Source organism: Microbacterium sp. zg-Y818 (assembly GCF_030246905.1).
In the GTDB taxonomy this organism is placed as follows: Bacteria; Actinomycetota; Actinomycetes; order Actinomycetales; family Microbacteriaceae; genus Microbacterium.
In genome coordinates this window covers 1-461,373 of the sequence record NZ_CP126741.1, presented here as the reverse complement: position 1 = coordinate 461,373, position 461,373 = coordinate 1, and the positions used below count along the sequence as shown (strand labels likewise).

The 461,373-nt window shown below is 69.7% G+C and carries 394 protein-coding genes, 7 tRNA genes, 3 rRNA genes and 5 pseudogenes (1 of these 409 only partly in view); 158 read left to right on the top strand and 251 right to left on the bottom strand.

The window, feature by feature from the left end:
- A protein-coding gene (locus QNO21_RS02030; RefSeq protein WP_257519694.1) for an amidase family protein crosses the window boundary here: on the top strand, positions 1-1,726 show its 3' portion. 95 nt of this gene lie to the left of the window's left edge; 1,726 of the gene's 1,821 nt are visible here — the last part of the coding sequence; its start codon lies beyond the left edge, outside the window; it ends in the stop codon at positions 1,724-1,726.
- A 252-nt stretch (positions 1,727-1,978) separates the two neighbouring features.
- Here QNO21_RS02030 and QNO21_RS02025 read toward each other — a convergent pair whose 3' ends face one another.
- Complete coding sequence (locus QNO21_RS02025; RefSeq protein ID WP_257519695.1) at positions 1,979-2,773, bottom strand: CPBP family intramembrane glutamic endopeptidase; 795 nt, start codon at positions 2,771-2,773, stop codon at positions 1,979-1,981.
- Positions 2,774-2,845: 72 nt separating this feature from the next.
- Between QNO21_RS02025 and QNO21_RS02020 the strand changes: the two genes are divergently transcribed.
- From QNO21_RS02020 to QNO21_RS02005, 4 genes are all read left to right on the top strand, one after another.
- The gene (locus QNO21_RS02020; protein ID WP_257519696.1) at positions 2,846-3,460 is read left to right on the top strand and encodes an arsenate reductase/protein-tyrosine-phosphatase family protein; all 615 of its coding nucleotides are present in this window, start codon (positions 2,846-2,848) and stop codon (positions 3,458-3,460) included.
- 52 nt (positions 3,461-3,512) lie between these two features.
- Complete coding sequence (locus QNO21_RS02015; RefSeq protein WP_257519697.1) at positions 3,513-5,021, top strand: tyrosine-protein kinase domain-containing protein; 1,509 nt, start codon at positions 3,513-3,515, stop codon at positions 5,019-5,021.
- A gap of 6 nt (positions 5,022-5,027) precedes the next feature.
- Complete coding sequence (locus QNO21_RS02010; protein ID WP_257519698.1) at positions 5,028-5,936, top strand: hypothetical protein; 909 nt, start codon at positions 5,028-5,030, stop codon at positions 5,934-5,936.
- 96 nt (positions 5,937-6,032) lie between these two features.
- Positions 6,033-7,580 carry a sugar transferase gene (locus QNO21_RS02005; RefSeq protein WP_257519699.1) on the top strand — a complete coding sequence of 516 codons (1,548 nt, stop codon included), beginning with the start codon at positions 6,033-6,035 and terminating at the stop codon, positions 7,578-7,580.
- Here the strand turns inward: QNO21_RS02005 and QNO21_RS02000 are convergent.
- The 8 genes from QNO21_RS02000 to QNO21_RS01970 form a co-directional block, all read right to left on the bottom strand.
- A protein-coding gene (locus tag QNO21_RS02000) for an IS3 family transposase (protein ID WP_257519700.1) occupies positions 7,577-8,880 on the bottom strand; the annotation gives its coding sequence in 2 pieces (ribosomal slippage) (positions 7,577-8,598 and positions 8,598-8,880; 1,305 coding nt in all). The two genes, QNO21_RS02005 and QNO21_RS02000, sit on opposite strands and share 4 nt — an antisense overlap.
- A 295-nt stretch (positions 8,881-9,175) precedes the next feature.
- Entirely contained in the window at positions 9,176-10,066 is an 891-nt protein-coding gene (locus tag QNO21_RS15385; protein WP_350338835.1) for a glycosyltransferase family 2 protein, read from the bottom strand.
- A gap of 17 nt (positions 10,067-10,083) precedes the next feature.
- The gene (locus tag QNO21_RS01995) at positions 10,084-10,734 is read right to left on the bottom strand and encodes a glycosyltransferase family 4 protein (RefSeq protein ID WP_257519701.1); all 651 of its coding nucleotides are present in this window, start codon (positions 10,732-10,734) and stop codon (positions 10,084-10,086) included.
- Between the two features lie 371 nt (positions 10,735-11,105).
- Positions 11,106-12,161, bottom strand: a complete 1,056-nt coding sequence (locus QNO21_RS01990; protein ID WP_257519702.1) for a polysaccharide pyruvyl transferase family protein — start codon at positions 12,159-12,161, stop codon at positions 11,106-11,108.
- 35 nt (positions 12,162-12,196) lie between these two features.
- On the bottom strand, positions 12,197-12,943 hold the full coding sequence (locus tag QNO21_RS01985) for a WecB/TagA/CpsF family glycosyltransferase (protein WP_257519703.1): 747 nt from the start codon (positions 12,941-12,943) through the stop codon (positions 12,197-12,199).
- Positions 12,943-13,974, bottom strand: coding sequence for a glycosyltransferase family 4 protein (locus QNO21_RS01980; RefSeq protein ID WP_257519704.1), 1,032 nt, complete (start codon positions 13,972-13,974; stop codon positions 12,943-12,945). Before QNO21_RS01980 ends, QNO21_RS01985 begins: the two co-directional genes overlap by 1 nt.
- Before the next feature lie 194 nt (positions 13,975-14,168).
- Complete coding sequence (locus QNO21_RS01975; RefSeq protein WP_257519705.1) at positions 14,169-15,560, bottom strand: lipopolysaccharide biosynthesis protein; 1,392 nt, start codon at positions 15,558-15,560, stop codon at positions 14,169-14,171.
- 58 nt (positions 15,561-15,618) lie between these two features.
- A complete protein-coding gene (locus tag QNO21_RS01970) occupies positions 15,619-16,791 on the bottom strand; it encodes a hypothetical protein (RefSeq protein WP_257519706.1) in 1,173 nt (390 codons plus the stop codon).
- Positions 16,792-16,908: 117 nt separating this feature from the next.
- On the opposite strand from QNO21_RS01970, the gene QNO21_RS01965 reads away from it, so the two are divergent.
- Positions 16,909-18,378, top strand: a complete 1,470-nt coding sequence (locus QNO21_RS01965; protein WP_257519707.1) for an O-antigen ligase family protein — start codon at positions 16,909-16,911, stop codon at positions 18,376-18,378.
- 284 nt (positions 18,379-18,662) lie between these two features.
- Here the strand turns inward: QNO21_RS01965 and QNO21_RS01960 are convergent, their stop codons facing one another.
- Positions 18,663-19,736, bottom strand: coding sequence for an acyltransferase family protein (locus QNO21_RS01960; protein ID WP_257519708.1), 1,074 nt, complete (start codon positions 19,734-19,736; stop codon positions 18,663-18,665).
- 405 nt (positions 19,737-20,141) lie between these two features.
- On the opposite strand from QNO21_RS01960, the pseudogene QNO21_RS01955 reads away from it, so the two are divergent.
- From QNO21_RS01955 to QNO21_RS01910, 10 genes and pseudogenes are all read left to right on the top strand, one after another.
- A pseudogene (locus QNO21_RS01955) lies at positions 20,142-20,396 on the top strand (response regulator transcription factor); the annotation flags it as partial.
- Positions 20,394-20,892, top strand: a pseudogene (locus tag QNO21_RS01950) (GDP-mannose 4,6-dehydratase); the annotation flags it as partial. The pseudogenes QNO21_RS01955 and QNO21_RS01950, both read left to right, overlap by 3 nt.
- 152 nt (positions 20,893-21,044) lie before the next feature.
- Complete coding sequence (locus QNO21_RS01945) at positions 21,045-22,355, top strand: UDP-glucose dehydrogenase family protein (RefSeq protein WP_257519709.1); 1,311 nt, start codon at positions 21,045-21,047, stop codon at positions 22,353-22,355.
- Between the two features lie 148 nt (positions 22,356-22,503).
- Positions 22,504-23,313: a response regulator transcription factor gene (locus tag QNO21_RS01940; protein ID WP_257519710.1), complete on the top strand. Its 810-nt coding sequence runs from the start codon at positions 22,504-22,506 to the stop codon at positions 23,311-23,313.
- Positions 23,314-23,342: 29 nt separating this feature from the next.
- Complete coding sequence (locus tag QNO21_RS01935; protein ID WP_257513497.1) at positions 23,343-24,998, top strand: sensor histidine kinase; 1,656 nt, start codon at positions 23,343-23,345, stop codon at positions 24,996-24,998.
- A complete protein-coding gene (locus QNO21_RS01930) occupies positions 24,995-26,122 on the top strand; it encodes a hypothetical protein (RefSeq protein WP_257519711.1) in 1,128 nt (375 codons plus the stop codon). The genes QNO21_RS01935 and QNO21_RS01930 overlap by 4 nt, the downstream gene beginning before the upstream one ends.
- Positions 26,123-26,126: 4 nt before the next feature.
- Positions 26,127-27,923 (top strand): DUF4012 domain-containing protein, encoded by a 1,797-nt coding sequence (locus QNO21_RS01925; RefSeq protein ID WP_257513495.1) that lies wholly within the window; start codon positions 26,127-26,129, stop codon positions 27,921-27,923.
- Between the two features lie 118 nt (positions 27,924-28,041).
- Positions 28,042-28,596: a cell wall protein gene (locus tag QNO21_RS01920; RefSeq protein ID WP_285178409.1), complete on the top strand. Its 555-nt coding sequence runs from the start codon at positions 28,042-28,044 to the stop codon at positions 28,594-28,596.
- A gap of 43 nt (positions 28,597-28,639) precedes the next feature.
- On the top strand, positions 28,640-29,674 hold the full coding sequence (locus tag QNO21_RS01915) for a glycoside hydrolase family 6 protein (protein ID WP_257513494.1): 1,035 nt from the start codon (positions 28,640-28,642) through the stop codon (positions 29,672-29,674).
- Positions 29,675-29,753: 79 nt separating this feature from the next.
- The gene (locus QNO21_RS01910; RefSeq protein WP_257519712.1) at positions 29,754-30,719 is read left to right on the top strand and encodes a response regulator transcription factor; all 966 of its coding nucleotides are present in this window, start codon (positions 29,754-29,756) and stop codon (positions 30,717-30,719) included.
- Between the two features lie 19 nt (positions 30,720-30,738).
- Here QNO21_RS01910 and QNO21_RS01905 read toward each other — a convergent pair whose 3' ends face one another.
- From QNO21_RS01905 to QNO21_RS01895, 3 genes are all read right to left on the bottom strand, one after another.
- Positions 30,739-32,190 (bottom strand): glycosyltransferase family 2 protein, encoded by a 1,452-nt coding sequence (locus QNO21_RS01905; protein WP_257519713.1) that lies wholly within the window; start codon positions 32,188-32,190, stop codon positions 30,739-30,741.
- Positions 32,187-32,960: a fructose 1,6-bisphosphatase gene (locus QNO21_RS01900; RefSeq protein ID WP_257519714.1), complete on the bottom strand. Its 774-nt coding sequence runs from the start codon at positions 32,958-32,960 to the stop codon at positions 32,187-32,189. Before QNO21_RS01900 ends, QNO21_RS01905 begins: the two co-directional genes overlap by 4 nt.
- A 197-nt stretch (positions 32,961-33,157) precedes the next feature.
- Positions 33,158-33,766: a hypothetical protein gene (locus QNO21_RS01895; RefSeq protein WP_257513490.1), complete on the bottom strand. Its 609-nt coding sequence runs from the start codon at positions 33,764-33,766 to the stop codon at positions 33,158-33,160.
- A gap of 238 nt (positions 33,767-34,004) precedes the next feature.
- Between QNO21_RS01895 and QNO21_RS01890 the strand changes: the two genes are divergently transcribed.
- Positions 34,005-34,583: a hypothetical protein gene (locus QNO21_RS01890; protein WP_257513489.1), complete on the top strand. Its 579-nt coding sequence runs from the start codon at positions 34,005-34,007 to the stop codon at positions 34,581-34,583.
- A 319-nt stretch (positions 34,584-34,902) separates the two neighbouring features.
- Here QNO21_RS01890 and QNO21_RS01885 read toward each other — a convergent pair whose 3' ends face one another.
- The 10 genes from QNO21_RS01885 to QNO21_RS01840 form a co-directional block, all read right to left on the bottom strand.
- Positions 34,903-35,601, bottom strand: coding sequence for an endonuclease/exonuclease/phosphatase family protein (locus QNO21_RS01885; RefSeq protein WP_257513488.1), 699 nt, complete (start codon positions 35,599-35,601; stop codon positions 34,903-34,905).
- Between the two features lie 106 nt (positions 35,602-35,707).
- A complete protein-coding gene (gene truA / locus QNO21_RS01880) occupies positions 35,708-36,574 on the bottom strand; it encodes a tRNA pseudouridine(38-40) synthase TruA (protein ID WP_257519715.1) in 867 nt (288 codons plus the stop codon).
- Positions 36,575-36,609: 35 nt separating this feature from the next.
- Complete coding sequence (locus QNO21_RS01875) at positions 36,610-37,455, bottom strand: universal stress protein (protein ID WP_257513486.1); 846 nt, start codon at positions 37,453-37,455, stop codon at positions 36,610-36,612.
- A gap of 152 nt (positions 37,456-37,607) precedes the next feature.
- Positions 37,608-38,630, bottom strand: a complete 1,023-nt coding sequence (locus QNO21_RS01870) for a GNAT family N-acetyltransferase (protein WP_257519716.1) — start codon at positions 38,628-38,630, stop codon at positions 37,608-37,610.
- Positions 38,631-38,817: 187 nt separating this feature from the next.
- Positions 38,818-38,934: ribosomal RNA gene (gene rrf / locus QNO21_RS01865) — 5S ribosomal RNA — on the bottom strand.
- Between the two features lie 106 nt (positions 38,935-39,040).
- Positions 39,041-42,146 (bottom strand): 23S ribosomal RNA (locus QNO21_RS01860).
- Positions 42,147-42,578: 432 nt separating this feature from the next.
- A 16S ribosomal RNA gene (locus tag QNO21_RS01855) occupies positions 42,579-44,103 on the bottom strand.
- Together the 16S, 23S and 5S rRNA genes form the textbook arrangement of a ribosomal RNA operon.
- A gap of 508 nt (positions 44,104-44,611) precedes the next feature.
- Positions 44,612-45,460: a DUF4184 family protein gene (locus tag QNO21_RS01850; RefSeq protein ID WP_257519943.1), complete on the bottom strand. Its 849-nt coding sequence runs from the start codon at positions 45,458-45,460 to the stop codon at positions 44,612-44,614.
- Positions 45,461-45,487: 27 nt separating this feature from the next.
- Positions 45,488-46,801 (bottom strand): tyrosine--tRNA ligase, encoded by a 1,314-nt coding sequence (gene tyrS, locus QNO21_RS01845; protein ID WP_257519942.1) that lies wholly within the window; start codon positions 46,799-46,801, stop codon positions 45,488-45,490.
- Positions 46,802-46,855: 54 nt separating this feature from the next.
- Positions 46,856-47,206 carry a VOC family protein gene (locus QNO21_RS01840; RefSeq protein WP_257516817.1) on the bottom strand — a complete coding sequence of 117 codons (351 nt, stop codon included), beginning with the start codon at positions 47,204-47,206 and terminating at the stop codon, positions 46,856-46,858.
- 83 nt (positions 47,207-47,289) lie between these two features.
- Here QNO21_RS01840 and QNO21_RS01835 point away from each other — a divergent pair, with 83 nt between their 5' ends.
- Positions 47,290-47,886, top strand: a complete 597-nt coding sequence (locus QNO21_RS01835; RefSeq protein WP_257519941.1) for a hypothetical protein — start codon at positions 47,290-47,292, stop codon at positions 47,884-47,886.
- A 252-nt stretch (positions 47,887-48,138) separates the two neighbouring features.
- On the opposite strand, the gene rplQ is transcribed toward QNO21_RS01835, so the two are convergent.
- The 6 genes from rplQ to infA form a co-directional block, all read right to left on the bottom strand.
- A complete protein-coding gene (gene rplQ / locus QNO21_RS01830; protein WP_257519940.1) occupies positions 48,139-48,687 on the bottom strand; it encodes a 50S ribosomal protein L17 in 549 nt (182 codons plus the stop codon).
- 77 nt (positions 48,688-48,764) lie between these two features.
- Positions 48,765-49,754 (bottom strand): DNA-directed RNA polymerase subunit alpha, encoded by a 990-nt coding sequence (locus tag QNO21_RS01825; RefSeq protein ID WP_257517043.1) that lies wholly within the window; start codon positions 49,752-49,754, stop codon positions 48,765-48,767.
- A 163-nt stretch (positions 49,755-49,917) separates the two neighbouring features.
- Positions 49,918-50,316 (bottom strand): 30S ribosomal protein S11, encoded by a 399-nt coding sequence (gene rpsK, locus QNO21_RS01820; RefSeq protein WP_023954078.1) that lies wholly within the window; start codon positions 50,314-50,316, stop codon positions 49,918-49,920.
- 41 nt (positions 50,317-50,357) lie between these two features.
- Positions 50,358-50,732 carry a 30S ribosomal protein S13 gene (rpsM, locus tag QNO21_RS01815; RefSeq protein WP_257517044.1) on the bottom strand — a complete coding sequence of 125 codons (375 nt, stop codon included), beginning with the start codon at positions 50,730-50,732 and terminating at the stop codon, positions 50,358-50,360.
- Positions 50,733-50,881: 149 nt separating this feature from the next.
- Positions 50,882-50,998 (bottom strand): 50S ribosomal protein L36, encoded by a 117-nt coding sequence (rpmJ, locus tag QNO21_RS01810; RefSeq protein WP_005050492.1) that lies wholly within the window; start codon positions 50,996-50,998, stop codon positions 50,882-50,884.
- 66 nt (positions 50,999-51,064) lie between these two features.
- Positions 51,065-51,286, bottom strand: coding sequence for a translation initiation factor IF-1 (infA, locus tag QNO21_RS01805; RefSeq protein WP_017201569.1), 222 nt, complete (start codon positions 51,284-51,286; stop codon positions 51,065-51,067).
- Between the two features lie 356 nt (positions 51,287-51,642).
- Between infA and QNO21_RS01800 the strand changes: the two genes are divergently transcribed.
- Positions 51,643-52,641, top strand: a complete 999-nt coding sequence (locus tag QNO21_RS01800; protein WP_257519939.1) for a hypothetical protein — start codon at positions 51,643-51,645, stop codon at positions 52,639-52,641.
- Positions 52,642-52,720: 79 nt separating this feature from the next.
- Here QNO21_RS01800 and QNO21_RS01795 read toward each other — a convergent pair whose 3' ends face one another.
- From QNO21_RS01795 to pxpA, 39 genes and pseudogenes are all read right to left on the bottom strand, one after another.
- Entirely contained in the window at positions 52,721-53,398 is a 678-nt protein-coding gene (locus tag QNO21_RS01795; RefSeq protein ID WP_257516486.1) for a DsbA family protein, read from the bottom strand.
- 9 nt (positions 53,399-53,407) lie between these two features.
- Positions 53,408-54,238 (bottom strand): type I methionyl aminopeptidase, encoded by an 831-nt coding sequence (gene map, locus QNO21_RS01790; RefSeq protein WP_257516487.1) that lies wholly within the window; start codon positions 54,236-54,238, stop codon positions 53,408-53,410.
- Between the two features lie 5 nt (positions 54,239-54,243).
- Positions 54,244-54,834 (bottom strand): adenylate kinase, encoded by a 591-nt coding sequence (locus QNO21_RS01785; RefSeq protein ID WP_257516488.1) that lies wholly within the window; start codon positions 54,832-54,834, stop codon positions 54,244-54,246.
- Positions 54,831-56,156, bottom strand: coding sequence for a preprotein translocase subunit SecY (gene secY / locus QNO21_RS01780; RefSeq protein ID WP_257519938.1), 1,326 nt, complete (start codon positions 56,154-56,156; stop codon positions 54,831-54,833). The genes QNO21_RS01785 and secY overlap by 4 nt, the downstream gene beginning before the upstream one ends.
- 99 nt (positions 56,157-56,255) lie before the next feature.
- Positions 56,256-56,762: a 50S ribosomal protein L15 gene (gene rplO, locus QNO21_RS01775; protein ID WP_257516094.1), complete on the bottom strand. Its 507-nt coding sequence runs from the start codon at positions 56,760-56,762 to the stop codon at positions 56,256-56,258.
- Positions 56,762-56,947 carry a 50S ribosomal protein L30 gene (rpmD, locus tag QNO21_RS01770; protein ID WP_023954062.1) on the bottom strand — a complete coding sequence of 62 codons (186 nt, stop codon included), beginning with the start codon at positions 56,945-56,947 and terminating at the stop codon, positions 56,762-56,764. Before rpmD ends, rplO begins: the two co-directional genes overlap by 1 nt.
- Entirely contained in the window at positions 56,947-57,627 is a 681-nt protein-coding gene (rpsE, locus tag QNO21_RS01765; RefSeq protein WP_374113662.1) for a 30S ribosomal protein S5, read from the bottom strand. Before rpsE ends, rpmD begins: the two co-directional genes overlap by 1 nt.
- Positions 57,624-57,983, bottom strand: coding sequence for a 50S ribosomal protein L18 (rplR, locus tag QNO21_RS01760; protein ID WP_257516093.1), 360 nt, complete (start codon positions 57,981-57,983; stop codon positions 57,624-57,626). Before rplR ends, rpsE begins: the two co-directional genes overlap by 4 nt.
- 2 nt (positions 57,984-57,985) lie before the next feature.
- Positions 57,986-58,522 (bottom strand): 50S ribosomal protein L6, encoded by a 537-nt coding sequence (gene rplF / locus QNO21_RS01755; protein WP_257516092.1) that lies wholly within the window; start codon positions 58,520-58,522, stop codon positions 57,986-57,988.
- A gap of 5 nt (positions 58,523-58,527) precedes the next feature.
- Complete coding sequence (rpsH, locus tag QNO21_RS01750; protein ID WP_257517549.1) at positions 58,528-58,926, bottom strand: 30S ribosomal protein S8; 399 nt, start codon at positions 58,924-58,926, stop codon at positions 58,528-58,530.
- 135 nt (positions 58,927-59,061) lie between these two features.
- Positions 59,062-59,652 (bottom strand): 50S ribosomal protein L5, encoded by a 591-nt coding sequence (rplE, locus tag QNO21_RS01745; RefSeq protein ID WP_257516091.1) that lies wholly within the window; start codon positions 59,650-59,652, stop codon positions 59,062-59,064.
- A 2-nt stretch (positions 59,653-59,654) separates the two neighbouring features.
- Positions 59,655-60,014 (bottom strand): 50S ribosomal protein L24, encoded by a 360-nt coding sequence (rplX, locus tag QNO21_RS01740; protein WP_257516090.1) that lies wholly within the window; start codon positions 60,012-60,014, stop codon positions 59,655-59,657.
- A gap of 2 nt (positions 60,015-60,016) precedes the next feature.
- The gene (gene rplN, locus QNO21_RS01735) at positions 60,017-60,385 is read right to left on the bottom strand and encodes a 50S ribosomal protein L14 (protein WP_191719471.1); all 369 of its coding nucleotides are present in this window, start codon (positions 60,383-60,385) and stop codon (positions 60,017-60,019) included.
- 34 nt (positions 60,386-60,419) lie between these two features.
- Positions 60,420-60,767 (bottom strand): 30S ribosomal protein S17, encoded by a 348-nt coding sequence (gene rpsQ, locus QNO21_RS01730; RefSeq protein ID WP_285178408.1) that lies wholly within the window; start codon positions 60,765-60,767, stop codon positions 60,420-60,422.
- A complete protein-coding gene (gene rpmC, locus QNO21_RS01725; protein ID WP_257495802.1) occupies positions 60,767-61,081 on the bottom strand; it encodes a 50S ribosomal protein L29 in 315 nt (104 codons plus the stop codon). Before rpmC ends, rpsQ begins: the two co-directional genes overlap by 1 nt.
- Entirely contained in the window at positions 61,081-61,500 is a 420-nt protein-coding gene (gene rplP, locus QNO21_RS01720) for a 50S ribosomal protein L16 (RefSeq protein ID WP_257516089.1), read from the bottom strand. Before rplP ends, rpmC begins: the two co-directional genes overlap by 1 nt.
- On the bottom strand, positions 61,500-62,261 hold the full coding sequence (rpsC, locus tag QNO21_RS01715) for a 30S ribosomal protein S3 (protein ID WP_257516088.1): 762 nt from the start codon (positions 62,259-62,261) through the stop codon (positions 61,500-61,502). Before rpsC ends, rplP begins: the two co-directional genes overlap by 1 nt.
- A complete protein-coding gene (gene rplV, locus QNO21_RS01710; RefSeq protein WP_257495800.1) occupies positions 62,261-62,659 on the bottom strand; it encodes a 50S ribosomal protein L22 in 399 nt (132 codons plus the stop codon). The genes rpsC and rplV overlap by 1 nt, the downstream gene beginning before the upstream one ends.
- Positions 62,660-62,685: 26 nt before the next feature.
- Complete coding sequence (rpsS, locus tag QNO21_RS01705) at positions 62,686-62,967, bottom strand: 30S ribosomal protein S19 (RefSeq protein ID WP_135063327.1); 282 nt, start codon at positions 62,965-62,967, stop codon at positions 62,686-62,688.
- Positions 62,968-62,979: 12 nt separating this feature from the next.
- The gene (gene rplB, locus QNO21_RS01700; RefSeq protein ID WP_257495799.1) at positions 62,980-63,819 is read right to left on the bottom strand and encodes a 50S ribosomal protein L2; all 840 of its coding nucleotides are present in this window, start codon (positions 63,817-63,819) and stop codon (positions 62,980-62,982) included.
- Between the two features lie 25 nt (positions 63,820-63,844).
- Positions 63,845-64,156 (bottom strand): 50S ribosomal protein L23, encoded by a 312-nt coding sequence (gene rplW, locus QNO21_RS01695; RefSeq protein ID WP_257495798.1) that lies wholly within the window; start codon positions 64,154-64,156, stop codon positions 63,845-63,847.
- Entirely contained in the window at positions 64,153-64,815 is a 663-nt protein-coding gene (gene rplD / locus QNO21_RS01690) for a 50S ribosomal protein L4 (RefSeq protein WP_257495797.1), read from the bottom strand. The genes rplW and rplD overlap by 4 nt, the downstream gene beginning before the upstream one ends.
- Positions 64,816-64,817: 2 nt before the next feature.
- Positions 64,818-65,477 (bottom strand): 50S ribosomal protein L3, encoded by a 660-nt coding sequence (gene rplC, locus QNO21_RS01685; RefSeq protein ID WP_257495796.1) that lies wholly within the window; start codon positions 65,475-65,477, stop codon positions 64,818-64,820.
- A gap of 8 nt (positions 65,478-65,485) precedes the next feature.
- The gene (gene rpsJ, locus QNO21_RS01680) at positions 65,486-65,794 is read right to left on the bottom strand and encodes a 30S ribosomal protein S10 (protein WP_022895514.1); all 309 of its coding nucleotides are present in this window, start codon (positions 65,792-65,794) and stop codon (positions 65,486-65,488) included.
- A gap of 389 nt (positions 65,795-66,183) precedes the next feature.
- The gene (locus QNO21_RS01675; protein ID WP_257519926.1) at positions 66,184-74,043 is read right to left on the bottom strand and encodes a prealbumin-like fold domain-containing protein; all 7,860 of its coding nucleotides are present in this window, start codon (positions 74,041-74,043) and stop codon (positions 66,184-66,186) included.
- Between the two features lie 290 nt (positions 74,044-74,333).
- Entirely contained in the window at positions 74,334-74,705 is a 372-nt protein-coding gene (locus tag QNO21_RS01670) for an Rv0909 family putative TA system antitoxin (protein WP_257519925.1), read from the bottom strand.
- A gap of 115 nt (positions 74,706-74,820) precedes the next feature.
- Positions 74,821-76,014: an elongation factor Tu gene (tuf, locus tag QNO21_RS01665; protein ID WP_257495793.1), complete on the bottom strand. Its 1,194-nt coding sequence runs from the start codon at positions 76,012-76,014 to the stop codon at positions 74,821-74,823.
- Positions 76,015-76,168: 154 nt separating this feature from the next.
- Positions 76,169-78,283 carry an elongation factor G gene (gene fusA, locus QNO21_RS01660; protein ID WP_257495792.1) on the bottom strand — a complete coding sequence of 705 codons (2,115 nt, stop codon included), beginning with the start codon at positions 78,281-78,283 and terminating at the stop codon, positions 76,169-76,171.
- 101 nt (positions 78,284-78,384) lie between these two features.
- Positions 78,385-78,855 (bottom strand): 30S ribosomal protein S7, encoded by a 471-nt coding sequence (gene rpsG, locus QNO21_RS01655; protein ID WP_257495791.1) that lies wholly within the window; start codon positions 78,853-78,855, stop codon positions 78,385-78,387.
- 5 nt (positions 78,856-78,860) lie between these two features.
- On the bottom strand, positions 78,861-79,229 hold the full coding sequence (gene rpsL / locus QNO21_RS01650) for a 30S ribosomal protein S12 (protein ID WP_257495790.1): 369 nt from the start codon (positions 79,227-79,229) through the stop codon (positions 78,861-78,863).
- Positions 79,230-79,465: 236 nt separating this feature from the next.
- Complete coding sequence (locus QNO21_RS01645; protein ID WP_257519924.1) at positions 79,466-81,100, bottom strand: DUF5684 domain-containing protein; 1,635 nt, start codon at positions 81,098-81,100, stop codon at positions 79,466-79,468.
- A gap of 120 nt (positions 81,101-81,220) precedes the next feature.
- A complete protein-coding gene (locus tag QNO21_RS01640) occupies positions 81,221-81,883 on the bottom strand; it encodes a spermidine/putrescine ABC transporter substrate-binding protein (protein ID WP_257514347.1) in 663 nt (220 codons plus the stop codon).
- Positions 81,884-81,956: 73 nt separating this feature from the next.
- A complete protein-coding gene (locus tag QNO21_RS01635) occupies positions 81,957-82,427 on the bottom strand; it encodes a DUF6121 family protein (protein WP_257519923.1) in 471 nt (156 codons plus the stop codon).
- Positions 82,427-83,512 (bottom strand): ABC transporter, encoded by a 1,086-nt coding sequence (locus QNO21_RS01630; protein WP_257519922.1) that lies wholly within the window; start codon positions 83,510-83,512, stop codon positions 82,427-82,429. Before QNO21_RS01630 ends, QNO21_RS01635 begins: the two co-directional genes overlap by 1 nt.
- 146 nt (positions 83,513-83,658) lie before the next feature.
- Positions 83,659-84,255, bottom strand: coding sequence for a hypothetical protein (locus tag QNO21_RS01625; RefSeq protein ID WP_257519921.1), 597 nt, complete (start codon positions 84,253-84,255; stop codon positions 83,659-83,661).
- A gap of 141 nt (positions 84,256-84,396) precedes the next feature.
- Positions 84,397-88,272 carry a DNA-directed RNA polymerase subunit beta' gene (gene rpoC, locus QNO21_RS01620; RefSeq protein ID WP_257519920.1) on the bottom strand — a complete coding sequence of 1,292 codons (3,876 nt, stop codon included), beginning with the start codon at positions 88,270-88,272 and terminating at the stop codon, positions 84,397-84,399.
- A gap of 71 nt (positions 88,273-88,343) precedes the next feature.
- Entirely contained in the window at positions 88,344-91,844 is a 3,501-nt protein-coding gene (gene rpoB / locus QNO21_RS01615; protein WP_257516707.1) for a DNA-directed RNA polymerase subunit beta, read from the bottom strand.
- A gap of 395 nt (positions 91,845-92,239) precedes the next feature.
- Positions 92,240-93,817, bottom strand: coding sequence for a 5-oxoprolinase subunit B/C family protein (locus QNO21_RS01610; RefSeq protein ID WP_257519919.1), 1,578 nt, complete (start codon positions 93,815-93,817; stop codon positions 92,240-92,242).
- Positions 93,814-94,569: pseudogene (pxpA, locus tag QNO21_RS01605) on the bottom strand (5-oxoprolinase subunit PxpA). The gene QNO21_RS01610 and the pseudogene pxpA overlap by 4 nt, the downstream one beginning before the upstream one ends.
- Before the next feature lie 107 nt (positions 94,570-94,676).
- Between pxpA and QNO21_RS01600 the strand changes: the two are divergent.
- Positions 94,677-96,440, top strand: a complete 1,764-nt coding sequence (locus QNO21_RS01600; RefSeq protein ID WP_257515589.1) for a dipeptide ABC transporter ATP-binding protein — start codon at positions 94,677-94,679, stop codon at positions 96,438-96,440.
- Positions 96,441-96,489: 49 nt separating this feature from the next.
- Here QNO21_RS01600 and QNO21_RS01595 read toward each other — a convergent pair whose 3' ends face one another.
- From QNO21_RS01595 to QNO21_RS01585, 3 genes are all read right to left on the bottom strand, one after another.
- On the bottom strand, positions 96,490-97,449 hold the full coding sequence (locus tag QNO21_RS01595; RefSeq protein ID WP_374113654.1) for an ABC transporter permease: 960 nt from the start codon (positions 97,447-97,449) through the stop codon (positions 96,490-96,492).
- Positions 97,446-98,450 carry an ABC transporter permease gene (locus QNO21_RS01590; RefSeq protein ID WP_257515588.1) on the bottom strand — a complete coding sequence of 335 codons (1,005 nt, stop codon included), beginning with the start codon at positions 98,448-98,450 and terminating at the stop codon, positions 97,446-97,448. Before QNO21_RS01590 ends, QNO21_RS01595 begins: the two co-directional genes overlap by 4 nt.
- Before the next feature lie 91 nt (positions 98,451-98,541).
- On the bottom strand, positions 98,542-100,218 hold the full coding sequence (locus tag QNO21_RS01585; RefSeq protein WP_257515587.1) for an ABC transporter substrate-binding protein: 1,677 nt from the start codon (positions 100,216-100,218) through the stop codon (positions 98,542-98,544).
- Between the two features lie 162 nt (positions 100,219-100,380).
- Here QNO21_RS01585 and QNO21_RS01580 point away from each other — a divergent pair, with 162 nt between their 5' ends.
- The 3 genes from QNO21_RS01580 to QNO21_RS01570 all read left to right on the top strand — a co-directional run bounded on the left by QNO21_RS01580 (position 100,381) and on the right by QNO21_RS01570 (position 102,397).
- A complete protein-coding gene (locus QNO21_RS01580; protein ID WP_257519918.1) occupies positions 100,381-101,244 on the top strand; it encodes a spermidine synthase in 864 nt (287 codons plus the stop codon).
- 110 nt (positions 101,245-101,354) lie between these two features.
- Complete coding sequence (locus QNO21_RS01575; protein WP_257515585.1) at positions 101,355-101,879, top strand: hypothetical protein; 525 nt, start codon at positions 101,355-101,357, stop codon at positions 101,877-101,879.
- A 29-nt stretch (positions 101,880-101,908) separates the two neighbouring features.
- Positions 101,909-102,397, top strand: coding sequence for a SprT-like domain-containing protein (locus tag QNO21_RS01570; protein ID WP_257515584.1), 489 nt, complete (start codon positions 101,909-101,911; stop codon positions 102,395-102,397).
- Between the two features lie 13 nt (positions 102,398-102,410).
- Here QNO21_RS01570 and QNO21_RS01565 read toward each other — a convergent pair whose 3' ends face one another.
- A complete protein-coding gene (locus QNO21_RS01565; RefSeq protein WP_257519917.1) occupies positions 102,411-103,049 on the bottom strand; it encodes a 2-phosphosulfolactate phosphatase in 639 nt (212 codons plus the stop codon).
- A 9-nt stretch (positions 103,050-103,058) separates the two neighbouring features.
- A complete protein-coding gene (locus QNO21_RS01560; protein WP_257519915.1) occupies positions 103,059-105,539 on the bottom strand; it encodes a glycoside hydrolase family 3 C-terminal domain-containing protein in 2,481 nt (826 codons plus the stop codon).
- A gap of 66 nt (positions 105,540-105,605) precedes the next feature.
- Between QNO21_RS01560 and QNO21_RS01555 the strand changes: the two genes are divergently transcribed.
- Entirely contained in the window at positions 105,606-106,139 is a 534-nt protein-coding gene (locus QNO21_RS01555) for a hypothetical protein (protein WP_257519914.1), read from the top strand.
- A gap of 4 nt (positions 106,140-106,143) precedes the next feature.
- Here the strand turns inward: QNO21_RS01555 and QNO21_RS01550 are convergent, their stop codons facing one another.
- The 8 genes from QNO21_RS01550 to QNO21_RS01515 form a co-directional block, all read right to left on the bottom strand.
- Positions 106,144-107,523 carry an ABC transporter permease gene (locus QNO21_RS01550; RefSeq protein ID WP_257519937.1) on the bottom strand — a complete coding sequence of 460 codons (1,380 nt, stop codon included), beginning with the start codon at positions 107,521-107,523 and terminating at the stop codon, positions 106,144-106,146.
- Positions 107,524-107,642: 119 nt separating this feature from the next.
- Positions 107,643-108,443, bottom strand: coding sequence for an ABC transporter ATP-binding protein (locus QNO21_RS01545; protein ID WP_257516192.1), 801 nt, complete (start codon positions 108,441-108,443; stop codon positions 107,643-107,645).
- A 92-nt stretch (positions 108,444-108,535) separates the two neighbouring features.
- The gene (locus tag QNO21_RS01540; protein WP_257519913.1) at positions 108,536-109,312 is read right to left on the bottom strand and encodes an ABC transporter permease; all 777 of its coding nucleotides are present in this window, start codon (positions 109,310-109,312) and stop codon (positions 108,536-108,538) included.
- Positions 109,309-110,208 (bottom strand): ABC transporter ATP-binding protein, encoded by a 900-nt coding sequence (locus tag QNO21_RS01535; protein WP_257516194.1) that lies wholly within the window; start codon positions 110,206-110,208, stop codon positions 109,309-109,311. The genes QNO21_RS01540 and QNO21_RS01535 overlap by 4 nt, the downstream gene beginning before the upstream one ends.
- Entirely contained in the window at positions 110,205-110,501 is a 297-nt protein-coding gene (locus QNO21_RS01530) for a transcriptional regulator (RefSeq protein WP_257516195.1), read from the bottom strand. Before QNO21_RS01530 ends, QNO21_RS01535 begins: the two co-directional genes overlap by 4 nt.
- Positions 110,494-111,180 (bottom strand): hypothetical protein, encoded by a 687-nt coding sequence (locus QNO21_RS01525; protein ID WP_257516196.1) that lies wholly within the window; start codon positions 111,178-111,180, stop codon positions 110,494-110,496. Before QNO21_RS01525 ends, QNO21_RS01530 begins: the two co-directional genes overlap by 8 nt.
- Before the next feature lie 102 nt (positions 111,181-111,282).
- Positions 111,283-111,942, bottom strand: a complete 660-nt coding sequence (locus tag QNO21_RS01520) for a response regulator (protein ID WP_257519911.1) — start codon at positions 111,940-111,942, stop codon at positions 111,283-111,285.
- Positions 111,939-113,099 carry a sensor histidine kinase gene (locus QNO21_RS01515; protein WP_257519910.1) on the bottom strand — a complete coding sequence of 387 codons (1,161 nt, stop codon included), beginning with the start codon at positions 113,097-113,099 and terminating at the stop codon, positions 111,939-111,941. Before QNO21_RS01515 ends, QNO21_RS01520 begins: the two co-directional genes overlap by 4 nt.
- 210 nt (positions 113,100-113,309) lie before the next feature.
- Here QNO21_RS01515 and QNO21_RS01510 point away from each other — a divergent pair, with 210 nt between their 5' ends.
- Entirely contained in the window at positions 113,310-114,836 is a 1,527-nt protein-coding gene (locus tag QNO21_RS01510; RefSeq protein WP_257519909.1) for a CoA-acylating methylmalonate-semialdehyde dehydrogenase, read from the top strand.
- Positions 114,837-114,881: 45 nt separating this feature from the next.
- Here QNO21_RS01510 and QNO21_RS01505 read toward each other — a convergent pair whose 3' ends face one another.
- The gene (locus QNO21_RS01505) at positions 114,882-115,832 is read right to left on the bottom strand and encodes a diacylglycerol/lipid kinase family protein (protein WP_257519907.1); all 951 of its coding nucleotides are present in this window, start codon (positions 115,830-115,832) and stop codon (positions 114,882-114,884) included.
- A 126-nt stretch (positions 115,833-115,958) separates the two neighbouring features.
- Between QNO21_RS01505 and QNO21_RS01500 the strand changes: the two genes are divergently transcribed.
- A complete protein-coding gene (locus QNO21_RS01500; protein WP_257519906.1) occupies positions 115,959-117,398 on the top strand; it encodes a DUF6421 family protein in 1,440 nt (479 codons plus the stop codon).
- Between the two features lie 76 nt (positions 117,399-117,474).
- Here the strand turns inward: QNO21_RS01500 and QNO21_RS01495 are convergent, their stop codons facing one another.
- Positions 117,475-118,881: an MFS transporter gene (locus QNO21_RS01495; RefSeq protein ID WP_257519936.1), complete on the bottom strand. Its 1,407-nt coding sequence runs from the start codon at positions 118,879-118,881 to the stop codon at positions 117,475-117,477.
- A gap of 135 nt (positions 118,882-119,016) precedes the next feature.
- Here QNO21_RS01495 and QNO21_RS01490 point away from each other — a divergent pair, with 135 nt between their 5' ends.
- Positions 119,017-120,084 (top strand): threonine aldolase family protein, encoded by a 1,068-nt coding sequence (locus tag QNO21_RS01490; RefSeq protein ID WP_257515578.1) that lies wholly within the window; start codon positions 119,017-119,019, stop codon positions 120,082-120,084.
- 18 nt (positions 120,085-120,102) lie between these two features.
- On the opposite strand, the gene QNO21_RS01485 is transcribed toward QNO21_RS01490, so the two are convergent.
- From QNO21_RS01485 to QNO21_RS01430, 12 genes are all read right to left on the bottom strand, one after another.
- A complete protein-coding gene (locus tag QNO21_RS01485; protein ID WP_257519905.1) occupies positions 120,103-120,543 on the bottom strand; it encodes a GNAT family N-acetyltransferase in 441 nt (146 codons plus the stop codon).
- 98 nt (positions 120,544-120,641) lie between these two features.
- Positions 120,642-121,883, bottom strand: a complete 1,242-nt coding sequence (locus tag QNO21_RS01480) for a four-carbon acid sugar kinase family protein (RefSeq protein WP_257519904.1) — start codon at positions 121,881-121,883, stop codon at positions 120,642-120,644.
- Entirely contained in the window at positions 121,880-122,758 is an 879-nt protein-coding gene (locus QNO21_RS01475) for an NAD(P)-dependent oxidoreductase (protein WP_257519903.1), read from the bottom strand. Before QNO21_RS01475 ends, QNO21_RS01480 begins: the two co-directional genes overlap by 4 nt.
- A gap of 73 nt (positions 122,759-122,831) precedes the next feature.
- Positions 122,832-124,211, bottom strand: coding sequence for an MFS transporter (locus tag QNO21_RS01470; protein WP_257519902.1), 1,380 nt, complete (start codon positions 124,209-124,211; stop codon positions 122,832-122,834).
- Positions 124,212-124,365: 154 nt separating this feature from the next.
- The gene (locus QNO21_RS01465; RefSeq protein ID WP_257519901.1) at positions 124,366-125,136 is read right to left on the bottom strand and encodes an SDR family NAD(P)-dependent oxidoreductase; all 771 of its coding nucleotides are present in this window, start codon (positions 125,134-125,136) and stop codon (positions 124,366-124,368) included.
- A 10-nt stretch (positions 125,137-125,146) separates the two neighbouring features.
- A complete protein-coding gene (locus QNO21_RS01460) occupies positions 125,147-126,130 on the bottom strand; it encodes a 3-hydroxyacyl-CoA dehydrogenase family protein (protein WP_257519900.1) in 984 nt (327 codons plus the stop codon).
- A gap of 27 nt (positions 126,131-126,157) precedes the next feature.
- A complete protein-coding gene (locus QNO21_RS01455; protein ID WP_257519899.1) occupies positions 126,158-127,108 on the bottom strand; it encodes a sugar phosphate isomerase/epimerase family protein in 951 nt (316 codons plus the stop codon).
- Between the two features lie 154 nt (positions 127,109-127,262).
- Positions 127,263-127,991: a GntR family transcriptional regulator gene (locus QNO21_RS01450; protein WP_257519898.1), complete on the bottom strand. Its 729-nt coding sequence runs from the start codon at positions 127,989-127,991 to the stop codon at positions 127,263-127,265.
- Positions 127,988-128,761 carry a triose-phosphate isomerase family protein gene (locus QNO21_RS01445; protein WP_257519897.1) on the bottom strand — a complete coding sequence of 258 codons (774 nt, stop codon included), beginning with the start codon at positions 128,759-128,761 and terminating at the stop codon, positions 127,988-127,990. Before QNO21_RS01445 ends, QNO21_RS01450 begins: the two co-directional genes overlap by 4 nt.
- A gap of 26 nt (positions 128,762-128,787) precedes the next feature.
- Complete coding sequence (locus QNO21_RS01440) at positions 128,788-129,243, bottom strand: ribose-5-phosphate isomerase (protein WP_257519896.1); 456 nt, start codon at positions 129,241-129,243, stop codon at positions 128,788-128,790.
- Position 129,244: 1 nt separating this feature from the next.
- Positions 129,245-130,972: a dihydroxyacetone kinase family protein gene (locus tag QNO21_RS01435; RefSeq protein WP_257519895.1), complete on the bottom strand. Its 1,728-nt coding sequence runs from the start codon at positions 130,970-130,972 to the stop codon at positions 129,245-129,247.
- Positions 130,973-131,051: 79 nt separating this feature from the next.
- Positions 131,052-131,720, bottom strand: a complete 669-nt coding sequence (locus tag QNO21_RS01430; protein ID WP_257516107.1) for an NUDIX hydrolase family protein — start codon at positions 131,718-131,720, stop codon at positions 131,052-131,054.
- A 51-nt stretch (positions 131,721-131,771) separates the two neighbouring features.
- Here QNO21_RS01430 and QNO21_RS01425 point away from each other — a divergent pair, with 51 nt between their 5' ends.
- On the top strand, positions 131,772-132,437 hold the full coding sequence (locus QNO21_RS01425; protein ID WP_257519894.1) for an alpha/beta hydrolase: 666 nt from the start codon (positions 131,772-131,774) through the stop codon (positions 132,435-132,437).
- On the opposite strand, the gene QNO21_RS01420 is transcribed toward QNO21_RS01425, so the two are convergent.
- Positions 132,422-132,763, bottom strand: a complete 342-nt coding sequence (locus tag QNO21_RS01420; protein ID WP_257519893.1) for a hypothetical protein — start codon at positions 132,761-132,763, stop codon at positions 132,422-132,424. The genes QNO21_RS01425 and QNO21_RS01420 overlap by 16 nt on opposite strands.
- Positions 132,764-133,015: 252 nt before the next feature.
- Between QNO21_RS01420 and QNO21_RS01415 the strand changes: the two genes are divergently transcribed.
- The gene (locus tag QNO21_RS01415) at positions 133,016-134,731 is read left to right on the top strand and encodes an ABC-F family ATP-binding cassette domain-containing protein (RefSeq protein WP_257519892.1); all 1,716 of its coding nucleotides are present in this window, start codon (positions 133,016-133,018) and stop codon (positions 134,729-134,731) included.
- Between the two features lie 7 nt (positions 134,732-134,738).
- Here QNO21_RS01415 and QNO21_RS01410 read toward each other — a convergent pair whose 3' ends face one another.
- A complete protein-coding gene (locus QNO21_RS01410; RefSeq protein ID WP_257516103.1) occupies positions 134,739-135,152 on the bottom strand; it encodes a GreA/GreB family elongation factor in 414 nt (137 codons plus the stop codon).
- 248 nt (positions 135,153-135,400) lie between these two features.
- Here QNO21_RS01410 and QNO21_RS01405 point away from each other — a divergent pair, with 248 nt between their 5' ends.
- Both QNO21_RS01405 and QNO21_RS01400 read left to right on the top strand, forming a co-directional pair.
- On the top strand, positions 135,401-140,221 hold the full coding sequence (locus QNO21_RS01405) for an ATP-dependent helicase (protein WP_257519891.1): 4,821 nt from the start codon (positions 135,401-135,403) through the stop codon (positions 140,219-140,221).
- Complete coding sequence (locus QNO21_RS01400; protein WP_257519890.1) at positions 140,214-140,987, top strand: DNA-formamidopyrimidine glycosylase family protein; 774 nt, start codon at positions 140,214-140,216, stop codon at positions 140,985-140,987. Before QNO21_RS01405 ends, QNO21_RS01400 begins: the two co-directional genes overlap by 8 nt.
- A gap of 7 nt (positions 140,988-140,994) precedes the next feature.
- On the opposite strand, the gene QNO21_RS01395 is transcribed toward QNO21_RS01400, so the two are convergent.
- Entirely contained in the window at positions 140,995-141,627 is a 633-nt protein-coding gene (locus QNO21_RS01395; RefSeq protein ID WP_257519889.1) for a YitT family protein, read from the bottom strand.
- 96 nt (positions 141,628-141,723) lie between these two features.
- Here QNO21_RS01395 and QNO21_RS01390 point away from each other — a divergent pair, with 96 nt between their 5' ends.
- The 3 genes from QNO21_RS01390 (at position 141,724) to QNO21_RS01380 (ending at position 143,693) form a co-directional block, all read left to right on the top strand.
- Positions 141,724-142,131: a transferase gene (locus QNO21_RS01390; protein ID WP_257515758.1), complete on the top strand. Its 408-nt coding sequence runs from the start codon at positions 141,724-141,726 to the stop codon at positions 142,129-142,131.
- 195 nt (positions 142,132-142,326) lie between these two features.
- Positions 142,327-142,947: a LysR family substrate-binding domain-containing protein gene (locus tag QNO21_RS01385; protein WP_257519935.1), complete on the top strand. Its 621-nt coding sequence runs from the start codon at positions 142,327-142,329 to the stop codon at positions 142,945-142,947.
- 20 nt (positions 142,948-142,967) lie between these two features.
- Positions 142,968-143,693 carry a glutamine amidotransferase-related protein gene (locus QNO21_RS01380; protein WP_257515760.1) on the top strand — a complete coding sequence of 242 codons (726 nt, stop codon included), beginning with the start codon at positions 142,968-142,970 and terminating at the stop codon, positions 143,691-143,693.
- Between the two features lie 29 nt (positions 143,694-143,722).
- Here the strand turns inward: QNO21_RS01380 and QNO21_RS01375 are convergent, their stop codons facing one another.
- From QNO21_RS01375 to xylA, 9 genes are all read right to left on the bottom strand, one after another.
- A complete protein-coding gene (locus QNO21_RS01375) occupies positions 143,723-144,556 on the bottom strand; it encodes a TspO-related membrane protein (protein ID WP_257519888.1) in 834 nt (277 codons plus the stop codon).
- Positions 144,557-144,613: 57 nt separating this feature from the next.
- On the bottom strand, positions 144,614-146,374 hold the full coding sequence (gene treZ / locus QNO21_RS01370; RefSeq protein WP_257519887.1) for a malto-oligosyltrehalose trehalohydrolase: 1,761 nt from the start codon (positions 146,372-146,374) through the stop codon (positions 144,614-144,616).
- A complete protein-coding gene (treY, locus tag QNO21_RS01365; protein ID WP_257519886.1) occupies positions 146,371-148,740 on the bottom strand; it encodes a malto-oligosyltrehalose synthase in 2,370 nt (789 codons plus the stop codon). Before treY ends, treZ begins: the two co-directional genes overlap by 4 nt.
- Entirely contained in the window at positions 148,737-150,947 is a 2,211-nt protein-coding gene (glgX, locus tag QNO21_RS01360; RefSeq protein ID WP_257519885.1) for a glycogen debranching protein GlgX, read from the bottom strand. Before glgX ends, treY begins: the two co-directional genes overlap by 4 nt.
- Before the next feature lie 70 nt (positions 150,948-151,017).
- Entirely contained in the window at positions 151,018-151,512 is a 495-nt protein-coding gene (locus QNO21_RS01355; protein ID WP_257519884.1) for a glutaminase, read from the bottom strand.
- Complete coding sequence (locus QNO21_RS01350; RefSeq protein ID WP_257519883.1) at positions 151,509-152,363, bottom strand: transposase; 855 nt, start codon at positions 152,361-152,363, stop codon at positions 151,509-151,511. The genes QNO21_RS01355 and QNO21_RS01350 overlap by 4 nt, the downstream gene beginning before the upstream one ends.
- 33 nt (positions 152,364-152,396) lie before the next feature.
- Positions 152,397-153,080: a GTP pyrophosphokinase gene (locus QNO21_RS01345; RefSeq protein WP_257516505.1), complete on the bottom strand. Its 684-nt coding sequence runs from the start codon at positions 153,078-153,080 to the stop codon at positions 152,397-152,399.
- A gap of 49 nt (positions 153,081-153,129) precedes the next feature.
- The gene (gene xylB, locus QNO21_RS01340; RefSeq protein WP_257519882.1) at positions 153,130-154,452 is read right to left on the bottom strand and encodes a xylulokinase; all 1,323 of its coding nucleotides are present in this window, start codon (positions 154,450-154,452) and stop codon (positions 153,130-153,132) included.
- An 89-nt stretch (positions 154,453-154,541) separates the two neighbouring features.
- Complete coding sequence (gene xylA, locus QNO21_RS01335) at positions 154,542-155,729, bottom strand: xylose isomerase (protein ID WP_257519881.1); 1,188 nt, start codon at positions 155,727-155,729, stop codon at positions 154,542-154,544.
- A 162-nt stretch (positions 155,730-155,891) separates the two neighbouring features.
- On the opposite strand from xylA, the gene QNO21_RS01330 reads away from it, so the two are divergent.
- Positions 155,892-156,953 carry a DUF916 domain-containing protein gene (locus tag QNO21_RS01330; RefSeq protein WP_257519880.1) on the top strand — a complete coding sequence of 354 codons (1,062 nt, stop codon included), beginning with the start codon at positions 155,892-155,894 and terminating at the stop codon, positions 156,951-156,953.
- 70 nt (positions 156,954-157,023) lie between these two features.
- Here QNO21_RS01330 and QNO21_RS01325 read toward each other — a convergent pair whose 3' ends face one another.
- On the bottom strand, positions 157,024-159,102 hold the full coding sequence (locus QNO21_RS01325; RefSeq protein WP_257519879.1) for an endo-1,4-beta-xylanase: 2,079 nt from the start codon (positions 159,100-159,102) through the stop codon (positions 157,024-157,026).
- 271 nt (positions 159,103-159,373) lie between these two features.
- Here QNO21_RS01325 and QNO21_RS01320 point away from each other — a divergent pair, with 271 nt between their 5' ends.
- Positions 159,374-160,543, top strand: a complete 1,170-nt coding sequence (locus QNO21_RS01320) for an ROK family transcriptional regulator (RefSeq protein ID WP_257519878.1) — start codon at positions 159,374-159,376, stop codon at positions 160,541-160,543.
- On the opposite strand, the gene QNO21_RS01315 is transcribed toward QNO21_RS01320, so the two are convergent.
- Positions 160,544-161,260, bottom strand: coding sequence for an NRDE family protein (locus QNO21_RS01315; protein WP_257519877.1), 717 nt, complete (start codon positions 161,258-161,260; stop codon positions 160,544-160,546).
- A gap of 53 nt (positions 161,261-161,313) precedes the next feature.
- Here QNO21_RS01315 and coaBC point away from each other — a divergent pair, with 53 nt between their 5' ends.
- Positions 161,314-162,546, top strand: a complete 1,233-nt coding sequence (gene coaBC / locus QNO21_RS01310) for a bifunctional phosphopantothenoylcysteine decarboxylase/phosphopantothenate--cysteine ligase CoaBC (RefSeq protein ID WP_257519876.1) — start codon at positions 161,314-161,316, stop codon at positions 162,544-162,546.
- Here the strand turns inward: coaBC and QNO21_RS01305 are convergent.
- Positions 162,543-162,680 (bottom strand): hypothetical protein, encoded by a 138-nt coding sequence (locus QNO21_RS01305; protein ID WP_257514006.1) that lies wholly within the window; start codon positions 162,678-162,680, stop codon positions 162,543-162,545. The two genes, coaBC and QNO21_RS01305, sit on opposite strands and share 4 nt — an antisense overlap.
- Positions 162,681-162,794: 114 nt before the next feature.
- Here QNO21_RS01305 and QNO21_RS01300 point away from each other — a divergent pair, with 114 nt between their 5' ends.
- The gene (locus QNO21_RS01300; RefSeq protein WP_257519875.1) at positions 162,795-163,127 is read left to right on the top strand and encodes a DUF7882 family protein; all 333 of its coding nucleotides are present in this window, start codon (positions 162,795-162,797) and stop codon (positions 163,125-163,127) included.
- Positions 163,128-163,143: 16 nt separating this feature from the next.
- Here the strand turns inward: QNO21_RS01300 and QNO21_RS01295 are convergent, their stop codons facing one another.
- From QNO21_RS01295 to QNO21_RS01280, 4 genes are all read right to left on the bottom strand, one after another.
- Positions 163,144-163,461 (bottom strand): DUF7882 family protein, encoded by a 318-nt coding sequence (locus QNO21_RS01295; protein ID WP_257514008.1) that lies wholly within the window; start codon positions 163,459-163,461, stop codon positions 163,144-163,146.
- A 4-nt stretch (positions 163,462-163,465) separates the two neighbouring features.
- Positions 163,466-163,795, bottom strand: a complete 330-nt coding sequence (locus QNO21_RS01290; RefSeq protein WP_257514009.1) for a DUF7882 family protein — start codon at positions 163,793-163,795, stop codon at positions 163,466-163,468.
- 101 nt (positions 163,796-163,896) lie between these two features.
- Positions 163,897-164,136: a hypothetical protein gene (locus QNO21_RS01285; protein WP_257514010.1), complete on the bottom strand. Its 240-nt coding sequence runs from the start codon at positions 164,134-164,136 to the stop codon at positions 163,897-163,899.
- An 85-nt stretch (positions 164,137-164,221) separates the two neighbouring features.
- Positions 164,222-164,731 (bottom strand): MarR family winged helix-turn-helix transcriptional regulator, encoded by a 510-nt coding sequence (locus QNO21_RS01280; RefSeq protein ID WP_257514011.1) that lies wholly within the window; start codon positions 164,729-164,731, stop codon positions 164,222-164,224.
- Positions 164,732-164,818: 87 nt separating this feature from the next.
- Between QNO21_RS01280 and QNO21_RS01275 the strand changes: the two genes are divergently transcribed.
- On the top strand, positions 164,819-167,296 hold the full coding sequence (locus tag QNO21_RS01275) for an MMPL family transporter (RefSeq protein ID WP_257519874.1): 2,478 nt from the start codon (positions 164,819-164,821) through the stop codon (positions 167,294-167,296).
- 61 nt (positions 167,297-167,357) lie between these two features.
- Positions 167,358-168,830, top strand: a complete 1,473-nt coding sequence (locus QNO21_RS01270) for an alanine/glycine:cation symporter family protein (RefSeq protein ID WP_257514013.1) — start codon at positions 167,358-167,360, stop codon at positions 168,828-168,830.
- Position 168,831: 1 nt separating this feature from the next.
- On the opposite strand, the gene QNO21_RS01265 is transcribed toward QNO21_RS01270, so the two are convergent.
- The gene (locus tag QNO21_RS01265; protein WP_257519873.1) at positions 168,832-169,518 is read right to left on the bottom strand and encodes a DUF899 family protein; all 687 of its coding nucleotides are present in this window, start codon (positions 169,516-169,518) and stop codon (positions 168,832-168,834) included.
- 86 nt (positions 169,519-169,604) lie between these two features.
- Here QNO21_RS01265 and QNO21_RS01260 point away from each other — a divergent pair, with 86 nt between their 5' ends.
- Positions 169,605-170,258 (top strand): TetR/AcrR family transcriptional regulator, encoded by a 654-nt coding sequence (locus tag QNO21_RS01260; protein ID WP_257519872.1) that lies wholly within the window; start codon positions 169,605-169,607, stop codon positions 170,256-170,258.
- 19 nt (positions 170,259-170,277) lie between these two features.
- On the opposite strand, the gene QNO21_RS01255 is transcribed toward QNO21_RS01260, so the two are convergent.
- The 4 genes from QNO21_RS01255 to QNO21_RS01240 form a co-directional block, all read right to left on the bottom strand.
- Positions 170,278-170,820: a YaeQ family protein gene (locus QNO21_RS01255; RefSeq protein ID WP_257519871.1), complete on the bottom strand. Its 543-nt coding sequence runs from the start codon at positions 170,818-170,820 to the stop codon at positions 170,278-170,280.
- A 37-nt stretch (positions 170,821-170,857) separates the two neighbouring features.
- Complete coding sequence (locus tag QNO21_RS01250; protein ID WP_257519870.1) at positions 170,858-172,024, bottom strand: acetyl-CoA C-acyltransferase; 1,167 nt, start codon at positions 172,022-172,024, stop codon at positions 170,858-170,860.
- A 66-nt stretch (positions 172,025-172,090) separates the two neighbouring features.
- Positions 172,091-173,938 carry a YhgE/Pip family protein gene (locus tag QNO21_RS01245; protein ID WP_257519869.1) on the bottom strand — a complete coding sequence of 616 codons (1,848 nt, stop codon included), beginning with the start codon at positions 173,936-173,938 and terminating at the stop codon, positions 172,091-172,093.
- Positions 173,935-174,579 (bottom strand): P-loop NTPase family protein, encoded by a 645-nt coding sequence (locus QNO21_RS01240; protein ID WP_257519868.1) that lies wholly within the window; start codon positions 174,577-174,579, stop codon positions 173,935-173,937. The genes QNO21_RS01245 and QNO21_RS01240 overlap by 4 nt, the downstream gene beginning before the upstream one ends.
- Before the next feature lie 183 nt (positions 174,580-174,762).
- Here QNO21_RS01240 and QNO21_RS01235 point away from each other — a divergent pair, with 183 nt between their 5' ends.
- Complete coding sequence (locus QNO21_RS01235; RefSeq protein ID WP_257519867.1) at positions 174,763-176,484, top strand: FAD-dependent oxidoreductase; 1,722 nt, start codon at positions 174,763-174,765, stop codon at positions 176,482-176,484.
- Positions 176,485-176,544: 60 nt separating this feature from the next.
- On the opposite strand, the gene QNO21_RS01230 is transcribed toward QNO21_RS01235, so the two are convergent.
- Genes QNO21_RS01230 through QNO21_RS01215 form a run of 4 tightly spaced genes read right to left on the bottom strand, consistent with a single transcriptional unit; the run spans position 176,545 to position 181,686 of the window.
- Complete coding sequence (locus QNO21_RS01230) at positions 176,545-178,308, bottom strand: MFS transporter (protein ID WP_257519866.1); 1,764 nt, start codon at positions 178,306-178,308, stop codon at positions 176,545-176,547.
- A gap of 55 nt (positions 178,309-178,363) precedes the next feature.
- Positions 178,364-179,932 carry an MDR family MFS transporter gene (locus QNO21_RS01225; RefSeq protein ID WP_257519865.1) on the bottom strand — a complete coding sequence of 523 codons (1,569 nt, stop codon included), beginning with the start codon at positions 179,930-179,932 and terminating at the stop codon, positions 178,364-178,366.
- 57 nt (positions 179,933-179,989) lie between these two features.
- Positions 179,990-180,211, bottom strand: a complete 222-nt coding sequence (locus tag QNO21_RS01220; RefSeq protein ID WP_257514523.1) for a putative acetyltransferase — start codon at positions 180,209-180,211, stop codon at positions 179,990-179,992.
- Complete coding sequence (locus QNO21_RS01215; RefSeq protein WP_257519864.1) at positions 180,205-181,686, bottom strand: SDR family NAD(P)-dependent oxidoreductase; 1,482 nt, start codon at positions 181,684-181,686, stop codon at positions 180,205-180,207. The genes QNO21_RS01220 and QNO21_RS01215 overlap by 7 nt, the downstream gene beginning before the upstream one ends.
- Before the next feature lie 49 nt (positions 181,687-181,735).
- Between QNO21_RS01215 and QNO21_RS01210 the strand changes: the two genes are divergently transcribed.
- Entirely contained in the window at positions 181,736-182,146 is a 411-nt protein-coding gene (locus QNO21_RS01210) for an NUDIX hydrolase (RefSeq protein ID WP_257519863.1), read from the top strand.
- Between the two features lie 49 nt (positions 182,147-182,195).
- Here the strand turns inward: QNO21_RS01210 and QNO21_RS01205 are convergent, their stop codons facing one another.
- The gene (locus QNO21_RS01205) at positions 182,196-182,390 is read right to left on the bottom strand and encodes a hypothetical protein (RefSeq protein ID WP_257519862.1); all 195 of its coding nucleotides are present in this window, start codon (positions 182,388-182,390) and stop codon (positions 182,196-182,198) included.
- Positions 182,391-182,552: 162 nt separating this feature from the next.
- Between QNO21_RS01205 and QNO21_RS01200 the strand changes: the two genes are divergently transcribed.
- Entirely contained in the window at positions 182,553-184,100 is a 1,548-nt protein-coding gene (locus QNO21_RS01200) for a glycoside hydrolase family 140 protein (protein WP_257519861.1), read from the top strand.
- Here the strand turns inward: QNO21_RS01200 and QNO21_RS01195 are convergent.
- The 3 genes from QNO21_RS01195 to QNO21_RS01185 are packed head-to-tail and all read right to left on the bottom strand — an operon-like array spanning position 184,084 to position 187,435.
- A complete protein-coding gene (locus QNO21_RS01195) occupies positions 184,084-185,184 on the bottom strand; it encodes a glycosyltransferase (protein ID WP_257519860.1) in 1,101 nt (366 codons plus the stop codon). The genes QNO21_RS01200 and QNO21_RS01195 overlap by 17 nt on opposite strands.
- Positions 185,181-186,203 (bottom strand): hypothetical protein, encoded by a 1,023-nt coding sequence (locus QNO21_RS01190; protein ID WP_257514713.1) that lies wholly within the window; start codon positions 186,201-186,203, stop codon positions 185,181-185,183. The genes QNO21_RS01195 and QNO21_RS01190 overlap by 4 nt, the downstream gene beginning before the upstream one ends.
- Before the next feature lie 56 nt (positions 186,204-186,259).
- Positions 186,260-187,435, bottom strand: a complete 1,176-nt coding sequence (locus tag QNO21_RS01185) for a glycosyltransferase family 4 protein (protein WP_257519859.1) — start codon at positions 187,433-187,435, stop codon at positions 186,260-186,262.
- A 184-nt stretch (positions 187,436-187,619) separates the two neighbouring features.
- Here QNO21_RS01185 and QNO21_RS01180 point away from each other — a divergent pair, with 184 nt between their 5' ends.
- The 6 genes from QNO21_RS01180 (at position 187,620) to QNO21_RS01155 (ending at position 194,515) form a co-directional block, all read left to right on the top strand.
- The gene (locus QNO21_RS01180) at positions 187,620-189,197 is read left to right on the top strand and encodes a tyrosine-protein kinase domain-containing protein (RefSeq protein WP_257514715.1); all 1,578 of its coding nucleotides are present in this window, start codon (positions 187,620-187,622) and stop codon (positions 189,195-189,197) included.
- Between the two features lie 51 nt (positions 189,198-189,248).
- Positions 189,249-190,724 (top strand): sugar transferase, encoded by a 1,476-nt coding sequence (locus QNO21_RS01175; RefSeq protein WP_257514716.1) that lies wholly within the window; start codon positions 189,249-189,251, stop codon positions 190,722-190,724.
- A 66-nt stretch (positions 190,725-190,790) separates the two neighbouring features.
- Positions 190,791-191,618, top strand: coding sequence for a sugar phosphate nucleotidyltransferase (locus QNO21_RS01170; protein ID WP_257514717.1), 828 nt, complete (start codon positions 190,791-190,793; stop codon positions 191,616-191,618).
- 10 nt (positions 191,619-191,628) lie between these two features.
- Positions 191,629-192,645 carry an NAD-dependent epimerase/dehydratase family protein gene (locus QNO21_RS01165; RefSeq protein ID WP_257514718.1) on the top strand — a complete coding sequence of 339 codons (1,017 nt, stop codon included), beginning with the start codon at positions 191,629-191,631 and terminating at the stop codon, positions 192,643-192,645.
- Positions 192,642-193,214 carry a dTDP-4-dehydrorhamnose 3,5-epimerase family protein gene (locus QNO21_RS01160; protein WP_257514719.1) on the top strand — a complete coding sequence of 191 codons (573 nt, stop codon included), beginning with the start codon at positions 192,642-192,644 and terminating at the stop codon, positions 193,212-193,214. Before QNO21_RS01165 ends, QNO21_RS01160 begins: the two co-directional genes overlap by 4 nt.
- Positions 193,211-194,515: an NAD(P)H-dependent oxidoreductase gene (locus QNO21_RS01155; RefSeq protein ID WP_257519858.1), complete on the top strand. Its 1,305-nt coding sequence runs from the start codon at positions 193,211-193,213 to the stop codon at positions 194,513-194,515. The genes QNO21_RS01160 and QNO21_RS01155 overlap by 4 nt, the downstream gene beginning before the upstream one ends.
- 31 nt (positions 194,516-194,546) lie before the next feature.
- On the opposite strand, the gene QNO21_RS01150 is transcribed toward QNO21_RS01155, so the two are convergent.
- The gene (locus QNO21_RS01150; RefSeq protein ID WP_257519857.1) at positions 194,547-195,647 is read right to left on the bottom strand and encodes a glycosyltransferase family protein; all 1,101 of its coding nucleotides are present in this window, start codon (positions 195,645-195,647) and stop codon (positions 194,547-194,549) included.
- A 120-nt stretch (positions 195,648-195,767) separates the two neighbouring features.
- Here QNO21_RS01150 and QNO21_RS01145 point away from each other — a divergent pair, with 120 nt between their 5' ends.
- Together QNO21_RS01145 and QNO21_RS01140 are read left to right on the top strand one after the other, a co-directional pair.
- Complete coding sequence (locus QNO21_RS01145) at positions 195,768-196,241, top strand: acyl-CoA thioesterase (protein WP_257514723.1); 474 nt, start codon at positions 195,768-195,770, stop codon at positions 196,239-196,241.
- Positions 196,238-197,446 carry a MalY/PatB family protein gene (locus tag QNO21_RS01140; protein WP_257519856.1) on the top strand — a complete coding sequence of 403 codons (1,209 nt, stop codon included), beginning with the start codon at positions 196,238-196,240 and terminating at the stop codon, positions 197,444-197,446. The genes QNO21_RS01145 and QNO21_RS01140 overlap by 4 nt, the downstream gene beginning before the upstream one ends.
- A gap of 218 nt (positions 197,447-197,664) precedes the next feature.
- Here QNO21_RS01140 and QNO21_RS15380 read toward each other — a convergent pair whose 3' ends face one another.
- The 3 genes and pseudogenes from QNO21_RS15380 to QNO21_RS15370 form a co-directional block, all read right to left on the bottom strand.
- A complete protein-coding gene (locus tag QNO21_RS15380) occupies positions 197,665-198,099 on the bottom strand; it encodes an LLM class flavin-dependent oxidoreductase (protein ID WP_350338833.1) in 435 nt (144 codons plus the stop codon).
- Between the two features lie 163 nt (positions 198,100-198,262).
- Positions 198,263-198,544: pseudogene (locus QNO21_RS15375) on the bottom strand (LLM class flavin-dependent oxidoreductase); the annotation flags it as partial.
- A gap of 124 nt (positions 198,545-198,668) precedes the next feature.
- Positions 198,669-198,881, bottom strand: a pseudogene (locus QNO21_RS15370) (hypothetical protein); the annotation flags it as partial.
- On the opposite strand from QNO21_RS15370, the gene QNO21_RS01130 reads away from it, so the two are divergent.
- Positions 198,796-198,984 (top strand): hypothetical protein, encoded by a 189-nt coding sequence (locus QNO21_RS01130; protein WP_257519934.1) that lies wholly within the window; start codon positions 198,796-198,798, stop codon positions 198,982-198,984. The pseudogene QNO21_RS15370 and the gene QNO21_RS01130 overlap by 86 nt on opposite strands.
- Positions 198,985-199,209: 225 nt before the next feature.
- Here QNO21_RS01130 and QNO21_RS01125 read toward each other — a convergent pair whose 3' ends face one another.
- The 5 genes from QNO21_RS01125 to QNO21_RS01105 all read right to left on the bottom strand — a co-directional run bounded on the left by QNO21_RS01125 (position 199,210) and on the right by QNO21_RS01105 (position 205,865).
- Positions 199,210-201,363, bottom strand: coding sequence for a beta-galactosidase (locus QNO21_RS01125; RefSeq protein ID WP_257519855.1), 2,154 nt, complete (start codon positions 201,361-201,363; stop codon positions 199,210-199,212).
- A 94-nt stretch (positions 201,364-201,457) separates the two neighbouring features.
- Positions 201,458-202,489 (bottom strand): LacI family DNA-binding transcriptional regulator, encoded by a 1,032-nt coding sequence (locus QNO21_RS01120; protein WP_257519854.1) that lies wholly within the window; start codon positions 202,487-202,489, stop codon positions 201,458-201,460.
- 107 nt (positions 202,490-202,596) lie between these two features.
- Positions 202,597-203,940, bottom strand: coding sequence for an extracellular solute-binding protein (locus tag QNO21_RS01115; protein ID WP_257519853.1), 1,344 nt, complete (start codon positions 203,938-203,940; stop codon positions 202,597-202,599).
- A gap of 66 nt (positions 203,941-204,006) precedes the next feature.
- The gene (locus tag QNO21_RS01110) at positions 204,007-204,951 is read right to left on the bottom strand and encodes a carbohydrate ABC transporter permease (RefSeq protein ID WP_257519852.1); all 945 of its coding nucleotides are present in this window, start codon (positions 204,949-204,951) and stop codon (positions 204,007-204,009) included.
- A complete protein-coding gene (locus QNO21_RS01105; RefSeq protein ID WP_257519851.1) occupies positions 204,948-205,865 on the bottom strand; it encodes a carbohydrate ABC transporter permease in 918 nt (305 codons plus the stop codon). Before QNO21_RS01105 ends, QNO21_RS01110 begins: the two co-directional genes overlap by 4 nt.
- A 198-nt stretch (positions 205,866-206,063) precedes the next feature.
- Between QNO21_RS01105 and QNO21_RS01100 the strand changes: the two genes are divergently transcribed.
- Both QNO21_RS01100 and QNO21_RS01095 read left to right on the top strand, forming a co-directional pair.
- Entirely contained in the window at positions 206,064-206,585 is a 522-nt protein-coding gene (locus QNO21_RS01100; protein WP_257519850.1) for a VOC family protein, read from the top strand.
- Between the two features lie 45 nt (positions 206,586-206,630).
- Positions 206,631-207,770, top strand: a complete 1,140-nt coding sequence (locus tag QNO21_RS01095; protein ID WP_257519849.1) for a DUF3137 domain-containing protein — start codon at positions 206,631-206,633, stop codon at positions 207,768-207,770.
- Between the two features lie 42 nt (positions 207,771-207,812).
- On the opposite strand, the gene QNO21_RS01090 is transcribed toward QNO21_RS01095, so the two are convergent.
- Together QNO21_RS01090 and QNO21_RS01085 are read right to left on the bottom strand one after the other, a co-directional pair.
- Positions 207,813-210,686, bottom strand: coding sequence for an FAD-binding and (Fe-S)-binding domain-containing protein (locus tag QNO21_RS01090; protein WP_257519848.1), 2,874 nt, complete (start codon positions 210,684-210,686; stop codon positions 207,813-207,815).
- On the bottom strand, positions 210,665-212,389 hold the full coding sequence (locus QNO21_RS01085; protein WP_257519847.1) for an L-lactate permease: 1,725 nt from the start codon (positions 212,387-212,389) through the stop codon (positions 210,665-210,667). The genes QNO21_RS01090 and QNO21_RS01085 overlap by 22 nt, the downstream gene beginning before the upstream one ends.
- Positions 212,390-212,540: 151 nt before the next feature.
- Here QNO21_RS01085 and QNO21_RS01080 point away from each other — a divergent pair, with 151 nt between their 5' ends.
- The 6 genes from QNO21_RS01080 to QNO21_RS01055 all read left to right on the top strand — a co-directional run bounded on the left by QNO21_RS01080 (position 212,541) and on the right by QNO21_RS01055 (position 222,410).
- On the top strand, positions 212,541-213,224 hold the full coding sequence (locus QNO21_RS01080; RefSeq protein WP_257515656.1) for a GntR family transcriptional regulator: 684 nt from the start codon (positions 212,541-212,543) through the stop codon (positions 213,222-213,224).
- Positions 213,225-213,364: 140 nt separating this feature from the next.
- Complete coding sequence (nagE, locus tag QNO21_RS01075; protein ID WP_257519846.1) at positions 213,365-215,314, top strand: N-acetylglucosamine-specific PTS transporter subunit IIBC; 1,950 nt, start codon at positions 213,365-213,367, stop codon at positions 215,312-215,314.
- 173 nt (positions 215,315-215,487) lie between these two features.
- Positions 215,488-216,957, top strand: a complete 1,470-nt coding sequence (locus QNO21_RS01070) for a DUF3375 domain-containing protein (protein ID WP_257519845.1) — start codon at positions 215,488-215,490, stop codon at positions 216,955-216,957.
- A complete protein-coding gene (locus QNO21_RS01065) occupies positions 216,950-217,714 on the top strand; it encodes a DUF4194 domain-containing protein (RefSeq protein WP_257519844.1) in 765 nt (254 codons plus the stop codon). The genes QNO21_RS01070 and QNO21_RS01065 overlap by 8 nt, the downstream gene beginning before the upstream one ends.
- Entirely contained in the window at positions 217,711-221,070 is a 3,360-nt protein-coding gene (locus tag QNO21_RS01060; protein WP_257519843.1) for an ATP-binding protein, read from the top strand. The genes QNO21_RS01065 and QNO21_RS01060 overlap by 4 nt, the downstream gene beginning before the upstream one ends.
- 95 nt (positions 221,071-221,165) lie before the next feature.
- The gene (locus QNO21_RS01055; protein WP_257519842.1) at positions 221,166-222,410 is read left to right on the top strand and encodes a phosphotransferase; all 1,245 of its coding nucleotides are present in this window, start codon (positions 221,166-221,168) and stop codon (positions 222,408-222,410) included.
- A 1-nt stretch (position 222,411) separates the two neighbouring features.
- On the opposite strand, the gene treS is transcribed toward QNO21_RS01055, so the two are convergent.
- The 3 genes from treS to QNO21_RS01040 all read right to left on the bottom strand — a co-directional run bounded on the left by treS (position 222,412) and on the right by QNO21_RS01040 (position 225,244).
- Positions 222,412-224,706, bottom strand: a complete 2,295-nt coding sequence (treS, locus tag QNO21_RS01050; protein ID WP_257519841.1) for a maltose alpha-D-glucosyltransferase — start codon at positions 224,704-224,706, stop codon at positions 222,412-222,414.
- Positions 224,707-224,822: 116 nt separating this feature from the next.
- Entirely contained in the window at positions 224,823-224,966 is a 144-nt protein-coding gene (locus QNO21_RS01045) for a hypothetical protein (RefSeq protein WP_257515609.1), read from the bottom strand.
- Between the two features lie 113 nt (positions 224,967-225,079).
- Positions 225,080-225,244: a hypothetical protein gene (locus tag QNO21_RS01040; protein WP_257515608.1), complete on the bottom strand. Its 165-nt coding sequence runs from the start codon at positions 225,242-225,244 to the stop codon at positions 225,080-225,082.
- Between the two features lie 231 nt (positions 225,245-225,475).
- Here QNO21_RS01040 and QNO21_RS01035 point away from each other — a divergent pair, with 231 nt between their 5' ends.
- Positions 225,476-225,619, top strand: a complete 144-nt coding sequence (locus tag QNO21_RS01035; protein WP_285178407.1) for an SDR family oxidoreductase — start codon at positions 225,476-225,478, stop codon at positions 225,617-225,619.
- A gap of 11 nt (positions 225,620-225,630) precedes the next feature.
- Here QNO21_RS01035 and QNO21_RS01030 read toward each other — a convergent pair whose 3' ends face one another.
- Together QNO21_RS01030 and QNO21_RS01025 are read right to left on the bottom strand one after the other, a co-directional pair.
- Complete coding sequence (locus tag QNO21_RS01030) at positions 225,631-226,530, bottom strand: DUF808 domain-containing protein (protein WP_257515607.1); 900 nt, start codon at positions 226,528-226,530, stop codon at positions 225,631-225,633.
- A gap of 219 nt (positions 226,531-226,749) precedes the next feature.
- Positions 226,750-227,274: a hypothetical protein gene (locus QNO21_RS01025; protein WP_257519840.1), complete on the bottom strand. Its 525-nt coding sequence runs from the start codon at positions 227,272-227,274 to the stop codon at positions 226,750-226,752.
- Positions 227,275-227,449: 175 nt separating this feature from the next.
- On the opposite strand from QNO21_RS01025, the gene QNO21_RS01020 reads away from it, so the two are divergent.
- Complete coding sequence (locus QNO21_RS01020; RefSeq protein WP_257515605.1) at positions 227,450-227,941, top strand: GNAT family N-acetyltransferase; 492 nt, start codon at positions 227,450-227,452, stop codon at positions 227,939-227,941.
- A 117-nt stretch (positions 227,942-228,058) separates the two neighbouring features.
- Here the strand turns inward: QNO21_RS01020 and QNO21_RS01015 are convergent.
- Positions 228,059-228,149 (bottom strand) — tRNA-Ser (locus tag QNO21_RS01015).
- A 106-nt stretch (positions 228,150-228,255) separates the two neighbouring features.
- On the opposite strand from QNO21_RS01015, the gene QNO21_RS01010 reads away from it, so the two are divergent.
- The 5 genes from QNO21_RS01010 to radA all read left to right on the top strand — a co-directional run bounded on the left by QNO21_RS01010 (position 228,256) and on the right by radA (position 233,555).
- Complete coding sequence (locus tag QNO21_RS01010) at positions 228,256-228,759, top strand: MarR family winged helix-turn-helix transcriptional regulator (protein ID WP_257519839.1); 504 nt, start codon at positions 228,256-228,258, stop codon at positions 228,757-228,759.
- A gap of 43 nt (positions 228,760-228,802) precedes the next feature.
- A complete protein-coding gene (locus QNO21_RS01005; RefSeq protein ID WP_257515603.1) occupies positions 228,803-229,606 on the top strand; it encodes an SDR family NAD(P)-dependent oxidoreductase in 804 nt (267 codons plus the stop codon).
- Between the two features lie 100 nt (positions 229,607-229,706).
- Positions 229,707-231,104 carry an MFS transporter gene (locus QNO21_RS01000; protein ID WP_257515602.1) on the top strand — a complete coding sequence of 466 codons (1,398 nt, stop codon included), beginning with the start codon at positions 229,707-229,709 and terminating at the stop codon, positions 231,102-231,104.
- 62 nt (positions 231,105-231,166) lie between these two features.
- Positions 231,167-232,120, top strand: a complete 954-nt coding sequence (locus tag QNO21_RS00995) for an L-lactate dehydrogenase (protein WP_257515601.1) — start codon at positions 231,167-231,169, stop codon at positions 232,118-232,120.
- A 70-nt stretch (positions 232,121-232,190) separates the two neighbouring features.
- On the top strand, positions 232,191-233,555 hold the full coding sequence (radA, locus tag QNO21_RS00990) for a DNA repair protein RadA (protein WP_257519838.1): 1,365 nt from the start codon (positions 232,191-232,193) through the stop codon (positions 233,553-233,555).
- A 6-nt stretch (positions 233,556-233,561) separates the two neighbouring features.
- Here the strand turns inward: radA and QNO21_RS00985 are convergent, their stop codons facing one another.
- From QNO21_RS00985 to QNO21_RS00975, 3 genes are all read right to left on the bottom strand, one after another.
- Positions 233,562-233,981, bottom strand: a complete 420-nt coding sequence (locus QNO21_RS00985; protein WP_257515989.1) for a dehydrogenase — start codon at positions 233,979-233,981, stop codon at positions 233,562-233,564.
- A gap of 251 nt (positions 233,982-234,232) precedes the next feature.
- Positions 234,233-234,928 carry a hypothetical protein gene (locus QNO21_RS00980; RefSeq protein ID WP_257519837.1) on the bottom strand — a complete coding sequence of 232 codons (696 nt, stop codon included), beginning with the start codon at positions 234,926-234,928 and terminating at the stop codon, positions 234,233-234,235.
- Between the two features lie 49 nt (positions 234,929-234,977).
- The gene (locus QNO21_RS00975) at positions 234,978-235,478 is read right to left on the bottom strand and encodes an amino-acid N-acetyltransferase (RefSeq protein WP_257515987.1); all 501 of its coding nucleotides are present in this window, start codon (positions 235,476-235,478) and stop codon (positions 234,978-234,980) included.
- A gap of 124 nt (positions 235,479-235,602) precedes the next feature.
- Here QNO21_RS00975 and QNO21_RS00970 point away from each other — a divergent pair, with 124 nt between their 5' ends.
- Positions 235,603-238,116, top strand: a complete 2,514-nt coding sequence (locus QNO21_RS00970; protein ID WP_257519836.1) for a circularly permuted type 2 ATP-grasp protein — start codon at positions 235,603-235,605, stop codon at positions 238,114-238,116.
- On the top strand, positions 238,113-238,994 hold the full coding sequence (locus QNO21_RS00965) for a transglutaminase family protein (RefSeq protein ID WP_257515985.1): 882 nt from the start codon (positions 238,113-238,115) through the stop codon (positions 238,992-238,994). The genes QNO21_RS00970 and QNO21_RS00965 overlap by 4 nt, the downstream gene beginning before the upstream one ends.
- Positions 238,995-239,072: 78 nt before the next feature.
- Here the strand turns inward: QNO21_RS00965 and QNO21_RS00960 are convergent, their stop codons facing one another.
- A complete protein-coding gene (locus QNO21_RS00960; RefSeq protein WP_257519835.1) occupies positions 239,073-241,598 on the bottom strand; it encodes an ATP-dependent Clp protease ATP-binding subunit in 2,526 nt (841 codons plus the stop codon).
- A 185-nt stretch (positions 241,599-241,783) separates the two neighbouring features.
- Between QNO21_RS00960 and QNO21_RS00955 the strand changes: the two genes are divergently transcribed.
- Positions 241,784-242,407: a DUF2975 domain-containing protein gene (locus QNO21_RS00955; protein WP_257519834.1), complete on the top strand. Its 624-nt coding sequence runs from the start codon at positions 241,784-241,786 to the stop codon at positions 242,405-242,407.
- Positions 242,404-242,640: a helix-turn-helix domain-containing protein gene (locus QNO21_RS00950; protein WP_257514756.1), complete on the top strand. Its 237-nt coding sequence runs from the start codon at positions 242,404-242,406 to the stop codon at positions 242,638-242,640. The genes QNO21_RS00955 and QNO21_RS00950 overlap by 4 nt, the downstream gene beginning before the upstream one ends.
- Positions 242,641-242,730: 90 nt before the next feature.
- On the opposite strand, the gene QNO21_RS00945 is transcribed toward QNO21_RS00950, so the two are convergent.
- From QNO21_RS00945 to QNO21_RS00930, 4 genes are all read right to left on the bottom strand, one after another.
- Entirely contained in the window at positions 242,731-243,675 is a 945-nt protein-coding gene (locus QNO21_RS00945; RefSeq protein ID WP_257519833.1) for an endonuclease domain-containing protein, read from the bottom strand.
- 207 nt (positions 243,676-243,882) lie between these two features.
- A complete protein-coding gene (locus QNO21_RS00940) occupies positions 243,883-244,614 on the bottom strand; it encodes a hypothetical protein (RefSeq protein WP_257519832.1) in 732 nt (243 codons plus the stop codon).
- A 63-nt stretch (positions 244,615-244,677) separates the two neighbouring features.
- The gene (gene cls / locus QNO21_RS00935; RefSeq protein WP_257519831.1) at positions 244,678-246,144 is read right to left on the bottom strand and encodes a cardiolipin synthase; all 1,467 of its coding nucleotides are present in this window, start codon (positions 246,142-246,144) and stop codon (positions 244,678-244,680) included.
- Positions 246,145-246,189: 45 nt separating this feature from the next.
- Entirely contained in the window at positions 246,190-246,393 is a 204-nt protein-coding gene (locus QNO21_RS00930; protein ID WP_257514752.1) for a hypothetical protein, read from the bottom strand.
- Positions 246,394-246,525: 132 nt separating this feature from the next.
- Between QNO21_RS00930 and QNO21_RS00925 the strand changes: the two genes are divergently transcribed.
- Positions 246,526-247,638 carry a DUF4192 family protein gene (locus QNO21_RS00925; protein ID WP_257519830.1) on the top strand — a complete coding sequence of 371 codons (1,113 nt, stop codon included), beginning with the start codon at positions 246,526-246,528 and terminating at the stop codon, positions 247,636-247,638.
- Between the two features lie 36 nt (positions 247,639-247,674).
- Here the strand turns inward: QNO21_RS00925 and lysS are convergent, their stop codons facing one another.
- The 12 genes from lysS to tilS all read right to left on the bottom strand — a co-directional run bounded on the left by lysS (position 247,675) and on the right by tilS (position 259,071).
- Positions 247,675-249,201: a lysine--tRNA ligase gene (lysS, locus tag QNO21_RS00920; protein WP_257514750.1), complete on the bottom strand. Its 1,527-nt coding sequence runs from the start codon at positions 249,199-249,201 to the stop codon at positions 247,675-247,677.
- 147 nt (positions 249,202-249,348) lie between these two features.
- The gene (locus QNO21_RS00915) at positions 249,349-250,059 is read right to left on the bottom strand and encodes a DUF2520 domain-containing protein (RefSeq protein WP_257519829.1); all 711 of its coding nucleotides are present in this window, start codon (positions 250,057-250,059) and stop codon (positions 249,349-249,351) included.
- On the bottom strand, positions 250,056-251,972 hold the full coding sequence (locus QNO21_RS00910; RefSeq protein WP_257519828.1) for a PH domain-containing protein: 1,917 nt from the start codon (positions 251,970-251,972) through the stop codon (positions 250,056-250,058). Before QNO21_RS00910 ends, QNO21_RS00915 begins: the two co-directional genes overlap by 4 nt.
- On the bottom strand, positions 251,969-252,589 hold the full coding sequence (locus tag QNO21_RS00905; RefSeq protein WP_306813641.1) for a PH domain-containing protein: 621 nt from the start codon (positions 252,587-252,589) through the stop codon (positions 251,969-251,971). Before QNO21_RS00905 ends, QNO21_RS00910 begins: the two co-directional genes overlap by 4 nt.
- Complete coding sequence (locus tag QNO21_RS00900; protein ID WP_257519827.1) at positions 252,540-253,037, bottom strand: DUF3180 domain-containing protein; 498 nt, start codon at positions 253,035-253,037, stop codon at positions 252,540-252,542. Before QNO21_RS00900 ends, QNO21_RS00905 begins: the two co-directional genes overlap by 50 nt.
- Positions 253,034-253,588, bottom strand: coding sequence for a 2-amino-4-hydroxy-6-hydroxymethyldihydropteridine diphosphokinase (gene folK, locus QNO21_RS00895; protein ID WP_257519826.1), 555 nt, complete (start codon positions 253,586-253,588; stop codon positions 253,034-253,036). Before folK ends, QNO21_RS00900 begins: the two co-directional genes overlap by 4 nt.
- Positions 253,585-253,956 carry a dihydroneopterin aldolase gene (gene folB, locus QNO21_RS00890; RefSeq protein ID WP_257514745.1) on the bottom strand — a complete coding sequence of 124 codons (372 nt, stop codon included), beginning with the start codon at positions 253,954-253,956 and terminating at the stop codon, positions 253,585-253,587. The genes folK and folB overlap by 4 nt, the downstream gene beginning before the upstream one ends.
- A complete protein-coding gene (gene folP, locus QNO21_RS00885; RefSeq protein ID WP_257519825.1) occupies positions 253,953-254,771 on the bottom strand; it encodes a dihydropteroate synthase in 819 nt (272 codons plus the stop codon). The genes folB and folP overlap by 4 nt, the downstream gene beginning before the upstream one ends.
- Positions 254,768-255,358, bottom strand: coding sequence for a GTP cyclohydrolase I (gene folE, locus QNO21_RS00880; protein WP_257514743.1), 591 nt, complete (start codon positions 255,356-255,358; stop codon positions 254,768-254,770). The genes folP and folE overlap by 4 nt, the downstream gene beginning before the upstream one ends.
- 9 nt (positions 255,359-255,367) lie before the next feature.
- On the bottom strand, positions 255,368-257,371 hold the full coding sequence (ftsH, locus tag QNO21_RS00875) for an ATP-dependent zinc metalloprotease FtsH (RefSeq protein WP_257519824.1): 2,004 nt from the start codon (positions 257,369-257,371) through the stop codon (positions 255,368-255,370).
- Between the two features lie 131 nt (positions 257,372-257,502).
- Positions 257,503-258,054, bottom strand: coding sequence for a hypoxanthine phosphoribosyltransferase (gene hpt, locus QNO21_RS00870; protein ID WP_257519823.1), 552 nt, complete (start codon positions 258,052-258,054; stop codon positions 257,503-257,505).
- Between the two features lie 9 nt (positions 258,055-258,063).
- Positions 258,064-259,071, bottom strand: a complete 1,008-nt coding sequence (gene tilS, locus QNO21_RS00865; protein ID WP_257519822.1) for a tRNA lysidine(34) synthetase TilS — start codon at positions 259,069-259,071, stop codon at positions 258,064-258,066.
- A 139-nt stretch (positions 259,072-259,210) separates the two neighbouring features.
- Between tilS and ppa the strand changes: the two genes are divergently transcribed.
- The gene (ppa, locus tag QNO21_RS00860; RefSeq protein ID WP_257495379.1) at positions 259,211-259,744 is read left to right on the top strand and encodes an inorganic diphosphatase; all 534 of its coding nucleotides are present in this window, start codon (positions 259,211-259,213) and stop codon (positions 259,742-259,744) included.
- A 53-nt stretch (positions 259,745-259,797) separates the two neighbouring features.
- Here ppa and QNO21_RS00855 read toward each other — a convergent pair whose 3' ends face one another.
- Complete coding sequence (locus tag QNO21_RS00855) at positions 259,798-261,228, bottom strand: peptidoglycan DD-metalloendopeptidase family protein (protein ID WP_257515699.1); 1,431 nt, start codon at positions 261,226-261,228, stop codon at positions 259,798-259,800.
- Positions 261,229-261,477: 249 nt separating this feature from the next.
- On the opposite strand from QNO21_RS00855, the gene QNO21_RS00850 reads away from it, so the two are divergent.
- From QNO21_RS00850 to QNO21_RS00825, 6 genes are all read left to right on the top strand, one after another.
- Positions 261,478-261,550 (top strand) — tRNA-Glu (locus tag QNO21_RS00850).
- Between the two features lie 21 nt (positions 261,551-261,571).
- Positions 261,572-261,645, top strand: a tRNA-Asp gene (locus tag QNO21_RS00845).
- 68 nt (positions 261,646-261,713) lie between these two features.
- Positions 261,714-261,786 (top strand) — tRNA-Phe (locus QNO21_RS00840).
- Between the two features lie 181 nt (positions 261,787-261,967).
- Complete coding sequence (locus tag QNO21_RS00835; protein ID WP_257519933.1) at positions 261,968-262,531, top strand: class I SAM-dependent methyltransferase; 564 nt, start codon at positions 261,968-261,970, stop codon at positions 262,529-262,531.
- Positions 262,532-262,820: 289 nt separating this feature from the next.
- Positions 262,821-263,870 (top strand): DUF6226 family protein, encoded by a 1,050-nt coding sequence (locus QNO21_RS00830; protein WP_257519820.1) that lies wholly within the window; start codon positions 262,821-262,823, stop codon positions 263,868-263,870.
- Positions 263,867-264,295 (top strand): TM2 domain-containing protein, encoded by a 429-nt coding sequence (locus QNO21_RS00825; RefSeq protein ID WP_257519819.1) that lies wholly within the window; start codon positions 263,867-263,869, stop codon positions 264,293-264,295. The genes QNO21_RS00830 and QNO21_RS00825 overlap by 4 nt, the downstream gene beginning before the upstream one ends.
- Here the strand turns inward: QNO21_RS00825 and QNO21_RS00820 are convergent.
- The 3 genes from QNO21_RS00820 to QNO21_RS00810 form a co-directional block, all read right to left on the bottom strand.
- A complete protein-coding gene (locus tag QNO21_RS00820) occupies positions 264,282-264,674 on the bottom strand; it encodes a VOC family protein (protein ID WP_257519818.1) in 393 nt (130 codons plus the stop codon). The two genes, QNO21_RS00825 and QNO21_RS00820, sit on opposite strands and share 14 nt — an antisense overlap.
- A complete protein-coding gene (locus QNO21_RS00815) occupies positions 264,674-264,955 on the bottom strand; it encodes an ArsR/SmtB family transcription factor (RefSeq protein WP_257519817.1) in 282 nt (93 codons plus the stop codon). Before QNO21_RS00815 ends, QNO21_RS00820 begins: the two co-directional genes overlap by 1 nt.
- Positions 264,956-265,074: 119 nt before the next feature.
- Positions 265,075-265,461 carry a hypothetical protein gene (locus tag QNO21_RS00810; protein WP_257519816.1) on the bottom strand — a complete coding sequence of 129 codons (387 nt, stop codon included), beginning with the start codon at positions 265,459-265,461 and terminating at the stop codon, positions 265,075-265,077.
- 173 nt (positions 265,462-265,634) lie between these two features.
- Between QNO21_RS00810 and QNO21_RS00805 the strand changes: the two genes are divergently transcribed.
- The 5 genes from QNO21_RS00805 (at position 265,635) to QNO21_RS00785 (ending at position 270,421) form a co-directional block, all read left to right on the top strand.
- On the top strand, positions 265,635-265,835 hold the full coding sequence (locus QNO21_RS00805) for a glycine zipper domain-containing protein (RefSeq protein WP_257519815.1): 201 nt from the start codon (positions 265,635-265,637) through the stop codon (positions 265,833-265,835).
- 162 nt (positions 265,836-265,997) lie between these two features.
- Positions 265,998-267,098 (top strand): polysaccharide deacetylase family protein, encoded by a 1,101-nt coding sequence (locus QNO21_RS00800; RefSeq protein WP_257519813.1) that lies wholly within the window; start codon positions 265,998-266,000, stop codon positions 267,096-267,098.
- Positions 267,099-267,142: 44 nt separating this feature from the next.
- The gene (locus tag QNO21_RS00795; RefSeq protein WP_257519812.1) at positions 267,143-268,270 is read left to right on the top strand and encodes a glycosyltransferase; all 1,128 of its coding nucleotides are present in this window, start codon (positions 267,143-267,145) and stop codon (positions 268,268-268,270) included.
- 42 nt (positions 268,271-268,312) lie between these two features.
- Positions 268,313-268,573 (top strand): glutaredoxin family protein, encoded by a 261-nt coding sequence (locus QNO21_RS00790; protein ID WP_257515708.1) that lies wholly within the window; start codon positions 268,313-268,315, stop codon positions 268,571-268,573.
- Between the two features lie 87 nt (positions 268,574-268,660).
- Positions 268,661-270,421 carry an aldehyde dehydrogenase family protein gene (locus QNO21_RS00785; protein WP_257519810.1) on the top strand — a complete coding sequence of 587 codons (1,761 nt, stop codon included), beginning with the start codon at positions 268,661-268,663 and terminating at the stop codon, positions 270,419-270,421.
- Between the two features lie 165 nt (positions 270,422-270,586).
- On the opposite strand, the gene pip is transcribed toward QNO21_RS00785, so the two are convergent.
- Both pip and ypfJ read right to left on the bottom strand, forming a co-directional pair.
- Complete coding sequence (pip, locus tag QNO21_RS00780; protein WP_257519808.1) at positions 270,587-271,567, bottom strand: prolyl aminopeptidase; 981 nt, start codon at positions 271,565-271,567, stop codon at positions 270,587-270,589.
- Positions 271,564-272,442, bottom strand: a complete 879-nt coding sequence (gene ypfJ, locus QNO21_RS00775) for a KPN_02809 family neutral zinc metallopeptidase (RefSeq protein ID WP_257519807.1) — start codon at positions 272,440-272,442, stop codon at positions 271,564-271,566. Before ypfJ ends, pip begins: the two co-directional genes overlap by 4 nt.
- Positions 272,443-272,544: 102 nt before the next feature.
- Here ypfJ and QNO21_RS00770 point away from each other — a divergent pair, with 102 nt between their 5' ends.
- The gene (locus QNO21_RS00770) at positions 272,545-273,591 is read left to right on the top strand and encodes a malate dehydrogenase (RefSeq protein WP_257519806.1); all 1,047 of its coding nucleotides are present in this window, start codon (positions 272,545-272,547) and stop codon (positions 273,589-273,591) included.
- A gap of 413 nt (positions 273,592-274,004) precedes the next feature.
- Here the strand turns inward: QNO21_RS00770 and QNO21_RS00765 are convergent, their stop codons facing one another.
- Positions 274,005-276,356, bottom strand: coding sequence for an ATP-binding cassette domain-containing protein (locus tag QNO21_RS00765; protein WP_257519932.1), 2,352 nt, complete (start codon positions 276,354-276,356; stop codon positions 274,005-274,007).
- Positions 276,357-276,455: 99 nt separating this feature from the next.
- Between QNO21_RS00765 and QNO21_RS00760 the strand changes: the two genes are divergently transcribed.
- Together QNO21_RS00760 and QNO21_RS00755 are read left to right on the top strand one after the other, a co-directional pair.
- The gene (locus QNO21_RS00760) at positions 276,456-278,204 is read left to right on the top strand and encodes a cation:proton antiporter (RefSeq protein WP_257519805.1); all 1,749 of its coding nucleotides are present in this window, start codon (positions 276,456-276,458) and stop codon (positions 278,202-278,204) included.
- A gap of 49 nt (positions 278,205-278,253) precedes the next feature.
- Complete coding sequence (locus QNO21_RS00755) at positions 278,254-278,748, top strand: recombinase family protein (RefSeq protein ID WP_257519804.1); 495 nt, start codon at positions 278,254-278,256, stop codon at positions 278,746-278,748.
- A gap of 2 nt (positions 278,749-278,750) precedes the next feature.
- Here QNO21_RS00755 and QNO21_RS00750 read toward each other — a convergent pair whose 3' ends face one another.
- From QNO21_RS00750 to QNO21_RS00715, 8 genes are all read right to left on the bottom strand, one after another.
- Positions 278,751-280,412: a serine/threonine-protein kinase gene (locus QNO21_RS00750; protein WP_257519803.1), complete on the bottom strand. Its 1,662-nt coding sequence runs from the start codon at positions 280,410-280,412 to the stop codon at positions 278,751-278,753.
- Positions 280,412-281,701, bottom strand: coding sequence for an FHA domain-containing protein (locus QNO21_RS00745; RefSeq protein WP_257519802.1), 1,290 nt, complete (start codon positions 281,699-281,701; stop codon positions 280,412-280,414). Before QNO21_RS00745 ends, QNO21_RS00750 begins: the two co-directional genes overlap by 1 nt.
- The gene (locus QNO21_RS00740) at positions 281,698-284,028 is read right to left on the bottom strand and encodes a transglutaminase TgpA family protein (RefSeq protein WP_257519801.1); all 2,331 of its coding nucleotides are present in this window, start codon (positions 284,026-284,028) and stop codon (positions 281,698-281,700) included. The genes QNO21_RS00745 and QNO21_RS00740 overlap by 4 nt, the downstream gene beginning before the upstream one ends.
- Positions 284,025-285,320 (bottom strand): DUF58 domain-containing protein, encoded by a 1,296-nt coding sequence (locus QNO21_RS00735; RefSeq protein WP_257519800.1) that lies wholly within the window; start codon positions 285,318-285,320, stop codon positions 284,025-284,027. The genes QNO21_RS00740 and QNO21_RS00735 overlap by 4 nt, the downstream gene beginning before the upstream one ends.
- On the bottom strand, positions 285,317-286,285 hold the full coding sequence (locus QNO21_RS00730) for an AAA family ATPase (RefSeq protein WP_257516641.1): 969 nt from the start codon (positions 286,283-286,285) through the stop codon (positions 285,317-285,319). The genes QNO21_RS00735 and QNO21_RS00730 overlap by 4 nt, the downstream gene beginning before the upstream one ends.
- A gap of 27 nt (positions 286,286-286,312) precedes the next feature.
- The gene (locus tag QNO21_RS00725) at positions 286,313-292,396 is read right to left on the bottom strand and encodes an Ig-like domain-containing protein (protein ID WP_257519799.1); all 6,084 of its coding nucleotides are present in this window, start codon (positions 292,394-292,396) and stop codon (positions 286,313-286,315) included.
- A gap of 144 nt (positions 292,397-292,540) precedes the next feature.
- On the bottom strand, positions 292,541-293,110 hold the full coding sequence (locus QNO21_RS00720) for a DNA-3-methyladenine glycosylase I (RefSeq protein ID WP_285178406.1): 570 nt from the start codon (positions 293,108-293,110) through the stop codon (positions 292,541-292,543).
- 178 nt (positions 293,111-293,288) lie between these two features.
- Positions 293,289-295,394, bottom strand: coding sequence for an acyl-CoA dehydrogenase family protein (locus QNO21_RS00715; protein ID WP_257519798.1), 2,106 nt, complete (start codon positions 295,392-295,394; stop codon positions 293,289-293,291).
- A gap of 389 nt (positions 295,395-295,783) precedes the next feature.
- Between QNO21_RS00715 and QNO21_RS00710 the strand changes: the two genes are divergently transcribed.
- Positions 295,784-297,121 (top strand): S8 family peptidase, encoded by a 1,338-nt coding sequence (locus tag QNO21_RS00710; protein WP_257519797.1) that lies wholly within the window; start codon positions 295,784-295,786, stop codon positions 297,119-297,121.
- A 179-nt stretch (positions 297,122-297,300) separates the two neighbouring features.
- Here QNO21_RS00710 and recQ read toward each other — a convergent pair whose 3' ends face one another.
- The 7 genes from recQ to QNO21_RS00675 form a co-directional block, all read right to left on the bottom strand.
- Positions 297,301-299,241: a DNA helicase RecQ gene (recQ, locus tag QNO21_RS00705; protein ID WP_257519931.1), complete on the bottom strand. Its 1,941-nt coding sequence runs from the start codon at positions 299,239-299,241 to the stop codon at positions 297,301-297,303.
- A 153-nt stretch (positions 299,242-299,394) separates the two neighbouring features.
- The gene (locus tag QNO21_RS00700; RefSeq protein WP_257519796.1) at positions 299,395-299,937 is read right to left on the bottom strand and encodes a hypothetical protein; all 543 of its coding nucleotides are present in this window, start codon (positions 299,935-299,937) and stop codon (positions 299,395-299,397) included.
- A 149-nt stretch (positions 299,938-300,086) separates the two neighbouring features.
- On the bottom strand, positions 300,087-300,623 hold the full coding sequence (locus QNO21_RS00695; RefSeq protein ID WP_257519795.1) for a DUF1697 domain-containing protein: 537 nt from the start codon (positions 300,621-300,623) through the stop codon (positions 300,087-300,089).
- A 141-nt stretch (positions 300,624-300,764) separates the two neighbouring features.
- Complete coding sequence (locus QNO21_RS00690; protein ID WP_257519794.1) at positions 300,765-303,287, bottom strand: DEAD/DEAH box helicase; 2,523 nt, start codon at positions 303,285-303,287, stop codon at positions 300,765-300,767.
- A gap of 91 nt (positions 303,288-303,378) precedes the next feature.
- Positions 303,379-304,089: a LytR/AlgR family response regulator transcription factor gene (locus QNO21_RS00685; protein WP_308211378.1), complete on the bottom strand. Its 711-nt coding sequence runs from the start codon at positions 304,087-304,089 to the stop codon at positions 303,379-303,381.
- Between the two features lie 36 nt (positions 304,090-304,125).
- Complete coding sequence (locus tag QNO21_RS00680) at positions 304,126-304,362, bottom strand: YbdD/YjiX family protein (protein WP_257519793.1); 237 nt, start codon at positions 304,360-304,362, stop codon at positions 304,126-304,128.
- Positions 304,363-304,373: 11 nt separating this feature from the next.
- Positions 304,374-306,653: a carbon starvation CstA family protein gene (locus QNO21_RS00675; protein ID WP_257519792.1), complete on the bottom strand. Its 2,280-nt coding sequence runs from the start codon at positions 306,651-306,653 to the stop codon at positions 304,374-304,376.
- Between the two features lie 204 nt (positions 306,654-306,857).
- Here QNO21_RS00675 and QNO21_RS00670 point away from each other — a divergent pair, with 204 nt between their 5' ends.
- From QNO21_RS00670 to QNO21_RS00660, 3 genes are all read left to right on the top strand, one after another.
- Positions 306,858-307,205, top strand: coding sequence for a GNAT family N-acetyltransferase (locus tag QNO21_RS00670; RefSeq protein WP_257516546.1), 348 nt, complete (start codon positions 306,858-306,860; stop codon positions 307,203-307,205).
- Positions 307,202-308,188 carry a pirin family protein gene (locus QNO21_RS00665; RefSeq protein ID WP_257519791.1) on the top strand — a complete coding sequence of 329 codons (987 nt, stop codon included), beginning with the start codon at positions 307,202-307,204 and terminating at the stop codon, positions 308,186-308,188. The genes QNO21_RS00670 and QNO21_RS00665 overlap by 4 nt, the downstream gene beginning before the upstream one ends.
- A 114-nt stretch (positions 308,189-308,302) precedes the next feature.
- Complete coding sequence (locus QNO21_RS00660; RefSeq protein ID WP_257516548.1) at positions 308,303-308,854, top strand: ECF transporter S component; 552 nt, start codon at positions 308,303-308,305, stop codon at positions 308,852-308,854.
- 7 nt (positions 308,855-308,861) lie between these two features.
- Here QNO21_RS00660 and QNO21_RS00655 read toward each other — a convergent pair whose 3' ends face one another.
- From QNO21_RS00655 to QNO21_RS00630, 6 genes are all read right to left on the bottom strand, one after another.
- Positions 308,862-310,055, bottom strand: coding sequence for a glycine C-acetyltransferase (locus QNO21_RS00655; protein WP_257519789.1), 1,194 nt, complete (start codon positions 310,053-310,055; stop codon positions 308,862-308,864).
- A 17-nt stretch (positions 310,056-310,072) separates the two neighbouring features.
- Entirely contained in the window at positions 310,073-311,116 is a 1,044-nt protein-coding gene (gene tdh / locus QNO21_RS00650) for an L-threonine 3-dehydrogenase (protein WP_257519788.1), read from the bottom strand.
- Between the two features lie 103 nt (positions 311,117-311,219).
- The gene (locus tag QNO21_RS00645; protein ID WP_257519787.1) at positions 311,220-312,410 is read right to left on the bottom strand and encodes a Gfo/Idh/MocA family protein; all 1,191 of its coding nucleotides are present in this window, start codon (positions 312,408-312,410) and stop codon (positions 311,220-311,222) included.
- A 49-nt stretch (positions 312,411-312,459) separates the two neighbouring features.
- On the bottom strand, positions 312,460-313,287 hold the full coding sequence (locus QNO21_RS00640) for a carbohydrate ABC transporter permease (RefSeq protein WP_257519786.1): 828 nt from the start codon (positions 313,285-313,287) through the stop codon (positions 312,460-312,462).
- Complete coding sequence (locus QNO21_RS00635) at positions 313,284-314,204, bottom strand: carbohydrate ABC transporter permease (RefSeq protein ID WP_257519785.1); 921 nt, start codon at positions 314,202-314,204, stop codon at positions 313,284-313,286. Before QNO21_RS00635 ends, QNO21_RS00640 begins: the two co-directional genes overlap by 4 nt.
- A 59-nt stretch (positions 314,205-314,263) precedes the next feature.
- Positions 314,264-315,505: an ABC transporter substrate-binding protein gene (locus QNO21_RS00630; RefSeq protein ID WP_257519784.1), complete on the bottom strand. Its 1,242-nt coding sequence runs from the start codon at positions 315,503-315,505 to the stop codon at positions 314,264-314,266.
- Between the two features lie 231 nt (positions 315,506-315,736).
- On the opposite strand from QNO21_RS00630, the gene QNO21_RS00625 reads away from it, so the two are divergent.
- From QNO21_RS00625 to QNO21_RS00610, 4 genes are all read left to right on the top strand, one after another.
- Positions 315,737-316,969: a Gfo/Idh/MocA family protein gene (locus tag QNO21_RS00625; RefSeq protein ID WP_257519783.1), complete on the top strand. Its 1,233-nt coding sequence runs from the start codon at positions 315,737-315,739 to the stop codon at positions 316,967-316,969.
- A gap of 12 nt (positions 316,970-316,981) precedes the next feature.
- Complete coding sequence (locus tag QNO21_RS00620; RefSeq protein WP_257519782.1) at positions 316,982-318,016, top strand: LacI family DNA-binding transcriptional regulator; 1,035 nt, start codon at positions 316,982-316,984, stop codon at positions 318,014-318,016.
- Between the two features lie 205 nt (positions 318,017-318,221).
- The gene (locus tag QNO21_RS00615; RefSeq protein WP_374211418.1) at positions 318,222-320,003 is read left to right on the top strand and encodes an ABC transporter ATP-binding protein; all 1,782 of its coding nucleotides are present in this window, start codon (positions 318,222-318,224) and stop codon (positions 320,001-320,003) included.
- A complete protein-coding gene (locus QNO21_RS00610; protein WP_257519781.1) occupies positions 320,000-320,812 on the top strand; it encodes an energy-coupling factor transporter transmembrane component T in 813 nt (270 codons plus the stop codon). The genes QNO21_RS00615 and QNO21_RS00610 overlap by 4 nt, the downstream gene beginning before the upstream one ends.
- Positions 320,813-320,983: 171 nt before the next feature.
- On the opposite strand, the gene QNO21_RS00605 is transcribed toward QNO21_RS00610, so the two are convergent.
- The gene (locus tag QNO21_RS00605) at positions 320,984-322,147 is read right to left on the bottom strand and encodes an acyl-CoA dehydrogenase family protein (RefSeq protein ID WP_257519780.1); all 1,164 of its coding nucleotides are present in this window, start codon (positions 322,145-322,147) and stop codon (positions 320,984-320,986) included.
- 267 nt (positions 322,148-322,414) lie between these two features.
- On the opposite strand from QNO21_RS00605, the gene QNO21_RS00600 reads away from it, so the two are divergent.
- On the top strand, positions 322,415-323,569 hold the full coding sequence (locus QNO21_RS00600) for an alkene reductase (RefSeq protein ID WP_257515947.1): 1,155 nt from the start codon (positions 322,415-322,417) through the stop codon (positions 323,567-323,569).
- A 49-nt stretch (positions 323,570-323,618) separates the two neighbouring features.
- On the opposite strand, the gene QNO21_RS00595 is transcribed toward QNO21_RS00600, so the two are convergent.
- Positions 323,619-324,665, bottom strand: coding sequence for a M15 family metallopeptidase (locus QNO21_RS00595; RefSeq protein WP_257519779.1), 1,047 nt, complete (start codon positions 324,663-324,665; stop codon positions 323,619-323,621).
- 117 nt (positions 324,666-324,782) lie between these two features.
- On the opposite strand from QNO21_RS00595, the gene QNO21_RS00590 reads away from it, so the two are divergent.
- Positions 324,783-325,844 carry an Rv2578c family radical SAM protein gene (locus QNO21_RS00590; protein ID WP_257519778.1) on the top strand — a complete coding sequence of 354 codons (1,062 nt, stop codon included), beginning with the start codon at positions 324,783-324,785 and terminating at the stop codon, positions 325,842-325,844.
- A gap of 220 nt (positions 325,845-326,064) precedes the next feature.
- Here QNO21_RS00590 and QNO21_RS00585 read toward each other — a convergent pair whose 3' ends face one another.
- On the bottom strand, positions 326,065-328,245 hold the full coding sequence (locus QNO21_RS00585; RefSeq protein WP_257515950.1) for a DEAD/DEAH box helicase: 2,181 nt from the start codon (positions 328,243-328,245) through the stop codon (positions 326,065-326,067).
- Positions 328,246-328,484: 239 nt separating this feature from the next.
- On the opposite strand from QNO21_RS00585, the gene QNO21_RS00580 reads away from it, so the two are divergent.
- The gene (locus QNO21_RS00580) at positions 328,485-329,405 is read left to right on the top strand and encodes an aldose 1-epimerase family protein (protein WP_257519777.1); all 921 of its coding nucleotides are present in this window, start codon (positions 328,485-328,487) and stop codon (positions 329,403-329,405) included.
- Between the two features lie 2 nt (positions 329,406-329,407).
- Here the strand turns inward: QNO21_RS00580 and QNO21_RS00575 are convergent, their stop codons facing one another.
- The 5 genes from QNO21_RS00575 to QNO21_RS00555 form a co-directional block, all read right to left on the bottom strand.
- The gene (locus QNO21_RS00575) at positions 329,408-332,947 is read right to left on the bottom strand and encodes an efflux RND transporter permease subunit (protein ID WP_257519776.1); all 3,540 of its coding nucleotides are present in this window, start codon (positions 332,945-332,947) and stop codon (positions 329,408-329,410) included.
- A gap of 103 nt (positions 332,948-333,050) precedes the next feature.
- Positions 333,051-333,428 (bottom strand): fluoride efflux transporter FluC, encoded by a 378-nt coding sequence (locus tag QNO21_RS00570; RefSeq protein WP_257519775.1) that lies wholly within the window; start codon positions 333,426-333,428, stop codon positions 333,051-333,053.
- Entirely contained in the window at positions 333,425-333,838 is a 414-nt protein-coding gene (locus tag QNO21_RS00565; RefSeq protein WP_257519774.1) for a fluoride efflux transporter FluC, read from the bottom strand. The genes QNO21_RS00570 and QNO21_RS00565 overlap by 4 nt, the downstream gene beginning before the upstream one ends.
- A 9-nt stretch (positions 333,839-333,847) precedes the next feature.
- Positions 333,848-334,819 carry a DNA topoisomerase IB gene (locus QNO21_RS00560; RefSeq protein WP_257519773.1) on the bottom strand — a complete coding sequence of 324 codons (972 nt, stop codon included), beginning with the start codon at positions 334,817-334,819 and terminating at the stop codon, positions 333,848-333,850.
- Positions 334,820-334,821: 2 nt separating this feature from the next.
- A complete protein-coding gene (locus QNO21_RS00555; RefSeq protein ID WP_257516287.1) occupies positions 334,822-335,091 on the bottom strand; it encodes a DUF7218 family protein in 270 nt (89 codons plus the stop codon).
- A gap of 214 nt (positions 335,092-335,305) precedes the next feature.
- Here QNO21_RS00555 and QNO21_RS00550 point away from each other — a divergent pair, with 214 nt between their 5' ends.
- Positions 335,306-335,470: a hypothetical protein gene (locus QNO21_RS00550; RefSeq protein WP_257516286.1), complete on the top strand. Its 165-nt coding sequence runs from the start codon at positions 335,306-335,308 to the stop codon at positions 335,468-335,470.
- A 58-nt stretch (positions 335,471-335,528) separates the two neighbouring features.
- On the opposite strand, the gene QNO21_RS00545 is transcribed toward QNO21_RS00550, so the two are convergent.
- Positions 335,529-336,281, bottom strand: a complete 753-nt coding sequence (locus tag QNO21_RS00545) for a MerR family transcriptional regulator (protein WP_257519772.1) — start codon at positions 336,279-336,281, stop codon at positions 335,529-335,531.
- Positions 336,282-336,450: 169 nt separating this feature from the next.
- On the opposite strand from QNO21_RS00545, the gene QNO21_RS00540 reads away from it, so the two are divergent.
- Both QNO21_RS00540 and QNO21_RS00535 read left to right on the top strand, forming a co-directional pair.
- Positions 336,451-337,314, top strand: coding sequence for a DUF4097 family beta strand repeat-containing protein (locus QNO21_RS00540; protein WP_257516284.1), 864 nt, complete (start codon positions 336,451-336,453; stop codon positions 337,312-337,314).
- Positions 337,314-337,919: a PadR family transcriptional regulator gene (locus tag QNO21_RS00535; RefSeq protein ID WP_257519771.1), complete on the top strand. Its 606-nt coding sequence runs from the start codon at positions 337,314-337,316 to the stop codon at positions 337,917-337,919. The genes QNO21_RS00540 and QNO21_RS00535 overlap by 1 nt, the downstream gene beginning before the upstream one ends.
- Here QNO21_RS00535 and QNO21_RS00530 read toward each other — a convergent pair whose 3' ends face one another.
- Positions 337,920-338,438 (bottom strand): universal stress protein, encoded by a 519-nt coding sequence (locus tag QNO21_RS00530; RefSeq protein WP_257519770.1) that lies wholly within the window; start codon positions 338,436-338,438, stop codon positions 337,920-337,922.
- 141 nt (positions 338,439-338,579) lie between these two features.
- On the opposite strand from QNO21_RS00530, the gene QNO21_RS00525 reads away from it, so the two are divergent.
- Positions 338,580-338,762 carry a DUF3073 domain-containing protein gene (locus tag QNO21_RS00525; RefSeq protein ID WP_257516289.1) on the top strand — a complete coding sequence of 61 codons (183 nt, stop codon included), beginning with the start codon at positions 338,580-338,582 and terminating at the stop codon, positions 338,760-338,762.
- Between the two features lie 5 nt (positions 338,763-338,767).
- Here the strand turns inward: QNO21_RS00525 and QNO21_RS00520 are convergent, their stop codons facing one another.
- Genes QNO21_RS00520 through purM form a run of 3 tightly spaced genes read right to left on the bottom strand, consistent with a single transcriptional unit; the run spans position 338,768 to position 342,534 of the window.
- Positions 338,768-340,027, bottom strand: coding sequence for an MFS transporter (locus QNO21_RS00520; protein WP_257519769.1), 1,260 nt, complete (start codon positions 340,025-340,027; stop codon positions 338,768-338,770).
- The gene (gene purF / locus QNO21_RS00515) at positions 340,024-341,484 is read right to left on the bottom strand and encodes an amidophosphoribosyltransferase (protein WP_257516989.1); all 1,461 of its coding nucleotides are present in this window, start codon (positions 341,482-341,484) and stop codon (positions 340,024-340,026) included. The genes QNO21_RS00520 and purF overlap by 4 nt, the downstream gene beginning before the upstream one ends.
- A gap of 6 nt (positions 341,485-341,490) precedes the next feature.
- Positions 341,491-342,534: a phosphoribosylformylglycinamidine cyclo-ligase gene (gene purM, locus QNO21_RS00510; RefSeq protein WP_257516991.1), complete on the bottom strand. Its 1,044-nt coding sequence runs from the start codon at positions 342,532-342,534 to the stop codon at positions 341,491-341,493.
- Positions 342,535-342,711: 177 nt separating this feature from the next.
- On the opposite strand from purM, the gene QNO21_RS00505 reads away from it, so the two are divergent.
- Positions 342,712-343,320 (top strand): zinc-binding alcohol dehydrogenase, encoded by a 609-nt coding sequence (locus tag QNO21_RS00505; RefSeq protein ID WP_257519768.1) that lies wholly within the window; start codon positions 342,712-342,714, stop codon positions 343,318-343,320.
- Positions 343,321-343,329: 9 nt separating this feature from the next.
- Here QNO21_RS00505 and QNO21_RS00500 read toward each other — a convergent pair whose 3' ends face one another.
- Both QNO21_RS00500 and QNO21_RS00495 read right to left on the bottom strand, forming a co-directional pair.
- Complete coding sequence (locus QNO21_RS00500) at positions 343,330-343,632, bottom strand: potassium transporter Trk (protein WP_257519767.1); 303 nt, start codon at positions 343,630-343,632, stop codon at positions 343,330-343,332.
- Positions 343,633-343,705: 73 nt separating this feature from the next.
- On the bottom strand, positions 343,706-344,062 hold the full coding sequence (locus QNO21_RS00495; RefSeq protein WP_257517459.1) for a sterol carrier family protein: 357 nt from the start codon (positions 344,060-344,062) through the stop codon (positions 343,706-343,708).
- Positions 344,063-344,113: 51 nt separating this feature from the next.
- On the opposite strand from QNO21_RS00495, the gene purD reads away from it, so the two are divergent.
- The 3 genes from purD to QNO21_RS00480 all read left to right on the top strand — a co-directional run bounded on the left by purD (position 344,114) and on the right by QNO21_RS00480 (position 347,387).
- Complete coding sequence (gene purD, locus QNO21_RS00490) at positions 344,114-345,385, top strand: phosphoribosylamine--glycine ligase (protein WP_257519766.1); 1,272 nt, start codon at positions 344,114-344,116, stop codon at positions 345,383-345,385.
- 87 nt (positions 345,386-345,472) lie between these two features.
- A complete protein-coding gene (gene lhgD / locus QNO21_RS00485) occupies positions 345,473-346,675 on the top strand; it encodes an L-2-hydroxyglutarate dehydrogenase (RefSeq protein ID WP_257519765.1) in 1,203 nt (400 codons plus the stop codon).
- Positions 346,676-346,871: 196 nt separating this feature from the next.
- A complete protein-coding gene (locus QNO21_RS00480) occupies positions 346,872-347,387 on the top strand; it encodes a nitroreductase family deazaflavin-dependent oxidoreductase (protein WP_257513970.1) in 516 nt (171 codons plus the stop codon).
- Here QNO21_RS00480 and QNO21_RS00475 read toward each other — a convergent pair.
- Positions 347,371-348,831: a DHA2 family efflux MFS transporter permease subunit gene (locus QNO21_RS00475; RefSeq protein ID WP_374211419.1), complete on the bottom strand. Its 1,461-nt coding sequence runs from the start codon at positions 348,829-348,831 to the stop codon at positions 347,371-347,373. The two genes, QNO21_RS00480 and QNO21_RS00475, sit on opposite strands and share 17 nt — an antisense overlap.
- A 265-nt stretch (positions 348,832-349,096) precedes the next feature.
- Here QNO21_RS00475 and QNO21_RS00470 point away from each other — a divergent pair, with 265 nt between their 5' ends.
- The 3 genes from QNO21_RS00470 to QNO21_RS00460 all read left to right on the top strand — a co-directional run bounded on the left by QNO21_RS00470 (position 349,097) and on the right by QNO21_RS00460 (position 352,824).
- Positions 349,097-350,428, top strand: coding sequence for an HNH endonuclease (locus QNO21_RS00470; protein ID WP_257519764.1), 1,332 nt, complete (start codon positions 349,097-349,099; stop codon positions 350,426-350,428).
- Between the two features lie 46 nt (positions 350,429-350,474).
- The gene (locus QNO21_RS00465) at positions 350,475-351,398 is read left to right on the top strand and encodes a phosphoribosylaminoimidazolesuccinocarboxamide synthase (RefSeq protein WP_257519763.1); all 924 of its coding nucleotides are present in this window, start codon (positions 350,475-350,477) and stop codon (positions 351,396-351,398) included.
- Positions 351,399-351,480: 82 nt separating this feature from the next.
- Positions 351,481-352,824 (top strand): uracil-xanthine permease family protein, encoded by a 1,344-nt coding sequence (locus tag QNO21_RS00460; RefSeq protein ID WP_257519762.1) that lies wholly within the window; start codon positions 351,481-351,483, stop codon positions 352,822-352,824.
- Between the two features lie 165 nt (positions 352,825-352,989).
- Here QNO21_RS00460 and QNO21_RS00455 read toward each other — a convergent pair whose 3' ends face one another.
- The 6 genes from QNO21_RS00455 to QNO21_RS00430 form a co-directional block, all read right to left on the bottom strand.
- Entirely contained in the window at positions 352,990-354,003 is a 1,014-nt protein-coding gene (locus QNO21_RS00455) for a LacI family DNA-binding transcriptional regulator (RefSeq protein ID WP_257513967.1), read from the bottom strand.
- A 22-nt stretch (positions 354,004-354,025) separates the two neighbouring features.
- Positions 354,026-355,477: a GH1 family beta-glucosidase gene (locus QNO21_RS00450; protein WP_257519761.1), complete on the bottom strand. Its 1,452-nt coding sequence runs from the start codon at positions 355,475-355,477 to the stop codon at positions 354,026-354,028.
- Positions 355,474-357,792, bottom strand: a complete 2,319-nt coding sequence (yicI, locus tag QNO21_RS00445) for an alpha-xylosidase (protein ID WP_257519760.1) — start codon at positions 357,790-357,792, stop codon at positions 355,474-355,476. Before yicI ends, QNO21_RS00450 begins: the two co-directional genes overlap by 4 nt.
- A gap of 75 nt (positions 357,793-357,867) precedes the next feature.
- Complete coding sequence (locus tag QNO21_RS00440; RefSeq protein WP_257513964.1) at positions 357,868-358,794, bottom strand: carbohydrate ABC transporter permease; 927 nt, start codon at positions 358,792-358,794, stop codon at positions 357,868-357,870.
- Positions 358,791-359,774, bottom strand: a complete 984-nt coding sequence (locus QNO21_RS00435; RefSeq protein ID WP_257513963.1) for a carbohydrate ABC transporter permease — start codon at positions 359,772-359,774, stop codon at positions 358,791-358,793. The genes QNO21_RS00440 and QNO21_RS00435 overlap by 4 nt, the downstream gene beginning before the upstream one ends.
- Before the next feature lie 115 nt (positions 359,775-359,889).
- Entirely contained in the window at positions 359,890-361,197 is a 1,308-nt protein-coding gene (locus QNO21_RS00430) for an ABC transporter substrate-binding protein (protein ID WP_257513962.1), read from the bottom strand.
- 250 nt (positions 361,198-361,447) lie between these two features.
- On the opposite strand from QNO21_RS00430, the gene purS reads away from it, so the two are divergent.
- From purS to QNO21_RS00415, 3 genes are read left to right on the top strand one after another with little or no spacing between them, the layout of a single operon-like run.
- A complete protein-coding gene (gene purS, locus QNO21_RS00425) occupies positions 361,448-361,696 on the top strand; it encodes a phosphoribosylformylglycinamidine synthase subunit PurS (protein ID WP_257519759.1) in 249 nt (82 codons plus the stop codon).
- Positions 361,693-362,400, top strand: a complete 708-nt coding sequence (gene purQ / locus QNO21_RS00420) for a phosphoribosylformylglycinamidine synthase subunit PurQ (protein WP_257519758.1) — start codon at positions 361,693-361,695, stop codon at positions 362,398-362,400. The genes purS and purQ overlap by 4 nt, the downstream gene beginning before the upstream one ends.
- A 42-nt stretch (positions 362,401-362,442) precedes the next feature.
- The gene (locus QNO21_RS00415) at positions 362,443-363,375 is read left to right on the top strand and encodes a 2-hydroxyacid dehydrogenase (RefSeq protein ID WP_257519757.1); all 933 of its coding nucleotides are present in this window, start codon (positions 362,443-362,445) and stop codon (positions 363,373-363,375) included.
- 25 nt (positions 363,376-363,400) lie between these two features.
- Here the strand turns inward: QNO21_RS00415 and QNO21_RS00410 are convergent, their stop codons facing one another.
- On the bottom strand, positions 363,401-363,925 hold the full coding sequence (locus QNO21_RS00410; RefSeq protein ID WP_257519756.1) for an adenine phosphoribosyltransferase: 525 nt from the start codon (positions 363,923-363,925) through the stop codon (positions 363,401-363,403).
- A gap of 89 nt (positions 363,926-364,014) precedes the next feature.
- Between QNO21_RS00410 and QNO21_RS00405 the strand changes: the two genes are divergently transcribed.
- The 6 genes from QNO21_RS00405 to sufU all read left to right on the top strand — a co-directional run bounded on the left by QNO21_RS00405 (position 364,015) and on the right by sufU (position 372,180).
- A complete protein-coding gene (locus tag QNO21_RS00405; protein WP_257519755.1) occupies positions 364,015-365,697 on the top strand; it encodes a glycoside hydrolase family 13 protein in 1,683 nt (560 codons plus the stop codon).
- A 25-nt stretch (positions 365,698-365,722) separates the two neighbouring features.
- Positions 365,723-366,733, top strand: coding sequence for a LacI family DNA-binding transcriptional regulator (locus QNO21_RS00400; RefSeq protein ID WP_257519754.1), 1,011 nt, complete (start codon positions 365,723-365,725; stop codon positions 366,731-366,733).
- Positions 366,734-366,782: 49 nt separating this feature from the next.
- On the top strand, positions 366,783-368,000 hold the full coding sequence (locus QNO21_RS00395; protein WP_257513954.1) for an amidohydrolase: 1,218 nt from the start codon (positions 366,783-366,785) through the stop codon (positions 367,998-368,000).
- A gap of 359 nt (positions 368,001-368,359) precedes the next feature.
- Complete coding sequence (locus QNO21_RS00390) at positions 368,360-370,342, top strand: APC family permease (protein ID WP_257519927.1); 1,983 nt, start codon at positions 368,360-368,362, stop codon at positions 370,340-370,342.
- A 66-nt stretch (positions 370,343-370,408) separates the two neighbouring features.
- Positions 370,409-371,719, top strand: coding sequence for an aminotransferase class V-fold PLP-dependent enzyme (locus QNO21_RS00385; protein ID WP_257519753.1), 1,311 nt, complete (start codon positions 370,409-370,411; stop codon positions 371,717-371,719).
- Positions 371,716-372,180: a Fe-S cluster assembly sulfur transfer protein SufU gene (gene sufU / locus QNO21_RS00380; protein ID WP_257516513.1), complete on the top strand. Its 465-nt coding sequence runs from the start codon at positions 371,716-371,718 to the stop codon at positions 372,178-372,180. Before QNO21_RS00385 ends, sufU begins: the two co-directional genes overlap by 4 nt.
- Positions 372,181-372,213: 33 nt before the next feature.
- Here sufU and QNO21_RS00375 read toward each other — a convergent pair whose 3' ends face one another.
- Genes QNO21_RS00375 through QNO21_RS00365 form a run of 3 tightly spaced genes read right to left on the bottom strand, consistent with a single transcriptional unit; the run spans position 372,214 to position 373,967 of the window.
- A complete protein-coding gene (locus QNO21_RS00375; RefSeq protein ID WP_257519752.1) occupies positions 372,214-373,209 on the bottom strand; it encodes an SRPBCC family protein in 996 nt (331 codons plus the stop codon).
- A 1-nt stretch (position 373,210) separates the two neighbouring features.
- Entirely contained in the window at positions 373,211-373,573 is a 363-nt protein-coding gene (locus QNO21_RS00370; RefSeq protein ID WP_257519751.1) for an ArsR/SmtB family transcription factor, read from the bottom strand.
- A 58-nt stretch (positions 373,574-373,631) separates the two neighbouring features.
- Positions 373,632-373,967, bottom strand: a complete 336-nt coding sequence (locus tag QNO21_RS00365; RefSeq protein ID WP_257519750.1) for a hypothetical protein — start codon at positions 373,965-373,967, stop codon at positions 373,632-373,634.
- Positions 373,968-374,347: 380 nt separating this feature from the next.
- Between QNO21_RS00365 and QNO21_RS00360 the strand changes: the two genes are divergently transcribed.
- The 5 genes from QNO21_RS00360 to QNO21_RS00340 all read left to right on the top strand — a co-directional run bounded on the left by QNO21_RS00360 (position 374,348) and on the right by QNO21_RS00340 (position 379,555).
- Positions 374,348-375,262 carry a LysR family transcriptional regulator gene (locus tag QNO21_RS00360; RefSeq protein WP_257519749.1) on the top strand — a complete coding sequence of 305 codons (915 nt, stop codon included), beginning with the start codon at positions 374,348-374,350 and terminating at the stop codon, positions 375,260-375,262.
- Between the two features lie 258 nt (positions 375,263-375,520).
- Positions 375,521-377,851, top strand: a complete 2,331-nt coding sequence (gene purL / locus QNO21_RS00355) for a phosphoribosylformylglycinamidine synthase subunit PurL (RefSeq protein ID WP_257519748.1) — start codon at positions 375,521-375,523, stop codon at positions 377,849-377,851.
- A 12-nt stretch (positions 377,852-377,863) separates the two neighbouring features.
- Positions 377,864-377,995 carry a hypothetical protein gene (locus QNO21_RS00350; RefSeq protein ID WP_257515817.1) on the top strand — a complete coding sequence of 44 codons (132 nt, stop codon included), beginning with the start codon at positions 377,864-377,866 and terminating at the stop codon, positions 377,993-377,995.
- Between the two features lie 39 nt (positions 377,996-378,034).
- The gene (locus QNO21_RS00345; protein ID WP_257519747.1) at positions 378,035-378,787 is read left to right on the top strand and encodes a hypothetical protein; all 753 of its coding nucleotides are present in this window, start codon (positions 378,035-378,037) and stop codon (positions 378,785-378,787) included.
- 39 nt (positions 378,788-378,826) lie between these two features.
- Positions 378,827-379,555: a hypothetical protein gene (locus tag QNO21_RS00340; RefSeq protein ID WP_257519746.1), complete on the top strand. Its 729-nt coding sequence runs from the start codon at positions 378,827-378,829 to the stop codon at positions 379,553-379,555.
- Positions 379,556-379,659: 104 nt separating this feature from the next.
- Here the strand turns inward: QNO21_RS00340 and QNO21_RS00335 are convergent, their stop codons facing one another.
- The 3 genes from QNO21_RS00335 to QNO21_RS00325 form a co-directional block, all read right to left on the bottom strand.
- Complete coding sequence (locus QNO21_RS00335; RefSeq protein WP_257519744.1) at positions 379,660-380,565, bottom strand: glycine betaine ABC transporter substrate-binding protein; 906 nt, start codon at positions 380,563-380,565, stop codon at positions 379,660-379,662.
- Positions 380,566-380,677: 112 nt separating this feature from the next.
- The gene (locus QNO21_RS00330; RefSeq protein ID WP_257515813.1) at positions 380,678-381,616 is read right to left on the bottom strand and encodes an ABC transporter permease; all 939 of its coding nucleotides are present in this window, start codon (positions 381,614-381,616) and stop codon (positions 380,678-380,680) included.
- Positions 381,613-382,932 (bottom strand): quaternary amine ABC transporter ATP-binding protein, encoded by a 1,320-nt coding sequence (locus QNO21_RS00325; RefSeq protein ID WP_257519743.1) that lies wholly within the window; start codon positions 382,930-382,932, stop codon positions 381,613-381,615. Before QNO21_RS00325 ends, QNO21_RS00330 begins: the two co-directional genes overlap by 4 nt.
- 344 nt (positions 382,933-383,276) lie before the next feature.
- Between QNO21_RS00325 and QNO21_RS00320 the strand changes: the two genes are divergently transcribed.
- Genes QNO21_RS00320 through QNO21_RS00310 form a run of 3 tightly spaced genes read left to right on the top strand, consistent with a single transcriptional unit; the run spans position 383,277 to position 385,254 of the window.
- Positions 383,277-383,657 carry a GntR family transcriptional regulator gene (locus QNO21_RS00320; RefSeq protein WP_257515811.1) on the top strand — a complete coding sequence of 127 codons (381 nt, stop codon included), beginning with the start codon at positions 383,277-383,279 and terminating at the stop codon, positions 383,655-383,657.
- The gene (locus QNO21_RS00315; RefSeq protein WP_257515810.1) at positions 383,654-384,562 is read left to right on the top strand and encodes an ABC transporter ATP-binding protein; all 909 of its coding nucleotides are present in this window, start codon (positions 383,654-383,656) and stop codon (positions 384,560-384,562) included. The genes QNO21_RS00320 and QNO21_RS00315 overlap by 4 nt, the downstream gene beginning before the upstream one ends.
- Positions 384,559-385,254, top strand: coding sequence for a hypothetical protein (locus QNO21_RS00310; RefSeq protein ID WP_257519742.1), 696 nt, complete (start codon positions 384,559-384,561; stop codon positions 385,252-385,254). Before QNO21_RS00315 ends, QNO21_RS00310 begins: the two co-directional genes overlap by 4 nt.
- Before the next feature lie 52 nt (positions 385,255-385,306).
- Here QNO21_RS00310 and QNO21_RS00305 read toward each other — a convergent pair whose 3' ends face one another.
- Entirely contained in the window at positions 385,307-385,603 is a 297-nt protein-coding gene (locus tag QNO21_RS00305) for a chorismate mutase (protein WP_257516730.1), read from the bottom strand.
- Between the two features lie 82 nt (positions 385,604-385,685).
- Here QNO21_RS00305 and QNO21_RS00300 point away from each other — a divergent pair, with 82 nt between their 5' ends.
- Positions 385,686-386,864 (top strand): AI-2E family transporter, encoded by a 1,179-nt coding sequence (locus tag QNO21_RS00300; RefSeq protein WP_257519741.1) that lies wholly within the window; start codon positions 385,686-385,688, stop codon positions 386,862-386,864.
- Positions 386,865-387,280: 416 nt separating this feature from the next.
- Here the strand turns inward: QNO21_RS00300 and QNO21_RS00295 are convergent, their stop codons facing one another.
- Both QNO21_RS00295 and QNO21_RS00290 read right to left on the bottom strand, forming a co-directional pair.
- Entirely contained in the window at positions 387,281-388,570 is a 1,290-nt protein-coding gene (locus tag QNO21_RS00295) for a lactonase family protein (RefSeq protein ID WP_257519740.1), read from the bottom strand.
- Positions 388,570-389,856, bottom strand: coding sequence for an adenylosuccinate synthase (locus tag QNO21_RS00290; RefSeq protein ID WP_257519739.1), 1,287 nt, complete (start codon positions 389,854-389,856; stop codon positions 388,570-388,572). Before QNO21_RS00290 ends, QNO21_RS00295 begins: the two co-directional genes overlap by 1 nt.
- A 213-nt stretch (positions 389,857-390,069) precedes the next feature.
- On the opposite strand from QNO21_RS00290, the gene QNO21_RS00285 reads away from it, so the two are divergent.
- The 8 genes from QNO21_RS00285 (at position 390,070) to QNO21_RS00250 (ending at position 399,883) form a co-directional block, all read left to right on the top strand.
- Entirely contained in the window at positions 390,070-391,056 is a 987-nt protein-coding gene (locus QNO21_RS00285) for a methionine ABC transporter ATP-binding protein (RefSeq protein WP_257519738.1), read from the top strand.
- Positions 391,053-391,778: a methionine ABC transporter permease gene (locus QNO21_RS00280; RefSeq protein ID WP_257519737.1), complete on the top strand. Its 726-nt coding sequence runs from the start codon at positions 391,053-391,055 to the stop codon at positions 391,776-391,778. The genes QNO21_RS00285 and QNO21_RS00280 overlap by 4 nt, the downstream gene beginning before the upstream one ends.
- A 43-nt stretch (positions 391,779-391,821) precedes the next feature.
- The gene (locus QNO21_RS00275) at positions 391,822-392,649 is read left to right on the top strand and encodes a MetQ/NlpA family ABC transporter substrate-binding protein (RefSeq protein WP_257519736.1); all 828 of its coding nucleotides are present in this window, start codon (positions 391,822-391,824) and stop codon (positions 392,647-392,649) included.
- A gap of 85 nt (positions 392,650-392,734) precedes the next feature.
- Positions 392,735-393,406: a peptidylprolyl isomerase gene (locus tag QNO21_RS00270; protein ID WP_257519735.1), complete on the top strand. Its 672-nt coding sequence runs from the start codon at positions 392,735-392,737 to the stop codon at positions 393,404-393,406.
- A gap of 48 nt (positions 393,407-393,454) precedes the next feature.
- A complete protein-coding gene (argG, locus tag QNO21_RS00265) occupies positions 393,455-394,897 on the top strand; it encodes an argininosuccinate synthase (RefSeq protein WP_257517352.1) in 1,443 nt (480 codons plus the stop codon).
- A 112-nt stretch (positions 394,898-395,009) separates the two neighbouring features.
- On the top strand, positions 395,010-397,652 hold the full coding sequence (locus tag QNO21_RS00260) for a penicillin acylase family protein (RefSeq protein WP_257519734.1): 2,643 nt from the start codon (positions 395,010-395,012) through the stop codon (positions 397,650-397,652).
- Between the two features lie 99 nt (positions 397,653-397,751).
- Positions 397,752-398,438 carry an SRPBCC family protein gene (locus tag QNO21_RS00255; protein ID WP_257513812.1) on the top strand — a complete coding sequence of 229 codons (687 nt, stop codon included), beginning with the start codon at positions 397,752-397,754 and terminating at the stop codon, positions 398,436-398,438.
- A complete protein-coding gene (locus tag QNO21_RS00250; RefSeq protein WP_257519732.1) occupies positions 398,435-399,883 on the top strand; it encodes a phytoene desaturase family protein in 1,449 nt (482 codons plus the stop codon). The genes QNO21_RS00255 and QNO21_RS00250 overlap by 4 nt, the downstream gene beginning before the upstream one ends.
- Before the next feature lie 57 nt (positions 399,884-399,940).
- On the opposite strand, the gene QNO21_RS00245 is transcribed toward QNO21_RS00250, so the two are convergent.
- Complete coding sequence (locus tag QNO21_RS00245) at positions 399,941-401,659, bottom strand: glycosyltransferase family 2 protein (RefSeq protein WP_257519731.1); 1,719 nt, start codon at positions 401,657-401,659, stop codon at positions 399,941-399,943.
- A gap of 251 nt (positions 401,660-401,910) precedes the next feature.
- Here QNO21_RS00245 and QNO21_RS00240 point away from each other — a divergent pair, with 251 nt between their 5' ends.
- A complete protein-coding gene (locus QNO21_RS00240; protein ID WP_257519730.1) occupies positions 401,911-403,137 on the top strand; it encodes an alpha/beta hydrolase in 1,227 nt (408 codons plus the stop codon).
- Positions 403,138-403,182: 45 nt separating this feature from the next.
- On the opposite strand, the gene mnhG is transcribed toward QNO21_RS00240, so the two are convergent.
- The 7 genes from mnhG to QNO21_RS00205 form a co-directional block, all read right to left on the bottom strand.
- A complete protein-coding gene (gene mnhG, locus QNO21_RS00235; protein ID WP_257513816.1) occupies positions 403,183-403,539 on the bottom strand; it encodes a monovalent cation/H(+) antiporter subunit G in 357 nt (118 codons plus the stop codon).
- A complete protein-coding gene (locus QNO21_RS00230) occupies positions 403,536-403,799 on the bottom strand; it encodes an MrpF/PhaF family protein (protein WP_306813652.1) in 264 nt (87 codons plus the stop codon). The genes mnhG and QNO21_RS00230 overlap by 4 nt, the downstream gene beginning before the upstream one ends.
- Positions 403,800-403,801: 2 nt before the next feature.
- A complete protein-coding gene (locus tag QNO21_RS00225) occupies positions 403,802-404,386 on the bottom strand; it encodes a Na+/H+ antiporter subunit E (protein ID WP_257519728.1) in 585 nt (194 codons plus the stop codon).
- Positions 404,383-405,948, bottom strand: a complete 1,566-nt coding sequence (locus tag QNO21_RS00220) for a Na+/H+ antiporter subunit D (RefSeq protein WP_257513819.1) — start codon at positions 405,946-405,948, stop codon at positions 404,383-404,385. The genes QNO21_RS00225 and QNO21_RS00220 overlap by 4 nt, the downstream gene beginning before the upstream one ends.
- The gene (locus tag QNO21_RS00215; protein WP_257513820.1) at positions 405,945-406,469 is read right to left on the bottom strand and encodes a Na(+)/H(+) antiporter subunit C; all 525 of its coding nucleotides are present in this window, start codon (positions 406,467-406,469) and stop codon (positions 405,945-405,947) included. The genes QNO21_RS00220 and QNO21_RS00215 overlap by 4 nt, the downstream gene beginning before the upstream one ends.
- On the bottom strand, positions 406,454-409,399 hold the full coding sequence (locus tag QNO21_RS00210) for a Na+/H+ antiporter subunit A (RefSeq protein WP_257519727.1): 2,946 nt from the start codon (positions 409,397-409,399) through the stop codon (positions 406,454-406,456). Before QNO21_RS00210 ends, QNO21_RS00215 begins: the two co-directional genes overlap by 16 nt.
- Positions 409,400-409,496: 97 nt before the next feature.
- Positions 409,497-410,546 (bottom strand): LacI family DNA-binding transcriptional regulator, encoded by a 1,050-nt coding sequence (locus QNO21_RS00205; protein ID WP_257514046.1) that lies wholly within the window; start codon positions 410,544-410,546, stop codon positions 409,497-409,499.
- Between the two features lie 59 nt (positions 410,547-410,605).
- Here QNO21_RS00205 and QNO21_RS00200 point away from each other — a divergent pair, with 59 nt between their 5' ends.
- From QNO21_RS00200 to QNO21_RS00180, 5 genes are all read left to right on the top strand, one after another.
- Positions 410,606-411,850 carry an MFS transporter gene (locus tag QNO21_RS00200; RefSeq protein ID WP_257519726.1) on the top strand — a complete coding sequence of 415 codons (1,245 nt, stop codon included), beginning with the start codon at positions 410,606-410,608 and terminating at the stop codon, positions 411,848-411,850.
- A gap of 9 nt (positions 411,851-411,859) precedes the next feature.
- On the top strand, positions 411,860-412,558 hold the full coding sequence (nucS, locus tag QNO21_RS00195) for an endonuclease NucS (RefSeq protein WP_285178404.1): 699 nt from the start codon (positions 411,860-411,862) through the stop codon (positions 412,556-412,558).
- A gap of 162 nt (positions 412,559-412,720) precedes the next feature.
- Positions 412,721-413,401: an HAD hydrolase-like protein gene (locus QNO21_RS00190; RefSeq protein WP_257519725.1), complete on the top strand. Its 681-nt coding sequence runs from the start codon at positions 412,721-412,723 to the stop codon at positions 413,399-413,401.
- Complete coding sequence (locus tag QNO21_RS00185; protein ID WP_257519724.1) at positions 413,398-414,672, top strand: hypothetical protein; 1,275 nt, start codon at positions 413,398-413,400, stop codon at positions 414,670-414,672. The genes QNO21_RS00190 and QNO21_RS00185 overlap by 4 nt, the downstream gene beginning before the upstream one ends.
- Before the next feature lie 52 nt (positions 414,673-414,724).
- Positions 414,725-416,794, top strand: a complete 2,070-nt coding sequence (locus QNO21_RS00180; protein ID WP_257519723.1) for a bifunctional lysylphosphatidylglycerol flippase/synthetase MprF — start codon at positions 414,725-414,727, stop codon at positions 416,792-416,794.
- Positions 416,795-416,797: 3 nt separating this feature from the next.
- Here QNO21_RS00180 and QNO21_RS00175 read toward each other — a convergent pair whose 3' ends face one another.
- On the bottom strand, positions 416,798-417,004 hold the full coding sequence (locus tag QNO21_RS00175) for a cold-shock protein (protein WP_257495235.1): 207 nt from the start codon (positions 417,002-417,004) through the stop codon (positions 416,798-416,800).
- Positions 417,005-417,165: 161 nt separating this feature from the next.
- Here QNO21_RS00175 and QNO21_RS00170 point away from each other — a divergent pair, with 161 nt between their 5' ends.
- The gene (locus QNO21_RS00170; RefSeq protein ID WP_257519722.1) at positions 417,166-417,657 is read left to right on the top strand and encodes a GNAT family N-acetyltransferase; all 492 of its coding nucleotides are present in this window, start codon (positions 417,166-417,168) and stop codon (positions 417,655-417,657) included.
- A gap of 145 nt (positions 417,658-417,802) precedes the next feature.
- Here the strand turns inward: QNO21_RS00170 and QNO21_RS00165 are convergent, their stop codons facing one another.
- Positions 417,803-429,418 carry a PA14 domain-containing protein gene (locus tag QNO21_RS00165; protein WP_285178402.1) on the bottom strand — a complete coding sequence of 3,872 codons (11,616 nt, stop codon included), beginning with the start codon at positions 429,416-429,418 and terminating at the stop codon, positions 417,803-417,805.
- A gap of 417 nt (positions 429,419-429,835) precedes the next feature.
- Here QNO21_RS00165 and QNO21_RS00160 point away from each other — a divergent pair, with 417 nt between their 5' ends.
- The 5 genes from QNO21_RS00160 to QNO21_RS00140 are packed head-to-tail and all read left to right on the top strand — an operon-like array spanning position 429,836 to position 434,914.
- On the top strand, positions 429,836-430,855 hold the full coding sequence (locus tag QNO21_RS00160; protein ID WP_257518666.1) for a polysaccharide pyruvyl transferase family protein: 1,020 nt from the start codon (positions 429,836-429,838) through the stop codon (positions 430,853-430,855).
- Complete coding sequence (locus QNO21_RS00155; protein WP_257518665.1) at positions 430,852-432,108, top strand: O-antigen ligase family protein; 1,257 nt, start codon at positions 430,852-430,854, stop codon at positions 432,106-432,108. The genes QNO21_RS00160 and QNO21_RS00155 overlap by 4 nt, the downstream gene beginning before the upstream one ends.
- Positions 432,105-433,103, top strand: a complete 999-nt coding sequence (locus tag QNO21_RS00150) for a glycosyltransferase family 2 protein (protein ID WP_257518664.1) — start codon at positions 432,105-432,107, stop codon at positions 433,101-433,103. The genes QNO21_RS00155 and QNO21_RS00150 overlap by 4 nt, the downstream gene beginning before the upstream one ends.
- Positions 433,103-433,921, top strand: a complete 819-nt coding sequence (locus tag QNO21_RS00145) for a glycosyltransferase (protein ID WP_257515145.1) — start codon at positions 433,103-433,105, stop codon at positions 433,919-433,921. The genes QNO21_RS00150 and QNO21_RS00145 overlap by 1 nt, the downstream gene beginning before the upstream one ends.
- Positions 433,922-433,936: 15 nt before the next feature.
- Positions 433,937-434,914 (top strand): glycosyltransferase family protein, encoded by a 978-nt coding sequence (locus QNO21_RS00140; protein ID WP_257518663.1) that lies wholly within the window; start codon positions 433,937-433,939, stop codon positions 434,912-434,914.
- Positions 434,915-434,954: 40 nt separating this feature from the next.
- On the opposite strand, the gene QNO21_RS00135 is transcribed toward QNO21_RS00140, so the two are convergent.
- Together QNO21_RS00135 and QNO21_RS00130 are read right to left on the bottom strand one after the other, a co-directional pair.
- Positions 434,955-436,403, bottom strand: coding sequence for a lipopolysaccharide biosynthesis protein (locus QNO21_RS00135; protein WP_257515141.1), 1,449 nt, complete (start codon positions 436,401-436,403; stop codon positions 434,955-434,957).
- Between the two features lie 277 nt (positions 436,404-436,680).
- A tRNA-Leu gene (locus QNO21_RS00130) sits at positions 436,681-436,764 on the bottom strand.
- Positions 436,765-436,958: 194 nt separating this feature from the next.
- Here QNO21_RS00130 and QNO21_RS00125 point away from each other — a divergent pair.
- From QNO21_RS00125 to pknB, 7 genes are all read left to right on the top strand, one after another.
- On the top strand, positions 436,959-437,693 hold the full coding sequence (locus QNO21_RS00125; RefSeq protein ID WP_257518662.1) for an FHA domain-containing protein: 735 nt from the start codon (positions 436,959-436,961) through the stop codon (positions 437,691-437,693).
- Positions 437,686-438,237, top strand: coding sequence for an FHA domain-containing protein FhaB/FipA (locus QNO21_RS00120; RefSeq protein WP_257518661.1), 552 nt, complete (start codon positions 437,686-437,688; stop codon positions 438,235-438,237). Before QNO21_RS00125 ends, QNO21_RS00120 begins: the two co-directional genes overlap by 8 nt.
- Before the next feature lie 15 nt (positions 438,238-438,252).
- The gene (locus QNO21_RS00115) at positions 438,253-439,491 is read left to right on the top strand and encodes a PP2C family protein-serine/threonine phosphatase (RefSeq protein WP_257518660.1); all 1,239 of its coding nucleotides are present in this window, start codon (positions 438,253-438,255) and stop codon (positions 439,489-439,491) included.
- A complete protein-coding gene (locus QNO21_RS00110; protein ID WP_257518659.1) occupies positions 439,488-440,873 on the top strand; it encodes an FtsW/RodA/SpoVE family cell cycle protein in 1,386 nt (461 codons plus the stop codon). Before QNO21_RS00115 ends, QNO21_RS00110 begins: the two co-directional genes overlap by 4 nt.
- Positions 440,870-442,327: a peptidoglycan D,D-transpeptidase FtsI family protein gene (locus QNO21_RS00105; RefSeq protein WP_257518658.1), complete on the top strand. Its 1,458-nt coding sequence runs from the start codon at positions 440,870-440,872 to the stop codon at positions 442,325-442,327. The genes QNO21_RS00110 and QNO21_RS00105 overlap by 4 nt, the downstream gene beginning before the upstream one ends.
- Positions 442,324-444,096 (top strand): serine/threonine-protein kinase, encoded by a 1,773-nt coding sequence (locus QNO21_RS00100; RefSeq protein ID WP_257518657.1) that lies wholly within the window; start codon positions 442,324-442,326, stop codon positions 444,094-444,096. The genes QNO21_RS00105 and QNO21_RS00100 overlap by 4 nt, the downstream gene beginning before the upstream one ends.
- A gap of 67 nt (positions 444,097-444,163) precedes the next feature.
- Positions 444,164-445,867 carry a Stk1 family PASTA domain-containing Ser/Thr kinase gene (gene pknB, locus QNO21_RS00095; RefSeq protein ID WP_257518668.1) on the top strand — a complete coding sequence of 568 codons (1,704 nt, stop codon included), beginning with the start codon at positions 444,164-444,166 and terminating at the stop codon, positions 445,865-445,867.
- Here the strand turns inward: pknB and QNO21_RS00090 are convergent.
- The 3 genes from QNO21_RS00090 to QNO21_RS00080 are packed head-to-tail and all read right to left on the bottom strand — an operon-like array spanning position 445,864 to position 447,442.
- Positions 445,864-446,481 carry a glutamine amidotransferase-related protein gene (locus tag QNO21_RS00090; RefSeq protein ID WP_374211403.1) on the bottom strand — a complete coding sequence of 206 codons (618 nt, stop codon included), beginning with the start codon at positions 446,479-446,481 and terminating at the stop codon, positions 445,864-445,866. The genes pknB and QNO21_RS00090 overlap by 4 nt on opposite strands.
- A gap of 17 nt (positions 446,482-446,498) precedes the next feature.
- On the bottom strand, positions 446,499-446,654 hold the full coding sequence (locus QNO21_RS00085) for a hypothetical protein (protein ID WP_257517476.1): 156 nt from the start codon (positions 446,652-446,654) through the stop codon (positions 446,499-446,501).
- Complete coding sequence (locus tag QNO21_RS00080) at positions 446,654-447,442, bottom strand: class E sortase (protein WP_257518655.1); 789 nt, start codon at positions 447,440-447,442, stop codon at positions 446,654-446,656. The genes QNO21_RS00085 and QNO21_RS00080 overlap by 1 nt, the downstream gene beginning before the upstream one ends.
- 53 nt (positions 447,443-447,495) lie before the next feature.
- On the opposite strand from QNO21_RS00080, the gene QNO21_RS00075 reads away from it, so the two are divergent.
- Positions 447,496-447,735 (top strand): cell division protein CrgA, encoded by a 240-nt coding sequence (locus QNO21_RS00075; RefSeq protein WP_257514059.1) that lies wholly within the window; start codon positions 447,496-447,498, stop codon positions 447,733-447,735.
- Between the two features lie 81 nt (positions 447,736-447,816).
- On the opposite strand, the gene QNO21_RS00070 is transcribed toward QNO21_RS00075, so the two are convergent.
- Together QNO21_RS00070 and QNO21_RS00065 are read right to left on the bottom strand one after the other, a co-directional pair.
- Positions 447,817-448,668 carry a rhomboid family intramembrane serine protease gene (locus QNO21_RS00070; protein WP_257518654.1) on the bottom strand — a complete coding sequence of 284 codons (852 nt, stop codon included), beginning with the start codon at positions 448,666-448,668 and terminating at the stop codon, positions 447,817-447,819.
- Between the two features lie 19 nt (positions 448,669-448,687).
- On the bottom strand, positions 448,688-449,245 hold the full coding sequence (locus tag QNO21_RS00065; RefSeq protein ID WP_257514061.1) for a peptidylprolyl isomerase: 558 nt from the start codon (positions 449,243-449,245) through the stop codon (positions 448,688-448,690).
- A gap of 104 nt (positions 449,246-449,349) precedes the next feature.
- On the opposite strand from QNO21_RS00065, the gene QNO21_RS00060 reads away from it, so the two are divergent.
- Both QNO21_RS00060 and QNO21_RS00055 read left to right on the top strand, forming a co-directional pair.
- Entirely contained in the window at positions 449,350-449,937 is a 588-nt protein-coding gene (locus QNO21_RS00060) for a DNA helicase (protein WP_257516766.1), read from the top strand.
- Positions 449,934-450,437: an aminoacyl-tRNA deacylase gene (locus tag QNO21_RS00055; protein ID WP_257516767.1), complete on the top strand. Its 504-nt coding sequence runs from the start codon at positions 449,934-449,936 to the stop codon at positions 450,435-450,437. Before QNO21_RS00060 ends, QNO21_RS00055 begins: the two co-directional genes overlap by 4 nt.
- On the opposite strand, the gene QNO21_RS00050 is transcribed toward QNO21_RS00055, so the two are convergent.
- The 10 genes from QNO21_RS00050 to dnaA form a co-directional block, all read right to left on the bottom strand.
- Positions 450,430-450,852 (bottom strand): NUDIX hydrolase, encoded by a 423-nt coding sequence (locus tag QNO21_RS00050; protein ID WP_257516768.1) that lies wholly within the window; start codon positions 450,850-450,852, stop codon positions 450,430-450,432. The two genes, QNO21_RS00055 and QNO21_RS00050, sit on opposite strands and share 8 nt — an antisense overlap.
- A gap of 154 nt (positions 450,853-451,006) precedes the next feature.
- Positions 451,007-451,079 (bottom strand) — tRNA-Ala (locus QNO21_RS00045).
- Positions 451,080-451,093: 14 nt separating this feature from the next.
- Positions 451,094-451,167, bottom strand: a tRNA-Ile gene (locus tag QNO21_RS00040).
- An 83-nt stretch (positions 451,168-451,250) separates the two neighbouring features.
- Positions 451,251-451,655, bottom strand: a complete 405-nt coding sequence (locus tag QNO21_RS00035) for a DUF3566 domain-containing protein (RefSeq protein WP_257518645.1) — start codon at positions 451,653-451,655, stop codon at positions 451,251-451,253.
- Positions 451,652-454,231 (bottom strand): DNA gyrase subunit A, encoded by a 2,580-nt coding sequence (gene gyrA / locus QNO21_RS00030; protein WP_257518644.1) that lies wholly within the window; start codon positions 454,229-454,231, stop codon positions 451,652-451,654. Before gyrA ends, QNO21_RS00035 begins: the two co-directional genes overlap by 4 nt.
- 32 nt (positions 454,232-454,263) lie before the next feature.
- Positions 454,264-456,303, bottom strand: coding sequence for a DNA topoisomerase (ATP-hydrolyzing) subunit B (gyrB, locus tag QNO21_RS00025; RefSeq protein WP_257518643.1), 2,040 nt, complete (start codon positions 456,301-456,303; stop codon positions 454,264-454,266).
- 122 nt (positions 456,304-456,425) lie between these two features.
- The gene (locus QNO21_RS00020) at positions 456,426-456,911 is read right to left on the bottom strand and encodes a DciA family protein (RefSeq protein ID WP_257518642.1); all 486 of its coding nucleotides are present in this window, start codon (positions 456,909-456,911) and stop codon (positions 456,426-456,428) included.
- Positions 456,904-458,061 carry a DNA replication/repair protein RecF gene (gene recF / locus QNO21_RS00015; protein ID WP_257518641.1) on the bottom strand — a complete coding sequence of 386 codons (1,158 nt, stop codon included), beginning with the start codon at positions 458,059-458,061 and terminating at the stop codon, positions 456,904-456,906. The genes QNO21_RS00020 and recF overlap by 8 nt, the downstream gene beginning before the upstream one ends.
- Before the next feature lie 48 nt (positions 458,062-458,109).
- Entirely contained in the window at positions 458,110-459,261 is a 1,152-nt protein-coding gene (gene dnaN / locus QNO21_RS00010; RefSeq protein ID WP_257514158.1) for a DNA polymerase III subunit beta, read from the bottom strand.
- A gap of 596 nt (positions 459,262-459,857) precedes the next feature.
- Positions 459,858-461,273, bottom strand: a complete 1,416-nt coding sequence (dnaA, locus tag QNO21_RS00005; protein ID WP_257514157.1) for a chromosomal replication initiator protein DnaA — start codon at positions 461,271-461,273, stop codon at positions 459,858-459,860.
- Positions 461,274-461,373: the final 100 nt, after the last annotated feature.

Genomic DNA, 461,373 nt, shown 5'->3' with positions numbered 1-461,373 from the left:
CGCGGCGAGCGCCGCTCCCCTGCTGGCGCCGTACTACACCGAGCTCGACCTCACCGGCGACGACCAGGTGACCACCGCCGACCTCGACGTCGCGGCATCCGCCCTCGGTCTCAAGAGCGACCAGCCGGGCTGGGCCGATGTCGCGATCATCGACACCGACGCGAACGGCACGATCACCGTGGCCGACCTCGCCGCCCTGTCGCAGCGGATGGTCTACGACGACGGCCCGTTCGAGCTGGTCGAGGCCTCGGTGCTCGACATGCAGGCCGCTATGAACGCCGGAGTCACGACCTCGGTCGAGATCACGCAGGGATACATCGACCGCATCGCCGCCTATGACGACGCGCTGGTCGATCTCTCCGGCGGCGGGCGTCCGCTCAACTCGATCATCACGGTCGGGCCCGCAGCCCTCGCAGCAGCCGCGGCCGCCGACGCGGAACGCGCCCGCGACGGCATGACGAGCATGCTGCTGGGCGTGCCGATCGCGCTGAAGGACAACTACAACACCGCCGACATGGTCACCACCGCGGGCTGCGGATGCTGGAACGACAACCAGACCGCGACTGACGCGTTCATGGTGCAGGGCCTGCGCGATGCGGGTGCCGTGGTGCTCGCCAAGGCCAGCCTCGACGAGTTCGCCTACGGGTTCGCCTCGGAGTTCACGTCGTTCCAGCAGCCCGGGGCCACCACGCTCGTCGCGAGCCCCTACTTCACCAGCCGCACCGCCGGCGGGTCGAGCGGTGGCACGGGCGCGGCGATCGCCGCGAACCTGGCCGGCATCGGCTTCGGTACCGACACGGGCGGGTCGATCCGGGTGCCCGCGTCGTACAACCAGCTCGTGGGCGTGCGCCCGACGGTGGGCCTGGCCAGCCGGGACGGCATCATTCCGCTGGCGCTCAGCCAAGACACCGGCGGCCCCATGACGCGCTCGGTGATGGACGCGGCGGTGGCGATGGATGCCGTCGTCGGCATCGACCCCGCCGACGCCGTCACCTCTCGGCAGGCAGGCCTGGTGCCCGAGTCGTACACCTCTTATCTCGACGCGAACGCGCTCGCCGGCGCCCGCATCGGGTACGTCGCCTCGATGATCGGTCGCAACGCCACCACGGTGCGGCTGTGGAACGAGACCAAGGCCACCCTCGAGTCGCTCGGTGCCACGGTCGTCGAGGTGCCCGGTTCCCCGGAGCTCGACACCGTGCTCAACGAGGGCAGCGGCAGCACCATCGAGTTCAAGCGCGACCTGAACGAGTACATCGAGACGCACCTGGCGCCGAACGTGGCGGCACGCAGCATCGACGCCATTCTCGAAGGCGGCAACTTCGTGACCTCGCGGCGCAACGTCTACGTTCAGCGCAACAACGTGAGCGAGGAGCAGTACCAGGCGTGGGCCGGTCCAGAGGGCTCGCACACCACCGTGCTCGCACAGGGCAAGACGCTCGTCACCGGCATGCTCGACGGCCTCGAGCTCGACGCGCTCATCTACCCGTCGGGCACCCCCTACGGCACGCAGAGCACCAACCTGCGGCTCAGCCCCAACACCGGCATGCCGTCGGTGACGGTGCCCATGGGACAGGCCGTCGAGGGTGAGCAGCTCCCGGGCGCGAACGTCAACATCGAGCTGCTCGGTCGCGACTTCGCCGAGGGCACGCTGCTGGGGCTCGCCTACGCCTTCGAGCAGGCGACGCACCACCGCACCGCCCCCGCGCTGTACCCCGCGCTGGGCTGACACCGCGGCGTCTGCGGCATCCGTTGACCATGGCGGATGCCGCAGGCGCGCAGGCACCGGATGCCACGCGGCAGCACCGCGCGCGGCGACGCCGATTCCGGTGCCGAGCCCGCCAGCACGCCGCCACCACAGCCGAATGCGCCCCTAGTATGCCCTTGGGGGATGCGGCGTCAGGGGGTGACGCGGCGCGGTTTCACCACGACGGGGGTACGTGTGGATTTCGAGACGGCTGTGGGGGCCGAAGGGGTGGCGTCAGGCCAGCGTGCCGAGCAGGCCCAGCGCGATGAAGCTCGCGTTGTAGACGACATGCACGAGCACGGCGCCCCAGATGCGCCCGGTCAGCAGCACGAGCAGGGCACAGGTCAGGCCCACCGCACTCAGCGACAGCGCGGCATCCAGCGTCAGGGCTCCCCCGACGGAGTGCACGATGACGAACAGCGCCGTCGAGACGAGCACCGCCGCTATCCCCGCGGCGACACCGCCGTAGGCGCGGCGCAGGGCCGCGTAGACGGCGATGAGCAGCACGGCGCGAAAGAAGAACTCTTCGACGACTGGCGCGACCATCACGCCGGGCAGGGCTTCGGTCAGCCACCACGCGGTGGGCAGCCGGCCGTCGATGGTCAGAAAGACGGGGAAGGACGCTCCGGTGCCGAACGCCGCCGCTGCCCAGCCCTGCAGCAGGCGCAAGAGCAGCCCGAGCATGAGGCCGTAGAGAAGGTCGAGCGGGCGCAGGCGCAGCAGGCCGACCGGGCGCGACCGGCGAAAGGCCACGACGACGGGGACGAGCATCGCCACCCACAGCGCAGCGGTGCTGGCGGGACCGACCCACGCCTGGTCGGGCCAGAGCACCACGAAGCCCGTGCCGATGAGCACGCCGGCGCCGAGGCTGAGCACGGCCCACCCGGCGAGCATGCCGCGCCATGGGCGCACGGTGCGGCCGCCGAGGCGCCAATCGGTGCGGCGGCGGCGCTCGGTTCGGGTGCGCGGTGGTTCCGCCTGCTGCGGCGTCAGGGGCGCGACGGCGACGTCGGTAGGCTGATCGGGCACGGCCCCACGTTACCGGGGCCATCCGCCCGCGCCGACTCGCTCGCAGAGTCGGCCGTCCCCGGAGGTCGCGCTGTGTTCGAGATCGTCACCATCTGCACGGGGAACATCTGCCGCTCTCCCCTGGCCGAGCTGCTGCTGCGCCAGCGCCTCGCCGATCTGGGCGTGACGGTGCACAGCGCCGGCACCCGCGGTCTCGTCGGCACGCAGATGACCGAAGAGGCGCGTGAGCTGGCGGTCGCACGCGGCATCCCGATCGATCAGGCCGAAGCCCACCGGGCGCGGTGGCTCGAAGAGCGTCACCTCGCCACCCCCGATCTGGTGCTGGCGATGGCACGTGAGCATCGCCGCGCGGTAGTGGAGCTTTCTCCGTCGCGGCTGCGGTCGACGTTCACGGTGCGCGAGTTCGCCCGGCTGGCCCGCACGCTCGATGACCGCGAGCTCACGGCGACGGCCGACGCGGCCGGAGCGGATGCCACCGCGCGCCTGCGCGCCCTCGTCGCCCTGATCGCTGCGCAGCGCGGCATGTCGCAGCCGCTGGCCGACCCGCTCGATGACGATGTGGTCGACCCGTACCGGCGATCGTGGAAGACATATGAGCTGTCGGCGGCACAGCTGGAGCCCGCGATCGACGAGGTGGTGCGGGTGGTGCGGCTGGCGATGGCGCGACACGCGCCTGTGGCAGACTGACGGGGACCGTCCTACCGATGCGCCGTCTCGGCGCGATGCCCCGAGAGGCACCATGGAGCTCAGCGACTACATCCGCATCCTGCGCAAGAACTGGGTGATCATTCTGGTCGCGACGCTGCTGGGGCTCAGCGCAGCCGCCGCGTATTCGCTGACCCGCACCCCGGTCTACGAGTCCTCGAGCACGGTGTTCGTCTCGACGCAGACCAGCGGAAGCGTCGCCGAGCTGCAGCAGGGGTCGAGCTTCACCCAGGCGCGCATCAACACGTATGTCGGGCTCGTCAAGACGCCCATCGTGATGAACCCGGTCATCGCCGAGCTCGAGCTGGGCACCACGACCGAGGCCCTCGCCGGCTCGGTCAGCGCGAGCGCCGCCCTCAACACGACACTCATTACCATCACCGTCGAGAACACCGACCCCGTGCTCGCCGCCGAGATCGCCAATGCCCTGGCCGCGAGCCTCACCGCGGCCGTCGACGCTATCGAGCCGACTGGCGAGTCGGGCACGAGCCCGGTGCAGCTGTCGCGCGTGCGCGACGCGCAGCCGGCCCTGAGCCCGTCGAGCCCCAACGTGCCGCTCAACCTCGCGCTGGGCACTCTCGTGGGCCTGGCGCTCGGACTCGGCTTCGCGGTGCTGCGCACCGTGCTCGACACCCGCGTGCGCAACACCCGCGACGTCGAGCAGGTCACCAAGGCCCCCATGCTGGGCGCCATCGCCTTCGACCCCAAGGCCAAAGAGCGCCCGCTCATCGTGCACGCCGATCCGCTCAGCCCCCGAGCCGAGTCGTTCCGGGCTCTGCGCACCAACCTGCAGTTCCTCGACATGGGCGGCCGGGCAAGCTTCGTCATCACCAGCTCGGTGCCCAGCGAGGGCAAGTCGACCACGACGATCAACCTGGCCATCGCGCTGGCCGACGCGGGCAAGCGCGTGGCACTGATCGACGCCGATCTGCGCAAGCCCAAGGTGGCCGAGTACCTCGGCATCGAGGGCGGCGCGGGCCTCACCGACGTGCTCATCGGGCGTGCCCGTGTCGGCGACGTCATGCTGCCGTGGGGTGGCCGCAGCCTGTACGTGCTGCCGGCCGGCAAGATTCCGCCGAACCCCAGCGAGCTGCTGGGATCGACGCAGATGCAGCAGCTGCTCGAGGTTCTCGAGCGCGATTTCGACGTCGTGCTGTGCGACGCCCCGCCGCTTCTTCCCGTGACGGATGCCGCCATTCTCGCGCGCGCCACCAGCGGTGCGATCCTCGCGGTCGCCGCCGGCCGCACCAGCCGCCATCAGCTCTCGGGCGCGGTGGAGGCACTGCAGACGGTGGGCGCCAAGGTCGCCGGCGTGGTGCTGTCGATGGTGCCGACCCGCGGGCCCGACTCGTACTACGGCGGCTATGGCTACGGCTACGGCGGTTACGGGTACATCCAGAAAGAGACGGCGCAGAAGGCCGCGCGCGGTCGCAAGCGCAAGGCGCCGGTCGCCACGGCGCCGAGTGTTCCCACCCTGCAGCAGGCGGGCCGGGCGACCGTCCAGACTCAGGTGCCGGCTACCCGACGCGCCGCCGCCGAGTAGCTCACCGTGCCCGGCCGAAAACCCGACCTTTCGCGCGCCACCCGCGTGATCGCGGTGGCGGCCGTCGGCGCGCTGGCTGTCGGTGCGGTCGCGCTCAGCAGCGCGGCACTGCAGCACGGCACGCCTGCCCCGGCCACCGCTACCGCCGCACCGGCACCGACCTTCACTCTCGGACCGCAACCCGTTGCCTCCCCCACCACCGATGCCGCACCACCCGCGCCGGACGCCCCGGTGTTCACGCACCCGGGCGCTGAGGAGCGGTTTCTGTCCATCGGACCCGAGGCCATGTGGCGCGCGACCGGCGGCGAGTGCGGGGGGACCCCTCCCCTGGTGGAACGTTCGGTCGACGGCGGAGAGACCTGGACCGACGTCACTCCCACCTATCGCGGCATCGGCCAGGTGCGCAGCCTCAACGCCTTCGCCGGCACCGAGGCCGAGATGATCGCCGACATGGGCGATGACTGCGAGACGCAGTACCTGCGCACCTTCACCCAGGGGCGGTTCTGGGAGCCGTACCCCGAGCTGCTGCAGCGCGCGACCTACCTCTCGTCGACGGAGCCCGGCGTGATCATCACGGCGAACGGGGAGATCGACGCTCCCTGCGCCGCCCCCTGGAGCTTCCGTGCGTCCGGCGGAGCGCTCGCCCTCATCTGCGACGCCACCGCCTTCCGCCTCGCCGACGCGGAGTGGGAGCCCGTGGTGGATGCCGCGGGCACCTTGGCTCTCGATGGCGGTGACCTGCTGGTTGCGCACTCCGATACGAGTTGCAGCGGGCTGTCTGTCACGCGATTCGGGTACGAAGCGTCGCCCGAGGGATGCCTCGAGAGCGTGGAGATCAGGGCTGTTGCGGCGGTCGCGGCCGGTCCGCGGACCCTTACGTGGTCTGGCTCGAGCCTGCGTGTGGCCGGTGACTGAAGTCACTGCAGGTCATCTTCGTTACACGCCCGTCATAGGCACCTGATAGCTTTTCGATGGGAACGACGCTGGGGCCAGACGCGCGAGAGGAACGGTGTGACGAACGAACGGCTCGCGACCCCCGGGACTGACCGGAGCCCCGCGGACAGGCCCGCGGTCGACACCTCGGAACGCGATGGCGCGCCGCGGTCGACTCCCCCACTGCGGGATGACTGGCGTCGCCGCTACGCACGCAGGCTCGCACTGACCGATCTGCTCGTGCTGATCTGGGTGGTCTACGGCACACAGATCGCCTGGTTCGGTCTGGGCAACGCCGAGGTCACGATGCGGGAAGACAGCCGCATCAGTGAGTTTTCTTACTGGGCGTTCTCCGCCGGGTTGATCGCCCTGTGGATGTGGGCGCTGACCCTGTTTGATACGCGTGACCACCGAATCATCGGCACCGGGCCGACCGAGTACGCGAGAGTGGGCCGCGCGAGTTTCTCGCTTTTCGGCGCCATCGCGATCGTTGCTTTCCTTTCACGGATCGACGTCGCCCGCGGTTTCCTCCTGCTCAGCCTTCCGCTGGGAATCCTCGTTCTGGTGTTCGTCCGGTGGCTGTGGCGCCAGTGGCTGCTCGCGCAGCGCTCAGGGGGAAAGTACAGCGCGCGCGTGCTGCTCGTCGGCTCCGAGCGATCCGTCGCCCAGACCGCCCGTGAGCTGCTTCGCGCGCCCAGGGCGGGGTACGTGGTCGTCGGCGTGTGCGTGCCGTCGGAGCCCAACCCGTCCGTCGCGCGAGAGATCGGCGTGCCAGCGGTGGGGACTGTCGACGCTGTCGAGGCTGCGATCGTCGCGTCCGGGGCAGACACCGTCATCGTCACGAGCACCGACGATCTGCCGCCGGACAAGGTGAAGCAGATCTCGTGGGGCCTCGAGGCCGGGCGGCAGCACCTGGTACTGGCCCCCAGCATCACCGACATCGCCGGGCCGCGAATTCACACGCGCCCTGTAGCTGGGCTCCCCCTCATCCACGTCGAAACCCCCCGATTCACGCGAGGTCAGAGGCTGTCAAAGCGGCTCATGGATCTGATCGTGGCAACCGTCGGCCTCATCGCCATCTCGCCCGTACTGTTTATTTTGGCGATGTGCGTCAAGTTCTCGTCACCCGGCCCGATCCTGTTCCGCCAGGTGCGGGTCGGTTACCGCGGTGAGACCTTCACCATGCTCAAGTTCCGCACGATGGTGGCGCATGCCGAGCAGATCCTCCCTGAACTGGACCGTCACTCGCGCGACGCGGGCAACGACGTTCTCTTCAAGATGCGAAAGGACCCGCGGGTTACCCGCGTCGGCCGCGTCATGCGCAGGTACAGCGTCGATGAACTGCCGCAGTTGATCAACGTCATCGGTGGGTCGATGTCGCTCGTCGGCCCCCGGCCTTCTCTCCCAGCCGAGGTCGATCAGTATGCAGACCACGTGCACCGGCGGTTCCTCGCAAAGCCAGGGATCACTGGTCTGTGGCAGGTTAGTGGTAGGTCGTCCCTGTCGTGGGAGGATAGCGTGAGGCTAGACCTGGCGTACGTGGAGAACTGGTCCCTACTGACCGACTTCAGCATCCTCGCCAGGACGGCTAAAGCGGCCTTAGCCCCGGGTGAAACCGCGTATTAGCTTAAGTCTGAGTCACCCCGGCATGTCCGGAGAGCGTTTTGCTGGTGTCGACCCGCTCGTTCGAGCGGTTTGGTGCGAGCCCCGTCGAGCTGCTCGAGCTCGACGGGGGTGAGGTCATCGATCGCCCCGTGGGTGCGCTCGGTGCTGAACCAGTGGACCCAGGCCGCGGTCGCGGCCTCGACCCGATCGACGTCTCGCCACGGGCCCTCGTGGTGGATGAGTTCGGACTTGTAGAGCCCGATCTGCGACTCCGCGAGGGAGTTGTCGTAGGGGTCGCCGACGGACCCGACCGAGGGGTCGATGCCCTCGTCTACGAGCCGGTCAGTGAACGCAATCGACGTATAGACGGACCCGGCATCGCTGTGGTGCGTGAGCCCGGCGAAGCCGACGACGCCCTCGCGTCTGCGGGTCCAGAGCGCCATGTCCAGGCTGTCCAGCACCAGCGGTGTGGTCATCGAGGTGGCGGCGCGCCAGCCGATGATGCGGCGGGAGTGCGCGTCGAACACGAACGCGACATAGACCCACCCCGACCACGTCCAGACGTACGTGAAGTAAGCGACCCAGAGCTGGTTCGTGCGGAACCGGGCCAATTGCCGGTCGACGAGGTCAGTCGGCCTGGTCTCCCGCGGAGCCGCATCGACCGGACGCTTCCGCTTCCCGCGGACGACGCCGGCGATGCCGAAGTCTCCCATGAGACGTTCAACCGTGCACCGGGCGATGTCGTGCCCGTCGCGACGCAACCGGAGCCAGAGCTTGCGGCCGCCGAGCACCTTCCGCTGCTTCTGCCACATCGCCAAGACGATCTGCTTGCACCGTTCATCCGACAGTGCCCGCGGTGACGGGCCACGTCCCCTGGCGTCGTAGTAGCTCGATGGGGCGATCGTCGCGTCGTGCTGACTTAGCACCGCGCAGATCGACTCGACACCCCACCGCAGCCCACCATCGCGGCGGTCCTTTTGCTCGTCGATGAAGGCGACCGTCGCTTGTGTGGCCGGTCGAGTTCGGCCGCGGAGAAAGCCGAAGCCGCCTTCAAGATCTCGTTCGCCTGCCGCAGCTCGGCGTACTCACGCTCGAGGCGCTTGATCTCGACCGCGGCGTCGGCAGTGACACCAAGCCGGTCACCGGCATCGACCTGCTTCCGGCGGATCCAGGTTCGGATCGTCTCGGGCGAGCCGATGCCGAGCATCCCCGCGACCGCGGTCATCGCCTGATACTCGCTCGGATAGTCAGATCGCACCTCGGCGACCGCTCGGACAGCGCGCTCGCGAAGCCCGCGCGGGTACTTGCTGGGACGTCCCATGAGACAGATCCTTCCAAGGAATCTAGTCTCCGGACATGCCGGGGTGGCTCAAACGAAAGTCAGGCCTATTCAGATTCACCCGGGGCGAATCAACTTGCACTTATGGCTCTGTTACCCGGCCCACCCGCTGAGAAGGTGCGCCCAAAACAGAGCCGCGGCTGGTCCAGAACGTTCCTGACGCTCGCTCACTCCCCGATTGGGCCGCTCGGCCGAAATCGCGTCCTTCATGCATGCCTGGCGACCCCAAGAGCTACGCTGCGGCAGACAAGGTTCAGGCAAAAGCAACTAGTTGCGGCTAACCTCCCCGCTGGCCGGATTGAAGTCGGAGCCCAGCTAGCAACCCCGCGACGCTAGCCCGCGCGGAGCGCCACTGCCCATGGGCAAGCGGCCTGAGAAGAAGCCGTACCGTCTCTACCAGTCCGAACCCGAAGGCAGTCGACCAGCGATTCGCTCCGTAACGCTCGCCAAGAACGAGGCGATTGCGATGTGCGTAGTAGTAGTACGTCGGGCTAGTCTTTCCCCCCGAGGACCCGCCCTGAGCGTGCATCGCAAGAGCTGTCGGTACTAGCGATAGCCGAAGGCCAGCACGAAGGGCTCTTTCTGACCAATCAGCGTCCTCCCAGTAAAGGAAAAGGGACTCATCATACTTGCCCACCCTCTCCCAGGCGGACCGCCGGACCATAAAGTTGGCACCGCAAACGAACATGCTCGTCACACGATCGACCGGCACATTCCTCAGAGGCTCGTCGAAGAAACGATGAGTCGTCTGGCCTCGCTTCCAATCGACTGCACCACCCGCGAACCACACCCGTTCGCCGGTGCCGTCGGAAATAATCGGAAAGACGACGTCTGCCTCTCCCGCGTCCAGAGCCCCACGAAGAAGTTCCGCGGCTCGAGGTGCGTTAACGCAATCGGGGTTGACTATCCACAGGTATGGGTCGCACCCGGCGTGCGTAAGCTCATCGAGGGCCTCCACCAGCGCATTGACTCCGGCGCCGAAACCAGTGTTTCGTTCTGAACGTAAGACGTGGAACCTTGGGTCTCCGCGCAGTACACTCAGCTTGTCTAACTCGGAGCCGACAGACGCATTGTCTAGAATCAGCACCCTATCCACAGACGATCCAGCCATGCTGGCCACGCAGTCAAGAAGGTCGTCACTCGAGTTGTAGTTAACGATTAACGCCACCAACTCATCAGCCTCGGTCAAGCCTCTCGCGCCCTCTCGATAAGGGACGACAACTCGTCCGCCATCCGAACGGTCGTGCGGTTCTCGACGACCCACTGCCTCGATTTCGCGCCGACCATACGCGCCCGCTCGGGTTCCAGGAGCAAGCGAACTGCAAGCTCTGCCAGCTGCGTGACGTTGTCGGCGCCGGGGACACCCGTAACACTCTCTGGGAGATAGTCCTCCATACCGGGGGAAGTGGTGATCACGACTGGGCATTCCATTGCCGCTGCTTCCAGGATCGCCGTCATACCGGAGACGTGAAGATTCGGCCTAGTCGCGATCATCACCAACGAACACTGCTTGTACAGATCGCGAAGATCGCTGTGGCTGACCTGCGTGACGCAGGTGACTCCAGCGTGGCCTCGAGCCACATCTACTCTGGAGGTCTGAAGAACCATGCGCGCCGCAGGCACGGCACGCCTTATTTGCGCAAAGGCCTCAAGGAGGGTGGGAATATCGCGGTCTCGATCATTGCCAAGACTAAGAACCACGGGCTCAATAGGCGGCTCCGCCGCCGACAGCGACGGATCGAAGAAATCGGTGTCGATCCCAAAACACAGGTGATGAATCGGAACGTCTTTACCGACGATCGACCGCAGCGGGCCGAGCTGGGCGCGGCTGAGCACCCAAAGAAACTGGGCACGCCTCAGGGCCGAGCGATACAACACACGTTTAAGCAGGCGGAGCTCTTCGTACTCGTCAGTGAGCCATATGACCCCGCATGCGAAAGGAACGCTGCGGCGTAACAGTAGCCGTCTGATGGAGGTCCGTTCATGCCAAGCAATCCCCAGCGCCAGACGGTCGCACGCGGCATCCCCCGACATTCGACCATAGGGGTACCTCTGCCCGGGGCGCCAGAGTCGGGTTGGGTGGTGCCGGGCGATGCCGTCAAGGCCGTATGGCCACACGCTCGGTACCTCACCTGCCCGGTGACGCGCCTCCCAGGCGCGGGAGTCTAACTCCGGCGCATCAATCAGCATGACTTCTCGCGCGCGTCTCATTGTGAACTCACCATCGGGAAAGCCGGCCGCTCATGCAGTGCCCTGACGGCGGCCTCCGAGGTGCCCGCGAACTCGGCGACCGTAGCAGTTAACGTGGTGCCGCCCGCCACAGCAGACACCTTTCCATAAGAGTTGTCCACCACAAGGTGCGGCACGCGAAGCAGCGTGGCCAGCACATGCGCGTGCAGGCGATCGGTGACGATGAAGGAGGCTCCATCGAATAAGTCCCTGCCCGCGCGGAGGTTGAGACGAGCCATAGCCTCATACGAAAACATCAGCATCTTACGCCCTACGGCGACACGGCCAATCGAAGGCCACTTCTTCGCCAGTCTCCCGGGTATCCGGATTGTCTTCCATGCGAGCTTGGCGAACCCCTTCAGGCCCCAGTCAACATACTGCGCGTCCTGGAACAGGATTCGACAGGCGGATTCCACGTCACCCATCCCCTGTTGCGCTTCGTGGTCTCGTCTGAGAAGGACGACGGGCTTTCCCCCAGGCTTCGCACGCGAGGCCGGTTCCCAACAAACCGCGGCGTCCGGAACGAAGACAGCCGATGCCTGAGGGAGGAACCGCCGGGCACGTTCCATGGAGTCGTGGTCTCGACACATGAGTGTGAATCGACCATGTTGGCGGATCGCGTCGTTAGTTGTACGACCCATCTTCTCATCCTCGAAGAGAATCGACTGCGGGAGCTGCACCACGTCGCGGTCAGGAAAGTCCGCCAAGACCCGAAGGCGGAATGACTGAAATTCCGGCCAGAGGTCACCAAAGTTGCCGCCCCCATGCAGGAGGATGGGCCCTTCCGGATGGGCCCTTTCCAGCGCGACCCGGTCGTACCTGGCAATGTCGGCCACGTAACGGACCCGAACACCGAGCTGCCGAAGCGCCGTTCTTTCGCCCGCCCAGATCATGCTGTCGCCCACATTCATGTGAGACGGAAAATCGAGGAGAGCGACGCTGCTCGCCCCAGCTAGGGCGTTCGAAATGCCACTATGGACGCTCTCCGCCACCCGCCGTATGTGCATCGCGTCGGGATCGGAGGGTTGGGCCACGCCCCGACCCGATGAAAGTGTTATTGGTCGCTTGATCATGGCCTTCCCAACCCGCCCGTGAGGTTCCGCCGGCACTTTGCGCGGAGGATGACTGGCACGAGATCAGTGACGAAAAAGGGCAGACAATGCACGAAGTACCGCTTGCCTAAACGCCGCGGAGCGTTGACAAACCGGAAGAACCACTCAAGATGCAGATCCTGTATCAACTGCGGCGACCGCCGCTGTATCCCGACGGCCATATCTACGCCGCCGCCCACTGCGATGATCGAACCGTTGAATCCGGCTGCCGAGATGTCCGCCCCGATAAGGTCACCGTGGGGCGGTGTCACGGCAACGAGGAGCACCTCGACGCGCGCCGCGTTAAGGCTCTCTGCAATCCCTGCCGATGTCCAGTCGGCCTTGTCGCGGTGGTCTCGCCATATGAGATCTAGGCCGAATCGCTGTAGGCCGTCGCCCGCACCCGCGCTCCCGCCCAGGAGCCCGACACGCAATCGCTTCATCCGGCCGTCGTTGAGCGCTCGCAGCAGCCACGCAGAGCCGGTAACACGCTCAACGTTCCTTCCGTGTGCGCGGAGAAAGCTCACGACTGGCCACCCATCCGCGGTGATCCAGTCAGCCTCAAGAATGCTGGATTTGAACCGCGCGTCCCGCTTCGCCAAAGCCAAATGGTGGAGGTTGACTGTCTGGACGCGCCAGCGGTGGCCAAGGGCGAGGCTGTCGAACTCCTCGTCACTCCGTATCAATCCTTTGTGATTGCTGAGCAGGCCGCCGAATTCCCGCATCACGATGCTTGATCGATCAGTTCGCGGAGGTTCATAGGGGGTATGAACGGAGTGGACCCCAACTTTTCATGCTCCTTACCACTGTAATAGTCGACTATCGCGCGAGCCATTTCAGCGGGGCTATCCGCCGCTATGTAGGTATGAGATAAGCCAGCGTCAGCTATCAGCTGCCGTGGTGCGACCACGGGGATCCCCCTCTCGACCGCCTCCAGCATTTTCACGGAGATGCCGGTGGCTTGCCCGAGGCGGGGGATAACAACCAGGTCGACGCGTTCATAAAACCGATCGAGATTGTCAATCGCACCCAACCCCGAGACGCGCGCCGACCTGAAGGCCTCGCTCCCGCGCCCTGCGAGTACCAGCTCCGGAGGGTCCGCCAAGTTCGACGCGATGTCGGGCATCACCTCCCGCAGGAGGACCTCCAGCGCAATACGATTGGGCGGCCAGGACACCTTCCCTAGAAAGCCGATAGCCCCTCGTACTTCTTGCACTCCCGCTACGGGCTGCGGTGCCAACGAGCGGGAGACAGCGCCAATTCCCTCGGCCGCGATCCAATCGGCGTCGGTTGCTGACAGGGCCACGACGGAGGCTGCGGCCCGCAGCAGCTTCAGTTCGAACCCTCGCGTACGTTGCGGGTTGCGCATCACGCGGAAGAGCATGGGGTCATGGTTCACGGACAGCTGGAAGTCCACGTTGTGGGCGAGATGAAGTCGCGGCTTCAGGCCTGCATCCGTAGCCAGCAATAAAGCTGGCCATTGGCTGGTCACGAGAACTTTTCCCGCCGCCGCCCGGCGTAAGGCCTCCCCGCGGCTTCGCCAGGCATGGGAACCGCGAAACTTCGCTACTATGTACGGCTCCCCGCGCAGGACCATTCGAAGAAGGGTTGAAGTCTGGAGGCCCCGCCGGCCGCGAAGCTCCAACGGCACCCCGACGGGGTTATCCACTTCGCACACCGGGAACACTTCAACAGGCGGTCGCGCTGACCCGATGACCTTCTGGTCAACCCAGGCGGCACCACCGAATTGCATCATGTGCGGTGGGTAGGTCGTCGCGTAAAGTGTGGGCGCGTTTGCACGCAGACGACCCACGACCAATTCGCTCTCCGCCATCGTCCACCACCCACAAAAAAAACGCCAAGATGCCTCGCCTGCACTGGCGCACGTGAGGCTACCCTAGCAGTCTCCTTTGGGCCGCTCGATCGCGGTCGGCAGGAAGAGCGCTCGTCTCAGCTCCGAAGTGCCGAGAGTATCGCAGCGAAGTCGTCGCGGTAAGGCTTCAATAGCAACGATGCCGCACCGCTCACTGCGGCAGCACCGAAAGCCGCCGCCAACACCAGCCATGCGCTCGTTTCGAGGCCGCCCAGGAAGTGAACCACGCCTAGGACCGCACCTCCAACTACCGCACTCAAAGCCAGCACCCGGACGCACACAAATGAATAGTCTCTGAGGTAGTCAAGATAGCGCGAGAGAGCGAGGGCATTAAGCGGCAGAAAGCTCAGCGTCCCGGCAGCGAACCCCCACGCAACTCCCGAGAGTCCGCCCAGGTGAAGCCCGAGGAGCATCGACCCGAGGAGGACGCTTCTTGTGAGAAGCATGGTGTGGAAATACTCGCGCGTTCGCCCCAGAGCTGTGAACGCCCACGTGACAGCCCGGTTCAGACCCAGCACTGATCCCCCGATGGACAGGACCCGAAGGATATCCACCGACTCATCCCATCCGTCGCCGAGCAGTATCTCGACGACGGCGTCGGCGGTACCCGCTATCACCACGCAGATTAGAGCGATTGGGTAGCCGAGCAGCAGCGACAACTGGAGAATCGACCGACGGAAAGCTTCAAGCCGATCCTGAAGGCGCGACAGGGTGGAATATGCCACAGCCGACAGGGGATTCATTATCTGGAGGGTCGGAACCATATACACCTGGTAGGCCCGCGCGAAATAGCCCAAGGCGTCAACGCCGAACGCGCGCCCGATGATCAGGTTATGAGCGTTGTTTCCTGCGTAAGCCACCACCTGAACGAGAGTGGTGTATAGGCCGAAGCGAAGCAGCGGCCGCATGCCGGAATTACGGCGAGGCTTCATAGGCAGCCACTGCACGAGGGACATTCGGAAGGCGCAAAGGGCCGCTGCCTGCACCACGTATTGGCAGACAAGGGCCCAGTACTCCCAACCGAGGAAGGCTGTGTAGATCGCGACTGCTAAACCGAGCGCGAAAGCTATCAACTCGGAGCCAGATAACGCCAAGAACTTGTAGGATCGCGTCAGATCGGCTTGCGCTTGCGTCTGCAACCCGTTCAGGACATAGACGACCGACATGACGCCGACCACTCCCACTACGGCGTCGTCTCCAATCAGCAAGCCAAGCAGCGGAGCTGAACCCAGGCAGAAGACGGCGAAACCTATGCCGAAGGCGGTGTTTATCCAGAAAAGATTGGAGCGCTGCTGCCGAGTGATCTCCCTCGCCTGGATTGAGGCGGTAGACAACCCCATGTCCCGCAAGACATCCCCAATACCCACAATCGCCATTACAGCCGCGATCAAGCCGAAGCTCTCGGGAGAGACTAACCGACTTAGGATCGCCAAGCTAGCGGTCGACAGGAGGAGGCGTGCCCCCTGCATCAGAAGCGTGACGCGCCCACCGGACCGAGCTGCGCCACCGACCGAGGTATTCAAGAAATTAGCGCCCCCGAATCGCGTCGAGCACGACCCTCAGTGGGGTTATTGCGCGAACAAAGCGCCGCAACTTGTTATGAAGAACCACGACACGGGCATACTCGAAGGCTGCTTTATTGCCCGTCTGCCGGGCCTTTTCGAGGATGTCCTGCCACTCAACGATTCCTCGCGGCCCGGTCAACACCTTCGACGCTCTGACCCGCAGATCGTCGAAGCAGGACGGGTGATCCGCGCCCGCTACTCGCAAATTCCAGTATGTGCGGGCACATTTTTCGCATGCCCCACAGTTGCGGTCCAGCCGCGATCCTTCCCAACAGACTCGCAGTTCCCGAACGGCCTCAGGGTGACGGACGGCCAGCATGGCTTTCTCAGTTCTCGTAGCTCCCGACCCATCGTTGCGGATCTCCATCCTGCTGGAGGAGAGGAGCGGGTCCGTGACCGGACTTGAGCCCCAGGGCAGCTCCAGGTCCGCGTACGACTTGCCGCTAGCAATAAGGCCGACTGAGTAACTCTCGGAAAAGAGATGGAGCGCGGCGGCTATTCCCAAACCGTGAGCGTCCTGCCACAGCATCGGGATCTCGCGGAAATTTGAACGCACGCGGGCTAAAGGAATACCGAGAGGCGAGAGGACGCGAGCCGCACGCTGTGAGACGCCGTCGAAGGTCGCCGTCTGCGACAGTGGTACATCGAATCCATGTACAAGAAGCGCCGCGGCGATGACGCTCGTACGGTGTCTCGCTTCGCCGTGACGGTGTCTGAGTAAACTGTATTGGGCATCGAGCCCTCCCGAAAAGGCAAGCAAGGCCCCCATAGCACTGGTTGCGGCCTCGTCGCCGATGACCTGGTCTGCACTGATCTGAACAACGGAGTACTTCTCCGGACGCCAGCTGTGCCAAATATCCTGCAACTCGTCCAGGTTGCTGAGTAGGCGGCTGGACACAGTCCCCCTTACGTGAACATTGACCCCGCGCTCCATCCACAGCAGTAGCGTCGCGATTAGGAAAGGGTCCGCCCGATCAGGGCCGGTTGGAGCGGGGCCATCCACGAACTCAAACCACAACTCGTGCGCCTCACCGGGCAACTCGATGCTGGCTGTGCGTCGATTCCCACTCTTTGCCTTCGGGTTGATTTCGCCCCACATCAAGCTGTCCATCTCTTTCCCCTGCTTATCCGGCATCGAGCCCGTGCTCCGCTCAGATCACCATGACGAGACTAGATGATGTGCACGGGCGCACGGGCTCTCAGCCGGTTCGACGAAAACGGAGGCGGCGAGTAGCTGGGTTATGCTCTGGTGATGGTCTGGATTGGCGGGCTAGCCGCTGCCGCACTAGTGGCCGCACTGTTCACCGGGCCAACCCCCGTACTTATCGCACTGGTCGGGGTTGCGGCGCTCGCCGTGTTGATACGGTGGCCGGCAATCTCGGTCGGTGCGGTGATTCTGCTAGGGCTCACCGCCTGGCCTGCGTTTGTCCCGTACGACATCAACGTGGGGCCGATCACCATACGGCTATTCGAACCGTTCCTGATCTTCGCCGCAGCCTGGGCGCTGTTCGCGCTGCGTCCGCCCCCGAAGATCAAAGCATTCGCGGGCGTTCTGGTCGGTGTCGCCGCCGTCTGGGGTGTAGCGGGCTACGCAATGGGTTACCCGTCGAGCGGGATAATTGCGGACATTCGCGGCACGATCACCGTCGCCCTCATGGGCTTGGTGGTTGGCGGCGTCTACGGGTCTCGGTTCGGGGAGCCGATGCTGAAAACGATCAAGGTCAGCCTGTGGATCTCGGCCGCGTTCACCCTCGCTGGATGGACATTTGGGTTGCCGCTTGCGGGTCGTGCCGGATCTGCGGGGCTCTGGCTAGTCGGCAGTGGGGCGCCTGACGACTCGGCCGCAACGCGGTACCTCACGTCCGCATCAGAACTTGCGGTCATCGCCGTGTGCGTGACCGTCGCGATGGTCATGATGGGTGTCGCGCGCCTTCGAGATGTGACACCGTTCCTGATGCCGGCCGCACTGATCGTCGCGGCCGGGTTCTCACGCAACAGCTTCCTAGCCATAGGTGTCGCCGCAATCGTCGCCCTACTCGTGGCACGCTCCGCCGCAGCGCTCCGGGGCGCTATAAGCCTCGCTACGGTCGCCATGGCGGCAAGCGTTGTCGGCGCGCTGATCGTCACAGCCGGTCTCCCCGGCGCGGATCTGATCGCGTCAACCTGGGCGGGGTTCGAGGGGCGCGTGCTTGGGGGTATCGCCGGAGACGCCCTCGCACTAGATTCATCCGCCCGAGCGCGCTTCGTGGAGAACATGTACGCGACGGCTGGGATCGCTCAGTCGCCCATCTTGGGCAACGGGTTCGGGTATGCGTACCGGCCAGGGTTTGGTCCCACAGGGTCGTTCACCGCAACCAGCGGTATGTACTATGCACACAACTACTGGCTGTGGGTACCGCTGAAGACCGGTATCATCGGCGCGGTTCTCATCCTGGGGGTTGCGTTCATCGCGCCGACAGTCAGAGGCCTCCTGTTCGGCGGTCGAATCGGCCGCGCCTTTGCTGCAACATCCGTGGGCGTCCTCGTATCCCTCATCTACGCACCATTCCCCAACGACTCCGGCAGCGGGGGAAGCCTGGCGATCGGCCTTCTACTCGGCGCGGTTTGGGCTACTTCTCGCCGCGACTCGCGCAACGGTACCGAGCCAGGTACAGGTGAACGTACTCAGAAAAGAACACGGCGCAAAGCAGGGCTGACGATCACAGCAGTTCCGGGTGGATAGGCCACGGCCCGAAGATCATCGCGAGGAAAGCCGCGCCGGTCGTTAGCGCCCCGACGAGCATCCAAAGGGGGGGGGGTCCACGTTCCGGATGTTATTGCCCTCCTCACTGTGAGCGCACAGCCAACTAATCCCGCAGTTCGCTGCTTGGACGAACCGGTCCAGCAAGACTCCTTCCATCAGGGTTCTTTTCCTCCAACACGACGGCATGACGATCGTGTCGGACAGCACCTAGCGACTCGCTACACGGGTCGCAAGCAATTACGAGGCCCGCACCCGGGCAATGCTCACGAAGGATTGGCGCGCGACTCTAAAACGGCATCCCGAGGCGCAGGGATGCCGTGATAGGCCCGTTGCCCCAGGAACGCCCAACTGATCCACCGGACGCGGCCGAAGGTCATTTCGAACAGGATAGGAAGCGCGAGCCCAGCGACGAGACATGCCACAAAGACAACGGGCTCGGATTCGACGCCGACACGGGCAAGCGCCATTCGCGTGGGGGCAGTGCCGAACACATGAAATAGGTAGATCGCGAACGAGAAGTAACCGAGGCGCGCGAGAGGAGCCCAGCTAAGCGTGTCTCGGAACATGAAGAGGGCGCTGATTCCCGATACGCCGAGCCCCAAGGAAAGAACATCGGAGAGCGCAGGGTTTAGCGCGATGGCACCGGCCACATCAGCAGCACGGAGGCAGATAAGCAAGACGGCAACGGCGAGCATTCCCCAACGCACGCTCCCGCGGTCCCAGTACCGAGAGACTCCATAGCCCAGGAGGAAGAAGGGAAGAAGTCGAAGCGCTCCAGTCAGCGAGAAGAAGTCCCACTCGTCCGGGACCTGCACTGCGAGGAACAGGGCGGACGCGAGCGCGATAGCCAGGACCACTCGCCACGGGGTCCTGAGTACGCCCAGGGCATCGAGCATACCCGCGAGCAAGAAGATCAGGAGGATTGCCTGCAGGAACCAGAAGTGGCCGAGGCCGTAAACGTAGAGCTTCCAACCGTCTTCAACGCCGCCCTCGGCGTTGGTCCCAGGGGTCAGTGACTGGAGAATCACGAATATCGTTCCGACGCTAACGAGCGGCACCATGAGCCTGCGCATTTTGCCCCGCACGAAGCGGCCATACTGATCGATGTCCCGCAGCGGTCGCAGCCCATAAACGAACCCTGACAGCGCCGTGAACAGTGGCATACGCAAGTCACTGAACAGGGCGTACCCATAGCGCCACGGGGAATCGTCATCGACCAACATGCCTGACGCAGAGGTGCCTCCGATCACATGGCCAGCGACCATGAAGATGATCGCGAGGCCCCTCAGCGTGTCGACCGATATGTCCCTGCCCTTGGCTAGCTTCTCATGGGTCACAACGCACGACGCTACCGCACACCGCCAATCCCAGCATTTCTCCTAATGAGCACGACGTCCCCCGCCCGAGGGACCCCGGGTCGGAAGGATGCTAGAGGACGAGCACAAGTGGGCGGTGACCGTCCTCTCCTCCGAGCGACGGTCTCGCCACAGGGGCACTCAGAGCAAGTTCGAATGTTTCCCCGTTGTCCAGCCCGAGTCGGCAGCCTCCGCACCGACTTAGGGAGGGCCATTCCCGTCTGCGCCATGCGCCGCCGAGCGCAGCCCCTTAGGAGGAGACCACCGGGCCCTCGAGATGAAACCGCGGCACCGACTCGACGCGCACCGTACCTCTGTCGCCGCCATCTGGCACAATCGGTCGTGGATGGGCGCCACGGGCTCCCGTTCTGCCGGTGAGGGGGACACATGGCGCAGATCAACGCATCGCCGCGGGCGGTGGTCATGGACGACGACGACGACGTGCGGAACCTGCTGGTCGAGATCCTCACCAGCGCGGGATTCACGGTGAGCGCAGCCGACAACGGCACCGACGGCCTGGCCGCGGTGCTGGCCCACGACCCCGTGCTCACCACCATCGACATCTCCATGCCGGGGGTCGACGGCTTCGAGACCGTCCGCCGCATCCGCGCCCAGGGCTCTGACACCTACATCGTGCTGATCACCGGCCGGACTCTAGGGAGTGCCTTAACTAAGCGCGAACTCATCATTGGAATCACCGGACAGGGCGGCTCCTACCTGGCCGAGTTGCTGCGGTCGAAGCGGTACCAGGTGCACGGCTTCATCCGTCGCACGTCGACCTTCAACGCGTCCCGAATCGACCACCTCTACCTCGATCCGCACGACCCCGAGGGAAGGCTCTTCCTGTACTACGGCGACCTCAGCGACGGCGCCGGCCTGGTCACCCTGATGGCCGAGATCAAGCCCGACGACGTCTACAACCTCGCGGCTCAATCACCTGTCCGTGTGTCGTTCGACGAGCCCGAGCACACTGCCGAGACCACTGGTACCCGGCACTACCCGCGCGCCCCCCACGCGGCGGCAAAGCTCTACAGCTACTGGATCACCGAGAACTACCGCGAGGCCTATGACATGTTTGGGGGTCAACGGCATCCTGTGCAATGCGCAACCGGATAGCAGGGCTGAGCGCCGCGCCACACCGCACCATGCGCCGCCAATCGGCGCCCTCATTCCTCGCAACAGGCCGAGGCGCCATCCCACAACAGCCGATCGAAAAGTTCGAACCCCTATGAGAACCGTTCTGGGGCCGTCACCCGGACGGTCCCGCTCACCGAGCCCTTGAGGAATCCCATGCGTCTGTCTGTCATCGGTTGCGGTTACCTCGGCGCTGTTCACGCGGCAGCCATGGCGTCAATCGGCCACGACGTGGTCGGCATCGACGTCGACGAGCGCAAGATCGAGACCCTGTCACGCGGCGAGGCGCCGTTCTTCGAGCCCGGTCTGCAACAGATCCTCACCGAGGGCATCGCGTCCGGAAGGCTGCGGTTCACCACCGACATCGCCGAGGCGCGCGGCGCGGCAGTGCACTTCGTGGGCGTGGGGACTCCGCAGCAGAAAGACGGCTACGCCGCCGACCTCACCTACGTCAACGCGGCCGTCGACGCGCTGATCCCGCACCTGAGCGAAGGCGACATCGTCGCCGGCAAGTCCACGGTGCCGGTGGGTACGGCTGCCACCCTGGCGGAACGCGTCGACCCGACGGGGGCGACGCTGGTGTGGAACCCTGAGTTCCTGCGCGAAGGCTTCGCGGTGCAAGACACCATCGATCCTGACCGCCTGGTCGCGGGCGTGCCCGCCGGTGCGGCCGGCGAGCACGCCGCCCGCCTGCTCCGCGAGGTGTACCACCCGTCGGTCGCCAAGGGCACCCCGTTCATCGTCACCGACCTGGCAACAGCCGAGCTGGTCAAGGTCGCCGCCAACGCGTTCCTGGCCACGAAGATCAGCTTCATCAACGCGATGGCCGAGATCGCCGAGGTCACCGGCGCCGACGTCACCACCCTCGCCGACGCGATCGGCCACGACGCCCGCATCGGCCGCCGGTTCCTGGGCGCCGGCATCGGCTTCGGCGGTGGCTGCCTGCCCAAGGACATCCGCGCGTTCGCCGCCCGCGCCGAGGAACTCGGCCGGGGTGAGTCGGTGGCGTTCCTACGTGAAGTCGACGCGATCAACCTGCGCCGCCGCGACCGTGCCGTCGACCTCGTCGTGCAGGCGCTCGGCGGGTCGGTGTTCAAGAAGAACGTCACGGTGCTGGGCGCGGCGTTCAAGCCGCACTCCGACGACATCCGCGACTCCCCCGCCCTCGACGTCGCCGTGCGACTGCACGGCCTGGGCGCCTGGGTCACCATCACCGACCCCGAAGCGATCGACAACGCCCGCGCCCGGCACCCGCAGCTGAACTACGTCGAAGACCGCGACGAAGCCCTTCGCGGCGCCGACGCCGTGATCGTCGTCACCGAGTGGGATGAGTACCGCCGGCAGCTCTCGCCCGAACACGCGGCATCCCTTGTCGCGGGGCGAGTGATCATCGACGGGCGAAACTGCCTTGATCCGGTGGCCTGGCGCGCCGCCGGCTGGGACTACCACGGCATGGGACGGCCGTAGCAACCTACGCCTTCGAGCACGTCACCCACCCGCGCGCATCGCCCCCGCGGCGCCAACTCGTCCCGCACCCTACCTCTGTCGCCACCATCTGGCACAATCGGTCGTGGACGGGCGCCAACGGCTCCCGTCCTGCCGGTGAGGGGGACACATGGCGCACAACAACACATCACCGCGGGCGGTGGTCATGGACGATGACGACGACGTGCGGAACCTGCTGGTCGAGATCCTCACCAGCGCGGGATTCACGGTGAGCGCAGCCGACAACGGCACCGACGGCCTGGCCGCGGTGCTGGCCCACGACCCCGTGCTCACCACCATCGACATCTCCATGCCGGGGGTCGACGGCTTCGAGACTGTCCGCCGCATCCGGGCCCAGGGCTCTGACACCTACATCGTGCTCATCACCGGCCTCACCGACGAGGCCGATGTCGTGATGGGGTTCGGTGTGGGTGCCGACGACGTGGTGACGAAGCCCTTTCGCGCGCGCGAGCTGCGGGCCCGGCTGCTGGCCATGCTGCGCCGGCCCCGCTCCGCCGGGCGCGAGGAACAGACGCCTGCCTCCCCCGGCGAGCGCGCGGCATCCGCCCCGAAGGGCCTGCCCGACACCGTGCGTCTGGACGGACTCCTGCTCGATCGCGACACCCGCACGGTCACGGTCGACGACCAAGACGTCACGCTCACCCGCACCGAGTTCGAGCTGCTGGCCACCATTCTCGAGTCGGGGCGCCGGGTGCGCAGCAAGGCCGACCTCGTGCTGACCCTGCACGACGAGACCTACCTCGATCCGGCCCGTGTCAGCGATGCCGACGTGCGCGCCATCGAGGCGCACATGACGAACCTGCGCCGCAAGCTGGGTGACAGCGTGCAGCAGCCGCGGTACATCGAGACGGTGCGCGGCGCCGGCTACCGCGCTGTGGCCGGTCACGCAGACGACACCGAGGGCGCCGGCGACCGGTAGTGGTCGAAGCGTCTGGATACACTGACCGAATGGCGGTCGCCCCCCAACGCTCAGCGCCGCCGCGCAACGACAGCGCGCCCAGCACATGGAACAACACCAGAACCCGCTCCATCTGGCAGTGGCAAATGGTGCTCGCCGTCGCCGTCGCGGCGATCTCGGTCGTGGTCGCGCTCTTCACCCCCCAGACCTTCGCGCAACCCGCGTTCGGCGTCGGCGTGGTGCTGCTCGTCGTGATCAGCGCCCTCACCCTCGTCGTGCCCTGGCACCGGGTCGGCCGGGCAGCGGTCGCGCTGGTGCCGGGCCTCGACATCGTCGCCATCGGGCTCATCGCGTCGACCGGCGACGGAGAGCTGTCGATTCTCTGGGTGTTCCCCGTCGCGTGGTTCGCCACCTACTACACCCTCCCCTGGATCGTCGCCGCACTGTGCGAAATCGCCGTGCTGCTGGCCGTCGACACCCTGTCGACCGCGATCACCCCCGTGCGCACACTCCACGTGGTGGTGGTCCTCTTGGCGCTGCTGTTCATCGGCGTCACCATCGCCACCGGTTCCCGCCGCACGCGTGCGTTCAGCCGGCTGCTCGAGCGCCAATTCAGCCAGCTCGCCCGCACCCTGCGGCGCGTCGAGGCGCAGGAGAAGCGCGCGATGGCGCTGTTCAACTCGATCGACACCGCCCTCGCCCGCGTCGATCGGCGCGGCGTGGTGCGCAACGCCAACCACGCCTACCAGCGGCTGTACTCCGTCGACAACGTTTCGCACGCGCACCCTTCGGCTGCCGTGGAGTACGACGGTCACCGCGGCGAACCGCTGCCGCCCGATCAGACCCTGATCGCCCGCGCCGCACGCGGCGAGCTGTTCGAGGCGTGCCGGGTCTGGCTGTTCGACGCCGCCGGGCACTGGCACACACTGGATGCCACGACGTCGGCCGTCGACTCCACCCCCGGGGAACCCGAGGTGACGCTTCTCAGCATTCACGATGTGACGGCCACGGTCGCCGCACAACAGGAGAAGAAGACCCTCACCAGCGTCGTCTCGCACGAGTTGCGCAACCCGCTGACCGCCATCATCGGTCATGTCGACCTGCTGCTGGACCGTGAAGACCTGCCCGCCGATGTCAAAGAGAAGCTGACTGTGGTCGAGAACGCCGGTCAGCGCATGGAGCGTCTCATCGCCTCGGTGCTCGAAAGCTACAAGCCCGCTCCTCCCGCAGCTCAGACGGTCGATCTGCAACGGGTCACCACAGCCTCGATCGATGCTTTCCGGCCGGCGGCGCAGAACACCCAGCTCACCGTCGACGCCGCCCTCGACCCCGGGCTGCTCGTCACCGGCGATGCGTTCCGCCTGCGGCAGGTGATCGACAACATCGTCGGCAACGCCGTGAAGTACACCCCCCGCGGCGGGCACATCCGCGTAGACGCGCGGCGCGTCGGCGACGAGATACGCCTGGCGGTCACCGACACCGGCATCGGCATGGCTCCCGCCGACATCGACCGCGTGTACGAGCCGTATTTCCGCGCGCAGACCGCACGCGACAGCGGCATGCCCGGCACGGGCCTGGGCATGGTGATCACCCGCGAGATCGTGCACGAGCACGGCGGTCGCCTGGAGCTCACCAGCGCCCTGGGCCGAGGAACGACGGTCGTGGTCAGCCTGAAGGCCCACGACGAAGAAGGGACCTTGCAATGATCGATCCGATGATCGGGGTGGTGTTCGTCGCCCTGGCCACGGTCAACGCCGCCGTGATGATCGGCCTGGGCTTTCTTCACCGCCCCAGTCAGGCCGGGGCTGTCTGGGTCTTCTCCTTCACCCTCGCGATGGTCACCGCCTACGGCTGGGTCGCCGCCGACGCCACCGGATCGCTGGCACTGCGTGCCGGGTGCGCCGGGGCGCTGCTGGGCTCGACGATGTTCGTCTGGACGGGGCTGCGCACCTGGCGAGGAGCCCCGCGCACATACACCTGGGTGGCCGCGGCGCTCACGGTGGTGCTCTGCGTCGTGCTCCCGCTCGCCGCGTCGGCCGGCGGCTTCGGCGTGGCCTTCCGCTTCGCGTTCGCCCTCGCGGCCCTCGTCGCCGCTCTGACCCTCGTCGAGCTCGTCCGGGCCGGGTCGCGCCAGCGGCACAAGATCATGCCGCTGGCGCTCGCCTCGGCCGGCTTCATCGTGCTGGCGGCCGTCTACATCGTCGAGGGGCTCATGCAGGGCGCGCCGGCACCCGGCACTGACGGACTGCAGCTCATGCGGGAGCTCAACTCCATGACGGCGATCCTCTACGGTCAGGCCGCCACGGTCACCCTGCTGCTGCTCACCCGCGAGGGCGCACCTGCTCCCCGGGTCACCGCGGCCGAGACGCCGTTCTGCGCCGTCGCCCGGGATCGGCTGCGCCGCGCCGAGGCCGTGGGGGATCGCTGGTGGTGCGTGCTGGACGTGCGTCTCGACGACCCGGGCGACCTGCGCGAAGCCTTCAGCGCCACCGAGTTCGCCCGCATCGCCGACCGCTTCGCCCGTGACGTCCGTGAGACGCTGCCACCCGACGCCGACGTCGACGTGCGGGACGAGACCCGCGTGGTCGTGCTGCTGCCGCGCCCCGAGGGGGCCGTGCGGCAGTTGCTGTCGCGCCTGCTCGACCAGGTCGCCACCCCCGACCCGGGCGAGCCCGTCGCGGTGCGGAGGTCGGCGAGCATCGGCTGGGCCAGCGTCGAGGCGGTCGGCTACGACCTCGACCACCTGTTGGATGCCGCGCAAGCTGCAGGCGCCGACGCACAACGGCACGGGGGAGATCGCTGGGAGCGGGTTGCCGCGCCCGTAGGGTAGTCGAGTGACCGCTGACGTGCTGCCCCGCCCCGCTCGCATCGCGGGACTCGTCTTCGCCGGCCTGCTGGGAGCGCTGCTGGTGGCATCCGTCGCCGCTGCCGCGTGGATCGGGCTGCGGGGCCTGGCGGCCTATCAGCATCTGCGTGCCGCCGAGGCGACCGTGCGCGAAGCGGTCGACAGCCTCGACGACCCCGCCCTGGCGAGCGGCCTCATCGCAGACCTGGCGCGTGAGACCGGCGCGGCGCGCGACCTCACCGGCGACCCGGTGTGGCGCGCGGCCGAGCACCTGCCGTGGGTGGGGCCGCAGCTGGCCGCCGTCTCGACCATCGCCGTCGCCGCCGACGACGTCGCCGGCGACGCGCTCGCCCCGCTCGCCGAGGTGGCCTCGACGTTCAGCCTCGACCAGCTGCGCCCTGTGGAGGGCCGCATCGACACGACGATGCTTCACACCATCGCCGATTCCGCCCGGGTCGGCGCCGACGGCGTGGCCGCCGCCGCGGCAGCGGTCGATGCCATCGACGAGACGCTGCTGCTCGCCCCGGTGCGCAGCGCCACCGCTGAGGTCTCGGACCTGCTGCGCACCGCCACCACCGCCACCGACGCCCTCGCCCGCGCCACCGTTCTGCTGCCGCCCATGCTCGGTACAGACGGCGAGCGCGATTACCTCATCGTGTTCCAGAACAACGCCGAATGGCGCTCGCTCGGCGGCATCGTGGGGGCCATGGCAGTGGTGAACGCCGCCGACGGGGCGCTGCAGCTGGTCGCGCAGGGATCGTCGAGCGACTTCTCCCGCTACGACGACCCCGTGCTGCCGCTCGCCGAAGATGTGCAGGCCATCTACGACACCCGCCCCGGCAGATGGGTGCAGAACGTCACGCAGGTGCCCGACTTCTCGGTGGCAGCGCCGCTCGCCCGCGAGATGTGGCTGCGCGAGACGGGGCAGGACGTCGACGGCGTCATCGCGATGGATCCCATCGCCCTGTCGTACCTGCTCGAAGCGACCGGCCCCGTCGCCCTGCCGACGGGCGACGTGCTCAGCGCCGACAACGCGGTGCAGCTGCTGCTGAACGACGTGTACCTGCGCTACGAGCGGCCGAGCGATCAAGACGACTTCTTCGCCGCAGCTGCGGCGACCGTATTCGACGCCATCGCCGCCGGGGGCGTGGACCCCGCTCAGATGGTGACCGCCCTCAGCCGCGCCGGCGACGAGCGTCGGCTGCTGCTGTGGAGCTCGGTCGAAGCCGAGCAGGCCGAGCTCTCGGGCACCACCCTCGCGGGCGGCCTGCCGAAGACCGACGACCAGACCGCGCGGTTCGGCGTGTACCTCAACGACGGCACCGGTTCGAAGATGGACTACTACGTGTCTGCACAGACCGACCTGTCGTGGGAATCGTGCAGTCTCGACGGCCGAGGGCTCGCCACCGGCGAGGCCACCCTCTCGCTCGTGCTCGCCAACACCGCGCCGGCGGATGCCGCCACCTCGCTCCCCTGGTACATCACCGGCGGCGGTAACTTCGGGGTACCAGCCGGTACCGCCCGCACGGTCGCCTACGTGTATCTGCCCGAGGGATACGAGCTGACCGATGCCGTGCTGTCGCTCGACAAGGGCTTCGGAGGCGGCACCCACGACGGGCGCCAGGTGCTGTCATTCGGCGCCGATCTCGCGCCCGGGGAATCGGTGACCGCGACCATCTCGGTGCGCTCCCCCGAGCCCGGCGCCCCCACCGTCGTCGCCGAGGTGACCCCGACCATAGACCGCAGCGTGCCGACGTCGGTTGTCTCCCACTGCCCCGCCCCATAGAGTCGATCCGAAGGCGTCGTGGCCGAGCAACACCGAGCCTCACGCCTTTCGGTCATGTGTGCACCCTTCGGTATGCGCGAGCTGCAACCCCCCAACGCATCGGAAGAGATACCACCCCGTGAAGCGCCCCCTCGTCCAGACCCTCACCGTCGCCGCGGTCGCCGCCACCTCGGCGCTGGCCCTGCCCGCCGCCGCACAGGCCGCAGCCATCTACCCGCCGTCGGATTCGTGCGCGGTCTCGCCCGCCACCGCCGGCGCCGGCGAGTCGCTCGACTTCAGCTGCAACGCCGCCACATTCAGCGCCAACGAGCCGGTCACCATCACGGTCACCGGTGAGAACGGCGCGGGAGTGACGTTCGGGGCGGCCTTCGTCAAGTTCGCCATCACCACCGGCAGCACCACCACGACCTCCACCGACACCGGGGCGCTCGAGCCGATCACCATCACCCTGCCCAGCGACGCCCGCGGGGTCTACAACATCGCCGCCATCTCGCCCACATCGGCGGGCGGTGCCGGCAGCACGACCGTCGGCACCGGTGGGGCGGGCTTGGCCACCACCGGCGGCGACGCGTCGCAGTTCGCGGGCCTGTGGCTCGGCGGGGGCGCACTCGTGCTCGCCGGTGCCGCCGTCGCCGCCGGCGCCGCCGTACGCCGCGCCCGCTCCCGCGCCTGACGCGGGGAACGGGGCGCCGCCCGGTGGACGGTAAGGTCCTCGTGTGCCCCTCGCTTCCGCCCCGCCACCGCGCGGCGCCCGGCGACGTCGTCGCCTCTCCCGCGGCCTCGCCATCGCGATCGTCGCGATCGTGGTCGTCGTCGTGCTCGGCGTGCTCGCCGCCGTCGGCCTGCTCGTGACCCGGGCGGTGCAGGCCATGAGCGCCCACCCCCCGGGCGTGGGCACCGCACTGATCGTGGCATCCGATTCGAAGGCTGCGGTGGCCGCCGACGACCCCCAAGCCACCGACGACGAGCGCGCCGCCGCCGCCTACCTCGCCCGGCAGCCCACCGCCTACTGGCTGACCCCTGAGCGCGATCCCATCGGCGAGGTCTGGGACCGCATCGGGCACCTTGCCGACCAGGCGCGCCAACAGGATGCCGCTCTCGCCGTGGTCGTGTACGGCCTGCCTGGGCGCGATTGCGGCAGCTTTTCGGCCGGTGGGCTCGACGAAGACGACTACGCCACCTGGACCGGCGAGATCGGGCAGGCGCTCGCCAACGCCGGCGACCTGCAGCGCATCGTCGTGCTCGAACCCGACAGCCTGGCCCTCGCGCCCGAGTGCCGCAATCTCGACGAGCGCACCCGCCAGCTGAGTACCGCCGTCGACCGGCTGCACGGGGACAACACCTGGATCTACCTCGACGCCGGCCACGCCACCTGGCACACGCCGGCGGACATGGCCGCGATCATCGCCGAGACCGGCCTGCTCGAGCGCGTGCGCGGCTTCGCCACCAACGTGTCGAACTACAACTCCGCCGACTCCGAGTTCGATTACGCCCACGCCCTCGCCGCCCGACTGGGCGGCGGCCACGCCCTGATCGACACCTCACGCAGTGGCGCCGGCGGGAACGGCTCGTGGTGCAACGCCTCTGGGCGTCTGATCGGCGAGCCGGGCGGAACCTACGGCGACGACGTCGTCGACACCAATCTGTGGATCAAGCCCCCGGGCGAGAGTGACGGGCCGTGCAACGGCGGTCCGCCCGCCGGGCAGTGGTGGCCAGAGGCCGCGGTGGACCTCACTCGTCAGGCGCGCTGACCGCCTGCGCCCCGAGTGCAGGGCCGACCCGGCGCATGTGTAGCATGAGGGACACCCCCCTGCCCCCCGAGGTCTGCTCATGAGTGATTCCGTCACGCCCGCCAAGACGGCGGTCATCGTCGAGGACGATCCCGACATCCGCCATCTGCTTGCCGAGGTCCTCGAAGCGATGGGCTTTTCCACCGTCTCGGTCGGCAATGGGCTCGACGGGGTGCGGGCGGTGCTGGCGTACCAGCCCCTCATCACGACACTCGACGTCACCATGCCCGGCATCGACGGGTTCGAGGCGGCCCGCCGCATCAGAGCCCAGAGCGACACGTACATCATCATGCTGACGGGCCTCGAAGACGAGGCTGACGTCGTGCTGGGCTTCGGTTCGGGCGCCGACGAGTACATCAACAAGCCCTTCCGCCCCCGCGAGCTGCGCGCCCGCATCGATGCGCTGCTGCGGCGCCCGCGCATCGGCGGCAACCCGCCCGCCGCCCCCCGGCAGGACCAGGTCGGCCCGTCTTTCCCCGGCGCCCGGCCGGGGACCTCGAGCATCCCGGTCCAGCGGCCCGCCGCGGAGTACGCCGCCGCGCCCGCGCGGGCGGCCACCATCCCGCCGCCCGCGCCGGACCAGCGCACCATCGTCATGCAGCCCAGCGCGAGCTCGTCCGGCGGCACCGACGTCGTGCGTCACGACGACACCGCCGCGCTGCGCCCGGAACCGGACGTGCTCGTGCACCGCGACCTCGAGGTCGACCCCGACACCCGCATCGTGGTGGTCGCCGGCGCGCAGCTCGAGCTCACGCGCACCGAGTTCGACCTGCTCTCCACGCTCATGGAGTCCAAACGCCGAGTGCGCAGCAAGGCCGACCTCACCCTGGTGCTGCGCGGCGAGTCGTACGTCACCAGCTACTACGTCGGCGACGCCGACAAGCGCGCGATCGAGGCGCACATGACCAACCTGCGACGCAAACTGGGCGACAACGCCGCCAACCCCCGGTACATCGAGACCGTGCGCGGCGTCGGGTACCGCATGACCTCCGAGTCGCTGGCCTGAAGCCCACCCGTCTGGGCGATCAGACCTTGTAACCCTGGTGGCGGCGCAGCAGCTTGAACACCATGGTCAGGGTCTGCAGCACGGTCACCACGCCCACGATCGGCCAGCCGACCCACAGGATGGTCGACTGCACCACCGGGCCCAGCATCGACCAGATGACGCTCATGGCCACGATCACCGCGATGAGCAGCACCAGCGGCATCCAGTGCGCCGAGCCGCCCCCGCGCTCGGCCTTGGCCTGCATCGCCCAGTTGTCGACCTTCTTGCGCGAGAGGAAGCGCGTCCACGACCGCAGGAAGTGACTGATGCGGATCCACATGAAGACCTCGGCGGGAACCATCAGTCCGGCGAAGGCCACGTCGCGGCCGTTGCGGCTGTTCATCGTGTAGGCGATGCGCAGGTTCAGCAGCACCGCAACCACCGGGGGGATCAGCCACAGCGGCGAGAAGACGAACGCCCCGATCGACAGCGAGCCGGCCAGCAGGGTGAGAAACGCGACGCGCACGAACAGGTTCGTGAGCATGCCGAGGTTCTCCCACCACCGCAGCCGCAGGTTGGGGTGGAACGGCTGCCCCTTGGTGTCGCCGCGCTGCCCGGGCCACATCAGCTCGATCGAGCCGTAGGTCCACTTGACCTGCTGGGCGTCGTAGCCGCGCAGGGTGGTCATTCCGCCCACGTCGGCGCGGGCATAGGGGCTGATCTTGGTGAGGTACCCGGCGCTCTTGATCTGCAGCGACAGCAGCGAGTCCTCGACCTCGCTGTCTTTCACCCATGGGCTGGTCTGGTGATTGGCCTTCATCACCTCGCGCAACGCCGTAGTGGAGAAGATCGAGAACTGTCCGCCGAGCACCGCCATGTTGCGCCCGCGCAGCAGGTTCTGCAGGTTGAACGCGGCGAATTGGGTGCGCTGCCCGGCGATGAGGAACTTGCCGACGAGCCCCTTGATCGGCCGGTCGTCGATCGAGTAGATCGCCGAGATGCCGCCGATGCGCGAGTCCGACACCGCCTCGGTCTCGAGGTACTCCACCGCGCGCGGGTCGGCCACCGTGTCGCCGTCGACACCCAGCAGATAGTCGTAGCCCTCGACCAGCGAGTAGCCGTAGTTGAGGGCGCCGACCTTCTTGTCGGGGTTCTTGCCGATGTCGTGCACGAACACCTCGGTGAACTGCTCACCGAGGTCGGTGGTGATCTCGTGCGGACCGGCGAACTCCGAGGCGATCTTGACGGTGGCGTCGGTGGTGTTGTTGACCACCACATGAATGACGTCCGGCACCCGCGTCTGCCCGAGCAGCGACTGCAGCACCGCGCCGATCGATTCCTCTTCGTTGTACGCCGGGATGACGCAGCCGATCGTGGAGCGGTGACCGGTGATCGTATCGAGCACGGCTGAGAAGTCGTCGCTGAACCCTGGGACCACCGGCTCGATCTCGCGCGGTGTCGGCCGGGGGTGACCGGCGTAGGGCGCGGTCACGGCCGCGGGCCCTGCGTGGGCGTGCCCGATTCCGAACCGGTCTCTGACCCGGTGGCGGTCTCGGGCTCGGCCTGCGGGAAGATGGCGATGGGCAGCTGGTGGTAGACCGTCTGCTGCAGGAACGACGTGTCGTCGTTGGCGGAGCCCTCGACCGAGATCGTCAGCTGGAACTGCAGAGTCACCCCGAACGTGTCCGGCGGCAGCTGGTGGATCACCGTCGCAGGCACGTGCAGCCCACCTTGAAAGCTGTTCAGCAGCAGGCCGCGTTCAGAGCGCAGCGTGTCGGTGGGGACGAGCGTGCGGGGGTCGGCGGCGAACTGGAACGGCGTCGAGACCTGGCCACCGGTCTGCGAGGTCTGCGAGGTGATGGCGATCTGGGAGACGTACACCCGGCGTTTCTCGGTGAGCACCGCCTTGTCGTCGACACGGTGGTCGTAGACGTTGACGGCGAAGCCGAAGGTCTTCTCGCCGATCGGCATCCACTCCCGCGTGCGCTTGGGATCGGCCGCCCACACGTCCAGGCGCACCTCGAGGTCGTCGGCGACGTCGGACGACAGCGACACCGAGCCGTCGTAGGTGAACTGGGACTCGAACTCCATGCCCGGGGTGGTCGTCTGCGACGGCTCGGGTCGGATCACCGCGACTCCGGGCTGGCTGCCGTTGAACGTGTCGAACAGCTGCGTGCAGCCGGTGAGCGACAGCGCGACGGCCGCGGTGAGCGCGACGGCAGCAGGCACGCGGGCAGAGCGGGCCAAGGGGGGAACAGCCATGAGGGCACCGGTTTTCGGGGGGCGCGTGTGAGTGCGCAGTCGGATGCCGCCGGGGGGTCCCCGGTTCGGGTCGGGGAGGGCGGTCTCAGAAGCCTAGGATGCGGCCACACGGCGGCAGAGCGAAGTCGCACCTCTCAGCGGAATCTTGGGGATTCCTTGCGCCGGCGAGCGCCCGCCCCGCCCTGCGGGGCGCCTGCTCAGCCCTCGGAAGCGGCCGCGATGGCGATCGTCAGCACATCGGTGGCGGTCTGCTTGGCGAACTCGTTGGACGTGGGGGTCGTCTGCACGAGGAAGTCGAAGGTGAACTGCACCGTCACCGACGTTGCCCCCGCCGGCACCGCCCCGACGTTGAAGGTCTGCGAGTAGCTGTACGGGCTCAGCACGAGGTAGCCCGGGCTCACGGTGGCGGCATCGGCCTGCGCCTCGAGCGCCTCGAAGGTCTCGGCGGGGCCGGTCGGGACGGCGATCATGCTCGCCTTCTGCAGGTATACCTTCTGACCGTCGTCGGGGGTGACCGTCGTGACCATCGATATGCTGATGGGTTTGATCGCTCCGGCCGTCCATCGGTCCATCGACAGATCCGACCAGTAGTCCACGGTCGCCGCCACTGCCCCCGCCTGCAGGTCGCGCTGCGTGCTGCCGCTGGAGAGGTCGTTGGGCACCGGTGCCGCCACGGCTCCCGTGGCGTTGGCTTCAGGCTCAGCCTGGGGACCGGTCCACGGCGCGGGGCCGCAGGCGGTGAGCGAAGCCAGCGCGAGAATGGCCGACACGCTCACGGTCGCCACGCGGAAGCCGACTCTTGGCATGTCATCTCCTGTCACCGGATCCGGGGGGACCCCGGCCACAGTTTAGGCGGCCGCCGCTTCGCTCTCGGACCGCTCGAAGCGGCCGCTTTTAACACAAACGAAACCAGCGAGAGTTGCGCCACACTGCCCAGTGCTCAATACTGGCTAAAGACGCCCCTATCAGATTGATATGAAACAGCTATCAAAATTGATGCGGGAGCACCTGCACGAGCAACCCCCCACCGAAAGCTAGGAAGCCATGAAGATCAAGTCGATCAAGGCGGCCACGGCGGCGACACTGCTCGCTGCAGCCCTCACCGTCGCCGTTCCCACCGTCGCCCACGCCGCGTACGTCATTCCGGAGGGCGACGTCAGCATCTCCTCCCCCACCGTCGCCCCTGGTGGCGTCGTGCAGGTCGCCGTCGAGGACGGCTACTTCGCCGGCGGCTCGACCGTCGACGTCTCGCTCACCGGCGAGAACGCCAATGGCGCCTCGCTCGCCTTCGTCAAGTTCGCCGTTCAGACCGCCGACCTCGGCTCGGTCACCGCGGCCGCCGACGGCTCCGTCAGCACCGGCGTGCGTCTGCCCAGCAACGCGGTCGGCACCTACACGATCGTGCTTTCGGGCGTGGACGCTGACGGCAACCCGGTCACCGCCAGCGTGTCGGTGTCCGTCCCCGCCGCAGGCGGCACGGGCGGCGAGACCCTCCCGACCACCGGTGGCGACACCTCCGCTCTTCTCGGCCTCTGGATCGGCGGCGGCGCCCTGCTGCTCGCCGGTGGCGGCCTGGCGGTCGCCAGCACGGTGCGTCGTCACCGCCAGCAGGCTGCTGTCTGACATACCCGTTCAGCGAGAAGCGCCCTCGGACTTCGGTCCGGGGGCGCTTCTTCTTTGCGGGTATCTTAAGGGTGCGCTGAGGCATCCCCAGTTCTAGCGCAAGGTTATCTAAAGACGCTCAAGGGCCCGTTGTGGACCGCTTCAATAGCCACGTGGCGATGTGGGGATTGCCTCGCCATGAGGATAGCTGTCAGCCGGCCGTGAAGTGGGGGTCTCCGGCCGGCTGCAGCTACCACGTGGGCGAGCGTGGCGTCGGGGGGCGCCACGCTGCCCACGTCAAACTCCGCACCCCGCGCCGCACGAAAACGGCGTCGTGCGGTCAGGCAGCGCCCTCGCTGGCGCGCATGACCGCCGATGGAGTGGCCGTCACGAGGATCGGCAGGTGGTCGCTGCGCCCCTGCGGCAGGGTCGTGACCCGCTCGATGTCGAAGCCGACCGACGTGGCGAAGTCGTAGTGGCCGCGGAAGAACTTGTACCGCGTGTACGTGCGCACGTCGCTGAGCGTCAGCTCGTAGCCCGCCTCGCGCACCCGCTGGCCCAGGTTCTCTTTGAACACGGGGTAGTTGTAGTCGCCGACCATGAGGATCGGCAGCGATTCGCCGAGGCTCGCCAGCTCGGTCAGCGCCGCCTTGATCTGATGGCGTCGCAGCGAGTTCAGCGCCGTCAGCGGCGCGGCGTGGAACGACGCGACGATGAACTCGCGGTTGTTGTCGATGTCGCGCAGGCGCACGCCCAGCATGCGCTCCTCGGCCGGCTTGAGCACGCGGTCGTGCAGCGACTTCTTCAGCGACATCGACCGCGCCTCGAGGGCGCGGAAGGTGTTGTCGCGGTAGTACACCGCCAGGCCCAGCCGATTGCGGTGCGTGGAGCCCGCCAGCTTCAAGCCGCCGATCTGCGGGGGCAAATCGGCGGTCACCGCCTCTTGCAGGCAGAGCACGTTGGCACTGTGGCGTTCGACCAGATCCGTCAGCTCGCCGGCGGCACGATGTTTACGCAGGTTGTACGAGATCACTCTCATGGTGATTCCAGCGTAGGCCCGCCGGCTGGCCGCCCGGTGACGGTTGCGCGTGCGTCGACTGGGAGGTATCCGACACCGCCCATGGTGCCGGGCGGGCGCAGTCGCGCTACTCCGCGTCGCGGCGGTTGCGGGTCTGCGCGGCGCGGGCGGCCAGCAGGTCATCGGCCGGATAGCCCACCTCGGTGAGCGTGAGCCCGCGCGCGGCGAGCACCTTGAACTCGCTGGTGCGCACACCCTCGTCGCGCAGCTCGACGACGTCGGCAGGGCTCAGTCGTCCCTCGCCCACCGCCACGCACGCCCCGACGAGAGCGCGCACCATGCTGTGGCAGAACGCGTCGGCCTTCACGTGGGCGATGAGCACGCCGGCCGCGTCGCGGTGCCACTCGAACTCCAGCAGCGTGCGGATCGTCGTCGCCTCGTCGCGGGGCTTGCAGTACGCCGCGAAGTCGTGAAGGCCCACGAGCGAGCGGGCGGCGGCATCCATCGCGGCCACGTCGAGGCTCGTGCGCACCGTCGTCGTGCGATGCCGCTCGAGCGGGTCGTACCCGGTGACCGCGTCGGCGATGCGGTACTCGTAGCGACGGCTCGTCGCCGAGAACCGGGCGTCGAACCCGTCCGGGGCGATGCTCGTGCGGCGTACCACCACGTCGGGATACTGGCCCAGCACCCCCGCGATGCGGCCGGCGAGGGCCGCGATCCGTGCGGCCTCGTCGGCGCCGGCCTCTGCGCTGTCGCCGCGCCCGCGACGGGCCTGCAGGCGGGCGGCCTGCGCCTCGGTCAGGTCGAGATGCGAGACCTGACCGGTCGCGTGCACACCGGCATCCGTGCGTCCGGCCACGACGAGCCGGGGCTCACCGCCCAGGATGCGCGCGATGGCGTCTTCGATCGTCCCCTGCACGGTGCGCAGCTGCGGCTGCCGGGCCCACCCGCGAAAATGCGTGCCGTCGTAGGCGATGTCGAGGCGAATGCGCACCACGACAGCCTACTCAGCACTCTCGCTCTCCCTGGTCAGCGGGTGACGACGGTGACGGTCGCGAGGCGCTGCAGCACCTCGTGGCTGACCGACCCGAGCAGGAACCGCGTGAGAGCGTTGCGTCCATGCGTGCCGATCACCGCGAGCTTGGCGGTGGCGGCCAGCTCGTTGATGACCTCCGAGGGGTATCCCTGCACGGCCTTCTCTTCGATCACCAGGTCGGGGTACTGCGACCGCAGCCCAGCGAGCGAGAGCGCCAGGCGCTCTTCGGCGGCCCGCTGCATGTTCGCGAGGTACAGGTCGGGGTAAACCATGGGGGCGGTGCGCGGAGTGACCACGGGCGTCCAGACGCAGACGGCGGTGAGCGGCTCGCCCAGTCGGTCCGCTTCGGCCGCGGCGAACTTGATCGCCCCTTCCGACACCGGCGAGCCATCGACGCCGACCACCACACCGCGGCGGTCGTGGATCTCGATGTCGGGCACGACGACGACCGGGCAGTGGGATGCCGCCACGATGCGGATGCCGTGCGCTCCGCGCGCGGGGCCGGAATCCGGTCCGCGGTAGTCGCTGCCGATCACCAGCAGCTCCGCCTTCTCGGATGCCTGCGCGAGCGTGGTGACGGGATTGCCGGCATCCACCCTCGTCGTCACCGGCACACCCGAGCCCGATACCCGATCCGCCTCGTCTTGGAGCATGCGGTTGGTCGCGTCGAGCACCACGTCCATCACGGCGCCTTCACCGACGGTGCCGATGGCCCCGCCCACGACGCTCACCAGCTCGACGCGGTGGTTGCGGTGATGTGCCGCGCGGTCCACGGCCCAGTCGACGGCTCTGCGGGCCGCGGGGGCACCCGTGACGCCCACGACGATCGTTTCGCTCATGTCATCCTCCATCGGATCAGTGCGCCTGCGGTCAGCCTACGGGGCGACGCCCCTGCGCGTCCCGGGGTCGGGCCGTTGATATTCGCGGGGGCGTTGCGGGAGGTCGCGGGTGGGGCGTCGCCGTCGCGGCATCCCGGCTGCGGCATCCGACCTCAGAACTCGCGCACGAGCACGCGCTCGCGTTCGGTAGCCGCGAATCCGAGGCGCTCGTAGAGCGAATGGGCGCCGGTCGGGCTCTCGGTGTCGACATCGAGCACGGCCTTCTCGAGGCCGGCTGCGGCCGCCGCCCGCAGCGCTTCGGCGATGACGAGCGGAGCCAACCCGCGCCCGCGGTGCGAGCGCACGACGCCGATGAGGTCGATGTACACGTGCGAGGCGCCGAGAGCTGCCCAGTCCTCTTCGTTGACCGAGCCGAGGCAGAACGCCACGATGCGGTCGCCGTCGAGGGCCAGTGTCGACAGGTCGGGGCGCAGCAGTGGGCCGCCCACGAACTTCTGCCAGGTCTCGTTCGTGCTGGGGAGGCTCCCCCAGTGGTCGCGAAAGGCGTCGTTGCGGGCCTCCAGGGCCTGCAGAGCGCGCTCGGAGCTGTAGGGCACGAGGACGATGCCATCGGGCACCTCGAGCGCCGGAACAGGCTGGGAGAGGTCGCGCTCCATGGTGGTGAACCAGCGCTGCACCTGCAGCCCGTGTCGCTCGAACAGTGTCGCGGCGTCATCGTTGGCGCCCTCGGCGTACGCGCGCACCGTGCCCGGGAGAGTCGATCCCGACTCGACGAGCCGGCGCAGTGCCTGCGAGTACTGCCACTGCACCACCTGCGCGCCGATGCCCCGCCGTCGCCACGCGGGGTGCACTTCGCCCGAGATGTCGACCTGCACGCGGAGCTCGCGCGACGGATGCACGATCGCGCTGCCGTACGCCACCGGGGCGCCGTCCGCGGCGAACCCGATGACGGTGTCGCGGCTGTGGTCGATGTGCGACATCTCGAAGGTGTCGGCGATCTCGTCGCGGGGCACCGTCCACGTGGGGTGGTCGACGCGGCCGGCGGCCGAGGCGATCCCGTGGATCGCGTCGATGTCGTCGGGGGTCGCCATCCGCCAGGTCGGGACGTCGGGATGCTGCGGCATCGCCGGGGCCGGTGCGTGGCCGATTCGGTCTGCAAGGGTCTGCTCAGTCACTACTTCACGCTATCGTCCCCGCCGAGTGAGTATTCGCGTGCGCGAGCCTTCAGCGGCACATTCGTGACGACCGAAGCGACGGGCGGATGCCGCATCTCACCGGCTCGCGTCGGCGGGCTCACGCCGCAAAAGCGTCGCGTTAACGAGAGAAAGCCACCCAACATTGGGTGGCTTTCTCACGGAAGAAGTCCGGCGGTGTCCTACTCTCCCACAGGGTCCCCCCTGCAGTACCATCGGCGCTGAGAGGCTTAGCTTCCGGGTTCGGTATGGGACCGGGCGTTTCCCTCTCGCTATGGCCGCCGAAACACTATTGATGTTTCAGTCTGCACACAACAAAAGATTGTTGTCATGCGGTTCTCGACCGTACATCGAGAACCACTCAGTGGACGCGTAGCACCTCAAACGGGTGTGTTATCAAGTCATCGGCTTATTAGTACCAGTCAGCTGCATGCATTGCTGCACTTCCACATCTGGCCTATCAACCCAGTAGTCTAGCTGGGAGCCTCTCGCCCGAAGGCATGGAAGTCTCATCTTGAGGCCGGCTTCCCGCTTAGATGCTTTCAGCGGTTATCCATCCCGAACGTAGCTAACCAGCGGTGCTCCTGGCGGAACAACTGGCACACCAGAGGTTCGTCCAACCCGGTCCTCTCGTACTAGGGTCAGATCCTCTCAAACTTCCTACGCGCGCAGCGGATAGGGACCGAACTGTCTCACGACGTTCTAAACCCAGCTCGCGTACCGCTTTAATGGGCGAACAGCCCAACCCTTGGGACCTACTCCAGCCCCAGGATGCGACGAGCCGACATCGAGGTGCCAAACCATGCCGTCGATATGGACTCTTGGGCAAGATCAGCCTGTTATCCCCGAGGTACCTTTTATCCGTTGAGCGACAGCGCTTCCACAAGCCACTGCCGGATCACTAGTCCCGACTTTCGTCCCTGCTCGACCTGTCAGTCTCACAGTCAAGCTCCCTTGTGCACTTACACTCGCCACCTGATTGCCAACCAGGTTGAGGGAACCTTTGGGCGCCTCCGTTACTTTTTGGGAGGCAACCGCCCCAGTTAAACTACCCACCAGGCACTGTCCCTGAACCGGATTACGGTTCGAAGTTAGATATCCAGAGTGACCAGAGTGGTATTTCAACAATGACTCCACACGAACTGGCGTCCATGCTTCAAAGTCTCCCACCTATCCTACACAAGCCACACCGAACACCAATACCAAGCTGTAGTAAAGGTCACGGGGTCTTTCCGTCCTGCTGCGCGTAACGAGCATCTTTACTCGTAGTGCAATTTCGCCGAGTTCGCGGTTGAGACAGTTGGGAAGTCGTTACGCCATTCGTGCAGGTCGGAACTTACCCGACAAGGAATTTCGCTACCTTAGGATGGTTATAGTTACCACCGCCGTTTACTGGGGCTTAAATTCTCAGCTTCGCCTTGCGGCTAACCGGTCCTCTTAACCTTCCAGCACCGGGCAGGCGTCAGTCCGTATACATCGTCTTGCGACTTGGCACGGACCTGTGTTTTTAGTAAACAGTCGCTACCCACTAGTCTCTGCGGCCTCCAAACGCTTTCGGAGCAAGTCCTAATACGTCGAAGGCCCCCCTTCTCCCGAAGTTACGGGGGCATTTTGCCGAGTTCCTTAACCACGATTCTCTCGATCTCCTTGGTATTCTCTACCTGACCACCTGAGTCGGTTTGGGGTACGGGCGGCTAGAACCTCGCGTCGATGCTTTTCTTGGCAGCATAGGATCACCCACTTTTTATCCGCATCGTGTCTCAGCCTTAATGAGTGACGGATTTGCCTATCACTCGGCCTACGCACTTGCCCCGGGACAACCATCGCCCGGGTTGGGCTACCTTCCTGCGTCACACCTGTTAATACGCTAACCGCACCAGCATGGGGTCGTGCGCTAGCTCCAACGTTCTCACCCCGAAGGGATCGAATCAGAGGAATTCGGGCACTTAGCACCACTGGATTAGCTTGGGCGGTTCTTCGCCGGTACGGGAATATCAACCCGTTGTCCATCGACTACGCCTGTCGGCCTCGCCTTAGGTCCCGACTTACCCAGGGAAGATTAGCTTGACCCTGGAACCCTTGGTCTTTCGGAGGACGTGTTTCTCACACGTCTTTCGCTACTCATGCCTGCATTCTCACTCGTGTAGCCTCCACGGCTGGTTCACACCGCCGCTTCGCTGGCCACACGACGCTCTCCTACCCATCAATACGGCTGGACCACGAAGGCCTACCAATAATATCAATGCCACAACTTCGGTGGCGTGCTTGAGCCCCGTTACATTGTCGGCGCGGAATCACTTGACCAGTGAGCTATTACGCACTCTTTCAAGGGTGGCTGCTTCTAAGCCAACCTCCTGGTTGTCTAAGCAACTCCACATCCTTTCCCACTTAGCACGCGCTTTGGGACCTTAGATGGTGGTCTGGGTTGTTTCCCTCTCGACTATGAAGCTTATCCCCCACAGTCTCACTGCTGCGCTCTCACTTACCGGCATTCGGAGTTTGGCTGACGTCAGTAACCTTTTAGGGCCCATCGGCCATCCAGTAGCTCTACCTCCGGCAAGAAACACGCAACGCTGCACCTAAATGCATTTCGGAGAGAACCAGCTATCACGAAGTTTGATTGGCCTTTCACCCCTATCCACAGCTCATCCCCTCAGTTTTCAACCTAAGTGGGTTCGGTCCTCCACGACGTCTTACCGTCGCTTCAACCTGGCCATGGATAGATCACTTCGCTTCGGGTCTAGGACATGCGACTGAATCGCCCTATTCAGACTCGCTTTCGCTACGGCTACCCCTCACGGGTTAACCTCGCCACATATCGCTAACTCGCAGGCTCATTCTTCAAAAGGCACGCTGTCACCCCTACTAAGGAGGCTCCAACGGTTTGTAAGCAAACGGTTTCAGGTACTATTTCACTCCCCTCCCGGGGTACTTTTCACCTTTCCCTCACGGTACTTGTCCGCTATCGGTCATCTGGGAGTATTTAGGCTTATCAGGTGGTCCTGACAGATTCACACGGGATTTCTCGGGCCCCGTGCTACTTGGGATACTCTTCGCGTCAAGAGAGGCATTTCGACTACGGGGTTCGCACCCTCTATGACCAGGCTTTCAATCCTGTTCGTCTATACCTTCTTGTAACGCCGACAATTCGGCAGAACTGTCTGAAAAGTCCCACAACCCCGAATACGCAACTCCTGCCGGATATCACACGTACTCGGTTTAGCCTGTTCCGGTTTCGCTCGCCACTACTAACGGAATCGCGGTTGCTTTCTCTTCCTGTGGGTACTGAGATGTTTCACTTCCCCACGTTCCCTCTACCCGCCCTATATATTCAGGCGGGAGTCACTGGGTCGGCACGCCGCCCAGCGGGGTTTCCCCATTCGGAAATCCTCGGATCAAAGTGTGCTTATCCACTCCCCGAGGCTTATCGCAGATTGCTACGTCCTTCTTCGGCTCCAGATGCCAAGGCATTCACCGTTTGCTCTTAAAGACTTGAAAATCACATGAGTTTGAATCAAAACTCGCAACCCAGGCTGCAAGAGCCTGGATCAGAAATTGACTAATGATCTTTAAGATCATCGATCGAAACAATCCCGAAGGATCATCTCGAAGATGCTCGCGTCCACTGTGTAGTTCTCAAAGTACGGGCGGTACCCACCCCCGCCTGCCGGCAAGCCGACAAACAAAAGCAGGTCCAGAGTTACCGTCAGGCACCCAACCAGTAAAGGTCAGTGCGCATCCGGTCCCTCAGGACCCAACAGCGTGCATGTGCCGGCAGCAACCACCAGACCGTTCCAGCCGCAAGCGGCGTACTAAATCCGAAGGCAACCCTCCGACACCAAGTCAAATGTTCCACCCATGAGCTACCGGCGAGAACGTATGTCTCGATCCGGCGCCTGGACACCCCAAAGGGTGCCAGATGCTCCTTAGAAAGGAGGTGATCCAGCCGCACCTTCCGGTACGGCTACCTTGTTACGACTTAGTCCTAATTACCGATCCCACCTTCGACGGCTCCCTCCACAAGGGTTGGGCCACCGGCTTCAGGTGTTACCGACTTTCATGACTTGACGGGCGGTGTGTACAAGACCCGGGAACGTATTCACCGCAGCGTTGCTGATCTGCGATTACTAGCGACTCCGACTTCATGAGGTCGAGTTGCAGACCTCAATCCGAACTGGGACCGGCTTTTTGGGATTCGCTCCACCTTACGGTATTGCAGCCCTTTGTACCGGCCATTGTAGCATGCGTGAAGCCCAAGACATAAGGGGCATGATGATTTGACGTCATCCCCACCTTCCTCCGAGTTGACCCCGGCAGTATCCCATGAGTTCCCACCATTACGTGCTGGCAACATAGAACGAGGGTTGCGCTCGTTGCGGGACTTAACCCAACATCTCACGACACGAGCTGACGACAACCATGCACCACCTGTTTACGAGTGTCCAAAGAGTTGACCATTTCTGGCCCGTTCTCGTATATGTCAAGCCTTGGTAAGGTTCTTCGCGTTGCATCGAATTAATCCGCATGCTCCGCCGCTTGTGCGGGTCCCCGTCAATTCCTTTGAGTTTTAGCCTTGCGGCCGTACTCCCCAGGCGGGGAACTTAATGCGTTAGCTGCGTCACGGAATCCGTGGAATGGACCCCACAACTAGTTCCCAACGTTTACGGGGTGGACTACCAGGGTATCTAAGCCTGTTTGCTCCCCACCCTTTCGCTCCTCAGCGTCAGTTACGGCCCAGAGATCTGCCTTCGCCATCGGTGTTCCTCCTGATATCTGCGCATTCCACCGCTACACCAGGAATTCCAATCTCCCCTACCGCACTCTAGTCTGCCCGTACCCACTGCAGGCCCGAGGTTGAGCCTCGGGATTTCACAGCAGACGCGACAAACCGCCTACGAGCTCTTTACGCCCAATAATTCCGGATAACGCTTGCGCCCTACGTATTACCGCGGCTGCTGGCACGTAGTTAGCCGGCGCTTTTTCTGCAGGTACCGTCACTTTCGCTTCTTCCCTGCTAAAAGAGGTTTACAACCCGAAGGCCGTCGTCCCTCACGCGGCGTTGCTGCATCAGGCTTTCGCCCATTGTGCAATATTCCCCACTGCTGCCTCCCGTAGGAGTCTGGGCCGTGTCTCAGTCCCAGTGTGGCCGGTCACCCTCTCAGGCCGGCTACCCGTCGACGCCTTGGTGAGCCATTACCTCACCAACAAGCTGATAGGCCGCGAGCCCATCCCAGACCGAAAAATCTTTCCAGCTGCTGACCATGCGGTCGCAGCTCATATCCAGTATTAGACGCCGTTTCCAGCGCTTATCCCAGAGTCCGGGGCAGGTTGCTCACGTGTTACTCACCCGTTCGCCACTGATCCCCAAGAGCAAGCTCCTGGTTCACCGTTCGACTTGCATGTGTTAAGCACGCCGCCAGCGTTCATCCTGAGCCAGGATCAAACTCTCCGTAAAAGAAATGTGCCGACACAACCGGAATAAGGTCGTGTACAGCGAGTTTGAACTGACCAAATGGATGTCATTACTGACTTATCCGTTGCCGACCCCCCAAAGGGAATCGGACTTTGATCCAAAGGAATCTCACCCGGTAAAAACCGGGACGAGGTTATTTGGCATTTGACAAGTGCACGCTGTTGAGTTCTCAAGGATCGGATGCTCCTCCGGTCAGGCCTGTTGAGCCGTACCCGAAGGGCGTGTGATCGTTTGTTGTGTGGTTCGCAGTGCCAGATCGGCGCTTCGCCGGCTTTCGCCGAGCAGTGGTCCCTGACCTGGTTCCTTCGAACCGGAGTCCCATACTAGCACAGCCTCTGCGAGGTGAACCAGTGTGGGGGATGTTGACTGCATGAGAGGAGCGGGGCCTTCCGGCCTCTTCGCTTTCCCCTTTGGGGCCAACAGAGAAAACAATACGTGGGATCCGGGGGTCGGGCAAATCGGGCCTGTCTCCCGGGCGTGTCGCCCGTAATCACGCGGATGTCGGCGGGGTCGACGCGCCGCCGGCGACCCCCGCAACCCGTGCGCGGCGTGCGCGCGCGACCTGCACGCCCACGGCGACGGCGATCGTCACCGCCCCCCACACTCCGCATGCCGGCGGCAGCATGCGATAGGCCAGATGCTCCACACCGAAACCGGGGGTGAGCGGACCGTAGACGGCGAGCCCGATCCCCCACGCCGCGACCAGCGTCGTCGGCAGCGAGAGCCACCATGTCCACCGCACCCAGGCGGGGGCGACAGCGGGACCGATGGGGACGACCGAGCGACGACGCAGCCACAGCGTCGCGCAGACGGCGAGCACGATCATGCCCACCACGCTCGAGCCGTGCTGCAGCCACTTGTAGCCCACGAGGGGGCCCCACCTCTCGTCGAGCACCGGGAAGAGCACGACGCCCCAGCGGTCTGCATGGGTCAGCTCGTCCCACGCGATGTGGCTGAGCACGCCCAGCAGAAGTGAGAGGGCCAGGATCACGGGCGTCGCCCAGCGCCTGGGCCCCTCCCCCGACAGACCGAGCGTGCTCCGCGCAGCGGGGCCGAAGGGCGTGTCCCACTCCTGCGGCAACCGCACCGCCAGCCACCGCGGCGACAGTTCGCGTACCGCCGGACGCAGCACGCAGCGCCACACCAGAAGCAGCAGCAGCGCCACCGCCACCGTCACGAGCAATCCCACTCGGGAGTGCGTCACTGCATAGGTCAGCGGCGTCCCCCGCACGAACAGCGGCAGGTCAGGCGTCATCGCCCCGACGGCGATGGCCGCCGGAACGAGCGGCGTGCGCAGGAACGGCAACGCGACGAGGGCATGGCTCGGAGTGAACGGCATCCCTCGACCAGCCCGTCGCCGTCGCGGTCAGTCCGCAGTCGGTGAGACGAAGAGCCCCGCGAGCGTCTTCTTGCCGCGCCGCAGTACCGACACCCCGCCGGGCAGACCGCCGGTCACCGGCGCCGAGTCGTCTTCGACACGGATGCCGTCGAGGGTCACCCCGCCCTGCGCGACCGCCCGGCGCGCTTCGGACAGGCTCGTGGTGAGCCCGGTGTCGACGAGCGCCTGCGCGACCGTCGTTTGGGCCGTGACCTGGGCGTTCGGCAGCTCCTCAAGGGCGGAGCGCAGGGTTGCGGCATCCAGCGCCGTCAGGTCGCCCTTGCCGAACAGCGCCTCGGATGCCGCGACGACCGCCGCGGTCGCCTCCGGCCCGTGCACCAGGGTCGTCACCTCGAGCGCGAGCCGCTTCTGCGCAGCCCGGCGGAACGGCTCCTCGGCCACGAGTCGCTCGTACTCGGCGATCTGGTCGCGGGTGAGGAACGTGAAGATCTTGAGGCGCGTCACCACGTCGGCGTCTTCGGTGTTCAGCCAGAACTGGTACATCCGGTACGGACTGCACATCTCGGGGTCGAGCCAGATGGCGTTGCCCTCGCTCTTGCCGAACTTGGTGCCGTCGCTGTTGGTGATCAGCGGCGTGCCGATCGCGTGCACCGAGACGCCCTCGACGCGGTGGATGAGATCCGTGCCGCTCGTGAGGTTGCCCCACTGGTCGCTGCCGCCGGTCTGCAGCACGCAGCCGTACTGGCGGTAGAGCTCGAGGTAGTCCATGCCCTGCAGGATCTGGTAGCTGAACTCCGTGTAGCTGATGCCGGCATCCGAGTTCAGCCGCGCCGCGACCGCGTCCTTCTTGAGCATCGTGCCGACGCGGTAGTGCTTGCCGACCTCGCGGAGGAAGTCGATGGCGCTCAGCGGCGCCGTCCAGTCGAGGTTGTTGACGATGCGCGCGGCGTTGTCGCCTTCGAAGCTCAGGAACCGCTCGACCTGGCCGCGCAGGCGCGTCACCCACTCGGCGACGACCTCGGGGGTGTTCAGGGTGCGCTCCGCCGAGGGCCGCGGGTCTCCGATCAGCCCCGTGGAGCCGCCGACGAGTCCGAGCGGGCGGTGCCCGGCCAGCTGGATGCGGCGCAGCAGCAGCAGCTGCACGAGGTTGCCCAGGTGCAGGCTCGGAGCGGTCGGGTCGAATCCGCAGTAGTACGTGATCGGGTCGCCGCCGAGGAGCTCGCGCAGCGCCTGCTGATCGGTGGACACGTGCACGAGGCCGCGCCAGACCAGCTCGTCCCACACGTTCTCGAACGAGGGGTCGATGGCGGGTTCTGCGACGGTCAAGGCTTCGGTGGACACGCGCTTCAGGCTACCAGCGCCGGGGCGGCGGGCCGGGCCGGTCAGCGGGGCCGGTCAGGCCGCCGACACTTCGTCGTACAGGCCGATCAGGTTTCCCTCGCTGTCGCGGATGTACGCCCACCGCGACGTCTCGTCGAGCGGTTGGATCGCCCCCAGCAGCTCGCCGCCGCGGGCCACCGCGAGAGCCACGGTGTCCTCGATGCGGTCGACGGTGAAGACCACGGTCGGATGCGGGGCGGTGCCGCGCTGATGCAGGTCGCCGTTGACGCCCTCGCCTTCGGGCTGTCGCAGCACGCCCATGTCGTCGCCCCACGGTTCGTACTCGAACCCGAGCACCTCCCGGTAGAACGCCTGCGCGCGGCCGATGTCGTCTGCGGGGATCTCGAAATGCTCCATTTTCGCCATGGTCAGAGAATGGCCACACCGACACGTCGGGGCAAGAGGCGATTCTCGCGGGCGTGCGGGAGGTGCGTGCGAGACTGTGCGCCATGCCGGTCCTGTTCCCCGAAACGCTCCTCGCCGCGTTCGTGTCGATCTTCCTGTTCGTCGCGCTCGGCGCGGCCCTGGCCCTGGTGGTCGTGAACCTCCGCCGGCCGAAGAACACGACCCTGGCGATCGCCGCCGGCATCGTCGTGCTGTGCCTGCTGGTCGTCACGGTCATCCCGTGGAACATACCGGGGCTCTTCGGGCTCGTCGTCGCGCTGCCGGCGGTCGTGCTGGCCGTGCTCGGCGGCGACCCGGCCGTGCGGCGGGTGCTCGCGATAGCCACGCACGGCACCGTGCGGGAAGGCATCGCCGGCGGCATCCTCGTCTCGGCACGACCGGATGCCGGGGATGACCCGGGCGCGATGCAGGAGATCCTGCGGGGCGGCACCACGATCGGCTACCTCGAGCGGCTGGGGGTCGTGCTCGGCATCATCGCCGGCTTCCCCGAGGCGATCGCGGTCGTCGTCGCCCTCAAGGGCATCGGCCGATTCTCGGAGCTGGCGACGCCCGCCGCGCGCGAGCGCTTCATCGTCGGCACCCTCGCCAGCCTGCTGTGGGCCTGCGTCGTCGGCGCGATCGTGCGCCTCGCGATCTGGTGACGCCGGGCGCCGCGGGGGCCGTGCTGCTCGTGGCGGGTGACATCGCCGGTTTCTCACCGGCGCGTGTGCGCTAACTCCTCGAGAACCGCACCCGAACGGCCGAACCGGGCCCGTCCGGCGGCGCGCGGCCCCGGTTTGAGGAGTTGCGACGCGCCGCCGGCCACAACCGCCCCGCACACGCCGCGAGGCCCGCTCCTGGCGAACCAGGGGCGGGCCTCGACGTGCACGGCCGGCGCGAACCGGCCTACGCGATCACTCCGACTTCGCGGGCTCCTCGACAGCGTCCTCGGCGGCGGCCTCAGCGGCAGCGCCTTCCTCGGGCGACTCGGCGCCGGCCTCGGCAGCGGTCTCGTCAGCCTCGGCGGGAGCCTCGGCCTCGGCGGCCGGAGCAGCAGCCGGAGCAGCAGCAGCGGACTTCTTCGCCGACTTCGGCTTCGGGTTCACGGGCTCGAGCACCAGTTCGATGACGGCCATGGGGGCGTTGTCGCCCTTGCGGTTGCCGATCTTCGTGATGCGGGTGTAGCCACCCTCGCGCTCGGCGACCTGAGGCGCGATCTCGGTGAAGAGCGTGTGCACGACGGTCTTGTCACCGATGACCGAGAGCACCCGGCGACGGGCGTGCAGGTCGCCGCGCTTGGCGAACGTGATGAGGCGCTCGGCCAGCGGACGCAGGCGCTTGGCCTTGGTCACCGTGGTCGTGATCGAGCCGTGGGTGTACAGCGCTGCGGCGAGGTTCGCAAGAAGCAGACGCTCGTGGGCGGGGCCGCCTCCGAGGCGGGGACCCTTGGTGGGCTTGGGCATGTCAGTTACTCCAGTAGGAAAGAAGAAGGGTTCGGATGCCGCGCCCCGGCGTCACGCTGAGCCGCGGCATCCGCTAATCAGATGTTCTCGTCGTCGTATCCGCCGTAGAAGTGCGCGCCGTCGAACCCGGGGACCGAGTCCTTCAGCGACAGGCCGAGCGAGACGAGCTTGTCGCGCACCTCGTCGACCGACTTCTGACCGAAGTTGCGGATGTTCATCAGCTGCGTCTCCGACAGCGCGACGAGCTCCGAAACCGTGTTGATGCCTTCACGCTTCAGGCAGTTGTACGAGCGCACCGAGAGGTCGAGGTCCTCGATGGGCATCGACAGCTCGTTCGAGAGCACGGTCTCGACCGGCGCGGGGCCGATCTCGATGCCCTCGGCCTCGACGTTCAGCTCGCGGGCGAGGCCGAACAGCTCGGTCAGGGTGCGACCGGCCGAGGCGACGGCGTCGCGCGGCGACATCGAGGCCTTCGTCTCGACGTCGAGCACCAGCTTGTCGAAGTCGGTGCGCTCACCGGCACGCGTGGCGTCGACGCGGTAGCTGACCTTGAGCACCGGCGAGTAGATCGAGTCGATCGGGACGACCCCGGCCTCGGCGTACTCGTTGCGGTTCTGCGTGGCCGAGACGTAGCCGCGGCCACGCTCGATCGTCAGCTCCAGCTCGAACTTGGCGGTGTCGTTGAGGGTCGCGATGACCAGCTCGGGGTTGTGCACCTCGACACCGGCCGGAGCGGAGATGTCCGCCGCGGTGACCTCGCCGGCACCCGTCTTGCGCAGGTACGCGGTGATGGGCTCATCGCGCTCGCTCGAGACGACCAGCTGCTTGATGTTGAGGATGATCTCGGTGACATCCTCCCGGACACCGGGGATCGTGCTGAACTCGTGCAGCACGCCGTCGATACGGATGCTGGTGACGGCCGCGCCGGGAATCGACGACAGCAGGCTGCGGCGCAGCGCGTTGCCGATCGTGTATCCGAACCCGGGCTCCAGCGGCTCGATGATGAACCGGCTGCGGAACTCGCCGATCTTCTCCTCGGTCAAAGTGGGACGCTGTGCGATGAGCACGATGTGTTCCTTTCAATCACGTGACCGCTATATGACACGTGTGTGTGGTGAGGTGTTGAGTTGTCGTCGGATGCCGCGCGTCGCGGCATCCGGGAAGCGTGCGTGCCACGGGGTCGGAGCGGGACCGCGCACCTGCGGGTCCCGCTCCGGAGTCGGTCGTGGATCAGACGCGACGGCGCTTCGGCGGACGGCAGCCGTTGTGCGCCTGCGGGGTGACGTCCTGGATGGACCCCACCTCGAGGCCGGCGGCCGTCAGCGAGCGGATCGCGGTCTCGCGGCCCGAACCCGGACCCTTCACGAAGACGTCGACCTTCTTGACGCCGTGCTCCTGAGCCTGGCGCGCAGCCGACTCCGCCGCCATGCCTGCGGCATAGGGGGTCGACTTGCGCGAGCCCTTGAAGCCCACGCCACCGGACGAGGCCCAGCTGATGACAGCGCCGGACGGGTCCGTGATCGAGACGATGGTGTTGTTGAACGTCGACTTGATGTGGGCGTGACCCAGCGCGATGTTCTTCTTCTCCTTGCGACGCGGCTTGCGCGCGGCGCTCTTGGCCTGTGCCATGTTTCTGCGTTCTCCCTAAATCCTGGGGCGCCGGCGGAGGCCTAGCGCGCCTTCTTCTTGCCGGCGACCGTGCGCTTGGGACCCTTGCGGGTACGAGCGTTGGTCTTGGTGCGCTGGCCGCGCACCGGCAGGCCGCGGCGGTGGCGCAGGCCCTCGTAGGATCCGATCTCCACCTTGCGGCGGATGTCGGCGGCCACCTCGCGGCGAAGGTCACCCTCCACCTTGTAGTTGCCCTCGATGTAGTCGCGGAGCGTGACGAGCTGGTCGTCAGTGAGGTCCTTGACGCGGATGTCTCCGCTGATGTCGGTCGCCTCGAGGATCTCGAGCGAACGGGTACGGCCAACGCCGTAGATGTAGGTCAGGGCGATGACCACGCGCTTATCGCGCGGGATGTCGACGCCGGCAAGACGTGCCATGCGGCTCTCCTAGGAGTGAGTGGAGGTGTGGAGCAGGATCGGTGCCCGGGCCTCCGCCCCGAGGTGTCCCCTCTTGCGAGGTTCTGATCCTGCCGTGTGTGTTGTTCAGTTGTACGTCTGTGGGGTGGGATGCCGTGGCATCCCCCGCGTCAACCCTGGCGCTGCTTGTGGCGCGGGTTGGACTTGCAGATGACCATGACGCGACCGTGGCGGCGGATGACCTTGCAGTGGTCGCAGATGGGCTTGACGGAGGGGTTGACCTTCATGATTTTCCTGTTCGCTGTCTTCGCCGGGCAGGGCAGCATGCCCCGGGGCGTTACTTCTCGACCGGTCTAGCGGTAGCGGTAGACGATGCGACCGCGCGTGAGGTCGTACGGGCTGAGCTCGACGACAACGCGGTCCTCGGGGATGATGCGGATGTAGTTCTGTCGCATCTTGCCCGAGATCGTTGCGAGCACCTTGTGTCCGTTGCTCAGCTCCACGCGGAACATCGCGTTCGGGAGAGCCTCGGAGATCACACCCTCGATCTCGATGACACCGTCTTTCTTCGCCATACGCTCGCTTACAGTAGTGCGGACCGGTCGGTCTGCGGTGGATGGGGATTCGGTACGGCGACACGCCAAAGCGGGCGCAACGCACCAAACGTCAAGCATACGTGGTACTGCCGCATGCGGCAACTCGGGCGTGTCGCTCCCGCGCGCGTGACGGGCGCAGCGCCCGCCAGAAACCACTCCTCGGATGGGAAACCACGCATTGCGGCGTTTCCCATCCAGATCGTGGTTTCGCACGGGTGGATGCCACCGGCCACGCCCCGCGAACGGCCCCTCCCCAATCCGCGAAGCCGCCAGACTGTCCCCGGTTGGGGGCCCGCATCACCACGAGGACGCCTGGACCACCGAGGCTGGGCGGTATGCCACCCCTGAGCGCGCCGCTCTCGCCCCTCTCGTTCGTGGTGCAGGCGCACGCGCTCGAGGCGGGGCTGCGCGTTCGCGACGGGGCTGCTCACGTCCGCGTGCGGCCGGGGGTGTACGCGATCCGCGAGGAGTGGGATCGGCTCCGGTCGTGGGAGCGCTATGCCGCCCGCGTGCACGCGTTCCACCTTCGGCATCCGGACGCCGTTCTGGCGTTCGAGTCCGCGGCGGTCGCGCTGGGCCTGCCGATCTTCGGCGAGCCACGCGACATTCATGTGTACGACCCGGATCGCGCCAGTTCGCGCCGATTCGGCGACGTGTGCGTGCACACGAGTGGCGAACAGAAGGCGCTGGTCGCGCGCGGCGGAGTGCTGCTCACATCGCTCGCCACCACCGCGGTGGACCTCATGCGCGTGCTGCCCCCGGCGTTCGGTCTCGCCGTCGCGGATGCCGCAGTCTCCCCCAGCCGCACCGATGCGGCATCCATCGAGCTCCTGCGCGAGGTCGCCCGCGCGCAGCCGCGGGGCCGCGGGAGCGCCCGGTTCGCGCTGCTCCTGCCGATGATCGATCCGCGCGCGGAGTCGGCGGGCGAGACCGTCAGCCGCGCCACCGCGATCTGGCTCGGATACGCGGAGCCCGAGACCCAGGTCGAGTTCATCGCGGAGGGCGTGCGCGACCGCGCGGACTTCTTCTGGCGCCGGGCGAGCGTCATCGGGGAGTCCGACGGCTACGGCAAGTACACCGGCACCGATGTCGTGGCGCGTGTGGTCGACGAGAAGCGCCGCGAAGACCGCCTGCGCCGGCAGGTGCGGGCGTTCACCCGGTGGGATTGGGCCGCCGCGATGCGGGTGACACCGCTCGACGAGAGACTGCATCGCGCCGGCATTGCCCACCTCCGCGCCCCGCAGCGGGCGCTGCTGTCCACGCTGCGGCACCATCCGCGGTCGCTTCCCGCAACGAGAAACCACTTCTCGGACGGGAAACCACGCAGTGCGTGATGCCTCATCCGAGAAGTGGTTTCTCGGCCGCAGCGGTCTCGCGGGTCCGGGGCCGCGGGCGCGGCAGCGAAAGCGCGGCTCAGCCCAGGCGGTCGGTGATGTCGGCGGCGACGTCGCCGGTGATCGTGACGTACTCGCCGTTGACCAGCAGGCTCGGCGTGCCGGCCTGGCCCTGGTCGTTGGCGGGAAGGTTCTGCACCTGCGACTCTGCGAACTTCGCGTGCGTCTGATCGGCGATGCACTCCCCGGCATCGGGGGCACCGGCATCCTCGGCCAGCTGCGTGAGCTTCTCGTTGGTGAGCCCCTCGCCGGTCGGGTGCAGCGCGAACACCGAGGTCATGAAGTCATACGCGGCCTCGCCGCCGGCCTCTTCGGCCACGCAGTACATCGCGCTGGCCGAGCGGGCCGAGAACTCCGTGCCGGATGCCGCGTTCAGGCTCGGCAGCGCCACCGGCTGCAGCCGCAGCGTGATGTCGCCGGAGTCGACGAGCTCCGAAATGGTGGGACCGTACAGGTCCTCGAAGTCCTGGCAGTGGGGGCAGTAGAAGTCGGCCCAGACCTCGACCTCGTCGGGACCGTCGCCCACGATGATCGCGCCGGTCTCGGAGTCGACCGCAGAGGACTCGGGCGCCGTGCCTGGCGACGTGGCGGCGCTGTTCATCCACCACACCAGACCGCCGACGCCGACGAGCACGACGACGACCGCCACACTCACCCAGATCGCGAACCAGTTGGTCTTGTTCCCTGCCGCTGCCACGAGCTGCCCCTATCCGATCTCGCGCGGGACAACGCCGAACGGCGCCAGACCCGCGGCTCCTCCATCGGGCGCAGTGAGCACCCAGATGCCTCCATGATGCACGGCGACGCTATGTTCCCAGTGTGAGCCGGCTGAGCCGTCGACGGTCGAGACGGTCCAGTCGTCGTCCTCGACGAAGGTCTCCTCGCTGCCGGCGACCACCATCGGCTCGATCGCGAGACACAGTCCCGGCTTGACCTCGGCGCCGCGGTCGGCGACGCGGTAGTTGAACACCGACGGCGCCTCGTGCATCTTGCGGCCGATGCCGTGGCCGACGTAATCGCGCAGGATGCCGTAGTCCTCGCCGGACTGCTCGATGTAGCCCTGCACCGCATCGCCGATCTCGCCGATGTGCTTCGCGTGCGCCAGCGCGGCGATGCCCGCCCACAGCGACCCGCGAGTGACCTCGGACAGACGCTCGCGCTCGGCCACCAGTTGCGGCCGCGACGGATCGGGCACGACGACGGTGATCGCCGAGTCGCCGTTCCAGCCCTGATACTGTGCGCCCGCGTCGATCGAGACGATGTCGCCGGGCTCGAGCACGCGGTCGCTCGGGATGCCGTGCACCACCTGCTCGTTCACCGACGTGCAGACGGTGTGGCGGTAGCCGCGCACCAGCTGGAAGTTCGACTCGGCTCCGCGCGCGCGGATGACGGCGCTTGCGGCGGCATCCAGCTCGAGCGTCGTCACACCGGGGGCGACCAGCTCGCGGACGGCCTCGAGGGCCGCGGCGGTGATGCGGCCGGGTTCGACCATGGCCCGCAGCTGTGCGGGGGTCTTGTAGATGGAGCGGCGCAGCACGTCGGTCAGGCGCCGACGAGATCGCGCGCGGCCAGCGCCACGCGGATCCGCTCGGTGATCTCGTCCAGCGTGCCCACGCCGTCGATCGTGTCGACGATGCCGCGCTCGCGGTACACGTCGAGGATGGGCGCGGTCTCGCGCTCGTAGATCGACAGGCGGTGGGCGATGACGTCTTCGGTGTCGTCGGTGCGGCCCTGCTCGGCAGCGCGCAGCGTGAGCCGCGAGATGCTCTCTTCGCGGGGGACGGAGAGCTCGATGACGCCGGTGAGCTCCTCGTCGCGGCCCGACAGGAACGCGTCGAGGTCTGCCACCTGGCCGAGGTTGCGGGGGTATCCGTCGAGCAGGAACCCGCCCGCGGCGTCGTCCTGCGCGAGCCGGTCGCGCACGATGGCGCTGGTCAGCTCGTCGGGCACGAGGTTGCCGGCCTCGATGATGGCCTGCACCTGCTTGCCGAGCTCGGTGCCCGCCTTGACGTTCGCGCGGAACACGTCGCCGGTGGAGATGACGGGGATGCCCAGCGACTGGGCGATGCGCACGCCCTGCGTGCCCTTGCCCGAGCCCTGCGGTCCGACGATGAGAAGACGGGGCGTGGTCATCGGAGAAGCCCTTCGTAGTGGCGCTGCTGCAGCTGGGCGTCGATCTGCTTGACCGTCTCGAGACCCACACCGACGATGATCAGGATCGACGCGCCGCCGAACGGGAAGTTCTGGTTGGCGCCGACCGTGGCGAGGGCGATAAGCGGGATGAGGGCGATGAGGCCCAGGTAGATCGAGCCCGGCAGCGTGATGCGGGTGAGCACGTAGTCGAGGTACTCGGCGGTGGGACGCCCGGCACGGATGCCGGGGATGAACCCGCCGTACTTCTTCATGTTGTCGGCGACGTCGACCGGGTTGAACGTGATGGCGACGTAGAAGTACGTGAAGCCGACGATGAGCAGGAAGTACACCGCCATGTACAGCGGGTGGTCGCCGGTGGTGAAGTACTGCTGGATCCACGCCACCCAGCCGGGCACGTTGCCCTCGGCATCGGGCGTCTGGTTGAACTGCGCGATGAGGGAGGGGATGTACAGCAGCGACGAGGCGAAGATGACGGGCACGACGCCGGCCATGTTGACCTTGATCGGGATGTAGGTGTTGGTGCCGCCGTAGGTGCGGCGTCCCACCATGCGCTTGGCGTACTGCACCGGGATGCGCCTCTGCGACTGCTCGACGAAGACGACGAGGGCGACGGTCAGGATGCCGACGGCCAGCACCAGCAGGAAGATCTCGAAGCCGCGGGCCTGCCAGATCGACCACATGGCCGAGGGGAACGTGGCGGCGATCGAGGTGAAGATGAGCAGCGACATGCCGTTGCCGACGCCGCGCTCGGTGACGAGCTCGGCGAACCACATGATGAGGCCGGTGCCGGCGGTCATCGTGATGATCATCAGCAGCTGCGCCCACCACGCGTCGTTGGTGAGCACCTGCTCGCACTCCGCGATGCCGGTGATGCCGAACAGCTGACCGCTGCGGGCGACCGTGATGAGCGTGGTCGACTGCAGCAGCGCGAGGGCGATCGTCAGATAGCGGGTGTACTGCGTCAGCTTGCTCTGGCCGGCCTGGCCCTCTTTGTAGAGCGTCTCGAAGTGCGGGATCACCACGCGCAGAAGCTGCACGATGATCGTGGCCGTGATGTACGGCATCACGCCCAGCGCGAAGATCGACAGCTGCAGCAGCGCGCCTCCGGAGAAGAGGTTCACAAGCGAGAGCAGGCCCTCGGTGCCGCCTGACTGCGCGAGGCAGGACTGCACGTTCGGGAAGTCCACGAACGGCGTCGGCACGTGGGCACCGAGGCGATACACGGCGATGATCCCGAGCGTGAAGCCGATCTTCCGCCTCAGGTCGGGTGTGCGGAAGACCCGCGCGATGGCGCTGAACAAGTCGGATTCCTCCAGTGAGATCGGCGGCGGCTGCGAGGCACGCCGTCAACCAGAGTACGGCACAGGGGCCGGAGCATCGCTCCGGCCCCTGTGGCGTGATTACTTGATGGTGCCGCCTGCTGCGACGATCTTCTGCTCCGCGGAGCCGGAGACCTTGTCGACGGAGACGTTCAGCGCCACGGAGATGTCTCCGGTGCCGAGCACCTTGACCTTCTCGTTCTTGCGCACGGCGCCCTTGGCGACCAGGTCGCCCACGGTGACGTCGCCACCCTGCGGGTACAGCTCGGCGAGCTTGTCGAGGTTGACCACCTGGTACTCGACGCGGAACGGGTTCTTGAACCCGCGCAGCTTCGGAGTACGCATGTGCAGCGGCATCTGACCGCCCTCGAAGCCGACCTTCACGCTGTAGCGGGCCTTCGTGCCCTTGGTGCCACGACCCGAGGTCTTACCCTTCGAGCCCTCACCACGACCGACACGGGTCTTCGCCGTGTTGGAACCGGGGACCGGACGCAGGTGGTGGACCTTCAGCACGCCGGGGCGCGATGCCGCGGCATCCTTGGTGGACGCAGCCTTGGCGGCGCCCTTCTTCTCGGCCTTCTCAGCCATTAGTCGATCTCCTCAACCTTGACGAGGTGGGCGACGGTCTTGACGTAGCCGCGCGTCTGCGCGTCGTCGGGACGGACGACCGAGTCGCCGATCCGCTTGAGACCGAGGCTGCGCAGCGTGTCACGCTGGTTCTGCTTCTCGCTCACCTTGGACTTGACCTGCGTCACCTTCAGACGGGCAGCCATCAGGCACCTACCTTCTTCGCCGCAGCGGCCTTGGCCTCGTTGCGGATGATGATCGCCGGAACGACCGCGTCGTAGTCGAGACCACGACGGGCGGCGACCGCACGGGGCTCCTCGAGGCTCTTCAGAGCCGCGACCGTCGCGTGCACGATGTTGATCGTGTTCGACGAGCCCAGCGACTTCGACAGCACGTCGTGGATGCCGGCGCACTCGAGCACGGCACGCACCGGACCACCGGCGATGACACCGGTACCGGCGGCAGCCGGACGCAGCAGCACGACACCGGCAGCGGCCTCACCCTGCACGGGGTGCGGGATGGTCGAGCCGACGCGGGGCACGCGGAAGAAGTTGCGCTTGGCCTCTTCGACACCCTTCGAGATGGCCAGGGGCACCTCGCGGGCCTTGCCGTAGCCGACGCCCACCAGACCGTTGCCGTCGCCGACCACCACGAGGGCGGTGAAGCTGAAGCGGCGGCCACCCTTGACGACCTTCGACACGCGGTTGATCGTGACGACGCGCTCAAGGAACTGGCTGTCGTTGCGGTCGCGCGAGTTGCGGTCGCGGGTCTGGCTGCGCTCGCGACCACCGCGGCGGGGCTCGCGCTCCGCCGCTGCCGTCTCGGGCGCGGCCGCGGCCGCAGCCGGAGCGGTTTCGGTCACTTCGTTCTCCTTGTTCTCGCTCACAGGTTCAGGCCTCCCTCGCGGGCGCCGTCGGCGATCGCGGCGACACGACCCGCGTAGCGGTTGCCACCACGGTCGAACACGACGTCGACGACGCCGGCTGCCTTCGCGCGCTCGGCGACGAGCTCGCCGACCTTGCGGGCCTTGGCGGTCTTGTCACCGTCGAAGCCGCGCAGGTCGGTCTCGAGGGTCGAAGCCGACGCGAGGGTGTGACCCTTGCTGTCGTCGACCAGCTGGACGAAGACGTGACGCGCCGAACGGGTGACCACCAGACGCGGACGCGCCTCGGTGCCGACGACCTTCTTGCGCAGACGCGCGTGACGACGCGCGCGTGCGACGGACTTGGAAGTCACAGCCATGGTTACTTACCAGCCTTTCCGGCCTTGCGCCGAACGACCTCGCCGGCGTAGCGCACACCCTTGCCCTTGTACGGCTCAGGCTTGCGGATCTTGCGGATGTTGGCGGCAGCCTCACCGACGGCCTGCTTGTCGATGCCGCTCACGGTGAGCTTGTTGTTGCCCTCCACCGTGAACGTGATGCCGGCCGGCGGGTCGACGAGCACGGGGTGCGAGAAGCCGAGGGCGAACTCGACCGAGCTGCCCTTCTGAGCGACGCGGTAACCGGTGCCGACGACCTCAAGGCCCTTGGTGTAGCCCTGGGTGACGCCGATGATGTTGTTGTTGATGAGCGTGCGGGTCAGGCCGTGAAGCGACCGCGACTCGCGCTCGTCGTCGGGGCGGGAGACCAGAACCTGGTTCTCCTGCACCGCGATCTCGATGGGGCGCGAGACGGTGAGCTTGAGCTCGCCCTTCGGGCCCTTGACGGAGACATCCTGTCCGGAGACCTCGACGGTCACGCCGGCGGGGATGTCGATGGGAAGACGACCGATGCGGGACATTCAGATCACCACACGTAGGCGAGGACTTCCCCGCCGACGCCCTTCGACTCGGCCTGGCGGTCCGTGAGGAGGCCAGAGGAAGTGGACAGAATTGCGACGCCGAGGCCGCCGAGCACCGTGGGGATCTCGGTCGAGCGTGCGTACACGCGCAGACCCGGCTTCGACACGCGCTTGATGCCGGCGATCGACCGCTCGCGGTTGGGGCCGTACTTGAGCGTCAGCGTGATGGTCTGCCCAACGCGCGCGTCGGTGACCTCCCAGCCGGCGATGTAGCCCTCCTGCTGGAGGATCTCGGCGATGTGAGTCTTGAGCTTGGAGCTCGGCATGGACACGGTTTCGTGGTGCGCCGAGTTCGCGTTGCGCAGACGGGTCAGCATGTCTGCGACCGGGTCTGTCATTGTCATGAGTTTGTTCCTTTGTTCACGAGGTTTCGGATGCCGTTACGCGACAGCCGACCTTCGATGACGGGCGGTGTTCAGTTGTACGGGCGTTTGGTCCCGGACCGCAGGGTCCGAGACCAAACGCCCAAGCTTATCCGATTACGCCTGAGCGTCGTCGGCGCGGAAGGGGAAGCCGAGCTGACGCAGCAGCGAGCGGCCCTCCTCGTCCGTCTTCGCAGTGGTGACGACAGTGATGTCGAAGCCGCGAACGCGATCGATCTTGTCCTGGTTGATCTCGTGGAAGACCGCCTGCTCCTGCAGGCCGAACGTGTAGTTGCCGTGCCCGTCGAACTGCTTCGGCGAGAGGCCACGGAAGTCGCGGATGCGGGGCAGCGCGAGGTTCACGAGGCGGTCCAGGAACTCCCACGCGCGGTCACCGCGGAGGGTGACGTGCGCGCCGATGGCCTGACCCTCGCGCAGCTTGAACTGCGCGATGGACTTGCGGGCCTTGGTGACGACCGGCTTCTGGCCGGTGATCTTGGTGAGGTCGTCGACCGCACCATCGATCACCTTGCTGTCACGCGCAGCCTCACCGACACCGGTGTTGACGACGACCTTGACGATCCCGGGGATCTGCATGACGTTCGAGTAGCCGAACTCCTCCTGCAGAGCCTTCTGGATCTCGTTCTTGTACTTCTGCTTCAGGCGGGGCTGGATCTTGCCAGCCTCCACGGCAGGTGCAGTGCTCATTCTCAGAGGTCCTTGCCTGACTTCTTCGCGTAGCGCACGCGGACCGTGCGCTTGACGCCGTTCTTGGTCTGCTCCTCGACGCGGCTGCCGATACGGGTCGGCTTCTTCGTCTCGGGGTCGACCAGGGCGACGTTCGAGATGTGGATGGGGGCTTCGAACGTCTCGAGGCCACCCGTCTTGGTGCCGCGCTGGGTCTGGCCCACACGGGTGTGCTTGGTGACGTAGTTCACGCCTTCGACGATGACGCGGTTGCGCTCGACAAGGACCTCGAGGACCTTGCCCTGCTTGCCACGGTCTCCGCCGCGCTCGGGCTTGGCGCCCGAGATGACCTGAACCAGGTCGCCCTTCTTGATTTTCGCCATGATCAAATGACCTCCGGGGCGAGGGAGACGATCTTCATGAACTTCTTGTCGCGAAGCTCACGACCGACGGGACCGAAGATGCGGGTGCCGCGGGGCTCCCCGTCGTTCTTCAGGATCACGGCGGCGTTCTCGTCGAACTTGATGTACGAGCCGTCGGGACGACGGGTCGACTTGACGGTGCGCACGATGACGGCCTTGACGACATCACCCTTCTTGACGTTTCCGCCGGGGATGGCATCCTTCACCGTTGCGACGATGATGTCGCCCACGCCGGCGTACCGGCGCGCGGAGCCGCCGAGCACACGGATCGTGAGCAGCTCCTTGGCGCCGGTGTTGTCGGCGACCTTGAGTCGGGATTCGTTCTGAATCACTTGTTACTCCTTGGATTCCAAGAAGGCCGAAGCCTTACTTGGCCTTCTCGAGGATCTCGACCAGGCGCCAGCGCTTGGTGGCGCTCAGCGGGCGGGTCTCGTTGATGAGCACGAGGTCGCCGATGCCGGCGGTGTTGCCCTCGTCGTGGGCCTTGACCTTCGACGTGCGGCGGATGACCTTGCCGTACAGCGGGTGCTTCACGCGGTCCTCGACCTCGACGACGATGGTCTTGTCCATCTTGTCGCTGACGACGTAGCCGCGGCGGGACTTGCGGTACCCGCGGGCGCTCTCGTCGCGCACATCGCGCGCCGACGACTCGTGGCCCTTGGCCTCGACCGGAGCGGTCGAGGCGGCAGCCTTCTTCTCGGTGGTCTCAGCCATTACTCGGCCTCTTCCTTCACGGCCTCGTCAGCGGCATCCGCCTTCTTGGCCTTCGTCTTCTTCGCCTTCGTCGCGGTCTCGACGGGTGCGGGCGTGGCACGAATGCCGAGCTCGCGCTCGCGGATCACGGTGTACAGCCGCGCGATGTCGCGCTTGACCGCACGGATGCGGCCGTGGCTGTCGAGCTGGCCCGTGGCCGACTGGAAGCGCAGGTTGAACAGCTCTTCCTTGGCCTTACGGAGCTCCTCGACGAGGCGCTGGTCTTCGAATGTGTCGAGCTCGCTGGGAGCGAGCGTCTTGGTACCGACGGCCATTACGCGTCGCCCTCCTCGCGCTTGATGATGCGTGCCTTCAGGGGCAGCTTGTGGATGGCACGGGTGAGTGCCTCGCGAGCAAGCTGCTCGTTGACGCCGGCGACCTCGAACAGGACGCGACCCGGCTTCACGTTTGCGACCCACCACTCGGGCGAGCCCTTACCGGAACCCATGCGGGTTTCGGCCGGCTTCTTGGTCAGCGGACGGTCGGGGTAGATGTTGATCCACACCTTTCCGCCACGCTTGATGTGACGGGTCATCGCGATACGAGCGGACTCGATCTGACGGTTCGTCACGTAGGCCGGCGTCAGGGCCTGGATACCGTACTCGCCGAAGGAGACCTTCGTGCCGCCGGTGGCCTGGCCTGAACGGCCGGGGTGATGCTGCTTGCGGTACTTGACCTTGCGGGGGATAAGCATTACGCCGATGCTCCTTCTGCGACGGGTGCGTCGTTGCGCGGACCACGGCGACGGTCGCCACCACGGTCGTCACGGCCACGAGATGTCTTCGGGGCGTTGGCCTGCTCGCGAGCGAGCTCCTTGTTGGTCAGGTCGCCCTTGTAGATCCAGACCTTCACGCCGATGCGACCGAAGGTGGTCTTCGCCTCGTAGAAGCCGTAGTCGATGTTCGCGCGCAGGGTGTGCAGGGGCACACGGCCTTCACGGTAGAACTCCGAACGGCTCATCTCGGCGCCGCCGAGGCGGCCCGAGACCTGGATGCGGATGCCCTTGGCACCGGCACGCTGGGCGCCCTGCAGGCCCTTGCGCATCGCGCGGCGGAAGGCCACACGTGCGGAGAGCTGCTCGGCGATGCCCTGCGCGACCAGCTGAGCGTCGGCCTCGGGGTTCTTCACCTCGAGGATGTTCAGCTGGATCTGCTTGCCGGTGAGCTTCTCGAGGTCGGAGCGGATGCGCTCTGCCTCGGCGCCGCGGCGACCGATCACGATGCCCGGGCGGGCCGTGTGGATGTCCACGCGGACACGGTCACGGGTGCGCTCGATCTCGATGTTGCTCACGCCGGCGCGGTCGAGCTGCGTCTGCAGGAGCTTGCGGATCTTGATGTCCTCGGCGACGTAGTCGGCGTAGCGCTGGCCCGGCTTGGTCGAGTCGGAGAACCACCGCGACACGTGGTCGGTGGTGATGCCGAGGCGGAAGCCGTACGGGTGAACTTTCTGTCCCATTACTTGCTCGCCTTCTTGCTGGTCGTGGCGGGGGCAGCATCCTGGACCTCGGGGGTCGCCAGCTGCACCGTGATGTGGCTGGTGCGCTTCTTGATCTGGAAGGCGCGGCCCTGAGCACGGGGGCGGAAACGCTTGAGCGTCGAACCCTCGTCGACGTACGCGTTCTTCACGTACAGGTCCTGGTCATCCAGGTACTCGCCGTTCTTGTCGGCAGCGACGCGGGCGTTCGCCATCGCGGAAGCGACGAGCTTGTAGATCGGCTCGGACGCACTCTGCGGCGCGAACTTCAGGATGGCCAGGGCCTCCTGAGCCTGCTTGCCCTTGATGAGAGCGACGACACGACGAGCCTTCTGAGGGGTCACGCGGATGTGTCGCACGCGGGCGATGGAATCCACCATCTCTCTCTCCTCTCTGCGCCACCGCGTCAGCGGCGGCGGCCCTTCTTGTCGTCCTTCACGTGGCCGCGGAAGGTGCGGGTGGGCGCGAACTCGCCCAGTTTGTGGCCGACCATGGTCTCGGTCACGAACACGGGGATGTGCTTGCGACCGTCGTGCACGGCGATGGTGTGACCCAGCATTGCCGGGATGATCATCGAACGGCGCGACCAGGTCTTGATGACGTTCTTGGAACCGGCTTCGTTCTGCGAGACGACCTTGCGAAGCAAGTGCTCGTCGACGAAGGGGCCCTTCTTGAGGCTACGAGGCATCTTCCTCTACTCCTACTTGCGCTTCTTGCCGGCGTTGCGACGGCGGACGATGTACTTGTCGCTTTCCTTGTTGGCGTGGCGGGTGCGACCCTCAGCCTGGCCCCAAGGAGAAACGGGGTGACGACCACCGGAGGTCTTACCCTCACCACCACCGTGCGGGTGGTCGACAGGGTTCATCGCGACACCGCGGACGGTCGGGCGGATGCCCTTCCAGCGGTTACGGCCGGCCTTGCCCCAGTTGATGTTCGACTGCTCGGCGTTGCCGACCTCGCCGATCGTGGCGCGGCAGCGTGCGTCGACGTTGCGGATCTCACCCGAGGGCAGACGCAGCTGCGCGTAGGGGCCGTCCTTGGCGACGAGACGCACCGAGGTGCCCGCCGAACGCGCCATCTTCGCGCCGCCGCCGGGGCGGAGCTCGATGGCGTGGATGACGGTACCGGTGGGGATGTTGCGCAGCGGCAGGTTGTTGCCCGGCTTGATGTCAGCGCCGGCACCCGACTCGACGATGTCGCCCTGCGCCAGCTTGTTCGGCGCGAGGATGTAACGCTTCTCGCCGTCGAAGTAGTGCAGCAGCGCGATGCGTGCGGTGCGGTTGGGGTCGTACTCGATGTGAGCGACCTTGGCGTTGACGCCGTCCTTGTCATTGCGACGGAAGTCGATGACGCGGTACTGGCGCTTGTGGCCACCGCCGATGTGGCGGGTGGTGATGCGGCCCTGGTTGTTGCGACCACCGGTCTTGGAGAGCGGGCGGAGGAGCGACTTCTCAGGCGTCGATCGGGTGATCTCGGCGAAGTCGGCCACCGACGAGCCGCGGCGACCCGGGGTCGTGGGCTTGTACTTGCGAATAGCCATGTTCTCTAGTCCTCTGTCCCGACCGTCAGCCGACTGCCGTGAAGATGTCGATGGTGCCCGACTTGAGCGTCACGATGGCGCGCTTGGTGTCCTTGCGCTTGCCCATCCCGAAGCGGGTGCGACGTGCCTTGCCGGGGCGGTTCAGGGTGTTGACCGAGGCGACCTTGACGTTGAAGATCTTCTCGATCGCGAGCTTGATCTCGGTCTTCGACGCACGGGGGTCCACGAGGAACGTGTACTTGCCCTCGTCGATGAGCCCGTAGCTCTTCTCGGAGACGACCGGCTTGAGGATGATGTCGCGCGGGTCTTTGTTCACTGCGATGTTCGCGGTGGTCATGCCGAGACCTCCTCGGTGTTGGCCTTCTTCGACGCGACGAACGCGTCGTAGGCGGCCTTGGTGAAGACGATGTCGTCGGAGACGAGCACGTCGTAGGCGTTGAGCTGGTCGAAAGTCAGCACGTGGACGTACGCGAGGTTGCGCACGCTCTTGACGGTGATCTCGTCGGTGCGGTCGATGACCACGAGCACCCGCTTGGTGGCGGTGAGCCCGGAGAGCACCGCGGCAGCGGCCTTCGTGGAGGGCGCGCCGTCGATCGCGAAGGAGTCGACGACGTGCAGACGCTGCCCGCGAGCGCGGTCGCTGAGTGCGCCCAGCAGGGCGGCGGCGACCATCTTCTTGGGGGTGCGCTGCGAGTAGTCGCGCGGCTTCGGGCCGTGCACGATGCCACCACCGGTCATCTGGGGTGCGCGGATCGAGCCCTGACGGGCGTTACCCGTGCCCTTCTGCTTGAAGGGCTTGCGGCCGGCACCGGAGACCTCACCGCGACGCTTGGTCGAGTGGGTGCCCTGGCGTGCCGCGGCGAGCTGCGCGACGACGACCTGGTGGATCAGCGGGATGTTCGTCTTGACGTCGAACAGAGCGGCGGGCAGCTCCACGGAGCCGGCCTTCTTGCCGTCGGCCGTACGAACGTCGAGCGCGAGAGTCGAGTCAGCCATGATCAGGCACCCTTCACTGCGTTGCGGACGTAGACGATGCGGCCACGAGCACCGGGGACGGCGCCCTTGACGAGCAGCAGACCCTTCTCGGCGTCGACGGCGTGCACCGTGAGGTTGAGGACGGTCACGCGCTCGCCACCCATACGGCCGGCCATGCGCATGCCCTTGAAGACGCGGCTCGGGGTCGACGATGCGCCGATCGAGCCGGGCTTGCGGTGGTTGCGGTGCGCACCGTGCGAAGCGGAGACGCCCTTGAAGTTGTGACGCTTCATGACACCCGCGGTGCCCTTGCCCTTGCTGGTGCCGACGACGTCGACCAGCTGGCCGGCCTCGAAGGTGCCGTCCACCGTCAGTTCCTGACCGAGTGAGTAGTCAGCAGCGTCGGCGGTGCGCACCTCGGTGAGGTGGCGACGGGGGGTCACGCCGGCAGCCTCGAAGTGGGCCGTCTGCGGCTTGTTGACCTTGCGGGGGTCGATCTGCCCGTACGCGATCTGCACGGCCTTGTAGCCGTCCTTCTCGGGCGTGCGGACCTGGGTCACCACGTTGGGTGCGACCTCGATCACGGTGACGGGAACGAGCTTGCCGTTCTCGTCCCAAACCTGGGTCATGCCGAGCTTGGTGCCCAGGAGACCCTTCGAAACCTTGTTGTTGATGTCAGCCATGTCGAACCTCAGAGCTTGATCTCGATGTTGACGTCTGCCGGCAGGTCGAGACGCATCAGCGAGTCGACGGCCTTGGGCGTCGGGTCGATGATGTCGATCAGGCGCTTGTGGGTGCGCATCTCGAAGTGCTCGCGGCTGTCCTTGTACTTGTGGGGCGACCGGATGACGGCCACGACGTTCTTCTCCGTCGGGAGGGGCACCGGGCCCACGACCGTCGCGCCCGCACGGGTCACGGTGTCGACGATCTTGCGTGCCGACGTGTCGATGACCTCGTGGTCATACGACTTCAGGCGAATGCGGATCTTCTGTCCCGCCATTGTCTGCTCACTCTCTTTCTCGCGTCTTACGTCTCACGGGTCATGAGCGCATTGGACGCACGGTGGCGCGGAATTGCGCCTGGCACTTGTCACCACGCGAGGTGGGGATGCTGCACCGCTGTTCTGCTGTCAAACCGCACGCCGATCGGCCTGCGGCTCCTCACTCCCCCGTGCGCATGGAATGCGACCCGCCGGAGCGGGGTCGGGTTTGTGGGATGTGGTGTTCTGCTGCCCGCGGCCTAGGACCCTGCGCGTATCGCGCCGCCTATGCACTGCCGTGACAGTGATCCGGGGCACGCAGAGCGACCACCGGAATGTGGAACTTCACTAGTGTACGCGTCGCCCGGGCGTGTCGCAAACTCGGGCGTGTCGCCGATCCGGCCGGCGACTCACTCCGAGTGGCGCCTCCGGCGCAGCAGCACCAGGAGCAGGATGCCAGCGGTCAGCGCCGTCCCGCCGAGCCAGCCCAGGCCGGCCTGCACGGTGCCGCCGGTGCCCGCGAGCCCGGGGCCCGGCGCCGGCGCGGGACGGGTGACCGGTACCGCACAGCCACTGTCGGCGACCACCCCGCCGGGGTGCGTCGCGGTGGCGGTGTTGAAGAATCCGCCGCCCTGCGCACTGCACTCCAGCGCGCTGGAGGGCAGCGGGTTCTGGGTCGATGCGGCATCCACCCGGTAGGTGTACGTGTCCACGCCGCCCGCCGGGATCTGCACGTCGGCGACGTTCGGGGACCCGACCCAGCCCTGCGCGAGGATCGTGAACGCGGTGTCGAACTCCGGTGCGTCGGTGAGGGTGTAGGTCGTCGGCTGCAGCCCCGGGTTCGTGACGGTCACGACGTAGTCGATGCGCCACCGTCCCTCTCCGAGCTCACTCACCGTGCCGTCGGACTTCTCCAGCTCCACCGGCACCACGACCAGTCCGCTGCAGTCCTCATCCGTCGACTCGAACGCGCCGTTGTCCACCCGCGCGGTGTTCCAGACGCCACCTTCCTCGGGCGTCTCGCCGCAGGTGAGCGCATCGGGATCGGCATCCACGACGCTCACCTGACCGCTCACGGTGTAGGTGTGGGTCGCGCCGTCCGGAAGCAGGCCGGTCGCAGCCGTCGGCTGCTGCGCGCCGTCCCAGTCGGGGGCGAGCGCGGCGGTGCCCGCGCCGTCCGGCACGACAGTCGGTCCGGTCACCGTCCACGGCGTCACGAGCGCGATGCCGCCGCTGAGCGGCTCGGGACGATCCTCCAGCGTGTAGGCGACCGTCACACCGCTGGTGTTCGACACCTCCACGGCGTAGGAGATGATCCAGACGCCCGCGCCGAGCGGGGTGGGAGCCTGGCCGGTCTTGGTGACCGTGGGGCCGCCCGGCTCGGCGCAGCCGTCGTCCTGGGCGGTGCCGCCGGGGAAGACGACCGTGACGCCGTTGAAGAAGGCTCCACCCTCGCCGGGTTCACACGTCAGCGACGGGTCCTCGGCGGCGGGGTCGATGGATGCCACGACGCGGAAGGTGTACTCGGCGGTCGCTCCCGCCGCGAGGGGGCTGTCCGGCGCAGGCGCGGTGCCCACCCATTCGCCCGAGACGAGGACGATGCCCTCGCCCAGGTCGGGGGTGTCGGTGAGGGTGTAGACCGTCGCGACGGTGTCGCTGGTGTTGGTGACGGTCACGACGTAGTCGATCTGCCACTGGCCGTCGGGCAGCTGCTGCGCGGCCCCGTCGCTCTTGTCGACGGTCACCCCGGCGGTCCTCACCGTGACGCAGCCCTCGGCATCCACCACGATCTCGCCCGAGGTGACGCCCGCGGTGTTCACGATTCCGCCGCCCGTCGCGCACTCCCCCGGGTCCGTCGCTTCGACGGTCGGGCGCAGCACGCCGCTGACGGCGTACACCAGGGATGCCGCAGGCTGCAGCTGTCCGGTGAACACCGCCGCGGTCTCGCCCGGCGCCGCGGTCGCGGTCGTCGGGGCCGGAGCCTCGCCGACGGCGGCGATGGTCCACACGTCCCCGTCGAGCTCCCAGCCGCCGGGGAGGCTCGGGAGCGTATCGGTCAGCGCTGCCTGCACCGCCACCGCACCCGGGTTGCTCAGCGTCAGCGTGTACGAGACGTTCCACGAGGCGTCGGGGTTCTGCGTGGCGGGGTCGACGCCGGTCTTCACCAGGGTCGGGAACGCCGGCTCGCCGCAGCCGAACACGGTCTGGTCGTCCTCACCGGTGGCCGACAGCGTCGCGGAGTTGAGGAATCCGCCCGCCGTGGGCACGCCGGGCGCGGTGTCGCACCGCCAGGCGTCGCCGTCCTGGGTGCCGTCCGCGATCGACGCCGTCACCGTCACCGTGTAGGTGTGCGTCGCCCGCGCCGCGGGGTCACCGCTGGTCGGCAGCGAGACGTCGGTGGCGAGGGTGGCGGTCCCGGCGGGCAGCGTGAACTCGCCCGAGGTGCCGTCGGGGCCGGTCCAGGTGGCCGCGGTCGGCGTGATCCCTTCGCCGTACTGCAGCGCGTCGGCGAGGCTGTAGATGAACGTCGAGGTGTCGGAGTTGTTGGTGACGACGATGTCGTAGGAGATGGTCCACGTGCCGTCGGCGTTGTGCACCGGCGAACCGTCGGTCACCTGCTTGTCGATCGTCCCCTCCGCCCGGATCGCCGTGTTGACGATCTCGCAGGTGACGTCGACGCCGAGGCTGAGTCGCACGACTCCGGCCGAGACGAGCGGGTAGGCGGCGCCGCCGTCGGTCTCGACGCAGGCCCAGTCACCGGCGGTGTATCCGGATGGCCCGAACGTCTCAGACAATGCGTAGTCGACGTCGGCGGCGACCTGCCCGGACACCGCGGCGGTGGTCGTCCCGGTGCGGGTGCCTTCGCCCGACAGCAGGGGGTCGCTCTCGCCCGCGACGGCGTTGAGCGTCCATTGCTCGGGCGTGGCGGTGCCGACGCCACCCTGGTTGTCGACGTTCTTCACCAGCGTGAGCGTCGGGGCGATGGCCGCATTGGTGAACGTGCACGTGACGGACTGGCCGTTGGCGACGGTCACGACGGGAGCGTCGCGGGTGACGCCGCCGGTGTCGCACGACAGCGCGGTCCACTCGTAGTCCGCGATCTGATCGACCTCGGCCAGCGTGTAGCTGCCGGCGGGCACCGACTGGGTCTGGGCGTGGTCGAAGACGAGCGCCGCGCCCGTGGCGGGCTGGGCCGTCAGTCGCTGGTTCCAGTCGGCCGGTACGGCGCTGCCCCCGAGGGTGTTGTCGACGTCCTTGACCAGGGTGAGGGAGCCGGGCACGTCGGTGTTGCCGAACGTGCAGGTGACGTCCTCGGCCAGGCCCAGGGTGAGCGTCGGCTCCTCCGGGGACGTGGTCGCCCCGTTGTCGCAGACGAGCGATGTCCACTCATAGCCGTCCGGGCCGCCGGATTCGGCGAGGGTGTACTCCGCGCCGGCCGGGACCGCGACGGCGGTGACGGCGGGCGTGCCGGTGACGCCGCTGAGTGCGGGCCCGCCGGGGGTGCTCGCCGCGAGCGTCCACTCGGTGGGCTCGGCGGTGCCGCCGTTGGCGTTGGTGACGGTCTTCACCAGCGTCAGCGTGGGTGCGACGTCATCGTTGGTGAACGAGCAGATGACCTCTTCGCCGTTGGCGACGGTGACGGCGGGCGATTCCAGCGTCGTCGACCCGGTGCTGCAGGTCAGTGCCGTCCACTCGTAGCCCTCCGGGCCACCGGACTCGGCGAGGGTGTACTCACCGGCGGTGACCTGCTGTGACACGTCGTGGTCGAAGGCGATGGCCGTCCCCCCGGCGGGCTGCGCCGTGAGTGCCTGGTTCCAGTCCGTCGGCACGGCGGTGCCGCCGTCGTCGTTCACGACCTGCTTGAGGAGCGTGAGCGTTCCCGGCACGTCGTCGTTGACGAACGTGCAGGTGACGTCCTCGTCCAACGCCAGGGTCAACGTCGGGTCGGCCACCGAGGCATCGGCCCCGTTGTCGCACGAGAGCGAGGACCAGTCGTAGCCGTCCGGTCCGGTCTCGGCGAGCGTGTACTCGCTGTTGGCGGGGACGGTGACCGCGGTGACCGCCGCGGCGCCGGTCGCACCCGACAGATCCGGTCCGCCCGGGGTGGCCGCCGACAGTGTCCAGTCGGTCGCGGCCGCGGTGCCACCGTCGTCGTTGGCGATGGTCTTGACGAGCGTGAGCGTGGGCGCGATGTCGTCGTTGACGAAAGTGCAGGTGACGTTGTCCCCGTTGGGCACCGTGACCGTCGGGGAGGTCAGGGAGGTCTGGCCCGTGGTGCAGGACAGGCCGGTCAACTCGTAGCCCGCGAGCTGGTCGATCTCGGCGAGCGTGTACGTTCCGCCCGGAACGCCGATCGTCTCGCTGTGGTCAAAGACCAGGGTCTCGCCGGCGGCGGGCTGCGCGGTGAGCCGCTGATTCCAGTCTTCCGGCACGGCCGTGCCCCCGTTGTCGTTGACGATCTCCTTGACCAGGGTGAGACTGCCGGCGAGGTCGGTGTTGCTGAAGGTGCACGTGACGTCCTCAGCGAGACCGAGGGTCAGCGTCGGGCTCTCCGGAGAGATCTCGGCGCCGTTGTCGCACGAGAGCGCGACCCAGTCGTAGCCGGTGGGCCCACCGCTCTCGGCGAGCGTGTAGGTCGCGCCCGCCGGGACGGTGACGCCGGTGACGGCAGCGGCTCCCGAGACGCCCGTGAGGTCCGGCCCCCCGGGGGTGGTCGCCGACAGCGTCCAGTCCGTCGCCACGGCCGTCCCGCCCTGGGCGTTGGTGACCTCCTTGACCAGCGTGAGGGTGGGGGCGACGTCGTCGTTGACGAACGTGCAGGTGACGGCCTCGCCCACCTCGAGGGTCAGCGTCGGGCTCGACGGCGACACGGCCGCCCCGTTGTCGCACGTGAGCGACTCCCACGTGTAGCCCTCGGGACCCGTCTCGGCGAGGGTGTACGGGACGCCGCCGAAGACGGGCGCCGCGGTCACCGCCTCCGTGCCGGTGACGCCGGTGACCTCGGGCTCACCCGGACTGGTCGCCGACAGCGTCCAGTCGGTGGCGGCGGCGGTTCCGCCGTCGTCGTTGGTCACCGTCTTGACGAGGGTGAGCGTCGGTGCGACGTCGACGTTGACGAAGCGGTAGGTGTTCGTGCCGAGCGCCGGCACGGTGACCGCGGGATCCACGGCTGTCCACACCCCCGCCACCAGCTGCTCCAGCGCGAACTCGCGGTATCCGGTGCCGCCGCCGGCTTCGGAGAGCGTGTAGCTCTGACCGGGCCTGACTGCGAAGGTGTTGTCCGCGGTCGCGCTCGGGGCGCCTGTGACGGTGGTGGGCGTCAGGCCGGACACACCCTCACCGGGGTCGGCGGTGAGTTGCCAGGCGTCGGCGGTGAGAGTTCCCCCCTCGTCGTTGACCACCTGCTTGAGCAGCACGATCGTGGCGGTCTGGTTCGTCGCCGTGCAGGTGACCTCCTGCCCGAGCGACACGGTGACTCCGCCGTCCGCGCCGTCATAGTCGCCGCCGCCGTCGACGACGCAGTCCCAGCTGCCGGTGGCCCCCTCGATCAGCGTGGCCCCCTCCTCGACGGTCTGCACGTACGTGGCCGGCCCGGTCTCGGCGAGCAGGTACCGCACGCCCGGGGTCACCGACGCGGTCGTCCCGCTCACGCCCGACGGGCCATCGAGGCCGGTGCCGCCGATCGGCGACGCGGTGAGCGTGAAGTCCTCGACGGTCGCGTCGCCGTTCGCGATGGACTTCACCAGCGTGAGCGACGTGACGCACGTGACGGTGTTCGTCACGGTCACCACGTTCGGGTCGTCGGCGGTGATGACGTGATCGCCGGCGCCGCTGGAGACGTTGGTGCAGCCGGAGGGCAGGCCACTCACCTCCTCGCCGATGACGACGGTGTCGCCGACGGTGTACTGCGGGTAGGTGGTGCCGAAGGTGCGCGGCTGGCCGTCGAGGGTCAGGTCGGCGTTTCCGACCGGCTGCGTGCCGTCCTCATAGGGCACGCCGTCGACGACCCACGCCTTGTCCACACGCAGCGACACCGTGGGATCCGGCGCCCGGTTGTACACGGTGCACGTGACGATGCCGCCCTGCAGTGCGGCGGTCGTGAACCCCAGCTCGCCGGCGTTGGTGACGGGCACAGCTGTGCCTGCGTTGTCCGTACAGGCGGCGTTGGCGCCGTCCTGCTGGACGAGTTCGAATCCCGCCTGCTGGGTCTCGGTGACGGTGACGTCCGCGGTGCCGCCGGCGGCGATGCCGTTGGCGGCGAAGCTGACAGCGCCGGTTTCGTTGGTCTGAGCGGATGCCGGGTCGACGGTGACACCCTCGGCCTCGGTGGTCGCATCGAAGGTCCAGCCCGGAGTCGGGACGGCGTCGGAGATGTCGCCTTCTGCGGGGATCACGAGCTTGGTGACGTTGACGGTGCCGGCGCACTCGCCCAGCGCCCTCTCCTCGAGGAACGCCCGCAGATCCTCGTACCCGTCGACGAGGAAGTAGTCCTGCCCGACGGTGGGTCCTGAGATCGCCTGCAGGTTCTGCTCCTCGCCGGCCGACGCCGGTCCGATGCCGACGCCGACCACGCTGGTGCCACGTTCGATCTTGAGCGCGTTCGCGGAGGCGACGGCATTCTCCATCTCGACGAAGCGGGTGCGGTTGCCAGGACCGGACGGCGCACCGCCGGTGCCGGTTCCGGGCGCGCTGTAATAGGTGGGGCTGCCGTCGGTGAGCACGAGCAGCACGTCGAGCGTGTCGGCCGTGCTGGCCCCGGCGACCTGCCAGAGCCCCTGGTCCCAGTTCGTGCCCTGCTCCCACCCCCCGGTGTTGACCACGGTCAGGCTGTTCGCCTTCGCGCGCACCGTGGCCGCCCCCGCGGGGGTCGACACCGGCGTGAGCGGCAGGGTGGTGTTTGCGGCGCCCACGGCCGGCGCGCCGCCGGCGAAGGTCCAGATGCCGATCGAGGACGGAGTCCCCTCCAGGGTGTCGACGAACCCCGCCGCCGCATCACGCAGGTCCTGCTGCGAGCTCTGCAGGGAGTTGGAGAGGTCCACGAGCAGCCCCACGCGCAGCCCGCAGGTCTGTGCCAGCGTCGGGTTGATCGCGGCGTTGGCCCATTGGCTGCCCCGCGCCTGCAGGTTGGTGTTGCCGCCGGCCTGCTGCGGATAGGTCACCGTCTCTCCTGCGGGGATCACGGCGGTTCTCAGCCGGTACGGCTGCTGGGTGGCCGACGCCGAAGTGCCGACGTCGAAGCTGTCGATGATCTGATAACCCTCAGGTGCCGCCGTCTCGACGACCCAGTACTGGGCACCGGAGGGCACGCTCACCTCGCAGAGCCCGTCCGTGCCGGTCTCGCAGGTCCCTACGAGGTTGGCCGGGTCGGTGTCCGGCTCGGTCTCCGTCCCGCCGCTGTAGACCGAGAACGTCGCCCCTGCCAGCGGCGCGACGGTCTGAGCGCCGGTGCGCTCGCCGCCCTTGCTCAGCACGAGCGTGCCCGGCGCGGTGGAGGTGTGCGTGAAGGTGCACGAGGCGACGAGCGATTGGTTCCCCGTGCCGATGTACTGCACCAGCGCCTCGGCCTCGGTGAACTGCAGGCGGGTGCCTCCGCTGGTGTCGTTGAGGAAGCAGCTGAGCGTGGTGGTGTAGTCGTCGGTGACGCCGGGGGTGCCGATGGCCTCCAGCGTGTACGAGCCGGGCTTGGTGACACGGCGCGTCTGCCCGCTGGTGAAGTCGTACCAGTCGTCGGTGCCGACGATGTTGGCGCGCAGCGCCCAGTCGGCCGGGGTCGCCGAGCCCCCCTGCACGACGTTCACGATGTTCAGGGTGCCGCAGACGGAGTTGCCCCCCGCACAGTCGCTGACGGCCGCCAGCGGTGTGACGATCCCGGGTTCCTCCGCGAGCGGATCCGCCTCTTCGGGAGCAGCCGGCGATTCCGTGGCCGGCGGGTCGGTGGTCCCGGGCTCGGCCGGCGCGGGCGCCTCGGGCTCCGGAGCGGGCTGCTCCGGGGCGGGCGGTTCGGAGGTGGGAGCGGGGGCCTGCGGTGCAGGTGACTCCGGCGTGGGTGCTGCGGGAGTCGGCTGTTCGGGCGCGGGCGACTCCGTCGGCGACGGCGGGGTCGGAGGCACGACCGCGGCCACCGCGGCGCCCGCGGGCGCGTTCGCGAAGGCCAAGGTGGCGATCAGCAGCGCGGTCAGCGTGACGCGCGCGCTCCGCCCCCCAGGTCGCTGCCACAGCGCCCGTCGTTCTGCCCGCTGCTGATTCCGGACACGCCGAATACCGCTCATCCCAGACCCTCGTCGCTCTCGTCGACGTACGGGCAGCCCCGAAGCGGACTCCCAAGACACGTGTTCCTCTGCGACATGTGGCCCCCCAGGACCGCCTGCAGCACGAGCTCATGCACAAGCTACAAACCGCCTTTGAGACCGTCAAGGCCCGTCGCTGATCGTGGCTGCGCACAGCGACGCCCTCGGGAGGATCTCCGAGGGCGTCGCTGTGCGCTCACGCGCGGCCCGAGCGTGCCGCCACTGAGGCGTGTCGGGTTCCAGGTTCGGCTGACGAGAACGGGGACGTGGCGTTATGCGATGCCCGCGGCTCCTGGCGCCTCGGCCGTGGGATTGTCGTCGGCGGCGGGCTTGTCTGTGGCCGGCTTGTCCGTGGCGGGGGCGGGGCTCTGCGCGTCCTTCGCCGCGGCGTCCGCCGAGGCGGCCGCTTCGGCACCGCTGCCGCCCGCGTTGCCGCCGCCCACGGCGCCGTCCACCTTCTCCCGCACGCTGTCGACCTTGGCATGGGCCGACTCGGGCGTGATCTTCTTGACGAACTCCGCCGCCGCGTTGATCACACTGTCGCTGACGTGCTCGGCCTTGTCCGAGCGCAGCGCCTGCTCGATCTTCTCCTTGTTCTGCTCGAGGAATTCCTTGCTCTTGTTCACCACGTCATCGATGCCCATGGGGTCCCCCCTGTCGGTGCGCGGACGATCCGCTCGCGTTCATCATGTCCCCGCCCCCGGACGCACGAAACCCCCCGGATCGCTCCGGGGGGTTTCGTGAAGGAACTCGAAAGAGTTACTTGATGATCTTGGTCACCGTGCCGGCGCCGACGGTGCGGCCACCCTCACGGATCGCGAAGCCGAGGCCCTCTTCCATGGCGATCGGCTGGATCAGCTCGACCGTCATGTCCGTGGTGTCACCGGGCATGACCATCTCGGTGCCCTCGGGCAGCGAGATGACGCCGGTGACGTCCGTGGTGCGGAAGTAGAACTGCGGGCGGTAGTTCGTGTAGAAGGGGTTGTGACGGCCACCCTCCTCCTTGGAGAGGATGTACGCGGTGCCCTCGAAGTCGGTGTGCGGCGTAACCGAACCCGGCTTCACGATGACCTGGCCACGCTCGACGTCGTCACGCTTGGTGCCACGCAGGAGCAGACCACAGTTCTCGCCGGCCCAGGCCTCGTCGAGCTGCTTGTGGAACATCTCGATACCGGTGACGATCGTCTTCTGCGTCGGACGCAGACCCACGATCTCGACCTCGGAGTTGATGGCCAGCGTGCCGCGCTCGGCGCGACCCGTGACGACCGTGCCACGGCCGGTGATGGTGAAGACGTCCTCGACGGGCATGAGGAACGGCTTGTCCTTGTCACGCACCGGGTCGGGGATGGACTCGTCGACGGCCTCCATGAGCTCGACGATCGACTGAACCCACTTCTCGTCGCCCTCGAGAGCCTTCAGGCCCGAGACGCGAACGACGGGGGCGTTGTCGCCATCGAAGTCCTGCGAGGAGAGAAGCTCGCGCACCTCGAGCTCGACGAGCTCCAGGATCTCCTCGTCGTCGACCATGTCCGACTTGTTCAGCGCGACCAGCAGGTACGGCACGCCGACCTGCTTGGCGAGCAGCACGTGCTCACGCGTCTGAGCCATCGGGCCGTCGGTCGCCGCGACCACGAGGATCGCGCCGTCCATCTGAGCGGCACCGGTGATCATGTTCTTGATGTAGTCGGCGTGACCGGGCGCGTCGACGTGCGCGTAGTGGCGCTTGGGGGTCTCGTACTCGACGTGCGAGATGTTGATCGTGATGCCGCGCTGACGCTCCTCGGGGGCCGAGTCGATCGACGCGAAGTCGCGCTGCACGTTGGTGGCCGACGGGTACTTGTCGGCGAGCACCTTGGAGATCGCCGCGGTCAGCGTGGTCTTGCCGTGGTCAACGTGACCGATGGTTCCGATGTTGACGTGCGGCTTGGTCCGCTCGAACTTGGCCTTAGCCACTGGGTCCTCCTCAGGACAGTCGTGTAGTGCAACGGGCGCTGGATTGCGACCGGGGCGCTACGGGGATTGGTTCAGTCTAGTAGACAGGTGGGTATTCAGTTGGGTGGATGCCGGGAGCTCACCGCGAAGGTGAGGCGAGCTCCCGGCCCCAGGGTTATTCGCCCTTGTTCTTCTGGACGATCTCGTCGGCCACCGCGCGAGGAACCTCGGCGTAGCTGTCGAATTCCATCGAGTAGACGGCACGGCCCGAGGTCTTCGAGCGCAGGTCGCCGATGTAGCCGAACATCTCGGACAGCGGCACCAGAGCGCGCACGACCTTGACGCCGGCGGCATCCTCCATCGACTGGATCTGGCCACGACGCGAGTTCAGGTCGCCGATGACGTCTCCCATGTACTCCTCGGGAGTACGCACCTCGACGCTCATGAGCGGCTCGAGGATGACGGGGTTCGCCTTGCGCAGCGCTTCCTTGAAGCCCATGGAGCCGGCGATCTTGAACGCCATCTCCGAGGAGTCCACGTCGTGCGAGGCGCCGTCGAGCAGGGTGGCCTTGACGCCCACGATGGGGTAGCCGGCGAGCACGCCGACGTTCATCGCGTCCTGGAAGCCCTGGTTGGTCGGCTCGATGTACTCGCGCGGGATGCGGCCACCGGTGACCTTGTTCTCGAACTCGTACGTCTTGTCGGCCGTGACCTCGAGCGGCTCGATCGCGAACTGGATCTTCGCGAACTGACCCGAACCACCGGTCTGCTTCTTGTGGGTGTAGTCGTGACGCTCGACGGCCTTGCGGATCGTCTCGCGGTATGCCACCTGGGGCTTGCCGACGTTCGCCTCGACGCGGAACTCGCGCTTCATGCGGTCGACCAGGATGTCCAGGTGCAGCTCGCCCATGCCCTTGATGACGGTCTGACCCGTCTCGGGGTTCAGCTCGGTGCGGAAGGTCGGGTCCTCTTCGGCCAGCTTCTGGATCGCCAGACCCAGCTTCTCCTGGTCGGCCTTGGTCTTGGGCTCGATCGCGACCTCGATGACCGGCTCGGGGAACGTCATCGACTCCAGCACGACGGGCTGCGCCGGGTCGGCCAGGGTGTCACCGGTGGTGGTGTCCTTGAGGCCGATGACGGCGTAGATGTTGCCCGCGGTGACCGAGTCGACCGGGTTCTCCTTGTTGGCGTGCATCTGGAAGATCTTGCCGATGCGCTCCTTCTTGCCCTTGGTGGAGTTGACCACCTGAGCGCCCGAGTCCAGGTGACCGGAGTACACGCGGATGTAGGTCAGGCGACCGAAGAAGGGGTGCACCGCGACCTTGAACGCCAGCGCGGCGAACGGGTCGTTGGCGTCGGGGTGGCGCTCGATGATCTTCTCTTCGTCCTTGGGGTCGTGCGCCTCGATGGCGGGCACGTCCAGGGGCGAGGGGAGGTAGTCCACGACCGCGTCGAGCATCGGCTGCACGCCGCGGTTCTTGAACGCCGAGCCGCAGAGCACGGGGTACAGGTCACCGTTGACGGTGAGCTTGCGGATCGCACCCTTGATCTCGGCGAGCGTGAGCTCCTCGCCGCCGAAGTACTTCTCCAGCAGGACCTCGTCGGTCTCGGCGACGGTCTCGAGCAGCTTCTCGCGGTACTCGGCGGCACGGTCGGCGAGGTCGGCGGGAATCTCCTGCACCTCGTACTTGGCGCCCATGGTGACGTCACCCTTGGAGTCGCCGGGCCATACCAGAGCGCGCATCTCGACGAGGTCGATGACGCCGACGAAGTCGTTCTCAGCGCCGATGGGCAGCTGCAGCACGAGGGGCTTGGCGCCCAGACGCTTGATGATGGTGTCGACGGTGAAGTAGAAGTCAGCACCCAGCTTGTCCATCTTGTTGACGAAGCAGATGCGGGGGACGTCGTACTTGTCGGCCTGACGCCAGACGGTCTCGGACTGGGGCTCGACGCCCTCCTTGCCGTCGAAGACGGCGACGGCACCGTCGAGCACGCGCAGCGAACGCTCGACCTCGACCGTGAAGTCGACGTGGCCGGGGGTGTCGATGATGTTGATCTGGTTCTTGTTCCAGAAGCAGGTCACGGCGGCAGACGTGATCGTGATGCCGCGCTCCTTCTCCTGCTCCATCCAGTCGGTGGTCGAGGCGCCGTCGTGCGTCTCACCGAGCTTGTGGTTGACGCCCGTGTAGAAGAGGATGCGCTCGGTCGTCGTCGTCTTGCCGGCATCGATGTGGGCCATGATGCCGATGTTGCGGACCTTGTTGAGGTCGGTGAGCACGTCTTGTGCCACGGGGTGTCCTTACGTTTCGTTGCGGATGTCGCGGGGTGCTGGCCCCACCGACGGGCCCAGGGGTCGGATCTTCATCCGACCCCCGGACCGTCGACGGAGGTTTACCAGCGGTAGTGGGCGAAGGCGCGGTTCGACTCGGCCATCTTGTGGGTGTCCTCACGGCGCTTGACCGCGGCACCCAGGCCGTTCGAGGCATCCAGGATCTCGTTCTGGAGGCGCTCGGTCATCGTCTTCTCACGACGACCCTTCGCGTAGCTGACGAGCCAACGCAGCGCCAGCGTGTTGGCGCGGTGAGGCTTGACCTCGACCGGCACCTGGTAGGTCGAGCCACCGACGCGGCGGCTCTTGACCTCGAGGGTGGGGCGCACGTTGTCGAGCGCCTTCTTGAGGGTGGCAACTGCGTCCTGGCCGTTCTTGGCCTCGACACCGCGCAGGGCGGTGTACACGATCGACTCGGCGATGGACTTCTTGCCATCGACGAGGATCTTGTTGACGAGCTGGCTGACGATCGGTGCGCCGTAGACCGGGTCGTTGACGACCGGGCGCTTCGGGGCGGGTCCCTTACGAGGCATCTAACTCAACCCTTCTTCGCGCCGTAGCGGCTGCGGGCCTGCTTGCGGTTCTTGACGGCCTGGGTATCCAGGGCGCCACGGACGATCTTGTAACGGACACCCGGAAGGTCCTTCACACGACCACCGCGCACGAGCACCAGCGAGTGCTCCTGCAGGTTGTGTCCCTCACCGGGGATGTAGGCGGTGACCTCGGTGCCGTTGCGGAGCTTGACACGGGCGACCTTGCGCATCGCCGAGTTCGGCTTCTTCGGCGTGGTCGTGTAGACGCGGGTGCAGACCCCGGCCTGCTGCGGGTTCGACTTCAGGGCGGGAGCCTTGGTCTTGACGACCTTCGGCGAGCGACCCTTGCGAACCAACTGCTGAATGGTTGGCACGTTCTCTCCTTGTAATGCTGCACGGTGACAGCGTCGTGGTTTCACCACAGATCCACCGGCGCGGCGGGAATCGCCGAGCGTTCGTGGTGGATATGCCGTGGGGGTGGCCTGTTCGCAGACCGGTCCCTCAGGTGCGGCGCGTTCCGTGCTCGTCCCGTACCACGGCACGACACAGAGCGCGCAATGCGCACACCCGCTCCATGATACGCGCGCGGGGCCAAGCGGTCAAACGGCGGTCACCCGTCGGTGCGCACCAGCCGGTAGGCGGCGTCACCCAGCAGGAACCGCTCCCCCGGCGCGAGCTCGGCGCCCGGCTCGGCCTCGACCTCGGTACCCATGAGGGTCGGCAGCATGACGCCGTTCGTCGAGCCGAGGTCGGTGATGCTCCAGCGGTCGCCGCGCAGCTCGAGCCGCGCATGGGTCTTAGAGACGGTGCGGGTGTCGTCGGGGACGGCGACCAGCTGTGCGCCGCGGTGGGCGGGGTCGGATGCCGGCTGGCGTCCGAGGATCACGACGTCGGCGGTCAGGTCGATCGCGGCGCCCGACGCGGGCTGGAGCGCCCACACCACCCGGCGACGGCGGGCGATCACCGTCTGGTCGACGAAGTCCTCGGGCGCCCCGGCCCGCGTCACGTCGCCCCGGGCCGCGCGCGGCGCCCCCGCGACGGGGGCACCGGCGACCGCCGAGACCTCGTCGTCGGTGTCGAGGGGGAATTCCGGGCCCGGGGTGGCGACGTCGCGCCGCGGTGCGGCGGGCGCACGGGTGACGCGCAGCGCGGGGTCGATGTCGACCGGGGCGGTGCGCAGTCGCGCGCGGGAGGCCGGGGCGACCGCGGCGACCGGCTCCGCGGCAGCGCGCGGCGGCGAAGCGTCACCGGTCCGGGCGCGCTCGGGACCGGTCGCGCCGTCTTCCATCAGGGCGGGCATGCCCGTGGCCACGGGGCGAGCGGGCACCGGCTCGCCCTCCGGCGGTTGGGAGATCGCCGACACCTCGTCGAACCCGCTCGCCCACCGCTGGTCGAACGAGGCGGCGGACGGGGTCGCGGGTGCCACCGGTTCCGGCGTGGGCGGCGGCGCCGGCGCCCACGGAACGGGATCGGCAGACCGGGCATCGGGCTGGGTGGGTCCTGCGGAATCGGTAGCAGGGTCGGAGCCGGAATCGTCGGCGGGCGCGACCGCTGCCGCCGCGACGCGGTCGACAGGGGCCGTCGGCACCCGTGATGGCGGAGCCCACGCCGACGCCGCCGCAGGGGCGGGTGCGGGGGCGCCGACCTCCTCGGCCGGCACGTGCGTCGACGACGGCACGGGCTGCGAGGACGGCACCGGCTGCGAGGACGGCACCGGCTGCGCGGAAGGCTCGTCATCGGCGACGGGGGCCGGCTGCGAGGCGCCCGGCGCTGTGACGGGGACCGGCGCGAGCGCATCGCGGTCCGCGATCGCGTCGCCCGAGGCGGCGTCGCCGATGCGGGCGTAGGCCGGCGCGCTCACGGCATCCGTCCTCTGCCAGCGCGCGACGCCGAACCCGACGACGCTCGCCCACACCGGGAACAGCACGGCGGCCAGCAGCGTCATACCGCCGCCGAGACCGAACGCCCGGTTGATGCGGTGGACGGCGACGATCGTCGCCACCCAGAACGCCACCGCCCCGAGGACCGGGATCAGCACGAGCAGGAACAACCACCCGGACATGCCGGCGACCATCAGCAGGGTCACCTGGTTGACGATCGGGACCCAGGCGCGCCAGGTCTCCTGGCCCATCTTGGCGAAGACGGCGGAGAGGGCCAGGGCGGTCCACACGTACACGGCGACCGCGGGGATCACACCGAGCAGCAGAACGAGCACGAGGGGGGCGGTCGAGAAGCTATCGGACACGATGGTCTCGGACGCGACGCCGCGTCCACGCCTCCTCCCAGACAAGCCGCGCGGGAAGCCCCGCGACGCACGATGCCTCCACCATAGGGCCGGCGACGACCCCGCCGTCACTCGAGCACGTCACGCCGGCTCCGCGCCGTCCAGGTCAGGTCCGAAGGGGGCGTCGAGCGACCGGGTCAGCTCATCGAGCATCGCGGTGATCTGCGGTTCGACGTACTGCGTCACCCCCGCCTGGATGCGCAGGCGATGGCGCAGCAGCACGGCGCAGATCTCCCGGCCGATCATGTTGGCGTAGTCGTCCGCCAGGCCCACCTCCTGTCGGAGCGCGGCCTTGGCCTCGGGGCTGAGAGGAGGCAGCTCCGGCACGTCCGCTTCCGCCTCCTCCGCCATGCCCGCGATGGTGAAGAGGAACGGGGCGCCGGGGACGGGCTCCGGATCCAGCGGCAGCCCTTCGAATTCCGGCTCCAGGTTCTCGGCCGGGCGGTAGCTGCGCGCCCGGTTGCGGGCCGCCTGCTGGTCGAGCTCGGCCTGCAGCATCGGCAGGTTCTGCGAGGTGTATTGCGCGACCGCGTGGTCGACGATGGTCTTGATGCGCGTGGACAACCCGTGCTGCACGCCGTGCGGAACATCGGAGCCGAGTCCCGCCGCCGACAGCACCGGCGAGCCGAAGCACCGCCGGCACGGCGCGATGCGGCCCCGGTGCGTGGCCGGCTCCCAGCGCGGCAGCCAGCGCAGCCAGGCGTCGACGGCCTGGCTGACCTGCGTCTCAAGCGAGCGCTCCACCGTCACATTCTCGCCTGCCGCGGCCCCGGGCGCACTGATCGCCCCGCCGCGGCGGTGGCGATCCGCCCCGTGTTCACTCGTCCTCGTCGTTCTCCCAGGGCCAGCGGGGCCGGTCGGCCCGCGTGCGCACGAGTGCGACGGCGGCCCACCCCGCGACCGCTCCGACGGCGGCGACCACGACGGCGAACCACGACAGCACGAAGCTCCCCGTCAGCGCTGCCAGCAGCCCCGCGTCGACACCGGCGACCACCACCCCGATGACGAGACCGAGGACGTAGCCGAGAAACGCCATGAGCGCGGTCAGTGCCGCGACGCCGTACGACGGACGCGGCGCCCGCAGCGTGATGACCAGCACGAGGGCGACTGCCACGATCGAGACCGCCGCGCCCACGACGCCGGGAATGGGCCCGGCGCCGGGCGCCACGAGCACGCTCCTGTTACTGACGAGGCTCGTCACGCCCAGCCCGCAGACGAGGAGTGCGAAGTATCCGACCAGCGCGAAGACGATCGCCGTAGCCGGCGCCATCCCCTCGCGCTCGGGCATCAGGGGCGGTACAGCTGCGGCCCGGCCTCGAGCGTGCGCTCGTATTCGCGCTGCGCCTCGGCGTTCAGCTCGGTGACGCGCCGACCGCGCGCGGACACCCACGCGCCGAACCAGATGGTCAGTTCGCGTCCCAGGATGAAGGCGACGGCCGCCAGCGGCACCAGCAGCTGCTCGTCGACCAGGTCGCGCGCTTCGCTCGGGCTCAGCAGCCAGAACGGCGCCTGGAAGAGCTGCCCCAGCAGGTGTCCGCCGTACGAGGCGAAGCCCACGAGCAGACCGAAGATCACCCAGTGCGCCCAGCGGCCGCGGTTGATGACGGCGCCCAGCAGCCAGAAGGCGAGGAAGAACACCACGACGGGCACCCAGAACGCCCAGGTGACGAGGATGTCCAGGGTCACGTCGACGAGGCTCTCGGCCGTGACCTCGCCCTCGATCGCACCGAAGCCCAGCCACGCGGCGAGGTACAGCACGGCGAAGGCGACGGCGGCGACGAGGCCGATGGCACCTGCGGCGCCGCGGTTGCCGCGGGGGCGCGGCGCTTCGGGCGCCTGCACGAAGATCGGCTGCGGGCTGCCGGCGAAGCCGACGGCCGGCTCGCTCTGGGTGAGGACGGGCGAGTCGTACGGCACCGCGGCGGGCGGCTGGTACTCGTCAGCGACAGAAGCGCCAGAGGCGGTGGTCTCGGGCGCGTCGTACGTCGTGACACGCTCGGCCGCGACAACCTCGGAGACGTCGTAGACGGGGCTCTGGGCGGCGTCGTAGCCCGAAGAGCTTGCCGGCTGGGCGTCGGTCATGTCGCGCACCGGCGCCACAGGCTCGGCCGGGTCGTAGCCGGCGGCAGCGTAGTCGTCGTCGGTGGGCTCGTAGTCCGGCGACAGCGGGTCGCGGGTGTCGGTCGCCGCGACGGGCTCCGACGCGGCGGGCTCCGTCGCGGACGGTGCCGACGCGGAGTCGGTCGGGTAGCCCTCGGCGGTGGCATCGCGGCCGGCGGCTTCCGCCTCGGCCAGACCCTCGTGGGCGCGTCCGACGACGTCGTCCACCGAGGTGGGTTCCTCCACCGGCTCGCCGTACTTCGGGTCGGTCATGGGATGCACTCCTCCTGCGGAGACACGTGCCACCGCAGTGCCGAGGCTAACGCCCACACCGGCCGGGGCCGCGCAGGCGTGCCGTCGTGTGTCGGACTCGGTGCGCCGATGCCTTCAGACACGGCCTCGATGCGGCAGCGACGAGCTCAGTCGCGCCAGACCGCCTCGGCCACGCGGGAGGCATAGCGTTCGGGATGCCATGCGGTCTCGACCGTCGACAGCCATCGGCCGTCGCCGAGCTCGAGGGTCTCGAAGACGTCGCCCTCCGCCCGCGTACAGCGCATCCGGTCGTCCGTCACCGTTGCGCAGCCGTAGCCGAGGCCGGGCAGCATCGACTGGGCCAGCTCCCCCGCGTCGGTGCCGGCGTCGGCGAGAGTGGTGACGATGGTGCCCGTCTCGGAGGTCCAGGTGCACGTGAAGCGCACTTCCGGGGCCACGGAGTCCACCAGGTCGCCGGCCGTGACAGCCGGCCCGGAGCGGTCCTCCACCAGATCGGACCCGGGCTCCCACGACAGGCCCGCCCACAGCGCATCGGAGTACAGCCTGCGGCAGTCGGCGGGACCCTCCGACAGGTTCTCCTCATCACCGGCCTCGGCGCTCTGCCCGCCCAGCGTGTCACCGGCGGCGTTCACGACGGCCGGAAGCACCGGCCACGCCAGCCACACGAGGCCCGCCACCACCCCCGCGCTCAGGATGCCGAACGTCCACGCCAGCCACGCGCTGCGCTCACCCCTCCTGGACATGGTCACCTCCGTGCCCACGGTAGTCGTCGGCGGCGGTGCGGCGCCATGGGCGCGCGGACGACGAAGCGCCCCCGGAATGAACCGGGGGCGCTTGGTGTCACTGCGCGGGGCGGTGGGGCCGCCGAAGCGGCCCCACCCGCATCAGTTGTAGGTGCCGGGCGTGAAGTCGTCCGTCGAGAAGCTGTCGAAATCGACGTAGCTCAGGTCGGCATCGCTGTACGTGCCGTCCGAGGCGAAGATGCGGTTGGGGTACCGCTCGCTCTTGGCCTCTTCCGTCGCCTCGACGGCGACGTTGCGGTACTTCGCAAGTCCCGTTCCGGCGGGGATGAGCTTTCCGATGATGACGTTCTCCTTGAGACCGACCAGGGGGTCGCTGCGACCCTCCATCGCCGCCTGCGTGAGCACGCGGGTGGTCTCCTGGAACGATGCGGCCGACAGCCACGATTCGGTCGCGAGCGACGCCTTCGTGATACCCATCAGCTCGGGGCGACCCGATGCGGGACGCTTGCCCTCGGCGACCGCTTCGCGGTTCATGTTCTGGTAGCGCTTGAAGTCCACCAGCTCACCCGGAAGCAGCGTCGTCTCACCGTGGTCGACGACCGTCACCTTGCGCAGCATCTGGCGCACGATGACCTCGATGTGCTTGTCGTGGATCGGCACACCCTGCGAGCGGTACACGCCCTGCACGCCGTTGACGAGGTACTTCTGCACCTCGCGGGCGCCCATGACACGCATGACCTCCTTGGGGTCGAGCGTGCCGACCTGCAGGGGCTGGCCGACCGTGACGTGCTGGCCGTCCTCGACCAGCAGCGTCGCGCGCTTGAGCACGGGGTAGACGTGCGGCTCGTCGCCGTTGTCGGGCGTCAGGATGACCTTCTTGGCCTTGTCCGTCTCGTCGATCGTGATGCGTCCGGCGGACTCTGCGATCGGCGATGCACCCTTGGGGGTGCGCGCCTCGAACAGCTCCTGCACGCGGGGCAGACCCTGCGTGATGTCGTCGGCCGAGGCCGAACCACCGGTGTGGAAGGTACGCATCGTCAGCTGCGTGCCGGGCTCACCGATCGACTGGGCGGCGATGATGCCGACCGCCTCGCCGATGTCGACGATCTTGCCGGTGGCCAGCGAACGGCCGTAGCAGTTCGCGCACACGCCGACGGCGGAGTCGCAGGTGAGCACCGAGCGGACCTTGATGGTCTCGACGCCGGCCTCGACCAGCTTGTCGATGAGCACGTCGCCCACGTCGTCACCGGCAGCGGCGACGATCGCGCCCTGGGCGTCGACCACGTCGGCGGCGAGCGTGCGGGCGAACACGGAGTTCTCCACGTTCTCGTCGCGACGCAGCGTGCCGTCGGCACCGGGGGCCGCGATGGTGAACTCCAGGCCCTTGCTCGTGCCGCAGTCCTCCTCGCGGATGATGACGTCCTGCGAGACGTCCACCAGGCGTCGGGTCAGGTAACCCGAGTCGGCGGTACGCAGGGCGGTGTCGGCCAGACCCTTACGGGCACCGTGCGTGGCGATGAAGTACTCCGCCACCGACAGACCCTCGCGGTACGAGGAGATGATCGGACGCGGGATGATCTCACCCTTGGGGTTGTTCACCAGGCCTCGCATACCCGCGATGTTGCGGATCTGCAGCCAGTTACCACGGGCGCCGGAGCTGACCATGCGGTTGATGGTGTTGTCGGCCGGGAAGTTGTCCCGCATGGCCTTCTGCACCTCGTCGGTCGCCTCGGTCCAGATCTTGATGAGCTCCTGACGACGCTCGGCGTCGGTGGTGAGACCCTTCTCGAACTGCGCGGTGACCTTCGCGGCCTGCTTCTCGTAGCCGGCGACGATCTCGGCCTTGTTCGGCGGCGTCAGGATGTCGCTGAGGGCGACGGTGACACCCGAACGGGTGGCCCAGTAGAAGCCGGCATCCTTGATGCGGTCCAGCGAAGCTGCGACCTCGACCTTGGGGTACTCCTCGGCCAGCTTGTTGACGATCTGCGACAGCTTGCCCTTGTCGGCCTGCTCGCGAACGAACGGGTAGCCCTTGGGAAGGGTGTCGTTGAAGATCGCCTGGCCGAGCGAGGCGTCCACGAGACCGTGGCGCTCGTAGCCCTCGGGCGCTTCGCCCTCGAGGAACGACAGACCGCGGATGCGGATGCGGACCTTCGCCTGCAGGTCGAGGGTGCCCTCGTCCTTGGCCAGGATCGCCTCGCCGACGGAGCCGAACACGCGACCCTCGCCGGTGGCGCCCTCCTTGACCGTGGTCAGGTGGTGGAGGCCGATGATCATGTCCTGCGAGGGCAGGGTCACCGGGCGGCCGTCGGACGGCTTCAGGATGTTGTTCGACGCCAGCATCAGGATGCGGGCCTCGGCCTGGGCCTCGACCGACAGCGGCAGGTGCACGGCCATCTGGTCACCGTCGAAGTCGGCGTTGAACGCGGCACACACCAGCGGGTGGAGCTGGATGGCCTTGCCCTCGACGAGCTGCGGCTCGAACGCCTGGATGCCGAGGCGGTGAAGCGTCGGCGCACGGTTGAGCAGCACGGGGCGCTCGCGGATGATCTCCTCGAGCACGTCCCAGACCTCGGGACGGGTGCGCTCGACGGCGCGCTTGGCGGCCTTGATGTTCTGCGAGTGACCCAGGTCGATCAGGCGCTTGATGACGAACGGCTTGAACAGCTCCAGCGCCATCTGCTTGGGAAGACCGCACTGGTGCAGCTTGAGCTGGGGTCCGACGATGATGACCGAACGGCCCGAGTAGTCCACGCGCTTGCCGAGCAGGTTCTGACGGAACCGGCCCTGCTTGCCTTTGAGCATGTCGGACAGCGACTTCAGCGCACGGTTGCCGGTACCGGTGACCGGACGACCGCGGCGGCCGTTGTCGAACAGCGCGTCGACGGCCTCCTGCAGCATGCGCTTCTCGTTGTTGACGATGATGTCGGGGGCACCGAGATCGATCAGGCGACGCAGGCGGTTGTTGCGGTTGATCACGCGGCGGTACAGGTCGTTCAGGTCGCTGGTCGCGAAGCGGCCACCGTCCAGCTGCACCATCGGGCGCAGCTCCGGCGGGATCACCGGGACGACGTCGAGCACCATGGCGGCCGGGCTCATGCCCGTCGACAGGAACGAGTTGACGACCTTCAGGCGCTTGATCGCGCGGATCTTGCGCTGACCCTTGCCCTCGGAGATCTGCAGGTGCAGGTTCTCGGCCTCAGCGGCCAGGTCGAACTCCTCCAGGCGACGCTTGATGGACTCTGCGCCCATGTGCGCCTCGAAGTACTGGCCGAAGCGGTCCTGCAGCTCGTAGAAGACGTCGTCTTCCTGCTTCAGGTTTCCGACCTCGAGGGTGCGGAACTCCTCCCAGACCCGCTCGAGCTTCGAGATCTGCTCGTCGAAGTTCTTGCGGATGGATGCCATCTCCTTCTCGGCGGCATCCTTGACCTTCTTCTTCTGGTCGGCCTTGGCGCCCTCCGCTTCCAGCGCGGCGAGCTCCTCTTCCAGCTTCGCCAGGCGGGTGGCGACGCGGGAATCGCGGCGGTCGCCGAGGTTCTTCATCTCCAGGCGCAGGTTCGACTCGTGCGTCGGCAGGTCGCGGTGGCGCGCGTCCTCATCGACCGAGATGACCATGTAGGCGGCGAAGTAGATGACCTTCTCGAGGTCCTTCGGCGCCATGTCCAGCAGGTACCCGAGGCGCGAGGGAACGCCCTTGAAGTACCAGATGTGGGTCACGGGAGCGGCGAGCTCGATGTGGCCCATGCGCTCGCGACGGACGGAGCTCTTGGTGACCTCCACGCCGCAGCGCTCGCAGACGATGCCCTTGAAGCGGACCCGCTTGTACTTGCCGCAGGCGCACTCCCAGTCGCGGGAGGGACCGAAGATCTGCTCGCCGAAGAGGCCGTCCTTCTCGGGCTTGAGCGTGCGGTAGTTGATGGTTTCGGGCTTCTTGACCTCGCCGAAGGACCAACGACGGATGTCGTCGGCAGTGGCAAGACCGATGCGAAGCTCATCGAAAGATGTTGCGTCGAGCACTAGTTCTCCTGTGTCTCAGAAAGTTTTCGGTGATCGAGGGGCCGCAGGGCGGCCCCTCGGGATCGTCCGGGTCAGATCTCGTCGATCGACGTCGACTCGAACCGGGTGGAGATGTTGATTCCGAGCTCCTCCGCGGCGCGGAACGCCTCGTCGTCGCCGTCGCGGAGATTGACCGCCGTGCCGTCTGCCGAGAGGACCTCGACGTTCAGGCAGAGCGACTGCATCTCCTTCATCAGAACCTTGAAGGACTCGGGGATGCCGGGCTCCTGGATGTTCTCGCCCTTGACGATCGCCTCGTAGACCTTGACGCGGCCCACGATGTCGTCGGACTTGATCGTGAGGAGCTCCTGCAGCGCGTAGGCGGCGCCGTAGGCCTCGAGGGCCCACACCTCCATCTCACCGAAGCGCTGGCCACCGAACTGTGCCTTACCACCCAGCGGCTGCTGCGTGATCATCGAGTACGGGCCGGTGGAGCGCGCGTGGATCTTGTCGTCCACGAGGTGGTGCAGCTTCAGGATGTACATGTACCCGACCGAGATCGGGGCGGGGAACGGCTCTCCGGAGCGGCCGTCGAACAGCAGCGTCTTTCCGGTGGAGTCGATGAGACGCTCGCCGTCGCGGTTGACCAGGGTCGAATCCAGCAGACCCGCGATCTCCTGCTCGAACGCACCGTCGAACACCGGGGTGGCGACCTTCGTGCCGGGGGCTGCCTCGAAGGCCTCCTGCGGCAGGTTGGCTGCCCACTCCGGGGTGCCCTCGACCTTCCAGCCCTGCTGGGCGATCCAGCCGAGGTGAAGCTCGAGCACCTGGCCGAAGTTCATTCGACCGGGGATGCCGAGCGGGTTCAGCACGACCTGCACGGGCGTGCCGTCCGCCAGGAACGGCATGTCCTCGACGGGGAGGATCTTCGCGATGACGCCCTTGTTGCCGTGACGGCCGGCGAGCTTGTCACCCTCGGTGATCTTGCGCTTCTGGGCGATGTAGACCACGACCCGGCGGTTGACGCCCGAGCCGAGCTCGTCGTCGCCGTCCTCGGCGTTGAACTCCTTGACGGCGATGATCGTGCCCTGCTCGCCGTGGGGAACCTTCAGCGACGTGTCGCGCACCTCGCGGCTCTTCTCGTTGAAGATCGCGCGCAGCAGACGCTCCTCGGCGCTCAGCTCGGTCTCGCCCTTGGGCGTGACCTTGCCGACGAGGATGTCGCCGGGGCGGACCTCGGCGCCGATGCGGACGATGCCGCGCTCGTCGAGGTCCTTCAGCAGCTCGGGGCTGACGTTGGGGAGGTCACGGGTGATCTCCTCCTTGCCCAGCTTCGTGTCGCGGGCGTCGACCTCGTACTCCTCGATGTGGATCGAGGAGAGGGTGTCGTCCTTCACCAGGTCCTGGCTGAGGATGATCGCGTCCTCGAAGTTGTGACCCTCCCACGTCATGAACGCGACGAGGAGGTTCTTGCCGAGCGCGAGCTCGCCGTTCTCCGTCGCCGGGCCGTCGGCGATGACCTCGCCGGCCTCGATGCGGTCGCCCGCCGAGACGATGACGCGCTGGTTGTAGCTGGTGCCCTGGTTGGAGCGGTCGAACTTGCGCAGGAAGTAGTCCTGCGTGCCGCCCTCGTCCAGCTGCACGGTCACGACGTCGGCCGAAACCTCCATGACCACGCCGGACTTCTCGGCGGTGACGACGTCACCGGCGTCGATGGCCGCGTAGCCCTCCATACCGGTTCCGACGACGGGCGACTCGCTGCGCAGCAGCGGGACGGCCTGACGCTGCATGTTCGCACCCATGAGGGCGCGGTTCGCGTCGTCGTGCTCGAGGAAGGGGATGAGCGACGTCGCGACCGACACCATCTGGCGCGGCGAGACGTCCATGTAGCCGATCTCGTCGGCGGGGAACAGGTCGACCTCGCCACCCTGACCGCGACGGGCGAGCACGCGCTCGTCGGCGAAGGCGCCGTCTTCCTCGAGCTCCACACCGGCCTGGGCGACGATGTAGTCGCTCTCCTCGCTGGCGGTGAGGTAGTCGATCTGGTCGGTGACCCGGCCATCGACGACCTTGCGGTACGGCGTCTCGATGAAGCCGAACGCGTTGATGCGGGCGAACGACGCGAGCGAGCCGATCAGGCCGATGTTCGGGCCTTCCGGGGTCTCGATCGGGCACATGCGGCCGTAGTGCGAGGGGTGGACGTCACGGACCTCGACGCCGGCACGCTCACGGGACAGACCGCCGGGGCCCAGCGCCGACAGGCGGCGCTTGTGGGTGAGCCCTGCGAGCGGGTTGTTCTGGTCCATGAACTGCGACAGCTGCGACGTGCCGAAGAACTCCTTGATCGCGGCGACGACGGGGCGCACGTTGATCAGGGTCTGCGGCGTGATCGCCTCGATGTCCTGCGTGGTCATGCGCTCGCGGACGACGCGCTCCATGCGCGACAGACCGGTGCGGACCTGGTTCTGGATGAGCTCGCCGACCGCGCGGATGCGACGGTTGCCGAAGTTGTCGATGTCGTCGACGTCGAGACGGATCTCGGCGGGCTGGCCATTGCGGATGCCGTCGAACGTGGCGTCACCGCGGTGCAGGCGCACGAGGTACTTGATCGTCGCGACGATGTCGTCGACGGTCAGCACCGAGTCGCTCAGCGGCTTGTCCAGGCCCAGCTTCTGGTTGATCTTGTAGCGACCGACCTTCGCCAGGTCGTAGCGCTTGGAGTTGAAGTAGAAGTTGTCCAGCAGCGCGCGGGCGGCTTCGGCGGCGACCTGCTCGCCCGGACGGAGCTTGCGGTAGATGTCGCGGAGGGCGTCTTCCTTCGTGAGGATCGTGTCCTTGGACAGCGTCTCCTCGATGGAGTCGAACCCGGCGAACTCCGCCATGATGTCCTCGCTGGAAAGGCCGAGGGCCTTCAGGAACACCGTGACGGACTGCTTGCGCTTGCGGTCGATGCGCACGCCGACCTGGTCGCGCTTGTCGATCTCGAACTCGAGCCAGGCACCGCGGCTGGGGATGACACGAGCGGAGACGATGTCCTTGTCGGACGTCTTGTCGGGCGTCTTGTCGAAGTAGACACCCGGCGAACGCACGAGCTGCGAGACGACGACGCGCTCGGTGCCGTTGATGATGAACGTGCCCTTGCCGGTCTGCAGGGGGAAGTCGCCCATGAAGACGGTCTGGGTCTTGATCTCACCGGTGAGGTGGTTCATGAACTCGGCCTCGACGTACAGCGGGGCGGCGTACGTCTTGCCGCGCTCCTTGCACTCCTCGATCGAGTACTTCTCGGGCTCGAGATACGGGTTCGTGAACGACAGCTGCATCGTCTCGCCGAGGTCCTCGATCGGCGAGATCTCCTCGAAGATCTCCTCCAGACCGCTGATCTCGGGGACATCGGTGCGGCCCTGGGCCTGCGCGTCGGCGACGCGGGCCTTCCAGGCGTCGTTGCCGACGAGCCAGTCGAAGGACTCCGTCTGAAGCGCCAGGAGGTCGGGGACCTCCAGCGTGTCGGAGATCTTCGCGAACGACAGGCGGGATGCGCCGCGTCCGTTCTTGAGGTTGGTGGTGGGGTTGGATGCGTTGCGCGCAGCAGCCAAGGGGATTACCTCCGTGGGCCCGGGAAGGGCTCGTTTTCCTTGTCGTCAGGTGGAGTGCTCCCCTCGAATCCCGAAGCCTGACGACCGCACGCCGCGGTGAAGCGGGGGAACGCAGGCACAGCCGACCACCATATGAGGGCAAGGGGAAGGGAGCGCAAAGAACAACTATATGCCGCACGACGCGCCATGTCCAGCCGGATTCTTGACGAGGTGTGCATGCTGCGGTATAACCGCGCGGCATCCCTCTGATTCTGGGGGGTGAACCTGGTGTCCGGCTGGATGTCAGGCGCCGGGGTTGCGCTCGGAACAGGAGATATCGCGCAAACAGGACGTTCTGGCGGCATGCGTCCTGTGCCGGGGAGGTCTCCTGTGGCGGGGCGCGGGGGAAGCGCCCGTCAGCGGACGGGGCGCGCGTGCCGGAAGCGCACCTGGCGGCCCGGCAGGGCCTGGGCGAGGGCGTCGAGGGCGGCATCCGTCGCGACGGCGATGACGGGGTAACCGCCGGTGACCGGGCCGTCGACGCCGAGGATCGTGGGGCGCCCGCCCGGAGGCACCTGCAGAGCGCCGGGCACCATGGCCTCGCTGGGGAGCTCCCCCGAACGCAGGCGGGCAAGGGCGGGTCCGTCGAGGCGGATGCCGACGCGGTCGGCATCGGCGGTGACGGTCCAGGTGGTCTCGTACAGGGTGTGAAGCGCCGTCGGCGCGAACCAGTCGGCGCGGGGGCCGGGCGCGAGGTCGAGCTCGAGCACCCCGGCTGGGGGCGGCCCCCACGGATGCAGGTCCAGCGGCGGGATGTCGCCGGCGGCGTCCGCGGCGAGCGCGAGCACGTCGCCCGCGGCGAGCGGGGCCGGTCCCAGCCCGGCGAGCACGTCCGTCGACCGGGAGCCGGCCACCCGGGGGCCGTCGAACCCGCCCCGCACCGCGAGGTACGCCCGCGCCCCGGCCGTGAACCGTTCGACGTGCAGCTCTTCGCCCGCCGGCCACGGGAAAGGCACGTACGGGTCAACGGCGCGCCCGGCCACCGCGATCGGGCCCCACGCGCCGGTGACCACGGCGACGAGGTCGCGGGCGGCGCGCAGCCGGCATCCACCCATCGTCACCTCGATCGCCGCGGCGCGCTCGTCGCCTCCGACCAGCCGGTTCGCGGTGCGCAGCGCCCCGCGGTCGGCGGCGCCCGAGCGGGCGATGCCCTCGGCCGCGTGACCCGGACGTCCCAGGTCCTGCAGGGTCGCGAGCGGGCCAGGCGCCACGACTTCCACGGCGGCCGGCTCCCCGTGAGACCGCATCTGACGGCCGAGGCGTGGGGAAGTTTCCGCTGTCTCGGCCACCGGATGCGGTTTCAGCGACGGGGCGGGGGCGGCGGGGGCGAAGCGCACGCGGCGACCGGGCGTCAGGAGCACGGGGGATGCCGCGGCGGGGTCGAACAGCGTCGCGTCGGTGTGGCCGATGATGCGCCATCCGCCGGGTGTCGCGCGGGGGTAGGCGCCCGAGAAGCCGCCGGCCAGCCCGACGCTGCCCGCGGGCACCCGCGTGCGCGGCGTCGGCAGTCGCGGCACGTCGAAGGGCCAGTCGTCGCTGACGAGGTAGCCGAAGCCCGGCGCGAAGCCGGTGAACGCGACCGTCCACCTCGCCTCGCGGTGGCGGCGCACGACTTCGTCCACGGTGACGCCCAGGGCCTCGGCGGTCTCGGCGAGGTCGGGGCCGTCGTACCGGATCGGCACCACGACCTCACCGGCATCCACCGTCGCGGTCGGAGCCGGCGGCGCGTGGGCGATCCACGTGCGGGCCGCCGCGAGCGACAGCACCGCCGGGTCCACCTGCACGAGCACGGTGCGCGCCGCGGGCACGACGTCGACGACGCCGGCGGGGCGGGACGCGTGAAGCCGGGCGTGCAGGTCGCGGGCGGCGGAGGGGGAATCGACCTCGGCCAACAGCGCCGCCCGGCCGAAGGGAAGGATACGCGGCGGGCTCACCACGGCGCGCGCACCGCCACGCCTTCGGCGGTGAGCGCCCGTCGCGCGGCGAGGGCCATGGCCACCGCGCCCGGAGAGTCGCCGTGGACGCAGAGCGACGCGGCATCGGTCACCACCACCGTGCCGTCGACGGCCACCACCGTCCCCTCGACGGCGAGGCGCACCGCGCGCTCGGCGACCTCCGCGGCGTCGTGCAGCAGCGCTCCGGGCTCGCCGCGGGCGACGAGCGTGCCGTCGGCACGGTAGCCGCGGTCGAGGAACGCCTCGCGCACGAACGCGAGTCCTGCCGCCACCGCGGCCACGGCGATCTCGCCGTCGAGCCCCAGCACCGGCACGGCCCGCCCCAGCCGCGCGGAGAGCTCGGCGACGGATGCCGCCACGGCCTCGGCCGCCGCCCGCTCGGCGGACACCGCGTGTTACAGGGCGCCGTGCGGCTTGACGTACCGGATGTCGGCCCCGGCCGCGGCGAGCGCGTCGAGCTGCGCGGTGACGTCGGCACGCAGCTGGGCGGCGCCGACATCGATGCGCACGCGACCGAAGTTCGCCGTGTCGCGGAACGACGGGTGCGCCCCCACCGCGACGGCTCCGGCTTCGGCCGCGGCCACCGCCACGCGCATCGAGGCGTCGTCTCCGGCGTGACCGCCGCACGCGATGCTGGCGCTGGAGACCACGGTGAACATCGCGGCGTCGTCGGCCGTGGGCTCGCCCCGGACCGTCTCGCCGAGATCGGCGTTGAGGTCGATCGCGTGCATGCGACCACGGTAGTGCGCGCGGCGACGGGCCACCGCGCGTTACGAGTGCGTAAAGGCTGGCGCGCGGGCAGTGCGCCGCACCCCCGGGGCACGGCAGGATGGACCGCATGCCCCAGGATGCCGCGCCGCTGCTGCAGGTCCGCGATCTCGCCGTCGACTTCCGCACCATGGACGGCTCCGTCCGTGCCGTCGAGAACGTCGAGTTCGACCTCGCCGCCGGAGAGACCCTCGCCATCGTCGGTGAATCCGGTTCCGGCAAGTCGACGACGGCCATGGCGGTCATCGGGCTGCTGGCAGGCAACGGCCGCGTGGCCGAGGGCAGCATCGTGCTGGACGGACAGCAGCTGGTCGGCGCGTCGGAGTCGGTCATGCGCGACATCCGCGGCAAGTCGATCGGCCTCGTGCCGCAGGACCCGATGTCCAACCTCAACCCGGTGTCGAAGATCGGCACGCAGATCGCCGAGACGCTGCTGGCCCACGGCATGGCCACCCGCAGCGATGTGGACCGCAAGGTCGTCGAGACCCTCGCCGCTGCCGGTCTTCCGAACGCCGAGAAGCGCGCAAAGCAGTACCCGCACGAGTTCTCCGGCGGCATGCGCCAGCGCGCGCTCATCGCGATCGGCCTGGCCTGCAATCCGCGCCTGCTGATCGCCGACGAGCCCACGAGCGCACTGGACGTCACGGTGCAGAAGACGATCCTCGACCAGCTCGGCCGCATGACCGGGGAGCTCGGCACCGCCGTCATGCTCATCACCCACGACCTGGGACTCGCCGCCGAGCGGGCGTCGCGCGTGATCGTGATGCACCGCGGCCGCATCGTCGAGCAGGGACCGGCGCGGCAGATCCTCGAGGACCCGCAGGCCGAGTACACCAAGGCGCTCGTCGCCGCCGCACCCTCGGTGGCGGCGGTGCGCCTGCGGCCACAGGTCTTCCGGCAGCCGGATGCCGCAGGCTCCGAGCCCGGCTCGGCCACCGGACCGACACCGATCCCCACTGCGCGGCCCACTGTCGTCCCGAAGGCGACGAGCACCCCGGCGACCACGACGCCGCGCACCCCGGCATCCGATGGCGCCCCGTCCCCTGTCGACAACATCCTCGAGGTCGACGGCCTGACGAAGGTCTTCCCGGTGCGCGGCAGCAAAGACGACTTCGTCGCGGTGAAGGACGTCTCCTTCGCGATCCCCCGCGGCGAGACGGTGGCCGTGGTGGGCGAGTCGGGGTCGGGCAAGACCACGACCGCGCGCATGGTGCTGAAGGTCATCGATCCGACGTCGGGGTCGATCCGCTTCGACGGGCAGGACGTCGCCTCGCTCAAGGGCCGGCAGCTGCGCGACTTCCGCCAGAAGGTGCAGCCGATCTTCCAGGACCCGTACTCGTCACTGAACCCGATGTTCACGATCGGGCGCATCATCGAGGAGCCGCTGACCTTCTACAAGCGCGGTTCCGCGAAGGACCGTGCGGCCCGCGTGCGGCAGCTCATGGACGACGTCGCCCTCCCCCAGTCCATGCTGCGCCGCTACCCCGCGGAGCTGTCGGGAGGCCAGCGGCAGCGCGTCGCGATCGCGCGGGCGCTGGCCCTGTCACCGGAACTCATCGTGTGCGACGAGCCGGTCTCGGCGCTGGACGTGCTCGTGCAGGCGCAGATCCTGACGCTGCTGGGCGACCTGCAGCGCGAGTACGGGCAGAGCTACCTGTTCATCTCCCACGACCTCGCCGTGGTGCGCCTGATCAGCGACTACGTCTGCGTGATGAAGGACGGCGCGCTGGTGGAGGCCGCCAGCTCCGAGGAGATCTTCACCAACGCCCGCGACCCGTACACCCGCAAGCTGCTGGCATCCATCCCGGGCAACGAGCTCGACATCGCCGTCTGACCTCGGCGGATGCCGCGCGAGCGGACGCCGGCCTCCGGCCCGACCGGGGTCAGCGTGCCCGGGTGCGGGGGTCCATCGCCTCGCGGAGCGATTCGCCCAGCAGGGTGAAGCCCAGCGCCGTGACGGCGATGCAGATGCCCGGGAGGAACGCCAGCCACGGCGCGATGGCGAGCTCGGCCTGCGCGTAGGTGAGCATGCGGCCCCACTCCGCCGTCTCGGGGCGCCCGCCGCCGAGGCCGAGGAACGACAGCGCCGCAGCGTCGATGACGGCGGTGGCGAGCGTCAGGGTCCCCTGCACGATGACCGGGCCCACGCTGTTGGGCAGCACGTGGCTCATCGTGATGCGGCCTCGGCCCAGGCCCAGCGTCTGGGCGGACAGCACGTAGTCGCTCGAGCGCTGCTGCAGCATGGAGGCGCGCAGGAGCCGCGCGAAGATCGGCACCTGCGACGCTCCGATGGCGATCATCACCGCGAGCTGCGACTGACCGAGCACGGCGGCGATCGACACCGCCAGCAGCAGGGTCGGCACCGACAGCAGGATGTCGACGAAGCGCATCACGACGTTGTCGACCCAGCCGCCGAAGGTGCCGGCGATGAGCCCCAGCAGCGCGCCGCCGGCGAGGCCGAAGGCCGTGGAGATCACGCCGATGAGCAGCGACGCCCGCGCACCCCAGATGAGCTTGGAGAGCACATCGCCACCGAAGCGGTCGAGCCCGAGCGGGAACTCCGCGATCTCGCCGGGGCCGGGGATGGAGGTCGGGGTGATCGAGCGGGCGCCGGGAAGCGCCGTCTCGGGGTACGGGGCGAGCCACGGCGCGAGCACCGACACCGCCACGAAGAGGAAGATGATCGCCGCGCCGATCCAGGCGGTGGGGTTGCGCCGCAGCCGCCGGAACACGTCCCGCCAGAAGCCGCCCTGGGTCTTGGCGGCGAGCAGTTCGTGGTCGACGACGAGGTTGTCGTCGACGGGTCCGCCGCTCGGGGCGGGGGGCAGGATGGCGGAACTCACGAGACCCTCACTCTCGGGTCGATGAAGCTGTACGAGATGTCTACGAGCAGGTTGATCAGCGCGTACGCGATGGCGATGAAGATGATGAAGCCCTGCAGCACGGGGAAGTCACGGGTGAAGATCGCGCGGGAGAGGAACGACCCGATGCCCGGGAAGGCGAACACCGTCTCGGTGAGGATCGCCCCCGACAGCAGCAGGCCGACCTGCAGACCCACCGTGGTGATGACCGGCAGCATGGCGTTTCGCAGGATGAACCGGTCGCGCAGCGTCTGCCGCGACACGCCCTTCGCCTTGCCGGTGCGGACGTAGTCGGCGTTCTGCACCTCGAGCACCGAGGCCCGGGTGATGCGCACGATGATCGCGAGCGGAATGGTGCCGAGCGCGATGGCGGGCAGGAGCAGATGCAGCAGAGCGTCGCCCGCGGCATCCCATTCCCCCGTCAACAGCCCGTCGAGCACGTAGAACCCGGTGTAGTGGGTCGCGTCGATGCGGGGGTTCTGCCGGCCGTCGCTGGGGAGCCAGCCCAGCTGCACCGCGAAGATGTACTTGAGGATGAACGCCAGGAAGAACACCGGGATCGTGATGCCGACGAGGCTGAACACGACCGCCGCGTGGTCGGTGAACTTGCCGTGGCGGCGGGCCGCCCAGTACCCGAGCGGGATGCCGATGCCGACGGCGATGATCAGCGCCAGCAGCGACAGCTCGATCGTGGCCGGGAAGCGGCGGAAGAACTCCTCGGTCACCGGGCGACCGGTCTGCAGCGAGACGCCGAAGTCGCCCGAGAGCAGCCGACCCATCCACACCAGGTACTGCTCGAGGATCGGCCGGTTGAAGCCGTAGAGCTCGTTGATGCGCTCGACGGCTTCGGGCGTGGCCCTCTCGCCCAGGAGGGCCAGCGCGGGGCCGCCGGGCAGGGCCCTGACCCAGAAGAACAGCAGCAGGCTCAACCCGAAGAGCGTGGGGATCAGAAGCAGCAGCCTCTTACCGATGGTGCGCAGCAAGGCGTGGGTCCTTCGTCGTCTCGGCGTCGGAGTGCGGTGCGGGAGGAGGGGATGCCTCATCCCGCACCGCACATTACGGCACAGGCCGCGCTTACTCGGTCAGGACGATCTCGCTGAAGACCTCGTCGTTGACCGGGCTGGCCGGGTAGCTCTCGACCCGCGGGTCGAAGGCCAGCGTCGGCGCCGGGTGGGCCAGGGGCACGCCCGGGATGAAGGTCGCGACCATCTCGTTGATGTCCTCGTAGAGGGCCGACTGCTCCTCGAGGCTCGGGATGCCGCGGGCCTCCTGCAGCGCCTGGAACAGCTCCGGGTTGTCGAAGCCCCACTCGGCCGACTGCGCTCCGAAGAACACGCCCACGAAGTTGTCGGTGTCGTTGTAGTCGCCCGTCCAGCCCAGCAGGTGGATGCCGTGCTCGGTGCCGCCGGTGATGAGGTCGAGGTAGTCGCCCCACTCGTTGGAGACCGGGTTGGTGACGACGCCGACCTCACCGAGCTGAGCCGAAAGCACGGTGAAGATCTGCTCCGGGTCCGGCATGTAGGGGCGCGAGACGTTGACGGGGTAGTTGAACGTCAGCGTGAGCGGGTTCGCCTCGTCGTAGCCGGCCTGCGCGAGCAGCTCCTGCGCCTTCGCGGGGTCGTACTCGTAGGTGGTGACGTCGCTGTTGTAGCCGTTGACGGTGTCTGGCATGAACTGCGTCGCCTTCTCGGTGCCCTCAGGGAGCACCTGCGAGATGAGCGCGTCCTTGTCGATCGCGTACGACAGCGCCTCGCGCACGACCGGGTCCTGCAGCTCGGGCACGGCCTGGTTGAACGCGAGGTAGAGGATGGTGAACGGCGGCCGCGAGACCATCGTGAAGCCGTCCTCTTCGAGGGCGGCGGTGTCGGCGGGACCGACGAGGTCGTAGCCGTCGATCGAGCCGGCCTCGAGCGCCTGACGGCGGGCGGTCGGGTCGTCGATCACGCGGAAGATGATCTCGTCGATCTGACCGGTGTCGCCCCAGTAGTCCTCGTTGGCGGTGAGGGTGAGCTGCTCGCCCGGCGCCCACTCGGAGAAGACGTAGGGACCGGTGCCCGACGGGTGGCCCATCGCGTACTCCGAGAGCGTCGGGGCCTCGGCGGTGCCGCCCACCTCGTCGGCGGCGAACTCCTCCATCGCGGCAGGGCTCTGCATCGAGAACGCCGGCAGCGACAGCGCGGGGATGAACCCGGCGAAGGGCTGGTTCAGCGTGACGGTCGCGGTCGTGGCGTCATCGGCGGTGCACGAGGCGTAGACCGCCTCTTCGGGGCTCGACGCGTAGCCGCGGAAGAGCTTGTTGTAGTAGTAGCCCAGCGCCTCGCTGGCCGCCAGACCCTCCCAGTTGTACCAGCGGTCGAAGTTGGCGCAGACGGCCTCGGCGTTGAACTCGGTGCCGTCGTGGAAGGTCACGCCCTCCTTCAGCGCGAACGTGTGCGTGAGGCCGTCCTCGGAGGACTCCCACGACTCCGCGAGCAGGGGCGCGGGGTCGGCGGTGCCGGGCTCGGTGCCGACGAGACCCTCGAAGATCTGACGCGAGACACGGAAGGTCTCACCGTCCTGGGCGAAGGCGGGGTCGAGGCTCGCCGGGTCGGCGGAGGCGCCGAAGACGAACGTGCCGTCGACCTCGGCGTCGGCGGTCGCGTCGTCGGTGCCGGCGTCGCGCTGGCTCGAGCAGCCCGACAGCACGAGCGCGGCCAATGCCACGCCCGCGGCGGCCGTCAAGGCTCCGCGTCGGTTTCGTGAATGGAGCATGGTGGTGCACCTTCCTGGAAGCAGGGCCGCCGAGCCGTTCTGGGCGACGGGTCGGCGGGTGATGATCCTCGACGCTACCGGTGCGGCGCGTCGCGGTTGATTACACCTTTGTCTCGATCCTGTTTCGGAGGCGGCGAGCGGGGGCGCCGGTAGCGTGGAGGCATGGCGCGCGCAAGCATCGAGGAACCGCCCCCGCAGGCACGGCTGTCCGACGGCACGATCGCGCGCATCGTGCCGTCGCGATACGTCTCGGGCTTCGAGCTCGACGTCGATGGCACCCCGCAGTCCCACGTGGACCTCGACGACCCCACGCACCTGCATTTCGAGTACGTCGCCCGGATGGGCGCGGTCATCGACAGGCTGCGGATGCCGGGGCAGCCCCTGTCGGCGGTGCACCTGGGCGCGGGGGCGCTGACCCTCCCCCGCTACATCGAGGCGACCCGGCCGGGGTCGCGTCAGCAGGTGATCGAACTCGAGCAGGCCCTCGTCGACCTCGTGCGCGCGGAGCTGCCGCTCCCCCGCGGCGCGCAGGTGCGCATGCGCATCGGCGACGCCCGGGCGGGTCTTGACCGACTGCCGCCGGCCCTGCGCGGCAATGCCGACCTGCTGGTGTCCGACGTCTTCGCCGGCGCGCAGACCCCCGCGCACCTGACGACGGTGGAGTTCTACCGCGCGGCATCCGCCGTGCTCGCGCCCGACGGCGTGCTGCTGGTGAACGTCGCCGACGGCTCGGGCCTGGCCTTCGCACGCCGTCAGGTCGCGACCGTGCGCGAGGTGTTCGCCCACGTCATCGTGCTCGCCGAGGTGCAGCTGTTCAAGGGTCGCCGGTTCGGGAACCTCGTGATCGCCGCCTCGGCCTCGCCCCTTCCCACCGAGTGGCTGCCGAGGCTCATGGCCGCCGGTCCCCACCCCGCCAAGGTGGCCGAGGGCGGGGAGCTCGACGAATTCGTCCGCGGCGCGCGCATCGCCACCGACGCGGATTCGACGCCGTCGCCGAAGCCGGCAAGCTCGGTGTTCGACCGCTGACCGGCACGGTCAACAGCACCGGGATGCCGGCGCCTCGGCGTGGCCTCAGGCGCTCGGCGCCCCGGCGGGTGACACTGGACAGCGCGAGCCGCGCACGGAAGGAGTCGATCGTGAGCTACATCCTCGGGTACGACCCGGACACCCTGCGCGAGCAGGTGGATCTGGACCGCTGCCAGGAGCGTCTCGACGAGATCGGCGAGCAGCGGAGCCTCGGCGCGCTGCTGGAGCGGGTGTGGCTGCTGAAGGTGCTCGACCGCCTCGACGAGGCACTGCTGATCTCCGAGCAGTCGGTGCGCCTGGCGCGCATGGCCGGCACCCGCAAGGACCTGCTGCGGGCCCGCGTGCTGCACGCGACGATCCTGCAGTTCCGGGGCGCCTACGCCGCCGCCGAGCAGGAGCTGACCACCTGCGCCGAAGAGGCCGACGGGCAGGGCTGGGCAGCGGTCGGCGCCTTCGCCTACCAGCACCGCGGCAAGGTGCACTACGACGCCGGGGACTTCGTCTCGGCCCGCGCGGACTTCAAGCGCGCCCTGTTCCTGCGCCAGGAGGCCGGGGCCCCCGAGGACCAGCTCGAGTCCACGCTCATGGCGATCGACGCCGCGGAGCGGCGCCGCGGACGCGTACTCACGGCCTGAGTGTCGTAGGTACGTTCTACTCTTCGGTCATGTCAGACCTGCAAGACGTGCGCCACATGGCGCAGCAGCTCATCGCCGAGCACCTCGACGATTCGTGGTCGTTCGCGTTCGACCACGCCAAGCGGCGCGCGGGGCTGTGCAACTACGGCGAGAAGCGCATCAGCGTCTCGCGGTACCTCTCTGCGCGCTACGACGACGACACGAACCGGCAGACCCTGCTGCACGAGGTCGCCCACGCCCTCGCCGGCGCGTCGGCCGGTCACGGCGCGATCTGGCGGCGCACCGCGCGGCGCATCGGCTACACCGGCGGCACCACCCACCACGGCGAGCCGGCGAACGACCTCGCCCCCTGGGTGGGACTGTGCCCGGCCGGCCACACCGCCTACCGACACCGGCGCGTCACCCGAGCCACGTCGTGCGCGAAGTGCGCGCCGACCTTCGACGAGCGCTTCCTGTTCCAGTGGCGACGGCGCGAGATCTCCCCAGCCACGCGGCTCGCGGCGCTCACGCCGCGCTGACCCGCCCGCCGGCTCAGTACCGCTCGAAGACGCCCGCCCGCAGCACCGGCACGACGGCGACGGCGTCGATTTCCGCAGCCCTTCGCACCTCGTCGCCGCTGCCGCGCTCGAGCAGCTCCTGCCCGGAGCCGCTGGCCGTGAGCAGGTGACGCACGGCACCGCGCAGTCCCCGCAGCGACTCGCACGCGGCTGCCGCCTCGGGTGAGGAATGGTCGAGCCCCCGCAGGGCGAGCGCGTCGATCACGGCGCCCGCACCCAGCTGGTCCTCGACCGCGAAGCGCAGCGACGCCGCCGGGTCGGATCCCGCGAGCTCACCCGCGGCGAGCACGGCGACGCTCGTCCGCGCGCCCCGGTGAATCTGCTCGGCCAGCACGGCGTCGGCCACCGCCGACGCGTTGCGCAGGCACCCGAGCATCACGGTCGTACCCGTCTGGGCGAGCGCAGCGGCGAGCGCAGCTCCGTTCCACGAGTCCGCATGCGCCGCCTCGTCGAGCGCCACGGACTCCCCCGCCGCGACGCGATCGGTGACGGTGGAGCAGAACCGCAGCACGTCGACCACGACGGTGACGTCCGCAGGCTGCAGCCGCTGCCGCCCGGCATCCCCCCAGTCGAAGCGCACCTGATAGCGGGACTGGTCGAACGGGTTCGGCATCGCTCCAGGCTACGCGTCGGCGTGACGGCCCAGCACCGGGGCCAGTGCCAACGCGAGCCCCAGCACATTGCGCGCGCCGCGCTGCAGCTCGCCGATCGTCAGCCCGTCGGGGCGCGAGAGCGACTGCAGGATCGTCTGGTCGGCGTAAGCCTGCGGACCGTCGGCCGTCTTCACGCCGCCGGGCATGAGCACGTCGACCTGGGCCCGCACCCGGTAGGCGTTGTCCTCGAGCGCGGGGAAGTCGGGATCGACGGCGTCCTCCATCCACCAGTCGGTGATGACGCAACCGGTGTAGCCCCACTCGCCGCGCAGGATCGTCGTCACCAGGTCGTGGTGGTAGTGCGCCCACACGCCGTTGACCTTGTTGTACGAGGTCATGATGGTGCGCGGCTGGGCCTCGGCGACGCACAGCTCGAAGCCGCGCAGGTAGATCTCGCGCAGCGCCCGCTCCGAGACCCGGGAGTCGTTGCGGGTGCGGTTGGTCTCCTGGTTGTTGGCGGCGAAGTGCTTGGGGCATGCCGAGACGCCGACCGACTGCACGCCCTGCACGATCGCGGCGCCGAAGCGTCCGGTGACGAGGGGGTCCTCGGAGAAGTACTCGAAGTTGCGGCCGCACAGCGGGTCGCGGTGGATGTTCATGCCGGGGCTCAGCAGCACGTCCGAGCCCTTGCGCAGCATCTCCTGGCCGTGAAGGGCAGCGAGCTCACGCACGAGCGCGGTGTTCCACGTCGACGCCAGCGCGGTGCCCGACGGCAGCAGCGAGGCATACGCCGACAGCCGGATGCCGCTCGGACCATCGGTCGTCGTGATCGGCGGGACGCCCTTGGCACGCAGCGACTCGGACACCCCGCCGAGAACGCCCGCGTTGCCGGGAGCACCCAGCGGGCTGTGCATGGTGACGTCGCCGCGGGCGAGGAGCGACAGCTCCTCCGCCGTCAGCTGCGCGATGAAGTCGTCGAGGGTCGCAGCGCCCGCCGCGACATCGTCGAGGGTGATCCCCCGGTCCCCCGTCAGCGGGATCTCGGCTGGCAGTCCCGCGAGCACCCGCTCGCGGCGGTCGACGGTTGCCTGCGGCACGTCCTCCCATGCGACGACGGCGGCGCCCGACTCGTCACGGGCCAGCGTCATGCGTGAGAAGGGATCCCGGGCGGCGGCCGCCTCGGTCACCTGCCGCACGACCCGCAGGTCGTCGATGGGCACGGTGAGGGCGAGGGATGCCGAGCGCACGTCGGTGCCGACGAAGACGCCGTAGTCGCCCGGCTCCAGCACGAACGCGCTGCGGTGGCCGGTGACCCCGGAGTCGTCGTACGACGCGAGGTCGGCGAGGCGGAATTCCAGCGTCACCCGCTCGGATTCACCCGGTGCCAGCAGCCCGGTCTTCGCGAACGCCGCGAGCGATCGGGCGGGCTTGCCCAGGCGCCCGTCGGGAGCGGCGAGGTAGGCCTGCACCGTCTCCTTGCCGGCGAAGACGTCGTCGGTGTTGCGTACGTCGACGGTCACCCGCACGGTCGCGGCGTCCGTCGTCGCGGCATCCGTCGTCGCGTCGACCACCGTGACCTCGAACGCGGCGTAGCCGAGGCCGAAGCCGAAGGGGAACTGCACCCGGTCCTGCGCGAAGGTCTCGAAGTAGCGGTAGCCCACGAAGACGTCCTCGGCGTAGACGTTGACGTCGGGGTCGCCGAAGTGGGGGGCGCTGGGGTAGTCCTCGTACGAGCGGGCGATGGTGTCGGTCAGCTTGCCGCTGGGGGCGATCTCGCCCGCCAGCACGCCGGCGACGGCGCGCGCCCCTTCCATGCCGCCCTGCCACGCGTAGAGCACGGCACCGATGCGGTCACCGTAGGCATCGACCCACGACAGATCCATGACGTTGCCGGCGTCGACCACGACGACCGTGCGCGCGAACGACGTCGTCACGAGGTCGAGCATGGTGCGCTCGTCGTCGGTGAGATAGAAGCTCCCGGGCTCCCGCACGCTCTCGCGCGCTTCACCGGCCGCGCGGCCGATGACGACGACCGCGGTGTCGGCGCGCGTCGCGGCGGCCGCGACGACGTCGGCATCCAGCGGCATCTCGGGGAAGTGGTGCGGCCACTGCCCCCACGTGCCCTCGTACGACGGGCGGTTCTCGGCCGTCCACGCCGCGTAGCGGTCGGCGACCTCGTCGTCGACCTGCACCCCCGCGTCGCGCAGGCCCGCCAGCAGGTTCCAGACGTACGGCACCTTCACGTCGCCGCCCGAGCCGTAGCCGACGGCGAACCAGTCGATCTGCACGCGCCCGAACACCGCCACCGGGCGCTCGGCCCCCAGGGGCAGCACGCCGTCGTTGCGCAGCAGCACGGCACCCTCGGCCGCGGCCTGGCGGGCCACGCGGGCGAGTTCGGGATCGAGCGTGGGATCGGTGTCCAGCAGCAGCGCCGAGATCTGGGCGACCGACTCGACGGGCGGCTGCGCGTGGGAGCGGTCGCCGGACTCGGTGGCGGGATTAGTGGGCATCGGTGTCCTCAGGATCGCATCGTGGCGTGGGAGCGCTCCCACAACGTCTGATGGAAGACTACCCGAATGCGCATCCTGTTGAAGCTGGTTCTGGACTGCGACGCCGACGCCGCCTGGCGGGCGCTGCACTCCCCCCGGGCTGTTGCCGAGCTCTACGGTCCGTTCCTCGAGATGACACCGATGGATGCCGCGGGCCTGCCGACCCGGCTGGAGCCCGGAGCCGACGTGCCGGTGCAGCTGCGCACGGCCGGGGTCGGCCTCGGACAGCAGCTCATCCACGTCAGCGACCGCCGCACCGAGGATTCCCGCGGCGAGGTCCGGATCCTGCGCGACAGCGGCATCCCCCTCACCGGGCCCCTGTCGGCCCTGGATGTCTGGGACCACCAGATGGCCGTCTCGCCCGCACCCGGCGACCCCGACCGCACCCTGTGGCGCGAGCGCCTGGTGATCGGCGGGGCGGCCGCTCCCGCGCTCTGGCCGGTGCTCTGGAGCGTCTGGCAGTGGCGGGCGGCCCGCCTGCGCACGCTGGCGCGCACGTGGGCCTTCGACCCGCCCGCGGCAGAGGCTCCCGCCACCGAGGCGGCCACCCCCGAGGCCTGACGCCTTACTCCGCGAGGGCGGCGACCGGCGCCACGCGGGTGGCCAGGCGCGTGGGCACCACGGCAGCAACGAGCGTCAGCACCGCGGTCGCGGCCACCACCACGAGCACCGGCAGCAGCGGCACCGCAGGGGCGATGAATGTCGGCGCCGACCAGTCGGGCGGGATTCGCACCGAGCCCAGCAGCGACTGCGCACCCACCCATCCGTAGGCGATCCCGAGCACGAGCCCGAAAGCCAGCGCCGTCACCGTCACGTGCGCCGCCTCGAGCAGCACCATGCGCCGCACCTGGGCGGCGCTGAGGCCGAGGGCCCGCAGCAGCCCCAGCTCGCGCCGCCGCTGCACGACCCCGATGGTCAGCAGGTTCACCAGGCCCACCGCCGCGATCACGGCGCTCACTCCGACCAACGCCATCATCACCCCCGCGAACGAATCCATCATCCCCGCGAACATCGGGTCGACCTCGCCGCCGGCCGAGGCCGCCACCAGCACCTTCACGGATTCGGCCGCTACCGCGAACATCGTCACGAGGGCGACGCCCATCACGACCCCGATCGCCATGCGGCTGGACCGCTCTGGGTAGCGGAGCGCATTCTCGGCGGCGAGCCTCGCGGGCACCGAGCGCCCGAATGCGCGGGCGGTCAGCCGCAGGAGCGGCGGCATGACCACGGGTGCGGCGAGGGTCAGCCCGGTGAACGACAGCAGACCGCCGAAGAACGCGATCACGACGCCCAGCGGTGTGATGAACCCGGCGGCCACGCCCAGCGCGAGCAGCGCCACGCCGAGGCCCAGCAGGGCCAGCGCGACGGCGGTGCGGCCGCGCCGGCGTGCGACCTGCTCGCGCGTCGCCTCGACCGATCCGCCCAGCGCCTGCAGCGGCGTGACCGCGAGCACACGGCGGGACCCCGCCCACGCCGCCGCCCAGGTGGTCAGCGCCACCGCGAGCGTCGGCAGCAGCAGCACCGGCTGCGCGACGACGTAGCCGCTGTCGATGCCGACCAGCCGGTCCAGCAGCGGCACTGCCGCGATGCACGCGCCCGTCCCGAGTGCGAGTCCGAGGAACGCGCCGAGCGCCCCGACGACGAGACCCTGCCCGGCCACTTCGGCACGCTGCGCGCGTGCCGAGGCGCCGATCAGCCGCATCAGCGCAATCGTGCGGGTGCGCCCCGCCACGATCGTCGCGAACGTGTTGGCGGTGACCATCGCGCCTACGTACACCGCCACCGCCACCAGCAGCACACTCAGAATGCCGATGACGATCGCCAGTGTCTCGGAGTCGCCGAAGTAGGGGTCTGACCGCAGCGCCGCGGCGAGGTAGCCGGTGGCCGTCAGCAGTGCGACGCCGAACGCGGCCGAGATCGCCGCGACCAGCACAGTGGCGCCCATGCCCCGCTCGCGCAGCCAGGCCAGGCGACCGGATGCCGGCCTCGACGCGGCCCCGGGGCCGCGCCCCGCCGCGCGGTCGGCGACCCCGCCGCCCGCGCCGGGCTCGGCGACGACCGCGGTCACGCCCGCACCCCGGCATCCGCGTCGGCATCCGCACCGGCGCCGCCGAGCTCGGCGGCCAGCATGAACGCCGAGATCTCCTCTGCGCTCTGCCGGGGCTTGTCGGCGACGATGCGGCCGTCCGCCAGGTGCAGCACACGGTCGGCGTGGGAGGCTGCGACGGGGTCGTGCGTCACCATGGCGATCGACTGACCGTGCGAGCGGGCGGCCGTGGCCAGGAGCGCAAGCACCTCGCGGCCGCTGCGCGAGTCGAGGTTGCCGGTGGGCTCATCGGCGAAGACGAGGTCGGGCGCGGTGGCGAGCGCCCGCGCGATCGCCACGCGCTGCTGCTGACCGCCCGAGAGCTCGTGCGGGCGGTGGCCGAGGCGGGCGCCGAGCCCGAGCGTCTCGACGAGGCCGTCGATGCGTGCCCGCTCGATGGCGCTCGGCTTGCGGCCGTCGAGGTCGAAGGGCAGCAGGATGTTGCCGATGGCGTCGAGAGTGGGCACCAGGTTGAACGACTGGAAGACGAACCCGACGCGTCGACGGCGCAGCACCGTCAGCTCGAGGTCGCTGAGCCCGGTGATCTCGGTGTCGCCGATCCAGGCGCGGCCGGCGGTCGCGGCATCCAGCCCCGCCATGATGTGCATGAGCGTGGACTTGCCCGACCCGCTCGGCCCCATGATCGCGGTGAACTCGCCCCGGCGGATGCCGACGCTCACGCCGTCGAGGGCGCGCACCGCGGTTCCCCCCTGGCCGTAGGTCTTGGTGAGGCCCTGCACTCGGGCGGCGAGCCCCAGGTCTGTCGTGGTGATCTCCATGCCATCGACGCTACGGACGCACCCCCGGTTGCCGCGTCGGCCGCAAGACTGCCGCGGCGTACATCGCGAGGATGATCCATGCGGACCGGCGATCAGCGGAACCGTCGCCCTTCGTCACGGCGGAAGACGACCAGCGCCAACACGAGCAGCACAAGAGTCCACGCGATCGCACCGACAGCTGCCCACCAGGGCAGGTCTCCGCCCTGCACCGCCCAGATCACGACCTCCCGCGCGTGGCGCGAGGGGAACCACATCGACAGCGAGTCCAGCCAGTCCGCGAACAGCACGGGCGGCAGGAACAGCCCGCCCCCGAAGGCGAAGCCGAACATCGCGATCTGCACCACCGCGATCGCAGCCTTCATCGGCATCGTGTAGCCGATCACGGTCCCGAGCAGCATGAACGGCAGCGCGGTGAGGGTGAGGGCGGCGAACCCGGCGAGAAGACGCACCGGCGACGCCGTCGCCGCGGTCGCGAGTGCGCCGACCACGATGACCGGGAGGATCGCGACCAGTCCCAGTGCACCCGTGGAGCAGATCTGCGCGAGCACGCGCGCCAGCCCGCTGGCGGGGAGGGTGCGCAGATACGGGTCCCAGGGCTTCTCGCGGTTCTCGGCGATGGTCAGCCCGAAGCTGAACAGCCCGTTGGTCATGACGGCGAACACCGACAGCGAGATCACCGCCTGCGTGGCCATCACCGGGTCGTCGGCGACCACGCGGTTGGGCACGACGAAGAACAGCAGCGCGAGGGCGGGGAACACGAGCGATCCGATCAGGGCGATCGGTATGCGGATGGTCTCGATGATCGAGTACTTCGCGTGCAGCGCGGTGATGCGCGCCAGTCCAGGCGGGCGCAGCGTGGTGTCCGTCATGATCGGGTCGCTCCATCGTCGGGTGAGGTCAAGGACAGGAACGCCTCTTCGAGGGTGGCACCACGGACGGTCAGGTCGTGGAACGGGGTGCCGCTGCGCACGAGCGCCCGCACGAAGCCGTCCGCGTCCGCTGTGGTGAAGACATGGGCGTCGTCGTCGTGGTCGTGATGCGCGGTGGGCTCCAGTGCCGCCACCGCGGCGGCATCGGTCGTCCGCAGCCGCACGCGGGCGCGCCCCACACGGCGCAGCACAGCGGACAGGACGTCGTCGGCGAGGATGCGCCCCTGCCCGACGACCACGACTCGCTCGGCGAGCGCCTCGATCTCCTCGAGGTAATGACTGGTCACGACGACCGTCACCCCCGCGGCGTGCTGGGCGCGGATCGCCTCCCACAGCGCCCGCCGGCCGTCGACGTCGAGCCCGGTGGTGGGCTCGTCCAGCAGCACGAGGTCGGGCGCGCCGACGAAGGCGAGCGCGACACTGACCCGCCGCTTCTGCCCGCCGGACAGGGATCCCGTCTGCCGCCGCAGCAGGTCGGCGAGGCCGAACTGCTCGGCCAGCTGCGCGGTGGGCACCCGCTGGGCGAAGTGCCCGCCCACGAAGTCGATGACCTCACCCACCCGCAGCGCCTCCGGCAGGGCCGTCTCCTGAGGGGTGGAGCCGAGCCTCTGCCTGTGGCGCTGGTCGCGAGGGTCGCCACCGCGGAGCCTGACGGTTCCTGCCGTGGGCCGGCGGAGCCCTTGGAGCATTGCGAGGAGGGTGGACTTGCCGGCACCGTTCGGCCCGAGGAGCCCGACGATCTGACCGGGGTGGATGTCGAGGGTGACGTCGTCGACGGCGACCAGGTCGCCGTAGCGCCGCGTGACGCGGTCGAACGAGGCGAGGGGCGCGGTCATGACGGCGCACCGAGGAGGGCGCGGAGGGCGTCGGTGTAGTCCTCGAAGGCGCGACGGCCTCGACGCGAGAGCGCCACATAGGTGACCGGAGTGCGACCCTTGTGGGTCTTCTCCATGACGACGTACTCGGCTTCTTCGAGCCTGCGCAGGTGCGTCGACAGGTTGCCCGCGGTCATCTCGAGCAGACCCTGCAGCCGAGGGAACGAGATCTGGTCGTCGGGCGTGAGGGTGGCCAGTGCCGCCATGATGCGCAGCCGCGCCTGGGCGTGGATGACCGGATCGAGCTCATCCATTGCGCACCGCCCGCGTCACCCTGCGCCGCAGTCCGGCCAGGTGCACGAAGGATGCTGCGGAGAGGAGCAGCAGTCCTCCGCCGCCTGCCAGGGCGAGCACGAGGTAGTGGGTGGGAGCGCCGAAGAACGGGGCCGCCACACCGACGACGAGCATCCACACGCCGAGCAGCAGCATCGGCGCGGCCCGCCAGATGGCGGCGGAGAGCATGTACATCACACCGCTGAAGATCACGAAGGCCGCCGGATAGTACAGACCCGCCAGCGCGCTGCTCATGCCGTTCGCGATCAGGCCCTGTCCGAGGCCGGCGACGGCCAGGCTGCCGATCATCCACGTCGCGCCGTACGCCGCGCCCGTGAATGCGTCGCCGCTGGTGCCTCGAACGCCCCTGCCGGAGCGGATGCCGAGGACGGTCGACAGAGCGATGGCGGCGCCGAGCAGCGCGACGAAGATGGTCACCGCCACCGGCGCCGGGAGGGAGAAGGCCGGAGCGAGACCGTCGATCAGCCACAGTGCGCCGAAGCCCGCGACCCACGCGACGCCCCACGCCCCGACGATCACCGGCACGAAGGCGGCCATCTGCGATTCGACGCTGCGCTGCTGGTCGTCCAGCAGCGCGAGCATCTCGGGCGCGGAGAGCGGCTGATCGTCGGCGGACGGTGGTCGAGCTGCAGTTGCCATGGATACTTTGTACCGCAAAGTTGTCTGTGTAGACAAGGACTTTGTGGCTCGATGGCAGGATCGCGAACACTGCGACCGCGGGCCGTACCGGCGCGAACGCGGTCAGACCAGGCCGTGCTCGAACGCGAAGACCACCAGCTGCACGCGGTCCCGCAGGCCCAGCTTCGCGAGGATGCGACTGATGTGGGTCTTCACCGTCGCCTCGGAGAGGAACTCCCGACCGGCGATCTCGGCGTTGCTGAGCCCGCGGGCGGCGAGCGCGAAGATCTCCTTCTCGCGGTCGGTGAGAGAGGCGAATTGCGGCGGCACCGCGCGGGCGGGCTCGGCGAAATGCGTGAACAGCTGCTGGGTGGCGGCGGCGGCGATGACGGCGGAGCCGGCGTGCACTGTGCGGATGGCCGCGAGCAGGAACTCGGGGTCGGCATCCTTCAGCAGGAATCCGCTCGCCCCCTGCCGGATCGCGCGGGCGGCCGCCTCGTCGAGGTCGAAGGTCGTGAGCATCACGATGCGCGGCGGCGCCCCGTCGAAGACCGGATCGACCAGCAGCTGGGCGGTCGCCGTCAGCCCGTCCATCACCGGCATGCGGATGTCCATCAGCACGACGTCCGGACGCGTGCTGCGGATGACTCCCAGCGCCTCGCGCCCGTCGGACGCCTCGCCCACCACCTCGAGGTCGGGCTGGGAGTCGACGAGCATGCGGATGCCGGCGCGGAAGAGCGACTGGTCGTCCACGAGCACGACGCGGATCGGCCCGCCGCTCACGCCCGGCCCCCGATCGGAAGCGATGCGCGCACGACGAACGACGCGCCCTCACGGCCTGCGTCGAGCGTGCCGCCGGCCAGCAGCGCGCGCTCGCGCATGCCGATGAGTCCGTGCCCGCGGGCGGGGTCGTCGGTCGCGACGGGCGGGCCTACGGGGTTGTCGACCAGGATCGTCACCCGATCAGGATGCCATGCCAGCTTCACCGTGACCGCGCCGCCCTCGCCGTGACGGAGGGCGTTGGTGAGGGCCTCCTGCAGAATGCGGTACACTGCCAGCTGGATCGCCGCCGGCGGCACTCCTGGCGGCGCCGGGTCGACGTCGACCCGCAGGTCCACGCCCGCCGAGCGCACCTGCGCGTACAGCTCTTCGAGGTCGGCGATGGTCGGCTGGGGCCCCTCGCCCTGGCTGTGCCGCAGCTGGGTCAGCAGCAGCCGCACGTCGGCCAGCGCCGAGCGCGCGGTCGTGGAGATGGTCGCCAGCGCCGTCGTGGCCGCCTGCGGATCGGCCGCCGCGGCGTAGCGGGCGCCATCGGCCTGCGCGACGACCACGGCCAGTGAGTGCGCGACGACGTCGTGCATGTCGCGGGCGATGCGCAGCCGCTCCTGCTCGGTGACTGTCTCGGCCTCGGCGGCCTGCTGCGCCTTGCGGTTCTCACGGGCGCGGATGCCGGTGCGCACGAGCGCGCCGATCGTCCACCACAGCCCCAAGCCGAACGCCGAGGCGATCCCCACCGCGATGGCGGTGGGGATGTTGCTGGTGCTGAGGTCGTTGAAGCCGGGCAGCGGGCCGAAGAGGTACACGGTGATGACGACCGCGCCCAGCAGCGACGACGCCAGCCCCGCCCAGAACACCCGCCGGGTGCCGTAGGCGGCGGTGGCATACAGCACGGCGAAGATCGCGACGTCGGCCAATCCGGGCGGGCGCTGAAAAGCCATCTGCAGGACGGCGCCGGCCCAGGCCAGGCCGAGCGACGGGCCGGGAGCCAGCCGTCGCGTCGCCAGCGCCGCGGCCATCGCCAGCACGAGCAGCGTGGACGAGAGGTCGTGGTAGGGCCCGGGTGTGCCGCTGACGAGCTCGTAGGGCAGCGCGATCAAGGCGAACAGCCCCGCCACGACGACGTCGACGACCAATTGGTAAGGCTTCACGACACGCAGCACTCTTCGACGGTACGGGACGCGCCCGGGCCGCCGCGTCCGTCGCGCGATGTATCCGGCGACGGCGCCCCGGGTGTCCAGTAGCATCGCCGTACCGGAGACCGGTCGACGAGGACCGACGCCCGCCGCAGCACGCGCTGCGCCGACCACCCGTCCGTCCTCTCGCCGCCGCCGGCCTGTCGGAGCCGACAACGCTGCTCCGACCCGACGCGGATGCCACACCCCGGCATCCGGAAAGGACAGGACGTGACCGACATCCTCGACCACTGGGTCTCCGGCAGCACCTGGGCGGGCGCCTCCTCGCGCACCGCCCCCGTCTACGACCCGGCCCGCGGGGCCGTGCAGACGCAGGTGCGTCTGGCCACCGCGGCCGACGTGGACGCCGTGGTGGCCGCGGCATCCGCCGCCTGGCAGGACTGGCGGGATGCGTCCATCGCCCGGCGTACGGCCGTGATGTTCGCGTTCCGGGAGCTGCTGAACGCCCGCAAGGACGAACTGGCCCACATCCTCACCCGCGAGCACGGCAAGGTGCTCGCCGACGCCCACGGCGAGATCGCCCGCGGCATGGAGGTCGTGGAGTTCGCGTGCGGCCTGGGGCACCTGACCAAGGGCGCGTACTCCGAGAACGCCTCCGGCGGCGTCGACGTCTACACGCTGCGCCAGAGCCTCGGGGTCGTGGGCATCATCAGCCCCTTCAACTTTCCCGCGATGGTGCCCCTGTGGTTCTTCTCGGTGGCGATCGCTGCGGGCAACGCCGTCGTGCTCAAGCCGAGTGAGAAGGACCCGACGGCGGCGAACTGGATGGCGGCGCTGATGCGCGAGGCGGGCCTGCCCGACGGCGTCTTCAACGTCGTGCACGGCGACAAAGAGGCCGTCGACGCGCTGCTGGTGCACTCCGACGTGCGGGCCATCTCCTTCGTCGGATCCACCCCGATCGCGCGGTACGTGTACGAGACCGCCACCGGCCAGGGCAAGCGGGTGCAGGCGTTCGGCGGAGCGAAGAACCACATGCTGGTCCTCCCCGACGCCGACCTCGACCTGGTCGCCGACGCCGCCGTCAACGCCGGGTTCGGCTCTGCCGGCGAGCGCTGCATGGCGGTGTCGGTCGTGCTGGCGGTGGACTCGGTCGCCGACGATCTCGTGGACAAGGTGCGCGAGCGCATGGCGACCCTGCGCACCGGCGACGGGCTGCGCGGCTGCGACATGGGTCCGCTCATCACCGGCGCCCACCGCGACCGTGTCGCGTCGTATATCGACCGGGCGCCGGCCGACGGCGCCACCGTCGTCGTCGACGGCCGGGGCGTCGAGGCCGACGGCGATCCCGACGGGTTCTGGCTCGGGCCCACCCTCATCGACCGCGTGCCGACGACCTCATCGGTGTACCGCGACGAGATCTTCGGCCCGGTGCTGTCGATCGTCCGCGTGTCCGGCTACGAAGAAGGGCTCGAGATCATCAACGCCAGCCCGTACGGCAACGGCACCGCGATCTTCACCAACGACGGCGGCGCCGCTCGCCGGTTCCAGCGCGAGGCGCAGGTGGGGATGATCGGCATCAACGTGCCGATCCCGGTGCCGGTGGCCTACCACTCCTTCGGGGGCTGGAAGGCGTCGCTCTTCGGCGACGCCAAGGCGTACGGGCCGCACGGGTTCGACTTCTTCACCTCGGAGAAGGCCATCACCAGCCGCTGGCTCGACCCGTCCCACGGCGGGCTGAACCTCGGCTTCCCGCAGCACGACTGAGCGCACGGCGCGACGCTGCGCGGCTCGGCTCGGCTCGACGCGGGCTCAGGGGGCGTAGACCTGCAACCCGGCGGGCACGGCCCGCACATCGAGCGTGAAGCCCGACGGCGGGGCCTCTTCCAGTTCACCGTCGTGCACGTACGAGGCGGGGGCCTTGCCCGGCTGCACGCGCGCCCGCCAGTGGCCCGTGACCTGCCGCTCGAAGTGCGACGCCGGCGGCACCAGATGCAGCAGCCGCAGCAACCGCAGCGTGCGGCGCCCGAACGCCAGGGATGCCATGGCGCGCAGGCGGGAGCCGCGGGCGTGATGCAGGCGCACGTCGAGCACCGGGTCATCCAGCGTCAGGCGCTGCATCATCGCGTGCCGATGCGGGTCGTTGCGTCCCACGCCGACGAACACCGACCACACCGTGGCGGTGCGCCCCTCGTGGGTCACGCGCACCGGGTGCGCGGCCCGCAGGGCGGCGACGATCGCGCCCAGCCCGCCGACCCACTTGCCCAGGCTCGCGCGTTCGGTGCGCTCGGCGAGGAACTGCGGGTATGTCCCGAGCGACACCGCGTTGAGCACCGTGATCGGCTCACCGTCGTCGACGGAGACCTCCGCGACCACCACTTCCCGCAGCAGCCCCGCGGTGAAGGCGGCCAGCGCGGCATCCACGTCGTCGATTCCAGCGGCGCGGGCGAAGTGGTTGTAGGTGCCGCCGGGCACCACGAGCAGCGGCACGCCGTGGCGCCGGGCCAGATGCGCCATGCGCGAGACCGATCCGTCGCCGCCGAGAACGCCCAGCGCGCGCGGCCGGTCCTCGCCGGCCATCGCGGCCGCGACCACGTCGCCGAGGTCGTCGTCGGGGCCCAGCTCCTGCACCCGCGCCCGCGGGAGTCGCTCGCGGATCACCGGCAGCGGGTCGGCACGCAGCACCGCTTCGCCGGCGCCGCTGTTGGCGAGCAGCAGCAGCCCGTCGCCGTCGGGACGGGCGGGCGAGCTGTTGCCGGGCATGACCGCGACGCTACCCCTGGCGCACGATCTACGAGGCCGCTTGACAGCGGATGGATAGGCTGGGCGCCACCCTGCCAATCGTCGACGCACCGAGGCGTCGGCCGACCCCGAAGATCGGAGGTTCCCATGTCCATCAAGGCCGCCACCACCCGTGAGCGCAAGGCCGTCGTCGGCGAACCCGAGGTCGTCGAGGATGGGCGGGCCGTCGGGGTCGAGAGCTCAACCGAGTGGCTGACCCTCAAGCGCGCCGCCACGGCGCTGCAGGGCCTGCAGGCGCAGGACGGATCGGTCCCCGACGCGGCGGACCACGCCGCGGCGGACCTGCTCGTCACCGAGATCATCGACGCGGTCGACGCCCTCGCGCCCCTGTTCCCGCACGATGCGGAGTACCTCGCCGCTCTGGTGGACGACTTCGATCGGTGGGTCGCGGGCGGGTTCGGCGTGCCGGACTTCCTCGACTCGCTGGTGGCGTTCCAGCCGCAGCGGCAGCGGGTCGACGGCATCCGCCATCTCGTCGTCTTTCCGATGTACACCCAGAACGGCTCGCGCAGCCGATTCGTCGAGGCGGTGCTGGCAGAGGTCATCTGGCCGGAGTTCATCGCCGACCTCGAGACCCGGTACAGCAACGGCCTGTTCGTGTCGCTGCGCCTCGTGGACTTCACCCCGGGGTACGACACGAACTCGGCGGTCCTCTTTCCCGAGACGGTCGCGATGCGGGAGATCCCGCCGTTCACGTGGGGCGCGATCTTCCAGGATCGCGAGGCGGCCCGGTACCGGCGCGTCGTGCGCGCGGCATCCGAGATCACGAAGCTCGACCTGCCCGCCGAGGCCGCCCGGCTGCTGGAGGACCAGCAGCTGGCGGAGAAGACGTTCGTCATGTGGGACCTCATCCACGACCGCACCCACATGCGCGGGGATCTGCCGTTCGACCCGTTCATGATCAAGCAGCGGATGCCGTTCTTCCTCTACTCGCTGGAGGAGCTGCGCTGCGACCTCACCGCCTTCCGGGAGTGCGTCGACATCCAGCGGGAGCTGCAGGCGCGGGTGGATGCCGGCGAGCACCTCTCCGCGGCCGAGGCCGAGACCCTGGAGCACGCGGGGCTCGTGCAGTACGCGGTGATCTTCGACCGGATCTTCCGGTTCGCGATCACCGGAGGCCGCGTGCGCAACTACGACGGCCTCGGCGGCCAGCTGCTGTTCGCGTGGCTGCACCAGCGCGGCGTGCTGCACTGGACCGACACGGCGCTCGCCTTCGACTGGGATGAGGTGCCGGCCGCAGTCGTGGCGCTGGGGGCTGCGATCGACGACCTGTACTGGCAGTCGATCGACCGACCCAAGGTCGCCCACTGGCTCGCCGCCTACAGCCTCGTGAGCTCGGTGGTCACGCCGCACCCCGCTTCGGCGTGGGCGCGGGGTCTGCCGCAGGACGTGCTCGCCGGGCCGCCGAAGGGCTACACCGACGCGGTGCTGGACGACGAGTTCCCGCTGTCGATGTTCTACGAGGCACTCGAGAAGAAGATGCGCGGCGTGATCGCCTCGACCGCCGGCATCCGCGGCACGGACTGACAGCCGCCCGGGCCGGCTGCCCCGCCCGGCCCGAGAAACCACTTTTCGGATGAGAAACCGCGCAACGCGGTGTTTCTCATCCGGGTTGTGGTTTCTCGGCGGGCTGCGGCGCGGGCGCGGCGGGCGCGGTGGGCGCGACGGGGTCGGTGGGCGCGGCGGGGTCGGGAACGTCGGTGGCCGGCACCGACTCGGGCGCGCCGGCGTAGAACGCGGACAGGCGGCGGTACGAGCGGGTCGTGAAGGCCAACAGGGCCGCGACCACCATCACCAGACCCGCCACCAGGAAGACGAGGGCGATGCCGCGCGCCTCGCCCTCGCCGAGCACCGGGCGCCACGCGCCCTGACCGGCATCCGTCGCCAGGTACGGGACGATCCAGAACTGCGCGATCGGCGCGATGAGAAAGGCCGTCACCGGCGCCGATGCCGACTCCAGTGCCTGCGCGAACCCGAAGACGCGCCCCTGGCGCTCGAACGGCACGACCTTCTGGATGACCGTCTGCTCCGCCGCCTCGGCCGCCGGGATCAGCGCCATGTACAGCAGCATTCCCGCGGCGTAGAGCCACCACCACTCGCGGATCGTGAAGAGCGCGCCGATCACCCCCATCGCGACGACTGCCAGCAGGAGGGTCCGCACCGGATTGCGACCGAGGCCCCGGGCGGCGATGACGATGCCTCCCAGGATGAACCCGATCGAGCTGACGCCGAGCACCACGCCCCACAGCTCCACCGGGAAAAGCGTCAGGCCGTACGGGTCCATCAGGGCCATGTAGACCCCGCCGATGAGGTTGTTGAAGGTGGAGAAGACGATGAGGGCGAACAGCCCCGGCACCCCCGCGATCGCGGCGATGCTGCCGCGGATGTCGACCTTGGGCGCGTGGCCGCCGACGTCGGCGGGCTGCGTCTCGGGGATGCGCAGGAACGCCAGGTGCACGAGCGCTGCCGCGGTGACCACAATGGCGATGAGGATCGTCCACCCCATGCCCAGCAGCCCGATCGCCAGGCCCGAGAAGACGCTCGTGACGACGAACGAGATGCCCTGCACCGTGCCGACCATGCCGTTGGCGTTCGCGTGCCGCTCGGTCGGCACGAGCAGGGTCACGGTCGTCGACAGCGCGATGTTGCGCATGTTCTCGATCACGCCGCCGAACAGCACGATCGCCGAGAACACCCAGAACCACGGCCGGCCGAGGTCGATGAGGGTGGCTTCGGGGAAGAGCAGATAAAGGATGCCGGCGACGAGGAACGCGGTGAGGGTCACCAGGCTGGAGCCGACCATGACGCGGTGCTTGCGGTGCCGGTCCACGAGCGAGCCGAACGGGATCGAGAACACCGCGACGAAGAGCATGTAGGCCCCGCCGATCAGGCCCGTCGCCAGCACCGACCGGGTCTCGAGGTACGCCCAGAAGACCAGCGCGAACCACAGGAAGCTCGTCGTGATGTTCGCCACCGCGGTGTTGACGAGCACCTGCACGAACACGCGCATGCCGCCGGGCGGCGCGAGCGGGGAGGCGTTCCCGGCAGGCCCAGCCGGGACGGCGTTCTCGGCCATGGGGCGAGGGTAGTCACCGCAGCCGCCGCGCAACAGCCCCACCGCGGGCGACAACTAGGCTGAGGAACCGTGACGACCCTCCACGACACCGCCGTCCGCGGCTTCGCCAGCGACAACTACTCCGGCGTGCACCCAGAGGTGCTCGCCGCCATCGCAGCGGCGGGCGGCGGCCACCAGATCGCCTACGGGGACGACGACTACACCGCTGCCCTGCAGCAGGTGTTCGCCCGGCACTTCGGCGATGGCGTCGAGGCGTTTCCGGTGTTCAACGGCACCGGCGCCAACGTCACCGGCCTGCAGTCGATGCTGCCCCGGTGGGGCGCCGTGATCGCCGCGTCCACCGCGCACATCAACGTCGACGAGGGCGGCGCTCCCGAGCGGGTCGCGGGCATCAAGATCCTCACCGTTCCGACCGACGACGGAAAGCTCACCCCCGAGCTGGTCGACCGCGAGGCATGGGGATGGGGCGACGAGCACCGCGCCCAGCCGCTGGTCGTCTCGATCACCCAGTCCACCGAACTCGGCACCCTGTACACCCCGGACGAGATCCGCGCCCTGGCCGACCACGCCCACGCGCGCGGCATGCGCCTGCACCTCGACGGCGCCCGCATCGCCAATGCCGCCGCTGCGCTGGACCTGCCGCTGGCGGCGTTCACCCGCGACGTCGGCGTCGACGTGCTGAGCTTCGGCGGCACCAAGAACGGCGCGATGATCGGCGAGGCCGTCGTGGTGCTCGACCCCGCGGCATCCGAGGGTCTGCGGTACCTGCGCAAGCTCAACATGCAGCTGTCCTCGAAGATGCGCTTCATCTCCGCCCAGCTGATCGCGCTGCTCGACGGCGACCTGTGGCTGCGCAACGCCCGCCACTCCAACGCGATGGCCGCGCGGCTGCGCAGCGCCGTCGAGGCGGGCATCGCCGACGGCACGATCCGAGGCGTGGAGTTCACCCAGCCCACCCAGGTCAACGGGGTGTTCGCGACCTTGCCCGAGGGGGTCGCCGACCGGCTGCGCGAGCGATTCCGCTTCTACGACTGGGATGCCACGCGTCGCGAGGTGCGCTGGATGTGCTCCTTCGACACCGAGGCCGAGGACGTCGACGCCTTCGTCGCCGAACTGTCCCGCCTGACGCGCGACTGACCGCGGTCCGGGCGCGCGCTACGGCGCCGCGGGCCGGGTCATCGGGATGTGGGGGATGTCGTCTTCGACGAAGACCTCCCCGGAGCGGGCGAACCCGAAGCCCTCGTACCAGCGCTCGAGCTGCAGCTGCCCGTCCAGCACGATCTGCGCTCCGGCGCACGCGGCGACCGCGCGCCGCATGAGCTCCGCGGCAAGGCCTCGACCCCGTGCCACCGCTGCGGTCGCGACGCGTCCGATGCGCCGGCCGTCCGCCTCTCTGAGGACCCGCAGCGTGGCGAGGACCTCGCCGTCCTCCTCCGCCCAATAGAGGCGCGCGCCCGGCTCGACGTCCCTGCCGTCGAGCTCGTCGTATGCCGCGCGCTGCTCGACGACGAACACATCGACGCGGAGCTTCAGAATCGAATACAAGCGGATGGGGTCCATTTCGGCGGGGGCTGCCTCATGGAAGCTGACGGGCACGTCGAATACTCCTTCTTCGCCGGGGGATACTCCCGATTATTTCAGGTCTGCGCGCAGCGCCGGGCGGGCGGATGCCGCGACACGCGACGGACCCCGGGTCAGTGCCCGAGGGCCGCAACCACGTCGAGAAGGGTCGACGGTCCGCCGACGTTTCCGGGGACGACGACGTAGAGGCGGTCCTCGCCGTCGGCGGAGACGAGGTCCCACACCGACACCCCCGGCAGCACCTGTCCGCGCACGCGGGCGCGCGTGGCGCCGACGCCGGTGCGGGCGAGCTCCGCCGAGGTGATGCCGCCCTTGGCGACGACCGCCTCGACGTCGGGGACGAGCGTCTGCACCGCTTTCGTGAGGGCGCGCATCACGAGCTCGCCGTGGCGCAGCGTGTTGTGCTCGGGTCGGCGGGTGCGCTCGGTCGCAATGATGGCCAGCCCGGTCTCGGCGAGGCGCTGGCGGGCTTCGGCCGCCGCCGCGCGCCCGGCGGCATCGGGGTCGGCGAACGCGTCGGCGGTGGCGATGACGACCGCGGGGCCGTGCCGCACCTCGAGCGGAGCGAGCTGCGCCGAGGCCCCGGCGGTGTGCGATCCGCACGCCACGAGCGTCGGGGCGGGGTGCGCCGTGAGCGGGGTGGGCAGGAGCCTCTCGGAGACGACCCCGGCGAGGGCGGCGGCCAGCGGCGCGGCGCTGCGCACCACCACCTCCCGGCCGGCGGCGCGCGCGTCGCGGATGCCCGCGGCGATGCGCTCGATGTCGTCCTCGGTCTCGGCGTCGGGGACGATCACGGCGCCTGCCGGAGCGGCTGCGATCGCGTCGGCCACGCGACCGGCGCGGACATCGGCGAGCGCCACCGAGACGGCGTCACGCCCGGACTTCTCGGCGACGTAGTCCACCAGCACGCCGGTGGTGAAGGGGAAGACCGGGTCGTCGGCGTATTCGGTCTCGTGCGCGGTAAGGGTCTCGTCCCCGATGCGCACGAGGTGAACGCCGTCGAGCGTCGTGCGTCCACCCGCGGGGAACGCGGGACAGAAGACGATCACGGCGTCGTCGCCGAGAAACTGCGCGGTCTCGGCGAAGACGTGCCCGCGCAGGGTCGAGTCCCCCCGCAGCACGAACTGCACCTCTTCGCCCAGCGCCGCGGCAGCGGCACGGGCGGCGTCGCGCACCTCGCGGACGAGCGCGATGGCGGCATCCTCATCGATCGCGCGGGAGTTGGTCTGCACGTACACGCTGTCGGCGGCGCGCAGCGCCTCGCGGATGCCGTCGACGTCGAAGGCGAGCAGCACGTCGACGCCGGCGGCGGACTGGGTGCCGGTGGGGTCGTCGTCGAGCACGACGGTCTTCACCGGCCGTCCCCCGCCCGGTAGGTCTCGATGACGCTGGAGTCGTCGCGGCGCCCCAGCCCTCGTGCGTCGGCGGCGAGAAAGCGCTCGCGCGCTGCCTGCAGCACCGGCAGGTCGATGCCCACCGCCTCGGCCGCGTCGGCGACGAGCCCGGTGTCCTTGACGAAGATGCCCACCTGACTGAGCACGGGCGCCTCCTCGCCGGCGAGCATGCGCGGCCCCCGGTCCCCGAGCATGAAGGATGCCGCCGCTCCCCCGCCCACGACGTCGAGCACGAACGCGGGGTCCAGGTCCAGGCGCTCGGCCAGGGCGAGCGCCTCGGCCGCCGCGACGATGTGCACGGCGGCGAGATGCTGGTTGACGACCTTCACGGCCTGCCCCTCGCCGAGCCTGTCGCCCACCACACGGGCGGTGCCGAGGGCCTCGAGCACCGGGATGGCGGCCGCGAGCGCGTCCTCTGATCCCGAGGCGAAGAGCACCAGGTCTCCCCGTCCGGCGCGGGCGACCCCGCCGCTGACGGGCGCGTCGACGACCGCGGCGCCGGCGGACTCGAGCCGCGCGCCCTCGGCGCGCACGGCGTCGGGTCCGACGGTCGCCGAGACGATCCAGGTGCGCCCGGCGACGGTGCCCGCGGCGAGCGCGGCATCCACCACCGCCGTCAGCTGCCCGCCGGTGGCGACCATGACGACCACGACGTCGACGTCACCGGCATCGGCGATGTCGGCGACGGTGCGCACACCGGCCGCCTCGGCGCGTTCCCGGCCTGCGGCGGCGGGCTCCACGCCCACGAGCGGGAGCCCGGCCCGAACGATGCTCTCGGCCATCGGCAGGCCGATCGCACCGAGTCCGACGAAGGCGACCTGCGGATGACGGGCCATGTGGATCTCCTCTTGCGGACGTACGGGGGGCGCCGACCGATGTGCGGGGCGCGCACGCGCGCCCCGCACGGTGTCAGTGACCGGGAACGCGGGCCTCTGCGTCTTCGAGCAGCGCGTCCGCCCGGGAGCGGAAGAACTTCGTGCAGAGCATCATGATCGCCCCGAGGAAGCCGAAGACGCCGAGCGAGACCACGCCCCACGCCCCGGAGTCCGTCGGGAAGGCCTCGTTGATGCCGGTGCGCATGATGGGAGCCACGAAGCCGCCGAGGTTGCCGAGCGAGTTGATCAGGCCGATGCCGGTGGCCGCAGCGGCGCCGGTGAGGAACGCCGTGGGGAAGGACCACGTGATCGGACCGGTCGACAGGAACGACGCCACCGCGACGGTGATCGCGGCGATGCCCAGCAGCGCCTGCCCGTTCGCTCCGGCCCAGGCCGACACGAAGATCGACAAGCCCGTGATGATGAAGAAGGCCGCGCCCCAGGTGCGCCGGCGACGCAGCGTGTGCGCGTGCTTGCCGACGTAGTAGCAGGCGAAGAGGCCCACCGCCCACGGGATGGCGGTCACCAGACCCACCTCCCAGCCCACGGCCCTGCCGATCAGTCCGGAGACCTGCTGCGGCAGGTAGAACGTCGTGCCGTACACGGCGATCTGCAGGCAGAAGTAGATGACGGTGAAGTACCAGACCTTCCAGTTCACCAGGGCCGCGCCGATGCCCCGCGGGCCGTCGTCGTTCTTGATGGCATCCTCGTGTTCCATCACCGCCTTCATCGCGAACTTCTCGTCGTCGGTGAGGAACTTCGCCTTCTGCGGCGAGTCGACGAGGAAGAAGATGGCGGCGATGCCGGCGACGACGGCGAGCATGCCCTCGGTGAAGAACATCACCTGCCAGCCGGCCCAGGGGGTGAACTGCTCGCCGAAGCTGATGAGGCCGCCCGACAGGGGGGCGCCGATCATCTGCGAGAACGGCTGGGCGAGGTAGAACAGCGCGAACATCTGCACGCGGCGCTTGTTGGGGAACCACTGCGCCAGGAACATGATGACGCCGGGGAAGAGCCCCGCCTCGGTGACGCCGAGGAGGAAGCGCAGCCACACGAACATCGTGTCGTTCGTCACGAAGGCGAACAGCGCCGCGACGATGCCCCACGTGATGGCGATGCGGGCGAGCCAGAAACGGGCGCCGAACTTGTTCAGCAGCAGGTTCGACGGGATCTCGAAGATCGCGTAGCCGATGAAGAAGATGCCGGCGCCCAGCGCATACGCCCCGGCGGTGATGCCGCGGTCGACCGAGAGGGCCTCCTCGGCGAATCCGACGTTCGTGCGATCGAGGAACGCGACGAAGTACAGGATGATGAGCATCGGCATGAGGCGATAGGTCGCCTTCTTGATGCCGCTGTGCAGGTGTGGGCTGTCCAGCAGTACGCGCGCAGCGGCGCTGTCCGAAGTGGTTGACACGGTGCGGCTCTCCTTTGAGCGGTGTGTGGCACAGGTGACCGCGGCTAGCCGCCGAGGCCGGGCAGGATGAGTGCGACGCCGACGGCGAGGCAGATCACCCCGATCACGAGGTAGGCGATACGACCTTTCGACCAGGAAGGTGACATGTGATTCCTCAGTGCATGTAGAGACCGCCGTCGACGTTCAGGGTCTGACCCGTCACGAATCCGGCGTCTTCGCTGATGAGATACGCCACCGCGGCGGCGATGTCGAGGGGGTTGCCGATGCGCGGCAGTACGCCGTCGGCCGCCATGGCCTGCTTGCGCTCGTCGGTGAGGGTGCCTCCCATGATGTCGGTGTCGATGGGTCCGGGGGAGATCACGTTCGCGGTGATGCCGAGGGGACCGAGCTCGCGCGCGATGGAGCGCATGAGCCCGATGACCCCCGCCTTCGACGCCGAGTACGGGGTCTTCGAGAACGTGCCGCCGCCGCGCTGGGCCGACACCGACGAGATGCCGATGATGCGACCGACGCCGGAGGCGACGAGGGATGCCGCCACGCGCTGGGTCACCCAGTGCACGCCCTCGAGGTTGACCCCCATCACCCGGTGCCACTCCTCGGGGGTGACCTCGAGATACGGCACCGGCGAGGAGACTCCGGCGAAGTTCACGAGGGCGACGAGCTGCGGGAGCTGCGACTCGAGCTCGTCGACGGCGGCGATCGCCTGCTCGCGGTCGGCGAGATTCGCCCCCACCCCGACCGCCTTGACGTCGTGGGTGTCCGCGACGTCCTGCGCGGTGGCTGCGGCCGCCTCGCCGTCGACGTCGATGATGCCGACGTTCCAGCCGAGTTCGGCCAGGTGGTACGCCGTGGCCCGGCCGATGCCGCGGGGGCTCGCCGCCCCCGTGAGGATGACGGTGCGGTCAGCGGGGAACGGGACGGCCATCACGGCTCCTTCAGTTCTCCACGGCTGCGGGGCCGGGGTGGATCGGGGCAGGGCCGAGCTCGTCGAGGAGCTTCTGCATCGCGACGTACGCCTTGTTGCGGTACGCGATGAGCTCGGGGGTGCGCTCGGCGGGCACGTCGAGGAACCCGCCGCCGGACTTCGTGCCGAACTTGCCGGCGGCGACGAGGTCCTCGAGGATCTGCGGGGTCGCGAAGCGCTCGGGGAACTCGGTCTGCAGCGACGCGTAGCAGAACGCGTACACGTCGAGCCCGGCCATGTCGGCGATCGCGAACGGCCCGAAGAACGGCAGACGGAAGCCGAACGTGGTGCGCACGATCGTGTCGATGTCCTCGGGCGTCGCCACCCCCTCCTCAACCAGCTGCGTCGCCTCATGGAACAGGGCGTACTGCAGGCGGTTGAGCACGAACCCGGTGGCATCCTTCACCCGCGCGGTCTGCTTGCCGGTCGCGGCGACGACCTGCTCGACGACCGGGATGACGGCGGCATCCGTCGTGGCGTGCGGGATGAGCTCGACGCCGGGGATGAAGGGCGCCGGGTTGGAGAAGTGCACCCCGAGGAAGCGCTCAGGGTTCACCACCGCCTCGGCGAGCTTGCCGATGAGGATCGTGGAGGTGTTGCTCCCGATGATCGCGTCGGGAGCGGCGGCCTCGCTGATGCGGCGGAGGGTGGCGTGCTTGATCTCGATCTTCTCGGGCACGGCTTCTTCGATGAAGCTCGCACCGGCGACGGCATCCTCGATCGTCGCGGCGGTGACGCGCTCGGCGATGACGTCAGCGGCGTCGGCGGGGAACAGGCCATCGTCGGCGAACTGGCGGGCTTCGGCGATGAGGCGATCGCGGTTGCCCTGGGCGATTGCGATATCGACGTCGGCGATGCGGACGTCGGCACCCGAGAGGGCGAGCACCTGGGCGATGCCACCGCCCATGTAGCCGCTGCCGACCACGGCGTAGACGGGGCGAGAGGTGTCGGTCATGTTCGTCTCCTTCGTCATTGAAGAGGCTCAGGCGCCCGCGGGCTGCGGCAGCAGCGACTGCAGGTAGGTGCGGTTGCCGGCGCAGACCCCGAGGCTGTCGCCGCCATACTGCTCCATGAGGAACGGCCCGCGGAACCCCACCTCGATCGCGAGCGAGACCATGGCGCGGTAGTTGATGAGTCCCTGCTCCATGGTGGTGGGCACCGAGGTGAACCAGCTGCCGTCGAGGGCCTGGTCGCGGGTGTAGTTCTTCACGTGCCAGTAGTTCGCGTACGGCAGCGTCTTCTCGTGCATCTCGCGCCAGTCCTCGATGGGCCGGTGCAGGCGGATGAGGTTGGCGATGTCGGGGTTCAGTCCGACGTTGTCCAGGCCGATCTCCTCGATGAGGCGCACGGCGCTGTCGGCGGTGCCGAGGTAGGTGTCCTCGTACATCTCCAGCGACATCGGGAGCCCCACGGATGCCGCGTGCTCCCCGAGCTCGCGCAGGCGCTTCACGGCGAGCGCGCGGGTGTCGGCGTCGTCGGGGTCCACGGGACCGGGCGCCGTCCAGAACCACAGCGCCCGCCGCTGGGCGTCCGAGAAGGGCTGATGCAGGCCCGTGGAGAACACCTGCAGACCGAGTTCAGCCGACGCGTCGATGGTGCGGTGGGCGTAGGCGAGGTTCTCTTCGCCGCGTCCCGGCTGGATCACGCTCTGGCGCTGGACGTGCACCGAGATCGGCGTGACGCCGTACGAGCCGGAGATCGCGAGGAGCTCCTCCCGACGGGAGGGCGTGAGGTCGGCGGGACGGATGTGGCTGTCAGCCAGCTCGATGGCGGTGAACCCGAGGCGGGCGACCTCCGCGAACATCCGGTCCCACACCTCGGGGGCGGCGTCGTGCAGCGCCGTGCCCTCTCGATCCACCTGCGAGAACCCGTGCATGCAGACGGCGATCGGCCAGGTCTGGCTGTTCAGGGCGAGGGTCGACGTATCTGTCATGACGGCTCCGTTGGCGTTTCTCTCGACACCGATGTCTGACTCGGTTCGCCGATCCTACAGGAAATAGGCCCTCGCGGAAGAGGAAAATCCACGGCCCGCGGGCACGCCCGTCGGCCCCCTCGCCAGACGCGGGAGGAGCGCGAGAGCCGTCGCGTCAGTCGCCGCGTTCGACGTCGAGCGAGCGTGAGCGCACCAGCTCGATGTGCCGGCGCATCGCCCGCTCCGGCGCGCGGGCGTCGTCGCCGGCGAAGGCTTCGACGATGGCGGCGTGCTCGGCGATCGCCTCGCGCACGTCGGTGACACCGTGAAGCGCCGCCTGGCGCATGCGGTGCAGCTGTGCTCCGAGCGCCTCGGACATCTCGGTGAGGTAGTGGTTGCCGCAGTGATCGAACACGACGCGGTGGAAGGCGGCATCCGCCGCGAAGTACGCCGTCGTCAGCGCCAGGTTGGTGTCACCGGCGGACATCGTCGCGATGACCTCTTCGCCGATGCGACGGTGGTGCTCCTGCGCGGCGCGGAGCTCGGCGAGCATCGCCGGTGAGGCGGGGGTGGCCAGGCGGGCCGCAGTCGTCTCGAGCATGAGGCGCGCGTCGAACAGCTCGGCCAGCTGCGACGGCTTCAGCCGGGGCGCGACCCGGTAGCCCTTGAGCGCCTCCCGGGTGACCAGCCCCGTGCGCTCCAGCTGCACCATCGCCTCGCGTACCGGGGTGGGAGACACCTGCAGGTGGCGGGCGATCGTGTCGATCGACAGCCGCGCCCCCGGGGCGACCTCGCCGCTGAGCAGCAGCTGCAGGATGCGGTCATAGACGTGGTCGCGCAAGCCCCGCCGCTCGATGGTGCCCGAGAGGGCGCTCAGTGCGCCGGTGTCCTGCTGCACCGTCATCGCGGGTCCTCCTGGGATGCCGGCGTCAGACGCGACGCCTCATCAAGTATCTCGCCGAACGCGGCCGGGTCGTGCGCGAAGCGGCCGAGGAAGACCCCGTCGACGGCGTCGGCGATGTCGGTGAGCAGGCCGGGACCGGCGCTTCCGCCGTAGATGACCGATGCCTGCTCGGGAGCGACGGCGAGGTGGGCACGCAGGGCCCCGCAGACGGCGCGGATGTGATCGGCACCCGCCGGCTCGGCCGCCCCGATCGCCCAGATCGGCTCATAGGCGATCACGACCGGGCGGTGCAGGCCCGCCGCACGCGCCGCCGCCAGGCCGGAGTCGATCTGCCGCACGACCTCCGCCGCGGCGGAGGCGGGGTCACGCTGATCCGCCTCCCCCACGCAGAGCAACGGAACGATCCGGTTGCGCTGCGCGGCGGCCACCTTCGCCGCCACGACGTCTCCGGTGTCCCCGAACAGACGTCGCCGCTCGGCGTGGCCGACCTCGACGTAGCGGCATCCGACCTCCGCCAGCACCGCGCCGCTGACCTCGCCCGTGTACGGTCCCTCATCCTCCGTCGCGATGTCCTGCGCGCCGACGGCCAGTCCCACCGGCCTGCCGATCTCCACGCACGCCGCGATGGAGGGATACTGCGGAATGACGAAGGGCGACACCCTGCCGTCGGCGACGGCGGGGTGGGCGGCGGCCATGGCGGACACCTCCCGCGTCCACGCCACGGTGCGGGCGTGGGAGAAGTACATCTTCAGGCTCGCACCGATCAGCATGCGGTCGCCTCCGGGTCGTGGGCTGGTCAGGCGTCCTCGTACGCGCAGATCTCCTGCACCTTCTCGTTCGACGCGCTCTGCGGGTCGAACGTGTAGGTGAGCCACTCTCCGACGAGTCGGCGTGCGAGCTCCAACCCGATCACGCGCTGCCCCATGCACAGCACCTGCGCGTTGTTGGACAGCACCGCGCGCTCGACGCTGTAGGGATCGTGCGCGGTCACGGCGCGCACGCCGCTGACCTTGTTCGCCGCGATCGCCACCCCGAGCCCCGTGCCGCAGATCAGCAGCGCCCGGTCGGCGTCGCCGGCGGCGACGCGCTCGGCCGCGGCGATCGCGATCGCCGGATAGTTGGTGTGTCCGTCGGCGTCGACGCCGACATCCACGACCTCGGCGACGAGATCGTTCGCCTCGAGGTCGGCCTTGAGTCGTTCCTTGTACTCGAAGCCCGCGTCGTCCGAGCCGATCACCAGTCGTAGTGCCATGTCAGTCGTCCTCCTTCAGAAGGTCCAGGACGGTGTGCGCCACCAGCGCGAAGGACACCGCTCCCGGGTCAGGGGTGCCGAGGCTCTTGTCTCCGTGCGACCGCGCTCTGCCCACCCGCGCAGTCAGCTCAGACGTCTGCTGCGCGGCTGCGGTGGCCACCTCGGCCGCGTGGGCCCAGGCATCCGCCAGCGCGTCTCCCGCGGCGACCCGCTCGGCCAGGTCGTCGGCGAACGGAACGATCGCATCGATCATCGTCTTGTCACCAGGGAGTGCTTTACCGAACGCCATGACGGCATCCTTCATTCCCACGACACCCGACGCCACGCGCTCGGCGGTGACCTCGTCATCGTCACCGAGCACCGCTCCGAGCGCAGCGAGCATCTCGCCCCAGATGGCGCCGGACGTGCCGCCACCCTTGTCCGCCCACGCATCGCCGGCGTGCTGGAGGGTGGTGCGCGCCCCGGCCGAGGCGTCGACGGCGGCCTTCGCGGCCTCGGCGGCCGCCCGGCTGCCGCGCTGCATTCCGATGCCGTGGTCCCCGTCGCCGGCGACGCGGTCCAGGCGCCCGAGCTCGTCCGCGTGCGCGTCGAGCATCGCGGCCATGTCCTGGACGGCGCGGGCGATCAGGGCGGCCACGCCGCGTGAGGCATCGCCTGCCGCGCCGATCTCCCGGGTGTCGTCGACCGCGGCGATCTCGTCATCGGTGACCGCGCGGCGGTCGGGGACGGAGCCGCGACGGAAGGCGGGGGTGTCGCACGGCGCCAGCCAGAGACGCTCGAGCTCGTCGTCGAGCCACAGCAGGGTGAGAGATGCTCCGGCCATGTCGAAGCTCGTGCAGAACTCGCCCACCTCCGGCGAGACGACGACCGCCCCCGCCTCGGTCAGGAGGCGATCGATCGAGCGGTAGACGACGAACAGCTCCTCGTATTTCACGCTCCCGAGGCCGTTGAGGATCGGCACCACGCGGGCGCCGGGAAGACGGACGCCCTCGGGCAGCTCGTCCAGGAGCTTCGCCACGAACATCTCGGCCAGCTCCGCCGCGGTGGGGACGTCGACCTCGTCGATGCCGGGTTCACCGTGGATGCCGAGCCCCACCGCCATGCGACCGGCGGGCACGTCGAACAGCGGCCCGTCGGCGCCGGGCAGCGTGCAGCCGCCGAAGGCGACGCCGAAGGAGCGCGTGCGGGCGTTGGCGAGACGGGCGACCCGCTCGACGTCGTCGAGATCGGATCCCTCCTCGGCGGCGGCGCCGGCGACCTTGAACACCACGAGATCCCCCGCAATGCCCCGGCGCCTGTCGAGCTCGTCCTTCGGAGCGCTCCACACGTCGTCGGTGACGAGCACCGTGCGGCAGTCGATGCCGGCCTCCCGCATGCGCTCCTGCGCCTGGCCGAAGTGCAGCACGTCACCGGCGTAGTTGCCGAAGCTCAGCAGCACACCGCGTCCCTCGTGCGCGGCGGTGGCCACCGAGTGCACCTGGTGGGCCGACGGCGAGGCGAAGAGGTTGCCCATCGCGGCACCGTGCGCGAGACCGGGCCCGACGAGACCGCCGAAGGCCGGGTAGTGGCCGCTGCCGCCGCCGATGACGACCGCCACGGTGGGCTCATCACCGCGGGTCGACCGCACGACGCCGCCGGTGACGGGGCGCACCCACCGCGCCGATGCCGCGACGAAGCCTTCGATCGTCTCCTCGGCGAAGTCGTCGGGGTCGTTGAACAGGCGCGTCATCGCGGTCTCCTCACGGGAAGCGGTGCGCCGATCCTATTGGAAATTGGATCAGTGGGGAAGCCGCGCCGCGGCATCCGCGTCAGCGCAGCGCACCCACCGAAGCCAGCGCCAGACGCACGAGTGTGCCGCGGCCGCCCTCCATCTCGGCGGACACCGCGTCGCTGGAGGCCTCTTCGGGTGTCATCCAGGTGACCTCGAGGGCGTCCTGCCGGGGCTCGCAGGTACCGGACACCGGCACGACGAACGCCAGCGAGACCGCGTGCTGGCGGTCGTCGTGGAACGCGCTGACGCCGGGGATCGGGAAGTACTCGGCCACCGTGAACGGCACCGGCTGCGGCGGCAGCAGCGGGAAGGCCATCGGGCCCAGGTCGTTCTCGACGTGGCGGAAAAGCGCGTCGCGCACCGTCTCGCCGTACCGCACCCGCCCCGAGACGATCGTGCGGGTGATCTCCCCGAGCGGGGTGGCCCGCAGCAGGATGCCGACCTCGGTCACCGCACCCACGCCGTCGGTGCGCACCGGCACCGCTTCGACGTAGAGCATCGGCAGTCGCCGGCGTGCCTCGGCCAGCTCGACCTCGCTGAGCCAGCCCGGATTCTGGGCCGAGCCAGGGACACGCGACCCGAGGCTGCTGCCGCCGAGCGGATGACCCGGACGGTCGAAGGGCGCACCGCCGGGACGGAGCGGATCCCGCGGCGAATCGTCGTCGTCGCGGTCGCCGGGTTCGGGGTCGGGGGTTCGGACGGCCATGCACTCATGTATACCCTCCCGGTGTCGGCGCGTCCTGTCAGGATGGAGGGCATGGTCGACATCCCCGCCCTCGATCCCGCCGTCGTGCGCTGGTCGGCGCCTCCCGCCGAGCGGGCCGGCCGACCCCTGCTCGTGCTGCTGCACGGCTACGGAGCCAACGAGGACGACCTGTTCGCCTTCTGCCCGCACCTGCCCGCCGACTTCGTCGTGGCGGCCGTGCGCGCGCCGCTGCTGCCGCCGTTTCCGACGCCCGGGCACTCCTGGTACCCGATCGAGGGGCTTCACAGTCGCCGGCCCGACGACGTCACCGCCGCAGCGGAGCGCTTCGTGGAGTGGGTGGATGCCGAGACGGACGCGGCATCCGTCGGTCTCCTCGGCTTCTCGCAGGGGGCGTCCGTCGCACTGCAGGCGCTGCGACTGCGGCCGGACCTCGTCTCATTCGCGGTGAACCTGAGCGGCTACGTCGCGCCCGGGGCGCTCCCGGGGGATGCGCACCTGGCAGAGCTGCGACCGCCGGTGTTCTGGGGCCGCGGCACGCTTGACGATGTGATTCCGCCCGCCCTCATCGAGTACACGGTGCAGTGGCTGCCCGAGCACGTCGACCTGAGCGGCCGGGTCTACACCGGCCTCACCCACAGCGTCTCTCAGGAGGAGCTCGACGACGTCGTGACGTTCCTGCGCAAGCGGCTCGCGGCCGCAGCTCACTCCCCGTCGTAGCGGTCGGGGTCGGTGTCCCGCGCGGGGTCACCGTCACCGTCGAGCACGTGCTGCTCCCCCGTGATGAGGTGCTCGTCGGCGACGGGCGCTGGACCCGGCTCGGCCACCGCGGGCTCAGCGACACCGACGACCTCGCCCGGATCCAGGTCCACCGAGGGCTGGAACGCGACGGCGAAGACCACCGCGAAGCACATGCCCAGACCGATGCCCAGCACCACGTCGCCGAGCGCCGCTCCCATCGCGGCGCCGATCCCGATGCCGATGATCGCGGCGAAGGTCCACGCGCGCACGGTGGCGGCTCGCTCCCCCCGCCGCCCGTCGCCCATGCCGGGCACAGTAGCCCGCTCCGGGCGCCGCGGCTATGCTGTCGGCATCCTTGTCCCCCACGTGAGGAATGAAATGACGGAGATCGTCACGGCCGCGCAGCACGCGCGCTGACCGTCGATCCTCGACGCGGAAGCGCTCCCTGCGCTGACCCGTCGATCCCGTCGCCTCCGGCCCGGACTCCTCCGCCGCCGTGACCGCGTCCTTCGTGTCAGCGCGCCCCTGCATCGCAGGGCTGACACCGAAGGATCCTCATGCACCTCCCCACTTCTTCCCCGTCGGTCGTCCTGGACCGCGTCTCGTTCGTCTGGCCGGACGGCACCCCCGCTCTCGCCGAGGTCTCCGGCGCGTTCGGCGCCGGCCGCACCGGACTCGTCGGGCGCAATGGCTGCGGCAAGTCCACGCTGCTTCGGCTCATCGCCGGCGCCGCGGCCCCCACCGGCGGTCATCTCACCGTGAGCGGCGACGTCGCCTGGCTGCCGCAGACCCTCATGCTCGCCGTCGATCGCCCGGTCGCCGACCTTCTCGGCGTCGGCGCGGCGCTGCGCGCCGTGCGGGCGATCGAGTCGGGTGACGTCGACCCGGCGCATTTCGACGCGGTCGGCGACGACTGGGATGTGGAGTCCCGCGCCCTCACCGCTCTCGCCGACGCCGGGCTGCCGCCGGGCGCGCTGGACCGCCGCGTCGGGGAGCTCTCCGGCGGCGAGGCGGTGCTCGCGGCGGTGGCCGGCGTCCGCCGACGCCGTGCCGCGGTGACGCTGCTCGACGAACCCACGAACAACCTGGACCGTGACGCCAGGGCGCGGCTGACGGCGATGGTGCGCGACTGGCCGGGAGCGCTGATCGTGGTGAGCCACGACACCGCGCTGCTGGAGACGATGGACGAGACCGCCGAGCTTTACGCCCAGACTCTGTCGACCTTCGGCGGACCGTACTCGCTCTGGCGAGAGGCGATCGAGCGCGAGCAGGCAGCCGCGCGGCAGGCCGAGCGCGCCGCCGCCCAGGTCGTCCGTCGCGAGAAGCGCGACCGCATCGAAGCCGAGGCGACGCTCGCATCGCGGGCGGCGATGGGGAGCAAAGCCCAGCGCGAGAAACGCGTGCCGGGCATCGTCGCGGGCAACCGCGCGCACGCTGCGCAGGTGTCTGCGGGAAGGCTGCGCGGCATGGTCGCAGGCCGCGAGGCCGACGCGCGCGCGGCGCTGGATGCCGCCGAGCGCCGGGTGCGCGACGACAGGTCGGTGCGCATCGATCTGCCCGACCCGGGAGTCCCCGCCGCGCGGCGCCTCGCCACCTTCGGCGATGGCGAGCGGTCCTGGGTGCTGCAAGGCCCCGAGCGCACCGCGCTCGTGGGACCGAACGGCGCCGGCAAGACGACGCTGCTGGAGCAGCTGGTCGCAGGAGACGACGCGGCCCGCAACGCGCCCGCGCCGGCCGGCGTCGCGGCCGCCGCCGTGCACAACGTCGGCATCCCACCCCGGATCGCGGCCGAACCGGCCGCCTGGGACCCCGAGGCGCCGATTCGGCGACGTTGTGCGCGCGCCGCCGCGCACACCGACCGCATCGGCTACCTGCCGCAGCGGATCGACGGCCTCGACGACACCGCGTCGGTGCTCGACAACGTCCGCGCGGCTGCGCCGGGCGTCGCCGTCGCCGACCTGCGCAATCGGCTGGCCCGCTTCCTCATCCGGGGCGCGACCGTCGACCGCCCGGTCGCGAGCCTCTCAGGCGGCGAGCGCTTCCGCGTCGCCCTGGCCAGGCTTCTGCTGACCGAACCGCCGCCGCAGCTGCTGATCCTCGACGAGCCGACCAACAACCTCGACCTCGACACCGTCGACGCGCTCGTCGACGCGCTCGGCGCCTACCGCGGCGCCGTGCTGGTGGTCAGTCACGACGACGCGTTCCTCGAGAGGCTGCAGCCCGACCTGGTCCTTCGCCTGGACGCCGACGGTGCGATGTCCGAGCGTGCGTGAGGCGGCCTCAGGCGAAGGGGACGGCGGACACGACCGCGACCTCGAGGGTCGCGCCGTTGGGCGCGGCGAAGCTCACGGTGTCGCCGACGTAGCGTCCGGTGATGGCCGTTCCCAGCGGTGACGACGGGGAGTAGACGTCGAGGTCGACCTCGCCGCCCTGCTTCACCAGCTCGCGACTGCCCAGCAGGAAGGTCTCCTCCGAGCCGTCCCGCGTGAAGCGCACCGTCACCGTCATGCCCGGCTCCACGAGGCCGTCGTCCGGCTTCGTGCCGACCTCGGCGCGGCGGATCAGGCTGCGCAGCTCGACCTGGCGCGCCTGGTCGGCGTCGCCCTCGGCCCGCCGGCTCAGTTCATCCAGCTCGCTCTGCAGCGCGGCGAGCGCCGCCGCGGTCATCCACACGGTTTCCTGCTCGTTCGACATGACTGTCCCTTTCCGCACTGACAAAGATCTTCCAACCTATCGCCCCGGCGCTCGGAATACGAACGCGGAGCGGGGGTCGCTCGGCGCCGACCCCGCAGAACAGGAGGACTCCCCGCGACAGGTCGTTTCCGGCGGAATCGTCCTGTGCCGGTGAGATCGCCTGCGCGGGGGAGAGCGCCCCACCCGGCTGCGAACGCCGCGGCGTCAAGACCCGCCCGATTGTCGGTGGCCGGGGAGAAGATAAGAGAGTGGGCGACGTTCTCGAGCGGTTCGGTCCTGCCACGCAGGACTGGTTCCGCAGCGCCTTCCCCCGGCCGACCGACGCGCAGGTCGGCGCGTGGGAGGCGATCTCGCACGGCAAGCACGCCCTCGTCGTCGCCCCAACGGGCTCTGGCAAGACGCTGTCGGCGTTCCTCTGGGCCATCGACCGCATCTTCCACGAGAAGCGCGCTCCGGCGGATGCCGGCGCGGGCGCCTCACCCGCGCCGCGCGGCCGGCGCACCCGCCGGGAGCCATCGCCCGGCACGAGCGTGCTCTACATCTCGCCGCTGAAGGCGCTCGGCGTCGACGTCGAACGCAATCTGCGCTCCCCGCTGGTGGGCATCGGGCAGTCGGCCCGGCGCCTGGGCATCACGGTGCCCGAGGTGACAGTGGGGGTGCGCTCGGGCGACACCCCGTCCGGGGACCGCCGCAAGCTGGTCGCCGACCCTCCCGACATCCTCATCACCACCCCCGAGTCGCTCTACCTCATGCTCACCAGCCAGGCCGGGCTGACGCTGCGCAACGTCCACACCGTCATCGTCGACGAGGTGCACGCGGTCGCCGCCACCAAGCGCGGCGCGCACCTGGCGGTCAGCCTCGAGCGGCTCGAGGCCCTGCGGCAGGAGCACGCCGAGGATGCCGCGACCCTCGCGCCCGCCCAGCGCATCGGACTGTCGGCCACGGTGCGCCCGATCGATGAGGTCGCCCGGTTCCTCGGCGGCTCGGCCCCGGTGGAGATCGTCGCGCCGCGGGCGACGAAGGCGTTCGACCTGCGGGTCGTGGTGCCCGTCGACGACATGCTCAACCCGCCGCCTCCCCCCGGCGCGGCCGAGCCGCCCGGCACCGACACCGACGATGACGTCAAGAGCGACGCGGACGGCGACGGCGACTGGTTCGCCGCGTCGGCGCGGCCGCGGCCGACGGGGGAGTCCACCGAGGCGACCGGATCGGTGTGGCCCCACGTGGAGGAGGCGATCGTCGACCGCATCCTCGCCCACCGCTCGACCATCGTCTTCGCCAACTCCCGCCGTCTCGCCGAGCGACTCACCGGCCGCCTCAACGAGATCTACGCGGAGCGGCTGGGCCTCGAGCCCCCCGCCCCCGCCGTCCCCGCGCAGATGATGGCGCAGGCGGGGTCGACCGCCGGCGTCGAGCCGGTGCTCGCGAAGGCCCACCACGGGTCGGTGTCGAAAGAGGCGCGCGCGCAGGTCGAGGACGAACTGAAGTCCGGGCTGCTGCGCTGCGTCGTGGCGACCAGCTCGCTCGAGCTCGGCATCGACATGGGCGCGGTCGACCTCGTGATCCAGGTCGAGGCGCCGCCGTCGGCGGCATCCGGCCTGCAGCGCGTCGGACGAGCGGGCCACCAGGTCGGCGAGGTCAGCCGGGCGGCCCTCTTCCCCAAGCACCGCGGCGACGTGCTGCACACGGCGGTGGTGACCGAACGCATGCTGGCCGGTCAGATCGAGGCCATCGCGGTGCCGCAGAACCCGCTCGACATCCTCGCGCAGCAGACGGTGGCCGCCTGCGCGACCGGCCCGATCGACGTCGAGGGCTGGTTCGACACCGTGCGCCGCAGCGCGCCGTTTCGCACCCTGCCGCGGTCCGCGTACGAGGCGACGCTGGATCTGCTCGCCGGCCGCTTCCCCTCGGACGAATTCGCCGAGCTGCGCCCGCGCATCGTCTGGGACCGCGACCACGGCACGCTGACCGGGCGCCCGGGCGCCCAGCGCATCGCCGTGACCAGCGGCGGCACGATCCCCGATCGCGGCCTGTTCGGCGTGTTCGTCGCCGGCGAGTCCCGCAATGCACGGGTCGGCGAGCTCGACGAGGAGATGGTCTACGAGTCACGGGTCAACGACGTCTTCACGCTCGGCACGACGAGCTGGCGGATCGTGGAGATCACCCACGATCGGGTCAACGTGGTGCCCGCGTTCGGGCAACCCGGAAAGCTGCCGTTCTGGCACGGTGACGGCCTCGGACGCCCGGCCGAGCTCGGTGAGGCTCTCGGCAGGTTCTCGCGCGAAGTGTCCGCCGCCCCGCACGACAAAGCCGTCGCGCGCCTGACCGAGTCGGGCCTCGATGACAACGCGATCGGCAACCTGCTGGGCTACCTCGCCGAGCAGCGCGAGGCCACAGGAAGCCTGCCCACCGACCGCACGCTGACCGTCGAGCGCGGCCGCGACGAGGTCGGCGACTGGCGCATCATCCTGCACTCCCCGTACGGCATGCACGTGCACGCCCCGTGGGCGCTGGCGGTCAACGCCCGCATCCGCGAGCGCCTGGGTGTCGAGGGCGCGGCCGTCGCGAGCGACGACGGCATCATCGCCCGCGTGCCGGATGCCGCGGCAGAGCCGCCCGGCGCCGACCTCTTCGTCTTCGACCCCGAGGAGCTCGAGCAGATCGTCACCGACGAGGTGGGGGGCTCCGCCCTGTTCGCCTCGCGCTTCCGCGAGTGCGCGGCGCGGGCCCTGCTGCTGCCGCGTCTGAACCCGAACAAGCGCGCTCCGCTCTGGCAGCAGCGCCAGCGGTCGGCGCAGCTGCTGGAAGTCGCGCGGCGGCATCCGACCTTCCCGATCATCCTCGAGACCCTCCGCGAGGTGCTGCAGGACGTCTATGACCTCCCCGCCCTGCTGCGCATCGCCCGGTCGATCGGCGAGCGCCGCATCCGCCTCGTCGAGACCGACCCCGCCTCGCCGTCGCCCTACGCCCGCGATCTGCTGTTCGGCTACGTCGGCGCGTTCATGTACGAGGGCGACTCGCCGCTGGCCGAGCGCCGCGCCGCCGCACTGTCGGTCGACCCGGCGCTGCTGGCGGAGCTGCTCGGCAAGATCGAGATGCGGGAGCTGCTCGATCCCGACGTCATCGCGCAGTTCGAGCGGGAGGTGCAGCGACTCGACCCCGAGCGGCGCGCGCGGGGTGTCGAGGGGGTCGCCGACCTGCTGCGGCTGCTCGGGCCCCTCGATGCCGACGAGGTCGCGGAGCGGCTCGATGTCGATGCACCCGGCGACGGCGCGGCGGTGGCCGAGGCGACCGCCCATCTCGACGCGCTGGTGCAGGCACGGCGGGCCATCCGCGTCACGATCGGCGGGGCGCAGCGCGTGGCGGCGATCGAGGATGCCGGGCGCCTGCGCGACGCGCTCGGCACGGCCCTCCCCGTCGGTCTGCCGACAGCGTTCCTCGAACCCGTCGCCGATCCGCTGGCCGACCTCGTCGCCCGCCACGCCCGCACGCACGGGCCGTTCCGCGCGTCCGACGTCGCCGTACGGCTGGGACTCGGGCAGGCCGTCGCCCGGCAGGCGCTGCAGCGGCTGGAGTCGCAGGGTCGGGTCCAAAGCGGCTTCTTCCTCCCCGACCCTGGCGGCCGCGGCTCGTCATCCGCTGCGGCCGACGAGGGCGATTGGTGCGACACCGAGGTGCTGCGGCGGCTGCGCATGCGGTCACTCGCCGCGATTCGCGGCAGCGTGGAGCCGGTCTCGCCAGAGGCATACGCGCGGTTCCTGCCGGTGTGGCAGCACGTCACCCGCCCACTCGAGGGACTCGACGGGGTGGTGGCGGTCGTCGAGCAGCTCGCCGGTGTGCCCATTCCCGCCAGCGCCTGGGAGTCGCTCGTGCTGCCGTCGCGGGTGCGCGACTACGCCCCGGGCATGCTCGACGAGCTGACGGCGACCGGCGAGATCCTCTGGTCCGGCCACGGGTCTCTTCCCGGCCGCGACGGCTGGATCGCCCTGCACGTCACCGACACGGCTCCGCTGACCCTGCTCCCACCGGACGACGACGGGGCCGAGGCGGGCGAGGCCGATCCCGACGCCCTGGCGGCGCGTATCGTGACCGCCCTGGCCGGCGGCGGTGCGTACTTCGCGGCGCAACTGCGTCAGCTGACCGATGCCGAGAACGAGCAGTCCGTCATCGAGGCGCTCTGGGACCTCACCTGGCGGGGCCGCGTCACCAACGACACCTTCGCCCCGGTGCGCACGCTCCTCGGCGGCGGCTCGCAGGCCCACCGCACCGCCCGCCGCACGCCGCGGGCGCGGCTGTACCGCGGCATGGCGCTCCCCCGCCCCGGCGCCACGCCGCCGCGTCCGCCCGCGCTCGGCGGCCGCTGGTCACTGCTGCCCGAGCCCGAGTCCAATGCCTCGGCGCGGGCGACCGCCACGGCGAGCCTGCTGCTGGACCGGTACGGCGTCGTCACCCGCGGCAGCGTGCAGGCCGAAGGGGTGCCAGGCGGGTTCGCGCAGACCTACCGGGTGCTGGCCGGGTTCGAAGAGGCGGGCCACTGCCGCCGCGGCTACGTCATCGAGAAGCTGGGCGCCGCGCAGTTCGCCGCCTCGGCGACGGTCGACCGCCTGCGCGAGTTCGCGGGCCTCTCGGACCCCGCACCGCTGAAGGCGGTGACCCTCGCGGCGACCGATCCCGCCAACCCCTACGGCGCGGCGCTGGCCTGGCCGCCGCTGGAGGGCGTCACACACCGGCCCGGCCGCAAGGCGGGTGGCCTCGTCGTGCTCGTCGACGGGGCGCTCACGCTGTACCTCGAGCGCGGCGGCCGCTCGGCGCTGGCCTTCACCGACGACGAGGCGCAGCTCACCGCCGCCGCCGCCCACCTCGTCGAGACCTCCCGCACGCGACGGCTCGACACCCTCACCATCGAGCAGGTCAACGGCGAGTTCGTCTACGGCACCGCCGTCGGCCGGGCGCTGCGGGCGGCCGGCTTCGTCGAGGCGACCCGCGGGCTCACCCTGCGCAAGGTCACCGCGGGCACCGCGCTGCGCCAACCGCAGAGCGCCGCGCACACCGGGGCTGCGGATGCCTGAGGGCGACACCGTCTACCGCACCGCGCGGACCCTGCACGACGCCCTCGCCGGTCACGAGATCACGCGGTTCGACATCCGGGTTCCCGGCAGCGCCACCGCCGACCTCCGCGGCGAGACGGTGAGCGAGGTGGTGCCGCGCGGCAAGCACCTGCTGCTGCGCGCGGGCGGGGCGACGCTGCACTCCCACCTCAAGATGGAGGGCGAATGGCACGTCTACCCCACCGGCGGCCGGTGGCGCCGGCCGGGGTACACCGCCCGCGCCATCGTCGGCAACGAGCGGGCGGATGCCGTGGGGTTCGACCTCGCCATGGTCGAGGTGCTGCCCACTGCCGACGAGGCGCGCGTCGTCGGCCACCTCGGCCCCGACCCGCTTGCGGCGGACTGGGACGCCGCCGAGGCGGCACGACGCGTGGGCGCCGACTCCCGGCCGGTGCACGTGGCACTGCTGGATCAGCGCAACGTGGCGGGGCTCGGCAACGTGTACGCCAACGAGGTGCTGTTCGTCCGCGGCATCCTGCCCACCACGCCGGGGACCGAGGTCGACGCGCCGGCGCTCATCGACACCGCCGCGCGGATGATCCGCACGAACCGCGACCGCTCACGCCGGGTCTTCACCGGCGACGCCCGGCCAGGCCGCGGCATGTGGGTCTACGGCCGCGAGGCGAAACCCTGCCGGCGTTGCGGCACGCTCGTGCGGGCCGGGGCACTCGGCGCGCGCCCGACGGCCGAGCGCAACGTCTTCTGGTGTCCCGTGTGCCAGCGATGACCGCAGGTCACCGCCCGATGTAGCGCCCCGGGCGGTGGTTGAGCCCCAGCACGAGATTCAGCAGCACGGCACCTGCCGCGCTCATGAGGACGTTCGGCCAGGGCACCACGAAAAGCGCTGCCAGCACGACGAGGACATCGAAAACCATGAGCGTCCATCCGGCGCGGATGCCGGTGGCATCCTGCACGACGAGGGCGACGATGTTGAACCCGCCGAGGCTCCCGCCGTGGCGGAAGACGATGAGCAGTCCGATGCCGGCCATGAGGTTGCCGGCGAGGGTGCCGTAGACCGGGTTGAGTTCACCGACGACGAAGAACGTCTCGTGCACGACCGAGAAGCCCGACACCAGGGCGATGGCGACCATCGTGCGAAGGGTGAAGTCCCACCCCTTCTTCCACACCGCCAGCACGGCGAACGGCAGGTTGATGACGGCGAACAGCACCCAGAAAGGCACCTCCGACGCGAACCCCAGCAGCAGCGACAGTCCCGCGGTGCCGCCGGTCACCGCGTGCGAGGCGTTCAGCAGGTACAGCCCGAAGGATGCCGTGAACGTGCCGGTCAGCATGCCGAGCACATCCTCGCCGACGCCGTGCTTGGTCGTCTTCTCGTCGAACACCAGCGAGGGCCCTGTCTCGGTCACCCTCACATCCTCGCAGGACGACCAGGTGGGGGAATGAATAGGGGTAGGGCCGCGTTGTCTCTAGTCCGGCACCAGACGGTGTCGCAGGAGGGGATTGTGGGCAAGAACTACATCGACATCGAGAACGACCGCGGCGAGACGCTGCGCTATCGCAAGCACGTCAACGGGCGCGGATTGATCGCGCACGGAGCCAAGGTGCACGCGACCGCGCTGGTCGAAGCGGGCGCATATGTCGAACCCGGCGCGGAAGTCGCCGCGGGCGTACGCATCCGCCGCGGGGCGTGGATCGAGCCCGACGCGGTCATCGGGCCGAACTGCGAGATCGCAGAGCTCGCGCACGTCGGCTCAGGCGCCGCGATCGGCGCGGGAGCGAAGATCGGCATCCGCACGTCGGTCGGCGCGCACGCGCAGGTCGCCACCGGGTCGCTGATCGGCGACGGCGAGATCGTCGGCGACGGCGAGCGGGTCGCCACCGACCGCCGCGGGCTGCGCCTGGCCGCCTGAGATCCCTGTCTGCCGGCGGTCGCGTCAGGATGCCGACAGCGCCTGTCATGCCGTGACCGTGGCGGCTCGGGCTACTCTTCTGGAATGGCAAAAGGCGGCGGCGGACGATCCCATGGCGCACCCCGCCGACCCGCAGCTGCACGCTCGGCCGCAAAGCCCGCGCGTCGTCCGGCGCGGCCCGCACCGCCGCGTGCCGTGCCCGACGCGGAGCAGCGTGTTCCGCCCGGCCCGTTCCGACTCGGCGCGATCCCCGGCGCGACGCCCGGCAAGTGGATCGGCGCCTGGAAAGAGCGCATGCCGCACAACCCCCTCGACCTCGTGCCGCTGACGGTGGCAGGGCAAGCCGGCGCCCTCGCATCCGGTGAGGTCGACGCCGCCCTGGTCCGCACTCCCGTCGACGCGGACGGGCTCTCGGTCATTCCGCTCTACGAAGAGCGTCCGGTCGTCGTGTGCGCCGCCGACTCGCACCTCACCGCAGCTGACGAGCTGAGCCTCGACGACCTCGCCGGCGAGATCCTGATCGTCCCCCGTGACGCCGTGTTCGACATCGCCGTCCCCGGCGCCGTCTCCCCGGCGTTCGCACCGCCCGCCGACACCGCGGAGGCGGTGGAGACCGTGGCGGCCGGGGTCGGCATCGTCATCGTGCCGATGTCGCTGGCGCGGCTGCACCAGCGCCGCGACGTCACCTCGCGACCGCTGCGCGACGGACCGGTGTCACCGGTGGCCCTGGCCTGGCCGACAGAGGCGACCACCCCGCTCGTCGAGGCATTCATCGGCATCGTGCGCGGCCGCACCGCGAACTCCTCGCGCGGTTGACGCGCATCTAGAATCAACCCATGGCCCCGCTCGCGTACGTCTGCGTGCGTCCGCAGGCGGGCGCCGCGGCCGGCGAGTTCGCCTCGTTCCGCACGGCCATGCGGCGCGACGACCTCGCCCAGCTCGATCTCGTCCGCGAGCCGCTGCAAGACGACGTCTTCGACCGGTACGCGGGTTTCGTCGTCGGCGGCAGCCCGTTCAACCTCACCGATCCCCGCTCGACCAAGACCGACGTGCAGCTGCGCGTGGAGGCGGACCTCGAGCGCATCGCCGAGCGCGCGGCTGCGGCCGGAACGGCAGCCCTCTTCACCTGCTACGGCATCGGCATCGTCACCCGCATGCTCGGCGGAGAGGTCAGCCGGGCGTACCCCGAAGACACCGGTCCCGCATCGGTGACCCTGACCGGGGATGCCGCTCAGGACCCGCTCTTCGGCATGCTGGCCGACCGGTTCACGGCCCTCACCGCCCACAAGGAGGGTGCCGGCACGACGCCACCCTCGGCGACCCTGCTCGCGACGAACCCGGCGTGCCCGGTACAGGCCTACCGCGTGGGTGACCGGCTGTACGCCACTCAGTTCCACCCCGAGCCGACAGGGTCGGCCTTCACCGAACGCATGGCCGTCTACCGCGACGACGGATACTTCACCGCCGGCGATTTCGACGCGATCGCCGCCCGTGTGCTCGCGGCGTCACTGTCGGAACCCACGCGGCTGCTGCGGTCCTTCGCCGCCCGGTTCGCCGACTGACGCACCGGCCCGCCGCCGCAGCGCGACGATCAGGTGCGGTTGCGGGCGAAGCGGGCCGCGGTGACCGCGATGGGGGCGAGCACCACGACGGCAGCGGCGATCCAGGCGGCGATCGCGATCGGCTGACTCATCGGCTCGTCGCTCCAGCGGCCGATCCCGATCCAGGTCAGACCCCAGCCCATCGCCAGGCCCGGGGCGAGGCGGCCGCGGCCCCCGAGGGCGATGCCGATGCCGATGAGCGCGACCACGGTGATCACGGCGATGGCCACCGGATCCGCGGCTTCTGCCCACGACGCCGGCGCGATGGAGGTGAACCAGGCCGACGAGTTCGCGACGGTCGCCAGCGCCACCCAGCCGAGGTGCAGCCCTACCGTGATGTCGGTGAAAACGGCCTGACGCACGCCGCGCGGCGGCCGGCGCACCGCGAGGTGGAACGTCCAGCCGAGAGCGGCAAGGAGCAGCACGATGACGAGCACCGTGATCGGGAGGGTGGTGAACTGAGCGGCCACCAGCCACAGACCGTTGAGCACGGCGGTCAGCGCGATCCACCAGCCGAGCAGGCGCTGGCGGTCGTCTGCGCGCTGCGACGGCAGCGCCTGCCACACCGCGTAGGCGACCATCAGCACGTAGATGACGCTCCAGATCGAGAAGGCCTGGCTCGCCGGGGCGAGGTACGACGCGTCGGAGTCGAGGGCACCGCGCTGCAGATCCTCGACGGGTCGGCCGCCAAGAGCCCCCACGCCCACCACCGCGGCGATGAGCATGAAGCTCACCGCACTGATCACACCGACCTGCCGACCGAGGTCGGAAGGTCGCGACTGAGTGGGCGGGGCGGTCGTCCGTGATGCCGTGTCAGCGCTCATCGGTCCAGGCTAAACGCCACCGAGCCCATCGGCCCGGGGCTTGACAGCGCCGAGAGGTCAGCCCAGCGGCGGGGCGATCACCACCGCCGCCTCCGGTGCCACGGTGACCACGCCCGAAACCGGCGCGGCGCCGCAACGCTCGGGATCCGTGGCGAGCAGCACCGCGTCATCGGGTCCCGCCGAGGCGTGCCAAGGCTCCGCCGACAGGTTGACCAGCACCGTGAGCCGCCCGCGGCCGAGGCGGAACCGGCGGCCACCGGCGATCTCCACCGCATCGGCGGTGAGGTCGCCGAACGAGGGTTCGGTGAGCTCGGGCCGTTCCCGGCGCAGGCGCGCGAGGTCGCGGTACAGCTGCAGCAGTCGGCGGTGCGGCCCCGACGCTGCGTCGTCGGGGTCGATCTCGGACCAGTCCAGCTTCGAGCGCTCGAAGGTGGCCGGGTCGTTGGGATGCGGGACGAGCGACTCATCCCACCCCATGCGGGCGAACTCCTCGGTGCGCCCCTTCGCGGTCGCCTCGGCCAGCTCGGGCTCGGGATGCGACGTGAAGAACTGCCACGGGGTGGTCGCCCCCCACTCCTCACCCATGAACAGCATGGGCGTTCCGGGCGCGGTGAGTGTGAGCACCGCGGCGATCGCGAGGCGCTCGGGCGACAGCGTCGCCGTCAGCCGATCGCCGGCTGCGCGGTTGCCGATCTGGTCGTGGTCCTGGGCGAAGGTCACCAGGCGCCAGGCCGGCACCTCCTGCGGAATCGGATGCCCGTGGTCGCGGCCGCGGAACGACGAGTACGTGCCGTCGTGGAAGAACCCCCGCGTCCAGACCTTCGGCAGGGCCTCGAGAGCCGCGAAGTCCTCGTAATAGCCGGCCGTCTCACCGGTGAGGGCGACGTGAACGGCATGATGCCAGTCGTCGCTCCACTGCGCCGTCAGCCCGTAGCCGGCCGCCTCCCGAGGGAGGATCAGGGTGGGGTCGTTCATGTCGGACTCGGCGATGAGGGTGAGCGGGCGCCCGAGGTGGGCCGACAGCGCGTCGGCGGATTCGGCGAGCTCGCGCAGGATGTGCTTCGGGCCGTCGTCCAGCAGGGCGTGCACGGCGTCGAGGCGCAGACCGTCGACGTGGTGGTCGCGCAGCCACATCATGGCGTTCTCGACGATGTACGCCCGCACCGCCGGCTGGTCGAGGGCGACGCTGTCGCCCCAGGTGTTGCGACTGGCATCGCGCAGGTACGGCCCGAACTCCGGCAGGTAGTTGCCGCTGGGACCCAGGTGGTTGTACACGACGTCCTGGATGACGGCCAGACCCGCCGCGTGCGCGGCATCCACGAACCGCTGGTAGGCCGCGGGCCCGCCATACGCCTCGTGCACGGTGTACCAGAGCACGCCGTCGTAGCCCCAGTTGTGCACGCCGTTGAAGCCGTTGACCGGCAGCAGCTCGACGTGGGTGACGCCGATGTCGACGAGGTGTCCGAGACGGGCGATCGCGGCATCCAGGGTGCCCTCGGGCGTGAAGGTGCCGATGTGCATCTCGTAGATGACCCCACCGGCGAGCTGCCGTCCGGTCCACGCGGCATCCGTCCACGAGAACGCCGTCGGGTCGAAGTACGCCGACGCTTCGTGCACGCCCTCGGGCTGCCGCCGCGACCGCGGGTCGGGACGCAGGGCGTCGCCGTCGCCGAGCACGAACCCGTACCGGTCACCGTCTGCCAGCTCGACGTCGGCGGTCCACCAGCCGCCATCTGCCACGGCCAGCTCCACATCGGCCGTTCCCGGTCGGCGCAGCCGCACCCGTTCGGCCCTCGGCGCCCACACTTCCACGCTCATCGCGCATCCTCTCTCAGCAGGGCGACGGGGTACGTCCCCAGCAGGTCCGCCAGCGCGACCTGGCCGCCGGCGACGGTGCGACCGGTGATCTCATCGCGCCATGTGCCGGTCGGCAGCAGCACCGCGGTGTCGCCCCAGCCGCCTCGGCGGGCAAGGCCGACGGGCAGGCGGGTGGCGACGGTGACCGCGCCGCCACGGTCGAACGCGACGACGTGGTCGGATGCCGCTCCGACCGCCACCACCGGGCGGTACCGCGTGAAGAGCTCCGGCCGGTCACGGCGCAGCCGCAGCGCCCGCGACACCACGAGCATCTTGGCCGCGCCGGATTCGTCGACGGGCGGCATCCACCCGCCGTCGATGCGGCCGAGCAGGGCCCGACGGGCGTCGAAGTCCACCGCGCGCCGGTTGTCGGGGTCCACGAGCGAGGTCTCCCACAGCTCGGAGCCCTGGTAGACATCAGGGGTGCCCGGCGCGGTCAGCTGCACGAGCTTGGCCGACAGCGAGTTGACCCACCCGGCGCCGGAGACCTCGGCGACGAACTCCTCGACGAGTGGCCGTGCGGCACCGAAGGCGGCGTCCACGACGGCATGCATCCGCTCCTCGAAGGCGGGGTCCGGATCCCACCACCCGGTGCGCTCGGCCGCTTCACGGGCGGCCTTGTCGGCATAGGCGTGCAGGCGCTCGGGGCTCGCCGGCCACGAGCCGACGATGGCCTGCCACAGCAGCGAGTCGAAGGGACCGTGACCGCTGGATGCCACGGCGCGCAGCCGCTCGAGCACCTCGGCCCACCGGTCGGGCATCTCGGCGAGCACCGAGAGGCGGGCGCGCACGTCCTCGCCGCGCTTGGTGTCGTGCGTCGACAGCGACGTCATCGCGTGGGGCCACTGGGCGTGCCGCCGCGCCTGCGCGGCGTGGAACCCCTCGACGTCGAGCGAGAAGACCGACGGATCGCCGCCGACCTCGGTGAGGGTGCCCAACCGCGTCATGCGGTAAAACGCCGTGTCCTCCACGCCCTTGGCCATGACGGGACCGGTGGTCTGCATGAACCGCCGCGACAGCTCGGTGCCCGTTTCGGCGATGCGCTCGACGAGCAGCTGCGCGAGGTCGGCCAGATCGGGTCGGCGTCGCGCCGTCTCGGCGAAGGCATGGTCGAGGTGCTCGCGTCCTGCCGGCAGGTACGAGCGGTAGACCGGGAAGTTCGTCAGCAGCTCGGCGAGGGTGTCGATGAGCTCGGCGTCGGCGGCGTCGATGCGTGCCCCCGGCATGCCGCGCAGCACCCGCACCAGCCTGGCGATCTCGGACTGCTGGATGGTGTCGGCGATCATGCGCTTGGTGTCGTGCATGAGGTCGGCGTAGCCCGTGAGGGCCGCCACCCCCGTCTCGGCGCGCAAAGCGGCATCGAGCGCGTCCAGCCGGGCCTCGCCCGCGGGGTCGATGAGCACACGGTCGACCTCTGCCATGGCGTCGTAACCGGTGGTGCCGGTCGTCGCCCACCAGCCGGGCAGGGCCTCGGGGTGCTCGGTCGCGGCATGCTCGAGGATCTTCTCCACGAGCACCGGAATGCGACCGGCTGCCGCAGCCAGCATGTCGAGGTACGCCCCGGGGTCGGCCAGCCCGTCGGGGTGGTCGATGCGCAGGCCGTCGACGAGCCCTTCCCGCACCCAGCGGAGGATCTCGGCGTGCGCGGCGTCGAACACGTGCGGCAGCTCGACGCGCACACCGGCGAGGGTCGTGACGGCGAAGAAGCGGCGGTAGTTGAGCTCGGCGGCCTCGCGGCGCCAGAACATCAGCTCCCAGTGCTGCCGCTCGAGCACCGCGGCGACGTCGTTCGGGTCGATACCGTCGAGAGACCCGGGGGCCAGCGGCAGGGCGTGGTCGAAGTAGCGCACGAGCCCGGCATCCGCGTCGACGACCAGGTCGCCCGCGGCGAGCACCTCGTCGAGCTCGGCGCCGAGGATCGGCACGCGCACGCGGCCGCCGCCGTACTCCCAGTCGATGTCGAACGCGTCGGCGTGTGCGCTGCCCTGGCCGTGGCGCAGCACGTCCCACCACCACGGGTTCTCGGCCGGCTGCGAGATGCCCATGTGATTCGGGACGATGTCGACGAGGATCCCGAGCCCGGCGGCCCGCGCGGCCGAGACGAAGCGCTCGAGCGCTTCTGCGCCGCCGCGTGCCGGGTCGACCTGCGAAGGGTCGACGACGTCGTACCCGTGGTCGGAGCCGGGGGTCGCCTTCAGCAGCGGCGACAAGTAGGCCCAGTCCACCCCGAGGTCGCGCAGGTAGTCGGTGACACCGGCCGCCGCATCGAGGTCGAACGCCTCACGGATCTGCAGCCGATACGTCGAGACGGGCTGCCGCTCGGTCACCGGCCCGCCTCGCCCTTCGGCGCGGCGGCGGGGACCTCGTCGATCACGCCGGTGTTGGTCGCCAGCGACGCCGCGACGGAGTGATCCACCTCCTGCTCGGGGCCGGAGTGCTCGCGCAGCACGACGAGCGCCTTGCCGTACACCTGCACGGTGGCACCCGGGTCGATGGGAGCGCTGTCCGCCAGCTCACCGGCCGTGTCGACCATGACGTCCCAGCGCGGGGCGAACTCGGGGTCCGGGATGAAGAAGTCCACGGCCTCGTCGCCGGCGTTGAACAGCACGAGGAAATGCTGGTCGCGGATGGGTTCACCGCGCCGGTCGCGCTCGCGGATGCCGTTGCCGTTGAGGAACATGCCGATGGCGCGGCCGAAGCCGGAGTCCCAGTCGTCCGGCTGCATGCGCGTGCCGTCGGGGCGCAGCCACACGATGTCGGGGATGGGCGCGCCCTCTTCCTGGCGCACCGGGCGACCGTTGAAGAACCGGCTGCGCCGGAAGGCGGGGTGCTCGCGCCGCAGCCGGGCGAGAGCTGAGGTGAACTCCACGAGCGGCTGGTCCACGGCATCCCAGTGCACCCACGTCAGCTCGTTGTCCTGCGCGTAGCCGTTGTTGTTGCCCTGCTGCGTGCGGCCGAGCTCGTCGCCGTGCAGCAGCATCGGCACGCCCTGGCTCAGCAGCAGCGTCGCGATGAAGTTGCGCTGCTGGCGGGCTCGGGCCGTGAGGACCTCGGAGTCGTCGGTCGGGCCCTCGACGCCGAAGTTGGACGAGCGGTTGTGCGATTCGCCGTCGCGGCCGTCCTCGCCGTTGGCGTCGTTGTGCTTGTCGTTGTACGACACCAGATCGCGCAGGGTGAAGCCGTCGTGGGCGGTGACGAAGTTGATGGATGCCACCGGGCGCCGGCCCGAGTGCTCGTACAGGTCGGCGGAGCCGGTGATGCGCGACGCGAACTCGGCCAGGGCCTGGGGCTCGCCGCGCCAGAAGTCGCGCACCGTGTCGCGGTACTTGCCGTTCCACTCCGTCCACTGCGGGGGGAAGTTTCCCACCTGGTAGCCGCCGGGGCCGATGTCCCAGGGCTCTGCGATGAGCTTGACCTGCGAGACCACCGGATCCTGCTGCACGAGCTCGAAGAACGCCGCCAGCCGGTCGACGTCGTAGAACTCGCGGGCCAGCGTCGCCGCCAGGTCGAACCGGAACCCGTCGACGTGCATCTCGAGCACCCAGTAGCGCAGCGAATCCATGATCATCTGCAGGGTGTGGGGGCTCCCGACGTTGAGGCTGTTGCCGGTGCCGGTGTAGTCGGTGTAGTACCGCTTGTCGTCGTCTTCGAGGCGGTAGTAGGCCTCGTTGTCGATGCCGCGCATCGACAGCATGGGTCCGAGGTGGTTGCCCTCTGCGGTGTGGTTGTAGACGACGTCGAGGATGACCTCGATGCCGGCGGCGTGAAGGGCCCGCACCATGCCCTTGAACTCCTGCACCTGCTGGCCGCGCTGACCGGTGGCGGAGTAGGTGTTCTGCGGGGCGAAGAACGAGATGGTGTTGTAGCCCCAGTAGTTCGACAGCCCCTTGTCCTGAAGGGTGGAGTCGTTGACGAACTGGTGCACCGGCATGAGCTCGATCGCCGTTACCCCGAGCTTCTTGAGGTGCTCGATGATGACCGGGTGCGCGATGGCACTGTAAGTGCCGCGGATGTCCTCGGGGATGTCGGGGTGAAGCTGGGTGAGCCCCTTGACGTGCGCCTCGTAGATGAACGACTCCGCATACGGCGTCTTCGGCTGCCGGTCCCCCGACCAGTCGAAGAAGGGGTTGACCACGACGCCCTTCATCATCTGCGCGGCGGAGTCCGCGTCGTTGCGGCCGTCCGGGTCGCCGAAGGGGTAGCTGAAGACCTCCTGGCCCCACTTCACCTGCCCGTCGACGGCCTTGGCGTAGGGATCGAGCAGCAGCTTGTTCGGATTGAAGCGCTTGCCCGACGCCGGGTCGTACGGCCCGTGCACGCGGTAGCCGTAGCGCTGGCCCGGCTGCACGTTGGGCAGATACGCGTGCCACACGAAGGCATCGACGTCGACGAGTTCGACGCGCGTCTCCTTGCCCCGATCGCCGAAGAGGCAGAGTTCGACGCGCTCGGCGCCTTCGCTGAAGAGCGCGAAGTTCGTTCCGTTACCGTCGAACGTCGCGCCCAGTGGATACGCAGAGCCTGGCCATGAATGCACGGGGCAACACTAGACCGACGAAAACTCCCCCCGGAGGACTTGACAAACGCACCCGCGCACCCCGGTTTGCTCAGGACGCCCCCTGGGGCGGCTGCCGCAGCAGCTCGATGCGTTCGGCGAGGTAGTCCTCGAGCGGCCGGTAGCCGCCCGCCGCGCTCCAGCGCACGCTGGGCACCCCGTCGCGCATCGACAGAGGACCGGATGCCTCGCCCCGCGCGACGGCGTCGAGGTCGAGCATCCGCCATCCGATGTGCACGACCTCCCCCTCGGCGAACCCGCCTCGGAAGGCGGCCGCCTGTCGCTCCGCCCGCTCGCGCTGCGACTGGGCCGTGTAGCCGCGCCGCACCTCCTGCCGGGCGCGCACGATCTCTCCGATGGCCAGCACCGCGTCATCGGTTACGAGCAGCACTCCCAGGTGCCAGCCGTCGCCGACCGGTGTGACGCGGGGCGCGCGGGCGAAGCCGAGCACGCGCCGCACCGTGAGTGGCGATCCGAGGCGCTCGCGCGGTGCGCCGGCCAGGCGGCGGCGGGCGTCGGTGAAGACGTCGTGGACGGAGCCGGTCATGAGGGCGCCCCGCCCGCCTCGTCGAGAGCTGCCTGCGCCGTTTCGGTGGCGCGCCGCGCGGCGCGCGCCGCGGTGGCCGCCTGCTCGCGCTCGGTCTCTGCCGCCGCCACGGCCGACTGCGCGGTGGCGGCGTCGGCGCGGATGCGCTCGAGATCGGCGCGCAGGTCGGCCTCGCGCTCGGCGAGGTGATCCGCACGCTCCCGCGCCTTCTGCACCGTCGCCTCGACGCGGGCGAGCCGGCGGTCGGCCTCGGACGCCCCACGCTCCGCCTCGCGCACCGCCTTCTCGGCCGCGCGGCGCGCCCGGCGCTGAGCCAGGTCGTCGCGGGGCGGGGCGGGCCGTTCCGCCACCCCCGGGATCGAGCCGCCCACGGCGTCGGTCAGATCCACCGGGTCCACCCCCGTCGCCGCCAGCGGGCGCACGAGGCGTCCCGTCATCACGGCGGCGGCCGCCGCCGGGTCGCGCACGGCCGCATCGATGGTCGATTCCACGTCCGAGGCGGCGGCGTCACTCACCGAGACGCCGCGATCGCGGGCGAGGTCGACCGCCTGACGCGACAGCGCGGCGACAAGGGCGCGGCGCTGCCGGCTCAGGCGGGTCATCTCCGCGGCATCCAGGTCGTCCTGCGCCTCGCGCAGCGCCGCGGCGAGGTCCAGCGCCTCCCCCAGCTGCCCCTCCTGGACGAGCAGGTCGACCGCGTAGGCGGCCACGACAGGTTTGCGCAGGTTGCGCACGGCCTTCGCCAGTGGGGGCTCGGCCGCGGCGGCGCGCGCGTTGCGGGCGGCGGTGAACTCCGCCGGGGGCAGGGCGTACAGCTGCGCCGCCACGTCGTCGAGATCCTCGTGCGCCACCCGCCCATTCTGCCCGGACGCGGGCGAGGCCGCTCAGACGGCGCGCATGTGCGGCGGGCGCGCCGGGCCGTGCAGCTCCTGGTGCAGGCGCTGCATCCGCTCATCGAGCGCCGAGGCGGAGTCTGCGGCATCCTTCAGCTCGGCCAGCAGCGAATCGGGCACCTGCCGGTCGTACTTGTAGTAGATCTTGTGCTCGAGGCTCGCCCAGAAATCCATCGCGATCGTGCGGAACTGGATCTCCACCGGCACCTGCACCGGGCCGGTCGAGAGGTACACCGGCACGGAGACGATCGCGTGCAGGCTCTTGTATCCGTTGGGCTTGGGCTCGGCGATGTAGTCCTTGACCGCCATCACGGTGATGTCCGGCTGCGCGGTGAGCAGGTCGAAAAGGCGATAGGCGTCGGCGCGGAAGCTGCAGGTGATGCGCACCCCGGCGACGTCGGTGATGTGTGCCCGGATGCTGTCGAAGTCGGCCTCGATGCCCTTGCGCGCGACCTTCGCCACCAGGCTGTCGGGGGACTTGACCCGGCTGCTCACGTGCTCGATCGGGTTGTAGTCGTGCATGTGCGAGAACTCCTCGCGCAGGATCGAGATCTTCGTCTCGACCTCGTGCAGACCGAAGCGGTACTCCAGGAGGAACCGCTGCAGGTCGTCGCGCAACTCCCGCAGCTGCTGAGCCGACAGGGACACGGGCTGCTCGCCCACCGGGATGGCCATGCCCCCGACCCTACGGGGCCGCCTGAGGCGTCTGCTGTGAACCGCCGCGTCAGCCGGCGACGAGCCCCGCCGCCTGCCGGGCGGCGCCGAGGGCGACGTACTCCCCCGGTGCGGGGGCCTCCACCGGCATGCCGAACACCAGCGGGGCGATCTCGCGCACCGCCTGCGACCGCGCACCGCCGCCGATCAGCAGGGCGCGCTGCGGCTCGACGCCGAGCCCGCGCAGGGCATCGAGCCCCGCGGCCAGGCCGGAGAGCATGCCCTCCACTGCGGCCCGCGCAAGGTTCTCGCGGGTCGTGGATGCCAGCGTCATGCCGGTCAGCGACGCCGTGGCGTCGGGCAGATTGGGAGTGCGCTCGCCCTCGAAGTAGGGCACGAGGGTCAGCCCGCCCGCCCCCGGCGCGGCGGCGAGCGCCAGTCGCGACAGCTCGTCGTGGTCGACGTTCAGCAGCCGGCCGATCGCGTCGAGCACGCGCGCGGCGTTCATGGTCGCCACCAGCGGCAGGAAGTGGCCGTCGGCGGAGGCGAAGCCGGCCACCGTGCCGGTGGGGTCCACCGTGCGCTCGGAGGTGACGGCGAACACCGTGCCGCTCGTGCCGATCGACACGACGACGTCGCCGGTGCGCGCGCCCGCGCCCAGAGCGGCCGCGGCGTTGTCGCCGGCGCCGGCACCCACGAGCCGCCCATCGGCGTCGGTCACGCTGTCGCGCGGCCCGAGCACGCGGGGCAGCACGACGTCGTGGCCGAGCGCGGCGACGAGCATCTCGCGGTCGTAGCCACCGGTCTCGGGGTCCCAGTATCCGGTGCCCGACGCGTCGGAGCGGTCGGTCACGAGCTCTTCGAGCACCGGGCCGAGGCGCGATTCGCCCGCCGGACCGAAGCCCCGCAGCCGCCAGGTGAGCCAGTCGTGCGGGAGCGCGACGGCCGCCACGCGGGCGGCGTTGTCGGGCTCGTGGTCGCGCAGCCACCGCAGCTTGGTGATGGTGAACGATGCCACCGGCACGAGGCCGGTGCGCCGGGCGAGCTCTTCGGCGCCGAACTCCGCGATGAGGTCCGCCGCCGCGCCCGCCGAGCGGGTGTCGTTCCACAGCAGCGCGTCGCGGACGACGCGCCCGTCGGCGTCGAGGGCGACCATGCCGTGCTGCTGACCGCCGACCGCCCACGCCGCCACGGCGTCCGGTGCTCCGGGAACGCCCAGGCCCCCAGCATCCGCGATCGCGGCCTGCAGCGCCTCCCACCACGCGGCGGGGTCCACGCTCGTGCCGTCGGGGTGCGCGGCGCGCCCCTCCCGCACGATCGCCCCGGTGGCGGCGTCGGTCACGACGACCTTGCACGACTGCGTCGACGAATCGACACCCATCACCAGCGTCATGCCGGCATCCTCTCTGTGGTGCCCGACGGCACTGTTGAAAAGGACGGATGCCGCCTCACGCGGCATCCGTCCCCCCTTCTGCACCTGGGTCAGCGAGCGCCCATCAGGTGCTCGGTGGCCAGCTGCTGCAGCCGCACGAAGCCGAAGCCCTTGCCGCCGAAGTACACCTCGGGGTCGAACTCCTCGTAGGCGGAGCGGTCCGCGAGGAAGTCGTCGTAGGACTCGCCCTCGTTCAGCGTGGGCACCGACAGCTCGTCGACGCGCGACGCGGCGAGCGCCTCCTGCACCTCGGGGTCGGCGCGGAAGGCCGCGGCGCGCTCCTTGAGCAGCAGGTAGGTGCGCATGTTCGCGGCAGCCGAGTCCCACACGCCGTTCTCGTCCTCGGTGCGCGAGGGCTTGTAGTCGAAGTGACGGGGGCCGTCGTAGGCGGGCACGCCGCCGGGGCCGCCGTTCTCGAGCAGGTCGACCAGGGCGAACGCGTTGTGCAGGTCGCCGTGACCGAAGACGAGGTCCTGGTCGTACTTGATGCCCCGCTGGCCGTTGAGGTCGATGTGGTAGAGCTTGCCGTGGTACAGCGCCTGCGCGATGCCGGCGGCGAAGTTGAGCCCCGCCATCTGCTCGTGCCCGACCTCGGGGTTCAGACCCACGAGCTCGGGACGCTCGAGCGAGTCGATGAAGGCGAGCGCGTGCCCGAGGGTCGGCAGCAGGATGTCGCCGCGAGGCTCGTTGGGCTTCGGCTCGATCGCGAAGCGGATGTCGTAGCCCTTGTCGGTGACGTAGTCGCCGAGCAGGTTCACGGCCTCGCGGTAGCGCTCGAGGGCCGCGCGGATGTCCTTCGCGGAGTCGTACTCGGCGCCCTCGCGGCCACCCCACATGACGAACGTCTTCGCACCGAGCTCGGCGCCGAGGTCGAGCTGGCGGAAGACCTTGCGGAGGGCGAAACGGCGCACGGCCCGGTCGTTGGAGGTGAAGCCGCCGTCCTTGAACACGGGGGCGGAGAACAGGTTGGTCGTCACCATGGGGACGATGAGGCCGGTGTCGGCCAGCGCGCCCTTGAGGCGGTCGATCTGCGTCTGACGCTCGGCGTCGCTGGAGCCGAAGGCGAACAGGTCGTCGTCGTGGAACGTGAGGCCGTAGGCGCCGAGCTCCGCGAGCTTCTCGACGGCGTGAACGACGTCGAGGGCGGGACGGGTGGGGCCGCCGAAGGGGTCGGCGCCGTTGTAGCCGATCGTCCAGAGGCCGAACGAGAACTTGTCGTCGCGGGTGGGGGTGGGCATGACGCTCCTTCGTTGGTGGCGCTAAATGTTGCTGACGACAACGTATACCGGAACGGAGGCCGCGTCCAGCCCATCCGCCTCCCGCCGCGGTCCGGTACGTTGACCGTGCCGATGGCCCGTCCTAGGGTCACGTTTATTGCGCACTCCGACCGAAGGGCACCCGTGAACAAGACCGTTTCGCTCCTCGCTGCGACGGTTGTGGTGGCTCTCGCCCTCGCTCCCACCGCGGCTGCCGCCGAGAGCACCGAGGGCGCGACGACCTGGTCGATCGAGCCGGCCGATGCGAACGGCCCGAACTCGCGGGTTTCACTGCGGCACACCATCGACCCCGGATCGAGCGCCCAGGACTTCGTCACGGTCACCAACTTCAGCGCGCAGCCGGCGTCGTTCGGCGTCTATGCGAGCGACGGGATCATCTCGGACAGCGGCGACTTCGACCTGCTGCCCCCCGAGGAGACGCCCGTCGACGGCGGGTCGTGGATCAGCGTCGCGGCCGTCGAGGGCTCCACCCCGCGCCCCGGAGGCGGACAGGTCGTCGCCCTGGATGCCGGGGCAGCCGTGACCATCCCCGTCACGATCAGCGTGCCTGCGGATGCCTCCCCGGGCGACCACCCCGCGGGCGTGGTCGCCGAGTTCGTGCAGGGCGACGGGGACGCCGTGCAGATGGCCAGCAGGGTCGGCGTCCGGGTGCATCTCCGCGTCGCGGGCGACGTCGTCGCCGCGATCACCCCCGCCGGGGTGACGGCCACGTGGCAGCCCTCGTGGAATCCGTTCGCCCCGGGCACCGTGCAGGTCGGATACACGCTGGCCAACGACGGCAACGTCAGACTCGGCGCCACGACGGTCGTCGGCGTGGAAGGAGCATTCGGGCTCGGTGCGACCAGCGCGTCCCAGGAGATCCGAGAGGTCCTTCCGGGCCGGAGCGCACCGGCGAGCGTGGCATTGACCGGCTGGCCGCTCGTGTTCGGCTGGGGCGAGATCACCGTGACGCCCGTGGTCGTGGGCGAGGACGACATCGCCGCTCCCACCCAGACGGCATCCACGACGTTCACCGTCTGGACGATCCCCTGGGCACAGCTCGCCCTCCTCGCCCTGCTCGTGCTCGCGTTCTTCGTGCTCCGCAGTCAGCGGCGCCGGTCCCGTGAGCGGATGCAGGCACGCATCGATGCCGCCGTGGCCGATGCCGTGGCATCCGCGCCCGCCCCCGAGGCCGCACGGCCGTAAGCCGCAACGCACGCAGAAGGGGGGTGGATGCCGTCGGGCCGGCGTCCACCCCCCTTTGCATGTCCCGGTGTCAGTCCACCGGGAACAGCGACACCGTGAGGGTGCCCCGGTAGGTGCCCGGAGGCGTGCCGATGGGCACGTCGAGCACCAGGCCGGCGCTCAGCTCGGTCGACCCGTACCGGCCGTCGTCCGTGGCTGCGGCCAGACGCTGTGCGGTGGCCAGACCAGGCCCATCGCTCAGCGCCGTTGCGACCCACGCTCCGGCAGAGACGCCGGGGCGCGGGGTGAGCACCTTGGGCGTCCAGCCGAGGTGGTCGGCGGTCAGCGTGCGCTCACCGGCGACGAGCGAGGTGGACTGGCCCGAGGTGGACCACCCGCCGCCGCCCGCCTGCTCGTCGTTGCGGGAGTCGGTGACGGTGATCGTGGGCAGCGTGCCAGTGAATCGCAGCCGGTCGCCGGCGTTGCGGCCGCCCTCGAGCGTCACCGCGTCGCCGTGGTCCGCGACGGTCATGGCCAGGGTGCCGGGCTCGGTGGCCTCGGGCACGGTGGCCTCGACCACGATCCCGTCGCCGTCTGCCGCGTCGCGGTCGTACCAGCCCTGCGGGTCGGACACCGCCCACATGGCCAGCTTCTCGGACCAGTCGCCGTTCAGCAGCAGCGGGTTGTGGGTGGCACGCCAGCTGCGCTGGTCGTTCAGGCCCCAGAACGTGACCCGGTCGATATCGTCGGCGTACTTCGTGTACACGGAGAAGTACTCGGCGAACCGCTGCGCCTGGATCTCCTCGAGCTCGGCGCGGTGCGAGATCTTGTCGACCCAGTAGGTGAACTCGCCGCGCGAGATGCGCTCGCGCACCTCAGGGTCGTTCAGGTCCCGGTAGTTCGCCGCGTCCGATGTCTCGGGCTCGGCGTTCCACGCCTCCCAGACGAAGAGGTCCAGCTCGCTGATGGCGACCTTCAGGCCGGCATCGATGGCCTGCTGGATCGTCGCCTCGACCGACGCGGCGTTCGAGCACGCGCCCGCCTGCCAGCCTTCGGCATCCTCGTCGATCAGACCGCCGAGCTCGGTGCGGTCACCGCACGCGAAGGCCGGCGTCTGGCTGATGTAGTTGTGCGACTGCATGCCGAGGGTCTCGATGAGCGGCCGAGGGTCCTCAGGGTAATCGACGGCATACCGGGCGTTGAGCTCCTTGGCCATCGTGATCGCCGCTCGGCCCTTGCCTGCCGACTGGAACATGTTGAAGTCGTTGTACTGCAGGTTGACCTCGGGACCGTACTGGCGCGCGAACACGAACGCGTCGTAGATGAAGTCGCCGGGGGTCTCCCCCGCTGCGGCGTCCGCCCCCTCCGCGTAGACCTGGTACCAGTTCGACTGCCCGCCGTTGGGGCCGCCGCGCAGGAAGTCCTGCCAGTTCTGGGTCGCCGGGTCGAACGAGTCCAGCCCGTCGACGAAGGCCTCGTTGACGACGTCCCAGGTGGGAACGCGACCGCTGAAGTGCGTGAGCACCTCCTCGATGTACTCCCGCATGTTCTCGCGGGCCAGCTCACGGGTGCCGCCCGTGGTGCCGGAGTTCAGCTTGGGCGGCGACTGTCCGTGCCACACCAGCACGTGGCCGTGAACCGTGGATCCGCGGGCGATGGTGTCGTCCACGAACTGGTCGGCCTGGCCCCAGTTGAACGTGAAGTCACCGGTGGTGTCGTCGATGTTGGCATTGGGCAGCAGCGACTCGGGCTTCATGGCGTTCTCCGCCGTGATCACCTCGAAGTCGCGCTCCATCCGCTCCGACGCCGGCGAGCCCGCCTCGTACGTCTGCGGTCCCGACCAGATGTTGCCCATCTGGAAGAGCCCGTCGTAAACCTCCTTCAGGGGTCTCGCCTGTGGCCGGAACGACGTGTCGATGACGACGTCGGATGCCGGCATGGTGAACGTGTCCAGGCGGGCCCGGAGCCAGTCGAGCTGCTCGGACGTCCAGCCGCCCCAGACGTTGCCGTCTGCGGGCGTGGCGTCCAGCTGCACGGTCTCGCCCGCAGCGTACGTCCCGGCGCCGGTGGTCTCACCGCCGCCGGTCACGCGGATCTCCACGTCATACGTCTCGGCGGCCTGCGCCGGCGAGACGAGCCCGGTCATGGCCAGCGCCAGCGCCGCCGCCACGGCGACGCCTCCCGCTGGGCGACCTATGCCGCGCCTTTCGGTTCCGGCGCGAGCGCGGCGGAATGGTGAATGTTGCATCGTGCGACCTCTTCCTTGAGTCCCGATGTGCGGGGTCACCCCCGCGAGGTCGTCCGACCGTAACGAGGGCGCGGCAACCCGTCAAACGTTTTCGACAACGTTTCCCTCCCCGTTGACGCACCCCTGTGGCGGGCGTAGTCTCTCGGGCTCCGCCCTCCCGGTGCGCGCCGCCGCCGTCACCTAGGGTGGTGCCGTGACCGACTCCCACATACCCGGCGACGGCGTGCGGCAGCGCAACCTGTCCCGCTTGCTGCGCCTGGTGCATCAGGGGGGGCCGCTCTCCCGCGCGACCCTCACCGAGACGACGGGACTCAACCGCTCCACCATCGCGGACCTGGTCTCCGAACTCGCCCGCCGCGCGCTCGTCGTCGAGCAGGCACCCGCCGCCGTCGGACGGGTGGGCCGCCCTTCACCGGTCGTCGCAGCATCCCCCGACGTCGTGGCGATCGCTGCGAACCCCGAGGTCGACGCGCTCGAGATCGCCGCCATCGGGCTGGACCGCACTGTGCGCCTGCGAGACCGCATCGAACTGGACCACCTCGCAACCCCGGATGAGATCGCCGGCCTGCTCGCCGCGCGCATCACACAGTGGCGCGGCGATGCACTGGCATCGGCCCGGATCGTCGCCGTGGGGCTCGCCGTTCCGGGCCTCGTGCGCGCCATCGACGGTCTCGTCCGCACCGCGCCGCACCTGGGTTGGACCGACGCCCCGGTGCGCGACCTCGTCGCCCGGGCCACGGGGTTACCCACCGCCGTCGGCAACGACGCCTCGCTGGGCGTCATCGCCGAGCACCTCTTCGGAGCCGGCCGAGGGGTGGATGACCTCGTCTACCTCAACGGCGGCGCGAGCGGCATCGGCGGTGGCCTGATCGTGCAGGGGATGGCCGTGGGCGGCGCGGGCGGCTACGCCGGGGAGTTCGGGCAGAACCGCCCCGGCATCGCCAACGTCACCGACCGTCGGGCTGGTGCGGGCGTGCTCGAAGACGAGGTCAGCCGCGCGCGCCTGCTGGCCGTGGCCGGCCTGGCGTCGGCCGACGAGCCGACGCTCGCCGCGGTCCTGCACACCAGCACGTCACCGTCGGTGACCGAGGAGGTGGCGCGGCAGCGCCGCATCCTGTCCACAGCCCTGGCGAACGCCGTCAACGTGCTGAACCCCTCGGTGGTGGTGCTGGGCGGCTTCCTCGCGACCCTGGCCGGGCCCGACCTCGACGGGCTGCTGCAGGCGGTGCGAGCCCAGGCGATGCCGGCGTGCGCCGAGGATCTGGAGATCCGCCCTGCCCTGCTGGCCGAGGACCGGCTGCTCGTCGGCGCGGCAGAGGCGGCGTTCGACGCGCTGCTGCGCGACCCCACGACGCTCGCCTGATCAGGCGGCGCCGATCGCGTCGCGCTGCCACACCCCCGGGCGATCGAGGGCGCCGTAGTGCACCTCCACGCCGTCCGGTCCGACGCACGCCGTGCACAGCAGCAGCGACAGCGTCTGGTACCCGAACGGTCGGTTGTCGCGGATGATGGCGCGGTCATCCTGCGGCGACAGCGCTGCGGACTCGTCGAGCACCGCAAGCCACTCATCGAACGCGCCCGCCGGCGGCCCCGCCGCGCGGAAGCGATCGAGCCACGCGTCGATGCGGGCCGTGCGCCGGTCGTCGACGTCGTCGTGGGCGATCATGTGGATGCCGGGCTCGAGCCGCTGCTCCCGCCGGGCCAGGCCGTCCCACGAGACGACGCTCACGCCCTCCGGGCCCACCTCGACGAGGTTGAACCCCCGTGTGGTCGGGACCGCTTCGGGTGAGCGTCCCGCGATCGATTCCAGCACCAGGGCGCCCCGGGTGGTCACCTCGTCGTCCGGCCGCGCGCTGAGGTCCTCGCGGTTGAGCACGACCGCGAGCCGCCGGCGCTGCGGATCGGCCGCGAGCCATGCACCGCCCGCGCGGCGATCCCTGACACCGATCGCCCCCGGGTGCTGCTGGACCCACCAGGGCCCGAGCCCGTCCCACTCCCTGTCGGGGTCCTCATCTCGCACGGCGATCAGCCGCACCGGTTGACGCGAGGACTCGGGCACCGCCACGATCACCGTGCACATCCGCGTGTCTCCCTTCGCCGTCCCGCGCGCCGCGCACATGCGACAATCGAGCCGTGTTCGTCGTGGTCGGAGTGACCGGTGGCATCGCCGCCTACAAGTCCGTGCATCTGGTGCGTCTCCTGGTGCTTGACGGTCACGACGTCCACGTGGTCCCCACCGACGCCGCGCTGCGCTTCGTCGGCCGGCCCACATGGGAAGCCATCAGCCGCAACCCGGTGACGACCTCGCTGCACGACGACGTGGCCCAGGTGCGCCACGTCGCTCTCGGTCAGCGCGCCGACCTCATCATCATCGCACCCGCCACCGCCCACACCCTCGCGAAGATGGCGACCGGGCTCGCCGACGATCTGCTGGGCACCACGCTGCTGGCCACCCGGGCACCGGTCGTCGTTGCCCCGGCGATGCACACGGAGATGTGGGAGCACCCCGCGACGAAGCACAGCATGGCCGTGCTTCGGGAGCGCGGGGTGCATGTGATCGGCCCCGGCTCCGGCGCCCTGACGGGCACGGACTCCGGCCAGGGGCGCATGAGCGAGCCGGACGAGATCTACGCGTCCGCCATGGCGATCGCCCGGGCGCGCACCGACCTCGCCGGGCTGCGGGTCGTCGTCAGCGCGGGCGGCACCCGCGAGCCGCTGGACCCGGTGCGCTTCCTCGGCAACCGTTCGAGCGGTCGGCAGGGTGTCGAGCTCGCACTGGCAGCCGTGGCGCGCGGGGCCGAGGTCATCCTGGTGACCGCCCACGTCGACGGCGACGCGCTGGCTCCGGCATCCGCCGACCGGCGCATCCGCATCCGCCCGGTCGGCACCGCACGCGAGCTGCAGCAGGCGATGCGCGACGAGGCCGCAGACGCCGATGTGCTCGTCATGGCGGCAGCCGTGGCCGACTACCGCCCGGCGCAGGTGTCGACCGCCAAGCTCACCAAGGAGCACGGGGACGGCACCCTCACGCTGCAACTGGTCGAGAACCCCGACGTCGTCGCCGGCCTGGCGGCCCACCGTCGCGAAGGGCAGACCGTGGTGGCGTTCGCCGCCGAGACCGGCGCCGACGCCGTCGAACGGCTGGAACGCGCCCGCGGCAAGCGGGAGCGCAAGGGCGTCGATCTGCTGGTGCTCAACGAAGTGGGCTGGGAGCGGGGGTTCGAGTCGACCCGGAACGCCGTGGTGATCGTCGGAGAGGGCGGCGCCGTCGTCGGAGAGGCCGCGGGGACGAAACGGCAGACCGCGGACGCGGTATGGGATGCGGTCGTCGCCCTGCGGGGACAGCTCGGCTCGTCGCCCGACTAGCGGCGCGGGAGGCGGCGTCGCACCCGCGGCAGCAGCTCGCCGTCGACCACGTCGAATTCGGGAAGCTCGGCGAAGAGCGCTGCTGCCTTCGCCTCGGTCTCGGCCGGACTCGGCTCTTCTGAGGGATAACGCACGGGGACACCTCCTCGGTTGTCCCCACCACCTTGCCTCGCGACCCGGCGACGCGGTGCGGTCTTGACAAACGGCGGCACGTGCGCTGACGCGCCCTTGTTGGGTATGGTGGCGCCGTGGGCACCATGTTCTATGGCGGCGAGATGACGGCGATCCCGATCGAGGACCGGGCGCTGGCGCACCTCAAGGTGGTCATTGCCACCAAGCTGCGCCGAGGCGAGAGCTTCACCGTCTCGTGGCGCCACGCCGATGACGACCCCCGCGGCCGCAGCACCATCTGGGTGCACCCGTCGATTCCGCTGCGCTTCGTCTTCGACGATCCGGAGCCGGCGGTCCTCAGCCGCGCGTGGGTGGAGGAGCTGGCCGCTTCGGCGAACTCCTCCGGCGGCATCATGCTCGTGCCGGAACAGCTGGATCCGACGCCGGCAGGCAGCGGACCCGAGGCCTAGCTGCCGCGCTGGGACGTCAGCCCTCTTCGAGCACCGCGTCTTCGCGGGGCTCGGGCACCACGCTCAATCCGTTCGGCCCACTGGCCGCCTGCATGAGGGCCTCCACCCATACGCGGTTGATCCGCGGGGAGCGGCTGCCGTGGAAGAGGAACTGCAGGGGAACAGCGGGGTGGATCCAGAAGCTGCGGCGGTCGCTGCCGGTTCCTGCGTCGACGTCGAACATGAACGGCTCGCCGCGACGCAGCTTGTTCATGAACACGATCCGCAGGTGCGCGAGGGTGCGGTCTTCGACCTCCACCGAGTTGCTGACCGTGTCGTAGATGAATCGCCCCATGCGGTCAGCGTACCGGTCCGATCACCGGCTCCGGCACCGTGTCGGTCAGGTCCACGGACAGCCCGCCGGAAGAGTTCGCCGCCGTGGCGAGATCGCGGATGACGTCGGGGTTGAGCACCTCGGGCTCGTCGGAATCGAAGACGAAGCGCAGCGGAATCGAGGGCTGCAGCCAGATCGTGCTGCGACCCCCCAATTCATCCGGAGCGTGCTGCCACGACAGGGTGAAGCTCTCGCCGCGGCGGAGCTTGGTCGCGATGACAACCTTGAGGTGAGCGAGGAGGCGATCGGGAATCTCCACGCGTGCCGCGTTCATGCCGTAGTACAGATCACCCATGGTGTTCCTTATCCCCCCGCATTGCTAGCTCGCCAGATTACTAGATTGTCTAGCGAAATGCACGTGTAGAAAGTTAGCGGCGCGGCGAGGCGATCACAGGCTCAGGCGGGGGGCTCGCCGAGCATCTCCCGTGCCCCATCCTCCACCGCGGCGGGGATCACGAGGGGCCGACCGGCGCAGAACGCGTCCCATTCCCTCACCAGGAGCGCCTCGATGCGCGCGCTGGTGATTCCCGGGAACTCGGCGGCGAGCCGCGATGCCGCGGCGGTGAAAGAGACCACCACGACGCCGTCGACCTGCAGCAGGGCGCCGTCGGCGGGAGCGGATCTCGCGTCGTTCACTCGCCCATGCTTTCACGTCGCCCGCGAGCAGGCGAATGTCAATTCGACGGGTAACTCCGCGGCCGAGTAACTAGTCCAGATCCGCCTATTCGTGCGGCTCCACCTGGTCCACGGCGTCCTGCAGCCGCGTCAGGCACTCGATGACGGCGCGGCTCTCCTCGGGCGTCATGTCTCGGACGGCATCCATCATGCGCGCGTGCATGGTGCCGAGCGTCTCGCGCACCTCCTGGTCGGACTTCTCCGTGGCGATCACGTGGATGCTGCGGCGATCCGTGGGGTGGGGCCTGCGCACGATGTGACCGGACTTCTCGAGGCGGTCGATGATGGCTGTGGTCGAGGCGGTGGACACCGCCAGGTAGCGCGCCAGCTCGGACGGCGACACCCGGCGGTCCTCAGCCTCGGCCTTCAGCAGGTAACGCAGCACGAGCAGTTCGTTCTCGCCCATCGACATGGCCTCGCGGGTACGTCGGCGCATCGCCAGCTCGGCGGCTCGATAGACGCGGAACGCCTGCAGCACTTCCACGGCACGGCGCTGGCGATCGTCGTCACCGTCGCGGTACCAGTAGTGAGCCGTCGCAGCATCGGGGTTGGACACGTCGGAATCCTATTGCACCGGTTCGCGCATAGATTGGATACCGGCCCGCTGCCACACCTCCTCTCCTTCTGTCGAAAGGGTCCCTCCGTGGCCGAACTCCTCTTCCGCCTGGGCCGATTCAGCGCACGGCGCGCCTGGACCGTCATCGTGGGCTGGCTGATCGTGCTCGGCCTGGCCGGCGGCGCCTTCCTCACCTTCGGCGGCTCGCTCGCGTCGAGCTTCGGCATTCCCGGGACCGAGACGGAGCGCGTCAACGACCAGCTCTCCGACACGTTTCCGGACCTGACCGGCGCGAGTGCGACGGCGGTGTTCACCGCAGACGACGGCGCGGAACTGACCGACGAGCAGCAGCGCGCGGTGTCGGCGCTCCTTCAGGATGTCGCAGACGTCGACGGCGTCGCCGCCGTCACCGATCCCTTCGAGGTCGAGGCGCAGCGCGCGGCGCAGACCGCGCAGCTCGAGACCGGTCGCGAGCAGCTGCAGGCAGGCCTCGCCGAGCTCGACGCCGCCCAAGCCCAGCTGACGGCTGGCCAGCAGCAGCTGGATGCCGCCATCGCGCAGGCCCAGGCGGCGGGCTTCTACGACATGGCCGCCGCGCAGTTCGACCAGCAGCAGGCACAGCTGGACGCCGCTGCCGCGGAGATCGAAGCGGGGCGCGCCCAGATCGCCGAGCAGACGCAGCAGCTCGACGAGGGCGCCGCCCTCATGGGCCTCGCCGACGAGATCCGGGTCGTGTCGCCCGACGGCGCTACCGCGCTCGCGGCGATCCAGTTCGACGAGACGATGTTCGACCTGCCGGAGTCGACCAAGGGGGAGATCGCCGACATGCTCGACGCCGCCGACATCCCCGGCGTCGAGGTGGACTACTCCGCCACGATCGCCGCCACGACCGAAGGCCTCATCGGCGTGGGCGAGATCGTGGGCGTGGCCATCGCCGGCCTCGTGCTGCTGATCATGATGCGGGCACTGCTGCCTGCCGTCACGCCGCTCATCAGCTCGGTCGTGGGCGTCGGCGTCGGCGTCGCCGGGTCCCTCGCCTTCTCCGACGTCGTCGAGATGGCCTCGGTCACCCCGATCCTCGGCGTCATGCTCGGGCTCGCCGTGGGCATCGACTATTCGCTCTTCATCATGAACCGCCATCGCCGGCAGATGCTGGCCGGCATGTCGGTGCCCGAGTCGGTGGGGCTGGCCAACGGCACCGCGGGCAACGCCGTGGTGTTCGCCGGGTCCACCGTGATCGTGGCGCTGGCGGCGCTGCTGGTCACCGGCATCCCCTTCCTCGGTGTCATGGGCATCGTCGGTGCGGTCTGCGTGCTCATCGCGGTGCTCGTGTCGATCACCCTGACCCCGGCGATCCTGGGGCTCATCGGCATGCGGGTGCTCACGCGCAAGGCGCGCGCGACCGTCGGGCACCCCGACCACACCAGCCCGGAGATCAGGCCCATGCGCACCTCTCGCGCGGTCGGCGCGGCGGCGCTCGCCGTCATCGTGCTGCTCATCGTGGCGATTCCGGCACTGTCGATGCGGCTCGGGCTGCCCGACGGTTCGAGCGAGGCCACGGACACCCCGCAGTACCGCGCCTACACGACGGTGGCGGAGGAGTTCGGCGCGGGACAGAACGGTCCCCTCCTCGTCGTGGCCGAGACCCCGCAGACGGTGGACGAGGCCGACCAGGTCGCGGCGCAGGTACAGCTGGGGACGCTCCTCGCCGACCACGATGACGTCGTCGCCGTGGCGCCGGTGGCCGTCTCGGACGACGGGCGCGTATTCGCGTTCCAGGTCATCCCCGCCGAGGGTCCCAACAGCGAGAGCACCGAAGCGCTCGTGCACGAGCTGCGCGACGCATCGCCACTCGAGGGCGGCATCACTCTCGGCGTCGCGGGCCAGGCTTCGGGCAACATCGACGTGTCGCAGAAGCTGGCCGATGCGTTGCCGGTCTACCTCGCCGTGGTCGTAGGGCTGTCGCTGCTCATCATGATCCTCGTCTTCCGCTCGCTGCTGGTGCCGATCATCGCGACGGCGGGCTACGTGCTGTCGCTGTTCGCGGCGCTGGGCGCCGTAACCGCGATCTACCAGTGGGGGTGGCTTGCGGACGTGTTCGGCGTGCACGACCCGGGACCGGTGCTGAGCTTCGCGCCGATCATCATCATGGGCGTCCTGTTCGGGCTCGCCATGGACTACCAGCTGTTCCTGGTGTCAGGCATGCGCGAGGCCTACGTCCACGGTCTGCCTTCACGCGCCGCCGTCGTGGCCGGGGTGCGCGGAGGCCGTGCGGTGGTCACCGCCGCGGCCATCATCATGATCTCCGTGTTCGGCGGCTTCGTCTTCAGCCACCTCGGCATGGTGCGCCCGCTGGGCTTCGGCCTCGCGATCGGCGTGCTGTTCGACGCCTTCATCGTGCGCATGATGCTCGTCCCCGCGCTCATGCATCTGTGCGGGAACGCCGCCTGGTGGCTGCCGAAGTGGCTCGACCGCGTCATGCCCGACGTCGACGTGGAGGGCTCGGCGCTCGAGCGCGAGCACCCGGTGCACGGCGTCGCGGCCCCCGAGGCGGCGCGCGCGTAGCGTCTCGCGCGGCGCGGCGCCACTGGTCGAAACCTCGCGCAACCCGAACGATACTGTCGGGATGGATGCCGTGAACGATGCCGTCCTCGCCGCCGGAGACACCCTGTGGACGTGGGCGGTGCTTCCCATCCTCGCGGTGCTCGGCATCTACTTCACCGTCCGCTCCGGCGTCGTGCAGTTCCGCCTCATCCCTGAGATGTTCCGCACCCTCGGGGATCGCACGCCCCGCTCCGAAGACGGCACCCCGCAGTCGGTGTCGGCATTCCAGGCGTTCACGCTCTCCGCGGCATCCCGTGTGGGTGTCGGCAACATCGCCGGCGTCGGTACCGCCATCGCCATCGGCGGCCCCGGTGCGGTGTTCTGGATGTGGACGATGGCGTTCATCGGGGGCGCCTCGAGCTTCGTCGAATCCACCCTCGGCCAGCTGTTCAAGGTGCGCGATGCCGACGGCTTCCGCGGCGGCCCCGCCTACTACATGCAGTACGGGCTGAAGGCGCGCTGGATGGGGATCGTCTTCGCCGTGATCCTCATCGTGTGCTTCCCGTTCGCCTTCAGCTCGCTGCAGGCCAACACCATCAGCGCCACCGTCTCGTCGAGCTTCGGCGGTGACGTCTCGTGGGTGCCGTGGGTCGTCGGCGCGGTCCTGGCGGCCCTCACCGGCCTCGTCGTGTTCGGAGGACTCCGCCGCATCGCGCACGTGACCCAGGCGGTGGTACCCGCGATGGCGCTGGCCTACCTGCTGCTCGGCCTGGTGATCGTCGCCCTCAACATCGAGCGCCTCCCCGAGGCGTTCCTGTCGATCTACACCCAGGCCTTCGGTTTCAACGAGGTGGTCGGCGCCACGCTCGGCGTCATCATCATGAACGGCGTCAAGCGCGGCATGTTCTCCAACGAGGCCGGCCTCGGATCGGTGCCCAACGCGAGCGCGACCGCAGCCGTCACCCACCCCGTCAAGCAGGGGCTGGTGCAGACCCTGGGCGTCTACTTCGACACACTGCTGGTGTGCTCGATCACGGCGTTCATCATCCTCGTCTCGACGCCCGACCTCGCCGGCGCCGGCCGCGGCATCGGGTTGACCCAGAACGCCATCGTGGGAACGCTGGGACCCTGGTCGAACATCCTTCTCAGCATCATCATCTTCCTGCTGGCGTTCAGCTCGATCCTCGGCAACTACTACTACGGCGAGTCGAACATCGAGTTCATCTCGCCGAAGCGTCGCTTCCTGCAGACGTACCGCGTGGCGGTCGTGCTGGTGGTCTTCCTCGGGTCCATCGCCTCGGCCGATCTGATCTGGAACACCGCCGACGGCATCATGGGCATCATGGCGCTGGTGAACCTGGTGGCGATCGCCCTGCTGTCGGGGCTCGTCTTCCGGCTGCTCCGCGACTTCACACAGCAGCGCAAAGAGGGCCGGGACCCGGTCTTCACGCGCGACCGGCTCCCCGGCGTCACGGGGATCTCGTGCTGGGAGGACGAGCGCACCGTCACCGGCGTGGTCCCCGTGATCACGGGCGACGAGCACCGGCGCGGCTGAGTCAGGCCGGGCCGTACAGGCGGGCGATGTCGGGTGAATCGAGCCACCCGGAGTAGGTCGGCACCTGCGGCCACCCCTCCGGCGAATCCTGCCACTCCTCCTGGCGCCCCCACGGCAGGATGTCGACCAGCGGGAAGAAGTGGCTGAGCTGCTCGGTTCCCCGGCCGTCGGTGTGCCAGGTGCGGTAGACGGTGTCGCCGTCGCGCAGGAACACGTTCACTGCGAAGCCGCCGCCCGGCGGCGCGCCGACGTCGGCGCCGAAGTCGCTTCCCCCCGTGGAGTACCAGTCCATGCGGTTGCCGACCTTGTCGCGATAGGCCAGCGCCTCGCCGATCTCCCCCTGCGTGACGATCACGAACCGGGCATCGTAGGGCTCGAGAAAGCCCAGCCGCGTGTACTGCGACGTGTGGCCGGTGCAGCCGCCGCACTGCCAGTCGGCACCGTCGCGCCACATGTGGTGGTAGGTGATCAGCTGGCTGCGCTCCCCGAACAGGTCCACCAGCCGAACCGGGCCGTCGGCTCCGACCAGGGTGTAGTCCGGCATCTCGACCATCGGCAGCCGACGCCGCTGGGCGGCGATCGCGTCGAGTTCGCGGGTGGCCGCTTTCTCCCGAACGCGCAGCGCCGCGAGCTCCCGCTGCCAGGTGTCGCTGTCGGTGACCGGGGGCAGGCCCGGTCGCTGCGTCATCGCTTCACTGCTCATGTCGCCCCCAAAGTGCACGGCGTGCACATGTTATGTTGACAGCGTACACATCGAGCAGGGAGCGTCAAGGGATGCCGCCGAAATCCGCCGTCGACGCCACCGCCGCCCGCGAGGCGTACCACCACGGTGACCTGCGCAACGCGCTGCTCGACGCCGGCCTCGACCTGACGCGTCACGGCGGCCCCGACGCCGTGACGATACGCGAGGTCGCCCGCCGGGCAGGAGTCGTGCCGACGGCGGTCTACCGCCATTTCGCCGACCGCGAGGCGCTCGTGGGCGCGATCGCCCTGCGGGTGCAGCAGCAGGTCGCCGATCGCATGCGTGAGACGACCTCCCCCGACGAGGGCTCCGCGAGACCGGCCGGGTCGGCGCGCGGGCGCCTCCGCGCCGTCGGGCTCGGGTACATCGGCTTCGCCCTGGCCGAGCCGGGCTGGTTCGAGCTCGCCTTCGGCGGCGCGAGGGCGCTGCCCGACGCCGTTGACCCCGCCGCACTTCCGGCGCCGCTGGCGATGCTCGTCAGGGCGCTGGACGACCTCGTCGTCGAGGGTGCGCTGCCCGCCGAGAGCCGGCCCGGCGCGGAGTGGCCGTGCTGGTCCACCGTGCACGGGTTCGCCCTGCTCGCCCTGCGCGGCCCGTTGCGGGCCCTCTCGCGCGACGCGGTGTGGGCAGAGGCCGAGCGCGCAGTCGACACGGTCATCGACGGCCTGCTGATGCCGGCGGTCTAGCGGTACGCGCCTGCGGCCGCTAGACGGCGAGCGGACGGCGGTGGATCTGCGAGGTGATCGACACCCCGTTGAGGTCGAGGTAGATCTGACCCTCGGTGACCGACAGCGTCGCGCTGTTGCGCCGAGCGATGACAGCGGCGGCCGCATCGACGAACCCCGCGTCGAAGCTGTGCAGACCGATCAACTCAGGCCGGTGTATCGGCTTTCCCGCCCACAGCGCGAGCAGCTTCTCGGGATCGCGGTGGGTGTACACCGCGGTGCGATCGGCGAGCTTGCTGCCGTAGTGCAGGCGCGCGGCATCCGGAGATCCGACCTCGATCCAGGCGGTGATGCGACCGGTGAGGTCTCGTACGAGCACGGCGGGCTCATCGGTGGCCGAGATGCCCTCGCTGAACGCGATGCCCTCCTCGTACTCGAGGCAGTACGCCAGCAGCCTCGTGACCATGAATGCGTCGGTCTCGGAGGGATGACGGGCGACCCGCAGCATCAGCTCGTCGTAGACGCCGCGGTCGACGTCGGCCAACTGCACCGTGAAGGTGTGGATCACTGCGCCTGCGGCCATAAGGTTCGAGCCTACGCGGCGCGCGGCGCCGCTGCGGTCAGAGCCGCTCGATGATCGTGGCGTTGGCCATGCCGCCGCCCTCGCACATCGTCTGCAGGCCGTAGCGGCCGCCGGTCGCCTCGAGGTGGGCGAGCATCGTGGCGAGCAGCCGCGTGCCGGAGGACCCCAGCGCGTGCCCGAGCGCGATGGCGCCGCCCCACGGGTTGAGCTTGGCGGGGTCGGCCCCCGTCTCGGCCGCCCAGGCGAGCGGAACCGAGGCGAAGGCCTCGTTGACCTCGTACACGTCGAGGTCGTCGATGCCGAGGCCGCTGCGCTCGAGGATGCGCGCGGTCGCCGGGATGGGGCCGGTCAGCATCATGAGCGGGTCGTCGCCGACGACGGCGAAGGAGTGGAAGCGGGCGCGGGGCGTGAGACCGAGGGCCACGGCCCTCTGCTCGCTCATGATGAGGGCGGCGGACGCGCCGTCGGTGAGGGGCGAGGAGTTGCCCGGCGTGATCTTCCAGTCCAGGTCGGGAAAGCGCGATGCGTACGCGTCGGTGCGGAACGCCGGCTTAAGGCCCGCCAACGCCTCGACGGTCGTACCCCCGCGCACCGTCTCGTCGGCGACCACGTCACCCACCGGCAGCAGCTGCGACGCGAACCGGCTCTCGGCCGCAGCACGGGCGGCGCGCGCATGGGATGCCGCGGCGTACCCGTCGAGCTCGTCCCGGCTGAGGTTCCACTTCGCGGCGATGAGCTCCGCCGACACCCCCTGGTTCACCAGGCCCTGAGGGTAACGCGCGTGCAGTCGGGGGGAGAAGGGCGACCCGCCCGCCGCCGCGGCGCCCAGCGGCACGCGGCTCATGGACTCGACCCCGCCGGCGATGACGATGTCGTAGGCGCCCGCGATGATGCCCTGCGCCGCGAAGTGGGCGGCCTGCTGGCTCGAGCCGCACTGGCGGTCGACGGTGGATGCCGGCACCGTCTCGTCGAAGCCGGCGGCGAGCACCGCCTGGCGCGCGATGTTGCCCGACTGCTCGCCGACTTGGCTGACGCAGCCCAGCAGCACGTCGTCGATCTGCCCCGACTCCATCCCGTTGCGCTCGAGCAGCGCCGTGAGCACATCGGCGGCGAGGTCGACGGGGTGCACGCCGCTCAGGGCGCCCCCCGGCTTGCCCCGGCCGGATGGCGTCCGCACCACATCCACGATCACGGCCGTCGCCATTGCGGTCTCCTTCGCACCCCGCACGGGCCGACTCGCCCGCGCTCGCTCTGCTGCCACGGTATCGGCTCACCCGAGGATGCTGGGCTCCAGGTCGCGCAGGGCGCGGAAGTGCGTCTGCCTGGTCACGCCGATGGCCGCGATCACGAAGCCCGCGACGAGCCAGGTCAGCAGCACCGCGGCATCCAGGATGGTGCGGCTGAGATCGCCGCCGTACATGAACTGGCGCATGCCGTCGACGACGAAGCTCATCGGAAGCACCTGGTGCAGCGCGGCCAGGGGGCCGGGGAGTGTCTGCCACGGGAAGGTGCCGCCGGCGCTGACGAGCTGCAGGACCATCAGCACGAGCCCGATGAACTGGCCCACCTCTCCCCACCAGACGTTGAGGGCGAGGATGATCGCGGTATAGGTGAGGGTCGCCAGCAGCATGATGCCGAGGGTTCCGAGCGGATAGACCATCGGGAAGCCGAGGGCGTAGACGAGCACCAGGAACAGCAGACACATCTGCAGCACGCCCAGCAGGCCCGGGGTGAGCCACCCGGCGAGCGTGACGCGCACCGGAGAGTGCAGCGCCGTGACCGCACGGCGGGAGATGGGCCGCACGATGAGGAACAGCGCGTAGATGCCGATCCATCCGGCCAGGGCTCCGAAGAAGGGCGCGAGGCCCGCGCCGTAGTTCGCCGCCTCGGCCGCGGCGGTGGTGTCGATCTCGATCGGGTTGGCGATCGTGCGCGCCTGCGCGCCGCGGACGTCCTCACTGCTGTCGGGGATCTCCTGGGCGCCGCTGACCAGCGCGTCGCGCAGCTCGACGGTGCCCGAGGACAGCGTGGCGGCTCCGTCGCGGAGAGTGCTGGTGCCCGTCGACAGCTCTTGCAGCCCGGAGCCGAGGGTTCCCAGGCCGTCGCGGAGCGTCGCCGCGCCGTTGGCCACCTCGGTGCTGCCGCTGGCGAGCTGATCGATCTGGCCGACGACCTCCTGCACGCGCTGGTCGCCCTTGCGGATCGTCGCGCCGACGACATCGAGCCGCGCCAGCACCGCGTCGATGGTCGCCTGGTCAAGCCCGAGCGCGACCAGATCGGCGGCGATGTCGGACCGAGCCTGCGGCAGATCGGCGGTCAGCTGGTTGACCACCGCTCCGACCCGGTTCGCGGCAGCGGCGAGTTCATCGTCGCCGGCTGCGACGCGGGCCGCCCCGTCGGCGAGGGCGGCGGCGCCGTTCTGCAGTTCCACCGTGCCGTCGACGGCGCTCACGGCGCCCTCGACCAGGCGGACGGTGCCGTCCGCGAGCTCGGCAGCGCCGGTGACCAGCTCCTCGGCACCCTGGCCCGCCTCGACGATCTTCCCCCGGATGGTGGAGATCGAGTTCAGGAGGGTGGTGGCCGCTTCACGTCCGACCTGCTGAGCCACGCTCGTACGGATGCGGTCCACGGCCTGGGTGGCGATGTTGCTGGCCAGGTAGCTGTTGGCATCGTAGGTCTCCAGCACGATGACCGCCTGACGGGGATCGTCCCCCGCGACCGATTCGAGGGCGGCGGTGAAATCTGCGGGGAGGGTGATCGCGAAATCGAACTCGTCCGCTTGCAGTCCCGCCTTCGCCTGGGCGGCCGAGACGCGATGCCAGTCGAAGTCGCCGCCCTTCACGAGCTCGTCCGCCACCTCGTCGCCGATGTTGCGCGCCGGGGTGTCACCGTCGGCGGGCACGCCCTCGTCGGCCACGACGAGGGCCACGGGCACGTCGGGGAACTTCGCATAGGGGTTCTGGTTGGCCCACAGGTACAGGCCCCCGTAGAGGATCGGCACGATGATGAGGGCGAACAGTGCCAGAGCCGACATCTTCGTCGACACCAGGCGTCGCAGCTCGGCGAGGATCATCTGCGGCACCTTCAGATGGGGCACCCGCATCGCCTCGGCCCTCATGAGCGGCCCCCTTCGCGCTCCGCGTCGCCGCTCTCGCGGTCGGTGTCGTCGGTGATCGCCCCGATCACCTTGGCCGAGGAGTAGCCCGCGATCATGAGCATCGCGAACCCGCGATCGGCCAGCGACAGGGCCTGATCCCACCACACACGCGGGTCGCCGCCGTGACGGTCGGGGGCCACGACGACGAGCCCTTCGACGTCCGGTCGCAGGACGGCCAGTTCGGTGAGCAGGTGCATCCGCGCGCGCGGCGCCACGGTGGCTATGGGGCGGCGCACCAGGTGGTCCAGGTGCTGGCGGCTGAGCCAGCGGTGCACCGCCCGGCGCCCGGACGACAGACCCGCGAACATCAGCTCCTCCGCCGTGACGGCGCCGACGGTGACGCGCGGCGCGGGCTCGGAGATGTCCGGGGCATCCACAAGCGCGACGCGTCGGCGCAGGTCGGCGGAGTCGGCCATGCCATCGATGTCGATGGTGCCCTCGTCCGGCTTCATGCGCCCGGAGGCGAGCAGCCCGAGCACGGTCGGGCGCTGCTCGGTCTCCGCGCGGGCGAAGACCGCCTGGCCGGTCTCGAACATGAGATTCGTGTGCGGCAGGGCCTGGCCCTCGTGCCCCTTGCTCACTCCGCGAAGCTCTATCTTCATGGCGTACCCTCCCGATGCTGGGATCTTGACCGCCGTGGGCTGGCGCCGCCGGGGATCCCGAGTCTCCATCGAGCGGCTCGCCCAGTCCAGACCCGCCGGGTGGCCGCACGCCGATTTGCCCTCCCGCCACGCGCGGGCGAGAATACCCCTGGGGGTATAAATCCCCGAGGAAGTGAGCACACCATGAACACACCCGCCGATCTCACCCCGCACACCCCCACGACCGGCCCCCGGGTCGTGATCGTCGGCGGCGTGGCCGCCGGCATGTCGGCCGCCACCCGCCTGCGCCGGCTCGACGAGACAGCGCAGATCATCGTGTTCGAGCAGGGTCGCTATGTGAGCTTCGCGAACTGCGGGCTGCCGTACTACGTCGGCGGGGTGATCGCCGAGCGCGACTCCCTGCTGCTGCAGACGCCGGCGTCACTGCGTGCGCGGTTCGCCCTGGATGTGCGGGTCGAGCACGAGGTCGTCGGCATCGACCGCGCGGCGCGCACCGTGACGGCTCGGGATGCCGCCACCGGAGCCACGGTCGTCGAGCCGTACGACCACCTGATCCTCGCGACCGGGGCCGCCTCGCGTGAGCGCGCCGCGACGAGCGCCGGCGCCCCGCCGGTGGTGACCCTGCGCACCGTCGACGACGTCGACCGCATCACTGCGGTCCTGACCGAGATCGACGACCGCCGCGGGCGCGCGGTCGTCATGGGCGCGGGGTTCATCGGGCTGGAGGCGACGGAGAACCTCGTGCGCCGAGGCCTGGAGGTCACGCTCGTGCAGCAGAGCGCCCGCCCCTTCATGCCGTTGGATCCGGAGATGGCCGCCCCCGTGATCGAGGCGCTCGCCTCCCACGGCGTCGATGTGCGCACCGGCACCACGGTCGACGCGCTGGATGCCGTCGGCGCCCACCTCTCCGACGGCACGGTTGTCACGGCCGATCTCGTGGTGGACGCGCGCGGGGTCGCCCCGGCCGCAGACCTGGCCCGCGCGGCGGGCCTCGCGATCGGCGCCACCGGCGGCGTCGTCGTCGACGGGCACCAGCGCACCGAGGACCCGCGCATCTTCGCCGTGGGCGATGCCGCCGAGAAGTTGGATGCCGTCTCGGGCGCGACGACACTCGTCACGATGGCGGGGCTGGCGAATCGCCACGGCCGCGCCGCGGCAGATGTCATCGCGTGGGAGAACGGCCGCCTGGATGCCGCTCCTCGCGCAGCGGCGCCCGCGCTCGGCACCGCAATCATCGGCCTGTTCGACGTGACGGTGGCGATGGTGGGCTGGAGCGAGCAGCGACTGATCGCGGCGGGCCGCGCCCACCGGGTGATCCACACTCACCCGACCGACCACGCGGGGTACTACCCGGGGGCACAGCGCTTGGCGATGAAGGTCATGGTCGATCCGCTGTCGGGGCTGATCCTCGGGGCGCAGATCGTCGGCGGGAACGGCGTGGACAAGCGCATCGACGTCATCGCGACGGCGATGCACACGGGGCTGCCGGCCGCGGAGCTCGCGCACCTCGAGCTCGCCTACGCGCCGCAGTACGCGTCGGCGAAGGATCCGGTGAACATGGTCGGGTACGTCGCCGAGAACCTTGCGACCGGCCTCAGCGAGACCGTGCAGTGGCACGAGCTGGCGACCGCAGTCGCCGGCGGTGCGACGCTCATCGACGTGCGGTCGCCGCAGGAGTTCGCCGCGGGTGCGATTCCGGGGAGCGTCAACATCCCGGTCGATGCGCTGCGCGACGGCCTCGCCACCCTCCCCGAGGGCGAGCTGATCGTGCACTGCCAGGTCGGTCAGCGCGGTCACACCGCCGCGCGGATCCTCGCTCAGCTCGGCCGCCCGGCACGGAACCTCGACGGCGGCTACCTCACGTGGAAGGCCGGCGCAGCCGTCACCGCACTGCAGCCTGCCTGAGCCACGCGACGGCGCCGGCTGGGACGTCGGGGTACACCCGGCCGGTCGGGCTCGCCCGCCTCAGACCTCCGAAGCCTCGCCGGTCGGCGTCGCACCCCCGCGCGTCGTCGGCGTCGCACCCCCGCGCGACGACGTCGGCCTCGAGCCCCGGCGGGTCGTCGGATCAGCACCATTCCCCCGAGTCGGCTCCGCATCGCCGCCCCGTGACGTCGGCTCCGCACCGCCCTCGCGTGCGTTCCCGGCCGCCATCTCCTCGCTGGCCCGCCGCCCGAGCGGGATCGTCGTGAGAAGACCCACGAAGAGCGCGGCGACCGCGACCCACGCGGCGACCGACACGCCCTGCGTCAGTGCATCGCGTGCGGCATCGGCGATCGGCGCGGTCGCCGGTTTCTCGCTGAGCTGTCCGATGAGCGCACCGGCCGATGTCGAGACGGCATCCACCAGCTCGCCCACCTTCGGATCCGCGGCGATCTGGTCGCTGAGGCGCGACTCGGTTCCGATGCGCAGCGTCGTGAACAGCGCGGTGCCGAGCACAGCGATGCCGAGCGCCGAACCCACCTGACGCGAGGTGGACTGCACCGACGAGGCCTGTCCCGACTTCTCCACCGGGACGTCGATGAGGATGAGCTGGGTCAGCTGCGCTGTGGCGAACCCCACGCCCATGCCGTAGAAGAACAGCGGCACGCCGGTGACCCACAGGGTGGAATCGGGCCGGATCAGCAGAGCGAGCGCGGCGAGCGAGATGATCTCCAGCAGCACGCCCAGGCGCACCATCTGCACCGGCGACAGTCGCTTGGACAGCGACTGGATCGACCCGCTCGCGAGGAACGATCCGACGGCGAGCGGCAGCAGGGCAAGACCCGCCTCCAGGGCGTTCATGTCCCGGGCGTATTGGAACCACAGCGGCAGGGAGAGGATCAGTCCGAACTCTCCGAGCGAAACCGTCAGGGCGGTGATGTTGCCGTTCGCGAACGTGCCGATGCGGAACAGCGACACGTCGATGAGCACCGACTTGCGCGCAGCCACACGCTTGCGCTCCCGCCACACCAGGGAGGCGAGCACCAGGAGCGAGAGGACGAACAGCACCGGAATCACGCTGAAGCCGCCGAGGCTGAACGGCGCCGAGTCCGTCGCCTCCCACCACCCGTAGGCGCGGCCCTCGATGAGGGCGAACACGAGCAGGCCGAACCCGAGCACCGAGGTGCCCACGGCGATCCAATCGCTGAAGCGCTCGGCGTCGCGCTGGCGGGACTCGGGAACACAGATCATCACCCCGATGATGACGAGGATGCCGAAGGGCAGGTTGATCCAGAACGCCCAGTGCCACGAGAACGCACTGGTGAGCCAGCCGCCGAGCACCGGCCCCACGGCGGCCATCGACCCGATCGTCGCGCCCCAGACCGCGAACGCGATGCCGCGCTCCTTGCCCCGGAAGGTGGCGTTGAGCAGAGCCAGGGTCGTCGGCAGGATCATCGAGCCGCCGACGCCCTGCAGGGCGCGAGCGGCGATGAGCCACGTGCCGTCGACGGCGAACGCGCAGAGGATGCTCGAGGCGACGAACACCACGACTCCGAGGACGAGCAGCCGGCGGCGCCCGAGGCGGTCACTCGTCGTCCCCCACACCATGAGCAGCGCGGCGAAGACGAGCGTGTACACCTCCTGCACCCACTGGATCTCAGTCGTGGTGAGATCGAGCGACTCGACGATGCTGGGGACCGCGACCGAGACGATCGTCGAGTCCATGATGATCAGCGCCACGGCGACGGAGATGGCCGCCAGGCCCCACCAGCGCAGCCGGTGATAACGCTCAGTGTCCTGGTTCACGTCGGGTCACACTACTCCTGCTTCAGGGCTTCGGACGATGGATACCGACACAGTGTCAGCTTCCGCTGCGGGCAGCGAGGCCGGGCTTGTCGGAGAGCCGGATCTCCTTGAGGAAGAACGCCACCACGAATCCGGCTGCCCCGAGCGGAACGAGGTACCAGAACGACGTCCCGAGGGCGTCGGCATAGGCCTGGACGACGCTGTCGCGCAGCTCCGCCGGCAGCTCCCGCACGGCCGAGGGGGTCAGCGACTCGGCGCCGAAACCCGGCGGCACCTGAGACCGCGGGATCTGACTGATCGTCTGGTCGAGATCGCCCCGCAGCGAGGCGGTGAAGGCGGTGGAGAACAGGCTGGTGCCCACTGCCGCACCGATCTCCCGCAGGAAGTTGTTGGTCGACGTGGCCACGCCGATGCGTCGGGGGTCCACCGCGTTCTGCGCCGCGATGACGAGCGTCTGCATCACGAAGCCCAGCCCGAGACCCAGCACGAAGATCATCGCACCGAAGAGGACCATCGACATATCGGCCGAGAGCTGGGTGAGCCACAGCAGGCCGAGGGTCGCGATGCCGAATCCCGCTATCGGGAACACCTTGTAGCGGCCCGTGCGCGTGATGAGCATGCCCGACCCCAGCGCGGTGATCATCAGTCCCACGGTCATGGGGAGCATCAGCAGACCTGAATCGGTGGCGCTGGCCCCCTCGGCCATCTGCAGGAAGGTGGGAAGGAACGTCAGCGCGGCGAACATCGCGATCCCGAGGATGAGCGAGAGCGTGGCGGCGACGGCGAAGGTGCGACTGCGGAAGATGTCCAGTGGCACGAGCGGATCGGCCGCCCTCGACTCCACGATCAGGAACGCGATGAGCGCGGCCACCGTCGCGGCAGCGAGCGCCAGCAGTCCGGGGCTCGTCCAGTCATACGACGTGGTGTGGGTCAGCGAGGTCCAGCTGGTGAGGAACACGATGCCGGCCGTCGCGGCGGCCAGCATCACCGCCCCGCCGAGGTCGAACCGGCGGCGACTGCGGTGCTCGGGGATCTTCAGCGTGAACCACGCGATGAGCAGCGCCGCGAGCCCGACCGGCACGTTGAGCCAGAAGCACCAGCGCCATCCTGGGCCAGCCGTCAGCCATCCGCCCAGCAGCGGGCCGGCCACCGTCGCGACGCCGAAAACCGCCCCCATCGGGCCCATGAGCTTGCCGCGCTCCCGCGCCGAGACGATGTCGGCGATGATCGCCTGCGAGAGGATCACGAGCCCGCCCGCTCCCAGTCCCTGCAGCGACCGCCAGACGATGAGGCCTTCGAACGAGCCGGCGAGCGCCGAGCCGGTGGAGCCGACCACGAACAAGCCGATGGCGAGAAGAAAGGGGATGCGGCGGCCGAAGAGGTCGCCGACCTTGCCGTAGATCGGCATGACGATGGCGATGGTGAGCAGGTACGCCGTGACGATCCATCCCTGCTCATCGGCGGCGCCGAGGTCTCCCACGATCGTGGGCAACGCGGTGCTGACGACCGACTGATCCAGCGCCGACAGGAACATGGCCGCCAGGAGGGCGCCGAAGATGATGTAGACCTGGCGCCGGTCCAGGTCTACATCGGGCCGATCGATAGACGACGCGGAGGCGCTCACGCGTACGGTCTAGCACGGATGCCGGAGCCTAAGAAGAGTCCCCGACGCCTCGGCGCGTCAGTCCCGCGGCGCCCGTCGTACCCGCGGTGCGGGCGGGGGCGGCACCTCCTTCGCGGCGATGATCGCGCCGCGCGGGATGCGCTCGACCCCGCGCTTGCCGTCGACCACCACCGTCGTGGCATCCGCACTCAGCAGCTCGCCGAGGGCGTCGGTGGCCTGCCCCGTCGGCAGCAGATAGCGCACCACGACCCGCCGGCCCGGGGCGGGCAGGTTCACCATGAGCCGGGAGCGTAATCCTTCAAGAACACCCCGAACAGGTCCTCGCCCGCCTCGCCGCGCACGATCGGGTCGTAGACCCGGGCAGCACCGTCGACGAGGTCCAGCGGAGCGTGGAACCCCTCTTCGGCGAGGCGAACCTTGGTGGGGTGCGGGCGCTCATCGGTGATCCATCCGGTATCGACGCTCGTCATGAGGATGCCGTCGCTCTCGAACATCTCCCGCGCGCTGGTGCGCGTGAGCATGTTCACGGCGGCCTTGGCCATGTTGGTGTGCGGGTGCCCGGGGCCTTTGTATCCGCGACCGAAGACGCCCTCCATCGCGCTGACGTTGACGATGTACGTGCGCCTCGCCGGGCTCGCCGCCAGCGACGGCCGCAGCCGCGACACCAGCAAGAAAGGAGCGGTGGTGTTGGCCAGCTGCACCTCGAGCATCTCCAGTGGATCGACCTGCTCGACGCGCTGGGTCCACGAGTTGATGCTCTCGAGGTCGGGGATGAGCCCGCCTGCGTCGATCGCCGTGCCGGCGGCGAGCCGCTCGAGCGAGCTCGACCCCGCCGTCATCGCCTGCTCGGTGAGCTCATCGGCGCGGGATGCCGCTGCGGCCAGGATCGGGTGGGCGCTGACCGAGCGCTCCAGGGCCTGCGGATGACGGTCGTTGGTGTGCCCGAAGGTGACGAGCTCGGGCAGCGGCCCATCGGGCAGCGGCGCCAATTCGGCATCCACCAGGGGCTGATAAGCCCCGGGCGAGCGCCGCACGGTCTGCGTGGCGTTGTTGATGAGGATGTCCAGGGGTCCGGCCGCGGCGACATCGTCGGCGAGCCCGATCACCTGGGCGGGGTCACGCAGGTCGATGCCGACGATCTTCAGGCGGTGCAGCCAGTCCGCGGCATCCGGCAGGCTGCTGAAGCGGCGCACCGCGTCGCGCGGGAAGCGCGTCGTGATGGTCGTGTGCGCTCCGTCGCGCAGCAGTCGCAACGCGATGTACATGCCGATCTTGGCCCGGCCGCCGGTCAGCAGCGCGCGGCGCCCCGTGAGGTCGGTGCGCGCGTCGCGCTTGGCGTGGCTGAGGGCCGCGCACGCAGGGCACAGCTGGTGGTAGAACGCATCGACCACGGTGTAGGGCTGCTTGCATATGTAGCATCCCCGCGCCTTGAGGAGGGTCCCCGCCGTCGGGGCGGTCGTGGCGGTCGAGATCGGGATGCCGCGGGTCTCGTCGTCGATGCGGTCGGGGGCGCCGGTCGCGGTGGCGGCGACCACAGCGCGGTCGGCTTGCGCGATCGCGTCGCGGATCTCGCGGCGGCGCACCTTCTTCACGGCCTTGAACATGGCGGCGGTGGCCTGGCGCACGGCGATGTAGTCGGGGTGGCTCTGATCGACCCGGTCCATCTCCGCCAGCACCCTGAGGGTGGTCTGCAGGTCGGCGGGATCGATCCCGCTCGAGGGCACGTCGGACGGGGCGGGTATGGCAGGGGGCACACGGAATTCTACGACGGGCCCGATGGGTGAAACCTGTTACCGTGCCGGGGTGACACCCGCCAACGACCTTTCACCGCGCCGCATCCACGTGTCGGCGGCCGTGATCGTCGACGCCGACGGGCGCCTGCTGCTGGTGCGCAAGACCGGCACGACGGCCTTCATGCAGCCCGGCGGCAAGCCCGAGCCGGGCGAGACCCCGGACGAGACCCTCAGCCGCGAGCTCGCCGAGGAGATCGGAGTGCGGGTGGATCCCCACGATCTGCAGCCGCTCGGCGCGTACACCGCCGCCGCCGCGAACGAACCCGGCTTCGTCGTTGTCGCCGACGTTTTCGCGGCCGACATCGGCACGCAGCGCCCACGCCCCGCGGCCGAGATCGCCGAGCTCCGCTGGGTGACGCGGAAAGATGCCGAGGACCTCGAGGTCGCGCCGCTGGCGCAGCAGTACTTCCTCCCGGACTGAGCGACGCGGCAGGCGAGCCGCGGGCGGGGCGCGCAGCCGCGCGGGGCCGTCAGCCGTCTCTGTCGTCGCTGCGGCGATCGGCTCGTCGCGGAGGGGCCTGGCCGGTGCGACGCGCGTGCCAGCTGCCGAAGAAACGACTGTCCTCGTCGCCACGGCGGACGACGCGGCCCACCACCAGTGCCACGCCCAGGCCGAGAACGACCCACACCGCGACCAGCACGGCGACGAGCACGATCTCGCCCATCGATCCTCCTGCAGCGCTGCGCGGACCCGGTGGTGTGTCCTCGGTCGGTCAGGGACGCTCCCGCACGACACTTCCAACCTACTCGTCGGCGTGGACACATCCGTGACACACCCCGCAAGACCGTCAAGCCGGCCGTGCCCGCCTTCCCCTTAGCATGGTCCCGTGATCTCACACCCGGATGGGGACGGACAGGGACGATCAGCGCAGGGGGAGCGCGCGGGCGTCGGGCATGCCCGAGCGTCGACGCCGCCCTCGGGCACGCCACGCACGTTCGACCGCCGCACCGTGCTGCGCTACGGGCTGATCGGGGCCGGCGGCGTGGCCGTCGCCGCGCTGGCGGGCCTGGCGATCGCGCGCAGCCAGGAGCCGGGGCTCGCGCCGACGACCCCCGGCGCCACCCCTCCCGCCACTGCACGCCCTGGCACGTCCTTCCCCGTCGGCGTCTCCGACACCGGTCGCGGGTTCGTTGACGCGCAAGGCCGCCCGTTCGTCTACCTCGCCGACACGGCATGGAACGCCCCCAGCCGGATGACGCGCGAGGACTTCGAGACACTGGCGACAGCGCGCCGGGAGACCGGGTACACCGCCCTGCAGATGTCGGTGCTGGACTTCTCGCCGCAGGCTGACAACGTCTACGGTCACACCCCGTTCACGGCAACGGGGATGCTGGACTCGCCGCAGACCTCGGCCGACGGGGACGACTACTGGGGCCACATCGACTGGTGCCTTCAGAAGTGTCGAGACCTCGGTCTCGTGGCCTGCCTCGTCCCCTCGTGGTACGGCGGATGGGGCGATGGGTGGCGCGGGCACCTCACCACGCGTCGCGCCGGCAGCTACGGCAGTTTCCTCGCGGACCGCTACGGGCATCTCGACCACATCTGGTGGCTGCTGGGAGGCGACAACGAGCCGGATGCCACTGAGCAGTCCACCGCGGGCGTGCCCGGCGGCCTCGGCCGGGGGTCCCGCGTCGAAGCGACGAACGTCATGGGGAGGGCGCTGCAGGAGGGCGCGTCGGTTCCTCAGCTGATGTCGTACCACACGGCACGGCGCAAGACCGCGGAGGAGCACTTCGGCGGTGAGCCCTGGTACACGATCTCCGCCGCGTACAGCGGCGCCTACCCCGCCGCCCAAGTCTCCGCAGAGTATGCGCGGGAGACGGTCAGGCCCGTCGTCCTCTGGGAGGCCTACTACGCAGGGCGGGAGGGGGAGCCCCAGCTCGACCGCCGCGCCCTCCGCGCCCAGGCGTATCACGCCTTGTTCGCCGGCGCCGCCGGGTTCTCATACGGCCACTCCTTCGTGTGGCGGGTGAGCGATGGCTGGAAAGAAGCCCTCGCCGACGACAGCGCGCGGGACATCGGGACGCTCGCTTCGCTGCTCGCCCGCCAGGGCGACGCTGAGCTCACCCCGGTCACCGCGGACACGCCGGCCGGGCGCCTGCTCCCCGACGGCTATGGCACCCCCGAGAGCACCGACGCGGTCAGTGCGGCGACGCTGCCGGACGGCCGAGGGGCACTGGTGTACTTCGGCGAGCCGCGCGGCAACGTCCGCGTGGACACCACGGCGGTGCACCCGACGGCCGCCTTCGAGATCCACTGGGCGGATCCGGCGTCGGGTGCAGAGCTCTTCGTCTCCTCGGGCACCGCGGGCGCCGACGTCACCGTCGCGTGGCCCCCCGGCTGGACCGACGCGGTGCTCATCCTGCGGCGCTGACCCCCGCGGTCCGCTGCCGCATCCGCTGGTAGATCCCGATCGACGCCGGTCCCAGCGCGGAGTCCGACAGCCGCTCCGGCTGCACCCCGCGGGCGCGTCGGGCGAGCCTGCGCCGCTCCTCGGGATCGTCGATGAGCCGCGCCACCGCCGCCGCCATCTGGTCGACGTCGTTGCAGAGGTAGCCCGTCTCACCGTCGACGATCACGTCGCGGTTGCCGACGATGTCGGTGGCCACCGCGGGGACCCCCATCACCTGCGCCTCCATGAGCGAGATCGGCATGCCTTCCCACCTGCTCGGGAAGAGGAACACGTCCGATGCCGCGAGCTGCGCGACCACCTGGTCGTGCGGAAGCCACCCGGTCACCCTCACCGGCGCGTCCCCGATCCAGCGCTCTCGCGCTTCCGCCGAGCCGTCGCCGATCCAGACGAACTCTGCCCGGCCGGCGAGCGCCCTGGCGATGTCCGCAAACCGGTCGGGCCCCTTCTGCTCTCCCAGCCGGCCGGATGCGACGACGAGGGGCAGGCCGCTCGCGCCGCCCGAGGCCATAGGGAGGCCATCGACCGGTATGCCGTTGCGCAGCACATGCCGCCGTGAACCGCGCAGACGGTCACGGGCGACGGCATCCTCAGACTCCGACACGAGCACGAGTCCCTCGCACTGCGGTTCCAGAACCCGCTCGAGCGTCAGCGCGACGACGTTGCTGAGCCGGGAGGAGGACTCGCGGAGGAAAGCGAACCCATGGGGAGAGTACGCCACGACGCTGCCCCGCGGCGCGACCCGTCCGAGCCGCCCGGCGATGCCGGCGAACGTCGAATGAAGGTGCACCACGTCGACATCGTCGCCGAGTCGCCGGATGGCACGGCGGAGCGTCTGCAACGCCGACACCCGGCCGCGGAACGCGAGCTCGACCCGGTGCACGTCGGGATGGAATCGGGCCTGCAGCTCGTCAGACGACGGAACGGTCGCCTTGACGGGATAGAGCACCGAGACGTCGTGCCCCAGCGCCGCCTGTCGGGCGGACAACGCCAGGAGCGCCGCGAGCACCCCGCCCACGAGCGTCTCGGTCACGTGGACGATCTTCATGATCCGACTCCCGGCCGCCTGTCGGTGGCAACGAAGAGCGCCAGGAAGAGCGGCAGCTGCGGCGTGATGTGTCTCACATACGACCCGAAGTCCGGTTCGAAGACCGACTGCACCATGAGGAAGGCCAGCAGGAACGCCAGTGGGATCACTCCGGGACCGGGCCTGCCGACGACGCGCGCGGAGCGCAGCGCCACGAGAACCCAGCACAGCGCCACGAAGAGGCCGGTGATCATCTGGAGGGGTTCCCCCGACAGGACCAGGGCCACCGGGAAGGCGATCGCGAGGATCATCACGACCGCGTTCAGCCACTGGATGGGGAGCGACTCCCCCGGGATCAGGTCGTCGATGCGTGTGGAGCGATCGATGTACAAGGCGTTGTTGGTGTCGGTGCGGAAGAACGTGAGGTCGGTGCCCAGCACGAGGTTGAACGCCAGGGTCATCGCGGCGAACCCGATCATGACGATGGGAACGAGCAGCCACGCCGAACGCAATCGGGGGATGAGCAGGCGCAGGGCCAGGTAGAGCACGAGGACCAGGAACCAGTACTGCCGCACGAACCCCGCGTAGAGCAGGGCAAGACAGATCCAGGTGACCTCGATGACCCAAGAGCGGCGCGCGAGCATGAGCACGATGACCAGGGGGAGGACGAAGAACTCTTTCGAGTACTGGGAGAGATAGACCGCCCCCAGCAACAGCGAACCTGCCACGACCGCCAGCTCAGGGAAGGACATGGCGGGGATGCCGCGCCATGTGATGGCGATGAGCACGCCCGCGGCGAACACGAGGTAGGCGAGGACCGGAAACAGGTTGGGGATGTCCGCCAGCCCGGTGACCCGGTACAGCCACGCGGTCGTCCCGTACGAGCTGGGTCCCTCGACACGGAGCGCGCCGCCGATGAAGCGGCGGATGATCGATTCGTCGAGGAACAGCTTGCCGGGCAGCAGCGCGTGGCTGAGCGCGGCGACGATGGCACCGAGCGCGAGCGTGGCACACACCAGCCAGTACTTGAGCGCATCCATCGGGGGCCCGCCGCCCGGGGCCCCCACCCTCGCCTGTCGGCGCTCGGAAAGGGCCGTCATCGGCGCTGACCGGCCAGCCGGGTGGCGTCCGCCGTCGGACGACTCGCGGAGGCGGAGACCGAGGTGACCACCGTGGCGAGGTCGCCCGCGCGCGAGGCCCAGTCGTAGGCGCGCACGCCGGCCAGCCCACGGTCGGTCAGGCGTGCCCGCAGCTCCGGGTCGGCGTGAAGGTCGGCGACGGCCTGCGCGAGCGCCTGCGGATCGCCCGGCGCAATGAGCACCGCGCCCCCGATGTCGGTCGCGAGCTCGGTCTGGCCGGGAACGCGGGTGACGATGGCAGGCGTACCGGCCGCGGCGGCTTCGATGACCTTGAACGGAGACACCCCGGTGGCGCTGGCGGCGACGTCGCTTCGCGTCGCCAATGCCATCTCGGCTCCGGCGACGACAGCCGCCACCTCACTCTTCGAGCGGCGCCCGAGGTAGCGCACGCGCGGGTCGACGCTGTCGGCGACCTCACGGGCGAGGGGACCGTCTCCGATCACCGTGAGCGCGAGGTCAGCGGGCCAGCGCGGATCGGCGAGCGCCTGCAAGATCGTGTCCACGCCCTGCCAGGTGGCCATGTTGCCGAAGAACACCGCCGAGGGCTCGCGCACCTGATCGGCGTCCTTGCGCGCGCTCTCGAACAGTGGCAGGTCGACGCCGTTGGGGATGACCGTCACCGTCGGCTGCTCCCCTGCTCCGCGAACCGTGCCGACCCATTCCGCCAGCCCGGCGCTCGGCGTGACCACCGCCGTCGCCTCGCGGATCGAGGCGAGCGCGAGGTTCGTCAGCCACGGCGCGCGGCGCGTCCAGGGGTTCGAATCGTAGAGGTCGTCGAGGTTTCCCTGGACGAACAGCACGAGTGGCCTCCCGCGCCGGGTCCACCGCCGGCTCACCAGGGCCACGAACGGGCTCCACCGCGCCAGCAGCACGCCGCGCGGGCGCGCCAGCTTCGCACGGCCGACAACCGAGATGATGCGCCAGGGTTTGCGCAGCCGCCCCGGCAGCCACGACGGTCCGTCGGTCGACCGCGTGATCACGCGCAGGTCGAACAATTCGGGCGCGAGGCGCGCGAGGGTGCCGCGCAGATGAGCACCGGCCGCCGTGGAGTCCGTCGTCGACTCGACCCACAGCAGAGTGAGGAGGGTCTTCTCCCCCGACGACCCGCTCGGCGCGGAAACATCTTGACGCATGGCAATCCCCCAGAGTGCAGTGCGGTGCGGTCGGGGGGCGCGCGTGGCCACCCTATCCGAAACACCGGATCGCAGATAGCCCTTGCGGTTCCCTGCCTCCGGTGCGTATCGTCGGCGCAAGCCGGGGGGCTAGCTGGGGAACAGCTGGGGCAGTCTCCGTCGTGGCCTACGTGATGGGGAATGTATGGGCAGTCGTGACTACGCGCGGATCGTTCGGCGGTCGTGGATTCTGATCCTCGCTGTGACGCTCGCCGGAGCGCTCGCCGGGTGGGTCGCTGCTACGACCACGAAGCCGGTGTACTCGGCGACCAGCGTTGCGCTGATCACGAGCGAGACCGGGGCGAGCGTCAACGAGCTCACGCAGGGCAACGCGTTCACCGAGCGCCGCGTCAGCACGTATGCGAGCCTCGCCACCGAGCCGATCGTCACCTCGCGCGTGATCGAGGAGCTGGGCCTCGACGTGACGCCGGCCCAGCTCGCAGCCCGCATCGATGTGTCGATCCCGCTTTCCACCACGATGCTCGAGGTGACGGTCAGCGACTCGTCGCCTGCCATGGCGGCGAGCATCGCCAACGCCATCATCACGAACCTGTCGGTCGTCGTGTCGGAGGTCGAGTCGACCACCGGTGCGGTCGCGGCTGACGGCACGGTCCCGACGGCGATGACCCCGGTGAAGATGACGCAGGTGCGCTTCGCCGAGGCGCCCACGACGCCGATCAGCCCGAACGTCCTGCTCAACCTGGGCATCGGCCTGTTCGCGGGGCTTGCGCTGGGAACGCTGGCGGCGATCCTGCGCGAACTCATCGACACCCGGGTCCGCTCCACGGAGGACGTCGAGGCGGTGACCGACGCCCCGATCGTGGGGGCGATCCCGCAGATCTCCCGCGGCCGCGGTGAGGCGGCCCTCATCGACGACGGCCTCGGCACCCCGGCGGCGGAGTCGTTCCGCATCCTCCGCACCAACCTGCAGTTCCTCGACATCGACGGTCCCGCGACGTTCACCATCACGTCCCCCGGGCCCGGCGACGGAAAGTCCACGGTCGCGCTCAACCTCGCCAATTCGATCGCTGCGAACGGGTCACGCGTGCTCCTGGTCGAAGCGGACCTCCGCCGCCCGCAGATCCACGAGTCTCTCTCTTTGGAGGGCGGCGCCGGCCTCACCGACGTGCTCATCGGTCGCGCGCTCTTCGCCGAGGTGGTCCAGACCTGGGGATCGCCGAACCTGCACGTGCTGGCCTCGGGTCGGATACCGCCCAACCCGAGCGAGCTCCTGGGGTCGCGGCACATGCGCGATCTGATGGCCCACCTGCAGGATATCTACGACGTCGTGCTCTACGACACGCCGCCTCTCCTGCCCGTCCCGGATGCCGCGATCCTTTCCCGAAGCGTCGGGGGCGTGCTGCTGGTGGTCGCCGTGGATCGAACGAGACGTGACGCCATCCGGGCGGCCACGGCCTCTCTCGAGAAGGTCGGCGCACGTCTGGCCGGCACGGTGGCCAACCGCGTCACCGCGCGCGGCGCGACCAGTTACCTGACCGAGTCCTACCTGTCATTCGACGCAGGCGATCGCGATGCCGACAGCGCAGAGATGGACCTGCTGGAATTTCCGGACTTCGCCCGCCTCGATGGGGACGAGACCAAGCCGAAAAGCGGGAGCATGCCGGGGGGCGTGGCTTCCAGATCCGGGGATGAGACTCTCAGGAATTCGCGTGCGCGGTTCCGGGAGTCGGGGAAGAACGGCGGCGCCGAGACGCTGCCTTGACGCGCCCGCGGGCGCACCTGTTGAACGAACACGAGCCTTTTGGGGGGGAACGTGGCATTGAATCCGTTGGCGGCGCTGTCGACCGCCGAAGTGGCGGCCGTCGACTGGCGGCTCGCCTATCGGCGCATGCTGTGGCTGTCGGACTCCGTGGTGATCTTCATCGCGGTGTTCCTCTCGCAGTACGTGTGGTTCTCGGCGACGGTGGGGGACCACACCCGTCAGCTGGGTGATACCGCCCTCAGCTACACGTGGCTCTCCGTTGCGCTCATCGTGGGCTGGCAGGTGGCGCTGGCGGTCTCGGGATCGCGCGGCGAACGCGTCGTCGGGATGGGCATGTCCGAGTACCGACTCGTGATCAGCTCGGCCGTGCACCTCTTCGCGATCTTGGCTGTGGTGTCCTACCTCACGATGACGCCGGTCTCCCGGGGCTACATCCTGCTCGGGTTCCCGCTGGGCCTCGCCTGCCTCCTCATCACGCGCTACCTGTGGCGCCAGCGGCTCAAGGCTCACCGGCGGGCGGGCCGCGGCATGGCGCGGGCGCTCGTGATCGGCGACGACGAGGAGAACGCGCGCATCACGGCCGAACTCGACCGCAACCCCGAAGCGGGCTATCTCGTCGTCGGTCTCAGCGGCCCGGGAAGCCGTTCGGACTTCACCTGCCGTGGCGCGAGCGTACCGTTCCTCGGGCCGGCGGACGACGTCATCATGATGATGTCGATGGTGGATGCCGACACCCTCATCGTCGCCAGCGACGCGGCGCTGCCGGTGCGCAAGGTCAAGGAGATCAGCTGGCGGCTGAAAGCAGGCCGTCAGCACCTGATCCTCGTGCCGAGCCTCACCGACATCGGCGGCCCGCGCCTGCACACCCGGCCGGTAGCCGGGCTTCCCCTGGTGCACGTGGAGACGCCGCGGTACACCGGCCGCCAGAGATTGGTCAAGCGCACCGTCGACATCGTCGGATCCGTGATGCTCCTCATCCTGCTGGCTCCCCTATTCGTGATCCTCGGGACTCTGGTCAGGGCGTCCAGCGCGGGGCCGGTCTTCTACCGCCAGGAGCGGATCGGGAAGGACGGACGCCCCTTCCGGCTCATCAAGTTCCGCACGATGGTGCCTGACGCCGACGCCATGCTGACGCAGCTGCTCGCGGAGCAGGGCAAGGACGACGCCCCGCTGTTCAAGATCGAGCAGGACCCCCGCATCACGCCGATCGGGCGCGTGCTGCGCAAGCATTCGCTCGACGAATTCCCCCAGCTGCTGAACGTGCTCCTGGGAGACATGAGCCTGGTGGGGCCTCGGCCGCAGCGCTCAGGCGAGGTGGCGTTCTACGACTTCGCCGCCGAACGACGCCTGATCGTCAAGCCCGGCATGAGCGGTCTCTGGCAGGTGAGCGGACGGTCCGCCCTGTCATGGGAGGAGTCCCTCCGCCTCGACCTGTACTACGTCGAGAATTGGTCGCTGCTCGGGGACATCGGCATCCTGTTCCGCACTTTCCGCGCCGTACTCGCCCCGGGCGACACGGCCCACTGACCATCGCCATCGCGATGACACCCGGTCGCCGGCGACGCCGACCACACCAGAGAGGAGCGCGCCGACATGGCAGCTGAACCGACAACCGAAGTTCCCCCGAAAGCCGATATTCCCGTCGTCATCCTCTGCGGTGGCATGGGGACGCGCATCCGGGAGGCGAGCGAGAAGCTGCCCAAGCCGCTGATCGACATCGGTGGCAAGCCGATCCTCTGGCACATCATGAAGACGTACGAGGCGGCCGGCTTCCGACGTTTCATCCTGTGCCTCGGGTACAAGGGCGATCTGATCCGCCGCTTCTTCCTCGACTACGGAAAGTTCGAACGCGACTTCACCGTTCAGTTGGGCGCCGGCGATGAGTCAGTGGACTGGCACGGGCACACCCCGTCGGAGGACTGGGAGGTGACGCTCGTGGAAACCGGGCTGCTGACCGGCACCGGCGCGCGCGTGAAGCGGGTGCGCGAGTACCTCGACCAGCCGTTCTACATGATGACCTACGGCGACGGCATCGGGAACGTCGACCTCGACGCGCTCTACCGTCAGCACGTCGCCAGCGGGAAGATCGGCACGGTGACAGGCGTGCATCCCACGAGCCGGTTCGGAGAGATGCACGTCGACGGCGATGAGGTGACGGAGTTCAACGAGAAGCCGACGATGGCCGACGGGTGGGTGTCGGGCGGGTTCTTCGGCTTCCGTAGGGAGATGGTGGACACCTATCTCGACGACGACCCCGACCTGCTGCTGGAGAAGAAGCCGCTGCAGACGCTCGCCGCAGACGGGCAGATGGGGGTGTACCGCCACGACGGGTTCTGGATGGGCATGGACACCTACCGCGACTGGACGGAGCTCAACCAGCTCTGGGATACCGACAAGGCTCCGTGGAAGGTGTGGTCCTGACGTGAAGGTGATGGTCACGGGCACCGAGGGGTACCTCGGCTCGGTGCTGGCTCCCGAGCTCGCGCGCGCCGGACACGAAGTCGTCGCGGTGGACACCGGCTTCTACAAGGCGGGCTGGCTGTACAACGGCGTCGACTTCACACCGATGACCCTCGTGCGCGACGTCCGCTCGCTCACGGCCGACGATCTGCGCGGGGTCGATGCGGTCGTCCACATGGCGGAGCTGTCCAACGACCCCCTGGGGGAGTTCAACCCCGCGTTGACGCGCAGCATCAACCACGCCGGCTCCGTGCGGCTGGCGACCCTCGCCAAAGAAGCCGGGGTGGGGCGCTTCGTCTACATGTCCTCGTGCAGTGTCTACGGCGTCGCCGAGGGGGTCGTGGACGAGAACTCCCCGATCGACCCGCAGACGGTCTACGCCGAGTGCAAGGCGATGGTCGAGCGCGACGTGCGGCCGATGGCCGACGAGTCATTCAGCCCGACGTTCCTGCGCAATGCCACCGCGTTCGGTGCGTCGCCACGCATGCGTTTCGACCTCGTGCTCAACAACCTCGCCGGACTCGCGTGGACGACGAGGAGAATCGCGATGACCAGCGACGGCACACCCTGGCGACCGCTGGTGCACGCCCTCGACATCGCCCGCGCGATTCGGATGACCCTCGAGGCCCCCGCCGAAGCGGTGAGGGGGCAGATATACAACGTCGGCTCCGACGAGCAGAACTACCAGGTGCGGGAGATCGCCGAGATCATCGGCGAAGCGCTCCCCGAGGCGGAGCTGAGCTTCGGCGCCAGCGGGGGCGACAACCGCAGCTACCGGGTGTCGTTCGACCGCATCCGCGAGGTGCTTCCCGGCTTCGAATGCGAATGGAATGCGCAGACGGGTGTCGAGCAGCTCCTGTCGGTGTTCGAATCCGTGGACCTCGACACCGACCTGTTCCTCAGCCGGGGCTTCACCCGACTCGCCCAGCTCGACTACCTGCGCCGCACCGGCCAGGTGGATGACGAACTCTTCTGGAGGATGCCGTGATCTTCACCCCCACCCCGATCGCGGGCGTGGCCATCGTGGATCTCGAGGCGCGCCAGGACGACCGCGGGTTCTTCGCCCGGGCGTTCGACCGCGCGGAGTTCGCCGAGGCAGGACTCGATCCCCATGTCGAGCAGGCCAACATCTCCTTCAATTACCGCGCCGGCACGCTCCGCGGCATGCATTTCCAGGTGGCGCCGCATGCCGAGAGCAAGCTCATCCGCTGCACGCGAGGCGCGATCGTCGACACAATCGTCGACATGCGCTGGGGGTCGCCCACCCGCCTGCAGCATGTGTCGATCGAGCTCAGCGCCGAGAACCGGCGAGCCCTGTTCGTCCCGGCCTACTTCGCCCACGGGTACCAGACGCTCGTCGACGAGACCGAGGTGAGCTACATGGTGAGCGGGGCATACGCCCCCGGCGCCGAACGCGGCCTGCGCCACGATGACCCGGCGCTCGGGCTCTCCTGGCCGCTCCCCGTCGCGGACGCGTCGCCCAAGGACATGTCGTGGCCGCTGCTGGACACCTGGACCAGCGAGCAACTCGCCGCCGTCTCGGGGGACCCGACGTGATCATCATCGACACCGCGCTGCACAAGCGCGAGGCCGAAGGGCGGCCGATCGGGGTCGCCATCGTCGGCGCCGGTTTCATGGGGCGTGGGCTCATCAACCAGATCACCCACAGCGTGCCGGGCATGCGCGTGAGCGTGGTGGTGAACCGCACGCTGGAGAAGGCCGAGGCTGCGCTGCGCGAGGCGGGGGTCACCGACGTCAGGCGCGCGGCGACCGCAGCGGAGGTGGATGCCGCCGTCGCCGCGGGGGCGGTCGCGGTCACGACCGACTTCCGCGCGGCGAACCACGCGGCATCCGTCGACGCGGTGATCGAGGCCACCGGAGCCGTCGAGTACGGCTGCCACGTGGTGCTGGACGCCATCGGCGCTCACAAGGACATCGTGCTGATGAACGCCGAGGTGGACGGCACGGTCGGGCCGATCCTGCACCGGCGGGCGAAGGATGCCGGGGTGATCCTCACCGGATGCGACGGTGACCAGCCCGGAGTCGAGATGAACCTGGTGCGCTTCGTGCGGGGGCTGGGTCTGCGTCCGCTCGTCTGCGGCAACATCAAAGGGCTGCAGGACGAATACCGCACCCCCACGACACAGGCCGGCTTCGCCGCCAAGTGGGGACAGGATCCCTACATGGTCACCAGCTTCGCCGACGGCACCAAGGTGTCGTTCGAACAGGCGATCGTCGCGAACGCGACCGGTATGACCGTGGAGCGCCGCGGGATGCGGGGAGCGGACCACCACGGCCACGTCGACGAGCTCACCGGCGCGTACGACGTCGAGGACCTCGAGCGCCGCGGCGGCGTCGTCGACTACGTCGTGGGCGCCCAGCCCGGACCGGGTGTCTTCGTGCTGGCCACCCATGACGACCCCAAGCAGCGGCACTACCTGAATCTGTACAAGCTCGGCGAGGGACCGCTCTACAGCTTCTACACGCCGTACCACCTGTGCCACTTCGAAGTGCCGAACACGGTCGCGCGCGCGGTGCTCTTCCGAGATGCCGCTCTGCAGCCGCTGGGCGCGCCGACCGTCGAAGTGGTCGCCGTGGCCAAGGAGGACCTGCCGGCGGGCACCGTCATCGACGGTCTGGGCGGCTACCACACCTACGGGGTCGCGGAGCGGGCGGATGTCACGAGCGACGAGGACCTGCTCCCCATCGGCGTCGCCGAGGGATGCCGTACCGTCCGCGACATCCCGAAGGATGCCGTCCTGACGTACGCCGACGTCGAGCTGCCCTCGGGCAGGCTCGTCGACCGCCTGCGCATCGAGCAGGCAGCGGAACTGCCCGCAACGCGGGTGCCCGCATGAGGTGACCCGCTGTCGATCGGCGCACGCGTCGCTACCGCGAGGGCGCGTGCGCCGGGACCTCCTCGAGCAGCCGCCCGAGCGCGGCTCCGGAGACGGTGGAGGAGAACCGGTCGAGGAACACCCGGCGGATGGCCGCTCCCAGCGCGACGGGGTCCGCCGCCCGGATGCGTCGCGCGACGTCCTGCGGATCGCTCCAGTCCTCGATCGGCACGTAGGCGCCCGCGCAATACTCCTCGATGACCGGAGTGGGCGTGGCGACCACGGCCACTCCGAACACGGCCGCTTCGACGATCTTCGACGGGAGCTGGTTGCGGGCCGCACTGCTCAGCAGGTCCTGGGGAACCAGGGTGAAGTCGATATCGGCATACACGTCCGACAGCGCCGCCTCGGCACCGATCGAGTGCCATGTCGCGCCACCCCCGGCGGGGCGGAAAGAGCCCGAGAAGCTCGAGAAGTGAATCTCGGGCATCGCCTCCACGAGGGCGAGCACCTTGTCGGCGCCCTTGTGCGGACGCACCGTGCCCAGGTAGGCGAGCCGCAGCGGCCCGGCCGCACGCGCGCCGCGCTCGGCGACGAGCCACCCGTCGGGACGGGCGTGCGGAACGATCGCCGACGCACGCCGGGGCAGGTCCCGGTCAAGGTAGGTGCGCTCGAGCGTGCGGCTGGAGAATGTGTAGCCGTCCGCGGCGCGCGCCATGCGAGTCTGCGCCCTGCGCACCTGCGTGGGCGACTTGCGGTGCAGCACGTTGAGATGCACGGCCGTCTTCCACGACTTCGCCACCTGCTCGCGCATGAGACTCACGTCGTCGTCGTCGAAGTCGGCGATGACGGTCGTGTTCGCCCGACCCGCCAGCGCCGAGGCGATGCGGTCCAGCGGCGAGAAGCCTTTGGATATCCAGACCAGCACCGGCCCGTCGGCAGCCGCGTCTCGGATGCGGGCGATGAGCGCAGCGGGATCCCTGCCGTCGAAGCGGCGGATGTCCAGGTCGAAGTGCCGTGCGCCGGTCCACACCGGACCGTCGTCGACCGCCCACAACTCCGTCGTCGCGCGTTCGGTCCCCACAACAGCGAGACTGATCGCGCGCCCCAACGAGTTCGTGACCGCGGACTCCGCGATGACGAAGATTTTCATGCACGCCCCCCGACGCTTGCACGCCTGCGTGACCACGCAGGGTGACAACCCCATCTCTCGAGCATGGCACGTCCGGCCGCCGGAGGACAGTCCCAGAGCCGAGAGGCGTAGCGTGGAGGCATGACGCGTACGGATGAATCTGCCTGGTACTGGTCGGAGGAGGGTGTGAACTTCCACACCCGAAAGTGGGTGCGGCCGGAGGACCTCAACGCCAACGGCACGCTGTTCGGCGGCAGTCTGCTGCGCTGGATCGACGAGGAAGCGGCGATCTACGCCATCCTCCAGCTCGGCAACTACCGAGTGGTGACGAAATTCATCTCCGAGATCAACTTCGAGGCCTCGGCCCTGCAGGGCGATCTCATCGAGATGGGGCTCACCGCGACCCACTTCGGCCGCACCTCGCTCACGATGCGCGCCGTCGTGCGCAACATGATCACTCGGCAGCGCATCCTCACGATCGAGAAGATCGTCTTCGTCAGCCTGGACGACGACGGCAAGCCCAAGCCGCACGGCTTCACCGACATCACCTACGACCGCGACCGCATGCCGCACGAGCACCCGGGCACCGGCACGGTGAAGCTGCCCACGACATGAGCATGGCCCCGCACCCCGACTTCGATGCGATCACCGAGCGCGACCTGCGTGCCGCCGGCAGCGTCAAATGGACGACGTTTCCCGACACCATCGGCGCGTTCGTCGCCGAGATGGACTTCGGGCTCGCCCCCGCGATCAACGACGCGCTCACCGCAGCGCTGAACCGGGGGCTCACCGGCTACCTCCCCGCCCAGGTCGCCGGCGACATGGCCGCGGCAACGGCGGACTGGTACGCCGCGACGTACGGCTGGGCGGTGCCCGCCGAGCGCGTGCACCCCGTGCCCGACGTCATCGCCGCCTTCGAGCTGGCGATCGAGAAGTTCACCCGCCCGGGGAGCGCCGTCATCGTGCCGACTCCCGCGTACATGCCGTTCCTCTTCGTGCCGCAGCTACACGGGCGCGAGGTCATCGAGGTCCCCAGCGTCGAGGTCGACGGTCGCATGACGATGGACCTCGGCGCCATCGGACGCGCCTTCGACGACGGCGCCGGCATGGTGGTGCTGTGCAACCCGCACAATCCGCTGGGCACCGTCTTCCGCCGCGACGAGCTGATCGCCCTCTCCGAGCTGGTCGCTGCCAAGGAGGGTCGGGTCTTCTCGGATGAGATCCACGCCCCGCTCGTGTACCGTCCGGCGGCGCACGTGCCCTACGCGTCGGTGTCGGACGCCGCGGCCGCGCACACTCTCACCGCGGCATCCGCCTCGAAGGCGTGGAACCTGGCGGGACTGAAGTGCGCGCAGGTGATCCTCTCCAATGACGCGGATGCCGAAGCCTGGGAGACCTTCGGGCCCTGGGCGGGCCACGGCACGTCCACGCTCGGAGCGCTCGCGAACACCGCGGCGTACAGCGCCGGCGCCGGCTGGCTGGAAGACGTGCGCGACTACCTCGACGGCAACCGCCGCCTGCTGGCCGCGCTGCTGGCGGAGCACGTGCCGCTCGCTCGCATGACGCTCCCGGAAGGCACCTACATCGCGCTGATCGACTTCCGTGCCTACGGCATCGAAGGCGATCTCGGGGAGTGGTTCCGCGAGCACGCCCGGGTCGCGATGACCGACGGCGCGGCATGCGGCCAGGCGGCTGTCGGCCACGCACGATTCGTGTTCGCGCTACCCCGACCGCTTCTGCGCGAGGCGGTGCTGCGCATCGCCCGCGCCCTCGAGGAGAGCCGAGCCGCCCGGGCCGCCTCGCAGCGCGTCGCCGGCTGAGGCCCCGAGAAAGCCGAACCCGTCAGACCCGGCTCATCGCGCCCGGCCGGCGGGGGCGCCGCGACTCCGACCCCGGCCTTCGCCTCGGGCAGAGCCCGCAGTCGCGGAGCGAGGTCGCGTTCGAACAGCGACATGAACCGCTCTGGTCGTGCCTTGGCGCGTGGAAGACGAGGTGGTTGAAGCCCCACCCGACATACTCCGCGATCTTCGACACGACCTCATCGGGCTCGCATCCCACGATCCAGCGCTTGGCGACCTGATCGATGGGGAGCGCGTCCGCGGCCCGCGCCATCGCTCGCGGGTCGGCGATGTCGTGCTTCTGCTCCTTCGAAAGCGACAGGGGCGACCAGAAGCGGGTGTTCTCCAGGCGCCGCCTCCCGCGTCTGCTCATACGAGAGCTTTATCTCGATCATGCGGTTGATCCGGTCCCTGCTCCGGGCCGACGCTGCGACGCCCTCGGCGACGGCCGGGAGCAGTTTGTCGACGTAGAGCTCCCGCCATATGCCGGACGTGCAGATGGACCAGTCACCTGCGCGGCTGGCGTATTCCGTCACAACCGGTGCACCCGCCGCGATGCACACGGGGCTCCCGCCATCGGGGACGTCGTAGATCGACGCGCCGTGGGTGGAGTAATAGTCGCCGTCGAAGTCCACACTCTCCCCGCCCAGAGCGCGCGCATGAGCCGCACGGACTCGCGCAGCCGCGCGAACCGTTCCCGGAAGTCCGGCCAGTCCTGTGCCCCGGCGCCGCGAAACCCGGTCGCGATCTCGTTGAGCGCTTCCCCTGTCCCACCCCGAGCCAGACCCGGCCGGGATTGAGGCACCCGAGCGTCGCGAACGCCTGCGCGATGACCGCCGGGTTGTATCGGAACGTCGGGGTCATGACGCTCGTGCCGATCCGAATGCGCTCGGTGCGCTCCCCGACCGCCGCGATCCATGCCAGCGAGAAACGGGCGTGGCCGCCGGTGTGGCGCCACGGCTGGAAATGGTCGCTGACGGCTACCGACTCGAATCCCTGACGCTCCGCGTCCACCGCGAGCTCCACGAGTTCGCGCGGGCCGAACTGTTCTGCGGAGGCTTCGTAGCCGAGTGTGATCATCGTTTCTCCTGGCCGGATCCTCGAGGCGTGGCCCGCGCGGCATCGCGGGGTCGCGCGGCAGGCCGAGGACCTGCTCGGCCACCGTGTTGCGCTGGATCTGAGCCGTGCCGGCGCCGATCGTGGAAGCCCTGGTACGGAGGAAGCCGGTGAGCCAGCGGCCACGTTGAACCGCGTCGTCCGCGTCTCGCGTGAGGAGACCTGCCGGGCCCAGCATCTCGACGGCGAACTCGTGGAGCTCCTGCTTGAAAGCGGTGATCAGCAGCCGGGAGGCCGACGAGGCGGGTCCGGGCTCTCCCTTGCGGGCGATGCTCTCGGGCGTCGTGATCGGCGACCCCACAGAGGCCGCGCTGGTCGTGCTCGCGGCCGAACTCGGCGCCGACGCGGAGATCACGCGCGCCCGCCATCCCCGGGCGGCGGAAGTGCCCCTCGACTCCGCGTAGAAGTTCAGGGCGACCTTCCACCAGGCACCGCGCGACGGCGGCTCCGAGCTGGTGGCGCTCGTGAGGCGCAGCCCCGATGTCGTGCTCGATCGGTGCTCCCAGGTGTTGACGGCCAGCGGGCCGGTGCCCATCGACGCGCAACGCCAGGCCGTGCTCGACGCGAACCGGTCCCGGTCAGTCTCGAGAATTGAGCATCTCACCTGAACACGTGTCCCCGCCGTAGCGTCAGGTAGCCTCCGGCCTGACCTCGCGCAGTACCCGGACGTCCCATGCACCGAGCTCCAACCCGGAACCCGCTGGCAGCACGGGCCGCTTTCCAGCGGCATCCCTGTCGGCGAGCAGGTCTTCGCAGTCGACCGGGACGACCAAGGTCGTCGGCTGCCACGAGTAGTTGTGCACGTAGCGCACCGCTCGCGCGGCCCCGCCGGGGGCGGTGCCTTCGGGAACAGCGCCCGTCACGGTAACCGAACCCTGACCATCGCGCTCCCGGACCCACTCTTCGTTGGCTGCGCGCGGCACCGCCCAGCGCAGGATTGCACCACCGAAGGCCGGGTCTGGCTGCGTCCCGACGACGGTGATACGCCCCTCGCCGTGCGGCCGCGTCGTGGCGGCAGGCCACTCGCCGAAGTGCGGGTGGTCATACTGGGCGAGAACCTCAGCGCCTTCGGCCACCTGCAGTGAATCGACCCACAGCCGCGCCGTCGCTGCTGCTGGGACGTCAAACCCGCCTAGGCCGCGCACCGGCACACTGCCGGCGTTGGAGAACTCGTCGTAGGTAACTCCGGCGGCCTCGGCGAGCTGAGCGGGCTGGCGGTCTGTACGCGGACGCGCCTCCACGTCGGCGTAGCCCGACCGGATCCCCAGGACCAGATGGCCTCCGGCGGCTGCATACTCCCGCAGCCAGGTGAGCTGCTCGTCACTGGCGATGTAGAACCCGGGGACGACGAGCACGGGAAGCTCCTCCGCAATTGTCTGCGGGGTCTCCACGAACAGGTGGCGCGGCTGCATGACCCTGACCTGGAGGCGAGCGTCGAATGCAGCGCGGTACCACCCATCGACGATCCGCTCGTACGCGCGCGGATCTGGCTCGGCCAGTCCCAGGGGAGGCTGGAACGCCATCGCCCACTTCGAGTCGGTGGAGTAGAGGATGCCGATATCCGCCTCGGGGACGAGCTGCAGGACGTCCTCGCCCGCGCGGCCGAGTTCGTCGCCGATTGCCGAGAGCTCGTGGTAGATCCGCCCTGGCTCATTCGTGTGGGGCAGCACCCCGCCCCAGTAGGTCTCGGCGCCGTAGGGGAGCGAGTTCCAATGCCAGTACTCGATCGCTTGCGCACCGCGCGACACCAGCGCCCAGGCCGCCTGCCTGAGCTGCCCCCGGAAAGGCGGCTCGTTCAGACTCGATCCCCAGATCGATGAGGCCCCGGTCTCGGTCACCAGGAACGGAGCCTGCTTCGTAGACCACATTCGGTCGGCGGTGCGGTACATCGCCCACGTGCCGGTTGTGTACCAAGACTGTTCGACGTCGAGCGCGGCGGGGTCGGGCAGGGCGAGATGATGCTGCATTCGGTAATACGGGTTGCCCGACGTGATGTCGAGCGCGGCACCGAGGGCGTCGTCGCGGAGGGCGGGGCGATCGTAGGAGATGCAGGTCGTGACGAATTGATCTGGGCGCGCGTACTCGCGCACCACATCCCGCTGCCAGGTGATGAGTTCGGTCGTCAGACGCGCTTGGAAGCGACGCCACGCGAGGTCGTACTGCGGGTGCGAGTTGTTGTCCGGCGTCCACAGATCCGCCCACGTCGACAGCCGGTGCGACCAGTAGGTAAGACCCCACTCCGCGTTGATGCGGTCGACCGTTCCATACTGGCGACGCAACTCGTCCACGAATCTCTGGAACACGTCGTGATTGTGGAAGAGCTCGTTTCCCGGCTCGTTGTCGACTTGGAATCCGATGATGGACGGGTGGCCGGCATACCGCCCGACGATCTTGCGCACGACTCTCTCGGCGTGGAAGCGGAATGCGGGATGGGTGAAGTTCGCCTCTTGCCGAGTACCCCATCCGGTCCGCCTGCCCGATTCCCGTTCACCGGCGATCTCGGGGAACTTGCGCGCCAGCCACATGGGAACGGCGTACGTCGGCGTGCCCAGGATGACGCTGATGCCGCGTGTGTGTGCGGCATCGAGAACGGGCTGCAGCCAGTCGAGGTCGAACACGCCGTCCTCGGGCTCCCACGTCGACCAAACAGATTCCCCCACCCGGATCAGAGTGAAGCCCGCCTTGACCATCAGATCCAGGTCCCTCTCGAGGCGAGGGGTTCGCTGGTACTCGAGGTAGTACGCGGCACCGAAGTGGACACGGGGGGCGATTTGGGCGCTCATGAGTGAGGTCTTCCTGACGGCGAAGGCGGTGGCGCGCGCTCGGGCGGCGGCGGGGCGGGTGGGGACGGGTGGGGGAAGGTAGGGGTCTGGGGCGTCACCCGACCGGCGTGCCGGTGGAGGACCTGACGATCAGTTGGGTGGGTACGGCGTAGCGCCGGGAGGTGAGGGAACGGCCCTCGATGACATCGATCAGGCGCGACATGCCCTCGCGGGCAACGGCATCGAAATCCTGGCGCACGGTGGTCAGCGGGGTCGTGAGGTAGGCCGCGAGCGGGATGTCGTCGATGCCGACGATGCTCACGTCGCGAGGGATCGATCGGCCGGCGAGCTGCATCGCCCGGATCGCGCCGATCGCCATTTCGTCGTTCGCCGCGACGATCGCGGTGACGGCGGTGGCAGCGAGCGCTTCGCCGGCGGTGAACCCCGAAGCCGCGCTCCAGTCGCCGCGCAGCACATCCGGCACCGCGAGCCCCGCCGCCACCAGGGCACCCTGCCAGCCGAGCAGGCGATTCTGGCTCGTCGCCCAGCCCCGGGGACCTGCAATGTGCGCGATCGACCGATGACCGAGGTCTATGAGGTGCTGTGTGGCTTCACGGGCGCCGGCGCGATCGTCCGCACCGACCATGATCCACTCCCCCACGTCGCTCGGATCGTTCTCGAGCGACAGGACGGGGATACCCGCCGATGGGAGGTCAGCGGGGCGAAGGTCATCGGCGGGCTCGGAGACGACGATGCCTTCCACGCCGCGTCCGATGAGGTCGTCGAAGGCTGCCCGCACGCTCGTCGGGGTCCCATCGGCGGTGTGGACCACAGCCACCCCGTACCCCGCATCCCGGGCGGCGCGCTCGATGCCTACGGACATCGCACTGGGGCCGAACAGGGCGCTGCCGGTGTAGACGAACCCGATCGTTCGCGTCCGCGCCGACACCAGAGCGCGTGCGGCGGAGTTGGGCCGGAAGTTGAGTTCGTCGATCGCGGCGAGCACGCGCTGCTGCACCGCCGCCGACACGTGCGGTTCCCCGTTCACGACCCGCGACACGGTCTTCTGCGAGACACCGGCCAGACGCGCAACGTCCATCATCGCTGCGGGGCGGACTGCCCCGGTGCGCTTTGCCGACTGGGGCATACACGTTCCTTCGGTAATCGGACTGCACACGTTTGGCCTGCCAGCATCGCCGGTCGTGACGGGAGGACGGTTGGATGCGCCCGCCCGTCACGACCGGTCAGCCTGGTTCAGCCTCCGTTGACGGTGAAACCCTGGCTGTTTCCGTAGCTCACGATGGCATCCTGCCAGCTGGCCAGTCCCGCTTCCATCGGCTGGTCACCGGTGTACGACGCGCTGAGGTTGTCGTTGAAGATCGATACCGCGTACGCCTGGAACGGAAGGTACTGCCACCCGGAGGACACCGAGGTCGCTGCGGCGGCGAGGACCTCGTTGACCTTCTGTCCACCGAAGTAGGGGAATTCCTTCTCGACGAACGCCGCGGATTCGATGTCGGCCATCGTGGCCGGGAAGGTGCCCGCGTCCAGTCGCACCCCCACGCCGTCACCGGCGTTGGAGAACTCGGTGAACCCGTAGGCGAGCGCCTTCTGCTTGCTGGCCTCGGTGACCACCAGCGCACTGCCGCCGTTCTCGGAGTTCGCCTCTTCGCCGGCTTCGTACTGCGGCATGGGGGCAGCGCGCCAGTCGCCGGCGGCCTCCGGCACGCCGCTTTCGAGGTTCACCGGCATCCACGCACCGATGAGGAGCGTGTTGATCGTGCCGTCGCCGAGCGCCTTGTACCACTCCTCCGACCACGTCACAACGGGCGCCACCAGCTGCTCATCGAGCATGGGCTGCCACATTTCCACGAACTTGTTCGCACCTTCGTCGGCCAGGTCCACGGTGATCTCGGTGCCCTCGACCTGGAACGGACGGCCGCCGGCTTGCCAGATCATGCTCTGCGTGAACCCGGCGTCACCGGCGTCGCCCACGAGGTACTTGCTGGGGTCGGCTGCGTGAAGCGTGCGCGCCGCCTCGACATATTCCTCCCACGTCGCGGGAACCGCGATGCCATGCTCTTCGAACACGGCCGCGTTGTAGAACATGGCCATGGGGCCGGAGTCCAACGGCAGGCCATAGATGCCTTCGCCGATGGCGACGGATCCCCAGGTGCCGGGGGTGTAGTCGGCCTCGAGGTCTGCGGCACCGTACGGCGTCAGGTCCGCAAGGTCCTCGGTGAGGGCGAATTGCGGGACGGCGGAGTACTCCATGTGCACGACATCGGGGATGCCGGAGCCGGCCTGGATCGCGTTCTGCAGGGCGGTGTACTCGTCCGTGCTGGTGCCCACGTTGGCGAGTTCGACATTGACGTTGGGGTAGGCCGCTTCGAAGGCTTCGATCATCGGGGGGAGGGTTGCGTCCCAGCCCCAGACGAGCAGGTCTCCGCCCTCTTCGAGGGCGGCAGCGACGTCGGATGCCTCGTCGCCCGCGTCGGCGCCGCCGCCGCTCGAGCTGCATCCTGCGAGGGTCAGCGCCATCGCTGCGAGGGCGGCTCCCCCGGCGAGCGCGGTGCGCCGATTGAAAGTACGAGTCATGTGCATCTCACCTAACTGTTGGTGTTTCTGGTTGAGGGTTCGATATGGGGGGCGGGTCGCCAGCGGTTACTCCTTGACCGACCCGGCAACGAGGCCGGACTGCCAATAGCGCTGCAGCAGGAGGAACGCTGCGATCAGCGGCACGATCGTCAGCAGCGACCCGGTGACTACCAGGTCGAAGACGGCTTGCCCGCCGACCGTGGACGCCTGGGCGTTCCAGGCATTGAGGCCGATCGTCAACGGGTACCAGTCCGGATCGGTCAACATGATCAGCGGCAGGAAGTAGTTGTTCCACGTCGCGACGGTCGTGAATAGCAGGACCGTGACGGTGCCGGGTGCGAGCAGCGGGAGCGCCACCTGCCAGAAGGTGCGGAACTCGGAGGCCCCATCCATGCGAGCAGCCTCGAGGAGTTCCGCGGGGACCGCCTGCGATGCGAACGTCCACATGAGGTAGAGACCGAACGGCGAGATCAGCGAGGGGATGATGACCGACCAAGGGGTGTTAGTGATCCCCGCCTGCGAGAACATCAGGAACGTCGGCACCGCAAGGGCTGTTCCGGGCACCGCCACGGCGCCGATCACCACGGCGAACACCGCCTTCTTGCCAGGGAAAGTGAACTTCGCCAACCCGTAGCCGCCCATCACGGCAAGCAGGGTGGCTCCCCCGGCGCCGACGACGACATAAAGCATGGTGTTGGCGAACCATCGGACGAAGATGCCGTCGTCATAGGCGAGCGTGTTGGCGATGTTGTCGAAGAGCGCGAACGAGTTACCGAATGCAAATCCGAACGTGGAAAGCAGGTCTCCCTGGGTCTTGGTCGCAGAGATGACCAACCACACCAGCGGCACGAGCGCGTAGATGAGGATGATGGCCGTCAGCGCGGTGAGCAGGATGCTGCGGCGTGGCTTGTCGACGCTCGCGCGGCGGCGAGGAGTACGCAGTCGTGGACTACTGGAACGCTGCTTGCGTGATTCGATCGTGGAAGCCGTCGCGGGCAGTGAAGTCGTCATGAGGCGTCCTTCCCCATGCCGCGCAGTTGAACGACGTAGGCGATGATCATCGTGATGACGCCCATGATGATTGCAACGGCCGCGGCGTAGTTGTACTGCTGCCCGCTGAACGAGAGGCTGTAGGCGTAGAGGTTCGGGGTGAAGTAGGTGGGGATTGCATTCGGGGCGAGCTCGCGCAGGATGCTCGGCTCGTTGAAGAGTTGAAAGCTGCCGATGATGGAGAAGATCGTCGCGACCGCGATCGAGCCGCGAATCGCCGGCAGCTTGATGTGACGGATCACATGGAATTGGGTGGCACCGTCTAGCTCGGCAGCCTCGTAGAGCGACGTCGGAATCGTGCGCAGTGACGAGTAGAACAGGAGCATGTTGTAGCCCACGAAGGACCACGTCACGATGTTCCCGATCGCGAGGAGGATCCACTCCGGGCTCAATGGGTTGGGGATCGCCCACCCGAAGAAGTCGTTGATGTAGCCCACGAGTCCGAACCGGGGGCCGTACATGAAGCCCCACATCAGGGCGGCCACGACAGCCGGCACCGCGTATGGCATGAATACGGCGATGCGGAAGAAATCCTTGCCGTAAAGGCGGGCAGAGTCGATTGCCAGGGCGACCACCATGGAAAGCCCCAGCATGACGGGCACCTGGACGACCAAGAAGAGACTCACTCTGCCCACACCGGACCAGAACTTGGGGTCGGTGAACGCCTGAAGGTAGTTCTCGAACCCTACGAAGTGCGTGCCACCGACCAGCTGCGTGCGAAACATGCTGATGTACAGCGAGTAGAGGATCGGCGCGATAAAGACGACTGCGAAGACCAGCATGAACGGACCCACGAAGGCCCAGCCACGCCAGGACCGACGCGCCCTGCCGGTGGGGACGCGGCGAGTGGCGGGCGGAATCGCTGCAGCGCTCATGCGGCGACCCAGCCAATCGTTCGATTCGCCTCCGAGCGGCACGGTTCCACTGCATCTCCTTCGACAAGCAGGATTGACTTCGTAGTCAACTGGGTCGAAATGAGCATATGAAGGAAATGACTACGTTGTCAATAGCCGTTCTGTCGACCTCGCCAGAGGGCTTGACCTTCACGCGGCGTCAACGGTCAGTCTCGAGGAATGACCATCTCGCCTGAACTGACGACCGGCATCACCCGAGACATCTACGGCATGCCCGCTTTCGTCACCTTGATCGTCCCCGACGTCCGCGCAGCAGCGTCATGGTTCACCGAGGCGCTGGATTTCATCGAGCTCTTCGCGCTGCCTCCGGGCGACGCGCCCACTCTCATCCACCTACGGCGCTGGCGGTACCAAGACCTGTTGATCCGCGGCGCGAGCGATGCGGATGCCGTCACCGGCGGCATCCAGCTCTCCCTCGCGGCGGATTACGACGAACTCGACGACCTGACAGCGAAGGCGCGGGCACAGGATGCGGAGGTGGAGGGGCCGACGGACACCGCGTGGAACACCCGCGACCTGTCCATCACCACGCCACAGGGACTGCGGCTCGTCTTCACCGCCCGCCGCCCCGAGCCGCTGCGCGACGAGGCGTTCACCGCCGACATGCGGCGCTGGAACGCCGAGCAGAGTGAGCGCGCCACTGACTGGGGGCGTGCGGAGGGCCGTCCCGCTTCTGCTTGACTTGGCGGCGGAGCTGGGGATGTCCCCTGCACGGCGAAGGGGACGGTGACGGTGGATCTGCGTTGGCTGAGCGCGCCCGAGGACGAGGTCGCGGCGGCGATGGCGGCGGTGCGCCGCACGTCACGACCCAGCTGGGTGCCTACGAAGCGGCAGGTGCTGCTGCAGGTGAACCATTGCCTGATCCTCTGGTACCTCTGCATCGTCTTCATGGTCTACGGCATCAGCGTCGACTCCTACCACGGCGGCCAGGCCACCCAAGCCGACATCACCGGACTCGTCGTGGCCATGGCGATCCTCGCGGTATGGCTCTTCGGCACCTACCGGATGCACGTGTGGGCGGCCAAGCCCCCGTCGCCGCGACCACGCCTGAAGGAGTGGCGGCAGACGCTCACCGCCCTCGCCAACGGCTTCGAGGTGCAGCCGTTGCCGGCGGCCACGTTCCGATCGATGATCACCACGGCCGACCGCGAGGTGCGCTCGTACCCGCGGTACATCGCCCCCGGCATGGAATTCGGCAACCTCGTGCGTCGTGCCAACCGCTCCAGCGGATGGCAGTACATCGCCGTCAGGCTGCCGGCGCCGCTCCCCCACCTGATCCTCGACGCCACGTCGAACAACCGGATGGGCAGTGACCTGCCCACGACCGTCGATCGCGGTCAGCGCCTCTCGCTCGAGGGCGATTTCGACCGCTGGTTCCAGGTGTACTCGCCGGTGCAGTACCGGTCGGAGGCGCTGTACGTCCTCACGCCCGACGTGATGGCGGCGCTCGTCGATGAGGCGGCCCGCTTCAACGTCGAGATCGTGGATGACTTCCTCGTGTTCTTCACGTCGCCGACCGCCGACTTCACCGAGCCGGAGCACTGGCAGGCCCTACAAGGCATCCTCACCGAGGTCGCCCCTCGCATCGTCGCGAAAGCACGCCGCTACGTCGACGAGCGTGTCCCCGGTCAGGAAGTGCCGCGGGCGCTGGCTGCGGTGCGGGCCACGCTCGAGCGCCCGGACGAACCGTGGCAGCCGCCCAAGCCCCGCATCGGGCCGGACGGACGCCGACTGACGGTGCGCGAGCGCGGCCTGTTGTCGATACTCGGCGCCGTCGTCTGGTGGTTCACGTCCCTGCTGCTGCTGTACCTGGTGCCCGGGACGTTCGCGTTCGCCGGCTTCATGTCCATCGTCGACGGCAGGTAGCCGGGACCGCGCGCTCACAGCGATCCCGACCCCCGCTTCCCCCTACACACCAGGCCGCGTGGCCTCCTCGAGCAGCTCCAGCACGTGGCGGTACTCCCGGCCGGTCGCCCGCGTCATGCCGATCTCGCACGTGCGGTTGCACGACGCGTGCGCGTCGGCGCCGATCGCCGCGACCTCGGCCGCCTCGGCGGCCGTGGCTGAGGCGGTGAGCTCGGGATGCAGCATCCCGCGGTCGCCCGCGAAGGCGCAGCATCCCCATGCGTCGGGTACCGTCACCGTCGAGGCGACGGCCGCGCCGACCGCCTGCAGCGCCGGGTTGAGCCCCATCTGCGTCGACGAGCAGGTCGGATGCAGCACGAGCGAGTCGACGATCGGTGCGACCTCACCGAGCACGGGCAGCACGAGGCGGGCGACGAAGTCGACGGCATCCTCGGTGCGATAGGTGAGCCCGGCGTCGGAGAAGATGTGCGCGAAGCCCTCGGTGCAGCTGGCGCCGTCGCTCACGATGACGAGCTCCCCGTCGCCGGAGGCCTCGCGCACCGCCTCGACGACCCGCTTCGCCATGACGTCACGGCCGCCGGTGTAGCCCTTGGATGTCCAGGGCGTCGAGCAGCAGAGCGACTCGATCCCCTCGGGGACGATCACGCGCACGCCGGCACGCTCCACGAGCCGGGTGAACGCCTCGGTGACCCCGATGCCGTCGCCGGCGGGGCCGAACATGCTGTTGACGCAGGCCGGCAGGTACACCGCGACGGGGGCGCCCTCCCCGCCGCCCAGGCATCCGACCTTCGAGCGGCGCTGGGCCCCGCCCGGCGGCAGGTCGGCGGTGTACTTCGGCATGGTGTCGGTGCCGAGCACCGCCCGCCCGACGGTGGTCACCGCGCCGACCAGGCCGGCGGGCACGGCGTCGGCCGCCGTCAGCGCGACGGATCCGACCCGGGTCACCGGCCCCCACGCCTTCGCCGCGGCTTTCCATCCCGCTGCGAGCACCGGGTTCTGCCCCTCGCGCCGCAGCCGCTTGACGAGGGAACCGGTGTTGATCAGCACCGGGCAGGCGGTCACGCACATTCCGTCGACGGCGCACGTCTGCACGCCTTCGTAGTCGTAGTCGCGCTCGAGGCTCGCGGCGAGCGCATGGTCTCCGGCGGCCTCGGCCCGCGCCATGCCCCGCCGCACGACGATGCGCTGGCGCGGGGTGAGGGTGAGGTCCTTCGACGGGCACACCGGCTCGCAGTATCCGCACTCCACGCACCGGTCGACCTCGACCTCCACCGGTTCGGGCAGCTTGAAGTCACGCAGGTGCGCCGTCGGATCGTCGTCGATGATGACGCCGGGGTTCAGGATGCCGGCGGGATCGCACAGCCGCTTGAGCTCGCGCATGACCTCGTACAGTTCGCCGCCGTACTGCCGCCGCACGTAGGGCGCCATGACCCGCCCGGTGCCGTGCTCGGCCTTGAGGTTGCCGCCGGCACCCAGCACGAGGTCGACCATCTCGTCGGTGAACTCCGCGAACCGCGTCAGCGCCGCGTCGCCGGCGAACCGGTCGGTGAGCATGAAGTGGATGTTGCCGTCCTTGGCGTGGCCGAAGATCACGCTGTCGCGGTAGCCGTACCGCTCGAACAGCACGTGCAGCGACTCGCACGTGGGGGCAAGGGCCGGCACCGGCACGACGATGTCCTCGAGCAGCGCCGTGGTGCCGCTCGGGCGGGCGCCGGCCACCGAGGTGTAGAGGCCCTTGCGCAGCTTCCACGCGATCGCCCGTGCGGCGGCGTCGGGTGAGAACACCGCCGGCGCACGCAGCGGCGCGTTGCCGAGCACCCGGGCGCCCTGCGCGGTGAGCTCGGCCAGCTCGTCGTCGCCGGCAGCCTGGTACTCCACGAGCAGGGCGGCCTCGGTCGTCGCCTCGAACCCGAGAATCTGCGGCGGAGCGTCGGCGAAGGCCTGCCCGACCCGGATGCTCGTGGCATCCATCAGCTCGAGGGTCGCCGCCTGTGTCGCGACGAGGTCGGGCAGAGCCCGGGTGGCGTCATCGAGGGTCGCGAACACGGCCAGCGCGGTGGCCGCCTTCGGCTGGATGGGCACGGTGCGGTAGGTCGCCTCGGCGATGAAGGCGAGGGTGCCCTCGCTGCCGATCAGCAGGTGCGTGAGCACCTGTACCGGGGAATCGAAGTCGAGGAAGGCGTTGACGCCGTATCCCATGGTGTTCTTCATGGCGAACTGGCGACGGATGGTCGCGACCGACTCCGGGTTCTCTCGCACCCGACGCTGCAGCCGGACGATGCCCTCGAACAGCGCCGGCTCCGCGGCTTTCAGCCGAGCGTCGGCGTCAGCGGCGGCGGAGTCGACGATCGTGCCCGACGGCAGCACGAAGACGAGCGACTCGAGGGTGCGGTACGTGTTCTCGGTGATGCCGCACGCCATGCCGCTGGAGTTGTTGGCCACGACGCCGCCGATCGTGCACGCCGCCTCGCTGGCCGGGTCCGGCCCGAGCCGACGGCCATGGCGCAGCAGCCGCATGTTGACCTGGCGCACCGTCGCCCCCGGCTGCACGCGCACCCGGTCTCCACCGTCGAGCACCTCGATGCGGCGGAAGCCCTGCCGCGTGTCCACGAGCAGGTCGTCACCCGAGGCCTGACCAGAGAGGCTCGTGCCCCCGGAGCGGAACGTCACCCGCGACCGGGCTGCGGCGGCCGCCGGCAGCACGCGGGCGATCTCGGCGACGTCCTCCGCCACGATCACCGCGCGCGGGGTCAGCAGGAAGTGCGAGGCGTCGCCGGCGTAGGCGACCCGGTCGATCGCGCGGGTCTTGATGCGGGCGGCCTCGGCCACCGCCTCCGCGACGACATCGGGGACGCTGCCGACGAGGGCGATGGACCCAGAGGGTGCGACGGCGCTCACGGGGTCGGCACCATCCATGCCAGCACGGTCGACTGCAGATAGATCAGGCCCGTGAACACCACCAGCAGACCGAGGCTCCACCAGATGAGCTTACGGAAGAGGTCGCCCTCCTTGCCGGCCATGCCCGCGGCTGCCGCGGCGACGGCGAGGTTCTGCGGCGAGAGCATCTTGCCCAGCACGCCCGCGGACGAGTTCGTCGCCGCCATGAGAATGGGGTCGAGCCCGGCCTTCTCCGCGGCGGTCACCTGCAGCAGCCCGAACAGCGCGTTGGACGACGTGTCCGAGCCGGTGATGGCGACGCCGAGCCACCCGATGGCAGGCGAGAGCAGCGCGAACAGTCCGCCGCTGGCGGCGAGCGCAGCGCCCAGGCTCTGTGTCTGCCCCGACAGGTTCATGACGTACGCGAGTGCGAGCACCGCGACGACCGTGACGATCGTGAACCGAAGCTGGTGCAGAGTGTGGCCGTAGGCGGCCACGGCGTCCTTCGGGCGGATGCGGTAGGCCAGGGCGACGATGATGCCCGACAGCAGCAGCAGCGTGCCGCCCGTGCCGAAGACGTTCAGGGAGAAGGTGGTGGCCACCGGGTCGCCTGCGGCGTTGAGGATCTCCAGCCCAGGCCACGGGAACACCAGGGTGACGGCCTTGGCCAGGAACTGCTTGATCACGGGGATCTGTGCGACCGAGAACACCGCGATGATGACGACGTAGGGCATGACGGCGTTCCAGGTGAGGTTGCCACGCGAGCGCGATGCTGTGTCGATCCGCACCGCCTCGGCCACCCGCACACCGGAACCGGCGCTGGCACCGGAGCCGGAGGCGGCGCGGCTCTGGGTCGTTCCGGTCGCGGCGGCGGCGGACGCGGCCGCAACACCGGCCTCGCGGTCCTCGGCGTCGAAGACGAGCGCCTCGGACGGCTTCCAGAAGCGCAGCATGATCAGCACTGCGGCGACCGTCACGACGGATGCCACGACGTCGGTGATCTCCACGGCGATGAAGTTGGCCGTGACGAACTGGGCCACCGCGAACGCGATGCCGGCGACGAGGGCCACCGGCCAGGTCTGCCGGAGCCCGCGCTTGCCGTCGACGATGAACACGAGGATGAGCGGCACGAACAGCGCCAGGAACGGCGTCTGGCGGCCGGCCATCTGGGAGAGCAGGTGGATGTCGATCCCGGTGACACCCGACAGGGCGATGATGGGCGCCGCCATCGCGCCGAACGCGACGGGGGCGGTGTTTGCCAGCAGCGAGACGATGGCCGCCTTGAGCGGCTTCATGCCGGCGGCGATGAGCATCGCGATGGAGATGGCGACCGGGGCACCGAATCCGGCGAGGGATTCCAGCAGCGCGCCGAAGCAGAAGGCGATGAGGATCGCCAGGATGCGCTGGTCGTCACTGATGGCACGGATGCGGTCGCCGAGCACCTCGAACCACCCGGTGACCACCGTGAGGCGGTACACCCAGAGGGCATTCACGAGGATCCACAGGATCGGCACGATTCCGTACAGGGCGCCCTCGGCCGTTGCGCTGAGCGTCTGCAGGGGCGGCATCCGCCACACGAGCACCGCGAGCACGATCGACAGGACGAGCCCCACCAGCGCGGCCTTCCACGCCTTGACGCGGAAGACGCCGAGCAGTACGAACAGGGTGGCGAGCGGGACGACGGCCACCAGCGCGGAGAGCGCCAGCGAGCCGAAGACCGGATCGAGGATCTGCTGGAACACGTGCGCTCTCCTTTGAGTCGTGAGCGCGAGTCTCGCGCCGGTCGATTGGCCTATTGTTAGACAAGTAGACGCGTCAGTCAAGAGGCTTTGTCAGACGAACCGTAAACTCTCGGTGACGCCCGTGCCCGCCGGGCGCAGCAAGGAGCGACAGATGGCCTCTCGTATCGCCGTGGTCTCCGTCATCGACGCGGTCACCGACGACCTGCGCCGCCGTGTGCTCTCCGGTGAGCTCGCGCCCGACACCACGCTGGGAGAAGTCGAGGTCGCGGAGTCGTACGACGTCGCGCGTCCCACCGCCAAGGCCGCCATCGAGAATCTCGTGCGCGACCGGCTGCTGGAGCGGCGCGCGCACAAGACGGCGCGCGTCGTGCGCCTCACCCCCGAAGACGCGCGCGACATCTATCGCACGCGGGTCGTCATCGAGGCGCAGGTTCTGCGTCTCCTCGCCGCAGACCGACACGTGCCGGATGCCGCCCGCGCCGCGAACCGCGAGATCTCCGCCCTCGTGGATGCCTCCCCCCGCGACATCGTCGAGCCCGACATGCGCTTTCACCGCAGCCTCGTCGATGCGCTCGGCAGCGCACGCACCAGCGGCGTGTACGAGTCCCTGGCATCCGAAGTCGTCTTCTGCATGTCGCAGGTGCAGGGCGCGTCGCTGCTGCCGACGGAGCTGATCGCAGGCGAGCACGAGCGCATCCTGGAACTGGTCGAAGCAGGCGACGGCGAGGCTGCGGCCGAGCTGCTCGCGGTGCATGTGGGGCGCGCGCGCGAGCGCCTGGCCGAGCGGCTGGGCGGCGTGGCCGGCCCCGAAGCCGCGCTCCCCTCCACCCTCTGAGACCGCGCTGTGTTCCGGCGAGCTTTATCACGGCAGCCGACCGTTGAGTTACCGAGCCCCGATGCGGTTGGATGTTCCGCGACCGGACTGCGCGCCGCGCATCGGCAGATCGAGATGATCATCCCCAATTGGAGGCAGATGTGAGATTCATGCAGCGGCTCGGCCGATCGATCATGCTCCCGGTGGCGGTGCTTCCGGTGGCGGCGATCCTCTCGGGCATCGGTTACTGGATCACCTCGGCGGCGGGCAGCAACCTCGTCTCCGCCTTCCTGAGCGCGGCCGGCGGCGCCCTGCTCGACAACATCGCGCTGCTGTTCGCGGTCGGCGTGTCGATCGGCATGGCGACGAAGGCCGACGGCACCGCCGCCCTAGCGGGCCTGGTGTCGTGGCTCGTGGTCACGACCCTGCTCAAGCCCGAGACGGTGCTGCTGTTCACCGGGGTGGGCAACGTCAACGAGGTGGACCCGGCCTTCCTGCGCGTGCAGAACGTCTTCGTCGGCATCATCTGCGGACTCATCGGGGCATGGTGCTACGACCGGTTCAAGGACACCAAGCTCCCCGATGCGCTGTCGTTCTTCTCCGGCAAGCGCTCAGTGGCGATCGTGACGGCGGGCTTCTCGCTGGTGCTGGCGATCGTGCTGTTCTTCGTCTGGCCGTTCGTCTACGGCGGTCTCGTCGGGTTCGGCGAATGGATCGTCACCCTCGGCCCCCTCGGCGCCGGCATCTACGGGTTCTTCAACCGTCTGCTCATCCCGGTGGGCCTGCACCACGCCCTCAACTCGGTGTTCTGGTTCGACGTGGCCGGCATCAACGACCTCAACAACTTCCTCGCCGGTGAGGGCACGTACGGCGTGACCGGCCAGTACATGACCGGCTTCTTCCCGGTGATGATGTTCGGCCTCCCGGGCGCTGCGCTGGCGATGTACCTGACGGCGAAGACCACGCGCAAGAAGCTCGCCTACGGCATCCTGCTCTCGGGCGCCTTCGCCTCGTTCTTCGTCGGAGTCACCGAGCCGCTCGAGTTCGCCTTCATGTTCCTCGCCCCCGTGCTCTACCTCGTGCACGCGCTCTTCATGGGCATCTCGATGGTGATCAGCGCGATCCTGCCGGTGCGGATGGGCTTCGGATTCTCGGGCGGGTTCATCGACCTGGTGCTCAACTGGACCAACCCCATGGCCGAGAATCCCTGGCTCATCCCGGTCATGGGCGTGTTCTGGTTCCTCATCTACTTCGGCGTCTTCTACTTCTTCATCAAGCGCTTCAACCTGAAGACCCCGGGCCGTGAGGACGACGAGATCCTCGAGGAGGACACCGAGTACGACAGCCGCAGCAAGGACGACGCCTACCTCATCACCGGCGCCCGTTTCATCGACGCGCTCGGCGGCAAGGAGAACATCGTCGAACTCGACAACTGCGCGACGCGGCTGCGCATGGAGGTCGCCGACGTCAGCAAGGTCGACGACACCGCGCTCAAGCGCGCCGGTGCTGCGGGGACCATGAAGCCCGGCGGCAAGGCGGTGCAGGTCGTCTACGGACTGAACGTGCAGTTCGTGAAGGATGCCATGGAGGACCTGATCTCGGGGCGCGCGCAGGTGCCGTCCGGCGCCGCGCCCGAGCGGGCCTCGACCTCGCCCGTCGCGTCGCCGGACGCCGGCGGCACCGGCGTGCTCACCGATGCCCGCCCCACAACGCTGCGGCTGCGTCAGCCCGTCGCCGGGCGGGTCGTGCCGCTGTCGGAGGTTCCCGACCCCACCTTCGCCGACGGCCTCATGGGCCCGGGCGTCGCCGTCGAACCGACCGGCGACACCGTCATCGCACCGGCCGCCGCGACGGTGGGCGCCACCTTCGACACAGGTCACGCGATCGCGCTCGTGCTGGGCGACGGCACGGAGCTGCTCATCCACGTGGGCATCGACACCGTGTCGATGAAGGGCGACGGCTTCGAGACTCTCGTCGAGAAGGGCCAGCGCGTGAGCGAGGGCACGCCGCTGCTGCGGTTCGACCGCGCCAAGATCGCCGCCGCGGGGCACCCGACGATCACCGCGATCGTGGTGCTCAACAACGCCGGCGCCACCGTCGAGCTGCGGTAGCGCGCCACCGCGTCGCCGCGTCGCGTCGCACCGCGCGAAACATCACAATCCGGCTGGGACACCACGCGACGCGCGATGTCCCAGCCGGATTGTGGTTTCTCACGGGGGCGGGGGCCGGGGCGGGCCGCGCGGGCACGGTGGGCCCGCATGCGGGTCAACTAGGCTTGTCTGCGATGTCGAACACTCGCGCTGAAGCCGCGTATCAGCGCTCGGTGGCTGCCTTCCGCAACCCGACGCTCGACCTGCTGCACGGCCGCCACGCACCGTTCGTCGTCGCCGTCCTGTCGATCGTCTTCACCGCCGACCGCCCCGCGGTGGCGGTCGCCGATGCCCACGCCGAGATCGGCGAGGCGCTCGAAGAGCTGCGCGCCGCCGGCTACGACGAAGACGAGCGCCGACTCCCGGCCGGCACCGCCCGCGAGATCTGCCGCCACTGGGTGCGCGTCGGGTGGCTTGCGCCGCAGATCGAGAACGACGTCGAGGTGTACCGGCTCACCGCACACGCGGTGGGCGCCCTCGACATCGCCGGACGCGCGGGCGGCGGGCGGGCCCGGGTGTCGCGGTCGCGGGTGCGCACGCTGCTGGAGTCCGTAGAGCGACTCGCTCGCGATGCCGAGACCGACCCTGAGCAGCGGGTCGCCATGCTCCTGGCCGAGCGTGACGCCCTCGACGCCGAGATCGCGCGCATCCGCAACGACGAGGCCGAGCCCGTCGACGACGAGCAGCTGTTCGAAGAGGCCGAGAACGTGCTGCACCTCGCCCGCGAGCTGCCCGCCGACTTCTCACGGGTCGCCGAGTCGATCAAGGCGATGCAGCGCGACGTCGTGGCCGACCTGCGTCGGGATGTGCGCCCGACGGGCGAGATCCTCCGCGAGTACTTGCAGCGCGGCCGGCACGTCATGCAGGCGACCCCCGAGGGACGCGCGTTCGAGGGAGCCCTGCGTCTCATCGGCGACGCCGAGAACATCGACCGACTCACCGGCCAGCTGCACGCCGTGCTCGCCCAGCCGTTCGCCCGGCTCATGGCCCCCGCCCAGCGCGCCGACCTCGACGCCATCGGACGTCAGGTCGAGAAGGGGGTGCAGGAGGTGCTGACGGCGCAGCGGCGGGCGTCGCAGGTCATCACCGCGCAGGTGCGCACGCACGACCCGGTGCGCGACCGCCAGGTCGACGAGCTGCTGCGCGGCGTCATGTCGGGTCTGCAGCTGTGGATGCAGCGCTCGAAGCCGAGCGACCGTGTGGAACCGCTGCACACCTTCCCCGTGGCCGACGTCGGGCACCTCCGCCGGTCCATGAGCGACCTGCGGCCACCCGGGGCGCCCGAACCGCTGCCGTCACCCGGCGACGTCGAGTTCGTCGATGCCGACACCCGCGCCTGGGGCGGACCCCGGTACGCCGAGCTCGAGGCGTATGTGGCGACCCTCGGCGACCGTTTCGACCTGGCCACCGCCTTTGAAGGGGCCGCCGATGACACCCGGCGGCCGGTCGACCTGCTGGGACTGCTGGAAATCGCCCACCGCAACGGCATGACCGAGGGCGACGAGGTCTCCGTCGCCGAAGCGCGACGCCCCGACGGCACCAGCCGCCGATTCGCCTTCGGCGCCGTCTCCGCCAGAACCGTGAAAGAACCGACGCATGACTGAGCCCACAATCGCCCCCGACGCCACGGACGCCACGGGCGACGAGCCGTTCATCGCCCCCGTGGCGATGGAGCACGACCCCGATGAGCTCTTCGCCGGCGACGTCGGCGTGCTCGACGCCGACGCGCGGCGCGTGCTCGTGCGCCTGCTGCAGCGCCGATTCCTGCTCGCCGACCGCAACCGCGGCGAGTGGACAGTGCTGATGGACCACCGGCACGCGATCGAGTCCCGGCTCAACGACCTCTTCGTGCGTCTCGTCGTCGACCACGACCGTGGCGTCGCCTACAAGGAGCAGGTGCGCTCCGACGAGCTCGAGATCCCGATCCTGCTGCGCGATGAGGCGTACTCCCGCGCCGAGACGCTGGTCCTCGTGCACCTGCGCACCGTCTACCAGCGCGAGAGCACCACCGGCGAGCCCTCCGCCCGTGTCGACATCGAAGACATCGAGCAGACCGTGCTGACCTACTTCGCCGAAGCCGACGGCAGCACCGCGCGCCGCCAGAAGGCGATCAGGGCGGCCGTCGCCCGGCTGCGCCAGGACGGCGTCATCGAGGAGGAGTCCGAGGGGCGCTACCTCATCAGCCCGCTCGTGGAGATCCTGCTCAGCGCCGACCGGTTGCGCGACCTGCGCGACTGGCTCGACGAGCAGACGACGCGATCCGGCACGATCGACCTCGACGACGACGCCGACGACGACACGGACGACGCCGGCCACACCGGCGACGTGGATGCCGAGATCTACGCGGAGGCCGCACGATGACCATGCTCGACACCCTCTTCGGGCTCATCCCCGCGGCATCCCGAGGGCAGCAGTGGGTGGCCGACGAGCTGCAGCTGGTGAACTGGGGCGGCTACGACGGCGCCCACCGGGTGCGCTTCTCGCCGACGGCGACGCTGCTCTGCGGTGGCTCCGGCTCGGGCAAGTCGACCCTCATGGACGCCTACGTCGCGCTCATGATGCCGCACACCACCCCGTTCAACGGCGCGTCCAACGGCGCCGTCGTCGGGCGCCCGCGCGGGCAGGAGCAGCGCAACATCCTCTCCTACGCCCGCGGCAAGACCGACGAGACGCGCACGGAAGACGGCACGAAGGTCACCGTGCTGCGCGGCGACGGCGTCGACACCTGGACCGCCGTGTCGATGACATGGCTCGACCACGACGGATCGCGCTTCACCGCCGTGCGCGCCTGGTACATCCCCGCCGGTGCCCGCCTGGTCGAAGACACCGTGCGGGTCCGCGCCACGGTGGCCGGGCCCTTCGATCTCAGTTCGCTCGAAGACGCCGCCCGTCAGCGCCTGACGGATGCCGCGGTCAAGAGCACGGGGCTCGACACGGTGGCCACCGACCGCGAGTTCTCGGCCCGCCTGCATTCCGTTCTGGGCATCGGCGCGGCAGGAGCCGGCGCCAAGGCGATGAGTCTGCTCGCCCGCATCCAGGCAGGTCAGCAGATCACGACGGTCGATGACCTCTACAAGCGGATGGTGCTCGAGGAGCCCGAGACGATGGCCACCGCCGACGCCGTCGTGGCGCACTTCGACGGGCTCGAGAGCACCCGCAGCCGCATGCTCACCGCGCAGCAGCAGGTGCGTGCGCTGCAGCCCATCCGCTCGGCGCGCGCACGCATCGAAGAGGCCGCCGAGCGGCTGCGCCTGATCGACGAGATCGGGCGGTTCAGCGAGCCCGATTCGCTGGCGACCCTCTGGCGGGCCTCGCGCCGTCTCGACCTGCTGCGCGACGTCGAGGCCGAGCTGCAGGCGGCCACGCGCACCGCCGACGCGAAGGTACGCGAGAAGCAGGCGCTGGCCGATGCCGCCGACATCGAACGCGAGGGCCTCGGCGAGGTGCTGCGCGCCGCCGGCGGCGACCGGCTCGAGACCGCCCACCGCGAGCTGCGCGGCCTCGAACGCCGCCTCATCGACGTCACGCGGGAGCGCGAGCGGCTCGACGCCGCACTCGACGTGCTGCAGGTGCAGGCCGCCTCGGCGCGGGAGTTCGAGGCGCTGGCGGAGCGCGCCCGGCGGGCGCTTGCGGATCCCGACGCGAAGGCGACGCTGCGGGAAGCGTACGGCGTGGCGATCGGCGCGAGGAATGCACGCGCCGCCCGCATCACCGAGCTCGAGGCCGAGCGTCGCGAGGCTGCAGGGCGCCACGACAACATCCCCACCCGGCTGCGTGAGTCCCGGGAGCTGCTGGCACGGGCCGCGGGACTGGGCTCCGATCAGCTGCCCTTCGTCGGCGAGCTGATCGAGGTGCGCACCGAGTTCGAACCGTGGCGCGAGGCGTTCAACCTCGCCCTCGGCGGGTTCGCCACGACTCTGCTCATCGACACCGCGCACCTCCCGGCCTTCCGCGCCGCCATCGAATCCGTCCGCACGTCCGAGCGGCTGCGCTACGAGGGAGTGCAGACGGGGCTCCCCGAAGTCGGCGCCCGCGACCCGCAGACGCTTCCCGGACGGCTGGACTACCGCAGCACCCCCTTCACCGGCTGGCTGCAGGATGAGCTCTCGCGCCGGTTCGGCTACGTCTGCGTCGACACGTCAGGCGAACTCTCGGCGCATCGGATGGCGCTGACGATCGCCGGTCAGACCTCACAGGGTGCGCGCGGCGCGCACGGTGGGCACGGCCGGCGCAACGTGCTCGGGTTCTCCACCGACCGCCGCGTCGGCGAGCTCGACGCGCAGCTCGGGGCCGCGCGGGCCGAGCTCGAGGCCGCGCAGGCTGCCACGCTCGAGGCGGCGGCCGAACTCGACGCACTCGACGCGCGGCGCGGCGCGTACGAGAAGATCCAGGACCTGACCTGGGACCAGGTCGACGTGGCATCCGTGCAGAAGGAGCGCGAGCGCTGGACCGCGATCATCGACGAGGTGACCGCCGACAATCCGACGATCGCCGGCATCCAGTCCCAGATCGCCGCGAAGCGCTTGGAGGCGGCCGAACTGCGCGAGGGCATCGGCCGCGCCAAGGCCGAACAGCAGCGGCTCGCCGACTCGTGGGCCGCCGTCACCGACGAGGTCGACACCGCCCAGGCTGCGGTCGACGCGGCCGACGATGCCGGGCGCGCGCTGACCGACGATCAGGCCGCCTACCTCGACGGGCAGTTCCTGCTGCCCGACGGCGAGGGAGCATCAACGCGCATGCAGGAACTGGCGCGATTCGACGCCGCCCTCGACTCGGCAACGCGACGGTTCACCGAGGACCAGCGCGCCGCGCAGGAGGCGGTGGGCGAGCAGCGCGAGAGCCTGCGTCGCACGCTGGCCGGCTTCCTCGACCGCTGGCCCAACCCCAACCTGCTCGCCGACCCCGACCACTCCCTGGGCGACTTCGAGCGCATTCTCACCGAGCTCGAGACCAGCGGGCTGCACGAGCTCGAGTCCGAGTGGCGCGACAGCCTGCTGAAGCTCTCGGGGAACGACCTCACCAACCTGGACTCGACCCTCAGCCGGTCGCTGCGCGAGATCCGCGACCGCATCGAGCCGATCAACCTGATCATGCAGGACCTGCCCTTCTACGACGACGACCACCGGCTGCAGATCTCGCCCCGCGAGAACCAGTCCGAGGCGCGCCGCCGGTTCCGCAAGGAGCTGCGCGATGTGCGCGCGCTCATCGATTCCGCCGAGAGCGACGACGACCGCGAGCGCGTCTACCAGCGGATGTCGCGGCTCATCGACCGGCTTCGTCGCACCGCGCCGGACTTCGCCGAGCTCGTCGACGTGCGCAACCACGTGCGCGTGAGCGCCGAGCGGGTCCACGCGGTGACGAAGCAGCACGTCGCGCTCTACGACCACATCGGTGAGAAGTCCGGCGGTGAGTCGCAGGAGCTCATCGCCTTCATCGTCGGCGCGGCACTGCGGTATCAGCTGGGCGACGCCGGTTCCGAGCGCCCGCGCTACGCCCCGGTGTTCCTCGACGAGGCGCTCATCAAGGCCGACGCGCACTTCACCAAGCGCGCGATCGGCGCCTGGCGGGGATTGGGTTTCCAGCTCATCATCGGCGCGCCGAACGACAAGTACAGCGCGATCGAGCCGCACGTCGACGTCGAGTACGACATCCTCAAGGACACCCAGGGTCGCTCGTGGGCGAAGCCGAAGGTGGGGCTCCCCGCCGTCGCTCGCTGAGTCGAGACTCGCGACGCGGCACCGCTCCAGTACTACGCGGGCGGCCCGCAGGTCCACCCCTTTGCCCGGCGGCGCGATTCGCGCCATGGTGGAGCGTGCAGTTCACAGACGAAGACCTCGGCGCCTGGGTGGCGCGCCAGCGCTGGTACGCGGGCAAGAGCCACGTTCCCCGCTTCCGCATCCTCGACGTGCAGCCTGCCCCCGGCGCCACGCGCTACCTGCTCATGGACGACGCCGGCGCCGTCCCTGCGCTTTACAACGTGCCGCTGGCACTCGTCGATGCGCCGTCTGAGGGCGATGCCGTCGTCAGCCGCACCGCCGACGGCTACCTGATCGATGCCGCGCGGCATGCGGCCTTCGCCGTCGGAATGCTCGCGGAGATGGGCGTCGACGTCGGCCGCGTGACAGGCTCCCGGGTGCTCTCGGGCGAGCAGTCCAACACGTCGATCGTCTTCGAGGAGGACGGACACCCGACGATCATCCTGAAGCTGTTCCGCACCCTGCACCACGGCGAGAACCCCGACGTCACGGTACAGCGCGCACTGAGTGACGCGGGGTCGCCGTACGTGCCGCGCTTCCTCGGGAGCCTCGACGCAGAATGGCCCGATTCCGGACGCGAGTCCGGCGTGGCGCGCGGCACCCTCGGGTTCGCCCAGGACTTCCTCCCCGGCGTGAAGGACGGGTGGGCCGTGGCTCTCGATGCTGCCGGGGAGCGGCGGGACTTCACCGACGCGGCACGCGACCTCGGCACCGCCCTCGCCGGAGTGCACGCCGCTCTGGGCGCGAGTCTGGGCACCGTGGATGCCGGCCCCGAGCAGGTGGCATCCACGGGGCTCACGTGGCGGCGCAGGCTCGCCACGGCCGCCGCCGAGGTACCCGCCGTGGCCGACCGGCTGTCGGCGATCGACGCGGTCTACCAGGCCGCGCTGGAGCGCCCCTGGCCGCAGCTGCAGCGCATCCACGGCGATCTCCACCTCGGCCAGGTGCTCGCGGTGCAGGATGGCGGGTGGCGCGTGGTCGACTTCGAAGGCGAGCCGCTGCGCCCCATGCCTGAGCGCGCGATCCCCGATCTGCCGCCGCGCGACATCGCCGGAATGCTGCGCTCGTTCGACTACGCCGGCGCGGTCGGAGGTGGACACGACGCGGCCGCGTGGGCACGCGCGTGCCAGTCTGCGTTCATCGACGCATACTCGAGCACCGCGGGAGCGGTCGAGCTCGACCCCGTGCTGCTGAAGGCGCTCGTACTCGACAAGGCGGTCTACGAGGCGACCTACGAGGCGCGCAACCGCCCGGACTGGCTGCCCGTGCCGCTCGCCGGGATCGACGCAGCTCTGGCCTGAGTCACTCCTCGATGGGAGCCGCGGGCGTGAGCAGCAGGAACATCGCGCCATAGGCCGGCAGCGAGACCGAGAAGCTCCGCAGATCGTCCACTCGTCCGACGGTCTCCCCCGACGCCGCGTCGACGACCTCGCTGCCGGGCACGAGCTGCTCGGACCGCACGGTCCCCTCGGTCGGCTCGGCGGAGAAGTTGAGCACGGTCACCTGAGTGGCGGCATCCGCCTCGGCGTCGCCGTCGTCCAGGCGGTGAACGAGCACGAGCATGCCGGCGTGAGCGACCTCGGGGATGTCCACCTGGGTGGCCGTGGCGATGCCGTGCTCGCGCCGCAGGTCGAGGATTGCGGCCAGACCCGAGGCGAACGAATCCGGGTCGTCGAGCTGCGCGGGCAGCGGGCCGTAGAGGGCGCGTCCGCGCGGCATCCCCGCCGCCGAGCGCGTCGCCTGCGGGTCGGCGTCGAGCAGATCGTGCGCACCGCGCTCGATCCACCGGGTGTCGCCGGCCGCCAGCAGGTCGGCGACCTCCTCGCTCGGAATGGTGAGCATGCCCACGAGATCCCAGCCCGAGAGGGCGAAGACGCCGGGCTGCCACGCGTTGTACGCGCAGAGCAGCAGATGCGCGTCGCGGATGGCCGGAACGTCGGTCTCTTCGATGTCGGCGAGTCGTTCGATGCCCCGCGTCGCCGCGATGAGCGAGGTGCTGGTGCAGGCGATGCCGTTCTGCGTGAAGACGCGGTTGTAGTCCGCCTTGCCGGTCAGGCTCTCGGTGAGCTCAGCCCGCACCACCTCGGCGAGATGACCGCCGGTGATCTCCTCGCCGCGGAAGCGGTAGAGATCGTCGCCGTGCCGCGTCGCCCAGTGCACGAGCTCATAGGTGAGCTCGTCGTGGTTCTGCATCCCGTGCACCAGCTGCACCGGCTGGACGCCGAGCTCGAGCGATGTCCGCAGCGCGAGCCGCAGGAACTCCGTCTGCCCTGTCGCCAGAGCGTGGTGATAGCCGGGACGACCGACGAAGTCGTAGGAGAGATCGGCTCCGACGGCTGCGGTGTCGCGGATGTCCTCCATCGTGAGGTTGAGCTCCTGGAAGGTGAACCCGCCGACTTTGCGCACCATGCCGGCGATGATGTGGTTCGCGGCGTGCGAGAGCGGATGCCCCTCCGACCACGCCGGGCCCCCGGCGGTCTTCTCCACGCCGAGGAAGCCGTTGGCATCCAACCGCAGGGCGCTCGTGCCGAGCTCACCGAGCGAGTGCAGGGCATCGCCGATGACCAGGCGCATGCCGGCGAACGTGGGGTCCAGCCAGTTGATCGACGGCTGCCCCTGCTTGAAGTAGTGCAGGTAGACCCAGCGGCGTGTGATGCCGTCGGGGCCGATGACGGGTGCCGTCGCGCTCCAGTTCGTCTCCTTCACGCCCGGCGTGTAGAAGATGACGCGCTGGAGGGCGCCGATGATGTACCCGCGCTCCGCGAGCTCCTGCTCGGTGGCGAGGTCGAGGTTGACGCTGTCGACACCCTCGGGCACATCGGGGAGAAGCCCCCAGTCCTCGGGGGCGATTTCGACCATGTGGTAGATGCCGGGGTAGTCCTTGAACCCCATCTCGGCGAGCCGGAAGTCGGCTCCCTTGCCGGTGTGCCCGGGCACGATGTCGTCGATGACGCTGCCGCCGTGACCGTCAGCGGCGTCACACAGGGCGCGGAACTCCTCCTCGGTGCCGAAGGCGGGGTCGATCTCGGTGCTGATGCGGTCGAAGTGTCCGTCTACGCTGGGCGTCTCGCGCCAGCCTGCGATGCCGCCCGCCCGCTTCACCGGACCGGTGTGGACCGCGTTGATGCCGATGCGCTCGAACACCGACCACAGCTCGTCGTCTCCGAGCGCAGCCAGGAAGGACTGCCCGGGACGCGTGACGAGCGAGATCGGGTACGCCGTGAACCACACGTCGGTCGCCGCGATCGCGCGCCGGGCATCGGGGCGTGCATAGGGGTTGCGCCACATCGCCGGCTGTCCCGCGAGCTGGCGCGCGAGCACATCGGCATCCTTGAGCATCGACTGCCGCACGAGCCACTCGACGTACGACGGGTTGGTGCCGTTCGCCGTGCGCGGGTCGGTCTTGATGCGACGCACGCTCCCCCCGCGGAACTGGTCGCGCGGCCGCAGCCGCCTCGGCCGGGCGGGATAGCGCTGCTCGTCGTAGCTGATCTCGGCCTTCTCGAGGTCAGCGTCCTCACCGCCCTCAGCGTCGATCCCGGTCAGGTCGATGGGGCCGGTGTAGAGGTCCTCCGGCCGAAGGTCGTCGTGCGCCATTGTTCAACGCTACGGGATGGCACCTTCCGAAATCGGGACTGGTGCCTGGCACCGGGAACCACTATGGGAAGCGCGGGACTGTTCCGGATGCCGGGCGACGGATCCCGACGGGGCTGTCAGCGTTGCGAGCGGGGTGCGAATGGCCCCGGCTCGTCGTCGGTGTCCTCATCGGCGGCCTGCACGGCGATCGGCGGCACTCCCAGGAACAGCGCCACGAACTTGCCCCACCAGCCTGACGAGCGAGCGGTCTCGCGAGCCATCTTCGCCTCCTCCTCCGATGACGCTCACGGTACCGCAGTCCGCGCCGGGGGTGCGGGGGCAGTCGGTGTTGATCCAAGCGCCCATGGAGTGGCTGCGCCCCGGGCACTGGCCGTCAGGGGTGCGTCACCGCCGGCGCGTCGGGCTCATCGCCGCCGCCGACGTTCTGCGTGCGGGCTGCGTCGTCGCGGACCTCGTCGGTGACGGCGTCCGTGGGCGCCAAGTCGTCGGCGACGGCGTCGTCGGCGTGGCGTTCGTGGGGCATGTTCAGATCGCTCATGGTGTCCTCCTGGGATTGCGTCAAGGGTGCGGCGCAACCGAGATCCGCTCAACCGGGTTGACACCCGTCGCGGACGCGGTGTCACGACGGGGTCACCGGGTTTCCGCGCCGACGCGGCCGCAAGCTGCCGACCACGGTTCGGTGGACGCATACGGCCCTGGCCACGCGGCCGAAGGGTACGGACGCGACGACCGAACACCGGGAGGGAGCGGCGGGTGCGGCACGGCTCGCTTGAGTGGTCCCGTCGGCAGTCCGGCGGACGTCGCGCACGCCGCCGCCTTCCTGCTGTCGCCGGCTTCGGCGTTCATCACCGGCACCGTGCTGCCTGTCGACGGCGGGCGGGCTGCGCTGGGCGCAGACCCCGAGAGCGCCTAGAGAACCGCGGACTATGTGGTGGTGTGCGGCGCGGCCGCCGCCGGGCGCTTCACCGCTCGGGAGATGCCCGAGATGACGAGGACGATCAGCAGCCCGAGCGCGAGGCCGAAGACAGCGGAGATCAGCGTGTCCACGATCCAGACGACGACGGGACCCGCGGCTTCGACCGCGTGGGTCGCGACGTGCAGGAGGTCGTAGGGTCCCGCCCACAGCGTCTCGGCGAGATTCGCGATCACGAGGTGGCCGCCGACCCAGAGCATGGCCACGGTGCCGATGACGCTGATGACCCGGAAGACGGCGGGCATGGAGGCGACGATCCGCACGCCGGTGCGCCGCACGCGGCGCGAGGCGCTCTTCATCAGCCGCAGCCCGACGTCGTCGATCTTGACCAGCAGCGCAACGGCTCCGTAGACGACGATCGTCATCGCGAGACCGATGACCACCAGCGCGCCGAGAGTCATCCAGATGCCGAAGTCCGGGTCCAGGTTCGCGAGGGAGATGAGCATGATCTCGGTGCTGAGGATGAGGTCCGTGCGCACCGCACCGAGCACCAGCTTCTTCTCGTCGCGCGGCTCGTCGTCAGCGTGCGCGTGGTGCTTGCCGAACCACTCGAGGACCTTCTCCGCCCCCTCGTAGCAGAGGAAGCCGCCTCCGATGATCAGCAGGAACGGCAGCACCCACGGAGCGAACGCGGTGAGCAGGAGCGCGATCGGGATGATGATGACGAACTTGTTGACGAGGCTGCCGAGGGCGATCTTCCACACGACGGGCAGTTCGCGGGCGGGGGTGATCCCCTGCACGTACTGGGGCGTCACGGCGGCGTCGTCGATCACGACGCCCGCGGTCTTCGCGCTGGCTTTGAGCGCGGCCGTCAGGATGTCGTCGACGACGGCAAGGAGTCCGACCGACATGTGTGACCTTCTCTTCCCCAAGGGCGTGGCGGCGACGCGCCGGGCACGAGGGCGCTGAAGGCCCCGAGCGAGGATATCCCCTGACGGGGGCTATCCTCGACACACCGCGGGGGACGGCGGCGGGGCGGGCGCCCCGGCAGTCCACCGCAACGCTGATCTCAGACCCAAGCGGCGGCTTCCTCGGCGAGGATTCCGCCGGCTGCACGTACTCGCGAAGAGTTATGCCCGAGATTCGCGCGCCTCATGGATTCCGTCTATCCGACGAAGATTAACCAGCTGAAGCATGATCGGATATGCATGGAGCGGTACTGATGGAAGAAGAATCCACAGCGAGGCTTCCATATAGCCCGCAGACAGGACAATCGCAGCGATGACGACGTGGACGAGCAAGCCACAGCCATGACCAACTGCCGCTGATCGCAAGTCGAAGGCCAGTGGCTGCAAGTCGGACGGCTTGGTGACAGGCTTTCGCATGTTCAGCACGAGGGCGTTCCATCGGATGAATGTGAGAATCCGGTCGAAAACCTTCACACCAAGAGCGGCGAACAAGCGGTTGCTTTGGGCTGAGATTCTGAAAGCTCCTGCCGGAATCCTCTTTGCCAGTTCGGCGCCTATGAAAATAGGGAATGCGAACGACATGAGGGCAACGCAAAAGGGGAAAGCCCCATGCTCCGGCCCGATACTGGACCACAGTGACGTCGTCATGACACTGATTGCGCCGAGCACAATGATTATGGCCGCCATGCGGGTTTCGTCCCTCGATCACGATGCAGTCGACAGTCTTAGCCTCTATTGAACCCGCTTTCGGGCGGCCCAGCTCCACGAGGGCGGCCAACGACGGCATCCTCCAGGAAATGACAGGACGCCACCGCCGTGGTCACGGTCGACGTCGACGCCGCGTGCGTTGCAGGATGGGAAAGTGGCTGTGCGCATCGAGAAGGTCCCCGTCGACGACGCGCGCGCCGTCGCGCTGCGCGGGATGCTGGACGACGAGCTGACCGCTCGGTACGGGCCGGTGACGACCAGCGAGGACCCCGAACTTACCGCGGCACGCCGGAAGGCCCTGCGCGTGCACCCCGACGACGTCATCGCGACCTTCCTCGCGCTCGATGAGGACGGCACGCCGCTCGGGCACGTCATGCTGCGCCGCCTCGGCGCGGACGTCGAACTCAAGCGACTCATCGTGCCCGCCGCGGCACGGCGCCGGGGCGTCGGTCAGGCCCTTACGACCGCCGTGATCGAACGAGCCCGCGCGGAGGGCGCACGCCGCGTCATCCTGCAGACCGGCAAGCCGCAACCCGAATCGATCGCGCTGTACACGGCCGCGGGGTTCACGCCGATCCCCGTGTACGAGCCGTACGTCGCGTCGATGCCCAGGTCGCTGTGCTTCGAACTGCCCCTGGCGCCCTGACATCGCCGCCGAGCTCCCCGTGCACGCCGGGGGGCGACCTGGCCGTCGCTTGCACCAGATCTGCACAACGACCATCCCGAGCAAGGAGAAAACCCCCGCCGCAGCAGGGGTTTTCAGTGGCGGTGACGGTGGGATTTGAACCCACGGTAGGGGGTTACCCTACACAACTTTTCGAGAGTTGCACCTTCGGCCGCTCGGACACGTCACCGCGGACAATCGTACGCGAGACGGGCCGACGCCGCCAATCGAGCCAGCCCGGCCAGGACAGCCTCCTCTTAGTTGCCTGAGGCAACCACTCGGCGTAGAGTCTGACCATGGATGGGACGACGGCGGACCCCACTCCGGAGGCGGTCCTCCTGACGTCGCTGACACAGTTGATGGCCCAGTGGGCGTCGCTCACGCGGCAGACCGTTGTCGCCCGTGAAGCGGGACTGACCATCGATGCCGGCGACATCCGTCCCATCTACACCCTGGGCCGGGTCGGTCCGATTCGCGCGGGCGACCTCGCCGCCGATCTGCGGCTGACCCGGCCCACCATGAGCAAGCAGCTCGCCCGCCTCGAGACGGCCGGACTTGTGACGAAATCGCCCGACCCCGACGACGGGCGCGCGAGCATCGTCGCGCTCTCCCCGGAGGGCGAGCGCGTGTTCGCCCTTCTGGTCCAGCGTGGTCGCGAGATGGTCGACGAGGCGATGCGGGGGTGGGATGCCGCGGAGCGCGGCCGCTTCGCCGCCCTCACCTCCCGGTTCGTCGAAGCCGCCATCGGCACCGACGCCGATCGACCCGCTGCACCCACGTCCGACGACCCGTCGGCCTGAACCACGGCCCCGACCCCCGGGCCCAGGAAAGAAGGAGGCAACCATGCCCCGCACCTATGTCGTCACCGGATCAGCATCCGGCATCGGCGCCACCACGGCGCAGCTGCTGCGAGACCGCGGCGAGCGCGTCATCGGCGTCGACCTGCGCAACGCCGACGTCGAGGCCGACCTGTCGATGCCCGCAGGGCGCACCGATGCCGCCGCGAAGGCCGTCGAACTCGCCGGCGGCACCGTCGACGCGGTCATCGCCTGCGCCGGCATCTCGGCCCCGATCGCCAAGACCATCTCGGTGAACTTCTTCGGCGTCACCGAGTTCCTCGAGGCCCTGCTGCCCGCGCTGACGAAGTCCGACGCCCCCCGCGTCGCGGTCGTCTCGTCGATGGCCTCGCTGCAGGCGAACTCGCCCGAGATGGTCGAGGCCGCGCTCGCCGGTGACGAGGCGCGCGCGCTCGAGATCGCCGAGGGCCTCGCCGCCCAGGGACCCCAGATCGGCTACCTCGTCTACCCGGCGTCCAAGCGCGCCCTGTCGCGCTGGGTGCGCCGGGAGTCGATCACGCCCGCCTGGGCGGGAGCCGGCATCCCCCTCAACGCCGTCGCCCCCGGCACCGTCATCACCCCGATGACCGCCGACCTGCTGAAGACGCCCGAGGGCGCGGCGATGGTGGATGCCTCGGTCCCCATGCCGCTGAACTACCACCAGCCCCCCGAGTCGATCGCCTACCTGCTGATGTGGCTCACGAGCCCCGAGAACACCCACCTCGCGGGCCAGGTCATCTACGACGACGGCGGCGCCGATGCATCGCTGCGCGGCGATGACATCTGGAGCTGGGCCGACCAGCAGCACTGACCCCCCGACCGAAGGCGAGGGATGCGACCCCCCGGCATCCCTCGCCTTCGCTGTGCCCGGTGCGCTGCCGACTGGGGTCCGGCGGGTCTAGCGTGGGCGCATGTCCGAGACCATGGACCGGCAGCAGCGACTGGTCGTGGCCGTCGCGGTGCTCGCGTCGTTCGTGGCGTTCCTCGACGGCAGCATCGTCAACGTTGCCCTCCCCGCCATCGGCCGGGACCTCGGCGGCGGCCTCACCACACAGCAGTGGACCGTCGACGCCTACCTCATCACCCTCGGTTCGCTGATCCTGCTGGCGGGCTCGGTGAGCGACGCCTTCGGGCGCATCCTCGTCCTGCGGATCGGACTGATCGGGTTCGGCGTCGCATCCGTCGCCATCGCCCTCTCACCGGATCCGGTGACCCTCATCATCGCCCGCGCGGTGCAGGGCGCCGCCGGGGCGTTTCTCGTCCCCAGCTCCCTCGCCCTCATCACGTCGAACATGCGCGGGCCGGTCCAGGCCCGCGCCATCGGCACCTGGACAGCGCTGACGACGGCCGCCACCATCGGCGGGCCGCTCGTGGGCGGCCTGTTCGTGGACTACCTGTCGTGGCGCCTCGCCTTCGTCATCAACGTCCTCCCGATCGCGGTGACCCTGTGGCTGCTCCCCCACCTGACCCTGCGCGACGTACGCCGTGAGGATGCCGCGATCGACTGGACCGGTGCGGTGCTGTGCACCTTGGGCCTCGGCGGCATGGTGTTCGCCCTCATCGAGCAGCCGAACCTCGGGTGGGCGTCGCCCGCCATCTGGATGCCGCTGGCGCTCGGGATCGCGCTGTTCGCCGCCTTCCTCGTGCGTCAGCGCACGACACGGCACCCGATCCTGCCCCTGGGCCTGTTCCAGGTGCGTAATTTCTGGACCGGCAACGTGGCCACCGCGTTCATCTACGGCGCACTGACCCTCAACGGCTTCGTGGTCGGGGTGTACCTGCAGCAGGGCGCCGGACTGTCGGCGACGCTCGCGGGACTGGCCAGCATTCCGTCGACGGTGCTGCTCGTGCTGCTGAGCTCCCCGATGGGGGCGCTGGCCGGGCGCCTCGGTCCCCGCCTGTTCATGACAGCGGGGCCGCTGCTGATGGCCGCCGGGTCGCTGCTGCTCCTCACCGTGTCGCAGGAGTTCGACTACTGGTGGCAAGTGCTGCCCAGCATGCTGGTTTTCGGATTCGGGCTGGCGGTGACCGTCTCGCCGCTGACGGCGGCGATCCTCGGCGCCATCGAACCGGCGCGGTCGGGCATCGCCTCCGCGGTGAACAACGCCGTCTCGCGGGTCGCGGGGCTCATCGTCATCGCCATGCTGGCCGCGATCGTCGGCGGCTCGGTCGACCTCGAGGGCTTCCATCGGGCGGCGGTGGCGACCGCGCTGCTCATGGCCGCCGGCGGGATCGTGTCGTTCTTCGGCATCCGCAATCCGCCACGCCCGGCCACCGCCGAGGCCGACGCTGCGACGCCGACGCCCTAGCGCCGGCACGTCCGTCGGGTCACCCGGTAGTCAGCGGCATCCTCCCCTGCAAGACTGACCCCATGACCGCGATCGAGAATTCGAAACTGACCGTCGTCGGCGCCGGCAGCGTCGGCTCCTCCACCGCCTACGCCGCGCTCATCCGGGGGTCGGCGCGCCACGTCGCGCTGTACGACATCGCGAAGGAGCGGGTCGAGGCCGAGGTCCTCGACCTCGCCCACGGCACCCAGTTCACGGGCTCCAGCGACATCACCGGCGGCGACGACATCTCCGTCGCCGAGGGGTCGCACGTCGTGGTGATCACCGCCGGCGCGAAGCAGAAGCCCGGACAGACCCGCATCGAGCTGGCCGGCACCAACGCCGGCATCCTGAAGACGATGATGCCGCAGCTGCTGGAAGTGGCGCCCAAAGCGATCTTCGTCATCGTCACGAACCCCTGCGACGTGCTCACCGTGCTGGCGCAGGAGGCCACGGGCCTGCCGCCCGAGCGCATCTTCGCCTCGGGCACGGTGCTGGACACCTCGCGCCTGCGGTGGAAGCTGGGCCAGCGCGCCGGGGTGTCGTCCTCGAGTGTGCACGCCTACATCGTCGGCGAGCACGGCGACACGGAGTTCCCGCTGTGGTCCAAGGCCTATATCGGCACGGTGCCGATCCTCGAGTGGGAGACCGAGGGCCACCCCCGCATGTCGGTCGACGAGCTCGACCAGATCGCCGTCGACGTGCGGGATGCCGCGTACAAGGTGATCCAGGGCAAGGGCGCGACCAACTACGCGATCGGCCTGTCCAGCGCCCGCGTGGTGGAGGCGATCCTGCACGACGAGCACGCGGTCATGCCGGTGTCCACCGTGCTCGACGACTTCCACGGCGTGTCGGGCGTCGCCCTCTCGGTGCCGTCGATCGTCAGCGCGAGGGGCGCCAAGCCGATTCGCGAGACGCCCTTCTCGCCGAGCGAACTGGGACTGTTCCGCCGCTCGGCCGACGCGCTGCGGCGCGTCGCCGACGACCTCCGCGGCTGAGCGCCGGGGGTCAGCCGGCGCTTGTGGGGTGGATGCCGCAGGTGTCGGCGGCTCCGCATAGCCTGAAGGCATGGCCACCCGACGCCCCACGACAGCCGCACCCTACCGATGCACCGAGTGCGGCTGGACGACCCTCAAGTGGGTCGGCCGCTGCGGGGAATGCCAGCAGTGGGGCACCGTCGTCGAAGCGGCGGAGCAGACCGGCATCGTCCGCACGGTCGCACCGGTGGCGCCCGGAGCCGCCCGCGCCGCTCGGCCCATCACGCAGGTCCAGACGCAAGAGGCGGCCCGCACGACCAGCGGCATCGGCGAGTTCGACCGGGTGCTCGGCGGGGGCCTCGTTCCCGGGGCGGCGATCCTGCTCTCCGGCGAGCCGGGCGTCGGCAAATCGACGCTGCTCACCGAGGTCGCCGCGCAGAGCGCGCGGGTGGGTCGGCGGGTGCTGTACGTCAGCGCCGAGGAGTCGCTCGGCCAGGTGCGCCTGCGCGCCGAGCGCACCGGAGCGCTGCACGACGAGCTGTATCTCGCCAGCGAGACCGACCTTGCCACGATTCTGGGGCACGTCGACGAGGTGAAGCCACAGCTGCTCATCGTCGACTCTGTGCAGACGGTGTCATCGTCGCTGTCCGACGGCATGGCCGGGCACCCCGGGCAGGTGCGCGAAGTGGCATCCACCCTCATCCGCCTGGCCAAAGAGCGCGACCTGCCGGTCATCATCGTGGGGCACGTCACCAAGGACGGGTCCATCGCCGGCCCCCGCATCCTCGAGCACCTCGTCGACGTCGTCTGCCACTTCGAAGGCGACCGGCAGACGTCGCTGCGCTTCGTGCGGGCGTTGAAGAACCGGTTCGGCGCCACCGACGAAGTGGGCTGCTTCGACATGACCGGGTCCGGAATCGCCGAGGTGGCAGACCCCAGCGCGCTGTTCCTCGGGCACGGCTCGCGTGAGGCCGGCACCTGTGTGACCGTGGCCCTCGAAGGCCGCCGCGCCCTGCCCGTCGAGGTGCAGGCGCTGACCATGAAGACCGGGGCCCCCAACCCACGGCGCATCGTCAGCGGCGTCGACGGCGCCCGGGTGGCGATGATCCTCGCGGTGCTCGAGAAGAAAGCCGGCATCACGGTGTCGGATCAGGACGTCTACGTCTCCACCGTGGGCGGTGTGCGGCTCACCGAGCCGGCGGCCGATCTCGCGATCGCACTCGCCGTGGCAAGCGCCGTGCGCGACCGGGCGCTGCCGGCCAAGGTCGCCGCGATCGGCGAACTCAGCCTCGCGGGCGAGATCCGCGCGGTGACCCAGTCCGACCAGCGCCACGGCGAGGCCGCGCGCCTGGGCTATCGCACCGTGCTCGACGCGCGCTGCCGCACCCTGCGAGATGCGTTGCGCGACCTGCCGCGCCTGCACCGGCCCGAACCCGGTGACGAACCCGACTTCTGATCCGGCTCAGTCAGCGGGGGCTGCGGCGTCCAACGCCGCGATGAGATCGGCGGGCGATGCCTGCAGCGGATGCGGCCCGGCGATGTCGAAGAACACCGTGGTGATCTCCTCCTCGTGGGCGCTGAGAAAGGCGCGTAGCCAGGCCGGCGACTGCAGCGCCACCCCGGGGGGCAGGGTCGCCGGCTTGTGGACGGCATCGCTGAACAGCAGCAACGCGACGTCGCCGGTGCGCGGGTCGCGATAGGTCCAGACCTCGCCCACATCGAGCGGGTTGTCGCGCTGGCCGGGCCGCATCAGCGGCACGACCGTCGGCCCGTGGCGCAGCGCGAACGCGATCGCGGCCATGTCCTGCGTCTGCAGTGCGTCCTGCAGCTGCGGGTTGCGAAACTCGGACGGCGAGCGCTTCGCCTTCTTCTTGCCGGCCATTCCCCCAGCCTACCGAGCAAGGGAAAGGGCCCTCTCGGGCCGCCCATTGGGGACTGGGTGACTCGAAAGGGCCCAACGCTCACCGCCGCCGTGATTCCCTCGGTGCGACTCTGGGGAGGGTTGCACTCAACTGCTGGGGACAGCGGGGACGACGTGCGGGAGCTGGGTCCAGAATAGTTCAGGTCCCCCGACGAGGGCTGTCCCCTCTTTGGGGGACATTGGTGAGAAAGCTCTCAGAAGAGACCCGCCGGTCAGTTCAGCTGGAATTGCCGGCTCTCCGACGACTCCACCCCGCCGATCGAGACCTTCAGGTGAAACGACGACCCGCCGCCCGGAGCGGTCTGGCGGTCGACGTCGCCGCACGTCGAGACCGACGAGCGGGTACGGTCCCAGGTGAGCGGGGTGACGCTGGTGACGGTCTGTCCGGCGTCGACGGTGACCGTCTGATCGCTGGGCTCCGTCTGGCAGTCGGTTGAGCGCCACCAGACATCGTCACCGCTGCTGATCGTGAAGGTCTGTGTCGTCGTCCCCACGTTCATCGTGCAGGGGACACCGCCGGTGTTGGTGAGCGAGATCGACAGCTGCGGGTTCTCGCCAGCGGCGTAGGACCCCTTGTCGGTGATGCCGCTGACCTCCACCATGCCGGCCGTGCAGGCGACGGCGGGCGCGGCGTCGCCCTCGGGCGCGTCGGCCCCCGGTTCGGCCTGCGACGCCGTGGGGCTGGGCAGCGGCGTGGCGATGGCGGTGCCGGCGACGGTGCCGGACGGCGACGGCGACGCCGACGGGGTCGGGGCGGAGCTCGGGTCGGTCTGACTCGCGCCGGCGTTCCACGGCTGCCACACCAGCAGCACGATCCCGACGATCACGACGATGACGACCAGCAGCACCGTCAGCCGACGACGGCGGTAGACGGCGGGCGAATGCCTGCGACGGACGGGTTCGGACATGGGTACAAGGCTACGTCGCGGGTGCCGCCACGGCCCGGGGGCGCGCCCGCTACAGCTGCTTGAGCATGCGCGTGTTGCCGAGGGTGTTCGGCTTGACGTGCGCCAGGTCGAGGAACTCCGCGATCCCCTCATCGGGGCTGCGCAGCAGCTGCCAGTAGACGTCGGGGTCGACGATGTGCTCGCCGATCGGCGCGAACCCGCGGGCGCGGAAGAAGTCCACCTCGAACGTGAGGCAGAACAGCCGCGAGAGGCCGAGCGCGCGCGCGTCGTCTTCGAGGCGGTCGACGATGGCACGCCCGACGCCGCGGTGCAGCCACTCGTCGACGACGATCAGGGTGCGCACCTCACCCAGGTCCTCCCACATGACGTGCAGAGCACCGCACCCCACGAGCTCACCGTCCGCCTCGGCGACCACGAACTGCTGCACCGATTCGAACAGCACGACGATGTCCTTGCCCAGCAGGATCCGCCGCTGCACATAGGGCTCCAGCATCGCCATGATGCCCCGCACGTCGGAGGTACGGGCGGCACGGACGGTGAAGCTGGTCACCGTCTCACCTTAATCGGCGGGGGCCGGAGGCGCCGTGGCCACCGCCGTGGGCGGTCCTCCGGTAAATTCGAACCACGCCCGCCGCCCGGCGCCGCTGCCCCCGAACCGGAGGAGGTCCGCAGGCGTGAGTGTTCTGCGCGATTACGCGGCAGCGGTGAGCGAGCCGACACTGCCGTTCTCTCTGCCCGGTGTGGTCAACCGTTATGACGAGGTGGTCTCGCCCGACGGCGGTCTGCGGCCGGGCTGGAAGGCCATGGCAGACCTGGCCCTTGCCCTCACCCCCGACGAGCTGCGCCGCGTCGACGGCGAAATCAGGCGCTTTCTCGCCGACGACGGCGTCACCTATGTGACGCCCGACGCAGGCGCGCAGCCCTGGCAGCTGGACCCCATGCCGCTCGTCATCGACGCCCCGACCTGGGCGCGACTCGAAGTGGGACTCGCCCAGCGCGCCGAGCTGCTCAACGCCGTGCTCAGCGACTTCTACGGACCGCAGACTCTCCTCGCCTCCGGCGTGGTCCCCTCGGCATGCGTCTTCGGACACTCCGGTTTCGCCCGGCCGGTGGCCAGGCCGGGAGCAGCGGGCACGCAGCCGCTCGTGCTGTCGGCCGCCGACCTCGGGCGCGACGCGGAGGGCGACTGGCACGTGCTCGCCGACCGCGTGCAGGCGCCGTCGGGACTCGGCTTCGCCATGCAGAACCGTCGGGTCATCGCGCAGGTGCTGCCCGACCTCTACCAGGGCAGCGACCTGCACCGCATGGAACCGTACTTCTCGGCCCTGCGCGCCGCGCTGCTCGACAGCGCCCCGGGCGTCGCCTCTCCACAAGTGGTGGTCCTCTCCCCCGGCCCGCACTCCGAGACGGCGTTCGACCAGGCCTTCCTCGCCAATGCGCTCGGCATGCCGCTCGTGCAGGGCAGCGACCTGGTGGTGCGCGACGGCTGGGTCTGGATGAAACCTGCCGGCTGGCCCCACGCCCGGCCGCGCGAGCGCGTGGACGTCATCGTGCGACGAGTGGATGCCGAGTGGTGCGATCCGCTCGAGCTGCGTGCCGACTCCCGGCTGGGAGTGGCCGGTCTGACCGAGGCGGTGCGGCGCGGCCGCGTGCGCCTGGTCAACGGGCTCGGCGCGGGCGTGCTCGAGAACCCCGGGCTCATGCCATTCCTGCCGGCTGCCTGCGAAGCGCTGCTGGGCGAGCAGCTGCGCCTGCCGTCGGTGCCGACCTGGTGGTGCGGTGACCCCGAAGGGCGCGAGCAGGTGCTCGACCGCCTCGCGTCCGACGACTCCACCCTGCTGGTGCGCACGATCGACGAGCCTCGCGCCCAGCTGGCCGACCTTCCGACAGCACAGCTGGCCGCGCTCATCACGGCCGCCCCGCATCGGTATGTCGGTCAAGACGTGCTGCCGCTGTCGCAGGCGCCGGTCTGGGCGGAGCGTTCGCGCGCCGCTGCCCGCCCCGTGGTGTTCCGAAGCTTCACGCTTCGTTACGGCTCGGCCTATCGCCCCCTGGTGGGCGGACTGGCCACCGTGCGCGCGGGCGAAGAGGCCAGCCCCACGACCAAGGACGTCTGGGTGCTCAAGGCCGCACAGGACGACCCCGACCAGGGACTCGTCGAGAGCGCGCCACCGGCGATCGGCCCCACCGTGCCGACCCTCGCGCCGCGCGCGCTGGCCGACATGTTCTGGGCTGGCCGCTACGCCGAGCGAGCCGAAGACATGCTTCGGCTGCTGTTGACCACGCACCACCAGCTGGAACAGCTCAGCCGCCGCCACAGCGCGCAGGCCGCCGAGAGCACCGGCGTGCTGCTGGCGGCGCTGCAGCGCCTCGCCGGCAGCCAGCAGCTGTCGGACCCCGACGCCGACCTTCGCTCGCTGCTGCTGGACGCCGGCCGCAGCGGCAGCGCCGCGCACGCGATCGCCCGGTTGCGCGAAGCCCTCGAAGGCGTCCGCGATCAGCTCTCGGGAGACACCTGGCGCGTGTTCTCGAATGTCGACCGGGCGACGCGCGCGCTTCGATCCGGCCCGCACGCGCACCGTACCGCCGAATCCGCCGGCCGCATGCTCACCGCAGTGCTGTCGCTGCAGGGCGTGACGGCGAACATGATGCGCGACCCGGGCTGGCACATGATCGAGGCGGGCCGCCACCTCGAGCGCGGGCTGCAGCTGTGCCACCTGATGCTGGCCACCACCACCCGTCGCCGCGAGTACCGCGCCGACCGAGAAGTGCTGGAGGCAACCCTCACAGCGGCCGAGAGCATCGTCACCTACCGGCGCCGTTACCGCGGATCGGTGCGCACCGCCGACGCGCTGGAGCTGCTGCTGTCAGACCGTGACAACCCGCGGTCGCTCGCGTTCTCGCTGGGTGCGATGCGCGCGCACCTCGCCGCCATGCCCGCCTCGACCGGCTCCACCCGACCGGAGCGCCTGCTGGAGCACATCGAGACGGCACTCGAGCACGTCGACGTCACCGCGCTCACGGCGACCGACGGCGAGCACCGTCCCGCCCTGACGGAGTTCCTCGTCAGCACCGTCTCCCAGCTCGAGCAGCTCGCCGATGCCGTCTCCCACGTGCAGTTCGAGAGCGGACCGCCGCCGCTGCCGCTGTCGGAGCTGGCCCTCATCGAGGAACGGACGGGCGCATGAGGTACCGCGTCTGGCACCGCACGACCTACACCTACAGCGACCGGGTCGAGGACAGTGTGGGGCTGTACCACCTGGTTCCCCGTGACCTTCCGTGGCAGCAGGTGCACGACCACGCCGTCACCGTGCAGCCGCAGCCCGGCGACATCGACCCCGACGTGGACTACTTCGGCAACGCCGCGACGTACTTCCACCTCACGCAGCCGCACGGCACGCTCGTGATCGAGGCAGCCGGCGACGTCGAGGTGCACGCGCCGACGTACGACGAGTCCGCGCTCGCACAGCCGTGGGAGCAGGCGCGTCCCCTCCACCACCCCGAGGTGCCCGGCGCCTGGCGCGCGGTGGAGTATGCCCTGGAGTCGCCCCGCGCGGCCCACGTGGCCGAGGCGACCGAGTACGCCGCGGCATCCCTCACCCCCGGTCGCCCGCTGGGCGAGGCCGCCACCGACCTCATGCGCCGCATCCACGCCGACTTCGCGTACGACAGCACGGCGACCACCGTCACCAGCACCGTCTCGGACGTGCTGCGGGCGCGGGCGGGCGTGTGCCAGGACTTCGCGCATCTGGCGCTGGCGTGCCTGCGTGGCCACGGCGTCGCCGCCCGCTACGTCAGCGGCTACCTCGCCACCCAGCCGCCGCCGGGTAAGCAGCGCGTCTTCGGTGCCGATGCCTCCCACGCGTGGCTCGCGGTCTGGGTGCCCGGCACCGATGAATGGCTGGCGATCGACCCCACGAACGACCAGTGGGCAGGCGACCGGTACGTCACGGTCGCGTGGGGGCGCGACTACGGCGATGTCTCGCCGGTGAAGGGCATCATCTTCACCGAGGCGAAGAACTCGACCCTGCGCGTGCAGGTCGACGTCGCTCCGATCGACGACTGACAGACAGACAGACAGACAGCGAGAGCGGATGCCGTGTGGCATCCGCTCTCGCTGTTGTTCAGCCCGTAGGCCCGGGCATTACTCCGCGCCGGCGATGATGTCGGGCGTCGCGGTGATCTCACCGACGGTGCCCACGCCGACCGAGACCTTCTCGCCGCGCGGGGCGCTCTCGAAGGTGAAGCCGTTGGCGTCGGAACCGACCTTCACGTGGTCGCCCGCGTTGAGCTGCCCGTGCAGGATGCGCTCGCTGAGCTGGTCCTCGATCTCACGCTGCATGGCGCGGCGCAGCGGCCGGGCTCCGAGGGTCGGGTCGAACCCGATCTCGATGAGGCGGTCGGTCGCCTCGGGCGACAGCTCCACCGTCATGTCGCGGTCGAGCAGGCGCTCGGCCAACCGCTTGGTGAACAGGCCGACGATCTGGCGAAGCTCGTCCTTGTTCAGCTGCGGGAAGACGATGATGTCGTCGAGGCGGTTGAGGAACTCGGGCTTGAAGTGGCGCTTGAGCTCCTCGTCGACCTTGCCCTTCATGCGGTCGTAGGAGGTCTGGGCGTTCCCCTCGACCTGGAAGCCCACAGGGCCGCCCGCGATCGCCGACGAACCGAGGTTCGTCGTCATGATGATCACGGTGTTCTTGAAGTCGATGACGCGGCCCTGACCGTCGGTCAGGCGTCCCTCCTCCAGAATCTGCAGCAGCGAGTTGAAGATGTCCGGGTGGGCCTTCTCGATCTCGTCGAAGAGCACGACCGAGAACGGCTTGCGCCGCACCTTCTCGGTGAGCTGGCCACCCTCTTCGAATCCGACGAACCCGGGAGGGGCTCCGAACAGGCGCGAGACGGTGTGCTTCTCGCCGAACTCGCTCATGTCGAGCGAGATCAGCGCGCCCTCGTCGTCGAAGAGGAACTCCGCCAGCGCCTTGGCGAGCTCGGTCTTTCCGACGCCCGTGGGGCCGGCGAAGATGAACGAGCCCGAGGGGCGCTTGGGGTCCTTGAGACCCGCGCGCTGACGACGGATCGTGCGCGACAGCGCCGCGATCGCCTCGTCCTGGCCGATGACGCGCTGGTGCAGCGCCTTCTCCATGAAGACGAGTCGGCTGGACTCCTCTTCGGTCAGCTTGAACACCGGGATGCCGGTGGCCTGCGCGAGCACCTCGGCGATCAGGCCCTCGTCGACCACGGCGTGGCTGGCGACGTCACCCGAGCGCCACTGCTTCTCGAGGCGCAGACGCTCGGCGAGCAGGGACTTCTCCTCGTCGCGCAGGGCGGCGGCCTTCTCGAAGTCCTGGTCCTCGCTGGCGCGCTCTTTGTCCTCGCGGACCTTGGCGATCTTGTCGTCGAACTCGCGCAGCTCCGGCGGGCTCGACAGGATCGACAGACGCAGGCGGGCGCCGGCCTCGTCGATCAGGTCGATGGCCTTGTCGGGCAGGAACCGGTCGCTGACGTAGCGGTCGGCGAGGTTGGCCGCCGCGACGATCGCGCCGTCGGTGATCTGCACCTTGTGGTGCGCCTCGTAGCGGTCGCGCAGCCCCTTCAGGATGTTGATCGCGTGGGGCAGGCTCGGCTCGGCGACCTGGATCGGCTGGAAGCGGCGCTCGAGCGCGGCATCCTTCTCGAAGTGCTTGCGGTACTCATCGAGCGTGGTCGCGCCGATGGTCTGCAGCTCGCCGCGGGCGAGGAGGGGCTTGAGAATGGATGCCGCATCGATCGCGCCCTCGGCCGCGCCGGCGCCGACGAGGGTGTGGATCTCGTCGATGAACACGATGATGTCGCCGCGGGTGCGGATCTCCTTGGTGACCTTCTTCAGGCGCTCCTCGAAGTCACCGCGGTAGCGGGACCCGGCGATGAGCGACCCGAGGTCCAGCGAGTAGACCTGCTTGTCCTTCAGCGTCTCGGGGACCTCGTTCTTGACGATCGCCTGTGCGAGGCCCTCGACGACGGCGGTCTTGCCGACGCCGGGCTCGCCGATGAGGACGGGGTTGTTCTTCGACCGGCGGGAGAGGATCTGCATGACCCGCTCGATCTCCTTCTCGCGCCCGATCACCGGGTCGAGCTTGTTGTCGCGCGCGGCCTGGGTGAGGTTACGCCCGAACTGGTCGAGCACCGCCGATCCACCCTGGGCGGGCGCGTTCTGCTCGCCGGGGCCGGCCGCGACGCCCGCGGGCTCCTTGCCCTGGTAGCCGCTGAGCAGCTGGATGACCTGCTGGCGCACCTTGTTCAGGTCGGCGCCCAGCTTGACGAGCACCTGCGCGGCGACGCCCTCACCCTCGCGGATGAGACCGAGCAGGATGTGCTCGGTGCCGATGTAGTTGTGGCCGAGCTGCAGCGCTTCGCGCAGGGACAGCTCCAGCACCTTCTTGGCCCGCGGCGTGAACGGGATGTGTCCCGTCGGCTGCTGCTGGCCCTGCCCGATGATGTCCTGCACCTGCTCGCGCACAGCGTCGAGCGAGATACCGAGCGACTCCAGCGCCTTCGCGGCGACCCCCTCGCCCTCGTGGATGAGGCCGAGCAGGATGTGCTCGGTACCGATGTAGTTGTGGTTGAGCATCTTCGCCTCTTCTTGGGCGAGCACAACCACACGACGGGCACGGTCCGTGAATCTCTCGAACATCGTCGACTCCTCCAAGCGCACAGTTGTGGCGCTTACCGAAAAGGGTAACGACCGGAGGGTGCCCCTATGCCCGTTGTTCGCCACGGGCGGATGCCGGCGTCGGCGCCATCCGGTGTTGACGGACATATCGAGAATCGATACTGTAACGATGATCGATATTAACGATACTCGTTATGGAGGAAATCATGTCGCACGCGACGACCACGGGGCGCGCCCTGTCGACCGGTGACCGGTTCGGATTGATGTTCATGATGATCGCGGGAGCGGCCCTCACGGTCGGAACCGTCGTCGCTGCGGTGGCCCGCATCGTGGACGTGCTGACGGCCGAGAGCGTGCAGGTGCTCGCGGAGTTCGTCGACACCCCCGCCCTCGCCCCCATCGGCGTGGACGGCGCCGATGCGGCCGTCGAGCTCGACACGGCCGTGCTCACGGTCTCGGACCTGCCCGTGGCGTCGCTGTGGTCGATCGTGATCCAGCAGGTGCTGATGGTGGCGGCGGTCCTCATCGTCGTGGTCTGCCTGCTGCTGCTGTCGCGCAGCGTGCTGCGCGACCGGGTGTTCAGCCGCACGAACACACGCCTGGTGACCACCGCCGGCCTCACCGCGATCCTGGGCGCTGCGGCCTACCCGTTCTTCGGCAACATGGCCGCCAACGGGGCGTTCGCCGCTCTCTCGGACGGCACCTTCAACAACGTGCTCATGTCGGTCGACATCGCGTCGCTGCTGATGCTCGGGTTCGTCGCGGCGCTGGCCTCGACCGTGTTCACCGTCGGCGACCGCCTGCAGCGCGAGACCGAGGGCCTCGTATGAGCCCCGCGGAGGAGGACGGCCCCACCGGCATCCACTGCCGTCTGGACGAGCTGCTCGCCGAGCGGGGCATGACCCTGGCGCGACTGTCGGAGCTGGTGGGGGTGTCGGTGGTGAACCTGTCGGTACTGAAGAACGACCGCGCGCGGGCGATCCGGTACTCGACGCTGTCGGCCGTGTGCCGGGCGCTGGACTGCGAGGTCGGGGACCTGCTGGTGCGCTCCGAGCCCCGCTGACGGGCGGCTGGGCTGCTCGAGTGTCCCGTCCGCACAGTCGCGGCGCGGAGCACCCGCCATGTGCGACACCGGAGCAGCGCGGGCGACGGCTCAGGCCGCGGCACGAATCGCGCGACGCACACGGAGCACCAGACGCTCGGAATACCGGAACAGGTCCTCACTCGTGACGCGGATCACCCGCCACCCCTCGGCCGCGAGCAGCTCGTATCGGCGGATGTCATTCGCCCACTGCGTCGCGTCGAAGAGATGGTGCGCGCCCTCGTATTCGACCGCGACCTTCCACTGCGGGTAGGCAAGATCCACGCACGCGATGAACCGGCCGCCACCGTCGACCACGGTGTGGTTGATGAGCGGCTCCGGCAATCCGGCATCCACGATCACCAGCCGCGTCCAGGTCTCTGTGCGCGACGCCACGCACGGTCGCACCCGCACCAGCGCTTCACGCAACGCGCGCACACCGACACGCCGCTTCGTGAAGACGGCGGCCTCGAGCTGCGCGCGGGTGGCGAGGGGGCCCGCGGCGTCGTGCCGACGGTCGCTCACAAGGGCGTCCGCGACCGCCACGAGATCGTAGGGATGCCGGAGCACGCCGCCGAGCATCGCCCAGGTGCTGGCGGGGGTCGGCACCGGGAGCCGGTGCTCCGGGTGCACGGTCAGTCGTACGTGTTCGGGCTGCACGCGATGACCGCGCAGCCCGCGCGCCCGCGGTGGACGCGTGGGATGCAGCACTCCGACGTCGAGTTCGTCCTGCGCGAGGAGGATGCCGGCAGGAAGTGGCACGCCCCACAGGACGGCGGCCGTCAGGTGCGAGAAGAAGGCCCCGTCACTGAGCCGAAGGTCCGCGATGCGGGCGCGAGCGACGATCCCGTCCTCGGGTCGCCGCACCGGTGGCCGGCCATCACGGACGACGTGCACGCCGTGGAACGGGTGCTCGAGATCTGCCGCGCGGAGCCTCGAGCGTGCCACGCCGGCCGCTGCGGCATCCGCCGTGGTGAACGCCGGCGTCGAGAACTCGGGGAGCGGGTGACGAAGCATGGCGACAACCTGGCATCCGTGGGCTGCCACCGCAGCCCCGGAACACCTCCTGGGGATGGATCCTCGCCATCGGCACCCTGTGCAGGAGCCCCGCGTGCTCGCAGCGGAGCGACACGCGCCGCTCCGGTGGCGCTTCCGCACGGTCGGAGCCCTCCGCCACCCGCCATTCGCGACACTCGAGCAGCGCCGCGTGCGGCGCGCCGGGGGTCAGCCGAGGATCGTCGTCGTGACCGGCATCGCGAACTCCGGCCCGCCGCCGGTCAGTGTCAGCGTGACGGGCGCATCGGCGTCGAGGTCACCCTCGGGGTACGCGAGCACCGCGCGCGGTGCGATGTCCATCGTGCACATGCGGTCGGGCTCGGGCTCGGCGAAGGTGACCGTGACGGCGTCGGATGCCGTCACCTCGATGTCCTGGACGGTCGGCGGGCACGACGAGGAGCCCCACGTGACGATCGCGAACACCCCGTCGTCCACCCACCCGGCACTCGGGGCGTAGTCCGTCTCACCCGACGGGGCGGGCAGTCCCGCGACGCCGTCGAGGTCGGTCTCGCCGCGGTAGCCGTCGCCGGCGACCTCGATCTGCAGATCCTGCGAGGGATCGATGCCGGCGGGGAGCGAGACGACCGTCACCCGCGGCGCCATGTCGGCGGTGCAGACCTCGGATGCCGGTTCCACGAGCGTGACCTCGAGCACCCCGTCGGCCGACAGGGTGGCACCGTCGGCGATCGGCACGCACGAGGATGACCCTTGGGTCACGAGGCCCACCATGCGGCCGCCGTCGAGCCACGCGGCATCCACTTCGACCTCCGTCGCGCCACCCGTGCCCCCGCTTGCCGGAGGCGTCGGGTCGGACGAGTCAGTGGCACAGGCGCTGAGCGATGCCATCAGCAGCAGGGCGAGGCCGCCCCCTGCGACAGCGGAGACGAATCGGGTGGTCATGGCATCCATCCTGGCGTGTCTGTCTGAGCGCTGACGACGAGTGCGGTCACAGCCCGGTAACACTCACTGCAGTGCGGAGGTGAGCCTCGCCAGATTGTCGAGCACGGTCGAGCGCAACGGCTGCTGCTCCCACTCCTCCAGGGTCAGCTCCCGGCTCAGCCCGCGGTACATCTGCTCGACGTCGCGCATCTCGGTGACGAACTCCTCCCCTCGCACCAGCATCGACACCTCGAGGTTCAGACCGAACGAGCGCATGTCCATGTTGCTCGAGCCGATCACGGCGACCTCGTCGTCGACGGTCATCGACTTCGAGTGCAGGATGTAGGGCTTGCGGTACATCCAGATGCGCACGCCTGCGCGCAGCAGCGCCTCGTAGTAGCTGCGCTGGGCGTGATAGACGATCGCCTGATCGCCCTCCTCCGAAACGAACATCTGCACGTCGACGCCGCGCTGGCACGCGGTCGAGATCGCCAGCAGCATCGACTCATCCGGCACGAAGTACGGGCTGACGATGATGAGCTTGCGCTGTGCGGCGTACATCAGACTCAGGAACAGCTTGAGGTTGTTCTGGAACTCGAACCCCGGCCCCGACGGCACGATCTGGCAGTCCAGGTCCCCTGGCCCGGTCGTGACTTCGAACAGGTCGATCTCCTCGGTGAGCGTCTCGTCCGTCTCGCTGTACCAATCCGAGAGGAACACGGCGTTGACGGATGCCACGACCGGCCCTTCCACACGCACCATGAGGTCGACCCAGTGCAGCCCGCGGCGGATGTTGCGGCGCAGGTTGTAGGTGGAATCGGTGATGTTCTGGGACCCGATGAACGCCATCACCCCGTCGATCACGAGCAGCTTGCGGTGGTTGCGCAGGTCGGGGCGCTGGTACTTGCCCTTGAACGGCTGCACCGGCAGCATCAGGTGCCACTGCGCACCCATGGCGTCGAGCCGGCGCAGCGTCTGCTTGTAGAAGGGCTTTCCGCGGTTGGCCCAGTGGTCCATGAGCACCCGCACCACGACACCGCGCGCGCAGGCCTCTTCGAGGGCCCGGAAGAAGTCGTCGGTCGTGGGGTCGCTCTGGAGGATGTAGAACTCGACATGCACGTAGCGCTTCGCCGTGCGGATCGCCTTGGCCTGTTCCCGCAGCGACGTGTCGTAATCGGCGATGAGGTGCGCGGCGTTGTCGCCGGCGAGGGGGAGGGCACCCAAAGTGCGGTTGAGCGTGACCGTCGCGTTGAACCACTCGGGAGCGTGCGGACGCAGCGTGCCGAAGTCGAGGTGCTCACTCGTCTCGTGGATGTACTCGTTGATCTGGTCCTGCTTGAGGCGGCGCTTGCGGGGCAGCCGCGGATTGCCGATCAACAGGAACAGGAAGACGCCCACGAAGGGCATGAAGTAGATGGCCAGCAGCCATGCCATCGCCGCGGTGGGACGGCGGTTGCGGGGGATGACGATGATCGCCGTGATGCGCACGATGAGGTCCACGAAGAAGACGAGGATGACCCACCAGGTCCAGTCGAAAGTGATGCTGATCACTTTCCCCCCTCGCTGCTCACTCGGTCAGCGTATCGGGGGCGGCGGTCATCCGGCGTTGCGGACGGCTCCGGCGTCGCCGCCGACCGGGGGCAGGCCGCGCTTGGCGCGCTCCTCGGCCTCGATGCGGGCGTAGACCCGGCGCTCGGTGCGGTCCATGCGCAGGATGCCGCGCAGCACGAACCAGAAGAGGCCCGAGACCACGAGGGTGGGAAGCAATGCCCACACGACGGCGGTCCACACAGTGTCCATGCCTCCATCGTACGTGGCCCGCCCTGGGCGCCGGCCCCGCCGACGACGTAACAGGCGCGGAATCCGTCCGGCTCTCCCCCGAGCCCCGGTTTCGGGGCTACGTCCCGGTGCGACGGCGGCCACGCTGGCGGCATGACCACGATCGTGAAGGCGGCGGATGCCGCGCACTTCCTCTCCCTGCTTCCGGCGATGCTCGGGTTCACTCCGGTGCACAGCCTCGTGCTCGTCCCGTTCCGGGGCTCGCGCAGCATCGGGGCGCTGCGGCTCGACCTGCCGCGCGACGGAACCGATCTCGACGCCTTCGCGGCCACGTGCCTCGGCATGGTGTGCCGCGTGCCGCGGGCGGACGCGCTGGCCGCGGCGGTGTTCTCCGATGAGTCGTGCATGTCCGGGTTGCCGGGTTCGGCGCTGCTGGCGAGCATCGGTCGCGCCGCCGACGCCTGCGGGTTGCGCATCACCGATGCCCTGAGCATCGGCAGTGACGGCTGGGGCTCCACCCTCGACGCCGACTGTCCTCGCGGAGGGCGACCGCTCGAGGCGCTGGCGCTGCCGGTACCGGTCACGACCGCTCCAGGTGACCAGACGACCGGTGCCGTCCTGCCGCCCGTGCATCAGAAGCAGGCAGAAGCGGTCGCGTCGGCATTGCGTGCGGTGCGGACCGCGGCCCGGGACCTGGGTGGGGCCGAGGGCGAAGGTCCGCCTCGGCGCGGACGTCCCCGAATCCACCCCGAGGCGCTGGCGGCGGTGGGCCGGCTCGACGACGTGGTGGCGTGCTTCGAGCAGTCCCTCGACACCGACCCCGCGGCGCTGGCACCGTTCGAGGCGGCGCTTCTGGTGTGGTGCCTGTCCCGCCCGGCGCTGCGGGACGTGGCGATCGTGCAGTGGGCGGCCGACGCGCGCCGCGGCATCCGGGCGCTGGACGCGCAGCGGCGGTGGGAAGAGGGCGCGGACTACCCGTCCGACCTCGCGATGACCATGTGGGGCGACGGCCCCCAACCCGACCCCGCCCGGCTCACCCGGGCGCTCGAGCTCACCCGCCGTCTGGCTGCCCTCGCACCGCCCGCCGCGCGCCCGGGCACGCTCGCCACCTGCGCGTGGCTGTCGTGGGCCCTCGGCCGCTCGACACACGCCGATCTGTATGCGCGCATGGCCGCCGAGCTCGATCCCGACCATGGTCTGACGCAGATCGTGCTCGCGTTCGTGGCCGCCGGGCATCTGCCCGACTGGGCGTTCCGCGCGGGGTGACCGGGTGTGGCCCGCCCGCGCGATGCTCCGCTGCGGCTACTTGACCAGCGGGAAGAGGATGGTCTCGCGGATGCCCAGACCCGTGATCGCCATCATGAGCCGGTCGATGCCCATGCCCATGCCGCCCGTGGGAGGCATGGCGTGCTCGAGGGCGCGGAGGAACTCCTCGTCGACCCGCATGGCCTCGTCGTCGCCCTGTGCGGCGAGTTTGGCCTGCTCGACGAAGCGCTCGCGCTGGATGACGGGGTCGACGAGCTCGGAGTATCCCGTGGCCAGCTCGAAGCCTCGGATGTACAGGTCCCACTTCTCCACGACACCGGGGATCGACCGGTGCTCGCGTACGAGAGGGCTGGTGTCGACGGGGAAGTCCATGACGAAGGTGGGGCGGGTCAGGTCTCCCTTGACGAAGTGCTCCCACAGCTCTTCTACGAACTTGCCGTGCGTGGCGATCTTCGGCGGCACCTCGACGCCGACCTCCGCCGCGAACGCGCTGAGCTCCTCCACGGACGTCTGCGGCGTGATCGTGCGTCCGGATGCCGCCGACAGCGACTCGTACATCGAGATGCGGTCCCACTGGCCGCCCAGGTCGTACTCGGTGCCGTCAGCCCAGGTGACCGTGGTGGAGCCGGCGACCGCGATCGCTGCGTTCTGCACGAGCTCCTGGGTGAGGTCGGCGATGCCGTTGTAGTCGCTGTAGGCCTGGTACGCCTCGAGCATGGCGAACTCGGGGCTGTGCGTGGAGTCCGCGCCTTCGTTGCGGAAGTTGCGGTTGATCTCGAAGACGCGGTCGATGCCGCCGACGACGGCGCGCTTGAGGAACAGCTCCGGCGCGATGCGCAGGTACAGCTCGGTGTCGAACGCGTTGGAGTGCGTCACGAACGGGCGCGCGGCGGCGCCGCCGTGCTGCACCTGCAGCATCGGCGTCTCCACCTCGACGAACCCGTGGCGGCCGAACGTGTCCCGCAGGCTGGCGTTCACCTTGGCGCGCGCCAGCACCGTGTCGCGGGCCTGCTGGCGCGTGATGAGGTCGAGGTAGCGCGAGCGCACCCGACTCTCTTCGCTCAGCTCGGTGTAGAGGTTGGGCAGCGGCAGCAGCGCCTTGGCGGCGATCGCCCACTCGCGCACCATGATCGACAGCTCGCCGCGGCGGCTGGAGATGACCTGACCGCTGACGAAGACGTGGTCACCCAAGTCGACGAGGTCCTTCCACGCCTGCAGCGACTCCTCGCCCACCTCGGCGAGCGACACCATCGCCTGGATGCGGCTGCCGTCGCCGGCCTGCAGCGAGGCGAAACACAGCTTGCCGGTGTTGCGGCTGAAGACCACACGGCCCGCGACTCCCGCCACGACACCCGTCTCGTCACCGGGGGCGAGGTCGGCGAACCGCTCGCGCAGCGCCGGGATCGTGTCGGTGACCGGCACCGACACCGGGTAGGCGCCGCCGGCGGCATCCGCTCGCTCGGCGATCAGCCGCTCGCGCTTGGCAAGCCGCACGGCCTTCTGCTCGAACACGTCCTCTTCGAGGGCGTTTTCGGGGGGCGTCGACGACGGCTGTTCAGTCACAGGGGGCTCCTTGGAAAGTCGCCTTACAGTCTACCGGCGGGCCCACGTGGACCTGCCGGGCTGCGACGGCACCGTCAGTGAGCCGCCAGCCGCGCCTGGACGGCCTCGCCCATGACGGGCGCGGATGCCTCGGACGGAGACCGGGCCTCACTCCAGCGGCGGAACCGCCTCATCGTCGGCAGCCGTTCCGGCGGCGGTGAGCGCCTGGTCGATGGTCGAATGCACGAGCGTGGCGAGATACGAACCCGGTTCGGGCACCCCCGCCTGCGCCAGCAGCGCCGCGGCCTGCGCGACGATCGACCGCGAGAAGTCCGTCGCCGTCGCGATGGCCTCGGCATAGGCGGCGCGGTCGGCCTCGCCCACGACGACCGGTTCGCAGCCGAGTTCGACGGCCAGGGCCTGCGCGATCGGCAGCACGGGCGCCGGGGCCGACACCGCCGCGTGGGAGCCGATCAGCTGGCGGACGTCGGTGGTCGTGCCGGTGAAGGTGATGGCGGGATGCAGGGCGAGGGGAATCGCGCCTTGGAGCATCGCCGGCGCGAGCACGTCGTATCCGTGAGCGGGATCGGTGTGCAGCACGAGCTGGCCCGGCTGCCACGCCCCGACGTCCGCGAGACCGCTGACGAGACCCGGCAGTTCGCCGGACGGGACGGCGATGATCACCAGCTCACTGCGGCGCGCGACCTCGACGGCGTCGAGCGTGGGGACGCCCGGCAGGATCGCCTCGACGCGGTCGGGATCGGACCCCGATGTGATCCCGACGAGCGCGTGTCCGGCGCCGGCGAGCGCCGCGGCCAGCACGGGACCCACGCGTCCCGCACCGATCACGCCGACTCCGAGGCGCGCGCTGCGGTTCACCGCGGGTCCTCGGGCTTGTGGGCGTCGGGCGGGCGCGAGTCCCGCCGCTCGGCGGGCGGCGGCACGGCCACTGGGTGCTCGGGCTCCACAAACGCAGCCGGATGCAGCGGCGCCGGCGGCTCGGGGGCCGGCTCACCGACGGCGGATTCGGGCGCCGGCGCGGGCGCGGGTTCGGGTGCCGCCTCGGGCGCACCCGCCGCGGTCCATTCGAGGGCGGGCTGGGATGTCGTGGCGGGCGCTGATTCACGCTCGGTCTCGAGTGCGGGTACGCCGTCCGCGTTCGCCGCGGCCGCGGCCTCACCGGCCCACCGGTGCGACCGGTCGGCGGCGGCCGCGCGCACGGCGGCGGCTTCGACCGCTTCGAGCAGGCTCACGGCGTCGTCGCGGTCGATGGCCGACACGTTGGCGTACACCGGTCCGGTGACGACGTGGCCGCGCACGGCGGCGACCCGCAGTGCGCGGTCGATCGGCCCCTGGTACAGCCCGATGCTCTGCAGCCGGGCCAGCGGGAGGATCGCGAGCTTGCGCCACACGACGCCCCGGCGCAGCAGCAGCTGGTCGCCCGACACGAGGAATCCGTTGCGCTTCCACGACAGCGGGCGGAGAATCCGCGCGCGCCGCGGCGTGGTAGTGAACGCATCGCCCTCGATCGGCCCCTCGACGCCCTGCCGCAGCAGCAGGGCCACGTCGTCGCCGCCGACATCCGGCAGCAGCAGCTGCAGCACGCGCTCGACGTCGGCGAGAGTGCCGACCGGCAGCACGGTGGTGAACTGGTCTGTGGAGCCGTCATAGACGCTCCGTCCGGTGAGCCGGTTGATCTTGATCTTCCACCACCCGAACCGACGCCACAGCACCGACTGGCTCACCTCGAGGGCGTGCACGCGTCCCGGTGGCACGATCTCGGTGACCGTCGTGAGCAGACCGAACGTGATGCGCACCCCGTCGGGGGTGGGCGCGATGGAGTAGCGCAGGGACCGCACGATCTCGCGCACCCAGTACGCGCCGAAACCGATGACCGCGGGCACGACGCTCAGCAGCACCCACGGCGTGCCGACCACAGCGCCCACGATGATCGCGACGACGCCGAGAAGCAGCATCACCGTGCCGGGGCTGATGAGCTGGGACGCCACCAGCCGCCCCACCGGGATGTGCACGACCGACTCGGGCGCTTCGGTGGCCTGGTCGTCACCCTCGATGAGGCCGGTCAGTCCCCGGTTCACCGTCTGCGCGAGCGACCCTGCGCCGGCTGCGGCCGCGGCCGAGGTCCCCAGTCTGCGGCCTGAGGCGAGACGCAGGATGTCGGCACGCACGGCTTCGGCGTTCGCTGTGGAGAGGTACTCGAGCTTCACGTTGGAGTCGGTGCCCGCGCCCACGACCTCGAGCTTGGCCATGCCCAGCAGCCGGGCGATCATCGGCCGCGTCAGGTTCACGCCCTGCACGCGGTCGAGGGGGGCGCGGCGCTGGGTGCGGAACAGGATGCCGGTGCGCACCTCGACGTCGTCGCCGGTGATGCGCAAGGTGTGGAAGCGCCACGACAGGTAGAACCCGGCGATCAGCAGCAGGACGAGGCCGAGCACGACCAGCAGCGCCACGACGACGAGGTTGTTGGCGAGCACCCAGTCGATGGGGTCGCCGCCGCCTTCGATCTCCTCCCACTCCTCGGCGTCGATCTGGCCGCCGGAAAGACCCGGGACGAAGATGGCGATGAGGCGGTCGCGCAGGTTCGCGACGACCACGCCCACGATCACGATGAGCGCCAGTCCGCCGCGCAGCAGCGGCGTCAGCGGGTGCAGGTGGTGCCATTCGCCGTCGCTGAGCGGCGAGCGCACGAGCGCCGGCGGGGGCGTCGGCGCGCCGGCGCGCTGCTCGGTCATGCCGGCGCGCGGCTCGGTCATGCCGACGGGATCGGTCACAGCCCCGTCCGACGGCTCTCGGCGACCGCGATCAGGTGATCGCGCAGCGCCTCGGCGGCCTGCTGCGACAGCCCGGGGATCGTCACGCCCGTGGTGGCCGCAGCGGTGACGAGCTTCAGCTGGGCGATGCCGACCCCTCGGTCCAGCGGTCCGTGGGTGATGTCGACGAGCTGCATCCGTCCATACGGGACGGCCACGATGCGCTGCCAGAGGATGCCGCGACGGAACACCAGGTCGTCGTCGCGCAGCTGGTAGCCGATCGCCCGCACCTGGCGGGGCAGGATCACGATCGTCCACAGCAGGATCACGCCGAGGATGCCACCGGGGATGAGTGCCCACATCTGGTCGAGCAGCAGCGTCAGCACGAGGACGGCGACCACGACGACGAGCAGGAAGATGCCGTAGATGGCGAGCTGCACACGCAGGTACTTGCGGGAGATCTGGTGCCACGTGCCGTGCTCGAGCGCCAGACGCCCCTCACCGCGTGGCTCGATGAGGCGGTCGTACGTCCCGGCGTCGAGGGCCGAGTCGGTCGCGGCCTCACCGGTCGGGTCCACGGTTGCGGCGTCAGTGGTGGGTGGCAGTGCTGTCGGGCCCGGGGGCGGGGGGTTCGTCATCGTCGTCCTTCCGGATGGTGCACAGCTGCTCGGCGACGAGGGCGGTCGCCACCAGGATCGCACCGCCGACCGCGGCCGCGAGGATCGTCGCCACCGAGCCTAGCGAGGGGTCGGCGGGCCGCGTGGCCACGAAGGCTCCGAGACCGCCGGCGAACCCGGCGACGGCGGCACCCGTGATGCTCGCTGACTTCGCGAGCATGGCGACGCGCACGGCCTGGAAGGGGTTCACGGGGCGCGCCGTATGCCGCGCCCCGCCGCGTGTCGCCCGCGAGATCGGCACGGCCAGCGCGACGAGGACCGCGCCGAGCGCGACCAGCAGCACCGGCAGCATGAGGGAGGGGGTGAAGGTGGGCCGCCCGGTGGCGGTGAGCGTCTGGTCGACGATGTATCCGGTGCCGAGGCCCAGCACGGCGGCGACGATGAGCGGGGCGGGCCCGGTGCGCTTCACGAGGCATCCCCCCTCTCGCCGAGGCGGCGCAGCAGGTCGGCGACACGGCCGTGCCCGGGGAGCTCTGCGTCGGGATCGACCGTCAGCCAGGGCCGCAGCACGAAGTCGCGCTCGGCGGCCCGCGGGTGCGGGAGCTGCAACGCGGGGTCGTCGCTCTGCACGTCCCCGTAGGCGATGAGGTCGAGGTCGAGGGTGCGGTCCTGCCAGCGGGCGGCTCCGGGCTCGCGCTCCTCACGGCCGTGGGCCGCTTCGATGGCGTGGAGGTATCCCAGCAGCACGCTGGGCGCCAGCCGGGTGTGCAGCAGAGCCACCGAGTTGAGGTAGGCGGGCGCGTCAGGGTCGGGGCCCTCGGGTGTGAGGGCGACCGTCTCGATCGGCGAGGCGGCGACGACGTCGGTCGTCAGCGGCAGCCGCGCCAGGCTCCGCAGCGCCTCGGTCAGCGTCGTCTCACGGTCCCCGAGGTTCGCCCCCAGCGCGACGACGGCGCGCACGGGAGCCGCATCCGCGCTCTCGTGGGTGGAGCTGAAACCCTGCGCAAGCCGACGGCTCATGGCATCCGCCCTCGGGTGATCGTGACGCTCACGTCGCTGAAGGCCACCGCGATCGGGGCGGCGGGCTTGTGCACCGTCACGCGCACCTGCTGCACCGGCCGGCGGGCGAGCACGGCATCGGCTATGCGGGCGGCGAGGGTCTCGAGCAGGTCGACGGGTTCACCGGCGAGGATCGCCGCGACCTCCTCGGCCAGTTCGCCGTAGTGCACGGTGTCGGCGACGTCGTCCGTGGCGGCCGCGCCCCGGGTGTCGAGCGACAGCACCACGTCGGCGACGAACTCCTGGCCGTCACGGCGCTCGTCGGGGTACACCCCGTGTCGCCCGAAGGCACGGATGCCGGTGACAGCGATCTCATCCAGGTCGCTCACGGTGCTGCTCCCTCTCTCCAGGCGCGGGCCACGGCCAGCGCGTCGCGGGTCGCGGTCACGTCGTGCACCCGCACGGCCCACGCGCCGTCGGCCGATGCCAGCGCGCTCGTGACGGCGGTGGCGAGATCCCGGCGGCGCTCGTCGACGCCGTCCGCCTCCGCGCCGGGCGCGAGGGCTTCGGCGAGGAAGCGCTTGCGGCTGGTTCCCACCAGCACGCGCACGCCGAGCCCCACCACCTGCGGCAGGTGCGACAGCAGCATCCAGTTCTGGTCGCCGCGCTTGCCGAAGCCGATGCCGGGGTCGACGATGAGCCGCTCGCGCGGGATGCCGGCGCTCTCTGCGGCATCCACCCGCGCAGCCAGCTCGGCGAGGACCTCGCCGGTGACGTCGGCGTAGTCGGCGCGGGCGTACATGTCGGTCGAGTGACCCCGCCAGTGGCCGATCGCCAGTTCTGCCTGGGTGCCGGCGACGGCGGCGAACATGCCGTCGTCGGCGAGCCCGCCCGACACGTCGTTGACGATGCGGGCGCCGGCGGCCACGGCGGCGGCGGCCGTCTCGGCGTTCATGGTGTCGATGCTGACCACGGCGCCTGCGTCGGCGAGCGCGGAGACGACCGGAAGCACCCGGTCGCGCTCGACGGCCGGGTCCACACGCTCGGCCCCGGGGCGCGTCGATTCTCCGCCCACGTCGAGCATGTCGGCACCGTCGGCGAGCAGTTGCAGGCCGTGGGCGATCGCGGCATCCGCCCGGGCGTACCGGCCGCCGTCGCTGAACGAATCGGGAGTCACGTTGACGATGCCCATCACGAGGGTCACCGCCCGCTCCCCGCCAGCAGAGCCATGACCTCTGCGCGCGCGGCGGGCTCGGCCATCTCGCCGCGGGCGGCCACCGTCACCGTGGAGGCGTCGGGCTGGCGTCCGCCGCGCATCGTGACGCACTGGTGGGTCGCGTCGAGGACGACGAGCACGCCGCGGGCGTCGATCGCGCCGGCGATGGTATCGGCCACCTGCTCACCCAGGCGCTCCTGCACCTGCGGGCGGGCGGCGAGGATGTCGACCACGCGCGGGAGTGCGCCGAGTCCCACGACCTGCTCGCCGGGGAGGTAGGCGATGTGCGCGTGCCCGGCAAAGGGCAGCAGGTGGTGCTCGCACACGGATCGGAACCGGATGTCGCGCAGCATGACGGCGCCGGAGGGCAGGGTGTCGGGCGCCGGTCCCCGCGACACAGAGATCGTGTGCGCGAGGGGCTCTGCCGGGTCGACGCCGATCCCTGCGAAGAACTCCCCGAAGGTATCGGCGACGCGCTGCGGCGTCAGGCGAAGTCCCGGGCGCTCGGGGTCCTCCCCGATCGCCACCAGCAACTCGCGCACCAGGGCCGAGACGCGCTCACGATCGACGGTCACGCCCCGAGCCTATGCGGTCGCGGGGCGGGCCTGACCGGCGGGGCGACGGCGCGTGGCCTTCTCGACCGCTTCATCGGCTTCGACGGCGGCGGCGAGGCCGGCGTCCTCGCGACGGCGCGGCACCTCGATCGGCGGCAGGGTGGACGCCGGCCGGTTGTCGCTCGACAGCCACTGCGGACGCTCGGGCAGGTGCCGGATGTCCTTGAAGATCTCGGCCAGCTCGATGTGGTCGAGGGTCTCCTTCTCCAGCAGCTCCAGCGCCAGCTTGTCGAGGATGTCCCGGTTGGCCGTGATCACCTCGTACGCCTCGTTGTGCGCCTGCTCGATCAGCTGGCGCACCTGCTCGTCGACGCGCTCGGCGACGGCCTCGGAGAAGTCGCGGCCATGGCCCATGTCGCGGCCGAGGAACATCTCACCGGATGCCGCGCCGAGCTTGACCGGCCCGACCTCGGTGGTCATGCCGTACTCGGTGACCATCTTGCGGGCGATGCCGGTGGCCTTCTCGATGTCGTTGGAGGCGCCGGTGGTGGGGTCGTGGAACACGACCTCCTCGGCGACGCGGCCGCCCATCGCGTAGGCGAGCTGGTCGAGCAGCTCGTTGCGCGTGACGGAGTACTTGTCATCCAGCGGCAGCACCATCGTGTAGCCGAGGGCCTTGCCGCGCGGGAGGATCGTCACCTTCGTCACGGGGTCGGTGTGGTTCATCGCGGCGGCGGCGAGGGCGTGACCGCCCTCGTGGTACGCGGTGATGAGCTTTTCCTTGTCCCTCATCACGCGCGTGCGGCGCTGCGGGCCGGCGATGACCCGGTCGATCGCCTCGTCGAGCGCCCGCATGTCGATCAGCTGCGCGTTCGAGCGCGCCGTGAGCAGAGCCGCCTCGTTCAGCACGTTCGCGAGGTCGGCACCGGTGAATCCGGGCGTCTTGCGCGCGACGACCTCGAGGTCGACGGAGTCGGCGAGGGGCTTGCCGCGGCCGTGCACCTCGAGGATCTTGAGGCGACCTTTGAGGTCGGGGGCGTCCACGCCGATCTGGCGGTCGAATCGACCCGGACGCAGCAGTGCGGGGTCGAGGATGTCGGGGCGGTTCGTTGCCGCGATGACGATGACATTCGCCTTCGGGTCGAAGCCGTCCATCTCGACGAGCATCTGGTTGAGCGTCTGCTCGCGCTCGTCGTGACCGCCGCCCATGCCGGCGCCGCGGTGGCGGCCGACGGCGTCGATCTCGTCGATGAAGATGATGGCCGGGGCGTTCTCCTTGGCCTGGTTGAAGAGGTCGCGCACGCGGCTGGCGCCCACGCCGACGAACATCTCGACGAAGTCCGAGCCCGAGATGGAGTAGAACGGCACCCCCGCCTCGCCGGCCACGGCACGGGCGAGCAGCGTCTTTCCGGTTCCGGGAGGGCCGTACAGCAGCACGCCCTTCGGGATGCGGGCGCCCACGGCCTGGAAACGGGAGGGGTCCTTCAGGAAGTCCTTGATCTCGTGCAGCTCTTCGATCGCCTCGTCGGCGCCGGCGACGTCCTGGAAGGTGACGGTGGGCGTCTCCTTGGTCACGAGCTTCGCGCGGGACTTGCCGAACTGCATGACCTTGCCGCCGCCGCCCTGCGCAGACGACATCAGGAACCAGAACAGCAGACCCAGCAGCAGGATAGGCAGAAGCAGCGAGAGGACCCCGTCGAACCAGGTCGCGCGCGGCACGGCGTCGTCGAAGCCGTCCTTCGGCTCGGCCGCGTTGACGGCGCTGACAACCTCGTCGGCCCGAGCCTCGACGTAGTAGAACTGCACCTCGGTGGCGCCCTCGTAGGGCTTCGAGAGCGTCATGTCCACGCGCTGGTCGCCGTCGGTGTTCAACACCTCGGTCACGGTGCCGCCATCGAGCAGTTCGAGGCCCTCTTGGGTGGAGATCTGCTTGGCTGCGCCCAGGTTGGAGATGAGCGAGAAGCCGACCATGAGCAGCACGCCGATGAGCAGGATGTAGATCAGCGGGTTGCGAGCGATCTTCTTGAAGTTCATGGTGCGGGTCGACGCCCGGTCCCTTTCGACGGAGAGCAGCCCGCTCACGGGACGGGCGACAGTGCCCCAGGTTATCGCGGCACAGCCGGGGAACGACTGTGCATTCGCCCAGGGCTTAAACCGCCCGCGGCTCAGGCGTAGACGTGCGGGGCGAGCACCGCGACGTCGCGCAGGTTGCGGTAGCGCTCGGCGTAGTCGAGGCCATAGCCGACGACGAACTCGTTCGGGATGTCGAAGCCCACGTACTTGCAGTCGATCTTCACCTTGGCCGCCTCGGGCTTGCGCAGCAGCGCCAGCACCTCGATGGACTCGGCACCGCGTGAGGCGAAGTTCTCCAGCAGCCAGCTGAGGGTCAGCCCCGAGTCGATGATGTCCTCGACGATGAGCACGTGCTTGCCGTGCAGGTCGGTGTCGAGGTCCTTGCGGATCTGCACGACGCCGCTGGACTTGGTGCCGGCGCCGTATGACGACACGGCCATCCAGTCCATCGTGACGTCGCTCTGCAGCGACCGCGCGAAATCGGCCATCACCATGACGGCGCCCTTGAGCACGCCCACCAGCAGCAGGTCCTTGCCGGCATAGTCCGCGTCGACCCGGGCCGCGAGGTCGCGGAGCTTCTGCTGGATCTCCTCCTCGGTGACGAGGATGGTGGAGAGCTGGTCCGAGATGTCAGCGGCACGCATGCGTCGAGTCTAGATTCCCTCGGGTCCCGCGGTGAACTCCACCACCGGTCCGCGGCGGCGGGCGTGGCATCCCGGCAGGTCGATCGGTCCCTGCCCGGACCAGTCGGTGACCAGGCGCGCGACTTCGAGGGTCTGCGACCTGGTGAGGGACTGCCCGAACTCGCTGGCCACGACGTGCCGGATGATGCGGTTGCGCAGGGCCGGCGGGTTGGCCGCGAGGGCGGCCACCGACACCGCGATGCCGGCTTCTGCCGGCTCGACGATGTCCTCGATCGTCTCGTCGATCATGCGGGCGAACGCCTCGGCGTCTTCGCGCAGCTGCTCGGCGGTGCGGGCGAGCGCCTCGGCGATGCCGGGACCGAGCTCGGTCTCGAGCACCGGCAGCACCCGTTCGCGCACCCGCACCCGTGCGAAGCGGGGGTCGGTGTTGTGGGGGTCGTCCCACGGCTCGAGCCCGGCGGCCGCGCAGGCGGCCCGGGTGGTCTGACGGCGCACCGCCAGCAGGGGGCGCAGCCACCGGGTGCCGGTCGCCTCGTCGCGGCGCTCGGGCGCCATGCCCGCCAGGCTCGCGGCGCCCGAGCCGCGGGCGAGGCCGAGCAGCACCGTCTCCGCCTGGTCGTCGAGGGTGTGGCCGAGCAGCACCGCCTCGGCGCCGCGGTCGGCGGCGGCCTCGGCGAGCGCCGCGTAGCGGGCGTCGCGGGCGGCGGCTTCGAGGCCTCCCTGGGCGGTCGGGTCGACCGTCACCCGCACGACGGCCGCCTCGATTCCGAGTGCCGTGGCAGCCGCCGCCGCGCGGGCTGCGGTCTCGTGCGAACCGGGCTGCAGCCCGTGGTCCACGGTGATGCTGGCCACCCGGAGCCCCAGCTTCGGCGCCTCGAACACCGTCGCGGCGGCGAGGGCGAGCGAGTCGGCGCCGCCACTCACTGCGACGACCACCTCGCCACCGCCGGCAAAGGGCTGCAGCGCGGCGCGGACGGCGCGGCGGGTCTCGGCGACGGCAGGACTCAGGGACGGCACGCGACCACGGTAGCCGCCGCGGCCGCGTCCCGTGGCGCCGCCGCAGCCGCCGAACACCCCGGTCCACCGGAGTTATGGTGCGAACGCCGCCCGACTAGGCTGGTCGCCGCATCCCACCCACGTCTGAAGGAGCACCAGTATGGGCGCGTACGACGCCGTCATCGAGATCCCCCGCGGCAGCCGCGTGAAGTACGAGGTCGACCACGGCACCGGCCGCGTGTACCTCGACCGCGTGCTGTTCACGCCGATGGGCTACCCGGCCAACTACGGGTTCTTCGAGAACACGCTCGGCGAGGACGGCGACCCGCTCGACGTGCTGGTGCTGCTCGACCGCGACCTGTTCCCCGGCGTCATGGCGCGCGTGCGTCCCGTCGGCGTGCTCAAGATGAGCGACGAGGCCGGCGGTGACGACAAGGTCGTCGCCGTGATCGCCAAGGACCCCCGCTGGGACCACGTGCAGGACGTGTCCGACCTCGACGAGTGGACCAAGGGCGAGATCAACCACTTCTTCGAGCACTACAAGGACCTCGAGCCCGGCAAGTGGGTCAAGGTCGACGAATGGGCGGATGCCGCCGAGGCCGAGCGCCTGGTCAGCGAGGCTTTCGACCGCTTCCGCGACCACGACGAGCAGACCCGCACCCAGGGTGAGGGCGAAGCTCCCAAGACCGTCTGACGACGGCAGTCTTCACGAAGGGCGGGTGCTGCGGCATCCGCCCTTCGTCGTTGCTAGACCGAGACGCCGTGGTCGCGCAGGTACGGAGCGGGATCGATGCGCGTGCCGTTGCGGTACACCTCGAAGTGCAGGTGGCATCCGTTTGACGCGCCGGTGTTGCCCGCGTAGGCGATGACCTGGCCGGCCGAGACGCGCTGACCCCAGCCGACGGCGTAGCCACCGGGCCGGATGTGCGCGTAGCCGGTGACGATGCCGCCGCCGTGGTCGATCTTGACGTAGTTGCCCCACGTGCCACTCTCGGCGGCGAAGACGACGGTTCCGGCGGCCGCGGCGTAGATGTACGCTCCGCAGCCGTTGGCGAAGTCGATGCCACGGTGGCCGCTGCCGCTGCAGTATCCGTTGGAGCAGATGGTGCCGCGGTTGCCGAACCACGAGCTGATCCAGCCGCCGTGCGGGCGCACCCAGCCCTGGCCGCCGCCAGAACCGCCGCCGCCGCCGGAGCCGCCACCACCACCGCCACCGCCGCCGCCACCACCGCCGCCGCTGGCCGGAGGCCGGGCCGCGTTCTCACGGGCGATGCGGTCGGCTTCTTCCTGGGCGCGGCGCGCGGCCTCTTCCCTGGCCTTGCGCTCGCGCTCCTCGCGAGCACGACGCTCGGCTTCGACGCCGGCCTGGTAGCCCGCCACGGTCTGCGCGGTGGTGTCCTTGAGCGCGGCGAGCTGCGCCTGCAGCGTGCCGAGGTGCTCGGTCTGAGCGGCGAGGGCCGCCTGGGCCGCCTCGGCCGCTGCCTGAGCCTCGACCATCTTGGCCTCGGCTTCACGCTTCAGCTCATCGCGGGCGTCACGGGCGACGGATGCCTGGTCGCTCAGGCTCTGCGCGTTGTCGCGGGCGCTGACCGCGTCGGTGTAGACGGCCTGGTTGGCGGCGAGGAGCTTGTCCATCGTGCCGAGTCGCGCCAGCAGATCGTCGGCGGTCGCGGCGGAACCCGAGAAGAACAGCTCCAGCGAGGTGTCGTCGCCCCCGTTGCGGTAGAGCTGGGATGCGACCCGTCCGGCCTTCTGCGCGGCCTCGAGCGCGCGGGCCTCTTCGGCGTCGGCCTGAGCCTGCAGCGATTCGGCGCGGTCGACCGCTGCCTCGTACGCCTCCTGCGCGGCCTGGTACTCGAACCCCAGACGCTCTGCTTCTGCCTGCTTGTTGGCGACGTCGGTGGTCAGGTCGTTGATGAGCTGCTCGATGCGGGCGACCTCGGCGTTCTTGGACGCCTCGTTCGCCTTAGCCCGCTGCACGTCGTCCCACGAGGGGTATCCGGCTATGGCGAACGCGACCGGCGCGAACGGAGCGGCGAGAGCGCCCGCAGCCACGAGACCGAACGCGCCGACGGTGAGCGCGCCACGCCGGGTGACGCCGCCCGCGAAGGCGCGCTGCTCCGCAGGAGTCGGCGCACAACCGCACTCTTCGGGGTCGTCGATGCGCGTGAACCGCACGCGGCACCTCATCTCTTCGCCAGATCGGGGGGAGTCGAAGACGTCTTCACAGTAGCAACATCAGTCACATCCGCAACGGTTTTCTCAGGCATCGCCGCCCGGTCGTCGCGCACATCCTCGCGCCCATCGTGCCGTCTCAACAGCCCTCCGACGGGTACGGCGCGCCCTCGATTGGCGTTTTGGCCATCCAGTGCATATGCTTGAGCGTCGGTAAGCGTGAGCACCGGGTTCGTCCCACAGGGTTCACTCGGCCCCATCGTTTAGCGGCCTAGGACGCCGCCCTTTCACGGCGGTAGCACGGGTTCGAATCCCGTTGGGGTCACACCTACAATTGAATATGCATGGCCCTGTAGCGCAGTTGGTTAGCGTGCCGCCCTGTCACGGCGGAGGTCGCGGGTTCAAGTCCCGTCAGGGTCGCTCCACAGCGACGGGCCCTTTTTCGAGAGGGCCCTTCGCGTCGGACGCGGCGAGCATCACAGCCGCGCGGCTCTGTAGCTCAGTTGGTAGAGCGCACGACTGAAAATCGTGAGGTCACGGGATCGACGCCCGTCGGAGCCACACGGGTGATCATTACAGTCACCCCAGAAACCCTCGCCTAGCTTCTACATGGCGGGGGTTTCGCTTTTCCCTGGTCAGCGACACTTCCACTCCCTGCGCCCCTCGGTAGCCTCGCTATGTGACGGACGTAATCACCGAGTACTCGGCTCGCGCTTCGGAGTATGCGGACGTCGTCGGTTCGATGAGTGCGGTGCACCCCAGCGACCGTCATCACGTAGAAGCGTGGGCAGAGTCGGCAGCCGGTCGCGTTCTGGACGCGGGGTGCGGCCCGGGACACTGGACGAACCATCTCGCAAGCCTCGGCGTGGACGTGCACGGCATAGATCTCGTCCCGGAGTTCATCGACCATGCCCGAGCCACCTACCCCGCGACGCGCTTTGACCTCGGAAGCATCGACGCAATTGACGAGCCGGACAGCGCCCTCGACGGCATCCTGTCCTGGTTCTCCACCATCCACCACGAACCGTCACAGATCACGACGCCGCTCGCGGAGTTCGCCCGGACCCTCCGCCCCGGCGGCACACTCCTACTCGGCTACTTCCATGGCGGTAGCGTCGAGGCCTTCGATCATGCTGTGGTCCGCGCCTATCGGTGGCCGACCCACCATCTGCACGCGGCTCTCGAGGCAGTCGGTTTCGAGATCATCGAAACCCATCAGCGAGCCGAGCGGGGCCGCCGACCCGTGGGAGCGATCCTCTGCGAGCTGCCCGCTTCGGAACTCGCCCGAGCCCACACGGGTCACTGACGGCGCCCGAGGGCTTCAGGGATCCCCTCGGCACGCCAGTATCGCCATCATCGGGGCCGCATCGTCCGACAATGCCGACGCCATGGTTTGGACACGTGATGTGCGTCTTATGGAATGCTCATCACGAGGCACGGGCCTGTGCCCTCCAAGCGTTCGCAAGAAGGCGGTCGCGTAAGTGGCAGAGAGCATCTTTCCCGCACCGGTGCGGGCGCTGCCTGAGCCGACCTCGTCCACAGCCACGCTGGTCTGGCCCCGCTCCGAACCTCCGGCTCCGGCTCCGGTCCGGTTCGTGGAAGGGTTCGAGCAGTTCGCGTCCTACATGCAGCAAAAGGGCTCGGATCCTGCAGTATTCGCAGCCGACCTTTCGGCGCTTTGGGGGTTTCTCGCCGACCACCCTGCCGTGTTGGAGTCACCAGAGCTGGCAGAGTCGGCGGCGCGTTTCGTGGGGAACGTGATCTCAGTGGTGCATCCGGCGGCGACATGGCGCGTGACGCCCGAGCTCGAGGTGGGAACGTCAACCCGATCCATCCCGGTGGCGGGGTTGGTGCGGATCATGGTGGAGCAGCCCGAACAGCTGGACGCGTTCACGGAGGAGCTGTCCTCGTGGCCTCAAGCAGACCAAGACGATCAGGAGACGAACGCGCTCACGGCCAGCGGCTCGCAGCCGGTTCTGCAGGTCCCACCCGTCCCCTTCCCACGTCCACCCTTCCCTGACCAGGACTACCGGGATGCCGACGGCCAGGTCATCAGGTACGGAACCCGGTGGGGGAACGGTGGGCCCCCGGAGGAGGCGTACTCGCGGCTCTCCCATCCAGGCCGGTTCGCGCCGTTGCTGCTGGACCTGGATGCCTTGATCGAGCATCTGCAGACCTGGTACCTCGTAGACGTCGACCGGAAGACCGTAGATCAGGAGATGCAACTGGTGCTGCGGCCTTCCACCGGAGCAACCGTGGCGATCACGGCGACGGTGGAGTCGGTGCATATTCAAGGCGGTGCCCTGTTCCGCGCTGTGGCTCCGCAGTGTTCGTGCGACGCGTGCGACGAGTCGGCCGAGACGGCCGCCGATCACCTTGAAGACGTCTTGCTGGCTATTGCCGCCGGCGGACTCCGGGAGGTGTTCCCGGTCGGGCACCGGCGATGGCAACACACGCAACTGTGCACCCTCGAAGGCGAACGTCACTCGAGCAACGGCGAACCCGACCGCAACCTCACCCCGGACGAACTCGAGCACATCACCGCTGCGCTCCGAGAGCTCCATGACGGCTGGTGGCCGGCATGGACACTCCGCGCCGACCTCACCGAGCCACCTGCCCTCCCGACAGACAGGAACCCCACATGACGAACACAGAGCCCGCTGGCTTGCGCCCCGACTACATCGTGCTGCCCGTACGCGTCGCGCGCGGACCTAGGCACATGTGGGTCGCATACGTGCTCGCCCTCCTGGGCGGCGCGGTGGGCCTGCACCGGTTCTACCTCCGCCGGTACCGCAGTGGCCTCACCCTGGGGCTCCTCTTGCTGGGCGGCTTCCTCACCATCTTCATCGGACAGATCATCGCCCACGTCATCTCCGATGGGGCAGCGCCCGGCGGGACCACCACATTCGCAGACGACGCGGTGATCCTGCTCTCGCTGCTGCCTCACATCGCGATTCTCGTGTGGGTGGTCGGGGACCTGTTCCGCATCCCGCGGATGACGCGGGAGGAGAACGCACTCGCAGCGCAACCCGTCGGCGGCGACTCCTCCGACGCGGTCATGCGGGGCTGACGAGCTGGATCAGATTGCCACACGTGTCATCGAGCACCGCGGTGCGCACCGGCCCCCCGGGCGTCGGCGGCTGGACGAACCGCACCCCGCGCGCCGTGAGTTCGGCGTAGGCGGCATCCACATCGTCGACCGCGAAGGATGCCGAGGGGATGCCCTGCTCGGCGAGCGCCTCCACATACGTTTTCGCGGCCGGGTTCTCATCGGGCTCCAGCAGCAACTCGACGCCATCAGGATGGTCGGCGTCAACCACCGTGAGCCACCGATACTCGCCCAGCGGAATGTCGTTCTTCGTGACGAAACCCAGCACATCGGTATAGAACGCGAGCGCCTTCTCCTGGTCATCCACGAAAACGCTCATGACGTGCAGTCGTGCTTTCATCAGTCCGTCCCCCTTGTGTCGATTGGCCATCGTCGGGTGATTTCCCGCAACGGCGCGGTGTTCAGCCAGTGGAGTTTCGTGCGTCCCTGCCGTTCGGTGCTGATCAGGCCGCACTCCTCCAGCACTCCCAGGTGTTGAGATATGGCCTGTCGCGACGAGCCCGTGCCCGACTCGGCGAGCCGGCTGCAGATCTCGAACAGCGTTACACCGTCCCGACCGACCAACAGATCGAGGATCTGTCGGCGAGTCGCATCCGCGAGCGCCCGGTAGACGTCGGTCATTCGGTCACGATATGCAAGTGGCGACTTGCATGTCAAGAGACCGAGCGTTGATCGGCGAGTTCCGTAGTCCTACTGCGATCCCGTCGTCGACGATCCGACTGGGGGTCGCGACAGACGCGTCATATTCTCGGTGCGTCGTGGGGGACGACCACGATTTGCACCTCGTCTTCGTAGATGATGCGGCCGGGGTCGTCCGCCTCCACGCGACAGCACTCCACGCCGTGTGCGTGAAGGATCTCCAGATACCTCGGAATGCGCTCCAGCAGGTGTGACGCGGTGCCTTTGAACCAGGCCGCCGCCTGCGGGTTGAGGGATTCGTCGTAGACACCGACATCCGCGTCCGTCGGGTCGGCATATGCCGCGTTGTACCACTCGTTGCCGGCGCGCCAGTCGGCATGCTCCTCGGCAGTCAGATGGCCGCCCCTGGCGAGGCCGTTCGCCAGGCCGAATATCCCCGTGTGCACGCCGCGCTTACCTGGGCGTGGTGATTGGAATCGCACGTACACGGAGACATCCGACCACGCGCGAGGACGATGCGCGAAGCAGACACGCATCCTCGGCATGTAGACGGGGTGCCCGCACAGCACGGCACAGCACGCGCTCCCCCGCGCGAGGGAGATCGAAAACCTCCCCCATCAGGCGGATGCTGTGATCCTGCACCCTCCGTACGTTGGTACCCATGGACAACGAAACGAACCCCGAATCGACCGGAGGCGCAGCCAAGGGAACCGGCATCGGCATCGGCGTGGCCCTGGGCCTCGCGGTGGGCGCGGCGGTCGGCATCGCGGCCGACAACCTCGCCCTGTGGCTCGCGGTCGGCGTCGCCATCGGCATTGCATGCGGCGCGGCCTTCGACGCCCGCGGGGGCCGGAAGAACTAGGCCCCGGTCGCTCCGCCGCCCGTCCGGGCAGCGCCGCCCGAACCCATAGGATCAACGCGAGTGCGTCGCCGGTGACGCGCGGCGAGGGCAACGATGTCGGGATCGGGCAGTGCGGCACGCGGCGCGAGGCGGGCGCGACGGTCGCGGCGGCGCCTCTGGCCCTTGCTGCTGGTCGCGGCATCCGTCATCGCCGTCATCGCCGTCATCGCCGTCATCGCCATCGCTCTCACCCTGCCCCGGACGGCCGACGCGAACGGCCCGGCGAAGCCGGCCGCAGAGACCCCGACCGCCGCGCCGACCCCGGCGCCGCCGCCCCTCACGCCCGCCGAACAGCTGCTGGCGGGCACCGATGACGCGAACGCCTGCGCCCTCACCTTCTCCATCGACGGCGCCGAGGTCGACCCGGTCCTCGTCTCGCAGGGAGCGCTGTACGGCGCCCTGCCGATCCCCCGGCGCGACGACGCGGTGTTCGCCGGCTGGTACCCGACGGCGACGGATGCCGCGGCCTACACGACCGCCGCACGAGTCAACGGTGCGCTGCTCGCGACCTGCGCCGACCGGCAGCAGACCCTGTACGGCTCGTGGATGACCCACGAGCGCGTCGCCGCCGAGGACGCGGCGATCCCGATCCTGATGTACCACCAGTTCACGACGAACCCGGAGGGCGAGGACGACTGGCTGCGCCTGAACTACGCCTACATCGGCGACTTCGAAGCGCACATGGACTACCTCGCCACGGGCGGCTTCTACCTGCCCACGTGGGACGAGCTGAGCGCCTTCATCGACGGCGCCCTGTTCCTGCCTGAACGGTCCGTCATCATCACCGACGACGACGCCCACCACACCTGGCTCGAGCTGGCCGCTCCCGTCGTCGAGGCCAAGGGGCTCCTGGCCACGTCTTTCGTCATCACGAAGTTCCGCTCCGAGCCGGCTCCGAACCCCTATGTGCTGCAGCGCTCCCACACGCACGACATGCACGAGGCCGGTGCCGACGGTCAGGGACGCATCGTCAACTGGTCGGCGGAGCAGATCGCGGCCGATATGACGACATCCGCTCAGATCCTCGGTGCCGCGGAGGTCGTGGCGTACCCCTTCGGCCACTACAACGACACGGCCAAGGAGGGCCTGCGCCTCGCGGGGTTCGAGATGGCCCGCACCATCGAGCACGGCTACGTCAGGGCCGGCACCGACAAGCTCGCTCTTCCCTGCATTCGAATCAACTACGGCATGACGGTGGATGATCTCAGACGCCTCGTGGGGTGACGGGCTACCCTGAAAGACCCACCCGCCAGACGACAGGACGACCGATGGATCTGACGATCATCGTCCCGACCTATAACGAAGGTCCGAACGTCGTCGAACTGCTCGGCCGCATCGGTGAGGTCATGGCCGGCCGGGACTTCGAGGTGCTGTTCGTCGACGATTCCACCGACGACACCCCCGCGGTCGTGCAAGCTGCCGCCGCGACGACGTCCTTCCCCGTGCGCCTGCTGCATCGGGACACGGCGACGGACGGCCTGGGCGGTGCGGTGCTCGAGGGGTTCGCCGCCGCCCGATCACCCTGGTGCCTGGTCATGGACGGCGATCTGCAGCATCCGCCCGAGACCATCCCCTCACTGCTCGACCGGGCCGCAGTCGGCGACGTCGACGTCGTGGTGGCATCGCGCTATGCCGCAGGCGGCACCTCGAAGGGCTTGGCGGATGCCACGCGCACGACGGTCTCGCGCGCCTCGAACCTGCTGACCAAGGCGATGTTCCCCCGCAAGCTCGCGGGATGCTCCGACCCGATGACGGGGTTCTTCCTGCTCAACCGCGACGCCATCGACATCAGGGCGCTGCATCCGCGCGGCTTCAAGATCCTGCTCGAGGTGCTCGCCCGCCGGCAGCTGCGCATCGCGGAGGTGCCGTTCAACTTCGCGCCGCGTCACGCCGGTGCGTCGAAGGCGTCGTTCACGCAGGGCATCCGCTTTCTCACGCAACTGACGATGCTGCGGTTCGGCCGCATGTCGGCCTTCGCCCTCGTCGGCGGGTTCGGCGCCGTCGCGAACCTCGTGATCATGTGGGGCCTCATGCGGCTCGGCGTCGAATACGTCGTGGCCGCCGTGATCGCGAGCGAAGTGACGATCATCGGCAACTTCCTGCTTCTGGAGTACCTCGTCTTCGCCGACATGCGGTCGGAGTCCGGGCTGATGCGCCATCGGTTCCTGAAGTCGTTCACCTTCAACAACGCCGAGGCGCTGATCCGCATCCCGGTGATGTGGCTGCTGGTGGAGGGCACCCATCTCTCCGCCGTGTTCGCCGCTGCGCTCACGCTGGTGGCGGCCTTCATCGTGCGCTTCGTGTTCCACGCACTCGTCGTCTACGCCCCGCGGCGCTCGCGCGCCGCTGCCGCCACGCGGGCCCGACAGGTCGTCGGACAGCACGCCGACCCCTGACCGTACGAGGCCGCGCACAGGGCGCGGCCGTAGGCTGGTGCCATGACCGACAAACCCGCCAACCTTACGATGTTCGGCGCCGACTGGTGCCGCGACTGCCGCCGCACGAAGGCCCAGCTCGACAACCTCGGCGTCGCTTACGAGTACATCGACCTCGAGGCCGAGCCCGCGGCCGCCGATATCGCGCGGGAGATCTCCGGACGCACGAACATCCCGGTCGTGGTGTACCCCGACGCGACGCATCACGTCGAGCCCGCCGACATCGACGTCGAGGCCAAGCTGCGGGAGCTCTCGCTCATCTGAGCCCTCGGGGCGCGCGAGGAGCTCTCCCCGGAGGCGCTCGGGCCCGCGAATCCACGCTGAACCGTCCCGAACCGAGGAGTGCACCCCGTGGCATCCGCTGAGTCCCCCGCCCGCGACACCGATCCCGGCCTGCCCGAGGCAGAGCGCGCGCGCCTGGATGCCGCCATCGAGGACCTGCGCTCCGGCTCCGCCCTCTGGGGCCAGCTGACCCTGCCCCAGCGGCGCACGCTGCTGCGGCGCATCCGCGCGGCGGTCGTCGCCGTTGCAGAGGAATGGGCCGACGTCGCCTCGACCTCCAAGGGTCTCGAGCCCGGGCATGCGCTCCGCGGCGAGGAGTGGCTCTCGGGCCCGTACGCGGCGCTCGTCGCGCTCGACGCCTACACCGACACCCTCGGTGCGCTCGCGCGCGGGGCGAGCCCTCTCGACGATCTGCGGGTCGACGAGGCCCCCGGCGGCCGGGTGCGCGTGCACGTACTGCCGACCGCGCCCATCGACCGCCTGCTGCTGTCGGGCTACACCGGCGAGGTGTGGCTGCAGCCCGGCGTGACGGCGGGCGAGGCCGCTCGCACCGCGGGCCTCGGACAGCTGCCCGGCGCCGACGGGGGCGGCGTGGGCGTGGTGCTGGGCGCCGGCAATGTCACCGCCATCCCGTTCCTCGACGTGCTGTACGAGCTGCTCGCGTTCAACCGCGTCTCGCTGCTGAAGGTCAACCCCACGCAGGACGACCTGGTGCCCGTCTACGAGCGGGCGCTCGCCCCGCTGATCGGCGCCGGGATGCTGCGGATCGTGCGCGGCGGCGGCGACGTCGGGGCGTACCTGACCGGGCACCCGGGCATCGATCACGTGCACATCACCGGGTCCATCACGACGTTCGAGGCGATCGTCTGGGGCACCGGTGAGGATGCCGCCCAGCGCCGCGAGACCGGTGTGCCGCGGCTGACCACCCCCATTTCGGCAGAGCTGGGCGGGGTCTCGCCCATCATCGTCGTGCCGGGCGAGTGGTCAGAGGCCGACCTGCGCTTCCAGGCCGAGCACGTCGTGACGATGCGGCTCTACAACAGCGGGCACAACTGCATCGCGGGTCAGGTGGTGCTGCTCAGCGCGGACTGGCCGCAGCGCGAGGCGTTCCTCGCGGCGCTGCGCGAGGCCTACGACACCGCTCCCGCCCGGCCCGTCTGGTACCCCGGTGCGCAGGCGCGGGTCGACGAAGCGGCATCCGCCCATCCCGGCGCCCTGCGCATGGGGGACGGCTCGCGCGTACTGATCGAGGCGGCGGCGACGGATGCCGCGCCCGTGCAGACCACCGAGTACTTCGCGCCGGTGCTGGGCGTCGTGGAACTTCCCGGCCTCGGGCAGGACTTCGTCGACGCGGCCGTCGCGCACGCCAACGACGCACTGACGGGGACCCTCGGCGCCAACGTCATCATCGACCCGGTGACGCAGACGGCGCTCGGGGACGGGTTCGAGCAGGCCATCGCCGAGCTGCACTACGGCACCGTCGCGATCAACGCCTGGACGGCGCTCGGGTTCCTCACCCCCACATGCTCATGGGGGGCGTTCCCGGGCGGGACCCTCGCCGATGCCCCCAGCGGCATCGGGGTCGTGCACAACGCCCGGCTGCTCGACCGGGTGGAGCGCAGCGTCGTGCGCGGACCCTTCCGACCCTTCCCGCGTTCGGTGGCGCCGGGGAACCTTCTCGCGGGCGGACGCCCCTCGGTGCTGCCGAAGCCGCCGTGGTTCGTCTCGGCCCGCACCGGCGCCGCAGTGAGCGAGGGGCTCACGCGGTTCCGCATGGATGGCAACCCCGTGCGCCTGTCGGCGAGCCTGCTGCAGGCCTTCGGCGCGTAGCGGCGGGGCTCGGGGCTGCCGGCCTGGGCGTCGGGGTCTCATCCCCGGAATGGGTCACTCGCGACGACCGAATGGCGACCCGCCTCAGCCCAGACGCCGCCCGCACTGACGACCGAACCCCATCCGGCGCCGCCCACGCGGACTCGCCCCCGCCGTGCAGCGGGGTCAGCCGCCCGCCGCGAACCGGTCGGTCGCGGCGCGCAGCGCGGCGGCGATCCCGGGCTCGGCGGCCGAATGCCCGGCATCCGGCACCATCACGAACTCGGCCTCGGGCCACGCCCGGTGCAGGTCCCACGCGGTCATCATCGGCGTGCACACGTCATAGCGGCCCTGCACGATGACGCCGGGGATGTGCCGGATCGCACCGACATCGGCGATCAGCTGCCCCTCGCGCAGCCACCCGCGGTTGAGGAAGTAGTGATTCTCGATGCGCGCGAACGCCGTGGCCGAGGCGGGATCCGACATGGATTCCACGAGCTCCGCGTCGGGCAGCAGGGTGACCGTCGAGGCCTCCCACCGGGTCCACGCGAGCCCCGCCGGCCCGTGCACGGCGGGGTCGGGGTCCGACAGCCGCCGGTGGTACGCCTCGATCATGCGCGCGCGCTCGAGCACCGGGATCGGTGCGATGAACTGCTCCCACAGATCGGGGAAGAGTGCCGACGCCCCGCCTTCGTAGAACCATTCCAGCTCGTGGGCGCGCAGGGTGAAGATGCCGCGCAGCACCAGCTCGCTGACGGTGTGCGGGTGGGCCTCGGCGTAGGCGAGCGCGAGGGTGCTCCCCCACGATCCGCCGAACACCATCCACCGGTCGATGCCCAGCGTCCGCCGCAGCAGGTCGATGTCGGCGACGAGGTGCCACGTGGTGTTGTGGCGCAGGTCGGCGTCGGGGTCACCAGCGTGCGGTGTGGAGCGCCCGCATCCGCGCTGGTCGAACAGCACGATGCGGTAGACCTCGGGGTCGAAGAACCGACGATGCCAGGGCGCCGTGCCTCCTCCCGGCCCCCCGTGGAGGAACACGACCGGCTTTCCCTGCGGGTTGCCGGACTGCTCCCAGTAGACGCGGTTGCCCTCGCCGACCAGAAGCTCGCCGGTCTCGTACGGTTCGATGGGCGGGTAGAGGATGTCGTCGAGGTGCGCGTGGTTCACAAGTCCGCTCCTGATACCGAGAAGGTGTCGCACGACGACGCGCCGCGCTCGTAGCCGACATCGAACCAGCGCTGCCGCTGCTCGCTCGAACCGTGGGTCCAGCTCTCGGGGTTCACGGTCCCCCCGGACTGCCGCTGGATGTTGTCGTCGCCGACGGTCGCGGCCGCGGCGAGCGCGTCGCGGATCTGCTCCTGCGTCGGCTCCTTCATGAAGGGCACGCCGTTCTCGTCCACCTGCTGCGGCAGGTCGGCGACCCAGGCGCCGGCGAAGCAGTCCGCCTGCAGCTCGGTGCGTACCCCGTTGCTGTCGGGGCCAGAGCCGTTGTTCGGGTAGCGGTCGAAGACGCCGGTGATCTGCTGCACGTGGTGGCCGTACTCGTGCGCCAGCACGTACAGCTGCGCGAGCGGGCCGGCCGTCGTGTCGAACTGCTCGCGCAGCACGCCGAAGAAGGTGGGGTCGACGTAGACGGTCTCCTCGGGCGGGCAGTAGAAGGGGCCCGTGGCGTTGGATGCCGTGCCGCACGCGGTGCCCGTCTCGACATCGACGATGATCAGCTGCGGCGCCCGGTATCCGTCGAGCTCACGCTCCCAGAACTGGTCGAGGTTCAGCGACGCCGCCGCCAACCGGCAGTCGTCGTTCGCGTTCGCGTCCGCGCCCGTCTGGCAGTTCGCGATCGTCGACTCCTCCGCCGCCGTGCCTCCGCCCGACCCCCCGGCACCGCCCAGCAGCCCGCCGAGATCGAAACCGGTGAACATGCTCAGCAGCAGCACGACGATGCCACCGACACCGACCGCTCCGCCGCCGACGACGGCGGCGTTTCGCCCGCGTCGCTTGGCGGTGTTGCCGCCCACGCGGGCATTGTCATTGAAGGTCACCCCGCAACGGTACTGGCCGCACGGCCGGGAGTGTGGGCGCCGGACCGCAGACGCCCCGCACCGGTGGCATTGCGCGCGCCGCCGCACTCATAGGCTCGGGTCATGGATGCCACTCCCGACGCCGCGCCAGCCGCCACCCACCTCCCCGCCCCCGTGACGGTGACGATCACCGGAGCCGGCGGTCAGATCGGATACGCGCTGCTGTTCCGCATCGCCGCAGGCGACATGCTGGGCCCGGACCAGCCCATCCGACTGCGCCTGCTGGAGATCCCGCAGGGCATGCGGGCGGCGGAGGGTGCCGCGCTCGAACTGCAGGACTGCGCCTTCCCGCTGCTGCGCGATGTCGAAGTGACCGACGATGCCGCGGTGGCCTTCGCCGGCGCGAACCGCGCACTGCTGGTCGGTTCCCGCCCACGCGCCGCCGGCATGGAGCGCAGTGACCTGCTCGCCGCCAACGCCGGCATCTTCGCTCCGCAGGGGGCGGCGATCGCAGCCAATGCCGCTGGCGACGTGTGCGTGCTGACCGTCGGCAACCCCGCCAACACGAACGCGCTCATCGCCGCGGCCGCGGCCGACGGCATCCCTTCCGAGCGGTTCAGCGCCCTCACCCGCCTGGACCACGACCGCGCAGTGGGCCAGCTCTCCGCTGCGCTGGACGTCGGCCCCGCGGCGCTGCAGGGCGTCACCATCTGGGGCAACCACTCCGCCACGCAGTTCCCCGACGTCGCCCACGCCACGGTCGACGGCGAACCAGTGCTCGCCGCTCTCGCCGAGAAGCTGGGAGGGGCGGATGCCGCCGCGGCCTGGCTCGACGACGTGTTCATCCCCCGGGTCGCCCGGCGCGGGGCGGAGATCATCGAGGTGCGCGGGTCGTCGTCGGTGGCGTCGGCCGCGAACGCCGCAATCGCGCACGTGCGCGATGAGGCGCTCGGCACCGGCGCGGGGTGGACGTCGGCGGCCCTGGTGTCCCGCGGCGAGTACGGCGTGCCCGAGGGGATCGTCTGCTCGTTCCCGGTGACCAGCGACGGTTCGGGCTACCGCGTCGTGGAGGGGCTGCTCCTCGACGAGCGCGCACAGGCGCGGCTGCAGGCGTCCGTCGCCGAGCTCGTCGCCGAGCGCGAGGCGGTGCGGGAGCTCACGGGCGCCTGACCCGCGCCGTGCGGCCGTCCGCCGCCGACGCCGCGCCCGGGCCCGCGCGGCGCCCGCCCCCAACCCCGGGCCCACGCGGCGGCCCCCAACGCCGGGTCGCGCCCCCGCTCGCCTGTCGCAAACTGCTCCCTGCGGGCCGCTGAAGCGACCGTTCGCGACAGGCGAGCACCCGCGGCCCTGCCCGCGACATCCACCCCGGCGGCCGCACCCCTACCTAGCTGGGCCGACCCCGAGCGCCCCCGCCCCACTCACCTGTCGCAAACTGCTCCCTGCAGGCCGCCGAAGCGACCGTTCGCGACAGGCGAGCGCTGGAAGGCGGCGCAGGGACGGCGGCGGCGGCCCTGGAGGCGGAGCCGGGACGCGAGAGGCGGGAGCGGCCGCGATGCCGGATGCCGCAACGCCCTGCCGCGGCCTCAGGCGACGTAGGCGCGGAGGTGCTGAGCGGTGAGGGTGTCCGCACCCTCGACCAGGGCTGCCGGCGTTCCCTCGAACACCACCCGGCCGCCGTCGCGCCCCGCGCCGGGGCCGAGGTCGACGATCCAGTCGGCGTGCGCCATGACGGCCTGGTGGTGCTCGATGACGATGACGGAGTTGCCGGCATCCACCAGCCGGTCGAGCAGCCCCAGCAGGTTGTCGACGTCTGCCAGGTGAAGTCCGGTCGTCGGCTCGTCGAGCACGTACACGGCGCCCTTCTTGGCCATCGAGATCGCCAGCTTCAGCCGCTGCCGCTCGCCGCCCGAAAGCGTGTTCAGTCGCTGCCCGAGCGTGACGTAGTCCAGCCCGACGTCGACCATGCGCGCCAGCGTCGTGTGCGCCGGCCCGCTGGCGAAGAATGCCGCCGCCTCGCCGACCGACATCGACAGCACCTCGTCGATGTTCTTGCCGTTCAGGCGATACTCCAGCACCTCGTCGGTGAACCGTCGTCCTTCGCAGACTTCGCACACCGTCTCGACGGTGGACATGAACCCCAGCTCGGTGATGATCACGCCGAGCCCCTTGCACACCGGGCAGGCACCTTCGGAGTTGGCGCTGAAGAGCGCGGGCTTCACGCCGTTCGCCTTGGCGAACGCCGTGCGGATGACATCGAGCAGCCCGGTGTAGGTGGCGGGGTTGCTGCGCCGCGACCCGCGGATAGCGGACTGGTCAACGACCACGACGTCGTCACGGTCGGGCAGATTGCCGTGGATGAGCGAGGACTTGCCTGACCCCGCGACACCCGTGACGACGGTGAGGAGGCCCAGCGGGATGTCGACGTCGACGTCCTGCAGGTTGTGCTGCGCAGCCCCGCGGATGGGCAGCGCGCCGCGCGGCGATCGCACCGCGGGCTTCAGCCGCGCACGGTGGTCGAGATGGCGCCCCGTGATCGTGTCCGACGCGCGCAGTCCCGCGACGTCGCCGATATAGGTGATCTGCCCGCCGGCGCGGCCGGCGCCGGGGCCGAGGTCGACGACATGGTCGGCGATCTCGATGACTTCCGGCTTGTGCTCGACCACGAGCACGGTGTTGCCCTTGTCGCACAGGCGCCGCAGCAGGGCGTTCATGCGCTGGATGTCGTGCGGGTGCAGCCCCGCGGTCGGCTCGTCGAACACGTAGGTCACGTCGGTGAGGGCGGAACCCAGGTGGCGGATCATCCGGGTGCGCTGCGACTCGCCGCCGGAGAGGGTCCCCGATGGCCGGTCGAGCGAGAGGTAGCCGAGCCCGATCTCGACGAACGAGTCGACGGTGTGACGCAGGCCTGCCACGAGCGGGCCGACCCCGGGGTCATCGACGGTGCGCAGCCACGCGGCGAGGTCGGTGATCTGCATGGCCGCGGCATCCGCGATGCTCACCCCGCCGATCCTGGACGACCGCGCGGCCTCGCTCAGGCGTGTGCCACCGCAGGCGGGGCACTCGGTGAACCGCACCGCGCGGTCGACGAAGGCGCGCACATGAGGCTGCATCGAGTCGCGGTCCTTCTGCAGGAAGCCCTTGGTGATCTTGGGCACCAGGCCCTCGTAGGTCATGTTGATCCCCTGGATCTTGACCTTCGTGGGCTCTCGGTAGAGGAAGTCCTGACGCTCCTGGTCGGTGTAGTGCTCGATCGGCTTGTCGGCGTCGACGAACCCCGATTCGGTGATGGCGCGCACCATCCAGCCGTCGACGGTGTACCCCGGCACGGTCAGTGCGCCCTCGGCGAGCGACTTCGTGCGGTCGAACAGCTGTTCCAGGTCGATGTCGCTGACTTCGCCGGTCCCCTCGCAGCGCGGGCACATGCCGCCGGTGACGGTGTACTCGCGTTTCACCGCCTTCTTCTCGCCCACCTTCATGGCTCCCGAGCCGGTGACCGACGGCACGTTGAACGAGAACGCCTGGGGCGGACCGATGTGCGGGGTGCCGAGACGGCTGAAGAGGATGCGCAGCATCGCGTGCGCGTCGGTGGCAGTGCCCACGGTCGAGCGCGGATTGCCGCCCATGCGTTCCTGGTCCACGAGGATCGCGGTCGTCAGCCCTTCCAGCAGATCGACGTCGGGCCGCGGCAGGGTCGGCATGAACCCCTGCACGAAGGTGCTGTAGGTCTCGTTGATGAGGCGCTGCGACTCCGCGGCGATCGTGCCGAACACCAGCGATGACTTTCCCGAGCCACTCACGCCCGTGAAGACCGTGAGGCGCCGCTTGGGAAGGTCGATCGTCACCCCCTGCAGGTTGTTCTCCCGCGCGCCGACGACCCGGATGGTGTCGTGGGCGCCGGGGCCGATCCGGGCATCGGCGGCGTCGTTCTCGGCCATGAGGGTCCTCCCGTCACAGACCAGCATGCCCGGGTCTGCGGACACCCGCAGTCCTCGTCCCGATCTCACGGCAGAATGCTCACTGACGGGGAGGCGCCCATGGACACGGTGATCGTGCTGGTGATCGTCGGCGTGGTCGTGATCGCGGTGGCGGCGGGCCTGGCCCCCCGTATCAACGTGGCGGGACCGCTGCTGCTGGTGATCGCCGGACTCGGCGTCAGCCTGCTGCCCTTCGTTCCGGCGGTGGAGGTCGACCCCGAGATCATCCTCGTCGGCATCCTGCCCCCGCTGCTGTACTCCGCGGCGGTGTCGCTGCCGGCGATCGAGTTCCGCCGGGACTTCGGCCCGATATCGGGCCTGTCGGTGCTGCTGGTGATCATCACGACGCTGACGCTCGCCGGGTTCCTCCTGTGGGCGGTCCCCGAACTCGGCCTGCTGCTGTCGATCGCCCTGGGCGCGATCCTGAGCCCGACGGATGCCGTAGCCACCTCGATCGTGAAGCGGCTGGGTCTGTCACGTCGCGTGGTGACGATGCTCGAGGGCGAGAGCCTGCTCAACGACGCGACCTCGCTGGTGCTGCTGCGCACCGCGATCGCCGCAGCCGCCACGGGAGGCGCGGTGGCCGCGGGCGAGTTCGCGGGCGCCTTCGCCTGGGGTGTGCTCGTGGCCATCGCCGCCGGGGCGCTGGTGGGCTTTCTCGCACTCCGCCTGCGGGTGTGGGTGGGGGACTCGGCAGCCAACACCGCGATCGGTTTCATGGTGCCCTTCGCGGCGTACCTGCCCACTGAGCAATTCGGCGGGTCCGGCCTGGTGGCAGCCGTGGTCGCCGGAATCGTGACCGGCCAGGGCTCCGCACGCTGGTTCACCGCCGAGCAGCGGCTGTCCGACGCCGTCAACTGGCGCACCATCGAGCTCGTGCTGGAGGGCGCGGTCTTCCTCATCATGGGGCTCGAGCTGAAGGACCTCTGGCTGCAGAACCTGGCCGAGCAGAACGGACCCCAGCGGGCCTTCCTGCTCGCGGGCACCGCGCTGGCCATCATCCTGCTCGTGCGCACCGGCTACGTCGCGCTCCTGGTGCTGCTGCAAGGCCGTCGCGCCGAGGGCAAACGCGCACGGCTCGGAGCGGTGGGCGCCCGCATCGACGCCTACGAGGACACGTACCTCGACGATCCGCCGCCCCGGCCCGTCGACCGGCGGGGACGCAGCGTCGAGCGCCACCGCGTCGAGCGTCGCCTCACGGTCTGGCGGCGGCGAGTGGGCCGCGAGCTGGCAGACCTCGACTATTACCAGGCCTCGCCGCTGGGGTGGAAGCACGGGGGCATCATCGTGTGGGCCGGCATGCGCGGCGTCGTGACGCTGGCTGCGGCGCAGACGCTGCCCCGCGAGACCCCCGCGCGCGAGCTGCTCATTCTGACCGCCTTCCTCGTCGCCATCATCAGCCTGCTCGTGCAGGGCTTCACCCTGCCCTGGTTCTCACGTCTGCTGAAGCTGCCGCCCGAGAGCGACGAGCTGTCGCGCGACGAGCGGGACCGCATCGACGCCGCCCTGCGCGATGCGGCCCAGCAGCAGCTCGAGAGCCCCGGCCTGGCGCGAGCCGACGGCGCACCGTTCCCTCCCGAGCTCCTCAGCCACGTGGGCGCGCGCATGTCGGAGGCACCGGATGAGGACGAGAGCGCTGCCGTGCGCGACCGGCTGGAACTGCGCCTCGTGCTGCTCGCCGCGATGCGGGAGCGCCTGGGCACGCTCGCCCGCAGCGGCATCAGCTCGGCGGCGCTGCGGCACGCGCTGGCCGAGCTCGACGCCGAGGAGGTGAATCTTCGCCTGCGGCTCAAGGGCGAAGGCGATTGACTGCGTGTCGGCCCGCTGAGAGACAATGAAGGGGACCAAGGAGCAGCCCATGACCGATGTCGCCCCGCAGCACGCCGCGCCTGAGCAGACCACCACGCAGCGGGCTCCGGCGGACTACGCCGAGTCGATCGCGTTGCCGGTCGAGCCGGGGCGCGTGCCGCCGGCCTTCCGCGATCTCGAGCAGTCCCGGGACTGGTGGCTGGCCCGTCCCGCCGGCTCCCGGCTCGTGGGACTGGTGGTGGCACGCGACGACATGCCCAGCATCGTGCGCCAGCGTGACGAGCTCTCGCGCTTCGGCGTGCCCATCGAGGGCTTCCGCCATCCGTCTCCCGAGACCATGGAGACGTGGCAGGAGCGCCTGACCCGACTGTTCGGGCGGCTGTCGCGAGGAGATGTCGTCGTGGTGGCGACCGTGCACGCCCTCGGGCGCGACGTCGACGAAGAGTCGCGCACCATCGCGGAGCTTCGCCGCCGGGGGATCATCGTCAAGGTGCTCTCGCACACGACCGCGACGGGCCCCGTCGCCACGACGCCCCTCGGCTGAGGTCAGGGCGCGCAGGCCTCCGCCGTCGGCGAGCTCTGCCGGTCGGCCCGCACCACCGTGACCTCGATGCAGGTGAGTCCGCCGGGCTCGGCGGGAACAGTGACAGTCGCCTCGGCGGTGGACTCCAGCCGTGTCGACTCGCCCAGGCGCTGCACGCCCCAGAGGTAGCTGTCGCCCTCCTCCTCGGCAGGATTGCGCCACGAGAAGGTGACCTCGTTGCCGACGACCGTGCCCACCAGGTCCACCACGGCGGGCACGCCGCCGGTGGGCAGGATGTCGAGCGGACCCTCCTCCTCGTCGGGCGCCGACGAGGGCTCCGGCGCCGGCGAGAGAAGACCGGCACCTGCGGCGAGTGCGACGCCGCCGCCCCCGAGTACGACGACGGCGGCCACGATGGCGCCGACCAGGGCGCCGGTGCGCCGCTGCGGACGCGGCGGCGGGGCCGACGCGTCTTCGGCGGGGCTCTCCTCCGTCGCGCGGGACCGTGCGGTTGCGTCCGGACCGGCGAACGCCGGCGCGGGGGCCGCTGCGTTCGGCGGGGCCAGGGGCGCCGAGCGACGCACGGTCGTCTCGGGGATCGCGCTCTCCCACGTGGGCATCTGCACCGGCTGCGGCCGCATCATCGTGGCGCCGACGGTCGTCGATGCGGGGGGTGATGTCGTGCCCGCGCTGGGGGCGGTCGAGCCGGGCGCACGCACGATGGGCGGCGGCAGCGAGGGGTCGATGTTCACGATGCCCCGGATGCGGGTGAGGCCGCCGTCCTCGTCGTCCTCGGGGGCGTCGTGGGCGGCGCTCTCGTCGATGACGTCGATGGGCGTTGCCGCCATGCTCAGCTCGAGCTGCACGCGCTGCAGCGCACGGGCGAATTCCAGCGCGCTGGCGTAGCGGTCAGACGGAGAGGGAGCCATCGCCCGCTCCAGCGCCCGCTGCAGCGACGGCGGGGCATCGGCGCGGCCGAGCGGCGGCAGCGGCTGGGTGAGCACGCGCTGCACCAGATCTGCGCTGCCGTTGCGCTGCCCGGGCAGCTCGTAGGGCGAGCGCCCTGCGAGCAGCGTGTACACGGTCGCGGCGAGCGCGTACACGTCACCGGCGACTCCGGGCGCCCCCGCTTCGGCGAACGCCTCGGGCGGCGACCACGGGATCGACATGCCGGCGATCTCCTCGTCACTGTCCCCGGCGGTCGCGATGCCGAAATCGGTGAGCGCCGGCCGGTTGTAGTCGGTGACGAGGATGTTGGCCGGTTTGATGTCGCGATGGAGGATGCCGGCGCGGTGCGCGGTCTCGACGGCCGCCGCGACCTGCACCCCGACCCGCAGCGCCTCGGCGATCGAGAACGGCTCGCGGCGGTAGCGCACCTGCAGGTTCGGGCGCGAGCAGTACTCCATGACGAGGTACGGCCGGCCGTCGTCGGACACACCGGCCTGGTAGATCGTGACGATCGCCGGGTGCGTCGACAGCTGCGCCATGATGTTCGCCTCGGCGGCGAAGTCATCCAGCGACGTCTGGCTGAGTCGATCGGCGAGCAGCACCTTCACCGCGACGCGTCGCTGCGGAAGCGCCTGGTCGTACAGGAAGACATCGGCGAAGCCCCCCGAGCCGAGCAGCTCCCGATAGGTGAAGCCCGGTATGTCGGGGGGAGAGGCCGGTGGCCGAGACGCGCCCATCACTGCTCCCGGTAGGTCACGGTCACCTCGTCGCCGAGGTCGAGCACGTCGCCGTCGACCAGCATCGTCGGCTCGCCCGGGTGCAGCCGCACGGGGCTCGCGCCTTCGCGGTGCAGCACCGTGCCGTTGGTGGTGTCGAGATCGACCACCACCGCCGTCTCGCCCTCGCGGCGCACTTCGATGTGACTGCGGGAGATGTCTTGTCGGGGGCTGTCCACCGTGATGAGCTGCGGCGCATCGGCGCCGACGCGGGCCGCGCGCGGACGCCGCCCCACCACAACGGGTCGCTCGACCTGCACGGTGCGCCCGGTCGACAGTTCGAGCAGCCCCGCCGAGGGCGGACGGGGAACGGGCGGCACGTCCCCCAGCCGCTGGGAGCGCATAGCCCGGGCGGCCGCGAGCGAGACCGTCGCGCCGTCGTGGTCGCCGCCGCGTACGAGCGGCGCATCGGCGTCGGTGATCACCGCCGCGCTGGCGGCGGGGGTCGGCACGGCGCCTTCGGCGTCGCCCTGGGCGTCGATCACCGCCGCGGCCGCCACCGACGCCATGACCGTCTCACCCCACAGGTGCGCGAACCGGCCGCTGTCGGACTGCACGGTCTCGAGCGCATCACCGCCCGCAGGCACTTCGGCGGGCGCGTCGGACTCGGCAGGCTCCTCGGCGTGTTCCTCGGCGTGTTCCTCGGGCGCGGAGGGCAACGCCGGCACGTCGCCGCTCACCCAGGCCGGCACGTCCTCGACGAGCGCGCCGGTGGGCACCGGTGCGGCGGCGGCCGCCGCGGGGGCGGGCTGCAGCACTGCCTGCGGCTCGGCGGCGACGGCCGCCACCGCGCCCTCCGCCGCCGGGAACGCCACGGTCACGCCGCCGGCGCGCACGATGCCGTCGACGAGCGGCAGGGCGACGCCCGCCGGGGCCCCGGCCCGCAGCGTTATCTCGCGGGCGTCGGTGATCACGTGCTCGCTCCACGTCGCGACGCCGGCACCGCTGAGCACGCGGGTCGCGCCGTCGGCGCCTGACACGTGAGCCTCGACGTCGCCACGCACGAGCACCCGCGGGGGCTGCGCGAGGACGACCAGTGCGAAGGGGGGCACGTCTGCGAAGCGTCCGGTCGCGCCGGTCGCGGCATCCAGCACGGCGCCGAGGTCACCACCGGCGGCCAACGCATGCCAGACCGCTTCGACGACCGCGGTGTGCGCCTCTGCGGCCACCAGCGCCACCCCCGACGACGCGGCGACGGCATAGGCCTCGCCGGCGGTGTAGCGCGTCGGCTCTCGGCGAAGTTCGGTCATGACTGGTCCTCCGTGGCGGCGGGCGCGGAACGGCCGCGCGTGGTGCGCGCACCCTTGCCGGCGGGCGAGAGCAGCGAGCGCAGGCTCAGCCGCGATCGTAGTCGACGCCAGAACCCGACCGAGCCGTGCAGCCCCCCGATGACCTCGTCGACCTCGCGCCACAGCGCCTCGACGTCTTCCTCGGTCGGCTCGCCCGGGGCGAACACTCCGGCATCTGCGCGCCCGGCGACGACGACGACGGAGTCGGGTACGGCGAGTGTCCGGGAGAGCACGCGCGCCTCTTCCCTGCGGGTGCCGCCCGAGGGGGGCCGTGCACCCATGTCGTGGGCGGTGTCGATGACCTCGGCCCACGCTCCGCCCGCCCGCTCCGACGGCGCACCCGTCTCGCGACGGCGCCTCCGGCGTCGCAGCTTGAGCAGCAGCACAGCCACGAAGGGCGCCGCCAGTGCCAGCAGAACACCCACGCCCGCGGCGATGTAGCCGAGGATCGTCAGCCACGAGAAGCCGTCGGCGTCGTCGTCGTCCTCGTTGCCCTCGTCTTCGGGGATGTCCGGAGGCAGATTCACCGGGTCCTGCGCGGGGGGCGGCGGCTGCAGGGTCTGCGGCTGCAGCTGTGTCTGCGGCACCGTCTGCTGGTCGGTGGGCACCTGGTCCTCGGGCGGGGTCGGGTCGAACACGACCCACCCGTACTCGTCGAACGCGATCTCGACCCACGCGTGCAGATCCTCGCCCGTCGCGGCGAAGGGAGCTCCGGCGTCGTGCTCTTCGGGGTAGAACCCCATGACCACCCGGGCGGGAAGACCCAGCTGGCCGGCCAGCAGCGCCATCGTGACGGCGTACTGCTCGTCGTCGCCGACCATGCGCTCCGGGGCCGCCAGCACCGCCTGGATGCGCTCCGAGCCGTGGCCGGCGCGCGAGATCGCCTCGCCCTCGAGGCCGTGGCTGAAGAAGCCCTTCGTCGAAAGGGTCGTCGCTATGGCGTCAGCCTGCTCGAAGGGCGTGCTCGCTCCCCCCACCATCGTCGAGGCCATCGAGGCGGCACCCTCGGGCACGTTCCGCTGCGGAGGCAGCGCCAGGGGCGCCACAGCCGCCTCCTCCAGCTGCCCGCGGCTGGGCGTCGGGGGAACGACGACGTCGAGGGTGTACCGGTCACCCTCCCGCAGACCCGCCGTCACCACCCCGACGCCGGTGGCGCGGTTGTAGAACGTGGAACGGCGCAGGTCGTCGGCCCGCTCGCCGTCGTAGCGGATGCCGGTGAGGTAGCCCACGTCGGGAAGCCAGACGCCGCGCAGCGACCCGATCTCGATGGTGACGGTGGCCTCGTCGCCCTCGACCGTGGCGGGGATGCGGTCCCCCAGGCGCTGGAAGCTCGCCGACGATCCCGCCCCCTCGCTCGCGACGTTGTAGACGACGCCGTCGTACGCGTCGAGGGTCGCCAGGCGCACGCGACCGCCCTCGGGGAGCCCTTCGACGGTGAAGAGCGTCTCGTCGGCCTTGTCGCGCACGACCGAGCGGAAGGACTGCAGCGGGCTGACGTAGTCGCGCAGGTCGATGGGCGGCTGGATCGCATCCCGCACGACGTAGCGCGGCCCCGACGGCGCCGCCGCCGCGCTGACACCGGCGCCGAGGCCGATGGCGAGCACGAGCACCCCCGCACCGGCGAGCACCCGTCGCCCCGGGCGGAGCGTCGAGGTCGAGCCGGATGCCACGGCGTACTGCTGCGCCGACAGCGAGCGGCGGTAGGCCGTCCACCCCACCGCGACCAGGCCGAACACCGCGCCCTGCACGATCGGCACCGCCGGCTGGGTGGTGCCGAAGGCGATGGCCAGCACGAGCAGCAGCCCCGCCGGCAGCAGCGCCCACCCGTACGCCCGCGCCCTCAGCGCGGCGGAGCCGGCCAGCACCGACGTCAGCAGCACCGAGAGGAACGGCACGACGAGGAACGCGTCGGATGCCTCGAACGGCGCGACCGCCGTGACGAACTGCTTCCACGAGAACACGACGCCGCCGGCGAGGGCGATGATGCTCTCGAGCGACGGGATGACCCCGCCGATCGTGGTCGTCGGCACCGCGAGGGGCGCGCCGAGGACGAAGTATGCGGCGACCGTCACGGCCGCGACCGTCAGCGCGCCCCAGCGCAGCCACGCCGCGAGAACGGCGATCCCCAGTCCGATCACGAGGGCGGCGAACCCGGTGAGGAGGAAGAACGAGCCCTCGAAGGCGGGCCGGAAGCCGATGATCGACACCGAGATCAGGGCGGCGACGGCAGCGAGGTCGATCGCCGTGCGGCGCGTGAACGGCCGACGGGCCGCAGCCGGAGCGCTCACGCGAGCACCCGCCGCAGGCCGACCGGCAGGTCCGACAGCGCGCCGAGCGTGAGGATGGTGGCATCCCCCAGCCGTCGCAGCTCGGGGGTGGCACCGACGCGGCACGACACTCCCAGCACCCGCGCGCCCCCGGGGAGCGTGCGGGCCGCGGTGCGCAGCGTCTGCGGCGAGACGCGGGACCCGGTGAGCATGACCACGATGCTCGCCTGCAGCGCCTCGGTCTTCACGCGGGCAGCGAGCTCGGGCGTCGATGCCACGGCGTGCGCGGTCTCGATGCGCGAGAGGGCATCGAGCAGCGGCCGGCCGGCGGTCGCGGGGATGGACTCGTCCTGGCTGAGCACCGACACGTCGCGCTCGTCGCGCAGCGCCTGCACGCCTACGGAGCCGGCGGCCGACACGGCCAGCTCGAACTCGTCGGGGTCGGCGTACTCCCCCGCGTTGCGCGAGAGCGTGACGACGATGTGCGAGCGACGGGTGTCTTCGAACTGTCGCACCATGAGCTTGCCGGTGCGGGCGGTGGAGCGCCAGTGCACATGCCGGCGGTCGTCGCCCGGTGCGTATTCGCGCAGCGCATGGAACGAGACGTCGTCGCGCGAGAGATCGCGGGTGGGAAGCCCCTCGAGGTCGCGCAGGAACCCGGCGGACATGCTGCCCAGGCCCACGGTGTGCGGATGCACGAAGAGCTCGAGCGGATCGCTCCAGGCCTGGTCTCGCTGGAAGACGCCGAGCGGATCGCCGCGGACGGCGCTGACCGGGCCGACGGTGAGCACCCCGCGACGCGTGGTGGGGATGGCGAACAGATCGTCATGGGTCGCTCCCGGCCGCAGCCGCGGCACCTCGAACACCGGCCGCGCCTGGCCGACGGGGAGGATGACGCGGGCGGGGAGGATCGCGCGGGTGCCGGGGTTGCGCAGCTCGAGGCTCCCCACCGCCCGTTCGCCGACGACCACCCGCTGACGGGTGAGGTCCAGCGAGACGTCGTACTGGGTGCGCCCGATGAGGAACACCGCGCACACCGCCAGCAGCGCGGCCCCGCACATGGCGAGAGTGGTCAGCTCCCACCAGCCGAGCGTCATCCCGGCGATGCCGGCGACGGCCGTGACCGCGAAGACGCCCCAGCCGAGCGGGGTGACGACGCCCGCGATGCGGCCGACACGCCGCGCCACCGGGGTGACGGCTGGGGCGACGGATGCCTCGTAGCGCGCCCGCAGCGACGGGCGCGCTGCCGCCGGCGCACGCCGAACGCCGCGGCGCGCAGTGGCCGGAGCGGCCGGCTGTGCGGCGGCCGTCATGCCGCGCGGGCCTGCGGCGCCGGGGTGTCCTCGAGCACGCGCTGCACGATGCTCTCGGGGGTGACGCCCGAGAACTCCGCTTCGGGGTCGAGCACGATCCGGTGGCTCCACACCGGCAGGGCGAGGGTCTTGATGTCGTCGGGAAGCACGTAATGGCGGCCTTCGGATGCGGCGCGCACCTTGGCGGCCCGCACGATGGCGAGCATGCCGCGCACCGAGACCCCGAGCATGGTCTCCCGGCTCTCGCGGGTGGCCTCGGCCAGCTGGGCGGCGTAGCGCAGCAGCACCGGGTCGACGTGGGCGGACGCAGCGAGGTCGGCCATCTCGGCGACGGCGTGGGCGGTGACCACCGGCTGCAGCCGGGCGGTGGGGTTGCGGTCGGCGGAGCCGGAGAGGATGCGCTCGGCTGCCGCCAGGTCGGGGTAGCCGATGGTCGTCTTCAGCAGGAAGCGGTCCAGCTGCGCCTCGGGCAGCTTGTACGTGCCCGCCTGCTCGATCGGGTTCTGGGTCGCGATCACCAGGAACGGCCGGCCGACTTCGTGGGCGACGCCGTCGACGGTGATGCGGGATTCCTCCATGACCTCCAGCAGCGCCGACTGCGTCTTCGGCGAGGCGCGGTTGATCTCGTCGGCCAGCACCACCTGCGCGAACACAGGCCCCTTGTGGAATTCGAACTTGTGCGTCGCCTGGTCGTAGATCGTCACACCGGTGACGTCGGACGGCAGCAGGTCGGGGGTGAACTGGATGCGGCTGCTGGTGCCCTGCACTGTTGCCGCCAGGGCGCGCGCGAGGCTCGTCTTGCCGGTTCCCGGGGCATCCTCCAGCAGCACGTGGCCCTCGGCGAGCATGGCTGTCAGCACGAGGCGCACCACCTCGTCCTTGCCCAGCACGGCCTGACCGACGTTGTCGGCCAGGCGTGTGAAGGTGTCACGGAACCATGCTGCCTGCTCCACGGTCATCGTCATCCGGGTGTCTCCTTGTTCGTCATTCGGTCACCAGGTCGTCGGTTTGGCTTGGCTGGCTCCGGGGATGCCGTTGAGCTGCACCTGCACCGTGTGGCCCGCGTTGCCGTACCAGCACTGGATCTGCGTCGTCGTCCCGGCCGCGATGTGCACCGGCCCGTCCCAGTCGTTGAACTTGCGACCGTTGGCGAGGCAGCTGTAGGTGTAGCTGCCGGCGGGGAAGTCGCGCTCGGTGGTGACTGCCAAGTAGTAGCACGCGGTGTTGCAGCCGGACTTGTACGCACCCTTGACGGTCTGCGCGCCGTTCTGCGGGGCAGGCCGCGGCGCCGTGGACGCCTGGGCGGAACTCTCCCCGCTCACCTGCCCCTCGGTGTCGACGGCCCGCGCGCGGATGGAGTGGGTCTGGTCGTAGTCGTTGCCGGCGCGACTGCTGCCGTTCCCGCCGACGCTCTGCCAGTCGCCCCCGTTGATGCTGATCTGCACCGTCACGTCGCGACCGTTCAGCGCGGGCTTGGACCAGTTGAACACCACCGAGGTGCCGTCGCGCTGGGCGCTGACCCCTGGGGCGTTCGGCGCGCCGTAGGGAACCACCTGGTTGGATGCCGGCGAACCGGGCCCGGCGTAGTTCTGCCCGTCCATGCGGTTCACCGCCCGGACGGCGACGGTGTATCCGGTGCCGTTGGCTACGCCCCCGATCGTGCCGGTGATGGTCGCACCCTTGTTGAGGCTCGCCCACGCCCCGCTCCAGCCGCCGCCGTTGAGCGAGAACTCGTAGTCCAGCTCGCCCGGGTTGGCTCCGTTGCCCGCGCCGGCGGGGACGCTGATCGAGATCGAGCGGTCGCCCGGCGACGCGCTGACCGCGCCGGGTGCGCCGGGAGGGGTGAAGGCGCGCCGAGGGGCGGAGGGGGCGCTGAACTCCCCCTGGCCGGCCTTGTTGGTCGCGGCGACCGTGAAGGTGTAGTCGGTCGTCGAGGCATCCACGTTGACGGCCTGCGACGTCTGTCCGCCGGCGACGGGGATCGTGTTGACCACCGTGCCGCCGCGCAGCACACGCAGCGTGTAGGAGCTGATCGCCGCTCCGTTGGTCGCGGGCTGACCCCACGACACCAGAAGCTGGGCCTGGGCGCCCACGGGCGACAGGCGCTCGGTCGACGGTGCGCCGGGGGCGGCGGGGGGACCGGCAGGGATCTCGCTGGGCGACCAGCTGCTCCAGCTCGACGGCTCCGGCGCCCGGTTCACGGCGCGCACGCGCACCTGGTACGCCGTGCCGTTCTCCAGCCCCTCCCAGCGCAGCGCGTTGCCGGTGACGCCGGTCTTCTGCGTCGCGCCGGAGGGCGGCGCAGGCGAGATCTCGAGGTCGAACGACTGCACGGGCGACCCGGGCGTCGACGGCGTCGTCCATGCCACGTCCAAAGCCCGGTCGGCGAAGCGGAGCGTCGGCGGCTGCGGCGTGTCCGGACGCGCGTCGGGGCGAGCCGTGGCCGACGGCGCGGACGGGTCGGACGTGCCCACCCGGTTGGTCGCCGTCACCGTGAAGTTGTACTCCACGTTGTTGGTCAGCCCGTCCAGCGTGCACGTCGTCGACGCGCAGGTCTTCGTGTAGTTCCCCGCCGTCGAGGTCACGGTGTACGAGGTGATCTCGGCGCCGTTGTTCATCGGCGACGACCACGACAGCACCACCGTGCGGTCCTGCACGCTCGAGACGGTGGGCGTGCCCGGAACGTCGGGCCGCCCCTGCACCGTCAGGCGGATGCGCCCGTCGACGAGGCGGTCGGGGTCCTCCGTGGCATCCTGCACGCGATAGCGCACCACGAGGCTCCCGACGAAGTCGCCGGCCGGCGTCACCTCCACGCGTCCGTCGCCGAGCACGCGCGGCTGCCCCTGCGTCTGACCCACCTCGAGCTGGGCGTCGATCACGGTCAGCGGGTCGTTCGGGAACGGGCTCTGGTCGTTGGCGAGCACGTCGATCACCTGCGTGACACCCTGGTGCGCCTCGGGAAGCACGTCCTCGGTCGTGACCGCCAGCGGACGGGTCGAGGCGGCCACGGCCGCCGTCACCGTGGCCGTCACCGGGTCGCTGTCGCCATCGGTGACCGAGACGTCGATATTCGCGGACGTGCCCTTGGGGGTCGACGCATCCGTCGAGACGCTCAGCGTGCCGTCCGAGACCGAGGCGCTGAAGCCGTTCGGGACCTGGCCGGCGAGCGCGAACCGCAGGTTCGGCACGTCCTCCTCATTGGGGTCGGAAGCGAGGCCCCGAAGGTCGAGCGTCGTGGGATCCTCACCGGGCGAGACGGTGATCGATGCGCCCGACAGCGTCGGCGGCTCGTTGTCGGGCGGCAGCACCGTCACCGGGAGTGTGAGCGTCGCGACCCGGCCGTCGGGGTCGTCGGGGCCCGTGCCGTCGGTGACCTCGAAAGTGATCGCATCGGCGCCGTGGTAGCCGTCGGCCGAGGTGTAGACGAGGGTCTCGGCATCCTTCACGAGTCCCGCGCCGTCGGAGTGCACGGCCGACACCTTCGCCGCCTCCGTGACGATCGCCCGGCCGCCCCCGGCGACCACGACGTGGTCGGCCAGGGGGATCTCCACGGTCTCGCCGCTCATGACCTCGATGCCGCCGGTGGAGCGCAGCGACGGGCGCAGATCGGCGAAGCCGGGCACGTGGATGAAGGCCGAGGCCGTCAGCCCGTCGACGTCGGTGACGTCGTAGCGCACGATGCGCGCCGCATCGGCGATCGGCACCCGCACGACGCCCGCCGAGAGCACCTCGACGTCGACGTCGGCGGTCGAGATCTCGAGCTCGTCGCGCACGCCGTCGGGGTCTTCGTCGTTGAGCAGCACCTCGACGTCGACCGTGGGGCTGTCCCCCACGTTGGCGATCGTCACGCGGTCATCGCGTGCGATCGGCGGCTGCAGCGGAACCTCCGGGTCCACGGTGACCACGAGCGAGCCGATGGCGGAAGCGCCCTGGGCGTCGCGGATCGTGTAGCTGAGGGTCTTCGTGCCCGCCTCTTCGGCGCTGGAGATCACGACGCGGTCGCCCTTGACCTCGGCGACGATGCCCTCGGGCACCTCGAGCCCCGACGCCACCAGCGTGAGCTTGTCGCCCTCGGGATCGGAGTCGTTGACCATGACCGGCACGGCCACGGTGCGGTCCGGCCGCATCAGCACGACGTCCTTCACCGCGAACGGAGCCTGGTTCACGCCGGTGCCCGGCGCGATGCCGACGCGCACGGTCGCGGTCGCCGAAAGGCCGAGACGGTCCTGCACCTCGTACGTGAATTGGTCGGCGCCCGCCGCGTCGGCGAAGGCCTCGTATCGCAGGAAGTTCTCGCCGATCTCGGTGATGCGCCCCTTGGCGGGCGCCGAGGACGATCCGACGATCTGCACCGAGTCGCCGTCGGGGTCGATGCCCTCCAGCGGGATCGGGATCTTCACCTCGGCGCCGCTGAGCACGCGCGCGGTCAGGTCGCGCGGACGCGGGGCCTGGTTGTTCTCGACGTCGACGTCGAGGATCTGGATGGTGACGTACCCGGCATCCTTCTGTCCGAGGGAATCCGCGATCTCGTAGGTCACGTACACGGTCTTCGCCTCGGGGCCGGCGCGGAAGCGCAGGGTGTCCTCCGACACGAACGCATCGCCGTCGGCAGGAGCAGGCAAGGGCTCGATGAGGTCGGGCAGCAGCGTGATGAGGTCGCCGCTCGGGTGGTAGTCGTTGGCGAGCACCGGGATGCTGACGACGTCGCCGGCCCGCACGACCACGGTGTCGTCGGCGGCCACGGGCGGCCGCAGCTGCGTCGGCGCGGGGATCGGGATGACGACGACGTCGCCCTGGGCCGAGTGGGCTCCGTTGGAGATCTGGTACTGGATCGTGACCGGCTGCGAGAGACCGGACTGGTCGGTCACCAGCAGGTACCGGTGGTCGATGACGGCGACCGAGACGCGGGCGTCGGGCGGAACGGTCACCGACTGCACGACGAGGATGCCGCCGGCGGGATCGGAGTCGTTGGCGAGCACGTCGATGCGCACGTCCTTGCCCGACGGCAGCAGCGCGACGTCGCGCACCGCGATGGGCTTCTCGTCGGGGTCGGCGGCGGCGAGCACGTCGACGCGCACGAGCCCGATGACGGTCTGCGGCCCGTCGGTGGCGAGGTACTGCACGTAGTACACGCCGGGCGTGGACGAAGAGAACGAGAAGGTGCCGGCGTTGTAATCCGGCGAGAGCTGGGCGCCGGCGACCTCGGTGACGCGGGCGAGTCGCAGCGGCGCACCGCTGGGCGAGATGTCATTGTCGAGCGGCGAGATCGTCGTCTTCTCGCCCACGCGCACCACGACGTGGTCCGGCGACGTGATCGGCTTGGTCGAGCCCACGGGGCGCACATCCACCTGCACGACGCCGACAGTGTCCTCCTGGCCGTCGGAGACCGTGATCGTCACTTCCCGCCGGCCCTGCACCGAGCCGATGGCGCGGAAGGTGATCTCGCCCGCAGAGGTGAAGTCGACCTCGTCGCCGCCGTCGGTGGTCGCCGCACGCAGGAACATGTCGTCGCCGTCGGGGTCCATCCAGTCCAGCAGCGTGTCGTACGTGATCTGACCGCCCTGCTCGACGATGACCACCGGAATTTTGCGCTGCAGCGGCGGCTGGTTGACCGACCACGGGCGCACCTCGAGCGACACCGTCGCCTGATCGGTGCCTCCCGGCCTGCCGTCGTTCACCTCGTAGGTGAAGGTGTCGCTCCCCGTGGCGTTCTCGGGCACGGTCACCTGCAGGGCCCGACCGCCGTAGATGGGCGAGAGCTCGCCCACCGACACCCCTCCCTGCGCGGTCGCGGTGAGCACGTCGCCATCGGGGTCGTTGTCGTTGTCGAGCACGGGCAGAACCGTGGTTCGGCCCGGGCGAACGCCGAAGTCGTCGTCCTCGGCCACCGGCGGGTGGTTCACCTCGGTGCGCTCGGGAAGCGAGGTCTCCTCCGACACCTCGGTGGAGGTCTGCTCGGTCTCGTCTCCGCCTTCGGGCGGGATGATGTCGTCCCAGTTGTCGATGAGTTCGAGCGACTGGGTCACCGTCCAGGCCGAGCCCGTGGCGACGTCGTTGAGCACCACCACGTCGCGGTTCACGCGGAAGACGGCCGTGGCATCCGGGCTCATGCCGGGGATGTCGGCGACGAGGTCGTCGCGGTCCTGCGGGCAGTCGCGCACGAACCGGGCCGAGCCGCCCCACGCACCGTACACGCACCCCTTCAGCGACACGGGGGCGGCCGGTGAGCCCGGGGCTCCCGCCTCGGTTTCGGCGACCGGGCCGTCGCCGAGTGGCACGGTGACCAGGCTTGTGGCGGTGGCGTAGCTGACGTGCTGTGCGTAGGGCGACGGATGCTGCAGCACCGCGTCATCGACATCGTCGAGGTCCCGCATGCCCAGCCCCTGCACCCACAGTCGCGCGTCGGTGAGGTTCAGCACCACCGGCGTGGCACCGGCGACCGTGATCGCCAGCGCATCGCCCTCGTCGAGACCCTCGACGGTCTCACTCGAGGACTCCGGCACCTCCTGCCCGAGCCGCAGGGTGGTGACTGTGCCCTGCTCGGGGGAGGCGACGTAGACCGTGCCGTCGGTGCCGGTGGCAGACACGGCGCCCTCGCCGAACTCGGCGACGGGGTCGTTGGTGGGGGCGATGGCCTGCAGGCCCGAGGCCGGAGCCATCCACAGCGTGCCGTCCTGCGGCTCGAGCACCGAGACGGTGCCAGCGCCGACACCGACGGTGGCCCCGGCGGGGATGTCGATGTCGCCGACGGTCGCGACGGTGGTCACGTCGACGGGCGCGAGGGTGGCGTTGGCCTCGTCTACGACGATCACCGTGCGGCCGTCCTGCACGATGTCGTAGGTGTCCGAGACGGTGCGCAGCCCCGCGTCGAGCACCTGCGAGGCGTCGTTGTAGCGGCCGACGAGGTAGCTGTCCTGCTTGGTGACCCAGACGGAGCCGTCGTTCAGCTCGACGTCGGTGGTCGGGAAGCCCTCGTAGAGGAAGGCCATGGTGGTGATCGCGACGGCTGAGACCGTGATGACGCTCGCCGACGCGAGCGTACGCGGACGCGCACGCAGCCACGCAAAGGACCTCACGAAGACAGGCCCCCTTGTCTCATCGGCGATGTGCGTGGCGTCGGTCCGACCAGGGGTCGGCGCCTCGTCCACCCTAGCGGGACGCCGCACCCCCTCGCGGTGGGGAGAACTCCCCATGCGGGGTCGCGCTCCCCGCCGGCGGTGCTATGCCCGCCAGCACCCCGCGACGTGATCGTCGACCATTCCCGCCGACTGCATGAGCGCGTACATGGTCGTCGGCCCGACGAACCGGAAGCCGCGGCGGCGCAGCTCCTTCGAGAGGGCGACGGACTCGGCACTGGTGGGCGGCACCTCGGCGAAGGTGGCGGGCCGAGGGTGTCGCGGCGGCGCGAACGACCACATCAGGGTGTCGAGCTCCCCCGCAGCCATCTCTGCGACGAGGCGGGCGTTGCCGATGACAGCGAGGATCTTCGCCCGGTTGCGGATGATGCCGGCATCCGCCATGAGGCGCTCGACATCGCTCTCATCGAAGGCGGCGACGGCGGCGGGGTCGAAACCGGCGAAGACCTCCCGGAACCGCGGGCGCTTGCGCAGGATCGTGATCCACGACAGACCAGCCTGGAACCCCTCGAGGCTCGTCTTCTCGAACAGTGCACGATCGCCGTGCAGGGGCCGGCCCCACTCCTCGTCGTGGTACCGCACGTACTCGGGGTCATCGCCCGCCCACGCGCAGCGGGCGAAGCCGTCCGTGCCGAGGCGGATGTCGGGATTCACCCCGCCACCCTATGGCCCTGTCCGTGCCACGGCTGCCCGGCCGGTTGCCTGTGCGGCCGGGGTGGGGCGCTCGCCTGCCAAGGGGCGCGGCATCCCCCTTCCCCAGGCTCACCTGTCGCAAAGTGCGGCTGGGCGGGACGCTATACCGCCATTTGCGACAGGCGAGGCCGACGGCGCGTCACTTCTTGCGCAGCGACTTCTCCGACACCGGGGCGTTGCCCGCGGCGGCGAGCGCCGCGTAGTGGGCGCGCGCCTCTTCCTGACGCTCGTGCTCCGCGCCCGACGCGATCGGCGCGCGCAGGTGCTCGGGCTCGAAGCCGAACGCGTCGACGAGGTCCTGGGCGTGCGGGCGCAGCCGGCCACACAGGCGGTCGATGTACCGCGAGACCGAGGCGGCGCGCTGCGTCGACAGCCGGCCGTGGATGAGGTGCCAGGCGAGGTGCTTCTCGATGAGCGACAACCCGAACAGGTCACGCAGCCACGTGAGCACCTGGCGGGTGCCGTCGTCGGCGGCGCGGTTCACACCGTCGGTGAAGGCCTCCCACTGCAGCAGCTCCGCGTGAGCGCGGGCGGCCTCGATGAGCTCGGACTGGTTTTCGTTGAAGAGCGCCGCGGCATCCGTCGGCGACATCTTCGCCGCGGGACGCAGCCGCCCGGCGATGTCGGCGACCATCTGCTGCACCCGTCCGGACAGCAGGTCGTGCTGCTGGTCGGCGCGCAGGCCCAGCTCGACCGAGCGGGCGGTGGAGCCGAAGTCGGTGACGGTCTGGCCGAGGCGGCGCAGGCCTGCGCCGTGGAAGACCTTGCCTGCGGTCTGACCGACGGCGAAGCGGGCGAGCGCTGCGGCATCCGCGCCCTTGAACTGCTTCGCGAAGTCGCTCAGCAGGCGCTTGCCCACCAGCTGCAGCAGCACGGTGTTGTCGCCCTCGAAGGTGGCGTAGATGTCGAGGTCGGCGCGCAGGCCCACGAGCCGGTTCTCCGCAAGGAAGCCGGCTCCGCCGCACGCCTCCCGGCACTCCTGGATCGTGTCCAGCGCGTTCCACGTCGACATCGACTTCAGTGCCGCCGCGAGCGTCTCGAGGTCCTCGCGTTCGTCAGGGGTGTCCTTGCGTCCGCTGAAGACGCCATCGAACTTCTTGATCAGCTCGTCGCCGGCGAAATGCTGCGCGTACACCTCCGCCAGGCGCGGCAGCAGGCGACGCTGGTGCTGGGCGTAGTCCAGCAGCACGACCTCGTCGGTGCCGCTACCGCTGTCGAACTGGCGACGCTGGTTGCCGTAGGTCACCGCGATCGTGAGGGCCGCGGCGGTGGCGTTGGTGGCCGCGCCCTCGATGCAGACGCGCCCCTGTACGAGTGCGCCGAGCATCGTGAAGAAGCGACGCCCAGAGCTGGCGATCTCGCTGGAGTAGGTGCCGTCGGGGGCGATGTCGCCGTAGCGGTTGAGCAGGTTCGTGCGAGGGATGCGCACCTGGTCGAAGTGCAGGCGGCCGTTGTCGATGCCGTTGAGCCCGCCCTTGACGCCGTCGTCCTCACCGCCGACGCCGGGGAGGAACTCGCCGTTCTCGTCGCGCAGCGGCACGAAGAAGCAGTGCACGCCGTAGTTGACGCCGCCGCTGATCAGCTGGGCGAACACCGTCGCCGCCCGTCCGTGCAGGGCCGCGTTGCCGAGGTAGTCCTTCCACGCGCCCCGGAACGGGGTGTGGATGACGAACTCCTCGGTCTCGGGCTCGTAGGTCGCCGTGGTGCCGATCGCGGCGACGTCGGAGCCATGGCCGGTCTCGGTCATCGCGAAGGCGCCGGGCAGGTCGAGGGTCATCACGTCGTGCAGCCATTTGTCGTGGTGGGGCTTGGTGCCGAGGTGATGGATCGCCGAGCCGAACAGGCCCCACTGCACGCCCGCCTTGACCTGCAGGCTCGGGTCGGCGAGCACCAGCTCCAGGTACGCGGCGACGTTGGCGCCGTTGTCGTCGAGTCCGCCGTACTCCTTCGGGTAGGCGCGTCGCGAGCCGCCGTGGCTCACCACGATGCGCAGCTGCTCGAGCACGCGTTCGCGGTGCTCGGCCATCGACAGGCCATCGACGCGCCAGAGGGCGGGGTCCTTGACCATCTCGCGCGCTTCGCGCCGCGTGTCGGCCCAGGTGCCCAGCAGCAGATCGGTGACGGCGTCGATGTCGATGCGCGCTTCGTGAGCCTCGTCGGCGGTGTGCGCGGCGGTAGGCGCGCCACCGGCGGGCGTGCGCTTGCTGGTGGCGGGTTTGCGGGGACGGACGGCAGCGTCGGTCATGATGCACCCTTCGGCGAGGTGGGACGGAATCCTCCGACCGTAGGTGTCCCACAACAACCCCTCAAGCCGTTTGGACAGTCTCCACACCGGCATCCGCCGCCGTGCCGCCCCCGCGTTGTGTCACCCCCACACCCTCCGCTCGCGACTGAGTATTCGCGGTGCCGAGTATTCGCGGTGCCGAGTGAGTATTCGCGTGGCGAGCCGACGACCCCTCGCTCGCCAGGATGCCTGACCGCGGATCGAACCGGCCTGCCGTTCTCCTTGTCAAGACCTCGATCGAGGTTGGCGACGGCGACCGGCATCCCTCTAGGTTTCTGTGTGGCGCTCCGCGCCCGGTGAGGTGCCACAGGGTCTTCGACGGCTGAGAGCCGACAGGGAGGATGTCCGCAGTGAGGTCGTCGAAACGACACGGGGATGCCGGAAGGCGCGCAAGCCGCGCAGTCGTCGTTGCGCTTGCCGCCGCGCTCGTGGTGGTGGGGCCGTCCAGCGTGGCCACCGCATCGACCGCGCCCGCGCCGTTGTGGTGGTGGGACACCTACGGGATCGACGCGCTGCATGAGCAGGGTTGGACGGGCGACGGCGTGCGGATCGCCGTCATGGACACGCAGATCAATCCCGACGTCCCCGCCTTCGAGGAGCGCGATCTGACCGTCGCCGACGGCACGCTGTGCGCGGAGGGCGAGTCCGCTGTCAGCGCCGAGGCCACCCGCGGCGCCGTGCACGGCACAACCGTGACCGCGATGCTGATCGGCACGGGAGAGGGCGCGGGCGGGGTGCGCGGCATCGTTCCCGACGCCGAGGTCACGTTCTATGGGCTGGGCGTCGAAGCCGCCGGCAACGGCTGCACCACGAGGGAGCGTCCCGACGAACTCAGCCCCTTCGGGCTCGCACTGCAGCGCGCCATCGACGACGGCGCCCAGATCTTCACGACCTCGGTGGGTTCGCCGCTGGAGAGCGAGGTCGGCGACGGCGCGGTCATCGCCGAAGCGATCGCCAAGGGCATCGTGATCCTCAATTCCACGGCGAACCCCGGCTCCGGCCTCACGCAGAACTCCCTGGGACTGATCAACGGCGTCCTCGCCGTCAGCGCGGTCGACAGCTCGGGCGAGCTTCAGACCGACGACGCCGGGCAGCCGTTCGCACTGGAAGAGACGCACGTCGTCTCGGCGGGGGTGGCCCTTCCTTCGGTCGGCGTGACCGCCGGAGCCTGGGAGCAGAGCGGGTCCACATCCGGCTCCTCCCTGGCCACCCCCCTTGTCGCGGGCATGCTGGCCCTGCTCGCGCAGCAGCACCCGGAGGCGACGGGCAACCAGCTCGTGCAGGCGCTCCTCCACTCGACCAACGGCAGCATCCATGCGCCCACCTACGAGCCCGAAACCGGCTACGGCTACGGTGCAGCATGGCCAGCCTCGCTGCTGCAGAGCGACCCGACGAGCTACCCCGATGAGAGTCCGCTGATGGATCGGCCCTACGGCATCCCCAGCGCGGAGCAGGTCGCCGACGCCGTCGCTCGCGAATCGGGCGCTTCGCCCGAGGAGGATGCCGCCCCGGTCCCTGCCGACGAGGATGCTGCGACCGCACCGGTTCAGGCGGACCCCCTCGGGCCGCTCGGCCCCGCGGGGATCGCCGTCTCCGTGGGCCTGGTTGCGGTCGTCGTCGCGGGGATCATCACCGCACTGGTCATCGTCGTGCGCAGGAAAGGACCCCGCCGAGGAGCAACGCCGTGACCGTCCGGTGCACACTCTGGCAGTGATCGCCGCGATCGGGCTTCAATCGGTCCCGGGAGGGGGCAGCGGTGGTGGTGACTCTCGAACGCTGGCATCCGAATGACTTCGACCTGCTCGTGCGGATGAACACCCTCGAAATGAGGAGTATCTCGGCGGGGCTCACTCGGCGACGCGAGTACTCACTCGGCGGCGGCGATGACGGCGAGCACGGACTCGCCGTAGGCCTCGCGCTTCTTGGCGCCGATGCCCGTGATGCCGTCCAGGTCCGCGAGCGTGCGGGGGCGGTGCTCGGCGAGCGCCCGCAGCGTCGCGTCGCCGAAGACGATGTACGCCGGCACGCCCTGCTCGCGAGCGGTCTCGGCGCGCCACGCACGCAGGGCCTCGAACAGCCCGCGATCGCCCTCGCCGAGGCTGTCGGCCGCCGACGCCTTGCGCACCCGCGCAGCCGCCGCCGGTCGCCCGATGGTGTCGCGGCGCAGCGGCACGTCGGCCTCGCCGCGCAGCACGGCGGCGGCGGGTTCGCCCAGCGCGAGCGTGCCGTAGTCGCCGCGCGCGACGAGGATGCCGCGGGCCAGCAGCTGCCGCACGATCGAGCGCCAGTCCTGGTCGGTGAGGTCCGCCCCCAGCCCGTAGGTCGAGAGCCGCTCGTGGCCCTGCTGCCGGATCCGCTCGGTGTCGGCGCCGCGCAGGATGTCGATGAGGTGCCCCGCGCCGAACGACTGGTTGCGCTCGCGCTGCAGCCGCACGATCGTCGACAGCAGCTTCTGCGCCGGCACCAGGCCGTCGTACGTCTCCGGAGCTTCGAGACACGTGTCGCAGTTGCCGCAGCGCTCGGACTGCTGGCCGAAGTACCCCAGCAGGTTCTGCCGGCGGCACTCGACGGTCTCGCAGAGGGCCAGCATGGCGTCGAGGTGCTGCCCCATGCGCATCTTGAAGGTGCGGTCGCCGGGGCTCTGGTCGATGAGCCGTCGCTGCTGCACCACGTCGCCGAGGCCGTAGGCCATCCACGCCATCGCCGGCTCGCCGTCGCGCCCCGCGCGGCCGGTCTCCTGGTAGTACCCCTCGACCGACTTCGGCAGGTCGATGTGCGCGACGAAGCGCACGTCGGGCTTGTCGATCCCCATTCCGAACGCGATCGTCGCCACCATCACGACGCCGTCCTCGCGGAGGAACCGGGACTGGTGCCGCGCCCGCATACCGGCATCCAACCCCGCGTGGTAGGGCAGCGCGTCGAGGCCCTGCGTGCGCAGGTACTCGGCGGTCTGCTCGACCGACTTGCGGCTGAGCGCGTACACGATGCCGGCGGAGCCCTCGGGCATGGACCGGATGAACGACACGAGCTGGCGGCGCGGGTCGACCTTCGGCACGATGCGGTACTGGATGTTGGGCCGGTCGAAGCTCGCGACGAAGTGGCGCGCCTCGGGGAGGTGCAGCCGCTGGGTGAGCTCCTCATGCGTCGCGCGCGTCGCCGTGGCGGTGAGCGCCATGCGGGGAACCCCGGGGAAACGCTCCGCAAGATCGCCGAGGGCGAGGTAGTCGGGCCGGAAGTCGTGACCCCACTGCGACACGCAGTGCGCCTCGTCGATCGCGATGACGCTGAGCTTTCCGCGCTGCAGCAGCGCGGTCGTCTGGGCGCGCGAGAGCCGCTCGGGCGCGACGTAGATGAGGTCGAGCTCGCCCGCGAGGAAGTCGCGCTCCACCGCCTGGCGCTCGGCCGGCGACTGCGTGGAGTTCAGGTACGCCGCCCGCACGCCGTTGGAGATCAGCGCGTCGACCTGGTCGTGCATCAGCGCGATGAGCGGTGAGATCACCAGGCCCGTACCGGGCCGCACGAGGGCGGGCACCTGGTAGGTGATCGACTTGCCGGCACCCGTGGGCATGAGCACGACGGCGTCACCACCGCCGACGACATGCGCGACGACCTCGCCCTGGTCGCCGCGGAAGGCGTCGTACCCGAAGACCTCCTTGAGCACGGCCGCGGGGTCTGCACCGGTGAACTCCCGGCGCGGCGGCAGGTCCAGACCGGCGGATGCCGTGACGTCCGGGCCCCGGCGCGACGGCGCCGCAGCTCGCGACGGCGTAGCCCGCGGCGGGGTCCATGCCTCGTCAGGCGGAGGCATCCACCCATCGTCGGGGGGCGGTGCCCACTCGTCGGGCGGGGGTTCGAAGTCATCGAACGGGGGTGCGTCGACCGGCGCCCAGCCGGCATCCGTCGTCTCTCGCCCGTCCCTCACCCGAATACCCTACCCAGCGCCGCTGACACGGAGCTGGAGTCATCCCCCGAAGCCGCCGCCGCCGTCGAATCCGCCGCCGAAGCCGCCGCCGTCCATCCCGCCGAATCCGCCGTCACCGCCGAAGCCGCCACCGGCCCCGTCGGCCGGCACGCCCGCGATCTCGCCCACCCACGCGGGTTCGCCCGCAAGGGCCAGCGACCCGGCGCCGACGGAGAAGTACGAAACGAGCGTCGCCGACGTCAGAAAGTGCCCGGCCACGAGGGCGATCAGGATCGGATCGTCGAACGGCCAGATGCCGGGGTGCTCCGCACGCCCGCCGGAGCCGTCGGCGCGACGGTCGCCCTCCGCTACGGCGAGACTCCCGCGCGCGCCCGACGAACCGGTGACCGCCAGCCGCTGCAGCACGCTCGCCAGCAGGGCCGGCTGAGGCTCACGCACCCGCTCCCGCTCGGACATAAAGGGCCGCAGCTTCGCGAACATCTCCTGCCGCTGCTCGAGCGGCAGACGGCCGAACGCCGCCTCATGCGCCCGCTCGATCACGGTGGGCGGGAGCGTCCCGAGCAGGTACACATAGCGCGACATACGCTCTTCGTCCGTCACCGCGGCATAAGGCTCGCGCTGTCGTCGCCGTCTCCACCGGGCCATCGGATCACCTCCGTCGGTGGCGACAGGTTACGCCGCGGCCCGCCGGAAAGCCACGGTGTGCGGGCGGTGCATTCCCACACCCGTGCTCAGCACCATCGCTCGGCGATGGCGGCCACGACATTCGCGTTGCGGTTGGTCCCAACCCCCAGCAGCTTCGCCGCCCCGAGCGGATCGACGGCGCCCTCCTGATAGCCGGGCCGCAACAGCGCGTGCGCTGCCCGGCCGCGCACCACCATCTCGCCGAGGTCCGACGGGGCGCCCTCGATCGCGGCGATCGCCTCGGCTGTGAGCTCCTGCTTCAGCAGGTAGACGTAGTGGCGCGCCAGGCCGGGGTGGGATGCCGAAAGCTCTCGGGTGACGTCAGCGATCTCTGCGAACTCGTCGCGGGAGAACACGATCGCGGGCACGTCGAACCCCCGGTCCGCCGCGAAAGCCCGCTCGAGCCGGTCTTCGATGCGGGCGCGCGAGCGCATGGCGGTGGTGAAGCGCACGTTGCCGGTGTTGATGTACGTCGCGGCATCCGCGAAGCCCGCCTCTTGGACCACCCGACGGATGTCCTCCTTCGGGAAGACGCGCCTCGCGCCCAGGTTGATCGCCCGCAGGAACGCCAGGTAGGTCGCCACGGCCCCATTCTGCTCGCGTCGGCCCGTCGGCGCACCGCCGGGCCACCCCACCGCTTCCACCACGCGCTCGCCTGTCGCGATTCGTCGCTTCCCGGCGCCCGAAGCGACACATTGCGACAGGCGAGCCGCCCGCAACGGCCGCTACAGCCGCACGACCTCGGTGACGCGTACGACGGCGGCGCCCTCCTCGGCGGATGCCGCGAGGTCCACCTCCGCCCGGATGCGCCAGTCGTGGTTGCCCGCCGGGTCGTCGATGATCTGGTCCACGCGCCAGAGGCCCTCGGCGGCATCCGACTCGTCGATCATGCAGAGCCCGGGCGAGCGCGCCGGCCCGCCCACCAGGATCTCCTCGTGCTCGTCGTAGTACGCGTCGAGGCGATCGGGCCAGCCCACGTCGGGGTCGAGCGCCTCCAGCGCCGCGTCGTCCTGCAGCGCGGCCAGGCGCACGCGCCGGAACATCTCGTTGCGCACGAGCACCGTGAACGCGCGCCGGTTGGTCAGCACCGACGGCGGCGCGGGCGGAACGACCGGCGCGTCGGGGTCGTCGGTCGGGTGGGTCAGCGCCTCCCACTCGTCGACGAGGCTGGAATCCACCTGGCGCACCAGCTCGCCGAGCCATTCGATGACATCGAGCAGGTCGTCCGTGCGGGCTTCGGCCGGCACGGTCTGGCGGATCGCGCGGAACGCGTCGCTGAGGTAGCGCAGCACGAGCCCCTCGCTGCGGCCGAGTTGGTAGAGCGCGACGAACTCGCCGAACGACAGGGCCCGCTCGTACATGTCGCGCACGATCGACTTCGGCGACAGGTGGAAGTCGCGCACCCACGGCTGGCTCGACGCGAACACCTCGAACGACTGCCCGAGCAGGTCGGCCAGTGGCTTGGGGTAGGTGATCTCCTCGAGAAGCTCCATGCGCTCCTCGTACTCGATGCCGTCGCGCTTCATCGCCGCGACCGCTTCGCCGCGCGCCTTGTACTCCTGCTGGTTCAGGATCGCGCGGGGGTCGTCGAGGGTCGCCTCGATGACGCTGACGACGTCGAGGGCGTAGTGGCCGGTGCCGACCCCGCCGGCGGCGGCATCCGCCCCCCGCCCGAGCTCGACGTCGCGGTCGAGCAGCTCGATGGCGGCGAGCGCGAACGGCGACAGCGGCTGGTTGAGCGCGAAGTTCGGCTGCAGGTCGACGGTGAGGCGGATGCCGTCCGGCCTCGATTCCACGATCCCCGCCGCCACGAGCGTGCGGAAGATCGCCAGCGCGCGGCGGGCGAGCTCGTACTGCCGCCAGCGCGGCTCGTGGTTGTCGAAGACCAGCGACCGCACGTTGCCGAAGACGTCGCCGCCCCGGCCGATGACGTTGATGAGCATCGCGGCGGTGAGCTGCAGGTGCGGCACGAGCGGCTCGGGCTGGGCCTGGATGAGCCGCTCGTACGACCCGAGACCCCAGTTGACGACGCCGGTGGGCGCCTTCTTGCGCACGATCTTCTTGCGCTTGGCGGCGTCGTCGCCGGCTCTGCGCAGCGCCGCCTCGTTCTCGATCTCCCACTCCGGCGCCATCACGACGACGTTGCCGTAGGGGTCGTAGCCGGCGCGGCCCGCGCGTCCGGCGACCTGGTGGAACTCGCGGGCGGAGAGCTGGCGCATCTTCGTGCCGTCGTACTTCGACAGCGCCGTGATGACGACGGTGCGGATGGGGACGTTGATGCCGACCCCGAGTGTGTCGGTGCCGCAGATGACCTGCAGCAGACCCCGCTGGGCGAGCGTCTCGACGAGGCGCCGGTACCGCGGCAGCATGCCCGCGTGGTGCACGCCGATGCCGGCACGGACGAGCCGCGAGAGGGTCTTTCCGAAGGCGGTGTTGAAGCGGAAGCCGCCGATGGCCTCGCCGATGGCATCCCGCTGCTCGCGCGAGGCGACCTTGCCGTTGGCGAGGGCCTGCGCCCGCTCGAGAGCGGCGGCCTGCGAGAAGTGCACGATGTACACCGGGCGCTCCTTCTCGTCCAGGAGCGACGCGACCACCTCGTGCACGGGGCGCCGCTCGTAGGAGAAGTGCAGCGGCACGGGGCGCTCCACCCCGGTGACCATCGCGGTGGGGCGGCCGGTGCGCCGCGTGAGGTCGTCGGCGATGTGGGTGACGTCCCCTAGCGTCGCCGACATGAGCAGGAACTGGGCGCGGGGCAGCAGCAGCAGGGGCACCTGCCACGCCCACCCGCGCTCGAGATCGCCGTAGTAGTGGAACTCGTCCATCACGACCTGGTCGACGTCGGCATCGGCGCCCTGACGCAGGGCGATGTTCGCGAGGATCTCCGCCGTGCAGCAGACGATCGGCGCCTCTGGATTGACCGACGAGTCGCCCGTGACCATGCCGACGTTCTCGGCGCCGAAGATGTCGACCAGCGCGAAGAACTTCTCGCTGACGAGTGCCTTGATGGGGGCGGTGTAATAGGTGCGCCCGCCCTGGGCGAGGGATGCCGCGTGCGCCGCGATCGCGACGAGGGACTTGCCGGTGCCGGTCGGTGTCGACAGCACGACGTTCGCGCCCGAGACGAGCTCCATGACGGCCTCGTCCTGCGCCGGGTACAGCGCGAACCCACGCTCGGAGGCCCACGAGACGAAGGCGTCGTAGACCCCGTCGGGATCGGGGGCGGCACGGACGGCGTCGAGAAGGCTCACCCTGTCGAGTCTGCCTGACGCTCGGGCCGGTGACGGCGCGCGAGGCGGCGTTCGGCCCACGCTCGCCCCCGGCGCCGTTGCGCGAGCACCCTCACGCCGGTCGCACGAGTCGCTCCCGGACGCTGCGCGCCAGACGGCGGCTGACCGGGAGTTCGATCTCTGCGAGCACCAAGGTGGGCGCCGCACCGGCCAGGCGTATCTCGACCACAGCGTCGCGCTGCACCAGGTACGAGCGGTGCACGCGCACGAACCCGGCATGCGCCCATCGCCGCCCGAGCTCCGAGATCGGGATGCGCACGAGGTGCCCGCCCGATGGCGTCCACAGCCGCGAATAGTCGCCCTCGGCGTGCACCCAGCGCACCTCGCTGCGCCGCACCAGCCTCACGGCCTGACCGACCGTGACGGCCACCGTCTCGTCGGCCGGCGCGGGCCGCGGCGCCGCGACCGCCGCGACGATCCGGTCCACCGCGCGCCGCAGGCGCTCGGGCCGCACGGGTTTGAGCACGTAGTCCAGCGCGTGCACGTCGAACGCCTCCACGGCGCCGGTTGCGTCGGCGGTGACGAACACGATCGCGGGTCGGGGTTCGTGCCGGTCGAACAGGCGGGCCAGGTCCAGGCCCGACATCCCCGGCAGGCGCATCTCGAGAAACGCCGCGGCCACAGGGCGGCGTTCCAGCAGACGCAGCGCCTCCGCTGCCTCGGCCACCGCGTGCACCGTGCCGATGCGCTCGTCGCTTCCCAGCAGCGCAACGAGTTCGGCGCGGGCGGGTGTTTCGTCGTCGGCGACGAGCACGTCGATCACGCCCCCGATGCTACGCACGCGGCGACGGCGACCCGGTCAGCAGCAGCGCGCGCCGGGATTGCGGTCCTGGTCGTCCATCCGCTCGCGCCAGAACTGCCGCTCCGTCAGCGCCAGCTCATCCGGGTGCTGCTGACAGTGGTGCGCGAGGTAGGTCGCGTAGGCGCGGTCGCCCATGAGCGTCTCGACATACCAACGGATGCCGCGGCCCACCCGCCGCACGAGGGCGATGAGTCCCTCGTGCGGCGTGGCTGCGGCATCCGCCCGGCCCGTCACCGGTCCCCCGATCAGTGACGGCCGCCTTGTACCGGCCGGCGATCAGCCGGAAGCTCTTCCCACTCGCGCTCGATCTCGCGCTCGGCCTTGGTTGCGATGAACCCGGCCGGGGCGAAGCGACGCGACGGCACCGGCGGGTCTTCGTGGTCGTCGCCGCCGCCGGCGCGGACGGCCTTGACCGTGACGATCGCCGAGGTGGCGATGACGATGATCGCCAGCGTGACGAAGATGATCGACAGCGTTCCCTGCACTGCGGTGTTGCGCACGACCGCCTCCATCGCCGCGACCGTCGGGGCAGTGCCGAACGACGTCTCGCCGTCGGCGAGCGCCTGGCGGAATGCGGTGTTGTTGGCCCAGTAGCCCACCTGCGGAACCGGGGAGAAGATCTTGTACATCGACGCGGTGATCGTGACGACCGCCGTGAATCCCAGCGGCAACACGATGATCCACAGCCACTTCGCGTAGCTCTTGCCCCGCTTGGCGACGATGGCCAGCACCACGGCCAGCGCGATGGCGGCCAGCAGCTGGTTGGCGATGCCGAACAGCGGGAAGAACGTGTTGATGCCGCCGAGCGGATCGGTCACGCCGAGGATCAGGATCGCACCCCAGCCGGCGACCATGACCCCGGTGCAGATCCACACCCCGGGTCGCCACGACACGTCGCGGAACTTCGGGATCACCACCCCGATCGAGTCCTGCAGCATGAAGCGGGCCACGCGCGTGCCGGCATCCACCGCCGTCAGGATGAACAGCGCCTCGAACATGATCGCGAAGTGATACCAGAACGCCATCATCGCCTGGCCGCCCACGGCCTGCTGCATGATGTGCGCGAGGCCGAGCGCCAGGGTCGGAGCGCCGCCGGTGCGGGAGATGATGCTCTCTTCGCCCACCGCCGCGGCGGTGGAGGTGAGCATCTCGGGCGTGAGGTTCACACCCGACAGCCCCAGCCCGTTGACGAAGGCGACCGCGCCCTCGACGGTGCCGAGGGTCGCCGCGGCCGAGGCGTTCATGGCGAAGTAGATGCCGCGGTCGATCGAGATCGCGGCGACCAGGGCCATGATCGCCACGAACGACTCCATGAGCATGCCGCCGTAGCCGATGAAGCGCGTCTGTCGCTCCTTCTCGATGAGCTTCGGCGTGGTGCCCGACGCGATCAGGGCGTGGAACCCCGACAGGGCGCCGCACGCGATCGTGACGAAGAGGAACGGGAAGATCGGACCGGAGAAGACCGGCCCCAGCTCTCCGCCGGCGAACTCGCTAAACGCCGGCGTGGTGATCTCCGGGCGCACGAACACGATCGCAGCGGCGAGCATGACGATGACGCCGATCTTCATGAAGGTCGACAGGTAGTCCCGCGGCGCCAGCAGCAGCCATACCGGCAGCACCGCGGCGATGAAGCCGTAGATGATGATGCCGACCGCGATGGTCGTGCGGTCGAGGGTGAAGATCGCGGCGCCCCATTCGGTGTCGGCGATCCAGCCGCCCGCGACGATCGCTGCGATCAGCAGCACGAAGCCGATGATCGAGATCTCGGTGATGCGGCCCGGACGGATCCACCGCAGGTAGCAGCCCATGAACAGGGCGATGGGGATCGTCATCGAAACGCTGAACACGCCCCACGGGCTCTCCCCGAGGGCGTTGACGACGACCAGCGCCAGGATCGCCACGATGATGATCATGATGAGCAGAGAGGCGAGGATCGCCGCTGTGCCGCCGATGCGACCGAGCTCGTCCCGCGCCATCTGGCCGATCGTGCGGCCACCCCTGCGCATCGAGAAGAAGAGCACGAGGTAGTCCTGCACGGCACCGGCGAGGATGACGCCGACGATGATCCAGATCGTGCCGGGGAGGTATCCCATCTGCGCCGCGAGCACCGGGCCGACGAGCGGTCCTGCGCCGGCGATCGCGGCGAAGTGGTGGCCGTAGAGCACGCGACGATCGGTGGGGACGTAGTCTTTGCCGTCCTGCCGGTACTCCGCCGGGGTCGCCCGACGGTCGTCGGGGCGGGTGATGTGCTTCTCGATCACCTTGGAGTAGAAGCGGTAGCCGATCAGGTACGTGCAGACGGCGGCGAACACGAACCAGATCGCGTTGACCGTCTCGCCGCGTACGACCGCGAGCATGACCCACGCGAGGCCGCCCAGCAGCGCGATCGCGGCCCACAGCAGGATCTTGGGCAGCGTCCAGCGCGCTTCGCGCTCGAGCTCGGCTTCGGGGACGGCGACGGGCGGAAGGTCGGCGGCGAGGGCCGCCGAGGAGCCGTCTGGGGGCGTCTGGGAACGAGAGGTCATCGGATCTCCTTGGGCACGCGACGTTGCGTCGGTCCACGGTAGAGATCGCTGCGGCGACTGCGACCGGGCGGTGCCGCGGTCATGCGACGAACGGTCGAGGTTGCGCGACGAACGGCGGTGGCGCGCGAGGAACGGCTACCCGCCGACCTCGCGGAACATCCGTCCACCCGCCTACGTTGGGACCACAGACCGGAAGGAGCCACCATGGCCCAGCTCGACACCCCCACCTCCGTGATGCGCGACGACACCGAAAGCCGCTACGAGATCCGTGTCGGCGACGTGCTGGCGGGCTTCGCCGGGTACGAACCCGACGAGCACGGCCGTCTGCGCTTCGACCACACCGAGATCGATCCGGCGTTCCGCGGGCGCGGACTTGCCACCACGCTCATCGCCGAGGCGATGACGGATGTCGCTTCCCGCGGCCAGGAGGTCGAGCCGCTGTGCCCCTTCGTCGCCTCCTATCTCAAGGAGAACGACGTGCCTGGCCTCACCGTGCACTGGCCGCTGGTGGCCGACCTCGGTCGCACCGATCCGGACGACGCCGACTCATGAGCCGCTGGGACGCCGAGGCCGCACCGGCCGACGCGTCCGCCGATGTGCCACCGGCCACCGGCCGAGACACCGGCGTGCTGCTGCTCGAGGCGCGGGAGGTGCCGCTCGGAGGCCTGCGCGCCATGCGGGTTCACCGCAGCCTGCCGCAGCGGCAGCTGCCGATGGTGGGTGCGTGGTGCTTCCTGGACCGCTTCGGGCCGCAGTCGACCGTGATGCGCGTCGAGCCCCATCCGCACATCGGCCTGCAGACGGTGACCTGGCCGCTCGCCGGCGAGGTGCACCACCGCGACACCGTGGGCAGCGACGTGATCGTGCGCCGTGGCGCGCTCGACCTCATGACCAGCGGCGCCGGCATCGCCCATTCCGAGTACTCACTCGGCGACGACCCGATTCCCCTCGACGCGTTGCAGCTGTGGGTGGCGCTGCCGGAGTCGCGCCGACATGGCCCGCCCACGTTCGAACAGCATGAGCCGCTCCCGCTGGTGACGCTCGGCGACGGGGCCGAGGCGACCGTCGTGATGGGCTCGTTCGCGGGCACCGCGTCGCCGGCATCCGTCTACACCCCCATCGTCGGCGCGGAGGTGCGCCTGGACGCCGGGGTCCGCGTGCGCCTGCCCCTGGAGCGGCCATGGGAGCACGGGCTGGCGGGCGTCAGCGGCACGGTGCGCGTGCACCCCGATGGGCAGGATGCCGTCGACGTCGCGCCGCAGCAGCTGCTGTACGTCCCGCCGGGCGCTGCCGGGGTGGAAGTCACGACCGACGAGCCGGCGACGCTCTTCCTCTTGGGTGGGGAGCCCTTCGAGAGCGACATCGTCATGTGGTGGAACTTCGTCGGCCGCACCCACGAAGAGATCGTCGAGGCGCGCGAGGCGTGGGAGGCCGACTCCGACCGGTTCGGCCACGTCGTGGGACACGGCGCCGAGCGCGTGCCCGCGCCGCCCCTGCCGGGCGTGCGGCTCACCCGCCGGCGGCGCCGGATCTGAGCGACACTGCGGCGGCATCCCGCCGCCCGCTCTGAGCGGACGCCGAGCGATCTCCGGGTTTTCTCCGGTCTCGCTCACGCCCGCCGCCAAGGCGCTGCGGGATAGCCTGGACGGGTGTCCACGGCATCCCGACTCTCGACGCGCGTTCTGCTGACCTGCGCGGCGATCGGCGTCGCCACCGGGATCATGGCCGCCATCGGCAGCTGGCTGACGCCGCTGGTGATCGCGAGCCTTCCGATCATCTACGGCATCGTCCTCGGCGTGCACGTGCTGCCAGGCATCATCGCCCAGGAGGCGCTGCGCCTGCCGTGGGTCGCGCTCCTCGCGCACCTCATGGCCGCCCTCGTCGGCGCAGCGATGGCGCCGCACTGGGCGCTGCGGTTCATCGGCACCGCCCTGCTGTTCGGCGGCATCCAGGAGCTCGTCGCCGCCGCCACCCGCTACCGGGTGTGGCAGCCGTGGCGCTTCTTCATCTCGGCGGTCATCCTCGGCGCCATCGTCGCTGTCGTCGTCGCGATGGTCGCCGACCTCGGCTCGATGGCGCCGTGGGCGCAGGTGACCTACCTGACCGTGTCGGTGCTGGGACCGGTGGCGTGGACGGCGGTCGGGCTCGCCGTGGGTCGCGGCCTGCGCAACGCCGGCGTCGCCCGCGCCGTCGCGCGCTGAGCGAACTTCACGTTTGCGCCACCGCAAGCACGGCCCGCCGCGCCTCGACGAAGGCCTCCACGCAGGCGCGGATGTCCTCCTCTGTGTGCGCCGCCGACAGCTGCACACGAATGCGCGCGGCGCCCTTCGGAACGACCGGATACGAGAACGCCGCGACGTACACCCCGCGCTCCTGCAGCGCGTCGGCGATGCGTGCCGTGACGGGTGCGTCGCCGAACATGACCGGCACGATCGGGTGCTCACCGGGCAGCAGATCGAACCCCGCAACCTCCATGAGCTCCCGGAACAGCGCGGCGTTCGCCTTCAGCCGCCCCCGCAGCACGCCGGAGCCTGCGAGCAGAGACAGCGCCTCGATCGTGCCGGCGACGATCGCAGGGGCGAGCGTGTTAGAGAAGAGGTAGGGCCGTGCACGTTGACGCAGCAGGTCGACGATCTCCTGGCGGGCGGCGACGTAGCCGCCCGACGCCCCACCGAGGGCCTTGCCGAAGGTGCCGGTCGTGATGTCGACCCGGCCCTCGACCCCACAGTACTCGGGGGTCCCGCGGCCGTGGTCGCCGATGAAGCCGACGGCGTGCGAGTCGTCAACGAACACGAGCGCGCCGTACCGGTCGGCGAGGTCGCAGATCTCCCGAAGCGGCGCGATATAGCCGTCCATCGAGAAGACGCCGTCGGTGACGATGGTCTTACGGCGGGCGTCACCTGCCGCAACAAGTTGCGCCTCGAGGTCGACGAGGTCACGGTTCTTGTAGCGGAACCGCTTGGCCTTCGAGAGGCGGATGCCGTCGATGATCGACGCATGGTTCAGCTCATCGGAGATGATCGCGTCATCGGGTCCGAAGAGCGTCTCGAAGACGCCGCCGTTCGCGTCGAAGCACGACGAGAACAAGATCGTGTCGTCGTAGCCGAGAAACCGAGACACCTGCCGCTCGAGTTCGAGGTGCAGCTCCTGCGTGCCGCAGATGAACCGCACGCTGGCGAGTCCGTAGCCCCACTCATCGAGTCCACGGTGCGCTGCCGCGACGATGCGCGGGTCATCGGCCAGGCCGAGGTAGTTGTTGGCGCAGAAGTTCAGCATCTGCCGACCCGCGACCTCGATCCCGGAGGACTGCGGCCCGCGGATGCCGCGCTCTCGCTTGGTGAGCCCCGCGGCCTCGATCTCATCGAGCTCGAGGCGCAACTGCTCCTTGACGTCTCCGTACATGTTCAGTCCACCCGTTCCTATACTTCGGTCCAGTCGAGGATCATCTTGCCCGCACCGGCGGAGGCGGCGGCATCGAACGCGGTACGCCATTCCCGCGCGGGAAAGCGGTCTGAGATGACACTCGCGACCGCATCGCGCAGCGGCTCGCTCGTCTGCAGCATCGCGGACATCGAGTTCCAGGTCTCGAACATCTCGCGCCCATAGATGCCCTTCACGGTGAGCATGTGGGTGACGACCTTGCCCCAATCGACCGCGAAGGGCTCGCTGGGCAGCCCCAGCATCGCGATGCGACCGCCGTGATTCATGTTCTCCATCATTTCGGGCAGCGCCTTCGGCGATCCCGACATCTCGAAGCCGACGTCGAAGCCCTCTCGCATGCCGAGCCGGACCTGCGCCGCGCTCACGCGTTCGCTCGAGACGTCGACGACGTCGTCGGCGCCCATACGACGCGCGAGCTCGAGGCGTGCCGGCGACACATCTGTCGCGACGATGAAGCGCGCACCCACGGTGCGGGCGACCGCGATCGACATCAATCCGATCGGCCCGCAGCCCGCGACCAGCACGTCCTCGCCCACGAGCGCGAATGCGAGCGCGGTGTGCACCGCGTTGCCCAACGGGTCGAAGATCGCCCCCACTTCGGGGTGCACGGGCGCGTGGTGCACCCACACGTTCTCGGCCGGAATCACGACGTACTCGGCGAACGCCCCGTCACGGTGCAGGCCGACGCCCTGCGTACGGATGCACATCTGCCGCCGGCCGGCGCGGCAGTTGCGGCACGTGCCGCAGACCACGTGACCCTCCCCCGACACCAGATCGCCCACCGCGACGTCGCGCACGGATTGACCAACCTCGACGACCTCACCGTAGAACTCGTGTCCCGGCACGAGTGGCGTCTTGATGGTCGACGCGGCCCAGTCGTCCCACTTCTCAATGTGCAGGTCGGTACCGCAGATGCCGGTGCGCAGCACCCGGATCTTCACATCGGCGGTGCCCGGGTCGGGTTCGGGGCGGTCGACGAACTCGAATCCTGCACCGGGGGCGGATTTGTAGAGGGCCTTCAATGGATCTCCAACTGGTTAACGCACCGCTTCGTACGGCTACGCGTTTCGCAAAGTGGTGGCATGACGGTGAGGGGGGCTGCGCGGACGTCGGCACGGGCGGGGGTCAGGCCGTCGCCGTCGCCTGTTCGACCTGTCCGGCTTCGAAGTAGGAAACCAGGTCCGGGTCAAGCGTCGGAACGCTGCAGGTTTCGCCGTCCCCCCGGAGGCACGCGGTGGCGAGGATCCCCACCGCGACAGCCTCACGGGCGGCGACCGGCGAGGTCTCGGTCAGACCTCCGACTCGCACGAATCGCAGGAACTCCGCGATGAGCAGCGCGTCGGCGCCGTCGTGTCCGGTGTCCTCGGGTGCGGCCGGGACGATGAAGGTCTCGTCGGCCGGCGCAGCGCCGTGGTGACGGCGGTTCCACAGGCGCACCTCCGATCCCGACACATCACCGAGGTTCTCGATGCGGCCGGCGGTACCGATGACCGTGTAGTTGCGCCAATAGTCCGGCGTGAAGTGGCACTGCAGGTAGCTCGCGAGCACGCCGTTGGACAGGCGCATGTTGACCATCGAGATGTCCTCGACATCGACGACGGGGTTGAGGCCGGTCTGCGCGGTCGGCGGCCAGTTGTCGAGGCTGAACCAGTCGCGCATGCGTTCGCCAGAGCGGTCACGGCGATCGTCGATGTCGCCGTAGACGCTGAGCGCACCCATGGCCTGCACCTCGGTCGTGTAAGCGCCGGCGAGCCAATGGATGACGTCGAGGTCGTGCGCGCCCTTCTGCAGCAGGAGGCCCGTCGTCTTCTCGCGCTCCGCGTGCCAGTCCTTGAAGTAGTAGTCGCCGCCGTTGCCGACGAAGTGGCGGCACCACACCGCTTTCACCTCCCCGATTCGGCCCTCGAGGATGAGCCGCCGCATGAGCAGCACGACCGACATGTGTCGCATGTTGTGGCCGACGTAGAGACGGGTGCCCGTCCGGCGAGCGGTCTCGAGAATCGCATCGGCGTCGTCGAGGGTCACCGCGAGCGGCTTCTCGCAGAAGACGGGGACGCCCGCCTCGAGCGCCGCGATCGCGACGGACGCGTGCTGGTGGTCCGGAGTGAGCACCATCACGGCGTCGATTCCGCTCGCGAGAAGCTCATCGAGGGACGCGGTCACCAGCGCCTCCGGAAGCGCTTCGCGCGCCTCGGCGCGCGAACGCTCTGCGAGGTCGCACACGGCCGTCACCCGCGAGCCGCGACCCGGCTTGTGCGCTTCCTTCCACAGGGTGGAGCGCGCACCGAAACCGACGATGCCGATGTTCAGATCCACGGGGTGTTACTCCTTTTATGTACGCCCAGTCGCGAAGGGTGACGGGGGGCTACTTCTCAGATCCAGCGACCATTCCTGCGATGAACTGCCTCTGCAGGAACAGATACGCGATGAGTACGGGGAGAACGGCGAGCAATGACGCCGCCGCAGCCGCACCGAAATTCGAGCCGGACGCGCTGAAAAAGGTACTGATCGACGGGGCGATCATGCGCGTGTCGGGCTTCGCGAGGATGAAGTTCGACAGCGCGAACTCATTCCATACCCCTACCGAACTGAGGATGATCACGGTGGCGGTCACCGGCTTGAGCGTGGGCACCACGATCTGCCACAGCACCTGGATCTGGCTGGCCCCGTCCACCCGTGCCGCCTCTTCCATCGAGATCGGCAGCGAACGCATGAAGGCGGCGTAGAGGAAGATGGCCAACGGCAGCCCTCCTGCCACCATGACGAGAATCAATCCCCAATACGTGTTGAGTGCGCCCATGTCGCGGAGCAGGGTGTACAGCGGCACCAGCGTCGCGAGCGGCGGGATCATCATGAGCCCCACGATGCCGAGCAGCAGCATCTTGTTGCCGATCGTGGTCCTGCGCGCGAGCGGGTAGGCGGCGGCCGCCGCGATCACGCAGATCAAGACGGTGCTGACGACCGTCACGATCGCCGTGTTCATGATCGCGGTGAGCACGTGGCCGTCTTCGATGGCCGTCGCGAAGTTCTCCCAGGCGATCTCACCCTGCGGGAAAAGCCAGGAAGAGCTCCGGTCGGTGCGCGGCTTGAGCGCCGTCGTGAGCGTGACATAGAACGGCACGAGCTGCACGACGAGCACCAGGGCGACGAGGACGCTTATCGTGATCCGGCCGAGAGGACGAGTGTCGTTCACGACTGCACCTGCTTCCGGTTGAGCGCGCCGTGCAGTCCGATGGTGAGGACGGCGATGATGGCGAACAGGACGACACCCATGGCCGATGCGTACCCGGCGGACTGATTGTCGAAGTATGTCTTCGCCAGAAGTGACGAAACGGAATGGGTGGAATTGCCGGGTCCGCCGCCCGTCATCACGGTGATCACGTCGAACAGCTTCAGCCCGCCGATGAGGTTGAGGACCATGCTCGTTGCGAAGGCCGGCTGCAGCAGCGGCAGCGTGATGTGCCGGAACCGCTGCCACGGGCCCGCGCCATCGAGGGCGGCGGCTTCGTAGTACTCGTGCGGGACGGCCTGAAGCCCTGCGAGATAGATGACCATCGAGATGCCGACGAACTGCAGCGAGTTCACCGCGACGATGACGATCATGCCGAGCGTGGCGTCGCTGAGCCACAGCACCGGTGAGCCGCCGAGCGCTTCGGCGATGTCGTTGAGTGCACCCCCCTTGTACCGGAACAACTGGTAGTACATGGTGCCCATCACGATGGGCGAGACGAGCACAGGGAGGTAGATGATCGTGCGGGCGATGCCGCGCCCGGGGATCACCCTGTTGAGTGCGAGCGCGAGCCCGAGCCCGAGCACCTGCTGCAGAATGGCCGACCCGATGCCGTAGACGAAGGTGTTCGCCAGGGCGGTGCGGAAGTTGAGGTCCTCCAACAGGCGAGCGTAGTTCGCCAGCCCGACCGGTGCGCGCTCCCCGCTGTAGCCGTTCCAGTCCGTGAACGACAGCTGCAGACCTGAGATCAGCGGATAGACCGTGAACACGGCGAACAGAACGAGCGCCGGGATATAGAGAGCGTTCAGGCTCGCGCCTGACGGTCGTCGCCGACGCGGGACGCGCGGCGCGCGTACCGCGATGGTCACTGCAGTGTCCATGGATGTCTCTTCCTTGGTAGCGCAGGCAGAGGCGCGCGACCCCGCGCGCCTCTGCCTGGTCAGTTGGACTGCGCGGACAGGGTTGCGAACTCGGTAGCCACCTGCGTCGTGGCGTCCGCAGCTTGCTGCTGCCCCGTGATGACGGCGTCGGTCGTCGTCACGAGAGTCGACCACATGCCGTTGGGGAGGTAGACGCGATCGAAGTAGGGCTTGAGGACCGTTGCAGAGTCGACGACGTACTTCTGGTAGGAGCTCGCGATCGGCCCGGCGAGGTCGACGTCTGCGGTCAGCAGCGACGGGGCGTCACCGTGCGCGGACGCGAGCTCGGAGATGCGATCGGGCTCAGCGAGGAAGTCGAGGAACTTGATCGACTCGGTCAGATTCTCGCCGTCACGTGCCGTGCCGTATGCCACGTCCTCGCCGCCGATGAGGAACGGCTCGCCGCCCTCCAGCGTGGGCACCGGAATGTAGCCGAGGTTGGCCTCCGGGTTGTAGCGCAGTGCGGCCGTGATGTGGCCATTGCCGGTGAAGGCAAACGCCGCGCCGGCGTCCGCGAGGGCGCGCGCCATGTCGTCACTCGTCGCCGACGAATAATCCTCGTTGAAGAGCTCGTCCTCGCTCCATTGCGCCACCTGCCCCAGCATGTCTTCGTAGGGCTGGCCCACCCATGTTCCACCCTTGAGCTGTTCCAGCGACGCGTCGTCGTAGTAGCCGGCAAGCATCCAGTCCGCGATGTTTCCGGGGTAGCCCTCTTTGCCCCCGACGACGATGGGTCGAATCCCGGCGTCAGCGACCTTCTGAGCCACTTGCGTGAACCCTGCCCAGGTCGTGAGGTCGTCGGCGGTCGCGCCGACGCTGTCGAGGACGTCGTAGTTGACGACCATGCCTGCGACGGCGGTCACGATCGGGAGCGCGTAGATCTCGCCACCCTCTCCACGCATCGCGTCGTCGAGCGCAGGATTCACGTCGTCGTTCCACGGCTGAGCCTGCAGAGGCTCGAGGAAATCGGAGTACCGCGCAAGCGACCAACCATGCGTTCCCAGGATGTCCGGAACGTCGTTCGCCGCCAGGCGGACCTTCATGTCCGATTCGTACGAGCTCGCCCGCGGGATGACGTCGATCTTGATTTCGGGGTTCTGCTCGGTGAATTCCTCGGCGGCAGCCTCGAGTGCGTGGAACAGGGCCGAGTCGGATCCGATGGCGGTCTGGAACTCCAGGGTCGTGGTCGACCCCGAGTCGCTGCCCGAGCATCCGGCCAGCGAGAGTGACAACACCACGACAGTGGCTGCGGCAGTGCTCATAACTACTGGTGACTTCATCGTCTTCACCTCTGGTTCGTGCGGGTCGGCCCGCTCCCGGTCCTCGCTTTTTGCGACGTCGCGATGACCGTACCCGAGTAAACATTGCGAGCGCAAATACGCCCCTAAGCCTGTCTTTCCGCGTAATTATTCGAATTGACGCGGGTAGTTCATCCGTGCCAGGATCGCCTGTCGTCGGGCACAGGGCACGGCACCGCATGGAAGCGAGAGCACATGTCTTTCTCTCTGGGCATCGTCGGCGCCGGCCAGTTCGCCGGGCACTTCGCGCGTCTTTTCAAGATCCACCCCGGCGTCGACCGGGTCGTGATCACCGACCTCATCTCCGAACGAGCGCGTGAAAACGCCGAGCGCCTGGGCCTCGACGGTGTCGCAGGGTCGTTCGAGGAGATGCTCGCCGATCCGACCATCGACGCCGTCGGTATCTTCACGCAGCGCTGGACGCATGGTCCGCTCGTCGAGAAGGCGCTCGAGGCAGGCAAGCACGTCTACTGCGCTGTGCCGATGGCGATGACCCGGGATGAGATCGGCCGCATCATCGAACTCGTGGAAGAGACCGGCTTGACCTACATGATGGGCGAGACGAGCTTCTACAACCCCGCCACCGTGTATGCACGTCGCCGCCACGCAAACGGCGACTTCGGCCGTGTCTTCTACAGCGAAGGCGATTACGTCCACGACATGGACCTGGGCTTCTATTCGGCGTACGAATACTCCGGCGGCGAGGATTGGCGCGCGACAGCGAGCTACCCTCCGATGCTCTACCCGACGCATTCGATCGGCGGAGTCCTGGGTGCCATCGGCGGCCATGCCGTCAGCGTGAGCTGCATCGGCGTCCGCGATGAACGCGGCGACGGCGTCTTCGACCGCACGATAAGCAACTTCGACAACGACTTCTCGAACGCATCTGCCCTCTTCGAGCTCGCCGATGGCGGCGTCATGCGCATCAATGAGATGCGACGCGTCGGCTATCCCTCTCCCATCCGCGAGTCGCGCTTCCGGTATTTCGGAACCGAGGCGAGCTTCGAACAGCTCGCCAACGTCGCCGTCTGGCAGAACAAGGAGGGGGTGGAAGACATCTCCGGCTTGGTCGCCACGAAATCCTCGATGTCGCTCGACGATCCGGCGCTCGCACATGTGGACCCCGCGTTGCGGGAGGCCTTCGCGTCGGGCTACGCGTTGGTGCACGATCGCTCACGGTTGCCCGAAGAGTTCGCGCACGAGCGCAACGGGCATGAAGGCAGTCACCACTTCCTCGTCGATGACTTCGTCACGGCGGTGAACGAGGCGACATTGCCGACCATCAACGCATGGGTCGCGGCACGGTTCACGCTGCCGGGGATCATCGCCCACGAGTCGGCACTGCGCGGCGGCGAACGCCTGGACATCCCGGACTTCGGAGACGCACCCACCGTTTTGCCGCCCGGTCCTGGCGTTGCGACCCTATGAGAGACTGAGCACGTGAGCACGCAGTCGTCTCGAGGCGTCACGCGTGCGGACGTTGCGAAGCTCGCGGGAGTCAGTGTCGCCGTCGTGAGCTACACGATGAACGGTGGACCCCAACCCGTCGCCCCGGCAACGGCCGCGCGGGTGCGCGACGCCGTGCGCAAGCTCGGGTACCGGCCGAACGCGGCGGCACGTGCACTGAGCCTCGGTCGCAGCGAAGTGCTGGGGCTCATCATCCACGACATCAGCAACCCGCACATCGGCCGCCTCGCCCGCGCAGTCGAGACCGAAGCGGAGCGACGAGGGCTGCGAGTGATGATCGGCAGCACCCTGGGAGACCCTTCCAAAACCGTGGATCATGTCCGCGAGCTCGACGCCCGGCAGGTGGCGGGAATCATCCTCGCCTCGCCGCTCGACGAGAGTGCGACGGGTCAGCTTCAACGCATCTCGGCCCCACTCGTACTCCTCGATACGAACGCCCCCACTGCGTCGCGCGCGCAACTACAGCCGGACCTGCGCTCAGGCGCCTTCCTCGCACTGGAACACTTGTTCGCGCTCGGACACGACTCCGTGGCCTTTCTCGGGTCACCGCTGGGCTCAGAAGAGCGGCACCTCGCCTGGCAAGAGGCGCATCGGCTCTCCGAGAGGACCCCGGGCCCGGCCTTCGAAGTTGATTTCACTCGCGAAGGCGGCTACCACGCTATGCAAGAAATGCTCGCGACGACCGTCCCCACCGCGGTTTTTGCCTCCTCCGACATGGTCGCCGTGGGCGCGCTCCACGCGATCCGTGAAGCCGGTCTGCGGGTACCCGAGGACATATCGGTAGTGTCAGTCGACGACTCGCCAGAGGCGAAGTTCGCCGCCCCGCCTCTGACCACCGTGCACCAGCCCATCGAAGATATGGCTTCGGATGCTGTCGCCGCCCTCCTCGACAAGGCCCCGAAAGTGACGGGCCGACGCGTCTACCCCGCTCCGTTGATCGTGCGTGAATCGACAGGTCCGAAACGCGACAGCCTTCCTTCGAAATCGGAGACCCGAGCGGACTCGTGAACCGGCCTAGATCACTCGTGGTCATGAAGTGCACGCCGCGCGCTGTTGCCACTCTGGCCCGTCGTCCCGGCGGCAGCGGGTCCGAGGTCTGCGCAGGGCTCCGCGGCGCGGAGCATCCCCGACGGGCTGACCAGCCAGATTGGCAGCGAAGTCAGGGCGGGCTACCGTTGTAGGAGACCCCGTCCCCCCTGCGCTCTGGATGCCTGTGACCTCCGCCCCCCGCGACGAGTCCGCCGCGTCCACCCCGGCGGCGCTGCCCGACCAGGCGCCACCGCTGCTGCGGGTGCGCGACCTCGGCGTGCGCTACGAGGGCGCAGCCTCGTCGGCGCCGATCTCGGCGAGCCTGTCGGTCGACCCAGGCGAGGTGGTGCTGCTGCTCGGGCCGAGCGGGTCCGGCAAGTCGACCCTCGCGCTGACGCTGAACGGATTGATCCCGCAGGCGGTGCCCGCCGCGGTGACCGGGAGCGTGCGCGTCGCCGGCCAGGATGCCGCCACCACCCCCGTCGCCCGCCTCGCGAGCCGCGTGGGCATGGTCTTCCAGGATCCCGACGCCCAGCTGGTGACGGGGACGCTTCTGGACGAAGTAGCCTTCGGGCCCGAGAACCTGCGGGTACCCGCCCCCGAGGTGCTGTCCCGCGCCGAGTCGGCGCTGCGCCGGGTGGGGCTGTGGGAGCGCCGGGCCGAGAACCCCGACCACCTCTCCGGCGGCGGCCGCCAGCGCCTGGCGATCGCCTGCGCGCTGGCGCTGCAGTCCGAGCTGCTGGTGCTCGACGAGCCGACCGCCAACCTCGACCCTCAGGGCATCGAGGAGTTCTACCGGGCGCTGGGGGACGTCGCCGCGACGGGCGACCGGGCGATCGTCTTGATCGAGCACAACCTGGATGCCGCGATCAGCCTCGTCGACCGCGTGGTCGTCCTCGACGCCGGGGGTCGCACCGTGATGGACGGGCCCGTCGGCGAGGTGCTGCGGGGGCGAGCCGCGGAACTCCACGACATGGGCGTGTGGCTGCCGACCGCGACCCTGGCGGCGCTGCGGCTGCGCCGCGCCGGGTACGCGCTCGACCCGCTGCCGCTGTCGCCGGGTGAACTGCGCGACGCACTGCAGGCCGAGGCGCCGCCGCTCACGGCGACCGGCACGGCCGACGACGCCGCACCGGCATCCGTCCACGCACGTCGCACCACCGCACCGGTCGTGCGGGCGCGGGGGCTCACCGTGACGCGCGGTCGCCGGGAGGTGCTGCACGACGTGCGCCTCGAGGTGCGCGCCGGGGAGTTCGTCGCCGTCGTCGGCGCCAACGGCGCCGGCAAGACGACCCTCGTGCAGGCCCTCGCCGGCGTGGTGCGCCCGCCCCGCGGTCAGGTCGACCTCGGGGGCATCGACCCCGGCCGGGCCGACGCGCGGACGCTCCACCGCCGCATCGGGTTCGTGTTCCAGAATCCCGAGCACCAGTTCATCGCCGGCACCGTGTTCGACGAGTTGGCCCACGGGCTGCGGCTGCAGAAGCTGCCCGAGCCGCAGGTACGCGCGCGCACCGACGAGCTGCTGCAGCGCTTCGGGCTCGCGGACAAGGCCGACGTGCACCCGTTCCTGCTGTCGGGCGGCCAGAAGCGGCGGCTGTCGGTGGGGACGGCCCTCGTCGCCGGAGCGCCCGTGCTGGTGCTGGACGAACCCACGTTCGGCCAGGACCGCGCCCGCGCCGACGAGCTGCTGACGCTGCTGCGCGACCTCAACCGCCAGGGCACCACGATCATCGTCGTGACCCACGACATGCAGCTGGTCACCGAGTACGCCGACCGCACGGTGGTGCTCGGCGACGGCCGGGTGCTGGCCGACGCCGCGACGGCCGAGGTCTTCGCCGACGACGCGCTGCTTGCGCGGGCAGGGCTGCGCCTGCCGCCGCTGCGCGAAGCCCTGCGCGGTGCGACGCGGCATCCGCGCCTGCAGTCCGTCGTGCGCCTGGCCGACCTTCCCGGAGGCGGCGCGTGACCGCCGTCGCCGATCCCTACGCCGAGGCCCGGCCGGCGCCGGCGGGGCGGTTCCTCTACGGACTCAACCCGCTGGCGAAGTTCGCCGCGCCGCTGCCCGCGATGGCCGCGCTCGTCTTCGCGCGCGACCTCACGACGCCGCTGGTGTTCCTCGTGCTGGCCTACCTCGTCGTCATCGTCGGCTCGCGGTGGACGTGGCGCCTGGCGGCGGTGCTGGTCGCCGCCGTGCCGCTCGGCGTGCTGCTGGTGGGGTTCGGGATGAGCGTGTGGGTGGATGCCGCGCGCGTCGACGGCACCGCACCGGTGCTGCAGGTGGGCGGGTGGACGCTCTACTCCGGGGCCCTGCAGATCGGCATGGCCACCGCGCTGCGGCTCGGTGCGATCGTCGCGCTGGCGCTGATGGCGGGCCTGACCACCACCGGCCCCGACCTCGTGCGGGCCCTCGTGCAGCAGCTGCGGGTGCCGTACCGCGTGGGGTACACGGCGCTGGCGGCTTTCCGATTCGTGCCGCGGTTCCGCTACGAGCTCGACGTCATCCGTCAGGCGCACCGGGTGCGCGGCTCGTACGGCGGTCGCGGGCCGTTCGCGGCGGTCGCCCGCGGCGGCGGGTACCTCGTGCCGCTGCTGGCCGGCGCGATCCGCCACGCCGAGCGGGTGGCGCTGGCGATGGACTCCCGCGCCTTCGGCGCCTACCCCGACCGCACCGAGCGGCACCTCGTGCCCTGGCGGGTGCGCGACACCGTGTTCGTCGTGGTCTTCTGGATCGTGACGGCTGCGCTGCTCGTCGTGTTGGCGCCCTGGAGCGCCTGAGAAATCACTTCTCGGATGGGAAACCACGCAATGCGTGGTGTCTCATCCGAAACGCGGTGTCTCGACGGGCGGATGCGGCGGCGGGCGCGGGCGCGGAGCGCGGGCACCGGCACGAACGACGGATGCCGCGACCCCCGGAGGGACCGCGGCATCCGGTGCGTCAGGTGCGCGTCAGCGCTTGCCGGCGATCTTGCGGCTGACGATGTCGCGCATGATCTCGTTCGTGCCGCCGTAGATCCGGTGCACGCGCGCGTCGAGGAAGGCCCGGGCGATGGGGTACTCGGTGATGTACCCGTAGCCGCCGTGCAGCTGCACGCAGGTGTCGAGGATCTCCCACTCGCGGTCGGTGGTCCAGAACTTCACCTTCGCGGCCTCTTCGCCCGTGAGCTTGCCCTCTTTGTAGGCCATGAGCGCCTTGTCGAGGTAGGCCCACATGACGTCCACCGTCGTGGCGACGTCGGCGAGCTTGAAGCGGGTGTTCTGGAAGTCGATGATGCGCTCACCGAAGGCCTCGCGGCTCTTGGTGTACTCCACCGTCCACGCCAGCGCGGCCTCCGAAGCGGATGCCGCGGCGATGCCGATCGACAGACGTTCGAGCGGCAGGTTCATCATCAGCTGGACGAAGCCCTGGCCCTCGGTGCCGCTGATGAGGTTCTCCTCGGGCACGAACACGTCGGTGAACGACAGCTCGGCGGTGTCGTGACCGTGCGAGCCCATCTTGTTCAGCTTCTTGCCGTGGTCGAAGCCGGCCATGCCGTTCTCGATGATCAGCAGGCTGAAGGCGTCGGGGCGCGTGCCTTCACCGGTCTTGACGAAGGTCACCACGATGTCGGCGGTCTTGCCGGAGGAGATGAACGTCTTCGCGCCGTTGACGATGTAGCCGCCGTCGACCTTCTTGGCGGTGGTCTTGATGCCGCGCAGGTCGCTGCCGGCGCCGGGCTCGGTCATCGCCAGCGCGCCGAGCACCTCGCCGGTGGCCATGCGGGGCAGCCACTTCTCCTTCTGCGCCTGCGTGCCCATGTGCACGATGTAGGGCACCGCGAGGTCGTCCTGAATGCCGAAGGCACCCGCGAGCGACCCGGCACCGGCGCCGATGACCTCTTCGTTGACGATCGTGCGGAAGCGGTAGTCCTGCAGCATGCCGGCGCCGCCGAACTCCTCCGGCACCGAGAGCCCGATCAGGCCCGACTCGCCCGCGGCGAGCATGGTCTCGCGGTCGATCTCGCCGTCGGCATCCCACTTCTCGCGCTTCTCGTTCGTCGCGTACCGCTTGATGAACTCGCGGACGACCTCGCGGAATGCCTCGTGGTCCTCGTCGTAGATGTCACGCTCCATGCGCAAACCCCCTTCGGTTTGTGGGCGGACGGGCCGCCATGCTGCTCACAGTCTCGGTGCGGCCGCGCGCTCGGATGGGCGGCGCCGCCATGCCCTGAGTCTAGGCCGTCGGGCGTCCGGCGCGTAGACCTTCGTGAGATCGGATGCCGCGACCTGCGGCACTGAGTACCGCCGCATGAGTGGGCGCTTCGCTTCCGAAAACAAGTGGTGCGCAGGCGTCTCCCAACTGCTAGCGTGTGGTCTGACCACATAGACCGAAAGGCGATCATGCCCTCCCTGTTCGATGAGTTCCAGCTGAAGGACCTCACTCTCCCCAACCGAATCGTCATGGGTCCGATGACCCGCGCCAAGGCGACGCCCGAAGGCGTTCCCACCCCTCTGATGGCGCTGCACTATGCACAGCGAGCCTCGGCGGGGCTCATCATCTCAGAGGGGACCTGGCCCGAACGGCGCGGGCAGGGATACTTCGACATCCCCGGCATCGCGACCCAGGAGCAGGAGGATGCCTGGCGGGTCGTGACCGACGCGGTGCATGCGAAGGGCGGCCGGATCTTCCTGCAGTCCGAGCACACCGGCCGCGTCGGACACGAAGTGAACAACGGCGGACTGCAGATGGTCGCGCCGAGCACCGTGCCTGCCGACGCGATGATCTTCACCCGTCAGAGCGGGTACTCCCAGATGACGACCGACCTGCACGCATTGACCACGGCGGAGACCTGGGACCTCATCGAGGACTACTACAAGGCCGCAGTGCGCACCAAGGCCGCCGGCTTCGACGGCATCGAGCTGCACGGCGCCTCCGGCTACCTGCCTCACCAGTTCCTCTCGGACGAGGCGAACCAGCGCACCGACGAGTTCGGGGGCACCCCCGAGAAGCGCACCGAGTTCATCATCCAGGTGCTTCGCCGCCTGATCGAGGCGTGGGGCACGAGTCACCGTATCGGCGTGAAGATCTCCCCGAACATCCGGTACAACGGCATCGCGGAGAACGAGGTGGAACAGACGTACTCGGTCCTCCTGGACCGACTCAACGACCTCGACCTCGCGTACGTCGCCTTCCAGACCCCCGAGAGCCTGCGGACACTTGCCAACCAGCCGAACGACGAGATCGTCAACGGTGAGATCTGGCACCGCTTCCCTTACGAGTTCATCCGGGAGCGCTACAACGGCACGGTGATCGCCTCCGGCGACCTGACGAAGGAACTCGCCCAGAACGCCCTCGACGCCGGCAAGGCGGATCTGTTCGTCTTCGGTCGCGCCTACATGTCCAACCCCGACCTGGTCGAGCGGATGCAGAACGACTGGCCCATCAACGAGACCGACCTGAGACGCGGCTACGGCGGCGGCGAAGAGGCGTACACCGACTACCCCACGTGGGAAGAGCAGCGGGCCGCGTCGGAGCTGACACCCAGCGGCGCCTGAGCCAGGCGTCGGCACCGATCCACGCCCCCGCCCCCGGGCCGCGCGCCGACTAGTCGGCGTAGTCCGGGGCGGGGGCCAGCTCGAAGAATTCCTCGAGCGAGTGGAACCCGCCGTCGTGGTACGCCCGCGCGAGGTCGACGCCCACGTAGCGCAGATGCCATGGCTCGTAGGCGTAGCCGGTGATGGGGGTGTAGCCATCCTCATACCGGACGATCCAGCCGTGCTCCCACGCGTGCGCGCGGATCCACTGGTCGGCGGCCGTGCCGGCGAGATCGTCGAGGCCACCACAGCCGTTGCCGCACGGGACGACGTCGATGGCGAGCCCGGACTGGTGCTCGCTGTATCCCGGCCGCGCGCTGACCAACTCGGTCGCCGCCACCCCGCGCTGTTCGACGTGCGCGTTGTAGATCGACTGCTGCATGCCGAACGAGCGGTATCCGCTCTGCACGCCGAACTCGGCGCCCGCGATGCGCGCGGCGTCGGACATGCTCTGCAGGGCCGCCGCGGCATCGGCCCGCAGGATCGCCTGATTGCCGCCGGGGACCGACCCCGCTGCCACCAGCGACGACGGCGCGTAGTCCGGCACGGCGTAGGCGCGGAGCTTGTTGACGACGACCCAGATACGGCCCGGATCGGCGAGGTCGATGCAGGGCGCCGCTCCCCGCGCCACGGCCTCACGGAACGCGGGCGCACCCCCGGCTGCGGCGATCACGGCGACGTCGTCGCCGGCCGCCAGGGCCCCCGCCACCGCAGCGTCGGCGCAGATGCCCTCTGTCGGCTCTGCCGATGGCTGCGCGTCGGCCGAGGGGGCAGCCGTCGCGGTGCCGACCATCGTCGGCACCGGAAGGGCCGTGGCCCAGGGCACCGGCGCCGCGCTTCGAGCGGACTGGGCGTCGACGGCGTCTTGTTCGCCGGCCGCGCCCAGCAGCGCAGATGTCAGCGCGATCACGCCCCACAGCACCAGTGCAGCCGCACCACCGAGCACCAGCGCTCGTCGCCGACGCGCGGCCCGACGGGCGCGGCGGCGTGACGACGGCGCGCCGACTCCCGCCGTGCGCAGCGCGCGGCGGGATGCAGGCGGTTCGGGGTCCGTCACGTGTCCATTGTCCCCCGCGCCGGCGCGACGCGGGAGCACCGCCCGCGGGCGCGTCCGCGTTCGACTCCAACAAGGGTCCGCATTGACATAGTGTCGAAGTTCTGTTCCCATGGAGCGATGCGGTGGCAGGGGCAGGAACTCGGAGTCGTGGATGCCGATGCGCTCCCTGGGATGGAGCGCATCGACGGCCTGGTGCGTTCGGTGACGACCCCCGAGTTCGCCGGGATGACATTCCACGAGGTGCAGTGCAAGAGCGCTCTGAACCGCGTGCCGGCGGTCTCGGCGATGCCCTTCGACTGGACCGTCAACCCCTACCGCGGCTGCAGCCACGCATGCGTGTATTGCTTCGCCCGCGGCACGCACGAGTACCTCGACATGGATGCCGGGAGCGACTTCGACTCGCAGATCGTCGTCAAGATCAACGTGGCCGACGTGCTCGCGCGCGAGGTGCGGCGCGGGTCCTGGACGCGCGAGACGGTGGCCCTCGGCACCAACACCGACCCCTATCAGCGAGCCGAGGGGCGGTACGCTCTCATGCCCGGCGTCATCGGCGCGCTGACCGAGTCGGGCACGCCGTTCTCGGTGCTGACCAAGGGCACGCTGATCCGCCGCGATCTCCCCCTGCTGCGAGAGGCGGCAGCGCACGTTCCGGTGTCGCTGGCGATGTCGATCGCGGTGGCCGACGAATCGCTGCGTGCGGCCATCGAGCCGGGGGCGCCGTCGTTCCAGGCTCGACTGGAGACCGTGCGCGCTGCGCGCGAGGCGGGCTTTCGGGTGACGGTGTTCCTCATGCCGATCGTGCCGCACCTGACCGACTCGGTCGCCGTCCTCGACGACGCGCTGCGGCGCATCGCGGAGGCGGGAGCCGGACGCGTGGTCTGGGGGGCGATGCACCTGCGCCCGGGCGTGAAGCCCTGGTTCCTGCAGTGGCTCGCCCGCGAGCACCCCGAGTTGGTGTCGTCCTACCACGGCCTCTACCCCGGGGCATCCGTCATGGCACCGAAGGCCTATCGCACCTGGCTCGCCCGGCGCGTGCGCCCCCTGTTGCGGCTGCACCGGCTGAACGGCGCAGAGGAGGACGACGAACCGCGCCGGCCGCCGCGGCCCGGCCCCGTCGTGACAACCTCGCGGGGCAAGGCGGCGGTGACGGCGGCGGCTGCCGCACCCATGCTCTTCTGACGACAGACGCCGCACGGGGGCCGCCCGGCGCGCCTCATACCGGCCACGCCAGCGGGATGCGGAAGCGGATGCCGCCAGCTCCCGTCGCCGGTGCAGGAGAAGTCACCGGCGCAGGACGAACACCGCCGGAATCTCCTGCACCGCGCAGATCGCCTGCAGCGGAGACGAGGCAGCGCCCCGGATCGCGAAAGATCCGAGGCGCTGCGTTCAGGTGTCGCTGTTACGCGACGACGTCCGCCAGCTGGCGGCCCGACAGCTCTTCGAGCAGGTCGTCGCCCACGCGCACCTCGTCGAAGGGAGCCTCGATCTCGGCGCGGTCCAGCATCTCGGTCATGCGCCGACGGCGCTGACGCGGGATGAGGGTGACGACGGTGCCCGCGCGACCCGCGCGGCCGGTACGGCCGGAGCGGTGCAGGTACGTCTTGTACTCGTCGGGTGCGTCGGCCTGGATCACCAGGTCGATGTCGTCGACGTGGATGCCGCGCGCAGCGACGTCCGTCGCGACGAGCACACTGACGCGCCCGTCGGTGAGACGCTGCAGGTTGCGCGTGCGCTTGGCCTGGTTCAGGTCACCGTGCAGGGCGACCGCGGGGATGCCCTGGTCGTCGAACTGCTCGGCGAGCATCTCGGCGTACGCGCGGGTGCGGGCGAAGACGAGCGTCTTGCCTTCGCGGTCCACCAGCGACGACAGGATCTCGGCCTTGTCGCGGTGGTCGATCACGAGCACGCGGTGGTTGATCGTGCTGGAGTCCTGGTCCTCGCCGGCGACCTCGTAGACGGCCGGCTCGACGAGGAACTCGTCGACCAGTGCCGCAACCTCGCGGTCGAGCGTGGCCGAGAACAGCAGCTTCTGCGCGCCGTCGGCGACGAGGCGGAGGATCCGCTGCATGGGCTCGAGGAATCCGAGCTCCGACATGTGGTCGGCCTCGTCCAGCACGACGATCTGAACCTCGGAGAGGTCGAGCTTGCCCTGTGCAATGAGGTCTTCGATGCGACCCGGGGTGCCGATGATGATGTCGACGCCCTTCTTCAGCGCACCGACCTGACGCGCCTGGGGCACGCCGCCGTAGATCTGGGTGGTGAAGATGCCGACGCTGCGGGCGATCGGCTGGATGGTGCGGTCGATCTGCAGCGCGAGCTCGCGCGTCGGAGCGAGGACGAGCGCCTTCGGCTTGCGGCCGAACTCACGACGCTTGCCGTCCTGCGAACGCAGCAGCGACTCCACGAGGGGCGCGCCGAAGGCGATGGTCTTGCCGGAGCCGGTGCGGCCGCGGGCCAGCACGTCCTTGCCCTCGAGGATCGGGGCGATCGTGGCCGCCTGGATCGGGAAGGGGCTCGGCGCGCCGAGGTCCTTGAGCACGCGGACGATGTTGTCGCCCAGGCCAAGGCTCGAGAAGCTCACATCTGCGACCTCGACGGCCTGCACGGCCTCGGCCTGCAGACGCTCGTGCACGACGTCGACGTGGTCCTGCTGGGCCTTCGTCTTGGACTCGGCGTTCCAGTCCGAGCGTGCCGGACGGTCACCCGAATCGCGGCGGGGACGGTCGTCGAACGAACGCGCCGGGCGGTCGCTGAACGAACGAGCGGGACGGTCACCCGCGTCGCGGCGGGGACGGTCGTCGTACGAACGAGCCGGGCGGTCGCTGAACGAACGGGCCGGACGGTCACCCGCGTCGCGGCGGGGACGGTCGTCGTACGAACGAGCCGGGCGGTCGCCGAACGAACGGGCCGGACGGTCATCACGCTGCGGGCGGTCGAACGAACGCGCCGGGCGGTCGCTGAACGAACGGGCCGGACGGTCATCGCGCTGCGGGCGGTCACCGAACGGACGAGCCGGGCGGTCACCCGCGTCACGGCGGGGACGGTCGTCGTACGAGCGAGCCGGGCGGTCGCTGAACGAACGGGCCGGACGGTCATCACGCTGCGGGCGGTCACCGTACGAGCGGGCCGGACGGTCGTCGTGGGAACGGGCCGGACGGTCCCCGGCATCGCGGCGGGGACGGTCGTCGAACGAGCGAGCCGGGCGGTCATCACGCTGCGGGCGGTCGAACGAACGCGCCGGACGGTCGTCGTACGAGCGGGCGGGACGGTCGGCCGCGTCACGGCGGGGACGGTCGTCGAAGCGGCGGGCGCCGCGGTCATCGCCCTGAGCGTGGGCGCGGATTGTGCGGGCCTCGTCGCGGCCGACCTTCTCCTGCGCCGACCAGCGGCGCTTGGGCGCGGCATCCGTCGTCTGCTCCGGGGCGCGGTAGCCGCGGTGGCTGGGGCTCTTGGAACCGGCGGTGCCGGTCGATGCCTCACCGGGACGGCGCTTGCGGTCCTGGAAGCTGGTCTTCGCGCCGTAGCGGGGCTCGAAGTTCTTGGCCGGACGGCCGCCTGCGGGCTTCTTGCTTTTGGGCATGGATATGTCCTTCTGGGTTCTCTTTCACACGAGAACAGCACCCGCTGGCACGCAGGTATAACCCGGACATCCGTCGGCCGGGGCCATTATCGATAGTGGTCATGCACGTCGATCGACGCCCACCATCGGCCCCTTGGACTCACAAACCCATCCACGCGCACCACGCGCAGTGTCCGAAGCCGACCAAACGAGTATATGTGTGCCACCTGTGAAAGTGCCCAGCGGCCTACCATGACGGGATGACCACCCACTTCCCCTACGACCCGACCGGCCGCCGGTTCACGGTGCAGCACGGCAACACCACGGCGGAGATATCGCAGGTCGGCGGCGCTTTACGGGCCTTCTCCGTCGATGGGTTCGACTACGTGCCACGGTACCCCGACCGTTCGCCGACTCCCGCAGCGGCGGGCATCGTCTTGGTGCCGTGGCCCAACCGCGTGCGCGACGGAAAGTGGACGCGCGACGGAGTGACACGACAGCTGGCGATCACCGAGCCGCAGACCGGCAACGCCTCACACGGCCTGCTGCGCTTCGTCGGCTACCGGCCGGCGGTGTACACCGAGCACACCGTCACGCTGACGGCCGATGTGTACCCGCAGACCGGCTACCCGTTCTACCTCGCCACCGAGGTGACGTACACCGTGACCGACGGCGCCCTCGCGGTCACCCACCGCGTCCTGAACCTGGGAGACATGCCCGCGCCGGTCGCACTGGGCACGCACCCCTACTTCTGCATCGGGGGCGTCCCGACGGGCGAGCTGACGGTGCAGCTGGATGCCGCGACCCGCTTCCTGCTCGATGAGCGGAAGCTGCCGGTGGACGAGGTCCCCGTGGACGACGCCACCGACCTGCGGACGCCGCGCCCGGTGGGCGAGCTCGACCTCGACACCGCGTACGGCACGGTCGCGCGGGACGGCGCCGGCAACGCCCACGCCGTCCTCACCGCACCCGACGGCAGGAGCCTCGACCTCTGGGCCGGCCCCGGCTTCGACTACCTGCAGGTCTTCACGACCGACCGCTTCCCCGGGCAGGACGTGGCGATCGCCATCGAGCCGATGACCGCCCCGCCCGACGCCTTGAACTCGGGCACCGGAATCCGCATGCTCGAGCCGGGCGAGGAGTGGCTGCTGCACTGGGGTGTGATCACCCGGGCCGACTGACGTCAGCGGCGGTCGGCGTCCGCGTCGTCGACCGGGGCTTCTGCTTCGGCTTCGGCTTCGGCTTCGGCTTCGGCTTCGGCTTCGGCTTCGGCTTCGGCTTCGGCGGGGGCATTCTCGCCCACGCGGGCTGGCTGCACGGCCTTCGTGAGCGCAGAGAGCCGGGCGCCCTCGGTCGCCGTGTCGGTCGCGGCATCGGTGGGCGGATCCGTCGGTTCGGCGGTCACGAAGGGCTCCGCAGCATCGGGATCCGCGATTGTCGGATCCACCGCGGCGGGCTCGGCGCCGGGCGCCGTCGTTGCGTCGTCAAGCTCGGTACCTGCGTCGACGGGCGCGGATCCGACCGGTCCCGTCGCGTTCGCGATCACGACCGGGAGCGACCCCGTCGCGCCACGCTCACGAAGGTCCCGCCGACTCTTCGGCACAGCGACGGCGGCGGCACCCGCGGCCGCGGGAACGAGCGCGCCCGACCGCCGCGACTGGCGGCGCTCACGGGCGCCCTCGACGAGGTTGTAGAGGGTCGGCAGTACGAGCAGCGTCAGCACGGTCGACGAGATCAGTCCGCCGATGACGACGATCGCGAGCGGCTGCGAGATGAATCCGCCGCTGCCGGTGATCCCGAGCGCCATCGGGGTCAGCGCGAAGATCGTCGCCAGCGCGGTCATCAGGATGGGACGAAGACGTCGCGCCCCGCCGGCGATGGTGGCGTCGTGCGCGGAGAGCCCCTTCACGCGGTACTGGTTGACGAGGTCGACCAGCACGATGGCGTTCGTCACCACGATGCCGATCAGCATGAGCACGCCGATGAGGGATGCCACGCCCAGCGGCACCCCGGTGGCGATCTGCAGCAGGATCGCGCCCGTCGCCGCGAACGGCACCGAGATCAGCAGCAGCAGCGGCTGACGGAGCGACTTGAAGGTGGCGACCATGACGATGTAGACGATGAGGATCGCCGCCAGCAGGGCCAGGCCCAGCTGGTAGAAGGCATCCTGCTGCTGTGACAGCACGCCGCCGACGGTGGCGTCGGCCGAGGCAGGCAGGTCGGCGCCCGCAAGCGCCTCACTCACGACCGTAGAGGCCGCGGTGAGGTCGTCTCCGGAGGGGGTGACCACGACGGTGGCGGTGCGCTGGCCGCCCTCGGTGGTGATCGAAGTGGGGCTCTGGCTCTCTTCGACCGTGGCGACCTCCGACAGCGCGACCGGCCCCGCGGCGGTCGGCACCTGCAGATTCTGCAGGTCCGCCAGCGTCGTCGGCGTCTGGGAGGCGGCGAGGTAGACCGTCAGCGTCGTGTCGTCGATCTCGACCGATCCCACCTGCTGCGGCTGCATCGCACCTGACACCAGCGCGCCGACGGCGACCTCCGACAGCCCCAGCCGTGCCGCGGCGTCACGGTCGACGACCACGGCGATGTACGGCAGCGAGGCGGCCAGGTTCGTCGTGACCTGCTCGACACCGTCGCGCCCCTCGATCGCGTCGACGACGGCATCCGTCGCCTCTTGCAGCGTCGTCTGGTCGGGTGCGGTGACGTCGATCTCGATGTCGCTCGACCCGAACCCGCCGCCGGTCGACAGCGCGACGGTTCCGACGTCGGACAGATCCGCGACCGTGTCGAGCACGTCTTCGCGCACGGTGAGCTGGTCGGCCTCGGGGTCGGTGGTGACCGAGAACGTCGCCCCGCTCGCCCCACCTGAGAACGCGTCGGCCAGCGCCGATCCGCTCGAGCCGATCGACACCTGCACGGTCTCGACGCCGTCGACACCCAGCAGCGCGTCTTCGACGATCGCGGCCGCGGCATCCTTCGCCTCGAGCGACGCGGCCGGACCGAGGTCCTGCGTCACGGTGAAGGTGTTCTGCCCGGTGTCGCCGAGGAAGTTCGTCTTCATGAACGGCGCAACGGCGACAGTGCCCGCGAGCACCAGCAGAGCCAGCAGCAGGGTCACCGCCGAGTGGCGCAGGGTCCATCGCAGCACGGGCAGGTAGGCCTTCTGCAGCCGCGAGGGCGGGGCGGCCGGGTCCTCGGGGTCGATGGGCTCGCCGTCGGGGCCGATGAGCTCCTTGCCGGGGCGCAGGAACCAGTAGGCCAGCACGGGCACGATCGTCAGCGACACGAAAAGCGACGCGGTCATCGCGATCGTCACCGTCAGCGCGAACGGCCGGAAGAGCTCGCCGGTCACGTCGCCGAGGAAGGCGATGGGCAGGAACACCGCCACGGTGGTGATGGTCGAGGCCGTGATGGCCGCCGCCACCTCTCGCACCGCCAGCAGGATCGACCGCATCTTGTCTGCGGATCCGACGTAGTGACGCTTGATGTTCTCGATCACGACGATGGAATCGTCGACGACCCGGCCGATCGCGATCGTCAGGGCGCCGAGGGTCAGGATGTTCAACGAGTAGCCGAACGCCTGAATGCCGATGAACGTGATGAGCACGCTCGTGGGGATCGAGATGGCGGTGACCAGCGTCGAGCGCACCGAGAGCAGGAAGACGAGGATCACGAGCACGGCGAAGGCAAGCCCGAGCAGACCCTCCTCGGCGAGCGCCGCGATGGACTCCTGGATGAAGGGCGCTTGGTCGAACACCACAGTGAACGTCGCGGCGCCGTCGAGCGCATCCTCGAGGCCGGGAAGCGCATCGAGCACACCCGTCGACACCTCGACCGTGTTGGCCGACGGCAGCTTCGTGACCGCGATCGTCAGCGCCGGCTCGCCATCCACCCGCGAGATGGACGTCTGCGGGTCCTTGCCGGCTTCGACGGTGGCGACGTCGGCGATCGTCACGACATCGTCGCCGAACTGGGCGGCGTCGGTGGGGACCAGTGGCAGGTTGCCGATCTCCTCGACCGACGTGATCTTGGCCCCCGTCTGCACGGTCAACGTGCGGTCGGCCTCGGTGATGCCGCCGCCGGGAAAGAGGATGCCGTTCTGGTCGAGGGCGTCGTTGATCGCCTGCTGGCTGAATCCGGCCGCGGCGAGCGCGGCCTGGTCGGGTGTGATGGTGATCCGCTGGCCGGCACCCCCGACCACCTCGGCGGAGTTGACCCCGGGGACGTCCTCGAGGTCCGGGATGACCGTGGACTCCAGCAGCTCCTGGATCGCCGCTTCATCGTCGTACCCGGTGACGGCGAGCTGGATGACGGGGAGGTCGTCGATCGACAGGCTGAACACCTGCGGGTCGACCGACTCGGGCAGCTGGCCCTCGATGCGGTTGATCGCCTGCAAGATCTTCTGCTCGGCGGTGGCGAGATCCGTGCCGTAGGTGAACGAGGCCTGGATGATCGAGGCGTTCGTCGTGCTCGTCGCGGTGGTGGATTCCAGCCCGGGAACCGCCTGGATCGCGTTCTCGATCGGGAGGGAGACGTCGTTGGACACCACCTCGGGCGATGCGCCGGGGTAGGTCGCGACGACCGTCAGCGCGGGGAACTCGATCGAGGGGATCAGTTCCTGCTTGAGGTTGGTCAGCGCCAGTCCGCCGAAGACGGCCGCGACGATGGTGATGAGGGCGATGAGCGCGCGGTTCTTCAGGCTCAGGACGGCGAGGTTCGACACGGGCTGCCTTTGCGAGCGTTGTTGCGGGGGTACAGAACGCCGCGAGCGCGGCCGATACGCGGATGTATCGAGTCCTAGTATCCCACGCGGCATACGCGCCGGGTCAGCGCGGGATGAGGCCCCCGACGACCATGCCGGTCGCGGCGCCGACCACCGCCAGAGCGGCGGTGGTCGCCAGGTTGACCACGGCCCAGTCCCTCCGACCGCTCTGGGCCAGAAGCACAGCGTCGACGCTGACGGTGCTGAAGGTGGTGAATCCTCCGAGCAGTCCCACCCCGATGATCGTCCCCCACTCCGGCGAGACGAGGGTGCCGAGGCCGACGAGGAAGCCCAGTGCCAGGGATCCCGAGACGTTGATGAGCAGGATGCCGAGCGGGAACGCGTCGGTGCGCCCGCGCATCACCGCGGCATCCACTGCGTAACGCGCGCCGGCACCGACCCCACCGGCGGCGACGAGGGCGACGATGTCCCAGTTGATCATGCCGCCGCCTCCACCTCGTGCCGCGCAGCACGCTGCCTGCGTCCGATCACCAGACCCCAGGCCGCCGCCACGGCACCGCCGACCACCGCCACCGCTGCCAGCGCGACCCCGGTCACGGGCGCGGCCCCGAACACCTCCACCGACTGCACGGCGAAGGCGCTGTAGGTGGTGAACCCGCCCAGCACACCGGTGCCGGCGAAGGCGCGCAGACGCGGCCTGCGCTCTCCGAGCCGGCCCACGAGCCACCCGAGCGCAAAGGACCCGGTGACGTTGACGAGCATCGTCACGCCCGGCACGACGAGCGGGTGCGCGTCGGTACCCCACGGCACGACGAGAGCCGCACGGGCCGCGACGCCGAGGGCGCCACCGAGCACGACCACCGCCAGGGTCACCCATGAGAACCGTGCCACGCGCTCAGGCTAGGGAACGCTCTGCAGGATCAGCGCGCGGATCGCCGATTCCGGCGAGACGGAGGTGTCCAGCAGCCTTCCCGCCCGGTAACGGCTGAACACGCGCGGGTCGATGTACGAACCGCGGGCGACCGTCGGGGTGTTGCCCAGCGCATCGGAGGCGCGTTTGACCGCGAGGACCTCCGCGCGCTTGCGGTCGCGCTTGCGGTCGACCGTGCCGATGCGGGCGAGGGTGTCGGCCGCGAGAACCGTGCCTCGCAGGGTGCGGAAGTCCTTCGCGGTGAAGTCGCCGCCGGTCAGCGATCGCACGTAGGCGTTGACCTCTTTCGGCGTCAAGGGCTGACGTTGCCGGCCCCGATCCCAGGACAGCAGCGGTGATCCGGGCCGGCCGGCGGTCAGCACGGCGAGCACCGCGGCCAGGTCGGCGTCGTCGAATTCGATGAGCTGACGCTTTCCGCTCTTGCCGGGAAAGCTCAGCGTGACCGTCGATCCGTCAACGGTGGCGTGGCGGCGCTGGAGCGTCGTCAGCCCTCGATTTCCCGTCCGCGAGAGGTGACGCTCCGACCCGATGCGCACGGCAGCCTGATCCAGCAGCCGGAACGCGGTAGCCAGCACCCGCTCCCGACTCAGATCGTCTGTGCGCAGGGCCGCCGTCACGCGTCCCCGCGCCCGCGGCAGCGCCTCGGCCAACAGCAGCGCGCGAGCGTACTTGCCCTTGTCCCGCTTGGGCGCCCAGTCCGCGTGGTAGAGGTACTGACTGCGTCCAGCCTCATCAACGCCCACCGCCTGGATGTGCCCGTTGGGGGCGGCGCTGATCCAGACATCCCGCCAGGCCGGCGGGATCACCAGGGCCAGGATGCGCTCTCGGTCCTCTGCGCTGCACGGTTCACCCTGACCATCGAGGTAGCGGAACCCGGATCCCGAGCGCACACGCCGGATGCCCGCGTCGACCCCGGGGCGCACGCGCCGAAGACGCGGCACCGTCAGTGGTTGCGGAGCATGTCGATCAGCTCCGCCTTGCGCTTGCCGGAGTATCCGGAGAGGCCGAGCTCCTTCGCCCTGCCCCGCAGGTCCGTGACGGTCCAGTCGTCGTAGTCGCCCGCCTTGCCACCGCGCCCACCGACGCTGGAGCGGCCGTCGCGAGCGGCCGCATTGGAGATACGCGCGGCCTTCTGCTGGGAAGCCCCGCCCTCGCGCAGCTCTTCGTACAGCTCGGGATCCTTGAGACTGTTCGCTCCTCGACCCTGCGGCATGTTGCCTCCTCGTCAGCGGGTTCCTTGACGTTAGGCGCCGGAGGATCTGCACGCACGGGGTTGACAGCGGACGCGCGCACGTTCTATCAGGGTGCGAGCTGCGCCGTCAAGGGTTCGTCGGCTAACACACAGGATCGCTAGCGTGATTGCGAGCGCTGACCCGCGCTCAACGCCCGCTCCCCGGTGGGTGTGGGAGACATAACAAGGAGCCCCCATGAACATCGCACTCCTCATCATCATCGTCGTCGCCATCATTCTGGCCATCGTCGGTGGTATGAACACCGCGCTCAGCTGGCTGCTGTGGGTGGCACTGATCGTCGGTGTGATCGCACTGATCGCTTTCCTCTTCCGCGTGATCAGCGGCAACAAGAGGGTCTAAGACCTCACCCGAACAAGGGCCCGGCGCATCGCGCCGGGCCCTTGTGGCGTCTGCGGGATCAGAGCGCGTGCTGCGCGTACACGCGCAACACGTCGCGCACGAACTCCGCGCCGGCCTGACCCCCGTAGTTCGCCGCGAACCGCGGGTCGGCGACATACATCTCGCCCAAGCCGAGCACGTATCCCTTCACCTGGTCGCGCGACGTCGGCGCGCCGCGCACCCCGGTCAACCACGCCACGTGACGCGCCGCGAGCTGCTGGGCCTCGTCGGATTCGGGGGCGATGCCGCGCGCGGCGGCATCCTTCCAGTCGCTCGCGAGCCGCGCCGTCTCGTCCTGCCACTGCGCCCGCTCGTCCGCACCGAGCCCCCGCCACCAGCGGTCGCTCTGCGCATACGCCTCGGACCCCCAGCGCTGCACCACTTCGGATTCGTACTGCGTGTGGTCGAAGCCGTCGAACATGCCCTGTGCCATGAGTTGTTCACCTCCTCTCAGTGCTCCGATCGTCGATTCGACTGCCGCGATCTGCCGCGTCAATCTGTCTTGCTCCTGCCGCAGCAACGCCAGGTGCGCCTCGAGGGCATCCTGCTCGTCGGCCTGGCGGGCCAGCACGTCGGCGATGCCCGAGAGCCCCAGCCCCAGCTGGCGAAGGAGCAGGATGCGCTGCAGTCGCACCAGCGCCGCCTCGTCGTAGCGGCGGTAGCCGTTGGTGCCGACGCTCGAGGGGACGAGAAGCCCGATGTCGTCGTAGTGCCGGAGTGTGCGGCTGGTCGTCCCGGCGAGCCGGGCGACGTCTTGAATGGACCATTCCATGCCCATCTCCCTTCGGCACCGACGCTACGGGTTGACGCCGCGTCAAGGTCAAACCCTCCAGCACCCCGCTCGAAAGGCGTTCCACACCCCACCCCTGGCATAGTCGCGATATATCGTGTTACCCTCCTGCGAAACGCGATATATCGCACCACCGAACCCAGGAGCAGACATGGCCATCGAGAAGTGGATCATCCATCCCGGCGAGACTCGCGTGATCGACGTCGACGGCATCCGCACGCTGAAAGTGGGCCTCGTCGGTGGGCAGGTCGACATCGTGGCCCACGATGAACCCGGGGTACGCATCGAGGTGCACGGGGTCACCGTGAAGGATCTGCGCATCGAGGCGACGGACGGTGCGCTCGAGATCGACCACCCGCAGTTGCGCTGGGACAACTTCGTGCAGGTCTTCCGCAACTTCGGTGCCGGCGGCCCCAAGGCCGAGATCAGCGTCGCCGTGCCCCGGACCGTGAGCCTCACGCTGGGCGTCGTCAGCGCCAGTGCCCTCGTGACCGGGCTGCGGACGGACGCCCGACTCAACACCGTGTCGGGCGACATCATCGTCGACGGGCTCGAGGGCGACGTGTCCGTCAACGCCGTATCCGGTGACACGCAGATCCGGGGCCTCGTCGGCGCCCTCAGCGCCAACAGCGTGTCCGGCGACATCGCGGCTTCCGGGTCCCTGCGCACGGCAGGCATCGACACGGTGTCGGGTGCGCTGATGATCGACTCGACCGGACCGACCGAAGCCGTCACCATCAACACCGTCGCCGGCAACGCCACGGTGCGACTCGACCCGGATCTCGCCGCCAACTACGCCGTGCGCAGCGTCCGCGGCACGGTGCTCATCGACGGCGTCACCCGTTCCAGCGCCAGCGGCGTCGGCGTCAACTTCACCGGCTCCACGGGTGAGCTCAGCGGCTCGTTCGTCGACGTGCGCGCGCACAGCGTCTCGGGCGACGTCACGGTGCTGCGCCGCCCGGCGGCCGGTACGCCCGACGCGGTCGCGTCCGCACCGGACTCGGAGGTGTGGTGATGCCTCCGGTCTTCTCGCACGGCGACCTGCGACTGTACCTGCTGAATCTGCTCGCGGAGGCCCCGAGACACGGCTACGACCTCATCCAGGCACTGTCCGACCGCACCGGGGGCACGTACACCCCCAGCGCCGGAACGGTGTATCCACGCCTTGCGAAGCTGGAGGAGGAAGGGCTGGTGACGAAGTTCGCCGACGGCCGCAAGACGGTGTACGAGATCACCGACGCCGGCCGAGCCGAGGTGACCGCCCGGGCTGGGGACCTCGAGGGCATCGAGGAGGGATTGGCCGACAGCGTGCGACTCATCGCCGACGAGGTGCGCGGCAACGTGCGGGAGGCCATGCGCAGCCTTCGCGCCGACCTCGCCGCGGCCGCGAAGACCGACCGGTCGTTCGCATCACACGCCCCGGTCGACGACTCCCGCGCCGACAGCCGGGCCCAATTGCAGCGCGCCGATGCCGCCCTGACCGAGTTCCGCTCCCGCGTGCGCAGCACCCTGCGCGTGCACGTCGCCCGCGGGGGCGCCGTGCCCCCGAGCGTCGTCGACGACCTCACCGCGGCATTGGATTCCGCCGCCCGCGAGGTCGCCCGCGCGCTGGGTGACTGATCAGGCTTCGGGCCAGAGTTCCTCGTCGTCGCGAGCCGGCTCGCCCAGCGGCACGACGAGGATCGGGCGGTGCTGACGGTGCGCCAGCCGTGCGGCGACCGATCCGGTGAAGAACTCGCGGATCGACTCGCCGATGCCGCGGCGGCGCGTGCCCACGACTATCAGGCGCGCGTCGGTGTGGTCGGCCAGGTGCTTCATGGCCAGGGCCGGGTCGCCGACCAATTGACGGACGCACCAGTCGACGCCCGTGCCCGCGAGGGCGGCCGTGGCGGCGGCGGTCACCGCGGCGAGGTCGCCTTCACCGGTGGCGATGTTGAGGTCCAGGGGAGCGGAATGGACGTAGCCGTCGGGATCCTCGTAGGTCACGAACCTGGTCACATCGACGTGCACGACCACCAGCGGCGCGCCGAGGAGCGCGGCATAACGCGCGGCTTCCTTCAGAACACGGGACGGCTGCCCCGGAATCGCACCCACCAGCACGGCGTGTTCGGGTGTCGCGTCGGTGGACTCATCGGCCATGGCGTCGTCGCCCCTTCCCCACAGGCCGGGCACGAGGCGCCGTGGTACCCTGAATCCTACTCTTCCCGGCTTTCTGCCGGATCGTGATTACGTCGGGCTCAGTCGCACAGCCCGCGGCTCAGACAAATGAGGGGGTCTCGCATGGGGCGTGGCCGTCAAAAGGCGAAGCACACCAAGATCGCCAGGGAACTCAAGTCGTTCAGCCCGAGCGTTAACTACGCCGCGCTCGAGCGTGAACTGGGGCACCCAGACGACGACGAGAAGGAATACGTCGACAAGTGGGCGGACCAGTACACCGACGAGTATGAGGACGAGAAGGCATAGGCCCCTCACCAGGGGCCGTGCCGTCTTTCCCAATCCTCTTCGATCGTGCGCGCGCGCGTGATCACGTAGCCGGCGGGTATCGCGGCGAGGACCACACCCACGAGCACCCACAGGGGCGCCGTCCAGGCTCCGGTGACGTCGTGGAGGAGTCCGATCGCGAACGGGAACACGGCGGCGATCGCGTACCCGACGCTCTGCACGAACCCGCTGAGGGCGACCGCTGTCTCGTGACTGCGGGTGCGCAGGCCCAGCAGCACCAGGATCATCGGGAACAGCAGCGGCGCCACTCCGAGCAGCGCCACCCAGACGACGGGGGCGGCGGCGGGGACGAAGAGCAAGCCCAGGAGCCCGGTGAGTCCGGCGCCCACGGCGACGACGACCAGCACGCGCTCCGCCCGCAGCCTCGCCACGAGAAGCGGCACCGCGAGCGATGCCGGCAGTCCCATCACCGCGAACAGCGACAGCAGCGCCCCGGCCATCTGCGGCGTGACGCCCGCGGTGTCGATGAGGATCGTCGGCAGCCACCCGAACGAGGTGTACGCCAGGATGGACGAGACCGCGAACGCGACGGCCAACGCCCACGCCAGCGGCAGTCGCCAGAGCCGGGCGAACAGGCGCGGGGTGGGCGCCGCATCCTCGCCGCCGACATCCTGGGCCCGCTGCGGGCCCCGCGGCGCGCGCGTCAGCATGAGCACCCACGGAACGGTCGCCACGACCGCGAACAGCGCCCACGCACCCAGCGACACGCGCCATCCGGCCACGTCGGCGAACGGCACGGCGACCAGCGGCGGGGTGAAGGTCGCGACCGCCATCGTGGTGGTGTAGACCGTGGTCATCAGACCCACGCGCCGCGGGAAGTACTTCTTCACCAGCGGCGGAAGCAGGATGTTCCCGACGCCCACCCCGGCGAACACCAGTGCGGTGGCGGCGAGCAGGGTGAGCGAGTCGGCCGCGAAGCCGCGCGACACCAGGCCGACCGCGACCACCGCGATCGCCGCCACGGCCACCCGCTCGAGCCCGAACCGGCGCTCGAAGCGCGGGGCGAGCAGCCCGAAGACCGCGAAGCACACCGGCGGCGCGGTGCCGATGAGCCCCAGCAGGGGAGCCGGCAGCGCGAAGTCGCGCGAGATCAGCGCCACCAGCGGTGACAGCGAGGCCACGGCGCTGCGCAGCGAGAACGCGAAGAGCACGATCCCCACGAGAGCCAGCGCCCCGCCCGGCCGCAGCGGGTGGAACGGCGAGTCCTCCGCCGGGGAACGCGTCAAGAGGCCTGCGTGCCCTCGACCCAGGCGAGGTACTCGTCCGAGACGGTCCCGGTGACGTAGCGGCCGTCGAAGCAGCTCATGTCGAGGTCGTCGACGTCGGATCCCTCGAGGATGGCGGCCTTGAGGTCTTCCACCTCCTGGTAGACGAGGCGGTCGCATCCCAGTTCCGCGGCGATCTCGGGGATCGTGCGGCCGTGCGCGACCAGTTCGTGGCGGGAGGGCATGTTGATGCCGTAGACGTGGGGGTAGCGCACCGGCGGGGCGGCCGAGGCGAAGGTGACCGTCTTGGCGCCGGCATCCCGCGCCATCTGGATGATCTCCTTCGAGGTCGTCCCCCGCACGATCGAGTCGTCGATGAGCAGCACGTTCTTGCCCTTGAACTCGCTCGACATGGCGTTGAGCTTCTGGCGCACGCTCTTCTTGCGCACCGCCTGGCCGGGCATGATGAACGTCCGGCCGACGTAGCGGTTCTTGTAGAAGCCCTCGCGGTACTCCAGCCCCAGCTTGCGCGCGACCTGCATGGCGGCGGGGCGGGCCGAGTCCGGGATCGGCATGACGACGTCGATCGACCCCGCCGGAGTGTGCTTGGCGATCGTGTCGGCGAGGCGCTCGCCCATGCGCAGCCGGGACTCGTAGACGGCGATGCCGTTCATGATCGAGTCGGGCCGGGCGAGGTAGACGTACTCGAAAGCGCAGGGGGCGAGCTTGGCCTCTGCCGCGCACTCCCGGGAGTGCAGCACACCGTCGAGGTCGATGAAGACCGCCTCGCCGGGCAGCACATCGCGCACGACCTCGTAGTCCCCGTTCTCGAGCACCAGCGACTCGCTCGTGACGATCCACTCGTCGTGGCCTGCAGCGGTGCGCCGGCGCCCGAGGATGAGGGGACGGATGCCGAAGGGGTCGCGGAAGGCCAGCAGGCCGTAGCCCGCGATCAGGGCGATGGCCGCATACGAGCCCTCGACGCGGCCGTGCACCCGGGTGACGGCGGTGAAGACGTCGTCGGGGCTGAGCCGGTCGCCGTGGATCGTGTGCTGCAGCTCGTTGGCGAGCACGTTCACCAGCAGCTCGGTGTCGGAGCTGGTGTTCAGATGCCGCCGATCGGTGCGGAACAGCTCCTCACTGAGCTCACGCGTGTTGGTGAGGTTGCCGTTGTGCACCAGCACGATGCCGTAGGGGGCGTTGACGTAGAAGGGCTGCGCCTCTTCCTCGCTCGAGGCGGTGCCCCTGGTGGCGTAGCGCACGTGGCCCAGGCCGATGTTGCCCAGCAGCGTGCGCATGTCGCGGGTGCGGAAGGCCTCGCGCACCATGCCGCGCTGCTTGTTCATGTGCACCACGCCGCTGGCCTCCGCGGTGGCGATGCCGGTGGAGTCCTGCCCGCGATGCTGCAGCAGCAGCAGTGAGTCGTAGATGTCCTGGTTGACCAGGGCGTGGCCGACGATGCCGACGATTCCGCACATGGGGTGTCAGTCCGCTCCCTGCTCGCCGTACGAGCCGACCAGGCGCACGGCGCCGCCATCGACGCCCTTGGCGCCCTGTTCGTAGTCGCCCTCCGGGCGCGCGCCTTCGTGCACCACACCGACCTGCCACGCGGGGATGCCCGCCGCGGTGAGGGCGGATGCCGCGGCATCCGCCCGCTCGGCCGAGACGACGGCGAGGAAGCCGACGCCGAGGTTCCACGTGCCCTCGGTGGCGGTCAGATCGAGGTCGCCGAGGTCGGCCAGCACGCGGAAGAGGGGCGGCGGGCTCCAGGTGGCCCGATCGACGTCGACCCATGTGCCCACCGGCAGCACGCGTGCGAGGTTCGCGGCGATGCCGCCGCCGGTCACGTGGCTGAGCGAGTGCACTGCGTCGCCGAAGTCTGCGACCAGCTGCAGCAGCGGCGCCGTGTACAGCCGGGTGGGCTCCAGCAGCGCCTCACCCCACGTGCTGCCGAAGTCGGCGGCGTTGTCGCCGTAGCCGATGCCGGCACCGGCGACGATGTGCCGCACGAGGGAGTAGCCATTGGAGTGCAGGCCGCTCGAGGCCAGGGCCAGCACGACGTCACCGCCGCGCACCCGCTCGGCGCCCAGCACACGGTCGGCTTCGACGACCCCGGTCGCCGCACCCGCGACGTCGTAGTCGTTGATGCCGAGGAGCCCGGGGTGCTCCGCCGTCTCGCCGCCAACGAGCGCCGTGCCCGTCTGCGCGCAGCCGAGTGCGATGCCCTTGACGATGTCGGCGATGCGCTCGGGGACGACTTTTCCGCACGCGATGTAGTCGGTCATGAACAGGGGCCTGGCCCCCACCACGACGATGTCGTCGACGACCATGCCGACGAGGTCCAGGCCGATGGTGTCGTGCTTGTCGATGGCCTGCGCGATCGCGACCTTCGTGCCGACGCCGTCGGTGCTGGTGGCCAGCAGCGGCTTCGTGAACCCGGTGAGCGCGCTGGCGTCGAACAGGCCGGCGAAACCGCCGACGCCGCCCAGCACTTCGGGACCGTGGGTGCGCTTCACCGCCGCCTTCATCAGCTCGACGGCAAGATCGCCCGCGGCGGTGTCGACACCTGCGGCGGCATAGGGATTGTGGGAGGGAGAGGCCACGGGTAAACCCTACCGGGGCGCGGGACGGTGTCCGCCCCGCGTGACGGTCCCCGCGAGAAATCGATCCGCCCCCTCGGGCGGGGCGCCGCCTACAATGGCCGAATGGTAGCGGGGGCTCCGGAGTGGGTGGTGCGCGAGGACGCGAGCCCGTCGGTTCTCGTCGCCCTCACCGTGCGTCAGCTGCTCGGCATCCGCTCCCCCGCCGAGCTGCCGCCGCTGCGGAACCTCCCGGCGGCATCCGTGGCGCGCAGCGACCGGTCGCAGGCCGCGCTCGAGCGGCAGTGGCGCGAGTTCTGGGCTCTGACGGTGGAGCCCCTTGCGCACCCCTCGCCGGTTCCGCTCGACCTCGTCGATGGCTTCGGCCTGCTGGCCGCGCTTCCCACCGAGGGCTTCGACGAACTGCGCGACGCGATGATGCCGCACGCCGGCACGGCCGTCGCCTACGCCAACTCCTCCCACAGCCGCTATCGTGCCGACGCCGCCGCCGGCGCGCGCGTGTCGTATCGGGCCTACGCGGGGGCGATCGCCGAGCACGAGCGCCGGGTGGGGCGCCGCGCCCACTCCTTCGAGCTGAACGTGCAGGTGCTGCCGCTGGCCCAGCGTGGCGTGTGGTGGATCGGCTCGCTCACGATCGCGGTCACCGACGGGCTGCGGGGAGACGTCGTCGCCTTCGACGCGGCCATCCACCCGATCATCGCCGAGCTGGCCTGAACCCGCTCGTCAGTCCTGGGTGCGGATGTGCTCGTGCTCGATCTGCACGTCGCGGGCGCGCCCTGCCAGCACCCGATCCAGGACGACCGCCACGATGCCGCCGATCGCAATGCCGATGGGCACGGCGAACAGCGCCAGGAAGCCGAACACCTGGGTGGGCGAGTAGACGACGCCGGTGTTGGCGCTCTGCTCCGTGTCCCCGCTGCCGAACGCGAAGGTCAGGATCAGCGCCGCCAGCAGCCCCAATGCGGCACCGAAGCCGATGAACACCGCGAACTTCGGGCTGCGGCGCAGGCGTGCGGTCTCGGTCATGGTTCCATTGTCGCACCGCGCGGCCCGAGGGGGACCGGGCGGCCGTCGTGACCTGCGACGGGCCAGCCGGCGATCAGGGACGAAGCGGCAGCAAGGCCGACAGGTCCGCCCGGGTCCCCGACGCGTGGATGCGGCCGGCGGCCGCGGCATCCGCCCATTTCTCTGCCCCCGTCGCGAGGGCGACCCAGGTGTCGGCGTCGGTCTCGACCACGTTCGGCGGCGTCCCGCGGGTGTGTCGCGGACCCTCCAGCGCCTGCACCGCCCCGAAGGGCGGCACCCGCACCTCGACGGAGTTACCCGGCGCCTTCTCGGCCAGCAGCTGCAGCAGGTAGCGCACGGCCGTCGCGCGGTCGGTGCGGGACGGGGAGGTGTCAGCCGCGAGAGCGGCGAGCGCGGCGCGGCCGGCATCGGTGCTGATCTTTCGCGGCATGCGGCCACGGTACCCCCGCGGCGGGCGAGCACCCCTCGCTAGGCTGGCCCGGTGAAGATCCTGGTCCTCGGTTCGGGCGCGCGCGAGCACGCCATCATCCTCGCCCTGCGCGCCGAAGAGGCCGGGCACGAGCTGTTCGCGGCCCCCGGCAACGCCGGCATCGGCGCCGACGCCACCCTCGTGGACCTCGATCCGGCCGATCCCGGCGCGGTCACGGTCTACGCCAACGAGAACGCCATCGACCTCGTCGTCATCGGGCCCGAAGCGCCGCTGGTCGCCGGCGTCGCCGATGCGCTGCGCGAGCGCGGCATCCCGGCCTTCGGCCCGGGCAAGGCGGCGGCACAGCTCGAAGGCTCGAAGACCTTCGCCAAGCGCATCATGGATGCCGCGGGCGTGCCGACCGGCCGCGCGGTGCGGGCCCGCACCCTCGCCGAGGTGGAGGCGGCTCTCGACGAACTCGGGTCGCCGCACGTGGTGAAGGCCGACGGCCTGGCCGCGGGCAAGGGCGTCATCGTCACCGAGGACCGTGCGGCGGCGCTGGCCCATGCCGAGGCCTACCTGCCCGGCGGACCGGTGCTCGTGGAGGAGTTCCTGTCGGGCCCTGAGGTGTCGCTCTTCTTCGTCTCCGACGGCGACCGCGTCGTGCCGCTGTCCCCCGCGCAGGACTACAAGCGCGCCCACGACGACGACGCCGGGCCGAACACCGGCGGCATGGGCGCGTACTCGCCGCTGCCGTGGCTGGCCGGCGCCTTCGGGGGCGAGGACGAGTTCGTCGCCGAGGTGACGCGCACCGTCGCCCAGCCGGTCATCCGCCAGCTCGACGCCGAGGGAACGCCCTTCATCGGCCTGCTCTACGCCGGCCTCATCCTCACCGAGCAGGGCGTGAAGGTGATCGAGTTCAACGCCCGCTTCGGCGACCCCGAGACCCAGGTCGTGCTCGCCCGGCTGGCGACCCCGCTGTCATCGCTGCTCATGGCGGCCGCGTCCGGGCACCTCGAGGACGAGCCCGCGCCGGCCTTCGCCGAGGCGGCAGCCGTCACCGTCGTGCTCGCCAGCGAGGGATACCCCGCCGACCCCGTGACGGGGCGCGTGCTCAGCGGGCTGGATGCCGCGGCATCGGTCGAGGGCGTGCACCTGGCCCACGCGGCCACCGCCGAACGCGACGGCGAGCTCATCGCCACCGGCGGGCGGGTGCTGAACGTCGTCGCCCTCGGCAACACGTTCTTCGAGGCCAGGGAGCGCGCGTACACCGCGCTCGGGCGCATCCGCCTGGAGGGATCCCACCACCGCACCGACATCGCGCTGCGGGCCGTCGAGGGCTGAAACGGCCTGCGGCGGCGGCCTGGCCGCGCCCGTCGAGCGCGGTTCGCGTTATCGTTGCGCGAATCGTCGAACGCCGGGGGGCATCGGGTGGCAGAGCGCATAGGAATCATCGGGGGCGGAATCGTCGGGGTCGCGCTGGCGCGTCTCTTGGCGAGGCGGGGTGCGGCCGTGACCGTGCTGGAGAAAGAAGCGCGCCTCGCCCAGCACCAGACCGGGCGCAATTCCGGCGTCGTCCACGCCGGGCTCTACTACGCGCCGGGGTCGCTCAAGGCGACGCTGTGCGCGGCGGGCCGGGTGTCGATACGGGAGTTCTGCGAGGAGAAGGGCCTGCCGTACCGCGAGGTGGGCAAGCTGGTCGTGGCCGTGGATGAGACCGAGCTGCCGGCGCTGGCCGAGATCGAGCGCCGCTCCGTCACGAACGGGGTCCCCGACCTCGTGCGCATCGACGATGTGGCCCACCTGCGGGAGATCGAGCCGCACGTGGCGGGTGTCGCCGCCGTCCACTCGCCGCACACCGCCGCGGTGGACTACGCCACCATCACCGAGGCCATGGCGCAGGATGTCCGCTCCGCGGGCGGTGAGATCCGCCTGGGGCACGAGGTCACCGGCATCCGGGCCGAGAACGGGGCCGTGCGTGTCATCACGCCCGTGTCGGACGACGTCTTCGACCGCGTGATCGCGTGCGCGGGTCTGCAGTCCGATGTGGTGGCCCGGTTCGTCGGCGCCGACCCGTCGCCGAAGATCCTCCCCTTCCGCGGCGAGTACTGGGAGCTCGCACCGGAGCGCGCGGACCTGGTGAACGGCATGATCTACCCCGTCCCGGACCCGCGGTTCCCGTTTCTGGGCGTGCACTTCACCCGCGGCGTCTACGACAACGTCCACGTCGGCCCCAACGCCGTGCCCGCCCTCGCGCGGGAGGGATACACCTGGCTGCAGATCTCACCGAAGGACACGTGGGAGTCGCTGCGCTGGCCAGGTGCGGCATCCCTGGCCAAGCAGCACTGGCGGATGGGCGTCGACGAGATCAGCAGCTCGCTGGTCAAGCCGCTGTGGTTCCGCAAGGCCCGCCGCTTCGTGCCGGAGCTGCGGATGCGCGACCTGACCCACAAGACCGCGGCCGGCGTACGTGCGCAGGCCTGGGGGCGCAAGGGGGAGCTGCTGGACGACTTCGCGGTCGACCAGGTGGGCCCGGTCACCGTTCTGCGCAACGCGCCGTCGCCCGCTGCCACCAGTTCGATCGCGATCGCCGAGTATCTCGTCGAGCACTACCTGTCGGCACCGGTGAGATAGCCGGCGGAGATGGCTTCGCGCGTGCGGGCCGCAGGCGGGGGGCCGTCGGACGCAACTCCTCGAGAATCGGCCTCCGCAGTGGCCATCCGGGCTGTTTCGGAGGCCCCGGGCGGGTTTTTGAGGAGTTGGGGCGTCGGTGCGATCGCCACCGGCCTGGGGGCACCCCCGCGGCCACGACCGGTGCCATGCTCGGGGCATGGCGAACCGACTAGTGACCACGTTGCGGCGCCTCATCGCGCCCGTCACCCGCACGAAGACCTTCCGCCGCGTCGCCCCGCGGGCGCTGCCGGTGGCGGAGCGGGTGCTCAAGCGCGTCACCGGCGGCCGGCTGATCGTCTCCGGCATCCTCGTGCCTTCGCTCGTGCTGCACACCACGGGCGCGAAGAGCGGGCAGCCGCGCGAGACCCAGCTCATGTACACGCCCGACGGGCATGGCGGCGGCATCGTCGCCGGCACGAGCTTCGCGCGGGAGCGGCATCCGGCATGGACGACGAACCTCCGGGCGCATCCGGATGCCGAGGCGGACGTCCGCGGTCGCCGATACCGTGTGCACGCCGAACCGATCCCCGACGGCGAGCGCGACGCCGCGTGGGCGCTGATCGAAGCCCAGTGGCCGGGTTACCGGCAGTACGAGCGGGACTCCGGTCGTGTCGTGCGGCTGTTCCGCCTGACGACCGACACCACCCCGTCGCCGTTCACCGGACGCCTCTAGTCTGCGTGGGTGCGGGCGGTTCCGCGCGGGCGGGCGTTTCCCCGGGCGCGCGCACCGGCACGGGCCGGCGCAGGAACAGCACGGCGACCACTCCGAGCAGGAGCACCGCCGCCGGCAACAGGATCGCCTGTCCCATCGCCGCGGCGAACCCGGTTGCGGCCTCTGGCGGCAACGCACCCGAGCCGAGCCCTGCCCCCGCCTCCTCCAGCCCGGGGAGGTTGGCCTCCAGGCGCCCCTGCATCACCGCCGCGATCGCGGCCGATCCCAGCACCGAGCCGATCGTGCGCATCGTGTTGTAGACGCCGGAGCCGGCACCCGCCTGGCGGGGGTCGAGGTTGCGCGTCGCCGTCGTCGCCAGCGGCCCCCACAGCCCTGACTGCCCGATCCCCATGAGGGCGGCGGGGAAGAGGAACATCCACGTCGGCGTATCCGGGGTCATCAGCGACGCGTACCAGACGAGCGCGGATGCCACCGCGATCATCCCCGGCACGAGCAGGAACCTCGGGTCGGTGCGGTCGAGCAGACGTCCCGCCAGCGGCGAGAGGATGCCGGCGGCCACCGCCGTGGGAACCAGCAGCAGGGCGGCATCGGTCGGACTCAGCCCGCGCGCCAGCTGCAGGAAGAACATGTAGGGCAGCGACATGCTCGCCGCCATGAACCCCACCGCGGTGATGCCGATGCCGGCGACGGAGAAGTTGCGATCGCGGAACAGCGACATCGGCACGAGCGCCTCGCTGCGCGTGCGGGCCTGCTGAAGCACGAACAGCGCCAGCACGACCAGGCCGGCGGCCAGCAGCATCCACACCGTCACCGGCCCCCAGATGGCACCCCAGTCGTAGTGCTCCGCCTCCTGCAGGGCGAACACGATGAGGAACAGGGCGACGGCGCTGAGCACCACCCCCAGCATGTCGAAGCGGTGCGGGTGGGTCGGCAGCTTCGGCACCAGCATCCACGCCAGCACGAATCCGACGATCCCCACGGGGAGGTTCACGAAGAAGATCCACTCCCACCCGAGGCCGTCCACGAGCAGCCCGCCGGCGAGCGGACCGACCAGCATCGCGACGCCGGAGGTCGCACCCCATAGCCCCATCGCCGCTCCACGTCGGGCGGCGGGGAAGGTGCGGGTGATCACGGCCATCGTCTGCGGCGTCATCAGCGACGCGCCGATGCCCTGCAGCGCGCGGAAGGCGATGAGGCCGTCGAGGGTGGAGGACAGCCCGCACCCGAGCGAGGCCAGCGTGAAGACGGCCAGCCCGATCAGGTAGATGTTCTTCGGGCCGAACCTGTCGCCGAGTCGGCCCGTGATCAGCAGCGGCACGGCGTAGGCGAGGAGGTAGGCGCTGGTCACCCACACGACATTGTCGAGGTTGCCGCTGCCGGGATCGAGGGCCGCTTTGATCGCGGGGTTGGCCACCGACACGATCGTCGTGTCGACGAGGATCATGAAGAAGCCGATCACCAGCGCCCACAGGGCGGGCCAAGGGCTGGCGGCAGGCGGGGTCGGAGCTCGCCCCACGTCGCGGCGAGCGTGGATGTCGGATTCGGTCACGCCGTCAGCCTCTCCCTCCGCGGTCGTCGCGGTGCGGGTGACTCTACGCCCGCCGACCGACAGCGGGGCGTAGATCTCGATGGCGGTTGTGGATATTGCCTCGGGGTATTGTTTCCCGCGCCCCTTCCTAGTGTCGTATATATGTACTAGACTGCGTGCCATGGAGAACGGACTCCGAGACATCGCCGCAGCACTCGACGTGCTGGTCGCCGCCGGTGCAGACAGGCCAACCGAGTCGCTGACGCCGGGCGAACTGATCGCGGTGAACGACGCCTTCGGAGCACTGCGCCGCCGAGTGGATGCCGCATTCGCACCGGTGGCCGCCGAGATCGCTCGCCAATCCCGCACCGAGCTGGGCAAGGATTCGCTCGCCAAGAAGCAGGGCCACCGCTCTCCCACCGCGCTGATCTCGGCGACGACGGGTTCGACGGCCGCCGACGCGGTGCGCCTGGTGCAGGTCGGCGAAGCCACCGCACCGCGCATGACGCTCTCCGGCGAGCGCCTTCCCGCCAAGCACCGTCACGTCGCCGCCGCCGTGGCATCCGGCGAGCTCGGCATGTGGGCGGCATCGGCGATCATCACCCTTCTGGACCGTGTGTCGCTGCGCGCCGATACCGGGATCCTCGACGCGATGGAGCAGCGGCTCTCCGCCATGGCGCCGGGCCTGCGCCCTGATCAGCTGGGCACCCTGCTCGCCCGCGCCGAGGCGCACCTCGACCCGGACGGCGTCGAGCCGCGCGAGGCGGAGCGGCGCGGCGAGCGCAGCCTGATCATCCAGGAGCGGGACGGGATGGTCGTGCTGACGGCGAAGCTCGATGCCGAGACAGCGGCGCCTGTGAAGGCCGCCATCGAAGGGATCGTCACCGGCGTCCTCCGCCGCACCGAGCACGCCGACGACGCCGAGAAGGACCGGCGCAGCATGCGTCAGATGCAGGCGGACGCACTCGCCGACGTGTGCCGGCACGCGCTCGGATGCACGCAGCTGCCCACCCTCCCCACGGCGACCGTCATCGTGCGGATGAACCTGGACACCCTGACGGACGGCGTCGGCGTCGCGACCGTCGACGGAATCGATCAGCCGCTCTCGGCGACTGCGGCGCGACGACTGGCCGCCGACGCGGAGATCATCCCCTGCGTACTCGGCGGCGCCGGCGAGATCCTCGACTGGGGACGCGCCAGGCGGCTGTTCACCGCGGCGCAGAAGCTGGCGCTGGGCGAACGCGACGGCGGCTGCGCCTCGTGCGGCGCTCCCTCAGCGCGATGCGTCGTCCACCACATCCGATGGTGGGCACGAGACGGCGGGTCGACGGATCTGGGCAACGGCATCCTCCTCTGCGTCGGATGCCACCACCGCATCCACGAGGACGGCTGGAGGATCGAGGTGCAGGGCGTCGGGACGCGGGCGAAGGTGTGGTTCATCCCACCCGCGTGGATCGATCCGGCACAGACCCCACGTCTCGGCGGGCGACATCGCTACGACCTCGCCAGTTGACGACCCACGGTGCGAGCGGCGGCCTACGTCCGTCGATAATGGGCAGGTGACTTCCCCCGACCTGCCCGGCTGGCGCCACGTCTATTCCGGCAAGGTGCGCGACCTGTACGCCCCCTCCGCCGCCACCCCGGGATCGGAGGATCGGGTGCTGGTGGTCGCCAGCGACCGCGTGAGCGCGTTCGACCACGTGCTCGAGCCCGGCATCCCCGGCAAGGGGGTGCTGCTGACGACCCTGAGCCTGTGGTGGTTCGATCAGCTCGCCCGCGGCGACGGGGGCCGCGGCATCCCGAACCACCTCGCCGCGACGGTGGTGCTCGGCAACGACGACGAGCCGCACTCGCTCGTGCCCGATGCGGTCGCCGGGCGCGCCATGGTGGTGCGCTCGCTCGACATGCTGCCGGTGGAGTGCGTCGTGCGCGGCTATCTCACCGGATCGGGCTGGGCCGAGTATCGCGCGCAGGGCACGGTGTGCGGCATCCCGCTGCCGGCAGGCCTCGGCGACGGGGACCGCCTTCCCGAGCCGCTCTTCACCCCGGCCTACAAGGCGCCGATGGGCGAGCACGACGAGAACATCTCGTTCGACCAGACCGTGGAGCTCGTCGGACGCGAGCGCGCCGAGGAGCTGCGGGCGACGTCGTTGGAGATCTACGCCCGCGCCACCGCCACTGCCGAGCGGCACGGGCTCATCCTCGCGGACACGAAGTTCGAGTTCGGCCTCGACGACAAGGGCGTGCTGACACTGGCGGACGAGGTGCTGACCAGTGATTCGTCGCGCTATTGGGATGCCGCGGCCTGGCACTCCGGCACCACCCCCGCCGCGCGCATGGCGAGCTTCGACAAGCAGATCGTGCGCGACTGGCTCGCCGCGAACTGGGACAAGCAGGGCACCCCGCCGCCGCTTCCCGCCGACGTCGTCGAACGCACCGCCGCGCGATATCAGGAACTGCTGGAGCGACTCACGGGAATCTGACGTCACACACGCAGGACTTCACAGGTTTTTCCCAGATAATGGGATTCGTCTTCCCCCCTGTTCTTCTGACCCGAGGAGTCCCATGGCCATCTGGCGCCTGCACGGTGACGGCCGCCACGTCGAACGCGGAGCCGTCGTCAAGCCCGAGGAACGTCTGAGCTGGGGCGCCACCATCGCCATCGGCGCTCAGCACGTCGTGGCGATGTTCGGCGCGACCTTCCTCGTGCCGATCCTCACCGGCTTCCCGGTGTCGACGACGCTGCTGTTCTCGGGCCTCGGGACGCTGCTGTTCCTTCTCATCACGAAGAACCGCCTGCCCAGCTACCTGGGGTCGTCGTTCGCGTTCATCGCGCCGATCACGGCGCTGAACAGCGGCCAGGCGCTGGAGACCCCGCAGCAGTTGACGCAGGCGCTCGTGGGCGTCGTCGTGGCCGGTGCGCTGCTGGCCGCGGTGGGCTTCATCGTGCAGGCGGTCGGCACCGGCTGGATCGAGAAGCTCATGCCGCCCGTCGTGGCGGGCTCGATCGTCGCGCTCATCGGTTTCAACCTCGCCCCCGCCGCGTGGGACAACTTCCGCCTGCAGCCGGAGCTGGCCACCATCACCCTGGTGGCCGTCGTGCTGTTCAGCGTGCTCTTCCGCGGGTTCCTCGGGCGCATCTCGATCTTCCTCGGTGTCATCGTCGGCTACCTCGTGGCCGCCTTCACTGGTCAGATCGACTTCACCTCGGTCAACGAGGCGGCGTGGATCGGGCTGCCGGAGTTCCACCTGGCCGGTCTCGCAGACCCCGCCGCGTGGGCGCTCGTGCCGATGTTCCTCCCCGTCGTGCTCGTGCTGATCGCCGAGAACGTCGGCCACGTGCGCGGTGTCGCCACCATGACCGAGGACCCCTCGATCAACAAGCACACCGGCCGGGCGCTCATCGCCGACGGTGCGGCGACGATGCTCGCCGGCGGCTTCGGCGGTTCGGCCACGACGACCTACGGCGAGAACATCGGCGTCATGGCAGCCACGCGCGTCTACTCGACCGCGGCCTACTGGGTGGCCGGCATCGTGGCGATCCTGCTGGCGTTCTCGCCCAAGATCGGCGCCCTGTTCAACACGATCCCCGCCGGTGTGCTCGGCGGTGTGACGACGGCGCTGTACGGCCTGATCGGCGTCATCGGCATCAAGATCTGGGTCGACAACCGCGTGGACTTCTCCCGCCCGGTGAACCAGTACACCGTCGCGGTGTCGTTCATCATCGCGATCGCCGGCTTCACGATGGACTGGGGCTCGCTGCAGTTCGGCGCCATCGTGCTCGGCACCGTCGCGGCTCTCGCGATCTACCACGGCGGCAACGCCATCGCCCGCTGGCGCCGCACCGGCGCCGACGACGGCGGCCCCCTCCCCGCCGTCGGCCAGCTGGGCGGCGACCTGCAGGAGTAGCCCGCCGCGCGCGACGGCCCGCCGCACGCGAACCGTGAGACCTCATCTGGCGGCCGAGACAGTGGTTGTTCCCCACCGTCTCGGCCGCCAGTTGTCGTTTCAGCGGGCGCAGCGGGCGGAGCGGGCAGAGCGGGGGCGGCGGACCGGGCGCGGCAGGCGGGCGGGTCAGGTCGAAGCGCGCACCACGAGCTCGGTCTCGAGCATCTTCACCCGCCGCGGGTTGCGGCCGGCCAGCAGATCCAGCAGCGTCGCGGCCATCTGCTCGCCCTGCAAGAACGACGGCTGACGCATGGTCGTCAGGGGCGGAGTCAGCGTCGCCGCCACCGGAGAGTCGTCGAAGCCTACGATCGCGACGTCGTCCGGAACGCGCAGCCCTGCGCGGTCCAGCGCCACCAGCGCCCCGCGGGCCATGAGGTCACTGGCGATGAAGAGCCCGTCGAAGGGGGCGCCCGCCTCGAGCAGGCGCTGCGTCGCCTCCCGGCCACCCTGAGCGGTGAAGTCGCCGCCCTCGACTCCGACCTCCTCGAGCCCAGCCTCGGCGAGCGCCGCACGGAATCCCTCGAGTCGGTCGACGGATGCCGGCATGGTCAGCGGTCCCGCGACCGTCGCGAGCCTGCGCCGCCCGCGGGCGATGAGGTGCCGGGTCGCGGCGATGCCCGCCCCGACGTTGTCGACGTCGACGTAGTAGTCGTTCCCGCGCTCCCGGCCGGGCCGGCCGCCGTAGACCACCGGCACTGCAGCGGCGATGCGGTCGATGAACGTGTCGCTGGTGTGGTGCGAAACGATGATCGCGCCGTCGACCGCGCCGCTGCGCAGGTAGCTGGTGGTCTTGTCGCCCGGGTCGTCGTTGGCGATGAAGAGGTTCAGGACGTAGTCCGACCTGCTGAGGGTCGCGTTGATGCCCGACACGATCGCCGCAAAGAACGGGTCGCCGAAGAAGCGGGTGACGTCCTCAGGGACCACCAATGCGATCGCGAGCGTCTGCCTGCTCGCCAGCGACCGTGCAGCCCGATTGGGCACGTAGTTCAGCTCGGCGATGGCGCGGTTCACCGCCTCGAGTGCCGACGGGCTGACCGCGGTCGATCCGTTCACCACGCGCGAGACCGTCGACCGCGAGACCCCCGCGGCAGCGGCGACCTCCTCGATGGTGGCGGCGCCTCGCAGTTCGTCCGTGCCCATGCGTCTCCCGATGACGTCGCCGCTAACCGGCGGGCGGGACATCGAGCGCCCGCTCCGCGATGATCCGACTGTACTCGCGGCCGCTGTCCTTCACAGTCCGCGCCTGCGTGGCGTAGTCCACGCGAACGATCCCGAACCGCTTCTCATAGCCCCAGGCCCACTCGAAGTTGTCCAGCAGCGACCAATAGAAGTATCCGCGCACATCGACGCCCGCATCCTGGGCGTCGAGGATCGCCCCGAGGTGCCCGCGCACGAACTCGACACGGTCACCATCGTGCACCCGCGTCTCGCCGTCTTCCTGCACCTCGACGTCGTCGTAGGCCGCGCCGTTCTCGGTGACGTACAGCGGCATGCCGAGACGGCCGGTGTAGTCGTCCTGCACCCGCCGCAGCAGGCGGGTCAGCCCCTCGGGCTGCACCTCCCAGTGCATCGATGTGCGGGCAAGCCCGCGATCGTGCCAGTGGATGCCGTCGTGCGAGGGGAACGGCGAGGATCCCTGCCGCTCGGTGGGCGCGTCGCCACCGTCGACCGGGACGGCCGGCGGACGTCCGCCCACATACTCGCCGTGGTAGTAGTTCACGCCGAGGGTGTCGATGGGGGTGGCGATGGTCTCGAGGTCCCCGGGACGGGTGGCGGCCTCGAGCGCGGCGATGGCTTCGGCATCCACCCGGCGGATGTCCTCGACGGTGTCCGCCGGGTACTCCGCCCGGAAGATCGGGTCGAGGAACCAGCGGTTGAACTGGCCGTCGATGCGGCGGGCGGCGTCGACGTCGGCGGCATCCGCCGGGTCCACGGCATCCGCCACCGTCAGGTTCAGCGTCAGGCCCAGCTTCAGGGCGGGGTCGCGGCGGCGCAGCTCCTGCACGGCCTGGCCGTGTCCGAGCATCAGGTGGTGCGCGGCGAGCACACCCTCGCGCACGCTCTGATGCCCGGGCGCGTGAAGGCCCGCGGTGTAGCTGAGGAACGACGAGCACCACGGCTCGTTGAGCGTCGTCCACGCCTGCACGCGGTCGCCGAGGGCGTCGTGCATGTCGAGCGCGTACTCGGTGAAGAGGTCAGCGGTGTCGCGGTTCGTCCAGCCGCCCCGCTCCTGCAGCGCCTGCGGCAGGTCCCAGTGGTACAGCGTCAGCCAGGGAAGGATGGCGGCATCGAGCAGCTCGTCCACCAGCCGCTTGTAGAAGTCGACCCCCGCCGGGTTGAGCGCTCCGCCGTCCGGTCGCACGCGCGACCAGGACGCCGAGAACCGGTAGGTCTGCAGGCCCATGCGCTTCATCAGCGCGACGTCGTCACGGTAGCGGTGGTAGTGGTCGCAGGCGACGTCGCCGTTGTCGGCGTTGATGACGGCACCGGGAACACGCGAGAAGGCATCCCAGATGGAGTCCCGCCGCCCGTCCTCATGGGCGGCGCCCTCGATCTGGTACGCCGCGGTCGCGGCGCCGAAGAGGAAATCGCTGGGGAAAGGTCGGGGATTCACGGCGAAACCTCCGCCCGCCCGTCGACAGCCGTCACGGCGCGGTCGGGTCGACCGACCGGCGCGACCCGGAACGTACCCGGTCCGCGCACGCTGATGCCATCGGCTGTGCGTTCGACCACGTACTCCACATCGGTCCCGCCGGTAGGACGCACGCGAACCGTCGTGACTCCCTGCTCGCCCGGGGCCACGAACAACGTGAGGCCCTCGAGGTCGACGTCTTCCGCCGTGTCCTCATATGCGCTGACGGGGATGACCGCACCCTCTCGCACGTAGAGGGGAATCTCGTCGAAGCCGCACGTCCGTCTCACCCAACGGCCGCCCGAGAGCTGCTCGCCGGTGAAATAGTCCGTCCATTCCCCGGTCGGCAGGTAGAAGTCCACGTCGCCGACGGCGCTGAACACGGGGGCGACGAGCAGATCACCGCCGAGCAGGTACTGACGATCGAGGTTGTCCACGGCCGGGTCGCCCGGGAAGGCGAGCTGCATGGGACGCATGATCGGCAGGCCCTGGGTGTGCGCTGCGTCGCCGGCGGCACGGAGGTAGGGCGTGAGGGAGAGCTTCAGACGGACGAAGCGCCGAGTGACGTCGACGGCCTCGTCATCGAATGCCCACGGCACGCGGTAGCTCGTGGAACCGTGCAGGCGCGTGTGGCTCGAGAGCGCGCCGAAGGCGACCCACCGCTTGAAGACCGCGGCGTCTGGAAGGCCCTCGAACCCGCCGATGTCGTGACTCCAGTATCCGAACCCGCTGAAGGCGAGGGACAGCCCTCCGCGCAGCGTCTCGGCCATGGAGATGAACGACGACGAGTTGTCACCGCCCCAGTGCACGGGGAACTGCTGACCGCCCGCCGTGGCCGACCGTGCGAACAGCACCGCCTCGCCGGCGCCCTTCTCCTCTTCGAGGACCTCGAAGACTGCGCGGTTGTAGAGCTGCGTGTAGAGGTTGTGCATGGTCTCGGGGGCGGTTCCGTCATGCCAGACCACGTCGGTCGGGATCCGCTCGCCGAAGTCCGTCTTCAGCGCGTCGACGCCGCCGCGCACCAGTTCCCGCAGCTTCTCCTGGAACCACCGGGTCGCGTCGGGGTTGGTGAAGTCGACCAGGGCCATCCCCGCGACCCACCAGTCCCACTGCCAGACCGAACCATCCGGACGCCGCACGAGGTAGCCCAGCTCGGCGCCCTCGTCGAACAGCGCACTGCGCTCGGCGATGTACGGGTTGATCCACGCACACACGTGAAGCCCGCGCTCATGAAGCCGTTCGAGCATGCCCTTCGGGTCAGGGAACGTGCGGGGGTCCCACTCGAGGTTCGTCCACTCGAACTCCCGCATCCAGAAGCAGTCGAAATGGAAGGCCTCGAGGGGGATGCCACGCTCGGCCATCCCGTCGATGAAACTCCCGACGGTGGCCTCGTCGTAATCGGTCGTGAACGAGGTCGACAGCCACAGACCATAGGACCAGTCCGGCACGGCCGCCGGCCGGCCGGTGAGCGCGGTGTAGCGGCGCAGCACGTCAGCGGGGGTGGGGCCCGCGATCACGAAGAACTCGATCGACTCGCCTGCCGTGGCGAATTGCACGCGCTCGACCAGTTCGCTCGCCACCTCGAAGGACACGTGCTCAGGCTGGTTGACGAAGACCCCGTACCCGCGGTTCGTCAGGTAGAAGGGGACGTTCTTGTAGGCCAGCTCGCTGGAGGTGCCGCCGTCGGCGTGCCAGATGTCGACGGTCTGCCCGTTCTTGACCAGCGGACCGAACCGTTCGCCGAGCCCGTACACGAGCTCGCCGACGGCGAGGTCCAGCTGCGCGAGCGTGTAGGCGCGCGCCGGGGCGAGTCCGGTCTCGGTGACACCGGCGATGCCCGCGGGCTCCGTCGTCACCGCGGCGTCGGGGGCGAGACGCATGTGCGCCAGCGATTTGGACCCCGCCGACGTCAGCACCCTTCCGGTGTCGTCCACGAAATCGAGCTGGAACGACGTGCCGCGCTTCAGGCGCGCCGTCAGTGACCCCGAGCGCAATTGCACCGTCTCGGCATCCTCCGACGTCTCCACCTCGACCTCGCCGGCACCGGGGAGCTCGAAGCCGGGCGAGCGCCGTCCGCCCTTGTGGTGGCTGACGCGCACGCCGATCACACCCTCAGCGGGCGAGGACAGCGACACGGTGAGAGTCGGCCGGTTCAGCACGTCTCCGCGCGACGCGATGACGCGCGTGGGTGCGAGAACGGTGACCCGCTCCGGCTCGACGTCGATCGCATACGCCTCCTGGGCGTACAGCGCTTCCACACCCGGGCGCACGTGCCAGAGGCCATCGGTGAACTTCATGACTCGGTGAATCCAATCTGAGATGGCGCGATGAACACGCCCATACTCCTACGCGGCGTCGGGAACGGTCGACGCTCAGCCCTTGACAGCGCCCGCCATGATGCCGCTGACCAGCTGCTTGCCCACGAAGACGAACATGATGAGCAGCGGCAGAGTGGACAGCAGTGCTCCCGTGAGGATGAGCGGGAAGTCGGTGTAGTACTGCGACTGCAGCCCCTGCAGTGCCACGGGAAGCGTGCCGTTGCGGTTGTCGAGGATCACGTAGGGCCAGAAGAAGTTGGTCCAGCTGCCGACGAATGTGAAGAGGAACAGCATCGCGGCAGCCGGGCGCGCGGCCGGCAGGGCGACGTGCCAGAACGTCTTGATCATCGACGCGCCGTCGACGCGGGCTGCGTCGATCAGCTCGTCCGGCAGACCTTCACGAAGGTACTGCGTCATCCAGAACACGCCGAACGCGGTGACCAGGCCCGGAAGGATGACTGCGAGCAGGTTTCCCTGCAGGTCGAGTTCACCCATGAGCAGGTAGAGCGGCACGATGCCCAGCTGCGTCGGGACAGCCATCGTCGCGATGACCGCGATCAGAAGAGCGTTGGCGCCGCGGAACTTCAGCTTGGCGAACGAGAATCCGGCCAGGGTGGAGAAGAGCACCACCGAGAGCGACGTCGTCGCCGACACGATGATCGAGTTCAGCGTCGCTGCGGCGAAGTTGATGTCGGCACTGAGGACGCGGGTGATCGAGTCCCAGAGGTTGGGGCCGACCGTGAGCGTGATGTCGCTGGAGTAGATGATCTGGTTCGTCCAGCTGCCGACGACGATCGACCAGTAGAACGGGAAGGCGGAGATGACGATCACGAGGCCGAGGACCGCATAGGTCAACCACCCTGCGCGACGACCCTCGCCGTAGCTGCGAGAGGCCTTGCGTCGCGGGGAGAACCCCGGCTTACGCGCACCCGGCGTGGGGACGACGTCGGCAGTCTCTTCGATGACAGACGTGGCGCTCATCGCTTTCCTCCAGAGGACGAGATACGGCGGGTGATGAAGAAGTTGAGGGCACCGATGAGCACGATCAACAGGAACAGAAGCCAGGCGATGGCAGCTGAGCGTCCGAGGTTGGACTGGCGCCAGCCCACCTCCCAGAGGAAGAGGGTGATCGTCTTCCACTGACCGTCGGCGCCGCCGATGCCGCCACCGCCACCGCCACCACCGCCGAACATCTTCGCCTCGTCGAAGACCTGCAAACCGCCGATCGTCGAGGTGATGACCACGAAGATGATCGTCGGGCGCAGCATCGGAATGGTGACCGAGAAGAACTGGCGCATGCGCCCGGCGCCGTCGATCGTCGCCGCTTCGTAGAGGTCACGGGGAATCGCCTGCATCCCGGCCAGGAGGATCAGGGCGTTGTACCCGGTCCACCGGAAGTTGACCATCGTGGCGATGGCGACGTGGCTCGAGAGCTCGCCTGTCCACCGGATCGGGTCCAGGCCGATGCTCTGGAGGATGTTGTTGATGAGGCCGAACTCGTTGCCGAAGAGGTTGGAGAAGATGATCGCAACCGCCACCGGCGCCGCGACGAAGGGCAGCAGCACGCCCATGCGCCAGAACGTACCCGCGCGCAGATTGTTGTCCAGGGCGGCGGCGATGAAGATCGCTGCCAGCAGCTGCGGGATGGTGGCGATCAGGAAGATCGAGATGGTGTTGAACACCGACTTCCAGAACATCGCCTGGCCGAGGATCGCCGTGAAGTTGTCGAGTCCGACGAAGTCACCCTGGCCGCCGATGATGTGCCAGTCGTGAACCGCAACCCACGCCGTGTAGATCAGCGGAGCAAGGCCGAAGATCCCGAACAGTATGAAGAACGGGGCGATGTAGAGGTAAGGCGAGGCCTTGAAATCCCACTTGGCGAGGGTCTGGCGGAACCCTCCGCCGTCGTTGTTAGGCCGGGCGCGGGAGGCCGGCTCTGCGGGGGCCGTCGTGCTGCTCATCAGTGAGTTCCGATCCGTGGCGAGGAGGAGTGATAGACGATGGGCGGCGGGCGATCGACCCGCCGACCGGTGGCGGATCCCGCCCGGGAGGTACCGGGCGGGATCCGACAGCGGATTAGTTCAGTGAGCCCAGCTCGGACAGCACCTGGTCCCAGGACTCGTCGATGCCCTGCGTCTTCTCCACGTCGACACGGTTCATGCCGTTGACGATGACGTCGTGGATCTTCTTGTAGCTCGCGCCCTTGTACGGCACGACCGTCACGGCGTCAGCACGGTTCGAGAGGATCTGACCCACCGGCGCGTTGTTGAACCACTCGTCGGTCGCGCCCTTCAACTCCTCAGAGGCCAACGCCTCGACCGTCGAGGGGAGGGTGCCCTGGTTGAGGAAGAGCTGCAGCTGGACCTCGGGGGAGGTCAGGTACGCCGCCAGCTTCTTGGCCTCTTCGGGGTGCTTGCTCTGCGTCGGGACGGTCAGGAACGCGCCGCCCCAGTTGCCGCCGCCACCGGGAAGCACATCCGCGATGTCCCAGCCCGCGAAGTCGGCACCGGCGCGGTCCTTGATGATGTTGAGCATCCAGCCCGGTGCCATGATCGTGGCGAAGCCGTCGTCCTTGTTGTAGTAGGCGTCCCAGTCACCCGTCCACTGGCCGACACCCGCGGACTGACCGCCCTCGGTGCCGTGCTCGAGGATCGTCGTGAAGATCTCCTCGACATCGCTGCCCTCGAGGTCGATCGGCGTGCCGTCGTTCTCTTCGTAGGCGTTCTCGAGCTGGTTGACCTGGGCCATGTAGACACCCTGCACCGTGTCGAACCAGGTGGCTCCGGTCGGGGAATTCGCGACGAACTCCGCTCCGACCTCGAAGTACCGGTCCCACGTCGCGTCGGCGCCACCGAGGTACTCGGCGAAAGCTTCACGCTCGCTGGGCAGCCCCGCCGCCTCGACGAGGTCCGCACGGTACGCGATGCCCTGCGGCCCGATGTCGGTTCCGTAGCCGATCACACGGCCCTCGGCGTCGGTGGCCTGGGACTGCTTCCAATCGATCCAGCGACCCTCCAGCTCCGGGTCGGTCAGATCCACGAAGCGGTCGGAATACTGCATCAGCTCGCTGAGCCAGTCGACCTCGACGGCTTCGATGTCAGACAGACCCGAGTCCTGGCCGAGGAAGTTGAGCATGTTCTCGCGGGACTCGTCCGAGCCACCCGAGATCTTCTCCACGACCTTGATGTCGGGGTTCTCCTTCATGAACTCTTCGATGAAGGGCGCGTAGCCGAAGTCGTTGAAGGTGGCGACCGTGATGGTGACGGGTCCGTCGCCCTCGGTCGAGTCGCCGGCGTCGGCGCCGCCGGCACAGCCGGCCAGGACGATTGCTGTGGTCGCAACGCCCGCCAGCAGGGCGGTGCGTCGCAGTGCGCGTGATTTCACGGGTCACTCCTTTGTGGTGGTGGGTCTTGCGGGCCAACCGGCCGTCGCCCCCTTCGGGTGGGAGCGCTCTCACCGGTTGCTGATCACCGTATGGGATCGCTCCCACGAACGCAAAGCAACGCTCTCCACAAATCAGTCACGGTTCGATAACGGGCTGTGGGGCCCGGGACGATGCCGCGCAGGAGCGGCGATCACGCGGGCGCCCATAGACTGGGCGGGCACCCTTACCCGCGACATCCGGAGCCTCACCATGCCCACCATCGTCGTCGACGTCATGCCCAAGGCCGAGCTGCTGGATCCGCAGGGAAAGGCCGTGGCCGGCGCTCTCACGCGCCTCGGCGTCACGGGGTTCGGTGACGTCCGCATCGGCAAGCGCTTCGAGCTGACCGTCGAGGGCGAGGTCACCGACGAGACGCTCGCCGCCGTCCGCCGCATCGCGGACGAGGTGCTCTCCAACTCGGTGATCGAGGACGTGGTCGGCATCGAGGTCGTCGAATGACGGTGCGCGTCGGGGTCATCACCTTTCCCGGCTCGCTCGACGACGGCGACGCCCGCCGCGCCGTCCAGATCGCCGGCGGGGAGCCGGTCGCCCTCTGGCACGGCTCGCACGACCTCGAGGGCGTGGACGCCCTCGTGCTCCCCGGCGGCTTCAGCTACGGCGACTACCTGCGCGCCGGAGCCATCGCGGCGCTCGCGCCGATCATGGCCGAGGTGAAGGATGCCGCCAAGCGCGGCATGCCCGTGCTCGGCATCTGCAACGGCTTCCAGATGCTCGTCGAAGCGCACCTGCTGCCGGGCGGACTGATCCGCAACGCGCACCAGCAGTTCATCCGCCGCGACCAGCGCCTGCGCGTGGAGAACAACGACACCGCGTGGACGAGCGACTTCGCCTCCGGCCAGGAGATCGTCATCCCGCTGAAGAACGCCGACGGCGGCTACGTCGCGGCGGAGTCCGAACTCGACCGCCTCGAGGGCGAGGGTCTGGTGGCGCTGCGCTACCTCGGGGTGAACCCCAACGGGTCGCTCCGCGACATCGCGGGCATCACCAACGAGCGCGGCAATGTCCTCGGACTGATGCCGCATCCCGAGCACGCCGTCGAGCCCGGCTTCGGCCCCGGCACGCCCCAGGCCATGCGCTCGGGGGTGGACGGCCTGCCGTTCTTCACCTCGGCCATCGCCGCGGTGGTCGGCGCCGCAGCCTGATCGTCCGGGCCCGCGCGCCCCAGGGGTGACTATCGTCGGAGCATGACCACCGGCACCCCTCCCCTTCTCGTCAGCGTTCCCACCGAGCAGCTCGCGGAGGACCTCACCCCGGCGCCCGACGGCGCCGAGGTTGTCCTGTGGGATCTGTCGGGCGACGCGCCCCGCGATCACATCGACATCGTCGTTCCGCCGTACATGAACGGCGACACCCCGTACGAGCTGCTGGCCGCAGTCGCCCCGCGGCTCGTGCAGGGGCAGTCCATCGGATACGAAGGCGTCGCCGAGAAGCTGCCGAAGGGCCTCGTCTTCGCCAACGCCGCGAGCGTGCACGAGACCTCGACGGCCGAGCTCACCGTCGGACTGATCCTCGCCGCCCAGCGCCGCATCGACGACTTCGCCGTCGACACCCGCAACGGGGTCTGGAAGCCGCAGTTCACCCAGAGCCTGGCCGACCGCCGGGTGCTGCTGATCGGCTACGGCGGCGTGGGCAAGGCCACCGCCGCGCGGCTGCTGCCCTTCGAGGTCGACCTGACGGTCGTGGCACGCACCGCCCGCGAAGAGGACGGCGTGCGGGTGCACGGCATCGACGAGCTCGAGGCTCTCCTCCCCGAGGCCGAGATCGTCGTGCTGACCCTGCCGGGCGGGGAGGAGACTCGCGGCATCCTCGACGCCGAGACGCTCGCGCTGCTGCCGGATGGCGCGCTCGTCGTCAACGTGGGCCGCGGTTCCCTCGTCGACACCGACGCCCTCGTGTCCGAGACCTCGTCGGGTCGGCTGCGCGCGGCGCTGGACGTCGTCGACCCCGAGCCCCTGCCCGAGGGTCACCCCCTGTGGGGAACGCCCGGGGTGCTGATCAGCCCGCACGTGGGCGGCGCCTCGAGCGCGATGCGCCCGCGCATCGCCGCACTCGTCCGTCGGCAGGTGGAGCGCATGATCGCCGGCGAGGAGCCGCTCAACATCGTCGTGCGCACCTGAGCGGGGTGCGGTCCGGTCGCTCGCGTCAGCCGGTGAAGACCGAGTAGACGTCACCCACGGCCTCGCGACCGCCGAGGCCAGGGAGCTCCATGAGCACCGACGTCCCGATGACCACTGCGCCGATGGCGCCCATCAGCTCGTGCGCGGCCACCAGGGTGCCGCCCGTGGCGAGCACGTCGTCGACCAGCAGCACGCGGGTGCCCTCGGCGATGTCGTCGTGCACCTCGATGGCCGCAGTGCCGTACTCCAGCGAGTACGCCACCGACGCCGCCGGACGCGGGAGCTTTCCGGCCTTGCGGATCGGCACGAGACCCACCCCCGCGACGGTGGCCATGGCTCCCGCGAGCAGGAACCCGCGCGCCTCGATGCCGGCGACGACGTCGAACCGGCCTTCGAAGGGGGCGATCATCGCGTCGACCACGCTGCGGAGGGCGGCGGCATCCGCCAGCAGCGGGGTGACGTCGCGGAACAGCACACCCTGCTCGGGATAGTCGGGGATCGTGCGGATGAGCGAGTCGGCGCGCGCAAGGGCGGCGGGTTCGGGGGTCACCGGCCGATTCTACGCGCGGCGCCTCCGACGCTCCCTGGGAACGACCGCCCGCCCGCGCCCACTGCAAGCGCTTGCAGTAGCATGGTCGCATGACACTTCCCGACACCCTCCCCGGCGCCGCCGCTGCGGATTCCCGTCCCGGCTCCCAGTGGTGGCGCACCGCCGTCATCTATCAGATCTACCCCCGCTCGTTCGCCGACGCCTCGGGCGACGGCGTGGGCGACCTGCCCGGCGTGACCTCCCACATCGACGACCTGCAGGCTCTCGGTATCGACGCGATCTGGCTGAGCCCTTTCCAGCGTTCCCCGCAGAAGGATGCCGGCTACGACGTTTCCGACTACTGCGACGTCGACCCGCTCTTCGGCACGCTCGCCGACTTCGACGACCTCATCGAGGCCGCGCACTCGCGTGGCATCCGCATCATCGCCGACCTGGTGCCGAACCACTCGTCCGACCAGCACGTGTGGTTCCAGGAGGCGCTGGCCGCGGCGCCTGGCAGCCCCGAGCGCGCGCGCTACATCTTCCGCGACGGCAAGGGTGAGAACGGCGAGCTGCCCCCGAACAATTGGGAGTCGGTCTTCGGTGGACCCGCGTGGACCCGGGTGACCGAGCCCGACGGCACGCCCGGCCAGTGGTACCTGCACCTGTTCGACTCGTCGCAGCCCGACTTCGACTGGTCCAACCCCGTCGTGCACGAGGAGTTCCGCCGCATCCTGCGCTTCTGGCTCGACCGCGGCGTGGACGGCTTCCGCGTCGACGTGGCCCACGGCCTGGTCAAGGCGCCCGGCCTTCCCGACTACACCCCCGACCCGCACGCCGGCTCGATGGGCGGCGAAGAGGCCGATGTGCCCTACTGGGGCCAGGAGGGCGTGCACGACATCTACCGCGACTGGAACCGCGTGCTCGCCGAGTACGACGGCGACCGGGCGCTCTGCGCCGAGGCGTGGCTGCCGACGGTGGACATGACCGCCAAGTGGGTGCGTCCCGACGAGATGCACCAGGCGTTCAACTTCGCCTACCTCGAGACCCCGTGGAACGCCGCCGAGCTGCGCGCGGTCATCGACGAGTCGCTGCGCGCCTACCCCGCCGTGGGCGCCCCCAGCACCTGGGTGCTGTCCAACCACGACGTGGTGCGACACGCCTCGCGGCTGGCGCTGACGGCCGAGAACCCCCAGGGTCACGGCATCGGCCCGGACTCCCCCGGCAAGCCCGAGCCGGTCCTCGGCCTGCGCCGCGCGCGCGCGGCATCCGCCGTCATGCTCGCCCTTCCCGGGTCGGCCTACATCTACCAGGGCGAGGAGCTCGGGCTTCCCGAGGTCATCGACCTGCCCGGCGACGCCCGCCAGGACCCGACCTGGTTCCGCACCGAGGGCGAGCGATACGGCCGCGACGGATGCCGCGTGCCGATCCCGTGGGACGCCGACGCCCCCGCGTACGGCTTCAGCCCCACCGGCCAGTCGTGGCTGCCGCAGCCGACGGAGTGGACGACCCTCGCCCGCGACCGGCAGGTGGGCGACTCGGACTCGACGCTGTCGCTGTACCGCACCCTGCTGGCCGAGCGCCGCGCACACGGCCTCGGCGCTGGCACGCTGCGCTGGATCGACGGCTTCGGCGACGACGTGCTGGCCTTCACCAACGGCGACGTGACCGTCGTCTCGAACATCGGCTCCGAGCCGGTGGCGCTGCCCGCCGGCGACCTGCTGGTCGCGAGCGAGCCGGTGACCGACGGCATGCTGCCTGCCGACGTCACCGTGTGGCTGCGCACGGCCTGATCGACGCGACAGGAGACCCCACGCCATGGTGAGCATCGATGAGGTGGCACGCGCGGCTGGGGTCTCCACCGCGACGGTGTCGCGCGCGCTGAGCGGGCGGGGACAGGTTTCGGCCGGCACCCGCTCGCGCGTGCTCGACACCGCCGCGGCACTCGGGTACGTCGTCTCGGCGCCCGCGTCGAGCCTGGCGTCGGGCCGCGCTCGCAACATCGGCGTGCTGCTGCCGGTGGTCGACCGCTGGTACTTCTCCACCGTGCTCGCCGGCATCGCCTCGGGCCTGCAGAGTGCCGGGTACGACATCACCCTCTACCCCCTGACCGATGACCCCGTCGAGCGGGCGGCGGTGTTCGAGACGTTCCTGCGCCGTCGGCGCGTGGACGGCGTGATCGCCATCGCGATGTCGCTGGACCCATCAGAGGTGAGCCGCCTGGCCGATCTCGGGCTGCCGGTCGTGGCGCTCGGGGCGGCCCAGCCACCGCTGCCGAGCCTGTCGGTCGACGACGTGGCCGTCGCGCGCCTCGCCACCGGCCACCTCACGGGGCTCGGTCACCGCGCCCTCGCGCACATCGGCACCCTGCACGACGCCGACGACGGCACCGACCGGGAGCGCATCCCGTCGCTGCGTCGGCGCGGGTTCGAGCTGGCGCTGCGGGATGCCGGCATCCCCCCATCCTCCGCCCGCCACGAGCACGGCGACTTCACCATCGAGAGCGGGCACGCGGCGGCCATGCGGCTGCTGGACGGCGACGACCGCCCGACCGCGATCTTCGCGGCATCCGACGAGATGGCGATCGGCGCCCTGATCGCGGCCCGCGACCTGGGGCTGAGCGTTCCCGGCGACCTGTCGGTGGTCGGGGTCGACGGCCACGAGCTCTCGGGGTTCTTCGGGCTGACCACGGTCGACCAGTTCCCGCACGACCAGGGCCTGCGGGCCGCCGAGGCGGTGCTCGCGGCCCTCGAAGCACCCACGCCGCTGGCGGCGCTGCCGTTCGAGCTCGTGGTGCGGCCCTCGACCGGGGCTCCCGCCCGCGGCTGACCGGGGTCTGGGGCCGACGGCCCCCGCCGGCCCCGCGTAGGCTCTGGCCATGAGCATCGACCTCGAAGCCCTGTACATCGATCTGCACCGTCACCCGGAGCTTTCCTTTCAGGAGACCCGCACCGCCGGGGTCGTCACCCGCAACCTGGAGAAGCTGGGGATCGAGTTCGAAGAGGGCATCGGACGCACCGGGGTCGCGGCCGTCATCCGCAACGGCGACGGCCCGGTCGTCTGGCTGCGGGCCGACATGGACGGCCTGCCGGTCGAAGAGCGCACCGGGCTGGCCTACGCGAGCACCGCACGGGGCATCGACCCGTCCGGGCAGGACGTCCCGGTCATGCATGCCTGCGGCCACGACATGCACGTCACCGCGCTGCTCGGCGCCCTCGAGCGGCTGCAGGCGACGAAGGATGCCTGGTCGGGCACCGTGGTGGCCGTCTTCCAGCCCGCCGAGGAGTACGGCGCCGGCTCGCAGGCGATGATCGCCGACGGCGTGCTCGACCGCTTCCCCCGCCCCGACATCGTGCTCGGCCAGCACCTCACCCCGCTCCCCGCCGGGCTCATCGGCGTGCGCAGCGGCACGCAGATGGCGGCATCCGACGGGCTGACGGTCACCCTGCTGGGTCGAGGTGGCCACGGCTCGCGCCCGCACGCCACGATCGACCCCGTCGTCATGGCCGCCGCCACCGTCATGCGGCTGCAGACCGTCGTGTCGCGCGAGGTCGACCCGCGCGAGATGGCCGTCGTCACGGTGGGCTCCATCCACGCCGGACTGAAGAACAACATCATCCCGGCCGAGGCACGCCTCGAGCTGAGCCTGCGGTACACCGACGAGCCGGCGCGCGAGCGCATCATGGCGAAGGTCGAACGGGTCGTGAGGGCCGAGGCGGAGGCATCCGGCGCGGAGGAGCCGCCCGTCATCGCCGTTCAGCACTCGCTGCCGCCGACGATCAACGACGCGGATGCCACCGCCCGCCTCGTCTCCGCCTTCGAGCGCAGCTTCGGCGAGGGTTCGGTCATCGACCCGGGAATGTTCACCGGCAGCGAGGACGTGTCGTGGTTCGCCCGCGACGGCGGCGCCCCACTGGTGTTCTGGTTCTGGGGCGGCGTGGACCCCGAGGTCTACGCCGGGGCCGCCGCGGGCGGGACGATCGACGAGGACATCCCCACGAACCACTCGCCGTTCTTCGCCCCCGTGCTGCACCCCACGATCGACCGCGGCGTGGAGAACCTCGTCGTCGCTGCGCGGGAGTTTCTCGCCGGCTGACCTGCCTCCCGGTGGCCGCTGGCCCGCCGCCGCGGCATCCCTTGCCGAAACGCGGACATCTGCCCGGATGAGGGCCGGATGCCGCGAAATCACCGCATTCGGGCAGATCACCTCCTTTCGGGCCGGCCGGCACATGCCCCCGCACCGGCGCCCCACCAGGAGTCGCCCGACCCCTCAGTGCGCACCCCTCGGGCTGCACGCCGCGCACCCATTGCGCGCCTGACCGCGCAGGCGTAGCGTGCCGCGCCGTGACCACAGAAGAGCCCGACTCGGCGGCGGAGTCCCCCGCCGTCAAGCGGTTGCTGATCGGTGACCCGCTCACATCCGCGACGCAGGACCAGCAGCTTCTGGCCAAGCGCATGGCACTGCCGATCTTCGCTTCCGATGCGCTGTCGTCGGTGGCCTACGCGCCGCAGGAGCTCATGATGATCCTGCTGCTGGGTGGGCTTTCGTTCCTGACCTTCAGCCCTTGGATCGCCCTCGCGGTCATCGTGCTGCTCGCGGTGGTCGTGCTCAGCTACCGCCAGCTGATCACCGCCTACCCCTCCGGCGGCGGGGATTACGAGGTGGCCCGCACGAACCTGGGCGAGCTGCCCGGGGTCGTCGTGGCATCCGCCCTGCTGGTGGACTACATCCTGACCGTCGCGGTGTCCGTGGCCGCCGGCGTCGACAACATCATCTCGGCCCTCCCCGCGCTGAACCCGTGGCGCGTCGAGCTCGCCATCGGATTCGTGGTGCTGCTGGTCGCGGTGAACCTGCGGGGCGTGCGTGAGGCCTCGCGCGCGTTCGCCTTGCCGACGTACCTCTTCATCGGGTCGGTGGGCGTGATGGTGGTCACCGGCCTGGTGCGATGGGCGATGGGCGATGCGCCGGTGGCATCCAGCGCGCACTTCGGGGTGGAGCCGGCGAGCCTCACGCAGGTCGCGGTGGTGCTGCTGCTGCTGCGCGCCTTCGCCAGCGGCTGCTCGGCTCTGACCGGGGTCGAGGCCATCGCCAACGGCGTGCCGGCCTTCCGCCCACCCCAGGCGCGCAACGCACGCACCACCCTGGCGATCATGGGCCTCATCGCGATCTCGCTGTTCGCGGGGCTCACGACCCTGGCCCTCGTCAGCGGCGTGCGGTACGCCGAAGACCCCTGCCGACTGATCGGCTTCGACTGCTCGCTGCCGCAGCCGTCGCTCATGGCGCAGGTGGCCGCGGCGACCTTCGGGATGGGCTCCGTGCCGTTCTACATCGTGCAGGCCGCCACCGCGTGCGTGCTGCTGCTGGCCGCCAACACCGCGTTCAACGGCTTCCCGCTGCTGGGGTCGGTGCTGGCCAGCGACGGCTACGCGCCCAAGTCGCTGAACACGCGCGGCGACCGGTTGGTGTACTCCAACGGCATGATCCTGCTGGGCATCGCCGCCATCACGGTGCTGCTGATCTTCCGGGCCGACGTGACGACGCTGATCCAGCTGTACATCATCGGCGTGTTCGTATCGTTCTCGCTTGGCCAGATCGGCATGGTGCGGCACTGGAACCGCGAGCTGCGACTGATCCCCCGCAGGGCCACGCTCGAACGCCGCGCCGCCCTGCGCGGCCGCGTCGTCAACTCGCTCGGCGCCGTGATGACCGTCGTGGTGCTGGCCATCGTGACGGTGACCAAGTTCACCCACGGCGCGTGGCTGGTGTTCCTGGCGATCCCGCTGCTGACCGCCTTGATGATGGGCGTGCGCCGCTACTACCTCGCCGTCGAGACGGAGACGGCGATCGGCGACGACAGCGTGCGCTTCGGATCCCGCGGAGACGTGGCCCTGGTGCTCGTCGGTTCGTTCCACAAACCCGCGGCGAAGGCGATCGACTACGCCCTGGCCGCCCGCCATGACACGACGATCGCAGTGCACGTGGCCGTCACGCCCCGCGACACGGCGCAGCTCGAGGCCGATTGGGAGGAGCATCACGTGCCGGTGCCCCTGGTCATGCTGGAATCGCCCTACCGCCAGTACGCCGGCCCGCTGGAGACGTTCATCCGCGAGTACCGGCAGAAGCACGGCTCCTCCGTCGTGACGATCTACCTGCCGCGGTACATCGTCGGGCACTGGTGGGAGACCTTCCTGCACAACGGGAGGGCCCGTCGCCTCGCCCAGCGGCTGATGCTCGTGCACGGGGTCGCCGTGACCCTCGTACCTTGGATGCTGGACTCCTCGCGGCTGCTCTACCGCCGCCCGCCCCGCCCCCTGCCCGGCGACGACCGGGCCGGCATGCCCGCGACGTACGGCCTGGTGGCGCACATGCAGCCCGAGCCCGAGGACGAATCGCCCGAGGCCGCACCGTCGGGCGCCGGCCCGTCGGGCCCTGCGTAGCCCGGCCCCGGGCCCGCCACCTCGGCCGTCGGACCCGGCGCAGCCTGGGCGGCGTAGCCTGGAAGGGTGAGTGCCTCCATCGCATCCGAGCCCGGCCGGGTCCTCGACGCCGCCGCCCTGCGCGCCGACTTCCCGATCCTGCGGCAGACGGTGGGCGGCGAGCCGCTCGTCTACCTCGACTCCGGCGCCACAAGCCAGAAGCCCCAGGTCGTACTCGACGCTGAGATCGACTTTCTGACCCGCGCCAACTCCGCCGTGCACCGCGGCGCCCACACCCTGGCCGCCGAGGCGACCGACCTGTTCGAGGACGCCCGCGAGACCGTCGCCGGCTTCGTCGGCGCCCAACCCGACAACCTCGTGTGGACGAGCGGCGCCACCCTCGCCCTGAACCTCGTCGCGTACTCGATCGGCAACGCCACCGCCGGACGCGGCGCTCCGGCATCCGCCCCCTTCGCGCTGCGCCCCGGCGACGACATCGTCGTCACCGAGGCCGAGCACCACGCGAACCTCATCCCGTGGCAGGAGCTGGCCGCCCGCACCGGAGCGGTGCTGCGCCACATTCCCGTGCGCGACGACGGCACGCTCGACCTGGATGCCGCCGCCTCGGTCATCGGCGAGCGCACGCGGGTCGTGGCGTTCAGCCACGTGTCGAACGTGCTGGGGATCGTCAACCCCGTGACCGAGATCGTCGCGCTGGCGAAGGCGGTCGGTGCACTGACGGTGATGGATGCCTGCCAGTCGGCTCCCCACCTGGCGCTGGACCTCCCCGCCCTCGGCGTCGACCTGGCCGCGTTCTCGGGGCACAAGATGCTCGGACCCTACGGAGTCGGCGCACTGTACGGGCGCACCGAGGTGCTCGAGGCACTGCCGCCCTTCCTGACAGGCGGATCGATGGTCACCACCGTCACCCTCGACGAGGCGGGATTCCTGCCCGCGCCGCAGAAGTTCGAAGCCGGCACGCAGCCGGTGTCGCAGGCCATCGGGCTCGCCGCCGCGGCGCGCTATCTCGACGCGATCGGCATGGATGCCGTGCACGCCCACGAGCGCGTGATCGGCCGACGCCTGCTCACCGGGCTCGACGCGATCGACGGAGTGCGGGTCCTCGGCGACCCCGGCGCCGATGTCGACCGCATCGGCCTGGCATCCTTCGACGTCGCCGGAGTGCACGCGCACGATGTGGGGCAGTTCCTCGACTCGCGCGGCATCGCCGTGCGAGTCGGGCACCACTGCGCCAAGCCGCTGCACGCCCGGTTCGGGCTGACCGCATCGGTGCGCGCGTCGGCATCGGTGTTCACCACCGACGACGACATCGACCGCTTCCTCGACGCCGTGTCGGGCGTCCGAGCGTACTTCGGCGCGGAAGGAGCCTCCGCATGAGCAACCTCGACACCCTGTACCAGGAGCTGATCCTGGACCACTCGAAGCACCCGCATGCCCGCGGCCTTGCGCCCGAGGACGGCCGCACGGCCACGTCGCATCAGCACAACCCCATCTGCGGCGACGACATCACGCTGCGCGCGCGCGTGTCCGACGACGGCGAGACCCTCACCTCGGTGACGTGGGAAGGCGCCGGCTGCTCGATCTCGCAGGCCTCGGCATCCATGCTCGCCTCGCTTGTGGACGACCGTGTCGAAGCCGACGGGGGCATGAGCCGGCAGCAGGCGATCGACCTCATCGGCGGATTCCGCGAGGTGCTGCGCTCGCGAGGCAAGCTCGAACTCGACGAAGACGTCTACGGCGATGCCACGGCGCTCTCGGGCGTCTCGAAGTTCACCGCCCGTGTGAAGTGCGCGATGCTCGCGTGGGTCGCCCTCGAGGACGCGCTGCCCCGCGCCTGACCGGGGTCCACGGGGGCGGCGAGCGCGGGGCTGTCAGCGCGTTGCGGCGTCGGCGGCGAGCACCGACTCGAGCCGCGCGTAGCTGGCCTCCATGCCTTCGGTCATTCCCGTCGCCAGCACGGCGTCGCGGGTCTGGCTGTCGGGATACTCGATGAGAACCGTGACGAGCGTGGCGCCGTCCTCCTCCTCCAGGCTCAGGTCGTTGAGGGTCGAGGGGAAGTCGGTGCCGGTCATGTGCTCGGTGGTGACGGCCCGGCGCGGCGGCTCGGACAGCAGCGTCTCGCCGTCGAAGCCGAACCGCTCACCGGCATCCGGGGTCACCGGCTCCCACTCGTACCGGTAGCGCCCGCCGACAGCGGGGTCCACCTCGCAGACGCTCATGCGCCAGCCGTCGGGCCCCAGCATCCACTTCTTCAGCAGCTCCGGCTCCTGATGGGCACGCCACACGAGGTCGATCGGACCGTCGATGAGACGGGTGATGCGCACGTGGGTGTCGTCGAGGATCTCGGTGCGGGTGCCCTTGCCTGCGGCGTAGGCACGGAGTCCGGCCAGCACGCGGTCGAGCTGATTCATGGCCATCGTGGAGCCCTCGACCGCGCCCATCGCGACCACCGCGTCCAGGGCTTCGGCGGAGGTGAAGTGGGTGACGTTGCGCAGCCGCGAGCCGTCGGGCGTGGACTCGAACGCGAACGTCATCCGCATCGCCGGCGGCATCCCCTCCTGCGGCTCGCCGTTCTCGTCGACGAAGCCGTCGAGCACTTCGAATGCGGACGGCTCATGGATCGACAGGAACTCCCAGGCGCCGTGGGACTTCTCACCGCGAGGGCTCGTCATGTGGTACCTGGCGCGACCGCCGGGGGTCAGCCCGAACTCGGTGAAGGTGGCCGGCCAGCCGGGAGGACCCCAGAAGCGCTCGAGCTGGCGCGGGTCCGTGAACACCTGCCAGAGGCGCTCGACGGGGGCCTCGAAGTCGGCGATGAGCGTCATCGTGAGGGCTTCGGGGTCGGTGGTGACTTCGGTGACGGGCATGTCATTCTCCTGGCTTCGGTGGCGGAGAGGCGGGCGCGGCCAAGAGGTCGTCCAGCCGATGGATACGTGCGCGCCAGAGGTCTTCGTAAGCGGCGAGGAGGGCGCGTGCGCGAGCGATCATCGTCGGATCCCCCCGCACGAGCCGCTCGCGCCCTTCGGCGCGTTTGACGATGAGTCCGGCCGCCTCGAGTACGGAGACGTGCTTCTGCACGGCAGCGAACGACATCTCGTACTCCGCCGCGAGGGTCGAGACGGACTGCTCGTGTTCGAGCGTCCGTCGCAGGATGTCGCGGCGGGTCGATGCCGCCAGCGCCTGGAAGAGGCGGTCGGTCTCATCATCGGTCAACTCAGTTCGTACAACCATTTGGTTGCACGTTACGACCGGCGGGGTGGGGAGTCAAGGGGGCGGTGAGGAACGGCCGCTATATCCGACGCCGGAGCCAGATCGCGGTGGTGACGACGAGTGGCACTTGGGTGATCCCGTAGAGCACGTGGAACGCGTAGTGGGCGGGTGTCTGAGCCGGATCGAAAGGAAGGATCGGCAGGGGCAGCACGGTGAGGATTGCGCCCAGGAGGTTCAACACACCCCACCCCAGAAGGGCCCACGCTGCGACGGATCGCAGCCGCGTGAACCACGCAGCGACGAGCACGACCGTCAGCGCCAGAGGGATGAACGATTCCGGGCTGACGATCGTCTGACCGGGTAAATCGGCCATGTTGTGCACGAGCAGTCCGACCCAGCCGAGGGCGGCGGACACGGGCACCCACGGTGCGCTCCGCCTTGGACCGCCCGGTCCGTCGTGCACCCTGGTCCTGCTCATGCGGCGGACCGCCGTGACGGCGCGGTCTTGCGCGTTCTCACCGTCTCTGCACACCACATCGTTCGCGCTTTCCCATTGTCACCAGCCGACAGTGGGCTCATATGACCACCTCGCGCGGCCCTCGGGCTCGGAGCATACTGCGCACAGAAGTGAGACGGAACCTCACGGCGTTTCTGACACCTCCGCCTGCGGGCCTGGAAGCTCTTTGAGCAATGCCTCGGTCATCATGGAATCGCTGGTCGGCTGGGCGGCGCATCGGTCGGGTTTATAGTCATGTCGTCCACGCTGTGGTGGACGTACTCCCTGAAGGGGATTCCATGGTCACCGAACCACCGCTGTCGAAGCTCGATCTCAATCTGCTCGTCGCGCTCGACGCGCTTCTCACGGAACGCAGCGTCACGAGAGCCGCCCAGCGACTACGACTGAGCCAGCCCGCCCTCTCGGCTTCGCTGTCCCGGCTGCGCATCCACTTCGGCGATCCGATCCTCGCTCGACGGGGCAACGAGTACGATCTCACGCCCCTCGCCGTGCGCCTCGCCGAGCAGACGTCGACCGCACTCGAGATGGCGCGCCGCATCTTCGACAGCCAGACCGAGTGGGACCCGCGCAACTCCACCAGGGAGTTCGCGGTGTTCGGGTCCGACTACGGGTTCGCCACGATCGGTCGTGCCGTGTCGCGTCTGGCCACCGAACGCGCTCCCTCGGTGAAGTTCCGGTTCCTGCTTCATTCACCACAGTTCATCGAGTCCGCTGACGAGCGCCTGCGCTCGGTCGACGCCCTCATGATCCCGCACGGCTTCGTGTCCGACCTGCCGCACATGACTCTCGCCAAGGACCGCTGGGTCGTCATCGCCGCCACCTCCAACGATGCGATCGGCGACGAGCTCACGATGTCCGACATCATCCACTCTCCGTGGGTGTTCACCTACCAATCGCGCACGGCCTTCACCTCGGCCAGTCGCCAGTTGCAAGAGCTCGGCGTCGAGCCGCACGTCGATGCCGTCGTCGAGAGCTTCCTCTCGCTCGGGACCTTCGTCGCCGGCACTCGTCGGCTGGGAATGGTGCAGGCGCGCCTCAGCGATCTGGTGGTCGGCATGGGCGGCGTCCGCGTGCTGGAGCCGCCGTTCGAAGCGACCCCGCTGACGAACGCGTTGTGGTGGCATCCCGTGCACACCCACGATCCCGGACACACCTGGATGCGCGAATTGTTCGCCGAGGCAGCCGCATCTTGACGCCGCCCCGAGCACATCGAGGCGCGTTGCGCTGAGGCGATCCGGCCACGGGACGCGACGGGTGTCATCCCCGGCGGTCCCGACACCTGGGGATGCCGGTTCGCGCCATCCGGCACGGATACTCACTCGGCGACGCGAGTACTCACTCGAGAGCGCGAATACTCACTCGGCGCTCGGCCGGGCGCGGGTTCGGCGCGTGACCGCCGCGACTAGGATGGACCCGTCCGGCCACCCCCTCATCTTCTGGAGTACAGCCGCGTGACCACGCCCTCTTCGACCTCTGTCGCCGATACCGTCGAGAACGCGGTCGCCACCCCCGACCGGGAGCAGCCGTACGAGGCCCTCGGCCTCAAGGCTGACGAGTACGCGAAGATCCGTGAGATCCTCGGCCGCCGCCCCACGTCGGGCGAGCTGGCGATGTACTCCGTCATGTGGAGCGAGCACTGCTCCTACAAGTCGAGCAAGATCTACCTGCGCCGCTTCGGCGAGAAGGTCTCCGAAGAGATGAAGACCCGCCTCATGGTGGGCATGGGCCAGAACGCGGGCGTCGTCGACGTCGGCGAGGGCTGGGCGGTCACCTTCAAGGTCGAGTCGCACAACCACCCCAGCTACATCGAGCCCTTCCAGGGTGCGGCCACGGGCGTCGGCGGCATCGTCCGCGACATCATCTCAATGGGCGCGCGCCCCGTCGCCGTCATGGACCAGCTGCGCTTCGGCGCCATCGACAACCCCGACACCGCGCGCGTCGTGCACGGCGTGGTCAGCGGCATCTCGTTCTACGGCAACTGCCTGGGCCTTCCCAACATCGGCGGCGAGACGGTCTTCGACGCCGTCTACCAGGGCAACCCCCTCGTCAACGCCCTCGCCGTGGGCGTGCTGCGTCACGAGGACCTCAAGCTCGCCAATGCCTCCGGCCCGGGCAACAAGGTCGTGCTCTTCGGCGCCCGCACCGGCGGCGACGGCATCGGCGGCGCGTCGATCCTGGCATCCGACACCTTCGCCGACGGCGGACCCACCAAGCGCCCCGCGGTGCAGGTGGGCGACCCGTTCGCCGAGAAGGTGCTCATCGAGTGCTGCCTCGAGCTGTACCGCGGCGAGCTCGTCGAGGCGATCCAGGACCTCGGCGCCGCCGGCATCTCGTGCGCGACGAGCGAGCTGGCCGCCAACGGCGGATCCGGCATGCGCGTCGACCTCGAGAACGTGCTGCTGCGCGACCCCTCGCTCACGCCCGAGGAGATCCTCATGAGCGAGAGCCAGGAGCGCATGATGGCGATCGTCGCTCCCGAGAAGCTCGACGCGTTCCTCGCCGTCACCGGCAAGTGGGACGTCGAGACGAGCGTGCTGGGCGAGGTCACCGGCGACGGCCGGCTGCAGATCTTCTGGCACGGCGAGGAGATCGTCAACGTCGATCCCTCCACCGTCGCCGTCGACGGCCCGGTGTACGAGCGCCCCGTCGCCTACCCGACCTGGATCGACGCCCTGCGCGACGACTCCGCCTCGGCGCTGCCGCGCACCGAGGACCCCGAGACGCTGCGCGAGCAGTTCCTCACGCTCGTCGCGAGCCCCAACCTCGCCGACACCTCATGGGTGACCAACCAGTACGACTACTACGTGCTGGGCAACACCGCGCTGAGCTTCCCCGACGACGCCGGCATGATCCGCGTTGACGAGGAGTCGGGCCTGGGGTTCGCCATCGCCACCGACTGCAACAGCCGGTTCTGCCAGCTCGACCCCTACGAGGGCGCCAAGCTCGCCCTCGCCGAGGCGTACCGCAACGTCGCCGTCACCGGTGCCGTGCCGACCGCGGTCACCGACTGCCTCAACTTCGGCAGCCCCGAGAACCCCGAGGTCATGTGGCAGTTCTCGCAGACCGTCGACGGGCTCTCCGACGCGTGCCTCGAGCTCGGCGTTCCCGTCACCGGCGGCAACGTGTCGTTCTACAACCAGACCGGTGACGCTCCGATCTTCCCGACTCCGGTCGTGGGCGTCCTCGGCATCATCGACGACGTGGCGCGGCGCATCCCCAGCGGATGGCAGGATGCCGGCGAGAACATCTACCTGCTCGGCGTCACGGCCACCGAGCTGAGCGGCTCGCAGTGGGCCGGCACCATCCACGGCCACCTCGGGGGTCGCCCTCCGAAGGTCGACCTCGCGGCCGAGAAGCGTCTGGCGGATCTGCTGCACGCGGCATCCCTGCAGTCCCTCGTCTCCAGCGCGCACGACGTCTCCGGCGGGGGCCTTGCCCAGACGCTCGCCGAGGGCGTCATGCGCTTCGGTGTCGGCGCCCGGGTGTGGCTGAGCGAGATCCTGGAGCGCGACGGCGTCGACGCCGCGACCGCGCTGTTCTCGGAGTCCACCGGCAGGGTTGTGGTGACCGTTCCCCGCGAGGACGACGTGAAGTTCCGCGGGCTCTGCGACGGCCGCGGCTACCCCGTGATGCGCATCGGCGTGACCGACGCGCCCGGCGACGGCGACGCGCCGGCCCTCGAGATCCAGGACGTGTTCACCGTGTCCGCCACCGAGCTGCGCCAGCGATCGCAAGCCACCCTGCCCGCCGCCTTCGGCGCGACGGTGGCCGAGCCCGTCTGACGAGGAGATGACATGAGCGACGACGATTACGGCAACTACGGGCAGGGACGCCAGCGGCGCATGAAGATCGTCGCGTGGGTCGTGATCGCGTCGCTGATCCTCGTCGGTGGCGGGTCGACCGTCATCGCACTGCTGTTCGGCTGAGACCGGGCCGGAGACAGGGCCGACGCGTACGATGACAGGGTGGACACCGTCCTCCTGGTCCTGGGCTCATGGTGGTGGATCGCTCCGGCAGCGGCCGGGGCGGGCGCCGTCGGCTACAGCACCCTGACGACCAACCGCCGTCGCGCCCGCCGGCTGGAGCTCGACGCCGCCCGGCACGAGGAGCTCGCCGCCTACCGCGCCCTGCAGTCCGCCCGCGCCCAGGTGCGCGCCGCGCAGGCCGATGTGCTCACCGAGAAGGCGCAGCGGGGTTCGCCGTGGCTTCCCGCCCCGATGTCCGAGGCGAAGCGGATGCTGCAGGAGGCGAAGTACGACGAGAAGCGGGCCTCGCTGCAGCTGCGCGCCACCCGCAGCCGAGTGAAGGCGATGCGCGCCCGGTACGCCGCGACGGGCCGCGACGCGCCCCTGCCGATAGAGCAGCTGACCGCCCGGCTCGACGCCGTCACCGCTCGGTGGCTGGAGTACGAGACGGATGCCGCGAAGGCGCTCGCGTTCCCGCAGATGCTCGAGTCCCGGCATCCGCTGACCCTGGCGTTCCTCAAGGCCCAGCGCGAGGCGCAGTGGCTGCGTCCGGCATCCGCGCGCGAGAAGGTGACCCCGGAGCGCTTCGTGGCGTATCGCGATGCGGTGCACGCGGCCGAGACCGCGTTCGCTGCGGCTGAGCGCGACGCGCAGCGCGCGGCGCGGGGCGGGGTGCCGGGGATTCGTGGGGTTCCGGGGGGAGGGCAGTGGCCGGTCCCGTCGCGGGATTCGAAGCCGCCCGCCGCGCAGTAGCGCGCTGTCACCGCCGGCGCCGCGGGCTAGCATGACAGAGTGGATGAGCTGGTCACCTTTCTCGGGAGCTACTGGTGGTTGGCGTTCCCGCTGGCCGGGGTGTTCGGCGGGGCATGGGAGGGGTGGCAGCGGGCGAGCAAGCGCCGGCACAAGCGCCGCCTCGAGATCATCCGCGCCAAGAGCGAGCTGAAGGCAGCGCAGGCGGCAGCCCGTGGACGGCCGGTGGCCACGGCATCCATCCCCACGGCGATCACCCGGCCGTCGCCGCAGCCCAGCCAGCTCGAGCAGCTGTTCGCGCTACACGACGGTGTGACGCAGCGCTGGCTCGACTACGAGCTCGATGTGGCGAAGCTGATCGCCTTCCCCGCCATGAGCGACGGGCGACAGCCCCTGACGGCGGCCTTCCTGCGGGCGAAGAAGCACGCCGATCACCTGCGGCCGGAATCGGCGAACGCGAAGGTGTCGCAGGAGCAGGTGGACGAGTACCGCAAGGCGGTAACGGAGTTCGAAGTGGCGTTCGACCTGGCCGAGCGTGAGGCGCGGCGCATGCGGGATTCGTCGTTCAGCGAGGTGGAGCGCAAGCGCCTGGCGACGGCGCAGCAGCTGCTCTCGGTCGCGGTGGACCAGGCGGCGACGCCCTCGGAGCGGCAGGTGGCTTACAAGCGCGTGCGCGAGGAGCTCAACGGGCTGATCGCGCTGTCGGACGAGGCGATCGACGTGCTCGAGACGAAGGTGTCGCTGGAGATCACCTCCGGAACCCCCGAGTGAGTATTCGCGTCGCCGAGTGATTACTCGCGGAACAACTGCGGCCGAACCGCAGGCCCCACGAGTACTCACTCAAAGCGACGAATACTCACTCGCGAGCGGGGGACTCAGGAGGTCAGCGAGGCGACCCACTCCTCGTTCGCGGCGATCCACTCGGCCACGACGGCTTCGTAGTCGTCGCTGTCGTTCTCGTTGAACATCGCGTTCTCGAGCGAGTACAGCGTCTCGCTGTCCATCTTGAAGGCGCTCAGCCACTCGAAGACCTCGGGGAAGTCCTCCTCGAACGTCGTCGAGGCGTACGAGTGGATGCCCTCGGCGTCGCCGAGCAGCCCCTTCGGGTCCTCGAGGTCCTTGATCGGGAACGCGTCGTACGCCCAGTGCGGACGCCACAGCGTCACGAGGATGTCCTCGCCGGCACGGGTCGCCGTGTCGAGCTCGGTGAGCATCGCCGGGGTCGACGACGTCACGTGGTCGAAGGCCTCCAGGCCATAACCGGGGATGACGGCCGAGTCGGTGACGGTCGCGAGACCCGAGCCCGACTCGATGCCGTAGATCGTGCTGTCGAAGAGGTCCGCGTTGTCGGCGAGCTGCTCGATCGAGTCGATCGGCGCGTCCTCGTTCACCGCGAAGGTGAGCTTGGCGTCCTCGTTCCAGGCGCCGAGGTCGACCATGTCATCGCCGTACTCCTCGATGTAGTCGGCGTGGGTCAGCGGCAGCCACGTGTCCAGCGTCACGTCGTAGTCGCCGCTGGAGATGCCGTTGTAGACGGCGGCCGGGTCGGCGTACTCGAGCTCGACTTCGTAGCCCTGCTCCTCGAGCACGGCCTTCCACAGCTCGGACGCGGCGATGCCCTCGTCCCAGCCGTTGAACACGGCGATGGTGATGGGGCGGTCTGCCGCGGCATCCCCCTCGGTGCCGGCACCCTCGTCGGACCCGCCGGCGCAGCCGGTGAGCGTCAGGGCTGCGGCGGAGGTGAGCGCGAGCGCCCCCAGGAAAGTGTTTCTCTTGGTCATCGTGACTTCCTCTCCCTTCGTGTGCTGTGCACGAAGCGGTCGTTGTGGTCGGGCGCGGAATCTCCGCGCCCCCCGCGAGTGATGAGCTCGCAAGACGTTGGGCCCGAAGGCGTCAGGCGGATGCCGCGACCGGCCGCGGCTCGTCCGCGTCGGCATCCCGCGACGCGGCGCGCGCCGCGCGAGAAGCGCCACGGCCGCGCGAAGCGGCCCGGGCACCACGGCGTGACCCTCGGGCGGCGAGCGCGGAGGTCACGCGGTCGAGGATCATCGCGATGATGACCACCGACAGCCCGGCTTCGACGCCGAGCGCGATGTCGATCTTCTGCAGGCTCTGCACGACGTCGCCACCGAGTCCGCGGGCGCCGACCATGCCGGCGATGACCACCATCGACAGGCTCAGCATGATCACCTGGTTGACGCCGGCCATGATGCTCGGAAGCGCCAGCGGCAGCTGGATCTGACGCAGGATGCGGCCGGGCGAGGCGCCGAAGGCGTGGCCGGCCTCGACCACCTCGCGGTCGACGCCGCGGATGCCGAGCTCGGTCAGCCGCACGCCGGGGGCGAGGGCGAAGAGGATGGTCGCGACGATGCCGGGCACGACGCCGACGCGGAACAGCATGAGCGCGGGGATGAGGTACACGAACGCCGGCATGGTCTGCAGGAAGTCCAGCACCGGGCGGACGATCTTCGAGACGGTGTCGTTGCGGGCCGCCCAGATGCCCAGCGGAATGCCGATCGCGAGCGCGATCACCGAGGCGACGATGACCAGGGCGAGCGACTGCATCGCGTTCTCCCATTGGCCGACACCCACGATGACGAGGAGTCCGACCACGGTGCCGACGGCCAGCCACACGCCCTTGGCCCACAGCGCCAGCGCGGCGAGCACGACGATGACCGCCCAGAACGGCGGCGCCTGCAGCACCCACTCGAGCGCGTCGTAGACAGCCAGGAACAGCGAGCGGAGTCCGTCGAAAAGCCACCCGAAGGTGTCGATCAGCCAGCGGACGAAGGTTTCGGCGATGTCGCCGATCGGAAGACGCACGTCGTTCACGCTGCTCCCCCCTTCGACGAGGCCGCGAGTTCGGCGGCGTCGGCCTCCGCCTGCCCGAGTTCCTCCAGCGAGGCGGCGAGGTCGGCCGGCGGCACCGAGGGCGCGGGCTCGATGATCGGCAGGGCCTGGGTCGTGGCGGGGACGTTCCCGAGCGCGGCGAGCAGCGTCACGCGCGGGATGAGGCCGACCAGGCGACCGGCGGCATCCACCACCGGCACCGGCACCGTCGTCTCGACGGCGCGCTCGACGACATCGGTCAGCGGGTCGTCGGGCGACACCGTCGGGACGGACGCGTCGATGACGGCGCGCAGGTCGGTCTCGCCCGCCTTGATCGCCCGGATCACCTGACGGTCGCTGATCACACCCAGCAGCCTGCGGTTCTCGGTGACGAACACCGAGCCGGCCTGCAGCTCGCGCAGGGACCGCAGCGCACCGCGCAGCCCGGCGCTGACGGGAGTCGTGGCGTGGGCGGGCTCCATGACGGCGGATGCCGTGAGCACCCTGGCCCGGTCGACGTCCTGCACGAACTGGGCGACGTAGTCGTTCGCCGGGTCCGTGAGGATCTCTTCGGGCGTGCCGTTCTGCACGATGCGCCCATCGCGCATGACCGCGATGCGGTCGCCGAGGAACATGGCTTCGTTGAGGTCGTGGGTGATGAAGACGATGGTGCGGCCGAGCTCGCGCTGCAGCTCGACCAGCTGCTCCTGCATCTCGCGGCGGATCAGCGGATCGAGCGCGGAGAACGCCTCGTCCATGAGCAAAATGTCGGTGCCGGCCGTGAGCGCGCGGGCGAGCCCCACCCGCTGACGCATGCCGCCGGAGAGCTCATCGGGCATCGCCTCGGCGCGGTCGCCCAGGCCAACCTTCTCGAGGATCTCCATCGCGCGACCGCGGCGTTCGGCCTTGCCGACGCCCTGGATCTCGAGCGCATACGCGGCGTTGTCGAGCACCGTACGGTGCGGCAGCAGCGCGAAGTGCTGGAACACCATCGAGATCGACTGACGACGGATGCCGCGCAGCTCGCCGGCCGACGCCCCCGTGACGCTGCGTCCTTGTACAAGCACCTCGCCCGCGGTGGGCTGCAGCAGCCCGTTGAGCATGCGGATGATCGTCGACTTGCCCGACCCCGACAGCCCCATGATGACGAAGATCTCGCCCGGCTGCACGGTGAAGCTGGCATCGATCACGGCGGCCGTTCCGGCGTCGGCCACCTCGGCCCGGCTCTGGCCGGCACGCAGGCGCTTGACGGCATCCTTGGGGTTGCGTCCGAAGACCTTGAACAGATTCTTCGCTTCGACAGCAGGGGCAGAACTCACGTGTTTTCACCTCGGCAGCCGTCGCTTCAGGCCGCATCGGTAGCGCCCGGGTAGACGGTCATCGGCGCTGCACACACGCGTCGGGTGTCGACGCGGCACAGCGCTCCGGCGACGCACATTCGGGTGGGTCGCCCAGACCGCCGACCATACGTTCGCTCGCACCGATGGCCTCGGGTCGGGCCGGGCGAGCGATCGCGGACTGGTCGTCGGGGCCTCGCGGCCCTCGCTTCCACCGTACCCAGCGACCTCACAGGTGGCAAACCGGCGCAAGTGTGGCCTTGACATCGCGGCATCCTGCGTTGCATGGTTAGTTAGTCAAGTAATTAACCAGCGGACGGAGCAGCGTGATCGAAGACGGCAGGGCCATCTTCCTGCAGATCGCCGAGAGCATCGAGGACGCCATCATCGACGGCAGCTTGCCGGAGGAGACCCAGGCGCCCTCGACGAACGAGCTCGCGGCGTTCCACCGCATCAACCCCGCCACGGCGGCCAAAGGAGTGAACATGCTCGTGGACAAGGGCGTCCTGTACAAGCGACGCGGCATCGGCATGTTCGTCGCCCCGGGGGCCCGCGAGCAGCTGCGCGGCGAGCGTCGCGCCGCCTTCGCGGACCGCTTCATCGACCCACTGCTGACCGAAGCCCGCGCCCTGGGCCTCGGCGCCGACGACCTCACCGCGCTCATCCAGCGTCGGTACACCACTACAGGAGAAGGGACGGCACGATGACCTCCGTCATCGAGGTGCAGAACCTCACCAAGCGCTACCGCGAGACCGTCGCGGTCGACGACGTGAGCTTCGAGATTCAGAAGGACACCATCTACGGGCTCCTCGGCCGCAACGGTGCGGGGAAGACGACGATCATGTCGATCCTCACCGCGCAGAACTTCGCCACGTCCGGCGACGTGCGCATCTTCGGCGAGGACCCGTACGAGAACGCGGGTGTCCTGCAGCGGATGTGCTTCGTCCGTGAGAGCCAGAAGTACCCCGACGACGCGCTGCCCAAGCACGCGTTCGACACCGCCCGGCTGTTCTTCCCGAATTGGGACCAGGACTTCGCCGAGCGCCTCATCGAGGACTTCCAGTTGCCGGTCAAGACCCGGATCAAGAAGCTCTCCCGTGGTCAGCTCTCCGCCGTGGGCGTCATCATCGGGCTCGCCGCGCGTGCGGAGATCACGTTCTTCGACGAGCCCTACCTGGGCCTGGATGCCGTCGCGCGCCAGATCTTCTACGACCGGCTGCTCGAGGACTACGCCGCGCATCCCCGCACGGTGATCCTCTCCAGCCATCTGATCGACGAGGTGTCCAACCTCCTCGAGCGGGTGCTGGTGATCGACCGAGGCCGCATCGTCATGGACGAGGACACCGACGTGGCGCGCAGTCGCGCAGCCAACATCGTCGGCGACAGCGCCGCTGTCGAGGCGTTCGTCGCCGGCCGCGAGGTGATCCACCGCGAGACCCTCGGGCGCGTGTCGAGTGTGACCGTGCTCGGCACCCTCACGGCATCGGAGCGGGCGGAGCTGGCGGCAGCGGGCCTGGACGTGGGTCCGGTGTCGCTGCAGCAGCTGATCGTCCGCATCACCCAGCACGCCGCGGGCACCGCGGCGGCGATCGACGAAGGAGCACTGCGATGAGCCGCACCGTCAATGTCGTCCGCATGCAGCTGACGAACCGGGCGACGTACATCTGGGTCCCGCTCATCGTGCTGGCGGGCACGCTGGTGATCACGCTGGCGATCTACGGGATCTTGGACTACGCCGGGGTGGTGGGCCCGAAGTACGGGGGTGGGGCGCAGGCGCCGCTGTGGTACTTCGCAGTGGTCGGCATCCAGGCGCTCACCCTCACGTTCCCCTTCTCACAGGCGATGAGCGTGACGCGGCGGGAGTTCTACGTCGGCACCGTGCTCACCGCGGTGCTCACCTCTGCCCTGCTGGGTCTGGTGTTCGTGATCGGCGGGCTGCTCGAGCAGGCCACCGACGGGTGGGGCATGAACGGATACTTCTTCTACCTGCCGTGGGTGTGGGAAGCGGGACCGGTCGCCGCCGGGTTCGTGTTCTTCGTGCTGGCGCTGCTGTTCTTCGTCTGCGGATTCTGGGGCGCGACGATCTACAAGCGGTTCGGCAACCTGTGGCTCACCGTGGTTCTGGTCGGACTCGCGCTGGCACTGGTGGCCCTCGCCTGGTTCATCACGCAGACACAGTCCTGGGGTGCGTTCGCCGAATGGTTCGTCGCACAGGGGGCGCTGGGCCTGGCCCTGTGGGGCGTCGGCCTCATCGCGGTGCTGGCCGTGATCTCCTGGCGGACGCTTCGCCGCGCGGTTCCCTGATCCACCGCATCGCGGACGCCCCGGGCTTCGGCTCGGGGCGTTGCGCGTCGGGTCAGCGCTCGTCGGCGGCGGCGGTGTGGTGGCGGATGACCTCGGCTACGACGAAGTTGAACCACTTCTCGGCGAACTCGGGATCCAGTGACGACTCCTCGGCCAGCCGGCGCAGGCGCGCGGTCTGCTGCTCCTCGCGGGAGGGGTCGGATGCCGGCATCCCATGCTCCGCCTTGAGCACGCCGACCTGCTTGGTGCAGCGGAAACGCTCGGCGAGCATGAAGATGAGGGCCGCGTCGATGTTGTCGATGCTGCTGCGCAGCCGCGCCAGTGTCGTCGTCGGGTCTTCTTCTGTCATGGCATCCTCCTGCTTCCGACCCTACCGGCGCAGGCGGACGCACCCCTGTCCTCCCCGCGGGGCACCCACCTAGAGTGTCCCCATGACCGACCCCACCGCAGCCCCGCTCGCCGCCGATGCGGGTGCCGGCACCGACGCGGGCACCGCTCGCGGCACCGCGGTGACGCCCGCATCGGCGCCCGGGACGGCGGGGTCGACCGCCACGGCACGCGTCCTCGCCGGCTTGTCGAACCCGTTCGCGCTGGGCTTCCTGCTGACCCTCGGAGGCCTCGCGGCCTTCGTGCTGGGGCTGGCCATCTCGAACCTGTCGACGGTGCTCATCTACGTCGCGTTCGCGCTCTTCGCAGCGCTGGGACTGGACCCGGTGGTCCGCTGGCTGGAGCGGCACGGCATCCCCCGCCCCGGGGGGATCGCGATGGTCTTCGCGGGCTTCGCGGTCGCGATCGCAGGCATTCTGTGGCTCATCATCCCGACGGTCGCCGGGCAGGTCTCGCAGTTCTCCAAGGATCTGCCATCGCTCGTGTCGGACTTCCAGAAGTCGGACATCTACTCGTGGCTTGAGACCAACTTCAGCGATCAGGTGGGAACGCTTCTCACCGACGTCCAGAACTTCATCACGAACCCGAGCAACATCGCCAGCATCGGTGGTGGCGTGCTGCAGGTGGGTGTCGGCATCGCCAGCGCGGTCTCGGGCGTCGTGATCGTGCTCGTCCTGACCTTGTACTTCCTCGCGTCGCTGGCGGCGATGAAGAGTGCTTTCGTGCGTCTCACCCCCGCCCGCAGCCGGCCGAAGGTGGCGTCACTCACGACCGAGATCACGGACTCGATCGGCGGCTACCTCATGGGCATGGTGGTGCTGGCGTTCTTCAACTCGGTCGTCGCGCTCATCCTGCACCTGGTGCTCGGACTGCCGTTCCCCGCGCTGCTGGCGGTCGTCGCGTTCTGCCTGACGCTGATCCCCCTTGTGGGAACCGTCGCCTACTGGGTGCTGGCGACGGTGATCGCGCTGTTCTCGAGCCCGGTGGCTGCTCTGGTCTTCGGTATCGCGTATCTCATCTACATGCAGATCGAGGCATACATCCTCACGCCGAGGGTGATGAACCGCGCGATCTCGGTGCCCGGGGCTCTCGTCGTGATCGGGGCGCTCGTCGGGGGGACGCTGCTGGGGCTGCTCGGCGCGCTGATCGCGATTCCGGTGACGGCATCGATTCTGCTGATCATCAAGCAGGTGTGGATACCGCGGCAGGACGCCAAGGTCTGAGTCCGCCCGCGCGCGCTGCCCGTCGGCGGACGGTCCCCGGATTTCGCATGTGAGTTCCCGTTCACACGGCGCGCGCACGCCGACCCTGACCCAGTTGCCGCTCGACCGCGCCGACCTGTCGACATCACCCGGCTTTGCCATGTGAGTTCCCGCTCACACACGCGCGCCCGGATCGCACAAGGGTCGACCCGACTCGCGGGGGTTCGCACCAGATCGCCTCCCCGTCCCCACGCCCCGGGGCTGTGTGAACAGGAACTCACATGGCGAATCGAGGGGACAAAGAAACTGCGGGCGGAACCAGCGAGCCGGGCCGGCGCGCGGCACCCGAGCCACCGGCATGCGCCGCGAGGCGGCGACCCCGAGAGGTGGCTCAGCGGTCGGGAGACCGGGGCGGCGGCGGGGCCGCGGCGGGGAGATCAGCGCAGCGGCACGATGCACGTCGGCGACGGCGCCGAGGTGCGCACCCGCGGGCGGCCGGGCAGCCCGTTGCGGATGTCGAGTGTGAGGGCGGCGACGTCGCCCGAGCGCTGACCGGCCACGAGCAGCGTGTCGAGCACGATCATGTGGTGACGGGGCCCCGCCACTCCGGCCTCGGCGAGCGCCACGGGAGCGACCTGTGAGCCGTCGCCGCGCACCCGCAGCACGGCCAGGGTGTCGCTGCCGCGCACCCCGACGTACACGAACTGCGCGTCGCGCGACAGGCAGACCTCGGCCGCGGTGTCGTCCGCGAGCGTGCCGGCGGCCAGCGGTGTCCCCGAGACGATGCGCCACACGCCGGCGACATCCGGCGCCAGCACGAACAGTTCGCGTGAGAGCTCGGTGACCACGTAGAGATGGCCGCTCGGATGCCAGACCATGTGGCGCGGCCCGCTGCCACGCGGCAGCACGACATCGGGGAGCGCTCGCGTGGCGCCGCCGTCGGCGCCCCGCCAGAACCGCACCAGGTCGAACCCCATGTCGGCGGTGGCGAGCACGCCGCCGGGCAGGAACACGGTCTGGTGCGCGTGCGACGACCGGGCGACGGGCGCCTCGGCGGAGTCCCCGGCGTCGGCAGCAGCCGCGGCCCCGGGCGCAACCGGCGGCGGCTCCGGCGCGGCGTACTCGGGAACCAGGTGGGCGAACTCGTCCCCGGCGACCGCGCGCAGCGCCTGCGCCGCTGCCGCCAGGTCCTGCAGCTGATCCTCCTGCTCTTCGTCACGGGCACCCGCGCGGGCCTGCCCGGCCTGCGCGAACACCACGGCGTCGGCGGCGGAACCCCCGGCGCCCGCGGCGCCCTCGCGCCCGTACGGATCCCGCGCGGCACGCGCGGCGGCCGTCGGCCCAGGGCGCCCCTCGGCATCCAGCCGCACGCGCACCACGCGCCCATCGCCCCAGCAGCTCGCGATGAGAGACGCGCCGTCGGGGGCGACCGCGACGTGGCACGGGGCCTCGCCGACCCCGACCGGCCCACCGAGCCGCGCCAGCCCCGTCTCGCCCGTGCGACGGAACGCCTGCACTGTGCCGGCGCCTTCCATGGCCGCGTACACGACCGGCAGCGAGGGATGCCACGTCAGCCACGACGGCGAGCCGCCCGTGACCACGGCCTCGCCCTCGAAGGCGAGCGGACCGCCCGCAGAGGCGGCATCCGCCTCGCCGGCGCGCAGCACCCCGATGCCCTCGGCGGCTCCGCCCATGTCGGCGGTGTACCCGCCGAGCAGGAAGCGCATCAGTCCACGAGGTCGTGGCGCACGATCACCGCGTCGCGGGCCGCGCCCACGCCGATGACCGAGATGCGCGTACCGCTCATGGCCTCCAGCGCCAGCACGTACTCCTGCGCGGCCGTCGGCAGGTCATCGAAGGTGCGCGCCTTCGTGATGTCTTCACTCCAGCCCGGGAAGTACTCGTAGACCGGGGTGGCGTGGTGGAAGTCCGACTGGTTCACCGGCACCTCGTCGAAGCGCGTGCCGTCGACGTCGTAGGCCACGCAGACGGGGATGCGGTCAAGGCCCGTGAGGATGTCGAGCTTGGTCAGCACGAGGTCGGTGATGCCGTTCACACGCGTCGCGTAGCGGGTGACGGGCGCGTCGTACCAGCCGACGCGGCGGGGCCGCCCGGTCGTGGTGCCGAACTCGAAGCCGCGCGAGCGCAGCCACTCGCCCTGCTCGTCGAACAGCTCGGTGGGGAACGGCCCCGACCCGACCCGTGTCGTGTAGGCCTTCACGATGCCGACGATGCGGTCGAGGCGATTGGGGCCGACGCCCGAGCCGGTCGAGGCGCCGCCGGCGGTGGCCGACGACGACGTCACGAACGGGTAGGTGCCGTGGTCGACGTCGAGCATGGTGGCCTGGCCGCCCTCGAAGACGACCACCTCGCCGGCCGCGAGGGCCTGATCCAGCAGCAGCCCCGTGTCGGCGACCATGGGACGCAGACGCTCGGCGTAGGACAGCAGGTCGTCGACGATCTCGTCGACGGTGATCGCGCGGCGGTTGAAGACCTTCACCAGCAGGTGGTTCTTCTGGTCGAGGGCGCCCTCGACCTTCTGGCGCAGTATGTTCTCGTCGAACAGGTCCTGCACGCGGATGCCGACGCGGTTGATCTTGTCGGCATAGGCCGGTCCGATGCCGCGGCCGGTCGTGCCGATCATGCGCTTTCCGAGGAAGCGCTCGGTGACCTTGTCGAGCGTGCGGTGGTACTGCGTGATGATGTGCGCGTTGGCGCTCACCCGCAGCCGCGACGTGTCGAGCCCACGCGCGTTCAGCGCCTCGAGCTCGGCGAACAGCACCTCGAGGTCGACGACGACACCGTTTCCGATCACGGCGTTCACGCCCGGAGAGAGGATGCCGGAAGGCAGCAGGTGCAGCGCGTACTTCTCGTCGCCGATGACGACGGTGTGGCCGGCGTTGTTGCCGCCGTTGAACTTGACGACCCAGTCGGTGCGGTCCCCGAGGAGGTCAGTGGCCTTGCCTTTGCCCTCGTCTCCCCACTGGACGCCGACGATCACGATGCCTGGCATGGCTGCTCCCCCGTTAACGGACGGTGAGACCCCATTCTATCCGGCGGGCGCCGGCACCCCGAGTTGGCACTGCCCGACGAAGGCGGCGCGGGCCGCGACGACACGGGGCGTAACGCGATTTACCGGACTCTCGCCCCGGCGGGTTTGATCGATCGCGCCCCCTTGCCGCCGATCGGTGTGGCGCAGGGCTCTGGAAAGGCCGGGACAGTCCGCATGATCGCGCTCGAACACGTCACGAAGCGCTTCGGCGACCTCGCCGCCGTCGACGACGTCTCCCTGACGATCCCCACCGGGGAGGTCTACGGCATCGTGGGGCAGAGCGGTGCGGGAAAGAGCACGCTCGCCCGCATCGTGAACCTGCTCGAGCGCCCCGACAGCGGCCGGGTGATCGTCGACGACACCGACCTCACGGCGCTGCGCGAGCCCGACCTGCGCGCCGCGCGCCGCCGCATCGGCATGGTCTTCCAGCGGTTCAACCTGCTCGGCAGCCGCACGGTGCGCGGCAACGTCGAATTGGCCCTCGAACTCGACGGCACGCCCCGCGCCCAGCGCCGCGCCCGCGCGCAGGAGATGCTCGACCTCGTCGGGCTCGGCCACCGCGGCGACGCCGCCGTGCACGAACTCTCCGGCGGGCAGCAGCAGCGCGTCGGCATCGCCCGGGCCCTCGCGGCCCGCCCCAGCGTGCTGCTGTCCGACGAGGCGACCAGCGCCCTCGACCCCGAGACCACCGCGTCGATCCTGGACCTCTACCGCCGCATCAACGCCGAACTCGGCCTGACGGTGCTGCTCATCACGCACGAGATGGACGTGGTGAAGGCCGCCTGCCACTCCGCCGCCCTCGTCGAGGCGGGCCGCGTGGTCGAAAGCGGCCGGTTGGTCGACCTCATCCGCACCCCCGGCTCGCGCCTGACCGCGCAGCTGTTCCCGCTCGGCGGCGTGCCGCAGAGCGTGCCGGCGGATGCCACCGTCATCGACATCACCTTCGCCGGCGGTACCGCCGACCGCCCCGTCATCGCCCGCCTGGCCCGCGAGCACGATGTGGACGTGTCGATCCTCGGCGCCCTGATCGAGCAGATCGGCGGCACGCAGGCCGGCCGCACCCGGCTCGAGATCCCCGCGTCCGCCGCGGCATCCGTCATCGCGGACCTCCGCAGCCAGGACCTTCTCGTCGAGGTGCTCCAGGAGGGTGTGCTCGTATGAACGATCAGCTGTTCCAGGTACTGTTGGTGGCCACCGGCCAGACCCTTTACATGGTGGGCGTCGCCCTGGCCGTGACGGTCATCGTCGGTCTGCCCCTCGGCGTCGTGCTCGTCGGCACCGAGCAGGGCCGCTTTCTCGAGCGGCTGTTCGGCTCGCGCACGACCGCCGTCATCGTCAACCGGCTGCTGGATTTCATCGTGAACTTCGGCCGCTCGGTGCCGTTCATCATCCTGATGGTCGCGCTCATCCCGTTCACGCGCCTGATCGTGGGCACCTTCATCGGCCCGACCGCGGCGATCGTGCCGCTGTCGATGGTCGCGATCCCGTTCTTCGCCCGCATGGTCGAGATCGCGATCAAAGAGGTCGATCCCGGCATGCTCGAAGTCGCCTCGTCGCTCGGTGCGAGCCGGTGGGAGCTGGTGACCAAGGTGCTGCTGCCCGAGGCCGCGGCCCCCATGCTGCTGGGCCTGTCGACCACGGTCACCTCGATCATCAACTTCTCCGCGATGGTCGGCACCGTCGCCGGCGGCGGTCTCGGCGACGTCGCCATCCGGTACGGCTACCAGCAGTACAGCTGGATCCACATCATCGCCGTGATCATCATCATCTTCGCGATCGTGATGGCGCTGCAGTCCCTGGCCGCCTGGGGCGCCCGGCGCCTGGCGCGCAGAAGCCCCACCCGGCAGCGGCGCACCCGCGTGCCTGCCACCCACCCCGCCTGACCCACCCGACGACTCGACCCGCTCCGCCCGAGAGGAACCCCTCATGCTCCGCAAGAACCGTCTCCCCCTGCTCGCCGCCGTCGCGGCCGCAGCCCTCGCCCTCACCGCCTGCGCGGGAGGCTCCGACGCCGATACCGACGCCGCGGCATCCGACGGTCTCGGCACGCTCAAGGTCGGCGCCCTGCAGACGCCGGCCGGCGACATCCTGCAGCACATCGCCGAGAACGGCGCCGCCGACCTCGGCCTCACGATCGAGTTCGTCGCCTTCACCGACTACAACACGCCGAACACGGCTCTCGTCGACGGGTCGATCGACGCGAACCTGTTCCAGAACTCCACGTTCCTCGAGACGTTCAACGAGGCGACGGGCGGCGACCTCGTGAGCGTCGGCGAGGCGTACCTGCCGAGCGCCGCGTTCTACTCCGACAAGGTCGACAGCCTCGACGACCTCGAGGACGGCGCGACGATCGCGATCCCTAACGACCCCACCAACGAGGGCCGCGCGCTGCAGCTGCTCGCCGACGAGGGTCTCATCGAGGTCGAGGACGGCGTGGTCGACCTCACCGGGATCACCGCGAACCCCCGCGGGTTCGAATTCACCGAGATCGAGAACGCGACCCTTCCGCAGGCGCTCCCCGACGTGGATGCCGCGTTCGTCACGATCTCGTTCGCGCTGCCGGCCGGCCTGAGCGGCGACCAGGCGATCCTGCTCGAGGGCGAGTCCAGCCCGTACTACAACGTGCTCGCCACCCGCCCGGAGCTCGTCGACGACCCCCGCATCGAGGCCCTCTACGAACTGCTGACCTCGCAGGAGACCGCCGACTTCGAGAACGAGACCTGGGGCGGCCTGGTCGTCCCCGTCGTGGGCTGACCCACTCCGCAGCGAAGGCCCCGCTCCATGGTGAGCGGGGCCTTCGCACGTGGAAAGGGCGCGCGGTCCGCCGTACGCTGGGCCAATGCGCTCCCGCCTTATCGCCCTTCCGCTGCTCGCCGCGTCGCTCCTCGTCCTCGCCGGATGCGCCGGCGCCGGCGGCGGCGACACCCCGGATGCCACCCCCGAGGCGAGCGCCACCGACACTTCCGCCTGCTCGTACCGCACGGGCGGCAGCGCCGCGGTCGCCGTCGACGCCCCACCCGCGGAGCCGACCGTCACCGGAGAGGTTTCGGCGACGCTCGAGACCTCGGCCGGCCCCATCGCCCTGACCCTCGACGCCGAGCGCACCCCGTGCACGGTCGGCAGCTTCGTCTCGCTTTCCGAGCAGGGCTACTACAGCGACACGATCTGCCACCGCCTCACGACCTCGGGGATCTTCGTGCTGCAGTGCGGCGATCCGACCGGCACCGGCCGCGGCGGCCCGGGTTACAGCTACGCCGACGAACTCGACGGCACCGAGACGTATCCCGCCGGAACCGTCGCGATGGCCAACGCCGGCCCCGACACCAACGGCTCGCAGTTCTTCCTCGTCTACGAGGACAGCCAGCTGCCGCCGTCGTACACGGTGTTCGGGCAGATGGATGCCGCCGGCCTCGAGGTCGTGCGCGAGGTCGCCGCCGCCGGTGCCGAAGGCGGGGCCCCCGACGGACCGCCGGCCACGCCGGTGACCATCACCGACGTCGTCATCGGCTGAGCGGCCCCCCGCTCAGGCGGCATCCCCACCTTCACTAGACTGGAACCCATGTCGAAGGTCCTTCAGTCCCTGCCCGTCGGCGAGCGCGTCGGCATCGCCTTCTCCGGAGGACTCGACACATCTGTCGCCGTCGCCTGGATGCGTGACAAGGGCGCCGTCCCCTGCACCTACACCGGCGACCTCGGCCAGCCCGATGAGACCGACATCGCCGCCATCCCGGGCCGCGCGCTCGAGTACGGCGCCGAGGTCGCGCGCCTGGTCGACTGCAAGACGGCGCTCGTCGAAGAGGGCTTCGTCGCCCTCGCCTGCGGCGCGTTCCACATCCGCAGCGGCGGCCGCACGTACTTCAACACCACGCCGCTCGGCCGTGCCGTCACCGGCACGCTGCTCGTGCGCGCCATGAAGGAAGACGGCGTCGACATCTGGGGCGATGGCTCCACCTACAAGGGCAACGACATCGAGCGGTTCTACCGCTACGGCCTGCTCGCCAACCCCGCCCTGCGCATCTACAAGCCCTGGCTCGACGCCGACTTCGTCACCGAGCTCGGCGGCCGCACCGAGATGAGCGAGTGGCTCGTCGCCCACGGCTTCCCCTACCGCGACTCGGCCGAGAAGGCCTATTCGACGGATGCCAACATCTGGGGCGCCACGCACGAAGCGAAGACGCTGGAGCACCTCGACGTGTCGCTCGAGACGGTGGAGCCCATCATGGGCGTGCGCTTCTGGGACCCCGAGGTGCAGATCGACACCGAAGACGTCACTGTCACCTTCGAGGCGGGCCGCCCCGTCGCCCTCAACGGCGTCGAGTACGCCGACCCGGTGGAGCTGGTCTTCGAGGCCAACCGCATCGGCGGCCGCCACGGCCTCGGCATGAGCGACCAGATCGAGAACCGCATCATCGAGGCGAAGTCGCGCGGCATCTACGAGGCCCCCGGCATGGCCCTGCTGTTCACCGCGTACGAGCGGCTCGTGAACGCCATCCTCAACGAGGACACCCTCGCCACCTACCACGAGCAGGGCCGGCGCCTGGGTCGCCTCATGTACGAGGGCCGCTGGCTCGAGCCGCAGTCGCTCATGCTGCGCGAGTCGATCCAGCGCTGGGTGGGTTCCGCCATCAGCGGCTCGGTCACCCTGCGCCTGCGCCGCGGCGAGGACTACACCGTGCTCGACACCACAGGCTCGGCGATGTCCTACCACCCCGAGAAACTGTCGATGGAGCGCGTCGGCGACGCCGCGTTCGGCCCCACCGACCGCATCGGCCAGCTCACGATGCGCAATCTCGACATCGCCGACTCGCGCTCGCGACTCGAGCAGTACGCCAGCATGGGCCTCATCGGCGGCGCCACCGGCGAACTGGTCGGAAAGCTCGAGCGCGGTGGTGCGGACGAGATCACCGAGCACGCCGACCGCTACTCGGCCGAGCGGGAAGGTCTGGCAGAGGCCGTCGACGAGGCGTCGGAGTCGGCATCCTTCGACTTCGGCGCCGACTGAGCGACCCCTGCTCCCCCGGCCGCAACCGGTGGAGCAGGACGCGCGCCGAGTCGGGATAGCATTCTGAGGCGCCGTGTTCGAAGGGGATCCACGGCAGGACTGGGGATGCTCGATGACGACTCGCGGTGCCACGACGACCGATGACGATCCGTACGGCCTGCGCGCGGCCGAAGCCGAAGCTGCGGGTGGGCGACGACACCGCTCGGTGGGCCGCACCGTCGGCATGTGGCTGTTCGGCGTGGTCGCCGCGATCGTGGTGGTCGCCCTCATCGCCGCGGGCACCGTGGTGTGGACGATTCAGCGCTCGTTCCCGCAGCTGGAGGGCACTGTCGCCGTCGCGGGTCTGGACGGTGAGGTGCAGGTGCTGCGCGACGAGCTGGGAGTGCCCACCATCGTCGCCGACGCACCGGGCGACCTCTTCTTCGCACAGGGCTACGTGCACGCGCAGGACCGCTTCTGGGAGATGGACTTCCGCCGCCACTTGACCGCCGGGCGCCTGTCGGAGCTGTTCGGCGAGAGCCAGCTGCAGACCGACCTGTTCCTGCGCACCCTCGGCTGGCACGAGATCGCCGAGCAGGAGCTGACCGCCCTCGACGAGACGACGCGCGACTACTACGAGGCCTACGCCGACGGCGTGAACGCCTACCTCGCCGACCACGACGGCGCCGCGGCATCGTTCGAGTACGCCGTGCTGGGACTGCAGAACGCCGACTACCGCATCGAGGCCTGGACGGCGGTGGACTCCATCGCATGGCTGAAGGCGATGGCGTGGGACCTGCGCAGCAACATCGAGGTCGAGACCGACCGCGCGCTCATGGCGCGCGATCACCCCGCCGACGACGTGGCGGCGCTGTTCCCGGCGTACCCGTACGAGCGCAACCCCGTCATCGTCCCGACGATCACACCCGACGCACCCCTTGCACCGCCCACGGAGGCCCCGGCCGATGCCGAAGCGGATGCCGCGAACGCGTCGATCGACTGGGTCGAAGTCGACGGGGTCATCGAGGCCGCGGCCCTGCTGCTCGGCGACGCCGGAGAAGGCATCGGCTCGAACTCGTGGGTGGTCTCCGGCGACCTGACCGAATCGGGCATGCCACTGCTGGCCAACGACCCGCATCTGGGCGCCTCGCTTCCGAGCGTCTGGCACCAGAGTCATCTGCGGTGCCGCGACGTGTCGGCGGCGTGTCCCTTCGATGTCTCCGGATTCGGGTTCTCGGGCGTCCCCGGGGTCATCATCGGGCACAACCGCGACATCGCGTGGGGCTTCACCAACCTCACCAGCGACGTCACCGACTTGTACGTGGAGAAGGTGGAGGGCGACCAGTACTGGCGGGACGGCGCGCTGGTGCCGCTTCAGACGCGCACCGAGACCGTCGAGGTGGCGGGCGGCGACCCCGTGACCCTCGAGATCCGCTCCACCGTCCACGGGCCCATCGTCTCGGGGCTGACCGGGGACTTCACCGCGGTCGCCGACGATCCGGTGACCGAAGCCGCGACGGCGGACGAGCCGACGGGAGAGGCCGAGTACGCGGTCAGCCTGCGGTGGACGGCGCTGGAACCGGGGTCCACCGCGGCATCCATCTTCGCCCTCGACCGTGCGACCGACTTCGCCGAGTTCCGACAGGCGGCGGCGCTGTTCGACGTACCCGCGCAGAACCTGGTCTACGCCGACAGGGAGGGCAACATCGGGTACCAGACGCCCGGGCGCCTGCCCGTCCGCGGTGACGGTGACGGGTCGCTCCCCCAGCCCGGCTGGGACTCGGCCTACGACTGGCAGGGCATGATCCCGTTCGACGAGCTCCCCGTGGTCTACAACCCCGACGAGGGATACATCGTCACGGCCAACAACGCCGTCGTCGACGAGGAGTACCCCTACTTCCTCACCGGGGACTGGGACTACGGGTGGCGAGCGGCACGCATCACCGAGCTCATCGAGCAGAAAGCCGCCGCCGGTCCGCTGACCGCCGACGACATGCGTGACATCCAGGCCGACGCCCAGTTCTGGATGGGCAAGCGCCTCGCCGCCGCCTACGCCGACCTGCAGACCGGGGACGGGAAGACGGATGCCGCACTGGCGCTGCTGCAGGACTGGGACACGCAGAACTCCGCCGACTCCCCGGCCGCGGCATACGCCAACGTGCTCTGGGACGAACTGGTCGCGAACATCTTCGTCGAGGAACGCGACACAGAGGTGCCGGCGGGCAGCCAATCGCGGATGTTCCTCGTCGTGGACCGACTGCTGGAGGATCCGTCCGACCCCTGGTGGACCAATCCGGGCCTGGGCGTCGACGGCCAGCGCGACATGCTGGAGCGCACCGCGCAGGACGCCGCCGAACGCCTGTCGGAGCTGCAGGGCGATGACCCCGCGCAGTGGGAGTGGGGCGACCTGCATGCGCTCACGTTGACCAACGACACCTTCGGGACTTCGGGCATCGCACCGATCGAGTGGCTGTTCAACCGGGGCCCGTATCCGGTCGGCGGCGGAGCGTCGGTGGTGGATGCCAGCGGCTGGGTGCTCGGCAGCGGGAGTTTCGAGACCGTGACGGTGCCGTCGATGCGCATGGTCGTCGACCTCTCTGACCTTGACGCCTCGCGCTGGAACCACCTCACCGGCACGAGCGGGCACGCCTTCCACCCGAACTACACCGACCAGACCGAGACGTGGCAGCGGGCCGAGATGACCCCGTGGCGATTCAGCGATGACGCGGTGCGCGACGCGGCGACGCATGAGCTGGTGCTCGTCCCGGCGAGCTGAGCAGGTGCGGGCGGCGGGCGCAACCCCCCGGCATCCGTCGTGTGCTCTCGCCTACGATCGGGACACCGACGACGGCAGAACCGATGGGGGGAGCCCCGCATGGCATCCGGAATCGCACGCGTGATGCGCTGCACGCCCGACGACGTCTTCGCGACGCTCTCGGACGGGTGGCTCTACCCGGTCTGGGTGGTGGGAGCCGCGCGCATGCGGGCGGTGTCCTCCGAGTGGCCCCGGCAGGGCTCGAAGATCCACCATTCGTTCGGGGTGTGGCCGGTGCTGATCGACGACGAGACCGAGGTCGTGGATTGGTCGCCGCCGCAGCGCGTGCGCCTGCGGGCGAAAGGCGGCCCCATCGGGCGCGCCGTCGTCGCGATCGAGGTGCGCCCCCACGATGAGGGGTGCGTCGTGCGCATCGGCGAGGAGCCCGTCGCGGGCCCGACGCTGGCGCTGCCGCGTGCCCTGTGGGCGCCGATGATGCGACTGCGCAACCGCGAGACGCTGCGCCGGCTGGCCTTCCTCGCGGAGGGGCGGCGGCGCGAGCGCGATGAGGGCGCACAGACGCTGCGCCCCGACGCCCCGGAAGCCTCCGACGCGCCCGCCGGGCAGGAGGCGCACGCCGACGTCGCCGCGGCCGACGAAGCCGAGAAGGGTGCGCACGAGCCCGCAACGGTGGACGTTCCGGACGCAGACGCGGCCGGCGCGGCCGCGGGCGATGACCGCGCGGACGACGCGGCGGACGCGCAGACCGCCGCGTCGACCGAGACGAGCGCGGATCGCGCCGGATGAGCGGGCTCGACGCCATCGTCGTCGGCGCCGGCCCCAACGGGCTGGCCGCGGCGGTCACGCTGGCTCGGGCAGGGCTGGCGGTGCGCGTGTATGAGCGGGCATCGCAGGCGGGGGGCGGCGCGCGCACCCAGGAGCTCACCCTGCCGGGGTTCCGGCACGACGGGTGCTCCGCAGTGCACCCGCTCGCCCTGGCATCGCCGTTCTTCCGCGCGTTCGAGCTGAGCCGGCGCATCGAGCTGCTGACGCCGCAGGTGTCGTTCGCCCACCCTCTGCCCGGTCGCGCCGGGATCGCCTACCGCGACATCGACCAGACCGCCGCCGAACTCGGCCGCGACGGGCAGGCGTACCGGCGCCTGTTCGCCCCGCTCGCGGCCCGCTCGCTCGAGATCGCGCAGTTCACGGGGTCGAACCTGGTCGGCATCCCGAAGCACCCACTGACGGCTGCCCTCTTCGCCCTGCGCACCGCCGAGCAGGGCACGCCGCTGTGGAACGCACGATTCTCGGACGAGACCGCGCCGGCGATGATCACCGGGGTGTCGGCGCACGCCATCGTGCACCAGCCCTCGCTCGTGGGCGCGGGGGCGGGCTTGGCGCTGCAGGCCCACGCGCATGCGGGCGGCTGGCCGATCCCCCGTGGCGGCAGCCAGGCGATCGTCGACGCGATGATCGCCGACATCGTCGCCCACGGCGGCGAAGTGATCACCGACCACGAGGTGACGTCGCTGCGGGAGCTCCCGGCTGCCCGCGCGACGGTGATGGACGTCACGCCGCGTGCACTGCTGCGCTGGGCCGGTGACGACCTGCCGCCGCGCTACCGACGCGCGCTGCACGCGTTCCGCTACGGCAATGCCGCCGCCAAGGTCGACTTCGCGCTGTCGGGTCCGGTTCCCTGGGCCGATCCCCGCGTGGCGCAGGCGGGGACGGTGCATCTGGGCGGCACGCGACGCGACATCGCCCTGGCCGAGAACGAGGTCGCCCACGGGCGGCACGCCGCCGAGCCGTACGTGCTGGTGTCGCAGCCGTCGGTGCTCGACGACACGCGCGCACCGGGCGACGCGCAGACGCTCTGGACCTACACGCACGTGCCCGCCGGCTCGACGGTGGATCAGCGCGAGGCGATCGTTCGGACCATCGAACGCGCCGCGCCCGGCTTCCGGGACCTCATCCTCGACAGCCGCAGCGTCACCGCGGCGCAGCTGCCCGAGGAGAACCCGAACTACATCGACGGCGACATCAGCGCGGGGGCCGCGACCCTGCGCCAGCTGGTGCGCCGCCCGGTGCTCTCGACCGATCCGTGGCGCACGGCGCTCCCCGGCGTGTACCTGTGCGGGGCGTCGACCTCCCCTGGGCCGGGAGTCCACGGTCTGTCGGGGTGGTACGCCGCGCGCTCCGCCCTGCGCGAGACCTTCGGGATCCGCACGCCCCCTTCCCTCGCTCGCGAGTGAGTATTCGCGTCACCGAGTGAGTATTCAAGCCATCGAGGTCGCTGCAACCGCACCGGATCAGCGTCTGACGGCACGGGCTCGTCGAACCACCTTCGCGGCGAGGTCGCGCGCACGCTCCAGCGGCATGTGGCGCACCGCCCGGGCGGTCAGCTCGCGCAGCCGCCCACCCGGCCAGCTGCGGTACAGCTGCACGGAACCGTCCTCACCGGCGCGGATGCCGCACACCCGACCCGCCAGAAGCGGCGATCGCTCCGCCTCGGCCAGCACCGCCGGCTCGGCCCGCAACGGCGTCTCGAACGTCCACCCGGCATGGCGAACGCGAGCGACGAGGGTTCCTCCGAGCGACGCATCGCCACGGCCGAACACCCGCAGCGGGTCGAGCTGCACGCGAGCGCGACCGCCCGTGAGGCGACCGCGCCCGGGGATCCGGCGCTCCGTGCGATCAAGGCCCTCGAGCAGGGTCAGCTCCACGCGATCGAGACGGAGATCGCGCGTCGCGTCGCGAACGTGCGCCGAGAGGAAGTCCGCGCCGAGCTCCTCCGGGGGCTTCCAGAGGGTGACGGTCTTTGCGAGCGGCGCCGCAGCGTCTGCGCCCGGCTCCGGGGCCGCAGCGGAACCGACGGCCGCACCGGCATCCTCCGCCGCCGCCTCCCCCTCCGCCGGAACCCGCTCGAATGCGAGGGCGTCCGCCCCTTCCCGCCCGTCCCGCAGGAACCGCACCCGCACGGTCAGCGCGAGCCGTCCCCCGCGCGACCAGCGGGCGGATGCCACGTCGGCGCGGCACACGATGCCCGCCTCGAACTCGGCGAACCGCAGGAGATCGTCGCGTCGCCCGGCGCGCAGCAGCGCCGATCGCACCCGCAGCGGGAACGTGAGCCCTTCGGCCACACCCGGCCCGAACCGCTGCTGCGCGATCGGAGTCACGACGTCGAGGAAGCGCTTGCGGTACTCCGCGGGGTAGCGGACCATCCGCTTTCCCTCGAGCCGCGCCAGGATCTTGCCCCGGTACCAGTGGCGCAGCAGCGTGTCGCGCAGCGGCCCCGGCTCGGTGTGCTCATCGACGAGGTCCAGCACCCGTTCCAGGTGCGGAAAGTAGGTGTCCGGATCGATGCGCGCGGCGCTGGCGCTGCCGGGGTGCTTGACCCACGCGTAGCACGGGCGGCTCGCGAGGATCGAGATCGTGTCGGCGGCGAAGTACGCCTGCATCACGAAGAGGTGGTCCTCCAGCCGCACCCGGCCCTCGGGAAAGCGGATGCCGTTGCGCCGCAGGAACGACGTGCGGAACATCTTGTGCGGGGTCAGCATCTCCAGAAGCGGGTCGACACCCAGCTGCGCGTGCGGGACGTCGCGGCGGAAGATGCCGGCCGGAATGCGGCGGCCGACGCCGACCTCCTTGCCGACGATGACGTCCGAGCCATGGCGATCGGCGTAGTCGCAGAGATCCTTGAGCGCACCGTCGAAGAGCCAGTCGTCCTGGTCGACGAAGAACACGTACTCGCCGCGGGCCGCATCGATGCCCTGGTTGCGGGGCGTGCCCGGCCAGCCGCTGTGCGGCAGGGTCAGCACACGCACGTTCGGCCGACGGCGCGCGATCTCGGCCAGCCGACCCTCGGTGGGCTCGCCCGAGCCGTCGTCGCACAGCAGCACCTCGAACTGGCGCGCGCTCAGCGTCTGCCGGTCCAGCGACGCGATGAGTTCATCGAACCCGGCGCCCGGAGTGAAGACGGGGACGACCACACTCACGCGCACCGGCACGGTGGATGCCGCTGCCGTCATGCCCCGGCATCCGTCGCGTCAAGCCCGGGCGAACCGCCCGGCCGGACGACCTGCTCGGGGGGAAGGGAATCAGCGTGCCGCGCGGGGGCGTGACCCGCGCGCAGGAGATCTCTTCTCATGCCTCCACTCAACACGGTCGGCGCGCGACGGCTGAAGGGGTTGCGTTCGGGCCAACGACATGGTGCGCGCCGCAGCGGCGCTGCGGGCGCTGCCGGCTCTTAGAATCGAACTCCGCCCGGGAGGAGACCGCGATGCCCCTTGACCCGTTCTTCTCCGAGCGCCTTCGGGTGCACCGCCGGTACCTGATCCAGCGCAACGTCGACGCGGTCCGCGTCCGGATCGCCGGCTGGCTGGGCGTGTTCGGCGGCGCGGGCGCGGCCGAGGCCACCGGTACCGCGATGGTGCGAGGGTCCGGCACAGCGCGTGCGGCGCGAAGGTCCGGCGGGCGCGCCGCAGTGGGCGCGTCCAGTCCGGCGGCCGACACCGACGGCGGCGGCGACACCCGCGAGAGTCAGGCCGCCGCGCCGGCGACATCCGAACGCCCCGTCAGCACCCCGCAGGACCGTGCCCGGGCGCGGGCCCGGGCACGGGCGAAGCATCGGCGCGCCGCCGTCGCGTGGGACCGCACCGAACTGGCGACGGTCGGCACTGCCGGGCCCGACCTGCGCATCGTCGACCACCAGGTGCCGGTGGCCGGCCATCCCACCGTGCGGGTGCGCCTGTACTACCCGGATGCCGCAGGGTCCGACCCGCTGCCGGCATGGCTGACGTTCTTCGGCGGGGCCTTCCGCCAGGGCGGCATCGACTACCCGACGACGGATGCCGCGTGCCGCCGCCGCGCGGCGGAGGCCGGTGTCGTCATGGTCGCGGTGGACTACGCCCTCGCGCCCGAGCACCGCTTCCCGACGCAGGTCGAGCAAGCGTACGCGGCGCTGCTGTGGCTGCACGATAACGCCGCGTCGCTCGGCGTCGACCGCGAGCGACTCGGGGTAGCCGGCACGTCGGCCGGGGGATGCATCGCGGCGGCGCTGACCCTGGCGAACCGCGACCGGGCGGGCCTGCCGATCCGCCTGCAGCTGCTGGAAGTGCCGGTGACCGATCTCACCGGCGGGCACATCGACCTGGCGGCGACTCGCGCGCTCGGCATCCCGAGCTTCCTCGCAATGCGGGAGCTCCGGTCGATCGCCGGGACGTACCTTCCGCGTAAGGCCGACGGGCGCAGCGAACTGGCTTCACCGATGCGCGCGGCGTCGCATGCGGGTCTGCCGGAGGCTGTGATCCTCACCGCGGAGTACGATCCGCTGCGACGGGACGGCGCCGAGTACGCGGCGCGGCTGCGCGCCGACGGCGGCGCGGCGACGGCGGTGCGGTACCAGGGTGTGTCGCATGACGCGGCGATCTACACCGGGGCGCTGCCGGCGGCGCGGGAGTGGCACCGCCAGGTCATCGGCGTGCTGTCTCGCCTGCACGACGCCTGAGGACGCGAATACTCACTCGGCGACGCCAATACTCACTCGGGAGCGTCAGCCGCCGGCGGCGGGCGGGGTCTCGCGGGACTGGGCCAGCTCGTCGACGAACAGGGAACGCTCGTCGATCGTGCCGTTGCGGTAGGCGGCGCGGCCCACCATGTGCGCCGACAGCGGCGCGGTGGCCAGCTGCACGATCACGATCGCGAAGAGGAACGCCACCACCGCCCACGACCGCGCCGACAGCGCCACCGCAAGACAGATGAGGATGAGTCCCAGCACCTGCGGCTTGGTCGCCGCGTGCAGCCGGCTGGGCACGTCGTGGAAGCGCAGCAGACCGATCGCGGCCGTGAGGCACAGCACCGCCCCCAGCAGGATGAGGACGAGGGAGAGGATGTCGAGTACGGCGTTCATCGCTCGGCGGTGTCCCTTCTCGCGACGAAGCGCGCGATCGAGATCGAGCCGAACACCCCGACGGCGGCGATGATCAGCAGCACCGGCAGCGTGCGCGTGTGGTGGTTGATGGCCATGTCCGCCCCGAGCAGGCACATCACGAGGGTGAGAAGAACGTCGGATGCCACGGCGCGGTCGAGGATCGACGGGCCCTTGATGATGCGCCACACCGTCAGCAGGCCCGACACGGCGAAGATGACGTAGATGGCGATCAGCAGCATGTTCACAGCGGTGCACCCCCCTGACGTGGCGTCTCCACGCCCGCCGCCTGGATCTTCTCCAGCTGGGCCCGCGATCCCACCGCGCGCACGATCCGCGCCTCCCAGCCCTGGATCGCCCGCCGCTGCATGCGCACATCCTCGTCGCTCGAGACCCCGATGACGTGCAGGTAGAGGATGCGACGGTCGCGATCAGCCTCGACGACGAGGGATCCGGGGATGAGCGAGGCGGTGACCCCCACGTGCGTCATGATGAGGTCGTCGTCGGTGCGCAACGGCACGGCGACGATGGCCGTGCCCGGATACCGCGTGGGGTTGAGCACCTGCCACGCCACCAGCAGCGAACCGCGGACGACCGCGCCGAAGAACGTGACGACGAAGACGAGGCCCCACCAGAGGTTCATCCGGCCCGAGAGCTCCACCGGGGGAAGCCGGAACACGCGGGTGACGAAGATCGCCACCACGACGCCGCTGACCAGTGCGAGCACGGTGAACTGGCCCCACAGCAGCATCCACAGCGCGATCAGCCAGACGAAGAACGGCAGCTGGCGCCACAGCTGCGAGAGCGGGGAGTGACGGTCGGGGCTCATGGCTGCGCCCCCTCTTCGAGCTGCACCAGGGTCACCGGGTCCATCAGCGACGCGCCGATGCGCGCGCACACGTCGTAGAGCGGTCCCGCGAACACGGACAGCGCGATCGTCAGCACGACCATCCCGGTCGTCGCCGCCGTCATGATGCGCGGAATGACCCGGCGCTTGGTCTGAGCGGCAGCGGCGGGGGCGGATCCGAGATACGCCAGGCGCGCTTCGTTCTCAGACTCGCCGTGCTCCTCGTCGTCTTCGCGCCAGAAGGCCAGGTTCCACGCGCGGACGAGGGCATAGAGGGTCAGCAGGCTCGTCACGATGCCACCGACGATGACGACCATCATGAGGGGGGTGCCTACGGATGCCGCGGCGTCGAAGAGCGCGAATTTGCCGATGAACCCCGAGAAGGGTGGCAGGCCCCCGAGGTTGATCGCCGGGATGAAGTACAGCACCGCCAGCAGCGGGGCGGCACGCATGAGCCCGCGCACCTTGAGGATCGACGTGGAGCCTGCCCGGCGTTCGACGAGACCCACGGCGAGGAAGAGCGTCGTCTGCACGACGATGTGGTGCACCGTGTAGTACACGGTCGCGCCGATCGCCGCCGGGGTGGCGATGGCCAGACCGAACACCATGTAGCCGATATGGCTCACCAGCGTGAACGACAGGATGCGTTTGAGCTCGGCTTGGGCGACGGCACCGAGCACACCGACGACCATGGTGGCCAGGGCCACGATCAGCAGCACCGTATTGACGTCGTTCTCGCGGAAGATCTGCGTCTCGGTGCGGATCAGCGCATAGACGCCGACCTTCGTCAGCAGCCCCGCGAACACCGCGGTGACCGGCGCCGGGGCGGTCGGATACGAGTCGGGCAGCCAGAACGACAGCGGGAAGACGGCGGCTTTGATGCTGAAGGCGACCAGCAGCATGACGTGCAGCACCAGCTGCGTCTCTTGCGGGAGCTCCCCCATCCGCTGCGACAGCTGTGCCATGTTGACGGTGCCGAGGGCCCCGTAGATCGCCGCGATCGCCGAGAGGAAGAGGATCGAGGAGACCAAAGACACGACGATGTAGACCACGCCGGTGCGGATGCGCGACTCCGTGCCGCCGAGGGTGATCAGCACGTACGAGGCGACCAGCAGGATCTCGAAGCCTACGTAGAGGTTGAACAGGTCACCGGCGATGAAGGCGTTGAAGATGCCGGCGGCGAGAATCAGGTACGAGGGATGGAAGATCGACACCGGCGTGTCGTCGTCGCCGTCGGCCGCTCCCTGCCCGACCGAGAACAGCAGCACCGCCAGCAGCACGATGCTCGAGACCATGACCAGAAGCGCGGCGAGCCGGTCGACGTACAGCACGATGCCGAACGGGATCGGCCACCCGCCCACCGAGACGGCGATCGGCAGGTCCGAGGCGTCCACGGTGACCAGCAGGACAGCGGCGATGATGCACACCAGGCTCAGCGTCAGCACTGAGACGACGACCTGCGTGCGGCGGTGCCGACCGGCGATCAGTGCGACGGCAGCGCCCAGCAGCGGCAGGGTGACGAGGAGGGGAACCAGCGCGCTCATCGGTCGTCTCCGCGGTGCGGGCGGTCGGTGGGGGCGTCGTCGCGCAAGCCGGGGACGTCCTTCGCGTGCAGCACCGTGATGGGTGCGGTCTGGACGCCGACGAAGTCCGTCGTCGCGTCGTCGTCGAGGTCGCTGACCTCGTCGTCCATCGAGTCCTCGTCGACGGCGCTGCGCTCGCGCACGGCGACGTCTTCGGCGTCGTCCTCGACGGTGTCGGCCTGACCGAGCTGCCACGACCGGTAGATGAGGGCGAGCAGGAACGCCGACACCGCGAACGTGATGACGATCGCCGTGAGCGTGAGTGCCTGCGGCAGCGGGTCGCTCATCTGGTCGGGATCCGCCGCGCCGAAGAAAGGAGCCGCCGCGGGCTGTCCCATGACGATCAGCAGGAACAGGTTCGCGGCGTTCCCGAGCAGCAGGAAGCCGATGAGCACGCGGGTGAGGCTGCGCTCGAGCATCGCGTAGACGCCGGCGGCGAAGAGCACCGCCATGATGACGATCAGGGTCAGTGAGACATCCACGAAGCGGTCACCCCCTTGTCGCGCAGTTCCTGCGTCTGTCGGTCGACCTCGGCCCCGAGGCTGCGCAGCACGTCGAGGACGAGCCCGATCACCACGAGGTACACGCCGACGTCGAAGATCGTCGAGGTGACGAACTCGACGTGTCCGATCACGGGCAGATTCGCTTCCCAGAACGTGCTCGTCAGCGGCGCCTCGCCGAACAGCAGCGGCACGACGGCCGTACCGACGGCGAGCGCCATCCCCACGCCCAGCAGTCGCCCGGCGTCGGTGGGGGCGGCGGCGCCGAGCTCGTAGCGCCCGCCTGCGACGTAGCGCATGACGAGGCCCATGCCGGCGACGAGGCCGCCGGCGAAGCCGCCGCCGGGAAGGTTGTGGCCGGCGAAGAGCAGGTAGATCGACACGAGCATGATCGTGTGGAACAGGATGCGCACGATCACCTCGAGCATGATCGAGCGGTTCTCGGGCCTGACCCGCTGACCGCCGACCAGCCAGGTGCGGGGGGCGCCGCGGTTGTCGGCCGTCTGGGGGCGCGGGCCCTCGTCGGTGTCGACGAGCGGACGGCGCGTGCGGGTCGAGAGGTTCGGCAGCGGCGAGACAGCGCGGGAGAGCGTGTCGGCGCGATGGGTGACGAAGACGAGGGATGCCACTCCGGTGGCGGCGAGGATCAGCACCGACAGCTCCCCCATCGTGTCCCAGCCGCGCAGGTCCACCAGCGCCACGTTCACCACGTTCTTGCCGTGGCCCAGCTCGTACGCCAGCTCGGGGAACGCCGTCGACACCGGCTCGTGGATACGGGCGCCGGTAGCGACGACGGCGACCATCGCCATCGTGAGGCCGACCGCGACGGCGAGCACCGCGCGGGCCACCGGCAGCACGGACGCGTTGTGCTCACCCAGGCGCGCCGGGATGCGGCGCAGCACCAGGGCGAAGGTGACGAGCGTGACCGTCTCGACGAGCACCTGCGTCAGAGCGAGGTCGGGAGCGCCGCTCGTGGCGAAGAGCACGACCATGCCGAGCCCTGTCACCGAGACGAGCACCACGCCGGTGTACCGCTTGCGGGCGCGGACCGCGACGATCCCGGCGATGATCATGATCGGCGCGACGATCAGCTGTGCCGGCGACTGCCAAGCGTCGAGGTTCGCCGTCCACTCGGGCGAGGCCAGCAGCGCTGTGCCCTCCGCCGCGACGAAGACGACGAAGATCGTGCCGACGTACAGGGGCAGCGACCCCCGCTGGGTGATCGACACGGTGATGACGGCCAGTCGCGCGATGCCGCGCAGCACCAGGTTGTAGACGCCGGCGGCGGTGAACGGCAGCAGCCGGCGCGGAGCGCCCACCCGCTTGACCAGCCAGAAGAGGGCCGCTCCCACTGCGATCGAGCCCAGCGAGAGCCACAGGGCGGGCTCGAACCCGTGCCAGAGCGCGAGATGGTAGACGTGATCCGGGGCCGCGACGCCAGGGCTCGCCACCGGCGCGGTGTCGGCGTACGTCGACACCACACCGTCGACCAACGGGGCCGCGAAGCCGGCCACCAGCGTGAGACCTGCGAGCACCACGGGCGCGCCCAGGAACCCGATGGGCGGATCGGGCCATTCCGTTCGCGGCATGGGTTGCCCGGCGGCATCCTTCTTCGTCCAGAACGCACCCCAGATGAAGCGGATGCCATATGCCGCCGTGAGCACGGAGCCGAGCACGAGGCCGACGAGACCGACCACCGCCCAGAGCTGTCCGTCGGCTCCTTCGTTCAGGAACGCCGTGAGGGCCGCCTCCTTGGCCACGAACCCGATGGTGGGGATGACACCGACCATCGAGGCCACCGCGATGATCGTGAACACCGCGAGGGTGGGGGCCTGGCGTCCGACCCCCGACAGCTCGGAGATGTCTCGCGTGGAGAGCTGGCGGTCGATGACACCCACGACGAGGAAGAGCGATGACTTGAACAGGGCGTGGCTGATCAGCAACGCCAGGCCCGCCAGCGCGGCGTCGCGCGTGCCGTACCCCAGCACCGCGGTGAGCATGCCGAGCTGGCTCACCGTGCCGAAGGCGAGGACGCGCTTGAGGTCCGATTCCCGCAGCGCCTGCAGCCCGCCGATGAGCATGGTGAGAACACCCAGGCCTACGACGATGGGCCGCCACGGCGCCTCCAGCGCGAACACCGGCGCCAGGCGGGCGATGAGGTAGATGCCGGCCTTGACCATGGCCGCGGCGTGCAGGTAAGCGCTCACCGGCGTGGGCGCCGCCATGGCGCCGGGAAGCCAGAAGTGGAAGGGGAAGATGGCCGACTTGCTCAGCGCCCCGACGAGGATGAGCACCAGCGCGGCATCGACCACGGGGCCGGTGGGAGCGAGCTCCAAAATGCCGGAGAGGCTCGTCGTGCCGGTGTGCACCACGAGCAGCACCACGCCGATCAGCATCACGAGACCGCCGAGAGTGGTGACCAGCAGCGCCTGCATGGCGGCGCGGCGGCTCGCCCCGCGGCGGTGGTAGAACCCGATGAGCAGGTACGACAGCACGCTCGTGACTTCCCAGAGCATGACGAGCAGGACGATGTCGTCGGTGAGGACCAGGCCGTACATGGCGCCGGCGAAGGCCAGCAGCACGGCGCAGAACTGGCCCACGCCGTCGCGCTTGCCGTCGAAGTACCAACGGCAGTAGGCCATCACGAGGGCGCCGACGCCCGTGACGATCAGCGCCATGACCCAGCCGAGCGTGTCCATGCGCATCGAGATGGCGATGTCGAGGGCCGGGATCCACGAGAACGTCTCGAACGGGTGGTCACCCGACAGCACGGCGGGTGTCAGCGTCAGCGTGTGGACGAACGCGATCACCGGCAGCGCGGCGGCGACGTAGAAGGCGCGGGCACCGATGCGGCTGACCAGCCACGGCAGCGTGAGCGGAAGGATCGCGAACGCGCCGAGGATCATCAGCATGCGCGGCCTCCTCGGGGGTCGCAGCCAGAGGCACGAACGTTACGGGATCGAGTCCAAGTCTACCCGGGCCGGAGGCCGGCTCCGTCCGAAAGGGTGACTACCGCGTCATCGGAGCTGTCGTATTCCCCTCGCGGTACACGCTGCTGAAGCACACCGACGGGGCTTCGTTCCCCTCGAGCATGGCCACGACCGCCTCACCCGCGGCGCGCCCCTTCTCCATCGCCGGCTGCACCATCGTCGTGAGGTCGAAAGGCGCCAGGCCATCGACTGCGATGCCGTCGAAGCCGGTCACGCTGAGGTCGTCGGGTACCCGCAATCCGAGCTCCTCGGCGGCGCGAAGCACGCCCGCGGCGAGCAGATCGCTCTGGGCGAGCACCGCCGTCGGGCGCCCCTGCGGGTCGGCGAGGATCGCGCGCCCCGCAGCCGCTCCCTCGTCGATCGAGCTGCCGGCCGCGGCGTAGGCGGGGGCGTCGGGGTACACCTCGCGTGCACCCTCCAGACGGTGGCGCGTGACATCCACCCCGATGTCGCCGTCGGCATCCAGCCATCCCGGGCGGCGGCGGATGTCGGTGGGCAGCGTGAGCAGCGCGACGTCAGTGTGCCCGAGCGAGCGGACGTGGCTGGCCAGGGCCCGCTGGGCCTCGCGGTTGTCCAGGATCACCCGCGGCACGTCCGGCCCGGCGTCACCCTCGACGACGACGACGGGGATGCCGCGCGCGCGCAGCGTCTGCAGGGACTCCGCGATCACCGAGGTCCATCCGACCAGCACGGCGGCGTCGATGGGGGCGTTCGTCAGCGAGGCGCCCCCCGTGGTCCCGTCCGCATCGTGGCGCAGCAGCAGGAGCCCGGCATCCATCGGCGCCACCGCGTCGGCGAGGCCGTCCATCATCGCGCGCACGACCGGGTCGACGAACGCGGCGCCGAGGTGCCCCTGGAACAGCACGCCGACGATGCCGGAGCGGCCGCGGCGGAGGGACGCGGCGCGTGGGTCGGGACCGGTGTAGCCCAGGTCCGATGCCGCTTGCAGCACGCGCTCACGCGTGGCATCCGAGACGGCGGTCTTGCCGCTGAACACCACCGAGGCGGTCGACGGTGACACCCCGGCGGTGCGGGCGACGTCGGCGATCGTTGCGCGGCGCGTGCTCATGACGTCCCCGATCGTAGCCTGCACGGTGGGGTGGCGAATCGATTCGCTAGGCTGGCTCGGTGGAAGCCCAGCTCACTCGAACGCAACTGGTGCGCTGGCGCGCCGCCATCTTCGCGATCTTCACCGCCAGTGGATTGAGCATCGCCACGTGGGCGTCGCGGGTCCCGGCCATCCGCAGCGACCTCGGCATCGAGAACAGCGACATCGGGCTCATGCTGCTCGGCATGGGCGTCGCCTCGATCCTGGGCCTGTCCGCGTCCGGGGTCGTCATCGCCCGCTTCGGCACCCGGCAGGGCATGCTCGGCGCCATGGTCATCTTCGCCGTCGGCGTGGCGCTGATCGGGGTGGGCACCAATCTCGCCTCGTCCGTGCCGCTCGTGGTGATCGGACTGGCACTGTTCGGCTTCGGCAACGGGGCGGTCGACGTCATGATGAACGTCGAGGGCGCGGCGATCGAGACCCAGTCGGGCAGGACCCTCCTCCCCCTCTTCCACGCGTTCTTCAGTCTCGGCACCGTCGTCGGTGCCGGCCTGGGTGCGGTCGCCGCGGCGCTGCGCGTCGACGTGTTCGCGCACGCCGTCGCCGTGGCCGTCGTCATCCTCATCGTCGCCGTGGTCGCCTACGCCAACGTGCCGCCGCGTGAAGGTGCCGGCGATCCCGCGACCAACGCCGCCGACCAGCCCGGCTGGCGGCAGCGCCTGGCCGTCTCCCTCACCGCGTGGCGCGAGCCGCGCACGTACGCGCTCGGTGTCGTCATGCTCGGCATGGCCTTCGCCGAGGGCGGCGCCAACGACTGGCTCGCGCTCGGCGTCAGCGAGGACCACTCCGGCGGCCCCGCCCTGGGCGCGGCCGCGCTCATGGTGTTCTCCGTCGCCATGACGGTCGTGCGCGTGCTGGGCGGTCCGCTGGTGGACCGTTTCGGACGCGTCGCCACGCTGCGGGTGCTCTCGGGGTTCGCGGCCGTCGGCATTCTGCTGTTCATCCTGGCGCCGAACCTGCCGCTGGTGTTCGTGGGGGCGGCGCTCTGGGGCGTGGGCGCGTCGCTCGGCTTCCCGCTGGGCATGTCGGCCGCCGCCGACGATCCCGCCAAGGCCGCATCGCGGGTGAGCGCTGCCGCCACCATCGGCTACGTCGCTTTCCTCTGCGGCCCGCCGGTGCTCGGCTTCGTCAGCGACCACATCGGACTGCTCAACACCCTCTACGTGCTGGTGGTGCTCGTCGTGGCATCCGGCTTCGCCTCGCAGTCCGCCCGACCCCTCGCCGGCGCCAAGGTCGGGGCGGGCCACCGTCCGGACCACGGTTAGGCTCGTCGGGTGCGTCTGGTTATCGCCCGCTGCTCCGTGGATTACGCGGGGCGCCTCAACGCCCATCTGCCCACCGCCACGCGCCTGCTCGTCCACAAGGGGGACGGCAGCCTGCTCGTGCACTCCGACGGCGGCTCGTACAAGCCGCTGAACTGGATGAGCCCGCCCTGCACCCTCAGCGTCGAGACGCCCGACGTCGCCGGTGAGGAAGAGGAGCAGGTCGTCGAGCAGTGGCGCGTCATCCACGCCAAGTCGGGGGATTCCCTGGTGGTGCGCATCTACGAGGTGCTGCACGACTCGTCGCACGAGCTGGGCATCGACCCGGGCCTGGTCAAGGACGGCGTCGAAGCCGACCTGCAGCGACTGCTCGCCGAGCAGGTCGGGGTGATCGGCGAAGGACTGACCCTCGTGCGGCGCGAGTTCCCGACCGCCATCGGGCCGGTCGACCTGCTGCTGCGTGACCCTGCCGGCGGCACGATCGCCGTCGAGGTGAAGCGTCGCGGCGACATCGACGGCGTCGAGCAGCTCACCCGCTACCTCGAGCTGCTCGGGCGCGACCCGCATCTCGCGCCCGTGACCGGCGTGTTCGCCGCGCAGGAGATCAAGCCGCAGGCGCGGGTGCTCGCCGCCGACCGTGGCATCCGCTGCGTGACGCTGGACTACGACGAGATGAAGGGCATCGACTCCGGTGCCCCCCGCCTCTTCTGACGCGCCGCCGCCCCGCCTTCCCCCCCCCCCGCCTCTCCCCGCCTGTCCCCGCCTCTCCATCGCTGAGACGAAAGCTGACGGCCGAGACAACGGTCGTTACCCACTGTCTCGTCCACCCACTGTCGTCTCACGGTCGGAGGGGGCGTTGATTAGGGTGGAGGGATGCCGCTGCGCTCCCCTTTCTCGTGCGTCCTGTGGGACGTCGACGGCACGATCGTCGACGCGTCCGAGGGCATCCTGCGGCGTCTCGCGGTGACCCTCGAGCACTTCGGGCACCCGGCGCCGACCTACGCCGAGCTCGTGCACTGGATCGGCCCGCCCATGTTCGAGTCCTTCCAGACGAACGTCGGCATGACGCCCGAGCAGTCCACCGAGGCGGTGGCGTTCTACCGCACCCTGGGCAAGGCGGACGGATACACCACCGGCGCCCGCCTCTACCCCGGCATCGCCGAGCTCATCGCCGACCTCGCCGCCGCCGGCGTGCCCCAGGGCACGGCGAGTTCCAAGCCCGAGATCCAGGTGCGCGCGCTCATGGACCACTTCGCGCTCGCCCCGTACTTCGCCTCCATCACCGGGGCCACCTCCGACGAGCGCACGCTCGCCACGAAGGCCGACATCATCGCGGAGTCGCTGCGGCGACTGCGCGTCGCTGGCGTGGACACCAGCCGTCCGGTGCTCATCGGGGACCGCCACCACGACGTCGACGGCGGGGCGGTGCACGACGTGCCGGTCATCTTCGTGCGCTGGGGGTTCAGCTGGCCCCATGAGTCCGAGGGGGCGACCGCCGTGGTCGACTCGGTGGAGGAGCTGCGCTCCCTCCTGCTCGTGGAGGATGCGGGATGACTCCCCTCCCGGACGCGGTCCTGGCCTGGGTGATCCCGGCCGTGGTCGTGTTCGGGGTGACGGCGGTCGCGATCGCCGTCGCGGTGTGGTCGGTGCGCCGGGCGCGCCGCTCGCCGCGGGCCCGTGCGCGCGCCGAAGCCGACCGCACCCGGGCGGGATCGGCCCTGGTGCGCCTCGACGACGCGGTCGGCGAGCTGGACCTCGAAGTCGGCCTCTCCGGAGCGCTGTACGACGGCGAGGCCCCCGCCGCGCTTCGTCGTGCGCGCATGATCGCCCAGCACGTCAGGGATGAGGCGTTCGAGAGCTTCCGCGAGCTCGACGACGCTGAGCCCGTCGACGTGCGCCGGGTGAGCGCCCGCATCCGCACCCGCGCCGAGGAGGCGCTGGGCGTGGTGGCGGGGGCGCGCGCGGCCCACGACGAGTGGATGCGCGCCCACCGATCGGCCGTCACCCAGGTGGATGCCGCCGGTGCGAGGCTGGAGCGCCTGCGCACCGAGCTCGGCGACCCGGGAGCGCTCGTGGCCGACCTTGCCGGACGCTTCGACGATACGGAATGGCAGCAGGCCGCGGTGGCCGCTCGCACGGCATCCGCTGCCCTCGCCTCCGCGCAGCACCACCTGGAGGCGGCGCGCAGCCTCGCGGCAGACCCCACCCGCAGCGCCTTCCCCGAGCTCTCCGTGGCGGAGCGCGAACTGCGCCGCGCCGAGTCGTCTGCCCGCGCCCTCGAGGAGTCGCACCGGCTCGTGACGGATGCCGCGCACGCGGTGCCCCAGGAGATCGACGCCGCCCGCGCCGCGGTCGCCCAGGGCATGCGGGTGCGCGAGGGTCTCGAACCCGCCGACGCCGAGAGACTGGGCCGCGAGCTGCGCGCCGTCACGGACGAGCTCGATCGCCTCACTCCGGTCGCCGCGCGGCATCCCACCGCCACCGTCACGGCGATCGCGAGGCTGCGTGCCCGCCTCGACCTGGCCCTCGGCGATGCCCGCACGGCGCAGCAGCGGCTCCGGGGCGCACGCACGGCCCTGCCGGGAACCCTCGCCTCGGCACGCGGCGCCCTCGCACGCGCCGAAGTCGCGGTCGCGGGTGCCGGGGCCGACGCACGGGTGCGCTTGGACGCCGCCCAGCGCGAGCTCGCCGGAGCCCGCCGGGCGGATGACCCCGTCGAGGCACTGGATGCCGCGCGCCGGGCGCAGCGGCTTGCCGAAGACGCCCAGGCCCTCGCCGACTACGCGCGCCTCAAGAACCGGCCACCCGACCCTCTCGGCCGCTGACGCCGGCGTCCGGGGCGGTGCGATCACGGTGTCGCCCGCCTAGTGTGGCCCCATGATCGAGGGCAGCCCGTCACGCCGGCGTCCGCTGGTGCGCCTGGCCGCCCGCATCCCCGTGACCCTCGTGCTGGTCGGCATCGTGCTCGTCTGCGGGGTGGCCTCGCGAGGGCTCTGGCATCCGCTGTCCTCCTCACCCCTGTGGGACCAGGTCGCCTACGGTCTTCCCGCGATCGTGGACGGCCGGTGGTGGACGCCGTTGACGGGCACCTTCTTCAGCGACCCGCCGTGGCTCTACATCGTGGTGATCTCCGGCTTCGCCGGGGTCGCCTACCTCGAGTACCACCGCGGGTCGCGGGTGGCGCTGGGCTGGTTCACCGCGGGTCAGCTGGTGGGCGTGCTGTGCATGCTGGGGTTCGTCGCCCTCATCTCGCAGCTGTCGTGGCCGTGGGCCGTCGCGATGGCCCACTCACTCGATGTCGGCCCATCGGGGGGCACCATGGCCTGCATCGCGGCATCGGCGACCGCGATGAGCTCCCCCTGGCGAGAGCGGGTGTGGTTCACGGTGCTCGGCGCCTGCGCCGTGCTGCTGCTGTTCTGGGGGACACCCGCCGACATCGTGCACGCGTTCGCGGTGCTGTTGGTGCTCGCGGTGCAGCGCCCCCTGCCGGCACCGCGCTCGACGTTGCGCGAGCGACGCTTGTCGGGCTTCCTGGCCGCCCTCGCGATCGCCACCGCGCAGGTGCTCGTCTTCCTCTCCCCCACCAGCGGCCCGTTCGGAAGAAGTGCCGCCGGCTCCGCCCCGCTGGTCAACCTGGTCGTCGATGTGCTGGTGATCGTGCTCATCGCGCGGGGCCTGCGGCGAGGCCGTCGCTGGGCGTGGCTGGTGGCCGTGGTGCTCGCCGCGGCGAACATCGCCTGGGCCGGCGTGGTCGCGGTGGGACTGCAGATTCCGAGTCTTCCGCGAGACCTCTTCGGCGGAGACCCGACGCCCACCCTGGGCGAAGCCGGTCTGTGGGCGATCTTCCTGGGGTACCTCGTGTGGGCACGGGCCGCCTTCCGCGCCGCCCGGCGCTCAGCGATCGGGTCGTCCGCCGAACCCACCGCCGCCGACGCGGCGGCGCTGCTGCACGCACACGGCGGCGGCACGCTGTCGTGGATGACGACATGGAAGCACATGTCCTACCTGCGCACCGAGACCGGGATCGTGGCCTACCAGCGCCATGCGGGGGTGGCGATCGCGCTGGCAGACCCCCTCGGTCCCCCGGACGGGCGCGCGCACTCGGTGAACGAGTTCATCGCGGCATCCGAGCGCGCCGGCCTCGTGCCGTGCCTGTTCGGCGTCGGGGAGGAGACCCGCCAGGCCGCGCCCTCGACGTGGCGCAGCCTGGTGATCGCCGATGACACGATCGTCGACCTGCCGGGCCTGAACTTCCGCGGCAACGCGTGGAAGCCGGTGCGCACTTCACTCAACCGCGCGGAACGGGAGGGCATGACCTTTCGCCTCACCCGCCTGATCGATGAGCCGTGGGGCGTGCAGGCGCAGCTGCGGGTCATCTCGCAGAGCTGGGTGGGCGGCAAGGAGCTGCCCGAGATGGGGTTCACGCTCGGCACGCTGGAGGAGGCGCGCGATCCCGAAGTGCGACTGGCGCTGGCGGTGTCGCCGCAGGGAGACGTCGACGGATTCCTGTCGTGGCTGCCGGTCTACGGCGAAGACGGCAGCATCGACGGCTGGACATTGGACCTCATGCGGCGCCGCGAAGCCGGCTTCGTGCCGGTGATGGAGTACCTCATCGGCTCGAGCGCATTGCAGTTCGCCGCCGAAGGCGCCCGGATCATGTCGCTCTCGGGCGCGCCGCTCACCCACCAGTACCCACCCGATGCCGGCGTCATCGCGGCGCTCAGCGAGCGGCTGGCCGAGACACTCGAGCCGGTCTACGGGTTCCGCTCGCTGCACCGGTTCAAGGGGAAGTTCCACCCGCGCTACGAGACGCTCTACCTGCTGTTCCGCGACGGAACCGACCTGCCGCGGATCGGCGCAGGACTCGTCCGGGCGTTTCTCCCGGACGCGTCACTGCGACAGTTCGCCGACGCGGGCTTGGAGCTGGTGCACCGCGACGGCGAATGAGTCTCAGATGGGGCGGATGTTCTCCGCCTGCAGGCCCTTGGGGCCCTGTGCGACCTCGAACTCGACCCGCTGGTTCTCCTCGAGCGAGCGGTAGCCGCTCGCCTCGATCGCGGTGTAGTGAGCGAAGACGTCGGCGCCGCCCTCATCCGGTGCGATGAAGCCGAAGCCCTTTTCGGAGTTGAACCACTTGACGGTGCCCTGCGTAGCCATGAATTGCCTTCGTGCTGAGGATGCCGGAGCGGTCGCCCCGACGATCCATACGCTAACGAACGAGGCGTGCCGCGTCAGCCCCCGATTTTCGTTGTGACAAAACCGTTGCATGCGCCTGTCAAGCCGGTCGCGGGGTCCACGGGCGCCGGTAGCGTGGCCGGATGCCACACCTGGAGCTTCGCCCCCTGCTAGACGACGACCTCGACGCGATGTACGAGATGCTCATCCGGGAACCCGCCGCTGCCGCCGCTCTTCCGGGGGTCACGGTGGAGGACCCCCTGGATCGGTCGGTGTTCGATGCCTCGATCGCCGCCGAACGCGCCTCGGACGACATCGACTCCTTCGCCGTCACCGAGAACGGCGCCTTCGTGGGCACTGCCGGGACCTTCACCTTCAAGGACGACCGCGAGGTGGTGTTCTGGATCGCCCGGGCCGCGCGGGGAAGAGGGCTGGCGACCCAGGCACTGCGGATGCTGGTCTCCCGTGAGCCGATCCGGCCGCTGTACGCGCGGGTCGCGGCCGACAACGCCGCCGCCATCGCCGTGCTCCAGCGCATCGGCTTCGCCGAGGTCTCGCGCGAGCCCGCAGCGCCCGCGGCCCGGCATACGGGTGAGCTCCTCTACGCCCTGCTCCCCGTGCTCGACGGCATCTGACCCGGCGCCTTCCGTGGCCGCCCCCCGGGGACCGGGCTTGGCGGCGTCGAGGCCCGGTGAACGGCGGCGGTCAGGAGCCCGCCCGCCCCTGGCATCTGGGTGGCCGAAGGGTGAGCGGGCCGGTCATGAGCCGGGCGAGGCGCGCTCAGGGAACGTGGATCACCTCGATGGCGGAAACCTTGGGCTGGTTGACCGAGGCCGTGAACGCGAGGTTCAGGGTGCCATCCGTCACGGCGATCGTGCGGGTCTCGGCGTAAGCGGTCATCGGAGCGACCTTGGCGTTGAGGTCGAGGTTGACCACTTCGACCGGACCGCCCTCCATGTTGACGGAGAACACGCGCTTACCGGCGCCGCCGGCGCCGCCGCCGGTCGCGCCGTGGTAGATCTCCGCGAAGTGGAGCACGACCTGGTAGTTGCCTGACGCGGGAACCGGGACGGCGTAACTGAACGTGCCCTGGTCCGTGGTCGAACTGCGCTCCGACTGGTAGAGCAGATCGTCGTTGGTGCCGGCGATCTGCGTCACCTGCGTGTTGGAGTACGTCTTCCCACCGGCGAAGAAGGTGTCCGCCTGCCAGTTCACGCCGTTGAGCGTCACCGCCCCGCCGCCGGCGTTGATGCGGATGGGTGCCATTGCGAGAGCCGACGTGTCCACCGGGGCGGAAGCACCCGGGGTTGCATTGCCGGTGGCATCCACCGCGACGACACGGTAGTGGGTCGTCGCGGCCGGGGCAGCGGCGGCGTCACGGAAGACGGTCCCCACCACCAACCCGCCGCCGCTGACCACGGTGTAGGTGCCACCGGCAGTCGCCGACCGCTCAACGCGGTAGCCGATCACGTCACCCGAGGTCGCCGCGGGCCATGAGAGGTTCACGCCCGTGGCATCCGCCGAGCCCGTCGGCGCCGCTGGGGCAGCCGGAGGCGTGGCATCCCCGGTGACCGGCAGGACGTTGGTGACAAGGTAGACGTTGTCCTGGAAGTCACAGTTAGTCGCGCCGTTGCCACAGCCACCCCCTGAGGTGGGACCCCCACCCGAGCTGACGTAGTCATGCCCGATGAACCAGGCGCCCGGAATGATCGCGCCGGCGGCGTTCTTGACCGGCCACGTCTTGACCGCGATGTAATCGGTGCGACTGGTGAGCTTGCCGCTGACACCCAGCGCGAAGGTGGCGGCGTTGGGCACCCCGTTGATCGCCGTCAGCGCTCCCGCCCCCGTCTTGGGATACACCGACTGCGCGTCGAGTCCGGTCATCGAGGCTGACAGGTTGCCCACGGTGAACGTCTCCGCGCCGCCCTGGCCATGGAATGCCGCCAGCTGCACGGCCTGTACGGGCTTCGTGGTGTCCATACGCCGCCACAGCGCCGAGCGATGCTCCTCACCGTCCAGGGCGGCGCCCGGGAGCTCCGATCCGTTTCCGAGGCCCAAGCCGGCGCTGCCTGACGTCGTGGAGCTGTTGAACAGCTGGAAGATCTGCTCCAACGACAACTCGCTGTTCCCCTCCGGGGCGGTCATGTAGCCGCCGCGCAGCTGCACGACGCGCGCCGCGGCAGCCGGATCGCTCGAGGCGATCGTCAGGGTCGCCGTCCGCACGCCCTTCGCCCCGCTGTTGGCGGTGAACGCGACCGACAGCGACTGCGTGCCGCCCGGCGCGATCGTGAACGGCAGCGTTGGGGGGTTGACCAGCTCGAACTGGCCGGGCTGGGCCCCGCCGAGGGCGAGCGAGGTGACCCGCAGGTCCTTCGTTCCGGTGTTGGTCAGGTTGAGCGTCGCGCTCTCATACGTGCGGTACAGCAGCGTGCCGCCTGACGTGGTGCCAGAATTCATGCGGTGCAGCACGACGACGTCGTCTTGCAGCCCGGGCAGCGGTGAGCCGTCCACTTGACGGGGCACCTGCGTGTTCGTCAGCTTGAGCGCGCCGCCGATGTTCAGAACGGTCAACTCCACCGTGCGCGCGGTGATCTTGCCCGTCGAGTCGGTGGCCTCGAACACCAGCACGTAGTCGCCTGGAGTGCTGAGCGAGATCGGCGAACCATACGCCTGGGGTGCTCCTGCGTTGACGGAGTACGTGAACGAGGTGATGGACGCTCCGGATGCCGCGACCGCCGAGGCGGTGACGATCGCCTCCCCCGTCTCCGCCTCGTCTTGCACCGGCACGCCGTTGACATTGACGACGACGCTCGGGGCGGTAATCGCGGTGCCGCTGATGGTCACCCAGTTCAGCTTGGTGTTCAAGCCAGTCGGCTGCAGCGTGAGCTTTCCGTCGGTCACCGTCACTTCTGCGGTGCCCGTGGTGAACATCGTGCCGCTGGTAGGTGTGAAACCGGTGATCAGCTGTGTCCCCTCCGCGGTGAGGCCGTGCACGGAATCGGTGAAGTCCGCGTCACCGACCGACGCGGTGACGGTGTATGTCCCGTTCGCCAAGGCGCGTTCCCATACGCCCGTCGAGCTGACGATGGCGACGCCGCCTGAGGTCGTCATTCGTTGCATCAGAATCATGCCCTGGCGCGTGGGGTCTCCGGCCGGCGACGTGCGCAGGCGCGTCATGTCCGACCGGTCGGCGGGAATGCCGTCCACCAGCCACCCGTGACCGGCGATCGTGCTGTACGCCGTCCCGGTGTCCGCGGTCCAGCCGGAGGGAACAGGGGCCGAGGCGGGTCGGAAGCTGTACCTCGCCACGCTCGTCGGGTCGGTGGGTGTGAGCCCGTCTCCCTTGATCGACACCCAGTTCACCTTGGTGTTCGTGCCGCTGTTGCTGATCGTGAGGCGCCCGTCGGTGACGGTGACCGTGCGGACACCGGTCTGGAAGGGCGTCGCAGCCGTCGGAACGAATCCGTTGATGACCGGCTGCCCCTCCACCAGGACGCCGTGCGTCGAGTCGATGTAGTTGGCGTCGCCGACGGACACTCCCACCTCATAGGTGCCGTTGGGCAGCACGTACTCCCAGTAGCCGTTGGTATAGGTCGGCTGCGTCGAGTTGTCGAGGAACCCAAAGGTCTTGAGTCTCTCATCGGTCGGATACGCGACGCCGACGAGCGGCGCGGTGCGGTACCGCGTGGCCGCGGGGCGGTCGACCGGCTGATCGGTCGCCGCGTTGAACCAGCCGTAGCCACGTTGCGTCGAGAACGCCGTACCGGTCTCTGCCGTCCATCCGTCCAAGAGCGGCGCCGATTCCGGCTGGAAGCGAACCTTCACCTGCGCTCCGTCCGACGGGTCGTCGCCGCCCGGATTGGTCGCGTCGTCGGTGGGGACGATGTCGATGAACCCGATCTTGGTGTTCACGCCCGACCCCATCACGGTCAGGTGACCGTCCGCGACCGTGACGACGCCGGTGGAGATCTTGTGCCGGCCGTTGGAGCCTGCCGTCCCGGACGGCGTGAAGGCGCTCACGACGTTGATCCCCTCGACGTCGACCGCGTGGATCTCCGGATCGGAGTTGACGGCGGGATCGCCGACACCGATGGTCACCTCGTAGTCGCCGTTGGGGAGCTGCATCTCCCAGTAGGAGTCGACCGCCGTCCCGTTGAAGGAGGGCACAGACTCGGGCTGCATGTGCATGAAGCTGTCCAGGCGCACGTCGGCTTGCGCGGTGTTGCGGTCGCGGCCGTTGCCGACGTTCGTGGTGCCGCCCACCGAGATGTCGATGTCGTCCTCGGTATCGACGTTCTTCCAGCCGAAGGTCAGGCCGCTGCCCTGACCGGCCCCCGCGCGGGGCCCGAAAGCCTGTCCGAAGTCGCGCAGGTACCCGGCGGCGAGGTCACCGGAGGCCGTCGTGAAGTCGACCTTGACCGCTTCCCCGCCGGAGCCGGTGTCGGTGACCGGCTTCAAACCACTCACCAGGAAGACGTAGTCCTGGTAATCGCCGTTGTCGGCATCCTCGAAGGCGACGATGTAGCTGTTCGGGATGGTGACGCCGTTGCGGTTCTTTGCGGGGTACACCCGCGCCCGGTGCGCGCTGGCGGCCGGCGAGTTCAGCCGATCCTCGGTGAACCCGTAGCGGCTGAAGTAGGGCGAGAAATAGAAGAGCCCGAACTCCGACTGGCCGGGATCGAACGACATCGTCGATCCGGTACCGGTGGGGGGCAGCAGGGACTGGTAGCCCCCGCTCTTGGTCCCGTCCATCGTGCCCAGCGGTGTGCGCTGTGCCGCCGTGCCGTCGCCGGTGTACCACCCGAAGGTGACCGAGTCCGCCGGCGCGTAGTGGGCCAGCGGCTTCCAGGTGACGTTCGCCGAACCGGCCTTGACGAACAGCGGCTCCAGCACCTCGTCGCCCTTAGCCACCGGCTGCATGCCGCCGGCCAGGTTGGTCCAGCCGACGTTGATGTTATGCCCGAGCGTCGTGACGACTTGGGCGAATGTCGGCTCGTAGCCGCCCTGGATGCCGCTCATGGCCAGTCCGTGCAGACCGACGGACACCGCGGAGGAGTTCCCGCCCACCGTGAGCACCGCGGAGCGGTTGCCTGCCGTGGTGCCTGGGGTGAAGCGCACGGTGAACGTCGCCGAGGCTCCGGGGGCCAGCGACGCGGGCACCGTCCCCTGCACCGCGAACTCCGAGGCGTTAGCCCCGCCGACGGTGACGCTGAGCGACTGCCCCTCGGTCGAGGAGTTAGTCACCGTGATCGACTCCGCGTCCGTGCGGTGCGCTGCGGTCGAGTCCACGAGAGGGCCGTTGCTGGTGACAGCCGACATCACCAGTTCGCTCTTGTCGACGCTGACCTTCGCCGCCTGCTGATTGGCCGGAACGCGCAGCAGGTAAAGCTTCTGCTGATTCCCGGCACGGTCGTACTGGTTCAGATAAAGGTTGCCGTTACGAGTGTCCTCCACCACCTCGAGCGGGTCGTTGAACCCGCCGACCCCGCCGATCGTCGAGTTGGCGACGCCGGTGATGCCCACCTCGGTCTGACCACCCAGGATCTCCCCGCTTACGCTGTCGGCCTGCAGGAAGATGAGGTCGTTGTTGTTCGAGAAGCGCACGACGACGATGCGGTTCTCCAGCTGTCCGCCGAACGTCTTGCTCTGGTACTCGATGGTGCCGTTCGGGCTCTTGTTGAACTCGAAGTCATAGGCGATCCCGCCATAGTTGGACTCGGCCTTCACACCCAGCGCGTACTTGGATCCGCCCTGGCCCGCCGACTTCGGCGGGTTGGCGGAGTCGTTGCCCTCATGAAGCACGAACTCGCACCGGGTGGGGTTGGGGTGGCCGTAGTACCAGCCCTTCTGGACGTCATACAGGTGGTCACGTTGCGTCGGGTGGTTGGCGACGGCCGGCACCGACGTCGGCTGGTAGTCCGGCACCGTCGGGTCCGCGGCCGTCCGGGCGACGCGGGCCTGGCATGCTGCAGTCAGGTCCTGGCCGTTGACCGAGCTGAAGCCGGGGATGCCCGGGGCTGCGACGCGGGTGAACGCTCCGGTGCCTTGGTTGTACGTCACGCCCGGCGAGTTGCCGCCGCCTGCCGTGCCGTTGGTGGCCACGTAGATGTGACCGTTGGAGTGATAGGTCAGGTCGTAGGCGTTGCGAATGCCCGTCGCGTAGATCTTCAGCGGGGCATCGGCTGCATAGGGGTTGTACGGCGCAGCGGCGGAGTAGCCGTTCGCCGCGTTCTCACCGGCGAGCCCGGAGGATGCCGTCTGCACCAGTTGGGGATTGTCGCCTTCAGCGTCGGAGACCGCGGCCTGGACCCGCGGGTGCTCGGCGTCGAAGTAGAGCAGCGCGGCCGTCAGCACTTGCTCGCCGCGCTGACCCCACGAGCTGTCGAGGTCGCCGGCGGCCTGGTTCGACCCCTGCAGGACGAGGATGTCGTCGTTGGGGCCGTAGACCATCGAGTTCGTCAGGTGGTCGGACTGGGACCGCGGCAGCCCCGTGAACACCTTCTTCTCGTTCTGCAGGTTGGGTCCGGTCAGCAGGCTGATGCCGCTGATGAACTGTGCCTGCTCGTTGCCCACGTTCGCCGAGGTCTTCGTGACCCACAGCTTCATGTCGCTCGCCGTGGAGCTCTTGTCCCACAGCAGGCCGACCATGGCGTAACCGGCGTAGCCGAGGTTCTCCATGTTCGACAGCGTCCCGTCGGCGTTCACCGTGAACCGGTACAGTCCCTGCCCGATGGTCGAGCCGTACAGCTTGCCGTCGGGGCCGAAGGCGAACGACGCCCAAAACTTGTTGACACCCGGGAGGGTGATCTCCACCTTCTCGAACGCGACGTTCGTCAGCGGAGTGAACTCATCGCCACCGATGATCACCCCGGCCCCCGTGGTGAACACCGACGAGAAGGGGAGGAAGGAGTTGCCGAACAGGTCCTTGACCCCCACTCCGATCTCGACGCGGTACATGGTGTTCGGAAGGAACCCGCCGTCCGGATAGAAGTTGATCGTGTCGTTGCCGCCAGAGCTGTTGACCGTGCCGGCCACCTCGGTTCCGTCGGCGACCTTGAAGACCCGGACGTTGCCGATCATCGAGGCGTTGTCCACACCGGCGCCCGCATGCACCTTCGCGAAGTTCGCGGCGACGCCGCCCTGGGGGTCGGCCGCCGTCTCACGGTTCTCGGGCGAGATCGTGGTCACGTGCGGCTGCTCGAACGCGACCCCGACGACGTCGACGTAGGCGATCTTCGAATTGAACCCGCCGCGCGCATCGAGGGTGAGCCGCCCGTCCCAGACGCCGACGGTCGTTGTGTAGGTGGTGTACTCCTGCGCGGCAGAGCCCTGGAACCCGTTGATAGCGAGGGCCCCCTCGACGTTGACGACGTGTTGCGAATCGTACGAATCGGCGCCCGCCTCGTCTCCGACCGCGACGATCACCTGGTAGAGCCCGCCCGGGAGCGCGAGCTCCCACTGCCCGTCGACCTTGACGCCGTTCGCGCCGTTGCCACCGTCGACGTCGCCGTACTGCATGTGGACGATCGAGTCCAGACGCGGATCCACGCCCGCGCGCCCGCGATCCCGGCCGTTTCCGACCAGCGACACCGCGTGGCCGTCCTCGTCCGTCCATCCGAACGAGTAGCCGGCCCCCTGACCGGCGCTCGAACGCGGCCCGAACGGCTGCCCCCAGTCGGCGAGGTAGCCGGCGGCGGGGACCGCGTTCGTTGCGGTGAAGTCCACCTTGATGTCGACGTTGTTTGCCTCACGCGGGGTCTCGTACGCCTCGTTCGACGGTGACGACTCATTGCCCGAGGCGTCCACGGCGGTGACCTGGTAGAAGTAGGTCGTGCCGTTGTCGGCATCCGCATCCAGCCACGTGGTCGCGACAACGAGCTGGTCGCCCGATGCGACGACGTCGCCGAGGAATGCGCCCGACTCGAGCGAGCGATAGACGCGATAGCCGGCCAGGTCCGTAGCCGCCGGAGCGGTCCACGTGAGGGTCACCTCGGCGTCGCCGTTTACCGCTGTCAGGCCGGTCGGCGCGGACGGGGCCTCCTCGTCCGGCGCGGACACGAACACCCCGCTGGTCTCCCCCGATGCGACCGATTCGTTTCCGGCCTGGTCGACTGCCGTCATCACGTAGTAGTACGTGGTGTCGGCGTCGACGATGTCGAGGTACTCGCTGCCGGTGATCGGGGACACGTTGCGCTTGTTCGCTGCGGTCAGCGCGACGCCGGGCTGCGTCGAGCGGTAGAGGTTGTACCCGGCGACATCGGTCGAGACGCTCGCGTCCCAGCTGAGCGCCAGCCGGGAGTTGTCCGTTGCTGTCGCGGCCACGTCGCTGGGCGGCGCCGGCGGTGTCGTGTCGGCAGCACCGCTCCGCTCGTAGGAGACGTTGAGCTTGGCGTCACCGGTGGCCTGGTAGTACTCCACCACGATCTCGTGAGGACCGTCGTCGAGGTTCACCGACGCGACCTTGGGAACCTGACCACTGTGGTTGAACCACGCCCCGATGAGCTGCTCACCGTCGACGAACACCCGTACACCGTCGTCGTGGACCGCAGTGAACACATACGTCCCCGCGCCCTCGTCGATCGTCTTGGAGAACCGGGCCGAGTAGTACGTCGACGACACACCCGACGCCGGCGACACACCCGAAGCGAACGCCTGGTCGATCTCTCCCGCACACAGCTCCGCCACCGGCGCACCGGCCAGCTTCGAACCGGCGAAGTAATCCACCGACCACTCCGACGCCTCACACGTCCCCGCAGCTGTCCGCTCGTAGGAGACGTTGAGCTTGGCGTCACCGGTGGCCTGGTAGTACTCCACCACGATCTCGTGAGGACCGTCGTCGAGGTTCACCGACGCGACCTTGGGAACCTGACCACTGTGGTTGAACCACGCCCCGATGAGCTGCTCACCGTCGACGAACACCCGTACACCGTCGTCGTGGACCGCAGTGAACACATACGTCCCCGCGCCCTCGTCGATCGTCTTGGAGAACCGGGCCGAGTAGTACGTCGACGACACACCCGACGCCGGCGACACACCCGAAGCGAACGCCTGGTCGATCTCTCCCGCACACAGCTCCGCCACCGGCGCACCGGCCAGCTTCGAACCGGCGAAGTAATCCACCGACCACTCCGACGCCTCACACGTCCCCGCAGCTGTCCGCTCGTAGGAGACGTTGAGCTTGGCGTCACCGGTGGCCTGGTAGTACTCCACCACGATCTCGTGAGGACCGTCGTCGAGGTTCACCGACGCGACCTTGGGAACCTGACCACTGTGGTTGAACCACGCCCCGATGAGCTGCTCACCGTCGACGAACACCCGTACACCGTCGTCGTGGACCGCAGTGAACACATACGTCCCCGCGCCCTCGTCGATCGTCTTGGAGAACCGGGCCGAGTAGTACGTCGACGACACACCCGACGCCGGCGACACACCCGAAGCGAACGCCTGGTCGATCTCTCCCGCACACAGCTCCGCCACCGGCGCACCGGCCAGCTTCGAACCGGCGAAGTAATCCACCGACCACTCCGACGCCTCACACGTCCCCGCAGCTGTCCGCTCGTAGGAGACGTTGAGCTTGGCGTCACCGGTGGCCTGGTAGTACTCCACCACGATCTCGTGAGGACCGTCGTCGAGGTTCACCGACGCGACCTTGGGAACCTGACCACTGTGGTTGAACCACGCCCCGATGAGCTGCTCACCGTCGACGAACACCCGTACACCGTCGTCGTGGACCGCAGTGAACACATACGTCCCCGCGCCCTCGTCGATCGTCTTGGAGAACCGGGCCGAGTAGTACGTCGACGACACACCCGACGCCGGCGACACACCCGAAGCGAACGCCTGGTCGATCTCTCCCGCACACAGCTCCGCCACCGGCGCACCGGCCAGCTTCGAACCGGCGAAGTAATCCACCGACCACTCCGACGCCTCACACGCGCCGGGCGCCGGCGTCTGGCCGACGGTCGCCGAGACCACTGCGGAGGCGGGCGACACGACAGTCGCTCCATCGGCATCCGCCTCTGTCAGCACGACGTAGTAGTAGATGGTGCCGGCGGCGGCCGTCAGGTCGTCGAACGAGGTCGTCCCGGCGGCGGTCTGCGCGAGCGGCTCACCTGCGGTGGAGATGGTCGGCGTCTGCGCACGGTAGACCCGGTAGCCCGTGGCGTCCGCGACGGCGGTCCACGTAAGCAGCACGCTGTCCGTGTCGGCGACTGCCGACACTCCGCTCGGTGCGGCCGGGGGCTCCACGACGACGGGCTCGGTTGGCACGGTCACGCTCACCTCGGTGGCGGGGGCGGAGTCGGGTGCAGCGGCGGAGACCGCGACGACCGTGTAGTGATACGTCGTATCCGGGTCGATGTCGCCGTCGGCGAAGGAAGTTTCCGTCAGCGGAGCGGCGTTCAGCGGCACAGTCGTGTCGACCGGGCTCGTCGTGCTCCGGAACACGTTGTAACCTTCCGCACCGTCCACTGCATCCCAGCTCAGCGCAACGGTGTCCGTCTCGAAGTCGTGGGCGGCCGAGAGCCCACCGACGGCAGTGAGAGGCGGGGTGGGGATCGCGTAGACCTCAACGAAGGAGATCTTCGTGTTCTTGGTCGTCGCGTCGGTTCCTGGAGCGACGGTCAGTCTGCCGTCGGTGACCTCGACCTGAACGACGCCTTGTTCGAAGTACAGCGGCGCAGCACCCGCGAAGTGATCGATCGCCGTCACACCCTCGACGACGAGGGTGTGCGAACTGTCGAAGTTGCCTGTACTGGTGTCGCCGGCGGCGACCACGACGTTGTATCGGCCATTGGGTACAGCGAGTTCCCACATGCCCTGCTCGTTGATGACCCCTTGGCCCACCGTGGTCGATGAGGCGGTGCCGTACTGCATGTGCATGAGCGTGGGCAGACGGCTGTCCGTGATCCCGTTGAGCTCAGTGCGCACGCGGGCGTTGAGGCCGAAGTCGAAGGGTCCGTCACCGTCGACGGTGACCCAGCCGAAGCCAGCGGCCTCGCTGTACGGGCCACCGGCGTCGCGCGTGTATCCCGGCGCCAGGGCACCGGCCGCAGTAGTGAAGTCGTACTTTCCGACGAGGTCTCCCGTCGGGGCGGGCACGACGGCCGACCCCGTCGCGGCAGGGGAGACGTTGCCCGAACCGTCGACGGCATGAACGGCGTAGTTCCATGACTGCCCAACGAACACCCGCTCATCGGTGTACTTCACATCGGCGAGCAGATTGCCGGTCAGCAGGTTCGCCGCCGTCGCCGCGACGGGTGTCGTCGCGGATCGGTAGACGCGATAACCGGCGACGTCGGTGTCGGCGGGCGCGTTCCACTGCAGCTCGGTCACGTCAAGAGAGCTTGAGACAACGAGGTCGGCCGGGGCTGCCGGTGCGATCGCGTCGAGCTCGGCGACGGTGAAGTCATCGAAGGCGAACGGCACGGCGACGGTCTCGTTGGCCATGTTGCGACGCGTGGCGAAGAGACCCGCAAACCCGTTGGTCTGCGCGTCGGCTGTGTCAAAGGTGGCGGGGACGAGATCCCCGTTGGTGAAGTTGGCCGGAACGGCCACGGAACCCACCGAAATGGGCGCGCCGCTGCCGAGGCTGTAGGTCGCCGAGGCGGTGTTCGCCACCGCATCGACGGTGAGAGCGAGATTCACCGCGGTGGACGCGGGGATCGTCACGTTCACACTGACCTGGTCGACCGATCCGGCATTGGTGTTGGCGACACCGGCGACTTCCCGCGACAACTGCACCTGCCGCGTCGTGGCACTCGGGGCCGTCACGACGAGCTTGAGATAGTTGTCATCGTTCGGGCCGAACCAGATGCCACCCTGCGCCGAGTCGGATGCGTTCGCGGGCATCGACACGGTGGTCGTGAAGAGGAGCTTCTTGCCCGCCGGATCAATCGGAACGCCCAGCGTGTTGTCCTGGGTGTTCTTCCACCGATCATTGCCGCTCGCGTTGGCCGGCATCGTCAAGAAGGCGATGCCCTTCGTGGGGCTGATGGTGAGCTTGCCGGCGGCGACGTCGAGAAACTGCGGCAGGTAATAGCCCTGATACTTCGCCGTAGGGTCGATGGCGACGGACTGCTCCGCCGACGATGGCTGCACGACGGTGAACCCGGTGTCCTGGCCGTCAGCATCGTGCAGGCCGGGGTCCGCACCGTCGAATGTCAGAGTCTGGCTGTTGTCGGCGACCACCTCCGCAGCCGGCAGCGGAGAGTACGGCGACGGCCACTGTGCCGGCGACGTGGGCAGCACGTAGTCGTGCGCTGCTGCCGGGGCCACCACCAGCCCGGAGCACACGAGCGCAAGCGCCGCGGCGACTGCACCGCCTCGCAGTCGTCGCGACCAGCGCGGCGGTGCCGCCTTGTCGTTGCGATCCCCATTGACCAAAGACTGACGCATGTCGTGACTCCCCACGGGCACGAGCGACGCCCCCATCCCCCAAAGGATGCTGGAGGGCGTCGGGTTCTTCGAGATGCCGCATCCCCACGACGCGACGACTCGCTGCCCCTCGGGAGGGCAGGTGTTCGGAATGTATCGGTCTTTCAGCAAATGCACAACAATTCACCAGGGAGCATTCAGTTCGACCCGAGCATGTGGGCAGAGCCGGCGGTTGCGCCGCGGAGGGCTACTGCTATGGTGTGCTCCATCCGGGCCGTCCCGAACGGCGCTTCCTGCCTCACAACGACCGTGAGGCAGCGACCGGTACTTCTTTGGGGGAAGTGATGATCTGGGGAAATCGTGTCATCGGCGCCCGCTGCCGCATTGGATGAGGCGCCGGCGCAGGCGTCCTCCGCGCGGGTAGCAACCTTCACGTACTTGTCCGGCCAGTACGACAATCTCGGCGACGCCCTGCTGCGCCGCGCCTTCGTGCACGCGCTCAGCGCTGACTACCGCTGGCATGTCTACGTGGGCGACGCCCCCGCTGACTACCTCGCCGCCCTGCAACTGCCACCCGACGCTGCGCTGTATCGCTCGTTCTCCCGCTGGCTCCTCATTGCTTCACTGCGCATGTTGCGCCCCCGCCGGGCGCGGTTCCTGTCCAACCCTGGCGAGATCTCCTCGAGTCGCACCGAGTTCGGGCTCGGGGTGGCGTCGGCTTGGCTCCTGCTGCTGGGTCGCTTGGTGGGCAATCCCGGCTTCCGAGTAGGCCTCGGTGCTCGGGATCGCGTGCTTCCCGCGAGCGTCGGCCACGAAGTCGCGGCACGATTGGCGCGCCGCAACACGTGGCGCGATGAAGAATCACGGCGCATGTACGGTCGCGGCGAGGTCTCTCCCGACTGGGCCTTCTCCCTGTCCCCGCGGCCACCGGATGAAGAGCGGCGCTACGTCGCACTGGTGTATCGGGCAGACTGGCCGCTGCCATCGGACGAGGTGCTGCAGTCCGTCGTGTCGTGGTCCCGCCGCCACGGACTCGAACCGGTCGCGGTGAGCCAGGCTCTGCGCGATCACGAGGGAACGGCGGCGCTCGCCCAGAGGCTCGGCCTGCGTCACGTGGGGACGGACACCCGAAGCCTCACCGTCCTCGAGCGTCAGGTGCGCGCACTGTACAGCGCCGCGGCGGTCGTCGTCGGCAACCGCGTCCACGGCCTCATTGTCGGCGCGGTCGACGGGGCTGCGCCGGCGATCGTGATCGGACACCCCGACGTCAAGCTCGCCCGCACGCTGAGGGCGGCAGGCTTGTGCGCCCACGACGGGGTCACCGTCGACGCTCCGCACGCGGTGGGCCCCTACCTCGATCTGGTCCACGCTCAGCGGACGGCCGACGGCGCCGCGGTCCTGCGCGCCGACGCGGCGCTGCGCCGTCTTGCGGATGCCGTGAACGGGGCGAGATCGTGACCGTCGCGATCATGGCGCGCACGGGCCCGGTCGCCGGACGACCCGCAACGATCCGGCCGCTCCTGGCTGCGACGGTGTTCGTGCTGCTGATGGCCGTGACCGCACGCGGCGCCATCGAGACCGTTACGGGCAAGCAGCCGGCCTACGCCGTGCAGCTGATCTGCGCACTGCTGCTCGTGGGCGTTCTGCGCGTTCGCGCCACCCCCGTGCCGGGCAGGGCGCGGCGATGGGGCGTCTACGTCGCGCTCTATGCCCTCGTCGCCGGCGGCATCGCATCCGCGATCATCACCGTCAACACCTGGCATCTCGGGTCGATCGTGGCGCCGGCGCTCTACATAGGCACCTTTTCCGCGTTGGGTCTCCTGCTCTGCTGGGGCACGGACCGCACCCGGACCTCCGACAACCTCCGGGTGGTGGCGCCCGCGGGGGTCGCCGTCGTGGTGTTGCAGGTGGCCGTCGGGACGGGGCAGCAGCGCTTGGGCTGGTCATTCGCGTCGGGCTCGGACCAGGCCTCGGTCGAAGCTCTGGTCCGGCCCGCAGGTCTGACCGGAAGCTACCTCCACTATCCGCTCGTGCTGGCCGTTCTTGCTTTTATGCTCTTCGGGGTATGGATGCGGGGCCGCTCGGCGCTCGCGATCCTGGGCTCGGGCGTCGCCGTGATGGGTGTGCTGCTGAGCTATTCCCGTTCGGGCATGATGATCCTCGCCTTCACCCTGCTCTTCGCCTTGCTCTTCAGTCGCACGGCGTCAACGCGTCTGGCGACCGTGATCGTCGGTCTTCTCGCAGGTGCGGGGACACTGCTGTTCCTTCAGGGGTCCCCTGTGCTCGATCGTGCTCTCAGTGCACTAGACATCGAGTCGACGGGCAACGTCGGCCGTCTGGCGCAGTGGCAGGCCGGGGTGGAGATGTGGACGCAGTCGCCTCTGGTGCTGGGCAGCCACACGGGTCTCGTGACCAACATCACGCGGAACTTCGGCGGCCTCTCGATCGGAGTAGTCGAGTCCAGCGTCCTCCAGCAGCTGCTCAACCTGGGCCTCGTCGGCGCGGTGGCCACGTATTGGCTGCTCTTCGCGGTGGTCCGCGCCATCCCCGCCACAGACATCTGGGTGCGCGCGGGAGCCGCCGCGTGCCTCGCCCAGACCGCCGTCTACCAGTCGATCGAGGTGCTGCCATTCATGACGCTGCTGGCCGTCCTGCCGCTGGCGTTCACCTCCGCGCCGGTCACGGCGCAGCAACTCGGGAGGACTCGATGATCGACCCACCCCTCGTGAGCATCGTCCTCGCCGCATACAACGCCGAGGCGCATGTGACGGGAGCGCTGGCCCGGCTGACCGGACAGACATACCGCCGCATCGAAGTGATCGTGGTCGACGACGGATCTGAGGACGACACCCTCGCCACCGCCCGCCGGGCAGCCGCGAGCGATCCGCGGCTGCGCGTGGTGGCGAACAGCGGGAACCGCGGCGTGGCTGCCGCGCGCAACCGCGGCACCGAGGCGGCTGCCGGCGAGTACATCTGGTTCGCCGACGTCGACGATGGCTGGTCGGATCGATTCGTGGAGCTCATGGTCTCCGCAATCCAGGCCACCGACGCCGACGTGGCGGTCTGCTCCGCCGAGTACCGATACGGCCCCCGGCTCGACCGGCGCGAACCGGTCGTGCGCTATCGGCAGCGGACGACGCTCACCGGTGACAAGGCCGCCGCGTGTCTGTTGCGCGGCACCGGCGCGCTCTGGAACAAGCTCTTCCGACGAGACCTCCTGGGGCCGGCACCCTTCCCGGCCCTGCGGTCGAAGTCCGATCACGGCGCGCTGCTGCGCGTGCTTCCTCGACTGCGCACGGTGACGATCGTCAGAGACACCTTGTACACCTACATCCAGCGCGACGGATCCATCAGCAACGGTGGAGTTGCCGAGCCTTCCAACTTCCTCAGCCTGCTCACGATCGCCGACCAATCCGTAATGCGCATGGAGACGTCCCGCGCGCTGCGCCGCGCCGCTGTCCGCTTCCGCTGCGTGATAATCGCGCGAGCCCTTCGGGAGACCTGGCGATTCGCGCGGCTGGAGGAGGACACCAGTTCTGAACTGGCGCGGCGGGTGCGCTGGGTGGATCTGCTGGGCGGGCACCCGGCCGATGTCCGCACGCTGGTCACCTGCGCTGCCGCCAAGTGCTCGCCGGGGCTGGCCCGAACAGCCTTTCGCACGCTGGGGCGGTCGCGCTGGCCCGAACACGGGATCGTGATGTCGTGATGTGGTCACTGATCACGGTGACCTACAACAGTGCACCGGACCTGCGGACCTTCTGGTCGCACCTGCGTCTGGAGGACGGCGTCGAGTGGATCGTCGTGGACAATGGCTCCGCCGACGACAGCGTCGCGATCGCCGAGAGCCTGGGAGCGCGGGTATTCCACACCGGGCGCAACGTCGGGTTCGCTGCCGCCAACAACCTGGGCCTTCGAATGGCTTGCGGTGATCTGGTGCTCTTCGCCAACCCCGACCTCCGCGTGCAGATCGCGGATCTCACCGAGATCGGGCGCCTGCTCGCGCTGCACGGCGGCCTGATCTCCCCCCGGCTCACCCACCCCGACGGGTGCTATCAGTACAACGGGCGAGGCTGGCCGTTCCTGCTGTGGAAGGTCGGCAATCGGCTGGGGCGACGGGACACCCGCGCGCAGTATCTGCGCACGGTCGGGGATCGCGAGCACGCTCGGGTCGTGTGGATCACCGGGGCCGCCGTGGCCGCCCGACGCGCGGATTTCGAGGCCATCGGAACGTGGGACGAGTCCTACTTCCTCTACAACGAGGACGTCGAGCTCGGGCTGCGCGCGCTGCGACGCGGCCTCTCCGTCGGCGTCGCGGGCGGGATCGAGTGGGTGCACGGGTGGTCTCGCGACCCGGCGAACTGGCGAATGAGGGCCATCGTGCGCGAACTGGTGTCGACGGTGAAGTTCTACCGCCGGGAGCCGCTCTTCCTGCTGTGGCCGGCCGCGCTCTGGCGAGGATCGCTCGACCAGCGCCTGCGACGACGTTACGGAATCGGTTTAGACGACGCTGGGGCCCCCGTGTGAAGGCCGCGTCCTGACATGCGAGTGCTGCAATCTGTGGGAGCACCGGGACCCACCGTCAAGTTCATCGACCAAGTCACCCGTGACACCCCCGACGACATCCACTTCGTGTACTTCTCCTGGCGCGCTGCTCTGGCAGCGCGCTACGACGTCGTTCACATCCACTGGCCGGAGTTCTTCGTCCGTTCCCGCTGGCCCGCAGTCGGAGCCGTCAAGCGCGCCGTGACTCTCATCCTCCTGCGACGCTGGCGCGCCCGGGGGGTACCCATCGTCCACACGGTCCACAACCTCGCGCCACACTCGGCGCTCTCCCCCCGACAGGCGAGCGTAGTGGAGAGGATCATCGGCGGCGCCGCGGTCCGTGTCGCGCTGAACGCAGGCACCCCTCCGCGCCCGGGAATACCTCAGGTGGTCATTCCGCACGGAGACTATCGCGAGCGGTTCGGTCAGCTGCCCCCCGCGCACCGGGTGCCCGGAAGGTTGCTGGCCATCGGACGCATCGAGCCGTACAAGAACGTCCCGCGGCTCATCCGACTGGCGGAACAGGAGGGCTGGGAGCTTCGGGTCGTGGGCGAGCCTGGGCCGGGCATGCGCCGCCCGCTGCAGGAACAGCTCGACGCACTGGATGCCGGTCACCGGATCTCCTCGGTGCTCGCCCATGTCGATGACGCGGCGCTGGTGACAGAGGTCACGGCGGCGCAGTTGGTAGTCCTCCCTTATCGTGATCTGCATAATTCCGGCATCCTGCTGGTCGCACTCTCCCTGAACCGTCCAGTGCTCGTTCCCCGCAACACCTCCACGGAGGAGATCGCTGCGGCCGTCGGCGACGGGTGGGTGTGCCTCTTCGACGGCGAGCTGGACGCTGCCGACATCACTTCCGCGCTCGCGGCGACCGCAAGCCTCGACGGTGAGCCTGCGCTGGAGGACCGCTCGTGGGCCCGCATCGCGGCCGCCTACGCGGATGTGTACCGGCGAGCGCGCCCGTGTCACCGCTAGCCGACCGCGGCGTTCGGCCGACCGGCCGACCGGCCAGCCGTCAGCGGTAGCGGATGCGACGCAGGACGTTCCCGAGCTGGTGCAGATCCGCGCGCACGCCAGGCCACACCGCGAGGCAGAGGGCGAGCCAGGACGCAAAGATGCCCACGAGCACGCTGAGCTGCCCCAGGGCGCTCCAGCTGGACAGCAGCGTCGCGGAAAGGGTGAAGCACACCGCGCTCACCGGCGCGAAGAGAAGAAGGGGGCGACCAGCGATCCGCAGCAGCGGAGCCGCGGCGATGCCGGTGCGGCGCAGGGGGAACCGCGTCGTCAGCGCCCACATCACGACTTGCCCGACCGTCGACCCGACAGCCACCCCCACCGGGCCGAACGCCACTCCGACGACCATCATCGCCACCATCGCCGAGCGACCGATCAGAGTCCACCGCAGCTGCAGTCCCGTGAGCGCGAGCGAGAGGAACACCCAGTGATAGACGAAACCGATGCCCTGGAACACGCCGCCGACCGCGAGCACCGCGAAGATCGGTACCACCGCGTCCCACCCGGGGCCGAGCACCAGTTCGGTGAGCGGGTCCGCGACGGCCGCGAGCAGCAGGAACATGCCGCCGAAGCAGTAGGCCAGGATCAGCTGACCCTTGTGCACGTAAGCGGTGAACCGCTCGTCGGTCTGCACGCGCGAGAGCACTGGAAGGGCGACGCGCGTCATGGGTGCGGCGATCTGGGTCATCGGCAGTCGGAAGAGCTGGTACGCGCGGTCGTAGGCCCCTAGCGGAGCCGCGCCCCACACGCGTCCGATCAGGATGCTGTCGACGTTCGACGTGGCGTACGAGAACAGCTGCACCCCCAGCGTGTTCGCGCCATAGCGATAGAGGGCGCCCATGCCCTCGTCCCGGCGGGGCCGGCCCGGGACCCAGCGGGCGGCGAGCGGCAGGATTAGCACCGGCACCACCACCAGCGCGATCTGCTGCCCGACGAGCGCCCACGTGCCACCACCCTGCAGCGCAATGATGATCGCTGATGCCAGAGCCACGGCTGCTGCGGCGACGTCCGCGGCGGCGATCCACCCGAATCGCATCTGAACCGACAGCTCCGCGCGGAACTGCGCGGTCACCGCCGACAGAAAGAGCGTGAGCGACAGCATACGCATGATCGGGTCGACGTCCTCGTTGCCGTAGAAGTCCGCCAGCGCCGGCGCGCCCAGCACGCCGGCCAGGCAGAGCCCGGCCCCGAGCAGGCTGTTCGTCCAGAACAGGTTGCTCCGCTGCTGGTGCGTGATCGTGCGCGACTGCACCGCCGCCATCGAGAGGCCGAAGTCCCCGACGACGGTCGCTATGCCCACCACCGCCACCACCATCGCGAAGACACCGAAGTCCGCGGGATCGATGAGACGTGCGAGCACGAAGATGCCGATCGCCTGCACACCGAAACGGAGCAGTTGACCGGCGAGCGTCACCGCTCCGCCGCGCGCCGCGGCATCCGCGACGCTCATCTCGTCCCCCGCGCGATCCCGCCCGCCCGCTGGCGGTCACCGCCCCGCCGGCCCCACCCGTCGGTCACGTTCCGCCCTTCCCCTCCGAATGAGCCCTCACCCTACTGCACGGCCTCCGCACGCCCGTCCGTCCGTCACAGGTGCATGCCGCGGTGGCACGGTCCGCCCCGCCCGCCCCGATCCATGAGACCGGCGCGGCTCACCGAGGCGCCCCGGCTGGCGGCCGCCGCGGGCAAAAGAAGAAGGGCCCCCGGTCCGGGGGCCCTTCTTCGTGTTGTGCGCGAGGGGGGACTTGAACCCCCACGCCCTTGCGGGCACTGGCACCTGAAGCCAGCGCGTCTACCTATTCCGCCACTCGCGCGAGCCGCGCATGCGCGGACTCAACTTCCCGAGAATATCACGACTCCGGGGGTGCCTTTCGCGCCTGCACCGCCTCCGAGTACAGCGGGGATGCCGCCAGGGGCCGCCATTCGCGAAGCCAGGAACCCCGAAATGACGTTCTCCCAGCCGGTGCAACTAGCATGTAGCGACCGGTCTGCCTGCCTGAGGAGTCGCGTGGGACTACTTGACAGCTTCGAGAAGGGGCTCGAACGCGCTGTGAACGGCGCGTTCGCGAAGACCTTCCGCAGCGGCGTTCAACCCGTCGAGATCGCCTCGGCGCTTCGCGCCGAGCTCGACGCGAAGGCCGCCGTCGTCAGCCGCGACCGCATCCTGGCGCCGAACACGTTCACCGTGCGACTGGCACCGAGTGACGAGGAGCGCATGCGCTCGTTCGGCAGCACCCTGGGCGAAGAGCTCGACACCCTCGTGGCCCAGCACGCCCGCGCGCAGGGTTACTCGTTCGCCGGACCGGTGTCGATCTCGGTCACGCGCGACGACCAGCTCACGACCGGCACCCTGCGCGTCGACTCGCAGACCGCGCAGGGCAGCGTGGCGTGGCGCGGCGTCATCGACATCAACGGCACCCGGCATCCGCTGGTGAAGGGCCGCACGGTGATCGGCCGCGGCAGCGACGCCGACATCACCATTCCCGACGCCGGCACCAGCCGCAAGCACGTCGAGATCCTCTGGGACGGCGAACGCGCCATGGTGCGCGACCTCGGTTCCACCAATGGCACCAAGCTCGACGGTCGGCGGGTGACCGAGGCGCCTCTGCCGCCGGACTCGACCGTGACGATCGGCCGCACCGACATCGTCTTCCGGGTAGTGGCACAGGCCCAGCCGACCCGCCCCGCGCGCCCGGCGGACGCCACCCGCGCCTACGACGTGCGACGGGGTGCCGATGAGTGAGCTGACCTTGCTGCTGCTGCGCATCGGATTCCTCCTGGTGCTGTGGTTCTTCGTGTTCGCGGTGATCTACTCGCTGCGCGCGGATCTGTTCGGTGTGAAGGTGCGCAAGCTCCCGGAGCCCGCGGCGGCCGCTGCCGCCTCGGGCACGACGACCCCCGGCGGCACGACCCCGGTGGCGGATAGGAACGCGGCCCCCACCGGCGGCAAGCCGGCATCGCCCTCTCCGAAGGCGGGCGGTCCGGCCACCACCGGCACCGTCACGCGCATCGTCGTCACCAGCGGCCCGAAGGCGGGCCTCGAGCTCCCGCTGGGCAACGAGCCGCTCACGATCGGCCGCTCCAGCGAGTCCGGCCTCGTGATCCGCGACGACTACACCTCCAGCCACCACGCACGTCTCGTGCTGTGGGGCGACCAGTGGATGATCCAGGACCTCGATTCCACCAACGGCACGTGGCACGACGGGCAGCGCGTCGCCGCCCCCGTCGCGATCAAGGTCGGCGCCCCCATCAAGGTCGGCGCGACGACCTTCGAGCTGCGGAAGTAAGCGGAACGTCGGCGCATGGTGTTCCAGGGTTCGAGCGTGGCGATATCGCACACCGGCAAGGTGCGCTCCAACAACCAGGACTCCGGCTACGCGGGATCGAACCTGTTCGCCGTCGCCGACGGTATGGGCGGTCACGCCGGCGGTGACGTCGCCTCGAGCATCGCCATCAACCGCCTCTCCGCCCTCGACCACTCGTACGATTCCCCCTCGGATGCCGAGCGGGCGCTGCGCGACGCGATCGCCGACACCGCGACACGGCTGATCGAGACGGTCAAGGCGCAGCCGGAGCTCGCGGGCATGGGCACCACCGTCAGCGCGCTGATCATGGTCGACGACTACGCGGTGCTGGCCCACATCGGCGACTCGCGGGTCTATCTCTACCGTGAGGGCACGCTGACACAGATCACCACCGACCACACGTTCGTGCAGCGGCTGGTGGACTCCGGGCGCATCACTCCGGAGGAGGCGCGGTACCACCCCCGCCGCTCCGTGCTCATGCGCGTGCTGGGCGACACCGACGCCGACCCCGAACTCGACACGTTCATCATGCCCACCCAGCCCGGCGACCGGTGGCTGCTGTGCTCGGACGGCCTTTCGGGCGTCGTCGACGACGCGCAGACCGCGAAGGCGCTCGGGCAGGGCCTGCCGCCGGGCCGCACCGCCGACACCCTTCTGCGCCAGGCCCTGGACGGCGGCGCACCCGACAACGTCACGATCGTGCTGGTCGACGTCGGCGGGCAGCACCCGGTCTTCATCGGCACCCCCACGGTCGTCGGATCCGCCTCGAACCCCACCGGCGTCGAGGTACCCGCCGCCCGCTCCACCCGGTCGGGGTGGCTGCACGCCGTACGGCAGGCGCCCAACGACCCCACGCACTTCGAGCCGGCTGCGGAGTTCCTCGAAGAGCTCATCGAGGAGGATCGCCGCCGGGCGAAGAGCCGACGCGTCTGGTGGGTCATTTCGCTCGTGGGCGTGCTCCTCGCCCTCGCGCTCGCGCTGGTCGGTGCGTACTCGTGGACGCAGACCCGGTTCTACGTCGGCGCCGACGCCGACACCGTGGTGGTCTACCGCGGCATCCAGCAGACCATCGGACCGATCTCGCTGTCGACGCCGTATGCCGACACCGGCATCGACCTCGACGATCTGCCCGCCTTCGTGCGCGACAGCGTCGAGGAGACGATCTCGGCCTCGTCGCTGACCGACGCGCAGCGCATCGTCGCCCAGCTTCGCGAGACGACGGAGGCCACGCCATGACCGCCTCCCCCGACGTCACGGCCGACACCACCGTCGTCAAGGCGCTGCGGAAGCTCCGGATGCCGCAGACGCAGCGCAACCGGGAGCTGTGGCTGCTGCTCTTCGCCTTCGCCCTCAACGCCGCCGCGCTCGCCCTGGTGCAGCTGGGCGCGAACGGCGCGATCGATCCCAAATTCCTCATCTACTGCGGCGGGCTCACCGCTCTGGTGCTGGCGCTGCATATCGTGCTGCGCCTCGTGGCCCCCGCCGCCGATCCGTTCGTCGTCCCCATCGCGACGGTCCTCACGGGCCTGGGCATCGCGATGATCTACCGGATCGACCTGCACTACGACCTCCACGGCTGGGTTGCCACCTCGACCCGCCAGCTTGCATGGACCGCGATCGCGCTCGTCGCCGCGATCGCCGTGGTGGTGGCCCTGCGCAACTACCGGGTGCTCTTCCGCTACACCTACGTCTTCGGCTTCGTCGGCATCCTGCTCATGCTCCTGCCGATCATCCCCGGGCTCGGGGCGGACGCCAACGCCGATGTGTGGGTGAATCTCGGCATCTTCTCCTTCCAGCCGGGCGAACTCGCGAAGATCGCCCTGGCGATCTTCTTCGCCGGCTACCTCGTGCGCACGCGGGAGTCGCTGACCTCGGTCGGCACGCGGTTCCTCGGCATGACCTGGCCCCGCGCCCGCGAGCTCGGGCCGCTGCTGGTGATCTGGCTGGGCTCGCTCGGCATCATCGTGCTGCAGCGCGACCTCGGCACGGGGCTGCTCATCTTCGGCATGTTCGTCGCCATGCTCTACGTCGCCACGGGCAAGACCAGCTGGGTGCTCATCGGGCTGATCCTCGCCGCGGGCGGCGCGTTCCTCGCCTCGCGCGCGCTGCCGTACGTCGGCGGCCGGTTCGAGAACTGGCTGAACGCCTTCGACCCGGAGCTGTACGAAGCCGGCGCCGGGACCTACCAGCTGGCCAACGGCATCTTCGGGCTCGCGCAGGGCGGCCTGCTGGGCACCGGGCTCGGACAGGGACGCCCGTGGCTCACACCGCTGTCGCAGAGCGACTACATCTTCCCGAGCCTCGGTGAGGAGCTCGGGCTCATCGGCGTCTTCGCCATCCTGTGCCTGTACATGATCTTCACCAGTCGCGGCATCCGCATCGGACTGGCCGGGCAGGACGACTTCGGCAAGCTGCTGGCCACCGGCCTGTCGTTCACGCTGGCCCTGCAGGTGTTCATCATGGTCGGCGGCGTCACGCGCATCATCCCGCTCACCGGCCTGACGACTCCTTTCCTCGCTGCCGGCGGTTCGTCGCTCGTGGCGAACTGGATCATCGTGGCCCTGCTGCTGCGCATCTCGGACGCCGTGCGCAGCCGTCCCCGGGTGGTGATCGGATGACCAAAGAGCTGCGCAGACTGTCGATGCTGGTGCTGGCGATGTTCCTGGCGCTGTTCGCATCGACCAGTGTCATCCAGGTGGTGCAGGCCGATGCCCTCGGCGACAACCCGCTGAACCGCCGCGCCCTGTACGACACCTTCGAGGTGCAGCGCGGGTCGATCATCGCCAGCGGCGCCGCGATCGCGATGTCCGTGCCCAGCGACGACCTCTACGCCTGGCAGCGGGTCTACACCGATCCCGACATGTGGGCGCCCGTCACCGGATGGATCAACCCGGTGCTGGGTTCGGCCACCGGCATTGAGCGCGCCATGAACCAGGAGCTCAGCGGCACCGCCGACTCGCAGTTCCTCTCGCGCATCGAGCAGATCATCACCGGTCAGCAGCCGCGCGGGTCCAACGTGGTCCTGAGCCTGGATGCCGCGGTGCAGCGCGCCGCCTACGACGCCCTCGGCGACCTGCGGGGCGCCGTGGTGGCCATCGAGCCCTCGACGGGGCGCATCCTGGCGATGGTCTCGAGCCCCAGCTACGACACGAACCTGCTGGCCTCGCACGACACGGCCGCCGTCGAGGCGGCCTACACCGCGCTCGAGGACGACCCGCTGAAGCCGCTGGACAACCGGGCGATCGCCGGCAACCTGAACCCGCCGGGGTCGACGTTCAAGCTCGTCGTGGCATCCGCCGCCCTGTCCACCGGCGAGTGGACCGCGCAGTCGACCCTCCCCAACCCGGCGACCTACACGCTTCCGCAGTCCTCGAGCATCGTGCGCAATGCCGGGGGCGGCACCTGCGGCGAGGGCGAGACGGTCACCATCGCCGACGCCCTGCGCCTCAGCTGCAACATCCCGTTCGCCGAACTGGCCGTGGAGCTGGGCGACGACGTCATCCTCGAGGAGGCCGAGAAGTACGGCTTCGGCACCTCGTTCTCGCTCCCGCTGGAGTCCACGCCCTCGGTCTATCCCCCGGCGCTCGACGACGCACAGACCGCCCTGTCGGGGTTCGGCCAGGGCGACGTGCGCGCCACGCCGCTGCAGATGGCCATGGTCTCGGCCGGCATCGCCAATCAAGGAGTGGTCATGAATCCCCGCATGGTCGATGCGATCATCGCCGCCGACTTCACCGAGCAGCAGAGATTCGACGACACGGAGTTCGGTCGCGCCCTCTCAGCGGACCTCGCCGCGGCGATGACCACGATGATGGTCGCGGATGTCCAATCCGGGGTCGCGAGCGGTGCAACAATAGACGGCGTAGACGTCGCCGGGAAGACCGGCACCGCAGAAAACGGAGTGGACGATCCCTACACGCTGTGGTTCACCGGATTCGCTCCGGCCGACGACCCTGAGGTCGCCGTGGCCGTCGTGATCGAGGACGGCGGCGGGCTCGGACAGTCAGGCAGCAGCAACAGGATCGCGGCTCCGATCGCGGCAAAGGTCATGGAGGCGGTGCTGAGCAGATGAGACCGACGCAGGGAGTGACCTTCGGCGGCCGATACGAGCTGGACTCGCGGATCGCGATCGGCGGCATGGGCGAGGTGTGGGAGGCCACCGACCACGTCATCGGCCGAACCGTCGCCATCAAGATCCTCAAAGACGAGTACATGGGCGACCCCGGGTTCCTCGAGCGCTTCCGCGCCGAGGCCCGGCACGCGGCCCTCGTCAACCACGAGGGCATCGCGAGCGTGTTCGACTACGGCGAGGAGAACGGCAGCGCCTTCCTCGTCATGGAACTCGTTCCCGGCGAAGCCCTGTCGACCATCCTCGAGCGCGAGGGGTCGCTGCCCGTCGACAAGACGCTCGACATCGTCGCGCAGACCTCGATGGCCCTGCAGGCGGCGCACGCCGCGGGCCTGGTGCACCGCGACATCAAGCCCGGAAACCTGCTCATCACCCCGGATGGCCGGGTGAAGATCACCGACTTCGGCATCGCCCGCATCGCCGACCAGGTGCCGCTGACGGCCACCGGCCAGGTCATGGGAACGGTGCAGTACCTCTCCCCGGAGCAGGCGTCGGGGCACGCGGCGTCGCCGGCCACCGACATCTACTCGCTCGGCATCGTGGCGTACGAGTGCCTGACCGGAAAGCGCCCGTTCACCGGCGAATCGCAGGTCGCGATCGCCATGGCGCAGATCAACGAGCAGCCCCCGCCGCTGCCGTCGACGATCCCCGCTCCCGTGCAGAACCTCGTCATGGCGATGATCGCCAAGAAGCCCGAAGATCGGCCCGCCACGGCGTCGGCCGTCGCGCGGGCCGCCTCGGCGCTCCGCCGGGGCGACGTCGCCGCTGCCGCGGCGGCCGTTCCGGCCATCGCCGGCGGCGCCGACGTCGACGAGGTGACGCAGCTGCTCAACCCGGGGCTGTCGACGCAGGATGCCACGCGCATCCTCCCGGCCACCACGGCGATGGGGACAGGTGCCGACGCGGCATCCGGCGACGGCGAACTCGAAGACAAGCCCAAGCGCAAGCGCAGCCCCTGGACGTGGCCCCTCATCGCACTCATCGTGCTGCTGGTGCTGGTGCTGGGCGGCACCGTGTGGGCGCTGCTGTCCAACGGCGACTCCGAGGAGCCGGCGTCTACGACGTCCAGCGCCCAGCCGCCGCGTACGCCGACGACGCCGTCCGCCGAGCCGACTCCGGACACGGTGAACGTCAACGCCTCGGCGCTCGAGGGACTGTCCTGCGACGAAGCGTCCGCGGCGCTGGACGAGCTGGGCCTCGGCGCCAACTGCGTCGAGGGCGACGCCGCTCCCGACGAGGGCAGCCAGGGCAAGGTCTACCGCGTGAACCCGACGGCGAACGTTCCCGCCGGTACGGTCGTGGACCTCACCGTCTACGGCCCGCAGGTGGCCCTCAGCGCCCCCGCCGCCCCGTCGCTTCCGGCGACGGTCGAGCCCGACGCCACGGTGCAGGTCACCTGGCCCGGGTACACCTGCCCCTCGGGTCAGGGCAGCGTCAGCGCGTACACCCTCACTGCCTATAACGGCGTCTTCGCGGTCAACGGCCAGTCTTCCGCCTCCTTCCGCGGCGGTGACCGTGCCGCTCAGCTGCAAGTGGTCGGTCCAGCCAACGAGTCCGTGATCGTCACCTACACGGTGACCTGCAGCGGCGGCAGCGCCGGCGAGCGCACCACCGGCCCGTCGGGCGAGGCTGTCGCCCAGATCCAGGCGCCCGCAGCACCCACACCCGAGCCGACCGCCGAAGGCGACACCGAGGGCGACACCCAGCCCTGACCTCGGCGCCCGTCCAGGTTGGCGGAGGCCGAGAGACTAGGCTGGATGTTCTACTCAGGGGGTGACTGTGTCGGCTGAGCCGCGCGTGCTGTCGGGACGTTACCGCGTCGACGAGCCCATCGGCCGCGGCGGAATGGCCCGCGTCTACCGGGGCTACGACCTCACGCTGGGGCGCGCGGTCGCGATCAAGATCCTCAAGCGCGAGCTCGCCGAGGACAGCGCGTTCCGCACCCGTTTCCGGCTCGAAGCGCAGGCGGCATCCCGCATGTCGCACCCCACGATCGTGCGGGTCTACGACGCCGGTGAGGACACCGAGACCGACCCGGACGGCTCGGTGCATCCGGTTCCCTACATCGTCATGGAGCTGGTCCAGGGGGTGCTCCTGAAGGACATCATCTCCGAGGGCCCGGTGCCCGTGGACACGGCGGTGCGCTACGTCGACGGCATCCTCGAAGCCCTGGAGTACTCGCACCGTGCGGGAGTCGTCCACCGCGACATCAAGCCCGGCAACGTCATGGTGACCGACGCCGGCCAGGTGAAGGTCATGGACTTCGGCATCGCCCGAGCGGTCTCCGACTCTTCGTCGACCGTTGCCGACACGACCGCGATCCTCGGCACCGCCGCCTACTTCTCCCCCGAGCAGGCCAAGGGCGAGCCCGTCGACGGGCGTGCCGACGTGTACTCCACCGGCGTGGTTCTGTACGAGCTGCTGACCGGCCGCCAGCCCTTCCGTGGCGAGAGCCCCGTGGCCGTGGCCTACCAGCACGTCAGCGAGACGCCGCTGGCCCCCAGCGAGGTGACCCCCACCGTGCCGCGCGCCCTCGACGCCGTCGTGCTGCGGGCGCTGGCCAAGGACCCCTTCCAGAGGTTTCAGGATGCCGCGGGGTTCCGTGAGGCGCTCGACGCCACCGTCGACGGCAAGGGGCCGTCCCGGCGCCAGGTCGACGCGTTGACTCACGAGCTGTACGGCCCCGACCCCAGGCAAGCGCAGGACACCGCGCGATCGCTCCGGCAGCTCAGCACCGACACGACGATGACGCGCACGCAGTCCGGTCCGCCGGTCGCCTGGATCTGGGCGGGCGTGGTGCTCGTCGCCGTGCTGCTGGTGTCGGTGCTGTTCTGGGTGGTGACGATCCCGCCCGGATCCGGCGTGCCCAGCAACGCCCGCATCGTGCCCGACGTCGTGGACATGTCCTACGACCGTGCCGAGGAGCAACTGCTCGCGGCCGACCTGCAGCCGCAGCGCATCGACGAGAGCAGCGACAGCGTCGCCGCGGGCAACGTGATCCGTGTGGAGCCGGCCGCTGGCACATCGGTCGCCGTCGGGGAAGACGTCGATGTGTACGTCTCGACCGGCGTCGAGACGACGGCTGTCCCCACGCTGGTAGGCCTCGATCGCGCCGCCGCAGAGCAGGCGCTGGTCGACGCAGGGCTGCGTCTGGGCAGCGCCGTGCAGCGCAACGATCCCGCGGCCGCCCGAGGTCTCGTGCTGTGGGCTTCGTACGAAGCCGGCGCCGACGTGCCACGCGGCACCGTCGTGAACCTCGAGGTCGCCACCGGCAGTGTGACGCTCGTCAACGTCGCCGGCTACACGCTCGACGCGGCCACCCGCGAACTCGAGTCCGATGCCCTGCAGCTCACGGTGCTTCCCGTGGAGGACCCGTCGTGCCCCGCCACACCCGGGGGTCCCACGGTGCTGTCGCAGTCCCTCGCACCCGGCGACGTGCCGATCCACTCCACGGTCGAGCTGACCTACTGCACCGGCTCCTAGCCCCCCTGTGCCCGATGCGGGTGCAGGCCCGCGCCGCGCGCGGCGGCATCCGCCACGCCCACTCGCTCCAGCCAGTTGCCCAGCAGCCGGTACCCGCCCTCGGTGAGCACGCTCTCGGGGTGGAACTGCACGCCGTCCAGTGGGAGGGTGCGGTGGGTCAGACCCATCACCACGCCCGAATCGGTGCGGCTGGTCACACGCAGCTGGGCAGGGAGGGTGCGCTCGGTGACCGCCAGCGAGTGGTACCGACCGGCGATGAAGGGGTCGGGGAGCCCTGCGTAGAGCGCGTCGTGATCGTGGTGCACCGCGCTGGTCATCCCGTGGACGAGTTCGGGAGCATGCCCCACCTCCGCGCCGAAGGCGGCCGCGATCGCCTGGTGGCCGAGACACACGCCCAGAAGCGGCATCTGCGCCCGTGCCGCGGCCTGGACGACGGCGATCGACGCCCCGGCACGGGCCGGCGTGCCGGGACCGGGCGATACGAGCACGCCAGCGAAACCGGCGATAGCGGCATCCGGATCGCGGATCTCGTCCGCTTCGACCACGGATGCCTGCGCGCCGAGCTCCTGCAGGTAGGCGATGACGGTGTGCACGAAGCTGTCGTGGTTGTCCACGACCAGCACCCGGCCGCTCACTGGACGGTGACGTCCTCGGGAGCGATCAGCTCGGAGACCCACGGAAAGATGTGGAAGAACAGGGCGTAGACGACGGCCGCCGCCAGCAGAATCAGGATCACCACGCGGACCCACCACGGGCCCGGGAGGATCCGCCACAGCGCTGCGTACATCAGGCCCCTTCCACGGTTGCCAAGGACTCCGGGGGGCCGTCGGCACGCGGAGTGAATGAGTCGAACACCGCATACGCCGCGAGGCGCTCCGCCGTGGACCACATCGGACTGCAGGTCGTGAGCGTGAGGTAGCGCCCGTCCGCGGCGACGCCCGGACGCTGCGGCACGGGCTCGAGCACGGCCACCTCATCGGGTCGCACGTACTCCATGTTCCGGAAGCGGTAGGTGTACCACCCCTCCTGCGTCTCAAGCACGATCGCGTCGCCGATCTGCAGCGACGGAACGTGCTCGAACGGCGCCCCCTGCGTATAGCGGTGTGCGGCCAGGGCGACGTTGCCCATGTCCCCCGGCATGGCCGTCCCCGGATAGTGGCCGACCCCGATCGGGTCGAGCACGCGGGACTTGCTGATCCCCTCGGCGATCGGGAACACCCAGCTGTCTCCGAACCGCGGGATGTGAAGGGCGCCGAACACCTCGGCATCCCCCACGGGGGCGGGGACGACCGGCTCCACCGGCGCTGGCTCGGACTCGGCGCTGGGATCGGGCGTCGGCTCGGGGGCCGTCTGCCCCTGCTCCCCCATCGCCCATTCCTGCGTGATCTCGCGGGCCTGCGACTGGCGCTGCTCGCCGATGATCGCATCGCCGATCCACAGCTGCCACGCCATGAACAGCAGCAGCACGACGCCGAGGGTCATGAGGATCTCACCGATCACGCCAACGACGCTCGCGCGGCCACGCGGGGCGGCGGAACGACGACGACGAAGCGGCGGGGCGGCGGGGTCGGACACGTCTGCATCCTAACGAAGCGGCATGACAAGGCGCTGAGGCTAAACTTGCCCGCATGGCACCTTCCGACAAGCCCGGCGAGCCCGTCACCGAGCGCCCCGAGGGCGACCCCGCCCCCAATCCCGTGTGGTTCAAGCCCATCATGTTCGGGCTCATGCTCCTGGGCCTCTTGTGGGTGCTCGTGTTCTACCTGAGCAGCACGCAGTTCCCCATTCCGGGTATCGGCCCCTGGAACCTCGTGATCGGCTTCGGCATCGCGTTCGTCGGCTTCCTGATGACGACCCGCTGGCGCTGAGCCGCCCTTCCACACCCCCTCCACACCTGTGAATTACACCGGTGTGATTCATCCCCAGGCTGGGGATGAACCTGTGGATAACTATCCGTAGACCAGCGCGGGGATGACCAGCAGCGCCAGCAATCCCACTCCGACGGCCACGAGCAGCCAGATCTGCTGCTGCCGCTGACGCTCGGCCCGCGTGCGGGCGAAGATCATCCCCACGAGCGCGCCCACGAGGCCGCCGCCGATGTGGGCCTGCCAGGAGATGCCCGACCCCGGCAGGAAGGTGATCACGAGGTTGAGCCCCAGCAGCACCGCGATGGCGGTCACGTTGGCGCCCAGGTGCCGCCCGATCACGAACATGGCGCCCAGCAGGCCCCACACCGCACCCGACGCGCCCACAACCCACGTGCCCGGCGCGAGCAGCGCCACCAGCACCGAGCCGCCGAGCGCGCTCAGCAGGTACAGCGCCAGAAATCGCGCGCGACCCAGCAGCGGCTCGAGGCTGCGTCCCAGCGCCCACAGCGCCAGCATGTTCAGCGCGACGTGCCAGAGGCTCGCGTGCACGAGCGTGACCGTCAGCAGCCGCCACGGCTGGAAAGCGGGACTCGGCAGGACGAAGGCGCTGTTGAAGGCCAGGTACGACGAGACGTAGCCGCCGACCACCGGAAGCTGGGCCAGGACGTACGTGATCGACGTGAGGATGATCAGCGCATACGTCACCAGCGGCCGGGGATCGCGCGTGACCGCCCGCCGCGACGGCATGCGCGTGGGCTTCGCCGCCTTCTGCTGGTCGCGCAGGCACTCCGGACAGATCACACCGACCGGCATCTGCGTCTGACACTCAGGACAGATCGTGCGCAGGCACCGCTGGCACAGCACGAAGCTCTGCCGGTCAGGATGCCGGTAGCAGAAGTTCTCCGGATTGGCGCCGAAGTCCGGTGCGGTCACGCGCCGAGTCGACCGATGCTCAGACGGCCGCGATGTCGATGGAGGAGATCACGACGGGCTCGACCGGGCGGTCGCCGGCCGCGGTGGGAACCTTGGCGATCTCGTCGACCACGGCACGCGAGGCGTCGTCGGCGACCTCGCCGAAGATCGTGTGCTTGCCGTTGAGCCACGGCGTGGGGTCGGTGGTGATGAAGAACTGCGATCCGTTCGTGCCCTCGGCCTTGCCGGTGATCGCGTTGCGACGCAGCCCCGCGTTGGCCATGGCCAGCAGGTACGGCGCGCCGAAGGTCAGCTCGGGGTTGATCTCGTCGTCGAACGTGTAGCCGGGGCCGCCGACGCCCTTGCCGAGCGGGTCGCCCCCCTGGATCATGAAGCCGGGGATGATGCGGTGGAAGATCACGTCCTTGTACAGCGGACCCTCGCCCGGCTTGCCGGTGGCGGGGTCGGTCCAGGCGCCCGTTCCGTCGGCCAGGCCGATGAAGTTCTGCACCGTACGGGGTGCGTGGTCTCCGAAGAGATTGACGACGATGTCGCCGTGGTTGGTGTGCAGGGTCGCGACCGCTGTGGGGAGTGCCATGTCGTACATTCTCGCAGAGTTATGTGCAACCCCTCCCGTCCGGGGGTGGGGTCGTCTGGCAAGATATGGATAAACGTGTCCGAGCGATTTAGGGAGGGCCCCTCGTGAGCCTCAGCCGCAAGCGCAAGAAGGAACTCCGCAAGCTCCAGAAGCAGGCGAACACCCTGTGGGAATCTCAGCAGGTTCTCGTGGGGGAAGCGGCCAACGTCGCCAAGGAGGCCGGCCGTCAGCTCGGCCACTACCAGCGCGAGAACGTCATGCCGGTGATCAGCGGCGCGTACGGGCAGTACGCCGCCCCATACGTCTCCAAGGCCACGAAGGTGTCGCGGCAGGTGCTCAACGACAAGGTCGTTCCCGCAGCCGGCGCCGTCGTCGGTTCGGCGATGTCGGTGTGGGACGCCGCCAACGACACGCGTGCGCGGGTCGCCGCGGGTCGCGGCTTCGCCGCCCCCGACGTGTCGAAGTACTCCAAGAAGGCTGACAAGTACAGCAAGGACGCGGCGAAGAAGTTCGCCAAGAAGCTCGCCGTCGTCGCTCCGGAGCCGAAGAAGAGCATGAGCGCCGGCAGCGTCATCGCGATCATCCTGGCCATCTCTGCGGCGCTCGGCGTCGCGTACGCCGCCTGGCAGACGCTGCGCGCCGATGACGAGCTGTGGGTGGCCGATGACCCGCTGAGCGCACCGGACGCGTGACGACACCGTCCGACGGTCTCTCTCGAGCCCGCGACGCCGCACAGGCGCGCGGGCTCGAGGTGTCTTTCCGGGAGCGACCCGCCGCACACAGCCTGCCCGAGGCCGCCGAGCTGCTCGGCATCCGGCCGGCCGACATCGTCAAGACCCTCGTGGTCAAGCGCAGCGACGACACCTATCTCTTCGCTCTCGTCCCCGGGGATCGGGTGATCTCATGGCCCAAGCTCCGCGCCGTCGTGGGGGTCAACAAGCTGCGCCTCCCCGACGCTGAGCACGCCTTCGCCGCGACCGGCTACGCACGCGGCACGATCGTTCCCATCGGCAGCACCGTGGACTGGCCGGTGTTCGCCGACGAGCGCATCAGGGGCAAACGCATCGCCATGGGAGCCGGTGCCCCCGGCTACAGCCTGTTCGTCGACGCAGACGCCCTCATAGCGGCGTACGGGGCGACCGTGGCGGATATCTCCGTCGCGGAGCCGCCGCCTGGGGCGCCCCTCAGCTGACGTCGGCCATCTTCAGCGCGATGTCCACGAGCTTCAGGCGCTGCAGCAGCCGCACCCCCGGCACCGGGAACCACTCCGCTCGATCGGTCGATCCGCCGATCTCATCGCGCAGGCGTCCGCCGGTCACACGGGCGGAGTACACGATCCTCAGGGTGTGCAGCGGGTCCTCGGCGGCCTCCAGGCGACGCGAGGCGGGGATGACGCGGGAGTGGATGCCGAGAAGGTCGTCGACGGCGACCTTGTAGCCCGTCTCCTCGCGCACTTCGCGGCGCACGGCATGTTGCGGGTCCTCCCCCGCCTCCAGGCCTCCGCCCGGCATCGTCCAGCCCGAGCGGCCGTTGTCGTTCCAGTGCGCGAGCAGCACGCGGTCGTCGTCATCCCTGATGACGGCGTAGGCGGCGACTCGAAGTTGCATGCGTGCGACTCTAGCCAGGCAGGCGGAGCAGTCGGGGGTGGTCGCGAGGCGGCGGGCTGATCGTTTAGGGTACGGCCCGCACGGGTTTCGCCCGGGACGCGGAGTCGGTGCCGAAACGAGAAGCGCCGCCCATGTGGGCGGCGCTTCTCGACTGTGGAGCCTAGGAGATTCGAACTCCTGACATCCTGCTTGCAAAGCAGGCGCTCTACCAACTGAGCTAAGGCCCCGGGGCTTGTTTTTGTGGGGCTACCAGGACTTGAACCTGGGACCTCTTCATTATCAGTGAAGCGCTCTAACCGCCTGAGCTATAGCCCCGTCTGCCGTGATTTCTCATCGGCAACCTCCAAGACTTTACCCGACGCGACCCGGTTTCACGAAACCGAGTCGCGTCGGGCGCGTCAGTTGGAGGTGAATCCGACGAGCAGGCCGCCGGTGATCTTGACCATCAGGTTGTAGATGCCCGCCACGACCGCACCCAGCACCGTGAAGACGATGAGGTTGAGGATCGCGATGACGGCGGCGAACGCCATCACCTGCGGGAGTCCGATGAACGTGGTGAGCGAGACGGTGCCGTCGGTGAACGCCATGAACAGCTCGTCCAGCTTCGACAGCAGCGTGGTGGCCTCGAGCACCAGGTACACCAGGAAGATCGAGACGACCGTCACGATCGCGAGCGCCACCGAGGCCAGGAACGACAGCTTCACCGCGGACCAGAAGTCCACGTAGACCAGGCGCAGTCGCACCTGCTTGGAACTGGTCTTGCTGGAGGACTTCTTAGCCAGCTTGTCGGCTACCGTGCTCATGCGTCAGTACTCTCTTCCGGGGTCTCGGGGGAGGCGGTCCCGTCTGCGGGCTCGGCGTCCGCCGCATCGGCATCCGCTGCCGCCTCGGCTCGCTGGGCCAGGCCACGCTCGCCGTTGCGAGCGATCGCCAGGATGCGATCGTCGTCGTCCGGTCGTGCGAACACGACGCCCATGGTGTCGCGGCCCTTGGCAGGCACCTCGGCCACGGCAGAGCGTACCACCTTGCCGCTGGCAAGAACCACGAGGACCTCGTCCTCCTCACTGACGATGAGGCCGCCGGCCAGCTCTCCCCGATCCTCGTTGAGCTTGGCCACCTTGATGCCGAGACCGCCGCGACCCTGCACCCGATACTCGCCGATGGCGGTGCGCTTGGCATAGCCTCCCTCGGTCACGACGAAGACGTATCCGTCGTCGTGGGCGACCGACGCCGACAGCAGGCTGTCGTCGCCCCGGAAGGACATGCCCTTCACACCCTCGGTGCTGCGCCCCATCGGACGCAGCGATTCGTCGGTCGCCGTGAAGCGCAGCGACATTCCGTGACGAGAGATGAGCAGGATGTCATCGGTCTCGTCCACGAGCAGCGCGCTGACGACCTCGTCGTCCTCGCGCAGGCGGATCGCGATGATGCCGCCCTGGCGGTTGGTGTCGTACTCGGTCAGGCGCGTCTTCTTCACCAGGCCCCCGCGGGTGGCCAGCACCAGGTACGTCGCCGCGGAGTAGTCGCGGATGTCGAGGATCTGGGCGATCTCCTCGTCGGGCTGCAGCGCCAGCAGGTTGGCCACGTGCTGACCCTTGGCATCGCGCCCGGCCTCGGGCACCTCATAGCCCTTGGAGCGGTAGACGCGGCCCTTGTTGGTGAAGAACAGCAGCCAGTGGTGCGTGGTGGTGACGAAGAAGTGCTCCACGACGTCGTCAGCCCGCAGCTGGGCGCCCTTGACGCCCTTGCCGCCCCGGTGCTGCGAGCGGTAGTTGTCGCTGCGGGTGCGCTTGATGTAGCCGTCGCGGGTGACGGTGACGACCATCTCCTCTTCGGGGATGAGGTCCTCGACCGACATGTCGCCGTCGAACCCGTGCAGGATGTGCGTGCGACGCTCATCGCCGAACTTGTCCACGATGCCGGTGAGCTCGTCGCGGATGATCTCGCGCTGACGCAGCGGGCTCGCGAGGATGCTGTTGTAGTCGGCGATCTTCAGTTCGAGCTCGGTGGCCTCGTCGACGATCTTCTGCCGCTCCAGGGCCGCCAGGCGACGCAGCTGCATCGACAGGATGGCATCCGCCTGCTGGTCGTCGATCTCCAGCAGCACCTTCAGACCCTCACGGGCCTCGTCGACGGTGGGCGAGCGGCGGATGAGCGCGATCACGTCGTCGAGGGCGTCGAGCGCCTTCAGGTAGCCGCGCAGGATGTGCATGCGGTCTTCGGCCTCGCGCAGGCGATAGCGCGTGCGGCGGACGATGACCTCGACCTGGTGCTCGATCCAGTACGACACGAAGCCGTCCAGCGGCAGCGTGCGCGGCACGCCATCGACGATGGCGAGCATGTTGGCGCCGAAGTTCTCCTGCAGCTGGGTGTGCTTGTAGAGGTTGTTGAGCACCACCTTCGCCACGGCGTCGCGCTTGAGCACGATCACCAGGCGCTGTCCCGTGCGGTCGGAGGTCTCGTCTCGGATGTCGGCGATGCCGCTCAGCTTGCCGTCACGGGCGAGGTCGCGGATCTTCGCGGCGACGTTGTCGGGGTTGACCTGATAGGGCAGCTCGGTGACGACCAGGCAGGTGCGTCCCTGCAGTTCCTCGACGCTGACGACGGCCCGCATCGTGATCGAGCCGCGTCCGGTGCGCTGGGCTTCGCGGATGCCGCGGGTGCCGAGGATCTGCGCGCCGGTGGGGAAGTCGGGGCCGGGAATGTGCTGCATGAGCGCCTCGAGCAGCTCCTCGCGGGTGGCTTCCGGGTTCTCCAGCGCCCACAGCGCACCGGCGGCGACCTCGCGCAGGTTGTGCGGCGGGATGTTCGTCGCCATGCCGACCGCGATGCCGACGGAGCCGTTGACGAGCAGGTTCGGGAATCGCGCGGGGAGCACCGACGGCTCCTGCGTGCGGCCGTCGTAGTTGTCCTCGAAGTCGACGGTCTCTTCGTTGATGTCGCGGACCATCTCCAGCGCGAGCTGGGCCATCTTGGTCTCGGTGTATCGCGGAGCGGCGGCGCCCATGTTTCCGGGGGATCCGAAGTTGCCCTGGCCGTCGGCGAGCGGGTACCGCAGCGACCACGGCTGCACGAGGCGCACGAGGGCGTCGTAGATCGCGCTGTCACCGTGAGGGTGATACTGACCCATCACCTCGCCCACGACGCGGGCGCACTTGGAGAACGCCTTGTCGGGGCGGTAGCCGCCGTCGTACATGCCGTAGATCACGCGGCGGTGCACCGGCTTCAGCCCATCGCGCACGTCGGGCAGCGCGCGGCCGACGATGACGCTCATGGCGTAGTCGAGATAGCTGCGTTGCATCTCGACCTGCAGGTCGACCTGGTCGATGTTGCCGTGCTCGTACCCGTCGATCGGGGCGGGGCGCTTGTCGTCAGTCATGTCTTCTCAGTTTCGATTCGCTCGTGCCGCGCTCAGATGTCCAGGAAGCGCACGTCCTTGGCGTTGCGCTGGATGAATCCGCGCCTCGCCTCGACGTCCTCGCCCATGAGCACCGAGAAGATCTCATCCGCCGCGGCGGCATCGTCAATGGTCACCTGCCGCAGGGTGCGGGTCTCGGGGTCCATCGTGGTCTCCCACAGCTCCTTGGCATTCATCTCGCCCAGACCCTTGTAGCGCTGCACGCCGTTGTCCTTGGGGATGCGCTTGCCGGCGGCGATGCCCTCGGTCATCAGCGCGTCGCGCTCGCGGTCGCTGTAGACGTACTCGTGGTCGGCGTTCGTCCACTTCAGGCGGTACAGCGGCGGCTGGGCCAGATACACGAAGCCGGCTTCGATGAGCCCGCGCATGTAGCGGAACAGCATCGTCAGCAGCAGCGTCGTGATGTGCTGACCGTCCACGTCGGCATCGGCCATCAGCACGATCTTGTGATAGCGGGCCTTATCGACGGAGAAGTCCTCGCCGATGCCGGTGCCGAAGGCCGAGATCATCGCCTGGATCTCGGCGTTGCCGAGAGCGCGGTCCAGTCGCGCCTTCTCGACGTTGAGGATCTTGCCGCGCAGCGACAGGATCGCCTGGCGCTCCGGGTCGCGACCGCTGACGGCGGAACCACCGGCGGAGTCACCCTCGACGAGGAAGATCTCACTGATCGACGGGTCCTTGCTGGTGCAGTCCTTCAGCTTGTCGGGCATGGATGCCGACTCGAAGACGCTCTTGCGGCGTGCGGTCTCGCGCGCCTTGCGGGCGGCGAGGCGTGCGGTGGCGGCGTCGATGGCCTTGCCGATGACACGCTTGGCCTGAGCGGGGTTGCGATCGAGCCAGTCGGTGAGCTTGTCGCCCACGACCTTCTGCACGAACGCCTTCGCTTCGGTGTTGCCCAGCTTCGTCTTGGTCTGGCCTTCGAACTGCGGTTCGGAGAGCTTCACCGAGATGACTGCCGTGAGTCCCTCGCGGATGTCCTCACCGGTGAGGTTCTCGTCCTTCTCCTTGAGCATGTTGTTCGCCCGCGCGTAGCGGTTGACCAGCGTGGTCAGCGCGGCGCGGAAGCCCTCTTCGTGGGTGCCGCCCTCGTGCGTGTTGATCGTGTTGGCGAACGTGTAGACGTTCTCGGTGTAGCTCGTGGTCCACTGCATCGCCAGCTCGAGGGCGATGTGGCGCACCCGGTCCTCGGACTCGATCTCGATGATCTCGTCGTTGACGACCTCTGCCTTGCGCACCTTGTTGAGGTACTCGACGTAGTCGACCAGGCCCCGCTCGTAGTGGAAGTCGTCATTCGGCTGGTGCTCCTCCGACGTGCCGTCAGGCAGATCGACGGTGTACACCGAGTCGGGGCGCTCGTCGCGGAGCGTGATGCGCAGTCCTTTGTTGAGGAACGCGGTCTGCTGGAAGCGGGTGCGCAGCGTGTCGTAGTCGAAGTGCACCGTCTCGAAGATGGTGTCATCCGGCCAGAACTCGATCGTCGTGCCGGTCTCGTCGGTCTCCTCGGCCTGTGCGAGGGGTGCCTGCGGAACACCGCCGTCGCGGTAGGTCTGGCGCCAGGCGTGGCCCTGACGCTTGACCTCGACCTCGAGGCGGCTGGACAGCGCGTTGACCACCGACGAGCCCACACCGTGCAGACCACCCGAGACGGCGTATCCCCCGCCGCCGAACTTGCCGCCGGCGTGCAGGACGGTGAGGACGACCTCGACGGTGGACTTGCCCTCCGCGCGGTGGATGTCCACGGGGATGCCGCGGCCGTTGTCGACGACTCGAACGCCACCGTCGGCCAAGATGGTCACGTTGATGGTGTCGCAGTACCCGGCGAGAGCCTCGTCTACGGAGTTGTCGACGATCTCGTACACGAGGTGGTGAAGGCCTCGCTCACCCGTCGACCCGATGTACATGCCGGGGCGCTTGCGGACCGCCTCGAGGCCCTCGAGGACCTGGATCTCATCTGCCCCGTACTCGCTGTTCCGCGCCGGCGCCGTACGCGATTCGGGTTCTTCGGAAACGCTGTCGGGATTCTGAGACGTCATATGTTTCGAGCGCTCCACATCGATCGTGCGTGAGCGTCCAGTCTATCGGGTTTCGCCGCTCGCTCGCGGCGTGAATGGCCCTGTGGCGCGACGAAAACCGCCGGAATGGCCCAGATCGTCGGTCAACCGTAGGTATCGCGGGGACCCCGCCCTGGAATCGCTCTGCGACCCCATTTCCAGGAGGGGACGTCCGGCCCCACGAAGCGGATGCTCGAGACCCCCGCCTCGGGGAAGCGTCGCACGATCTCGGTGACGATCGTCGCGCGCATGAGGGTGAGTTGCCGTGCCCACGCGGTCGAATCGCACTGCACCGTGAGCACGCCGTCACCCAAAGCCACCGGAGATGCGTGCCGCGCGGTCTCCTCACCGGCGACCTGCTCCCACTGCAGCACCAGATCCTCGCGGGCCAGCTGCGAGTTCCACCCCGAAGCGCGGGTGAGGTCGGCGACCACGTCGCCGAGTCCGTGCGGATCGCGTCCCGGCGTGAAAGGGGCGTTCTCATCGTTCGTCGCGGGGCGCCGGCGGCGCCGCGACCGCTGCGTCGGCTCCAGGCCCCGCAGCCGCATGTACGTGGCAATCGTCTCGGGAATGCGCGCGGGATCAGGCATCGTCCGCCTCCAGGATGCGACCCGCCTCCACGCGCACGGTCCGCGCACGCAGCGCCTGCGGCACGTCTTCTTCGACGGCAGCGGTGACGACCACCTGCTCGTAGTCGGCGACGAGCCCGGCGAGGCGGCTGCGCCGATCGGCGTCGAGCTCGGCGAAGACGTCGTCGAGGATCAGCACCGGGTCGCCGAGGCGCGATTCCGCCCGCAGCAGATGGGCGGATGCCAGGCGCAGTGCGAGCGCGACCGACCACGATTCACCGTGCGAGGCATATCCCTTCACCGGCAGACCCCGCACGCGCAGCAGCATGTCGTCGCGGTGGGGCCCGGTGAGGGTGAGGCCGCGCTCGAGCTCGGCGGTGCGGCGTGCGGCGAGGGCGGAGCGGAACAGCGCCTCGACGGCGGACGCATCGGAGGCCGTCGCCGCTGACGCGGCATCCTCTTCGGGGTCGGCGCCGTCCACCGACAGCGCCCACACGAGTTCGGGACTGTGGTCGGCGCCGGCGATGGAGGAGTAGGCGTCGACGAGGGGCTGGGTGAGCTCGGCGGCCAATGCCAGCCGGGCCCGGATCACCTGCGTGCCGAGGGTGACGAGCTTGTCGTCCCACACGTCGAGGGTCGCGAGGGCATCGCCGCGAACGCCCCGCGCCTTCGCGGACTTCAGCAGCGCAGTGCGCTGTTTGAGCACGCGGTCGTAGTCGGCGAGCACTCCCGACATGCGGGGACTGCGCTGGACCAGCAGCTGATCGGCGAAGCGGCGGCGGGCCGACGGGTCGCCGCGGACGATCTGCAGGTCTTCGGGGGCGAACAGCACCACCTGCGCGTAACGCGGCAGTTCGGCAGGCTTGACCGGAGCTCCGTTGACCCGTGCCTTGTTCGACCCCTGGCGGTTGACCTGGGCTTCTAGCTGCACGCGGCGCTCCCCGTGGGCGAGCCGCGCCCGCACGATTGCGGCATCCGCGCCGTCGCGCACCATCGGGGCATCGTTCGAGACGCGGTGCGACCCCAGCGTGGCCAGGAACGCGATCGCCTCGACGAGGTTCGTCTTTCCCTGGCCGTTGCGGCCGACGAAGACGTTCGCTCCCGACGTCAGTGCGACGTCGGCCGCCGCATAATTGCGGAAGTCCACGAGGCTGAGCTGCTCGACGATCACCGAATCACCTTAGTTCGCCGGTCCGACAGGACGCCGGGCGGCGGCAGGTCAGCGCAGGAGCAGGTTGGGCTGCAGCAGGTACTTGAACGACCCCTCGCCCGCCCTGTCCACCGAGGTCTGCGCCGTGATCAGCACCGGGCTGAGCTTGTTGGCGTTCTCGCTGGAGGTGAACGTGATGCGGGTGAACTCGCTGCGGACGGCGCCGAGAGCCTCGATGAGGTACTGGGGGTTCAGGCCCAGCGTGACGTCTTCGCCCACGAGCGTGGCATCGACCGATTCGGTTGCCCGAGCCTGCTCTGTACCCGAGGCGTCCATCGAGACGCCGTCGGCGGTGAACGTGAACCGCAGCGGCGCCGAGCGGTCGAGCACGAGCGACACGCGACGAACAGCCTCGACGAGGTCGGCGGTGTTGACGACCGCGTGGTGCTCGGTCTGCTCGGGGAAGAGGCGGCGCACGGGCGGGAAGTTGCCCTTGATCAGCAGCGACGTGACCGTCTTGTTGCCGGCGGTGAACGCGATGATCTCGCGGTCGCCGGTGCCGGAGAAGGCGATCGAGATGTCGCCGGAGTGCGCGAAGGTCTTGCCGACCTCGGTCAGGGTGCGCGCCGGCACGAGCGCAGTCGTCGTCTCTTCAGACGCCGCCGAGCCGCCGTCCCACGGCAGCTCGCGCAGCGCGACGCGGTAGCGGTCGGTGGCGACGAGGCTGAGCTGCGTGCCCGAGACCTCGAGCTGCACGCCGGTGAGCACCGGAGTCACGTCGTCGCGCGAGGCGGCGAAGGCGACCTGGGCGATCGCCGTGGCGAAGTCGTCGGCGGGGACGAGGCCGGACTCTCCGGAGACCTCGGGGATCGCGGGGTACTCCTGCACCGGCATGGACGACAGGGTGAACCGCGCCGATCCGCAGGTGAGCAGGATGCCGCCGTCTTCTTCGAGGCTCATCTGCACGGGAGCGTTGGGGAGCTTGCTGGCGATGTCGGCGAGCAGTCGACCGTGAACCAGGATCGTGCCCGGGTCGTCGACGGTCGCCTCGATGGTGGTGCGGGCGGATGCCTCGTAGTCGAAAGCCGACAGCGACAGCCCGGTCTCGGTGGCTTCGATGAGCACACCGGCGAGGATCGGCTGCGGGTTGCGCTGCGGCAGAAGCTTCACGACGAACGACACGGCCTCGCTGAAGACATCGCGATTGACGTGGAACTTCACTGGTGCTCCCTTGATGGCGGTAGGGCCTCCCATGCTAGTGCCACGAAGCCTCGGCCTCGGAAGACGCCGGCGCAGCGGCGGACACGGTGATGGACCCGGAATTCATAGAGATGGTTCTGTCATCTTGTTAACAGCTGTGGAAACTGTGGATAACTTCGTCGATCCCAGTCGGCACAACCGAACTACACCCGTGTGACTTGTGGATTCGGTGAGGATTGGCGTGATTCCGCGGGTTGTCGGGGGGTGACACAAAACTCTTGTCATCCACAGGCGGGCCGGATCCACTCACAATCGTGTCGGCGCGTCTCACATTTATCCACAGGTTTTCCACACTGTGTAGAACTGGATGATGGGACCCCACAGGCGCCCTGTCAACCGCCGACGGATGGCATGCGCAACCGCGTGGAACATACGCCGCGGGGAATGCGGGCGCGAGCGCGCGCAAGACGTCGTCGTGGCGACGGGGGAGGCGGCGCGGGAGGGTGCCGCGCGGTGGGAGCCCGCGCGGTGGGAGCCCGCGCCGATGCGTCGTGGGTACCCGAAGAGAGGCCCGTCCCGCGCAGGGGTGTTCAGGCCGCGGTGTGCGGCAGTGGCCGTCAGCGGCCGTTGCGACCGAGCTGGGTCGTGATCTCCGACACCTGGTTGTAGATCGAGCGACGCTCCTTCATGAGTTCGCTGATCTTCTTGTAGGCGTACATGACGGTCGTGTGGTCGCGGTTGCCGAACAGCTGCCCGATCTTGGGCAGCGACAGGCTCGTGCGCTCACGGCACAGGTACATCGCGATCTGACGGGCCGTGGCGACGGCCTGGGACCTGCTTGAGCCGTAGAGATCATCCACCGACAGCCGGAAGTACTGTGCGGTGGCCGTGATGATGTCGGTGGGCGAGACCACGTTGGCATCGTCGTGATCGATGATGTCGCGCAGCACGGTCTGTGCGAGGGAGATGTCCAGCGACGAGCGGTTGAGGCTCGCGAACGCCGAGACGCGGATCAGCGCCCCTTCGAGCTCGCGGATGTTCGACGAGACCTTGGTGGCGATGTACTCGAGAACCTCGTCGGGCACCAGAAGTCGCTCGGACTGCGCCTTCTTACGGAGGATTGCGATGCGGGTCTCGAGGTCGGGTGCCTGAACGTCGGTGATCAGACCCCACTCGAACCGACTGCGCATGCGGTCTTCGAACCCGGTGAGCAGCCGCGGCGGCAGGTCGCTGGTGATCACGACCTGCTTGTCGTGGTCGTGCAGCTGGTTGAACGTGTGGAAGAAGGCTTCTTGCGTCTCGGCGCGCCCCTGCAGGAACTGGATGTCGTCGATCAGCAGGATGTCGACTTCGCGGTAGCGTGCCTGGAAGGCGGCACCGCGGTTGTTGGCGATCGAGTTGATGAAGTCGTTGGTGAACTCTTCGCTCGAGACGTATCGCACCCGGATGCCGGGGTACAGGCTCAGCCCGTACTCGCCGATCGCGTGCAGCAGGTGGGTCTTGCCCAGACCCGAGTCGCCGTAGATGAACAGCGGGTTGTACGCCTTCGCGGGTGCTTCGGCCACAGCCACGGCGGCGGCATGCGCGAAACGGTTGGACTGGCCGATGACGAAGTTGTCGAAGGTGTACTTCGGATTGAGCCGCGTGTCGCTGCGGGACGGCGGTGCGATCGGCTCGGGTTCCTCGGCAATGGGACTGCGCACGATGACGGGCGCCGCTACCGGCTGCAGGGGCGTGGGTGCACTCAGGTGCGCGTCGGCGAGCTCCGGGTTGACCACCACGCGAAAGGCCGATGCCGCCGGCTGCGCGTCGACCCGGGCGAGGGCCTCCATGATCGGCGCGCGCAGACGCTTGTTCAGCTGAGCGGCGGTGAGCTCATTGGGCACATCCAGGTACAGCGTTCCGCTCATGACGCCCTGCGCCACCGCGAGGCTGAGGAATCCCTGCAATTGCGGGGTCACCCGCTCGTCGTGGGAGAGTTCGCCGAGCACGGCTCTCCAGACCGGAACGTCTGGAAGATCGTGCTGTGACATTGCGCCTCCGGGGGTCGATGCGCCGTGGCATCCCGCCGCACTCGGAGGGGGCGGGCCTGTGGATAACGTGCGGGGGCAACGCTAATCAGGCAACCTCGCC

Bases quoted from the DNA above. Each gene is read 5' to 3' on its own strand.
- QNO21_RS00400 (WP_257519754.1), top strand. From the start codon at position 365,723: ATGGTGAGCATCGATGAGGTGGCACGCGCGGCTGGGGTCTCCACCGCG.
- QNO21_RS01550 (WP_257519937.1), bottom strand. From the start codon at position 107,523: ATGGGCGCCACTGTGCTGGTCGCGGCGATCTCGGCCGCGTTCGGCGTC.
- QNO21_RS00540 (WP_257516284.1), top strand. From the start codon at position 336,451: ATGGCCATCGAGAAGTGGATCATCCATCCCGGCGAGACTCGCGTGATC.
- QNO21_RS01500 (WP_257519906.1), top strand. From the start codon at position 115,959: ATGTCCATCAAGGCCGCCACCACCCGTGAGCGCAAGGCCGTCGTCGGC.
- QNO21_RS00940 (WP_257519832.1), bottom strand. From the start codon at position 244,614: ATGACCACCCGATTCGTCTCCGCTGTCGCAGGGGGCGGCCTCGCCCTG.
- QNO21_RS01400 (WP_257519890.1), top strand. From the start codon at position 140,214: ATGCCTGAGGGCGACACCGTCTACCGCACCGCGCGGACCCTGCACGAC.
- QNO21_RS00220 (WP_257513819.1), bottom strand. From the start codon at position 405,948: ATGAGCGCGCTGGTTCCCCTCCTCGTCACCCTGCCGCTGCTGGGCGCT.
- QNO21_RS00655 (WP_257519789.1), bottom strand. From the start codon at position 310,055: ATGTACGGAGACGTCAAGGAGCAGTTGCGCCTCGAGCTCGATGAGATC.
- QNO21_RS00545 (WP_257519772.1), bottom strand. From the start codon at position 336,281: ATGGAATGGTCCATTCAAGACGTCGCCCGGCTCGCCGGGACGACCAGC.
- QNO21_RS00335 (WP_257519744.1), bottom strand. From the start codon at position 380,565: ATGACCAAGAGAAACACTTTCCTGGGGGCGCTCGCGCTCACCTCCGCC.
- QNO21_RS01910 (WP_257519712.1), top strand. From the start codon at position 29,754: ATGAGTGATTCCGTCACGCCCGCCAAGACGGCGGTCATCGTCGAGGAC.
- QNO21_RS00315 (WP_257515810.1), top strand. From the start codon at position 383,654: ATGACCTCCGTCATCGAGGTGCAGAACCTCACCAAGCGCTACCGCGAG.
- QNO21_RS00535 (WP_257519771.1), top strand. From the start codon at position 337,314: ATGCCTCCGGTCTTCTCGCACGGCGACCTGCGACTGTACCTGCTGAAT.
- rplX (WP_257516090.1), bottom strand. From the start codon at position 60,014: ATGGCGAAAATCAAGAAGGGCGACCTGGTTCAGGTCATCTCGGGCGCC.
- QNO21_RS01270 (WP_257514013.1), top strand. From the start codon at position 167,358: ATGGATGCCGTGAACGATGCCGTCCTCGCCGCCGGAGACACCCTGTGG.
- QNO21_RS00600 (WP_257515947.1), top strand. From the start codon at position 322,415: ATGCCCTCCCTGTTCGATGAGTTCCAGCTGAAGGACCTCACTCTCCCC.
- QNO21_RS01885 (WP_257513488.1), bottom strand. From the start codon at position 35,601: ATGAGAGTGATCTCGTACAACCTGCGTAAACATCGTGCCGCCGGCGAG.
- QNO21_RS01445 (WP_257519897.1), bottom strand. From the start codon at position 128,761: ATGCTGATCGGTGCGAGCCTGAAGATGTACTTCTCCCACGCCCGCACC.
- QNO21_RS00495 (WP_257517459.1), bottom strand. From the start codon at position 344,062: ATGCCGCGAAAGATCAGCACCGATGCCGGCCGCGCCGCGCTCGCCGCT.
- QNO21_RS00205 (WP_257514046.1), bottom strand. From the start codon at position 410,546: ATGAGCACGCGCCGCGCAACGATCGCCGACGTCGCCCGCACCGCCGGG.
- QNO21_RS00285 (WP_257519738.1), top strand. From the start codon at position 390,070: ATGATCGCGCTCGAACACGTCACGAAGCGCTTCGGCGACCTCGCCGCC.
- QNO21_RS01235 (WP_257519867.1), top strand. From the start codon at position 174,763: ATGAACACACCCGCCGATCTCACCCCGCACACCCCCACGACCGGCCCC.
- gyrA (WP_257518644.1), bottom strand. From the start codon at position 454,231: ATGACTGACGACAAGCGCCCCGCCCCGATCGACGGGTACGAGCACGGC.
- rplQ (WP_257519940.1), bottom strand. From the start codon at position 48,687: ATGCCCAAGCCCACCAAGGGTCCCCGCCTCGGAGGCGGCCCCGCCCAC.
- QNO21_RS00925 (WP_257519830.1), top strand. From the start codon at position 246,526: ATGACCACGATCGTGAAGGCGGCGGATGCCGCGCACTTCCTCTCCCTG.
- argG (WP_257517352.1), top strand. From the start codon at position 393,455: ATGTCGAAGGTCCTTCAGTCCCTGCCCGTCGGCGAGCGCGTCGGCATC.
- QNO21_RS00035 (WP_257518645.1), bottom strand. From the start codon at position 451,655: ATGAGCACGGTAGCCGACAAGCTGGCTAAGAAGTCCTCCAGCAAGACC.
- QNO21_RS01785 (WP_257516488.1), bottom strand. From the start codon at position 54,834: ATGACCACGCCCCGTCTTCTCATCGTCGGACCGCAGGGCTCGGGCAAG.
- rplO (WP_257516094.1), bottom strand. From the start codon at position 56,762: ATGGCTGAGAAGGCCGAGAAGAAGGGCGCCGCCAAGGCTGCGTCCACC.
- QNO21_RS01840 (WP_257516817.1), bottom strand. From the start codon at position 47,206: ATGGCGAAAATGGAGCATTTCGAGATCCCCGCAGACGACATCGGCCGC.
- QNO21_RS00550 (WP_257516286.1), top strand. From the start codon at position 335,306: ATGAACATCGCACTCCTCATCATCATCGTCGTCGCCATCATTCTGGCC.
- QNO21_RS01255 (WP_257519871.1), bottom strand. From the start codon at position 170,820: ATGGCCGCAGGCGCAGTGATCCACACCTTCACGGTGCAGTTGGCCGAC.
- sufU (WP_257516513.1), top strand. From the start codon at position 371,716: ATGAGCAACCTCGACACCCTGTACCAGGAGCTGATCCTGGACCACTCG.
- QNO21_RS00790 (WP_257515708.1), top strand. From the start codon at position 268,313: ATGACCGACAAACCCGCCAACCTTACGATGTTCGGCGCCGACTGGTGC.
- QNO21_RS00980 (WP_257519837.1), bottom strand. From the start codon at position 234,928: ATGTCCGAACCCGTCCGTCGCAGGCATTCGCCCGCCGTCTACCGCCGT.
- QNO21_RS01625 (WP_257519921.1), bottom strand. From the start codon at position 84,255: ATGTCCAGGAGGGGTGAGCGCAGCGCGTGGCTGGCGTGGACGTTCGGC.
- QNO21_RS01585 (WP_257515587.1), bottom strand. From the start codon at position 100,218: ATGCTCCATTCACGAAACCGACGCGGAGCCTTGACGGCCGCCGCGGGC.
- QNO21_RS01040 (WP_257515608.1), bottom strand. From the start codon at position 225,244: ATGAGCGATCTGAACATGCCCCACGAACGCCACGCCGACGACGCCGTC.
- QNO21_RS00175 (WP_257495235.1), bottom strand. From the start codon at position 417,004: ATGGCTACGCAGGGCACCGTCAAGTGGTTCAACTCCGAAAAGGGCTTC.
- QNO21_RS01240 (WP_257519868.1), bottom strand. From the start codon at position 174,579: ATGAAGATAGAGCTTCGCGGAGTGAGCAAGGGGCACGAGGGCCAGGCC.
- QNO21_RS00210 (WP_257519727.1), bottom strand. From the start codon at position 409,399: ATGCTGATGATCCTCGGCGCGTTCGCGATCCTTCCGCTCACGCTGCCG.
- QNO21_RS01635 (WP_257519923.1), bottom strand. From the start codon at position 82,427: ATGCCCGAGCGCGAGGGGATGGCGCCGGCTACGGCGATCGTCTTCGCG.
- QNO21_RS00290 (WP_257519739.1), bottom strand. From the start codon at position 389,856: ATGCCAGGCATCGTGATCGTCGGCGTCCAGTGGGGAGACGAGGGCAAA.
- QNO21_RS00280 (WP_257519737.1), top strand. From the start codon at position 391,053: ATGAACGATCAGCTGTTCCAGGTACTGTTGGTGGCCACCGGCCAGACC.
- hpt (WP_257519823.1), bottom strand. From the start codon at position 258,054: ATGCGTGCCGCTGACATCTCGGACCAGCTCTCCACCATCCTCGTCACC.
- QNO21_RS01535 (WP_257516194.1), bottom strand. From the start codon at position 110,208: ATGACCGCGCCCCTCGCCTCGTTCGACCGCGTCACGCGGCGCTACGGC.
- QNO21_RS01540 (WP_257519913.1), bottom strand. From the start codon at position 109,312: ATGACGGACACCACGCTGCGCCCGCCTGGACTGGCGCGCATCACCGCG.
- QNO21_RS01525 (WP_257516196.1), bottom strand. From the start codon at position 111,180: ATGGCAACTGCAGCTCGACCACCGTCCGCCGACGATCAGCCGCTCTCC.
- QNO21_RS00835 (WP_257519933.1), top strand. From the start codon at position 261,968: ATGAGTGCGGTGCACCCCAGCGACCGTCATCACGTAGAAGCGTGGGCA.
- QNO21_RS01315 (WP_257519877.1), bottom strand. From the start codon at position 161,260: ATGTGCACGGTGATCGTGGCGGTGCCCGAGTCCTCGCGTCAACCGGTG.
- QNO21_RS01475 (WP_257519903.1), bottom strand. From the start codon at position 122,758: ATGGCCCGTCATCCGCAGGTCGCCTTCGTCGGACTCGGTGCGATCGGC.
- QNO21_RS00765 (WP_257519932.1), bottom strand. From the start codon at position 276,356: ATGGCCGAGAACGACGCCGCCGATGCCCGGATCGGCCCCGGCGCCCAC.
- QNO21_RS01000 (WP_257515602.1), top strand. From the start codon at position 229,707: ATGTCCGAGACCATGGACCGGCAGCAGCGACTGGTCGTGGCCGTCGCG.
- QNO21_RS00635 (WP_257519785.1), bottom strand. From the start codon at position 314,204: ATGGACACTGCAGTGACCATCGCGGTACGCGCGCCGCGCGTCCCGCGT.
- rpmC (WP_257495802.1), bottom strand. From the start codon at position 61,081: ATGGCCGTCGGTACCAAGACGCTCGCTCCCAGCGAGCTCGACACATTC.
- treZ (WP_257519887.1), bottom strand. From the start codon at position 146,374: ATGAGCGTGGAAGTGTGGGCGCCGAGGGCCGAACGGGTGCGGCTGCGC.
- QNO21_RS01440 (WP_257519896.1), bottom strand. From the start codon at position 129,243: ATGGCACTACGACTGGTGATCGGCTCGGACGACGCGGGCTTCGAGTAC.
- QNO21_RS01875 (WP_257513486.1), bottom strand. From the start codon at position 37,455: ATGAGCGAAACGATCGTCGTGGGCGTCACGGGTGCCCCCGCGGCCCGC.
- QNO21_RS01145 (WP_257514723.1), top strand. From the start codon at position 195,768: ATGACGCGTACGGATGAATCTGCCTGGTACTGGTCGGAGGAGGGTGTG.
- QNO21_RS00275 (WP_257519736.1), top strand. From the start codon at position 391,822: ATGCTCCGCAAGAACCGTCTCCCCCTGCTCGCCGCCGTCGCGGCCGCA.
- QNO21_RS00755 (WP_257519804.1), top strand. From the start codon at position 278,254: ATGACCGATGTCGCCCCGCAGCACGCCGCGCCTGAGCAGACCACCACG.
- rpsS (WP_135063327.1), bottom strand. From the start codon at position 62,967: ATGCCTCGTAGCCTCAAGAAGGGCCCCTTCGTCGACGAGCACTTGCTT.
- QNO21_RS01065 (WP_257519844.1), top strand. From the start codon at position 216,950: ATGACTGAGCCCACAATCGCCCCCGACGCCACGGACGCCACGGGCGAC.
- QNO21_RS01580 (WP_257519918.1), top strand. From the start codon at position 100,381: ATGGCGCGCGCAAGCATCGAGGAACCGCCCCCGCAGGCACGGCTGTCC.
- QNO21_RS00135 (WP_257515141.1), bottom strand. From the start codon at position 436,403: ATGAGCGTCGCGGATGCCGCGGCGCGCGGCGGAGCGGTGACGCTCGCC.
- QNO21_RS00930 (WP_257514752.1), bottom strand. From the start codon at position 246,393: ATGGACACTGTGTGGACCGCCGTCGTGTGGGCATTGCTTCCCACCCTC.
- QNO21_RS01165 (WP_257514718.1), top strand. From the start codon at position 191,629: ATGGTCACGGGCACCGAGGGGTACCTCGGCTCGGTGCTGGCTCCCGAG.
- QNO21_RS00585 (WP_257515950.1), bottom strand. From the start codon at position 328,245: ATGCCCAAAAGCAAGAAGCCCGCAGGCGGCCGTCCGGCCAAGAACTTC.
- purM (WP_257516991.1), bottom strand. From the start codon at position 342,534: ATGAAGGCGGCGGTGAAGCGCACCCACGGTCCCGAAGTGCTGGGCGGC.
- rplB (WP_257495799.1), bottom strand. From the start codon at position 63,819: ATGGCTATTCGCAAGTACAAGCCCACGACCCCGGGTCGCCGCGGCTCG.
- QNO21_RS01450 (WP_257519898.1), bottom strand. From the start codon at position 127,991: ATGACGGTGCAGCAGGACACCGGCGCACTGAGCGCCCTCTCGGGCACC.
- QNO21_RS00735 (WP_257519800.1), bottom strand. From the start codon at position 285,320: ATGACGGCCGCCGCACAGCCGGCCGCTCCGGCCACTGCGCGCCGCGGC.
- QNO21_RS00905 (WP_306813641.1), bottom strand. From the start codon at position 252,589: ATGACGAACCCCCCGCCCCCGGGCCCGACAGCACTGCCACCCACCACT.
- QNO21_RS00555 (WP_257516287.1), bottom strand. From the start codon at position 335,091: ATGCCGCAGGGTCGAGGAGCGAACAGTCTCAAGGATCCCGAGCTGTAC.
- QNO21_RS01005 (WP_257515603.1), top strand. From the start codon at position 228,803: ATGCCCCGCACCTATGTCGTCACCGGATCAGCATCCGGCATCGGCGCC.
- QNO21_RS01970 (WP_257519706.1), bottom strand. From the start codon at position 16,791: ATGCCGGATAAGCAGGGGAAAGAGATGGACAGCTTGATGTGGGGCGAA.
- rplC (WP_257495796.1), bottom strand. From the start codon at position 65,477: ATGGCTGACATCAACAACAAGGTTTCGAAGGGTCTCCTGGGCACCAAG.
- rplP (WP_257516089.1), bottom strand. From the start codon at position 61,500: ATGCTTATCCCCCGCAAGGTCAAGTACCGCAAGCAGCATCACCCCGGC.
- QNO21_RS01430 (WP_257516107.1), bottom strand. From the start codon at position 131,720: ATGGCCGTCCGAACCCCCGACCCCGAACCCGGCGACCGCGACGACGAC.
- QNO21_RS00225 (WP_257519728.1), bottom strand. From the start codon at position 404,386: ATGAGCCCCGACCGTCACTCCCCGCTCTCGCAGCTGTGGCGCCAGCTG.
- rplR (WP_257516093.1), bottom strand. From the start codon at position 57,983: ATGGCTGTGACTTCCAAGTCCGTCGCACGCGCGCGTCGTCACGCGCGT.
- QNO21_RS01375 (WP_257519888.1), bottom strand. From the start codon at position 144,556: ATGAGCGCTGACACGGCATCACGGACGACCGCCCCGCCCACTCAGTCG.
- purF (WP_257516989.1), bottom strand. From the start codon at position 341,484: ATGTGCGGAATCGTCGGCATCGTCGGCCACGCCCTGGTCAACCAGGAC.
- QNO21_RS00460 (WP_257519762.1), top strand. From the start codon at position 351,481: ATGGCCATCTGGCGCCTGCACGGTGACGGCCGCCACGTCGAACGCGGA.
- QNO21_RS00630 (WP_257519784.1), bottom strand. From the start codon at position 315,505: ATGAGCACTGCCGCAGCCACTGTCGTGGTGTTGTCACTCTCGCTGGCC.
- QNO21_RS01415 (WP_257519892.1), top strand. From the start codon at position 133,016: ATGCACCTCCCCACTTCTTCCCCGTCGGTCGTCCTGGACCGCGTCTCG.
- QNO21_RS01180 (WP_257514715.1), top strand. From the start codon at position 187,620: ATGGGCAGTCGTGACTACGCGCGGATCGTTCGGCGGTCGTGGATTCTG.
- QNO21_RS00715 (WP_257519798.1), bottom strand. From the start codon at position 295,394: ATGACCGACGCTGCCGTCCGTCCCCGCAAACCCGCCACCAGCAAGCGC.
- QNO21_RS01140 (WP_257519856.1), top strand. From the start codon at position 196,238: ATGAGCATGGCCCCGCACCCCGACTTCGATGCGATCACCGAGCGCGAC.
- QNO21_RS01190 (WP_257514713.1), bottom strand. From the start codon at position 186,203: ATGGATGCGCTCAAGTACTGGCTGGTGTGTGCCACGCTCGCGCTCGGT.
- QNO21_RS01030 (WP_257515607.1), bottom strand. From the start codon at position 226,530: ATGTCGGTCGGACTCCTTGCCGTCGTCGACGACATCCTGACGGCCGCG.
- QNO21_RS01250 (WP_257519870.1), bottom strand. From the start codon at position 172,024: ATGGCGACGGCCGTGATCGTGGATGTGGTGCGGACGCCATCCGGCCGG.
- QNO21_RS01530 (WP_257516195.1), bottom strand. From the start codon at position 110,501: ATGGATGAGCTCGATCCGGTCATCCACGCCCAGGCGCGGCTGCGCATC.
- QNO21_RS01290 (WP_257514009.1), bottom strand. From the start codon at position 163,795: ATGGGTGATCTGTACTACGGCATGAACGCGGCACGCGTGGAGATTCCC.
- yicI (WP_257519760.1), bottom strand. From the start codon at position 357,792: ATGAAGTTCACCGATGGCCTCTGGCACGTGCGCCCGGGTGTGGAAGCG.
- QNO21_RS00590 (WP_257519778.1), top strand. From the start codon at position 324,783: ATGCGGTGGCAGGGGCAGGAACTCGGAGTCGTGGATGCCGATGCGCTC.
- QNO21_RS01110 (WP_257519852.1), bottom strand. From the start codon at position 204,951: ATGACGACTTCACTGCCCGCGACGGCTTCCACGATCGAATCACGCAAG.
- rpsJ (WP_022895514.1), bottom strand. From the start codon at position 65,794: ATGGCGGGACAGAAGATCCGCATTCGCCTGAAGTCGTATGACCACGAG.
- QNO21_RS00670 (WP_257516546.1), top strand. From the start codon at position 306,858: ATGGCCCAGCTCGACACCCCCACCTCCGTGATGCGCGACGACACCGAA.
- QNO21_RS00100 (WP_257518657.1), top strand. From the start codon at position 442,324: ATGAGACCGACGCAGGGAGTGACCTTCGGCGGCCGATACGAGCTGGAC.
- QNO21_RS00505 (WP_257519768.1), top strand. From the start codon at position 342,712: ATGGTAGCGGGGGCTCCGGAGTGGGTGGTGCGCGAGGACGCGAGCCCG.
- QNO21_RS01980 (WP_257519704.1), bottom strand. From the start codon at position 13,974: ATGATGCAATTCGGTGGTGCCGCCTGGGTTGACCAGAAGGTCATCGGG.
- QNO21_RS01420 (WP_257519893.1), bottom strand. From the start codon at position 132,763: ATGGGCGACGGGCGGCGGGGGGAGCGAGCCGCCACCGTGCGCGCGTGG.
- QNO21_RS01260 (WP_257519872.1), top strand. From the start codon at position 169,605: ATGCCGCCGAAATCCGCCGTCGACGCCACCGCCGCCCGCGAGGCGTAC.
- QNO21_RS01495 (WP_257519936.1), bottom strand. From the start codon at position 118,881: ATGCGCGTGTTCGTGCAGGTGCTCGTCAACACCGCGGTGGCGAACATC.
- folK (WP_257519826.1), bottom strand. From the start codon at position 253,588: ATGAGCCGTCGGCTTGCGCAGGGTTTCAGCTCCACCCACGAGAGCGCG.
- purQ (WP_257519758.1), top strand. From the start codon at position 361,693: ATGACGGTGCGCGTCGGGGTCATCACCTTTCCCGGCTCGCTCGACGAC.
- dnaA (WP_257514157.1), bottom strand. From the start codon at position 461,273: ATGTCACAGCACGATCTTCCAGACGTTCCGGTCTGGAGAGCCGTGCTC.
- QNO21_RS00300 (WP_257519741.1), top strand. From the start codon at position 385,686: ATGACCGACCCCACCGCAGCCCCGCTCGCCGCCGATGCGGGTGCCGGC.
- QNO21_RS02015 (WP_257519697.1), top strand. From the start codon at position 3,513: ATGGAGCTCAGCGACTACATCCGCATCCTGCGCAAGAACTGGGTGATC.
- QNO21_RS01565 (WP_257519917.1), bottom strand. From the start codon at position 103,049: ATGCCGAACCCGTTCGACCAGTCCCGCTATCAGGTGCGCTTCGACTGG.
- rpsM (WP_257517044.1), bottom strand. From the start codon at position 50,732: ATGGCACGTCTTGCCGGCGTCGACATCCCGCGCGATAAGCGCGTGGTC.
- QNO21_RS00440 (WP_257513964.1), bottom strand. From the start codon at position 358,794: ATGAGCGCCACGTCTGTCATCGAAGAGACTGCCGACGTCGTCCCCACG.
- QNO21_RS01940 (WP_257519710.1), top strand. From the start codon at position 22,504: ATGGCGCACAACAACACATCACCGCGGGCGGTGGTCATGGACGATGAC.
- rpmD (WP_023954062.1), bottom strand. From the start codon at position 56,947: ATGGCTGCCCGTCTGAAGGTGACGCAGGTCAAGTCCAAGGTGAGCGAG.
- QNO21_RS00145 (WP_257515145.1), top strand. From the start codon at position 433,103: ATGTGGTCACTGATCACGGTGACCTACAACAGTGCACCGGACCTGCGG.
- QNO21_RS01185 (WP_257519859.1), bottom strand. From the start codon at position 187,435: ATGCGTCAAGATGTTTCCGCGCCGAGCGGGTCGTCGGGGGAGAAGACC.
- QNO21_RS00310 (WP_257519742.1), top strand. From the start codon at position 384,559: ATGAGCCGCACCGTCAATGTCGTCCGCATGCAGCTGACGAACCGGGCG.
- QNO21_RS01930 (WP_257519711.1), top strand. From the start codon at position 24,995: ATGATCGATCCGATGATCGGGGTGGTGTTCGTCGCCCTGGCCACGGTC.
- ftsH (WP_257519824.1), bottom strand. From the start codon at position 257,371: ATGAACTTCAAGAAGATCGCTCGCAACCCGCTGATCTACATCCTGCTC.
- QNO21_RS00370 (WP_257519751.1), bottom strand. From the start codon at position 373,573: ATGGTTGTACGAACTGAGTTGACCGATGATGAGACCGACCGCCTCTTC.
- QNO21_RS01510 (WP_257519909.1), top strand. From the start codon at position 113,310: ATGCCACACCCCGGCATCCGGAAAGGACAGGACGTGACCGACATCCTC.
- QNO21_RS00105 (WP_257518658.1), top strand. From the start codon at position 440,870: ATGACCAAAGAGCTGCGCAGACTGTCGATGCTGGTGCTGGCGATGTTC.
- QNO21_RS01245 (WP_257519869.1), bottom strand. From the start codon at position 173,938: ATGAGGGCCGAGGCGATGCGGGTGCCCCATCTGAAGGTGCCGCAGATG.
- rplW (WP_257495798.1), bottom strand. From the start codon at position 64,156: ATGACCACCGCGAACATCGCAGTGAACAAAGACCCGCGCGACATCATC.
- xylA (WP_257519881.1), bottom strand. From the start codon at position 155,729: ATGCCCACCCCCACCCGCGACGACAAGTTCTCGTTCGGCCTCTGGACG.
- QNO21_RS01675 (WP_257519926.1), bottom strand. From the start codon at position 74,043: ATGAGCGGTATTCGGCGTGTCCGGAATCAGCAGCGGGCAGAACGACGG.
- QNO21_RS00390 (WP_257519927.1), top strand. From the start codon at position 368,360: ATGGCACTGCCGATCTTCGCTTCCGATGCGCTGTCGTCGGTGGCCTAC.
- QNO21_RS00415 (WP_257519757.1), top strand. From the start codon at position 362,443: ATGACCACCGGCACCCCTCCCCTTCTCGTCAGCGTTCCCACCGAGCAG.
- mnhG (WP_257513816.1), bottom strand. From the start codon at position 403,539: ATGAACGCCGTACTCGACATCCTCTCCCTCGTCCTCATCCTGCTGGGG.
- QNO21_RS01025 (WP_257519840.1), bottom strand. From the start codon at position 227,274: ATGGCGGCCATAATCATTGTGCTCGGCGCAATCAGTGTCATGACGACG.
- QNO21_RS00140 (WP_257518663.1), top strand. From the start codon at position 433,937: ATGCGAGTGCTGCAATCTGTGGGAGCACCGGGACCCACCGTCAAGTTC.
- QNO21_RS01105 (WP_257519851.1), bottom strand. From the start codon at position 205,865: ATGAGCGCTGCAGCGATTCCGCCCGCCACTCGCCGCGTCCCCACCGGC.
- QNO21_RS01935 (WP_257513497.1), top strand. From the start codon at position 23,343: ATGGCGGTCGCCCCCCAACGCTCAGCGCCGCCGCGCAACGACAGCGCG.
- QNO21_RS00065 (WP_257514061.1), bottom strand. From the start codon at position 449,245: ATGGCACTCCCCACAGCGGTCGCGACCCTGCACACCAACCACGGCGAC.
- QNO21_RS01600 (WP_257515589.1), top strand. From the start codon at position 94,677: ATGCCCCAGGATGCCGCGCCGCTGCTGCAGGTCCGCGATCTCGCCGTC.
- radA (WP_257519838.1), top strand. From the start codon at position 232,191: ATGGCCACCCGACGCCCCACGACAGCCGCACCCTACCGATGCACCGAG.
- QNO21_RS00760 (WP_257519805.1), top strand. From the start codon at position 276,456: ATGGACACGGTGATCGTGCTGGTGATCGTCGGCGTGGTCGTGATCGCG.
- QNO21_RS00470 (WP_257519764.1), top strand. From the start codon at position 349,097: ATGGAGAACGGACTCCGAGACATCGCCGCAGCACTCGACGTGCTGGTC.
- rpsK (WP_023954078.1), bottom strand. From the start codon at position 50,316: ATGGCACAGGCCAAGAGCGCCGCGCGCAAGCCGCGTCGCAAGGAGAAG.
- QNO21_RS00825 (WP_257519819.1), top strand. From the start codon at position 263,867: ATGACGAACACAGAGCCCGCTGGCTTGCGCCCCGACTACATCGTGCTG.
- infA (WP_017201569.1), bottom strand. From the start codon at position 51,286: ATGGCGAAGAAAGACGGTGTCATCGAGATCGAGGGTGTGATCTCCGAG.
- QNO21_RS00605 (WP_257519780.1), bottom strand. From the start codon at position 322,147: ATGGAGCGTGACATCTACGACGAGGACCACGAGGCATTCCGCGAGGTC.
- rpmJ (WP_005050492.1), bottom strand. From the start codon at position 50,998: ATGAAGGTCAACCCCTCCGTCAAGCCCATCTGCGACCACTGCAAGGTC.
- QNO21_RS01120 (WP_257519854.1), bottom strand. From the start codon at position 202,489: ATGCCCCAGTCGGCAAAGCGCACCGGGGCAGTCCGCCCCGCAGCGATG.
- xylB (WP_257519882.1), bottom strand. From the start codon at position 154,452: ATGACGCTGGTGATGGGTGTCGATTCGTCGACGCAGTCGTGCAAGGTC.
- QNO21_RS00240 (WP_257519730.1), top strand. From the start codon at position 401,911: ATGCCCCTTGACCCGTTCTTCTCCGAGCGCCTTCGGGTGCACCGCCGG.
- QNO21_RS00820 (WP_257519818.1), bottom strand. From the start codon at position 264,674: ATGAAAGCACGACTGCACGTCATGAGCGTTTTCGTGGATGACCAGGAG.
- QNO21_RS00625 (WP_257519783.1), top strand. From the start codon at position 315,737: ATGTCTTTCTCTCTGGGCATCGTCGGCGCCGGCCAGTTCGCCGGGCAC.
- QNO21_RS01425 (WP_257519894.1), top strand. From the start codon at position 131,772: ATGGTCGACATCCCCGCCCTCGATCCCGCCGTCGTGCGCTGGTCGGCG.
- QNO21_RS01150 (WP_257519857.1), bottom strand. From the start codon at position 195,647: ATGAAAATCTTCGTCATCGCGGAGTCCGCGGTCACGAACTCGTTGGGG.
- QNO21_RS00730 (WP_257516641.1), bottom strand. From the start codon at position 286,285: ATGACGATGACCGTGGAGCAGGCAGCATGGTTCCGTGACACCTTCACA.
- QNO21_RS01355 (WP_257519884.1), bottom strand. From the start codon at position 151,512: ATGACCGGCTCCGTCCACGACGTCTTCACCGACGCCCGCCGCCGCCTG.
- rplD (WP_257495797.1), bottom strand. From the start codon at position 64,815: ATGGCTGACTCGACTCTCGCGCTCGACGTTCGTACGGCCGACGGCAAG.
- QNO21_RS00995 (WP_257515601.1), top strand. From the start codon at position 231,167: ATGACCGCGATCGAGAATTCGAAACTGACCGTCGTCGGCGCCGGCAGC.
- QNO21_RS01220 (WP_257514523.1), bottom strand. From the start codon at position 180,211: ATGGTGAACCTGCCCGCCCCGGGCCGGCGGGTCGTGGTGCGCTATCTG.
- QNO21_RS00700 (WP_257519796.1), bottom strand. From the start codon at position 299,937: ATGTCGCGCTATGTGTACCTGCTCGGGACGCTCCCGCCCACCGTGATC.
- QNO21_RS01570 (WP_257515584.1), top strand. From the start codon at position 101,909: ATGTCAGACCTGCAAGACGTGCGCCACATGGCGCAGCAGCTCATCGCC.
- QNO21_RS01010 (WP_257519839.1), top strand. From the start codon at position 228,256: ATGGATGGGACGACGGCGGACCCCACTCCGGAGGCGGTCCTCCTGACG.
- QNO21_RS01985 (WP_257519703.1), bottom strand. From the start codon at position 12,943: ATGCGGGAATTCGGCGGCCTGCTCAGCAATCACAAAGGATTGATACGG.
- QNO21_RS00110 (WP_257518659.1), top strand. From the start codon at position 439,488: ATGACCGCCTCCCCCGACGTCACGGCCGACACCACCGTCGTCAAGGCG.
- QNO21_RS01090 (WP_257519848.1), bottom strand. From the start codon at position 210,686: ATGGATGGTGCCGACCCCGTGAGCGCCGTCGCACCCTCTGGGTCCATC.
- QNO21_RS00580 (WP_257519777.1), top strand. From the start codon at position 328,485: ATGACCACCCACTTCCCCTACGACCCGACCGGCCGCCGGTTCACGGTG.
- recQ (WP_257519931.1), bottom strand. From the start codon at position 299,241: ATGCCTCCGCCTGACGAGGCATGGACCCCGCCGCGGGCTACGCCGTCG.
- QNO21_RS00745 (WP_257519802.1), bottom strand. From the start codon at position 281,701: ATGACCGAACTTCGCCGAGAGCCGACGCGCTACACCGCCGGCGAGGCC.
- QNO21_RS00260 (WP_257519734.1), top strand. From the start codon at position 395,010: ATGACGACTCGCGGTGCCACGACGACCGATGACGATCCGTACGGCCTG.
- gyrB (WP_257518643.1), bottom strand. From the start codon at position 456,303: ATGACGTCTCAGAATCCCGACAGCGTTTCCGAAGAACCCGAATCGCGT.
- QNO21_RS00360 (WP_257519749.1), top strand. From the start codon at position 374,348: ATGGTCACCGAACCACCGCTGTCGAAGCTCGATCTCAATCTGCTCGTC.
- QNO21_RS01560 (WP_257519915.1), bottom strand. From the start codon at position 105,539: ATGCCCACTAATCCCGCCACCGAGTCCGGCGACCGCTCCCACGCGCAG.
- QNO21_RS01435 (WP_257519895.1), bottom strand. From the start codon at position 130,972: ATGACGCGCCTGTTCAACGACCCCGACGACTTCGCCGAGGAGACGATC.
- QNO21_RS00020 (WP_257518642.1), bottom strand. From the start codon at position 456,911: ATGCCTGATCCCGCGCGCATTCCCGAGACGATTGCCACGTACATGCGG.
- QNO21_RS00805 (WP_257519815.1), top strand. From the start codon at position 265,635: ATGGACAACGAAACGAACCCCGAATCGACCGGAGGCGCAGCCAAGGGA.
- QNO21_RS01060 (WP_257519843.1), top strand. From the start codon at position 217,711: ATGACCATGCTCGACACCCTCTTCGGGCTCATCCCCGCGGCATCCCGA.
- QNO21_RS00675 (WP_257519792.1), bottom strand. From the start codon at position 306,653: ATGACCTCTCGTTCCCAGACGCCCCCAGACGGCTCCTCGGCGGCCCTC.
- purS (WP_257519759.1), top strand. From the start codon at position 361,448: ATGCCCACCATCGTCGTCGACGTCATGCCCAAGGCCGAGCTGCTGGAT.
- QNO21_RS01975 (WP_257519705.1), bottom strand. From the start codon at position 15,560: ATGCAGGGGGCACGCCTCCTCCTGTCGACCGCTAGCTTGGCGATCCTA.
- QNO21_RS00455 (WP_257513967.1), bottom strand. From the start codon at position 354,003: ATGGGCACGGACGAACTGCGAGGCGCCGCCACCATCGAGGAGGTCGCC.
- QNO21_RS00350 (WP_257515817.1), top strand. From the start codon at position 377,864: ATGAGCGACGACGATTACGGCAACTACGGGCAGGGACGCCAGCGGCGC.
- QNO21_RS00395 (WP_257513954.1), top strand. From the start codon at position 366,783: ATGAGCATCGACCTCGAAGCCCTGTACATCGATCTGCACCGTCACCCG.
- QNO21_RS01670 (WP_257519925.1), bottom strand. From the start codon at position 74,705: ATGGGCATCGATGACGTGGTGAACAAGAGCAAGGAATTCCTCGAGCAG.
- QNO21_RS00270 (WP_257519735.1), top strand. From the start codon at position 392,735: ATGCGCTCCCGCCTTATCGCCCTTCCGCTGCTCGCCGCGTCGCTCCTC.
- QNO21_RS00960 (WP_257519835.1), bottom strand. From the start codon at position 241,598: ATGTTCGAGAGATTCACGGACCGTGCCCGTCGTGTGGTTGTGCTCGCC.
- QNO21_RS01850 (WP_257519943.1), bottom strand. From the start codon at position 45,460: ATGCCGTTCACTCCGAGCCATGCCCTCGTCGCGTTGCCGTTCCTGCGC.
- QNO21_RS01115 (WP_257519853.1), bottom strand. From the start codon at position 203,940: ATGACTCGTACTTTCAATCGGCGCACCGCGCTCGCCGGGGGAGCCGCC.
- QNO21_RS00405 (WP_257519755.1), top strand. From the start codon at position 364,015: ATGACACTTCCCGACACCCTCCCCGGCGCCGCCGCTGCGGATTCCCGT.
- QNO21_RS01800 (WP_257519939.1), top strand. From the start codon at position 51,643: ATGCCACCCCTGAGCGCGCCGCTCTCGCCCCTCTCGTTCGTGGTGCAG.
- QNO21_RS01100 (WP_257519850.1), top strand. From the start codon at position 206,064: ATGACCATCTCGCCTGAACTGACGACCGGCATCACCCGAGACATCTAC.
- QNO21_RS01170 (WP_257514717.1), top strand. From the start codon at position 190,791: ATGGCAGCTGAACCGACAACCGAAGTTCCCCCGAAAGCCGATATTCCC.
- QNO21_RS01505 (WP_257519907.1), bottom strand. From the start codon at position 115,832: ATGCCCGGCAACAGCTCGCCCGCCCGTCCCGACGGCGACGGGCTGCTG.
- QNO21_RS01410 (WP_257516103.1), bottom strand. From the start codon at position 135,152: ATGTCGAACGAGCAGGAAACCGTGTGGATGACCGCGGCGGCGCTCGCC.
- QNO21_RS00435 (WP_257513963.1), bottom strand. From the start codon at position 359,774: ATGAGCAGCACGACGGCCCCCGCAGAGCCGGCCTCCCGCGCCCGGCCT.
- QNO21_RS00180 (WP_257519723.1), top strand. From the start codon at position 414,725: ATGATCGAGGGCAGCCCGTCACGCCGGCGTCCGCTGGTGCGCCTGGCC.
- QNO21_RS00795 (WP_257519812.1), top strand. From the start codon at position 267,143: ATGGATCTGACGATCATCGTCCCGACCTATAACGAAGGTCCGAACGTC.
- rpsC (WP_257516088.1), bottom strand. From the start codon at position 62,261: ATGGGACAGAAAGTTCACCCGTACGGCTTCCGCCTCGGCATCACCACC.
- QNO21_RS01465 (WP_257519901.1), bottom strand. From the start codon at position 125,136: ATGGCCGTCCCGTTCCCCGCTGACCGCACCGTCATCCTCACGGGGGCG.
- QNO21_RS00750 (WP_257519803.1), bottom strand. From the start codon at position 280,412: ATGGGCGCGTCTCGGCCACCGGCCTCTCCCCCCGACATACCGGGCTTC.
- QNO21_RS01265 (WP_257519873.1), bottom strand. From the start codon at position 169,518: ATGACGCAGCGACCGGGCCTGCCCCCGGTCACCGACAGCGACACCTGG.
- QNO21_RS00480 (WP_257513970.1), top strand. From the start codon at position 346,872: ATGGCGAACCGACTAGTGACCACGTTGCGGCGCCTCATCGCGCCCGTC.
- QNO21_RS01630 (WP_257519922.1), bottom strand. From the start codon at position 83,512: ATGACCGACCCGAAGTACGGCGAGCCGGTGGAGGAACCCACCTCGGTG.
- QNO21_RS01900 (WP_257519714.1), bottom strand. From the start codon at position 32,960: ATGGCTGTTCCCCCCTTGGCCCGCTCTGCCCGCGTGCCTGCTGCCGTC.
- rplV (WP_257495800.1), bottom strand. From the start codon at position 62,659: ATGGTGGATTCCATCGCCCGCGTGCGACACATCCGCGTGACCCCTCAG.
- rplE (WP_257516091.1), bottom strand. From the start codon at position 59,652: ATGAGCACTGCACCTGCCGTGGAGGCTGGCAAGATCCAGCCCCGCCTG.
- QNO21_RS00050 (WP_257516768.1), bottom strand. From the start codon at position 450,852: ATGCAACTTCGAGTCGCCGCCTACGCCGTCATCAGGGATGACGACGAC.
- QNO21_RS01205 (WP_257519862.1), bottom strand. From the start codon at position 182,390: ATGGGCGAGATCGTGCTCGTCGCCGTGCTGGTCGCGGTGTGGGTCGTT.
- QNO21_RS01965 (WP_257519707.1), top strand. From the start codon at position 16,909: ATGGTCTGGATTGGCGGGCTAGCCGCTGCCGCACTAGTGGCCGCACTG.
- QNO21_RS00295 (WP_257519740.1), bottom strand. From the start codon at position 388,570: ATGCGCTTCCTGCTCGGCGGGTACACCGCCGACATGGGCGGAGCCGCC.
- QNO21_RS00170 (WP_257519722.1), top strand. From the start codon at position 417,166: ATGCCACACCTGGAGCTTCGCCCCCTGCTAGACGACGACCTCGACGCG.
- QNO21_RS01195 (WP_257519860.1), bottom strand. From the start codon at position 185,184: ATGAAGATCGTCCACGTGACCGAGACGCTCGTGGGCGGGGTGCTCGCG.
- QNO21_RS00150 (WP_257518664.1), top strand. From the start codon at position 432,105: ATGATCGACCCACCCCTCGTGAGCATCGTCCTCGCCGCATACAACGCC.
- QNO21_RS00230 (WP_306813652.1), bottom strand. From the start codon at position 403,799: ATGCTGCTGATCGCCATCTACGTCATCTTCGCCGTGTCGGGCCTGCTG.
- QNO21_RS00245 (WP_257519731.1), bottom strand. From the start codon at position 401,659: ATGACGGCAGCGGCATCCACCGTGCCGGTGCGCGTGAGTGTGGTCGTC.
- QNO21_RS01125 (WP_257519855.1), bottom strand. From the start codon at position 201,363: ATGAGCGCCCAAATCGCCCCCCGTGTCCACTTCGGTGCCGCGTACTAC.
- QNO21_RS00530 (WP_257519770.1), bottom strand. From the start codon at position 338,438: ATGGCCGATGAGTCCACCGACGCGACACCCGAACACGCCGTGCTGGTG.
- QNO21_RS00250 (WP_257519732.1), top strand. From the start codon at position 398,435: ATGAGCGGGCTCGACGCCATCGTCGTCGGCGCCGGCCCCAACGGGCTG.
- QNO21_RS00115 (WP_257518660.1), top strand. From the start codon at position 438,253: ATGGTGTTCCAGGGTTCGAGCGTGGCGATATCGCACACCGGCAAGGTG.
- rpsH (WP_257517549.1), bottom strand. From the start codon at position 58,926: ATGACAATGACAGACCCGGTCGCAGACATGCTGACCCGTCTGCGCAAC.
- QNO21_RS01895 (WP_257513490.1), bottom strand. From the start codon at position 33,766: ATGCCAAGAGTCGGCTTCCGCGTGGCGACCGTGAGCGTGTCGGCCATT.
- rplF (WP_257516092.1), bottom strand. From the start codon at position 58,522: ATGTCCCGCATCGGTCGTCTTCCCATCGACATCCCCGCCGGCGTGACC.
- QNO21_RS00165 (WP_285178402.1), bottom strand. From the start codon at position 429,418: ATGCGTCAGTCTTTGGTCAATGGGGATCGCAACGACAAGGCGGCACCG.
- QNO21_RS00955 (WP_257519834.1), top strand. From the start codon at position 241,784: ATGTCGCACGCGACGACCACGGGGCGCGCCCTGTCGACCGGTGACCGG.
- QNO21_RS01380 (WP_257515760.1), top strand. From the start codon at position 142,968: ATGGCCCCGCTCGCGTACGTCTGCGTGCGTCCGCAGGCGGGCGCCGCG.
- QNO21_RS00475 (WP_374211419.1), bottom strand. From the start codon at position 348,831: ATGATCCTCGTCGACACGACGATCGTGTCGGTGGCCAACCCCGCGATC.
- rpsG (WP_257495791.1), bottom strand. From the start codon at position 78,855: ATGCCTCGTAAGGGACCCGCCCCGAAGCGCCCGGTCGTCAACGACCCG.
- QNO21_RS00190 (WP_257519725.1), top strand. From the start codon at position 412,721: ATGCCGCTGCGCTCCCCTTTCTCGTGCGTCCTGTGGGACGTCGACGGC.
- QNO21_RS00185 (WP_257519724.1), top strand. From the start codon at position 413,398: ATGACTCCCCTCCCGGACGCGGTCCTGGCCTGGGTGATCCCGGCCGTG.
- rpsQ (WP_285178408.1), bottom strand. From the start codon at position 60,767: ATGGCTGAGACCACCGAGAAGAAGGCTGCCGCCTCGACCGCTCCGGTC.
- QNO21_RS01545 (WP_257516192.1), bottom strand. From the start codon at position 108,443: ATGGAGATCACCACGACAGACCTGGGGCTCGCCGCCCGAGTGCAGGGC.
- QNO21_RS01835 (WP_257519941.1), top strand. From the start codon at position 47,290: ATGCCGGTCCTGTTCCCCGAAACGCTCCTCGCCGCGTTCGTGTCGATC.
- QNO21_RS00950 (WP_257514756.1), top strand. From the start codon at position 242,404: ATGAGCCCCGCGGAGGAGGACGGCCCCACCGGCATCCACTGCCGTCTG.
- QNO21_RS00965 (WP_257515985.1), top strand. From the start codon at position 238,113: ATGAGGTACCGCGTCTGGCACCGCACGACCTACACCTACAGCGACCGG.
- QNO21_RS00305 (WP_257516730.1), bottom strand. From the start codon at position 385,603: ATGACAGAAGAAGACCCGACGACGACACTGGCGCGGCTGCGCAGCAGC.
- QNO21_RS00945 (WP_257519833.1), bottom strand. From the start codon at position 243,675: ATGCTTCGTCACCCGCTCCCCGAGTTCTCGACGCCGGCGTTCACCACG.
- QNO21_RS01460 (WP_257519900.1), bottom strand. From the start codon at position 126,130: ATGACCGACACCTCTCGCCCCGTCTACGCCGTGGTCGGCAGCGGCTAC.
- QNO21_RS00815 (WP_257519817.1), bottom strand. From the start codon at position 264,955: ATGACCGACGTCTACCGGGCGCTCGCGGATGCGACTCGCCGACAGATC.
- QNO21_RS00570 (WP_257519775.1), bottom strand. From the start codon at position 333,428: ATGATCAACTGGGACATCGTCGCCCTCGTCGCCGCCGGTGGGGTCGGT.
- QNO21_RS00255 (WP_257513812.1), top strand. From the start codon at position 397,752: ATGGCATCCGGAATCGCACGCGTGATGCGCTGCACGCCCGACGACGTC.
- QNO21_RS00120 (WP_257518661.1), top strand. From the start codon at position 437,686: ATGAGTGAGCTGACCTTGCTGCTGCTGCGCATCGGATTCCTCCTGGTG.
- QNO21_RS01295 (WP_257514008.1), bottom strand. From the start codon at position 163,461: ATGGGGCGATTCATCTACGACACGGTCAGCAACTCGGTGGAGGTCGAA.
- QNO21_RS00985 (WP_257515989.1), bottom strand. From the start codon at position 233,981: ATGGCCGGCAAGAAGAAGGCGAAGCGCTCGCCGTCCGAGTTTCGCAAC.
- QNO21_RS01555 (WP_257519914.1), top strand. From the start codon at position 105,606: ATGCGCATCCTGTTGAAGCTGGTTCTGGACTGCGACGCCGACGCCGCC.
- QNO21_RS00075 (WP_257514059.1), top strand. From the start codon at position 447,496: ATGGCACCTTCCGACAAGCCCGGCGAGCCCGTCACCGAGCGCCCCGAG.
- QNO21_RS01070 (WP_257519845.1), top strand. From the start codon at position 215,488: ATGTCGAACACTCGCGCTGAAGCCGCGTATCAGCGCTCGGTGGCTGCC.
- QNO21_RS01455 (WP_257519899.1), bottom strand. From the start codon at position 127,108: ATGACAGATACGTCGACCCTCGCCCTGAACAGCCAGACCTGGCCGATC.
- QNO21_RS01945 (WP_257519709.1), top strand. From the start codon at position 21,045: ATGCGTCTGTCTGTCATCGGTTGCGGTTACCTCGGCGCTGTTCACGCG.
- QNO21_RS00500 (WP_257519767.1), bottom strand. From the start codon at position 343,632: ATGACCGAGACCGCACGCCTGCGCCGCAGCCCGAAGTTCGCGGTGTTC.
- QNO21_RS00665 (WP_257519791.1), top strand. From the start codon at position 307,202: ATGAGCCGCTGGGACGCCGAGGCCGCACCGGCCGACGCGTCCGCCGAT.
- QNO21_RS00525 (WP_257516289.1), top strand. From the start codon at position 338,580: ATGGGGCGTGGCCGTCAAAAGGCGAAGCACACCAAGATCGCCAGGGAA.
- QNO21_RS01345 (WP_257516505.1), bottom strand. From the start codon at position 153,080: ATGGCCATCCCGGTGGGCGAGCAGCCCGTGTCCCTGTCGGCTCAGCAG.
- QNO21_RS01080 (WP_257515656.1), top strand. From the start codon at position 212,541: ATGGCCTCTCGTATCGCCGTGGTCTCCGTCATCGACGCGGTCACCGAC.
- QNO21_RS00770 (WP_257519806.1), top strand. From the start codon at position 272,545: ATGGATGCCACTCCCGACGCCGCGCCAGCCGCCACCCACCTCCCCGCC.
- QNO21_RS00085 (WP_257517476.1), bottom strand. From the start codon at position 446,654: ATGTACGCAGCGCTGTGGCGGATCCTCCCGGGCCCGTGGTGGGTCCGC.
- treS (WP_257519841.1), bottom strand. From the start codon at position 224,706: ATGGCGCACGACGACCTTCGGCCGGAGGACCTCTACACCGGCCCCATC.
- QNO21_RS01890 (WP_257513489.1), top strand. From the start codon at position 34,005: ATGAAGATCAAGTCGATCAAGGCGGCCACGGCGGCGACACTGCTCGCT.
- QNO21_RS00375 (WP_257519752.1), bottom strand. From the start codon at position 373,209: ATGCCCGTCACCGAAGTCACCACCGACCCCGAAGCCCTCACGATGACG.
- ppa (WP_257495379.1), top strand. From the start codon at position 259,211: ATGGGCGCGTACGACGCCGTCATCGAGATCCCCCGCGGCAGCCGCGTG.
- QNO21_RS01045 (WP_257515609.1), bottom strand. From the start codon at position 224,966: ATGGCTCGCGAGACCGCTCGCTCGTCAGGCTGGTGGGGCAAGTTCGTG.